Origin of the sequence: uncultured Phycicoccus sp., assembly GCF_947495705.1 — a bacterium.
Classification (GTDB): Bacteria; Actinomycetota; Actinomycetes; order Actinomycetales; family Dermatophilaceae; genus Phycicoccus.
Genome location: NZ_CANLZR010000001.1, coordinates 337,296 through 718,098, shown reverse-complemented (window position 1 = coordinate 718,098; position 380,803 = coordinate 337,296). Strand labels below are relative to the sequence as shown.

Annotated in this window: 327 protein-coding genes, 3 tRNA genes, 5 pseudogenes and 4 riboswitches (1 of these 339 running past the window's edge); of the genes and pseudogenes, 106 read left to right on the top strand and 229 right to left on the bottom strand. The window is 72.8% G+C overall.

Going from position 1 to position 380,803, the window contains the following annotated elements:
* Window positions 1-319: 319 nt before the first annotated feature.
* Window positions 320-1,744 carry a type I glutamate--ammonia ligase gene (gene glnA, locus Q0963_RS03315; protein WP_299442398.1) on the top strand — a complete coding sequence of 475 codons (1,425 nt, stop codon included), beginning with the start codon at window positions 320-322 and terminating at the stop codon, window positions 1,742-1,744.
* A gap of 153 nt (window positions 1,745-1,897) precedes the next feature.
* Here glnA and Q0963_RS03310 read toward each other — a convergent pair whose 3' ends face one another.
* Together Q0963_RS03310 and Q0963_RS03305 are read right to left on the bottom strand one after the other, a co-directional pair.
* On the bottom strand, window positions 1,898-2,167 hold the full coding sequence (locus Q0963_RS03310) for a hypothetical protein (protein WP_299442395.1): 270 nt from the start codon (window positions 2,165-2,167) through the stop codon (window positions 1,898-1,900).
* An 85-nt stretch (window positions 2,168-2,252) separates the two neighbouring features.
* Window positions 2,253-3,023 (bottom strand): thioesterase family protein, encoded by a 771-nt coding sequence (locus tag Q0963_RS03305; protein ID WP_299442392.1) that lies wholly within the window; start codon window positions 3,021-3,023, stop codon window positions 2,253-2,255.
* Between the two features lie 69 nt (window positions 3,024-3,092).
* Here Q0963_RS03305 and Q0963_RS03300 point away from each other — a divergent pair, with 69 nt between their 5' ends.
* The 3 genes from Q0963_RS03300 to Q0963_RS03290 all read left to right on the top strand — a co-directional run bounded on the left by Q0963_RS03300 (window position 3,093) and on the right by Q0963_RS03290 (window position 5,298).
* Window positions 3,093-3,983, top strand: coding sequence for an NAD(P)-dependent oxidoreductase (locus Q0963_RS03300; RefSeq protein ID WP_299442389.1), 891 nt, complete (start codon window positions 3,093-3,095; stop codon window positions 3,981-3,983).
* A gap of 110 nt (window positions 3,984-4,093) precedes the next feature.
* On the top strand, window positions 4,094-4,549 hold the full coding sequence (locus Q0963_RS03295) for an Hsp20/alpha crystallin family protein (RefSeq protein WP_299442385.1): 456 nt from the start codon (window positions 4,094-4,096) through the stop codon (window positions 4,547-4,549).
* A gap of 119 nt (window positions 4,550-4,668) precedes the next feature.
* Window positions 4,669-5,298: a class II aldolase/adducin family protein gene (locus Q0963_RS03290; protein WP_299442383.1), complete on the top strand. Its 630-nt coding sequence runs from the start codon at window positions 4,669-4,671 to the stop codon at window positions 5,296-5,298.
* Window positions 5,299-5,326: 28 nt separating this feature from the next.
* On the opposite strand, the gene Q0963_RS03285 is transcribed toward Q0963_RS03290, so the two are convergent.
* Genes Q0963_RS03285 through mtnA form a run of 3 tightly spaced genes read right to left on the bottom strand, consistent with a single transcriptional unit; the run spans window position 5,327 to window position 7,886 of the window.
* On the bottom strand, window positions 5,327-6,103 hold the full coding sequence (locus Q0963_RS03285) for a hypothetical protein (protein ID WP_299442381.1): 777 nt from the start codon (window positions 6,101-6,103) through the stop codon (window positions 5,327-5,329).
* A complete protein-coding gene (locus tag Q0963_RS03280; RefSeq protein ID WP_299442378.1) occupies window positions 6,100-6,789 on the bottom strand; it encodes a SatD family protein in 690 nt (229 codons plus the stop codon). The genes Q0963_RS03285 and Q0963_RS03280 overlap by 4 nt, the downstream gene beginning before the upstream one ends.
* A 59-nt stretch (window positions 6,790-6,848) precedes the next feature.
* A complete protein-coding gene (gene mtnA, locus Q0963_RS03275; protein ID WP_299442375.1) occupies window positions 6,849-7,886 on the bottom strand; it encodes an S-methyl-5-thioribose-1-phosphate isomerase in 1,038 nt (345 codons plus the stop codon).
* Between the two features lie 122 nt (window positions 7,887-8,008).
* Between mtnA and Q0963_RS03270 the strand changes: the two genes are divergently transcribed.
* The gene (locus Q0963_RS03270; RefSeq protein ID WP_299442372.1) at window positions 8,009-8,863 is read left to right on the top strand and encodes a universal stress protein; all 855 of its coding nucleotides are present in this window, start codon (window positions 8,009-8,011) and stop codon (window positions 8,861-8,863) included.
* Here the strand turns inward: Q0963_RS03270 and Q0963_RS03265 are convergent.
* The 6 genes from Q0963_RS03265 to Q0963_RS03240 form a co-directional block, all read right to left on the bottom strand.
* The gene (locus Q0963_RS03265) at window positions 8,853-10,985 is read right to left on the bottom strand and encodes a S9 family peptidase (RefSeq protein ID WP_299442369.1); all 2,133 of its coding nucleotides are present in this window, start codon (window positions 10,983-10,985) and stop codon (window positions 8,853-8,855) included. The two genes, Q0963_RS03270 and Q0963_RS03265, sit on opposite strands and share 11 nt — an antisense overlap.
* 78 nt (window positions 10,986-11,063) lie before the next feature.
* Window positions 11,064-12,815 carry a bifunctional UDP-sugar hydrolase/5'-nucleotidase gene (locus Q0963_RS03260; protein WP_299442367.1) on the bottom strand — a complete coding sequence of 584 codons (1,752 nt, stop codon included), beginning with the start codon at window positions 12,813-12,815 and terminating at the stop codon, window positions 11,064-11,066.
* A gap of 124 nt (window positions 12,816-12,939) precedes the next feature.
* On the bottom strand, window positions 12,940-16,563 hold the full coding sequence (gene dnaE / locus Q0963_RS03255) for a DNA polymerase III subunit alpha (RefSeq protein ID WP_299442364.1): 3,624 nt from the start codon (window positions 16,561-16,563) through the stop codon (window positions 12,940-12,942).
* Window positions 16,564-16,632: 69 nt separating this feature from the next.
* The gene (locus tag Q0963_RS03250; RefSeq protein WP_299442361.1) at window positions 16,633-17,556 is read right to left on the bottom strand and encodes an RluA family pseudouridine synthase; all 924 of its coding nucleotides are present in this window, start codon (window positions 17,554-17,556) and stop codon (window positions 16,633-16,635) included.
* Complete coding sequence (gene lspA, locus Q0963_RS03245; RefSeq protein ID WP_299442359.1) at window positions 17,549-18,127, bottom strand: signal peptidase II; 579 nt, start codon at window positions 18,125-18,127, stop codon at window positions 17,549-17,551. The genes Q0963_RS03250 and lspA overlap by 8 nt, the downstream gene beginning before the upstream one ends.
* A complete protein-coding gene (locus Q0963_RS03240) occupies window positions 18,100-18,435 on the bottom strand; it encodes a TraR/DksA C4-type zinc finger protein (RefSeq protein ID WP_299442356.1) in 336 nt (111 codons plus the stop codon). Before Q0963_RS03240 ends, lspA begins: the two co-directional genes overlap by 28 nt.
* Between Q0963_RS03240 and Q0963_RS03235 the strand changes: the two genes are divergently transcribed.
* Window positions 18,410-18,985: a hypothetical protein gene (locus Q0963_RS03235; RefSeq protein WP_299442353.1), complete on the top strand. Its 576-nt coding sequence runs from the start codon at window positions 18,410-18,412 to the stop codon at window positions 18,983-18,985. The genes Q0963_RS03240 and Q0963_RS03235 overlap by 26 nt on opposite strands.
* A gap of 236 nt (window positions 18,986-19,221) precedes the next feature.
* On the opposite strand, the gene Q0963_RS03230 is transcribed toward Q0963_RS03235, so the two are convergent.
* The 18 genes from Q0963_RS03230 to mraZ form a co-directional block, all read right to left on the bottom strand.
* On the bottom strand, window positions 19,222-20,649 hold the full coding sequence (locus Q0963_RS03230; RefSeq protein ID WP_299442350.1) for a DivIVA domain-containing protein: 1,428 nt from the start codon (window positions 20,647-20,649) through the stop codon (window positions 19,222-19,224).
* Window positions 20,650-20,793: 144 nt separating this feature from the next.
* On the bottom strand, window positions 20,794-21,084 hold the full coding sequence (locus Q0963_RS03225) for a YggT family protein (RefSeq protein WP_299442347.1): 291 nt from the start codon (window positions 21,082-21,084) through the stop codon (window positions 20,794-20,796).
* A 48-nt stretch (window positions 21,085-21,132) separates the two neighbouring features.
* Complete coding sequence (locus Q0963_RS03220; RefSeq protein WP_299442344.1) at window positions 21,133-21,609, bottom strand: cell division protein SepF; 477 nt, start codon at window positions 21,607-21,609, stop codon at window positions 21,133-21,135.
* Between the two features lie 55 nt (window positions 21,610-21,664).
* Window positions 21,665-22,360, bottom strand: a complete 696-nt coding sequence (locus tag Q0963_RS03215) for a YggS family pyridoxal phosphate-dependent enzyme (protein WP_299442341.1) — start codon at window positions 22,358-22,360, stop codon at window positions 21,665-21,667.
* Window positions 22,357-23,064: a polyphenol oxidase family protein gene (locus Q0963_RS03210; RefSeq protein WP_299442338.1), complete on the bottom strand. Its 708-nt coding sequence runs from the start codon at window positions 23,062-23,064 to the stop codon at window positions 22,357-22,359. The genes Q0963_RS03215 and Q0963_RS03210 overlap by 4 nt, the downstream gene beginning before the upstream one ends.
* A gap of 64 nt (window positions 23,065-23,128) precedes the next feature.
* Entirely contained in the window at window positions 23,129-24,427 is a 1,299-nt protein-coding gene (gene ftsZ / locus Q0963_RS03205; RefSeq protein ID WP_299442336.1) for a cell division protein FtsZ, read from the bottom strand.
* 230 nt (window positions 24,428-24,657) lie between these two features.
* Window positions 24,658-25,407 (bottom strand): cell division protein FtsQ/DivIB, encoded by a 750-nt coding sequence (locus tag Q0963_RS03200; protein ID WP_299442333.1) that lies wholly within the window; start codon window positions 25,405-25,407, stop codon window positions 24,658-24,660.
* A complete protein-coding gene (gene murC, locus Q0963_RS03195) occupies window positions 25,404-26,771 on the bottom strand; it encodes a UDP-N-acetylmuramate--L-alanine ligase (protein ID WP_299442479.1) in 1,368 nt (455 codons plus the stop codon). The genes Q0963_RS03200 and murC overlap by 4 nt, the downstream gene beginning before the upstream one ends.
* A gap of 100 nt (window positions 26,772-26,871) precedes the next feature.
* Window positions 26,872-27,969, bottom strand: a complete 1,098-nt coding sequence (gene murG, locus Q0963_RS03190) for an undecaprenyldiphospho-muramoylpentapeptide beta-N-acetylglucosaminyltransferase (RefSeq protein ID WP_299442330.1) — start codon at window positions 27,967-27,969, stop codon at window positions 26,872-26,874.
* Entirely contained in the window at window positions 27,966-29,222 is a 1,257-nt protein-coding gene (gene ftsW / locus Q0963_RS03185) for a putative lipid II flippase FtsW (protein WP_299442327.1), read from the bottom strand. Before ftsW ends, murG begins: the two co-directional genes overlap by 4 nt.
* A gap of 3 nt (window positions 29,223-29,225) precedes the next feature.
* Window positions 29,226-30,716, bottom strand: a complete 1,491-nt coding sequence (murD, locus tag Q0963_RS03180) for a UDP-N-acetylmuramoyl-L-alanine--D-glutamate ligase (protein ID WP_299442324.1) — start codon at window positions 30,714-30,716, stop codon at window positions 29,226-29,228.
* The gene (gene mraY / locus Q0963_RS03175) at window positions 30,713-31,795 is read right to left on the bottom strand and encodes a phospho-N-acetylmuramoyl-pentapeptide-transferase (RefSeq protein ID WP_299442321.1); all 1,083 of its coding nucleotides are present in this window, start codon (window positions 31,793-31,795) and stop codon (window positions 30,713-30,715) included. Before mraY ends, murD begins: the two co-directional genes overlap by 4 nt.
* Window positions 31,792-33,198 carry a UDP-N-acetylmuramoyl-tripeptide--D-alanyl-D-alanine ligase gene (gene murF / locus Q0963_RS03170; RefSeq protein WP_299442318.1) on the bottom strand — a complete coding sequence of 469 codons (1,407 nt, stop codon included), beginning with the start codon at window positions 33,196-33,198 and terminating at the stop codon, window positions 31,792-31,794. The genes mraY and murF overlap by 4 nt, the downstream gene beginning before the upstream one ends.
* Window positions 33,195-34,739, bottom strand: a complete 1,545-nt coding sequence (locus Q0963_RS03165; protein WP_299442315.1) for a UDP-N-acetylmuramoyl-L-alanyl-D-glutamate--2,6-diaminopimelate ligase — start codon at window positions 34,737-34,739, stop codon at window positions 33,195-33,197. The genes murF and Q0963_RS03165 overlap by 4 nt, the downstream gene beginning before the upstream one ends.
* A gap of 10 nt (window positions 34,740-34,749) precedes the next feature.
* On the bottom strand, window positions 34,750-36,540 hold the full coding sequence (locus Q0963_RS03160; RefSeq protein ID WP_299442312.1) for a penicillin-binding protein 2: 1,791 nt from the start codon (window positions 36,538-36,540) through the stop codon (window positions 34,750-34,752).
* Between the two features lie 334 nt (window positions 36,541-36,874).
* Window positions 36,875-37,339 (bottom strand): hypothetical protein, encoded by a 465-nt coding sequence (locus Q0963_RS03155; RefSeq protein WP_299442309.1) that lies wholly within the window; start codon window positions 37,337-37,339, stop codon window positions 36,875-36,877.
* Complete coding sequence (gene rsmH / locus Q0963_RS03150) at window positions 37,336-38,313, bottom strand: 16S rRNA (cytosine(1402)-N(4))-methyltransferase RsmH (RefSeq protein WP_299442306.1); 978 nt, start codon at window positions 38,311-38,313, stop codon at window positions 37,336-37,338. Before rsmH ends, Q0963_RS03155 begins: the two co-directional genes overlap by 4 nt.
* Before the next feature lie 216 nt (window positions 38,314-38,529).
* Window positions 38,530-38,973, bottom strand: coding sequence for a division/cell wall cluster transcriptional repressor MraZ (gene mraZ, locus Q0963_RS03145; protein ID WP_299442303.1), 444 nt, complete (start codon window positions 38,971-38,973; stop codon window positions 38,530-38,532).
* A 344-nt stretch (window positions 38,974-39,317) separates the two neighbouring features.
* Between mraZ and Q0963_RS03140 the strand changes: the two genes are divergently transcribed.
* The 3 genes from Q0963_RS03140 to Q0963_RS03130 are packed head-to-tail and all read left to right on the top strand — an operon-like array spanning window position 39,318 to window position 43,922.
* Window positions 39,318-40,322, top strand: coding sequence for a MoxR family ATPase (locus Q0963_RS03140; protein WP_299442300.1), 1,005 nt, complete (start codon window positions 39,318-39,320; stop codon window positions 40,320-40,322).
* A gap of 7 nt (window positions 40,323-40,329) precedes the next feature.
* Entirely contained in the window at window positions 40,330-41,616 is a 1,287-nt protein-coding gene (locus Q0963_RS03135) for a DUF58 domain-containing protein (protein ID WP_299442297.1), read from the top strand.
* A complete protein-coding gene (locus Q0963_RS03130) occupies window positions 41,613-43,922 on the top strand; it encodes a DUF3488 and transglutaminase-like domain-containing protein (RefSeq protein WP_299442294.1) in 2,310 nt (769 codons plus the stop codon). Before Q0963_RS03135 ends, Q0963_RS03130 begins: the two co-directional genes overlap by 4 nt.
* A 45-nt stretch (window positions 43,923-43,967) precedes the next feature.
* Here the strand turns inward: Q0963_RS03130 and Q0963_RS03125 are convergent, their stop codons facing one another.
* Entirely contained in the window at window positions 43,968-48,182 is a 4,215-nt protein-coding gene (locus tag Q0963_RS03125; RefSeq protein ID WP_299442291.1) for a BTAD domain-containing putative transcriptional regulator, read from the bottom strand.
* Window positions 48,183-48,331: 149 nt separating this feature from the next.
* Between Q0963_RS03125 and Q0963_RS03120 the strand changes: the two genes are divergently transcribed.
* Window positions 48,332-48,541 (top strand): hypothetical protein, encoded by a 210-nt coding sequence (locus tag Q0963_RS03120; RefSeq protein WP_299442288.1) that lies wholly within the window; start codon window positions 48,332-48,334, stop codon window positions 48,539-48,541.
* A 542-nt stretch (window positions 48,542-49,083) separates the two neighbouring features.
* Here Q0963_RS03120 and Q0963_RS03115 read toward each other — a convergent pair.
* Window positions 49,084-49,473, bottom strand: coding sequence for a hypothetical protein (locus tag Q0963_RS03115; protein ID WP_299442285.1), 390 nt, complete (start codon window positions 49,471-49,473; stop codon window positions 49,084-49,086).
* A 321-nt stretch (window positions 49,474-49,794) separates the two neighbouring features.
* On the opposite strand from Q0963_RS03115, the gene Q0963_RS03110 reads away from it, so the two are divergent.
* From Q0963_RS03110 to Q0963_RS03085, 6 genes are all read left to right on the top strand, one after another.
* Window positions 49,795-50,076, top strand: a complete 282-nt coding sequence (locus tag Q0963_RS03110) for a hypothetical protein (protein ID WP_299442282.1) — start codon at window positions 49,795-49,797, stop codon at window positions 50,074-50,076.
* A 75-nt stretch (window positions 50,077-50,151) separates the two neighbouring features.
* Window positions 50,152-51,291: a tyrosine-type recombinase/integrase gene (locus tag Q0963_RS03105; protein WP_299442279.1), complete on the top strand. Its 1,140-nt coding sequence runs from the start codon at window positions 50,152-50,154 to the stop codon at window positions 51,289-51,291.
* 15 nt (window positions 51,292-51,306) lie between these two features.
* Entirely contained in the window at window positions 51,307-51,570 is a 264-nt protein-coding gene (locus Q0963_RS03100) for a hypothetical protein (protein ID WP_299442277.1), read from the top strand.
* 92 nt (window positions 51,571-51,662) lie between these two features.
* Window positions 51,663-52,724: a DUF932 domain-containing protein gene (locus Q0963_RS03095; protein ID WP_299442274.1), complete on the top strand. Its 1,062-nt coding sequence runs from the start codon at window positions 51,663-51,665 to the stop codon at window positions 52,722-52,724.
* Window positions 52,725-52,920: 196 nt separating this feature from the next.
* On the top strand, window positions 52,921-53,517 hold the full coding sequence (locus Q0963_RS03090; RefSeq protein WP_299442271.1) for a hypothetical protein: 597 nt from the start codon (window positions 52,921-52,923) through the stop codon (window positions 53,515-53,517).
* 123 nt (window positions 53,518-53,640) lie between these two features.
* The gene (locus Q0963_RS03085; protein ID WP_299442268.1) at window positions 53,641-53,991 is read left to right on the top strand and encodes a hypothetical protein; all 351 of its coding nucleotides are present in this window, start codon (window positions 53,641-53,643) and stop codon (window positions 53,989-53,991) included.
* A gap of 883 nt (window positions 53,992-54,874) precedes the next feature.
* On the opposite strand, the gene ggt is transcribed toward Q0963_RS03085, so the two are convergent.
* Entirely contained in the window at window positions 54,875-56,524 is a 1,650-nt protein-coding gene (gene ggt, locus Q0963_RS03080) for a gamma-glutamyltransferase (protein ID WP_299442476.1), read from the bottom strand.
* 595 nt (window positions 56,525-57,119) lie between these two features.
* Window positions 57,120-57,614: a hypothetical protein gene (locus tag Q0963_RS03075; protein WP_299442265.1), complete on the bottom strand. Its 495-nt coding sequence runs from the start codon at window positions 57,612-57,614 to the stop codon at window positions 57,120-57,122.
* 641 nt (window positions 57,615-58,255) lie between these two features.
* Here Q0963_RS03075 and Q0963_RS03070 point away from each other — a divergent pair.
* Entirely contained in the window at window positions 58,256-59,257 is a 1,002-nt protein-coding gene (locus Q0963_RS03070; RefSeq protein ID WP_299442263.1) for an endonuclease/exonuclease/phosphatase family protein, read from the top strand.
* A 570-nt stretch (window positions 59,258-59,827) separates the two neighbouring features.
* Window positions 59,828-62,122, top strand: coding sequence for a hypothetical protein (locus Q0963_RS03065; protein WP_299442261.1), 2,295 nt, complete (start codon window positions 59,828-59,830; stop codon window positions 62,120-62,122).
* A 135-nt stretch (window positions 62,123-62,257) separates the two neighbouring features.
* On the opposite strand, the gene Q0963_RS03060 is transcribed toward Q0963_RS03065, so the two are convergent.
* The 5 genes and pseudogenes from Q0963_RS03060 to Q0963_RS16550 form a co-directional block, all read right to left on the bottom strand.
* On the bottom strand, window positions 62,258-65,293 hold the full coding sequence (locus Q0963_RS03060; protein ID WP_299442473.1) for a type I restriction endonuclease subunit R: 3,036 nt from the start codon (window positions 65,291-65,293) through the stop codon (window positions 62,258-62,260).
* Between the two features lie 8 nt (window positions 65,294-65,301).
* Complete coding sequence (locus Q0963_RS03055) at window positions 65,302-66,543, bottom strand: restriction endonuclease subunit S (protein WP_299442259.1); 1,242 nt, start codon at window positions 66,541-66,543, stop codon at window positions 65,302-65,304.
* Window positions 66,540-68,108 (bottom strand): type I restriction-modification system subunit M, encoded by a 1,569-nt coding sequence (locus Q0963_RS03050; protein WP_299442258.1) that lies wholly within the window; start codon window positions 68,106-68,108, stop codon window positions 66,540-66,542. Before Q0963_RS03050 ends, Q0963_RS03055 begins: the two co-directional genes overlap by 4 nt.
* A 510-nt stretch (window positions 68,109-68,618) precedes the next feature.
* Window positions 68,619-69,065, bottom strand: coding sequence for a hypothetical protein (locus tag Q0963_RS03045; RefSeq protein ID WP_299442256.1), 447 nt, complete (start codon window positions 69,063-69,065; stop codon window positions 68,619-68,621).
* A 66-nt stretch (window positions 69,066-69,131) separates the two neighbouring features.
* A pseudogene (locus Q0963_RS16550) lies at window positions 69,132-69,272 on the bottom strand (hypothetical protein); the annotation flags it as partial.
* A 332-nt stretch (window positions 69,273-69,604) separates the two neighbouring features.
* Here Q0963_RS16550 and Q0963_RS03040 point away from each other — a divergent pair.
* The gene (locus Q0963_RS03040; RefSeq protein WP_299442254.1) at window positions 69,605-69,955 is read left to right on the top strand and encodes a hypothetical protein; all 351 of its coding nucleotides are present in this window, start codon (window positions 69,605-69,607) and stop codon (window positions 69,953-69,955) included.
* A gap of 507 nt (window positions 69,956-70,462) precedes the next feature.
* On the opposite strand, the gene Q0963_RS03035 is transcribed toward Q0963_RS03040, so the two are convergent.
* From Q0963_RS03035 to Q0963_RS03020, 4 genes are all read right to left on the bottom strand, one after another.
* A complete protein-coding gene (locus tag Q0963_RS03035; RefSeq protein ID WP_299442252.1) occupies window positions 70,463-71,155 on the bottom strand; it encodes a hypothetical protein in 693 nt (230 codons plus the stop codon).
* Window positions 71,156-71,313: 158 nt separating this feature from the next.
* A complete protein-coding gene (locus Q0963_RS03030) occupies window positions 71,314-71,487 on the bottom strand; it encodes a hypothetical protein (protein WP_299442250.1) in 174 nt (57 codons plus the stop codon).
* Window positions 71,480-72,361 carry a hypothetical protein gene (locus Q0963_RS03025; protein WP_299442248.1) on the bottom strand — a complete coding sequence of 294 codons (882 nt, stop codon included), beginning with the start codon at window positions 72,359-72,361 and terminating at the stop codon, window positions 71,480-71,482. The genes Q0963_RS03030 and Q0963_RS03025 overlap by 8 nt, the downstream gene beginning before the upstream one ends.
* Before the next feature lie 187 nt (window positions 72,362-72,548).
* Window positions 72,549-73,250, bottom strand: a complete 702-nt coding sequence (locus Q0963_RS03020) for a DUF6308 family protein (protein WP_299442246.1) — start codon at window positions 73,248-73,250, stop codon at window positions 72,549-72,551.
* 337 nt (window positions 73,251-73,587) lie between these two features.
* Between Q0963_RS03020 and Q0963_RS03015 the strand changes: the two genes are divergently transcribed.
* Together Q0963_RS03015 and Q0963_RS03010 are read left to right on the top strand one after the other, a co-directional pair.
* Window positions 73,588-73,917, top strand: a complete 330-nt coding sequence (locus tag Q0963_RS03015) for a hypothetical protein (RefSeq protein WP_299442244.1) — start codon at window positions 73,588-73,590, stop codon at window positions 73,915-73,917.
* 235 nt (window positions 73,918-74,152) lie between these two features.
* A complete protein-coding gene (locus Q0963_RS03010; RefSeq protein WP_299442242.1) occupies window positions 74,153-74,851 on the top strand; it encodes a hypothetical protein in 699 nt (232 codons plus the stop codon).
* Here the strand turns inward: Q0963_RS03010 and Q0963_RS03005 are convergent.
* The 10 genes from Q0963_RS03005 to Q0963_RS02960 form a co-directional block, all read right to left on the bottom strand.
* A complete protein-coding gene (locus Q0963_RS03005) occupies window positions 74,811-75,146 on the bottom strand; it encodes a hypothetical protein (RefSeq protein WP_299442241.1) in 336 nt (111 codons plus the stop codon). The two genes, Q0963_RS03010 and Q0963_RS03005, sit on opposite strands and share 41 nt — an antisense overlap.
* Window positions 75,147-75,596: 450 nt before the next feature.
* Entirely contained in the window at window positions 75,597-77,948 is a 2,352-nt protein-coding gene (locus Q0963_RS03000; protein WP_299442239.1) for a hypothetical protein, read from the bottom strand.
* A 497-nt stretch (window positions 77,949-78,445) separates the two neighbouring features.
* Window positions 78,446-78,838: a hypothetical protein gene (locus Q0963_RS02995; RefSeq protein ID WP_299442236.1), complete on the bottom strand. Its 393-nt coding sequence runs from the start codon at window positions 78,836-78,838 to the stop codon at window positions 78,446-78,448.
* A 727-nt stretch (window positions 78,839-79,565) separates the two neighbouring features.
* Complete coding sequence (locus Q0963_RS02990; RefSeq protein ID WP_299442235.1) at window positions 79,566-80,495, bottom strand: tyrosine-type recombinase/integrase; 930 nt, start codon at window positions 80,493-80,495, stop codon at window positions 79,566-79,568.
* A gap of 114 nt (window positions 80,496-80,609) precedes the next feature.
* The gene (locus Q0963_RS02985) at window positions 80,610-82,190 is read right to left on the bottom strand and encodes an RNA polymerase sigma factor (RefSeq protein ID WP_299442234.1); all 1,581 of its coding nucleotides are present in this window, start codon (window positions 82,188-82,190) and stop codon (window positions 80,610-80,612) included.
* Between the two features lie 242 nt (window positions 82,191-82,432).
* Window positions 82,433-82,828, bottom strand: coding sequence for a universal stress protein (locus tag Q0963_RS02980; protein WP_299442233.1), 396 nt, complete (start codon window positions 82,826-82,828; stop codon window positions 82,433-82,435).
* A gap of 56 nt (window positions 82,829-82,884) precedes the next feature.
* A complete protein-coding gene (locus tag Q0963_RS02975; RefSeq protein WP_299442232.1) occupies window positions 82,885-84,015 on the bottom strand; it encodes a homoserine O-acetyltransferase in 1,131 nt (376 codons plus the stop codon).
* 13 nt (window positions 84,016-84,028) lie between these two features.
* A riboswitch (SAM riboswitch) is annotated at window positions 84,029-84,139 on the bottom strand.
* A gap of 146 nt (window positions 84,140-84,285) precedes the next feature.
* Window positions 84,286-85,395 (bottom strand): DUF4192 domain-containing protein, encoded by a 1,110-nt coding sequence (locus tag Q0963_RS02970; RefSeq protein WP_299442231.1) that lies wholly within the window; start codon window positions 85,393-85,395, stop codon window positions 84,286-84,288.
* Window positions 85,396-85,494: 99 nt separating this feature from the next.
* On the bottom strand, window positions 85,495-85,875 hold the full coding sequence (locus Q0963_RS02965; RefSeq protein ID WP_299442230.1) for a YkvA family protein: 381 nt from the start codon (window positions 85,873-85,875) through the stop codon (window positions 85,495-85,497).
* Between the two features lie 79 nt (window positions 85,876-85,954).
* A complete protein-coding gene (locus Q0963_RS02960; protein ID WP_299442229.1) occupies window positions 85,955-86,695 on the bottom strand; it encodes an EcsC family protein in 741 nt (246 codons plus the stop codon).
* A 283-nt stretch (window positions 86,696-86,978) separates the two neighbouring features.
* Between Q0963_RS02960 and Q0963_RS02955 the strand changes: the two genes are divergently transcribed.
* Window positions 86,979-88,568 carry a DNA polymerase gene (locus Q0963_RS02955; RefSeq protein ID WP_299442470.1) on the top strand — a complete coding sequence of 530 codons (1,590 nt, stop codon included), beginning with the start codon at window positions 86,979-86,981 and terminating at the stop codon, window positions 88,566-88,568.
* A 154-nt stretch (window positions 88,569-88,722) separates the two neighbouring features.
* Here the strand turns inward: Q0963_RS02955 and Q0963_RS02950 are convergent, their stop codons facing one another.
* The 5 genes from Q0963_RS02950 to Q0963_RS02930 form a co-directional block, all read right to left on the bottom strand.
* Entirely contained in the window at window positions 88,723-89,634 is a 912-nt protein-coding gene (locus tag Q0963_RS02950) for a PAC2 family protein (protein WP_299442228.1), read from the bottom strand.
* A 78-nt stretch (window positions 89,635-89,712) separates the two neighbouring features.
* On the bottom strand, window positions 89,713-93,552 hold the full coding sequence (gene hrpA, locus Q0963_RS02945) for an ATP-dependent RNA helicase HrpA (RefSeq protein ID WP_299442227.1): 3,840 nt from the start codon (window positions 93,550-93,552) through the stop codon (window positions 89,713-89,715).
* Between the two features lie 21 nt (window positions 93,553-93,573).
* On the bottom strand, window positions 93,574-94,734 hold the full coding sequence (locus Q0963_RS02940) for a hypothetical protein (RefSeq protein WP_299442226.1): 1,161 nt from the start codon (window positions 94,732-94,734) through the stop codon (window positions 93,574-93,576).
* A complete protein-coding gene (locus Q0963_RS02935; protein ID WP_299442225.1) occupies window positions 94,731-95,018 on the bottom strand; it encodes a hypothetical protein in 288 nt (95 codons plus the stop codon). The genes Q0963_RS02940 and Q0963_RS02935 overlap by 4 nt, the downstream gene beginning before the upstream one ends.
* A gap of 77 nt (window positions 95,019-95,095) precedes the next feature.
* Window positions 95,096-96,463 carry a bifunctional o-acetylhomoserine/o-acetylserine sulfhydrylase gene (locus Q0963_RS02930; protein ID WP_299442224.1) on the bottom strand — a complete coding sequence of 456 codons (1,368 nt, stop codon included), beginning with the start codon at window positions 96,461-96,463 and terminating at the stop codon, window positions 95,096-95,098.
* An 82-nt stretch (window positions 96,464-96,545) separates the two neighbouring features.
* Window positions 96,546-96,658, bottom strand: a riboswitch (SAM riboswitch).
* 101 nt (window positions 96,659-96,759) lie between these two features.
* On the opposite strand from Q0963_RS02930, the gene mgrA reads away from it, so the two are divergent.
* Both mgrA and Q0963_RS02920 read left to right on the top strand, forming a co-directional pair.
* Window positions 96,760-97,806, top strand: coding sequence for an L-glyceraldehyde 3-phosphate reductase (gene mgrA, locus Q0963_RS02925; RefSeq protein WP_299442223.1), 1,047 nt, complete (start codon window positions 96,760-96,762; stop codon window positions 97,804-97,806).
* A gap of 13 nt (window positions 97,807-97,819) precedes the next feature.
* Entirely contained in the window at window positions 97,820-98,257 is a 438-nt protein-coding gene (locus Q0963_RS02920) for a nitroreductase family deazaflavin-dependent oxidoreductase (RefSeq protein WP_299442221.1), read from the top strand.
* A 40-nt stretch (window positions 98,258-98,297) separates the two neighbouring features.
* On the opposite strand, the gene Q0963_RS02915 is transcribed toward Q0963_RS02920, so the two are convergent.
* Window positions 98,298-98,735, bottom strand: coding sequence for a hypothetical protein (locus tag Q0963_RS02915; RefSeq protein WP_299442218.1), 438 nt, complete (start codon window positions 98,733-98,735; stop codon window positions 98,298-98,300).
* Entirely contained in the window at window positions 98,728-99,090 is a 363-nt protein-coding gene (locus Q0963_RS02910; RefSeq protein WP_299442215.1) for a hypothetical protein, read from the bottom strand. Before Q0963_RS02910 ends, Q0963_RS02915 begins: the two co-directional genes overlap by 8 nt.
* Before the next feature lie 58 nt (window positions 99,091-99,148).
* On the opposite strand from Q0963_RS02910, the gene Q0963_RS02905 reads away from it, so the two are divergent.
* Window positions 99,149-100,054 (top strand): alpha/beta fold hydrolase, encoded by a 906-nt coding sequence (locus tag Q0963_RS02905; RefSeq protein ID WP_299442212.1) that lies wholly within the window; start codon window positions 99,149-99,151, stop codon window positions 100,052-100,054.
* A gap of 86 nt (window positions 100,055-100,140) precedes the next feature.
* On the opposite strand, the gene rocD is transcribed toward Q0963_RS02905, so the two are convergent.
* From rocD to Q0963_RS02880, 5 genes are all read right to left on the bottom strand, one after another.
* Complete coding sequence (gene rocD / locus Q0963_RS02900; protein ID WP_299442209.1) at window positions 100,141-101,346, bottom strand: ornithine--oxo-acid transaminase; 1,206 nt, start codon at window positions 101,344-101,346, stop codon at window positions 100,141-100,143.
* A gap of 75 nt (window positions 101,347-101,421) precedes the next feature.
* Window positions 101,422-102,555: a patatin-like phospholipase family protein gene (locus tag Q0963_RS02895; RefSeq protein WP_299442206.1), complete on the bottom strand. Its 1,134-nt coding sequence runs from the start codon at window positions 102,553-102,555 to the stop codon at window positions 101,422-101,424.
* A gap of 128 nt (window positions 102,556-102,683) precedes the next feature.
* Window positions 102,684-103,376: a SprT-like domain-containing protein gene (locus tag Q0963_RS02890; protein WP_299442203.1), complete on the bottom strand. Its 693-nt coding sequence runs from the start codon at window positions 103,374-103,376 to the stop codon at window positions 102,684-102,686.
* Window positions 103,377-103,574: 198 nt separating this feature from the next.
* Window positions 103,575-104,159: a hypothetical protein gene (locus Q0963_RS02885; RefSeq protein WP_299442200.1), complete on the bottom strand. Its 585-nt coding sequence runs from the start codon at window positions 104,157-104,159 to the stop codon at window positions 103,575-103,577.
* Window positions 104,160-104,473: 314 nt separating this feature from the next.
* On the bottom strand, window positions 104,474-105,181 hold the full coding sequence (locus tag Q0963_RS02880) for a DUF6318 family protein (RefSeq protein ID WP_299442197.1): 708 nt from the start codon (window positions 105,179-105,181) through the stop codon (window positions 104,474-104,476).
* 114 nt (window positions 105,182-105,295) lie between these two features.
* Between Q0963_RS02880 and Q0963_RS02875 the strand changes: the two genes are divergently transcribed.
* Entirely contained in the window at window positions 105,296-107,017 is a 1,722-nt protein-coding gene (locus Q0963_RS02875; RefSeq protein ID WP_299442194.1) for an MFS transporter, read from the top strand.
* Window positions 107,018-107,199: 182 nt separating this feature from the next.
* Here Q0963_RS02875 and Q0963_RS02870 read toward each other — a convergent pair whose 3' ends face one another.
* Entirely contained in the window at window positions 107,200-108,492 is a 1,293-nt protein-coding gene (locus tag Q0963_RS02870) for an HNH endonuclease signature motif containing protein (RefSeq protein WP_299442191.1), read from the bottom strand.
* Window positions 108,493-108,708: 216 nt separating this feature from the next.
* Window positions 108,709-108,807: riboswitch (SAM riboswitch) on the top strand.
* A 45-nt stretch (window positions 108,808-108,852) separates the two neighbouring features.
* On the opposite strand from Q0963_RS02870, the gene Q0963_RS02865 reads away from it, so the two are divergent.
* Window positions 108,853-109,215 carry a hypothetical protein gene (locus Q0963_RS02865; protein ID WP_299442188.1) on the top strand — a complete coding sequence of 121 codons (363 nt, stop codon included), beginning with the start codon at window positions 108,853-108,855 and terminating at the stop codon, window positions 109,213-109,215.
* A gap of 85 nt (window positions 109,216-109,300) precedes the next feature.
* Here the strand turns inward: Q0963_RS02865 and Q0963_RS02860 are convergent, their stop codons facing one another.
* Together Q0963_RS02860 and Q0963_RS02855 are read right to left on the bottom strand one after the other, a co-directional pair.
* On the bottom strand, window positions 109,301-110,311 hold the full coding sequence (locus Q0963_RS02860) for an aldo/keto reductase family protein (RefSeq protein ID WP_299442185.1): 1,011 nt from the start codon (window positions 110,309-110,311) through the stop codon (window positions 109,301-109,303).
* A 67-nt stretch (window positions 110,312-110,378) separates the two neighbouring features.
* Entirely contained in the window at window positions 110,379-111,293 is a 915-nt protein-coding gene (locus Q0963_RS02855; RefSeq protein WP_299442182.1) for a hypothetical protein, read from the bottom strand.
* Between the two features lie 406 nt (window positions 111,294-111,699).
* On the opposite strand from Q0963_RS02855, the gene Q0963_RS02850 reads away from it, so the two are divergent.
* Window positions 111,700-115,431 (top strand): OmpA family protein, encoded by a 3,732-nt coding sequence (locus tag Q0963_RS02850; protein ID WP_299442179.1) that lies wholly within the window; start codon window positions 111,700-111,702, stop codon window positions 115,429-115,431.
* A gap of 19 nt (window positions 115,432-115,450) precedes the next feature.
* Window positions 115,451-116,425: a hypothetical protein gene (locus Q0963_RS02845; protein WP_299442176.1), complete on the top strand. Its 975-nt coding sequence runs from the start codon at window positions 115,451-115,453 to the stop codon at window positions 116,423-116,425.
* Window positions 116,426-116,431: 6 nt separating this feature from the next.
* Here Q0963_RS02845 and Q0963_RS02840 read toward each other — a convergent pair whose 3' ends face one another.
* The 7 genes from Q0963_RS02840 to Q0963_RS02810 all read right to left on the bottom strand — a co-directional run bounded on the left by Q0963_RS02840 (window position 116,432) and on the right by Q0963_RS02810 (window position 125,784).
* Window positions 116,432-118,747, bottom strand: a complete 2,316-nt coding sequence (locus tag Q0963_RS02840; RefSeq protein ID WP_299442174.1) for a glycoside hydrolase family 3 N-terminal domain-containing protein — start codon at window positions 118,745-118,747, stop codon at window positions 116,432-116,434.
* Complete coding sequence (locus tag Q0963_RS02835; RefSeq protein ID WP_299442171.1) at window positions 118,734-120,308, bottom strand: glycoside hydrolase family 5 protein; 1,575 nt, start codon at window positions 120,306-120,308, stop codon at window positions 118,734-118,736. The genes Q0963_RS02840 and Q0963_RS02835 overlap by 14 nt, the downstream gene beginning before the upstream one ends.
* Window positions 120,305-121,129: a carbohydrate ABC transporter permease gene (locus tag Q0963_RS02830; protein ID WP_299442168.1), complete on the bottom strand. Its 825-nt coding sequence runs from the start codon at window positions 121,127-121,129 to the stop codon at window positions 120,305-120,307. The genes Q0963_RS02835 and Q0963_RS02830 overlap by 4 nt, the downstream gene beginning before the upstream one ends.
* Entirely contained in the window at window positions 121,122-122,177 is a 1,056-nt protein-coding gene (locus tag Q0963_RS02825; protein ID WP_299442165.1) for a carbohydrate ABC transporter permease, read from the bottom strand. The genes Q0963_RS02830 and Q0963_RS02825 overlap by 8 nt, the downstream gene beginning before the upstream one ends.
* Window positions 122,174-123,436: an extracellular solute-binding protein gene (locus Q0963_RS02820; RefSeq protein ID WP_299442163.1), complete on the bottom strand. Its 1,263-nt coding sequence runs from the start codon at window positions 123,434-123,436 to the stop codon at window positions 122,174-122,176. Before Q0963_RS02820 ends, Q0963_RS02825 begins: the two co-directional genes overlap by 4 nt.
* Before the next feature lie 2 nt (window positions 123,437-123,438).
* Complete coding sequence (locus Q0963_RS02815; protein ID WP_299442160.1) at window positions 123,439-124,716, bottom strand: ROK family transcriptional regulator; 1,278 nt, start codon at window positions 124,714-124,716, stop codon at window positions 123,439-123,441.
* 129 nt (window positions 124,717-124,845) lie between these two features.
* Entirely contained in the window at window positions 124,846-125,784 is a 939-nt protein-coding gene (locus Q0963_RS02810) for a PLP-dependent cysteine synthase family protein (protein WP_299442157.1), read from the bottom strand.
* A 132-nt stretch (window positions 125,785-125,916) separates the two neighbouring features.
* Between Q0963_RS02810 and Q0963_RS02805 the strand changes: the two genes are divergently transcribed.
* The 6 genes from Q0963_RS02805 to Q0963_RS02780 all read left to right on the top strand — a co-directional run bounded on the left by Q0963_RS02805 (window position 125,917) and on the right by Q0963_RS02780 (window position 131,850).
* Window positions 125,917-126,222: a helix-turn-helix transcriptional regulator gene (locus Q0963_RS02805; protein WP_299442154.1), complete on the top strand. Its 306-nt coding sequence runs from the start codon at window positions 125,917-125,919 to the stop codon at window positions 126,220-126,222.
* The gene (locus tag Q0963_RS02800; RefSeq protein ID WP_299442151.1) at window positions 126,219-127,193 is read left to right on the top strand and encodes a TIGR03086 family metal-binding protein; all 975 of its coding nucleotides are present in this window, start codon (window positions 126,219-126,221) and stop codon (window positions 127,191-127,193) included. The genes Q0963_RS02805 and Q0963_RS02800 overlap by 4 nt, the downstream gene beginning before the upstream one ends.
* Window positions 127,194-127,275: 82 nt before the next feature.
* The gene (locus tag Q0963_RS02795) at window positions 127,276-127,608 is read left to right on the top strand and encodes a YciI family protein (protein WP_299442148.1); all 333 of its coding nucleotides are present in this window, start codon (window positions 127,276-127,278) and stop codon (window positions 127,606-127,608) included.
* 143 nt (window positions 127,609-127,751) lie between these two features.
* Window positions 127,752-129,479 (top strand): family 14 glycosylhydrolase, encoded by a 1,728-nt coding sequence (locus Q0963_RS02790; protein ID WP_299442145.1) that lies wholly within the window; start codon window positions 127,752-127,754, stop codon window positions 129,477-129,479.
* Window positions 129,480-129,627: 148 nt separating this feature from the next.
* Window positions 129,628-130,602 (top strand): hypothetical protein, encoded by a 975-nt coding sequence (locus Q0963_RS02785; RefSeq protein ID WP_299442142.1) that lies wholly within the window; start codon window positions 129,628-129,630, stop codon window positions 130,600-130,602.
* A 120-nt stretch (window positions 130,603-130,722) separates the two neighbouring features.
* Window positions 130,723-131,850, top strand: coding sequence for an endonuclease/exonuclease/phosphatase family protein (locus tag Q0963_RS02780; protein WP_299442139.1), 1,128 nt, complete (start codon window positions 130,723-130,725; stop codon window positions 131,848-131,850).
* Between the two features lie 466 nt (window positions 131,851-132,316).
* Here the strand turns inward: Q0963_RS02780 and Q0963_RS02775 are convergent, their stop codons facing one another.
* From Q0963_RS02775 to Q0963_RS02765, 3 genes are all read right to left on the bottom strand, one after another.
* On the bottom strand, window positions 132,317-133,876 hold the full coding sequence (locus tag Q0963_RS02775) for an HNH endonuclease signature motif containing protein (RefSeq protein ID WP_299442136.1): 1,560 nt from the start codon (window positions 133,874-133,876) through the stop codon (window positions 132,317-132,319).
* A 163-nt stretch (window positions 133,877-134,039) separates the two neighbouring features.
* Entirely contained in the window at window positions 134,040-135,719 is a 1,680-nt protein-coding gene (locus tag Q0963_RS02770; protein WP_299442133.1) for a long-chain-fatty-acid--CoA ligase, read from the bottom strand.
* Between the two features lie 155 nt (window positions 135,720-135,874).
* A complete protein-coding gene (locus Q0963_RS02765) occupies window positions 135,875-136,711 on the bottom strand; it encodes an MBL fold metallo-hydrolase (RefSeq protein ID WP_299442130.1) in 837 nt (278 codons plus the stop codon).
* Window positions 136,712-137,138: 427 nt separating this feature from the next.
* On the opposite strand from Q0963_RS02765, the gene Q0963_RS02760 reads away from it, so the two are divergent.
* Window positions 137,139-138,017 carry a nuclease-related domain-containing protein gene (locus Q0963_RS02760; protein WP_299442127.1) on the top strand — a complete coding sequence of 293 codons (879 nt, stop codon included), beginning with the start codon at window positions 137,139-137,141 and terminating at the stop codon, window positions 138,015-138,017.
* Between the two features lie 145 nt (window positions 138,018-138,162).
* Window positions 138,163-138,540, top strand: coding sequence for a hypothetical protein (locus Q0963_RS02755; protein ID WP_299442124.1), 378 nt, complete (start codon window positions 138,163-138,165; stop codon window positions 138,538-138,540).
* 696 nt (window positions 138,541-139,236) lie between these two features.
* On the opposite strand, the gene Q0963_RS02750 is transcribed toward Q0963_RS02755, so the two are convergent.
* Window positions 139,237-141,666 carry a DUF262 domain-containing protein gene (locus Q0963_RS02750; protein ID WP_299442121.1) on the bottom strand — a complete coding sequence of 810 codons (2,430 nt, stop codon included), beginning with the start codon at window positions 141,664-141,666 and terminating at the stop codon, window positions 139,237-139,239.
* 52 nt (window positions 141,667-141,718) lie between these two features.
* Window positions 141,719-142,477 carry a hypothetical protein gene (locus Q0963_RS02745; RefSeq protein ID WP_299442118.1) on the bottom strand — a complete coding sequence of 253 codons (759 nt, stop codon included), beginning with the start codon at window positions 142,475-142,477 and terminating at the stop codon, window positions 141,719-141,721.
* 119 nt (window positions 142,478-142,596) lie between these two features.
* Between Q0963_RS02745 and Q0963_RS02740 the strand changes: the two genes are divergently transcribed.
* The 4 genes from Q0963_RS02740 to Q0963_RS02725 are packed head-to-tail and all read left to right on the top strand — an operon-like array spanning window position 142,597 to window position 149,661.
* Window positions 142,597-143,445, top strand: a complete 849-nt coding sequence (locus Q0963_RS02740; protein WP_299442115.1) for a DUF3883 domain-containing protein — start codon at window positions 142,597-142,599, stop codon at window positions 143,443-143,445.
* Between the two features lie 30 nt (window positions 143,446-143,475).
* Complete coding sequence (locus Q0963_RS02735) at window positions 143,476-145,437, top strand: class I SAM-dependent DNA methyltransferase (protein ID WP_299442112.1); 1,962 nt, start codon at window positions 143,476-143,478, stop codon at window positions 145,435-145,437.
* Window positions 145,434-146,654 carry a hypothetical protein gene (locus tag Q0963_RS02730; protein WP_299442110.1) on the top strand — a complete coding sequence of 407 codons (1,221 nt, stop codon included), beginning with the start codon at window positions 145,434-145,436 and terminating at the stop codon, window positions 146,652-146,654. The genes Q0963_RS02735 and Q0963_RS02730 overlap by 4 nt, the downstream gene beginning before the upstream one ends.
* A 7-nt stretch (window positions 146,655-146,661) precedes the next feature.
* On the top strand, window positions 146,662-149,661 hold the full coding sequence (locus Q0963_RS02725; RefSeq protein WP_299442107.1) for a type I restriction endonuclease subunit R: 3,000 nt from the start codon (window positions 146,662-146,664) through the stop codon (window positions 149,659-149,661).
* 18 nt (window positions 149,662-149,679) lie between these two features.
* On the opposite strand, the gene Q0963_RS02720 is transcribed toward Q0963_RS02725, so the two are convergent.
* The 5 genes from Q0963_RS02720 to Q0963_RS02700 all read right to left on the bottom strand — a co-directional run bounded on the left by Q0963_RS02720 (window position 149,680) and on the right by Q0963_RS02700 (window position 157,048).
* Entirely contained in the window at window positions 149,680-150,885 is a 1,206-nt protein-coding gene (locus Q0963_RS02720; RefSeq protein WP_299442104.1) for a DUF4062 domain-containing protein, read from the bottom strand.
* 209 nt (window positions 150,886-151,094) lie between these two features.
* Entirely contained in the window at window positions 151,095-154,055 is a 2,961-nt protein-coding gene (locus tag Q0963_RS02715) for a vitamin B12-dependent ribonucleotide reductase (RefSeq protein ID WP_299442101.1), read from the bottom strand.
* Between the two features lie 58 nt (window positions 154,056-154,113).
* Complete coding sequence (nrdR, locus tag Q0963_RS02710) at window positions 154,114-154,611, bottom strand: transcriptional regulator NrdR (RefSeq protein ID WP_299442098.1); 498 nt, start codon at window positions 154,609-154,611, stop codon at window positions 154,114-154,116.
* Window positions 154,612-154,898: 287 nt separating this feature from the next.
* Window positions 154,899-155,684, bottom strand: coding sequence for a peptidoglycan-binding protein (locus Q0963_RS02705; protein ID WP_299442095.1), 786 nt, complete (start codon window positions 155,682-155,684; stop codon window positions 154,899-154,901).
* Window positions 155,684-157,048, bottom strand: a complete 1,365-nt coding sequence (locus tag Q0963_RS02700; RefSeq protein ID WP_299442093.1) for a hypothetical protein — start codon at window positions 157,046-157,048, stop codon at window positions 155,684-155,686. Before Q0963_RS02700 ends, Q0963_RS02705 begins: the two co-directional genes overlap by 1 nt.
* 650 nt (window positions 157,049-157,698) lie before the next feature.
* On the opposite strand from Q0963_RS02700, the gene Q0963_RS02695 reads away from it, so the two are divergent.
* Window positions 157,699-158,484, top strand: a complete 786-nt coding sequence (locus Q0963_RS02695; protein ID WP_299442090.1) for a hypothetical protein — start codon at window positions 157,699-157,701, stop codon at window positions 158,482-158,484.
* 31 nt (window positions 158,485-158,515) lie between these two features.
* On the opposite strand, the gene Q0963_RS02690 is transcribed toward Q0963_RS02695, so the two are convergent.
* Complete coding sequence (locus tag Q0963_RS02690) at window positions 158,516-161,425, bottom strand: LuxR family transcriptional regulator (RefSeq protein WP_299442087.1); 2,910 nt, start codon at window positions 161,423-161,425, stop codon at window positions 158,516-158,518.
* Between the two features lie 8 nt (window positions 161,426-161,433).
* The gene (locus Q0963_RS02685; RefSeq protein WP_299442084.1) at window positions 161,434-164,334 is read right to left on the bottom strand and encodes an AAA family ATPase; all 2,901 of its coding nucleotides are present in this window, start codon (window positions 164,332-164,334) and stop codon (window positions 161,434-161,436) included.
* A 146-nt stretch (window positions 164,335-164,480) separates the two neighbouring features.
* Here Q0963_RS02685 and Q0963_RS02680 point away from each other — a divergent pair, with 146 nt between their 5' ends.
* Window positions 164,481-164,702, top strand: coding sequence for a hypothetical protein (locus tag Q0963_RS02680; RefSeq protein ID WP_299442081.1), 222 nt, complete (start codon window positions 164,481-164,483; stop codon window positions 164,700-164,702).
* A 45-nt stretch (window positions 164,703-164,747) separates the two neighbouring features.
* Here the strand turns inward: Q0963_RS02680 and Q0963_RS02675 are convergent, their stop codons facing one another.
* Complete coding sequence (locus tag Q0963_RS02675) at window positions 164,748-165,149, bottom strand: hypothetical protein (protein WP_299442078.1); 402 nt, start codon at window positions 165,147-165,149, stop codon at window positions 164,748-164,750.
* Window positions 165,150-165,308: 159 nt separating this feature from the next.
* Entirely contained in the window at window positions 165,309-165,497 is a 189-nt protein-coding gene (locus Q0963_RS02670) for a hypothetical protein (protein WP_299442075.1), read from the bottom strand.
* Between the two features lie 140 nt (window positions 165,498-165,637).
* Between Q0963_RS02670 and Q0963_RS02665 the strand changes: the two genes are divergently transcribed.
* Complete coding sequence (locus tag Q0963_RS02665) at window positions 165,638-165,826, top strand: hypothetical protein (RefSeq protein ID WP_299442072.1); 189 nt, start codon at window positions 165,638-165,640, stop codon at window positions 165,824-165,826.
* A gap of 28 nt (window positions 165,827-165,854) precedes the next feature.
* Here Q0963_RS02665 and Q0963_RS02660 read toward each other — a convergent pair whose 3' ends face one another.
* From Q0963_RS02660 to Q0963_RS02650, 3 genes are read right to left on the bottom strand one after another with little or no spacing between them, the layout of a single operon-like run.
* Entirely contained in the window at window positions 165,855-166,700 is an 846-nt protein-coding gene (locus tag Q0963_RS02660) for a cobalamin-binding protein (protein WP_299442069.1), read from the bottom strand.
* A 23-nt stretch (window positions 166,701-166,723) separates the two neighbouring features.
* A complete protein-coding gene (locus Q0963_RS02655; protein WP_299442066.1) occupies window positions 166,724-168,250 on the bottom strand; it encodes an ABC transporter permease in 1,527 nt (508 codons plus the stop codon).
* A 38-nt stretch (window positions 168,251-168,288) separates the two neighbouring features.
* Window positions 168,289-169,290, bottom strand: coding sequence for an ABC transporter ATP-binding protein (locus Q0963_RS02650; RefSeq protein ID WP_299442064.1), 1,002 nt, complete (start codon window positions 169,288-169,290; stop codon window positions 168,289-168,291).
* A gap of 130 nt (window positions 169,291-169,420) precedes the next feature.
* Between Q0963_RS02650 and Q0963_RS02645 the strand changes: the two genes are divergently transcribed.
* Window positions 169,421-169,999 (top strand): N-acetyltransferase, encoded by a 579-nt coding sequence (locus Q0963_RS02645; RefSeq protein WP_299442061.1) that lies wholly within the window; start codon window positions 169,421-169,423, stop codon window positions 169,997-169,999.
* A 19-nt stretch (window positions 170,000-170,018) separates the two neighbouring features.
* On the opposite strand, the pseudogene Q0963_RS02640 reads toward Q0963_RS02645, so the two are convergent.
* From Q0963_RS02640 to Q0963_RS02625, 4 genes and pseudogenes are all read right to left on the bottom strand, one after another.
* Window positions 170,019-170,408: pseudogene (locus tag Q0963_RS02640) on the bottom strand (zinc-binding dehydrogenase); the annotation flags it as partial.
* A 358-nt stretch (window positions 170,409-170,766) separates the two neighbouring features.
* Window positions 170,767-170,946: pseudogene (locus Q0963_RS16545) on the bottom strand (NAD(P)-dependent alcohol dehydrogenase); the annotation flags it as partial.
* A 133-nt stretch (window positions 170,947-171,079) separates the two neighbouring features.
* Complete coding sequence (locus Q0963_RS02630; RefSeq protein WP_299442055.1) at window positions 171,080-171,736, bottom strand: hypothetical protein; 657 nt, start codon at window positions 171,734-171,736, stop codon at window positions 171,080-171,082.
* Between the two features lie 705 nt (window positions 171,737-172,441).
* Complete coding sequence (locus Q0963_RS02625) at window positions 172,442-172,825, bottom strand: LysM peptidoglycan-binding domain-containing protein (RefSeq protein WP_299442052.1); 384 nt, start codon at window positions 172,823-172,825, stop codon at window positions 172,442-172,444.
* A gap of 248 nt (window positions 172,826-173,073) precedes the next feature.
* Here Q0963_RS02625 and lexA point away from each other — a divergent pair, with 248 nt between their 5' ends.
* Window positions 173,074-173,799, top strand: coding sequence for a transcriptional repressor LexA (gene lexA, locus Q0963_RS02620; protein ID WP_299442049.1), 726 nt, complete (start codon window positions 173,074-173,076; stop codon window positions 173,797-173,799).
* A 43-nt stretch (window positions 173,800-173,842) separates the two neighbouring features.
* Here lexA and Q0963_RS02615 read toward each other — a convergent pair whose 3' ends face one another.
* Together Q0963_RS02615 and Q0963_RS02610 are read right to left on the bottom strand one after the other, a co-directional pair.
* Window positions 173,843-174,808: a succinylglutamate desuccinylase/aspartoacylase family protein gene (locus Q0963_RS02615; RefSeq protein WP_299442046.1), complete on the bottom strand. Its 966-nt coding sequence runs from the start codon at window positions 174,806-174,808 to the stop codon at window positions 173,843-173,845.
* Window positions 174,808-175,284, bottom strand: coding sequence for a RimK/LysX family protein (locus tag Q0963_RS02610; RefSeq protein ID WP_299442043.1), 477 nt, complete (start codon window positions 175,282-175,284; stop codon window positions 174,808-174,810). The genes Q0963_RS02615 and Q0963_RS02610 overlap by 1 nt, the downstream gene beginning before the upstream one ends.
* A 25-nt stretch (window positions 175,285-175,309) precedes the next feature.
* Here Q0963_RS02610 and Q0963_RS02605 point away from each other — a divergent pair, with 25 nt between their 5' ends.
* Window positions 175,310-176,509: a RimK family alpha-L-glutamate ligase gene (locus tag Q0963_RS02605; RefSeq protein WP_299442040.1), complete on the top strand. Its 1,200-nt coding sequence runs from the start codon at window positions 175,310-175,312 to the stop codon at window positions 176,507-176,509.
* Window positions 176,510-176,537: 28 nt separating this feature from the next.
* On the opposite strand, the gene Q0963_RS02600 is transcribed toward Q0963_RS02605, so the two are convergent.
* Window positions 176,538-177,059 carry a GNAT family N-acetyltransferase gene (locus tag Q0963_RS02600; protein ID WP_299442038.1) on the bottom strand — a complete coding sequence of 174 codons (522 nt, stop codon included), beginning with the start codon at window positions 177,057-177,059 and terminating at the stop codon, window positions 176,538-176,540.
* Window positions 177,056-178,021, bottom strand: a complete 966-nt coding sequence (locus tag Q0963_RS02595; RefSeq protein WP_299442036.1) for an NAD-dependent protein deacetylase — start codon at window positions 178,019-178,021, stop codon at window positions 177,056-177,058. Before Q0963_RS02595 ends, Q0963_RS02600 begins: the two co-directional genes overlap by 4 nt.
* A gap of 75 nt (window positions 178,022-178,096) precedes the next feature.
* On the opposite strand from Q0963_RS02595, the gene Q0963_RS02590 reads away from it, so the two are divergent.
* Window positions 178,097-179,050: a LysR family transcriptional regulator gene (locus Q0963_RS02590; RefSeq protein ID WP_299442034.1), complete on the top strand. Its 954-nt coding sequence runs from the start codon at window positions 178,097-178,099 to the stop codon at window positions 179,048-179,050.
* Between the two features lie 16 nt (window positions 179,051-179,066).
* On the opposite strand, the gene Q0963_RS02585 is transcribed toward Q0963_RS02590, so the two are convergent.
* Both Q0963_RS02585 and Q0963_RS02580 read right to left on the bottom strand, forming a co-directional pair.
* On the bottom strand, window positions 179,067-181,562 hold the full coding sequence (locus Q0963_RS02585; protein WP_299442031.1) for a ComEC/Rec2 family competence protein: 2,496 nt from the start codon (window positions 181,560-181,562) through the stop codon (window positions 179,067-179,069).
* On the bottom strand, window positions 181,549-182,496 hold the full coding sequence (locus tag Q0963_RS02580; RefSeq protein WP_299442028.1) for a helix-hairpin-helix domain-containing protein: 948 nt from the start codon (window positions 182,494-182,496) through the stop codon (window positions 181,549-181,551). Before Q0963_RS02580 ends, Q0963_RS02585 begins: the two co-directional genes overlap by 14 nt.
* 366 nt (window positions 182,497-182,862) lie before the next feature.
* Between Q0963_RS02580 and Q0963_RS02575 the strand changes: the two genes are divergently transcribed.
* Together Q0963_RS02575 and Q0963_RS02570 are read left to right on the top strand one after the other, a co-directional pair.
* On the top strand, window positions 182,863-186,693 hold the full coding sequence (locus Q0963_RS02575; protein WP_299442025.1) for a DNRLRE domain-containing protein: 3,831 nt from the start codon (window positions 182,863-182,865) through the stop codon (window positions 186,691-186,693).
* Window positions 186,694-186,706: 13 nt separating this feature from the next.
* On the top strand, window positions 186,707-189,280 hold the full coding sequence (locus Q0963_RS02570) for a DNRLRE domain-containing protein (RefSeq protein ID WP_299442022.1): 2,574 nt from the start codon (window positions 186,707-186,709) through the stop codon (window positions 189,278-189,280).
* Here Q0963_RS02570 and Q0963_RS02565 read toward each other — a convergent pair.
* Genes Q0963_RS02565 through Q0963_RS02555 form a run of 3 tightly spaced genes read right to left on the bottom strand, consistent with a single transcriptional unit; the run spans window position 189,264 to window position 192,178 of the window.
* A complete protein-coding gene (locus tag Q0963_RS02565; RefSeq protein WP_299442019.1) occupies window positions 189,264-189,875 on the bottom strand; it encodes a glycerol-3-phosphate acyltransferase in 612 nt (203 codons plus the stop codon). The genes Q0963_RS02570 and Q0963_RS02565 overlap by 17 nt on opposite strands.
* Window positions 189,876-189,879: 4 nt before the next feature.
* On the bottom strand, window positions 189,880-190,740 hold the full coding sequence (locus tag Q0963_RS02560) for a DegV family protein (RefSeq protein ID WP_299442016.1): 861 nt from the start codon (window positions 190,738-190,740) through the stop codon (window positions 189,880-189,882).
* A 34-nt stretch (window positions 190,741-190,774) separates the two neighbouring features.
* Window positions 190,775-192,178: an aminotransferase class V-fold PLP-dependent enzyme gene (locus tag Q0963_RS02555; RefSeq protein WP_299442013.1), complete on the bottom strand. Its 1,404-nt coding sequence runs from the start codon at window positions 192,176-192,178 to the stop codon at window positions 190,775-190,777.
* 47 nt (window positions 192,179-192,225) lie between these two features.
* Window positions 192,226-192,339, bottom strand: a riboswitch (SAM riboswitch).
* A gap of 188 nt (window positions 192,340-192,527) precedes the next feature.
* On the opposite strand from Q0963_RS02555, the gene Q0963_RS02550 reads away from it, so the two are divergent.
* The 3 genes from Q0963_RS02550 (at window position 192,528) to Q0963_RS02540 (ending at window position 196,044) form a co-directional block, all read left to right on the top strand.
* Window positions 192,528-193,244, top strand: a complete 717-nt coding sequence (locus tag Q0963_RS02550; RefSeq protein ID WP_299442010.1) for a hypothetical protein — start codon at window positions 192,528-192,530, stop codon at window positions 193,242-193,244.
* A gap of 86 nt (window positions 193,245-193,330) precedes the next feature.
* Window positions 193,331-195,394, top strand: a complete 2,064-nt coding sequence (locus Q0963_RS02545; RefSeq protein WP_299442007.1) for a sensor histidine kinase — start codon at window positions 193,331-193,333, stop codon at window positions 195,392-195,394.
* Complete coding sequence (locus tag Q0963_RS02540) at window positions 195,391-196,044, top strand: response regulator transcription factor (RefSeq protein ID WP_299442004.1); 654 nt, start codon at window positions 195,391-195,393, stop codon at window positions 196,042-196,044. The genes Q0963_RS02545 and Q0963_RS02540 overlap by 4 nt, the downstream gene beginning before the upstream one ends.
* Before the next feature lie 105 nt (window positions 196,045-196,149).
* On the opposite strand, the gene Q0963_RS02535 is transcribed toward Q0963_RS02540, so the two are convergent.
* The 6 genes from Q0963_RS02535 to leuS form a co-directional block, all read right to left on the bottom strand.
* Window positions 196,150-197,802, bottom strand: coding sequence for an amidohydrolase (locus Q0963_RS02535; RefSeq protein ID WP_367180023.1), 1,653 nt, complete (start codon window positions 197,800-197,802; stop codon window positions 196,150-196,152).
* A gap of 2 nt (window positions 197,803-197,804) precedes the next feature.
* Window positions 197,805-198,716 carry an ABC transporter permease gene (locus Q0963_RS02530; protein WP_299442001.1) on the bottom strand — a complete coding sequence of 304 codons (912 nt, stop codon included), beginning with the start codon at window positions 198,714-198,716 and terminating at the stop codon, window positions 197,805-197,807.
* The gene (locus tag Q0963_RS02525) at window positions 198,713-199,633 is read right to left on the bottom strand and encodes an ABC transporter permease (RefSeq protein WP_299441998.1); all 921 of its coding nucleotides are present in this window, start codon (window positions 199,631-199,633) and stop codon (window positions 198,713-198,715) included. The genes Q0963_RS02530 and Q0963_RS02525 overlap by 4 nt, the downstream gene beginning before the upstream one ends.
* Window positions 199,626-200,843, bottom strand: coding sequence for a spermidine/putrescine ABC transporter substrate-binding protein (locus Q0963_RS02520; protein WP_299441995.1), 1,218 nt, complete (start codon window positions 200,841-200,843; stop codon window positions 199,626-199,628). The genes Q0963_RS02525 and Q0963_RS02520 overlap by 8 nt, the downstream gene beginning before the upstream one ends.
* Entirely contained in the window at window positions 200,840-202,036 is a 1,197-nt protein-coding gene (locus tag Q0963_RS02515) for an ABC transporter ATP-binding protein (protein WP_299441992.1), read from the bottom strand. Before Q0963_RS02515 ends, Q0963_RS02520 begins: the two co-directional genes overlap by 4 nt.
* 268 nt (window positions 202,037-202,304) lie before the next feature.
* Complete coding sequence (leuS, locus tag Q0963_RS02510) at window positions 202,305-205,220, bottom strand: leucine--tRNA ligase (protein WP_299442464.1); 2,916 nt, start codon at window positions 205,218-205,220, stop codon at window positions 202,305-202,307.
* Window positions 205,221-205,842: 622 nt separating this feature from the next.
* Here leuS and Q0963_RS02505 point away from each other — a divergent pair.
* Entirely contained in the window at window positions 205,843-206,388 is a 546-nt protein-coding gene (locus Q0963_RS02505) for a MarR family winged helix-turn-helix transcriptional regulator (protein WP_299441989.1), read from the top strand.
* 43 nt (window positions 206,389-206,431) lie between these two features.
* Here the strand turns inward: Q0963_RS02505 and Q0963_RS02500 are convergent, their stop codons facing one another.
* On the bottom strand, window positions 206,432-207,904 hold the full coding sequence (locus tag Q0963_RS02500; protein ID WP_299441986.1) for an NAD(P)/FAD-dependent oxidoreductase: 1,473 nt from the start codon (window positions 207,902-207,904) through the stop codon (window positions 206,432-206,434).
* A gap of 176 nt (window positions 207,905-208,080) precedes the next feature.
* Between Q0963_RS02500 and Q0963_RS02495 the strand changes: the two genes are divergently transcribed.
* Window positions 208,081-209,223: a metallophosphoesterase gene (locus tag Q0963_RS02495; RefSeq protein WP_299441983.1), complete on the top strand. Its 1,143-nt coding sequence runs from the start codon at window positions 208,081-208,083 to the stop codon at window positions 209,221-209,223.
* Window positions 209,220-209,825: a DNA-3-methyladenine glycosylase I gene (locus Q0963_RS02490; RefSeq protein WP_299441980.1), complete on the top strand. Its 606-nt coding sequence runs from the start codon at window positions 209,220-209,222 to the stop codon at window positions 209,823-209,825. The genes Q0963_RS02495 and Q0963_RS02490 overlap by 4 nt, the downstream gene beginning before the upstream one ends.
* A gap of 153 nt (window positions 209,826-209,978) precedes the next feature.
* Here Q0963_RS02490 and Q0963_RS02485 read toward each other — a convergent pair.
* From Q0963_RS02485 to Q0963_RS02465, 5 genes are all read right to left on the bottom strand, one after another.
* Window positions 209,979-210,051, bottom strand: a tRNA-Ala gene (locus Q0963_RS02485).
* Between the two features lie 66 nt (window positions 210,052-210,117).
* Window positions 210,118-210,780 carry a histidine phosphatase family protein gene (locus Q0963_RS02480; RefSeq protein ID WP_299441977.1) on the bottom strand — a complete coding sequence of 221 codons (663 nt, stop codon included), beginning with the start codon at window positions 210,778-210,780 and terminating at the stop codon, window positions 210,118-210,120.
* Window positions 210,777-211,157 (bottom strand): ribosome silencing factor, encoded by a 381-nt coding sequence (rsfS, locus tag Q0963_RS02475; protein ID WP_299441974.1) that lies wholly within the window; start codon window positions 211,155-211,157, stop codon window positions 210,777-210,779. The genes Q0963_RS02480 and rsfS overlap by 4 nt, the downstream gene beginning before the upstream one ends.
* On the bottom strand, window positions 211,154-211,738 hold the full coding sequence (gene nadD, locus Q0963_RS02470) for a nicotinate-nucleotide adenylyltransferase (protein ID WP_299441971.1): 585 nt from the start codon (window positions 211,736-211,738) through the stop codon (window positions 211,154-211,156). The genes rsfS and nadD overlap by 4 nt, the downstream gene beginning before the upstream one ends.
* 11 nt (window positions 211,739-211,749) lie before the next feature.
* A complete protein-coding gene (locus tag Q0963_RS02465) occupies window positions 211,750-211,986 on the bottom strand; it encodes a hypothetical protein (RefSeq protein ID WP_299441968.1) in 237 nt (78 codons plus the stop codon).
* A 578-nt stretch (window positions 211,987-212,564) separates the two neighbouring features.
* Between Q0963_RS02465 and Q0963_RS02460 the strand changes: the two genes are divergently transcribed.
* Window positions 212,565-213,611: a glycosyltransferase family 2 protein gene (locus Q0963_RS02460; protein ID WP_299441965.1), complete on the top strand. Its 1,047-nt coding sequence runs from the start codon at window positions 212,565-212,567 to the stop codon at window positions 213,609-213,611.
* Here the strand turns inward: Q0963_RS02460 and Q0963_RS02455 are convergent.
* Entirely contained in the window at window positions 213,596-214,888 is a 1,293-nt protein-coding gene (locus Q0963_RS02455) for a glutamate-5-semialdehyde dehydrogenase (protein WP_299441962.1), read from the bottom strand. The two genes, Q0963_RS02460 and Q0963_RS02455, sit on opposite strands and share 16 nt — an antisense overlap.
* Window positions 214,889-214,962: 74 nt before the next feature.
* Between Q0963_RS02455 and pdxY the strand changes: the two genes are divergently transcribed.
* The gene (gene pdxY, locus Q0963_RS02450) at window positions 214,963-215,817 is read left to right on the top strand and encodes a pyridoxal kinase PdxY (protein ID WP_299441959.1); all 855 of its coding nucleotides are present in this window, start codon (window positions 214,963-214,965) and stop codon (window positions 215,815-215,817) included.
* A 147-nt stretch (window positions 215,818-215,964) separates the two neighbouring features.
* Here the strand turns inward: pdxY and proB are convergent, their stop codons facing one another.
* From proB to Q0963_RS02420, 6 genes are all read right to left on the bottom strand, one after another.
* Window positions 215,965-217,095: a glutamate 5-kinase gene (gene proB, locus Q0963_RS02445; RefSeq protein ID WP_299441956.1), complete on the bottom strand. Its 1,131-nt coding sequence runs from the start codon at window positions 217,093-217,095 to the stop codon at window positions 215,965-215,967.
* Window positions 217,096-217,097: 2 nt separating this feature from the next.
* Window positions 217,098-218,621, bottom strand: a complete 1,524-nt coding sequence (obgE, locus tag Q0963_RS02440; RefSeq protein WP_299441953.1) for a GTPase ObgE — start codon at window positions 218,619-218,621, stop codon at window positions 217,098-217,100.
* A 194-nt stretch (window positions 218,622-218,815) separates the two neighbouring features.
* Window positions 218,816-219,082: a 50S ribosomal protein L27 gene (gene rpmA / locus Q0963_RS02435; RefSeq protein ID WP_299441950.1), complete on the bottom strand. Its 267-nt coding sequence runs from the start codon at window positions 219,080-219,082 to the stop codon at window positions 218,816-218,818.
* A gap of 36 nt (window positions 219,083-219,118) precedes the next feature.
* Entirely contained in the window at window positions 219,119-219,424 is a 306-nt protein-coding gene (gene rplU / locus Q0963_RS02430) for a 50S ribosomal protein L21 (RefSeq protein WP_299441947.1), read from the bottom strand.
* 155 nt (window positions 219,425-219,579) lie between these two features.
* A complete protein-coding gene (locus Q0963_RS02425; RefSeq protein ID WP_299441944.1) occupies window positions 219,580-222,510 on the bottom strand; it encodes an Rne/Rng family ribonuclease in 2,931 nt (976 codons plus the stop codon).
* Window positions 222,511-222,658: 148 nt separating this feature from the next.
* Window positions 222,659-223,417 carry a TIGR03936 family radical SAM-associated protein gene (locus Q0963_RS02420; protein ID WP_299441941.1) on the bottom strand — a complete coding sequence of 253 codons (759 nt, stop codon included), beginning with the start codon at window positions 223,415-223,417 and terminating at the stop codon, window positions 222,659-222,661.
* Between the two features lie 167 nt (window positions 223,418-223,584).
* On the opposite strand from Q0963_RS02420, the gene Q0963_RS02415 reads away from it, so the two are divergent.
* The gene (locus Q0963_RS02415; protein WP_299441938.1) at window positions 223,585-224,952 is read left to right on the top strand and encodes a transaminase; all 1,368 of its coding nucleotides are present in this window, start codon (window positions 223,585-223,587) and stop codon (window positions 224,950-224,952) included.
* Window positions 224,953-224,960: 8 nt separating this feature from the next.
* Here Q0963_RS02415 and Q0963_RS02410 read toward each other — a convergent pair whose 3' ends face one another.
* Window positions 224,961-226,556: an arylsulfatase gene (locus tag Q0963_RS02410; protein WP_299441935.1), complete on the bottom strand. Its 1,596-nt coding sequence runs from the start codon at window positions 226,554-226,556 to the stop codon at window positions 224,961-224,963.
* 31 nt (window positions 226,557-226,587) lie between these two features.
* Window positions 226,588-227,934: an MFS transporter gene (locus Q0963_RS02405; protein ID WP_299441932.1), complete on the bottom strand. Its 1,347-nt coding sequence runs from the start codon at window positions 227,932-227,934 to the stop codon at window positions 226,588-226,590.
* A gap of 108 nt (window positions 227,935-228,042) precedes the next feature.
* On the opposite strand from Q0963_RS02405, the gene Q0963_RS02400 reads away from it, so the two are divergent.
* Window positions 228,043-228,798 (top strand): IclR family transcriptional regulator, encoded by a 756-nt coding sequence (locus Q0963_RS02400; RefSeq protein WP_299441929.1) that lies wholly within the window; start codon window positions 228,043-228,045, stop codon window positions 228,796-228,798.
* 18 nt (window positions 228,799-228,816) lie between these two features.
* Here Q0963_RS02400 and Q0963_RS02395 read toward each other — a convergent pair whose 3' ends face one another.
* Entirely contained in the window at window positions 228,817-229,767 is a 951-nt protein-coding gene (locus Q0963_RS02395) for an acyl-CoA thioesterase (RefSeq protein WP_299441926.1), read from the bottom strand.
* Between the two features lie 13 nt (window positions 229,768-229,780).
* On the bottom strand, window positions 229,781-231,763 hold the full coding sequence (locus tag Q0963_RS02390; protein WP_299441923.1) for a TIGR03960 family B12-binding radical SAM protein: 1,983 nt from the start codon (window positions 231,761-231,763) through the stop codon (window positions 229,781-229,783).
* 171 nt (window positions 231,764-231,934) lie between these two features.
* On the opposite strand from Q0963_RS02390, the gene Q0963_RS02385 reads away from it, so the two are divergent.
* Together Q0963_RS02385 and Q0963_RS02380 are read left to right on the top strand one after the other, a co-directional pair.
* Window positions 231,935-233,314, top strand: a complete 1,380-nt coding sequence (locus Q0963_RS02385; RefSeq protein ID WP_299441920.1) for an NAD(P)/FAD-dependent oxidoreductase — start codon at window positions 231,935-231,937, stop codon at window positions 233,312-233,314.
* A gap of 5 nt (window positions 233,315-233,319) precedes the next feature.
* Complete coding sequence (locus Q0963_RS02380) at window positions 233,320-233,916, top strand: protein-L-isoaspartate O-methyltransferase (protein WP_299441917.1); 597 nt, start codon at window positions 233,320-233,322, stop codon at window positions 233,914-233,916.
* Between the two features lie 113 nt (window positions 233,917-234,029).
* Here the strand turns inward: Q0963_RS02380 and Q0963_RS02375 are convergent, their stop codons facing one another.
* From Q0963_RS02375 to rimP, 9 genes are all read right to left on the bottom strand, one after another.
* The gene (locus Q0963_RS02375) at window positions 234,030-235,901 is read right to left on the bottom strand and encodes a long-chain fatty acid--CoA ligase (RefSeq protein WP_299441914.1); all 1,872 of its coding nucleotides are present in this window, start codon (window positions 235,899-235,901) and stop codon (window positions 234,030-234,032) included.
* Window positions 235,902-236,000: 99 nt separating this feature from the next.
* Entirely contained in the window at window positions 236,001-237,128 is a 1,128-nt protein-coding gene (locus tag Q0963_RS02370; protein WP_299441911.1) for an FtsW/RodA/SpoVE family cell cycle protein, read from the bottom strand.
* Window positions 237,092-238,054 (bottom strand): bifunctional riboflavin kinase/FAD synthetase, encoded by a 963-nt coding sequence (locus Q0963_RS02365; protein ID WP_299441908.1) that lies wholly within the window; start codon window positions 238,052-238,054, stop codon window positions 237,092-237,094. Before Q0963_RS02365 ends, Q0963_RS02370 begins: the two co-directional genes overlap by 37 nt.
* Before the next feature lie 10 nt (window positions 238,055-238,064).
* Window positions 238,065-238,991 carry a tRNA pseudouridine(55) synthase TruB gene (gene truB, locus Q0963_RS02360; protein ID WP_299441905.1) on the bottom strand — a complete coding sequence of 309 codons (927 nt, stop codon included), beginning with the start codon at window positions 238,989-238,991 and terminating at the stop codon, window positions 238,065-238,067.
* The gene (gene rbfA, locus Q0963_RS02355) at window positions 238,975-239,430 is read right to left on the bottom strand and encodes a 30S ribosome-binding factor RbfA (protein WP_299441902.1); all 456 of its coding nucleotides are present in this window, start codon (window positions 239,428-239,430) and stop codon (window positions 238,975-238,977) included. Before rbfA ends, truB begins: the two co-directional genes overlap by 17 nt.
* 148 nt (window positions 239,431-239,578) lie before the next feature.
* Window positions 239,579-242,389 carry a translation initiation factor IF-2 gene (gene infB / locus Q0963_RS02350; protein ID WP_299441899.1) on the bottom strand — a complete coding sequence of 937 codons (2,811 nt, stop codon included), beginning with the start codon at window positions 242,387-242,389 and terminating at the stop codon, window positions 239,579-239,581.
* A 91-nt stretch (window positions 242,390-242,480) separates the two neighbouring features.
* Window positions 242,481-242,774, bottom strand: a complete 294-nt coding sequence (locus tag Q0963_RS02345; RefSeq protein WP_299442461.1) for a YlxR family protein — start codon at window positions 242,772-242,774, stop codon at window positions 242,481-242,483.
* A 50-nt stretch (window positions 242,775-242,824) separates the two neighbouring features.
* Window positions 242,825-243,889, bottom strand: coding sequence for a transcription termination factor NusA (gene nusA / locus Q0963_RS02340; RefSeq protein ID WP_299441896.1), 1,065 nt, complete (start codon window positions 243,887-243,889; stop codon window positions 242,825-242,827).
* A 1-nt stretch (window position 243,890) separates the two neighbouring features.
* The gene (rimP, locus tag Q0963_RS02335; protein WP_299441893.1) at window positions 243,891-244,409 is read right to left on the bottom strand and encodes a ribosome maturation factor RimP; all 519 of its coding nucleotides are present in this window, start codon (window positions 244,407-244,409) and stop codon (window positions 243,891-243,893) included.
* Between the two features lie 106 nt (window positions 244,410-244,515).
* Between rimP and Q0963_RS02330 the strand changes: the two genes are divergently transcribed.
* From Q0963_RS02330 to Q0963_RS02320, 4 genes and pseudogenes are all read left to right on the top strand, one after another.
* Entirely contained in the window at window positions 244,516-245,433 is a 918-nt protein-coding gene (locus Q0963_RS02330) for a DUF4439 domain-containing protein (protein ID WP_299441890.1), read from the top strand.
* Window positions 245,394-245,783, top strand: a pseudogene (locus tag Q0963_RS16540) (aminoglycoside phosphotransferase family protein); the annotation flags it as partial. The gene Q0963_RS02330 and the pseudogene Q0963_RS16540, both read left to right, overlap by 40 nt.
* Window positions 245,704-246,327, top strand: coding sequence for an aminoglycoside phosphotransferase family protein (locus Q0963_RS02325; protein ID WP_299441887.1), 624 nt, complete (start codon window positions 245,704-245,706; stop codon window positions 246,325-246,327). The pseudogene Q0963_RS16540 and the gene Q0963_RS02325, both read left to right, overlap by 80 nt.
* 27 nt (window positions 246,328-246,354) lie before the next feature.
* Complete coding sequence (locus Q0963_RS02320) at window positions 246,355-248,343, top strand: thioredoxin domain-containing protein (protein WP_299441884.1); 1,989 nt, start codon at window positions 246,355-246,357, stop codon at window positions 248,341-248,343.
* Between the two features lie 539 nt (window positions 248,344-248,882).
* Here the strand turns inward: Q0963_RS02320 and Q0963_RS02315 are convergent.
* The 5 genes from Q0963_RS02315 to Q0963_RS02295 form a co-directional block, all read right to left on the bottom strand.
* The gene (locus Q0963_RS02315; RefSeq protein WP_299441881.1) at window positions 248,883-249,713 is read right to left on the bottom strand and encodes a PhzF family phenazine biosynthesis protein; all 831 of its coding nucleotides are present in this window, start codon (window positions 249,711-249,713) and stop codon (window positions 248,883-248,885) included.
* 50 nt (window positions 249,714-249,763) lie between these two features.
* Window positions 249,764-250,186: a hypothetical protein gene (locus tag Q0963_RS02310; RefSeq protein ID WP_299441878.1), complete on the bottom strand. Its 423-nt coding sequence runs from the start codon at window positions 250,184-250,186 to the stop codon at window positions 249,764-249,766.
* 232 nt (window positions 250,187-250,418) lie between these two features.
* Window positions 250,419-251,198 (bottom strand): FAD:protein FMN transferase, encoded by a 780-nt coding sequence (locus tag Q0963_RS02305; protein ID WP_299441875.1) that lies wholly within the window; start codon window positions 251,196-251,198, stop codon window positions 250,419-250,421.
* Window positions 251,195-251,686, bottom strand: coding sequence for an FMN-binding protein (locus tag Q0963_RS02300; RefSeq protein WP_299441872.1), 492 nt, complete (start codon window positions 251,684-251,686; stop codon window positions 251,195-251,197). The genes Q0963_RS02305 and Q0963_RS02300 overlap by 4 nt, the downstream gene beginning before the upstream one ends.
* A 29-nt stretch (window positions 251,687-251,715) precedes the next feature.
* Window positions 251,716-253,146: a ferredoxin reductase family protein gene (locus tag Q0963_RS02295; RefSeq protein WP_299441869.1), complete on the bottom strand. Its 1,431-nt coding sequence runs from the start codon at window positions 253,144-253,146 to the stop codon at window positions 251,716-251,718.
* 124 nt (window positions 253,147-253,270) lie between these two features.
* Here Q0963_RS02295 and Q0963_RS02290 point away from each other — a divergent pair, with 124 nt between their 5' ends.
* Window positions 253,271-255,190: an alpha-amylase family protein gene (locus Q0963_RS02290; RefSeq protein ID WP_367180022.1), complete on the top strand. Its 1,920-nt coding sequence runs from the start codon at window positions 253,271-253,273 to the stop codon at window positions 255,188-255,190.
* 120 nt (window positions 255,191-255,310) lie between these two features.
* Window positions 255,311-256,264 carry a hypothetical protein gene (locus Q0963_RS02285; RefSeq protein ID WP_299441866.1) on the top strand — a complete coding sequence of 318 codons (954 nt, stop codon included), beginning with the start codon at window positions 255,311-255,313 and terminating at the stop codon, window positions 256,262-256,264.
* Between the two features lie 54 nt (window positions 256,265-256,318).
* Here the strand turns inward: Q0963_RS02285 and Q0963_RS02280 are convergent, their stop codons facing one another.
* The 7 genes from Q0963_RS02280 to Q0963_RS02250 form a co-directional block, all read right to left on the bottom strand.
* Window positions 256,319-257,098: a TSUP family transporter gene (locus Q0963_RS02280; protein ID WP_299441863.1), complete on the bottom strand. Its 780-nt coding sequence runs from the start codon at window positions 257,096-257,098 to the stop codon at window positions 256,319-256,321.
* A 12-nt stretch (window positions 257,099-257,110) separates the two neighbouring features.
* On the bottom strand, window positions 257,111-257,869 hold the full coding sequence (locus Q0963_RS02275) for an HAD family hydrolase (RefSeq protein ID WP_299441860.1): 759 nt from the start codon (window positions 257,867-257,869) through the stop codon (window positions 257,111-257,113).
* On the bottom strand, window positions 257,869-259,635 hold the full coding sequence (locus tag Q0963_RS02270) for a proline--tRNA ligase (RefSeq protein WP_299441857.1): 1,767 nt from the start codon (window positions 259,633-259,635) through the stop codon (window positions 257,869-257,871). The genes Q0963_RS02275 and Q0963_RS02270 overlap by 1 nt, the downstream gene beginning before the upstream one ends.
* An 80-nt stretch (window positions 259,636-259,715) precedes the next feature.
* Complete coding sequence (locus tag Q0963_RS02265) at window positions 259,716-260,582, bottom strand: GNAT family N-acetyltransferase (protein WP_299441854.1); 867 nt, start codon at window positions 260,580-260,582, stop codon at window positions 259,716-259,718.
* Window positions 260,583-260,674: 92 nt separating this feature from the next.
* The gene (locus tag Q0963_RS02260) at window positions 260,675-261,520 is read right to left on the bottom strand and encodes a DUF4081 domain-containing GNAT family N-acetyltransferase (RefSeq protein ID WP_299441851.1); all 846 of its coding nucleotides are present in this window, start codon (window positions 261,518-261,520) and stop codon (window positions 260,675-260,677) included.
* A 9-nt stretch (window positions 261,521-261,529) separates the two neighbouring features.
* Window positions 261,530-262,141, bottom strand: a complete 612-nt coding sequence (locus Q0963_RS02255; RefSeq protein WP_299441848.1) for a hypothetical protein — start codon at window positions 262,139-262,141, stop codon at window positions 261,530-261,532.
* Window positions 262,138-262,674, bottom strand: coding sequence for a hypothetical protein (locus Q0963_RS02250; protein ID WP_299441845.1), 537 nt, complete (start codon window positions 262,672-262,674; stop codon window positions 262,138-262,140). Before Q0963_RS02250 ends, Q0963_RS02255 begins: the two co-directional genes overlap by 4 nt.
* Before the next feature lie 165 nt (window positions 262,675-262,839).
* On the opposite strand from Q0963_RS02250, the gene Q0963_RS02245 reads away from it, so the two are divergent.
* Together Q0963_RS02245 and Q0963_RS02240 are read left to right on the top strand one after the other, a co-directional pair.
* Window positions 262,840-263,373 (top strand): RNA polymerase sigma factor, encoded by a 534-nt coding sequence (locus tag Q0963_RS02245; protein ID WP_299441842.1) that lies wholly within the window; start codon window positions 262,840-262,842, stop codon window positions 263,371-263,373.
* Window positions 263,370-264,017, top strand: a complete 648-nt coding sequence (locus tag Q0963_RS02240; RefSeq protein ID WP_299441839.1) for a hypothetical protein — start codon at window positions 263,370-263,372, stop codon at window positions 264,015-264,017. Before Q0963_RS02245 ends, Q0963_RS02240 begins: the two co-directional genes overlap by 4 nt.
* Before the next feature lie 21 nt (window positions 264,018-264,038).
* On the opposite strand, the gene ispG is transcribed toward Q0963_RS02240, so the two are convergent.
* Window positions 264,039-265,199, bottom strand: a complete 1,161-nt coding sequence (gene ispG / locus Q0963_RS02235) for a flavodoxin-dependent (E)-4-hydroxy-3-methylbut-2-enyl-diphosphate synthase (protein ID WP_299441837.1) — start codon at window positions 265,197-265,199, stop codon at window positions 264,039-264,041.
* 34 nt (window positions 265,200-265,233) lie between these two features.
* Here ispG and Q0963_RS02230 point away from each other — a divergent pair, with 34 nt between their 5' ends.
* Entirely contained in the window at window positions 265,234-266,184 is a 951-nt protein-coding gene (locus Q0963_RS02230; protein WP_299441834.1) for a hypothetical protein, read from the top strand.
* A 21-nt stretch (window positions 266,185-266,205) separates the two neighbouring features.
* On the opposite strand, the gene Q0963_RS02225 is transcribed toward Q0963_RS02230, so the two are convergent.
* The 10 genes from Q0963_RS02225 to Q0963_RS02180 all read right to left on the bottom strand — a co-directional run bounded on the left by Q0963_RS02225 (window position 266,206) and on the right by Q0963_RS02180 (window position 278,357).
* On the bottom strand, window positions 266,206-267,570 hold the full coding sequence (locus Q0963_RS02225; protein ID WP_299441831.1) for an RIP metalloprotease: 1,365 nt from the start codon (window positions 267,568-267,570) through the stop codon (window positions 266,206-266,208).
* Complete coding sequence (gene dxr, locus Q0963_RS02220) at window positions 267,567-268,769, bottom strand: 1-deoxy-D-xylulose-5-phosphate reductoisomerase (RefSeq protein ID WP_299441828.1); 1,203 nt, start codon at window positions 268,767-268,769, stop codon at window positions 267,567-267,569. The genes Q0963_RS02225 and dxr overlap by 4 nt, the downstream gene beginning before the upstream one ends.
* Window positions 268,770-268,816: 47 nt before the next feature.
* Window positions 268,817-269,857: a DnaB-like helicase C-terminal domain-containing protein gene (locus Q0963_RS02215; RefSeq protein ID WP_299441825.1), complete on the bottom strand. Its 1,041-nt coding sequence runs from the start codon at window positions 269,855-269,857 to the stop codon at window positions 268,817-268,819.
* 76 nt (window positions 269,858-269,933) lie between these two features.
* A complete protein-coding gene (locus Q0963_RS02210) occupies window positions 269,934-271,394 on the bottom strand; it encodes an NAD-dependent succinate-semialdehyde dehydrogenase (protein ID WP_299441822.1) in 1,461 nt (486 codons plus the stop codon).
* A gap of 73 nt (window positions 271,395-271,467) precedes the next feature.
* Entirely contained in the window at window positions 271,468-272,733 is a 1,266-nt protein-coding gene (locus tag Q0963_RS02205) for a saccharopine dehydrogenase family protein (protein WP_299441819.1), read from the bottom strand.
* A 29-nt stretch (window positions 272,734-272,762) separates the two neighbouring features.
* Window positions 272,763-273,557, bottom strand: coding sequence for an ABC transporter permease (locus Q0963_RS02200; protein WP_299441817.1), 795 nt, complete (start codon window positions 273,555-273,557; stop codon window positions 272,763-272,765).
* 1 nt (window position 273,558) lies between these two features.
* Window positions 273,559-274,473, bottom strand: a complete 915-nt coding sequence (locus Q0963_RS02195; RefSeq protein WP_299441814.1) for an ABC transporter permease — start codon at window positions 274,471-274,473, stop codon at window positions 273,559-273,561.
* On the bottom strand, window positions 274,473-275,582 hold the full coding sequence (locus Q0963_RS02190; protein ID WP_299441811.1) for an ABC transporter ATP-binding protein: 1,110 nt from the start codon (window positions 275,580-275,582) through the stop codon (window positions 274,473-274,475). The genes Q0963_RS02195 and Q0963_RS02190 overlap by 1 nt, the downstream gene beginning before the upstream one ends.
* Window positions 275,582-276,823, bottom strand: a complete 1,242-nt coding sequence (locus Q0963_RS02185; RefSeq protein WP_299441808.1) for a spermidine/putrescine ABC transporter substrate-binding protein — start codon at window positions 276,821-276,823, stop codon at window positions 275,582-275,584. Before Q0963_RS02185 ends, Q0963_RS02190 begins: the two co-directional genes overlap by 1 nt.
* Window positions 276,824-276,911: 88 nt before the next feature.
* Window positions 276,912-278,357 (bottom strand): gamma-aminobutyraldehyde dehydrogenase, encoded by a 1,446-nt coding sequence (locus tag Q0963_RS02180; RefSeq protein ID WP_299441805.1) that lies wholly within the window; start codon window positions 278,355-278,357, stop codon window positions 276,912-276,914.
* A gap of 182 nt (window positions 278,358-278,539) precedes the next feature.
* Here Q0963_RS02180 and Q0963_RS02175 point away from each other — a divergent pair, with 182 nt between their 5' ends.
* From Q0963_RS02175 to Q0963_RS02160, 4 genes are all read left to right on the top strand, one after another.
* Window positions 278,540-279,022: an Lrp/AsnC family transcriptional regulator gene (locus Q0963_RS02175; protein ID WP_299441802.1), complete on the top strand. Its 483-nt coding sequence runs from the start codon at window positions 278,540-278,542 to the stop codon at window positions 279,020-279,022.
* Window positions 279,019-280,461: an aspartate aminotransferase family protein gene (locus tag Q0963_RS02170; protein WP_299441799.1), complete on the top strand. Its 1,443-nt coding sequence runs from the start codon at window positions 279,019-279,021 to the stop codon at window positions 280,459-280,461. Before Q0963_RS02175 ends, Q0963_RS02170 begins: the two co-directional genes overlap by 4 nt.
* 2 nt (window positions 280,462-280,463) lie before the next feature.
* Window positions 280,464-281,849, top strand: coding sequence for an FAD-binding oxidoreductase (locus Q0963_RS02165; RefSeq protein ID WP_299441796.1), 1,386 nt, complete (start codon window positions 280,464-280,466; stop codon window positions 281,847-281,849).
* A gap of 116 nt (window positions 281,850-281,965) precedes the next feature.
* Window positions 281,966-283,060: an LOG family protein gene (locus Q0963_RS02160; RefSeq protein ID WP_299441793.1), complete on the top strand. Its 1,095-nt coding sequence runs from the start codon at window positions 281,966-281,968 to the stop codon at window positions 283,058-283,060.
* A 4-nt stretch (window positions 283,061-283,064) separates the two neighbouring features.
* Here the strand turns inward: Q0963_RS02160 and Q0963_RS02155 are convergent, their stop codons facing one another.
* Together Q0963_RS02155 and rlmN are read right to left on the bottom strand one after the other, a co-directional pair.
* Window positions 283,065-284,249: a hypothetical protein gene (locus Q0963_RS02155; protein WP_299441790.1), complete on the bottom strand. Its 1,185-nt coding sequence runs from the start codon at window positions 284,247-284,249 to the stop codon at window positions 283,065-283,067.
* A gap of 19 nt (window positions 284,250-284,268) precedes the next feature.
* On the bottom strand, window positions 284,269-285,477 hold the full coding sequence (gene rlmN, locus Q0963_RS02150; protein WP_299441787.1) for a 23S rRNA (adenine(2503)-C(2))-methyltransferase RlmN: 1,209 nt from the start codon (window positions 285,475-285,477) through the stop codon (window positions 284,269-284,271).
* 128 nt (window positions 285,478-285,605) lie between these two features.
* On the opposite strand from rlmN, the gene Q0963_RS02145 reads away from it, so the two are divergent.
* Window positions 285,606-286,436 carry a hypothetical protein gene (locus tag Q0963_RS02145; RefSeq protein WP_299441784.1) on the top strand — a complete coding sequence of 277 codons (831 nt, stop codon included), beginning with the start codon at window positions 285,606-285,608 and terminating at the stop codon, window positions 286,434-286,436.
* A gap of 151 nt (window positions 286,437-286,587) precedes the next feature.
* The gene (locus tag Q0963_RS02140; protein ID WP_299441781.1) at window positions 286,588-287,397 is read left to right on the top strand and encodes a hypothetical protein; all 810 of its coding nucleotides are present in this window, start codon (window positions 286,588-286,590) and stop codon (window positions 287,395-287,397) included.
* A 5-nt stretch (window positions 287,398-287,402) separates the two neighbouring features.
* Here Q0963_RS02140 and Q0963_RS02135 read toward each other — a convergent pair whose 3' ends face one another.
* The 6 genes from Q0963_RS02135 to Q0963_RS02110 form a co-directional block, all read right to left on the bottom strand.
* On the bottom strand, window positions 287,403-288,353 hold the full coding sequence (locus Q0963_RS02135; RefSeq protein WP_299441778.1) for a phosphatidate cytidylyltransferase: 951 nt from the start codon (window positions 288,351-288,353) through the stop codon (window positions 287,403-287,405).
* Between the two features lie 7 nt (window positions 288,354-288,360).
* Window positions 288,361-288,918, bottom strand: a complete 558-nt coding sequence (gene frr / locus Q0963_RS02130; RefSeq protein ID WP_299441776.1) for a ribosome recycling factor — start codon at window positions 288,916-288,918, stop codon at window positions 288,361-288,363.
* Between the two features lie 91 nt (window positions 288,919-289,009).
* Entirely contained in the window at window positions 289,010-289,768 is a 759-nt protein-coding gene (gene pyrH / locus Q0963_RS02125; protein WP_299441773.1) for a UMP kinase, read from the bottom strand.
* Between the two features lie 226 nt (window positions 289,769-289,994).
* Window positions 289,995-290,825, bottom strand: a complete 831-nt coding sequence (gene tsf, locus Q0963_RS02120; RefSeq protein WP_299441770.1) for a translation elongation factor Ts — start codon at window positions 290,823-290,825, stop codon at window positions 289,995-289,997.
* Window positions 290,826-290,869: 44 nt separating this feature from the next.
* A complete protein-coding gene (rpsB, locus tag Q0963_RS02115) occupies window positions 290,870-291,856 on the bottom strand; it encodes a 30S ribosomal protein S2 (RefSeq protein ID WP_299441767.1) in 987 nt (328 codons plus the stop codon).
* A 268-nt stretch (window positions 291,857-292,124) separates the two neighbouring features.
* Window positions 292,125-292,430, bottom strand: coding sequence for a hypothetical protein (locus tag Q0963_RS02110; protein ID WP_299441764.1), 306 nt, complete (start codon window positions 292,428-292,430; stop codon window positions 292,125-292,127).
* A gap of 91 nt (window positions 292,431-292,521) precedes the next feature.
* Between Q0963_RS02110 and Q0963_RS02105 the strand changes: the two genes are divergently transcribed.
* The 3 genes and pseudogenes from Q0963_RS02105 to Q0963_RS02095 all read left to right on the top strand — a co-directional run.
* On the top strand, window positions 292,522-293,754 hold the full coding sequence (locus Q0963_RS02105) for an MFS transporter (RefSeq protein WP_299441760.1): 1,233 nt from the start codon (window positions 292,522-292,524) through the stop codon (window positions 293,752-293,754).
* Window positions 293,755-293,764: 10 nt separating this feature from the next.
* Window positions 293,765-294,931 carry a pyridoxal phosphate-dependent aminotransferase gene (locus tag Q0963_RS02100; protein WP_299441757.1) on the top strand — a complete coding sequence of 389 codons (1,167 nt, stop codon included), beginning with the start codon at window positions 293,765-293,767 and terminating at the stop codon, window positions 294,929-294,931.
* Between the two features lie 111 nt (window positions 294,932-295,042).
* Window positions 295,043-295,525, top strand: a pseudogene (locus tag Q0963_RS02095) (peptidoglycan DD-metalloendopeptidase family protein); the annotation flags it as partial.
* 103 nt (window positions 295,526-295,628) lie between these two features.
* Here the strand turns inward: Q0963_RS02095 and Q0963_RS02090 are convergent.
* From Q0963_RS02090 to rplS, 10 genes are all read right to left on the bottom strand, one after another.
* Entirely contained in the window at window positions 295,629-298,472 is a 2,844-nt protein-coding gene (locus tag Q0963_RS02090; RefSeq protein ID WP_299441754.1) for a hypothetical protein, read from the bottom strand.
* The gene (locus tag Q0963_RS02085; protein ID WP_299441752.1) at window positions 298,465-299,376 is read right to left on the bottom strand and encodes a tyrosine recombinase XerC; all 912 of its coding nucleotides are present in this window, start codon (window positions 299,374-299,376) and stop codon (window positions 298,465-298,467) included. Before Q0963_RS02085 ends, Q0963_RS02090 begins: the two co-directional genes overlap by 8 nt.
* 62 nt (window positions 299,377-299,438) lie before the next feature.
* Window positions 299,439-300,587 carry a DNA-processing protein DprA gene (gene dprA, locus Q0963_RS02080; protein ID WP_299441749.1) on the bottom strand — a complete coding sequence of 383 codons (1,149 nt, stop codon included), beginning with the start codon at window positions 300,585-300,587 and terminating at the stop codon, window positions 299,439-299,441.
* Complete coding sequence (locus Q0963_RS02075; RefSeq protein WP_299441746.1) at window positions 300,584-302,128, bottom strand: YifB family Mg chelatase-like AAA ATPase; 1,545 nt, start codon at window positions 302,126-302,128, stop codon at window positions 300,584-300,586. The genes dprA and Q0963_RS02075 overlap by 4 nt, the downstream gene beginning before the upstream one ends.
* Complete coding sequence (locus Q0963_RS02070) at window positions 302,125-302,532, bottom strand: YraN family protein (protein WP_299441743.1); 408 nt, start codon at window positions 302,530-302,532, stop codon at window positions 302,125-302,127. The genes Q0963_RS02075 and Q0963_RS02070 overlap by 4 nt, the downstream gene beginning before the upstream one ends.
* Window positions 302,533-302,652: 120 nt before the next feature.
* Entirely contained in the window at window positions 302,653-302,967 is a 315-nt protein-coding gene (locus Q0963_RS02065) for a DUF2469 domain-containing protein (RefSeq protein ID WP_299441740.1), read from the bottom strand.
* Window positions 302,964-303,698, bottom strand: coding sequence for a ribonuclease HII (locus tag Q0963_RS02060; RefSeq protein ID WP_299441738.1), 735 nt, complete (start codon window positions 303,696-303,698; stop codon window positions 302,964-302,966). The genes Q0963_RS02065 and Q0963_RS02060 overlap by 4 nt, the downstream gene beginning before the upstream one ends.
* Window positions 303,695-304,456: a signal peptidase I gene (gene lepB / locus Q0963_RS02055; protein WP_367180021.1), complete on the bottom strand. Its 762-nt coding sequence runs from the start codon at window positions 304,454-304,456 to the stop codon at window positions 303,695-303,697. The genes Q0963_RS02060 and lepB (Q0963_RS02055) overlap by 4 nt, the downstream gene beginning before the upstream one ends.
* Window positions 304,453-304,824 carry a S24/S26 family peptidase gene (locus Q0963_RS02050; protein ID WP_299441736.1) on the bottom strand — a complete coding sequence of 124 codons (372 nt, stop codon included), beginning with the start codon at window positions 304,822-304,824 and terminating at the stop codon, window positions 304,453-304,455. Before Q0963_RS02050 ends, lepB (Q0963_RS02055) begins: the two co-directional genes overlap by 4 nt.
* A 56-nt stretch (window positions 304,825-304,880) precedes the next feature.
* Window positions 304,881-305,240, bottom strand: a complete 360-nt coding sequence (gene rplS / locus Q0963_RS02045) for a 50S ribosomal protein L19 (protein ID WP_299441733.1) — start codon at window positions 305,238-305,240, stop codon at window positions 304,881-304,883.
* A gap of 226 nt (window positions 305,241-305,466) precedes the next feature.
* Here rplS and Q0963_RS02040 point away from each other — a divergent pair, with 226 nt between their 5' ends.
* Window positions 305,467-306,225, top strand: a complete 759-nt coding sequence (locus Q0963_RS02040; protein ID WP_299441730.1) for an ABC transporter permease — start codon at window positions 305,467-305,469, stop codon at window positions 306,223-306,225.
* A 54-nt stretch (window positions 306,226-306,279) separates the two neighbouring features.
* Here Q0963_RS02040 and trmD read toward each other — a convergent pair whose 3' ends face one another.
* From trmD to Q0963_RS02010, 6 genes are all read right to left on the bottom strand, one after another.
* Window positions 306,280-307,500, bottom strand: coding sequence for a tRNA (guanosine(37)-N1)-methyltransferase TrmD (gene trmD, locus Q0963_RS02035; protein WP_299441727.1), 1,221 nt, complete (start codon window positions 307,498-307,500; stop codon window positions 306,280-306,282).
* Window positions 307,501-307,505: 5 nt separating this feature from the next.
* The gene (gene rimM / locus Q0963_RS02030) at window positions 307,506-308,045 is read right to left on the bottom strand and encodes a ribosome maturation factor RimM (protein ID WP_299441724.1); all 540 of its coding nucleotides are present in this window, start codon (window positions 308,043-308,045) and stop codon (window positions 307,506-307,508) included.
* Between the two features lie 78 nt (window positions 308,046-308,123).
* Window positions 308,124-308,366 (bottom strand): RNA-binding protein, encoded by a 243-nt coding sequence (locus Q0963_RS02025; protein ID WP_299441721.1) that lies wholly within the window; start codon window positions 308,364-308,366, stop codon window positions 308,124-308,126.
* Between the two features lie 2 nt (window positions 308,367-308,368).
* Window positions 308,369-308,941 carry a 30S ribosomal protein S16 gene (rpsP, locus tag Q0963_RS02020; RefSeq protein WP_299442452.1) on the bottom strand — a complete coding sequence of 191 codons (573 nt, stop codon included), beginning with the start codon at window positions 308,939-308,941 and terminating at the stop codon, window positions 308,369-308,371.
* 187 nt (window positions 308,942-309,128) lie between these two features.
* Window positions 309,129-309,593: an Rrf2 family transcriptional regulator gene (locus tag Q0963_RS02015; protein WP_299441718.1), complete on the bottom strand. Its 465-nt coding sequence runs from the start codon at window positions 309,591-309,593 to the stop codon at window positions 309,129-309,131.
* Window positions 309,594-309,643: 50 nt separating this feature from the next.
* Window positions 309,644-310,078: a MarR family winged helix-turn-helix transcriptional regulator gene (locus tag Q0963_RS02010; protein ID WP_299441715.1), complete on the bottom strand. Its 435-nt coding sequence runs from the start codon at window positions 310,076-310,078 to the stop codon at window positions 309,644-309,646.
* 74 nt (window positions 310,079-310,152) lie between these two features.
* Between Q0963_RS02010 and Q0963_RS02005 the strand changes: the two genes are divergently transcribed.
* From Q0963_RS02005 to Q0963_RS01990, 4 genes are all read left to right on the top strand, one after another.
* Window positions 310,153-310,782: a DsbA family protein gene (locus Q0963_RS02005; RefSeq protein WP_299441712.1), complete on the top strand. Its 630-nt coding sequence runs from the start codon at window positions 310,153-310,155 to the stop codon at window positions 310,780-310,782.
* 14 nt (window positions 310,783-310,796) lie between these two features.
* Window positions 310,797-311,507 carry a maleylpyruvate isomerase family mycothiol-dependent enzyme gene (locus tag Q0963_RS02000; RefSeq protein ID WP_299441709.1) on the top strand — a complete coding sequence of 237 codons (711 nt, stop codon included), beginning with the start codon at window positions 310,797-310,799 and terminating at the stop codon, window positions 311,505-311,507.
* Between the two features lie 36 nt (window positions 311,508-311,543).
* A complete protein-coding gene (locus Q0963_RS01995) occupies window positions 311,544-311,984 on the top strand; it encodes a hypothetical protein (protein ID WP_299441707.1) in 441 nt (146 codons plus the stop codon).
* 147 nt (window positions 311,985-312,131) lie between these two features.
* Window positions 312,132-313,082 carry a sulfite exporter TauE/SafE family protein gene (locus Q0963_RS01990; protein WP_299441704.1) on the top strand — a complete coding sequence of 317 codons (951 nt, stop codon included), beginning with the start codon at window positions 312,132-312,134 and terminating at the stop codon, window positions 313,080-313,082.
* On the opposite strand, the gene Q0963_RS01985 is transcribed toward Q0963_RS01990, so the two are convergent.
* The 6 genes from Q0963_RS01985 to Q0963_RS01960 all read right to left on the bottom strand — a co-directional run bounded on the left by Q0963_RS01985 (window position 313,043) and on the right by Q0963_RS01960 (window position 320,888).
* A complete protein-coding gene (locus Q0963_RS01985; protein WP_299441701.1) occupies window positions 313,043-314,125 on the bottom strand; it encodes an amidohydrolase family protein in 1,083 nt (360 codons plus the stop codon). The two genes, Q0963_RS01990 and Q0963_RS01985, sit on opposite strands and share 40 nt — an antisense overlap.
* 95 nt (window positions 314,126-314,220) lie before the next feature.
* A complete protein-coding gene (locus tag Q0963_RS01980) occupies window positions 314,221-315,045 on the bottom strand; it encodes an alpha/beta fold hydrolase (protein ID WP_299441698.1) in 825 nt (274 codons plus the stop codon).
* The gene (gene ffh, locus Q0963_RS01975) at window positions 315,042-316,643 is read right to left on the bottom strand and encodes a signal recognition particle protein (RefSeq protein WP_299441695.1); all 1,602 of its coding nucleotides are present in this window, start codon (window positions 316,641-316,643) and stop codon (window positions 315,042-315,044) included. Before ffh ends, Q0963_RS01980 begins: the two co-directional genes overlap by 4 nt.
* A gap of 110 nt (window positions 316,644-316,753) precedes the next feature.
* On the bottom strand, window positions 316,754-319,150 hold the full coding sequence (locus Q0963_RS01970; protein ID WP_299441692.1) for a [protein-PII] uridylyltransferase: 2,397 nt from the start codon (window positions 319,148-319,150) through the stop codon (window positions 316,754-316,756).
* Between the two features lie 2 nt (window positions 319,151-319,152).
* Window positions 319,153-319,491, bottom strand: coding sequence for a P-II family nitrogen regulator (locus tag Q0963_RS01965; RefSeq protein ID WP_299441689.1), 339 nt, complete (start codon window positions 319,489-319,491; stop codon window positions 319,153-319,155).
* On the bottom strand, window positions 319,491-320,888 hold the full coding sequence (locus Q0963_RS01960; RefSeq protein WP_299441686.1) for an ammonium transporter: 1,398 nt from the start codon (window positions 320,886-320,888) through the stop codon (window positions 319,491-319,493). The genes Q0963_RS01965 and Q0963_RS01960 overlap by 1 nt, the downstream gene beginning before the upstream one ends.
* 147 nt (window positions 320,889-321,035) lie before the next feature.
* Here Q0963_RS01960 and Q0963_RS01955 point away from each other — a divergent pair, with 147 nt between their 5' ends.
* Complete coding sequence (locus Q0963_RS01955; protein WP_299441683.1) at window positions 321,036-321,413, top strand: thiol-disulfide oxidoreductase DCC family protein; 378 nt, start codon at window positions 321,036-321,038, stop codon at window positions 321,411-321,413.
* 24 nt (window positions 321,414-321,437) lie between these two features.
* On the opposite strand, the gene ftsY is transcribed toward Q0963_RS01955, so the two are convergent.
* Window positions 321,438-322,625: a signal recognition particle-docking protein FtsY gene (gene ftsY / locus Q0963_RS01950; RefSeq protein WP_299442448.1), complete on the bottom strand. Its 1,188-nt coding sequence runs from the start codon at window positions 322,623-322,625 to the stop codon at window positions 321,438-321,440.
* A gap of 92 nt (window positions 322,626-322,717) precedes the next feature.
* Window positions 322,718-324,670, bottom strand: a complete 1,953-nt coding sequence (locus tag Q0963_RS01945; RefSeq protein ID WP_299441680.1) for a M13 family metallopeptidase — start codon at window positions 324,668-324,670, stop codon at window positions 322,718-322,720.
* Window positions 324,671-324,829: 159 nt separating this feature from the next.
* Between Q0963_RS01945 and lepB (Q0963_RS01940) the strand changes: the two genes are divergently transcribed.
* Window positions 324,830-325,537, top strand: coding sequence for a signal peptidase I (gene lepB, locus Q0963_RS01940; RefSeq protein ID WP_299441677.1), 708 nt, complete (start codon window positions 324,830-324,832; stop codon window positions 325,535-325,537).
* A 92-nt stretch (window positions 325,538-325,629) separates the two neighbouring features.
* A complete protein-coding gene (locus tag Q0963_RS01935; RefSeq protein WP_299441674.1) occupies window positions 325,630-326,628 on the top strand; it encodes an oxidoreductase in 999 nt (332 codons plus the stop codon).
* A 6-nt stretch (window positions 326,629-326,634) separates the two neighbouring features.
* On the opposite strand, the gene smc is transcribed toward Q0963_RS01935, so the two are convergent.
* Window positions 326,635-330,207, bottom strand: coding sequence for a chromosome segregation protein SMC (gene smc / locus Q0963_RS01930; RefSeq protein ID WP_299441671.1), 3,573 nt, complete (start codon window positions 330,205-330,207; stop codon window positions 326,635-326,637).
* A 372-nt stretch (window positions 330,208-330,579) separates the two neighbouring features.
* Between smc and acsA the strand changes: the two genes are divergently transcribed.
* From acsA to Q0963_RS01905, 5 genes are read left to right on the top strand one after another with little or no spacing between them, the layout of a single operon-like run.
* A complete protein-coding gene (acsA, locus tag Q0963_RS01925; RefSeq protein ID WP_299441668.1) occupies window positions 330,580-332,388 on the top strand; it encodes an acetate--CoA ligase in 1,809 nt (602 codons plus the stop codon).
* A complete protein-coding gene (gene pdhA / locus Q0963_RS01920; protein ID WP_367180020.1) occupies window positions 332,385-333,458 on the top strand; it encodes a pyruvate dehydrogenase (acetyl-transferring) E1 component subunit alpha in 1,074 nt (357 codons plus the stop codon). The genes acsA and pdhA overlap by 4 nt, the downstream gene beginning before the upstream one ends.
* Window positions 333,455-334,474 carry an alpha-ketoacid dehydrogenase subunit beta gene (locus Q0963_RS01915; protein WP_299441666.1) on the top strand — a complete coding sequence of 340 codons (1,020 nt, stop codon included), beginning with the start codon at window positions 333,455-333,457 and terminating at the stop codon, window positions 334,472-334,474. Before pdhA ends, Q0963_RS01915 begins: the two co-directional genes overlap by 4 nt.
* A complete protein-coding gene (locus tag Q0963_RS01910; RefSeq protein ID WP_299441663.1) occupies window positions 334,467-335,699 on the top strand; it encodes a dihydrolipoamide acetyltransferase family protein in 1,233 nt (410 codons plus the stop codon). The genes Q0963_RS01915 and Q0963_RS01910 overlap by 8 nt, the downstream gene beginning before the upstream one ends.
* A gap of 4 nt (window positions 335,700-335,703) precedes the next feature.
* Window positions 335,704-335,952 carry an acyl carrier protein gene (locus Q0963_RS01905; protein ID WP_299441660.1) on the top strand — a complete coding sequence of 83 codons (249 nt, stop codon included), beginning with the start codon at window positions 335,704-335,706 and terminating at the stop codon, window positions 335,950-335,952.
* A gap of 18 nt (window positions 335,953-335,970) precedes the next feature.
* Here Q0963_RS01905 and Q0963_RS01900 read toward each other — a convergent pair whose 3' ends face one another.
* Together Q0963_RS01900 and Q0963_RS01895 are read right to left on the bottom strand one after the other, a co-directional pair.
* Complete coding sequence (locus Q0963_RS01900; protein WP_299441657.1) at window positions 335,971-336,261, bottom strand: chorismate mutase; 291 nt, start codon at window positions 336,259-336,261, stop codon at window positions 335,971-335,973.
* Between the two features lie 146 nt (window positions 336,262-336,407).
* Entirely contained in the window at window positions 336,408-336,755 is a 348-nt protein-coding gene (locus Q0963_RS01895; protein WP_299441654.1) for an acylphosphatase, read from the bottom strand.
* 72 nt (window positions 336,756-336,827) lie between these two features.
* Between Q0963_RS01895 and Q0963_RS01890 the strand changes: the two genes are divergently transcribed.
* Complete coding sequence (locus Q0963_RS01890) at window positions 336,828-338,753, top strand: acyltransferase family protein (RefSeq protein WP_299441651.1); 1,926 nt, start codon at window positions 336,828-336,830, stop codon at window positions 338,751-338,753.
* 17 nt (window positions 338,754-338,770) lie between these two features.
* Here Q0963_RS01890 and Q0963_RS01885 read toward each other — a convergent pair whose 3' ends face one another.
* The 11 genes from Q0963_RS01885 to Q0963_RS01835 form a co-directional block, all read right to left on the bottom strand.
* Window positions 338,771-339,202 (bottom strand): CBS domain-containing protein, encoded by a 432-nt coding sequence (locus tag Q0963_RS01885; RefSeq protein WP_299441648.1) that lies wholly within the window; start codon window positions 339,200-339,202, stop codon window positions 338,771-338,773.
* The gene (gene mutM, locus Q0963_RS01880; RefSeq protein ID WP_299441645.1) at window positions 339,199-340,062 is read right to left on the bottom strand and encodes a bifunctional DNA-formamidopyrimidine glycosylase/DNA-(apurinic or apyrimidinic site) lyase; all 864 of its coding nucleotides are present in this window, start codon (window positions 340,060-340,062) and stop codon (window positions 339,199-339,201) included. The genes Q0963_RS01885 and mutM overlap by 4 nt, the downstream gene beginning before the upstream one ends.
* Complete coding sequence (gene rnc / locus Q0963_RS01875) at window positions 340,055-340,843, bottom strand: ribonuclease III (RefSeq protein WP_299441642.1); 789 nt, start codon at window positions 340,841-340,843, stop codon at window positions 340,055-340,057. Before rnc ends, mutM begins: the two co-directional genes overlap by 8 nt.
* 12 nt (window positions 340,844-340,855) lie before the next feature.
* The gene (gene rpmF, locus Q0963_RS01870; protein WP_299441639.1) at window positions 340,856-341,050 is read right to left on the bottom strand and encodes a 50S ribosomal protein L32; all 195 of its coding nucleotides are present in this window, start codon (window positions 341,048-341,050) and stop codon (window positions 340,856-340,858) included.
* Window position 341,051: 1 nt separating this feature from the next.
* The gene (locus Q0963_RS01865; RefSeq protein ID WP_299441636.1) at window positions 341,052-341,627 is read right to left on the bottom strand and encodes a DUF177 domain-containing protein; all 576 of its coding nucleotides are present in this window, start codon (window positions 341,625-341,627) and stop codon (window positions 341,052-341,054) included.
* A gap of 123 nt (window positions 341,628-341,750) precedes the next feature.
* Window positions 341,751-343,904 carry an acyltransferase family protein gene (locus tag Q0963_RS01860; protein WP_299441633.1) on the bottom strand — a complete coding sequence of 718 codons (2,154 nt, stop codon included), beginning with the start codon at window positions 343,902-343,904 and terminating at the stop codon, window positions 341,751-341,753.
* Entirely contained in the window at window positions 343,891-344,397 is a 507-nt protein-coding gene (gene coaD, locus Q0963_RS01855) for a pantetheine-phosphate adenylyltransferase (protein ID WP_299441630.1), read from the bottom strand. Before coaD ends, Q0963_RS01860 begins: the two co-directional genes overlap by 14 nt.
* A gap of 31 nt (window positions 344,398-344,428) precedes the next feature.
* Window positions 344,429-345,058, bottom strand: coding sequence for a hemerythrin domain-containing protein (locus Q0963_RS01850; RefSeq protein ID WP_299441627.1), 630 nt, complete (start codon window positions 345,056-345,058; stop codon window positions 344,429-344,431).
* Window positions 345,059-345,123: 65 nt separating this feature from the next.
* On the bottom strand, window positions 345,124-345,687 hold the full coding sequence (gene rsmD / locus Q0963_RS01845) for a 16S rRNA (guanine(966)-N(2))-methyltransferase RsmD (protein WP_299441624.1): 564 nt from the start codon (window positions 345,685-345,687) through the stop codon (window positions 345,124-345,126).
* Complete coding sequence (locus Q0963_RS01840; RefSeq protein WP_299441622.1) at window positions 345,684-347,849, bottom strand: ATP-dependent DNA helicase RecG; 2,166 nt, start codon at window positions 347,847-347,849, stop codon at window positions 345,684-345,686. The genes rsmD and Q0963_RS01840 overlap by 4 nt, the downstream gene beginning before the upstream one ends.
* 1 nt (window position 347,850) lies before the next feature.
* On the bottom strand, window positions 347,851-349,539 hold the full coding sequence (locus Q0963_RS01835) for a DAK2 domain-containing protein (protein ID WP_299441620.1): 1,689 nt from the start codon (window positions 349,537-349,539) through the stop codon (window positions 347,851-347,853).
* A 137-nt stretch (window positions 349,540-349,676) separates the two neighbouring features.
* On the opposite strand from Q0963_RS01835, the gene rpmB reads away from it, so the two are divergent.
* Window positions 349,677-349,871 (top strand): 50S ribosomal protein L28, encoded by a 195-nt coding sequence (gene rpmB / locus Q0963_RS01830; RefSeq protein ID WP_010849146.1) that lies wholly within the window; start codon window positions 349,677-349,679, stop codon window positions 349,869-349,871.
* 86 nt (window positions 349,872-349,957) lie between these two features.
* On the opposite strand, the gene thiL is transcribed toward rpmB, so the two are convergent.
* Window positions 349,958-350,983 carry a thiamine-phosphate kinase gene (gene thiL / locus Q0963_RS01825; protein ID WP_299441612.1) on the bottom strand — a complete coding sequence of 342 codons (1,026 nt, stop codon included), beginning with the start codon at window positions 350,981-350,983 and terminating at the stop codon, window positions 349,958-349,960.
* 133 nt (window positions 350,984-351,116) lie between these two features.
* Here thiL and Q0963_RS01820 point away from each other — a divergent pair, with 133 nt between their 5' ends.
* Complete coding sequence (locus Q0963_RS01820) at window positions 351,117-351,350, top strand: Lrp/AsnC family transcriptional regulator (RefSeq protein ID WP_299442442.1); 234 nt, start codon at window positions 351,117-351,119, stop codon at window positions 351,348-351,350.
* A gap of 83 nt (window positions 351,351-351,433) precedes the next feature.
* The gene (locus tag Q0963_RS01815) at window positions 351,434-351,793 is read left to right on the top strand and encodes a DUF3515 family protein (protein ID WP_299441609.1); all 360 of its coding nucleotides are present in this window, start codon (window positions 351,434-351,436) and stop codon (window positions 351,791-351,793) included.
* Between the two features lie 40 nt (window positions 351,794-351,833).
* Here Q0963_RS01815 and Q0963_RS01810 read toward each other — a convergent pair whose 3' ends face one another.
* The gene (locus Q0963_RS01810; RefSeq protein WP_299441606.1) at window positions 351,834-352,964 is read right to left on the bottom strand and encodes a glycosyltransferase; all 1,131 of its coding nucleotides are present in this window, start codon (window positions 352,962-352,964) and stop codon (window positions 351,834-351,836) included.
* 40 nt (window positions 352,965-353,004) lie between these two features.
* Window positions 353,005-354,129 carry a D-alanine--D-alanine ligase family protein gene (locus tag Q0963_RS01805; protein ID WP_299441603.1) on the bottom strand — a complete coding sequence of 375 codons (1,125 nt, stop codon included), beginning with the start codon at window positions 354,127-354,129 and terminating at the stop codon, window positions 353,005-353,007.
* A gap of 36 nt (window positions 354,130-354,165) precedes the next feature.
* On the opposite strand from Q0963_RS01805, the gene Q0963_RS01800 reads away from it, so the two are divergent.
* Window positions 354,166-355,275, top strand: coding sequence for a PLP-dependent aspartate aminotransferase family protein (locus tag Q0963_RS01800; RefSeq protein WP_299441600.1), 1,110 nt, complete (start codon window positions 354,166-354,168; stop codon window positions 355,273-355,275).
* 123 nt (window positions 355,276-355,398) lie between these two features.
* Here Q0963_RS01800 and Q0963_RS01795 read toward each other — a convergent pair whose 3' ends face one another.
* Together Q0963_RS01795 and Q0963_RS01790 are read right to left on the bottom strand one after the other, a co-directional pair.
* A complete protein-coding gene (locus Q0963_RS01795; protein ID WP_299441597.1) occupies window positions 355,399-356,397 on the bottom strand; it encodes an NAD(P)H-dependent glycerol-3-phosphate dehydrogenase in 999 nt (332 codons plus the stop codon).
* Window positions 356,394-357,152 (bottom strand): 1-acyl-sn-glycerol-3-phosphate acyltransferase, encoded by a 759-nt coding sequence (locus Q0963_RS01790; RefSeq protein WP_299441594.1) that lies wholly within the window; start codon window positions 357,150-357,152, stop codon window positions 356,394-356,396. The genes Q0963_RS01795 and Q0963_RS01790 overlap by 4 nt, the downstream gene beginning before the upstream one ends.
* Window positions 357,153-357,240: 88 nt before the next feature.
* Between Q0963_RS01790 and cofC the strand changes: the two genes are divergently transcribed.
* Complete coding sequence (gene cofC / locus Q0963_RS01785; RefSeq protein ID WP_299441591.1) at window positions 357,241-358,092, top strand: 2-phospho-L-lactate guanylyltransferase; 852 nt, start codon at window positions 357,241-357,243, stop codon at window positions 358,090-358,092.
* Between the two features lie 9 nt (window positions 358,093-358,101).
* Here the strand turns inward: cofC and Q0963_RS01780 are convergent, their stop codons facing one another.
* The 3 genes from Q0963_RS01780 to leuC form a co-directional block, all read right to left on the bottom strand.
* Window positions 358,102-358,803 (bottom strand): HU family DNA-binding protein, encoded by a 702-nt coding sequence (locus Q0963_RS01780; protein WP_299441588.1) that lies wholly within the window; start codon window positions 358,801-358,803, stop codon window positions 358,102-358,104.
* Window positions 358,804-358,952: 149 nt separating this feature from the next.
* Complete coding sequence (gene leuD / locus Q0963_RS01775) at window positions 358,953-359,543, bottom strand: 3-isopropylmalate dehydratase small subunit (RefSeq protein WP_299441585.1); 591 nt, start codon at window positions 359,541-359,543, stop codon at window positions 358,953-358,955.
* Window positions 359,543-360,958 carry a 3-isopropylmalate dehydratase large subunit gene (gene leuC / locus Q0963_RS01770; RefSeq protein ID WP_299441582.1) on the bottom strand — a complete coding sequence of 472 codons (1,416 nt, stop codon included), beginning with the start codon at window positions 360,956-360,958 and terminating at the stop codon, window positions 359,543-359,545. The genes leuD and leuC overlap by 1 nt, the downstream gene beginning before the upstream one ends.
* Before the next feature lie 154 nt (window positions 360,959-361,112).
* Between leuC and Q0963_RS01765 the strand changes: the two genes are divergently transcribed.
* Together Q0963_RS01765 and Q0963_RS01760 are read left to right on the top strand one after the other, a co-directional pair.
* On the top strand, window positions 361,113-361,856 hold the full coding sequence (locus Q0963_RS01765) for an IclR family transcriptional regulator (RefSeq protein WP_299441579.1): 744 nt from the start codon (window positions 361,113-361,115) through the stop codon (window positions 361,854-361,856).
* Between the two features lie 119 nt (window positions 361,857-361,975).
* Window positions 361,976-362,314 (top strand): NAD(P)-dependent oxidoreductase, encoded by a 339-nt coding sequence (locus tag Q0963_RS01760; protein WP_299441576.1) that lies wholly within the window; start codon window positions 361,976-361,978, stop codon window positions 362,312-362,314.
* An 18-nt stretch (window positions 362,315-362,332) separates the two neighbouring features.
* On the opposite strand, the gene Q0963_RS01755 is transcribed toward Q0963_RS01760, so the two are convergent.
* Window positions 362,333-362,830, bottom strand: coding sequence for a monooxygenase family protein (locus Q0963_RS01755; protein WP_299441573.1), 498 nt, complete (start codon window positions 362,828-362,830; stop codon window positions 362,333-362,335).
* Window positions 362,831-362,920: 90 nt separating this feature from the next.
* Here Q0963_RS01755 and Q0963_RS01750 point away from each other — a divergent pair, with 90 nt between their 5' ends.
* On the top strand, window positions 362,921-363,523 hold the full coding sequence (locus Q0963_RS01750) for a MerR family transcriptional regulator (protein WP_299441570.1): 603 nt from the start codon (window positions 362,921-362,923) through the stop codon (window positions 363,521-363,523).
* Between the two features lie 45 nt (window positions 363,524-363,568).
* Here the strand turns inward: Q0963_RS01750 and Q0963_RS01745 are convergent.
* The 8 genes from Q0963_RS01745 to Q0963_RS01710 form a co-directional block, all read right to left on the bottom strand.
* Window positions 363,569-363,641 (bottom strand) — tRNA-Glu (locus Q0963_RS01745).
* A gap of 105 nt (window positions 363,642-363,746) precedes the next feature.
* Window positions 363,747-363,818 (bottom strand) — tRNA-Gln (locus Q0963_RS01740).
* A 60-nt stretch (window positions 363,819-363,878) separates the two neighbouring features.
* The gene (locus tag Q0963_RS01735; RefSeq protein WP_299441567.1) at window positions 363,879-364,640 is read right to left on the bottom strand and encodes an HAD family hydrolase; all 762 of its coding nucleotides are present in this window, start codon (window positions 364,638-364,640) and stop codon (window positions 363,879-363,881) included.
* A complete protein-coding gene (gene gltX / locus Q0963_RS01730; protein WP_299441564.1) occupies window positions 364,637-366,187 on the bottom strand; it encodes a glutamate--tRNA ligase in 1,551 nt (516 codons plus the stop codon). The genes Q0963_RS01735 and gltX overlap by 4 nt, the downstream gene beginning before the upstream one ends.
* 53 nt (window positions 366,188-366,240) lie before the next feature.
* Window positions 366,241-367,383, bottom strand: a complete 1,143-nt coding sequence (locus Q0963_RS01725) for a N(5)-(carboxyethyl)ornithine synthase (protein WP_299441562.1) — start codon at window positions 367,381-367,383, stop codon at window positions 366,241-366,243.
* Window positions 367,380-367,511, bottom strand: a complete 132-nt coding sequence (locus tag Q0963_RS01720) for a hypothetical protein (RefSeq protein WP_299441559.1) — start codon at window positions 367,509-367,511, stop codon at window positions 367,380-367,382. Before Q0963_RS01720 ends, Q0963_RS01725 begins: the two co-directional genes overlap by 4 nt.
* A 92-nt stretch (window positions 367,512-367,603) precedes the next feature.
* Window positions 367,604-368,374 carry a fumarylacetoacetate hydrolase family protein gene (locus Q0963_RS01715; protein WP_299441556.1) on the bottom strand — a complete coding sequence of 257 codons (771 nt, stop codon included), beginning with the start codon at window positions 368,372-368,374 and terminating at the stop codon, window positions 367,604-367,606.
* Between the two features lie 58 nt (window positions 368,375-368,432).
* Window positions 368,433-369,350: a GDSL-type esterase/lipase family protein gene (locus Q0963_RS01710; RefSeq protein ID WP_299441553.1), complete on the bottom strand. Its 918-nt coding sequence runs from the start codon at window positions 369,348-369,350 to the stop codon at window positions 368,433-368,435.
* 89 nt (window positions 369,351-369,439) lie between these two features.
* On the opposite strand from Q0963_RS01710, the gene Q0963_RS01705 reads away from it, so the two are divergent.
* Together Q0963_RS01705 and Q0963_RS01700 are read left to right on the top strand one after the other, a co-directional pair.
* Entirely contained in the window at window positions 369,440-370,357 is a 918-nt protein-coding gene (locus Q0963_RS01705) for a 3-methyladenine DNA glycosylase (RefSeq protein WP_299441550.1), read from the top strand.
* A gap of 9 nt (window positions 370,358-370,366) precedes the next feature.
* Complete coding sequence (locus tag Q0963_RS01700) at window positions 370,367-370,876, top strand: HIT family protein (protein WP_299441547.1); 510 nt, start codon at window positions 370,367-370,369, stop codon at window positions 370,874-370,876.
* Between the two features lie 130 nt (window positions 370,877-371,006).
* Here the strand turns inward: Q0963_RS01700 and cimA are convergent, their stop codons facing one another.
* Entirely contained in the window at window positions 371,007-372,599 is a 1,593-nt protein-coding gene (gene cimA / locus Q0963_RS01695; protein WP_299441544.1) for a citramalate synthase, read from the bottom strand.
* A gap of 338 nt (window positions 372,600-372,937) precedes the next feature.
* Window positions 372,938-374,062 (bottom strand): MBL fold metallo-hydrolase, encoded by a 1,125-nt coding sequence (locus Q0963_RS01690; RefSeq protein ID WP_299441541.1) that lies wholly within the window; start codon window positions 374,060-374,062, stop codon window positions 372,938-372,940.
* Window positions 374,063-374,147: 85 nt separating this feature from the next.
* Here Q0963_RS01690 and Q0963_RS01685 point away from each other — a divergent pair, with 85 nt between their 5' ends.
* Window positions 374,148-375,023 (top strand): hypothetical protein, encoded by an 876-nt coding sequence (locus tag Q0963_RS01685; RefSeq protein ID WP_299441538.1) that lies wholly within the window; start codon window positions 374,148-374,150, stop codon window positions 375,021-375,023.
* On the opposite strand, the gene Q0963_RS01680 is transcribed toward Q0963_RS01685, so the two are convergent.
* From Q0963_RS01680 to Q0963_RS01660, 5 genes are read right to left on the bottom strand one after another with little or no spacing between them, the layout of a single operon-like run.
* The gene (locus Q0963_RS01680; protein WP_299441536.1) at window positions 374,974-375,729 is read right to left on the bottom strand and encodes a gamma-glutamyl-gamma-aminobutyrate hydrolase family protein; all 756 of its coding nucleotides are present in this window, start codon (window positions 375,727-375,729) and stop codon (window positions 374,974-374,976) included. The two genes, Q0963_RS01685 and Q0963_RS01680, sit on opposite strands and share 50 nt — an antisense overlap.
* Before the next feature lie 7 nt (window positions 375,730-375,736).
* Window positions 375,737-376,504 (bottom strand): 3-oxoacyl-ACP reductase, encoded by a 768-nt coding sequence (locus tag Q0963_RS01675; protein WP_299441533.1) that lies wholly within the window; start codon window positions 376,502-376,504, stop codon window positions 375,737-375,739.
* A 56-nt stretch (window positions 376,505-376,560) separates the two neighbouring features.
* Window positions 376,561-377,946 carry an aldehyde dehydrogenase gene (locus Q0963_RS01670; RefSeq protein WP_299441530.1) on the bottom strand — a complete coding sequence of 462 codons (1,386 nt, stop codon included), beginning with the start codon at window positions 377,944-377,946 and terminating at the stop codon, window positions 376,561-376,563.
* A gap of 10 nt (window positions 377,947-377,956) precedes the next feature.
* A complete protein-coding gene (locus tag Q0963_RS01665; protein WP_299441528.1) occupies window positions 377,957-379,342 on the bottom strand; it encodes a glutamine synthetase family protein in 1,386 nt (461 codons plus the stop codon).
* 14 nt (window positions 379,343-379,356) lie between these two features.
* Window positions 379,357-380,085: a FadR/GntR family transcriptional regulator gene (locus tag Q0963_RS01660; RefSeq protein WP_299441525.1), complete on the bottom strand. Its 729-nt coding sequence runs from the start codon at window positions 380,083-380,085 to the stop codon at window positions 379,357-379,359.
* 204 nt (window positions 380,086-380,289) lie between these two features.
* Here Q0963_RS01660 and Q0963_RS01655 point away from each other — a divergent pair, with 204 nt between their 5' ends.
* Window positions 380,290-380,803: the 5' portion of an amino acid permease gene (locus Q0963_RS01655; RefSeq protein WP_299441522.1), read on the top strand. It continues 1,064 nt past the right edge of the window; only the first 514 of its 1,578 coding nucleotides appear in the window; it begins with the start codon at window positions 380,290-380,292; the stop codon falls past the right edge of the window.

The window sequence follows — 380,803 nt, the reverse complement described above, 5'->3', positions numbered from 1 at the left end:
CACCGCCCCCCGCTGCCGCGTCGACCTCCACGACCTCACCGCCCGCAACCTCCACCTCGACCCCCGACCCCCACACCACCGCCGACGCTCACGCGCCCGCCCCTCGGCCACCGACCCGCCACCGTTCTGAGGCGGCGCTGCGCGCGTCTCATCCCGTTCCACGCTTCGGGCGCGCTGTCCCACCCCTTGATACGGTGGCAGCGTTACGTCGGCGAAACATCCGGGTCATGGTCGGGAAACCGCCTCGCCCTAGCGTCGTTGGCAACGCCACCCGGGCTGGCTCTGCCAGGCCCCATGCACCGAACCAGGAGGTTCAGCATTGTTCAGCTCCGCTGACGAGGTCCTCGCCTACATCAAGGAAGAGGACATCAAGTTCGTCGACATCCGGTTCTGCGACCTGCCCGGCATCATGCAGCACTTCAACGTGCCTGCTCACACGGTCGACAAGGACTTCTTCCTCAACGGTCAGATGTTCGACGGGTCCTCGATCCGTGGCTTCCAGGCCATCCACGAGTCCGACATGAAGCTGATCCCGGACCCGACCACGGCGTACGTCGACCCGTTCCGGGTCGAGAAGACGCTGATCATGAACTTCAGCATCGTCGACCCGTTCACCGGTGAGGACTACAGCCGCGACCCGCGCAACGTGGCGGCCAAGGCCGAGGCCTACCTCAAGACGACCGGCATCGCCGACACGGCCTTCTTCGGCGCCGAGGCGGAGTTCTACGTCTTCGACGACGTGCGCTTCGAGACCAAGCAGAGCGCCAGCTACTACTTCATCGACTCCGTCGAGGCGGCCTGGAACACAGGCCGCGCCGAGGAGGGCGGCAACCGCGGGTACAAGACCCGCTACAAGGGCGGGTACTTCCCCGTCCCGCCGGTCGACCACTTCGCCGACATGCGCGACAAGATCTGCCTCAACCTGGCCGAGGTGGGCATCGAGGTCGAGCGCAGCCACCACGAGGTGGGCACCGCGGGCCAGCAGGAGATCAACTACCGGTTCAACACCCTGCTCCAGTCCGGCGACGACATGATGAAGTTCAAGTACGTCGTCAAGAACACGGTGTGGGAGGGCGGCAAGACCGCCACGTTCATGCCGAAGCCGATCTTCGGCGACAACGGCTCGGGCATGCACACCCACCAGTCGCTCTGGAAGGACGGCGAGCCGCTCTTCTACGACGAGCGCGGCTACGGCGGCCTCTCCGACATGGCGCGCTGGTACATCGGTGGCCTGCTCAAGCACGCGCCGGCGGTCCTGGCGTTCACCAACCCGACGATGAACAGCTACCACCGTCTGGTGCCGGGCTACGAGGCCCCCGTCAACCTCGTGTACTCGGCCCGAAACCGCTCCGCGTGCGTGCGCATCCCCATCACGGGCGACAACCCCAAGGCCAAGCGCATCGAGTTCCGCGTTCCGGACCCGTCGTCCAACCCGTACCTGTGCTTCGCGGCGCAGCTCATGGCGGGCCTGGACGGCATCAAGAACCGGATCGAGCCGCCGGAGCCGGTCGACAAGGACCTCTACGAGCTGCCGCCCGAGGAGCACGAGGCCATCGAGCAGGTGCCCGACTCCCTGGCCGCTGTCCTCGACGCGCTCGAGGCCGACCACGAGTTCCTGCTCGAGGGTGGCGTCTTCACCGAGGACCTCATCGCCGCGTGGGTCGACTTCAAGCGGACCAACGAGGTGGACCCGATCCGCCTGCGCCCGCACCCGCACGAGTTCGAGATGTACTTCGACATCTGAGCGTCGAGCACGCGACGAAGGGCGCTCCCGCCGTGGCGGGGGCGCCCTTCGTCGCGTTCGCCCCAGTCCTGCTGCCGCTGGGCTCCCGGGCGTTGCCGGTGGCGGAACGTCACCGAACCAGGACGGGTCACTCGGCCCTCGCGGTCACCCTCGTCAGGGCTCCTCGCGCGACATCTGCTCGTCCGTCGGGGCTCCGAGGTGGCCGTCGGCGTCCACGGGCACCGGAGTGCCGTCGGGGGCCAACGGCTGGGTCACGGCGTGCGCCGGCCCCGGCAGGTCCTCGTACCCCGACTCCGCCGCCCCGGTGTGCGGGCTCTGGCGGTCCGCACCGGGGGTGATGCCGGTCGACTCGGCCTGCTCGGTGCGGTCGCCCTCCTCGGGGGTGGCCCCCTCCTGGTGGGTGTCGGCCTGGTCTGCGCTCATCACGGTCTCCTTCGTCGGATGTCTGTGGTCACGGGATACCCCGGTCGCATCGCACCGACACCCCCGCGGCGCACCCGGCTCGCCGTCAGCGCGGGCGCACCGTGAGGCTCTGGGCGAGGGTGCCGAGCGGGCCGGCCGTGTCGTGCAGCCGGCTGCTCGTGACGCCTACCCCGGTCGCGCCGAACGAGACCGTCGTGTCGACGCCCAGCCACTTCCCCTGCCCCGTGCGCAGCAGATGGGCCGTGAGGTCGACGTTCGGGAAGTGGACCTCGGCCGGGTCGGACCGCACCGTCATCCCGTTGGCCAGGTCGAGCAGGCCCGCCAGCCGCGCACCCTCGCTCACCGGCTCGTCGCTGAGCAGCGGCTCGGTGGCCCGGGCCCAGAACCACCCGCGCCCCGGCTCCTCGAGGTGGCGACGCAGCTCGACGGACCGGATGAAGCCGCCCGGCCAGGTGTCCCGCGGCGACCACTCGGGCAGCTCGCCCGGCGGCGGCATGGCCGGCAGCGCGGTGCCGGCGAGGGCGGCTGTGTCCTGCTGCTGCAGGAGCCACGCGCGGAGCACGACGACCACGCGCCCGGCGTGGCTCATCGTCGCCTCGACGAGCTCGATCGTGCGCCCCGCCCGCAGCACCCGCACCGAGGTGTCGACCTCCGCCACCGGCACCGTCCCGAGGATGTCGTAGGAGAGCCGCGCCAGGACCAGGTCGTCGTCGCGCCGCGCGTCCCGGTCCCGCTCGACGACGTGGGCGAGTAGCCCGAGGGCCGGCGCGATGTGCTGCTCGTCCTCGCGCCACGCCCCGCCGGTGTGCTCGGTAGCCCGGAACCGGGTGTCGCCGAGCCGCTCGAAGTACGCCATCCGGACGGTCCTTCCTGTCGGCCGCCTCCAGACCCTACGCACCGGCCGCGCGCGGGTGAGGATGGACCCATGACTGACTCCCCCGCGACCACCCACCTCCCCCGCCGCGTCGCCGTCACCGGGGCCCGCGGCAAGCTGGGCCGGGCCGTCGTCCGCCACCTGCGCGCCATCGGCCTCGACGTCCTCGCCACCGACCGGGTCGGCGGCGACCCGCGGGAGGTCGAGGGCGAGTTCCTCGTCGCCGACCTCAACGACTACGGCCAGGTGCTCGAGGCGCTGACCGGCGGCGTCGACGAGCACGCCCCCGTCGACGCCGTCGTCCACCTCGCGGCCATCCCGGCCCCGGGCATGACGTCGAACGCCGCGACGTACGCGAACAACTCCGCGGCCACGTACAACGTCTTCGCCGCGTGCCGCGCCGCGGGGATCCACCGGCTCGTCTGGGCCTCGAGCGAGACCGTGCTGGGCCTGCCGTTCGACACCCCGCCGCCGTACGCCCCGGTCGACGAGGAGTACCCGCCGCGGCCGGAGTCGACGTACTCCCTCAACAAGGCGCTCGAGGAGGACCTGGCGCGGCACTTCTGCCGGTGGCAGCCCGACCTCGTCGCGGTGGGCCTGCGCTTCTCCAACGTCATGGACGTCGAGGACTACGCGCAGTTCCCGGCCTTCGACGCCGACCCGCACCTGCGCAAGTGGAACCTCTGGGGATACATCGACGCCCGCGACGGCGCCCAGGCCGTCGAGAAGGCGCTCGCGCGCGACGTCCCCGGGGCGGAGGTGTTCGTCATCGCCAACGCCGACACCGTGATGAGCCGCTCCAGCGCGAGCCTCATGGCCGAGGTCTTCCCGCAGGTCGAACTCACCCGGGAGCTCGGCGAGCACGAGACCCTGCTGGCCATCGACAAGGCCCGCCGGGTGCTCGGTTACGAGCCCCGGCACACCTGGCGGGACCACGTCTGAGGGCGCCGGGACCCGCTTGACGTGAGTCGGGAACACGATGCAAACTTGAGCCGTTGTCACTCATGCAACCCACCGGGCGACCTCGCCCCCGCATCACGGAGGACATGACCATGGCCACCACGTTCGACCCGTTCCGCGACCTCGACCGCATGTTCGGCGGCACCCTCCGCTCGCCCGCGGCCACGGCGATGCCGATGGACCTGTACCGCACGGGCGAGACGTTCGTCGCGAAGATCGACCTGCCGGGCGTCGACCCGAGCAGCATCGACGTCGATGTCGAGGACCGCACCCTCACCATCCGCGCCGAGCGCCGCGAGGAGACCGACGAGGAGGTCCAGTGGCTCTCGCACGAGCGCCCCAGCGGCACCTTCGCCCGGCAGCTGACCCTCGGCTACGGCGTCGCACCCGACCGCATCGAGGCCGGCTACGACGACGGCGTCCTCACCCTGACCATCCCGGTCGCCGAGGAGGCCAAGCCGCGCAAGATCTCCATCAACCACGCGGGCGGCCACCGCACGATCACCGGCGAGGCCAGCGAGTCCCGCACCGAGGCCGCCTCCGCCTGAGACCGGCTCACGCACGGCGCCGCACCCCTCCCGGGGTGCGGCGCCGACTCGTGCCGAGGGGTGCAGGTCGTGCTGCACGGGTCCTCCCGGGCCCGTCCCTGGTGCGCAATGATCGGCCTGTGAACCAGACCCGCACCGAGACCATCGACCAGCTCATCGATGCCGGCCGCCACGTCGTCGAGCGCGGCCTCGTCCAGGCCAGCGGTGGCAACCTGTCGGCGCGCGTCCCCGGGACGAACCGGTTCGTCGTCACCGGCACCGGTACCTGGCTGGACCGCCTGACCGCCGACGACTTCACCGAGATGACCCTCGGCGGTGAGCGGGTCGGTGGCGCCGAGCGCCCGTCGGTGGAGTGGAAGCTGCACCAGCGCACCTACGACGTCCGCCCGGACATCACCGCCATCGTGCACCTGCACCCCCAGCACGTGCTGCTCGTCGACCTGCTGGGCGCACCCATCCGGTTCACGACCCTCGACCACCAGTTCTACCTCGGCAGCAACGGCTGGGTGCCGTTCATCCCCTCCGGGAGCGCCGAGCTGGCCGACGCCGCCGCCGAGGCCGCGCGCGACCACAACGCCGTGGTGCTCGCCAACCACGGCTGCTCGGCCCTCGGCGACTCGGTGCCGATGGCGCTGCGCCGGGCCCTCAACCTCGAGGAGGCGGCCGCGATGACCTACCGGCTGCTCGTCGTGGGGAACACGACGAGCGACTTCCCGCCGCAGTGGCGCGGCCGGATCCTCGACGTCTGAGCCGACCCCCAGGCCCCAGGCGGGTGGGTCAGTGCGCGAGGAACAGGCTGCCGAGCGCGATGAGCCAGGAGACGAAGGACCCGACGAGGAAGTACTCGGTGACCTCGTCGATGCCGACGCCGTCGAGGGACTCGCGCTCGCTCCGTTTGCTCTGCAGCTCGGGGAAGCGGATGAGCCCCTTCGCGGCGATGACGAGGGCCGCGGCCGTCAGCTGGCCGGCGAGCCCCAGACCGAGGATGACGACCCGCTCCATCGGCCCGAGCAGCCGGCCACCCCGCAGCTGCATCGCCGGCTCGGGCATCGCCATCGCCGCGGTCCGGGCCCGCCCCAGCGGCCGGAGCGCGCCCACGCTGACGAGGACGAGGCGGACGACGACGTTGCCCGTCGCGAGGTTGGCGACGAGGAGGCCCCCGACGAGCAGCACGTAGCCGGGGTCGACCGCCTGCCCGAACGACGGGAGGTCCGCCCAGCCCAGCCAGCTGCCGAGCAGCCCGCCGGCGGGCGAGGCCCAGCCCGACAGCGCGAGGAGCCACCCGGCCCCACCGGCGAGCGCCGCGAGCGAGCGGACGTGCCCGGAGCCGATGGCCAGCGCGCGCTGCGACCAGCGGACCCACAGCACGAGCGAGAGGACCGCCCCGACGAGGGCGACGGCGTCGCCGACCCCGAGCAGCTGCGAGCCCGCCCCGAGCAGCACGATGGCGGCCACCCCCGACGGCACGGCCCACCGAGCGACCGCCGGGCGCCGGCCGGCCCGGACGAGGTCGGCCAGCCCCACCCCGACGAGCCACACCCCGAGCCAGGTCACGGCAGGTCCCGCAGCAGCGCCTGGGCAGCCAGCACGGCACCGATGCCGTCGATGCGGACGCGCTGGGAGACCGCGGACGCGCTGACGCCCTCGCGCTCGGCGAGCGCCGCCTGCGTTGTGTCGGGGTGCATGAGGCCCTCCAGGAGCCGGAGTGAACGTTCCGAGAGGGAGCCAACCAGATGGTCCCGACAGAGCAGGGCGGCGTTGACGGCGGCACCGAGGCCGGTCTCGTCGGCGCCCTGCTCCGCCACGGCGTCGGCGCCGACACCGGCGGCGGTCCGCACCCCGGTCCGCAGCAGTCGCGTCGGGGACCGCTCGGCGGCCTCCTCGACGGCGACGAGCGCGGCCCGGGCCGCCCACCAGCCCGGTCCGTCCTCGATGCCACGCTCGGCGTCGAGGACGGTGACCCGACCCCGGCCGATGCCCACCCGCACGTCGCCCTCGGGCAGGAGCCGGATGCGCACCCGCAGCGCGACCTCGAGGGCGTCGCCGAGTCTGCGGTACGAGCCCTGGAACTCGTCGCCGACGGTGACGCGCAGCCCCGAGATGGAGGGGCAGCTCTCGTCGACCTCGGCGAGGGCAGCGTTCAGCGCCTGCTGGAGGCTCCGCCGGTCGGCGGACCGCCGGGACGCGACGAGGTCGCCGATGACGACACAGCGTGAAGCATCTGGCTTCATTTCACTCATATGAAGATCATACCTTCATTTCGGCGGAATGAAGCGCTGCCGGTGAGGAACCGCCCGGGTCACGCCTGGTCGAGGCGCTCCCCGGCGGCGGGCTCGACGACCCCGCGCTCGGTCGCCACCGCGGCGACGAAACGCGCCGGCGTGACGTCGAAGGCGGGGTTGAACCCCTGGGAGCCGTCGGGAACGGTCTGCACCCCGCCGAAGGACGTGACCTCGGCACCGGGTCGCTCCTCGATCTCGATGCCCGACCCGTCGGCCATCGACAGGTCGACGGTGGACCAGGGGGCGGCGACGAGCAGTGGCACCCCCGCCGCCTGGCACGCGAGCGCGACGCCGAGGGTGCCCACCTTGTTCGCGACGTCCCCGTTGGCCGTGATCCGGTCGGCCCCGACGATGGCACAGTCGACGAGGCCGCGCATGATCGTCGAGGACGCGGCGCTGTCGACCTGGACGGCGTGCGGGATGCCGTCGGCGGCGAGCTCCCACGCGGTGAGCCGGGCTCCCTGGAGCAGCGGCCGCGTCTCGTCGGCGTACACGAACTCGACGCGCCCCCGCGCGTGCAGCTCGCGGACGACCCCGAGGGCGGTCCCCCACCCCGACGTCGCGAGCAGACCCGCGTTGCAGTGCGTGAGGACCCGCAGCGTCGGACGGTCGATCCGCGCGAGCAGCCAGTCGGCGGCCAGACGGGACAGCTCGCGGTTGGCGGCCTCGTCGTCGGCCGCCAGGGCCCGCGCCGCCTCGAGCACGGCCGCGCGGCCGTCGCCGACGAGCGGACGCACCTGGTCGACCCCCCACGCGAGGTTGACCGCCGTGGGCCGGGCGTGCCGGATCCGGTCGATCTCGGACTGCAGCCGGGCCTCGTCCCAGCCCTCCCGCTCCGCCTGGTCCATCGCGACGACGACGCCCATCGCCCCCGCGACCCCGAGGGCCGGGGCCCCGCGCACCGCGAGGGCGACGATGGCCTCGACGAGCGCGTCGACGGTGTCGACGTCGAGGTAGTCCGTCGTGGCGGGCAGGACGGTCTGGTCGAGGATGCGGACGGCGCCCCGGCCGTCCCGCCCTGCGTCGTCGGTCCAGGTGATGGCGCGCTCGGTCATGTGCGCACCCTACGACGCGACCCCGCCGGGCTGTGACATCAGTCCCTTGCGCCCACGAGCGCGCGATGAGACCGTCGAATTACGGGGCGAGACAGCCCGCCTCCGCAGCGGAAGGACGAACGATGAACCAGTCCCGCGTCGTCGTCGGCGTCGACGGCTCCCCCGCCTCGATGGCCGCGGTCACCCACGCCGCCCACGTCGCGAGCAGTCGCGGCATGTCGCTGCACGTCCTCCATGCGTTCGCACCCGACCTGCCGATGCTCGGCTTCGGGGCGCTGGCCGACCGGGAGCTCGTCACCGAGCACGGGAACCGGCTCCTCGCGTCCGCCACCGCCCGGGCCCACGCCGCCCATCCGGACCTCACCGTGACGACGAGCCTCCACGACGGCTACGCGAGCCCGGCCCTCATCGCGTCCTCGCACACCGCCGCCCTCGTCGTCGTCGGCGCCGTCGGGCAAGGCCTCATCAGCCGGGTCAGTATGGGCGCCGTCGCGATGCAGGTGCTCACCCACGCCCACTGCCCCGTGCTCGTCGTCGGGCACGAGGCGGTCGCGGCGCCGGTCCCCCAGGGCCGGATCGTCGTCGGTATCGACGGGTCCCAGGATTCCCTCGCCGCCCTGCACGTCGCCGCCCGGGAGGCCCGGATCATCGGGGGCACCCTCGAGGCGGTGCACGCCTGGCGGGCGCGGGCGGCCACCGACCCGACGCTCGCGCGCTCGTCCAGCTGGGAGGAGTACGAGTCCGCCATCGAGGAGCGGGTCCGGACCACGATGGCCAAGACGGAGGCACCCGACATCGCCTGCGAGGTCCGCGTCGTGCGCGACGACCCCGTGCACGCCCTGACCGAGGCCAGCCAGGGCGCGAGCATGCTCGTGGTCGGCGCCCGCGGTGACGGGGGCTTCGACGGGCTGAAGGTGGGCTCGACGGCGATGCGCCTCGTGTCCCGCAGCGCGTGCCCGGTGCTCGTCACCCGCTGAGCGGCTCCACCCGTTCGGTCGCGCCGAGCTGGTCGAGGACGAACGCCCACTCCCACGCCACCTGCTCCCAGGCGGCGTACCGGCCCGACCGCCCGCCGTGCCCCGCCGACATCTCGGTGCGCAGCAGGACCGGACGGTCGGCGGGGTCGTTGGTGACGGTCTCGCGCAGCCGTGCCACCCACTTGGCCGGCTCGGTGACGTAGACCCGGGTGTCGTGCAGGCTGCTCGTCGCGAGGATCGCGGGGTACCGGGTGGCGCGGAGGTTCTCGTACGGCGAGTAGGCCCGCATCCGGGCATACACCTCGGGGTCGTGCAGCGGGTCGCCCCACTCCTCCCACTCCCCCACGGTGAGGGGCAGCTCGGGCTGGAGGATGGTCGTGAGCGCGTCGACGAAGGGGACGGCCGCGTGGGCCACCCGGAAGCGCTCCGGCGCGAGGTTGAGCACGGCGCCGACGAGCAGCCCACCCGCGGACCCGCCCTCGATGCCGAGCCGGTCGGCGGCCACCCACCCGGACGCCACGAGGTACTCCGCCGCCGCGACGGTGTCGGTGAAGGTGTTGGTCTTCGCGTGCAGCTTGCCGTCGTCGTACCAGCGCCGCCCCATCTCGCCCCCGCCGCGCACGTGCGCCACGGCGAAGACGACCCCGCGGTCGAGCAGGCCGAGCCGGGCGACCGAGAAGTAGGGGTCGGACGAGATCTCGTAGGCGCCGTAGGCGGAGAGCAGCCCCGGGTTGGACCCGTCGGCGCTCACGCTGCGGTGGCGGACGACCGAGACCGGGACCGAGGTCCCGTCCGGGGCGCTCGCCCACTCGCGGGACTCCTCGTAGTCGGCGGGGTCGAAGCCGCCGAGGACCGGCTGCCGCTTCAGCTCGGTCCGGGCCCCCGTCGCGAGGTCGACGTCTAGCACCGTGCGCGGGGTCGTCCACGACTCCACGACCACCTGGATCGCGGTCTGGTCCGGCTCGGGGTTGTCGCCGAGGCCGATCGAGTGCACGGGCTGGTCGACCTGCACGTCCCAGGGGGTGCCGTGCCCCGAGACCGAGGTGACGTCGCGCGGCAGGACCCGCAGCGCCGTGAGCCCCCCGGTGCGCAGCGACAGGACGGTCGCCGTGTCGAACGCGTCGACCCCGACGAACCGCTCCCCGTCGCCCGAGGAGAGCAGCGGCACCCACTGCTCGTGGCTCGTCGCCTCGAGCGGCGCCCACGCGAGGTCGGACTCGGGGGTGTCGGTGTTGTGGACGACGAGCAGGCGGTCGTCGGCGGGCTCGACGTCGTACTCGACGCCCTCGCGGCGCGGCGCGACGACCCGCCACGTGCCCTCGGGGTCGCTGGAGTCGAGGAGGTGCACCTCGCTCGTCGTCTTGGACCCGAGGCTGAGCATGAGCCAGCGCTCGTCGCGGCTGGAGCCCACCCCCATCCAGAACCGCTCGTCGTCCTCCTGGTGGACGAGCACGTCCTCGGCGGCGTCGGTGCCGACCCGGTGCCGCCACAGCTGGAAGGGCCGCCAGGCGTCGTCGACGCGGGTGTAGAAGACGAACCGCCCGTCCCGGCTGAACTCGCAGCCGTACCCGATGCGCGTGACCGCCGTGTCGAGGACACGGCCGGAGGCGACCTCGCGGACGGTGAGGTCGAACCGCTCGTCGCCGGCGGTGTCGACGGCGAAGGCGACGAGGCGATGGTCGTGGCTCACCGTCAGGGCGCCCATCGAGAAGAACTCGGAGTCGCCGGCCTCCACGTTGCCGTCGACGACGACCTCCTCACCGGGCAGGGCCGCGCCCTCGGGGTCGGGGCGGCCGGTGCCGTCCGTGCGCGGGGCCCGGACCTGGGTGGCGTACTGCTTGCCCTCGGCGGTGCGGCTGAAGTACCACCACGGGCCGCTCGCGACCGGCACCGAGAGGTCGTCCTCCTTGACCCTGGCCTTGATCTCGTCGAAGAGCGTCCGGCGCAGCGGCGCGAGGTGTGCGGTGCCGGCGTCGGCGTACGCGTTCTCGGCCTCGAGGTAGGCGAGCAGGTCGGGGTCCTCGAGGTCGCGCATCCACCAGTACGGGTCCTCGACGGCGTCGCCGTGGTGCTCGCGGACGTAGGGGCGGTGCGGTGCTGACGGGGGTGGTGGCGTCGCCATGGCGCCACCCTACGCAGCCATGGACGCGGCGAGGGCCGCACCCCGGGTGGGGTGCGGCCCTCGTCGGGTCGGAACCGGTCAGAGACCGGCGACCCGGTCCGCCGGGGCGGTGAGCCCCGGGTTGGCCTCGAAGTACGCGACGAGGTTCGCGAGGTCCTCGCTGCCGCCGAGGACGTTGCGCCCCGCCGTGAAGCCGGTGAAGGAGTCACCACCGTTGGCGAGGAAGTTGATCGTCGCGATGCGGTACGTCTGCCCCGCCTCGATGGCCACCCCCCCGAGCTTCATCGAGCCCGGCACGACCCGGCTGCCGGCCGGCTGCGTCGCGTCCCAGGTGTAGGTGAAGCCCTGCGACACCCCGAGCGCCAGCGCGTCGCGGCCGCCGGGGCGACCGGGGACGAACTGCTGCTCGAGCACGGCCTTCAGCTCGGCGCCGGTGAGGTCCATGGTCGTGAGGATGTTGCCGAACGGTGCGACGTCGTAGGACTCGGCGTAGGTGATCTGGCCGGGACCCTCGGCGTACTTCGGGGCGACCCGCAGGCTGGCTCGGACACCGCCGACGTTCATGAGGGCGATCTGCGCCCCGCCGTTGGCCGGGGCCTGGGTGCCCCACAGGATGGCGTCGGCCACGAGGTCGGCCATCGGCGTCTCGATGCCGCGGTTGCCGCTGGAGTCACCGGTGATGTCCTCGGCGTTGCTGCCGACGATCCGTGCGGCGAGCGGCCCCGACAGGGCCTTCCACTTCGCGATGATCGCCGACTGCTCGGCGTCCTTGGCGAACTGGGCGCGGCTCACGAGGTGGTTCGTCGCGGTGGAGCGGTCGCGCATGACCTCACCGCTGCGGGTGTTGATGACCAGGTTGGTCTCGGTGACGACCTGGCCGAAGGACGCGGCGCTGGTGACGAGGCGCGGGTTGCCGGCCGGGTCGGGGAGCGAGCACGTGTACGGCTGGTGGGTGTGACCGGTGATGATCGCGTCGACCTCGGAGGTCATCGTGGCCGCGATCGTGGCGATCGGGTCCGAGATGCCCACGCACTGCTGGTAGGTGCCCGACTGGACACCGCCCTCGTGGAGCAGGACGACGATGGACTTCACGCCCTGCTTCTTGAGGATGCGGGCCTGGGCGTCAGCGGTCTCGACCTCGTCCTTGAAGTCGACGGACGCGACGCCGGCCGGGTCGACGAGCGTGGGAGTGCCCTCGAGGGTCATGCCGATGAAGCCGACCTTGACCCCGCCGACGGTCCGGACCTCGGTGCCGGGCAGGAGGGTCTCGCCGTCGGACTTCTTGACGACGTTGGCTGCGAGCCACTGGAAGTCGGCCCCGGCGTACGGCTGCTCCGGGAAGTAGCACCCGTCCTTGGGGTGGCAGCCGCCGTCCTGCATCCGCAGCAGCTCGTCGGTGCCCTCGTCGAACTCGTGGTTGCCGACGCTGCTGACGTCCAGGTGCATCGCGTTGAGCGACTCCACGGACGGCTCGTCGTGGAACAGGCCCGACAGGAACGTCGAGCCGCCGATGAGGTCGCCGGCGGCGACGGTCAGCGACCGCCCGCCCGGGGCCTGGCTCCGCAGCGTCGCCAGCGCCGTGGCGAGGTGCTCGGCGCCACCCGCCGGGGTGCGGCTCGGGTCGAGGGTGGCAGGCAACGGCCCGTCGGTGGCCTCGAGGTGACCGTGGTAGTCGTTGAACGAGAGCAGCTGGACGGACGTGAGGTTCGGGTTGCCCTTGCTGTCGGGCTTGCCCTTGCCGGCCGCCACGGCGGGGGTGCCCGCCACGAGGGCCGCGAGCGCAGTGGCGGCGATACCGGTGCCGAGGGCGCGTCGACGAGTCGAAATCATGTGAGAGTCTCCTGGGTTCGGGAAGCGTGCTCACCCTAGGCGAGAGTTCCGACCCGGGGAAGGACCCCTGAGCAGGCAGTTCGGGTGTCGCCGGCACCCGTTCGTGGGTCGTGTGACGGACGGGTCAGGAGAGGCAGCGGGGACCGAGCAGCACCTTGAGGTCCCCGAACAGCGCCTCGTCGGCGTTGACCCGGAACGCCGGGTCGAGGCGGATCTCGACGGACCGGCCCGGCTTGAGGAGCCGCAGGTGCACCTCGGTGGTGCCGGGGTGGTTGGTGAGGACGCCCTTGAGCTCCTCGATGCGCTCGGCGGTGGCCCGCGCCGTCTCCATCGTCACCACGACCGGGCCGCGGGGGCCGTCGCTGATGTCGGGCAGGGTGAGCTCCTGGGCGTAGATCGACACCGAGTCGTCGCGCCGGTTGAGCTTGCCCCGGACGACGGCGATCTGGTCCTGCTGGAGCATCCCCGACACGGTCATGTACGTGCTCGGGAAGAACAGGCACTCGATGGCGCCGGCGAGGTCCTCGACGGTCGCGATCGCCCAGAGGTCGCCCTTCTTCGTCCGCTTGATCGCGAGCCCGGTGATGAGGCCGGCGACGGTGACCATCGACCCTTCGGGGCGTCCGCTCTCGTCGGCAGTGAGCGAGGCGATCTGGGTGTCGGCGTGCGCCGCGAGGACGTGCTCGACCCCGAACAGCGGATGGTCCGAGACGTAGAGCCCCAGCATCTCGCGCTCGAAGGACAGCAGCGTCGACTTGTCCCACTCGACGCCGGGGACCGGGGCGAGGCCCATCATGTCGTCGCCACCGGAAGAGCCGCCGGTGTCGTCCCCGAACGCGCCGAAGAGGCTGTCCTGGCCGATCGCCTCCTGCCGCTTGACCGACACGAAGGCGTCGACGTACTCCTCGTGGATGCGGACCAGGCCCATCCGCGTCTCGGCGAGCCCGTCGAACGCCCCGCCCTTGATGAGCGACTCGATGGTCCGCTTGTTGCAGACCACCGCCGGCACCTTGGACATGAAGTCGCGGAAGGAGGTGAACCGGCCCTTCTCCTCGCGCGCGCTGATGATCGCGTCGACGACGTTGTGGCCGACGTTGCGGATCGCGTGCAGACCGAAGCGGATGTCGGTGCCGACGGCGGCGAACGGGCCGACGGAGTCGTTGACGTCGGGGGGTAGGACCTTGATGCCCATCCGCCGGCACTCCCCGAGGTAGAGGGCCGACTTGTCCTTGTCGTCGCCGACGCTCGTGAGGAGGGCCGCCATGTACTCGGCCGGGTAGTTGGCCTTGAGGTAGGCCGTCCAGTACGAGACGAGCCCGTAGGCGGCGGTGTGGGCCTTGTTGAAGGCGTAGTCGGAGAACGGGACGAGCACGCCCCACAGGGCCGCCACCGAGGCCTCGTTGTAGCCGTTGGCCTTCATGCCGTCGGAGAACGGCACGTACTCCTTGTCGAGGACCTCCTTCTTCTTCTTGCCCATCGCGCGCCGCAGGAGGTCGGCGTTGCCGAGGGTGTACCCGGCAAGCTTCTGGGCGATCTCCATGACCTGCTCCTGGTAGATGACCAGGCCGTAGGTGGTACCGAGGATGGGCTCGAGCGCCTGCACCATCTCGGGCTGGAGCTTGCCCTTGAGCTGCGGGTCGAGCGGGATGACCTCCTGCTTGCCGTTCTTGCGCAGCGCGAAGTTCGTGTGCGCGTTGACGCCCATCGGGCCCGGCCGGTACAGCGCGAGCGCCGCCGAGATGTCCTCGAAGTTGTCGGGCTGCATGAGCTTGAGGAGCGTGCGCATGCCGCCGCCGTCGAGCTGGAAGACCCCGAGGGTGTCGCCGCGGCCGAGCAGGTCGTAGGTGGCCTTGTCGGACATGTCCTTGGACAGCGCGTCGAGGTCGATGTCCTCGCCCCGGTTGGCCTTCACGTTGACGATGGCGTCGTCGAGGATGGTGAGGTTGCGCAGGCCGAGGAAGTCCATCTTGACGAGGCCGAGCGACTCGCAGCTCGGGTAGTCGAACTGGGTGATGACCTGCCCGTCCTGCAGCCGCCGCATGACCGGGATGACGTCGATGAGCGGCTCGCTGGACATGATGACGCCGGCGGCGTGCACGCCCCACTGGCGCTTCAGGCCCTCGAGGCCCTTGGCGGTCTCGACGACCTCCTGGAGGTGCTGCTCGGCGGCGACGAGGTCGCGGAACTCCTTGCCCTCGCCGTAACGCGGGTGCTCGGGGTCGTAGATGCCCGACAGCGGCACGCCCTTGCCCATGACGTCGGCGGGCATCGCCTTCGTCAGCTGCTCGCCGACGGCGAACGGGTGGCCCATGACCCGGGCGGAGTCCTTGACGGCCTGCTTGGCCTTGATGGTGCCGTAGGTGACGATCTGGGCGACCCGTTCGGAGCCGTACTTCTCGGTGACGTACCGGATGACCTCGCCGCGGCGGCGCTCGTCGAAGTCGACGTCGAAGTCGGGCATCGACATGCGCTCGGGGTTGAGGAACCGCTCGAAGATCAGGCCGTGCGGCACAGGGTCGAGGTCGGTGATCTTCATCGCGTAGGCGCACATCGAGCCGGCACCGGAGCCACGCCCCGGCCCGACCCGGATGCCGTTGTCCTTGGCCCAGGTGATGAAGTCGGCGACGACGAGGAAGTACCCGGCGTAGCCCTTGCCGACGATGACGTCGGTCTCGAACTCGGCCTGCCGGCGGGCGTAGTCGGGGACGCCCTCGGGGAACCGGTCGCGCAGGCCCTGCTCGACCTCCTTGACGAACCAGCTCTCCTCGTTCTCGCCCGGCGGGCACGGGAACCGCGGCATGTACCGGCCCTCGCCCTCGGTGAACGAGATGTCGCACATCTCCGCGATGAGGAGGGTGTTGTCGCACGCCTCGGGCAGCTCGCGCCAGGTGTGGCGCATCTCCTCGGCGGACTTGAGGTAGAAGTCGTCGGAGTCGAACTTGAACCGGCCCGGGTCCATCATCGTCGAGCCGGACTGCACGCACAGCAGCGCCGAGTGCGCCTTGGCGTCCTCGGGGTTCGTGTAGTGCAGGTCGTTGGTCGCGACGAGCGGCAGGCCGACCTCGCGGGCCAGGCGCAGCAGGTCCTGCTGGACGCGGCGCTCGATGTCGAGGCCGTGGTCCATCAGCTCGCAGAAGAAGTTCTCGGCGCCGAAGAGGTCACGCAGGTCGGAGGCCGCCTGCTTCGCCAGGTCGTACTGGCCGAGCCGGAGCCGGGTCTGGATCTCGCCGGACGGGCAGCCGGTGGTGGCGATCAGGCCCTTGCCGTACTGGTCGAGCAGCTCGCGGTCGATGCGGGGCCACTTCGCGTACACCTGGTCGAGGGAGGCCTGGCTGTCGAGGCGGAAGAGGTTGTGGAGCCCGGTGTTGTCGCGGGCCAGCAGCGTCATGTGGGTGTAGGCCCCCGACCCCGACACGTCGTCGCCGGGGCGGGTGCGCTCGTCGCCCCACTTGACGCGGGTCTTGTCGGTGCGGTGGGTGCCGGGGGTGACGTACGCCTCGACGCCGATGATCGGCTTGACCCCGGTGCCCTGGGCCTTCTTCCAGAACTCGTAGGCGCCGAAGACGTAGCCGTGGTCGGTGGTCGCGAGGGCCGGCATGCCCAGCTCGGCGGCCCGGGTGAACAGGTCGCCGATCCGCGCGGCGCCGTCGAGCATCGAGTACTCGGTGTGGACGTGCAGGTGCACGAACGAGTCGGAGCCCTTCCGTGTGGAGGTGGGGCTCGGGCTCGGGGCGGACGGGGTGGACATCGCCGACCATCCTAGGTCGGTCCGGGGACAGCCCTCGGCGTGTCGGGGGGTCGTGTCGCCGGGTGCCGGTCAGAGCCGGTCGAGAGCGCCCTGGAGGTCCTGCGGGTAGCTGCTCTCGAAGGTGACCCACTCCCCCGACCCGGGGTGCTCGAAGCCCAGGCCCACGGCGTGCAGCCACTGCCGCTCGAGGCCGAGACGCTTCGCCAGGGTGGGGTCCGCCCCGTAGGTCGGGTCCCCGACGCAGGGGTGGCGCACCGCGGCCATGTGCACCCGGATCTGGTGGGTGCGGCCCGTCTCGAGGCGGACCTCGAGCAGGCTGGCGTGCCGGAACGCCTCGAGCAGCTCGTAGTGCGTCACCGCGGGCTTGCCGGAGTCCATGACGGCGAACTTGTAGTCGCCGCCGGGGTGCCGCCCGATCGGTGCGTCGACCGTGCCGACGAGCGGGTCCGGGAGCCCCTGGACGAGGGTGTGGTACGTCTTGTCGACCCGGCGCTCCTTGAAGGCCCGCTTGAGCACCGAGTAGCCGCGTTCGCTCTTGCACACGACCATCAGGCCCGAGGTGCCGACGTCGAGCCGGGACACGATGCCCTGCCGCTCGCTCGCACCGCTCGTGGAGATCCGGTAGCCGGCCGCCTTCAGCCCCGCGAGCACGTTGGGGCCCGTCCAGCCGACGCTGGGATGGGCCGCGACCCCGACCGGCTTGTCGACGACGACGATGTCGTCGTCGTCGTGGACGACGCGCATGCCCGGGACCGGCTCGGCGACGACCTCGAGGGTCGGGCTGGCGGGTCCGCTCGGGATGAGGACCTCGAGCATGTCGCCGGCGCTCACCCGGTGGCTCTTGCCGACACTGGCGGCGTTGACGCTGACCTCACCGGCGGCGGCGAGGTCTGCGGCCTTGGTGCGGGAGAGGCCGAACAGGCGGGCGATGGCGGCGTCGACGCGCTCGCCCTCGAGACCGTCCGGGACCAGGACCGTGCGGGCGTCAGTCATCGGCGTGCCCGGGGTGGTGCACGGGGCCGCCCACCGCTATGCCCCGGTGGGCCAGGAGCATGACGAACCCGGCGGCCCCGACGATCGCGATGTCGGCGACGTTGCCGACGAACCACCCGAAGTAGTCGATGAAGTCGACGACGTGCCCGCGCCCCGGGCCCGGCTCGCGCACGAGGCGGTCGACGAGGTTGCCGACCGCGCCGCCGAGCAGCAGCCCGAGGGCCACGGCCCACGGCAGGTTGGCGACCCGCCGGGCCCCGACGAGGACCCCGACGAGGATGACGAGGGAGAGGACGGTCAGCACCCACGTGGAGCCGTCCCCGAGGGAGAAGGCCGCACCGGGGTTGCGGATGAGGTTGAGCCGGATCAGCGACCCGATGACCTCGACCGGCTGCCCGGGGGTCAGGGCCGCCAGCGCCCACGCCTTCGTCCCCTGGTCCAGGACGAGCACGACGAGCGCGATGACCGCCAGCCGGGTACGCAGACGACCCCGTCCACCCGCGGGAAGGCCCGCGGTGCTGGTCGGGGTGCGCTCGGCCGCGGTCAGCGGCGCTCCTGCTTGGTCTTGCACGGCATGCACAGGGTCGCACGAGGAGCGGCCTGGAGCCGCATCTTGCCGATCGGGTTGCCACAGGACTCGCAGGTGCCGTACTCGCCGGCCTCGAGACGCTCGAGGGCGTGCTCGGACTGCTCGAGCATCTCGCGGGCGTTGTTCGCCAGCGAGATCTCCTGCTCCCGCTCGTAGGTCTTCGCCCCGGCGTCCGCCTCGTCGTCGCCGGCACCGTCGCCGGAGTCGCGCATGAGGTCGACGAGGTCGCTGCGGGCGTGCTCGAGCTCCTCCCGGAGCTGCTGGATGTCGCGCTCGAGCTCGGAGCGCACCTCCCGGACCTCGGCCGCCGTCCAGGGGGCCTCGCCCTCGAGCACCGGCAGCGAGGCCGCGGTGACCCGCTTCGCGGGCTTCTTCGCCGTGGCCTTCGTCGCGGGGGTCGTCGTCTTCGTCGCGGCCGGCTTCGTGGCCGCCGACTTCTTCGTCGCGCTCGTCGTCTTCTCCGTCGTCGTGGCTCGTCGGGCCGAGGCCGTCGTGCCGGTGGGCTGCTGCTGCGTGACCGGAGCCTTCGCAGCGGGGGTCTTCTTCGCGGGGGTCTTCTTCGCCGGGGTCTTCTTCGCGGGCGTCGTCGTCGCGGAGCCCTTCGACGAGGCCGGAGCCTTCGTCGCGGGGGTCTTCGTCGTCGTGGTCTTCTTCGTCGTGGTCTTCTTCGTCGTGTTCTTCTGGGCAGCGGTCTTCGCCGCGGGGGCCTTCACCGCCGCCGGAGCCTTCTTCGCGGTGGCCTTCTTCGCCGTAGCCTTCTTCGCGGTGGCCTTCGCCGCCGCCGGAGCCTTCGTGGCGGGGGGCTGCTGCGCCGCCTGCTGGCGACCGCCCACGGCCTGACGCGCGGAGGAGATCGCGCTGGAGCCGACCTTCTTCGCCGCGGACAACGTCCGTCTCACCACCATGACGTGCTCTTTTCCGGTTCGCGCCGGGCCCGCACGGCCCGACCTGTCGAGGAGGATACGGGGTGCCCCGCGGCACCTCCATACGGGGGGAACGTGCACGTCGCCGGAACGTTCCCGCCGACGACGGAGGGGCCCGGGGACAACCCCGGACCCCTCCGTCGTCGGATGGGCTCAGCCCTGGCGCTCGTGCTGCGGCGTGGCCGCCTCCGCCTCGGACCCCTCGGGGTCGCCGCCGACGTCCTTGAGGTCGGCGAGCTGGGCCTGGATGTACTCGTGCAGCCGGGTCCGGTAGTCGCGCTCGAAGCCCCGCAGCTCGTCGATCTTCCGCTCGAGCAGGCCGCGCTCACGGCCGAGCTCCTCGAGGATCGACGCCTTCTTCTGCTGCGCCTCGGCGACCATGCCGGTCGAGCGCTCCCGGGCCTCGGTGAGCATCTCGTCCCGCTGGGTCGTCGCGGTGCCGATCATCTCGTCCCGCTGGGCCGTCGCCGTCGAGACGAGCTCGTCGTGCTGGGCCTGACCCGTCGAGACGAGCTCGTCGTGCTGGGCCTGACCCGTCGAGATCAGCTCGTCGTGACGCGCCTGACCCGTCGAGATCAGCTCGTCGTGCTTGCGCTGGGCGGTGCCCAGGAGCTCGTCGTGGCGACGCTGCCCCTCGGAGATCAGCTCCTCGCGCTTGGACTCACCGGCGGACACGTGCTCGTCGTGCAGACGCTGCGCGAGGGCGATGACCCCGGCGGCGCTGGCGCCACCGCCGGCCCCGGCGAGAGCCGCGGCGCTGAGCCCGCCCTCGCCCTGACCCTCGGCCCGCGCCTCGGCGTCCTGGAGCCGGGCCTCGGCGTCCTGGGCCCGCTGCTCGGCGACGCTGAGCGCCTCCTGGGCCTCCTGGAGCCGTGCCTCGAGCATCTGGACCTGGCCGTCGGCGTCCGCCCCGGCCTGCTCGCGGGCGGCGGTGAGCGCTGCGGCGTGCTCGTCGCGCTCCGCGGCGACCGAGGCCGCCTCGTCACGGGCCTGCGCCAGCTGGGCCTCGAGCTCGTTGACCTGCGTCTCGAGGGTCGTGGCGTGCTTCTCGATCTGCATCGCGTGGTTCTCGAGCTCGGTGGCGCGACGCTCGGCGTCGGCCACGCGCACGTCGGAGTCGCCACCGGCGGCCCGCAGCTGCTCGAGCTGCTGACGCAGGTCGGCGGACTGGCGCTCGAGCTCGGCGTTGCGGTTCTCGAGCTGGCTGACCGTGCCCTGCAGCTCGGCCGCGCGGGCCTCGCCGTCGCCGCTGGCGTTCTCGAACTCGCCGAGGCGGGCGGTGAGCTCGGCCCGGGTCCCCTCGAGCTCGGAGACCTGGGCCGCGAGGGTGGCGTTCTTGGAGCGGAGCTCCTCGACCTCCTGCGCGGTCTCGGAGTCGGTGCGCGCGAAGGCGGGGGCCATGCCCTTGCCGCCCCGGGACGCGCTGAGCTCCCCGCGCAGGTCGTCGGACTCCTTGGACATGCGGCGCATCTCGGCGACGATGTCGTCGAGGAAGTCGTCGACCTCGCGCTCGTCGTAGCCCCGACGGAACTGGGTCTGGGTGAACGTCTTGTTGAGGACGTCCTCGGGAGTGAGAGCCATGTGGAACTCCTGGTGGCCGGTCGGTCACGAATACGGCCCCGGGATCGCGACACTGATGGCCTCCGGGGGTCCGGTGGCTCAGACTACGCGATGACGGGGCCTGCGTGACAGGTGTGCACGGAAGTGGCGCCCCGAATCCGGAACTCAGCGAGCGAGGCCCGAGAGGACGGCCTGGAGGATGATGACGCCGACGAACAGGATCATGAACGACAGGTCGATGTTGACGGCGCCGAGACGCAGCGGCGGGATGACCTTGCGCAGGGCCCGCAGCGGCGGCTCGGTCAGCGTGTAGACGGGCTCCGCCACGAGCAGGACCGGGCCTCGCGGCCGCCACTCACGGGCGAAGATCCGGATCCAGTCGAAGACCACCCGTCCGATGAGCACGACGAGGTACAGGAAGACCACGAAGGCGAGCAGGGCGAAAACGGGCTTCATGAGGACGAGTGTGTCCCATCGACCTGGAGCGCAGCCGTGCGGGGCCCGTCAGCTCTGGTTGAAGACACCGCGACCGGCGACGGCGACCGGGCCCTCCTCGGCATTGACCTCCACGGACTCCGGCGAGAGCAGGAACACCTTGGAGGTGACCCGCTCGATGCTGCCGTGGAGACCGAAGACCAGGCCCGCCGCGAAGTCGACGAGACGCTTGGCGTCGGAGTCGCTCATGTCGGTGAGGTTCATGATGACGGGGACCGAGTCGCGGAAGTTCTCGCCGATCGTCTTGGCCTCGTTGTACGTGCGCGGGTGGATCGTCGTGATCCGCGAGACGCTGCCGGCGTCGTGGCTGCGCACGACCTCGGCGACCGGGCGGCGCGTGGGCAGCGGCGTGACCTCGGCCCCGCGGTGCTCGGTGCGGTCCTCGACCTCGGGCTCGTCGTAGCCGTCGTAGTACTCGTCGTCGTAGTGGCCCTGGTCCTCGGCGAGGCCCAGGTAGACCATCGTCTTGCGCAGCGCGCCAGCCATCACGTACTCCTCGGTCGTCGGCTCCGCCTTCCGGTGCCGTGCGTCGTGACCGAAGTTACCGGTGTGACTCACGAGAACCGAGGATTGCGGACCCGACACGCAGGTGTGTCGCCCCTTCGGCCACGGCGTCCTCGAGATCCGCGCTCATGCCGGCGGACAGCCAGGTCGCCGCGGGATGGTCGGTCCGGAGCCGCTCGGACAGCTCGCGGAGCCGCGCGAAGGCCGGCCGCGCCGGCTCCCCGAGGGGCGCGACAGCCATGAGTCCGCGCAGGCGCAGGTGGTCGAGGCCGGCGGCGACCTCGGCGAGGGCGGCCACGTCGTCGGGCGCGACGCCACCCCGGCCACCGGAGGTGTCGAGCCCGACCTGCACGAGGACGTCCAGGGGCCGGCCCGCCCGTTCGGCCGCCCGGTCCAGCGCCAGCGCCAGCTTGGGCCGGTCGAGGGAGTGGACGACGTCGGCGTACCGCACGACGCCACCGGCCTTCTTCGTCTGGAGCTGGCCGATGAAGTGGACGGTCAGCCGGTCCCGGTGCGCGAGCTCGGCGACCTTGGCGGACGCCTCCTGGTCGCGGTTCTCACCGATGTCGGTGACCCCGAGCTCGGCGAGGGTGTCGACGTCGGCCGCGGGGAAGAACTTCGTGACGACGACGAGCGTCACGTCGTCGGTGCGCCCGGCGGCGCTCATCGCCATGTCGATCCGGGCCCGGACCGCCCCGAGCCGCTCGGCGAGCTCGTCGCGCCGCCCGCTCACCCGGCCACCCGGTGCACGACCCCGGCGAACCGGCCGGTCGTGCGGGAGGCCCGGTACGAGTAGAGGTCGGCGCTCTCCTTCGTGCAGCCGGGCAGCCAGCGGACGGCGACGTCGAGAGCCCGGAGCTGGGCGACGACGCCGGCGGCGACGTCGAGCGACGGCGTGCCCGTCCACGTGACCGCCGCGCTCACCGGATGCTCCGCGGCGACGTCGTCGCGCATCTCGGCGGGCACCTCGTAGCAGCGGGCGCACACCGAGGGCCCGACGACGGCGTCCACCGCGGCGGCTCCGAGGTCGCGCATGGCGGCGACGGCCGCGGGCACGACCCCCGCGACGAGCCCGGGCCGGCCGGCGTGCACGGCGCCGACGACCCCCTCGGGGCTGGCGAGGAGCACCGGCACGCAGTCGGCGACGAGGACCGCGAGGGCGAGGTCGGCGGACCGGGTGACGAGTGCGTCGGCCGACGGGGCGCGGGTCGGGACGCCGTCGACGACGGCGACGCCGGCTCCGTGGCACTGGTCCATGTAGACGACGGGTCGCCCCAGGGCGTCGGCCAGCCGGCCGCGGTTGCGCGCGACGGCGTCCGGGTCGTCGCCGACGTGGGCCCCGAGGTTGAGGCCGGCCCACTCCCCCGCACTGACCCCGCCGTCCCGGCTCGTGACCGCGCGCCGGGCGCCGGCCGTCGTCTCGTCCCAGAAGAACACGGGTCCACCGTAGACGCGCCAGGGGCGGGCCGGTGTCCCGGCCCGCCCCTGGCGCAGTGCTCGTCTACTTGAGGAAGTCCGGCACGTCGAGGTCGTCCTCGCCGTCGAAGGTGACCGTGCGCGGCGGCTGCTGGCGCGCGGGCTCGGCCGGCGTCGACTCCCGCTCGGTGCGCACCGGCGCCTCCTCGTCGACGGGGGTCGCCGGGGGCGCGTCCGGGGACTCGCGCCGCTCCACCGGCGCGAAGGCGGGCACCGGCTCGGGGCTGCCCTGGCCACCCTGGGGGGCGTAGCCGTTGCTCTGGCCCGTCGGCGCGGCCGGGGCCGGCGGCGCCGCGGGAGTGGCCGGCGGGACCGCCGGGGGCACCGGGCGGCCCTGGATGGTGCCGAGCGCGCGGTCGTCGGCGCGCCGGGCCGGGGCGCCGCCGTCGAAGCCGGCGGCGATGACGGTGACCCGCACCTCGTCGCCGAGGGCGTCGTCGATGACCGCACCGAAGATGATGTTGGCCTCGGGGTGCGCGGCCTCCTGGACGAGGCGCGCGGCCTCGTTGATCTCGAACAGGCCGAGGTCGCTGCCGCCCTGGATCGAGAGCAGCACGCCGTGGGCGCCGTCGATGCTCGCTTCGAGCAGCGGGCTCGAGATGGCCAGCTCGGCGGCCTGCACCGCGCGGTCCTCGCCGCGCGCCGAGCCGATGCCCATGAGCGCCGAGCCGGCGCCCTGCATGACCGACTTGACGTCGGCGAAGTCGAGGTTGATGAGGCCGGGCGTCGTGATGAGGTCGGTGATGCCCTGGACACCCGAGAGCAGCACCTGGTCGGCGCTGCGGAAGGCGTCGAGCATCGACACCCCGCGGTCGCTGATCGACAGGAGCCGGTCGTTGGGGATGACGATGAGGGTGTCGACCTCCTCGCGCAGGGCCGCGATGCCGGTCTCGGCCTGGTTCGCGCGGCGCCGGCCCTCGAAGGTGAACGGGCGCGTCACGACACCGATCGTCAGGGCCCCGAGGCCCCGGGCGATGCGCGCGACGACGGGCGCGCCACCGGTGCCGGTGCCACCGCCCTCACCGGCGGTGACGAAGACCATGTCGGCCCCCTTGAGGACCTCCTCGATCTCCTCGGCGTGGTCCTCGGCGGCCTTCTTGCCCACCTCGGGGTCGGCGCCGGCGCCGAGCCCGCGGGTGAGCTCGCGGCCCACGTCGAGCTTGACGTCGGCGTCGCTCATGAGGAGCGCCTGGGCGTCGGTGTTGACCGCGATGAACTCGACCCCCTTGAGGCCGACCTCGATCATCCGGTTGATGGCGTTGACACCGCCGCCGCCGATGCCGACGACCTTGATGACGGCGAGGTAGTTCTGGGGTGATGCCACGGCTGGGGCCTTCCACTTCGGTCAGGGCGTTCGGTGCGGCCAGTCGTAACTCTCGACCTCTCGTCGAGGATTACAGTTAGGTCACGGTGTCTGGTGGGACGACGCTACGTCGGCCCCGGGGGTCTCGCACAACTCCGACGGGGCGTGTCGCGACATCCCGATGCGAAATCCTGCCACGCGAGATGTGGCGCGTCACAACCGCCTCACGAACCCCATCGGTCACACCGTGGTCAGCGGGTGACGGGCGTCTCGGGCGCACTGACGTCGATGACCTTCGCCTTCGTCGTGAGCAGGGCCCGCAGGACCCGGACCTTGAGGTCGCCGGAGTCCGCCCCGCCCCACACGACGGTGCGCGACCCGATCGTGAACGTCACGAGGTTGGCGCTGCTCACCGTGACCGACGTGACCCGCCGCTCGAGGTCGTCGGGGAGCGCCTCGAGGAAGGCGAGTGCGGCGGTGAGGGCCTGCGGGGTCGTCGCCTCGGCGCCGGCGGCGGTGACGACCGGAACGCCCTTCGGGGCCTTCTTCACGGTGCCGAAGGCGACCCCGGTGGCATCCACGACCTGAAGTCGACCTTGAGGGTTCTTCAGGACGATGGCGGCCGTCCGGGGGACGACGTCGACCTCCAGGGTGCGCGGCCAGGCGCGCCGCACCGAGACCTCGGCGACGGTCACCCGGGCGCGCACCGCGGCCTCGACGGCCTCGGTGTCGACCCGCACCAGGGGCGTGCCCGTCGGCACCGCGACGAGCTCGGCGACGGCCGCGGCCTCGCCCCCGGACACCCCCGTGACCTCGACGTCGTGGACCCCGAGCACGTCGGTCCAGCCGCCGACCCACACGACGCCGGCGACCGTGGCGACGGCGACCGTGGCACCGAGGGCGCGCCGCCAGGGCCGCCGCCGGTGCTCGAGCGCGCGGTCGCGGAAGCGGGTGGCCGACGACGCGAGGCCGACCGGCCCGTCGGTGCGCGTGGAGGTCATCGGGGTTCCCCTGTCCCCCGCGCGCGGAGCGCGGCGACGATCGCCGGGCCGAGCGCGGTGACGTCCCCGGCCCCGACCGTGAGGACGAGGTCGCCGGGGCCGGCCGCGGCGACGACGCTCGCGACGGCGTCGGCCGGGGCGAGGCCGACCTCGACGACCCGGCTGCCGGGACGTGCCGCGAGCGGGTCGCCGACGAGCGCCGAGGTGACGCCCGGCTCGGGGTCCTCCCGGGCGCCGTAGATGTCGAGGAGGACGACGTGGTCGGCGGGCGCGAGCGCCGCCGCGAACTCGGCGGCGAAGTCGCGGGTGCGGCTGTAGAGGTGCGGCTGGAAGACCACCCGCAGCCGGCCGGCTCCGGAGCGCGCGACGACGTCGGCCGCCGTGGCCACGACGGCCGCGACCTTGGCCGGGTTGTGGGCGTAGTCGTCGACGACGGTGACGCCGCCGACCTCGCCGCGCTGCTCGAACCGGCGACGGGCACCGGTGAAGCCGGCCAGGCCACGCAGGACCGCCGCGGGGTCGGCGCCGAGCCCGACGACCCCGGCGAGCACGGCGGCGCAGGCGTTGGCGACGTTGTGGGCGCCGGGCACCGACAGGACGAGCTCGTGCTCGCTGCCGTCGGGCATCCGGACGACCGAGCGGGTGCCGAGGCCGTCGGGGCTGCTCGAGAGCACGCGCAGGTCGGCCGCCGGGTCGACCCCGAACGTGACGACCCGGCGGCCGGCGGCGCGCTCGGCGTCGGCGAGGGCGCGCGCCCCGGGGTCGTCCTGGCTCGCGACGAGCAGGCCGCCCGGCGCCACGGTCGCCGCGAACTCCGCGTACGCATCGGCGACGGCGGCGGGCGTGCCGTAGAAGTCGAGGTGGTCGGGCTGGACGTTGGTGACGACGGCGACGTCCGGGCCGTAGACGACGAAGGTGCCGTCGCTCTCGTCGGCCTCGACGACGAACGCGTCGCCGGCCCCGAGCGCGGCGTTGGTGCCGAGCTGGGCGACCTCGCCGCCGCAGGCGTACGAGGGGTCGGCTCCGGCCTCGGTGAGGGCGACGACGAGCATCGCCGTCGTCGAGGTCTTGCCGTTGGCGCCGGCCACCGCGACCCGCCGGGTGCCGGCCATGAGCGCGGCGAGGGCCTGCGCGCGGTGGAGCACCCGCAGCCCCGCAGCTCGGGCCGCGGCGAGCTCGGGGTTGTCCTCGCGGACGGCCGAGGAGACGACGACGGTGTCGACGCCCCGGAGGTGGGCCGCGTCGTGCCCCACCGAGACGGTGGCGCCCGCGGACCGCAGCGCTGCGAGCACCGGGGTGTCGGCGGCGTCGGAGCCGCTGACGGTCACCCCTCGGGCCAGCAACAGCCGGGCGACGGCGGACATCCCGGCGCCGCCGATGGCGACGAGGTGCACGGCACCGAGCGCGTCCCAGGCGGGGACGGCCGCCGCGAGGTCGAAGCGCGGGTTGGTGACGGGCACGGGGTCAGCGCCCCTGCGCGGCCGCGGTGACGAGGTCGGCGAGCAGCTCGTCGCCGCCGCGCTCCCCCACCGACGCCGCGGCGGCCGACATCGCGGCGACCCGGGCCTCGTCGAGGGCGAGCGGCAGGACGACCGAGCGCACCCAGGCGGCGTCGACGGCGGCATCCTCGGCGAGCAGGCCACCACCGGCGCCGATGACCGCCGCGGCGTTGAGCCGCTGCTCGCCGTTGCCGACGGGCAGCGGCACGTACACCGCGGGGAGGCCCACGGCGCTCAGCTCGCACACCGTGTTGGCGCCGGAGCGGACGACGGCGAGGTCGGCCGCCGCGTACGCGAGGTCCATCCGGTCGCAGTACTCCAGGACCCGGTACGGCGCGCCGGAGGTGTCCCCCGGCTCGACGGTCTTACCGGAGCCGGTGACGTGGAGCACCTGGACGCCGGCCCCGGACAGGTCGGCAGCGGCCCCCGCGAACGCCTCGTTGAGGCGCTGCGCCCCGAGTGAGCCGCCCGTGACGAGCAGGGTGGGGCGGTCCTCCTCGAGCCCGAAGTGCTCGCGCGCCCGACCCCGCAGCGCCGGGCGGTCGAGCGTCGCGATCTCGGAGCGCAGCGGCATCCCGGTGACGACGGCGCGCCGCAGCGGAGTGCCGGGGAACGCGACGGCGACGTGCGCGGCCACCCGCGCCCCCAGGCGGTTCGCGAGCCCGGGCCGGGCGTTGCCCTCGTGGACGACGACGGGCACCCCGGCTCGGCGGGCGGCGAGGTAGGCCGGTGAGGCGACGAACCCGCCGAACCCGACGACGACCTCGGCCCCGGTCTCGTCGATGGCCCGGCGGGCGGCCGCGACCGCCGCACCTAGCGCGCGTGGGAGCCGCAGCACCGCGCCGTCGGGCCGCCGCGGGAACGGGACGCGCGGGATCTCGTGCAGGGGGTAGCCCCGCTCGGGGACGAGCCGGGCTTCGAGGCCCTCGCGGGTCCCGAGCGCGGCGACCGCGATGTCGGGGTCGCGGCGGCGCAGGCAGTCGGCCAGGGCCAGCAGCGGCGAGATGTGGCCTGCCGTGCCGCCGCCGGCCAGCAGCACCGAGCGCGGCCCGGACGGGGTCACGAGGCCCTCCCGCGCCGCACGGCCCCGGACACGACCGCCATCGACCGGCGCAGCGAGGAGGACCGGGCGCGCAGGGCGTCGGCGCACCCGGGCTCGTGCCGGGCGAAGGACAGGAGGATGCCGAGCGCCCCCATCGTCGTGATGAGCGAGGAGCCGCCCGAGGACACGAGCGGCAGCGGGACGCCGATGACCGGCAGGAGCCCGATGACGGCGCCGATGTTGACCCCGGCCTGGACGATGATCCACGTCATGATCCCGGCGGTGACGACCCGCACGAAGAAGTCGTCGGACCGGCTGACGAGGCGGTAGCACGTGAGGGCCAGCCCGCCGAAGAGCAGGAGGATGGCCAGGCTGCCCGGCAGGCCCAGCTCCTCGCCGATGATCGCGAAGATGAAGTCGTTGTGCGGCTCGGACAGCAGGCCCCACTTCTCGCGGCTCTGGCCGAGCCCGAGGCCCAGCCAGCCGCCGTCGGCGAGGGCGTACCGGCCGTGCAGGGGCTGGCGGGCCGCGCCCCACTCGTCGGTGTCGCGGCCGAGCCAGACGTCGAAGCGGCCGAGCCGGTTGGGGCTGGTGACGACGAACGCGACGACCATGCCGATGAACGGGACCGCCGCGATGGCGAACCAGCGCAGCGGGATGCCGGCGGCGAAGAGCACGCCCGCGACGATCGCGCCCATGACCATGACCGTGCCGAGGTCGTGCCCGAGGATGACCGCGGCCACGGCCGTCGCCACCATCGGCACGAGGTACGGGACGAGGACGTGGGTGAACGACGACAGGTGCCGGCGCTTGCGGGCGAGGACCGCTCCCCCGGCCAGGACGAGGCCGACCTTGAGCACCTCCGAGGGCTGGAGGCTGACCGGCCCGAGCCGGATCCAGTTGCGGTTGCCCTGGAAGGCGTCACCGAGCGGGGTGAACACGAGCAGCTGGAGCCCGATGCCGAGGACGAGCACCGGCACGGCGAGCCGCTTCCAGCCCAGCACCGGGATGCGGGAGGCGACGAGCAGCGCGACGGCGCCGACGGCGGCGTACACGGCCTGCGGGAGGAAGATCGTGTACGCCGACCGGGTGCGGTCGAGCGAGACGATCGCGCTGGCCGAGAGCACCATGATGAGGCCGAAGACGACGAGGGCGGCGGTGAGCGACAGGAGCAGGTAGTACGTGGCCACCGGGGAGTCGAGCCGTTCGCCCCAGACCCGGAGCCTGGAGGCACCGCCGGCCTGCCGGCGGGCCGGGGCGGTCGTGCTGGTCACGGGCTACCCCTGGTCGGTGAGCCGCCGGACCGCCGCCGCGAAGGCGTCGCCACGCGCACCGTAGTTGGCGAACATGTCCATCGACGCGGCGGCCGGGGCGAGCAGCACGACATCGCCCTCCCGGGCCATCCCGAGGGCATGCTCGACCACCGCGTCCATGGCACCAGTGTCGGTGCGCCCGACCTCGACGACCGGGACATCCGGCGCGTGTCGGGCGAGTGCCTCGGCGATGGCCGCCCGGTCGGCCCCGAGGAGGACGACCCCGCGCAGGCGGGAGGCGGCCCCGGCGACGAGCTCGTCGACGTCGGCGCCTTTCAGCAGCCCACCCGCGACCCAGACGACGTGCTCGAACGCGGTGAGGCTCGCGGCGGCGGCGTGCGGGTTGGTGGCCTTGGAGTCGTCGACCCAGCGGATCCCGGCGACGGTGCCGAGGTCGGCGATGCGGTGCGGCTCGGGGACGAAGTCGCGCAGCCCCTGGCGGACCGCGGCGGGCGGGACGCCGTGGGCCCGGGCCAGCGCCGCGGCGGCGAGCGCGTTGGCAACGAGGTGCGGCGCGGGCGCCGGCGCGTCGGGGCCCGCCCGCAGGTCCTCGAGGGTGCCGAGCTCGGCGGCGGAGGTCCGGCGCTCGTCGACGAAGGCCCGGTCGGCGAGGACGTCGTCGACGAGCCCGACCTGCGAGAGCCCGGGGACCCCGAGGGTGAACCCGACGGCGCGGCAGCCCTCCTGGACGTCGGCGTCCTCGACGAGGTGCATCGTCGCCTCGTCCTGGACGTTGTAGACGCAGGCGACCTCGGTGTTCGTGTACACCCGCCCCTTCGCCCGTGCGTACTCGGCGAGCGAGCCGTGCCAGTCGACGTGGTCCGGGGCGATGTTCAGGCACGCGGAGGCCCGGGGCGCGATCGAGTGCGACCAGTGCAGCTGGAAGCTCGACAGCTCGACGGCGACGACGTCGTAGGGCTGGGGGTCCATCACGACCTCGAGCAGCGGGGTGCCGACATTGCCGGCGCTGCACGCACGCAGCCCCGCGGCGCGCAGCATCGCCGTGAGCATCTGGACCGTCGTCGTCTTGCCGTTGGTCCCGGTGACGGTGAGCCACGGTGCGGCGCCCTCGCGCGGGCGCATCCGCCAGGCCAGCTCGACCTCGCCCCACACGGCGACACCCGCCGCGGCGGCCGCGGCGAGCAGCGGCTGGTCCGGCCGCCAGCCCGGCGAGGTGACGACGAGGTCGACGGGCTCGTCCGGCAGGTGCGAGACCGCCTCGTCGCCGTGCCGGAGCGCCGCGCCGAGGATGTCGAGGATGCGGGCCCGCTCGGCCATCACCGAGCCCGCGGCGGGCTCGGCGGCGTCGACGACGACGACGTGGGCGCCCCGCTCGAGCAGGGCGTCGGCGGCCGCGAACCCGCTGACGCCGAGCCCGGCGACGACGACGCGCAGCCCCGCCCAGTCGGCGTCCCGGTGGGTGAGTGTGGCGAGGCGGTCGGGGACCCCGCTCATCCGGCGCCCACCACCCACTCGGCGTAGAACAGCCCGAGCCCGAGTGCGACGAAGAGCCCGGCGATGATCCAGAACCGGATGACGATCGTGACCTCCTGCCACCCGAGCAGCTCGAAGTGGTGCTGGAGCGGCGCCATCCGGAACACCCGCTTGCCCGTGGTCTTGAACGAGGCGACCTGGATGATGACCGACAGGGTGATCGTGACGAACAGGCCGCCGAGGATGACGACGAGCAGCTCGGTGCGGGTGAGGATCGCGAGCCCGGCGAGCCCGCCGCCGAGGGCGAGCGACCCCGTGTCGCCCATGAAGATCTTGGCCGGCGAGGCGTTCCACCACAGGAAGCCGAAGCACGCTCCCATCCCGCAGGCGGCGACGATGGCGAGGTCGTGCGGGTCGCGCACCTCGTAGCACTTCGTGCCCGGGTTCCACTGGCAGTTCTGGTTGAACTGCCAGATGCCGATGAGGACGTAGGACGCGAAGACCATGACGGAGGCGCCGGTCGCGAGCCCGTCGAGGCCGTCGGTGAGGTTCACCCCGTTCGAGGTGCCCGCGACGATGACGTTCGCCCAGATGACGAACAGGATGATCCCGACCACGCTGCCGGCGAACGCGAGGTTGAGCGGGGTGTCGCGCACGAACGACACGGCGGTCGACGCCGGGGTGCGGAACGCGTGGTTGGGGAACTGGAGCGCCAGGACGGCGAAGGTGACGGCGACGAGGGTCTGCCCGGCCAGCTTCTGCCGCGAGCGCAGCCCGAGGCTGCGCTGCTTGCTGATCTTGATGTAGTCGTCGAGGAACCCGACCAGGCCCATCCCGGCCATGAGGAAGAGGACGAGCAGCCCGCTGACCGACGGCGTCTGCCCCGTCACGAGGTGCGCGACCGCGTACGCCGCGAGCGAGCTGACGACGATGACGGCCCCGCCCATCGTCGGGGTGCCGCGCTTGGTGTGGTGCGAGGTGGGGCCGTCGTCCCGGATGAACTGGCCGTAGCCCTTGCGCACGAGGAAGCGGATGAAGGTCGGGGTCCCGAAGAGCGAGAAGACGAGCGACACGACGGCGGCGATGAGCACGGCCTTCACGTCTGCTCCTCCAGGGGTGCTGCCAGTCGGTCTCCGAGCAACCGTAGCCCGGCGTCCCGGCTCGACTTGAACAGGGCGACGTCGCCGCGCCGCAGCTCGGCCCGCAGCAGGGCCTCGGCGGCGTCGGCATCCGCGACGATACGCACCCGCGTCCCGCCCGAGGCCGCGCGCGCGCCGTCGGCGAGCGGGCGGGCGGCGTCGCCGACGACGACCAGCTCGTCGACACCGCGGGCGACGACCTCGGCACCGACCTGCGCGTGGAGCGCGTCGGACTCGGCGCCGAGCTCGAGCATGGTGCCGAGCACCGCCCACGTCCGCCGGCCCTCCCCCATCCGCTCCAGCGCCTCCAGGGCGGCCCGCATCGAGTCGGGGTTGGCGTTGTACGCGTCGTTGACGAGGGTGACGCCGTCGCTGCGCTCGCTGACCTCCATCCGCCAGCGGCTCACCGGCCGGGCGGCGGCGAGGGCGGGAACGACGTCGTCGAGGGCGAGGCCGAGCTCGAGGGCGACGGCCACGACGGCGAGGGCGTTGGCGACGTGGTGCCGGCCGACGAGGCCGAGCGCCACCTCGGCCGGGCCGGCGGGGGTCGTCAGCGTGAACCGGGGCCGGCCAGCGGCGTCGAGGGTGACGTCGGTGGCCCGCACCGCGGCCTCCTCGGCCTCGCCGACGAGGACGACCCGGGCGCCGGTGACGTCGGCCATGGCGCGCACGGCGGGGTCGTCGGCGTTGAGGACCGCCACGCCGGTCGCGGCCGGCAGGGCGGCGGGCAGCTCGGACTTGGCCCGGGCGATCGCCTCGCGCGAGCCGAACTCCCCGACGTGGGCGGTGCCGACGTTGAGCACGACCCCGATCCGCGGTGGGGCCATCTCGGCGAGGTAGGCGATGTGCCCCGCCCCGCGGGCGCCCATCTCGACGACGAGGTAGCGGGTCTCGGGGGTCACCCGGCACACGGTGAGGGGGACGCCGACCTCGGAGTTGTAGGAGCCGACGGGCGCGACCGTCGGGCCCGCCGTGGCGAGGACGGTGCCGAGGAGGTCCTTGGTGCTCGTCTTGCCCGAGGACCCGGTGATGCCGACGACGGCGAGGTCCAGCGACCGGTCGACCACCGCACGGGCCAGCCGGGCGAAGGCGTCCTGGGTGTCCGGGACGAGGACACAGGCACGTCCCGGCACCGGGCGCGTCGTGAGGGCGGCGACCGCGCCGGCCTCCGCCGCGGCGTCGACGAAGTCGTGGCCGTCTGCGGTCTCACCGACCCGGGCCACGTACAGCCCGCCGGGGCCGGCCTCGCGCGAGTCGGTGACGACCGGGCCGTCGACGAGCACCGAGGCGGCCTGCTCCTCGGGAATGCCGACGAGCCGGCCGCCGGTGACGACCGCGACCTCGACGAGGGTCATCGGGATCACCGCGGCACCGCCTCGGCCGCCCGGCGCAGCGCGGCCCGCAGCTCGTCGCGGTCGTCGAAGGGGTGCACGACCCCCCCGACGTCCTGCCCGGTCTCGTGGCCCTTGCCGACCACCGCGACGGCGGCGTCGGCCCCGTCGGGCCAGGCGGCGGCGACGGCCTCCCGGATGGCCTGCCGGCGGTCGCCGATCTCGGTGACCGCGACCTCACGCCCGGAGGCCCGCACCGACTCGACCCCTTCGAGGACGGCGGCCCGGATGGCGGCGGGGTCCTCCGAGCGCGGGTTGTCGTCGGTGACGACGACGAGGTCGGCGACCTCGGCGGCGGCGGCCCCCATGGCGCGGCGCTTGTCGCGGTCGCGGTCCCCGCCGGCCCCGGTGACGCAGACGAGCCGACCGGGGGTGGTGGGGCGCAGGGCGCGCAGGGCGGCGCCGATGGCGTCCGGGGTGTGGGCGTAGTCGACGACGGCGAGCGGCTGGACCGCGACCCCGTCGACGACGACGCGCTCCATCCGCCCCGGGACGTGCGGGTCGGCCAGCACGGCGTCACCGACGGCGGCCGGGTCCTCGCCGAGCAGCACCAGGGCGGCGGCGGCCATCGCGGTGTTCGTGACGTTGAAGGCGCCCGGCAGCCGGGACCGCAGCGCGAGGTCGACCCCGTCGGGGCCGGTGAGCCGGAACGCCGCGGGGTCGCGGTCGTCGGGGTGGATGACCCAGTCGGCGGTGTCGTCGCCCGTCGCGATGGTCTGCACCGGCACCCCGGCGGAGCCGGCGAGCCGGCGCCCCCACGCGTCGTCGACGCACACGAGGCCGCGGCGGGCCCGCTCGGGGGTGAAGAGCGACGCCTTCGCGGCGAAGTAGTCCTCCATCCCGTCGTGGAAGTCGAGGTGGTCCTGGGACAGGTTGGTGAAGAGCGCGACGTCGAACACCGCCCCGTCGACCCGGTGCTGGGCCAGGGCGTGGCTCGACACCTCCATGACGCAGCCGTCGAGGCCGCGCTCGGCCATGACCGCGAAGAGGGCGTGCAGCTCGGACGCCTCCGGGGTCGTGCGCACGCTGCCGACGCGCTCGGCGCCGATCCGGGTCTCGACGGTGCCGATGAGCCCCGGCTCGCGGCCGAGCGCGACGAGCGCCGAGTGCACGAGGTAGGCGGTGGTCGTCTTCCCGTTGGTCCCGGTGATGCCGAGGAGCCACAGCGGCGCCGACTCGGTCCCGTAGATCCGGGCGGCGGCGGCACCGAGCACGGCGCGCGGGTCGCCGACGACGAGAGCCGGCAGGTCGACGCCCGCCGCCGTCATCCGGCGCAGCCCGTCCTCGTCGGTGAGGACGGCGACGGCTCCGGACCCGGCGGCGGCGGCGGCGAAGTCGGCACCGTGGGCCCGGGCTCCGGGCAGGGCGGCGTACAGGTCGCCGGGGCGCACGGCCCGGGAGTCCAGGGTCGCCCCGAGGACGTCCGGGTCGGGCCCGGGACGGGCGGCGCCGACGAGGGCCGCGACCTCGCGGAGCGGGGTGTGGCGCTGCGAGGTGGGCCGGGGGAAAAGCACGCGCAGGACCCTACCGTCTGGGGTGCTCGACGCCGTCACGCAGGACGGTGGGGTCCTTCAGGGCCTTCTCGGGGTCGACCGCGAGGGTGACCTTCGGGGGCTTGCGGCCGGTCGGCGGGATCTTCAGCTCTTGGAGCGCGTACGTCGTGACGTCCTTGAAGACCGGGCCCGCCACGTAGCCGCCGAAGTACGGGTACACGGGCTTCTGGACGATGACGGCGACGACGATCTCCGGGTCGTCGGCCGGGGCGTAGCCGATGAAGCTCGCCGTGAAGCCGCGGTACTTGCCCACCCTCTCGTCGTAGAAGTCGGCCGTGCCGGTCTTGCCCGCCACCCGGTACCCGGCGACCATGGCCTCCTCGGCGGTGCCCTCGTCGCTCACGACGCCCTCGAGCATCCGCGAGACGTCGTTGGCGGTCTTCTCGGACACGACCCGCGACGACGTCGCCGCGGGCATCTCGCGGACCGTGCCGTCGGCCTCGGTGACGCTGTCGATGAGCCGGGGCGCGACCCGGACGCCGCCGTTGGCGATGGTCTGGAAGACCGACGCGTCCTGGATCGCGGTGACCGAGACGCCCTGGCCGAACGCGACGGTGGCGCGCTGGGTGCCGCTCCACGTCGAGGACTCGGAGAGGATGCCGGCGGACTCACCGGGGTAGCCGAGCCCGGACCGGGTGCCGAGCCCGAAGCTGCGGAAGTAGCGCTCCAGGGTCGAGGACTTCAGCGTCTCGCTGACGAGGATGGTCCCGATGTTGCTCGACTCGGCGAGGGTGCCGGCGACGGTGCGGTACTGGGTCGGGTGCTCGTGGCTGTCCTTGAACCGGGCGTCGTGGCGCGGCAGGCGGTTGGGGATGACGACCGGGGTCGACGGGGTGACGGTGCCTTCCTCGAGCGCGGCCGCGATGGTCATGATCTTCGCCGTCGAGCCGGGCTCGAACACGTCGCTGAACGCCTTGTTGTCGAGCTCGGCGCCCTGCTTCCCGATGTCGGTGTTCGGGTCGAAGGTCGGGTACGACGCGACGCTCAGGAGGTCGCCGGTCTTCGCGTTCATGATGACGATCGTGCCGGACTCGGCCTTGGTCTCCTTGATCCGCTGCGCGAGGGAGTTCTGCGCGTACCACTGCAGCGAGGAGTTGATCGTCAGCGTCACGTCGCGGCCGTCGACGGCCGGGGTGATGCTGCTCTCCCCCGCCGGGATCGCGGTGCCGTTCTGGCCCTGCTCGAAGGTCTGCTTGCCGGGGGTGCCCTGGAGCTGCTCGTCGACCATCAGCTCGACACCGCCGCCGGGCTTGCCGTTGTCGATGACGTAACCGACGAGGGCGGCCGTCGTCGTGCCCTGCGGGTAGGTGCGCTCGGAGCGGGTCTCGCGCCGGTCGCGGGCGATGCCGGGGATGCCGAGCTCGGCGATCGTGTTCCACCGCAGCGGTGTGACGTTCTTGCTGAGGATCCGGTACCGGCTCTCGCCGGTCAGCTGGGTCACCAGCTCGCTCACCGGTGTCCCGAGCAGGGGCGCGAGCCGCTGCGCGGCGGCCTGGACCGCCGCCGGCGAGGTCGCCGGGTCGCACGTGTTCTTCCCGGTGCCGTACGTGCACACCGCCGTCTGGTCGGCGACGACGACCTCCCGCACGACACTCGAGGCGAGCACGGTGCCGTCGGCGGAGAGGATCTGGCCGCGCATCGCGGGGATGATCTGGGCGGTCACGCGCTTGCTCTCGGCCTCGGCCGCGACGGCGTGGGCGTCGAGGCCCTGGATCCGCACGAGCTGGGCGCCGAAGACGCTGAGGGTGAAGATCGTCGCCATCGTCAGCGCCCGCATCCGCCGGCGCGGGTTGGGTCCCGGCCCGCCGCGCCGGGGCGCCGGGCGGCGGGGACCGCCGGTGCCGCTGCCGCGCGCGGCCGCGGGGCGCCGCGTGGTCGCCGGCTTCGCCGTCGGCGTCGCCGCCGACGTCGGTCGCGGACTGTTCTTCGGTCGCGGCGCCGGCTTCGGTCGCGCGGTGTTCTTCGGTCGCGGTGAGCCGTTCGCCCGCGGCGGGTTCTGCGGCCGCGCACCGGCCGGCCGGGTGCCGGTCGGTCGCCGCCCCGAGGGCGGCGGGGTCTTCGGTGGCGTCACGGGTGCTCCGGTTCCTCGCGGGGGGTCAGCGGCTCGGGGTGGAGGAGGTCGACAGGGACGAGGACTCGGTGACAACGCTAAAGCGCTGGTTGGCACCGGCCTTCGACGCCACGCCGACGACCTTCCCGTCGGCGAGCCGCAGGAACGCCGCCGTCTCGGCCGGCACCATCCCGAGGGCACGGGCCTCGCGGGCGAGCGGGCCCGGGCCGGACACCGCGTCGAGGGCGTGCCGCAGCTCGTCCTGGGTGTCGTTGAGCTCGTCCGAGCGGTGCTGGAGGTCGCGCATCGTGTACGACCCCTTCGCCATCGCCGTGTTGAGGACGAGGACCCCGACGAAGCCGCCGAGCAGCAGAGCCACGCAGAGCGCGAGGAAGACCGCGTTGCCCTCGGCGGCCGCGGGCGCGACGACCCGCAGGCGGCGCGGGGCAGGCGCGGTGGCGCGCCGGACGGCGGGACGGTGCTGCGGCCGGGCCGCGGCGGACTGGCTCATGCGGAGGCTCCTTTCGGCGAGAGACGCTCGGCCGCCCGGAGGCGGGCCGAGGCGGACCTGGGGTTGGTGTGCTGCTCGGCGTCCGAGGGGATCTCGGCGCCGCGGGTGAGGAGACGGAGGTAGGGGGCGTCCTCCGGACGCTCGACCGGCATGCCCGCCGGGGTCCGGCTGTGGGCGCCCGCGGCCAGCGCGCGCTTGGTGATGCGGTCCTCGAGCGAGTGGTACGACAGGACGACGATCCGGCCACCGGGCGCGAGCGCCCCGATGGCCGCGTCGACGGCGCGCTGCCACACGTCGAGCTCGGCGTTCACCTCGATGCGCAGGGCCTGGAAGGTCCGCTTCGCCGGGTGGCCCCCGGTGCGCTGCGACGCCGCCGGGACCGCTGCGCGCACGACCTCGACGAGGCGCGCCGACGTCGTGAAGGGCTCCTTCTCGCGCTCCCGGACGATCGCGGAGGCGACCCGGCCGGCGAACCGCTCCTCGCCGTACGACTTGAGGATGCGCGCGAGGTCGCCGTGCTCGTAGGTGTTGAGGACGTCGGCGGCGGTGATCCCCCGCATCTGGTCCATCCGCATGTCCAGCGGGGCGTCGTGCCGGTAGGCGAACCCGCGGTCGGCCTCGTCGAGCTGGAAGGAGGAGACACCGAGGTCGAAGAGGATGCCCGCCGCCGTACCGTCGGCGACCTGCCCGAGGACGTCGGCGACCTCGTCGTACACGGCGTGGACGGCGGTGAAGCGGTCACCGAAGGGCGCCAGCCGCTCCTGCGCGAGTGCGATGGCCTCGGTGTCACGGTCGAGCCCGACGACCCGGGCGTTCGGGCAGCGCCGAAGCAGGGCCTCGGTGTGGCCACCCATGCCGAGCGTCGCGTCGACGCACACGCTGCCCTCGGCGTCGAGGGCGGGGGCGAGGAGGTCGACGACACGGTCGAGCAGCACGGGCACGTGCCGGCTGTCGGGGGCTCCGCGGCTGGCCATGTCGTCCTCCTCTCTCTTCTGGGTGCGGGTGGGTGCCGGGTGTGGTGGTGGGCGGTGGTGGGCGGGTGCCGGTGCGGGCCGACCCGGCAACGGGTCCCCATCCGATCCGTGCCCGGCGCGGGGGAAGTCGCGTCGGGTGCCGGGTCGGCTGGAGGCCTGCGGTCGGGTCGGGTCGAGGTCGGGGGCGGTGGTGACGGCGGAGGGAGGTCGCGGGGCTCAGAGGCCGGGGACCACCTCCTCGGTCCCGGCGGAGTACGCGGAGTAGGCCGGCATGACCTGGTCGAGGTACTCGGTCCACCGGGTGGTGTCCCAGACCTCGAGGCGGCTGCCGTTGCCGATGACGGTGCAGTCCTTGTCCAGGCCGGCGTAGGCGCGCAGCGCCTGGGGGACGGTGACCCGGCCCTGCTTGTCCGGGGTGTCGGGGTGGGCGCTGGCCCGGAAGACCCGGATGAAGTCGCGCACGCCCTTGGTGGAGCCGGACACGGCCTGCATCTCCTGGGAGATGCGGTGGAACTCGGAGGTCGGGAACACGTAGAGGCAGCCCTCCTGACCACGGGTGACGACGAGCCCGTCGGCGAGGGCGCCGCGGAACCTGGCCGGGAGGAAGAGCCGGCCCTTGTCGTCGAGCCGGGGCGTGTGGGTGCCGAGGAACTCGTCCACCACGCCACCTCCTCGACCCGTTCGGTGGCTCCCTCTGCCTCCGGTTCGCTCCACTTTACTCCACTACGCCTCCTGTAGACACCCGTTTTGAGAGAAGTCGCCGCGATTCTCCTCTGTCTGCGCAGGTGAGAGCAGGTGGTGCGAAGTGGGGGAAGATCGTCATCCCATCGCCGTACCGGACCCGGCGGCATGCCGCAGACGCCGTCGGGGCGCCGAAGGCTCGACCGTCGGGGAGCACGGTGGGGCGCGAAGCCTGTCCGGGGAGGCCGTCGTGGAGGAAGATCGAGGGCACACTCCGACGGCCCGGATCGTTTGGGTGGGCACGGACCGAGGAAGGGACCCCCGTGAGCGATCTCGAGCACGACCCCCGCACGACCAGCGACCCCGCCGTCCGCGGCGCCTCGCTCGACCAGGTGCTCCAGGTGTCGAGCACCCTGGCGAGCGCGATGAACTCCGTCATCGAGGGCAAGCAGTCCGTGGTGCGGACGGCCATCACCGTCCTGCTCGCCGAGGGCCACCTGCTCGTCGAGGACGTGCCGGGCACCGGCAAGACGCTGCTCGCCAAGACCCTCGGGCGCTGCATCGACGCCTCGGTGCGCCGCGTGCAGTTCACCCCCGACCTGCTGCCCAGCGACATCACCGGGGTCTCGGTCTACAACCAGGACGTCCGCGACTTCGAGTTCCGCCCCGGCGCGATCTTCGCCAACGTCGTCGTCGGCGACGAGATCAACCGCGCCTCGCCCAAGACCCAGAGCGCGCTGCTCGAGTCGATGGAGGAAGGGCAGGTCACCGTCGACGGCACGACCTACGTCCTCCCCCGCCCGTTCATCGTCATGGCCACCCAGAACCCCATCGAGATGGAGGGCACCTACCCGCTGCCCGAGGCCCAGCGCGACCGGTTCATGGCCCGGATCTCGATGGGGTACCCCTCCGCGCGTTCCGAGCTCGACATGCTCGAGCTGCACGGTGGCGTCTCCCCGCTCGAGGCGCTCCGGTCGGTCACCGACGCCGCGACCATCCAGACGATGATCGACGCCGTCCGCACCGTGCACGCCTCCGCCGCCGTCCGCCAGTACATCGTCGACCTCGCCCAGGCGACCCGCAGCAGCACGGCGCTGCGTCTCGGCGCCTCGCCCCGCGCCACGCTGCACCTGCTCCGGGCCGCCCGCGCCCACGCCGCCCTCGCCGGCCGCGACCACGTCCTCCCCGACGACATCCAGCAGATCGCCGGCCCCGTCCTCGCCCACCGGCTCATCCCGACGGGCGAGACCCAGATGGCCCGGCGCACCACCTCCGACGTCCTCGCCGACCTGCTCCAGCGGGTCCGCGTGCCCGCCCCCACCCGGTGAGCCGCCCGTGCGCGCACTCCAGCGGACACTGACGACCCGGGGAGCCTCGTTCGCCGGCTGCGGGGCCGTGCTCGTCCTCGCCGGGATCGTCCTCGGTCAGGTCGACATCACCCGGGTCGGGGTGCTCCTGCTCGCGCTCACCGCCCTGTCGCTGCTCCTCGTCCGTCGGCACGGGCTGCGGCTCGAGGTGGCGCGCACCGTCGCGCCCGGCCAGGTGGCCATCGACCAGCGCTCGCTCGTCACCGTCACGGTCCGCAACGCCGAGGCGACCCCCACCCCGATCCTCATGGCCGAGGAGTCCATCGACTACGCCCTCGGCGACCGCCCGCGGTTCGTCCTGCCGGCGCTGCGCCCGGGCGCGACCCGGGAGCTGCAGTACGGCGTCCGCTCGCACACCCGCGGCGTGCACCGGGTCGGCCCGCTGCGGGTGCGGGTCCGGGACCCCTTCGGGCTCTCCCTGCGCACGGCGGCCGTCAGCGGGGAGGCGGAGGTCGTCGTGCTCCCCCGCGTCGTGCCCCTGTCGGAGGGTCGGTCGCTCGGGAGCGGGATCGGCTCCGAGGGGTCCGTGCCGCACATGGTGGCCCTGCACGGTGAGGACGACCAGACGATCCGGGAGTACCGCGACGGCGACGACCTGCGCCGCATCCACTGGCCCGCCACCGCCCGCACCGGCGACCTCATGGTCCGCCAGGAGGACCGGCCCGCGAAGCGCCGGGCCGTCGTGCTCCTCGACAGCCGCGCCGCCGGGCATGCCGGGTCGGGCCGCGCCGGGTCCATCGAGTGGTGCGTGACGACGGCCGCGTCGGTGGTCGCCCACCTCGTCGACTCCGGGTACGCCGTCCACCTCCTCGTCGCCGACCCCTCCTCCGAGCACGGGTCCCGCCACGACGACACCCTCCACGGCGCCCTCGACTCGCTGGCCCGGGTCGGCCTCACCGGCGAGGACGCCACCCGCGCGGTCCTGCACGACGCGAGCGGGCTCACCGCGCAGGGCGGCCTCGTCGTCTACGTCGGGGGCCCGCTCCCCGATGACGACGCCCACGCCCTCGCCGCCCTGCGCCAGCCCGGGTCGAGCGCCCTCGCCCTCGTCATCGACCCCCGCTCGTTCGGGGGGCGCCGGGCGGCGGGGGACGGCGCCGGCTCCCCCGCCGGCACCGCTGACGGGTCGACCGGTGCGACCTGCGCAATGCTGACGGCCTCCGGCTGGCTCACGTTGTCGGTCGGGGCCGCCACCACCCCCGCCGAGGCCTGGGCCACGGTCGTCGGTGGGTCGCTGGCGGGGGCTGCCCGGTGAACCGCGCCCGCCCGGCCGACGTCGCCCTCGCGGCGCTGGCGACCCTGCTCGTCACCCTCCCGCTCGTCGACCTGTTCACGCCCGCCACAGCGTGGGTCCGACCGAGCGCCGTCCTCGTGCTCGCCGTCGCCCTGGCCGGCATCGGCCTGCGCGCCCTGACGAGCGTGCGTCCCGTCGTCGTCGCCGGCCAGGCCCTCGTCCTCCTCGAGGGGGTCTCGCTGCTCCACGGCCAGGGGCACCTCTGGCGCGGCGTGCTCCCGGTTCCCGAGACCGGGCACGCGTTCGGGATCATCCTCACCGACGCCTACACGACGATCACGACGTACACCGCGCCTGCTCCGGCCGACCGGGGCACGGTCCTGGGCATCAGCCTCCTCGTGGGCCTCACCGCCCTCGCCGTCGACGCCATGGCGATCACCTACCGGAGCCCTGCCCTGGCCGGCATCCCGCTGCTCACCGCGTTCCTGTCGGCAGCGACGAACACCACCTCGGGCCTGGCGGCGTGGCTCGTCGTCCCGCCGGCGCTGTGCTGGCTGGCCCTCGTCGGGCGCCAGGGTGTGCTGTCGCTGCGAGCGTGGGGCGGCACGGCGGCCGAGGGCGCCTCCACCTCCGCCGACCCGGCCGGAGCCTTCGCGTCGATCGGGCGTGTCGTGGGGGTCGTCGCGCTGGCGGCCGCCGTCGTCGTCCCGGGGCTCGTCCCCCACCTGCCGACGACCTTCGTCGCCGACGGGCTGGCTCGCGGCGACGGCGGGTCGGGCTCCGGTGGGGCGGTGCGGCTGTCGACGAGCATCGACATCGCCCGCGACCTCGCCGACCGCTCGCAGGAGCCCGTCCTCGTGTACCGGACGACCGACAGCACCCCGGAGCCGTTGCGGGTCGGCCTGCTCGACACCTACCGGCGGGGCCAGTGGCGGACCTCGTCGGAAGCCACCTACATCCCGCTCGACGGCCAGCTGCCCGGGACGAGCGCCAGCCCCGACGTCGAGCGCACGACGGAGCGGATCGAGGTGTCCCGCTCCCTCATCGGGGTCCCCCAGGTCGCGCTGCCCGAGAACGCGATCGGCTCACCGTTCCCCACCGGGACCTGGCGGGTCACCGGCGCCGGGCTGGTCGAGCTGACGGCCCCGGTGAGCGAGTACACCGTCGAGTACGTCAGCCTCCTGCCGACCCCGGCGCAGTTCCGGGGCAGCATCGGCGCCGCGCCCGCACCCGGCAACGACCTGCAGCTCGACCCCGGGTCGGAGGCGGCCGTCCGTGCGCTCCTGGAGCGGATCACCGTCGACGCCGACAGCCCCATCGAGAAGGCCATCGCCATCCAGGACCACCTGCGCGGCCCCCAGTACACCTACTCCGAGGACCTCGTCGAGGAGACGGCCGACGGCCGCCGCCCGGAGGAGCCGCTCGTGCGGTTCCTGGAGACGCGGGCCGGCTACTGCGTGCAGTTCTCGAGCGCGATGATCATGCTCTCGCGGGCCGCGGGGATCCCCGCCCGGATGGCCGTCGGCTTCCTGCCCGGAGCCCCCGACGGCGACGACCGGGTCGTGCGCGCCGACGACGCCCACGCCTGGCCCGAGCTGTACTTCCCCGCCCTGGGGTGGGTGCGGTTCGAGCCCACCCCCGGCATCCGCAGCGGGCTCCCGCCGGCGTACACCCAGGAGGCGACCGGCCCCGGCGAGAACCCCACCGCCGCGCCGAGCCCCTCCCCGACCGGCTCGGCCGCCGACCCGACACGGCCCCTCGAGGACGTGACCGCCGACGTCCCGCAGGACGTCGGCGCGGCCTCTGCGACCGGGGTGCTCGACCTCGTCTCCCGGCACCTGACGACCGTCCTCGGGGTGCTCGGCGTCCTCGCCCTGGCCGCCCTCACCCCGCTCGGGGCCTGGCTGGCCCGGCGGAGGGCACGCCGGCGCGCCCGCGACGCCGCGGAGCGGGTCGAGGCCGAATGGCAGTCGCTGCTGTCCCGGCTCGGTGACATCGGGTTCGTGCCCAGCGACGGGGCCACCCCCCGCCAGGCCTCCCGTGAGATCGGGCGGTCCGCCTACCTGAGCCCGGACGAGGACGCCGCGCTCGGCCGCGTCGTCGACACCCTCGAGAAGGCGCGGTACGCCCGGCCGGGAGCCCCCCTGCCGGACGTGTCCGGGGACGCCCGCACCGTGTGGCGGGGCGCGCTCGGCCGCCGCCGGCGCATCGCCCGGTACCGCGCGCTCATGCTGCCCGAGGAGGGACGCCGGCTCTGGGCCGGGCTGCTGCGGCCGCAGCGGCGACGCCGGGAGGCCGAGGACCGGGAGGACTCCCCCGTCGGCTGACCGGGGCGCTCCCCCTCCTCGCGCGGCCCCGGCGAGTCACCCGCTTCACGGTCCACCGGGCGTGGGTGTGTCGCAGGCGCGGTGCAGGTACTGGCGACACTCCGCCGCCGTGAAGTCACGGGGGACCTGCTCCGCCGCAAGGTGTCGCAGCTCCGCCACGTCCAGCGTCCACACGCGGACCACGTCGGTCAGCAGCGAGTCGGTGGCCAGGTGGCGCCCGTCGGGTGAGAACGAGACCGAGGACACCTCGTGGTCCGACAACGGCAGCTGGAGGAGCTGGGCTCCGGTCCGGGCATCCCAGATGATGGTGCGCCCTTCCAGTCCTCCGGTGGCGACGCGGCGCCCGTCGGGGCTGAAGTCCAGGCTGATCACCCCGGCCTCGTGCCCTTCGAGCGTGTGGGCGACAGCGCCGGAGGCGATGTCGAGGACCTCCGTGGCCCCGCCCACGGCGGGCATCGCCAGCCGGGTGCCGTCGGGGGAGAACTCCGGGTCATGGCCGTACCCCGTCTTGGGGGTCTCCCTGACCTCGCCCGACCGCCAGTTCCACCACACGACGTCCCAGTCGGGCCGGGCCTGCAGCGGGAAGGGGTCTCCGGGCAGCTGATTGCGCTGGGTGCCATCGAGCGGGAAGCGGAAGGCGGCCACCACCTCGCCATCCGGGTCGAACACCGGGTCCCGGAAGGCGTATCCGGCCGTCGCGTCCAGTCGTGCCACGCCGATCCCGTCACGGGAGCGCACCTCGATCCTGCTCACCCCGGCCACCGCCACGTACTGGCCGTCCGGGCTGAACGTCGTCCGGGACCGGAACCGGTCCTGGGCTGGGGAGGTGGGGGTCGAGAACAGCAGGTCCCCACTGTCGAGGTCCCAGACCGCGGCACCCGACAGGGAGTTCCCGATGCCGACGGCGCTGCCGTCGGCGCTGACGTCGAGGGCTCGGAAGGGCGCATCGGGTCGATCCGCCGTGCCCGGGAGTGTGAGTCGGACGGGGGCCCCGTCGTCGGGCCCGTCGTGGACGGTGACCGAGGGCCCGTCGGTGAGGGTGAAGAGCCGACCCTCCGGACCGAAGGCGGTGCCGTGAGCGCCGGGTGCTCCACGGACGTTCATGACCTCGGCATCACCGCTGAGCCCGACGTCCCAGACGCTCGCGGTGGTGATGGTCCAGTCGCCGCCGAGCAGACGGCTGCCGTCCGGCCCGAAGGCCAGCCCGATCAGGCCCGCGCCGGTCGACGCCCCCGGGAGAGTCACGCTCTGCCGCACGGCACGCTCGGTGACCTCGAAGACGCGGATCTCGCCCTGCTCCTCGCTCACTGCCAGCCGACCCGAGTCGGGGGACCAGGCGACGGCGAAGATGCTGCTCTGCGCATCGCCGGGAGTGTGGACGATGTCGCCGGTGGCGGCATCGTGGATCCGGAGACGGCCGTCCCGTGCACCGGAGGCGACCCATCGTCCGTCCGGGCTGATCGCGAGCGCCAGGACCGGAGACGTGTGCCCTGACAGCCGGTGCCGAACCCGGCCGGTCCGTGCGTCGACGATCACGGCGCTCGGAGGGTCGCCCACGACGGCGGCCATCCACTGCCCGTCAGGGCTCAACACGGCCTCTGCGACCCGCCCCTCGACCGCGAGCGTCGTCACCGACGGGCTGCCGTCGCCGCCCACCGTGGCCACACGGATCTGCCCTTCATCGCGCCACACCGCCGCGACACGCCCGGGGCCCCGCGTGGCGAACGACGGGCTCCACACCGGGCCGTCCCCCACCACCTCGGCCAGCAGCTCATCGCTGCGCGGGCCCCACACCCGCAGCGCTCCGTCATCGCCCGTGGTCGCCAGCCGGCCGTCGGGCCCGAAGGCCACCTCGTTGACGTCGATGTCGTGCCCCGCGAAGCTCAGGGCCGGCTCGCCCGTCGTCGCGTCGAGCACCTCGACGAGGCCGGAGTCCTCCGGGCCCTCGTGGGCCAAGAACCGCCCGTCAGGACTCCAGGACACGGATCCGCCCGCGCCCTCCACCGTCATCACGAGACGGCTCGCGGCCAGGGCCGAGTGCAACGCCTCGACGGCCTCGCGAACCGGTTGGTCCCCGGCGAGGGACGGAGCACTGGCTTCGAGCGCCAGCAGCACCGCGAGCTCGGGGTCCTCGGCGCGGACCGCGCGGGACGCTGCGGCCAGCTCACGGACCGTCGCCAGGTCGGCCTGGGCGTCGGCGCGACGACTCTCCCGCACAGCGAGCCCACCGGCGACCAGCGCGACCGCGAGCACGGCGACCACAGCGACCAGGAGCCCGCGCAGGCGCCGGTTCCTTCGCGCGTGCTCACGCAGGCGTTCCTCAGCCGAACGAGCCTCGGTGCGAGCCAACGTCTGGCTCGCCTGCAGGAAGTCCCGCTCCGCCCGGGTGAGGTCGGCCGAGCCGGCTGCGTGCCATTCGCGCACCTGCGCGAGCCGGGTGCCACGGTAGAGCTCGCTGTCCGGACGTCCCATCGCATCCCACGAGTCGGCCGCCACCGCAAGATGCCGGAGCAGCAGCTGCCCCTCGGTGTCCGCGTCCAGCCAGCCGCGCAGTCGTGGCCAGGCCTGCGCGAGCGACTCGTGAGCGAGCTCGACGGTCTCCCCGTCCGAGGTGACGAGCCTGGCCGCGACCAGCATCTCGACGATCTGCTCATGGCGGGCGTCGGAGGCCACCGAGCGACGAGGGATGCGGCTGCGCGTGGGTTCACCCGCGCTCACGGGGACCACCAGTCGGAGCAGGAGCGCCCTGGCAGCGCGCTGGTCCTCCTCGTCGAGACCGAGGAACACCTGCTCCGCGCTCCGCGCGACGGCACCCTGGATCCCACCGGACGCCCGGTAGCCCTCGACGGTCAACGTCCGCCCTTCGCGGCGCTCCCACGTCTGGGAGAGCGCGTGGGACAACAGGGGCAAGGCACCCGGCTCCCCGGAGACCTCGTGGACGAGCAGGTCGACGAGACCCGGCTCGATGAGCAGGCCGGCCTGGCGAGCGGGGCCCTCCACGGCACTCCGCAGGTCCTCCTCCCCCATGCCGCTGAGGAGGTGGAGGCCTCGCTCGAGTGTCCGCGCGAACGAGCGATGGCCTGAGAAGGCAGCCAACCGATCAGCACGCACGGTGATCACCAGGTCGGTGCCGCTCTGCGCATGGCCGGCCAGGGCGTCGAGGAACGCGGTCCGCTCCGCCGGGTTCTCGCAGAGGGTGACGGCTTCTTCGAGCTGGTCGACGACGACGACACCGCGCGGACGCAGGCCCCCGATCTGTTCGAGCGCGGCCCTCGGATGCGCTCCGGGAGTCATCACCGCAACGCTGCGCCCGGTGCGCCGCAGGGTGGCGGCCAGCCCGGCGCGGACGAGCGAGGACTTGCCACTCCCTGAGGCGCCTACGACAGCCACCACATGCTCGTGTGCCAGCAGGTCCAGGCAGGCCGCGACCTCGGCATCGCGGCCGAAGTACTGCTCGGCGTCGTCGATGTCGTAGGCCAGCAGACCGCGGTAGGGGCAGACCAGAGTGGTCTGCGTGGGGCCCGCGGCCGGGAGGAGCGCCGGGTCCTGGGTCAGGATCGCCTGCTCCAGGGCGCCCAGCTCGGGGCCGGGGTCCAGACCGAGCTCACCGGCGAGCACCGCGCGTGCGCGCTGGAGCGTCGCCAGGGCCTCACCCTGGCGGCCCGCCTGGTACTGCGCCCGGGCCAGCAGCGCCCAGCGGTTCTCCCGGAAGGGCTGGTCGGCCACGAGGCGGCCGGCGTCGGTCAGGACCTCGCGCCAGTCACCAGAGGCGAGGCCGGCTTCGACCCACAGCTCTTCGGCATCGCGACGCAGCTCTTCCCAGCGATCGGCGGCCGCCTCCCCGGGCGACCACCCCGACAGGTCCGCGAGTGCCGGTCCGTACCAGAGGTCCAGCGCCTGGGTCAGCGTGTACAGGGCCCGGTCCGGCTCGTTCAACGTCAGCAGCTCTCGGGCTCGGCGCACCAGCTGCTCGAAGCGCAGACCGTCGATCGCGTCATCCGACAGGTCCAGGACGTAGCCCTGTCTCGCGGTGCGGATGGCGGTCGGCCCGAGTGCCTTGCGGATCCGGCTGATGCTCCCCTGGACGACCTTCGTCCACGTGTCCGGGGGCTGCTCGTCCCAGAGGGCGTCGGCGAGCCGGTCCGGTGTCACCACCTCGTGCGGACTCATCGCCAGGGCGGCGAGCACAATGCGGTCCCGCGGCGCCAGGCCGGTGCGATCGCCGTCGATGCCTACTGGGCCGAGCATCGTCACGCCCATGCTTCGAGGGTCGCGCCGCTGCCGGGCCTCGTCAACACCACCTTTACCCGGCCGTTACCACCCCACACGGCGACGACACCGTCGGGAGCCATACCTGGGTGGTGGCCCGGATCCCCGGACCGTCACCGTGACCGAAAGGATGGAATCCCATGTTCGCCACCGTCTGCTTCGTGGCCCTTGTCGTCTGGCTCTTCGCGGCCCTTGGACGAGGTGCGACGCCACCCGCCGAGCGGCTGCCGTGGACCCGCTGGACTGCCCGGGACCTGCTCGGCAATGCCGTCCTCGGTGGTCTCCGGCTGCTGCAGCTGAGCGACCGCAACCCGATGACGCCGCACAAGCGCACCGCGTTCCACGCCTGACCAGCCGCCGTCACACCCGCGGGCACGCGGCGGCGCCGGGACGACGCCATCCACCTGGACGTGGCGTTGCCACTGCCGCGAGGGCGGCGGGGACTGCGAGGAGCCGAACGGGTCAGTCGAGGTAGTCGCGCACTAGGAACGGCTGAGCGCTGTGCTGATGCGCTCGACAAACATACAGGTCACAAGCGCTGTGCCCTGCAATATCCTTGACTGAAGTCGCCTCCTGGTACAGGCGATCTGCAGCCGCGCAGCCCCAGTTTGACGATCTTCCTCCGCCCATCGGCGTTGCCTTCTCGCGGGGATCAAGGCCTTCGAGCAAGGGCGCGACGAGAGTGAGTGCCAGTGGCCGCCAGGAGCGCGCACGCTGGCCGCACATCCGACCCGACGACGAATGCGACTTCGACGAGGAAGACGCTACCCCCCTCCCCCCGGTTGAGCGGGGCCGCTCTCATCCCCGCCACCCCCGCCACCCCCGCCAACTGCACTCACTGACAGCGGCCCAGACGGGGATCGCGGGGATGGCGGGCATCGCAACCGAAGGACTACTCCCGACCCGACCCCTGCATCTGGCCCGCCAGGAGCGCGGACTCGAATTCCTCCTTGGTGCCGCCCACCACGACGAGGTTCTGCGCGCGGTTGGGGTCAGATCTAGCGGCCCGGTCCAGGCTCAACAGACGGCACCTGGCGGCCATAACCTTGAGAACGACCTCCGCGGCCTTGACGTCACCGGAGGTTGCCGCCGGGAAGAACGCCGCCTGGAGGTGATCCAGCCGGGCCAGCTCGAGGGCACGGAAGTCTTCGACGTTCTCGGCTTCGTGTCGAGCCAGTGCGGTGTGGACAATCCTGTGGACTGTCCCACGGTTGGCGTAGCCCAGGTCGTCTGCGACCTTCTGATAGCTGTGGCCCGCCAGGACTCCGCGCACGCACTCCACGGCCCGCAGTCGAGCCTGAACTTTGCGCTGGCTCCGCCGGGTGATCGGCCTCAGGTCCGTGGCGGATGGTTCGTCCCCGCGGAGGGACAGCTTCGAAACCTCGCCCATAAGCTGATGGTCTCACCTTTGGCAAGCCCCCCTTCGCTCCAGGAATATTGCGATTGATGTGGAATTCATGAGATAATCAAGTGTCGCAAGATAACCACGCCCAAAGGGCTGGACAAACTTGGACTCGAAGTCGGAATGTGCACAATAAATCCGAGTTCACTGGGCCTCGACCATCCGGTCGGGGCCTTTCTGCATTCCCGAAAGGAAACGCTCATGTCGATCCAGCACCTCACGAGCATGCCCCCACTTAAGGGCCGCAGCACCTTCGACAATCGTTTCGACGTCGCCTCCCAGGTTCTGGCCGCGGGGACCCAGGACGTCGCCGTGCGGGTCCTACCCCCGCTCTCCGGGCCACAGCAGGGACAGATTGGCGTACGTGTCGGCAGGATCCTGATCTACGTCGCGAACCGAGAAGCCCTGGAGTCGTTCGTCGCCGCGTGGTCGCAAGCCGAGCGGCTCGCAAACGAGGCCTTCGGCCCGCCGCTCCCCAGGTAGTTCCCCGCCTCTCGCTCGATCCAGGCCCGGTCATCCGACCGGGCCTTCGTCTTGCCCAACGAAAGGACCATCACCATGTCCGGCAGCACATATCGCCGCACCCGAGCCGACGGCTCCCCCGGCCGCTGGCACGCCGTTATCGACCTGCCCCCGGGCACCAATGGCAAACGCCGCCAGAAGACCACCACCCACGACACCAAGCACGAAGCTCAGGCGTGGCTCTCCAAGATGCACCAGGAAGCTCGCACCGGTGACCTGCCAGACGACAAGATCACCGTCGCCACGTTCCTGACCACCTGGCTCGACGGGAAGAAGGGCCTTCGACCCTCCACCCTGGTGGACTACCACCGCCACATCGAGCAGCTGTTCGTCCCCGAACTCGGGCATCTCAAGCTGATCGACCTCCGCCCTCGGCACATCGATGAGGTCCTCACCCGGTACCAGCTCGCGGCCGAGACGCGAGGCCGCCCGGTGACAGTGAAGACCTCCCGCCGCATCTTGGCCACCCTTCACAGCGCCCTCGAGGCAGCCGTCCGACAAGGACTGCTCCGCCGCAACCCAGCGAGCATGGTCGAGCTCCCCCGCCCCACCAGGTACCACCCGAAGGTCTGGACCAAAGACCAGGCGGAGTTGTTCCTCCGCGTGACCGAGGATGACCCGCTCGGCCTGGTGTTCCGGCTCCTGCTCATCACCGGCATGCGCCGAGGCGAGGTCATCGCCCTGCAGTGGGGCGATCTCGACCTGACCGAGCGGAGCATCCACATCCGCCGAGCGATCACCCTGGTCGACGGCGAGCTCATCGTTGGTCCTCCTAAGAGCGAGGCCGGGGACCGAACCGTCTTCCTCGACGCCACCACCACCGACAAGATCCAACGGCTGCAGCGTCGAGCGGTGCTGGAACACCCGTGGGACTCCGGGATCGAACTCGACGACACCTTCGTCTTCTCGATCCGGAGCGGACCGCTTCACCCGGCGCACTTGAGCAGACGGTTCACCACCTTATGCAAGCAGGCCGGGGTCCCGGTCATCCGGCTGCACTCGGTCCGGCACACCTCGGCCTCCCTGGCCCTGGCCGCCGGAGAGCCCCTGCTTCAGGTCAGCCGACGGCTCGGACACTCCTCCATCGCAATCACGGCCGACACCTACTCCCAGGTCACCCCCGAGGCCGCGAAGTCCGCGGCTACCACTTTGTCCGACGCCATCATCGGCACCTGAGAAAGGAGCCACCACATGCACCACCTCCACACCCTCGCCACCCGAGGGCTCGTCAAGCTCGAGAACCTGATCAAGACCATCCGCGTTCACGCCCGTCGGCTCTGGAGAGCCCACCTCGACACCCTCGAGAACTCCCCGCTCTACGAGACCCTCCTGCTCGCCCTGATCGACCTCGCCCTCGGCCGCCGCCTGGACCTCCAGCAGCTCCTGATCCGGATCGTCGCCCGGCTCCGGCGCAGCCCCCGCGAGATGCCCGACACCGACGGCTGGGCCTACTAGACCCACCGCACACCCCGAAGAACCAGCCCCCGCGCCATCAGGTCGGGGGCTTCGTCATGCCCAAACCGGGCAACGCAAGGAAGGCAACAACCATGACCAGAGAGACGCTTGAGCACCTCAACACCAACACCCTGATCGGGATGACCTCCCAGCGCGGCACGGCCTGGCACTACCGCGCCGAGGAGCAGGGTGAGGAGACCAACCACTACCCCGGACCCATCCCAGTCGAGGACGTCGAACGACGGTTGTTCCACTGGACCGCCCGGTCCCGCCGGATCGCCGTCGAGACCCCCACCGACGTCCAGGCGATGACGCACCTCGACCCGCTCGGCTCCCCCGCCCGCTGGCTCCAGGTCGACGACCGACAGGCCATCACCCGCTCCGACACCGACGCCGTCCTGGGGATCTTCACCACCGGCTACGTCATGCACCAGTACGGCGAGTGGCTGTTGACCACCGTCGCGAACATCCTCGATGACGACCTGGTGATCTCCTCCGCAGGACTCCTGCGCGGCGGGGCGATCGCGTGGGTCGAGGTCTCCGTCCCCGAGACCATCACGACCCCAGTCAGCTTCGACTTCCGGCCCAACCTGCTGGCCACCACCAGCTTCGACGGGTCCATCGCCACCACGTTCAAGCGGACCGTCACCGCGACCGTGTGCGACAACACGAGGATGGCCGCCCTCGCCGAGAAGGGTCAGGAGTACCGGGTGAAACACACCCGCTACTCCGCCGCCAAGATCACCGCCGCACGCGAGGCACTGGCCGTGGTGCACACCATGGGCGAGGCCTTCGCCCACGAGCTGGAGATCCTCGCCAACACCCCCGTCACCGACGACCAGTGGCGGACATTCCTCGACCGCAGCGTCCCCCTCGACGACGGCAAGGGCCACTTGCTCGAAGGGCGCTCCCGGACCCTCGCGACTCGCAAACGCGGCGAGCTCGAGCACCTTTACCGCGAGGACGAGAGAGCAGCGCCGTGGACCGGGACCGCCCTCGGTGCGCTCCAGGCGACGAACACCTGGGCGCATCACTTCGCCACGAGCCGAGGAGCGAGCAGGCAGGAGAGAAACCTCCTCAACGCGGTCAGCGGGGCGACCGCCAACGGTGACCTGGCCGTGGCCACCCTTCTGGGCCAGGTCCTGGACGGCTGAACGACTCGATGCCCCTCCTCGGCCACCGCTGGGGAGGGGCGTCGCATCATGACCAGCTACGCGATTGGGAGCTGTCGAATTCACCAATACCGCACCGTGGTGCCGCCACGGCAAGGAAGGATCATGAGTGGGACGAAGTCGTCAGAGAACAGATGCGCAAGGGCAGCCACGGAACATGGAAAGAGGCGGCGGCGGCATGAACATCACACGGAGCATCGCGGTAGCCGCCGCGACCGTAGCCGCGAGTGTCGCGCTCGTTGGCTGCGCCGCCGATGGCGGCAACTACCAGACCAAGGCGGCGTGCCAAGGCGCCGTGGACGAGACGACCACCGAGGCTGCGCTGAAAGAAGTGCTGGCTACCAAGGCCGAGTGCGTGGAGTTGGAGGCTCGCATTGGGATGAAGAGGTCCGCCGGGGAGGATCACGACTTTGTGACTCTGACTACCACCGAGGCGAGCGGGCGCCCACTCATCACTCCGTCCTGGCTGACAGACCTGTACGAGAAGCGCCACGTCGCTGCCGAGAAAAAGGCGGCGGCGGAGTGGAAGAAGGAAGTGGAGCGCCGCATCGCTGCCGAGAAGAAGTCGGTGGCGGAGTGGAAGAAGGCAGTGGAGAAGCTAGACGACTACCGCTCCGACAGTGGCGGCTGCTACTACGACCCCACCTTGAACTACGACTGGCACGACGACTACATCTGCGGTGGCGTGCGTCAGTACTTTCGCGAGTGGGACGACTTCGTGACCCGCGAGGAGTTGGACGACGAGGCCCGCGAATGGGAGCGCCGGAACAACTGAGCCTGACTACTCGTAGCGGTCGGAACTGCCCTGTGTGCGGTGCGCGCAGACTTGCCAACGACTCTCCCAAATGCCCGCAAGACGGCGTCAGAATGTCGAAGATCATTCGGTAGCGTGACCGGCGTGAGCGACTACAAGCCAGGTGACATCGCAAATGGGCACATCCTCAGCAACTCCGGCCAGTGGCTGCCGGTCTCCGGTGCCGCCAGCACCCCGCCCCAGTCCGGCCCCGGCCCCCGCCCCGCCCCCGGACCGAGCCTCGCCATGAAGATCGGCATGGGTGTCGTCTGGATCGGCGTCGTCGGCTGGTTCTTCATCGGTTCAGTCATCCTGGGCCTGGCTCTGGGTCTCGCGGCTCCCGATATCGGGCAGGGGATCGTCCTAGCCCCGATTGCCGGGATCGGGGTAGGCATCTGGCTGCACCTCCAGTGGCTCGCCCGCGCAAAGGCCAAGGCCGTCCAGTCGCAGGCGTGACCGGAAGCACCCCCCGAGCGACGAGCGTGAGATGGGCGAGGCTGGAAGCCCTTCGCCGTCGCGCCGATCTTCTCCCTCGTGATGTTCTCGATCGGGGACGGCCCCGCACCCCGCCGCGCGAGGAGTGCACCGGACGGCGTTCGTGGAGGCCGGAACCTTCGCGAAGGTCAACAAAGGAACTCGGGCAGCACTCCGTTATCTCGGGCAAGCCGCAGAAGTGAGGCCGTCCCGGAGTAGACCAAGCCCGACCCACACGCTCTCCAGCATGGGCACCACCCTCCACTCCCAAGGGCGTTCTGGGCAGGCCCGTCGGCCTCGCGGGAAAGGACGGCTACGCCATCGCCCGCTACGACTCCCGAGACGGCTACGGCTGGCACAACCGCGAGGACCGCTACATCTCGGCGGACAAGGCATCGGGCAAGGCCTACACCTGCTCAACCCCGAAGCCCGCGCCCCCGCCGCCGCCGACCAAGACGACGAACGCCTCGTGCGACATCAAGGGCAACATCGCCTCCGACGGCGAGAAGATCTACCACCTGCCCGGCGGCAACTGGTACGACGTCACGAAGATCGATCTGAGCAACGGCGAGCGCTGGTTCTGCTCGGAGACCGAGGCCGTCAACGCCGGATGGAGAGCCGCGATCGAGTGACGCGGGAGGGTGCCCGCCCGAAGAGGCTGGCGGCCTTCGCCGTGCCCAGCGGGCAGGACAGACCCGACAGCTTTGGACGCATCCGGAGTTCCCGGCTCGCTTGGGTCGCCCGGGAGTCAGCTCGCTAGGTTCCCGCTGCAGTCGCTTCATCCGACCCGCGACTGCGGGTCAGTACGGCGCAACCATCAAGGTCCTCCCCACGGCGCGTCACGGTGGGGTGCGGGTACGACTCGTCATCTGCCTCCGATGGCGCCGTCACGGCGATAGTCGGCGCCGCCGACGAGGCCGTCGTCGACGACCTGGATCATCGACAGCCCGGACGTTAGGGCTCCCACGCTCACGGGGTGTCCCCGCGCCTCCAGTGCCGCTTTCAGCGCGTCCACGTCGTAGTCCCAGGTGACGCCCGGGATCGGGTCCTCGAGGTTGGTCGAGCCGTTGCGGTTCTGGTGGTGCGGCACGTTGATTGCCTGCTGGGGGTCGAGGCCGAAGTCGACAGCGTTGACGATCGACTGTGCCGTGTAGCCGATGATGCTCGACCCACCCGGGGAGCCGGTCACGAGCTCCACCTCGCCGTCCCCGTCGAAGACGATCGTCGGCGACATCGAGCTCCGGGGCCGCTTCTGGGGCTGCACCCTGTTCGCGATCGGGGTGCCGTCGCCCGCCGTCGGCGCGAAGGAGAAGTCGGTGAGCTCGTTGTTGAGAAGGAACCCGTAGCCGTCGACCATGACGCCGTTGCCGAACGAGCTCTCGATAGTGGTCGTCACCGACAGGGCGTTGCCCCACCGGTCCACGATCGACACGTGGCTCGTGCCCGACTCGGTGCTCTCGGTCTGCGGGGCGGACGGGTCGAACTCCCCCGGCGGGGTGCCCGGGGCGGCAGTCCCCATGTCGACGTCGGTGATCAGGGCCGCCCGGCTCGCGAGGTAGTCCTTGTCGAGCATGCCCTCGACGGGCACGGTGACGAAGTCCGTGTCACCCACATAGAGGTTGCGGTCGGCGAAGGCCAGCCGCCCGGCCTGGCTGAACAGGTGGACGAACTCCTCGCCCAGCGGGTCGTCGCCGAGGTCGAAGCTCTCGAGGATGCCGAGGATCTGGCCCACGGCAAGGGCACCGGAGGAGGGCGGCCCCATGCCGCACACCTGGTGGCCGCGGTAGTCGACGCACACGGGGGCGCGCTCGACGACCTCGTAGGCCGCCAGGTCCTCCACCGTCAGGTCCCCCGGGATGGCCGGGTCGGTCTGCACAGCGTCGGCGACGGCCGCCGCGAGGTCGCCCGTGTAGAACCCCTCAGCACCGTCCTTGCGCAAGGTCTTCAAGGTGGCGGCGTAGTCGGGGTTGGTGATGATGGTGCCTGCGGGCTTGGCCGCGCAGTCGACCTCGGCGCCGTTGGTGAAGTAGTCGAAGGCGACCGGGTCGCGGAAGAAAAGCCGGTCGCTGCAGCTGGGGTTGAGACCCAGCAGTGAGTCCACCTGGTCGGCCGTCCGTGCGGTCACGGGGAAGCCGTCCTGGGCCAGCGCCAAGGCACGCGTGAACAGCGAGGGCCACGGGCGCGTGCCGTGCTCGTCATGGAGCACCTCCATCAGCTCCGGCGTACCCGGCACACCCACCGACAGTCCGCTCTGCCAGGCCGTGACGAAGGACAGCCCGAGGAATCGGTCCTCGGTCGCCGTCATGGGGGCCTTCTCGCGGGCGTCGTAGGTGGTCGTCTCGCCTGTGGCCGCGTCGTGCCACACTGCAAAGGCCCCACCGCCCAAGCCGGACGACTGCGGCTCCACCAGACCCAGCACTGTCTGAACTGCCACGAACGCGTCGGCTGCCGTGCCCCCCGTACGCAAGACGTGTTCCCCGGCTGCGGTGGCCAAAGGATTGGCCGTCACCACCATCTCCCTTTGAGTGGTCACGGCCTGCGGCAGATCTTCGGCCAGAGCGGGTGACGCTCCCAGACCCAGTAGGACGATCACTGCGAGTACGACAGCTCGACGCATGACGGCTCCTAATGTCTTCCGGCTGGATGCCTGCGCTCCCCACCGGTCAGGCCGCCAGTTTGCCACTCCCAACCTCCTGTGTCTCGGCGGCTGCGGCGCGACCCCTGAGAGCCAGAAGAGCACTACACCGGCAAGGCCGACATCCTCGCCGCGGCCTGCCTCCAGGCGCTGCGACGTGGTCGACGCTCACGTGGCCCTCCCCCTGTGGTTCTTGGCTCACGGCTACAAAGAAGGCGCGTATTACCCCGGAGACGTTGGTTCAGGCCGCGTTGGAGCCGCCCAACCGCCGAGAAGAGCATCAAATTGGGCTACCGCATCTGTAGCGTCCGGCCGCGGTGCGTGGCTCGCCACCGCCCGCTCCACCCAAGGCACATCGATCCTCGGACCTATTGACACGGACCACGGTAGGACAGGCCTCGGACACCCCTCAGGAGCGCCTTGCGGGGCCGAGGGGGCCGCCCCTTTCAGGCGACCCCCTCATCCAAGAGGGTGACTATCGATCGAAGCCGTCTTCGTTCCAGCCCCCGGTGTTAGGTGGATTCACGAGTGGCGTGACTCCACGGTCGTCGAGGACGAGAAGATCGCCGTTGCTGTCGGCCACGGCGAAAGCGGGTCCGCAGCGGCCCTTGACGCTGTTGGCGCGACGGGTCATCGAGCCACGGGACACTGGCCAGTTCCACGGCGCTGTGAGGCGCTGACCGAGGACCTGCTGAGAGGTCTCGTCTTCGCCGCACGCCGAGCAGATGGGAATGCACCGGCAGCGGGTGATGCGCGAACCAGCAGGAGCTCCCGGTCCCGCTGATCGAAGCGGACCAGCGCACCGTGGGCAGATGCCCCGCATGATGGAGTTGGACACCGTGTCGACCTTGTCGCGGATGACAGACTCCACCTCCTCGGGTGCGAATCCGACCGCCACATAGGAGTTCCGGCTCACTCCAGCCAGGCACTCGGGGTTGTACTCGTGGGTCCCAGAGAACGACTGCTCCATGGGTCCTCCTTCCATACATGACCGGCGCTCCCGAATAGAGCGCCCCAGGTCATACTTGGAGGAGGCGCGTCGACGACCGTCGCGGGACAACGTCAAGCGGCAGGCAGACTGCACGTCTCACTCGAGACTCCACGGCTGCCGTCAACTGGTGCATGCGGCCACTCTAGGTCACCCTTGCTCGCCATCCCCATAGCTCACGCACCAGGGCCGAGGACCAGGCAGAGACCCCGGGAGTCCGCGCTCCGTCGCGGGGGGTGGCACCTGCTGACGAGTTGCCGCGCAGGCCCTCGCGGCCGGACTCCAGCTGAACTTCGCGGCACTCGTGGCGGTCGTGCCTGTGGCGGGAAAAGAACCGTCGCGGTGGAGTTACTTCCGACGTGCCGAAGGCGACTAAGGACTAGCTGTCAATACGCGGATGACGAATGTCAGATCGCCTCTTCATGGGCTGCGGTGGCAGCAAGTATCTGATCCGGTATCCGACGCCTTGAGATGGGGAACGCGGCTCCAAGGACGTTGTCGTCGCACCGAGCACCCGGGGTTCAGCCGATGCCAGCCCGCCATGAGTGGACGGCAGGTATCAGTCCACTCCGTTAAGGCTCATCATGAGTAGGTGAGCGTCGGCGACGAGCTCAGGAGGATGCATGCGGGACTACTTCATCGCGTGGTGGAACCTGGAGAACCTCTTCGACGAGGAGGACGCCGAGGCGTTGGGACGGCGCTCCGACAAGGTGTCCCGAGCGATCGGCGGCAGCATCACGGGTTGGACGCCTCAACTCCGGGACCGCAAGATCAATCAGCTCGCGTCGGTTATTGCCGGGATGAACGCCGGTGCCGGTCCGGACCTGCTCGGGGTGTGCGAGGTGGAGAACCGGTTCGTCGTCGACCGCCTCGTCGACCAGATGAACGCCACACTCCACGGGCCTCGCAACTACGCAGTGGTCCACGCGGACACCGATGACGACCGGGGCATCGACGTCGCCTTCATCTACGACGCGGACCTGTTCCAGGTGCCGAATCCGCGGGAGGAATCCGTCTTCTTCCATGTCGTTATGAGGCGAAACGCCACCCGCGAGATCGTGCAGGTGACCTTCACGACGGCAGCGGGCCGCACGCTTGTCGTGTTCGGGAACCACTGGCCCAGCCGCAGCGGCGGACAGTACGAGTCCGCCGGTTACCGCGCCATCGCGGGTGAGACCCTCGCGTACTTCCACGAACGCGTCATCGAGGTGCTCGGCGCGGACACCGCCGTGATGGTCATGGGCGACTTCAACGACGAGCCGTTCAACGCTTCCCTCGTCCTCCACGGCCTCAGCGCCCGCCAAGCCGCCAAGGTCACCAACGCCCGGACAAAGCCGCTGCTGTGGAACCTCATGTGGCCCCCCGGGGGCACCCCGGACGGGAGTTTCTACTTCGACAACGAGCCCAACATCCTCGACCAGTTCCTCGTGAACAAGAACATGGTGGATCTCCTCGGCCCCCTCCATGTGCGCCCCGAGACAGCACTGATCCACAAGTCCGCACCTATGACCCACACTGGCGACTACCCCAAGCCAATCCCCTTCGGCGGCATGGGGAAGACCGTCAATCAGAACGGGTACTCCGACCACTTCCCGATCACGGTGACCATCACCGAGGCCGACTAACGGTCAGGCCCTCGATGGCAAGAATCAAACTCAGGGACGACGATCGAGTCGCCCTCGGGGTATGCGGCAGCGGCCCGTGACGACTTCGTTGTTATCACCTCAACGGACGGGCCCTCCGCCGGACTTCTCCGTCGTGGAGCGATCGCGTGGGTGGAGGTCTCCGTTCCCGAGACCATCACCACCCGCGTCGGCTTCGATTTCCGCCCCAACGCGGGTGGATAGAAACCTCGTCAACGCGATCAACGGCGCCACGACGATCGAGGACCGACACACCGTCGCGCACATGATGTTGCTCTCAGCGGCGTGACCTCTGGCCCCACAGATCCCTCGCGATCCGTGGGGTTCACTATGCCTTTCGCCGTCTGTGGGCTGGTGAACGCCGGGCGGGCGTCGTTTGGGAGCGTGCTCCCCCGATGATCTCGGTGGCCCCCGGAGGCACTCATGGGATCCGTTGTCGTAACTCAGGTCACGGACTCGCATGTAGACCGACCCGCGTGCTGGGCACAAGAACCAGCACGTTGGTCGGCCGCCGCCGTCCCGTAGGCCACAGATGCCTTGTAGCGTCGCCCTATGGCCAAGCGCAGCACGGTGGACTTCGCGGCAGACAGGGAATTCGAGGACGAAGTTCTTCGGATCGCTCGACTGGTTTACCCCGACGCGGAGGGCGGAGCCACCAAAGTAAGCGGGCAGGAACGAGACGGGGTACTCGTTGGACGAGACGTGGCTGTCGCAATCGAGGCGACGCGTTCACGACGGGTCGAGAAAATCGAAAAGGATGCCCGGAAACTGGCACAAGTCGTCAGTAGTCTCTCGCGAGCCCACCCAGCGAAGGCCATCAAAGGATTCTGCGTGACAGCAGAGGAACCCACAGCGGACCAGAGGGCCTGCGTGAAGAGGTTCGGCGGGGACCTGGTCTCGATCATCAGCCTCGTTCAGCTTCGCAAACAGTTATTTGACGCCATGGAGTACCTAGCGGCAAGAGACCAGTACTCGTTTGGCAGCGCTAGGGACCTTCGATCAAATGACTTTCATATCCAGGGCGAGCCGGTACCAATGGAACTGCTGGAGCGCCCCGACCTTACCGCAACTTGGGGAACAACAAGAATCACGAACAGTCTCATTGAAGGCCGGACCGTCGTCATTACGGGCGAGTTCGGCGTGGGGAAATCCGTGTCTCTCCTCCAGGTATATCGACAACTCGCAAGTAGCTTCCGAAAGGACGCAACCCGGGCAGTGCCCATCCACATCAACCTGCGGGATCATCGCGGGCAGGATGATCCAGTTGAGGCACTTCATCGTCATGCTCGCCTGATCGGGTTCCGGCAACCAGATGATCTAGTACGAGGCTGGCGCTCGGGTCAAGCAATCTTGATCATGGATGGTTTTGACGAGATTACCTACCCTGGATGGGCGGGGCGTGTTGCGACACTCTCGGACGTGAGGAGAGCAAACGTAGCCCTCGTTCGAAAATTCCTGGCGCAGACCCCCTCTGCTGGCGGGGTGCTATTGGCTGGACGTGCGCACTTCTTCGACAATGATGCAGAATTGCATCGTGCTCTAGGTATCCCCCCGGGCTACGTCTCACTTAGCGCCAGCGATTTCACCCCTGAGCAAGTTGAGAAATTCCTCGCAATGAACCACCTAAACGTAACGATCCCAGATTGGCTACCGCGTCGTCCTCTGCTCTTGGGCCACCTGGCTCTAGCAGGAGCTCTGGGAAACGATCCACACGATGACCAGATGAGTCCGGCTGCGGGGTGGAATGCCCTCCTCGACCGAGTGGCTGCTCGAGAGGCAGAAATGGAGGTAGGCGTCGATGGGCGCAGCATCCGTAGGATTTTGGAGCGAGCCGCCACCAGGGCTCGACGGACCACCAGCGGACGCGGACCCCTCCGATTCGATGACCTGACTGCTGCATTTCGCGACGCCTGCGGCTATGAACCTGACGAAGGCACACGAGTCGTTCTAGACCGCTTGCCGGGGCTGGGCGTCGCTCCGGGAACCGAGCAGACTCCGGATCTCCCCCGTGAGTTCGTGGATGCCGAGTACGCGGACGTGGCGCGAGCGGGAGATATCTTCGAGTTCGTCCAGTCTCCATACGCTGAGACCCTGAAGTCTGAAGACCTCTACGGCTGGGTGACACTCTTGGGGGACGTAGGCCTGGAGGTCGTGGCGCAACGGATGAGCGACTCCGGACTAGGAAAACAGAGTCTTGGCGCTGCTCTCGACGTGGCAGTTGCCAAGCACCCGGATTCTGGGCTGGTCGTTGACTTACTTCGGCTCCTGTCGCGCGAGGAGGCGGATCTCGGGAAACGGTCGCCTCATGTTGCCAACTTCATACTGCCCTCCCTGACGTTAGCTGGGGGTGATCTCACAGGGACAGTGATCGAGGATTCAATTGTTGAGAATTTGGAGGTAACTATTGGCGGTTCCGATTGGGAAAGGATGCCGGTCTTCCGCTCTGTGCACTTTGAGGAAGTTGAAGGAGTTGTAGGGACGTCGGAGTTGAGGGCCGAAAATTTCGTTGAATGTACTTTTGGCATGTTCCAAGACGGCGCGGCGACAGCATCGGAGATTTTGGATTTGGGGCTATCCGATGACGCGAAGGTCGTTCTGATCCTGCTAAAGAAGCTGTATCGGCAGCGAGGGAGTGGACGAAAAGATTCGGCTATGCGTCGAGGTGGTCTCTCAGAACCCCAGCGCATGATCGTACCCGCAATGTTGAACCGGCTCCTGGCTGAGGGAATGGTCACCAAGGCGAAGAGCGGAGGAACGACGCTTTGGCTGCCCGTGGCAGCCTCGAGAACTCGAGCTCACGAGGTGTTGTCGGCCCCCATGACGACGGACGATGCACTGCTGAAGTAGGGCGTGCTGATCCTTTAGTTCGTCCTGCATCGGATCCGGTATCCGATGCGGACCCCCTGACCAGCATCGATGCAGCCGATCTCACGGGCGTCTAACGCGCCGCCGGGCCTGGAACTGACGACCCGCCGTCCAGGACTACTCGCGCGCGTTCACGCCGCCGCTGAGCCCGAAGTACCTGTCGAAGAACGCCGCGAGCTTGTCGAGGACCCGCTGCTTCTTCTCCCCGTGGTCGCCCCCAGGAGCGAACCGGGAGACCGGCGGCAGGATCCGGGTGACCGCGGTGCCGGTCCTGGGGATCGAGCCGTCGCGGAAGGCTGCGGCCACGAATCGTTCAGTCTCGTCGGGACGCAGGTTTTCACCCGCGACGATGGCCTCGAGTTCAGCCGAACGCCTCGCCTCGATGAAGGCGCGCCACTCGGTGTCGATCTCGCCGTCCGTGGTGATCGAGTCGACGAAGTCCTCGATGAGGTCCTTCTTGTTGCGCAGAGTGGGCGAGGAGTCGACGGCACGGGTGATCTCGGCACGGATCTCTGTGTCCTCACCGTCGCCGTGGGTGTCCCGGTAGCGCTGGACGAGCATCAGGATGTAGTCGACGTTGATCTCGACCTGCTTGATCAGCTCGATCTCGAAGACGACGTCGTCGGTGATCGACTCCTTGTCCGCGTCCTTGGCCTTCCGGAACTCGGCGTACAGGTCGAGGTAGACGCTGCGGTAGTCCTGGCTCTGCCGGGGGGTGAGGATCTCGTGTCCGGTGAAGTCGTCGAACGAGGTCAGGATGTTCTGCAGCTTGAGGATCTCGCCGAACAGCTTGATGAACGCCTTCTGGGCGGCCTCCCCCACGATCGCCTGCCCCAGCGGGAACCGGTCGAGCAGCTCGGTGACCTTCTCGGCGTAGTCGCCGTAGTACTGGGCGTACGGCTTGAGCAGCACGACGCCCTTGGCGTCCTTGTTGCCGAACAGGGCGATGGCGTCGTTGGTCGCGTCCTCGAGGTCGCGGAACGAGACGATGTTGCCGTAGGTCTTGACCGAGTTCAGGATCCGGTTGGTGCGCGAGTAAGCCTGGATCAGTCCGTGCGCGCGCAGGTTCTTGTCGACGAACAGCGTGTTCAGCGTGGTCGCGTCGAACCCGGTGAGGAACATGTTGACCACGATGACCAGGTCGATCTCCCTGTTCTTCAGCCGCAGCGACAGGTCCTTGTAGTAGTTCTGGAACCGGTCGGCGCTGGTGTCGAACGAGGTGCCGAAGGCTTCGTTGTAGTCCTGGATCGCGTCCTCAAGGAACGAGCGGGCGTCCTGCGACAGGCCCCCGGTGTCGAAACCCTCGTCGTCGAGGGCACCGTCCTCGACGGGCTCGTTGGCCCCGTAGGAGTAGATCAGCCCCACCTTGAGCTGCCTGTCCGGCGGAAGGTCAGCCTGCTGCAGCTGGAAGTGGTTGTAGTAGGTGCGCGCCGCCTCTATCGACGCGGTCGCGAACAACGCGTTGAAGCCCCGCACCCGCTTGTCGCCCAGCGCGTACCCCTGACCGCGGCGGGTCTTCTGGTCGAAGTGCTCGAGGGTGTAGGCGACGACCTGGCTGACCCGCTGGCTGGACAGCAGCGCCTTCTCGGTGTCGATCGCGGAGACCTGCTTGTCAACGACAGCGCCCACGCGGACCGTGTTGACGTAGTCGATACGGAACGGCAGCACGTTCCGGTCGGTGATCGCGTCGACGATTGTGTAGGTGTGCAGCTTGTCGCCGAACGCCTGCTCGGTCGTCTTGAGCTGCACGTTCCCGCCGGAGGAGGAGTTGGCGGCGAAGATCGGCGTCCCGGTGAAGCCGAACAGGTTGTACCGCTTGAACGCCTTGGTGATCGCGGTGTGCATGTCCCCGAACTGTGAGCGGTGGCACTCGTCGAAGATCAGCACGACGTGCCCGGAGTAGATCGCGTGCCCCCGGTTCGCGTTGATGAAGGTTGAGAGCTTCTGGATCGTGGTGATGATGATCCGCGCGCTCGGGTCCTCGAGCTGCTTCTTCAGCACGGCCGTGGAGGTGTTCGAGTTGGCCGCGCCCTTCTCGAACCGGTCGTACTCGCGCATGGTCTGGTAGTCGAGGTCTTTGCGGTCCACGACGAACAGCACCTTGTCGACCGACGGCATTGCGGAGGCGAGCTGGGCGGCCTTGAACGAGGTGAGCGTCTTGCCGGAGCCGGTCGTGTGCCACACGTACCCCCCTGCAGCGACGGTGCCGAGCGTCTTGTAGTTGGTGGAGATCTCGATCTTCGACAGGATCCGCTCGGTCGCGACGATCTGGTAGGGCCGCATGACCAGCAGCATCCGGTCCGCGGTCAGCACGCAGTACTTCGTCAGGATGTTCAGCAGGGTGTGCTTGGCGAAGAACGTCCGCGCGAAGGCTGTGAGGTCCTGGATGGGCTTGTTCGACGCGTCGGCCCACCACGAGGTGAACTCGAACGAGTTGGACGTCTTTCGCGTCCGTTTCGAGCCGGACGCGTCGGCCAGGTGCTGGCGGCGGGTGGTGTTCGAGTAGTACTTGGTCTGTGTGCCGTTGGAGATGACGAACAGCTGCACGTACTCGAACAGCCCCGAGCCCGCCCAGAAGCTGTCCCGCTGGTAGCGGTCGATCTGGTTGAACGCCTCACGGATGTCCACTCCCCGCCGCTTGAGCTCGACGTGCACCATCGGCAGCCCGTTGACCAAAATCGTCACGTCGTACCGGTTGGCGTACCTCCCGCCGCCGTCGCCGTGGCCGACCTCGTACTGGTTGAGCACCTGCAGCCGGTTGTTGTGGATGTGCTGCTTGTCGATCAGCAAGACGTTCTTCGTCGAGTTATCGTCGCGCTTGAGCAGCTGCACGTGGTCCTCATGCAGCCGAAGCGTCTTCTCAACGATCCCGTCGTTCGCCCCCGCGATCCGCTCGCTGAAGAAGCGACCCCACTCCGCGTCGGAGAACCTGATCTCGTTGAGCGCCTCGAGCTGGGCGCGCAGGTTCTCCACCAGCGCGTCCTCCGAGGTGATCGCGAGGTACTCGTACGCCTGCGACTCCAGCAGCCCGATCAGCTCCCGTTCAAGCTCCGCCTCCGACTGATACGCCGCAGCCGTCACCGGATCCGGCACATACTCCGCGACAACGGTCGACTCGCTCGAAACCGCGATCGGCTCAAACTTGCGCGGCATACCTTTGCTCACGCCCTGAGCTCCTTGAACGTCAACAACCGATCCCGGTAGTACTCGTACTGCCTTCGGCGAGCGACGAGTTCGGCTGGGAGGCCGACCGAGAGGTCGTTGACGATCGCATCGAAGTTCGCGAGCTGCGCAGCGATCCTCCGCTGTTCGTTCAGCGACGGAAGGGGAATCTGCCACGAAAGGAAGCTCTCGGTGTCGAGCGCAGCCATCGAACCGTCCGTGCGCACGCAGCTCGCCCGAATGCTTTCACTGGCAGAGCGGAGCGCTTGGTAGACGTAGGACACGTCGACTCCGGCACGTGGCAGGAGTGCACGCACATCCTGATTGACCGTGGTGTCAACGTTGACGAAGCTGATAGGCAGTCTTCGTCGCAAGATGTTCGATCTCATGACGACAGCGACCGATGGGGCAGGTACGACCTTGAGGGAGGTCTCGGCGAGTGCAAGAGCCGTGACCCGCCCTCGAATCTGATCGGTCCTGGAATCGCTCACGTCCATGGAAGCTAGCCACGGCACTTCCCCCGAGTCCCAGTAGTTGGGGTTGGCCTTCGAAGGTGTCATCCCTCCTTGCCACCGACCAAGGCTCGCGACATCGGCCAACGGTGCATCCACTAGATTGAGCAGGACCTCCTGGTAGTGCTGGTACTGGAGCTGGCGCGCCTCCAGCTCCGCCTCCAGCTCCGCCTCCAGCTCCGCCTCCAGCTCCGTGAACGTGTCGAGGATCCGCACGATCTCCCGCTGCACCTCAAGCGGGGGGACCGGGATGGTCAGCTTGCTCAGACCCTCGCCGGACAGCCGCTTGACTTTGGCGCGCGCCACGTACTTCGCCTTCTCAGCGTTGAGCGCGTTTGTCCGGAGGTAGTAGGCGACGAACTTCGGGTCGAGCGCGCTCGAGCGAAAGCCGAAGCAGTCGTCATGGATTGCGATGGGCGTAGTCCCGAGCCACGCGACCCCCCAACCGACGTCTTTGACCGTCTCGCCGACGGCTGCAATGACGACGTCGCCTGGCAGGGCGAAGCGAAGATGCGGTGCGAGGTCGCCCCTTACCTGGGACAACGGATCGGCTGCCGACAGTCCGTAGCCGGTGTAAATCTCGCCGTAGTGCATGGCGGGAATGCCATCGTCGACAAGGTCCTGCTTGGTGAAGCGACGCCCGCGCGCGAAACGCCCCACTTCACCCAGCGGGAGGTGTACAACGCCATCAGGACAGACATCGCTGACAAGGTCGTCGATGCCGCTCACTGCGCGCCCTCGAGGTCGGCGACGATGGCGTCGATGGCGGTGCGCAATTCCTGCTGGCGGGCGACGATGCGTGCGATCTCGGCGTTGAGGGCGGTGATGTCGACGCTCTCGCGCGTGTCTTGCTGCTCGACGTAGGAGGAGACGGCGATGTTGTAGCCGTTGATGGCGATCTCGTCGTTGGGGACCACCTTTGTGAAGTGGTCGGTGTCGATCCGGGCGATGAACGCGTCGAGGATGGCGTTGAGGTGCGGCTCGTCGAGCTTGTTCTTATTGCCGACCCGCGTGAACTGGGCGGACGCGTCGATGAACAGCACGGCGTTGTCGGACTTGGACTTCTTCAGCACGATGATGCAGGTCGCGATGGTGGTGCCGAAGAACAGGTCCGGCGGGAGCTGAATGACGGTGTCGACGTAGTTGTTGTCGATGAGGTACTGCCGGATCTTCTGCTCCGCGCCGCCGCGGTAGAGCACACCAGGGAACTCGACGATCGCGGCCGTGCCGTTGACGGCGAGCCAGGACAGCATATGCATTGTGAAAGCCAGGTCGGCCTTGGACTTGGGCGCGAGCACTCCTGCCGGTGAGTAGCGGGGGTCGTTGATGAGCAGCGGGTTAGCGTCACCGTCCCATTTGATGGAGTAAGGCGGGTTGGACACGATCGCCTCGAACGGCTCGTCGTCCCAATGCGCGGGGTCGATCAAGGTGTCGCCGTGAGCGAGGTTGAACTGCTCGTAGTTCACGTCGTGGAGGAACATGTTGATCCGCGCCAGGTTATAGGTGGTCAGGTTGATCTCCTGCCCGTAGAACCCCTGCCGGACGTTCTCCTTGCCGAGCACCTTGGCGAACTTCAGCAGGAGCGACCCGGAGCCGCAGGCTGGGTCGTACACCTTATTCACGCTGGTCTTGCCGACCACGGTGATCCGGGCCAGGAGCTCGGAGACCTCCTGCGGGGTGTAGTACTCGCCGCCGGACTTACCAGCCTGCGAGGCGTACATCTGCATCAGGTACTCGTATGCGTCCCCGAAGAGGTCGATCGAGTTGTCCTGGAAGCCACCCAGCGGCAGGTCACCGATCGCGTCCAGCAGCTTGACGAGCTTCTCGTTACGCTTGGCGACGGTCTGGCCGAGCTTGCTGCTGTTGACGTCGAGGTCGTCGAACAGGCCCTTGAGGTCGTCCTCGCTGTCGGTGCCCATGGCGGAGCCCTCGATGTGGCGGAACACCCGTTCGAGGGTCTCGTTGAGGTTCGCGTCTCGCGCAGCACGCCGACGGACGTTCGCAAACAGTTCCGACGGCAGGATGTAGAAGCCCTTCTCCGCGACGGTCTCGGCCCGGCCGAACTCCGCCTGCTCGTCGCGAAGGCGCGCGTAGTCGAAGGCCGCATCCCCGGCCTCGTGCTCACCGGCGCTGATGTAAGAGGCCAAGTTCTCCGAGATGTACCGGTAGAAGAGAAACCCCAACACGTAGGTCTTGAAGTCCCAGCCGTCCACACTGCCGCGCAGGTCGTTGGCGATGCGCCAGATGGTCTTGTGCACCTCGGCGCGCTGCGCCTGGCTCGTCGTGGGGGTCATCGTGTCTCCTCGTACTTAGCCGACTGCACGCGCAGCGGCCAACGCTCACCGTATCCGCGCCCACCGACCAGCCCGGTACTACGCGCCGGGAGCTCCCGACCCCACATCGTGCCGACCTCACCGCCCGCTTCGCGGTCGCCTGCGCGAGGCCATCCGCCTACATCGCCGCTTGCCACTCCAACCCGCTCAGCGTGATGATCGGCGGCTTGGCCTCGATCACCCCAACTGCGCGACGGTCGACTTAATAACTGCGCGGATCTCGGCAAGCTGGGCGGCCAGCACTTGGATGCCCTCACGGGGGCGGCCCGGGACTCCTCCTCGACCGCCTCGACCCGTTCGATTTCAGCCAGGAGGCGAAGGTCGAAGTGATGACACCGATGAGCGCGATCCCCGAGAGCATCAGCGCGACGCCGATGAATCGACCTCGGCCGTGACGAGGTACTGATCGCTATAGCACACCGTAGTGACGGTGGTGATGGCCCACCCCAGGGCGTCGCATTAGAGCCGTCCCTAGCCCGGTTCCCCACCGTTGAGGTGCCATTCATACTCGCGTGCCGACTCCATGATCTCGTCTTGAGTGATGAAGTCGTCCCACTCACGAAGGTAGGGGCGGTGTTCTTCGGCGCCGTTCGAGCAGACGACATCGTCGTGCCAGTCGTCGTTGTATGTCACCGAATACGAGCAGCGCCAGATCGGCGACGGCTCTGCAGCAGCCTCGTCGAGACCGTCAAGGTAGTCGTCTATGGCCGACGGCTTCTCCTCGGCAGCAGCTTTGTCGGCTCTGTCGAGGTAGTCGTCTATGGCTGACGGCTTCTCCTTCTTCTTCGCCGCGTCCACGCTGGCAGACGGAGTCGGGGTCGACTCCTCCGTCGCCGCTGGCGCGGCGGCCTCGGTGGTTCCGCCGCACCCGGCCAAGCCGAGCGCAGCGATGGTGACGATGGGCAGGTACTTCTTCATCCGTCCCTCACTTGCCGAAGATCTGCGGCGTACTGCGCCTGCTCCTTGGTGATGGCCGCCGTAGTCGCACGACAGCTGGTCGATCGGGCCTGCCTTGCTGAGGTTCAGGGTCTCCACGTAGGTCTCGCCCTGGAGGACGGCCTGCCCGTTCCAGTCGACGTCGAGCCGGTCTCTGGTCGCGACATCCCGTGCATCGACGTGAATCAATCAAGGAGAGCACTGACCACTAAGTACACCAGAAACTGGCCCGCCCCGACTTGAGGCCCATCCAGAATGGGGCAAGCCCCTCGCGTCCGTCGCCCTTTATCCTCGCCACGCAACGGCACGGTCACGTCTACCCGTCCGGACTTGCCTGGGAGGCGGCTCGCAACCTTTACGGATGGGGACGCCCGCCGCCTGGTCGTGGTGTCGCCGACCGAGGTCCTCGTCCAGCGATCCGCTCGACCCCGCTGAAGGCCACCTCCGCCCCGTCGATATCGTCTCGTGATTGGGCGGTCTCGGCCCATCGCTAGCCCGCACTGGCCTGCCAAGATCATCGGATGAGCCTCATGCTGAAGCTGGGTGAAGAGATCCCCATGAAGGGTCGCGTCGTTCGTGTGACGCAGGATGCCTACGACTACCTGCCTTCTATCCGGGACGAATTGATTCAAGTCGCTGCCGACGCGGGGACCGTCACCTACGGCGAGCTCAAGGACAGGCTGCAGCTGCCTTGGGCCCCCAACGGTATGGGCCGCATGCTGGACCTCTTGTCCGTCGACTGTCAGCGACGTGGGGAACCGTCCCTAGCGGCCGTTGTCGTGGGTCAGCGGACCGGAGAAGTTGGGCAGGACTTCGACGGTGACCCCGTGGCCGAGCGGGCCCGGGTCTATGGCCAGCTCCACTGGAGCTAGCCGACGATCGGAGATGCCCACGTCCACCAGGGTCCTCAGTGGAACCTGGCGTACATGAAGCCGGGTCGCTTCAAGGCGATTCGGCTGCCAACCCCTTTGACACCCCGGGTCGGGCATTTCCGAGCCGATCGACAAGCACATTGAGTAGGCTCTCAAAATGGGTGAACTCACCGTGCGCGTCGGTCACGCGTCAACTCTGCACTCGGAAGTACGGGCGCTGTGACGCTGGGACCGCAGCGCCTAACCTTGCAACCGAATAGCTGGTACGGCTGGCAGATGATCCCCGGATACTCCGGCAGATGCGTCCCGTACTTCTCTCCTGTCCTGGTGAGGAAGGCCCTACCGCTCAAGACCGGGCGCAGCATCCTCAGGTTGAAGTTCCGTAACGCCCTCTATGCCGAGGGCGTGCAGGAGTCTGACCTCGAACTCCAGGTCCTACGACATGCAGCCGACTACCTTGTCGCCGCAATACCCGGCGACGATCACGTCCGAACTGCCGTGGTGTGCTCAATGGGGTTCGAGTGGTTGGAAGCGACTTGCCCAGATCTGATAACTCACAATCCTCCGGCTCCCGGCTCCCCAGCGGCCAGCAGTGTGACCCTGTACCTGAGGGAGCTGTTCGGCGAGTGACTGTTCGATGCCCTCGATCGCAGTGATCTGGGCCGGGCGTAGAGCGGTGGTCTCCAGGTCGGGCAGATCCCGGACCTTGGCCCGCCAGGTAGGGCGCTCCGGGTCGGTCTCCGCGTCCCGGATGACCTTCGCCAGGGTCCCCGGCCGCGGGATGCAGAACAACCGACGGGCGCGGGCATCAGGGTCGTAACCGTTGGTGAAGTGGGTCTCGGACCCGTTGGCCTCCACGACGAAGGGCAACCGGCCCTCGATGGTGACCGCCCGCTTCGCGATCGCGTCCGGGAGCCCGTCGGCGTACATCGCCGACTGCCACTCCACACCGCTCAGCGTGGTCCCCTGCGGCTTGGCCTCGATCACCCCCACGGCCCGACGGTCGACGTAGAGCAGGTAGTCCGCCCGGCCGTGACCGGGCTTCATGACGACCTCACGGACCGCGACACCAGGCCCGGCGAAGAGGTTCGGGTCCTTCCGGTCTTGCACGGCCCAGCCCGCATCCGCGAGCTGGCGATCTATGAGCACGCGGGCACGCTGCTCCGCCGGAAGCCCTTCCGCGCTCGCCTCTGCCCCCATGGCCGTCACCATAGCCGGGGCATCCGCCCGGGGCTCGGACCTTGGTGGCGATTGCCCTGACCTGCCGGTTTCTCGCGTTGGGTGGCGAAGCGTCGACGCAGGACGACTGCACCCGGACCACCGTGGAGAGGTGTGGCGGCGTGAGGCCCCTCCAGCCTCTAGCAATCACTCTTCATGTCGTCGATGGCCTTGGTCAGGTTGCTGACCGCGTTGGAGAGCGCTAGGTACCGCGGGTTCTGGTTTGACTTGGGCTCGCAGTGAAGCGTCCGGATGGTCCGGACCCGCTCCCTCACAAGCTCAAGCTCGGCGATGGCCGCCTCCAAGTCAGCCATGGTCGGCCACCGTGGTTTCCGGCAGACCCCGTGCCCGCCGCACAAGGTCAACGATCAGCTCCCCATGGCTCTTCAGGTCGCCCGGCACGAGGTGAAGCCGGTACTGCCTCCAGCGCTTGTTGTACGACATCACGTTGAGCCCGGACTCTTCGAGACGAGCGTCAAGCTCCTCATCACGCTCGATCCGGACCTCCCAGATCAAGTGCTCCTTCCGCGGCCGGAAGGACACGAAGTTGTCCGGGACCCCGTCGCGCTGTAGTCCGATGTAGTTCTTGTTGTACTTGAGAGACAGCCCCGGACCCTGCTCGTTGACTACTTCGAGGAGCCGGTCGGCCATGTTCACGATCTCCGCACTGCTTCGTGACTGCCAGTAGGACCGGTCCGTGTCCTGGCCAGGTTCGTCCTCCTCCTCTGGTGCGGGCAGAGCTAGATCGAGGACCTTGGTGGAGTGAAGCGTTAGAACGCCGTTGACCTCGAGCGCACTCATCTGGACGGCAATGAGGGGAATGGCCTGGTTGAACAGGTTGATGACGTTGAGGAAGCGGCCGGTGATCTCCTCCGCCACGATGACCGCGATGTGCTCGTACTGCGGGAACCGTCGGCGCTCGTTGTCCCAGTACTCCAAGGTCCGGATGATGTGGCTCTCGTCCGTCGCCCCCAACTGGAGCTCAACCTCATATCGAGTGCTGGTCTCGGGGTCGAAGAGAAGAACGTCCAAGCGTCCTGACCGAGGCTGGCGGCGTTCGACATCCTTGACGTCCAGCTCACCTAGACCCAGGAGCGTGACGTCGCTGGTGATCTGCTGCTGCAGCCACTTCTCGTTGAACTCGGCGTGGGACTTCAGGCTCACCCGGGTTGACTTCTGGTACTCCATCGACGCCCCTTCGACTCAGTCAAGTTCCCGAGTTTGTCACGTCGGTGCTCAGCGCCCTGGAGTCAGTAGCGGGGTTCACAGCAATCACGGATGCGCGGCCGAGCGGTGGTGCCCCACCGAGAGGCACCGGGCTCCGCAATCCGGACAAGCGGCCAGGGGCGTGCACCGCGCCCAGCCCGCTGGGCACCTACCTAAGGGTGGAAGTCCAGAGCGCGACGTCGAGGTGCCGAAGCATGCAGTTCGGATCTCCCACCGAGACTCCTTCGATGGCAGCCGCTTGGTCCACGACGTTTCGCAGGGCCGCCATCAAGGCCTCGTCTTCCAACAGATGACGGAAGACCTGCCAGTCCATGCCGTAGTCGCGCATGTCCCAAGTCCCCAAGAGGCGTAGAACGCGCTTGTCCATGATCGGGAAGAGGTCGGGGCGCTTACGAGCACAGATCTTGGACGCGGTCACCTTGGGGCTGGAGGTCTTGGCCCCGACGGGCCGGAGGGCCGCCTTCACGGTGACGTAGAACTCGCTCATCGCCTCGAGCGTTTCGAAACCGGCCGACTGCAGGTTCAGGTCCACGTCGAGGGCGTCGGTGCCCAGAAGTCGCGCCAGGTGGGCTGACGCCGAGCAGGGTTCGGTCAACCGGCGGACAGCGACCTGTGGGATGTCGACGGACAGCATGTGCACGGCCAGGAGGTCACTGCCGCCGATCGAGAAGGGGTCGTTGGGGTTGAGCTGGGAGAAGGTCGCCCCGGCGTAGTTGCTCTCGCGCCGGTAGTACTGAGTGACCCGCTTGACGGTGTCCTCGTCCTCCAGGACCTGCCGCGCTGCATCTCGTGCGAGATCCAAGACGGGCTGAGGGGCAGGCTTCCAACCCTGGGGCAGTGCATCGAACACGCTTGCGTCCCATCCTTGAGATCTGCGGCCGATGGCCACATCTCGAGGACCGATACTCAGCACCGCTGACCCCGACGCTAGAGCATCCGCCAGTCCGGGGTGGGAGGTTCGCTGTGACCCTCGCGACCCCACGCCTGCTTGCTAACGATTTGCTACGCAACCCCCGCAGACGGGGGCCAACCAGAGCCCACGAGCGGGGTCCAGAAGTCACTGCTGAGCACGACCTGGCACCAACGACGACAGGTCAGGACCACCAGGCTCAGACTCATAATCCGCCGGCTCCAGGCTCCCCAGCGGCCAGCAGTGTGACCCTGTACCTGAGGGAGGCGTTCGGCGAGTGCGCCAGCGCTCAACAGACGTCGGTCCGAAAGGGACGCGCTGCATCATGACGCAACTACCACCCGGGCAGTTCGCCTCCGACGTCGACGGAGACCAACACATCATCTTCGTCACCAACGAATCCCTGGACGGGTGGAAGGTGGTGGTGCGCCGGGGGGCCGACGGCGCGCTGTTCGATCGAGCGCTACACGAGCAGCGAGTCTTCAACCCCGCCAAGGTGAACATGATCGGTATCGGCGTGCCCGCAAATAGCTGGGCCACATTCCTGCACCACGATGAGGTCTTGGTCGGGTACCGGGACCCTGACAGTCAGTTCTACCCCTGCTGAAGAACTTCTCCGCCTGGCCGCATCCACTCCCCCGCAGCCCGTCCAAGGACTGGGCCTGACGACTGCCGTGATCGTTGCGGCGCCTCCCGAAGGCTGTCCGTAGCCCATCACCGAGCCGCGGCGCATAGGACCAACTGACTACCACTCGATTGAGTCATGGTCGACCTGGCCACCTGCTCACTACGCTGCCGACAGATTCTTGGCGACTCGGTCCGACGCGGAAGGGAGCCCGCGGATGCCTGACCTGCCCGAGATAGAAACCAACGACCGCGACAACTTCAGCATCTACCCCTCCTATGCCATTGGCTCGGTCATCGGCGCGTCCCTTGGCCCAGGAGGCAGCTGCCAGGTCGAAGTCGTCCTCCTCCTGCGCCATCACTGGCGCTACCGGGTTCGCCATCTCGTGCTGGACCTCGAGCACCTCGCAAGAATCCGTCGCGAAGTTGCTGTCACGGACCCCGCGCCCACATGGCCGCACACCGACACCGACGCCGCATCCCTTGAGGACGCCTTCGCCATTGCGGCCGACATTGCCCGGCGCTCCACCGCCGAGCCCGTCCCCCGGCTCCGCGGGTGGCGCTCCTCCATCGCGGGGGAGTCGTTCGAGGACACTTTCACGCGCTATCGGCTCCGTTCGGCGATCGACGCCGTTCCCTCCCCACCTCTATGGCAGAGGGCCCTCCGCGCCGCTGGGACCTCCCTCATAGTGATTGTCAGTCTCGCTATGTTCCTCCTTGGTTTCGGGGCCGAGGTCTTCGACCCGTGGGGGGAGAAGGGTCTCGGCTGGATCGATCTTCTGCTAGGTGGCCTCATCGTCGTCGGCGCTATTGCTGCTGTCGGCGGCATCATCATCGTGATCGACGAGGTGAGAGAGCGATGGGCCAGCCGAACCGTCACCGGAAGGCACGGGAGGGTGAACCGAGGCTCGTCCTAGTAGCGAGTGTGACGACATCACCCCGAGCTCCATTGTCGGCCTTGACCCCGGGATGCCCGAGCAGCATCGTGAAGTTCTCCCACGTCACATCTCCAAGCCCGTAGACGCTGGGGTAGGCGCGTCGGTGCTCGTCATCATGGAGGTCCGCGGCCCGGGTTACCCCAGCACGCACGAGGTTCTCAGCCGCCTGGACGACCGTCTGGGCCTTGAGCACTCCCGAGGCCTTCTGGTGGTTGCCCAGAACATCGGCGAGCTCCTCGGGATTGAAGGCGGCCAGCCCGGGAAGGTCATCCACTGGTCTCCCGCCGACCTCCGCCCGTTAGCGAACTACGGCAGCGCGGACGCCCGCTTCTGGGTCACCGTGCGGACAAACGACTGTCCACGATCGGCTCCCAACCCTCGGACAGCCGGGGCCGAACCAGCAGTAGGCCCGCCTTCATACAGTGCATCCCGATCTGTTCGCACCCGGCGCACTCGCAACTGCAAGGGCCGGGGGTGACTCTTCCCCAGACGCCGAGGGCCGGCGCCAGTTGAGTCGGTGTCGACGTATTGCTCCACTCGCGAGGCCTGCCACTCGCCCCGGAAACTCAGGGCTCAGGCCGTTGCTCACGGCCCGCAATCTCAGGTCTACCACCCCCGCCATCCCCGCCACACCCGCCGGCGCGGCGCCGGCCCGCAGAGCCGAACCAGGGCGGGGGCGGGAAAACGCGGGGAAGGCGGGGATGGCGGGGATGATGGCGCCCCTCTAGGGCCGCGGGTCCTCCTCGCGCTCGTCGTCCTCACCGTCAGACGTCCGGTGCTCCTCGGGCGGGGTGATGCTCCACTTGAGGACCTTGTCCTTGTTGCGAGCACCGTCGTCCTCGATCTCCCAGCCGTTCTGGCGAAGACCGGGCGCTGCGCGCCGGAGGGTTCGGGAGACTGCTCGGGAGTCTTTCGGCCACGTTCGCGCGGGGTGCGGATCATTTGGGGTGCCCACCCTCGATAGCAGCTGAGCGGAGGTCCCGTCGAACGGCCCGTGCAGCTCGATCATCATCGCCGCGATGAAGGGGTCATCGTGGGCCGTGCTCCCGATGGCGGCTTCGGTCGAGCACAGGTACCGGTCCAGGCCTTTGGTACCGAGAACGGTGTCCACGCCCGCGAGGACGTGCGCGAAGTCTGCCATTCGGGGGGGCAGGGCGACCTTGACGGACGGCAGGATCGACTGCACCTTGGCCGCGAGGTCGAGGAGGCCCGACAGCACTTTGGGGTGGAGGCGCTGCCAGCGCGACAGCAGCTCAGACTCGAGCTTCCGCCCGGTGCCGTGGATTCGCGGGAGACGCAGCTCGATCACGCGCTCGGTGAGGTCCCCGGCGAGGGAACCCACGTCGATCCCATTGAGCAGGATGACTCGTCGGAAGCTGAAGACGACCAGGTCCCCATTGGTGTAGAGCCGGCGCCGGACATCAGCCTCCCCGGTGACGGCACGGCAGAGACTGTCCGAGAGCCACGGACGCACCTCGCTCATGTTGTCCAGCGCTACCCCGTACGACCCGCACGCCTGCACGACCCATTCGTCGATGTTGCCCGGGGGCTTGCGAATCAGCACCTCGGTCGGGTCGAACAGGGACATCAGGATGCTCGAGGTGGTGGACTTCCCAGTGCCCTGCTCGCCGAAGACCGCGAGGATGGGATGCGCGATCGTGGGGCGGATTAGGGCGGCGACCAGCCACGCGAGCACCACGGGCCTGTCGTCCTCGGAGACGTTCACCAGATCCCAGAGCGCGTCGAGGTCGCCGTCCTGCGCGGGCATGGGCATGGCTGCGGTGAGCGGGGACCGGGCGAAGATCACCGGCACGTCACGCGAGGCCACCTCCCACCTGCCGTCATGGAGGTGGATCGCCTTGCCGTCCTGGTCTCCCATATCTATCCAGATGGCACCGTCATGCTCGGCCACCCGCACGGAGACCGACTGTGGCGCACGACCTCGCGCCTGACCCTCGAGGACACTGATTGCGTCACTGACCGTTGCGCTCTTCGGTACCCGGTGGTGCTCCTCGTAGTAGGCGGCGGCCAGGGTTGAGCGGAGTTCGCTGCCGTCCAGAGCCCAGGCCAGATGCGGCTGCGAGTTTCGGGTGGCGAACACCTCGCCGCTGTCCCGCCTGCCGAGCGTGAAGAGCCGATTCGCGAGGTCGACCATTTGGGTGCTCGCGGACGCCGCGGCGGGGGCCTCGTGAGCATGGCCGCCGAGTTCGGCCTCGCACTCGGCGGTCGACTTCGTGGCTGCCCGCCTCACGCCCCACTCGATCGCGTCCTCGAACTCCTTGAAGCCCTCGACCCGGGGATCGCCCTCGCTAAGCAGCGCGTCGAACCGCTTGTGCAGGACCTCGAGGGCCCGCTCGTGGTCCGTCACGGTGAGACACCCATTTCTCCTCGCCACCGCGAGGCGGGTGCACTGCGACACCAGCCAGTTGTGGCGCGAACCGCGCGGCCTGTCCGTGGCCCATCCGGTGCGTACCCCTTCGAAGTACCGGCACGTCGACGTCGGCCATGGCCAGTTGGCGGGGTCGGATGCTTCGGAGGTCAGGACCTCCGCGTCCTCCTCGAAGGCTCCGACATCTCGCTCGTCGAGCAGTCGCACGAGATGGTCATACCCGACGGGGTGGCCGCCAGCGGTGTCTGCGCGGACGGCTACGGGGGCCTCGGGGACCTTCAGGTTGTGCGTACCCGGCGCTCTGAGCATCCTGGACAGCTCGAAGACCTGGTCCACCGATGCGCCCTGCTCGTGGGCCGTGTTGGCGACGAAGCGGCCGAAGCGCCGGAGCAGGGCCTGCAGTCGAGAACGGTCTTCGGGAGTGTTGACGAAGAACTCCGGCTCCGAGGGGTCGGTGGCCCAGATCGGCTGGAGACCGTGCCCGGAGAAGATGAGCAGCGTCGGCGGACCCAGCGCCTTCGAAAGCTGCCCCACGCACCGATGTGCTTCGTCGAGCGACCTGAAGCTGCCGTCTTTGACGTCCAGGTCGGCGAAGAGTGCCGCCAGGCGGACCACATCCTCAGCCCTCCCCCGGTGTCCAGACGGCAGGTCCGGGCGCACAGGGTTGACTCCGAAGTAGACGTTCACGTCCTGCCGCAGGTCGCAGATTCGAGGGTCGCCCGCTCGCAGAAGGTGGGTGCTCCTCCCTCCGTGTGGGCGCAGCTCGAGAACGGAGATGGTCTCTGTTGACGGGTAGAGCAGCTGAATGGCGTGCTGAAGCGTCCGACACTCCACCTGCCCCGTCGTGGACACGTCCAGGGTGCTGCGTCGGGGGGGCTGTGTTTCTGGGATGTCGTGCGGGAGAATCGGATCAGTCGCCGTGGCAGGGGACTCGAGGGCCGCCCCGTGGGGGCGGCTTTCTCGTCCGTGTTCACCGCCAGCTCCGTGCGCGTGCCGATCCCGCGCGGGCGGGAGCTCGCGTGCGAGCTGTGTCAGGCTCGCCGACCGCGGAGTCGGTAGCGATACCCGGACGGCCGGGGCGCCGGTTTCCGAGCTTGTGTCGGTGGCGGGTGGCGGTGTGACGGACGCGGACATCGAGCGCTGGGGGCCAGCACCGTTGCCCTGTGAGGGGAGGCCCAGGGTGCTCATCGGGCCACGCCCCCCTCGGTGACGGTGTGCGCACTGGGGTCGCCGCCCTCTGCGCGGTCGGGTGGGCCGTCCTCGGACGCGCAGGCAGCGAGGAGCATCGTCGCACTGGCGAGCTCCTCCAGGGCTAGTCGGCGCCCCTCACGGTCCCGGCGGTGCTGGGCGGACTTCCTCGCGAGGTTCGCGAAGTAGGCCTTCCTGGCGTTGGTGGCGCGGCGTGCACGTTCGTCGTCGGAGAGCTGGCGGTCGGGGTCGACTTGGTCCTCGAACCTGGCGAGGAACGCTCCGCGCGCGGGTGCTGTGCGCGCGGTGGGGTTGGCTGTCGTCGCCCAGGAGTGGTGCGCGGCGGCGCGGGCGATGAGGTGACGTTCTGAGGGGGTGGACGCTGGCATGGGGCACCTTGATTTCCCCTCGGGGCGTCACTTCCCGAGGAGCACCAGCGGTGCGCGCAGCCGAGCCCCGGCGGATCGCGGGGTCAGGTCGAGGATAGCGCTGCGACGGTGTCCAGCCGAACGTAGCGCGGTCGCGGCGCGTCGCTCCCGGTAGCCCCCAGGTGCAGCTGGTACTCGCGGAACAGCTTGACGCGGTCGAGGCGCGCGGCAGGGTGATCCACGCACCTGACCCAGAGATCAGGTTCCTGCCCCTCGTCATCGAGCAGGACCCGGACGACGGTGACCGGCACATGGACCCACCCAGCGCCGAGAGGCCGGACCACCGGCGGCCGAGCGGCGGGCCGAAGCGCGGCCGGTGGGCCGAAAGGGTCGCCGTCAGGGCTGTCCTGAACGGCCGCCGGCCCGGGGAGCGTGGCGATGAACAGCAGCCCATGCGCGGTCTGCCAGACCTCGGCGAGGGTCGGGGGCCTCGAGCGGTTGTGCTGCCGCGGCAGACAGGTCACCCGCAGTAGCGGCCGCATCTCCGGCGCGCGTAGGGGGTCGGCCGCGCCACGATCCACGAACTGCAGGGGCTGCCCCGGCCCTGGCCGGTGGGCCACCGTCCGCGTGGTGGCGTCGCGGTAGGCGAGGTCCCACCGGCCTTGGCGGGGGTCCTCGTCGCCGAGTTGCGGCCACAGGTCGGTGACCAGCGCTTTGTAGGGGGAACCGGGGGTGTTCCGAAATCGGGTCACAGCTCCCCCAGGTTCAGGTGGCGGGCCTCGGCCGCGGCACGGGCCGACGCTTGGGCGCGGGTGTACCGCAGCAGCATGTCCGGACGGGTCCACCCGGCAACGGCCATCAGGCCAGTCTCGGTGCCGCCGGCGGCGAGCCACCGGTGGGCCGCGGTGTGACGCATCCGGTGCGGGTGGAAGCCAGGGATGCCCGCCGCGGCTGCTCGCTCCCCCAGTGTCTTGTGCAGCCCGTCGTAGGAGAACTTCTTCCCACGGTCACCGAGCCACAGGTCCGGTGAAGTCGCGCCGAGGCGGTGGTGGCGGCGCAGCCGGAGGTATCGGTCGACGGCGCGGACCGCGTGCGGGCCGAGCGGGACGACGCGCCCCTTACCGCCTTTGCCGCGCCGGATAATCGCGGTGCCCCCGGGGAGGTCGAGGTCCTCGAGGGTCATGGCGACGACCTCCCCGGCGCGGGCGCCGGTCTCGAGCATGAGCCGGACGATGGCCTCGTCGCGGCGGTGCCGCAGGGCCTCGGCGGGGGTGGCTCCCTTGGGCGGCTGGCAGGCGGCGATGAGAGCGCGGAGCTGGTCGTCGCTCAGCGGCTCGACGACCTTGACGTCGAGCTTGGGCGACTTCAGGCCGACGAAGGGGTCAGTGTCGATCTCACCCTCGTCGGTGAGCCAGGCGGTGAACCGGCGGACCGGCAGCTGCCGGGCGCGAATCGTGGCCGGGGCCATGCCCTGGTCGATGAGGTCGGCCACCCACCGGCGCAGACTGTCCCGCTCAAGTGGCGGGCGCACTGACCCCTGGCACCACCGCAGGTAGAAGCGGACGCCGTCGCCGTAGTTCTTCAGGGTCTGCGGGGACTTGCGCTCGGCGCGCAGGGACAGCATCCAGGACTCGGCCAGAGGCTCGAGGGCCTCGAGGTCGGAGGGGGATGTCGCCACCCGCCCACCATAGGTGATATCTGGACTGGGAGCGCTGTGCATCGAACGCACGTCTCAATCGTCGCGCCAAAACGGCCTTTGACCTGCACTCACACCGGACTCCCGGTGTGTCGGTCAGTCCAGATAGTCGCGCAGGGCCTGGCTGCGGCTCGGGTGGCGCAGCTTCGACATCGTCTTGGACTCGATCTGGCGGATCCGCTCGCGGGTGACGCCGTAGACCTTGCCGATCTCGTCGAGCGTCTTGGGCTGACCGTCGGTGAGCCCGAAGCGCATCGAGACCACGCCCGCCTCCCGCTCGGAGAGCGTGTCGAGGACGGAGTGCAGCTGCTCCTGGAGGAGGGTGAAGCTCACGGCGTCGGCCGGGACGACCGCCTCGGAGTCCTCGATGAGGTCACCGAACTCGCTGTCGCCGTCCTCGCCGAGCGGGGTGTGCAGCGAGATGGGCTCACGGCCGTACTTCTGGACCTCGACGACCTTCTCGGGCGTCATGTCCAGCTCCGTGGCCAGCTCCTCCGGGGTGGGCTCGCGCCCGAGGTCCTGGAGCATCTGGCGCTGCACGCGGGCCAGCTTGTTGATGACCTCGACCATGTGCACGGGGATGCGGATGGTGCGGGCCTGGTCGGCCATCGCGCGGGTGATGGCCTGGCGGATCCACCATGTCGCGTACGTCGAGAACTTGTAGCCCTTGGTGTAGTCGAACTTCTCGACCGCCCGGATGAGGCCGAGGTTGCCCTCCTGGATGAGGTCGAGGAAGAGCATCCCGCGGCCCGTGTAGCGCTTGGCGAGGGAGACGACGAGACGCAGGTTGGCCTCGAGCAGGTGGTTCTTCGCCTTCTTGCCGTCCTGGGCGATCCACCACAGCTCGCGCTTGAACTTCATGTCGATCTTGTCGCCCGAGTTGAGCATCTCCTCGGCGAACAGACCGGCCTCGATGCGCTTGGCGAGCTCGACCTCCTGCTCGGCGTTGAGGAGGGCGACCTTGCCGATCTGCTTGAGGTAGTCCTTGACCGGGTCCGCGGTGGCGCCGGCGGTGACGACCTGCTGAGCGGGTGCGTCCTCGTCGTCGTTGCTCATGACGAAGCCGCGGTCCTCCCCCTCCTTTCCGCTGGCCTTGGCGGCCACGGTGCCACCGACGACGGTGTCGGCGTTCTCGGTGGTGGCGTCGTCGTCCGCGTCCTCCGCGTCCTCGGCGGTGTCCTCGGTGGCGGGCTCGGCGGCCTTGGCGGCAGCGGCGGCGGCCTTCTTCGTCGTGGCGCGCTTCGCGGGGGCGGCCTTCGGGGCGCCGGCCGCGGCAGCGGAGGCCGCCTTGCGGGTCGTGGAGGCGGCCTTCTTCGCGGGGGCGGGGGCCTCGTCGGTGCTCGCGGTGGCGGCCTTCTTCGGCGCCGTCTTGGCGGCGGTCTTGGCGGCCGCCTTCTTCGCCGGCTGGGTGCGCGAGGTGGCGGACGCCTTCTTCGCGGTGCGGGTCGTGGCGGCGGCGACACCGACGGTCTCGTCGTGGCTCACCTCGATGCCCTGGTCGCCGAGGGCGCGGAGCACGATCCGGCCCCGGCTGGCCTTGACGTCGGCGGCCCGCATGGCCTCGGCGACCTGCTCACCGGTGACCGACCCCGTGGTGCGGCCCTGACGGACCAGGGTCTGGAGGGCGGCGTGGGTGAACTCGGGCGGAAGAGCGGGTTCGGGGGACGTCGTGGACACAGGCGACACCGACTACCTTTCGTCGCGGAGAACCACAGACCGGGACGCGGGGTCTCGGATGCGGTGGTGGGGGTCCGGGGCGACACCTCGGCCTGGTCGATTCTCGACCTGCCCGGCCTGGCGCGCTCTACCATTATAACTTCGCCGAGAGCCCGCAAGCACATCGAACATTCGATCCGGGGCCGCCTGCGAGGCGTGCCGGGCCTCCCCCCGACCGCCTGACGCCGGTGCGGGCCTGGGGCTCAGCCCTTGACGGCGAGCACCGCGCACGGCGCGTCGAGCAGGATCCGCTGGGCGTTGGACCCGAGGATCAGCTTGCCGACGGGCGTCCGGCGGCGCAGGCCGATGACGATGAGGTCGGCGTCGGTCTCGGTCGCGACGGCGATGAGGTCCTCCGCCGGCTCGTTGCCCCGGACGAGCTGGCGCACCTCGACCTCCACGCCGTCGCCGGCGAGGTCGGTGGTGAGGCGCTCGAGCTCGTCCTCGGCGGTGCGGGTCGTGTCGAGGTCGAAGTCGCGCCCGCCGCGGTTCGAGTTGATGACGACGAGCTTGGTCGAGCGCCCTCGAGCCTCCTCGACGGCTCGGGCGAGGGCGGCGCGTCCCTCCTTCGTGGGGACGAAGCCAACGACGATGGTCACGATCTCCTCCTCGGTGGCCGAAGCCTGTTCGGACCGACCGTACCGCAGCGCCGAGGTCAGGCCCGGGCGACGACGTCGCGGATGACCGCCCCGACCTGCGCGGTCTCGATGAGGAAGCCGTCGTGGCCGTGCGGTGAGTCGATGAGGCTGAGCCCGGTGCCGGGCCTGGCCGCCACCATCTGCTCGGACAGCCGCGGCGGGTAGAGGCGGTCGGTGCTGACGCCGACGACGTGCAGCAGCCCCTCGAACGCCTGGAGGGCGGCGGCGACCCCGCCCCGCTGCCGGCCGACGTCGTGGCTGTTCATCGCCTCCGACAGGACGACGTAGCTGTTCGCGTCGAAGCGCCGCGCGAGCTTGGCCGCGTGGTGGTCGAGGTAGCTCTCGACGTCGTAGCGGCCCCCGCCCCCCAGCGGGTCCTCCCCGGCCCGGGGGCGCCGGCCGAACCGGGCGTCCAGCTCGCCCTCGTGGCGGTAGGTGGTGTGCGCGATCCGGCGGGCGATGCCGAGGCCGGTCAGCGGCGCGCGGCCGGTGCCGTAGTAGTGGCCGTCCTGGTAGTCGGGGTCGGACCGGATGGCGAGCAGCTGGGGCTGGCACCACGCGACCTGGTCGGCCGTCGCGGCGGCGGACGCGGCCAGGACGAGCGCCCGGTCGACGCGCCCCGGGTGGCTCGTGGCCCACTCGAGCGCCCGCATGCCGCCCATCGAGCCGCCGAGCACGAGGTGCCACCGCTGCACCCCGAGCGCGTCGGCGAGCAGCGCCTCGACGCCCACCTGGTCGCGGATCGTGACGAACGGGAACCGCCCGCCCCACGGCCGCCCGTCGGGGGCCGCCGACGACGGACCCGTCGTGCCCTGGCAGCCGCCGAGCACGTTGGCGGCGACGACGAAGTAGCGGTCGGTGTCGAGCGGGGCCCCGGGCCCGATGAGCGAGGGCCACCAGCCGGGCGTGGGGTGGCCCGGCCCGACGTCGCCGACGACGTGGCTGTCGCCGGTGAGCGCGTGCTCGACGAGGACCGCGTTGTCACCGGTCGGGGACAGCGTGCCCCACGTCTCGTAGGCGACGCGCACCCAGGGCAGGTGCCCGCCCCGCTCGAGGTCGACCGCCCCGACGTCGGCGAACCGGCGCTGACCCGGCGGGTCCCCGTCCTGCCAGGTGGCATCTGCCCACCGGGTGGAGGTGGCGGTCATGACGGGACTCCTCGGTTCGCGCTTGCCGCCCTGGTCCGGGACGGCCCGGTCATCACCCGGGGCACCCCACCGCGAGGAGGGTTGCCGCCCAGCAAACCGGGGTTTGGCACTGGGACTCATGACCTTGCCCCGATCGTACCGGCCGGACCCCGCTCGGGGTCCTGCCGTCCGCAGTCCGAACGCCCGCAACGCCCTCCCCCGCCCCGGCCCCGCCACGGCCCCGCAGTCACCCTCTCAGTCATCCTCGCGAGACCCCCCGATGGCCGCCGCTCAGCCCGCCCGGCCCCAGGACCCCGGCGGCGCAACGGTGCTCGGGCGGACCCCCCGGGAGACGACCTGATCGAGCAGCCCCGCCAGCCGGTACCCGGGAGCGAGCCGCAGGGCCCGGTCGAGCGCCGACCGGGCGAGCGCGCCGTCACCGTCGGACCAGGCCACCTGGGCGGCGACGGTGCACACGGCCGCGGCATCGTCGGGCCGGGTGTCGGGCACGGCCCGGCACAGCCCGAGCAGGACCTCGACCAGGTGCCGGCGCTCCCCCGGGTCGCTGTTGCCGGCCGGCCACCGGCCCATGCCGGCCCAACGCGGCAGCCGCCGGTCGAGGAGGGCCAGCACCGTCGGGTCAAGGGTGTCGCGCTCGAGCAGCCCCGGGACGAGCCAGGCGATGAGGGCGTCACGGAAGGGGATGTCGGCCAGCGAGGCCGCGGCGAGGGCCATCGGCCCGGGGCGCCCCGGCAGCCCCGGGGGGTCCGGCACCACCCGGCGGTCCCCGGGCCGGGGGCCGAGGACGGTGGCCCAGGCCCGGGCCGCGGCGCGCCGGCCCGAGCGCGCCCCCGCAGGGCCGGTCGGACCGCCGGGCCCGCGGGGGTCGGGGCCCGGGCCGGAGGCGGGGTCGGCCGCGACGAGTGCGTCGAGGGCGGCGCGGTCGGGCAGCGGCGCCACCCCCAGCGCGACGAACTCGGCGACCCCGGGCACCTCGTCGGCGGACGGGACCGGGACACCGCCCGGCGGGCAGCAGGGTTCGGCGCAGGTCGGCGAGTACCGGCGGCCGTCGCGGACCACGGCGACCTCGACCACGTCCGCGCCGTGCGACTCGAGCTCCTCGACGAGGGCGAGCAGCAGGGGGACGCACTCGTCGGGCTCGTCCTCGAACCCGACGGCGATGACGCGCTCGGCGCCCTCACGGCGCAGCGGCCCCACGACGGCGTCGACCATCCGCCGCGGCACCTCGGGCCCGGGCGGCAGGTCGACGCGGGCGATGAGGCCGAAGCGGCGGCCGTGGAGGGCGACGAGCACGACGCTGCGTCGCGGGTGGTACCCGAGCTGGTACGGAAGGACGGCGAGCACGTCGCCGCAGTCGCGGAGGCTGATCGATGTGGTCATGCCCCCACGCTGGCCGCCGGCGGCCCGGCCCGGAACGGCCCGGCGGCGATCTGTGGACGGCGCGGCCGCCAGGCGGCGCCTGTGGACGACGGTGCGGGGTCAGTCCACGACGTCGGAGCGGACGGTCTGCGGCGCGTTCGGGCCCCGCCCCTGGGCGGCCTCCCAGTCGAGGAACCGCTCGGTCTCCTCGACGAGGGTCGTCGCCACCCAGCCGAGGACCATCGCGTCGTCCGCGAGGCCGAGGATGCCGAGGATCCCCTCGGGCAGCAGGTCGATCGGCGACACGACGTACGCGGCGCCGGCGGCGACGAGCCCGAGCTTCATCATCGAGGTCCCGGTGTAGTCCCCGGCGCGGACGGCGGCGAGGAGCCGGGGCAGCGCGGTGGCGCGGTCCCCCAGCGACGGCCCGCCGGCGCGGGTCGCGAGCCGGACGGCGCGTCCGAGGGCGCCGACGTAGGCGAGTGTGCGGGCTGTGGCCATGGGTTCTCCTCCTGGTCCGGCGGGGGCTGCCGTGTCGTCAACGAGCGGGGCGGTGCTGCTGTTTCCGGGGCCCGACGGGTCAGGCGGGGCCGATCTGCCCGGCGACCCGCGGGAACTCGCGGCGGGCGTCGACGGCGACCCGGCGGAGCATCACGATGTCGACGCCCGCCCCGATGACGCCGCCGAGGACCGGGACGCCCCGGCCGAACCGGGCGAGGACGCTCTTGCCGGAGCTCGCGACGAGCTTGAAGAACACGCCCTTCTTGACGACCATCGTCGCCGGGCCGGGGAGGCGCTGCGCGGCGAGGTCGATGAGCCGGCCGCTGACGGGCGTCGCGATGCGGGCCTTGCTGAGCAGGTCGTCGGCGTCGGCCCCCATGAGGGTGAGCAGGACGGCGGTGCGCACCTGCGGCTGGGCGATGTCGTGGCCGCGCACCTTGGCGATGGCGGCGGTCATCCGCGTCGCGAGCGCGTAGAACGCGACGACGTTGGTGGGCAGCGCAACGGGCAGGGTCACGAAGCCGCCGAGGCCGGTGACGAAGCCCTCGGCTCCCGCCCGGGTCGTGTGCGAGCGGACGATGGACTCGACCGCCTTCTCGACGTCGCCGTCGGCCGAGCGCAGGGCGGAGTCGGCGACCTTGGCCGCCGAGGCGAACGGGCCCCGGCCGTCGATGCCGAGCTCGAGGATGGTGTCGACGACGCGCACGGCCTGGGCGGCGAGCACCCCGTCGTCACCGGGCGCGTCCTCCGCGCGTTCCAGGGCGGTGCGGGTGTCGCGGACCGCGTCCGTGCCGCGGCGACCTCGGTCGAGCAGTCCCACGTGGTTCCTCCAGCATCGGTCGGGGCGAGGCCAGGTCGGCCCGCACGGTCTCCGGCACTCGTCATCCTGCCACGCGGGGGTCCGCCACCCGGGGCCCCGGTGCAGGCCGCCGGGTCGCGCCGTGCCGGTGCCGGACCGGCGTCCCGGTGACGGGCCCGCCCCGTAGCCTGCTGCTGTGCTCGGAGCCGACGTCGCGGTCCTCGTCGCGGGCCCGGGCCACCACGGGACCCGGCCCGTGGCGCTGCTCCATGACGGCGAGGTCCGTACCGGCGCGGGCTCCGACATGGCGCACGCGGTCGCCGAGGTGGAGGCCGCGCACCGCCCCCGCTGGGTGTGGTGGGCCGCGCAGGACGCCGCCGAGGCCGTCGCCGCCCGGGTGCATCTGGCGCGCGCCTGGGACGTCGCCGAGGCGCACCGGCTGCTCCACGGTGGCGTGGAGGCCGGTCCCGGGCTCGCGTGGGCCGCGGCGCACGGGCTGGCCCCAGACACCGTCCCCGCCGCGCCCACCGGCGACCTCTTCGACCTCGTGGCAGCCCCGGACCTGCCGGCCGACGACGTCCTCGTCGACGCGGCGGGACACCTGCGCGCCGACCACGCCCGCTGGACCGAGGACCCGACCCACCTGCGCGCCTGGGCCGAGGCCGCACTGGCCACCGCGCGCCGGCAGCTCGATGCCGCGTCGCGCGTCTCACCGCGGCTCGCCGCCACCGTGGCGTCGGAGTCGGCGGCGGCCCTGCTGTGCCTGGAGCTCGAACGCGACGGGCTCCCCCTCGACCGCGCCCGCACCGAGCAGCTCGTCGCCGAGGCCGCCGGGCCGCGCTCGGCCACCGACGCCGACGATGCCGCGGCCCGGCGGGCCCGCGACGCCCTCGTGCTCCGGCACCTGCCGGGGCGGGAGCACCTCGACCTGCGCAACCCGGCGCAGGTCAAGGACATGCTCGCCGCCGTCGGGGTCGACGTGCCCTCGACCCGCAAGTGGGTGCTCGAGCCGTACCGCGACGTCCATCCCGTCGTCGGCGCCCTGCTCACCTGGCGGCGCGACGAGCGGATCGCCACGACGTACGGCTACCGGTGGCTCGACGCCCACGTCGGCCCCGACGACCGGCTGCGCGGCCGGTGGACCGCCTGCGACGGCGCGGCCGGGCGGATGACCGCCGAGAACGGCCTGCACAACCTCCCGGCCGTGCTGCGCCCCGGGGTCGCGGCCCATCCCGGGCACGTGCTCGTGCGGGCCGACCTCGGCCAGATCGAGCCGCGGGTCCTGGCCGTCGTCTCGGGTGACGCCGCGTTCGCCGCGGCCACCCGCGCCGACGACCTGTACGCCCCGGTGGCGCAGCGGCTCGGGGTCGAGCGGGCGGTCGCGAAGATCGCCGTCCTCGCGGCGATGTACGGCCAGCGCAGCGGTGCCGCGGGCGAGGCGCTCAAGGGGCTGGAGGCCGCCTACCCCGTCGCGATGGGGCTGCTCGACCGGGCCTACGCCAGCGGCCGGCGGGGCGAGCCGCTGCGCACGTACGGCGGGCGGCTCGTGCGCACCGGGCGGGTCCTGGCCGCCCGGCCACCGGGCGCGGACCCGGCGCTCGACGCCGCCCGGGGGCGCTTCGCCCGCAACGCCGTCATCCAGGGGTCGGCGGCCGAGCTGTTCAAGGCGTGGGCGGCCACGGTGCGGGCCACCGTGCGCGACCTCGACGCCGCCGTCGTGCTCTGCCTCCACGACGAGCTGCTGCTGCACGTGCCGCAGGAGCACGCGCAGGAGGCGGCGGCGCGGGTCGACCTCGCGCTCACCGACGCGGCACGCCGCTGGTCCGGGGGCGCGCCGGTGCGGTTCGTCGCCGACACCTCGGTCATCGCCCGCTGGTCCGACGCCAAGGACTGAGCTCCGCAGGGCTGCGGGATTATCGGGTCACCCGAGAAAGCAGCTCTTCCCCCGAGAAGACTTCCGGGGTGAAGCGCCGGGTTATCGGGGCACCCGAGAATGCCGTCGTCCCGCGAGGAGCGGCGGGGCGGCCGGGCGAGGCGTCGTGCGTCGGTCAGTCGTCGTCGGAGACGGTGCGCAGGAAGTCCTCGAAGTCGGCCCCGAGCTCGTCGGCCGACGGGATCTGGGACGCCTCGGTGGCGAGCAGGCTGGGACGCTGCTTGCCCTCGACGAACGCGTCGTACTGCTGCTCGAGGGCGGTGATGACCTGGCGGGCCTCGTCGCTGTCGTCGACCTCGGCGGCGATCGCCTGCTGGTTGACCCGGGCCCGCGTGACGAGGTCGTCGTTCGGCAGGTTGAGCCCGGTCGCGTCGACGACCGCGTTGAGCGCGGCGAGCGCGCCCTCGGCCCACTCGGCGTTCGCGAGGTAGTGCGGGACGTGGATGGCGAAGCCCAGGGCCTGCTGCCCCGCCTCGCCGAGCCGCAGCTCGAGCAGGGCACCGAACGCGCCCGGCACCTGCACCCGGCCGAACGGCGACTGGGCGTCACCGATGAGCGCCTCGTCGGTGGCGTGCGCCGTCATCCCGACCGGGCGGGTGTGCGGCACGCCCATCGGGATGCCGTGGGTCGTCACGACCATCGAGATCTCGAGGGTCGCCATGACCTCGCGGATGGCCTCGACGAGCCGCTCCCACTGGTAGTCGGGCTCGGGGCCGGTGAGCACGTAGTACGTCTGCCCGTCGCGGTCGGTGAGCCGGTGCAGCACCATGGCGGGGTCGTCGTACTCGACCCAGCGGTTGGTGTCGAAGACCATCGCGGGGCGGCGGCCCCGGTAGTCGAGCAGCTGGTCGACGTCGAAGGACGCGACGACCTCGGGGTCGCCGGTCTCGAGGAGGTGGCTCCCCAGGATCTGCTGGATCTGACCGGCGTCGATGAACCCGCCGAGCAGCACGAGCAGGACGCCCGGCCGGGGGGTGCCCAGGTCGGCGTCGCTCTCGAGGCGGTACAGGTCGGTCGGGTGGTGCACGGCTCCAGCCTTTCACGGGGATGTTCCTGCCAGGGGAACGTCGGGGAGGGGCCCGAGGATTCCCCCGGCCGCTCCGGCTCAGGACGCGGCGGCCTCGGCGATGGCTCGCCGCACCCGCTTCTCGGAGACCGGGTAGGCGGTGCCCAGGGTCTGCGCGAACAGCCCGACGCGCAGCTCCTCGATCATCCAGGCGATGTCGACGACCTCGGGCGCGGCGCGACCCACGGCGGGCAGCGCGTCGAGCAGGTCCGCGTAGGCGCTCTCGACGGCATCGACCTGCTCCTGCAGCACCGGCTCGCGCCCGTTCGTCGCCGCGCGTTCGAGCCGGTGCTGGGCGGCCCGCAGGTACCGCTGCAGGTCCCGGAGCCGGCCCACCCCGGTGGCGGCGACGAACCCGGGCCGGACGAGGCCGTCCAGCTGGGCCCGCACGTCGGCCCGGGCCGCAGCCGTGGCCGCCGCCGCGGCGCCGCGGTCGAGGGCGTCGAGGGTGCGGCGGACCTGGGCCGCCAGGACGAGCACCGGCTCGACCGCCTCGACGACGCCGAGGACCCGGGTGGCCGAGTGCGTGCGGACGGCGGCGAGCGCGGCGTCGAAGTCCGCCCGGTTGCGGACGGGCCCGGTGACGTGCTCGGCGACGATGGCGTCGACGGCGGCGTCGAGGCAGTCCTGCAGCAGCGCCGGCACCGAGCCGTGCGGGTTGTCGGCGAGCGCGAGCTTCTGGGCGTTGCTGAGCCGGGCGAGCACCCGCTTCCACGGCGCGGTCGTCGTGAGGAGCAGCAGCCGGCGGACCCCGGCGCGGTGTGCGGCGGCGGCCGAGCCCGCGTCCGGCAGCACCCGTAGCGACACCGACTCCCCCGCGTCGACGAGCGCCGGGTAGCCGAGCACCGTCTGGCCGCCCACCCGGCCCTCGAAGGTCTCGGGGACCGTGTCGAGATCCCAGTCGGTGAGGCCGGTCCGCTCGAGGGAGGCCCCGGCCTTCGACATGCCCTCGCGCACCGCTCCCCCGGCCTGCTCGCGCAGCGCCTCGAGGTCCTTGCCGGCCGCGACGACCCGGCCGCCCGGCCGCTCGACCGAGAACGTGATGCGCAGATGGCCGGGCACCCGCGCGAGGTCGAACTCCTGCGGGTCCACGGCGACCCCGGTGCGCTGCCGCAGCACCCGGGCGAGCTCCTCGGTCAACGGCCCGCGCGCTGGGTCGGCCTCGCGCAGTGCGGCACTCGCGTGGTCCGGAGCGGGGACGAAGTGCCGGCGCGTCGCCTTGGGCAGCGAGCGGATGAGCGCCACCGCGAGCTCGTCGCGCAGGCCCGGCACCTGCCAGTCGAAGCCGGCCGGGGTGAGCCGGTTGAGGACCGCGACGGGGACGTGCACGGTGACCCCGTCCGCCGCCTGGCCGGGCGCGAACTGGTAGGTGACGTCGAGCTCGAGGTCGCCCTGCCGCCAGGTGCGGGGGTAGTCGGTGGCCGAGACGTCGTCCCCCGCGTCGGAGGTCAGCAGGTCCTCGGTGAGGGTCAGCAGGTCGGGGTCGCGGCGCCGTTCCCCGCGCCACCACCGGTCGAAGTGCCGTTCGCTGACGACGTCGGCCGGGATCCGGTCGTCGTAGAACGCGTACACGACCTCGTCGTCGACGACGATGTCGCGGCGGCGGGCCCGCTCCTCGAGCTCGGCGACGCGTTCGAGGGTGCGCCGGTTCGCCGCCCAGAAGTCGTGGCGCGGGTCCCAGTCGCCCTCGACGAGGGCGGACCGGATGAAGATGTCGCGGCTCGCCTCCGGGTCGATCCGGGCGTACTGGACGGTGCGGTCGGTGACGAGCGGGACGCCGTAGAGCGTGACCCGCTCGGTGGCGACGGCCGCGCCGGCCTTCTTGCTCCAGCGGGGCTCGCTGACGGTCCGGGTGACGACGTGCGCGCCGACCTCCTCGGCCCAGGCGGGGTCGATGACGGCGACGGTGCGGGCCCAGAGCCGGGAGGTCTCGACGAGCTCGGCGGCGACGACGAACTCCGGCTTCTTGCGGAACAGGGCCGAGCCGGGGTTGATGCCGAACCGGGCGCCGCGGGCTCCGAGGTACTCGCGTTTCACCTCGTCGCGGACCCCGACGTGCGAGAGCAGCCCCGCGAGCAGCGCCTTGTGGATGGTGTCCCAGTCGGGGTCGGCGTCCGGGGCCGCGGTCGCCTGGTCCGGGTCGATCCGCGCGGACCGCGCCGCCCGGCGCAGCTGGGCGTGCAGGTCCTGCCACTCGCGGATGCGCAGGTAGTGCAGGTACCCGGCGCGGCACATCCGGCGGAAGGCGCTGCCCGACAGCTCCTTCTGCCGGCCCTTGAGGTAGCGCCAGAGGGTGAGCAGCGAGGCGAAGTCGGAGCGCTCGTCCTTGAACCGGGCGTGGCTCTGCGCGGCCTGGGCCTCCTTGTCGGCGGGCCGCTCGCGCGGGTCCTGGATCGACAGGGCCGCGACGAGGACGAGGACCTCCCGGGTGCAGCCGAGCCGGCCGGCCTCGACGACCATCCGCGCGAGCCGCGGGTCCAGCGGCATCCGGGCCAGGATCCGCCCCGTCGGGGTGAGCCGGCGCCCGCGGCCCCGGTGCCGGCCAGCCCCGCGCTCCTCGGTGGAGAACGCGCCGAGCTCCTCGAGCAGCCGCACCCCGTCGGCCACCTGGCGGGCGTCGGGCGGGTCGACGAACGGGAACCGGGCGACGTCGCCGAGGCCGAGCGCGGTCATCTGGAGGATGACCGACGCCAGCGAGGTGCGCTGGATCTCGGGCTCGGTGAACTCCGGGCGCGCGTCGTGGTCCTCCTCGGAGTACAGCCGGATGCAGACGCCGGGGGCGACGCGGCCGCAACGCCCGGCGCGCTGGGCGGCGCTGGCCCGGCTGACCGGCTCGATGGGGAGGCGCTGGACCTTGGTGCGCTGGCTGTAGCGGGAGATGCGGGCCGTGCCGGTGTCGACGACGTACCCGACGCCCGGGACCGTCAGGGACGTCTCGGCCACGTTCGTCGCGAGCACGATGCGGCGGCCGCTGCCCCGGCGGAACACCCGGTGCTGCTCGGCGGCCGACAGCCGGGCGAAGAGCGGCAGCACCTCGGTGTTCGGGAGCTTCAGCGCGGTCAGGGCGTCGGCGGCGTCGCGGATCTCGCGCTCCCCCGAGAAGAACACGAGGATGTCGGTGGCGTCCGGGCTCGGCGGGGCCTCGGTCCACAGCTCCTCGACGGCCTCCACGACCCCGGTGACCTGCTCCTTCTCGGCGACGACGTGCCGGCCGTCGGCGTCCAGCTCGACGAGGGGCCGGTAGCGCATCTCGACCGGGTAGGTGCGCCCCGAGACCTCGAGCACCGGGACGGTCCGGACGACCTCACCGCGCTCGTCGGTGGCGAAGTGCTGGGCGAACCGGGCGGGGTCGATGGTCGCCGACGTGACGATGACCTTGAGGTCGGGCCGGCGCGGCAGCAGCTGCTTGAGGTAGCCGAGGATGAAGTCGATGTTGAGGCTGCGCTCATGGGCCTCGTCGATGACGATCGTGTCGTAGCGCCGCAGGTCGCGGTCCCGCTGCATCTCGTTGAGAAGGATGCCGTCGGTCATCACCTTGACCCGGGTCGCGTCGCTGCTGTGGTCGCCGAAGCGCACCTGGTAGCCGATGACGCCGCCGAGCTCGACGTCCATCTCCTCGGCGATCCGCTCGGCCACCGAGCGGGCGGCGATGCGCCGCGGCTGGGTGTGCCCGATCTGCGCGCCGTCCCCGCCCCGGCCCAGCTCGAGGCACATCTTCGGCAGCTGGGTCGTCTTGCCCGAGCCGGTCTCGCCCGCGATGACGACGACCTGGTGGTCGCGGATCGCGGCGAGGATGTCGTCGCGGCGGGCCACGACCGGCAGGTGCTCGGGGTAGTGCAGGTCCACCGGCGCGAGCGCGGCAGTGGGCGGGGCGGGCATGGCGGACAGGATAGGTGGCGGTCAGCGGCCACCCCAGCCCCGCTCCCGCACGGGCGGGGCGTGCGGTGCCGCCCGGGCCGCCGCCTGCAGGGCCACCCCGCCGGCGTACATCCGCGCGGTGGACGGCCCACCGGCGGACACGAGCGACAGCTCGCCCCGCACCCGGTCGAGCCGGGCCCGGGCGGCCGACCGCACCGCGCCGCGCGCCCGCTCGGCGACCGAGCCCGGGACGCGGGGGGCGGGACCACCCAGCAGGGCGCTGGCGGTGCCCCGATCGGGTGGCACCGTGAACCGGGCGCGGGTGGCGGCGATGCGCCGCCGTGCCGTGGCCGCCATCCCGGCGACGAGACGCTCCTGCGCCGTGAGCCCGGCCGCCACGACGGTGCCGTCGGCGCGCCGCACGGCGCCGGTGGTGGCTCCCGCCCGCAGGCTGTCTCCGGCGAACCCCGTGGCGGCGAGCCCGGCACCGGCCGCGACGTCGGCCCAGCGGCCCTCGCCGTAGCCGACGAGCAGCCCCGTGTCGGCCACGGTGCCGGCGGCGTCGCCCACGACGCCGAGCGCCGACAGCGACGGCGCCCAGCGACCGAACGCCGCCAGGGCCCCGACCCCGTGCCCGGCCCGGCTCGTGGCGCGCAGCCCCCGGTAGACGGCACCGTCGGCGAGCCCGTCGTCGGCGAGCGCCCGCAGCACCGCCGCGCAGCGCCGGTCGGCGGCCTCGAGGCGGTGCAGCGCCCCGCGATGGCGGGCCTCGGCGGTGACCATCGCGGCGGTCGCCTCACGTTGGAGCGCCCGGACGAGGAGCAGCTCGGGCGAGGACTCGTCGCGGCCGGCGGCGGCCAGCGCGTAGGCGCGGTCCTCGAGGACGACGACGGTGCGGTGGGCCTCGGCGTGCTCCTCGACGCACCGACCGGCCACGGCCTGCTCGGCCTCGAGCACGTCGGCGTACTCGCGCAGGGGTGGCGCGGCGGCGCGGTGCCGTCGCGCGGCGCGGTCGAGCAGGCCAGGCACCTCGCCGATGCGCGCCGCGAAGGCCGACCCCGCCGGGCCGTCCCAGACGGCACCGTCGCGGAGCCGGACGAGGTCGGCGCAGGCCGCCGCCAGGCGCTGCCCGGTGGCCTCGACGGCGTCGGCCACGGCCCGCACGCCCGGGGCGGACCCGGGGACCGGCGGCAGGCCGATCACCGCGGCCCGCCCCCGAGGCTGCGCGACAGCCCGGCCTCGGTGTCGAGGTACAGGCCGCCCGCGTCGACCGTGGCGTCCGCCAGCCCGGCGAGGGACTCCGCGAGGACGAGGCGGGCGTGCCGCCAGCCGCCGAGCAGCTCCTCGAGCGCCGGGCCCACCGCCCCGGGCCCGAGCGCCCACCGGTCAGCCGCCGGGTCGCCCGTCAGCGCGAGCGACTCGGCGACGTCGGCGAGCGCGGCCCCCGTGGCGAGGACCGTCTCGGCGTCGACCCGGTACGTCGTCATGGCGGCCACGCTAGGCCGACCCCGCCGACGGGCCGCGGGGTTTTCCACAGGGCCGGCCGGGCCGGCGCGGTGCTCCGCTAGGCGTCGGAGCCGACGAGCTCGGGGGTCGAGTCCGCAGGGGCCCCGGCACCGAGCGCGGCCGCGAAGCCGAGGTCGAGGTCGTCGATGATGTCCTCGACCGTCTCGATGCCCACCGCGAGCCGGACGAGCCCGGGGGTGACCCCGGCGGCGAGCCGGTCGTCGTCGCCACCCTGGCTGTGGGTCGTCGAGGCGGGGTGGATGGCCAGCGAGCGCACGTCCCCGATGTTCGCGACGTGGCTGTGCAGGCTCAGCCCCTCGACGAACGCCCGCCCGGCCGCGATGCCACCACGGATCTCGAAGGCGAGGACGGCGCCGGCGCCGAGCGGGACGTACTTGTCGGCGAGCGCCTTGTCCGGGCTGCTGTCGAGGGAGGCCCACCGCACCGACTCCACCTGCGGGTGCTGCTCGAGGTAGGTCGCGACCCGCCGGGCGTTCTCGATGTGCCGCTCCACGCGCAGGCTGAGGGTCTCCAGCCCCTGCGAGATGAGGAAGGCGTTGAACGGGCTGATCGCCGACCCGAGGTCGCGCAGCAGCTGCACCCGCGCCTTCAGGATGTACGAGAGGTTCGCCCCGAACGGGCTGCCGACGCCGAGGTCGGGGCCGTACCGCAGCCCGTGGTAGCTCTCGTCCGGGGTGTTGTAGTTCGGGAACCGCTCGGGGTCCTTGGTGTAGTCGAACGTGCCGCCGTCGACGATGACGCCGGCGATCGAGGTGCCGTGCCCGCCGAGGTACTTCGTGGCGGAGTGGATGACGACGTCGGCGCCCCACTCCAGCGGACGCAGCAGGTACGGGGTCGCGATCGTGTTGTCGACGACGAGCGGGACGCCCACCTCGTGCGCGACGGCCGCGACGGCCTCGATGTCGAGCAGCTCGGCCTTGGGGTTGGCGATCGTCTCGCCGAAGAAGGCCTTGGTGTTGGGGCGCACCGCGGCCCGCCACGCCTCGGGGTCGGCGTGGTCCTCGACGAAGGTCACCTCGACGCCGAGCTTGGCGAAGGTGTACTTGAGCAGGTTGACGGTACCGCCGTAGAGCGCGGCGCTGGACACGATGTGGTCGCCGGCCTCGGCGATGTTGAGCAGCCCGAGCGTCGTCGCCGCCTGACCCGACGAGACGAGCAGTGCCGCGACGCCACCCTCCAGGGCCGCGACCCGCTGCTCGACCGCGTCCTGGGTCGGGTTCATGATCCGGGTGTAGATGTTGCCGAACTCCTTGAGCGCGAACAGGTTCTCGGCGTGCGCGGTGTCGTTGAAGACGTAGGAGGTCGTCTGGTAGATGGGCAGGGCGCGAGCGCCGGTGGCGCTGTCGGGCTGCTGGCCGGCGTGCACCTGCCGGGTCTCGAAACCCCACTGGGACGGGTCGCTCATGGTGTCGCTCCAAACTTCGTTGGTGCGTCCAGCCGTGCGGCCGAACGCACGCGGACGTGTGTTCGGCGGGGTACCGGGGGGTCTCCCGCGCTTGCGGGCGGCAGGAGCCGCTCGCCTGGTCCTCACCCGGGGCACCCCACCGCGGAGGAGGGTTGCCGGCCAGCGAGCCGGGGCTTGACGCTGGCGCTCATGACCTGGCTCCATGATGCGCGACGCCGTGCCCCTCGCGCCTACCCCGTCTCACCCACCGAACTCCCCCGCCACCGTACGCGCCGCCCGGCGGGCAGGATGAGCGCATGACCTTCCACGCCGACGAGTACAAGGCCGCCGCGGGCCGCTACCGCGCCGGGATGCCCTACCGCCGCACCGGCCGCTCCGGGCTCGACCTGCCCGCCATCTCCCTCGGGCTCTGGCACAACTTCGGCGACGACGTGCCGCTGGAGCGCCAGCAGGCGACGCTGCGGCGCGCCTTCGACCGCGGGGTGACGCACTTCGACCTTGCGAACAACTACGGGCCGCCCTACGGCAGCGCCGAGCGGAACTTCGGCGCGATCTTCGCCCGCGACTTCCGCCCGTACCGCGACGAGCTGGTCATCAGCTCCAAGGCCGGCTACGACATGTGGCCCGGCCCCTACGGCCAGGGCGGCGGGTCGCGCAAGTACATCACCGCCTCGTGCGACCAGTCGCTGCAGCGGATGGGGCTCGACTACGTCGACATCTTCTACAGCCACCGCTTCGACGAGACGACCCCGCTCGAGGAGACGATGGGCGCGCTGGACTCGCTCGTGCGCGCCGGCAAGGCGCTCTACGTCGGCATCTCGTCCTACTCCGGGCCCCGGACCCGGGAGGCCGTCGAGATCCTCCGCGCGCTGGGCACCCCGCTGCTCATCCACCAGCCGTCGTACTCGATGCTCAACCGGTGGATCGAGGAGGACCTGCTCGACGTGCTCGGGGTCGAGGGCGTGGGCTGCATCGCGTTCTCCCCGCTCGCCCAGGGCATGCTGACGAACAAGTACCTCAAGGGCATCCCCGAGGGCTCGCGCGCCGCGCAGGGCAAGTCGCTCGACCCCGAGCTGCTCACCGAGACCTCGCTCAAGCACGTGCGGGCGCTCGACCGGATGGCGAAGGCGCGGGGGCAGTCCCTGGCGCAGATGGCCCTCGCCTGGGCGCTGCGCGACCCGCGGGTCACCTCCGTGCTCATCGGGGCGTCCTCGGTCGAACAGCTCGACAACAGCCTGGACGCGGTGCAGAACCTGTCGTTCACCGACGCCGAGCTCGCGAAGATCGACAAGCACGCGGTCGACGGGGGCATCAACCTGTGGAAGACCTCGAGCGACCACTGAGTTACACCTCGTCATGAGCGAGAAATACATCCCGAGCCCCAGTACCTGGGTGCGCGAGCAGGTCCAGCAGATCGAGGCCGAGGGCACGACCCGCGCGGTGTCCGTGATGGACCGCCCCGTCGTCCTGCTGACGATGCGGGGCGCGAAGACGGGCGCCGTCCGGAAGGTCCCGCTGATGCGGGTCGAGCACGACGGCGTCTACGCGGCCGTCGCGAGCAAGGGCGGCGCCCCCGAGCATCCGCAGTGGTACGCCAACCTCCAGGCGAACCCGCGGATCCGGCTGCAGGACGGCACCGAGTCGTGGGACGCGACCGCCCGCGAGGTCACCGGCGAGGAGCGCGAGCAGTGGTGGGAGCGGTGCGTCGCCGCCTACCCGCCGTACGCCGAGTACCAGACCAAGACCGACCGGCTCATCCCGGTCCTCGTCCTCGAGCCCACCGCCGACCGGTGACCTGACCGCAAGCGTCCCTGACCGGGACCGGCCGCCGGGCTCAGCTCTCGGACGCTCGCGAGTCCGTGTCGCGCGCGAGCGCCGAGTGCTCGAGCCGGCGGAACCACAGCAGGCCCAGGACGGGCAGGACGAGCGGCACGAACCCGTAGCCCTGGCCGAAGTGCGACCACACCGTCTTGTCGGGGAAGGCCGCGGGCACGAGGAACGACGCCAGTCCCACGACGAGCACGCCGACGAGCTCGACGGCGCACGCGACGATGCCGACCCGCACCCAGCGGCCCCCGCGGGCGAGGCACCACGTGGCGAGGATGTAGACGACCGCGGCGAACGCCGACAGCAGGTACGCGAGCGGCGCCCGCTCGAAGTACTCGGAGATCTGCAGCACCGAGCGCCCGGTCGCGGCGAGCGCGAGCACGCCGTACACGACGACGAGCAGGACGCCGGGGCCCCCGAGGGCGCGGCGGGAGGCGTCAGCCATAGGACACCCAGATCTGCAGGAGGCGTGCGGTCATGACGGCGACGGCGAAGGCCCCGACCGCGACCGCGCCCATCGCCCACCGGGACTTCTCCTTGATGGCGAGGAAGGCCGTCCCCACCGGGATCACCGGCAGGCTCACGAGGTAGGCGACGAAGGTGGCGCGCTCGGCCGAGTCGGTGATGTGGCCGAGGTCGAGCAGCCCGCCGACGAGCAGCACGACCAGGCCGAGCTCGACGAGACCCGCGAGGAGCAGGAGCAGGTCGTCGATGAGGCGGTCGCGGACGGCGTACCAGATGGCCACGACGCACAGGATGGCCGACGCCCCGACGACGGCGTACGTCAGCGGCTCGATCACGCGCTCACCCTAACCGCGGGGTCCGGGCCGGCCGGAGCCCGGGTGCGAGACTTCCTCCATGACCACCGCACAGCTCGGCGACGTCGAGATCGCCTACGAGGTCGACGGCCCGGAGGACGGCGAGCCGATGCTGCTGCTCATGGGGCTCGGCACCCAGCTCGTCGCGTGGCCGGCGGACGTCGTCGACGGGCTGGCCGAGCACGGCTACCGGGTCATCCGACTCGACAACCGGGACATCGGCCTGTCCTCCCGCACCGAGAGCCCGCCGCCCACCCGCGGTGACGTCATGCGCGCGTTCGTCCACCGTCGCGCCGCGCGCCCCGACTACCTGCTCTCGGACATGGCCGAGGACGCCGTCGCGCTGCTCGACCACCTGGACGTCGCGCAGGCTCACGTCGTCGGGGTGTCGATGGGCGGGATGATCGCCCAGCAGCTGACCATCGACCATCCGGAGCGGGTGCGGACGCTCACCTCGATCATGTCGAACACGGGCAACCGGCGGAGCGGCACCGTGTCGCTGCGGCTGCTGCCCACCATGGCGCTGTCGCTGACGACCCCGCGGCCCACCGACGAGGAGGAGGCGGTGCGCCTGGGCGTCGAGGGCTGGCGGCTCATCGCCGGGCCGCACTTCGACGAGGACGAGATCGAGGAGCAGGTGCGGTACGCGGTCGCGCGCAGCACGAGCCCGATCGGGGCGGTGCGCCAGCTGCTCGCCATCCTCGGCAGCCCGGACCGGACGGAGGCCCTGCGCCGGGTCGACGTGCCGACCCTCGTCATCCACGGCCTCGCCGACCCCCTGGTTTCCTGGAGCGGCGGCGTCGCGACAGCGCGGGCGGTGCCGGGCTCCCGGCTGCTGCTGTTCCCCGACATGGGCCACGACCTGCCGAAGCCGCGGCGCGCCGAGATCGTCGAGGCGATCGCCCGCAACGCCGCCCGCGCGGCGATCCACCCGGCCGCGGACTGACGCTCGGGCGCACGACGGCCGCCGGGCCCGGCTGGGGCTCGGCGGGGCGTCGGTCAGTGCAGGGAGTCGGTCAGTGCAGGAGTCGGTCAGTGCAGGGAGTCGGCGACGGCGTCGACGAGCAGACGGATCTCGTCCTCGGTGATGACGAGCGGCGGCGCGAGCCGGATCGTCGACCCGTGCGTGTCCTTGGCGAGGACGCCCCGCTCCATGAGGCGCTCGCTCATCGTCCGCCCGCTCGGCCCACCGGGCTCGATGTCGAGCCCGGCCCACAGCCCGCGCACCCGGATGGCCGCCAGGCCGTTCCCGACGAGCGGGCGCAGCCCGGCCTCGAGCAGCGCCCCGGCGTCGGCGGCCCGGCGCTGGAACTCGCCCTCGGCGAGCATCGTGACGACCTCGTGGCCGATGGCCGCCGCGAGCGGGTTGCCACCGAACGTCGAGCCGTGCGAGCCGGGCGTCACGACGTCGAGCACCGCGTGGTCCGCGGCGATGGCGGACACCGGGTAGAGGCCACCGCCGAGGGCCTTGCCCATGACGTAGATGTCGGGGACGACGTCCTCGTGGTCACACGCGAAGGTGCGCCCGGTGCGGGCCAGGCCGGACTGGATCTCGTCCGCGATCATGAGGATCCCGGCCTCGTCGCAGATGGCGCGGACCTCGCGCAGGAAGCCCTCGGGCGGGATGACGACCCCGCCCTCGCCCTGGATCGGCTCGAGCAGGACCGCGACGGTCGTGTCGGTGATGGCGGCGCGGACCGACTCGGCGTCGCCGTACGTCACGGCACCGAAGCCGGGGGTGTACGGGCCGTACTCGTCGCGCGCGACCTTGTCGTCGGAGAAGCTGACGATGGTCGTCGTGCGGCCGTGGAAGTTGCCCTCCATGACGATGATGTCGGCCTCGCCCTCGGGGACGCCCTTGACCCGGTACCCCCACTTGCGGGCGACCTTCAGGGCGGTCTCGACGGCCTCGGCACCGGTGTTCATCGGGAGGATGACCTCCTTGCCGGTGAGCTGGGCGAGGCTCTCGGCGAACGGGCCGAGGGTGTCGTTGAAGAACGCCCGGCTCGTCAGGGTGAGGCGGTCGAGCTGCGCGTGGGCCCGGGCGAGGAGCCGCGGGTGGCCGTGCCCGAAGTTGAGCGCCGAGTAGCCGGCGAGGCAGTCGAGGTAGCGGCGGCCCTCGACGTCGGTCACCCAGGCGCCCTCGCCGTGGCTGAGGACGACGGGCAGCGGGTGGTAGTTGTGGGCGGCGTACCGCTCCGTCAGCTCGATGTGGGCGGCGGAGTCGAGCGTGCTCATTCGGTCCTGATCCTGCCGGGTCTCGGTCATCGTCATCCTCCTTCTCGGTGCCGCGACTCTAACGAGTCCGGGCGGTCAGTCATTCCACAGGCCGGCGATGCGCGGCGCGATGCGCCGCCCGTGCTCGCGGGCCCGGTCCAGGACGGTCGACCCGCGCGTCGTGTCGAGCGGGTTGGCGCCCATCGCCCACAGGTCCTTGGCGTCCGGGACGACGACCTGGGACTTGCTGTGGCGGCGCAGCGCCCACGCCTGGACCCGCGGCAGCTCGTAGACCTGACCGCCGACGGGGTAGGGCGCGAGGACGAGGACGCGGGCGTGGCCGGCGGCGAGGTCGACGTTCGCGATGGAGCGCAGGCCGCCGTCGACGTAGTGGCGACCGGCGATCTCGACCGCGGGGAACACCCCGGGGACGGCGCAGCTGGCGGCGACGGCCCGCTCGAGGGGGACCCCGCCGGAGCCGTCGAAGACGACCGACGTGCCGGTCTCGGCGTCGACGGCGGTGATGAGGAGGCGGCCCTCGGGCCACTCCCGGCCGACGAGCCCGAAGCCGACGGTGTCGAGCCACTCCTCCTCGGTCGCCGTCGTGGCCGACAGCGCGGCCCGGCTGACGATGGCCCGACCGTCGCGGGGGTCGCGGCTCAGCTGGGCTCGCAGGTAGCGGCCGGCGTCGGTGGGTCGCAGCCGCCCCACCTCGGTCATCGGGGCACCCTGCCGGACGAGGTCGAAGGCCTCGTCGTCGGTGCCGAGACGCAGGTGGGCGGCGACCATCGAGCCGGCCGACGTGCCGATCATGGTGTCGGCGTTGCGGATGTCGATGCCGGCGTCCCGCAGGCCGAGGACGATGCCCGCCTCCCACGCGATGCCGGTGACCCCACCGCCGGCGAAGACGACGGCGCGGTCGAGGGTGACCTCAGGCCGCTGCCAGTCGGCGAAGACGCTGGAGGCGCCGTCGACGTACCGGGTCGGCGCGCCGTCGGGGGTGCCGAACCCGTCTGCCTCCGGGCCCGCCTGCTGGACTTCGGTGCCGGTCGTCGCCGGCTCCGTCGAGGTCTCCTGGGCGTCCGCGACCGCCTCGTCTGCGTCCCCGCCCCCCTCGTAGGCGTTCGCGACCGCCGACTCCGCGTCTGCGATCCGCGTCAACGACGTCGCCGCGTGCTCCGGGGTCGCTGGATCCGTCGAGGTCCGGCCCTGCTCGGTCGATTCAGTCACCCCTCGATTGTCCGGCCTGCCGGAGGGGCTCATGACCGTCCCGGGGGTGAGTGTGCTCACCCCCGCCGCATCCCACGCCGGACCCCCCCCCGGCCGACACGGCGTCGTTTCAGGCCGCGTCGCCCCGATCAGGCTGCGTCGCCGCCGGTCAGGACGCGGACCAGCTCGAGCGGGACGCTGACGAGGTCGTCCCCCACCCGCACCTGGCACCGGGTGGCACCGACGAGCTCGACCTCACCGGCACGCCCCTGCCATGGCCCGTCCGCCACCTCGACGTGGTCGCCGAGCCGGGGCGGGACGACGGCCCGGGCGGACACCTCGGTGCGCCTGAGCGCGGCGAGCTCGGCGGCGTGCGACGGGGGCAACGTGGCCGGACTGCCGCGGTAGCTCCACGTGAAGAGGTGCTGCGGGTCGAAGCGTCGTGAGCAGCGCCCGCACGACATGAGGCGGGTCGGGGCCCGGTGGCGGGTGCGCTCGTGCCCGGCCCGGCAGCGACCGACCCAGTCGCCCGGCACCCGCGGTGAGTCGGGCGAGACACAGCGCTCACCGCTGCACCCGATGCGCCGCGCGGTGGCCCGCCACACCTCGTCGTGCCCGTGCGCCGGCCCGACGAGGGCGTGGGCGATCTCGTGGAGCAGGGTGTCGCGGACCTCGTCCTCGGAGTGCAGCCGGGTCAGCGGCCCGCTGATCCCGATCTGACGGGGCCCGAAGCGGCACACCCCGGCCCGGGTCTTGGCCCGGTCGGCGACGACGGTCCACCCGTGGAGGTTGTGCTCGTGCAGCAGCCGCCGACCCATGGCGAGCGCGTGTTGCACGTCCATCCGGCACCTCCTGAGCCCTGCCCGCGTCGCGGCCGTGCGCCGATCGACGTCTGCGACAACCGTAGGCGCAGCCACCGACAGAGGCGGGGCGACGCACCGACCGCGCGGCCCACCTGGGGACAACCGAGGGCAGCGCCCCGCCCTGTGGACGAGGCGGGCGCTGCGGCCCGGCGACGCCGTGGCGCCCGGTGCGGGCGCTCAGTTGGTGTAGAGCCTCGACCGCGCCTCGCGCACGCTCAGGGTCACCGGCTCCCCCGGCAACGCCACCTGCCCGGGGATGTCGATCCAGCCGCTGCCGCCGACCCGGAACTGCCCGGTGTAGACGATGTCGGCCCGCACCTCGTGCTCCCCCGGCGAGGTGTAGGTGTGGACCACCGAGCCGTCCGGGTGCGGACCGCCCAGGTCGGTGGTCGGGCCGATGGTCCGCTCCCCGAGGTGGTACGTGACGCTCTTCAGCCGGGGCCGCACTTCGACCGCGTAGCCCAGCAGCCGCGCAGGGTCGGGTCGATCCACCTCGTCGGGGCCGAAGCCGTCGTCGGGGAAGACCACCTCGAAGTACGTCGGCAGGTTGACGAGCGTGACGTCACCCTCGGGCTGGATGTTGACCGACGCCACCGTGAAGTCGGTGTCGTGGAAGGCCTCCCGGATCATGGCCATCGTCAGCGTCCTGCCCGCGCCGGGCACCTGGTCCGGCCAGCACGTCAGGTCCACGGGCTGCCACTGACCCGGTGGACCCGCGAGCGGGGTGCCGTCCGCCTCGACGAGCCGCCGGAACACGGCCACAGCCGGGCCGTCCCCGCCGCCGGATGCGATCCGGCACAGGCCCCAGGACTGCGGACACAGGTTGCCCGCGTCCCGGTCCCCCGGTTTCGGGTTCCCGCACACGGACACCGCGGCGTAGTCGTGGAACGGTCCCTTCGCGACGACATTCCTGAAATAGCTGCGCCCCAGTGCTTCCAGGTCCTCACGGGTCGCCGTCCGCACCACAGATCCGGCATCCGACAGATTCCCCATGGCACCTCCCCCCGGAGGCTCATCAGCACCGACCGCCGGAGCGCTGAGCCCGAGGACGACCGCCGCGATAAGCGAGATGGCTCTCATTCGGACGCCTCGATCCCAAGGACCCTCCAACCCTCGCCCGACCACTTCAGAGCAGCGTTTGCCCGCGCATCACCCCTCTGGTCGCCACCAACACGATTCCCATTGGCATCCACAATGTCTGCCCCGTGCTGGGTGAACTCCACGTACAAGTAGGCCTCATTGCCTGGAGCACCGGCAAAGGGTTCCGCCTTCTCGAGGGTGAGGGGCGCGCGCTCGTACCTTTGACTCTGATCAGCCAATCGGCGCGCCGTCGTCTCCGACTTGGCGCAGAACTGGCAGTCAGGGTCGCTGAGGGATGCGATCAGGCCGGGGCGCGGCTCGGTCCAAGCCACGTTGAACTGCTCGAAGAAGTACTTGACGAAGGCTTCGGCGCCGGCGTCGGTCTGCTGTCTGGCTGCGGCGGGGATGTCGGGGCCGCTCGGGCTGGGGCTCGGCGAGGGCGAGGCGGACGGCGACGCGCTCACCGACATGCTGGGCGTCGCATCGGGGCTCGGCGTCGGGGCGGTGGGCGAGCCGCCGGACGCGCTGCAGCCCGCGACCACGACAACCCCGAGCACCCCCACGACGCCCAGCCGGAACCGGTGACCGTGCCCCATCGAAACCTCCCCGGCCACCCCCGTGGCGACCCCCGTCGGAACCACGCTAGCCAAAGCCGCGGAAACCGCCAGCCGAGTTATCCACAGGCGGGTGATCTCGCAGGTCAACGGCGGTCCGACGGCCCAGGATCGGCATGGCCCGATCAGGCTATGGACGGGGTCATTTCCGCGCCGGATGATCCATTGACGACGGCGCAGTCGTGCGGCGCAGAGGGGGCCCAGTTGGCGGTCGAGACCGAACCTCCGGCATCACGCTCGAGCGGCGCGCGCAACGCGGTACGCGACGCGTGGTCCTCCCTGCGCTCGGTCTTCCTCAACCCCGCCCTGCGTCGCATCCAGCTCGCCCTCGCGGGGTCGATGGTCGGCGACTGGGCCTACTCCACGGCGGTCATCGTCTGGGCGTACGGCGTGGGCGGGGCCAAGCTGATCGGCATCTGGAGCGCCGTCCGGCTCCTCATGATGGCCGTCGCGGCACCTCTGGGCGCGACCCTCGCAGACCGCTTCCCCCGCAAGCTCGTGCTCATCGCCTCCGACGTCACCCGGGCGGTCCTCGTCCTCGTCGCCACCGCCATGCTCGTCGCCGACGCACCCACACTGGCCATCCTCGTCGTCGCGACCCTGGTGTCCCTCGTCGGCTGCGTGTTCCGCCCCGCGCAGATGGCGTGGCTGCCCTCGCTCACCGACAAGCCGGAGGAGCTGGCGGCCGCCAACGGGGCGTCGAGCACGATCGAGAGCCTCGCGTTCTTCCTCGGCCCGGCCCTGGGCGCCCTGCTCATCGCGACGACCAGCGTCGAGGTCGTCTTCGTCCTCAACGCCCTGACGTTCCTGTGGTCGGCCTTCCTCATCACCGGGATCCATCCGGTCGCCTCGGCATGCCCCACCGACGAGACCGACGAGACCACCCGGACCGAGGGAGCCGACAGCGACGCCCCGCCCCCCGAGGGGATGCTCCGCGAGATGGCCGGGGGCTTCGTCCACATCGCCAAGGACCGCGACCTCACCATGGTCGCGTTCCTCGTCAGCACCCAGACGATCGTGGCCGGCGCCTCGGTGGTGTTCGGGGTCGTCTTCGCGGTCGAGATCCTCGGCACCGGCCCCGAAGGCGTCGGCATCATCGACTCGGCCTTCGGGGTGGGTGCCATCGTCGGCGGGTTCGTCGCCATCGCCCGCGCCGCGAAGAACCGGATCGCCAGCGACCTCGCCCTCGGCACCGCGCTGTGGTCGCTCCCGCTGCTGCTCGTCGTCGCATTCCCCTCACCCGTCACCGTGTTCGCGGCCGTCATCCTCCTCGGCTTCGGCAACCCACTCGTCGACGTCAACTTCGTGACGATCGTCCAGCGCCTCGCCCCCGACCACGTCCTCGGCCGGGTCTTCGGCGCGTACGAGGGCGTCCTCATCGCGACGATGGCCCTCGGCGCCGTCGTCACCCCCCTGCTCCTGGACGGCTTCGGCATCCGGTGGACGATGCTCGTCCTCGCCCTGGTCGTCGGGCTGCCGGCCCTGCTCTCCCTCCCCCGCTGCCTGCGCCTCGACGCGACCCTCCAGCCGCCCGAGCACCTCGACCTGCTGCGGGGCATCCCGATCTTCGCCCCGCTCGCCCCCGGCGCCCTGGAGGGCCTGGCCCGCGGGCTCGGCCGCCGGCACGTGGCACGTGGCACCCAGGTCATCGGCACCGGCGAGGAGTCGGACCTCTTCTTCATCATCGAGGGCGGCCGCGTCCAGGTCACCCAGGACGGCACGGTGCTGCGCGAGGAGGGCCCGGGCGAGTTCTTCGGCGAGATCGGCCTGCTCCGCGACGCGCCCCGCAGCGCGACGATCACCGCCGTCGAGGACACCGACCTGCTCACCATGACCCGCGAGGACTTCCTCGCGGCGGTCCGCGGCGCCGAAGAGTCGATGGCGGCGGCCAACGAGGTCGTCCTCCGCAGGCTGGGGCGCGCATGAGGGCGAGCGGCCCGGCGAGCGGCGCAGCTAGGCGGGTTTGAGCTTCCCGTCGTGCGGCACCGAGCAGCCCCCGGCTCACGGTTCTGCAACCAGTGCGGGGCACCGACCTCCGCCGCCCGGGCGGACCCGCAGCCACGCCTCGTGCCCCGGCACCGTCAGGGGTGCCGGGGTGTGGGGCAGGGTCACGCGGGTTCTCGGGCGGCGAGCTGCGCCAGCCGCAGGTCGTAGGAGCCCACGGTGACGTCCCACTTCACCCGCTGGCCCTCGCCGTCGGAGACGACCTCGCCCGTCAGCCGTCGCTGATGGACCACGGTGTGGTGGCGCTCGCACAACAGGGCGGCGTTGCACAGGTCGGTGGCGCCGCCGTCGGCCCAGTGGACGAGGTGATGCGCGTCGGTCCACTGCGCGGGCATGTCGCAGCCGGGGTAGGTGCAATGCCGGTCGCGCAGCCACAGCCGCCGGGTCTGGCCACCGGTGAACAACCGGCGGGCCCGCCCCAGGTCGGCAACCTCGGCCACGCCGTCGAGGACGACCGGGACGACCTGCGCATCGCACGCGAGCCGCCGCGCGGTCTCGGGCGCGAGGTGCACCCCGGCCTCCGGCCCGGCGACGGTCTCGGCCGCCCCGGTCACCCCGGTGCGCAGCGTCTCGAGAGGAACCTGGACCAGGAGCGTCGTCTTCGCGTGCGGCCCCACCTGGTCGCCGGCAGCCACGGCCCGGCGCACGAGCGAGACCAGGGCCTCGCCGCGGCGGCGCTCGCCGGAGCGCAGGTCACGCTCACCCTCGGTCGGCCGCGGTGCGGACAACGGCCCCAGCGCCGCCTCGAGCACGGCCCGGCCCTCGGGATCGAGCGTCAGCCGGTACTCCGCCAGCCCGAGCGGGTCGACCCGAGGCCGGGACAGCGCGACGAACCGCCTCGCCGCGTCCTGCTCGCGCTGGAGCACCCCGTCGCGGCCGTACCGGGCCAGGATCGCGGACCGCAGCTGCCGGCAGGCGCCCGGACCGTGCTGCTCGGTGACCTCGACCATCCCGGCGACGACGGCCTCCTCCACCCCTTCGGCCAGCAGCGGGCGCAACCGGTCGGCCTCGGCCACGACGACCGCCGCCGAGCGCACCGGCAGGCTGCCTCCCTGCACAGCCGCCTTGACCGGCGAGTTGCCCGGCACCGCGAAGGCCTCGGCGACCGCGACCACCTGCGCCGCGCCCCCGGCACGCCACGTGGGCGCGTGCGCCCGGAGCCACTGCACCGGCGTCATCGCCCGCTCGTCGCGCCGCGGCTCACCCCGCTCGACGGCCTCGCGGACCACCGCCACCGTCGCCGCCTCGCACGCCTGATGGAGGCCACCGATCTCACCTGCGAGCTCCCCGAGCGCGGCGCCACCGGCCCGCCACAGGTCCGCGGGCAGCGCGCGCAACGCCGAGACCGCGTCGGCGATCGCCGAGCGGTGCTCGTCGAGTGCGGATCCCCCTGCCATGACCCGACACTACGGGCGACCACCGACACTGCCCCAGCCCCGGAGACGCATCTGTGGACGACTCCCGCCGAACCACGGATCTGTGGACAACCCGCCGCCCGCCGGGCGAAACAGCCTGGGGCACAGCCCTGTCGGACGACCGGATGGCCGCGCCGGACCACCTACCCGACCATCTATCCGACCGCCTGTCGGACCCCTCCCCTATCGTCTCCACCAGCTCACGAGTGACGGTGCGAAGCCCTGGCTGGCCGTCCGGCAACCTCTGCCGCAGAGGTGCCCCAGGTGACGAGCAGGTCCATCCGACAACAGCGGACTCCGCCGGGCGAGCGCCCAGGGGTCCCGACCCCTGAAGGAGCAACGATGCCCACTCCCCTTTCCGGCACCCCCGAAGACCGCAGCCACCGCCCGCCGCGCCGCTACTACGTCCCGATCGTCCCGCCACGGACTCCCCCGCGGCCCCCCAGCGGCGCGACGAACCCCTACCGCGACATCGCGTTCGGCAGCCTCTTCGACCCGACGGCGCCCCCGCACGACGACGAGACCCTGCGCGAGCTGTGCCGGGGCATCAACTGGTCCCGTGAGCACACGGAGACCCCGGTGATGGAGGGCGTCGCGGCCATGCTGCTGCAGCACGCGATGCGGGCCCTGCACGACCGCGGCCTCGACCCGTGGTCCTGGTGCGACGGCCGGGAGACCGGCGTCCCGCCCCTCCTCGAGGACTGACCCGCCCGACCCCCGGCCGCACGCACGCGGGCGGCCGTCGCCCCGGTCCGGGACGGCGGCCGCCGGCGTGCGGTGGCAGCGGAGGTCAGGCGACCCGCGCCTGCGGCGCCGTCTTGGCCGTCATCGCCGGGTCGCGCACGACGACGTCACCCAGCGCGTCGTCGATCGCCTGCATCGCCGACGCCTCGAGCCGGACGCCCGCGGCCTTGACGTTGCTCTCGACCTGCTCGGGGCGCGACGCCCCGACGATCGCCGCGGCGACGTTGTCGTTCTGCAGCACCCACGCGATGGCGAGCTGGGCCATCGTCAGGCCCGCCTCGTCGGCGATGGGCTGCAGCTTCTGCACCCGCGTGAGGATGTCGTCGTCCATGAACCGCTTGATCATGTCGGCGCCGCCCTTCTCGTCGGTGGCGCGCGAGCCGGCGGGCGGGGCCTGCCCGGGCTTGTACTTGCCGGTGAGGATGCCCTGGGCGATGGGGCTCCACACGATCTGGCTGACGCCGAGCTCCTCGCTCGCGGGCACGACCTCGCCCTCGATGACCCGCCACAGCATCGAGTACTGCGGCTGGCTCGAGATGAGCTGGATGCCGAGGTCCTTCGCGAGCGCGTGCCCGGCGCGGATCTGGTCGGCGGTCCACTCGCTGACCCCGATGTAGAGGGCCTTGCCCTGCCGGACGACGTCGGCGAAGGCCTGCATCGTCTCCTCGAGCGGGGTCTCGGTGTCGTACCGGTGCGCCTGGTACAGGTCGACGTAGTCGGTCTGCAGGCGGGTCAGCGACCCGTTGATCGACTCGAGAATGTGCTTGCGGGACAGGCCGGTGTCGTTCTTGCCGCCCGGGCCGGTGGGCCAGTAGACCTTCGTGAAGATCTCGAGGCTCTCGCGGCGCTCGCCCTTGAGGGCCTCACCGAGCACCGTCTCGGCCTTGGTGTTGGCGTACACGTCGGCGGTGTCGAAGGTGCTGATGCCGTGCTCCAGCGCGGCCCGCACGCACGCCGTCGCCGCGTCGTTCTCGACCTGGGAGCCGTGGGTGAGCCAGTTGCCGTAGGTGATCTCGGAGATCTTGAGTCCGCTGTTGCCGAGGTATCGGAAGTCCATGGCCTCACCGTAAGCCTCACCCCCGACGCCGTGGGGCGCCGGGGGCGAAGGTCAGACAGCGGCGGCGTCAGGCCGGGGCGCTGACCCCCGGGCGCCGGTCGTCGGACGCCTCGCCGAGGGCGTTGCGGCAGAGCCGTGCGAGGAGGTCGGCGAGCTCGGGCATGTCGTCGAGGGGCAGCGGGCGCAGCGGGCCGTCGGGGGTGTGCGTGACCCAGCGCAGGCCCGAGCCGTAGCGGTGCAGCAGCGCCTCGGCGTCGACGTTGAGGTCGGCGACCGCGAGGTCGACGCGGGACAGCTCGACGACCCCGATGGCGGACAGGTCGTCGTGCCGGCCGCGGTGCGTCGCCTGCAGCGCGTGGCAGCGCACCGCCGTGAGCCCCGGAGCGGCGGCGAAGGCCTGACGGGCCACCGCGATCAGCAGCCCGGCAACGACCTGCCGGTGCAGCTGCGCCCGGTGCGAGCGCGACGCCCGCCGGATCGACAGGTCGCCCCCGACGAGGTGCACCGACTCCGACGGCAGGACGTGCTCGCCGGGGATGAGCACGGCGACGTCGAGCAGCCCGCCGGCCACCGAGACCGGCGAGGCCGGGGTGTCGGTGGACTGGAAGACCCCGCGCAGGTGCTGCTCGACGACGACGGGGTCGTTGCCGCACAGCGCGTTCCACCAGGCGTCGAGCCGGCGCTCCTCGCGCTCGGTCCAGTTGCTGCTGGCGGCCATCGCCTCGTCGATGTCGTGGTGGGCCATCTCTTCAGCGGTCCGAACGGCGCGACGCCGGTTCGACACGTCGAACCAGCGGACTCCCTCTCGCGCCAGCTCGGCCCGCCGGCGGCGGATGGCGTCCTCGTTGACCGGCTGCCGGTCGGCGACGACCGGCCGCTGGACGGGGGGGTACCACGCGCGGTGGAGCGAGACGAGGGCGTCCTCCTCCTCGAGGATCGCCTGGGCGCGCTCCGCCTTGGCCGGGGAGACGGTGGAGGACACGCGGACGAGGGTGCGACTGGGCGCCGGCCCCGTGGAACGGGTGATGCCGTGGGATCCCTGTTCGGTCGCGCTCTGACGTGGCAGCCTGAGGCTGCCCCGACCGAAGGTGTCCTGAAGCCCGGGGCTCGGCACACGGAAGCTGGTGGCGGACACCAGCCCCACCGATACGTTCACTCGTCCGTCTCCTACTCCTCCCCTGCGTAAGCGGAATTATTCCCCGGGCCGCCCACTTTGCGGGGCACTTGACCCTTCTTTACCAAGTTGAGGGAGGTTCTTTACCTTCTCCTTACCCTCACGTCACAGGTGGCACTGATAAGGGCTGGGCGGTATCACCGCGGACGCGCCGGCCTCCTCCCCTCCGACGGCACCGTCGAGCGACGGACTGCCCGCTCCCAGGAGGTCCGCCGTGTTCAACGAGAAGATGATGTACAGCCGGGGTTTCGACCAGCGCGGCAAGCTGCAGTCGGCCGTGCCGTGGGCGCTCGGCCCGGACTCCCCCGTGTGGGACGACGACAGCGAGACCACGCACGCGCTGGCCCGTCAGTACGTCGACCTCAAGGTCGACCAGAGCCGGCGGATGGTCGAGTCGCTCGAGAAGCTCGTCGAGACGATGAACGCGCTGCCGAGCACCGCCGCCACCCAGCGCGCGCCGCAGGTCATCGGCCGGCTCGAGCAGCCGGACGGGTCGCCGGCCGAGCGCGTTCAGGTGACCCTGGAGGTCGCCGGGGGCAGCGCGTCCGACTCGCGCACCGCCACCGCGCTCACCTCGTCCGACGGCAGCTTCGTCATCGCCCTGCCCGTGGGGGCCCGCGGCACCGACGTCGCCGTCGCCCTCGTCGCCACCTCCCGCGACGGCGTGCAGCGCGTGGCCGACGCCCTGCGCCACCTCCAGCCCAGCGGGGTCCTGCCCCCGGTCCGGCTCCCCCAGGCCGCTCCCCCGCTGCCCCCGAGCCTCATCGCCGCGCTGCGCGACCTCGTCGACGGCATCGCGACGACCGAGGACGACGAGCCGGGGCACCGGCACGGCTCCACCCCCGCCATCGCGGTCGGCGAGGACGACTGCATGGTCGTCTTCCGCAAGGACTCCTCCAGCGACCGCTTCCCGTACGGAGTGCTGTTCCGCCTCACCGACCCCGCGCTCAGCGAGCCGACCCTGCGCTTCGGCCTGCCGACCAAGTTCGACAGGAGCGGCACGTCGTTCACCTTCTACGGGCCGACCTCCCCCGAGACCCGGCTCGCCCGCAAGCTGTCCCGGATGCGCTTCCACCTCACCGAGCGCGTCCCCGTGGACCGGCCGATCGACGTCGAGGCGTTCCGCGAGGGCCTGGCCGTCGACCGGCCCTGGGGCGGGGTGCCCGTCGCCGGGTCGCTCGCCATCGGCTACGTCGTCCAGATGGCGCAGCGGTGGACCCCGCTCGGCCTCGCGCTCGGCGACCTCGTCTACTCGCTGCCGCTGGCGCCCGGGGAGCAGCAGCGGGTCGCGGTCATGGAGCGCAGCGCCTCCTCCAGCGTCGTCGAGAGCGAGCGGCTGGACTCCAGCGAGCAGATGTCCTTCGCCGAGCGGGACGAGTCCTCGGCCACGTCGACGTTCGCGTCGGCGTTCAACGAGGTCGCCTCCGGCGGGTCGCACTACGACACCGAGGCCAGCTCGTTCTCGGTCGCGGCCGCGGTGGGCGGCGGCGGGGTGTTCCCGTTCGGCTGCGTCGCCGGCGGGGTGGCGACGAGCTTCGGCACCTCGAGCTCGTCGGGCAACACGAACACGTGGATGAACGGCGCCCGCAACTCGACGTCGCAGGCCGCGCAGAACACGCACGCCTCGGTGCAGCGCCAGGCCGCGGCGCGGCGCAGCTCGTCGCGGACCGCGATGCGGCTGGCCACGGCACACGAGACGACCGAGATCGTCACGAAGGTCATCACGAACCACAACAAGACCCGCGCCCTGACGATGCAGTACTGGGAGGTGCAGCGGCTCTTCGACGTGACGACCGTCGCCGAGGGCGTCAACCTCGTCTGCCTCGTGCCGCTCGAGGTCATCAAGTTCCTGCCCCCCGGCATGCCGCCGCGCGTCACCGACGCCCCGGACACCCGCGACGAGGTGCTCGACCGGTACGGCCGGATGCTCACCCACGCCGACGTGCTGACCCGCGTGGTGCCGCGCCGGCACCGCCGCGGCCTGAGCCTGCTCACCGACTTCGCGGCGAACCCGACAACCGCCGTCGCCGACGAGAACGCCCCGTCGACCGAGGTGCTGACCATCCGGGCGACGGGCACGTTCCTCGCGACCGACGAGGTGTTCGTCACCGTCCTCGGCCGGCGCGGGATGCGGATCGGGCCGGTGCGCCTCGACGGCAACCCGGCGTACGCCCCGCCCACCGGCACGACCGCGCTCGCCTCGGAGGAGGCGCTGTTCGGGGCGCTGCGCCGGGCCCGGCAGTCCGCCACCCCGGTGCCGTGGACGGCCCGGGTGTCGCTGCCTCCGTCGCTGCCGCGCCAGGACGTCACCGGCTTCGAGATCACCCGCCGCACCCGGCGCCTCGACTACACCTTCGCCCCGCCGCTCGTCGCCGACCTCGGCACGGCCACCGGGATGCTCGGCCCGCTCGGGTCGCTCGGGGACGCCGTGCTCAAGGCCGCGCTCGACAAGCCGTCGGTCACCCGCTCGTACCGCTCGGACCGGATCGAGACCGAGCTCGGCGGCCCACGGGTCGGCACGTTCTCGGCGGTCCTCGACAGCCCCGGCGTCTCCGGCGGCGCGGGCGGCGGGACTCCGGTGCCCGGCGCGGTCGAGCTGGTGGCCGGCGGCTTCGGCGGCGGCGTCGAGCTGCCCTCGTCGACCTTCCCGGTCGCGGCCCGCGGCATCCCGCCGGTGCTGTCGTACGCGTCGGTGCTCGAGATCGAGAAGACCTTCCAGTGGGTCGTGCGCAACACGATGACGTGCAGCCTCGCCGTCTTCGCCTCGCTCACCCCCGAGGAGCGGGCGGTGATGCTCGAGCGCTACGAGATCGAGCTGCCCCCGGACGAGAACGGCAACGCCCGGCCCGGTGTGCCGCTGCTGTCGTGCATCACGAACAACGTCCTCGGCTGGTACGGCAACTCGATGGTGCTGCCGTTCATCATCCCGGCCGCGATCACCGAGGCCACGGGCAAGTGGCAGGTCGACGACGCCGGCGTGCGGCGGCTCGTCGAGCCCGGGATCACGACCGGCGACATCCAGGACGCGCTCACCCGCTTCCACACCGACGGGTTCGCCCCGCCGCGCTCGACGATCGCGCTGCCGACCAAGGGCGTGCTCGGCGAGGCCGTGCTCGGGCACTGCCCGTCGGCGGAGAAGATCGACCTCACCCGGTTCTGGAACTGGCAGGACTCCCCCGGCGACGAGGCGACCCAGATCGCCCCGGTCTCGATGCCCGGCAGCTCGCTGCTCACCGGGGCGTCGGCGCCGAGCGCCCTCACCGGGCTCACCCCGCAGATCCAGAACTTCAGCATGGCCCCGCCGACGGTCGACACCTCGCTGGCCACCGCGCTCATCGCCGCGGCCAAGGACGCCAAGGGCTTCGACATCGGGGCGCTGACCAACGCCGGCAACCTCACGACGCTCGGCGGCAAGACCATCGACACCGCCGAGGCCGCCCGCAAGGACGCCCTGGCGTCGGCGACGAAGCTCGCCGAGAAGGCGATGGAGACCTCGGCGAACATCTACACCGGGAAGAAGGCCGAGGCGGGCAAGGAGACCCCGAAGCCCGGCGGCGAGCCCAAGCCCAAACCGGAGCCGGGGCCCAACCCCGCCGAGCCCGACCCCGAGCCCAAGCCCACCCCGCCGCAGACGGCCTCGGTGCACTTCGCCCACGACGAGGACGACCTGACCGTCGCGCCGGCCCCCGCCGACGTCACCGCGCTCGACGCGCTCGTCACGAAGGCCAAGGACGCAGGAGCCACCGGCGCCGTCGTCCGCGGCTTCGCCTCCCCCGAGGGGACGGCCGCGCACAACGTCGACCTCGCCCACCGGCGCGCGGACGCCGTCATCGCGCACCTCGCGACGCTGGGCCTGACCGCCACCCGGGCCGAGGGCGGGGTCCTCGCCGGAGCCCCCGGCGACTTCCCGAAGCTGCGTCGCGCCGACGTCGCCTTCACCTACTGAGCACGAGAGAGGCCACGCTATGAGCACCCAGCCCGACGCCGCCGAGGACGCCCTCGTCCTCGCGCTCACCGAGGTCATCAAGGGCGCGACGAGCCCGGAGATCCAGCAGGCCCAGGCGCTGCTGCTCCGGCGGCTCGCGACCCAGGGCGACGTCATCCCGTCGCGGATCCCCGCGCCGCTCAACATCACCGAGGTCGGCGGGTACCTCAACCTTTTGGGCACGCTCGGGGAGACGCGGATGCGCCGCGACATGCTCGGCGCCACCCTCGGGCTCGCGACGAGCGGGCTCGAGGAGACCTTCGGGGTCTCGACGCCGCCGCTGCGGCTCACGGCCGTCGCGAACCACCGGCCGTCCGGCGCGGCCGGCGCCGGGGTGCCGCTGTCGGTCGGGGTCCGCGAGGACCTCGCGCCCTCGCTGGTGGCGGCCCTCGTCGACCTCCAGGCCGCGGGTGGGCTGCTGCCGCTGTGGTCGCCGCCGCCGGCGCTGCCCGCACCGTCCGGGGGCACCGGGGCACCCCCGGACCCGCTGCCCTTCCTCGGTCGCCAGGTGTGGGTCGCCCCCGCCGCGGCGACCACCGACCCCGAGAACGACCCGGTCGTGCTGGGCCGGGCGGCGAGCGACGCCGCACCGGGGTACCGGCTCGGCATCCGGGTCGCCGACGGGACGCCCGGCGCGACCACGGAACAGTGGACCGGTCTGGCGTGGGACGCGGTGGGGAGGGGCTTCGTCGAGCGCGATCTCGGCTCGGTGCCCATGCTCCCCATCGAGACCGCGCTGGCCGCGACGGTGTTCGTGGCGCGCCGGGTGCCCGTCGCGCCCAGCAGCCGGGGCGACTACGGCTGGGCCGTGCTCACCGCCACCGCCGGGCTGCTGCCCGGGGCGTCACGGCTCGGCGACGAGCTGGCACTCGTGTGGTCGGGCGACGACATCGGCGCGAGCGCCTTCGCTCCGCACGTCGACGCGCTGTGGGACGGCCGTCGCTTCACGATCTGAACAGGGTCAGGACGGCGAGTCGCCGGCGTCCGTGATCTGGAAGCGGGCGCTGAGGAGCCGCTCCCGTTCCGACGAGGGGCCGACCCGCAGCTCGAACTCGCCGGCCTCCACCACCCGGCGGCCCGTCCTGTCGACGAGCGTGCACTCGCTCGCCGCCACCGTGAGCTCCACGAGGGTGGACTCGCCCGGGGGGATCTCGACCTGTCGGAACGCCTTGAGCTCCTGGTCGGCCCAGGTGGCGGAGGTGACCGTGTCGCTGACGTAGCACTGCACCGTCTCCAGCGCCGGTCGTCGCCCGGTGTTCGTCAGTCGGACCGTGGCACGGACGATGCCGCTCGGCCCGACGGTCGGGGTGAGGACTCGCAGGTCCTCGTACGTGACGGTCGTGTACGACCGGCCGTGCCCGAACGGGTAGGCGGGCTCCTGGGTCAGGTCGGCGTACCGGTCGCCGTGCTGACCGCGGACCTGGTTGTAGAAGACGGGCAGCTGGCCCGCGTGGCGAGGGAAGGAGACGGGCAGCCGCCCGGCCGGCTCGACGAGCCCGAGGACGAGCTCGGCGACGGCCACACCGCCGCGCATGCCCGGGTTGCCCGCCCAGACCACGGCGGCCGCTCCGGCCGTCGAGGGCGGGAGGACGAGCGGCTTTGAGGCCACGACGACGACGACGACCGGCGTCCCCGTGGCGACCAGGGCGTCGAGCAGCGCGACCTGGCCGCCCTGCAGCTCGAGGGTCGCGGTCGAGCGCCCCTCCCCGACGAGCTCGATCCGGTCGCCGACGACGGCGACGACCCAGTCGGCGTCGCGAGCGAGGGCGGTCGCCTCGCCGAGGGCTGCGGCGTCGACCGGAGCCGGGACGACGACGGGCGGGCGGGGCTGGCCGTCAGGAAGGAGGCCAGAGGCGGGGTCGTCCGCGAACGCGACGATGCCGGCCCCCACCGCATGGTCGATCTGCCAGGACGCGGGGGCGAGGGCGCGGAACCCGTCGAGGACCGTCTCGGTGAGCTCGCGGGGGTGACCGTCCGGGAGCATCCAGCCGACCTGGCCCGAGGCGCCGGCCCAGTCGCCCAGCTGGGCGTGGGGGTCGTCGGCGTTGGGGCCCACGACGAGCACCCTGCGGGACGGCCGACCGTCGGCGGAGGCGCGCCCGTCGGCCCCGCGGACGCAGCCGCCGTCCAGCGGCAGCGTGCCGTCGTTGTCCAGCAGCACGACCGACCGCCGCGCCACCTCGAGGTTGAGCGCGGCGTGCTCGGGGCACCCGATGACGAGGCGCTGGCGTCGGGCATCCGGGCGACGCGGGTCCTCGAAGAGCCCGAGCCGGAACTTCAGGGCCAGGATTCGGGAGACGGCGGCGTCGATGTCCCCCTCGCCGACCAGGCCCGCCGCGACGGCGTCCTGCGCCGCCTCGAAGAACGCCGGCGTCGTCATCACGACGTCGTTGCCCGAGCGGACGGCGGCAGCGGCCGCGGCGACGTCGTCGGCGAAGATCCGCTGCTCCCACACCATCCGCCCGACGTTGTCCCAGTCGGTGACCAGCACGCCCCGGTAGTCCCACTCCCCGCGCAGGACGTCGGTGAGCAGCCAGTCGTCGACCGTCACCGGCACCCCGTCCATCGACTGGTACCCCAGCATGACGCTGGCGCACCCGCCGCGCGCGACGCGTTCGAACGGCGGCAGGAACCAGGACCTCAGCTTGCGCCGGGAGATGTCGGCCTCGCTGGCGTCGCGTCCGCCCTGGGTCTCGGAGTACCCGGCGAAGTGCTTGGCCGTCGCGAGGACGGCCGTGGGGTCGTCCAGGCCGGCGCCCTGGTAGCCGCTGACCATGGCCGCTCCCAGCTCGCCGATGAGGTGCGGGTCCTCGCCGAACGTCTCCCCGACCCGGCCCCATCTGAGGTCGCGGGCGATGCACAGCACCGGCGAGAAGGTCCAGTGGATGCCGGTGGCCGCCACCTCCACGGCGGTGGCTCGCGCGGCCCGTTCGAGCAGGTCCGGTGACCACGAGCCGGCCATCGCCAGCTGGGTGGGGAAGATCGTCGCGCCCGCCCAGAACGAGTGGCCGTGGATGGCGTCCTCGGCGATGAGCAGCGGGATGCGCAGCCTGGTGCGCTCGGCGGCCGCATGGGCCGCGACGACGTCCGCCGGTGCGGTGTGCAGCAGCGAGCCGGCGTGCCGGTGCAGGACCGCGTCCTCGACCCCGGTCTGGGCGTCGAGCTGGAGCATCTGCCCGACCTTCTCGGGCAGGGTCATCCGGGCGAGCAGCGCGGCGACCCGCTCGTCCACGGACCGGGTGGTGTCCAGGTGCGCCGGGGGCTCAGGGGGCGTCATCGGCGCTCCGCCGGATGACGACCTGCGAGAGGGTGAAGCCGGCGTGGGAGTCGAGGCGCAGCGTGCTCGTGCCGGCCTGCGCCCGGGTCGTGCGTCCGGCCCAGCACTGGTCTCCCTCCGCCCCGTCCGTCGTCCGCGTGAGCGCGATGCCCGCCCCGTCGAGGTCCAGGGTGGGCAGCGGGCCGCTGCCGTGGACCTCGAGGTCCCACGATCCGGCGGTGACGAGCACCTCGGTCGCGACCGCCGCCCCCGGCTGCATCCGCCGGACGACGTCCGGGGCTGCCGGGCAGGGCGGGTACGAGTGGTCCACGACGGGTGCGGTGGGCGACTCCGACGCGTCGTCGGGCTGCCCCGTCCCCGCATCCGCCGCCCGCCCGCGCACCTCGATCGTCGAGGTGCCGGCGACCTCGGTGAGGCCGTAGGCGGCGACGTCCAGGGGCGCGCGCCGGAACACCGCGTTGACGACGTCCTCGCGCCGGGTGCACCGCCCGCTGTCGAGGTTGTGGAGCAGCTCGTCGAGGCACCGGGCGGCCGTCGCCGCGCTGGGGCGGGGGCCGGTGCCGGCGGCGTAGGCGACGATCCGCGACCACTCGGCGGGAGCGGTGACCGACAGCGGCGAGGTCAGGGTCTCGATCTTCTTCCACGGCCAGAGGTTCCAGCCGATCTCGTGACGCTCGTACAGGCTGTGGGCCGCGGCGAGCCACTGCGGGGAGTTCTCGCCCCCCTCGCCCATGTAGATCGGCAGGCCGAGTCGCTCCCGGGCCTCGAGGTAGGGCCGGATGCTCGCGTCGTCGGGCGGGGACCAGTACTTGTGGAACTGCAGGGCCGAGTTCGGGTCCCAGACCTCGGTGAAGATGTCCCAGTTGGTGGCCCAGTGCGTCCCCTCGTACATGAGCAGGTGGTCGGGGTCCACCGCGCGGATGGCCTCGGTGAGCCGCCGGTAGAGGCGCACCAGGGCGTCCGGGTAGACGTGCTGCCAGTGGTTCGGCAGCGGCTCGTTGAGCAGGTCGTAGCCGAGCACGGTCGGATCGTCGCGGTACCTGCCGGCGAGCGCGGTCCACAGCGCGACGGTCAGCTCCTCGTTGCGCGGGTCCATGAAGAGCTCGGGCCGCCCCCGGGAGTCGTCGATGTTCGTCCCGGTCTGGCCGCCCGGCGCCCCGTGCAGGTCGAGGAGCACGAGGAGGCCGTGGCGACCACACCAGGAGACGAGCCGGTCGACGAGCGCGAGCCCCTCTGGCCGCAGGTCGCCGTCCTCGGTCATGAGGACCCGCCAGTTGACGGGCAGCCGGACGTGGTCGAACCCGTCCGCGGCGATCATCGCGATGTCGGACTCGGCGACGAAGGTGTCGCGGAACCCGCGCCAGAACTCACCGGCCGCGTCGGGACCCACGAGCTGCTCGACGAGCGCCTCGATCTGGCGCGGGGAGGCGGCGGCGTCCCCGAACCCCCACATGTAGCCCTCGGGGAGCAGCCAGTTGCCCAGGCCGACCCCGCGCAACGTCAGCGGCGTGCCGTCCGCGGCGACGAGATGGCCGCGGACGGCGCGCACGGGCGGGGTCACTTCAGCCCCGACAGGGCGAAGCCCTGGACGATGTGCCGCTGGAAGATGACGAAGACGATGATGATCGGCACCACCATCACCGAGGCACCGGCCATCTGCAGCGTCGGGTTGATGGTGATCTGCTGGTTGAGGAGGGAGAGCCCCACCGCGAGGGTGTACTTGTCCTGCTCGGTGGCGATGACCAGGGGCCACAGGAAGCTGTTCCATGCGCCGATGAAGACGAGGACGCCCTGGACGGCGACGATCGGCTTCGACAGCGGCAGCACGATGGTCGTGAAGATGCGGAACTCCCCCGCGCCGTCGAGCCGGGCGGCCTCGAGGAGCTCGGTGGGGATCGTGGTCATGAACTGCCGGAAGAGGAAGATGCCGAACGCGCTCACGAGCATGGGGGCCGCGATCCCGAGCAGGGTGTTCGTCAGGTGCAGCTCGTTGAGGATGAGGTAGGTCGGGATCATCGAGACCTGGACCGGGATCATCAGGGTCGTCAGTACGGCGAGGAAGATCGCCTCGCGCCCGCGGAAGCGGAACTTCGCGAAGCCGTAGCCGGCCATGGCCATGAGGAACAGGCCGACGGCGCAGAACGCGACGACGACGACGGTGTTCACGAGGTACCGGGCGAAGTCGAGCTCGGTGAAGAGCCGGACGTAGGCGTCGAACGAGGGCCGCGACGGCAGGACCCGCGGAGGCACCGAGATCGCCTCGCTGGCCGGTTTCAGCGAGCTCGTGATCATCCAGAAGAAGGGGAACGAGGTGACCAGGGCCCCCAGCCCGAGGGCGGTCCCGGTGGCGATCACCAGGGGTCGTCTGCGGACGTCAGTCATCGCTACCTCGCAGTCGCAGCTGCACCGCGGTCACGGCGGCGATCAGGATGAACAGGATGATCGACCCGGCGCTCGCGTAGCCGAACTGGTTGAACGAGAAGCCGTTCTGGAAGATGAAGAGCGACACCGATGTCGTGGCACCCACCGGCCCGCCCTTGGTCAGGACGTACGGCTCGTCGAAGAACTGCAGCCAGCCGATGAGCGTGGTGACGGTGACGAAGAAGAGCGCGAACCTCAGCAACGGGAAGGTGACGAACCGGAACGTCGCCCATCGTCCGGCGCCGTCCAGAGCGGCCGCGTCGTGGTAGTCCTGCGGGATCGCCTGGAGCGCCGCGAGGAAGATGATGACGTTGAGGCCGGTGGCCCGCCAGATGGCCACGACTGCGACCGACACCCGGGCCGTGTTCGGGTCCGACAGCCAGCCGACCGGGCCGAGACCGACGAGCGCGAGGCCCTGGTTCAGCAGGCCGAACTGGCTGTTGTAGAGGTAGCCCCACACCAGGGCGACCGCCACGATCGCGGTGATGGCCGGCAGGAAGTAGAAGGCCCGCAGCACCGTGAACAGCCGGGACGTCGAGACGTTGAGCCCGACCGCGATCGTCAGCGACAGGGCGATGATGACCGGCACGCCGAGGACGACGAAGAGGGTCGTCGTCCGCAGCGCCTGCCAGAACTTCGGGTCCGAGAACAACCGTTCGTAGTTGTCCAGCCCGAGGAACCGGATCGTGCTCGGGTCGCCGAGCCCTCCGATGTCGAGGTCGGTCGTGCTGACGACCGCGGCGACGAGGATGGGGAGGATCCCGAACAGGGCCAGGAGCAGGCAGGCCGGGGCGATGAACAGGTACGGGGTGGCGCCGGCCCGGCGCCGCCCCCACGGTCCCGTTCGGCGCCGCGTCTGCCGGCCGGGGGCCCCCGGCCGGAGCAGGGACCACCGGCCCCGCCCCGCCCGGCTGACGGACTCACGCTCCTGGTGCACGTCGGCTCCTCGCGCGGCGAGGACGGCGGCGCCGCCGGGCGGGCGCCCGGCGGCGCGACCGTCGCTCGTCATCGGGCGTTGATCTCCTCGATCGTGGCGTACAGCGCCTTCAGCGAGCTGTCCTTGTCGGCACCGGTGAGGGCGATGGCGTTGAGCGTCTCGAGGATCGCGGCGTTGGCGGCGTCCCAGCGGGTGCTGATCGGCAGCGCCCTCGAGCTCGCGAGCTGGTCCGCGTACACGGCCACCATCGGGTCCTTCGTGAGCGCGGGGTCCTCGAAGGCGGCCGTGGCCGCGGGGAGCTCGCCGGTCGTCGTGAACCAGCTCACCTGCGTCGCGGGGTCGGCCATGAAGTCGAGCAGCTCCAGGGCCGCGTCCTTGTGCTCGCTGCCCTTCCAGATGCCGAGGTTCGACCCGGCGAACAGCGACATGTCGTTGTCACCGCTGGGGACGGTCGTGACGCCCCACTTGCCATCGAGGTCCGGCGCCTGCTCCCGGACCGCTGCCGCGAGGTAGGGACCGGAGACGAGCATCGGCGCCGCGCCGGAGATGAAGCCGGCCGCCTGGTCGAAGTCGCCCGCGGTCGGGACGGACCCGTCCGCGTAGAAGCCGAGGTAGTGGTCGGCCGCGGCACGGAAGGCGTCGGTGTCGATGGTGACCTTGCCCTCGCCGTCGACGACGTCACCACCGGCCTGCCAGGTGTAGGAGACCGGCAGGGGCGCGTCCCACTGCGGGATGTAGTAGCCGAACTGCCCCTTGCCGCGCGCGGCGAGCGTCTTGGCGTCGGCGCGGATCTCGTCCCACGTGGCGGGCGGCGCGTCGATGCCTGCCTCCTCGAGGATGTCGCTGCGGTAGAACAGGACTCGGGTGTCCCCGACCCACGGCACGGTGTAGGCGGCGCCGTCGGCGTGCAGGCTCGCGGGAGCGACGGCCTCGGGGAAGTTCTCCGGGGCCAGGTTGGGGTACGAGGCGAGGTTGCCCGAGATGTCCTCGAGCGCACCACCCTCGACGTAGGACGCCAGCAACGACAGGCCCACCTGCGTGACATCGGGCCCCTTGCCGGAGGCGACGGCGGTGGTCAGTCGGTCGTTGACGTTGTCCCACGGGATCGCCTCGACCTTGACGTCGATGCCGGTGTCCGCCGTGAAGGGCTGGACGACCTTCTCGAAGTTGGTGCCGGAGTCACCCATGACCCACACCGTGAGCGTCACGTCCTCCTTGGGCTCGGGCGTCTGCCCGCCGCCGGTCGCCTCCGACGACCCGCCACACCCGGCGAGCAGCAGCGCGCCCGCGACAGCCGGCGCGAGCAGAACCCTCGCGATTGGCTTGTTCATGATCATGACATCTCCTTTGATGTGTGACGTGCCGTGCGTGCATGGGTGGTCCTGAGCTCGGCCATCGGGGCTTCGATGAGGCGCTCAAGCGGGAGGAGGGCGGCGCCGAGGGCGACCGAGTCGCCCCCGAAGGCGCAGCCCTGCAGGGTGAACTGCTCGGCGAACTGCCGGAGCGACGCGTGCTGGACGGCCGCGAGGATCTCGCCGGCGTGGGTCTCCATGAGCCGCAGCCCGACCCATCCGCCGAGGACGATGCGGTCGGGGTTGTAGAGGTTGACGAGGTTCCCCAGGGCCAGGCCGGCGATGGCGATCGTCTCGTCGAGGACCTGACGGGCCGTGACGTCTCCGGACGTCGCAGCGTCGATGAGGGCGCCGAGGGCGTTCCAGCCGTGGCCGCTGACGACGCCGCCGGCCTCGCGCCACCGGTCCAGGACCGCGGCTCCGCCAATGTAGGCCTCGACGCACCCACGGCCACCGCAGTCGCACGGCCTGCCGTCGAGGGCGATCTTCGTGTGCCCCCACTCCGTGGCACTCCCGCCGCGACCCCCGGCGACCTGCCCGTGCTCGAGGACGCCGAGCCCGACCCCGCGGCCGAGCAGCGCGACGATCGCCCGCTGGCTGCCCCTGGCCGCGCCGACCGCGCCCTCTGCGGCCGCCAGGGTCGAGGCTCCGTTGTCAGCCAGCAGCGGCAGTCCCTCGAGCCCTGGGAGGTCCAAGAACTCCGACACCGGAGTCGACGGCCAACCCCGGCTCTGGGCATGGAGCACCTGGACGCCGCGGTCGTCCGTCGTGACGACCCCTGGCAGCCCCATGCCGACGCCCACGACCGAGCTCCATCGGTCGGGGTGGCGCGACCAGAGCCGGCGGATCGCGTCGGTGATCCGCGGGGCGATCGAGTCGGGTGAGGGCGCCACGTGGGTGTCGACGCGGGCGAACTGCCGGTCGACCCGGTTGAGCCTCAGGTCGAACAGCTCGGCGGCGACGCCCTCCTCGCCGACGTCGACGCCGATGGTGAAGGCACCGGCGGCCCGGGCCTGGAGCACCGCCGAGCGGCGCCCGCCCGAGGACGGCAGCGAGCCGGCGTCCTCGACGAGCCCCTCCTCGATGAGCCCGCTGACGACGTTGGTGACCGAGCCGACGGACAGCCCGCAGGCGGCGCCGATCTCGGCGCGGGTGGTCGGCCCGCCGAACAGGACGTGCCGGAGCACCCGGCTCCGGTTGTCGCGGCGCAAGGACTGCACCGTCCGGGACGACCCGCCCTCGTCCACTACTTTGTTCATGGCGTGAATCTAGAGGCGGCCGGTCGGCGGGTCAAGCACTTCCGGGTAATCGACAGGGTGGTTCTGTTCTATGGCACATCTCGTGAAACAAGACCCCCTGACCCGACGGGGACCGTCCGCACCCGCGGGCTACGCCGGGTCGCGGAAGACGTCGGTGCTGAGGTAGCGCAGCCCGGAGTCGACGACGACGGTCGCGACGGTCCGGTCCGGCCCGAGCCGCTCCGCGACGCGCAGGGCGGCGACGACGTTGGCCCCGGTCGAGGTACCCGCGAAGATCGCCTCCTCCTTCGCCAGCCGGCGCGCCATCTGCTTAGCGTCGGCGGTCGAGACCGCCATCACCTCGTCGACCTCCTCGGGGTGCCACAGCGGCGGCAGGAACCCCAGCCCGATGCCCTCGATCTTGTGCGCGCCCGGCGGCTGCCCGGACAGGACCGCCGACTCGGCCGGCTCGACCGCGACGACCTGGACGTCCGGGCGGTGACGGCGCAGCGCGCGGCCGATGCCGTGGATCGAGTGCGCGGTGCTGACGCTGTGCACGAGCGCGTCGACCCGCCCGTTCGTCTGGGCCCAGATCTCGTCGCCGAGCCCGAGGTAGCCGTCGGCGCCGTCCTCGTTGCGCAGCTGGTCGGCCCACCAGTGCCCCGGTTGCTCGCTGATCTCGGCCGCCTTCGCGATCATCGCCTCGATGAGCTCCTTGGTGATGCGCTGGCCGTCGCTCCGCACGTCGGTGAGCTGCGCGCCGTACGCCCGCATCGTCCAGCGCTTCTCCGCACTGAAGGCGTCCGAGAACACGAAGTGCGTGCGGTAGCCCAGGGCGCCGGCCACGAGCGCGAGCGAGATGCCGGTGGTGCCGGCCGTGTACTCGACGACCGTGCCCCCGGGCTCCAGCAGTCCCTTGTCCGCGGCCCGCTCGATGATCGTGCGCGCCAGCCGGTCCTTCATGCTGCCGGTCGGGTTGGCCGACTCGAGCTTGGCGACGATGCGCGCCCCGCCCGGCGGGGCGATGTGCAGCAGCTCGACGATCGGGGTGTTGCCGATCGCGTCCACGACGGACGTCCGGTGCTCCATGGCGTGGCCCCCTCGGTGGCGCTGTTCCGCGGCGCGGTGTGCGGAGTCTAGAGCCGCACTCCCCCGGTCGTCACTGTCCTCCGCGGGCGCGGGTCTGGACAGATGCGTTAGTCGTTACTAACGTATTCGGGTGTGACCGACCCCCTCTCCGCCGCGGCCGAACCGACCCGGCGCCGCATCCTCCAGCTGCTCGCGCAGCGGCCGAGGACGGTGTCCGAGGTGGCGGCGGAGTTCCCGGTCACGAGGTCGGCGGTGTCCCAGCACCTGCTCGTGCTGGCGGCCGCGGGGCTCGTGACCGCGGAGAAGGTCGGCCGCCAGCGGACCTACCGGGTGCTGCCCGGCGGTCTGCAGCGGCTCCAGGCCGAGATCGACCGGTTCTGGACCACCGAGCTCGACCAGCTGGTCGAGGACGCCCACGCGCTGAGGAGAGCCCCATGACGTACACGAACAGCGTCGACCTGCCGGTCACCCCCGACGAGGCCTTCGCCCTGCTCACCGAGGCCGAGCGGCTCCGGCGCTGGCAGACGGTCTCGGCCGTCGTCGACCTGCGCGCCGGGGGCGCCTACCGGTGGACCGTGACTCCCGGACACATCGCCGCCGGCACGGTCCGCGAGGTCGAGCCCGGCCGTCGGCTCGTGCTCGGCTGGGGCTGGGAGGGCAGCGACGACGTCCCGCCCGACGCCTCCACCGTCACGGTCACGGTCGAGCCGCACGGCGATGGCTCCCGGGTCACCCTGCAGCACGAGGGCCTGAGCGCCGTCGAGGCCGAGAAGCACGCCCTGGGCTGGGCCCACTACCTCGAACGGCTCCAGCGGGTGGCCGCCACCGGCGACGCCGGCCCCGACGAGTGGGCCTGGGCGCCCGACGAGCTCACCCCGACCACTGCGGCCGAGGCCGCGCTGGCCGCCCTGCAGCCGGTGCTGCGTGGGCTGACCATCGAGGACCAGCCGCGGCCGACGCCGTGCACCGAGTTCACCTGTCACGACCTCGTCGTCCACCTCATCGGCTCGCTGACCCAGCTGGCCGGGATGGCTGGCCACCCCGTGGACCCGCCCGATACGGGGTCGGCGGAGAACCGGGTCACCGAGGCTGCCGCGCACGCCATCGCCGCCTGGCGCCGGGTCGACCCCGACTCGATGGTGCCCGTCGGCGACGGCGAGGCACCCGCGGCCGTCATCGCCGGGGTCCTGCCGCTCGAGCTGGTGCTGCACGGCTGGGACATCGCCCAGGCGAGCGGCCAAGACCTGCGCCTCTCCGACGAGGTCGTCGCCTACGTGCGCGGCCTGGCCGAGGCGGTCGTCCCCGGTGGGCGCGGCCGCTCCTTCGCCGACGAGGTGCCGCCGGCGGCGGGCGCCTCGCCCCTGGATGCGCTGGCGGCGTACGCCGGCCGCACCCCGATCGCCGCCTGACCGCAGGACCCGTCCGCGGCGGTCGCAGGGGCCCATCCCGGGTCACGCCACGGCGGACGGCATCGAATGGAAGGACACGACGATGACGAAGTTCGTCTTCACGTACCACAACCCCACTCCCCCCGAGGGCGCGCCGGAGATGAGCCCGGAGGACATGCAGGCCGAGATGGGCAAGTGGATGGCCTGGGCCGAGAAGGTCGGCGACGGGATGGTCGACTTCGGCACCCCGCTCGCCAATGGCGTGCAGGTGACCCAGGACGGCACTGCTCCGAGCGGGCGCGACGTCAGCGGCTACACGATCCTCGAGGCCGCGGACATGGACGCCGCCCTCGAGCTGGCGAAGATCCACCCGCACCTCAACTCGGGTGGCTGCGAGATCGAGGTGCACGAGGTGCAGCCCATCCCCGGCATGTAACGTCCGTGCGCGCCGGGGCCGCGGCCTCGGCGCGCTCGGATTGCCGACCGGTGTCGTCGCCCATACGGTGAGCAGGTTCTGCTCGCATCGTCGCGGCGGCGCCCCGGGGGCCTGCGGCGTCGCCGTCCTCGTGGAGGTCCGCCGTGGCCGTCGGCTCATCCCTGCCTGCACTGCTCACCCAGGCCCGGGTGGCCCTTGTCGCGGCTCTCGCCGTCGTCGCGGTCGTCGCCGCTCCGGCTGCTCCCGCGCGCGCCGCCACCGCGACGAACAACCCCGCGTTCACCGCGAACGTCATGGCCCCGCTGTGGGTCGAGTCCTCGCAGTGGTCGGGCTTCGAGGCGCAGATCCAGACCGCCAAGGAGTACGGCGTCGACGGGGTGAGCGTCGACGTGTGGTGGGGCAAGGTCGAGACCTCCGACCAGGTCTTCGACTGGTCGTACTACGACACGATGTTCGCCAAGATCAAGGCGCGCGGGCTGAAGATCGTCCCCATCCTGTCCTTCCACCAGTGCGGCGGGAACGTCGGCGACACGTGCAACATCCCGCTGCCGTCGTGGCTGTGGGGCAAGTACCAGGGCAAGAGCCTGAACGGCGTCACCCTGGACGCCAACGGGCTGAAGTACAAGAGCGAGCAGGGCAACTACTCCAGCGAGACCCTGCAGGTGTGGGCCGACGGGCTCGTCTCGGGCGAGTACGCGGCGTTCGCCACGGCGTTCAAGAACCGCTACTCGGGGACGTACGGCGGCGACCTGTCGGAGGTCAACGTCTCGCTCGGCCCCGCCGGGGAGCTGCGCTACCCCTCCTACAACGGCCACGACTCGGGCGCCGGCTACCCCACGCGCGGTGCGCTGCAGTCGTACTCGCCGCTCGCGGTCGCCTCCTTCCGCTCCGCGATGGTGTCGAAGTACGGCTCCCTGGCGGGCGTGAACTCGGCCTGGGGCACGTCGCTGACGAGCACGAGCCAGATCAACCCGCCCTCGGACGCGGGGTACTTCTTCAGCTCCGGTGACTACCGGAACATCAAGTACGGCAAGGACTTCGTCGACTGGTACAACCAGAGCCTCGTCACGCACGGCAAGACGGTGCTCGACGCGGTCTCGTCGGCGCTCGGGTCGTCGTTCTCGAACGCGCCGCTCGGCTACAAGATCCCCGGCGTGCACTGGGCGATGACGCACCCCACCTACCCGCGCGCGGCCGAGGTCGCCGCCGGGCTGGTCCAGACCTCGGTCGACATGAACGCCGGCGGCACCGGGCACGGCTACACGAAGGTCATCGGGCTGGCGAAGACGGTCGCGACGTCGCGGCAGGTCATCCTGCACTTCACGTGCCTGGAGATGTCGAACGGCTATTCGGCCCCGGCGTACTCGGGCGCGCAGGACCTCGTGTTCTGGGTGGCCCAGCACGCGGCCTCGCTCGGGGTCGCGATCAAGGGCGAGAACGCCCTGGCCGGCGGGGTCGCGTCGAACTCGGGCTGGGACAACATCGTCAACGCCTTCGACTACGCGCCGTACATCGGGATGACGGTGCTCCGGGTCGGTGACGTCGCCTCCGGGCTGGGGATGTCGCGCTACGCGTCGTTTATTGCGCGGTACCGGCAGCAGGTGACGGTGCACTACGCCGAGCCGGCGTCCGCTGCGGGCTACACGCTGCACCCGTGGAACGGGCTGACCGGCGACCGGGCGATGGCCTACGAGGGGTACCTCAACGGCCGGCACTGGTGGAAGGTGACCGTGGCGGGGACGCCGACGTTCAACTTCAACTTCGTCAGCTCGGCGGGGGCCTGGGACAGCACGACGCGGTGGTACTCGGCGAACTCCACGCAGGTGTACGTCCTGCCGACTTCGTCGAACGTCGCGATCACCCGGCCCTAGCGCGCTTGCCCGCGCCGGCCGTGCCCTGCGATTCCGTCAACTGCCAGCGCGCGGTGCCGTCCCCTCCTACCCTGTTCGGGTGTCAGGCGGGGGATGGACAGCGCGACTGGATGCGCTGACGGGCGGGCCGGGGCGTCGGCAGCGCGACATGCAGCGACGCCTCGAGGAGCTGGACCGCCTCGACCGGCTGGCAGCCGACCCCGACGAGGTCACGTCGCCGGGCGGGCTGTCGTCGCGCACCGACCCACGGGCCTGGGAGCCCGGCCGGCCGGTCGGCGACGGCACGCAGCGGACGGGGCGCCGGACCATGGTTCTCGTGGCGTCCGTCGCGCTGGCCTCGGTGGCCTGGGCGGCCACGCCGAGCCTCTCGGGCTGGGTCGACTACCTCGTCCACGGCGACCCCGCCTACCGGGTGTTCAACGACCCCTCGCGCGCGGCTGTGGGTGTGGCGACGTCGGCGTCGGCGTCGGGAGCCTCCGACGGCCGGGTCCGTCCCGCGGTGCCCATCCCCGCCGCGCCGTCGCCGGAGCACTACTCGTTCATGCAGACCCAGGACGGCTCCGACCCCGTGACGTTCGACCCGTGCCGTGCCATCCACTACGTCGTCCGCGAGGTGCCGGGAGTCGGCGGGGCAGGGCGCGAGGCGGTGTCGCGGGCCGTCACCCAGGTGTCGCTGGCCACCGGGCTCGCGTTCGTGTTCGACGGGTTCACCGACGAGGCGCCGTCCGAGGACCGCGGCACCGGGTGGGGCGGCCGGTCGTCGGCCTGGAAGCCCGTCCTCATCGCCTGGAGCGACCCCACCGAGACCCCGGAGCTCGACGGGGACACTGCGGGCCTGGGCGGTGGTGCAGTGGTGCGCGGCGACGACGGGCGGCTCAGGTACGTCAGCGGCTCGGTGACGCTCGATGCGCCCGCGCTCACCCCGGACCTCGCCACGGCCCGTGGCGCGGCGGAGGTCCAGGCGGTCATCGCGCACGAGCTGGCCCACGTCGTCGGGGCCGGCCACGCCGACAGCCCGGACGAGCTCATGGCGGCCCAGAACCGCGGCCAGACCGGCTTCGGTCCCGGCGACCGATACGTGCTCGCGGTCCTCGGCAACGGGGACTGCGCCTCCGGCCTGTGACGGCTGCGGCGCCTGGTGCTCGACGGGCTCAGGTGCCTGCTTGGGACGTCCAAAGGGGGTGCCCTTGTCGTCGGCCGGGCGATACGCTCCTGAGCACTTCGGTTGTCGGGAGGCAATGACATGGCCAGGACCACTCCGCGCTGGACGGCTTCACGGACCGCGGGGGTGGCGGTGGCCGTGATGATGGCCCTGGGGGCGATGCTGACCACCGCACCGGCTCAGGCCGCACCGAAGGACCGCGACACGGTCGTCGTGATGACCCAGAACCTCTACCTCGGCTCCAGCCTCACCCCGGCATTGGCGGCGTCGACGCCCGAGGGCTTCGTGGCGGCGGTCGCCCAGATCTACGCGACGGTGCAGTACACGAACTTCCCGGCCCGGGCCGAGGCGATCGCCGACGAGATCCAGGCGCGCGGGCCGGACGTCATCGGCCTCCAGGAGGTGTCGCGCTGGACCACCGGTGGGATCAACCCGCCGCCCGGCTACGACTTCCTGGCGATCCTCCAGTCCGCGCTCACGGCCCGGGGACTCTCGTACTCGGTTGCCGCGGTGGTCGACAACGCCTCGATCGGGCCGGCGCCGCTGGCGCTGGCCAGTCAGGGGTGCGTGCAGCCGGGACCCGTCATCACCTGCTCGGTGACGCTCGATGACCGGGACGTGATCCTCGTCAACGACGACACCCCGGGGCTCACCTGGAGCAACGCCCGCAGCGGCCGCTACGCCGACCAGCAGGTGTTCGACTCGCCGGTCGGGCCCGTCGCCTTCGACCGCGGCTGGGCCAGCATCGACGCGAAGCTCGGCAACAAGCCGTTCCGGTTCGTCAACACCCACCTCGAGACCGAGGACTTCCCGCTCATCCAGGAGGCCCAGGCGGCCGAGTTCCTCGCCGGGCCGGCCAAGGGTGGCACCGTCATCGCCGTCGGCGACTTCAACTCCGCCGCGGACGGGTCGACCACCACCTCGTATGCGCAGCTCACCGCGCCCGGCCGGTTCCGGGACGCCTGGGACGACGCAACGCTGGGGTCGGGGTTCACGTGCTGCCAGTCGTCGAACACTCCCCCGCTGGCTCCCGGTGCGCTCAACAACCCGGTCTCGACGCTGCGGAGCCGCATCGACCTCGTGCTCGGCCGCGGCGCCGCCCGCGCCGACAGCGCCACGGCTGTCGTCGTCGGCAACACCCCCTTCCGGGGCGTGCCGCCGTTCTGGCCGTCCGACCACGCCGGGGTGGTCGCCGAGTTCCGGCTCTGACGGCGCAGTCGGCGCTGACCCCAACCGTGGGGCCACCCCACCGGTGACCCCGGCTCCCCGAGCGGGGAGGTTGGCCCTCGCTGCGATGGCCGTGCCGTCGAACCCGGCTGCCGTTGGCTCACCGTGAGCCCGGCTGCGGTCACCGCACAGTCGCCCCCGGCGCGGTCACCTCACCGGAACCCGGGCTGCGGTCACCGCACAGTCGCCCCCGGCGCGGTCACCTCACCGGAACCCGGGCTGCGGTCACCGCACAGTCGGCCCCCGGCGCGGTCACCTCACCGGGACCCGGGCTGAGATCACCGCGCCGTCGACCCCGGCTCCCCAGACGCCGACGTCGGCCCTTGCTGCGGTCAAATCACCGTCGACCCGGCTGCAGTCACTTATCCGTCGACCCGCGCGGAGCCACTCGCACCGTTGTACGCCGCCTGCGTACGAAGCGACCTGTGTCCTCTGGTCGAGGTCCGACTCAGGACGAGTGCTCGAGGCCGACGAGGCTCTCCTCGGACCAGGCGTGATCCCAGCCGTCGAGGTCGGTGCCGGGTGCCCACTCGTCGTCGGGCCCCCAGGCCGCCAGCTCGTGCTCGGCCCAACGCTGGTCGTCCGGGTCCTCACCCGCGAGGGCAGCGAGCAGGGTTCGCAGCCGCTCCGGCGTCAGCGGGGGCGGGTCGTGCTGGGCCTGTTCAGCCCGCAGCCGATGCAGGTGCCGGTCGTAGCTGCCGTCGGTGAGGTCCCAGACGACGTACCGGCCCTGGTCATCCGGTCGGCCGCGCACCTCCGCAATGAGCCGACGTTTGTGGACGAGGGTGTGATGTCGCTGGCACAGCAGGGCTGCGTTGTCCATGTCGGACAGCCCGCCGTCGGCCCAGTGCACGACGTGATGTGCCTGCGACCAGCTGGCAGGGGCGGTGCAGCCGGGGTACGTACAGCCTCGGTCGCGGCGCCACAGCCGCCGCCGTTGGGCCCGGGTGAACAGCCTGACTACGCGGCCCAGGTCGAGGTCCTCGCCGGCGCTCCCCAGCACGTGCGGGATGAGGTCGGCGTCGCAGCAGACGCGCCGCAGGGCCTCCGGCGACAGCAGGGTCCCGGTTGCGCTCGACCCGAGCACCTCGCCGCATCCAGTGCGGGCCTGCAGGTCTTCGAGAGACATCGTCACGTGCAGCGCCGACGAGGCCGCGCCGGCCCCGTCGCTGCCCGACCCGGCGGCGTCGAGGCCACTGGAACGGCGGCAGACCTCGGTCAGTGCCTCGACCCGGCGCTGCCCGGACGGGCGCAGGTCGCGCTCCCCCGTCTCGTCGTTGGGCGCAGGCGCCGACAGCGGGCCGATGGCCGCCTCCAAGGCTGCCGCCTGCTCAGGGGTCATCAAGAGCTGGTACTCGGTGAGGTCCGCCGACTCCACGACAGGTGCGGACAGCCGTGCCGCCGCCGCCAGCCGGTCCTGGAGGTCGTCGAGCACCCCGGCGCGGCCGTGCTCGGCCAGCAGCCGCGGCCGCAGCCGGCGCATCACCGACGGCCCCCACTGCACCCCCAGCTCGAGCAGCGCGCGGGTCACGGTCGGCACCGCCTCGGGGACCAGCTGGGGCTGGAGCCGCTCCAGCTCGCGCAGCACCGCCGTCGCCAGTGCCGGGGACACCGATCCCTCGGAGACCCCCGACCACACGATGCCGAGCGCCGAGTCGGGGTCGACGAGTGGGCCGTCCGCCGGCCGCTGCGAGCCCGGAGCCGCGACGGCCTGGACGACCGTGGCGACTGCCCCGGCACCGCCCTGGCACAGCGAGGGTGCGTGGTCGCGGACCCAGGCGTGGACGTTGACGCCCGCCTCTGCCACCTCGCCGCGGGTCACCGCCTCGGCGGTGACCGACACCCGCGCCGCAGCAGCCCGCGCGGCCACCCGGTCGGCAAGGGTCATCAGCTCTGCCAGCTCGGGACCGGAGGCCTGGTGGAGCACGATGTCAAGTCCGTCCAAGGCCTCCGCGGCAGCCTCGAGCCGGGAGCGTCGCTCCTCGAGACTGACTGCTGGCTGGTCCATGAGAAGACACTAGACGGGACCACCGACAGGCCTCTGAACAGCGGCTTCGCCTCCCGCGCCGCCTACGCTCAGGGTGTCCCGCACGCCCCTACAGGGCGGGGCCCACACCCGCCACCGGCGACCGACGACCGACGACCTCCGTCCGCATCCCCGCCGTGGTCGGCTACCCGACCAGCAGGGCGTCCCGGACCTGCCGGCGCAGGACCTTGCCGATGAGGGAGCGCGGCAGCTCGTCGACCACGACGACCCGACGCGGCACCTTGTATCCGGCCAGGTGCTCCCGGCTCGCCAGGCGCACCGCGTCCGGGTCGAGCCCGACCCCCGGCTCGGCCACCACAGCCGCAACGACCTCCTCGCCGCCCGCCTCCGTCGGCATCCCGACGGCCGCCGCGTCCAGCACGCCGTCGACCCGGCGCAGCGCGGCTTCGACCTCCGAGGGGTAGACGTTGAAGCCGCCGGTGATGATGAGCTCCTTGATCCGGTCGACGACCGTGACGAAGCCATCGTCGTCCACCACCACGACGTCGCCGGTGCGCAGCCATCCGTCCGGCAGCAGCACGCGCTCGGTCTCCCCGGGCTGCTGCCAGTAGCCGGAGAACACCTGCGGCCCGCGGACCAGCAGCTCGCCGCGCTCCCCGCTCGGCCGGTCGACGGTCGGGTCCTCAGGGTCGACGACCCCCATCTCGGTCGACGGGAACGGCACTCCGATGGTGCCCGGCCGCCGGCCCGAGGACGCCGGGTTGCCCATCGTGATCGGTGAGGACTCGGTCATCCCGTACCCCTCGACGAGCAGGCCGCCGGAGACCTCCTCCCACAGCCCGACCGTCTCAACCGGCAGCGCCATCGCCCCCGAGAGCCCGACCCGCACCGACGTCAGCGGCACCCCGCGGTCGCGGGCGGCGGCTGCGAGCGCCTGGTAGATCGGCGGCACCGCCGGCAGGAAGGTCGCCGGGCGGCGCCCCATCGCCTCGAGCACCTGGTCGACGTCGAAGCGCGGGAAGAGCACGAGGGTCGCGCCGATGCCCATCGCGAAGGTGAGGCACAGGGTCAGGCCGTAGGCGTGGAACAGCGGGAGCACCGCGTAGACGGTCTCCTCGCCGTCGACGAGGCCCGGCACCCACGCCCGTCCCTGGAGGGCGTTGGCGAGCAGGTTCCGGTGGGTGAGGATGGCGCCCTTCGGGGTGCCGGTCGTGCCGCCGGTGTACTGGAGCAGCGCGACGTCCGTGCTCGCCGGGCCCGGCCAGGCCGCGTCGAGCGGCGCGGATGACGCCACGAGCCGCCCCCAGGACAGGCTGCCCGGAGCCGGCGCCGTCATCGCCGACCGCGCGGCCCGGGCGGAGGGCACCGGGAGTCGGAGCATCAGCTGCTTGAGGCGGGGCAGCGCCGTCGTGAGGTCGACCGCGACGACGGTCTCGACCTTCGTCCGGTCGGCCACCTGCTGCACCGCGGGCACGGCCTTGTCCCACACGATCGCGAGCCGGGCCCCGTGGTCGGCGAGCTGGACCTGCAGCTCCTCGGGTGTGTAGAGGGGGTTGTGCTCGACCACAACCGCCCCGAGGCGCAGGACCGCGTAGAAGGCGACGACGTGCTGCGGGCAGTTGGGGAGGATGATCGCCACCCGGTCACCCGCCTGCACCCCGAGGTCGTGCAGGGCCCGGGCTGCCTTGGCGACCTGCTCCCCAAGCTCGGCGTACGTTGTGGTGCCGCCGTAGAAGTCGAGCGCGACGTGGCCGCCGAAGCGCTCGACGGAGGCGTCGAGCAGGTCGACGAGCGAGTGGTCGGGGATGTCGACCGTGGCGGGGACTCCGGGAGCGTAGTTCTTCGTCCACGGGCTGTCGGTCATCAGGCCTTCGCCGTCCCTTCCCGGCCCTGCCCGAGGCCGGGCATCGAGGACCACCTCGACCCTAACCTACGGTGGCGTAGGTTCAGCATGCTCGCGTGCCCGGCGACGGCGAGACGCCGGTCTCGGCGGTCAGGCCGAGGCGGCCGGCGGCGCCGTCACCCCACCGGAGCCGGGGCCGCAGCGGACGCCGACGTCGGCGGTTCGAAGCTCGCCAGCATCGCATCCAGCGCGGCCTGGTCGGGCCACGAGAACTCCGGGCCGTCCGGCGCCTCGAGCAGCGTCTCGTACAGCTTGTCGTTCATGCCGACCGCCGGCGGGAGATGCGTGCTGAGGATGGCCGACGGTGTCATCGCCCGCAGCTGGTCGACGTGCCGAACATGCACGGCGCGGTCCATCCAACGGACCCAGGGGCTGTCGACCGCCGCCCACAGCAGCTGAGCAGCACGCCGCTCGTCGTCGGAGACCTCGCGCAGGTCGGGCCCGCTCGCGAGCTCCGCGCTGGGCATGGGCCCGCCGAAGCAGTCGGAGGCGAGGAGGGCTCCGCCGAGGCTCTCCTGGAAGCCGACGGTGACCGGGCTGTCGAACAGCGGCGGGCGCCACGCGGTGAGGGTCCGGTCGCCGATGTCCAGGGACTGCCCGGGGTTGAGCAGCTGCAGCCGGTGCATCGGGACCTCGTACTCGCAGCCCAGGATCCCGGCGCCGCCGAAGGTGGTGATCAGCTTCGCCTGGGGCGCCGCCTCGAGCAGCTGCCACAGCCCGCCGGTGTGGTCGCGGTCGGGGTGGGTGAGCCAGACCCAGCGCACGTCAGCGGGGTCGATGACCTGGGCCAGTGCCGACACGTAGTCCTTGTCGGGGGTGCTGAGCCCGGTGTCGACGACGACGGGCTGCTCGCCATGGATGACGAACGTGTTGACCGGCAGGAAGCCGATCCCGGGTACCTCGGCGTTGTCGCTGAGCACGGTGATGTCCGCGCCGATGCGGTGCTGCTCCATGGTCTCTCCTCGAGGGATTCGCTAGGTGGACGCCGATGCCCCGGCCGGCCCGGGATCGGCGCTGGTGAGAGGCAACCGGCCGCGGTCGACGAACGCGCCGGCGGCCGTCCCCGTGGCGCCCAACGCCGCGATTCGCATGGCGCTCTCCCTCCAGTCATCCAGCACGACGGTAGGGAGGTTTCACCGTCCTGCCTATGCCACGAATGAGCCATATTCGGGCGCGACCAGGGGCCCCTGTGGTCGTGAGCGCCTGTCGGACGGAACACGCGATCGAGAACGTCGGCCGCCTCGCCACGTCGCCGAGGGCTGACGGTTCGTTTCAAGTTCTCACGGTGCGCCTCGCTCACGCCCTACCTTCTGTCCATGTGGAGTGGCGAAGCTCTGCAGCACGCGCCGGTGTCGATGCGGCGACCTGGGGAGGATGAGGGTGTCGGACGTGAAGGTGATGCGGCTCCGCTACGCCGGCGAATGCCACTGCGGCACGGCGATCGCGAAGGGCGAGCGGGCGGCATACGACCGGGAGGCCAAGAGGGTGCTGTGTCTCCCCTGCTTGGACGAAAGCGTCACCCCGCTGCGGGAGTCGACTCCGGCGGCATCGGTCGAGGAGCCCGACGTCGCACCGGAGCCGGAGGAGCCGGTCATCGACGTCGGTGTGGCTGGCGCCGCTGCTCTCAGGGAGTACGAGCGACGTAAGGCGAAGGACGACGCAGCCCGCGCCGAGCGCAGTGCAGTCTGGCGAGCCCTCAACTCGTTCTTCTACCCGGATGGGCGGCAGACCACCCACGCCTGGAAGGTCGGTGCTGTCGGCGAGGAGCGCGTCGCCAAAGCCCTGCTCGAACGCACCGAGGCCGGCGCCGGCTATGCCCTCCATGACCGCCGCGTCCCGGGCAAGCGGTCGAACATCGACCACCTCTTCGTCGGGGCCGCCGGCATCTTCGTCATCGACGCGAAGTACTACAAGGACGCCGAGGTGTCGGTGGAGCGCAGCGGCGGGCTGTTCGGACCTCGCATCGAGACTCTCAAGGTGAAGAACCGTAAGCGCGACGCTCTCGTCACCGCCATGCGCACGCAGCGCGATGTCGTCGCCGGCGCGCTGGTCGGCAGCGACCTGGAGGGCTCCCCGGTCGTCCCGGTCCTGTGCTTCGTCGACGGGCTGCTGCCGATGCGCGAGAGGATCGACGCGTCAACGGCGTCCGGCTGTGCGGGCTCAGGGGCTTGGCCCAGTTGGTCTCGGCCGACGGCGAGTGGGACGACGCCCAACGCCTCGAGGTGGCTCGCCTCGCCGCGCAGCGGCTTCCTTCCATGACGACGGGAGCCCCGAAGTGACCAAGTGGATGCCGACGTCCTAGCTGATCCTGGCCGGGCCCCACGCGCGCAGCGTCTTCGCTGACGCCACTCGGCTCGGCCTGCGTAACGTGGGCCTCGACATCCCCTCTGGTCGGAGGTTCGTGATGAGTGTCGAGTCCATGCTCTCCCCAGCCCGTTCGCTGGGAGACGAGTCCGCCCTCGCCGGACTGGCCGATGACCCGGGCGTGCACGTGGTGTACCGCCCCGGCGGTCGAGCTTTGTACGTCGGACTCAGCGGTTCCACTCGTTCGCGCGTGCGGATGCACCTCACGGGTGACCGCGAGGCGTCGATCCTGCACGAGAAGGTGGGTCGCATTCTGGACAAAGAGCTGGGCCGGACAGCGACACGCGAGGAGATCCGCGCTTGGCTCGAACGCTGCACCTTCCGAGTCACCTACACCGAGGACACACGTCAGGTGAAGGCCGCTTTGATCAACGAGCTGTCCCCCGAGTTGAACGAGGTCACGCCGAAGGTGGACTAACGGTCCTTGTCCGCCGGTCAAACGATGCCCAGCCGCTTCGCAACCTGCGGACTGCCGATCTCGCTGATGAGGTCGGGCGGAGGCCCCCGGCCGGCAGGTCACCGTCAGCCGCGCCGGCCCGCGCGAGATCGAGCGCCGCGCGCCGGCCGGTCACACGCACCGGTCCCTGGCTCCCCCGCTCCTCGGCTGGGGGTCCGACTCAGACCCGGAGGAGGACGGCCCGCCGACCACCTCCGCCCTCGAACGGCACCTCGCGGCAGTCCTCGCCGCCTGAGCGCCGGCGTATGCGTCCACCATCAACCAGATCCACAGCGCCGGTCCGGCGAGGAAGCCAACGAGGACGCACATCAGCAGAAGGCTGAGGGCGTCAGCCGACCAGGAAGCGGGCGCCCTTGCTTGGCTGGCCGTTGGCGAACTGCCCGAGACCCGGCAGGAAGAAGGCGGCGAGGACTGTGAGCCCGGCGCTCTTGGGCGCCACCCTCGTGGCCTGCCCTTACCGGTGCCTGCCGGGGACCAGCGGGCCCATGCGACGTCGCGCAATCCCGAACCCTCATGCACAGCGCATCGCTGTGGCCGAAAAGATCGTTTAGACGGCGGCCGTGCTGCGCCCGCTGGCGTCGACGGCGAATTGATGTCGCCCCAAGCATGAGGTCCTGTCTCTCTGGAACGCTCCTGCCCGGTGCCTGGACATCACAGCTAGTCATCCTCGGCAAGCAGGGCTAGCAGCGCATCGGTATCAAGTCGTTGCTCGGGGTCGGCGACGCCGTCGACGAGACGAACACCTTCCTCGCGCAGAAGATCTGCCGGCACTCGGGTGTCGCTCGGGTCGCTCCACGAGAACTTGGCCGCCACGCGACCGTCCGCGTTGAGAACACGCCAAGGGTGGGCGCACTGCCGACAGTTCGTGATGTGGCCACCCAGCGGCTGAGGTGCCGTACCGATCGCGTCGGCCAGGTCCCTGTAGGAGGTCCACCGGGCTGCTGGCAGGACTTCTAGAATCTCGTGAAGGGGTGACCAGTCAAAGCCGGCCGTTCTCTCCGCCCTCTCCCCTCGATAAGCGGAGCGAACGTCAGCAAGAGACTGGTTGTCATCGACCCGCCAGAATCGCCAGCCGTTAGTCGTCTTCCCGGACTTGGCGTACTGTCCCGCGCTTGAAGGGGTCGAGAAGACACGGTCACCTATCTGTAGTTGGCCATCGGCAAGGACGACGGCCTCTACGGCCCCCCACTGACCGGGTCGGGCCCGCAGAATCGTTCCCGGCGCGAGCAACCCTGCCGCCAGCAAGTGCTTGACCTCGACCCAGGTGTTGTCTCTGGCTTGCGCGTCTTTGATCTCTCCTAGGTGCCCGTCGGGGACCGGCCAGACCTCGAGCAGCCGGTCCGTCAGCCAGCCGGTACGTGCATCGATGGCCGCCTCATCCCACGTGTCCTGTCTGTCGAAGGGCCGATTGACAAGGAGGGCGTCGTGAGCGGAGATGTGGGCTCGCTTACCGCTTTCCCCATCCCATGGACCGTTCGACACCGTGCTGTTTAGGCTCGTCGTCAGGAGCGTCAGGTTCCCAAGTCGGTGGACGTGCTCACTCCTCGCGAGCTCGGCCTCGATGTCCTCGACGGGCCAGTAGGTCTGCCACTTTTGCGGCAGCACGTGCTCGATTGGGTACCCAACGCGGGCTACCTGCTGATATCCGTGGACCGATCGCAGGTGGTCTTCGACCGCCTCGAGGTACATCCGCAACCGACCGCGCGTGTAGCGGCTGTACGCCTGTTCCGTCTGCAGGTGCTGGCGCACGTCGTCGTCCCCTGGCCAGTACGTCGACGAGGCGTCCAGACGGCTCAACTGAGCCTCGACAGCGGCTTTCAACTGGTCTGCAGGCGTCGTCCGGTGCCGACTGATGATGTCAGCCACGATCCGGCCCAAGTCAGCGGAGGTAAGACGTAGGAGCTGCCGTCGCACCATCCATGACTCGAGCATGGCAAGAACCTCGTCGGCTACCGCGTGGGGGATTGCGTTCTCGGGGTCGTAAAGCCAGATCATGGCTGGCTTGAGGAGCTCGACGCCGCCGCTGCGCATGCGATAGATGGCCAGCTGCGCCCGGCTTAGCGTCCGGGACGTGTCTTCGGCCGCCTCGGTCCAATCGCGGTAAAGCTCGGCCTGGGCTTTGATAGCACGAAGGAGGTCCAGCATGGTCACGCCGGCCTCGTGGTCGACGTAGCTCTTGAAGCGGACGAACGTCTGTCGAGGACTGACCTCTTCGCCAAGACGGCTACCGAGCCATTGACTCAGGAACAGCGAGCTACGGCTCATGGTGTAGCGGCCGACACTGACGTCCTGCTCCCAGAACTTCGTCTCGAAGGGCCAGTCCTCGGCGTAGGCCAGACGAATGTCGGCACCTTCGCTCTCGAGGCGTTGGAAGACGAAGTTCTTGATGAGGTCGGCCGCGGTGAGCGGGGTCCCGCGCGCGTTGAGCGTCTCGAAGATCTCCTGCGAGTTCTCGCTCGCCAGTAAGTCGATGACGACGAGCTGAAGGCCTTGGCTGATGGACTCCATCAGCGCCGAGGCGCGATCTTCAGCCGCAGGTTCAATTCCGATCCACTCGTCGACCTTGCGCGTGAAGAACTCGTGGGCCCGAGTGATCCGAGACTTGGCATGCTTCAGAGATGAGTGGTCAACCGGAGGTTCAGAATCCATGACCTCGCGGAAGGCAGAACCGTCGGCGTTTGTGTGTGTCACTTTGAGCGTGGCCGCCCCACCGTGTCCGTACGCGCGGTTGTGCGTGAGATCGTCAAATCGTTGGGCGAGTCCGTCGAACCCCCGCTCTTCCAACACCGACGCGGCAGCATCGACCAGCAGCTGCAGGGTCGTCAGGCGCTGCTGCCCATCGATCACGTTCTTCTGCGGGACCGCACCCTGCTGACCGTCGACTGCCTGGAGTACTACGGCGCCGAGAAAGTGGGTGGGTGCCGAGTACGGATTCGCAAGGCGCATCTCAGTCAATCTCGCAACGTCCTGCCAGAAGGGCAACCACTGTTCCGTCTCGTCCCACACATAAGGCCGCTGGAAGAGAGGCACTACGAGGTGCTGGGGCAGATAGAAGACCGTTTGGGGCGTCAAGACGTCGGTCTTCATCGCGCCACCTGTCGGTCGGTCGCTGTCGCGGACTGCGGCGCCTTGGGGTACCTCATGCCGAGACACCCACCGTTGGGGTCGCGCTGGGGTGGTTGCGGTAGTAGGTCGCGGCCTTGGCCCCGACGCGCCGCGTGGTCACGTCGGCGAGGGCGGCGTTGACAGGGACATTGATGAGTGGGAGTGACCTGACGAGCGCCGCCCGAGAGAAGTTGACGCCCACCAGGCGGAACATCGCCTTAACGGCCGTGAGCGTCTGGCCCCGGAGATATCGCTCCAGAAGTCGCTTGCCCACGCGTTGCCCCGCCTTTTGTCCGGCGCCTAGGGCACTTTTCGAACTGGCCGCCTCGAGGCTGTGCAGCGACAGGATCTCCGACGCGCGGGTCTCATCATCGGAGAGGTCGAGTCCGTAGGCCGCGGCGATCGTAAGGGACTGACGAATCTGAATTCGGCTCAGGATCGCGAGATCGGCAACGATCGTCACGGCGGCGCCAGTGATAGCGCCCGCAGGACCTGCGGCTGCGGCTCCTCCCAGCTCCGCCAAGGCCGTGGCCATCCCGGCGCCGGCTCCCTCACTGCGCGCCAGGCGTACATGGGAGCCCTGCACCTTCCTCACGTAGTCCTCTGTAGAGAAGCCGGGTCGCCCCCGATCCGCTTCGACTTGTCGCGCGATGCTCTCGGCATCGCGTTCGAGGACCCATCCGACCATCCGCTTGGGAGCGTCGGCTCCTGCCGCGATGAGGTCTTTCGCCAACGGAAGCGGGTTGACCCTTTGCAGAGTCTTCGACACAGGTCGACGTTCGGCGTCCGACATGCTTGCCCCTCCATAGATGCTTCGATTCCCACACCGCATCATGCCGGTTCGGTGGAAGGCGACTCAGTGGATCTGCCAACCCGGCAGATCACTGGGCCTGCCTGCCGTACGGTCGGTGCATGCCGAGAGGGGGTCCTTGGGACGAGAGCGAGGTCGAACGGACCCTAGAAGCGTACTTTGCGATGTTGCGCCTCGAACTGACCGGCCAACAGTTCTCCAAGGTGGACTTCTACCGTCCCGTGAGCAGTGAGATCGGACGGAGCGAGAGCGCCGTCGAGTACAAGTTCAGCAACATATCGGCGGTCTTGGCCGAGATGGGCTCGGTCTTCGTGGACGGCTTCAAGCCCTTGGCCAACGTCCAAGGCCTCCTGCGGGAAAAGGTCGAGGATCGCTTCTCTCAGGAGCCAGAGATCCGGCAGCTCATGATCCGGCTGGCTCAGACCGAACCGCGGGATTCGGTGGCTCGGCTCGGCGACCCCGTGTCGATCCCTCGTGACCTGGTACCTCCGTCGACCGACACACGTGGTCAGCGCGTGGGGGTCGCGGTCGACTTCAACGCACTAGAGGCGCGCAACCGCCAGCGAGGACTGGCTGGCGAGCTACTCGTGGTCGAGCGCGAGCGACGCGTCCTGGATCATCTAGGTCGCGGAGACCTTGCCGAGCGGGTCAGCCACGTCTCGGTCGATGAAGGTGACGGCTTGGGCTACGACGTGCGCTCGTTCACGCCTCAGGGGCGCGAACGTTTCCTTGAGGTAAAAACGACAGTGCGCTCGCTCCGCCAGCCCTTCTACGTCAGCGCCAACGAGGTGGAGTTCTCGGTCGAAGCCGCGGACCGGTTCTCCCTTGTGCGCATCTTCCACCTCGACCGCACCCCCGGCTTCTACGAGATGCCCGGCTCGCTGCGCGCAACCGCTGAGCTTCGCCCAGACTCGTACGTCGCCTGGCCGAGGTCCAGCAAGGCTGGCTGAATCTGCGGCTACCGTGATGGCCTCACACTGATGACTCGAGAGGGAGAGATGGCGCCGGTCGGCTTCGAGGACAAGGTCGCGTTCGTCTGGAAGGTCGCGGATAAGCTCCGGGGGACGTTCAAGCAGCACGAGTACGGGTCGGTGATGCTGCCGCTGCTCGTGCTCCGCCGGATGGACGCAGTACTGGCCCCCACCCGGGAGCAGGTGCGGAACCAGGCGGCGAAGTACGACCAGATCAACGAGGGCGTGGACGCCCTACTCAAGCGCGCGGCCGGCCAATCGTTCTACAACACGTCGGCCTTCACGTTCTCCTCGATGCTCAGCGACGACAAGAACGTCGCCGCGAACCTGCGCGACTACATCACGAAGCTCTCCCCCACCGCCTACCGGATCATCGAGGCATACGACTTCGACGGGCGGCTGGAGCGGATGGACCGCGCCGGCATCCTCTACGCCGTCCTTGCCGACTTCGCCGACCTCGACCTGCGCCCGTCCATGGTGAGCAACGAGGCGATGGGCTACGTCTTCGAAGAGCTTCTACGCAAGTTCTCCGAGATGAGCAACGAGACCGCAGGTGAGCACTACACCCCGCGCGAGGTCATCCAGCTCATCGTCGACCTCCTCGTCAGCGGCCGCACCGCCCGCGAGCTCACCGAGAACCCCGCACCCGTCCGCACCGTCTACGACCCGGCCGCCGGCACCGGCGGCATGCTCATGACCGCCATGGCCCAGATCAAGAGCCAGAACGACGCGGCGATCGTCAACGTCTTCGGGCAGGAGATCAACGACGAGACCTGGGCCATCGCCCAGTCCGACCTGATGATGCAAGGCATCGACCCGGCACGGATGCGAAACGGCAACACCCTGACCCAGGACGCGTTCCCCACCGAGAAGTTCGACTTCATCCTCGCCAACCCGCCCTACGGCGTGGACTGGAAGGCCTACGCCGGCCCGATCCGCGACGAGCACAACGGCCAGGGCCACCACGGGCGGTTCGGCGCCGGCCTGCCCCGGGTCTCCGACGGCTCGTTCCTCTTCCTACAGCACATGCTCAGCCACATGAAGCCCGGCGGCTCCCGGGTCGGGATCGTGCTCTCTGGCTCCCCGCTGTTCTCCGGACAGGCCGGCTCCGGCGAGTCCGAGATCCGCCGGTGGATCCTCGAGAACGACTGGCTCGAAGGCATCGTCGCCCTGCCGGACCAGATGTTCTACAACACCGGCATCTCCACCTACGTCTGGATCCTCACCAACGACAAAGCCTCCGAGGACGCCAGCCTGGTACGCCTCGTCGACGCCCGCGCGATGGGCACCAAGATGCGCAAGTCCCTCGGCGACAAACGTAAGCAACTGACGCTGGCAGCGATCGACGAGATAGTGGGCCTCTTCCTCGGCGCTCGCGATGAGTTCGCCGACGATCCCCGCGTCAAGGTCCTGCCCCGCGAGGCATTCGGCTTCCAGCGGATCACCGTCGACCGCCCTATGCGCCGCCGCTGGGAGGTCACCCCCGAGGCCGTCGCTACCGCACCGTTCGACGCCTACGGCGGGCTTATCGGGCTGCGGTTCGAGACCGAGAAGGCGCTTCTCGCCGAGGTGAACGACCTGTCCCCGGCGCAGCGGAAGAAGTTCGCCAAGGCCTGCGCCGTCGCCGACCCTGACGCCCCCGTCGTCACCGGCCGCGGCGGGACGGTCGAGCCCGACCCCGACCTGCGCGACAACGAGAACGTGCCCCTGGCCGTCGGCTGGTTCGACCTAGGCGACGACGCCCGCGACAAGGCTTTGGTCGAGGCCGCCGAGGCCCACCTCGAGACCGAGATCCGCCCCTACGTGCCGGACGCCTGGATCGACCACACCAGGACCAAGGTCGGCGTCGAGATCCCCTTCACCCGCCAGTTCTACGTATACGAACCGCCCCGCCCCGTCAAGGAGATCGCCGCCGAGATCAAGGACCTGGAGACCCAGATCCAGACCTGGATGAAGGACCTTGACCTGTGACCGCCACGCAGGTCCGCCATCTCGCCGAGGTGTGGAGCAGCAGCGTTGACAAGCACTCAGTCGAGGGCGAAATCCCAATACGGCTGTGCAACTACACGGACGCCTACAAGAACGACACCGTCGAGCCCCACGCCGGTCTTATGAGGGCAACAGCAACTCCAGAAGAGGTGCGACGGTTTCGACTGCAGCCGGGCGACACCGTACTCACGAAGGACTCGGAAGATCCCAACGACATTGGGATCTCGGCCTTCATCACAGGCACGGCCGCCGACTTCGTGTGCGGCTACCACCTGGCTATCGCCCGGCCCCGAGAGGGCGTCGTGCCGCGCTTCCTGAACTGGGCCTTTCGATCAAGGCCCTCGCTCGCACACTTCAGCACTCATGCGAGCGGCATCTCGCGCTACGGCCTCGGCGTCGCAGACCTACGGGCGACGCCCGTACCGGTCCACGACCTAGGCCAGCAGCAGCGGATCGCGGACTTCCTCGACGACCGCGTCGCCCGCATCGACCAGATCATCGTCCACCGCCAAGAGCAGGCAGCATTGACGGACGAGCTGGCTCAAGCACAGTTGTCAGCAGTGTTCGCACCTACTGAGCAGAGGGGTCGTCTGAAGGATCTGTTGGCTGCGCCACCTTGCTATGGCGTGCTGAAGCCCGAATACGTGGACGCTGGAACCCCGATCGTGCGCATCGCCGACCTGCCAGCTTCCGGTTCCGTGGAAGAGGCCAGCCTCCCGCGCATCCCCGCCACGCAGAGCCTTGAGTACATCCGGACAAGACTCGCACGCGACGACGTGCTGCTCGGGGTTGTGGGCACGCTGGGGCGTCCGACAGTGGTGCACGCGGAGCTCGTAGGTGCCAACGTGTCCCGTGCGATTGCCCGATTGCGGCCGCGTACCGGGGTGGCCGGCGCTTACGTACAGGCCGTCCTTCGCCTTCCCGACTTCGCGCGGTTCACTGAGGAAGTCACCCATGGGACGGCGCAGTCCGTGCTGAATATGGGTGATCTCAAGAACTACCCGGTACCCCTGGCTGATCAAAACACGACGACGGACTTGCTCGCTGAGGTGTCACGGATTGACTCCGCGCATGTAGAACACCTGGGGCAGGTTCGACAGTCAGCGGCATTGCTGCGGGAGTACAAGCAGTCGTTGATCACAGCTGCGGTGACTGGTGAATTCGATGTGACGACCGCGGGGAGCGGGATTCCGGGATGAGGGGCGTATGAGCATCACGCAGGAAGCAGCGTTCGAGGCGAACATCGAGGCCGACCTGCGCGAGGACGGGTGGGCCAAGGTCGACCCGTCGGGCTACGACCGGAAGGCAGGCATCTTTCCGGACGAGGTCGTCGCGTTCGTGCAGGATTCGCAGCCGAAGGCGTGGCAGCAACTTGTCACCCGCCACGGTGGTGAGCAGGCGGCCCGCATCAAGTTCCTCAGGACGGTGGCGGATGCGATCGACCACCGCGGGACGGTGAGCGTGCTGCGCTCCCCGGTCAAGGACACCGGGGTGACGGTGCGGCTGTGCTTCTTCAAGCCGGCGAGCACCCTGAACGAGGAACAGTCGCAACGGTATGCGGCCAACCGCTTGGGCGTGGTGCGGCAGCTACACCATTCGGAGTCGCGCCCTATGGACTCGGTGGACCTGGCACTGGTCGTCAACGGCATCCCGATCGCGACGGCGGAGCTGAAGAACCCGCTCACCGGGCAGGGCATCGAGCAGGCAATGACCCAGTACCGCACCGACCGCAACCCGCACGACCTCATCTTCCGGGCCCGCACCCTGGTGCACTTCGCGGTCGACCCGCACCAGGTGGCGATGACGACGAAGCTCGCCGGGCAGGAGACGGTCTTCCTGCCGTTCAATCTGGGCAGCGCCGGCCCGGGCCGGCCGGGCAGCGCCGGAAACCCGGTGATGCCCGGGACCTACCAGACCTCGTACCTGTGGACCGAGGTGTGGCAGCGCGACGCCTGGCTGGACCTGCTGGGGTCCTTCGTCCACGACGAGGGCGGGCGGACCCTGTTCCCGCGGTTCCACCAGTGGCACGCGGTGCGTTCGATCATGGAGGCGACCTCCCGCGACGGGGCCGGGGTGGACCGGCTCGTGCAGCACTCGGCGGGGTCGGGGAAGTCGAACACCATCGCGTGGACCGCACACGCCCTCTCTCGGCTGCACGGCGCGGATGACGCGCCGATCTTCGACAAGGTCGTCGTGATCACCGACCGCAAGGTGCTGGACCGCCAGCTCCAGCAGACCGTCGCGGGGCTGGACCACACGCCGGGCACCATCGTGCGGATCGACGAGAAGTCCCAGCAGCTCAAGGACGCCCTCGAGGGCAACGCGGCGCGGGTCATCATCACGACCCTGCAGAAGTTCCCCGTCGTCGCCCGGCTCGCCGCCGAGGCCGAAGCCGAAGGAGACGCCAAGGGGGTCGTCGGGCGACGGTTCGCCGTCATCGTCGACGAGGCCCACTCCTCCACGACCGGGGACTCGGTGACCAAGCTCAAGACCGTCCTGACGGGGGACGATCCACTGGCGGAGGCGGAGGAGGAGCAAGCCGTCGCCGAGGCAGGGGAAGCGCCGGACGAGGCGCTGCTCGCCAGTGCCCGCGCACGCGGGAAGCGGAAGAACCTGTCGTTCTTCGCGTTCACCGCCACCCCGAAGCCGAGAACGCTCGAGACATTCGGGCAGGTCGACAGCCAAGGTCACAAGCGGCCGTTCCACACGTACTCGATGCGCCAGGCCATCGCCGAAGGGTTCATCCTCGACGTGCTGGCGAACTACACGACGTACTCGGTGTACTACAAGCTCGCCACCGCCCACCCCCGCAACGACCCAGAGTTCGAGTCGAGCAAAGGGCGGGCGGCCCTGGCCCGGTTCGCCTCGCTGCACCCGTACCAGCTGGAGGCCAAGGCCGAGGTCATCATCGAACACTTCCGGCAGAAGACCGCCGGGAAGATCGACGGGCAGGCCAAGGCGATGGTCGTCACCAGGTCTCGGCTGCACGCGGTGCGGATGAAGCAGGCGCTCGACGCGTACATCACACGGAAGGGCTACCAGAGCGGCGACAACCCGCTGCGCACCCTCGTGGCCTTCTCCGGACCGCTCATCGACCCGGACGACCCCCGCGGGCAGTCCTTCACCGAGGCGAACATCAACGGCTTCTCAGAGGGCCAGCTGCCCAAGCAGTTCCGCGAGGGCGGCTACCAGCTGCTCGTCGTCGCCGAGAAGTACCAGACCGGGTTTGACGAGCCGCTGCTGCACACGATGTACGTCGACAAGAAGCTCGCCGGCGTCGCCGCCGTCCAGACCCTCTCCCGGCTCAACCGGACTCACCCCGGCAAGGAGGACACCTTCGTCCTCGACTTCGCCAACACCGCCGAGGAGATCAAGGACTCGTTCGAGCCCTTTTACGAGGAGTCCTTCGCCGCCCCGACCGAGCCGAACGTGCTGTACACGATGGAGCACGACCTCATGGCCGCCGGCGTGCTGTCCCGGGATGAGATGGACACCGCCGTCGCCGCGCTGCTATCTGACGACTCGTCGCAGCAGTCGGTGCTCTACGCAAATCTCGGCCCCGCCGTAGGGCGGTTTGTCGCTCTCGACGAGGACGCGCAGGAAGCGTTCCGCGGGACCCTGCAGTCGTTCTGTCGGGCCTACGCCTTCGTGGCCCAGGTCATACCCTGGTCGGATGCGGACCTGGAGCGCCTGTTCCTCTACGGGCGGCTGCTGCTGGCGGATCTGCCCGCGCGAGAGAACGACCCCATGCCACAGCTGAGCAAGTCGGTCCAGCTCACCCACCTGAAGATCTCGGTGACTTCCGACGAGGCCATCACGCTGACCGCATCTGACGAGCCCGGCATCCCCTTCCCCGGCGAGGGCAAGGGGAAGGTCGCCGAGCCGATGCTCGACAAACTTTCCGCGCTCATCGCGGCGATGAACGAGAAGTACGGCGCCGACCTGACCGAGGCAGACAAGGTCTGGGTCGACCAGCAATGGACCGTCGTCAAGGACGACGCCGAGATGGAAGCCGTCGCCGTCAATAACGACCGCAGCCAGTACCAGATGGTCCTCGAGCATAAGATCAAGGACCTCCTGCTGGACCGGCACGAGAAGAACGGGGTGCTGTTCGACATGTTCTTCGCCAATCCCGACTTCCAGGTCATGCTGCTCAACTACCTCGGCGGCACCTACGACGAGTTCCGCCGCGAGGCAGTCCTATGAGGCCCTTATTGGGTTGAGCTAAGGGCGAGCAACTCGTACTCCGCCGCGCACATCGTCCGCTCGCTCCATGAATCTCTCGAACTCATCCTGCCGTATAGCCCCTCCCGCGAAGAGCCGCTCGGCTAGTTCCTCGTCGATGGTTCGCACTCGACTCATTGCGCCAATTGCACGCCGGTCGTTACGAAGCGTTTCGACCACGACACGTCGCTCAGCGACACTCATGTTCCGAAACGCTTCCCAATCCACGGGGAGTCGCGAAAACCGGCCGGGCGGAATACGGAGCTCAATTACCTTATCCCGGAAGACCACCACTGTACGTCCACCCGCGGGACCGCGAGGAGTGTCGAACGGGTCGACTGATATCACGCCGAGTTGGTCAAGCAGAGCTCCGAAATCTGGCGGATCCTCAGCAAACAGAAATCGTCCAGAGTCGTCTAACGTTAGGACGACGTCACACAGGATTCGAAATTCCAGCACCGCAGAGGCGACCCTCCTGGCGTCGGCATCCGGCATGGTCGATACCATAGCGACGCGCAAGTCTTCTAACTTCTCTGCGATGGCGTCAACTACAGACTGCTGCGTTTGAGCCTCCCGCACCTCATTCAGCAACCGCTGAAGCCAGGCAGACCACTGGTGCTTCAAGTGCCGCTGAATTCCCTCGATGCTGTCAAATTCGGTGACTGCATTGCCGGAAGTGCGTGCTTCAACGTAACGCAAGAAATCGAAAATGTACTTGGCCACACGCGGATCGCCCATCGTAGGGAGGCGTAGATTGCCGGCGTTGGCCAATTCTTGATTCACCTCGAAGAATCGCGCCTCTGCCCTTACTGAGCGCTCCACAAATACAAACATTGGGATGCCTCGATTAAAGGCAGTCAGCGCTTCGAGCTGAGTGACCGAAACGTTTCCCTTTTCAAGCGCATCTGTCAGAACTCCGGTGGAGTCGTCAAGTTTCCCCTCAGTCGCAATTTCATCTATGAACTCGGGCTTCGCAACACTCCCCCAGCGGCTTCCAATGATCATCACTACTGCGTCACAGGTAGCCAGTTCCTGGACGCAGGCCTTGTGCGTGTGCACCTTTGGGTCGTAAAGCACCCCCGAATACTCACTCATCACGACCTGGTGGCCCAGTCCGCTGATGAACGCACCTAGTTGGCCTCTGACCATTCCCAGGTCATAAGCCGTTGAGGAAAGAAACACGCGCATTTGCGGCACGAAAGGCACCCCAATCTGGGTCGACTGACTTGTCAACTACTCGTTGTCCCGTCAGGGAGCAAGTTGCCCCGCGACGAACGCACCTTAGAACAGCAGAGTGCAAGGAAACTGGTTTCGCGTTCTCGAGCAGCACAATAGGTGCTTCCGCGCAGACGTGGGTGCTTTGCGACGAGCCCGGGCGGATGGTTCCGCCCGGGCCCTCGTCGTGCCGCTGAGCGTCAGCTGCAGCCGCTGGTGCTGCCGCAGCCTTCGCAGACGTAGCAGGAGCCGGCGGGGCGCATCTTGGTCCCGCAGGTCATGCACATCGGGGCGTCGGCGGCCTTGGAGTTGCCGAACGCGGCCAGGAGGTCGGCCGAGCTGTGGATCTCCGAGGAGACCTCACGCGCCGACGCCGCACCCGAGCCGGACGCCGTGGTCGCCGCGGACTGCGCGTCGGCCGAGGCCTCGGTGGCAGCCGCCGGGGCAGCCGTCTCCTCGTGCTTCTTCGCCGAGGCGCCGATGCCCTGGGACAGCGACTCGATCTCGCCCTCGAGCTCCTCGTCGGACTCGTCCGAGGACTCCGGGGCGTACGAGCCGGTCTCGAGCTGGCGCGCCCGCTCCTCGGCCGTGTGGATCCCCATGAACGAGCGGGTGTCGAAGTCCAGGTAGTCCAGCGCCAGCCGGCGGAACACGTAGTCCATGAGCGACTGCGCCATCCGCACGTCCGGGTCGTCGGTCATGCCGGCCGGCTCGAAGCGCATGTTCGTGAACTTCTCGACGAACGTCTCGAGCGGCACGCCGTACTGGAGCGCGACCGAGGTGACGATCGAGAAGGCGTCCATGACGCCGGCGAGCGTGGAGCCCTGCTTGCCGAACTTCAGGAACACCTCGCCGAGACGGCCGTCCTCGTACGTGCCGGCCGTGAGGTAGCCCTCGGCCCCACCGACGGTGAACGACGTGGTCTGCGAGCCGCGACGCTTCGGCAGCCGCTCGCGGGTCGGCCGGTAGATGACCTTCTCGATGATCTCGCCCTGCGCGGCCTTGACCGCGGCCGAGGCCTTGTCGGCAGCGGCGTCCTTGGCGGTCGAGCCGCCGTCGGACAGCGGCTGGCCGACCTTGCAGTTGTCGCGGTAGACGGCCAGCGCCTTCAGGCCCATCTTCCAGCCCTGGACATAGACCTCCTCGATCTCCTCGATCGACGCCGTCTCGGGCAGGTTGACCGTCTTGGAGATGGCACCGGACAGGAACGGCTGGGTGGCCGCCATCATCCGGACGTGGCCCATCGGGGAGATGGCCCGCGCGCCCATCGCGGTGTCGAAGACCTCGTAGTGCTCGGGCTTCAAACCGGGCGCGTCGATGACGTGACCCTTGTCGGCGATGAACTCGACGATCGCCTCGACGGTCTCCTCGGTGTAGCCCAGCTTGCGCAGGGCCCGCGGGATCGTGAGGTTGACGATCTGCATCGAGCCGCCACCGACGAGCTTCTTGAACTTCACGAGCGAGAAGTCGGGCTCGATGCCGGTGGTGTCGCAGTCCATCATGAAGCCGATGGTCCCGGTGGGGGCGAGCACCGACGCCTGGGCGTTGCGGTAGCCGTTCTTCTCGCCGAGCTTGACGACGTCGTCCCACGTCTTCGTGGCGACGCGGTGGATGTCCTTGTCCATCGTGCCCAGCGTGCGCACGGCGTCGTTGGCGGCTGCGTGCTTGCGCATGACCCGCTTGTGGGCGTCGGCGTTGCGGGCGTACCCGGCGTACGGGCCGACGACCGCGGCCATCTCGGCGGAGCGCTTGTACGCGGCGCCGGTGAGCAGCGAGGTGATGGACGCGGCGAGCGCGCGGCCGCCGTCGGAGTCGTACCCGTGGCCGGTGGCCATGAGCAGCGCGCCGAGGTTGGCGTAGCCGATGCCGAGCTGGCGGTAGTCGCGGGTGGTGTCGCCGATGGGCTCGGTCGGGAAGTCCGCGAAGCAGATGGAGATGTCCATCGCAGTGATGACGAGCTCGACGACCTTGGCGAAGGTGACCGCGTCGAAGGTGTCGTCGTCGCGGAGGAACTTCAGGAGGTTGAGCGAGGCGAGGTTGCACGAGGAGTTGTCGAGCGACATGTACTCCGAGCACGGGTTGGACGCGGTGATGCGGCCGGTCTCGGGGTTGGTGTGCCAGTCGTTGATCGTGTCGTCGTACTGGATGCCCGGGTCGGCGCACTCCCACGCGGCGGTGGCGATCTTGCCCATGAGCTCGCGGGCGTCGACGGTCTCGATGACCGAGCCGTCCTGGCGGGAGGTGAGCCCGAACTCGGTGCCGTCCTCGACCGCACGCATGAAGGCGTCGGTGACCCGGACGGAGTTGTTGGCGTTCTGGTACTGGACGGAGGTGATGTCCTTGCCGCCGAGGTCCATGTCGAAGCCGGCGTCGCGCAGCGCGCGGATCTTGTCCTCCTCGCGCGCCTTCGTCTCGACGAACTCGACGATGTCGGGGTGGTCGACGTCGAGGACGACCATCTTCGCCGCGCGGCGGGTGGCGCCACCGGACTTGATGGTGCCCGCGGACGCGTCGGCGCCGCGCATGAAGGAGACCGGGCCGGAGGCGGTGCCGCCGGAGGACAGCAGCTCCTTGGAGGAGCGGATGCGCGAGAGGTTGAGGCCCGCGCCTGAGCCGCCCTTGAAGATGAAGCCCTCCTCCTTGTACCAGTTGAGGATGGAGTCCATCGAGTCGTCGACCGAGAGGATGAAGCAGGCGCTGACCTGCTGGGGGCTCGCGGTGCCGACGTTGAACCAGACCGGCGAGTTGAAGCTGAACACCTGGTGCAGCAGGGCGTACGTCAGCTCGTGCTCGAAGATCTCGGCGTCGTCGGGGCTGCCGAAGTACCCGTGGTCCTTGCCGGCCTTGACGTAGGTGAGGACGACGCGGTCGATGAGCTGCTTGAGCCCGGTCTCGCGCGCCTCGGTACCGACGGCGCCACGGAAGTACTTGGTCGTGACGATGGTGGAGGCGTTGACGCTCCAGAAGTCGGGGAACTCGACCCCGCGCTGCTCGAAGATCGTCTCGCCGGTCTTCCAGTTCTGCTGGACGACGTCGCGCTTCTCCCAGGTCACCTCGTCGTACGGGTGGACGCCCGGCGTGGTGTAGATCCGCTCGATCTTCACCCCCTTGTCCTTGGGGGCCTTACGGGCACCTGCACGTGCTCCGGCGGTCTCGGTCATGCGAATCCCTCTCTTCTGCCCCCTCTGTCGGGGCGGTGGTGACCTGGTGGTTCTAGTTCTACTGCTGGGGTCCGACAGGCGCGGTGGCCTGCGGTTCCTGCGCGGTCGCGTCCTGTTCGGCGCGCAGGAGGGTGATGGCCGACTCGAAGTCCTCGAGGGAGTCGAAGGCCTGGTAGACGCTCGCGAAGCGCAGGTACGCGACCTCGTCGAGCTCGCGCAACGGCTCGAGGACGGCGAGGCCGACCTCGTGGGCGTCGATCTCGGCGGAGCCGGCGCTGCGGATGGTCTCCTCGACCTTCTGGGCGAGGATGGCGAGGTCGTCCTCGGTGACCGGGCGGCCCTGGCAGGCCTTGCGGACGCCGACGAGGACCTTGGCGCGGCTGAACGGCTCGGTGGCGCCGGAGCGCTTGACGACGCTCAGGCTCGCGGTCTCGACCGTGGTGAAGCGCCGGCCGCACTCGGGGCACTGGCGACGGCGCCGGATGGAGGAGCCGTCGTCGGTGGTGCGGGAGTCCATGACCCGGGAGTCGGTGTGCCGGCAGAACGGACAGTGCATGGCGGGCGCTCCTCCCCCTGTGGACGAATCGGTGGACTGTGGTGTGAACAACCTGTGGACGACCGTTGTTTCTTGTGCACAACATGTGGACGAACTACAACGGTGTAACCACTAGATGTTGTGGCCATCATGCCTCCCGTGTGACCTGCGACGCAAGCAGGTGGGGGCAAAGATCGTCCGTTCGGCTGTTTCCGCAGGTCAGCGGGGGTGTGACGGGGTTGGAAGCGGCCTGCGCGGCGTGTCGGAGCACCACCTGTGGGACTCGTGTGACGTCTGGGGCACCAGATCTAGGTCTTGGCACCGCCGCGCCGGTCGTCCCGCAGCCTGGTGCGGGCGACCCGCATCTTCCCCGCCGTCGCGGGCCCGTACCGGCCGTCGACGACCAGCCCTCGGGTGCGGTTCTGGAAGGTCTTGACGGCCCCCGTCGTCAACGGGCCGAACCGGCCGTCGACGGCGAGACCGCTGCTCTGGACGACGTTGAGGCACCGCTGGAGCTGCCTGACGAGGGTCCCGGCGCTGCCGCGGCGCAGCGTCGGCACCCCGGGCGGGGCGAGGCTGCCGCGGCCCGTGGCGGGAGCGTCCCCGCCCGCGCCCTTGCCGCCCTCCGCGCTCCGGCCGCGGCCGTACTCGGGACGGCCGTAGCCGACGATGGTCGACGCGAACCGCGCCCGCCGCCGGCACCCGTCCCGGGTGTTGCCCTCGATCGTGTAGACGACGCCGTCCCGCACGCCGGTGACGATGCCGACGTGGTCGATGCGGCCGATCCGGTTGGTCTCGCCCCAGTCGAAGAAGACGATGTCGCCGCGTCGGATGCCGGCGACGTCGACGTGCCACTGCCCCTCGGTCGCGAACCGCTGGGCGTGCCAGACGGTGTAGGCGTAGTCACGGCCGAAGCACACGACGTCGGCGTTCGCGGACCGGTTGGCCCACAGGGTGATGCTCATGTCGCACCACGGGGCGCGGCTGAACTCCGAGCCGTTGCGCTCGGCGTACCAGCGGGTGATCGCGTTCGGCCGCCCGCTCGTGCCGAGGAACCGCTCGGCGGCGGCGATCATGTCGTCCACGTCGGACATCACGGGCCTCCTGGTGCGGTGCCGGCCGGGGCCCTCCCCGGCTGCTCGGGCGCGGCCGGTGGCGCGCCGTAGATGCCGTCGTCGTCGGGAGGCCCGAACTCGGCCTCGAGGAGCTCGGCCTCCTCGTCCTCGGTCATGTCCTGCCGGTCGTTGCCGGTGTCCTCCAGCAGGTTCAGCTGGTCCTGCTGGGTCGCCGAGTCCGGCTCCTCGGTCGGCCGGTCGGCGGCTGCGCTGACGGCGGGGACCATCTCGTCGTCGGTCTCCTCGTCGCCGCCGTCGCCGGGACCGGGCGCCGGGGGTGTGGCTGGAGTCGTCGGCGCGAGCGCCCCTCCGCCTGCCGGCGCGAGGCTGTCGTGGGCGCTGGGCGCCGGCGCGACGTTCGTACCTCCGGGCAGGCCTTCGAGGAGGGTCTGGGCCTGCTGGTCGAGCAGCCGCGACAGGGCCTGCTGTGCGAAGCCGAAGACGAGGGCGTAGGCCAGGATCTGCCCCTGCGAGTCGAGCTCGCTCAGGCCGGGGATGAACTCGCCCTGGACGGCCACGAGCCCGAGGATGGCGGTCAGCGCGCCCAGGGGGACCTTGAGGGCGGCGAGCGCGACGGGCACGTCGTACGGGGTCGAGGTGCCCTTGAGGTTGCGGATCGACAGGGTGGCGGCGAGCGCGCCGCCGAGCGCCCCGAGGACCGCGACGATGAGGATGTCGGCACCGCGGGGCGTGGCGATCCCCTCCCCCATGCTCGTCGGGCAGCTCGGCGTCGCGGCGTCGAAGCAGAGCGGCATGAGGTGAGGGTTGACCGCGACGAAGGCGAGGGTGCCGATGACGATGAGCGTGAGGAACGTGGCGGAGCTGAGGAGGATGTTGCGGAAGCTGCGCAGCTGCGCGTGCTCGAGGTCGAGCTGTTCGTAGCTGTCCCCCACGAGGCGCCGCAGCCGGGCCCGCCGGACGCCGGGAGTGTCCGCGAGCAGCTCGGCGACCGTGACCCGGCGCGGGTCGTCCCGGTTCAGGGTGGCGTTGGCCCGGGCGACGACGAGCGGGACCTCGGCGATCAGCTCGTCCTCCTCGAGGAGGTCGAACAGCTGGGCCCGCGCGGTGTGCATCCGCCGGTACGCCGCCTCGACGAGGGTGCCCCGCCACCAGTTCGCCAACCGGTTGGGGATCGGGTCGTCCCGGAACGCGGCGAGCCTGGCCTTGCGGATCGAGTCGCACACACCCTGGGCGAGGACCTCCTGGGACTCGGTCAGAGTGCCCCGGGCACGAGCCGCCTGCACCCGCATCTCGAGCTTGTCGGTCTCGACGGCGACGTGCTGGACCCAGATGCGCTTGCGCGGATGACCGACGTGGACGCCAGCGGACCTTTGGTTCGGCATCGGAACGGCCCTTCACCCTGGTCGCCTGCCCCGAGGGCGGCGAATCTCGCCAGGGTGAACTGGTGCCTCACCCCGGAGGCACCTTCGCGTCCGGGATCGCGAGGGCGATCCGTCGAGCGTAGGAGCGTAGGAATGGCGCGGTAAATGGCCCGGTGGAGCCATTCGCCGACCTTCGCGAGGGCCTCGGCTCGCCGCCCGGGCCGGGCATGGCCGTGGCCTGGGTCGGCTCCTAGCCGGGCCGGTCATATACAGGTCCCGCAAACGTTCCGCCAAGCGGAGGTATCCCTCCGGAAGCGGAGGAGTCGGAGGCGTTTTCATCCGGGTCCGGAGCAATACCTCCGGGTTCCGGAGGAGTTGGGGCGATCCCTCCGGAATCGGAGAGATACCTCCGGGTTCCGGAGAATGCCTGGGCATTCCGGCCGGAATCGGAGGGATACCTCCGGGTTCCGGAGGTAGCTCCAGGCCATCCCTCCGGATTCGGAGGGATACCTCCGGGTTCCGGAGCGAATCGCGGGAGGCCATTTGGCAGCGGGGGACGCCTGCGGCCGGGCATCATCCGTGGGGCACCACAGGGACTTCCCAACCACCCCAGCACCACGCCCCTGGCGACGACCGGCCGGGAGCCTGACGACTACCCGGAGAGGGACGCGATGACCCAGCGCCACCCGGCCCTGCCGGGGACCGGCTTCCTCGACGACCCGACGGCGGGGCTGCGGCGTCGGCTCGCCGACCTGCACGACCTCGCGCTGCGCCCCCTCGACGGCAGCGACCGCCTGGGGGCCCGGCTGCTGGCCGTCGCGGGCGGGCCGGGGTCGGTGCTCGTCCGCTCGACGCGCCCCGCGGGCTGGGGCACGGCCGCGGCCGCGCTGGCGTTGCTCGCCGCCCTGCTCACCCAGCTCGTCGACCTGGTCGGCTCCGCGCTCCGCGGCGGGGGTCTCGACCTGCTCGCCGGCCGGGGCTTCATCCTGCTCGCGCTGTTCGCCGTCTTCGTCGACACGGCGCTCCGGATCTCGGGCACCCCGCTGCTCGCCGTCGGGCCCGCGGGGGTCGCCCTCGCCTTCCCCCCGGACTACGACCCGGCCGCGCCGCGCACCCGCGTCGTGGCCGCCCGCTCCGCGCAGGCACCGATCGACCTCGTGCCGTGGCGCGACGTCGCGGCGCTCCTCCACGTCCGCGTGCCGGTGGCCGCCGTCGCCGGGCTCGCCCACCTCGGCGTCCGCCTGCGCCGGCCGCTCCCCCACCGCTGGCCGCACCCGCCCGACCCCGGAGTGGAGCCGACCACCGATCCCGCCACCGCGTTCGGCACGCGCCTGCTGACCCGGCCGCTGACGGAGCTCGACCCGGCCCGGCTCGCCGCGCTCACCACCGCCGTGGCCCGGCACGCCCCAGGCACCCCCCTCGAGGACGTGCCCGCCGGGGCGGCTGCGCAGACCTGACCCACCGCGGAGACGCCTCACCTCGGCCTCGTCACAAGGCCGACTCCTGCCGGGACGCCCAGGCGGCGAGCTCGATGCGGTTCGCGCTCCGCGTCTTGCGCAGCATGTTCGAGATGTGCGAGCTCACCGTCTTCTCGCTGAGGAAGAGCGCGCCGGCGATCTCGGCGTAGGTCCGCCCGGCGACGACGTACGCCAGGATCTCCCGCTCACGCGGGGTCAGCCGCATCCCGGGCGGCGAGTCATCCGGCCCGGTCACGACGGCCAACGAGATACGCGCCGACCGCGCGAGCGCCTCGATCGCCCCTCGCGTCGGCGCTGCCTCCAGCCGCACCGCGATCCCGTGCCCCCGCCGCAGCACCGCCGCAGCCTGGCGACGTCCGTCGGCGTCACCACGCCGCAGCAGCGCCTCCCCCGCCCGCCACGACGCGTACGCCTCCTCCCAGGGCCGCTCCGCCGCCGCGAGCAGGTCGACCGCTGCGCACCAGCAGCGAGGTGCGTCGTCCGCGAGGCGGGCCCGCGCGACCTCGGCGGCGTACCACGCGTCGAGGGCGTCGAGCTCGGAACGGTAGAACTCGGTGATCTCGCCGACGTCCCGTGCGACCTGCGGGAACCGCGCCCGGAGCTCGTCGATCCGGCGCAGGTACGGGCCCGGATCCTGACCGGCATCGCGGGCTCCGCAGACGAGGTCGGCCAGACCTCGTGCCGCGATGGGCACGAGCCACTCGCAGTCCGTTGGCAGGATCTGCTCGGGATCCAGCCCGTCGAGTGCCGCGGCCACGGCGCCCTCGTCATCACCCGCGGACAACAGCACCGTCGCCAGGACCCTCTCGTAGATGAAGGCCGGCGCCGGCCGCCCTCCCTTGAGGAGCTCGTCGGCACGGGCGAGGTGCGCCTCGGCCTCCCGCTGCCGGCCCTGGCCGGCTGCGAGCAGGGCAGCGGTGAGCCGGGCCGAGAAGTCGCCCGACGGACCGGGGTCGGAACCGAGCGCCACCCGGAGCCGGTCAGCACACAGCCGAACCTCGCCGAGATGCAGTGCCGTGTGCGCCTGGGACGCACACAGCCACGCGACGTACGGGTGGGCGATGCGCAGCTCCAGCATCTGCCGTCGTCTCTGCTCCATCGCCTCGAGCCAGGCCCGCGACCGCGTGGCGAGGGAGTTGGCCTCCCAGAACGCCGCGTCGAGAAGAGTGAAGCCGTCGCCACAGGCCGCGGCCGCGTCTGCCGCCACCCGCCCCGCTTCGTGACCGGAAACGGCGTCCGACAAGTTTGCGTACATCGCCACCGCTGCCAGCCCGTACGCCCGCGCCCGGTCCTCGCCCCGCCGCTCCCCCGCGTCGACGGGTACGCCGTCGGCTGCTGCGGACAGCAGCGCCTCGACCTCGGCGAGGGCCGCAGCCGCGAGGGCGGCCCGTCCCTCCCAGGTGAGGATGTGCACGTACTCCGCGACGACGTAGAGCCGTTGCCACGAGCCCGGCCGGAACGCGCTGAGCGCCAGAGGGCGGGCGAGATCCCCACTCGTCTCGCCGCGCCCGGTGATGAAGCAGAGAATCGCGCGGCGGGCCCCCAGCACCGCGAGGGTCAGCGCGTCCTCCTCGACGTCCTCTGCGAGTTCCTCCCCTAGAGCGTCGATCGCCTCGAGCTCGGCCTCCCAGTCCGCGAGGTCCTCGGCGAGGTCACGGACCTCCAGGAGCGTTTCGCGCCAAGCAGCTCCCGGACCCGCGAGGCTCGCGCCATATGAGACGCACCTGCGGAGCATCCGCAGCCGTCCGACCTCGTCGCCGGATGCTCGCATTGCGCGGGCGGCGAGCAGCGCCCACCGTCTGGCCTCCTCCGGGCGGCCGGCGCGCGTGTAGTGGTCTGAGACGGTCTCGGCGAGCTCGGCGGTCAGCTCCGCACCGGCCTCCTGTGCGTACTCCGCGGCGAAGCCCGCATGGAGGGCACGACGCTGGTCCGGCAGCAGGCTCGCCTCGAGCGCCTCGGCCTGGAGCGGGTGGTGGAACCAGTACGCCCCGTCGTCGGCGACGTCGAGCATCCCGGCGTCCACCGCCTCGTGCAGCGCCGGCCCCGGGTCCGGCAGGTCGGCGATGTCGGCGACGCGGGCCAGGGGCGCACCCCGGACGGGCCGCCCGCCGACGGCGAGGGTCACCACAAGACGCCGGGCGTCCACCGAGAGCACCCCCCAGCTGCGGACGGCGGCAGCGCTCAGCGCCTCGGGCAGGTGGCGCGGCAAGGCGCGGCTCGACGGGTCCAGCCCGTCGACGAGCAGCCGCGCAAAGTACGGGTTGCCACCACTGCGCACGTGCACCTCGTCAACGAGGGAGGTGTGCGCGGGCTCGCCGAGGACCAGCGCCAGCTCCTCCCCGACCTCGTCGCGCGTCAGCGGTCCGAGCGTCCGCTCCTCGACCCCCGGGAGACGCCGAGCATCGGCCAACCAACGTCGCAGCGGGTGGCTCGGCCCCACGTCGGTGGACCGCACCGTCAGCACCACACCGAGCGGTCGCTCCACCGGCCCGGCCAGGACGTACAGCAAGGCGTCCAGGGTCTCCCCGTCCGCCCACTGCAGGTCGTCCACCATCAGCACCACCGGTCCGGCGGACGTCTGGCGGGTCAGCCAGTCATCGACCGCCACCGGAACCGGCAGCTCCCGACTCGCCGCCCCGCCCCCGGAGCCCAGCACAGCCGGCTGCTCGTCCGGGGGGAGCGCCCGCACCGCGCTCCGGAGCCCGAGCAGCGGGACGCTCACCGCGGTCAGCGGCAGGCACGTCCCGGGAAGGACGAGCGCCCCCTCCCCCGCCGCCGTCTCGCACGCCGCGCGCACCAGCGTCGTCTTGCCGATCCCCGCGTCCCCCTGCAGCACCACCGCCCCGAAGCGGCCGTCGCGGGCTCCACGGACGAGGTTGGTGAGCACCCCTAGCTCTTCCGCGCGCCCGACCAGTGACACCGCTCCTCTCACCGCCCCTCCGTCCCGCGCGAGGCCCACGCGGCGAGGTCGACGCGGTTCGCGGTGCCCGTCTTGTGGAGCAGGTTCGAGATGTGCGAGCTCACCGTCTTCTCGCTGAGGAAGAGCGCGCCGGCGATCTCGGCGTAGGTCCGCCCGGCGACGACGTACGCCAGGATCTCCCGCTCACGCGGGGTCAGCCGCATCCCGGGCGGCGACTCATCCGGCCCTGTCACGACTGCCAACGAGATACGCGCCGACCGCGCGAGCGACTCGATCGCCCCTCGCGTCGGCGCTGCCTCCAGCCGCACCGCGATCCCGTGCCCCCGTCGCAGCACCGCCGCAGCCTGGCGACGTCCGTCGGCGTCCCCACGCCGCAGCAGCGCCTCCCCCGCCCGCCACGACGCGTAGGCGGCGTCCCAGTCGAGGGACGCCTCGCACAGCAGGTCCGCCGCCCGGCAGAACAGCCCCGCGACATCCTCGAGCAGTCCGGCCCGGGCGACCTCGGCGTCGTACAGGGCGTCGAGCGCGTCGAGCATCCGCCGGTACGGCTCTGCCCCCAGCCCGGCGTCCTCGAGCACGTGCGGGAAGTCCGCGCGGAGCGCCGCCAGCCGGGCGCGCGGGCCACCGGGGTCGTGCCCGGCGTCGGCCTCCCGCCGGACGAGGTCCGCCAGGGCGCGGGCCGCGAGCGGCGCCAGCCACTCGCACCACGTCGGCCGGGCGCCGGGTGCCCGTATCGCCGCCGCGGCGACCTCCGCCGCACCAGGCAGGTCACCGCGGTGCAGAAGGACCGTCGTCACGGCAGCGGCCGTCGCGAAGTTCGGGGTGGAGTCCTCGTCGGGGATGAGCTCGCGGGCCCGCGCGAGGTGGGCGTCGGCCTCGGCCTGCCTCCCCTGCGACGACGCGAGGACGGCGGCCGTGAGCCGGGCGAGGTAGTTCCCGGCCCGGCCCGCGTCGGCCCCGAGCGCGACGCGGAGCCGCGCCTGTGTCTCCTCGACATCGCCGAGGAACCAGAGCGTCGACGCGATGCCGGCGGAGAGCCACGCGACGTAGCGCTGTGGCGCCCCGATGTCCTCGAGGACCCGGCGGCCCCGGTCGATGATCGCGGCCATCTCCGGGGTGTAGTCGGACCGGCAGTTGGCGTCCCAGAACGTCGCGTGCAGGATCGTCACCCCGTCGGCCACCGGGCCGGCTGCCTCGACCGCGCGATGCCACAGCTCGTCGGCCCGACCGGGGCACTCGCCGGCGAAGGTGTCCGCCATGATCTGCTGCCCGAACGCGTAGGCCCTGGCCCGGGCCCACTCGTCGGCCTCGGAGGCGTCGGTCACCACCGGTGCGGCGTCGGCGATCGCGAGCGCCTCCGCCGCCGCCGCGCAGCCGCCCTCGGTGTCCCCCGTCCACAGCAGCCTGCGGGAGTACTCGCACAGGACGACAGCCCGCTGCCACACCCCCGGGTGGTCGGCGCTCAGCGCCAGAGCGGCATCCAGCTCCTCGGGGTCATCCGGACGCCCGAGCCGGAAGCCGACCATCAACCGCCAGGCCGTGAGCACGGCGGCGCGCAGCGGGTCCACCGCCGGGTCGACGAGCTCCCGCAACCGGTCGGTGGCGGCCAGCTCGGCTTCCCAGTCGCCGATGGAGCGCGCGGACCGGCGGAGCCCCTCGACGAGGTCGGCGAGCGACTCGGTCGCCGTGTCCACGCGCGGCCGCAGGTCGGCCGCCCGGCGCAGCATCCGGAGCCGGCCGACGTCGTCGCCGGCGGCGAGCATGAGGTCGGCCGCGCGGACCGCCCAGGCGTAGGCCCGGGCGTCGTCGTCGGCCAGCGCATAGTGGTCCGACACGGTCTCCGCGAGCTCGGCCGACGGGTCACTCCCGACCTCCGCCTCGTACCCGGCGGCGAACCCGGCGTGCAGGATCCGCCGCTCCTCGGGGAGGAGCCCCTGCTCGAGGGCCTCGGCCTGCAGCGGGTGGTGGAACCAGTACACCCCGTCGTCGGCGACGTCGAGCATCCCGGCGTCCACCGCCTCGTGCAGCGCCGGCCCCGGGTCGGGCAGGTCGGCGATGTCGGTGACCCGGGTCAGCGACACGCCGCGGACGGGCCGCCCGCCGACGGCGACGGTGACGACGAGGCGCCGGGCGTCCGACGAGAGCACCCCCCAGCTGCGGACGGCGGCAGCGCTCAGCGCCTCGGGCAGGTGCTGCGGCAAGGCGGAGCTCGACGGGTCCAGCCCGTCGACGAGGAGGCGCGCGAAGTACGGGTTGCCTCCGCTGCGGGCGTGGACCTCGTCGACCAGCGTCGAGTGCGCGGGCGCGCCGAGCACCAGGGCCAGCTCCTCCGCCAGCTCGTCACGGCTCAGCGGCCCGAGACGGAGCTCGCCGACCCCCGGCAGCCGGCGGGCGTCCGCGAGCCAGCCGCGCACCCGGTGCCCAGGCCCCACGTCGCTGGAACGGACGGTGAGCAGCACCGCGAGCCGCCGCTGCGGGGCGCCGGCGAGGACGTAGAGCAGCGCATCGAGAGTCTCGTCGTCCGCCCAGTGCAGGTCGTCCACGGCGAGGACCACCGGACCGGCCCCGGTCTGCTCACCGAGCCACTCGTCGAAGGCCACCGGGGCGAGCAGCGCCGCACCGGGGGTCCCGAGGAAATCCGGCCGCTGCTCCGCGGGCAGCCCCCGCACCGCACTGCGCAGACCGATGAGCGGCACCGCCACCGAGGTCAGCGGCAGGCACGACCCGGACAGGGCCAGCGCTCCCGCCGAATCCGCTGCGGCACAGGCGGCTCGCACGAGGGTCGTCTTCCCGATCCCGGCGTCCCCGTGGATGACGAGCGCCCCGAAACGCCCGTCGTGGGCACCACGAAGCAGCTCGGAAAGGTCCCGCAGCTCCTCCGCGCGTCCGACCAGGGCGGTCGCCGCCATCTCTCCAGTGTCCCGACGGCATGCCACGGAGTCCATGACACATCTGAGGGGTGCACGGGCCGATCTGAGGGGGTGCACCGGATGTGGGGATGGGGCCGCCGGCAGGACGGTGGATCCGTCAGCAACACCACCACCGAGGAGTCATCGTGAACCGTCTACAGCTCCGCAGAACGGCCGCTCTCATCGGGATGCTGCTCGTCCTGCCGCTCACCGCCGTCCCGGCCGCCGCGCGCCAGGACCCGGGCACGCCCACCCAGCAGGCCAGCCCCCTGACCTGTGTCCTCGAGCGGGTCGACGAACAGCTGGTCCGCTGCGACCTGCTCACCGGCAACGGGGTGCCGGCACCGACGTACATCCCCGAGCAGTAGGGACGACGCCGGCGGAGCCGAGGCTCCCGCCGGCGTTGTTCCGTCTCAGTGGACCCGCGGCACCATGAGCGTCACCGATCCGTACCCCGTGAAGCTCCCGTCCTCGAACTCGCCGGCGACGGTGTACGTGCAGTCGACGATGAGATTGCGGGTCCGCGGCACGTTGGGCTTGGCGTACGCCGGCTCCGTGAAGGTCTCGGGCTCGCCGTCGGTCGGCGTGAACGTGCCCGTGAACTCGCCGAACGCGATCGGGACCCCGACGAGCGGGCTGTTCAGGTCGTGGGCGGGCGTCCAGTCCCCGTTCCCGGCGACCGAGACGGCGAAGGTCTCCCCGTCGCACTGGAGCGTGATGTCGAAGTAGGCGGGCGGGTCGGCGTGGGCCGGAGCGGCCGCCAGACAGGTCGCGGCCAGGGCCAGCCCGGCCGCCGTGGACAGCGTCTTTCGCATCGTGACCTCCTCGATGGCGCGTTCGACACGGGCCCGCTCCGTTGCCCCATGCCCCGGTCGTCAGTCCCCACACGAACGTGATCCTCCGGACTGTCCGCCTCCCCGAGAGCCGCTGTCAACGGCCCGATCGAGCCATTCGCAGGTCCCACTCGGCGGGGGTCACTCCCCCGGCGTCGCACCCTCGTGGACGAGCGCCGCGGTGACGATCCAGTGCCAGTCCGTCGGACCGGACCCGCCGAACGCGCCGGCCCCGCACGGGCACAGCCAGTGCCACCGCCCCTGGGCGTCACACGTGACGCTCGGGTGGTGGCTGCGGCGGGCGGTCCGCCGGCGGGTCGTGGTCCTCATGTGACGAGGACCGCCGAACGGCGACCGTTGATACACCGAACGGACGAGACCTCGGGCACTCGGCTGTGCGGCACCCCGGTCGGTGTCACGCTCGTCGTGTCAGAGCCACACCGGACGCACCTGGGGAGGACCGCGTCACCATGGGATACCAGATGGAAGGCCCGCTGGGCCGCTACACCGACTGTTCCCGGTTCTCACGCCGGGGACCGACCGAGGGCTACCAGCCCGCGCCGATCCTCGACGTCGTGCTCGTCGGGCTCACCGCCCTCGGGGCCCGCCTCGGCGAGCACCACCACGGGCACGAGCGCCGATCCCGCAAGCGCGGCTGAGGTCGGGCGAGCCACCCGACCCCAGCACTCACGGGTGCAGCGCCGCCGCCAGCTCCTCGACGCCGTCGACGAGCCGGGGCCCCGGGCGCGCCCACAGCCCGTTCGCGTCCACCGGGTAGACGAGCACACCGTCGGGCAGCAGCCCCGACCCGACGAGCCCGGCCGCCTGGGCCCGAGCCCCGTCCAGGTCGAACCCGCACGGCGCGACGACGACGACCTCCGGCCCGGCCGCCCGCACGTCCTCCCACGTGACGCGGCGCGACCGCTGGCCCGCCTCCCCCAGCACGCACTCGCCGCCGGCGAGCGTGACCATCTCGGGGATCCAGTGCCCCGGCGCGTACGGCGGGTCGGTCCACTCCAGGACGGCGACCCGCGGCCGCGACCGGCCCGCCACCCGCAGGGCCACGGCCTCGAGCCGCGACCGGCAGCCGGCCACGAGCTCGGCGGCCGCGTCCGCGCGCCCGACGGCCCGCCCGATCGTCAGCACCGAGTCGAACACCTCGTCCAGGGTGTGCGGGTCGACGGTGACGACCTCGGCCGTACACCCGAGATGGGCCAGCGCCTCGTCGACCGTCGCGACGTCGAGCGCGCACACCGCGCAGAGGTCCTGGGTGACGACGAGGGCGGCGTCCAGCCCGGCGAGCGCGCCGGCGTCGAGCCGGTACAGGTCCTCCCCGGCGGCCACGGCCGCGGCGACGGCGTCGTCGATCTCGCGGGGCGTGAGCCCCTCGGGCAGCGTGGTCGTCGACACGACCGGGCGGCTGCGGGCCTGCTCGGGGTGGTCGCACTCGAACGTCACCCCGACGACGTCGTCGCCCGCGCCGATCGCGAAGAGGATCTCGGTGGCGGACGGGATGAGGGAGACGACGCGCACGGCGCAGACCCTACGGTCCGGCGTCAGCCGCGCGGGACGTCGCGCCGGCGGAAGCCGACGACACCGGCCGCGGTGAGCGCCGCCGCGACGACGACGAGGACGGCGAGCGCGACCCCCGAGACGTCACCCTGCGGCGGGGTGCCGACGTGCGTCGTCGGTGAGACGTCGAGGAGCCACTGCGGCATCTGCAGCCCGGCGCCGAGGAACGCGATGAACGTGACGCCCCCGAAGACGCCCCAGGCGGCGACGTAGCCCCGCGGCAGCAGCCCGAAGAGGGCGGCGGCCAGCCCGGCGACGACGATGACCGCCGGGACGTACGCGAGCCCGGCCCCCACGACCGGCCACACCGACCCGACACCCGTCACCGACGCCGAGGTGAGCCCGAGCACCGCCGAGGACGCCCCGAGGATGACGACGAGCCCGGCGAGCACGACGCCGAGGTGGGCGCCGAGCCAGCGGGTGCGGGCGACCGTGCCGGCGAGCTGGGGCTCGAGCCGGCCCTCGGTCTCCTCCTGGCGCAGGATGCCGAGGGCCTGCACGACGTAGCCGATCCCGAGGATCGCGAGGTAGAGGACGACCATCGCGAGGAAGCCGTCCGCGGGGTCGTCGCCGAGGCTGATGTACACCTCCAGGGCCGGGTTGCCGGTGAGCGCGTCGACGACCTCCTGGGCGAGCGACCCCATGACGGCGGCGAGCACCGTCGACCCGACGAGCCAGCCGACGAACGAGCCGCGCTGCAACGCCCACGCCAGACCGAGCGGGCGCTGCAGGAGCGTGGACGCACGCTCGGGCCCGGCGCCGCCGCGCCACAGCGCGCTGCCGAGGTCGCGGCGGGCGGCCAGCACGACGGCAGCGCCCGCGAGCAGGACCGCGACGACGAGCGGCACGAGCAGCACCCACCAGCGGGGCTCGCCGAACGGCGCGGTGCGCTCGGCCCACCCGAGCGGCGACAGCCAGACGACCCACCAGCCCCGGACGTCGCCGACCCCGCGGAACACGTAGGCGACCGCAAGAACGGCGAGCGCTACGCCGTACACGGCGCGCGCGTGGAGGACGACCTGCGCCAGCAGCGCAGCGAGCGCCGCGAACACCAGCGCCAGCGCGCCGAGCGAGAGGGAGTACAGCACCGAGCCCTCGGTGGGCACGCCTGCCGCGACGAGCGAGACCGCGAAGCCCACCATCGTCACGACGACGGTCACGACGACGACGACGAGCGACGCGAGGACCGGCGCCCGCCGGTCGACCCGCCCGGCGAGCAGCTGCTCGAGCCGCCCGCTCTCCTCCTCGCGCCGGGTGGCGGCGGTGACGAGCCCGACCCCGAGCAGCGGCATGAGGAAGGCGGCCAGGAAGCCGAACTCGTCCTGCACGATGCCGCCGAGGGTGTCCAGGCCCTCGACCCGGCCGTTGACGGCGACGAGCGCGTCGGTGGCGATGGCGTCGGCGTACGTCTGCACCTTCGTCGGGGTGTCGTAGAGCTCGGCGACGGAGACCGCGGTGGCGGCCATCGTGCCGACCAGGGCCAGGACCCAGACGAGAGCGCTACGCCGCATGGTCCGCCACCGGATGCGCAGCAGCGGCCCCAGGCCGGTCATCGCGCGCCCCGGCCCGCCCGGTGCCGGCCGTCGACCTCGGGGATGCTGTCGTCAACCCGGCCGGCGTGCGCACCGTCGTCCGGCGGCGCGCCGGGCGCATCGCTGTCGTAGCTGCGCAGGAAGAGGGTGTCCAGGCTCGGCGGCTGGACCGTCAGGGTGTGCAGCCGGGCGGCGTGCAGCCGGCCCACGGCGTCGTCGAGGTGGTCGGCGTCGACGGAGAACCGGACGTCGGTGTGCGGGCCAGCAGGCTCGATGACGAGGTCGGCGACGCCGGTGACCGCTCGCAGACCGGTCGGCTCGGTGGAGGTGACGGCGTGCACCGTCGTGCGGGTGTGCCGGCGCAGGTCGGCGAGGGAGCCGGTGGTCACCGTGCGGCCGTGCCGGATGATGCTCACCCGGTCGGCGAGGGCCTCGACCTCGGCCATGAGGTGGCTCGACAGGAGCACCGTGACCCCGTCCGCTCGCCGCTCGTGGACGACGTCCTGGAAGGTGCGCTCCATGAGCGGGTCGAGCCCCGCCGTCGGCTCGTCGAGCAGCAGCAGCTCGGCGTCCGCGGCGAGCGCGGCGACCAGGGCCACCTTCTGCCGGTTGCCCTTGGAGTAGTCGCGCGCCCGCTTCGTCGGGTCGAGGTCGAAGCGCTCGACGAGCTCGCGTCTGCGTGACTCGACGAGCCCGCCGCGCGCTGCCGCGAGGACGTCGAGGCACTGGCCACCGGTCAGGCCCGGCCACAGCGAGACGTCACCGGGGAGGTAGGCAAGACGTCCGTGGAGGCGGGTCGCGTCGTGCCACGGGTCGCCCCCGAGGAGCCGTACCGACCCGGCGTCGGCCCGGACCAGCCCGAGGAGCACCCGCAGCGTCGTCGACTTGCCGGCGCCGTTCGGCCCGAGGAAGCCGTGCACCTCCCCCGGGGCCACCGCGAGGTCGAGACCGTCGAGGGCCCGCACCGCGCCGAAGGTCTTGACCAGGCCCCGGACCGTGACGACGTCGTCGGTGCTCATCGGTCCCCGCCCCCGGCGTCCGGTCGGCCGGCGGCGCCGTCTGCTCGGGCGGAGCGCACGCCTCCATCCTCGCGGGACCGGCGAGCGGTGTCGAGGTGGCCGCTGTCACAGCCGGGTGGTTCGCTGGGGCATGGCCTGGACCACCCACCCCGTGACCCCCGACCGGTTCGAGGACTTCGCCGACGTCGTCAACCCGAACCGGCGCGCGACGCACTGCTGGTGCCTGGCTCACCGGCTGCGCCAGCGCGACATCGACGAGCTCGGCGGCGGCAGCCGCGAGCAGGCGATGCGCCGGCTCTGCGAACGGGACGACCCGCCGGGGGTCGTCACCTACCAGGACGGGGTGCCCGTCGGCTGGTGCAACATCGGCGCCCGCTCCGACAACCCCCGGCTCGTGCACAGCACGAAGATCCAGCCCGTCGACGACCTGCCGGTGTGGAGCATCGTCTGCGTCGTCGTCCGCGGCGGCCACCGCAAGCAGGGCGTCACGACCCCCCTGCTCGAGGGCGCGGTCGCGTACGCCGCCTCGCGCGGAGCGCCCGCCGTCGAGGCCTACCCGGTCGACCCGGCGGGCCGACGCATGGACCTGACGATGGCCTTCGTCGGCACCCGGTCGATGTTCGAGAAGGTCGGGTTCGAGGTGGTCGGCACCACCGAGGCCGTCGCGTCGGGGATGCCCCGGCTCGTCATGCGCCGGCGTCTCGGCTGAGCAGCAGGCACGCGGCGGCTCAGGTGGCGGGGGCCACCCGCAGTAGCACGTTGCCCACTTTCCGGCCGGACTCCACGTAGCGGTACGCCTCGACGATGTCCTCGAGGTCGAAGGTGCGGTCCAGTACCGGGCTGTACGCGCCACTGGCGAGGCGGTCACGCAGGAAGGCCATGACCTCCGGGCCGTCCTGCGGGACCGGGAAGTTCACATGCCGCCCCCGGAAGAGCGGGGTGACGGAGGCGAGCGGCGGGTTCTGCCACCCCGGCCCGAGCTCGGAGGACAGGTAGACCCCGCCCGGCCGCAGCAGGGGGCGGCACGCCCAGAAGGTGCTCTTGCCAACGGTGTCGAGCACCGCCGCGAACGGCCCCGTGGCCGCGGCGAGCCCCTCGCGCTGCCAGTCCACGACGTGCGAGGCGCCGAGCCCGCGGGGCGAGGTCGAGGTGGGCCGTCGGCGCGGTGGCGGTCACCTCGGCACCCAGGTCGGCGAGCAGCTGGACGGTGGCGGAGCCGATCGCGCCGGTCGCGCCGTGGACGAGGACGGGGTCGCCGGCGCGCACCCGGGAGCGCCGGACGAAGCTGAGCGCGTAGTGGCCGCCCTCGGTCGACGCAGCCGCCGTGGCCGGGTCGACCCCGCCGGGGACCGTCGCGACCATCCAGTCGGCGGGCACGGCGACGAGCTCGGCGTGCGCCCCGAACCGCCCCTCGCAGTACCCGAACACGGTGTCGCCCGGCGCGAACCCCACCGCCTCCGACCCGACCTGCTCGACGACGCCGGCGTACTCGGTCCCCCACACCGGGGTGTTCGGGCCGCGCCACCCCGAGATCGCCCGGATGAACCACGGGCGGGCCGCGCGGTACCCGCAGTCGGTGCGGTTGACGGTGCTCGTGTGCACCCGGACGAGAAGGTCGGCGGGGCCGGGGACCGGGTCGGGCACCTCGGTCACCATGACGACGTCCGGCGGCCCGTAAGCAGTCGTGACGGCAGCCCTCATCCCGGCACGCTAGTGGCCGCCGTCCTCGGGGTCGAGGCCCTCGGGGGTCGAGGCCCTCACTGGTCGAGACGCTTGAGAGGTGGGGCGCTCAGAGGTCGGGGCCGCTCGCGCGGAGCTTGTCGACCTCGGCCATCGCCTCGCGCAGCTCGCCGAGCCAGGACTCGGTGTGCTCGCCGACGAGCCGGACGCACCACGCCAGCGCGTCGCTGCGCGAACGGGCCACCCCGGCGTCCACGAGGGTGTCGAGCACCGCGCGCTCCGGCTGGCGCAGCCGGGTCATGACGGGGACCGCGAGATGGGTGAACAGCGCAGTCGTGCCTCCGGCCCGGGCGCCCCACGAGACGGTCCGGCCGTAGCGGGCCTGGGCCTCCTCGGCGACCGCCATCCGCTGCTCGCGGGTGTCGGCGCGGAACCGGGCGAGCCGGCCCTCGGCCGCCGCGGCCTCGGTGTCGGGCGCGACCCCGGCCAGGGCGCCGACGACGACGATCTCCTCGCGGTCCACGGTCACCTCGACCTCGTCGAACCAGCCGTCCGGCAGGCGCCCGGCGAACCAGGCCTGCGCGTCGTCGGCCGGCGGCAGGTCGCCCTGCTGCCAGCCGCCCGGGCGCCCGAAACCGCGACCGCGGCCGCGACCGCCGCCGGGCCCGGGGCGCCCGCCCCGCGGGCCCCGCCCGGGGCTTCCGCCGCCTCGCGGGGTCCCGTCCGCTCTACGACCGTCGGTGGGGTGCATCTCCAGCCTGTTCATGGCTACTCCCTTGCAGTGCTTACTTCATTACACCACTACACAACGCAGAGGACCAGCCTTGTCTTCCCGGAGGAGGTCGGTGGCGCGGTGAGCCGGTCGGGACAGCAGTGCGCGGGCCCGCCGTCACGTGTGACGTCGGGCCCGCGCCCCTGCAAATGGTCGTCACCGTCGGCGAGTGTGACGGTGACGAGGCGTGCAGCCCGGGGACCCTCTGTTGCCCCCGGGCCGCACGCCTACTCCCCCGGACTGAGGCTCTGGTGCACGAGCGCCGCCGTAAACGCACCGTGCCAGCCACCGGAGGTCGCAACTCCTCGAGCGCCGCACCCACACGCCCACAGCCACCGCCCAGTGCCGCCACAGTGGACGACCGGGTGGTGCGAGATGCGGTAGGTACTCCGCCGTCGAGGGCGCATACCGGGAGTCTCGGGTGGGGCGCAGCCGCGGGGGGCCGATCCGCCCCCGGACCCGGCCGTCCAGCGCCGCAGTCGGGCGGCTCGGTGGATCCCCCATCCACCGTTCGGACGACCGGCGGGCCCGGCCCCACGGCGGGGCGACCCGCCGAGGCCCCCTCCCGGACACCCCGGCAGCACGAAGGGCGCCACCCCTCCTGCACGGGGGGTGACGCCCTCCGGCGTCCTGAGCCGGGTCGAGGGACTCAGAGAGATGGCCGCTCCCGGCCCTGCCTCCGGGAGCGGTCGATCGGGGTCAGCCGCGCGGGATGACGAGCTGCTGGCCCGCGCTGACCTGCGCGGTGTTCAACCCGTTCGCGAGCTGGATGGCGAGCACGCCCTGGCTGACCGACATGCCCGGCAGCTCGGTGGCGGCGACCTCGGAGAGGGTCTGGCCGGAGCCGACGGTGACCGTGTGCTCGGCGGACGCGGCGCCCGCGCCCCCGACCCCGCCGACCCCGAGCACGGCGGCCAGGACGAAGACGGCGAGGGCGAGCAGGACGAACCGGCCCCGGGCCGTGATCCGCAGCCCGCCGGCCGGCGAGGCGGCGGCCGCGCCACCGGGAAGCACGACGAGCCGGGGACGGCTCGGCAGCGGGACGGCGTAGCCCTCGGTGGGCTCCCAGGCGATCGCGCTCATCATGTCCTCCATCCCGGCGGCCACGGGGACCGTCGAACCGTTGTTCGATAGAACGTCTGTACGAGTTGTAGCACGGATGTTCGACCCGTTCAAGACACGCGTCGAAAGAATGTTTGAATCTCCTGTACGACCCGCGTACTCTCGTCTCATGCGCATCAGCCTGCACGTCGCCACCGACAGCCCGGCTGACCTGCATGTTCACCACGGTTCCGCGCGCAGCTGAGCGCCGGACGAGCGAAGGGGTCGAGATGGCACGTCCGAGGAACGCCGACATCCACGAGATGCCCGACCGCGGGGACGGCGGCGAGCTGACGCACCGTCAGCGCAAGGTCCTCGAGGTCATCCGCAACGCCATCGACCGGCGCGGCTACCCGCCGAGCATGCGCGAGATCGGCGAGGCGGTGGGCCTCACCTCCCCCAGCTCGGTCGCGCACCAGCTGTCCGCGCTCGAGCGCAAGGGCTACCTGCGCCGCGACCCCAACCGGCCGCGCGCCATCGAGGTCCTCTCCCCCGACCACGCCGACGAGGGCGGGTACCGCCGGGCCCCCGAGGTCGAGCACGACGACGTCGACGTCACCGGCATCCACGACGAGCGCCCCGAGGCCTCGTACGTCCCGGTCCTCGGCCAGATCGCGGCGGGTGTGCCCATCACCGCCGAGGAGAGCGTCGAGGACGTGTTCCCGCTCCCGAAGCAGCTCGTCGGCGAGGGCTCGCTCTTCCTCCTCAGGGTCGTCGGCGACTCGATGGTCGACGCCGCCATCTGCGACGGCGACTGGGTCGTCGTGCGGCAGCAGGTGGTGGCCGACAACGGCGACATCGTCGCGGCGATGCTCGACAACGAGGCCACCGTCAAGACGTTCAAGCGCAAGGACGGCAAGGTCTGGCTCATGCCGCACAACGAGGCCTTCGACCCGATCGACGGCGACCACGCGACGATCCTCGGCAAGGTCACGGCGGTCCTGCGCCGGGTCTGAGCCGGCCCGCCGGGCCGTCCGCCCCGGACGGCCCGGCGGCCGCTCAGTCCTCGACCTCGGCGATGTGCACGACGGCGTCCCCGGAGCTGACGAGCGGGGCCTCGGTCCGGCCGACGACGATCCCCGTGCGGTTCGCGTGGACGAGACGCACCCGTTTGCCGAACGAGTCGAACAGCCCGCCGAGCCGCTGCCCCTCGACGACCCGCTGCCCGAGGTCGGCCTCGAGATGCAGCATCCCCGTCCCGCGCGCCCGGACCCAGCCGCTGCGCCACGACACCGCCGACGGCGGCGGCGGCTCCTCCTCGACCGGGTCGGTCATCCCGAGGGCGGCGAGCACCCGGCGGACGCCGAGCACCCCCGCGTCGACCGCCCAGCCGTCCATCCGCCACGCCTCCCCCGCCTCGTAGAGCAGCACCTTCGCGCCCCGCTCGCGGGCGGCGTAGCGCAGCGAGCCGTCACGCAGCTTGGCATGGAGCATCGCGGGGGCCCCGAACGCCGCCGCGAGCTCGCGGGTGCGCGGGTCCTCGAGGTCGGCGCGGATCTGCGGCAGGTTCGTGCGACGGTCCGAGCCGGTGTGCAGGTCGATGCCGACCTCGCACTTGTCGACGACCTCGGTCATGAACAGGTGCGCGATCCGGCCGGCGAGCGACCCGCGCGGCGCGCCGGGGAACGACCGGTTGAGGTCGCGGCGGTCCGGCAGGTAGCGGCTGCCCGTCATGAAGCCGAGGACGTTGACGATGGGCACGGCGATCAGGGTGCCGCGCAACGACTTCGGGTCAAGGTCGGCGAGCACCTGGCGCACGACCTCGACCCCCACCGCCTCGTCGCCGTGGATGGCGGCGTCGACCCAGACCGTCGGCCCCTCGTGCCGCCCGTGCACGACGCGCACCGGCAGGTCGACGTCGGCGCCGGTGACGAGCCGGGTGATCGGCAGCGCCAGCGACTGCTGCCGCCCCGCGCGCACCCGCACCGGCCCGATCTCGAATGACGGCCGCGCCGCCCGGGCCATCAGCCCTTCCCCCGGTTGCGTCGCCGCAGCGCGAGCGGCGGCCGCCCGCCGAGGTAGGACCGGCCGGGGTCGACGGCGAAGCCCTGCCGCAGCGCCTCCCGGCCGACGAGCATCCGGAAGCCCATCTCGTCACGCCGCGCGAGCGTCATCTCGGCGGGCACCTGCCGCCCCATGAGGGTGAGGTCCAGCGCGACGACGTACCGCTCCTCGCTGTGCCCCGACGACGAGCGGACCTCACGGACGTCCAGGACCGGGCGCTCGACCTGCACGGCGTCGGCCTCGGAGCGCTGCCACGGCCGGACCGTGAACCGCACCCACCGAAGGCCGTCGCGGTCGAGCTCCTCGAGGTCGAAGGCGTGCAGCGAGGACGAGCGCGCGCCCGTGTCGAGCTTCGCCTTGACCCACGGGACCCCGATGTCGGGAAGGCCGACCCACTCACGCCACCCGGCCAGGGTGTAGGAATGGTGCTCCGTCACCGTCCGTCCTCTCCTGTGGGATGTCATGAAGCTCGCGATCCTCTCTCGCGCACCTCGCTCGTACAGTACGCAGCGGCTGCGCACCGCCGCCGAAGACCGCGGGCACGCGGTCAAGGTGCTCAACACGCTGCGCTTCGGCATCGACCTGTCCGGGGACGAACCCGACCTGCAGTTCCGCGGCAAGCGGCTCTCGACGTACGACGCCATCCTGCCCCGCATCGGCAACTCGATTACGTACTTCGGCACCGCGGTAGTCCGCCAGTTCGAGCAGATGGACGTCTACACCCCGAGCACGTCGTGGGGCATCGCCAACTCGCGGGACAAGCTGCGCGCCACCCAGATCCTGTCGCGCCACCACATCGGGATGCCCCCGACGACGTTCGTGCGCGACCGGGCCGACGTCATCCCCGCGATCGAGCGGGTCGGCGGGGCGCCGGTCGTCATCAAGCTCCTCGAGGGCACCCAGGGGATCGGGGTCATCCTCGCGCCGACGATCAAGGTCGCCGAGGCGATCATCGAGACCCTCCAGTCGACCAAGCAGAACGTCCTCATCCAGCGGTTCGTCGCCGAGAGCAAGGGCCGCGACATCCGCGCCCTCGTCGTCGGCGACCGGGTGGTCGCGGCGATGCGGCGGGTCGCCAAGGGCGACGAGTTCCGGTCCAACGTCCACCGCGGCGGCTCCGTCGAGCCGGTCGAGCTCGACCCCGAGTTCGAGAAGGCCGCGGTCCGGTCGGCCCAGATCATGGGGCTGCGGGTCGCCGGGGTCGACATGCTCGAGGGCGACGACGGGCCGCAGGTCATGGAGGTCAACTCCTCCCCCGGGCTCGAGGGCATCGAGACGGCGACCAAGCTCGACGTCGCGGGCGCGATCATCGACTTCATCGACAACCAGGTCGCCTTCCCCGAGATCGACGTGCGGCAGCGGCTCACCGTCTCGACGGGCTACGGGGTCGCCGAGATCGCGGTGCTCGAGGCCTCCGACCTCGTCGGCAAGACCCTCGCCTCGTCCGGGCTGCGGGAGCGCGACATCACCGCGCTGACGCTGCACCGCGGCACCGCGGTCATCCCCAACCCGAACGGGCACCACGTGCTGCAGGCCGGCGACCGGCTGCTGTGCTTCGGCAAGCTCGAGGAGATGCGCTCGATGATCCCGAGCCGGCGCCGCCGGACCCGCAAGGTGAAGCGGCTGCCGAAGGAGCCGATCCACGAGCCCCGCCCCGAGTGACGGCCCGCCCCGTCCGGACCCTCGATCCCTACTCGGGAGAGGGCGCCGGGAGGTCCGGGTGCATCCGCTGCCACAGTGCGGTGTCGACCCACCGGCCGAGCTTGAAGCCGACCTCGCACAGCGTGCCGACGTGCTCGAAGCCGGCGCCCCGGTGCAGGGCCTCGCTCGCCGGGTTCGGCTGGGCGATGACCGAGACGCAGGTGTGCACCCCGTCGGCGTCGAGCCGCGCGAGCAGGTCGGCGTAGAGCAGCCGGCCGAGGCCGTGGCCGCGGGCGTCCTCGGCGATGTAGACCGAGACCTCGCGGGTCCCGTCGTAGGCCGGCCGGGCCCGGTAGGTGTTGCTGAAGGCGTAGCCGGCGACGACGCCGTCGACCTCGGCGACGACCACGTGGTCGCCGGGGCGGGTCGAGGCGACGCGCGCCGCGTAGTTGTCGTCGGGGCGCGGCTCGACGTCGAAGGTGGCGGTCGTCCGCTCGATGGCCTCGTTGTAGATGGCCGTCATCGCGGGCAGGTCGGCGGGACCAGCGGTCCGCAGCGCGATCTCGGTCATGCCGCCTCCGCCCGCGCGAGCCGCTCCAGGGTCGGCGCGAGCGCGGCGTCGACCCGCAGCGTCATGTGCCCGTCGCCGCGGGTCGGCCCCCGCGTGACGGCCATGACCGGGATGCCGCGGCGGGCCGCGTGCCGGACGAAGCGCAGCCCCGACATGACGGCCAGCGAGGAGCCGAGGACGAGCAGCGCGGGCGCGGCGTCGGTGAGCGCGTAGCAGGCGTCGACCCGCTCGCGTGGCACCGATCCGCCGAAGAACACGACGTCGGGCTTGAGGGTGTCGGCGCCGCAGACGAGGCACAGCGGCAGCCGGAACCCGGTGACGGCCGCGTCGGGGAGGACGACGTCGCCGTCGGGGCGGATCTGGCTGCTGACCCGTGACCCGTCCGCGGCCTCGCCCCGCACGAGGGTCTCGAAGCCGGGGTTGGCCACGACCATCCGGGCCTGCAGCTGCTCGCGGTCGGACCGGTCGCCGCAGGTGAGGCACACGACGTCGGCGAGCGAGCCGTGCAGCTCGGTGACGTCGGGGCTGCCGGCCGCCTGGTGCAGGCCGTCGACGTTCTGGGTGAGGACCGGGCCGAGGACCCCGGTGCGCTGGAGCGCGGCGACGGCCCGGTGCCCGGCGTTCGGCGCGGCCCGCGAGAAGCGCTGCCAGCCGACGAACGAGCGCGCCCAGTACCGGCGGCGGTTCTCGGTGCTGGCGCAGAACTCGCCGTGCTGCATCGGCATGACCCGGCGGGTGCCGTCGCGGCCGCGGTAGTCGGGGATGCCGGAGTCGGTGGACATCCCGGCGCCGGTGAGCACGAGCGCGCCGGGGTGGGCGCGCAGCACGGCGGCGAGGCGGTCGACGGCCTCCGGGCTGCGCGCCTCGGGGGGCGGCTGGCTCGTGGCCCAGGCGGGGACGGCGGCGTCGTCGGTGCGGGTCAGCGGCGCGCCGGCGGGCGGTGTCGAGGCGGGCTCCGGCATGGCCCCAGTATCCCCGGAGCACGGCCGGGGCGTTCGGTCCGTCTCGTCCATAACGGATCCTTATACGATGAGGGCATGATCGACGCCGCGGGCCTGCGTGTCATGCGCGCCATCTCCGACGAGGGCAGCTTCACCGCGGCCGCCGCCGCGCTCGGGTACACCCAGCCGGCGATCTCGCAGATGGTGCGCCGGCTCGAGCAGCGCACCGGCACCGTGCTCGTCGAGCGGGTGGGCCGCAACGTCCGGCTCACCGAGGCCGGCCGCGTCCTCGCCCGGCACGCGGGGCCGGTGCTGGCGGCCCTGGACGCCGCGGAGGACGAGGTCGCCGCCATCGCCGGGCTGCGCAGCGGCCGGGTGCGCCTCATGGCGTTCCCGTCGGCGTCGGCCACGCTCGTGCCGCGGGCCCTGGCGCTGGTCAAGGCGCGGTTCCCCGACGTGAGCATCAGCTTCAGCGAGGCCGAGCCGCCCGAGAGCATCGCGGCGCTGCGGGCCGGGGAGTGCGACCTCGCGATCGCCTTCGCCTACGAGGGCACCGACGTCGGGCGCGGCGAGGAGGACCTCGACGCCTACGTCATCACCCCGCTGCTCGAGGACGAGGTGCGGCTCGCGGTCCCCCGCACCCACGCGGTCGCCGACCAGGAGTCGGTGCAGATGGCCGACCTCGCCGGCGACCCGTGGATCGCCGGGTGCCCGCGCTGCCGCGGCCACCTGCTGCAGCTCGCCGACGCCGCGGGGTTCCGCCCCGACGTCGCCTACGAGACCGAGGACTACGTCGCCGTCCTCGGGCTCGTCGCGGAGGGCCTCGGCGTCGCGCTCATCCCCGACCTCATCCTGCGCACGGTGCACCACGAGGACGTCGTGGCCCTGCCGATGACCCCGGCGTCGCGCCGCACGATCATGGCGGTCACCACCTCCGACCTGCAGCGCGTGCCGGCCGTCAAGGCGGCCCTGGACGCCCTCATCGAGAGCGCCGGTGCCCAGTCGACCGCCCCGACGACCCGCATGCCCGAGCCCGCCTGGTCGATCTGACCCCACGGCGGTCCGCTCACCGGGCGGTGACCACCCGCACCGCCCTGGCGGTGCCGACGACGGCGACGTCGCCGTGCTGGTCGGTGCGGTACACCGCGTAGCCGAGCCGGCGCAGCAGGGTCAGGTGCGCGGCGGTGGGGTGTCCGTAGTCGTTCTCGCGCCCCACGCTGACGACCCCCACGGGCGCCCGGACCGCGGCCATGAGGTCGTCGTCGAGGTTGGCGCTGCCGTGGTGCGGGGTCTTGACGACCTCGAACCCCCCGGCCGCCGCGGCCATCGCCGGCTCGCGCCGGATCCGCAGCAGGAGGTCGTGAGCGGCCTCCCGCTCGACGTCGCCGAGCAGGAGGGCGTCGACCGCCCCGGTGCGGGCGGCGAGGACGACGCTGGCGTTGTTGGGCACCGAGCCGCCACCGATCCGCCGCGTCGGCGCCCAGACGAGCGCGTCGACCTCGCCGAGGACGAGGCGGTCACCGGCGTGCAGGGCCGCCACCGGCACCGCGTGTGCGGCGGCGACCCGGTCGACGCCGGCCGCACCGCCGGCGGGCTCGCGCACCGGCGTGGTGAGCACCTGCCGCACGGCCCGGCCCGCGACCGCGCCGACGAGCCCGTCGACGTGGTCGGCGTGGAAGTGGGTGAGGACGACGGCGTCGAGGGTGTCGACCCCGAGCCGGCCGAGGCAGCCGTCGACGAGCCGCGGGTCGGGACCGGCGTCGACGAGGACGGCCCGGCCTGGCCCGCTGCGCAGCACGACCGCGTCCCCCTGGCCGACGTCGCAGACGACGACCCGCCACCCGGCCGGCGGCCACGTGACGACCTGGGTGGGGACGAGCAGCGCCACGACGAGAGCAGCCGCGGAGTAGGTGCGGACGGGGTGCGCCCGGACCCCGGCGGCCAGGGCCCGCCCGGTGAGCAGGACGGCGACGAGCAGCACGGCGAGGAGGACCGCCCCGGGTGGGCCGTCGGGCCAGGGCAGGGTCCCGCCGGGCACCCGCGCGCACAGCCGGGCGACCTCGGCGATGCCGGTGGTGGGCACGACGCCGGCCCACGCCACGAGCTCGGCGCCGCGAGCCCACCCGAGGGAGGCCAGCGCCGCGGCGACCCCGGCGACGGTGGCCGGCGCGACGAGGGGCGCCGCGAGCAGGTTGGCGAGGACTCCGACGACGCTGACCGACCCCTGGAGCAGCACGACGACCGGGGCCGTCATCGCCTGCGCCGCAACGGGAACCGCGAGGGCGGGACCGAGCGGCGCCAGCCGTGCCGGCAGGCGGGCCCCGACGGCGTCGCCCCACGGCCGGGTGAACAGGAGCAGCCCGAGCGTGGCGAGCGTCGACAGCACGAACCCGTAGGAGCGGGCCAGCCACGGGTCGACGACGAGGACGACGAGCACCGCACCGGCGAGCACCGGCAGGCCCGCCGAGCGCCGTGACCGGCTGAGGCCGATGAGCCCGATGGCCCCCATGACGGCGGCTCGCACGACGCTCGGCTCGGGGCGGGCGAGCACGACGAACCCCGCGAGGGCGACCCCGGCCAGGACCGGGCGCGCCCGCCGCGGCACCCCGACGACGGCGCACAGGCCGAGGACGAGCCCGACGACGACGGCGACGTTGGACCCGCTGACCGCGGTGAGGTGGGTCATCCCGGTGGCGAGCATCGCGTCGGTGAGATCGGGGGGCGTGCGGCTCGTGTCGCCGATGACGAGCCCGGGCAGCAGCCCGCGGGCGTCGGCGGGGGCGTCGTCGACCGAGGCCCGCAGGCCGGCCCGTAGCCGCTCGGCGCCGCGGGCCACCCGCCCCGGTGGAGCCAGGACGCCAATCCCCCCGGACACGGCGAGCGTTGCCACCCGGTCGTCCGCCCGATCCGTGGGTCCGAGCCGGCCTCGCACGAGAACCGTGGCGCGCCACGGCGGGGCACGCAACGCAGCGTCACCGACGAGCAGAACCGGGGCCGATGTGGCACGCGACGCGCCGCGGCCGGTGACCCGCCGCATCGTCCCCGTCCGGAGCACGCGGGGCTCGCCGCCGCGGGAAGCGACCTCGATGGCGTCGCCGGTGAGGACCACCTCGGCCTCGACGGCCGCGCGCTCCCGGGCCAGCGGCACGACCCCGCCCCGCTCGCGCACCGCGCCCTGGGCCAGGGCCGCCACCTGGAGCAGCACGACGAGGACGAGGGTGAGGACGAGCGGCCACCGGACCACCCGCGCGGACCGGCGCCACCGGGTCGCCCGCGCGGACCGGCGCCACCGGGAGCCGCCGCGGCCCGCCCACAGCAGGGCCGCTGCGGCGGCGCACGCGCCGGCGAGCACCCAGCGAGCGCCCGGACCGGCGCCGAGCGTGGTCGCCGCGACCGCCCACGCCCCGACGGCGGGCGCGAGGAGCCGCAGGTCCGAGCCGTCACGGTCGTCGTCTGGAGCCGCGTCGTCGGTGTCGGTGTCGCCGGGGTCGGCGTCGTCGGCGTCCTGCCGGGCGTCGCCGCCGCCTCGGCCGGCATGCCGGGCCGGCTCACGGCGTGACATGCGGGCGGACCTGGGCGAGCAGCTTCTCGCCGATGCCGCTGACCTCGGCGAGCTCGTCGACACTGGTGAACCGGCCGTGCTCGGTGCGCCAGTCGACGATGCGCTGGGCCAGCACCGGCCCGATCCCGGGCAGGGTGTCGAGCGCGGCGACGTCGGCGGTGTTGAGCGCGACCGTGGCCGCGGCGCCCGCCCCGGGGGCCCCGGCCGACGGCTCGGCCACGGGCACCTGGACCGGCTCACCGGGGCGCGGGACGCGCAGCTGCTCGCCGTCGGTGAGGACCCGGGCGAGGTTGACGCCCGCGAGGTCGGCCCGCGCGGTGGCGCCCCCGGCGGCCGCGACGGCGTCGGCCACGCGCGACCCCGCCGGCAGGTGCCGCACCCCGGGCCGCCGCACCTCGCCGACGACGTGGACGACGACCTCGGCCGCGGTGCCGTCGGCGCCGCCGCCGGACCGGGCCCCCGACGCCGCCGGGCCCGGGGCGGAGGCCGGCACCCCGACCGGCTCGGCCGCCGCGCTGACGCCCGTGGGCCCCGGGGGCCGACCGGGCGCCACGGCGTCACCGTCGGATCCCGTGGCCCAGGCCACCCGCAGCCCGAGGACGAGCACGGCCAGGGCGGTGACGAGCACGACCCCGGCCACCGCCGGGCGGCCCGGCTGCCAGCGCGCACCGACGAGGGCGGCGGGGGCCCGAACCCAGCCGGGGGCGCGGCGGTGCCGCCGGCGCACCTGCGTGGGGTCGGCGTCGACGCCGACCTCGCCGGCGGCGTCGGCGGCCTGCTCGACCCGGTCACCCGACCCGGCGGCCGCCTCCGGACCCGGCCGTGCGCCCACCCCGAGCACAGCCCGCGACGGCACCCAGCCCTCACCGCGCCCCGTGCGCAGCCGCGCGAGGGCACGCGCGGACACGGCCTCCGGCTCGGGTCGTCGTCGCATGATCGGACGCTACGAAGCACCGTCGGGCCCGGGGAGGCCCGCGCCGGCATCTGTGGACGACGAGACCGCGCGGAGCGCCTTGTGGACGGCGGAATGCCACCGGCAGGCACGCCCGTCGAGGCCGCGAGCCACCGCCCCGAGGGACCCCGGCGACGCGCCCATACCCCCCAGGTGAGCCATTGGGCCTGCTGCCGAGGCGGAGTACCGTCCCCAGGAATTCGTCAGCGGCGGGCAGTGGACCAACGTGAAACGTGACCAGAGCAGTGACCGGCAGCGGCAGCGCACGCCGTCGCCGCCCGCCCCCTCGCCGCCTCCGCACCCCAGCCAGGCCCGGCGTCCTTCGGCGTCCCGAGCGATGGAGTCGTCATGATCGCCCGCAGGTCCGACCGTCGGTCCGTCGCACAGCTGGCCGTGCTGCTGCTCCTGACCAGCCTCATCGCGGCCCTGCCCCTGGCCAGGCCCGCGGCCGCCGCCACCTGCGCCAGCAGCGGGCCGGGCGGGTACAGCGTGTCGGTGTGCATCAACGACCCGGCCGACGGCGCCACCGTGACCGGCGCGACGACCGTCTCGGCGAGCTTCACCGTGAGCGGCGGCACCAGCCCCGGCGCGTCGAAGCTCGAGTTCTTCCTCGGCAGCGACCACCTGCTGACCGACTACGAGGCCCCCTACACCTTCGTCCTGCCCACCGACACCTTCGTCGACGGCCCGGTGACGATCGGGGTCGAGGCGAACATGCGCGACGGCTTCGTCACGTCACGGACCACCGTCTCGGTCACCCTGTCCAACGGCGTGTCCACCCCTCCGCCCCCACCGACCGGGTTCACCCCTGCCACCGGGACGACGCCGCCGGGCGGCCAGCCCTTCGTCCTGGCCGCCACCGGCGACGGCGCGTCGGGCCAGAGCTCCTCGGACGACGTCGTCGACACCGTCGCGTCGCTCGACCCCAACATGTTCATCTACCTCGGCGACGTCTACGAGACGGGCACCTACACCGAGTTCCACAACTGGTACGGCGACGGTGACCGCTTCGGATCGCTCAAGCCCATCACGAACCCCGTCCTCGGCAACCACGAGCAGTCCGGCGGCGAGTGGCCCGGGTACGACCGGTACTGGGCCACCCCACCCCCCTACTACAGCTACGACGCGAACGGCTGGCACGTCATCGTCCTCAACCTCCTCGAGGACGGACCGGGCTCGGCGCAGACGGCATGGCTGGCGGCGGACCTCGCCGCGAACACCGCGCAGTGCACCATCGCCGCCTTCCACTACCCGGTGCTCAACGTGGGCCACCACGACGACACCCCTGCCCTGTTCCCGACGTGGGCGCAGCTCGTCGACGGCGGGGTCGACATCGTCCTCACGGCGCACGACCACAACTACCAGCGGTGGGTCCCCCTCGACCGCGACCTCGCGCCGGACCCCGACGGTGCGACCCAGTTCGTCCTCGGGGCGGGCGGGCACGGGGTCCAGGGCTTCTCGCGGACCGACTCCCGTCTCGCTGCGGGCGCGGACACCGTGCAGACCGCCTACGGCGCCCTCGCGCTCGAGCTCAACGCGGACGGGGCGGCGTACCGCTACGACAACACCGCCGGCGCCGTCCTGGACTCGGGGACGCTGGCGTGCAGCGGGGCACCGGCCGACAGCACCCCGCCGTCGGTCCCCGCCGACGTCGCCGCCACCGCGGTCACCGGCCAGCAGGTGGACGTCGCCTGGACCGCGTCGACCGACAACGTGGGCGTCGTCGAGTATGTCGTCCGGCGCGACGGCAGCACCGTGGGCACGGTGGCCGGGACGGAGCAGTCGTTCTCCGACACCACCGCGCAGCCCCTGACGACGTACTCGTACACGGTGGAGGCGAAGGACGCGGCAGGCAACGCCTCCGGTCAGTCCGACCCGGCCGTCGTCCAGACCCCGGCACCACCCACGGACTTCACCTTCTCGTCCGTCGCCGACTCCTGGGTCGACGCCGACAACCCCGGGACGAACTACGGCTCGTCGACGTCCATGCGCCTCGACGGATCCCCGGATCGGCGCGGATACGTCCGGTTCGACGTCTCCGGGGTCACCGGCACGGTCACCTCCGCCACCCTGCGGGTCCACGCGAACTCGACCCACGCCGCCGGATTCAGAGTCGAGACCGTCACCGACAACGGCTGGTCGGAGTCCAGCATCACCTACGCCAACGCCCCCTCCTTCGGGCCCGTCGTCGGCTCCTCCGGCTCCACCACCACCGGCACCTATGCCGAGGTCGACGTGACCGGCTCCGTCACTGGCGACGGAGCCGTCAGCTTCGCGCTGACCCCCGTCAACAACACGAACCTGCCGCTCGCCACCCGGGAGAGCGCCGACAAGCCCGAGCTCGTCGTCGTCCAGAACACCGGCGGCAACACCCCGCCCACCGCGGACGACCAGTCCGTCACCACCACCGAGGACACCGCCGTCAGCGTCACCCTCACCGGGTCGGACGCCGACGGCGACTGCCCCCTGACCTTCGCCGTCGACACGCCCCCGACCCACGGGTCGCTCGGCACCATCGGTAACGAGCAGTGCAGCAACGGCACCGGCAGCGCCGACGTCACCTACACCCCCACCGCCGGCTACACCGGGCCCGACAGCTTCTCCTTCACCGTCACCGATCCCGGCAGCGAGAGCTCGGCCCCCGCGACGGTCGCGGTCGCCGTCGACCCCGTCCAGACCGACCTCACGATCCCTGCGGAGGCCGACGCCTGGGTCGACGCCAACTCCCCCACGACGAACCGGGGCACGCACCGGACCATGCGGGTGGACTCCTCCCCCGACCGGCGCAGCTACGTCCGGTTCGACGTCTCCGGCGTCGTCGGCACCGTCACCTCCGCCACGCTCCGGGTCCATGCCAACTCCTCCCACTCCGCGGGCTTCGAGGTCCGCGACGTGTCGGACGACGGCTGGAGCGAGACCGGCATCACGTACGGCAACGCCCCCTCCGTCGGGTCGATCCTCGGCACCTCCGGCCCGACGACGAGCGGCACCTACGCCGAGATCGACGTCACCGCCGCCATCAGCGGCAACGGCCCGCACAGCGTCGCCCTCACCCCGGTCAACAGCACCAACCTGACGCTGGCCACCCGCGAGAGCAGCAACGCCCCCGAGCTCGTCGTGGTGCAGGACACGAGCGGCAACAGCCCCCCGACGGCCGCCGACGTGACGATGACGACCGACGAGGACACCACCGGCTCGTGGACCCCGTCGGTCTCCGACCCGGACCCGGACACCCTGACGTGCACCGTGACGGCGCAGCCGGCCAACGGCTCGGCCACCGTCGCCTCCGACTGCTCCTCGGGCCAGTACGTGCCCGACGGCGACCACCACGGCACCGACTCCTTCACCTACCGGGTCTCCGACGGGTCGTTCACCGACACCGGCGAGGTCGCGGTGACCATCGACCCCGTCAACGACCTCCCGACGGCCGCCGACGGGTCCGCCACCACGACCGTGGGGACGCCGGTCACCGTGACCCTCACCGGCACCGACGTCGACGGCGACTGCCCGCTGACGTTCGCCGTCGCCGCGCCCCCGGCGCACGGGTCGACCGGCACCGTCGGCAACGAGCAGTGCAGCAGCGGCACCGGCAGCGCCGACGTCACCTACACCCCGACCGCCGGCTACACCGGGCCCGACAGCTTCACCGTCACCGTCACCGACCCCAGCGGCGGCGTCTCGGCCCCCGCGACGGTCTCGGTCACCGTCGACCCGGCCCAGACCGACTTCACGTTCCCCGCGGCCGCCGACTCGTGGGTCGACGCCAACTCCCCCACGACCAACCGGGGCACCCAGAAGACGATGCGGGTCGACGCCTCCCCCGACCGCCGCGGGTACGTCCGGTTCGACGTCTCCGGCCTCGCCGGCACCGTCACCTCGGCCGTCCTGCGGATCCGCGCCAACTCCACCCACAGCGCGGGCTTCGAGGTCCGCGACGTCGCCGACGACAGCTGGGCCGAGACCGGCATCACCTACAGCAACGCCCCGTCCCCCGGGTCGCTCCTCGGCACCTCCGGGCCCACCACGAACGGCACGTACACCGAGATCGACGTGACCGCCGTGATCACCGGCGACGGCCTCGCCAGCTTCGCCCTCACCCCCACGAACTCCACCAACCTGCCGCTCGCCACCCGCGAGAGCTCGAACCCACCCGAGCTCGTCGTCGTCGTGGCGCCCTGAGGAAGGACCGGACATGTCGCGTTGGCCGACCCCCGCCCGCCCGGCCGTCGCCGCCACCCTGGCCGCGATGCTGCTGGCGTTCGTCGTCCCCGTCCCGGCCTCGGCCGACACCTCCCTCACCTTCGCGCCGACCGACGACGCGACGGTCCGGGAGGACCGGGCGAGCACGAACTACGGCACGAGCCCGGTCCTCGAGGTCGACGGGAACCCTCGGAAGAACGCCGTCGTCCGCTTCGACGTCACCGGCGTCGGCGGCGGCAGCGTCACCAGCGCCACCCTCCGGCTCTACACCGTCGACGCCGCGCGGGTCGGTGGCGACCTCACGGCGATGTCCGACACCGGCTGGGACCAGGACACCGTCACCTGGGCCACCGCCCCACCCGGAGACGGCGCGAACCTCGGCTCCCTCGGTCGGGTCACCGTCGGCACCTGGTACGACGTCGACGTCACCCCCCTCGTCACCGGTGACGGCCCGGTCAGCCTCCGGATCAGCTCCACGAGCTCCAACGGCGCCGACTACGCCTCCGCCGAGCACCCCTCGGGCAACGCACCCGAGCTCGTCGTCGTCGTCGGGACTCCCCCGGTGCCGGACGACGACCCGCCGACGGTGCCGCAGAACCTCGAAGCGACCGACGTGCAGCCGTCCCAGGTGTCCCTCGCGTGGGACGCCGCGACCGACAACATCGGGGTCACCGGCTACGACGTCCTGCGCGACGGCGCCGTCGTCGACACCGTGACGGGGACGAGCTACGACGACACGGCCGTCGCGCCCAGCACCGGGTACACCTACCGGGTCCGGGCCCGGGATGCCGCCGGGAACACCTCGGCCCCCGGCGACCCCGTCGACGTCACCACGCCGGACGCCCCGCCCGCCGGGACCTTCGTCGTCTCCCGGCAGGGCTCGACGTACGAGGCGATGTCCGCGTCGACGACGTTCACCGGGTCGCTGAAGTCCGTCGTCGAGAGCGCGCTGGCCGAGCTGAACGGCACCGACGGCACGGTGCGGTTCCTCGCCGGCGACTTCGACCTCGGCAGCGACCACTTCGAGATCAGCGACATCACCGACGTCGTCATCGAAGGCGCCGGCATGGGCGTCACCACCATCCGCAACGCCACCAACGAGGCGGCCGACACCGAGCCCTTCGACGCCACGCGCAGCGACCGCCTGACGATCCGGGACCTGACCGTCTCGGCGGGTGGCTCGGACCGGACGACGAGCGACGCGCTGGACTTCGACGGCGGTGACGACATCGTCATCGAGCGGGTCGAGGTCACCGACTCCCGCGGCCGGGGGATCGTCTTCGACGGCAAGGACGCCGTGTCCTCGACCGGCGGCACGGCGGAGCGGAACGTCATCCGGGACTGCGTCGTCACCAACGTGCCGCGGGACGGCATCCAGCTGCTCGCCGCGAGCAACAACAGGATCGAGAACTGCCAGATCAGCGATGTCGGAGCCGAGGGGATCCGGCTCCACAAGGCGTCGTCGTCGGCGTCCCAGCCGAACAAGCCGTCGAACGACAACACCGTCGTCGGCAACACGATCACCGGGGCCACCGACAACGGCATCGCCGTCACGAACGGCAACCGCAACACCATCCGGGGCAACACCGTGACCGGCACCGGGAGGGACGGCATCAGGGTCTTCGCGTCGGTCTCGGGACTGGGCTGCGACGACAACGTCGTCGACGGCAACACGGCCAACGGCAACCGCTACGGGCTGATCATCGCCGACGCCGAGTGCCGGCGGACGGTGGTGGCGGACAACGACTTCGGCGGCAACAGCGACGGACCTATCCTCGACAACGGCACCGGCACCATCTACACCTCGTCCGACGGGACGCCACCGAGCGCTCCGGCGAACCTCACGGTGACCGAGACCGAGGCGACGCGGGTGTCGCTGGCCTGGGACGCCTCGACCGACGACGTCGCGGTGACCGGCTACGACATCCTCCGGGACGGCAGCCTGCTCGCCACGGTCGGTGCCGTGCTGACCTACGACGACACGACGGTCGCGCCGGAGACGTCGTACGAGTACGCGGTGCGGGCCCGGGACGGCGCAGGCAACACCTCCGACCCCAGCACCACGGTGCCGGTCACCACCCCGCCGGGGCCCCCGGTCGTCGTCGTCGCGCCGAGCGACGACGCGACGGTCAAGGAGAGCCGGCCCACCAGCACCTACGGAGCCAGCCAGGTCCTCGAGGTGGACGCCAGCTCCCGCAAGGACATCCTGCTCCGCTTCGACGTCACCGGCGTCGGCGGCGCGAGCGTGACCAGCGCGACCCTGCGCCTCTACGCCGTCGACGCCTCCTCCGTCGGCGGCACCCTCACCGGCGTCACGGACACCACCTGGAACCAGAACACCGTCACCTGGTCCACCGCCCCCGCCGCCGACGGCGCGACGCTCGGCTCCGTCGGCCCGGTCTCGGCCGGCAGCTGGTACGAGGTCGACGTCAGCCCCCTCGTCACCGGCGACGGCCCCGTCGCCCTCCGCATCACCTCCACCAGCTCCAACGGCGCCGACTACGCCTCGACCGAGCACAGCAACGGCAACGCCCCCGAGCTCGTCGTCGTCACCTCCGGCCCCTGAGCCGGGCCCCCCACTCGGCGACGTTGCGCCGGTGCCTCGAGAGCACGAGCAGCGCGAGGACGACGAGCCACGCCCCGACGAGCGGGTCCACGAGCGGCAGCACACCGACCGCCCCGAGGACCCCGATGACGACGAGCGCGAGGGTCGCGACGACCGACGCCTCCCCGATGGCGGGGACGAACGGCAGGACGACCCCGAAGACGACGAGGGCGGCGAGCGCGACGACCGGGTCGACGGCGAGGATCGCGCCGGCCGCGCACGCGACGCCCTTGCCGCCGCGCCCGCGCAGGAACGGGCTGAAGACGTGGCCGAGCACGACGGCGAGCCCGGTGACCAGGGCCGCGAGGCGCCCCACCGCCATGAGCACGAGCAGCGTCGGGACGTAGGCCTTCGCGACGTCGAGGGCGAGGACGACCGCGCCCCACCGCCGCCCGAGCACCCGGCCCGCGTTCGCGGCGCCGGGGTTGCCCGACCCGGAGGTGCGCAGGTCGCGCCCGAACGCCCGGGCGAGCAGGGTGGCGGGGTTGACGGCGCCGACGAGGAACCCGAGCACCGCGAGACCGGCGATCTCGACGGCGAGCAGCACGAGGTTCACGGGCTCAGCCGGCCGGTCTGGGCACGACCGCGACGGCGAGGGTCCCGGGCCCCACGTGCGCCCCGACGACCGCCCCGAGCTCGACGACGGTGACCTCGGCGTCGGGCAGCCGTGCCCGGAGCCGCTCGGCCAGCTTGCCCGCCCGCTCGGCGGAGTCGAGGTGGTGGACGGCGACGTCGACGGTGGCCCCGGTGTCCTGCGCCGCCTCGGCCGCGTCGGCCGCCATCTCCTCGATCCGCGCGATCGCCCGGGTCGAGGTGCGGACCCGCTCCAGCGGCACGATGTGGCCGTCGCGCAGGCCGAGGATCGGCTTGATCGACAGCGCCGACCCCAGCAGCGCGCCGGCCCGCCCGATGCGTCCGCCGCGGCGGAGGTACTCGAGGGTGTCGACGTAGAAGACGACGGTGGCGCCCTCGCACGTGGTCCGCACGAGCCGGGCGACCTCCTCGGGCCCGGCGCCGGAGGCGGCGGCGCGGGCCCCGGTGAGCACGGCGTGACCCATGACCATCCCGAGCGCCCGCGAGTCGACGACGGTGACGGGGACCGGTGCCTGCTCGGCCGCCAGCTCGGCGCCGCCGAGGGTGCTCGACAGGTCGGCGGAGATGTGGACCGAGACGACCGCGTCCGCCCCGGCAGCGGCCGCCGCCTCGTACGCCTCGAGGAACGCCGCGGGGGCCGGGCGCGAGGTCGAGACCGGCGTGAACGAGCGCAGCGCCGCGGCGACGGCGGCGACGTCGATGTCGACGCCCTCGCGGTGCTCGCGGCCGCCGACGACGACGTGCAGCGGGACGACCCGTACGTCGAGGCCCTCGAGGAGCGCCGGCGGCAGGTAGGCCGTGGAGTCGGTGACGATCGCGGTGGTCACGCTCAGCAGGCTAGTGGGCGGGGGCGGTCCGGGCTCACCACAGGGACGTGACGGCCAGGTCGCGCGGGTCGTCCAGGGGTTGCCAGCCGTGCTCCGGGTCGTGCCGGTACGCGACGCCCGGACCCGAGGCGGCGAGGGACCGGACGGCCGCGAGAAGCCGGTCCACGTGCTCGGCGGTCGTCGCCAGGCCGGCGCTGACCCGCACCGCCGTCGTCGCGGTGGGCTGCCCGGGCGCACCGGCCCGGGCGAGGAGCGCGTCGACGGCGAGGTGCGCGCAGAACTTGCCGGCGCGGACGCCGATGCCGTGCTCGGCGCTCAGTGCCGCGGCGACGAGGTGGCTGTCGAGCCCGTCGACGGTGAACGTGGCGACCGGTCCCCGGTCCGCGTCCGGGCCGAGCAGGGAGTAGGTGCGCACTCCCGGCACGGCGCGCAGCCCGTCGAGGAGGCGGGCGGTGAGGGCGGCCTCGTGCTCGGCGACGACCTCGCGGTGCTCGCGCAGCGTCGCGCACGCGGCGGCGAGCGCCACCGCGCCGAGGACGTTGGGGCTGCCGCCCTCGTGCCGGGCGGCGCCGGTGGCCCAGCGGGTGCCGTCCTCGGTGACGGCTGCGCTGGCTCCGCCGCCGGGCAGGTACGGCGCGGCGGCGTCGAGCCAGTCGCGGCGGCCCACGAGGGCTCCGGAACCGTACGGGGCGTGCACCTTGTGCCCCGAGAAGGCGACCCAGTCGGCGCCGAGCCTCTCGAGGTCGATCGCCCGGTGCGCCACGAGCTGGGCGGCGTCGACGAGGACGCGCGCGCCGTGCCGGCGGGCCGCACCGACGAGCCGCTCCAGCGGCCAGAACTCACCGGTGACGTTGGAGGCGCCGGCGACGACGAGCAGCGGCTGGGGGCCGCCGGTGCGCGCCGGGTCGAGGGCGGCGAGCGCCGCGGTGATCGAGGCCAGGGCGTCGTCGGCGTCGTGGGGCACCGGCAGCCGGTGCAGGTCGGCGGACGGCCAGGGCAGCAGCGCCGCGTGGTGCTCGGAGCCGAGGACGACGACCGGGGTCCCGGCGGGCAGCGCCCGGGCGAGCAGGGTGAGCGCGTCGGTCGTCGCGCGGGTGAAGACGACGACGTCGTCGGCCCGGGCCCCGACGAAGCGGGCGACCTCGGCGCGGGCGTCCTCGTAGTGGGCGCTCGTGACGCGCGAGAGCCAGCCGGTCCCGCGGTGCACCGAGGAGTAGGTGCGGGTCGCGGCGTCGACGGCCCGGACGACCCGCTCGAGTGCGGGGGTCGAGGCCCCGTGGTCGAGCTGGGCGTAGTCGACGAGACCGCCGGTGACGAGCGGGACGGGGTCGGGCCGGACGACCGCGGGCAGGGCGCCGGCGCCGGGGGTGGGGGTCGGGACGGCGCGGAGCCGTCGGGGACGCAGGACGGTCGGGGCGTCGAGGGGAAGGACGGACATGGTGGTCTCCGTGGAGGGCCGGAAGGACCCTCGGACCGACGCCCGGGATCCCGCGCTTGCCGACGCCAGTGCGGCGCCGACCAGGTCGTCACCCGGAGCACCCCACCGCGGAGGAGGGTTGCCGACCAGCGAGCCGGGGCTTGTCACTGGCACTCGTGACCTACGCCGACAAGTGTGCCGCCGCCGCCGAGTCCCCCGCACCCCCGGTCCACGACCCGAGACACCCGTCCCGGCGGCGGTCGCCGGGCCGGGACATCTCCTGCCCCGGTGTCCCTCGACGGCGGGACACCCGGCCCGAGAACGTGTCCGGCGTCAGCACGACACCACTCACTCACGAAGGGGACACACCATGAGCGTCACCACCCGCAACCTCGTCCGGTCCGACGTCACGGAGGCGGCGGACCCCGAGCCCACCACGGGTCCACCGGCCCCCCGCGGCTGGGCCGTCGCCGGCGTGGCCGCCGGGGTCGCCGGGGCCGCGTCCATCGTCCTGTCCGGGCTGGTCGACGCGGTCTACCGTGACGACCTGCGCGGAGACGCCCAGGGCATCACGGACGCGCTCGGCGAGCAGACCGGCATCCTGCTGGGCTTCCACACCGCGACGATGGTCGCCGCCGTCGCGCTGCTCGTCTTCGGCGTCGGCCTGTCGCGTCGGCTCGCCGCCCGGGGCAGCGGCTCCCTCGCGCCGGGGCTCGCCGCCGCCGGGCTCACCGGCACCGCGGTCGTCCTCGTCCTCGGCTCCGGGCTCGACACCGAGCTCGTCTTCGGGCTGCTCGAGCCCGGGCTCGTCGAGCCGTCGGTCGGCGTCCTGTTCAACCACTGGATCGGCACGGTCCCGTGGTGCTGGGCCCTCGCCGGCCTCGCGGGGACCGCGCTGTGGACGGCCGCACGCAGCGGCGACGTGCCCCGCTGGCTCGGCCGGTTCGGGCTCGTCGCCGGCGGTCTCGTCCTGCTGCTCGGCGTCTCGCCGCTGCAGTACATGGCCGGGTTCGTCGGGCCGGTCCTCGTCCTCGTGACCTCGCTCGGGTTCCTCGTCGGCGACCGGGCCTACCGGTCCGCCCGGTGACCTCGGGCGACGTCCGCCCCGCCGGTCCGCACCGAATCGGTGCGGACCGGCATCCGCGGCGTCCTCGCGAGCCCCACAATGTGCCGGTGGACACGAGCACGGTGCCGGCGTCGCGGAGGTCGGCCGCAGCCGTCGGCGCGCTCACGGTGGCCGTGGCGTCGCTGCTCGGGGTCGCCGTCTCGGTCGCGCTCGACGCCCGGGCCCCGGCGGACTCGGTCGGGGTTGCCCTCTCGGGCGGCCTCGGCTGGCCGTACGCCCTCCAGGGGGCCGTCCTCGCCGCGCTCGCCGCTGCGGTCCTCCTGCGGCAGCCGCGGCAGGCGCTCGGGTGGTCACTCGCCGGCTTCGGCGCCTTCTGGGTGCTCGACGGGCTCGCCGCGTCCTGGGTGCGGGCCGGGCTCACCGAGACCAGCGCATGGGCCGGGATGACCGCGGCGCTGTGGTTCCTCAACCGCTTCGGCGCGTTCCTGCCCGTCGTCGCCGCGCTGCTGCTCCTCCTCTTCCCGACCGGCCGTTTCCTCCCCGGCCGGATGGGCGTCGCGGGCCGGGCCGCCCTGGCCGTGATGACGCTCGCCGCGTGCGTCGTGCTCGTCACCCCGGCGGGGAACCGCACCGGCGCGGTCGTCGTCCCCCCGGAGGTCGACCTCGACCCGACGAGCCTGATGTTCGTCCCCGCCGGCGCGGTCCCGATGGCCGTTGCCGTCGGAACAGCGACCTTCGTCGTCCCGATGCTCACCGTCGTCACCCGTTACCGGCGGTCCGCGGGGGTCGACCGGGACCGGATGCGCTGGCTGCTGTGGGCCGTCATCGTCATGGCGGTCGCGATGGTCCTCGGCGTCCTCGTCTCGGAGCCGTGGTTCGACGTCGTGTCCGCGTTCTTCGTCATGACGTTGCCGGCCGCCGCGATGACGGTGGCGGTGCTCGCCCCGGGGCTCGCCCCGATCGACGAGCTGCTCCCGCGCACCGCCGTGATGGCCGCGCTCGCACTCGTCCTGCTGGGCGCCGACCTCGCGGCGGTCGCCCTGCTCGGGACGGCACTGCACGGGCTGGACCAGACCCAGGTCGTCGCGGTCGTCCTGCTCGTCTCCGTGCTGCTCTACGGGCCCGTGCGCCGGCGCATCCGGACGTGGGGGCGGCGCCTGGCCCTCGGCGGCCGGGACGACCCGTACGCCGCCGTCGCCTCGCTCGCGGCGGCGCTCGAGACGACCGACGACGGCCCCGCCCAGCTCCGCGCGGTCTGCACGGCCGTCGCCGACGCCTTCGGGGTCGCCTTCGTCGGGATCGAGGTCGAGCGGGCCCGGGGCGAGCGGCTCGTCGCCGCGCACGGCACCCGCCCCGCACACGTCCGGACCCTGCCGATCACATACCGCGACAGCGAGGTCGGGCGCCTCGTGCTGCCGGCACGCGGGCTGCGGAGCCGGCTCACCGCGCGTGACGAGCGCCTCCTCGCCGACCTCGTCCGCCAGGCGGCGACGGCCGCCAGGTCGTGGCACCTCGCCGCGGAGCTGCAGGACCACCGGGAGCGTCTCGTCACCGCCCGCGAGGAGGAGCGGCGGCGGATCCGGCGTGACCTGCACGACGGGCTCGGGCCGGCGCTCAGCGGGCTCGTCTTCCAGCTCGAGTCCGCCCGCCTGCTGCTGGACCGCGACCCCGGGACCGCGCGCGAGCGGGTCGAGGCCACGACGGCCGAGCTGCGCGAGGTGGTCGCCGACGTCCGCCGGCTCGTCCACGACCTGCGACCCCCGGCACTGGACGACCGCGGCCTCGACGGAGCGGTCCGACAGCTCGCCGAGCGGGTGCCCGGTGTCGAGGTCGAGGTCGTGTCCCGGGTCCCCGAGGGCTTGTCGGCCGCCGCCGAGGTCGCGGCGTACCGCATCGTCGCCGAGGCGCTCACCAACGTGGCGCGTCACGCCCGGGCCACTCGGTGCACCGTGTCCCTGTGCGCGCAGGACGGCCGGCTCGTCGTCGAGGTCTCCGACGACGGCGCCGGCATCGGGCCCGACGTCGAGGTCGGTGTCGGGCTGGCGTCGCTGCGCGAGCGTGCTGCCGAGCTGGGCGGCCGCTGCGAGGTGCGCTGCCCGCCCGCCGGTGGCACGCTCGTGCGCGCCGAGCTGCCCCTCACCCCGCTCCCGTCCCCGGAGGTCCGACCGTGACCGCCCCGCTGCGCGTCGTCGTCGTCGACGACCACCGGATCGTGCGCGACGGTCTCGCGGCGCTGCTCGGGGCGCTCGACGGCATCGAGGTCGTCGGTCTCGCCGCCGACGGTCGCGAGGCGGTCCACCTCGTCACCGACACCGCCCCGGACGTCGTCCTCATGGACATCCAGATGCCCGGCCTCGACGGCATCGAGGCCACCCGCTTCGTCACCGGCCGGTCCCCCGCGCCGCGGGTCGTCATGCTGACGATGAACGAGGACGAGGACACCGTCGTCGCGGCGATGCGGGCCGGGGCTGCGGGCTACCTGCTCAAGGGGTCCGGCGCCGCCGAGGTCGAGCACGCCGTGCGCACCGCGGCGGCCGGCGGGCTCGTCTTCGGCGCCGCGCTGGCCGGGCGGGTCGCCGCGCTGCTCGCCGACGCCGCACCGCGTCCGGCCGAGCCGGTGTTCCCGCAGCTCAGCGAGCGCGAGCGGACCGTGCTGGACCGGATGGCGGCCGGCCTGGCGAACGACGCCATCGCCGCCGAGCTCTACGTCTCGGGGAAGACGGTGCGCAACGCGGTGTCGAGCATCTACGCCAAGCTCGGGGTGCCCGACCGCGCCGCCGCGATCATCGCTGCCCGCGAGGCCGGCCTGGGCCGCCCCTGACCCACCCTGAACTTTCCCGACTTTTCATGCTGGCGTCCGCGTGACTCGGCGCGACATCGGGGTGTCGGCCGGACGGGGGCCTGAAAAGTCGAGGAAAGCGGGGGGTCAGGCGTCGTCTGCGGCGTACACGCGCCGGCCGTCGACGAAGGTCTGCAGGACGCGGGTGGTGCCGATCTCCTCGGGCGGGCCGGCGAACGGGTCCCGGTCGAGGACGGCGAGGTCGGCGAGCGCCCCGACCCGGACCTGGCCGGTGTCGTCGAGCCGGTTCACGTGCGCGGAGCCGGCGGTGTAGGCGGTGAGGGCGGTCGCGAGGTCGATCCGCTGCTCGGGCAGGAACACCGGGTGCTCCGGCTCGCCCTCGCGGTACGCCTCGGGGATTTGCCGGGTGACCGCGACGTGGATGGCGGCGAGCGGGTCTGCGGTCGAGACGGCCCAGTCGCTGCCCATTGCGAGCGCCGCACCGGAACGCTGGAGGTCCCCGAACGGGTACTGCCACGAGCTGCGTGGCTCCCCGAGGAACGGCATCGTCAGCTCGACCATCTGCGCCTCCAGCGCCGCCCAGAACGCCTGCATGTTCGCGACGACGCCGAGCTCGCGGAACCGGTGCAGGTCCTCGGGGTGGATGACCTGGATGTGGGCGATGTGGTGCCGGGCGTCGCGTCGCCCGTTGGCGCGCAGGGCCCCCTCGACCGCGTCGAGGCACTCGCGGACGGCGCGGTCGCCGATGGCGTGGAAGTGCAGCTGGAAGCCGGCGGCGTCGAGCTGCTCGGCCGCCGGCATCAGGGTCTCGACGGGGACGAAGGAGATGCCGGAGTTGTCGGTGTACCGGCCGTGCCCGTCGCAGTAGGGGTCGAGCATCGCGGCCGTGAAGTTCTCGGGCACCCCGTCCTGCATGATCTTCACGCTCGTCGCACGGAACCGTGCCGTCGATAGCCGCTCGCGCCGGTCGATGATCTCGGGGACCTGCCCGAGGCCGGCGTTACGGTCCCACCACAGCGCACCGACCACCCGCGCGGTGAGACGCCCGGACTCGTCGGCCAACCGGTACGCGGTCGCCGGGTTCCCGCCGTCGCCGTAGTCCCCGATGATCGCGTCCTGCCACGCGGTGATCCCGAGGGAGTGGAGGTGGGCCTGCGCCCGGAGCAGCCCCTCGAGCCGCTCCTCGTCCGTCGTCTCGGGCGCGATCAGGCCGACCAGCGCCATCGCGCCTTCGTGGAGGGTGCCGCTGGGAGTGCCGTCGGCGTCCCGCTCGATCCGGCCGTCGCGGGGGTCGGGGGTGTCGCGGTCGATGCCGGCCCGGCGCAGCGCGGCACTGCTGACCCACGCGCCGTGGCCGTCCCGGTTGGGGAGGAAGGCCGGGCGGTCGCCGACGACGGCGTCGAGGGCGGCGGCCGTCGGGGTCCCGCCGGGGAACGCGGACATCGACCATCCGGACCCGAGGACCCACTCCTGGTCCGCGGTCGCCGCGGCGTAGTCGGCGACGCGCCGCACGTACTGCTCGGCGGTGGACAGGTCGGTGAGGTCGCAGCGCAGCATGTCGACGCCGGCCCAGACCGGGTGCACGTGGGCGTCCTGGAAGCCCGGCACGAGCATCCGCCCGCGCAGGTCGACCCGCTCGGTGCGGGGGCCGGCGAGCTCGAGCACCTCGTCGTGGCCGACGGCGACGACCCGGCCGTCGTCCACGGCGACCGCGATGGGGCGTGAGCGCACGGCCCGTGCGGTGAAGACCGGACCTCCGGAGAACACGATGTCGACCACGGTCAGCCGCCTCCCATGGTGCGGGCGATGTCGGTCGCGGAGTCTCCGGACCGTCTGAGGACGAGCGCCACGAGCCCGAGGGCCGCGAGCGTGAGGACGAGCATCACCGTCGACGTGGCGGCGATCTCGGGGCGCAGGCCGGAGCGGAGCGCGGAGAGCACGTACACCGGCCACGGGGTGGACCCCGAGACCTGGACGAACGCCGAGACGATCGTGTTGTCGAGGCTGAGGGTGAAGGACAGGAGGTACCCGGCGAGCACCGCGGGCATCGCGAGCGGGACGGTGATGCGGCGGAACGTCCGCAGCGGCGTCGCGTAGAGGTCGCCGGAGGCCTCCTCGAGCGACTCGTCGAGGCCGACGAGCCGGGCCCGCACGATGTAGCTGACGACGGCGGTCGAGAAGAGCGAGTGCCCGACGACGAGCCGGACGATGCCGTTGTTGAAGGCCGTGAGCCCGGCGTCGGAACCGAGGAAGACCACCCACGGCAGCAGCGACACGGCGTCGACGATCTCGGGGGTCACCGAGACCAGGAGCAGCAGGCCGATGAACCAGTACGTCCACCGGCCCGGGCGACGGGCGAGCGCGACGCCGGCCATCGTCCCGAGGAAGGTCGCGAGCAGCGAGGACAGCACCGCGACCTGGAGCGAGACCGTGACGGCGCTGCGGATGGCCGGCCGCTCGAGCATGGCGCGGTACGGCGCGAGACCGAACTCGTCCCAGGCGATGAGCAGCCGGCCGTCGTTGAAGGAGTAGACGACCACGACGACGATGGGCGCGAAGAGGAAGACGAGGACGACGAGCCCCCACACCCGCAGCAGCCGGTCGCCCCAGGACCGCAGGGGCCTCGTCGGCGGGGGCGGGCCGAGGTCGGTGGCCGGGGCCGCGGCCTGCCGGCTCGGGGTGGTCGTGCTCATGCGACCTCCTCGAGGACGAGGCGGTGCCGGGCCCGGATCGGCACCGAGACCACCCAGGCGAGCGCCGCGATGACGGCGACGGTGGCGGCGATGACGAGGATGAGGACGACGGCCATCGCGGAGCCGAGCGCCCAGTTCTGCGCGGTCTGGAACTGGCTCGCGACGAGCTGCCCCACCATGTTGCCGCGCGCCCCGCCGAGGACGGTGGCCGTGACGTAGTCGCCCATGAGCGGGATGAAGACCAGGACCGTCCCGGCGATGACGCCGGGCCGGGCCAGCGGCAGGGTGACCCGGGTGAAGGTGCGCCAGCGACCGGCCCCGAGGTCCTTGCTCGCCTCGCGCAGCGGCCCGCCGACCCGGTCGAACGCGACGAACAGCGGCAGGATCATCAGCGGCAGGTAGTTGTAGACGACGCCGATGAGCACCGCGGTGCGGGTGTAGAGGATCTCGAGCGGCCCGCCCGTCAGGTGCAGCGCCTGGAGCAGCTCGGAGAACCAGCCCTGCGGCGCGAGGATGACCTGCCACCCGATGGTGCGGACGAGGAAGTTCGTCCAGTACGGGACCATGACGAGCGCGACGAGCAGCCCGCGCCGGTTCGGCGGTGCCTTGACGGCCATCCAGTACGCGGTCGGCATGCCGATGAGCAGGCACAGCCCGGTGCCGGCGAGCCCGACCCACAGGGTGTTCTGGAAGGTCGTGAAGAACGTCGGCGACAGTGCCTCCCGGTACCGGTCGAGGGAGAGGACGTCGTTGGCGTGCGTCCCGAAGAGCCCTGGCTTGTACCCGAAGCTGAACCAGACGATGGTCGCGATCGGGACGACGAAGAAGGAGACGAGCCAGGCCCACGCCGGCAGGGCGAGGGCGAAGCGGGGCACGCGCAGCCGGACGGCCGGCGCGTGCGGTGACGCCTCAGGCACCCGCGGCCGCCTTCGCCTTGTTCCAGATGTCGACGACGCGCTGCTGGTTCTCGTTGACCTCGCCGGTCTTCATCGTTGCGATCTGCTCCGGGGTGAAGAAGACGAGGTCGAGCATCTCGAGACCCTCCTCCTTCGCCGCGGCCTCGATGCCCTTGGCGCCGGTGTGGTAGCCGATGTAGTCGACGTTGGTCAGCTGGTTCTCGGGGGTGAGCACGTAGTCGATGAAGGCGTGCGCGGCCTCGGGGTGCGGCGCCCCGGCGGCGATGGCCCAGTTGTCCATCCACAGCTCGGTGGCGGGGGCCCCGAGGACCCACTTCCACTTCTCCGGGTCGTCGCTCTCCTGGATGCCGATCCGGGCGTCGCCGTTCCACGCCTGCATGAGCCAGTGCGTCCCTTGCGGGATCGCCTGGCCACCGGGGTAGGAGTCGAAGGCGGCGATGTGCGGGGCCAGGGTGTTGACGATGAAGTCGTCAGCGGCGTCGAGGTCGGCCGGGTCGGTGGTGTTCCAGTCGATCCCGTTGGCCCAGAAGAAGATCGCGGTGACTTCGGCGGGGTCGTCGAGGACCGACACCTTGCCGCTGGCCTCCTTCGTGGCGGCGTCGATGAAGTCGTTCCAGGTGCGCAGGTCCCGGGTGATCTTCGTCGTGTCGTAGACGAAGCCGGTGGTCCCCCACGCCTTGCAGATGGAGTAGTTGTTCTCGGGGTCCCAGACCTGGCCGAGGAACGCCGGGTCCATGTGCTCGAGGTTGGGGATGAGGTCCTTGTTGATCGGGGCGAGCAGCCCGTTCTGGACCATCTGCGGGATGAAGGCCCCGGTCGGGACGACGATGTCGTAGCCGCCGGTGCCCTTCGACGCGACGAGCTTGGAGATGAGCTCCTCGTTGGAGGCGAACGAGTCGGTGGTGATCGTCGGGCCCTTCTCTTTCGTGAAGGCCTCGAGGATCTCCGGCGCGTCGTAGTCGCCCCAGGAGTACATCGAGATCGAGCCCTCGAGCGGGCCACCCGTGGCCACCTGCGAGGGCGGGGCGCCGGTGGGAACCGCCGTCGCGTTGCCGCCGCCGCCTCCTCCCCCGTCGCCGCAGGCGGACAGCAGGCCCGCCCCTCCGGCGGCGGCGAGGCCGAGCAGGTTGCGGCGGGTGACCTCGCGGCGGATGCGCGGGACGGCGGAGGTGTGCGCGAGGATGCGCAGCGGCTTCTCGGGGGTGCTCATCGTGGATGTTCCTCTCCCTGGTGCGGTCGGCTCGGCTGCTCGTCGGGGACCGCCGTGGGGGGTGCGGCGGAGCGCTCGGGGTCGTGCGGGAAGGCGTGCACCTGCTCGGCGGACCACCGGCACCAGGCCGTGTCACCGACCCGCAGCGCCGGGGCCAGCGGCGTCGGGCGCCGGACCAGGAGCGCGGCGTCCGAGCCGGTCTCGACGAGGAACTGGCGGGTCTCGCCCTGGTGGGCGACGCCGATGACGGTGCCGCGCACCACGTTCTCGCTCGTCCCCACGGGCTCCTCGGCGGAGAGGTCGATGAACTCCGGCCGGACCGCGACGCGGACCCGCTCCCCCACCCCGACCCCGGTGCCGCGGGTGGTGCGGAGCCGGCCGAGCGGGGTGTCGACGGCACCGCCGCCGGCGTCGACGCCGTCGACGAAGTTCTGCTGGCCGACGAAGCCGGCGACGTAGGCCGAGGCCGGCGAGGAGTAGATGGTGTCGGCGTCGGCGAGCTGCTCGATGCGGCCCTCGCGCATGATCGCGATCCGGTCGCTCATCGAGAGCGCCTCGCCCTGGTCGTGGGTGACGAAGACGAAGCTGATGCCGAGCCGCGACTGGAGCAGCTTGAGCTCGACCTGCATCTCCTCGCGCAGCTGCCGGTCGAGGGCGCCGAGGGGCTCGTCGAGCAGGAGGACCGACGGCCGGTTCACCAGCGCCCGCGCGAGCGCCACCCGCTGCTGCTGGCCGCCGGAGAGCTGGGTCGAGGCGCGGTTGGCGAAGGACCGCATCCGGACCATCTCGAGCGCCTCGGCGACCCGCTCGCGGAGCTCGGCCTTCGGCGTGCGGGCCTGCTCGAGGCCGTAGGCGACGTTCTCGGCGACCGACATGTGCGGGAAGAGCGCGTAGGCCTGGAAGACCGTGTTGACGTGCCGCCGGTGCGGCGGCACCCCGAGCACGCTGACGCCGTCGACGAGGATGTCGCCGGTGTCGGGGTGCTCGAACCCGGCGATCATCCGCAGCGTCGTCGTCTTGCCGCAGCCGGACGGGCCGAGGAGGGAGAGGAACTCGCCGCGGTGCACCGTGAGGCTGAGGTCGTCGACGGCCGCGAGCCCCCCGTAGAGCTTGCTGACCCGGCTCAGGACGACCGCCTCGTCCTGCTCGCGCTCCGGGCTCGGGGCGCGGGTCGTGTCGGGTGCGGTCGTCACGCGGAGGCCTCCTACTACGGTTTCCGGTGATTCAACCCCACTTGACCGCTCAGCACAACACATTCGGGCAACGATCTGCCGCGATCCCTTGCCGTGAGCCGCTGGCGAGCACGGATTCCGCAACCTTGGACACGCCGTCGGTGCTCGCCCCCTCCGGCGCCCCTCCCCCTCCCCTGCTGTCCCGACTTCTCATGCCGGCGGCCGCGCGACCCGCCGCAGTTGCCGGGTGTCGCGCGGACGGGAGCCTGGAAGGGGGAGAGGCCGGGGGTCAGGCGGGGACGACGTTGACGAGCTTGGGGGCCCGGACGATGACGGTCCGCACGCCGTTCTCGAGGCTCGCCTGCACCTTGGGGCTCGCCAGGGCCAGCTCGCGCAGCGCGTCCTCGGTGATGTCGTTCGGCACCTCGAGGCGATCCTTGACCTTGCCGCGGACCTGGACCACGCAGGTCACCGTGTCGTCGACGAGCAGCGCCGGGTCGGCGACCGGGAACGCCTCGTAGGTCAGGGACTCGGTGTGTCCGAGCCGCATCCACAGCTCCTCCGCGACGTGCGGCGCGAGCGGAGCGACCATGAGCACGATGGCCTCGGCCGCCTGCCGCGGGACGCCACCGTCGAGCTTGGTCAGCGCGTTGTTCAGCTCGGTGAGCCGGGCGATCGCGGTGTTGAAGCCGAGGCCGGTGTAGTCGGTGCGCACGGCGTCGATCGTGCGGTGCAGGACCTTGGCGGTGTCGGCGTCCGGGGCGGTGTCGACGACCCGCACCTCGCCGGTCTCCTCGTCGACGATGTTGCGCCACAACCGCTGCAGGAACCGCTGGCTCCCGACGACGGCGCGGGTGTCCCACGGCTTGCTCTGCTCCAGCGGGCCGAGGCCCATCTCGTAGAGCCGGAACGTGTCGGCGCCGTACATCCCGTACATGTCGTCCGGGCTCACCATGTTCTTCAGGGACTTGCCGATCTTGCCGAACTCGCGGGTGACGGGCTCGCCGTTCCAGGTGAAGCTCGGGTGGCCCTGGTCGTCGACGCCTTCGGCGACCTCGGACGCCTCGACGTACTGGCCGCGCGCGTCGGTGAACGCGGGCGCCTGGATGTAGCCCTGGGCGAAGTACGTGCGGAACGGCTCGTCCGAGCTCAGGTGGCCGAGGTCGTGGAGCACCTTGTGCCAGAAGCGGGCGTAGAGCAGGTGCAGCACGGCGTGCTCGACGCCGCCGACGTAGAGGTCGACGCCGCCGGGGTCGCGGGTTCCGGCGGGGGCGCCGGCGACCGGCTCGGCCCGGGGGCCCATCCAGTAGGCCTCGTTCTCGGGGTCGACGAGGGCGTCGACGTTGGCGGGGTCGAGGTAGCGCAGGTAGTACCAGCACGACCCGGCCCAGTTCGGCATCGTGTTCGTCTCGCGGCGGTACCGGCGCGGGCCCCGGCCGTCGCCGAGGTCGAGCTCGACGTCCACCCACTCCTGGACGCGGGACAGCGGCGGTTCGGGCTCGCTGCTCGCGTCGTCGGGGTCGAAGGTCTTCGGGCTGTAGTCGGGGACCTCGGGCAGCTCGACGGGGAGCATCGACTCCGGCAGGGCGTGCGCGACGCCGTCCTCGTCGAAGACGACGGGGAACGGCTCGCCCCAGTACCGCTGCCGGCTGAACAGCCAGTCGCGCAGCTTGTAGCTGACGGTCGCGTCACCGCTGCCCTGCTCGACGAGCCACGGGATGATGCGGGCCTTGGCGTCATCGACCCCGAGGCCGTCCAGGCTGATGTCGGCGTTGCTGCTGTTGACCGCCGGGCCGTCGCCGGTGAACGCGGTGGCCTCGTCGTGCCCCTCCGACGGCTGGACGGTGCGGATGATCGGCAGCTCGAAGGCGGTGGCGAAGTCCCAGTCGCGCTGGTCCTGCCCGGGCACGGCCATGATCGCGCCGGTGCCGTAGCCCATGAGGACGTAGTCGGCGACGAACACGGGGAGGCGGTGGCCGTTGACGGGGTTGACCGCCCAGCCGCCGGTGAACACCCCGGTCTTGTCCTTGCCCTCGACCTGACGCTCGATGTCGCTCTTGCGCGACGCGGCCCGGCGGTAGGCGGTGACGGCCTCGGCGGGGGTCGCCGCGCCGGCGGTCCAGACGTCCTTGGTGCCGTCCGGCCACGGACCGTCGGGCACGAGCTGGTCGACGAGCGGGTGCTCGGGGGCCAGCACCATGAAGGTCGCGCCGAAGAGGGTGTCGGGGCGGGTCGTGAAGACCTCGATCCCCGGGCCGGCCGGGTCGCCGTCGACGGCGAAGGTGACCCGCGCGCCGTGGCTGCGCCCGATCCAGTTGCGCTGCATCGTCTTGACCTTCTCGGGCCAGTCGACCCGGTCGAGGTCGTCGGCGAGCCGGTCGGAGTAGGCGGTGATGCGCATCATCCACTGGCGCAGGTTGCGCTTGAACACGGGGAAGTTGCCCCGCTCGGAGCGGCCGTCGTTGGTGACCTCCTCGTTGGAGAGCACCGTGCCGAGGCCGGGACACCAGTTGACCGGCGCCTCGCTCGTGTAGGCCAGCCGGTGGGCGTCGACGATGCCGGCGCGCTCGACGTCGCTGAGGTCGTCCCAGCCGCGGCCGTCGTCGTTCGGGAGCGGGCGGGCGCCGCTGCGGTACTGCTCGACGAGGTCGGCGATGGGCCGGGCCCGGCCGGTGCCGCCGTCCTCGCGCGGGGCGTCGGCGTCGTACCAGGAGTTGAAGATCTGGAGGAAGATCCACTGCGTCCAGCGGTAGTAGTCCGGGTCGATCGTCTGGATGGCGCGGCGGTCGTCGTGGCCGAGGCCGAGGCGGCGCAGCTGGCGCGCCATGATCGTGATGTTCTCCTCGGTCGTCTTGCGGGGGTGCTGCCCCGTCTGGACGGCGTACTGCTCGGCGGGCAGGCCGAAGGCGTCGTAGCCGAGGCAGTGCAGGACGTTGCGGCCGAGCATCCGGTTGAAGCGGGCGTACACGTCGGTGGCGATGTAGCCGAGGGGGTGCCCGACGTGGAGCCCGGCACCACTGGGGTACGGGAACATGTCGAGGACGAGGAGGTGCCCCTCGGGGTGCTGGGCGACGCCCTCGGGGTCGGCCCACGGACCCGCGGGGTTGGGGGCGTGGAAGGTGCCGCGCTCCTGCCACCGGTCCTGCCAGGCGACCTCGATGCGGCCGGCCAGCTCGGCGGTGTAGCGGTACGGGGTCTCGCTCATCTCGTCCTCGTCGTCGTCATCGTCTGCGCCCATGAAAAAACCCCTCACGCAGGAGGGGTCGCCGCGCCGGCCGGGGGCCGCGCGGCTACGTAAGGAGCAGGAGCCTCGTCACGCGCTCAGGGTACCGCAGCCGCGCGGCCCGGCGGACGAGCGGCGGGCGCCCCGACCCGCCACCGAGACGTTGTAGTTCTCCCCGCGAATCGCTCCGCCACCCGGAGGTATCCCTCCGGATCCGGACTGTCCTTCCTCCGGAACCGGAGGGATACCTCCGGTTACCGGGGGGATTCCGGACAGAGATGGATTGACCCTGTGGACGACGGGCGAGCCCGGCCGATCGGGGGGCACAGTGGGACGCGGGCCGGACGGGCGCCGGGGCGACCTGACTCCGCGTCGCGGAGCACCATGCAGGAGGGGGACGATGGGGCACGTCGAGAGAGACAGTGAGCCGCCGACGCGGCCGACCCCTCCGGCGCCCGCGGCCGCTGCCACGCCGGGAGGAGGGTCCGGGGCCGGCGCCGGAGCCGGGGGACCGACGCACGTCGTGATCGGGGACGTTCCGGCCTCGACGCGCCCGAAGGACGGGCCCTGGGGCCCACCCGGTCGGCGGCGCTCCCCCTCGTGGATGCGCCGTCGCGGCATCCCGGCGACCGAGCGCGAGCCGAACGAGCCGTGGGCCCGCCTCCAGGAGCACCTCGCGCTGCGCTACAGCCTCGGCCTGCGGCTGGACCGCCGGTGGGAGCACCCGGACCCCCACGACCTGGTCAACGTCCCGCTCCTGCTCCGCCAGGCGTCGGCGGTCGTCGACGCCGACCTGCGACGGGTGCTCGCGACGTCCGCACCGGGGCTCACCCCGGTCGCCTTCGACACCCTGCGCCGGATCCGCGACAAGCCCTCCCCCGGAGTCAACCTGGGCCAGTACCTCCGCCTCCCGCCCCAGCGCGTCTCGGAGATCCTCGCGCACCTCGAGAAGTCCGGCCTCATCGTCCGGGACCCCAGCAGCCGGGACCTGCGCCTGCGGGAGGCCCGTGTCGACGAGGCCGGGCGGGCGCTCGTCGAGCGCCTCGAGGACACCGTCACCCGGCTTGCCCACCTCTGGCTCGAGGACCTCGGGCTCGACGAGCAGGACACCCTGCTCAGCCTCGTGGCGGTCGTCGCAGAAGGCGCGTGACGGCCCCGCCACGGACGGCGGACGCCACGGCGCCGAACGAGGCTCAGCGCAGCTCGAGGACGCCGTCGTCGAGGCGCCCCAGCCGCGTCGCGACGAGGTCGGCGACGTAGTTCTGGACGACGAGCCACGGCCGGCGCGTGCCCTGGGTGGGGAGCAGGTGCTCGCCGCGGCGGATGTAGCCCGACGTCAGGCCGAGCAGCGGACGCTCCGCCCCGCCCGTCCCGTCCCAGCGCGGCACGGCGACCGTCCGGCCGTGACGGCGCAGGTGGCGCAGCAGCCGGCAGAACCAGCGCGCCGTGAGGTCGGCGCGCAGCGTCCAGCTGGCGTTGGTGTACCCGACCGCGAGGACGAGGTTCGGCACGTCCGAGAGCATGCACCCCTTGTAGACGTGCCGGGTGGGGACCTGCACCGTCTCCCCGTCGACGACCAGCTCCGCTCCCCCGCCGAACTCGAGCCGGAGCCCGGTCGCGGTGACGACGACATCGGCGGGCAGCACCTCACCGCCGTCCAGCCGGATCCCCTCGGGGACGAACCGGTCGATCGTGGCCGTCACGACGTCGGCGCGTGGGCCGCCCAGGACGTCGAGGAGGTCACCGTCCGGGGCGACGGCGATCCGCTGGTCCCACGGGTCGTACCGGGGAGCGAAGTGGGTGTCGACCGGCCAGCCGCCGGGGAGCCGGTCGACGAGGCGGCGCCGGAGCACCCGCCGGCCGGCGTCGGGGAACCGGCGCAGGAAGCGGTAGCTGAGAGTGGACAGGGCCACGTTCTTGCCCCGGACGAGGGCATGCGCGGCCCGCTCGGGAAGGGCCCGCCGGGCGAGGTCGGCGAGGCCGTCGGTGGACGGCAGGGCGGCGACGTAGCCGGGACTGCGCTGGAGCATCGTCACGTGCGCGGCCCCCTGCTCCACCAACGCCGGGACGAGGGTCACCGCCGTCGCCCCGCTGCCGATGACGACGACCCGGCGCCCGGTGACGTCGAGGTCGGCCGGCCACTGCTGGGGGTGCACGAGCGTGCCCGCGAAGTCGGCACAACCCGGGAAGTCGACGACGTGCCCGGAGTCGTACGCGTAGTAGCCGGTGGCGACGTACACGAACCGCGCCCGGTGCTCCAGCAGTTCCCCGTCCCCGGTCCGCACGGTGACGGTCCACCGCCGGTCGGCGCTCGACCACGCGGCCCGGGTGACCCGCTGGCCCAGGTGGATGCGCCCCGTCACGCCGTACTCGTCGGCCGTGTCCCGGATGTAGCGCAGGATCTCCTCGGCCGGGGCGAAGCTGGCGGGCCCCCGCCACGGCCGGAACGGGAAGCCCAGGGTGTACATGTCCGAGTCCGAGCGGGCGCCCGGGTAGCGGAACAGGTCCCACGTCCCGCCCGTCGCCGCCCGTGCCTCGACGACGGCCCACGTGACACCGTGCGTCGTCGTGGCGAGGCGGCAGGCCGCGTCCACCCCCGACAGGCCGGCGCCGACGACGAGGACGTCGACGTCGAGCGGCGGCGGTGACATGACGTCGTGGGGCACCCCGTCAGGCTAGGCGGACGCGCCGCGAGGATGGACAGGACCGCGGCCCGGGCGTCCGACCGCCCGGCATCGTCAGCCGCCCGTGACACGATGCAGCACATGACGATGTCCCCCGCCGCTCGCGTCTCCGCCCGCCGCGGCGTGCGCCGCGGCCCCTCGCTCGCCGGCGCCGCGGCATGACCGTCTTCATCGTCGTGGTCCTCGGGGTCTTCGCGGCCTTCGTCGGCTTCGTCTGGCACCGGCTCGCCCTCGCCCCGGCCTGGCGGGCCCGGTGGGTGCCGTTCGCCATCGGCGTCGTCCTGCTCGCGCTCGCCGCCGCGATGCTCGCCGGCTTCGACGTGTGGGGCGGGCAGTGGAGCCCCGCCCAGATGCGGCCGGTCGCCTGGACCGGGCAGGCGTTCCTCGCGGCCTGCCTCTACCTGTTCCTCGGGCTCGTCCCCGTCTGGCTCCTGAGCATCGTCATCTGGTTCGTCCGCTGGCGGGCCGACCACGGCCGCGAGGGCCGGCGCGCGCTCAACCGCTTCGCCTCCCCGGCCGTCGCCATCGTCGCGGCCGCGCTCACCGCCTACGGCGCGATCGTCGCCGCCCAGCCCATCGTCACCGAGTACGAGGTCTCCTCGCCGCAGCTGCCCGCCGAGTTCGACGGCACCCGGGTCGCGCTCGTCACCGACATCCACGCCGGCGCCGTCCGCGGCGCCGACTTCACCCAGCTCGTCGTCGACCTCGTCAACGCCGAGCGCCCCGACCTCATCGTCATCGCGGGCGACCTCGTCGACGGCCGCGCGGACCGGTACGCGGCCGAGATCGCGCCGCTGCGTGACCTCCAGGCCCCGCTCGGGGTGTTCGCGACCACGGGCAACCACGAGATGTACCGCGACACCGCCAACTGGGTGCGGACCTTCGAGGCGGACGGGCTCACCGTCCTGGCCAACGAGTCCGTCCCGATCACCCGCGGTGGTTCCACGATCACCCTCGCGGGAGTGCACGACAGCGAGGGGACGGGCGTGTTCGCCCCCGACTACGACGCCACCCTCGACGGGACGGACCCCGCGGCCTTCACCCTCCTGTCGGCCCACCAGCCGCGGCAGGCCCTCGAGGTCGAGGGCCGCGGCGTCGACGTCCAGCTGTCCGGGCACACCCACGGCGGGCAGCAGTGGCCGCTGAACTATCTCGTCAAGCTCCAGCAGCCGATGGTCGACGGGGTCGCGACCGTCGGGGACACCACCGTCGTCACCTCCCGCGGCGCCGGGGCCTGGGGCCCCGCGGTGCGGGTCGGCGCCGACCCCGAGATCCCCATCGTGACGCTGCGCCGCTCGTGACCGACCCCGGCCTCGTCGTCGGCGCGGACGGGCTGGCCCGCCCCGCGTGGGCGGCCACCGACCCGCTGCTGCGCGAGTACTACGACACCGAGTGGGGGATGCCGGTGCGCGACGAGCGCGGCGTGTTCGAGCGGCTCACCCTCGAGGCGTTCCAGTCCGGGCTGTCCTGGGCGACGATCCTGCGCAAGCGCACGGCGTTCCGGGCGGCCTTCGACGGCTTCGACCCCGAGGTCGTCGCGGCCTACGGGGACGACGACGTCGCCCGGCTCCTCGCCGACGCCGGCATCGTCCGGAACCGCGCGAAGGTCCACGCCAGCGTCACCAACGCCCGCGCCACCCTCGCCCTGCGCGAGGACCCCGACGGGGACCTCGCGGCCTTCGTGTGGCGGCACCGGCCCGCCGACACCCCCCGCCCCCGCAGCATGGCCGAGGTCCCGACGACGTCCCCGGAGTCCGTGGAGCTGTCCAGGGCGCTCAAGCGCAAGGGGTTCGTCTTCGTCGGCCCCACGACGATGTACGCGCTCATGGAGGCCATCGGCATCGTCGACACCCACGTCCTGGGCAGCCACCGCCGCGGCAGCAGCGGCGTCTGGCCCGACTGAGGCCCAGGGCCCCGACGCAAGAGGACGGGCCCGGCGAAAAGCGTGCCGAGCCCGTCCTTGCATTGTGGAGCTGAGGGGACCCGTCGCCCGCTCCTCCCGAATCCCCACTCCACATGACGAACGGGCCGGCTGGCGCCGGCCCGTTCATCGATGTGGAGCTGAGGGGATTCGAACCCCTGACCCCCTCCATGCCATGGAGGTGCGCTACCAACTGCGCTACAGCCCCGAGTGGGTTTCCCCCGAAGGGGCGACGGCGAGTCTACCTACGCCCCACCGCTCCCCCAAATCGGCCTCACGGAGGGGTGTACTCGCCGCGCGACGGCACCCCGGACGAGGCGTTCCAGGTGGCCAGCCGCCAGCCTTCGCGCCCCTCGACGAGCTCGCCCCAGTGACAGTTGCCGAGCGCACCGAGCACCCGCCACGCCACCGTCTGATCCAGCCCGAGCAACCACCCGACGGCGGCCCGCCCCGCCGCGCCGTGCGTGGACACGACGAGACACTCCCCCGCGTCGAGCCCCGCCAGGTGCTCCTCGAGCGCCTCCGCGACCCGGGCCCGGACGTCGGCCATCGACTCCCCGTCCCCGCCGCGCGGGATGTCCTCACCCCGGAGCACCGCGGCGCGCTCCTGCGGCCAGCGCTCGCCGATCTGCACGTTCGTCAGGCCCTGCCACGCGCCCGCGTGGATCTCGCGGAAACGGGGGTCCAGGGTGATCGGCACGCCGGCGGCGGCGGCGACGCTCTCGCCGGTGAGCCGGGCCCGCACCAGGTCCGAGCTGACGACGCGGGTGGGGTGCAGCGCGGCGACGGCGACCCCGGCGGCGCGCGCCTGCTCCTCGCCCCGCTCGGACAGCGGGCTGTCGAGCTGGCCCTGCCAGACGCCCGAGGCGTTGTGTGTCGTCTCGCCGTGCCGGAGCACGACGACCCGTCGAGGAGCGGACCGGAGCGGGTCCGTCACCGGCCGCCCTGCTCGGTGCCGACCACCCCGAGGTCGATGGCGGGGCAGTCCTTCCACAGCCGCTCGAGCTCGTAGAAGTCACGCTCCTCGTCGTGCTGGACGTGCACGACGATGTCCGAGAAGTCGATGAGGACCCAGCGCCCGTCGCGCTGGCCCTCCCGGCGGATCGGCTTGGAGCCCATCGCGCGCAGGACGTCCTCGACCTCGTCGACGATCGAGCCGACCTGACGTTCGGACTCGGCGGAGACGATGACGAACACGTCGGTCAGCGCGAGCTGGTCGGACACGTCGATGCCGGTGATGGTGGTGGCGAGCTTCTCGGCGGCGGCCGCGGCGGCGGCGCGCGCGAGCTCGAGCGATCGGTCGGTGGCGGTCACGGTGCTCCTCGGTAGAGGCGGTACTTGGAGATGTACTGGACGACCCCGTCGGGGACGAGGTACCAGACCGGCTCGCCGGCCCGGACCCGCTCACGGCAGTCGGTGGAGGAGATGGCCATCGCAGGCACCTCCTGGAGGGTGATGCGGTCCGACGGCAGCCCGAGCTCGGAGAGGGTGTACCCCGGACGGGTGACCCCGACGAAGTGCGCGAGCTCCCACAGCTCGTCAGCATCCTTCCACGACAGGATCTGGGCGAGGGCATCGGCACCGGTGATGAAGAACAGCTCGGCGTCCGGGCGCTGGGCCCGCAGGTCCCGCAGGGTGTCGACGGTGTACGTCGGGCCGTCGCGGTCGATGTCGACCCGCGAGACGGTGAAGCTCGGGTTGGACGCGGTGGCGACGACGGTCATGAGGTAGCGATGCTCGGCCGGCGCGACCTCCCGCTCGTCCTTCTGCCAGGGCCGCCCGGTGGGCACGAACACGACCTCGTCGAGGCCGAGCAGTGCCTGCACCTCGGAGGCGGCGACGAGGTGCCCGTGATGGATGGGGTCGAACGTGCCGCCCATCACCCCGAGCCGCACGCGGGAGCCGCTCAGTGCTGGCCCGGGTGCTCGGGCCAGTGCGCCCCGTCACCGGCAGCGGGGGCGCCGGGGGTCTCACCGTGCCCGGAGGGCGGTGCGTACCGGTTGTGGGTCCCACGGAAGGACCAGGTGACCCCGAGGAGGAGCACGAACACGAGGAGCGCGATGAGCCCGATGAGCCAGGCGGGGATGGGCAGCTCGGTGTGGGTGGCTTCCTCGGCGGCGGCCAGGGCGGCGAACGTCGACATGGGGGCCAGCCTAGCGCCCCGGTTGTCCACCGATTTCGTCCACAGGCCTGTGCACGGAGACCCATCCGAGCACCCGGGGTTGTGGACGACACGCCGAGGCCCGAGACAACCCGGGAATCTTCTTCCGAACCGCTTGCACCGCCCCTCGAGGAGCACTAGAACAGTCCCCATGCCCACTGCTCAGGGCAGGCCCGGACGGTGAGAACATCCGGTACTGCTCGGTCCAGGGGGTGGGTCGTTCGGATAACGGCACGACGTCCTCTGTCTCGGGTCACCGGTTCAGGGGCCATGCGCGTCCTTCGGGGGGTGCATGACGCGCGCGACGGCGCGGGTGCTGCGGCCGACGGCTCGAGTCGAAGTCCGACCCTCCGGGGCGGCGCCACCGTCGCGTGGCAGACCTTGTGCGGCTCGCCGCAGGGACCGACCGGCTCGCGACAGCCGGCGGCCGTGCCGCCGGTGAGGGCCCCCGAATCTCATACTCGGGGGCCCTCCGCCGGGCCGGTCGGCCGGCGCCGCTCTCTCAGCGCATCCACGGCGAAACCTGGGTCGGGCACAGCCTGCGCACCTACCCTGGAGCCATGTCCGAGATCGAGCTGACGGTCGTCGTCCCGATGTACAACGAGCAGGACGTCATCCCCCTGTTCGTCGAGCGGCTGCGCCCGCTGGCCGAGGCCTGGGGCGTGACGTACGAGGTGCTGTGCGTCGACGACGGCTCCACCGACGCCACCCCGGTGCTCCTCCAGCGGCTGCGCCGTGAGTGGGACGCCGTGCGCGTCGTCCGGCTGCGGGCCAACGCCGGGCACCAGGCCGCCATCTCCGCCGGCCTCGTCCGGGCCCGCGGGCGCTACGTCGTGACGATCGACGCCGACCTGCAGGACCCGCCCGAGACCATCGCGACGATGCTCGACGCCGCGCGCCGCGAGGGCGTCGACGTCGTCTACGGCGTCCGCGAGGACCGCTCCAGCGACACCCGGTTCAAGCGCGTCTCCGCCCGGGCCTTCTACCGGTCCATCCGGGCCCTGTCCGACGTCGACGCGCACGTGGACGCCGGGGACTTCCGGCTCATGTCCCGCGCCACCGTCGAGGCCGTCAACGCCCTCCCCGAGCACAACCGCGTGCTGCGTCTCGTCGTCCCGGCGCTCGGCTTCCCCAGCGCGTCGGTCGGCTACCGCCGGGAGGCGCGGGCGGCCGGCGAGTCGAAGTACCCCCTGGCGAAGATGCTCCGCCTCTCGATCGACGGCGTCACCGGCTTCTCGATCGCCCCCCTGCGGTTCGCGACCTGGCTCGGCCTGGCCGGCGGGGTCTCGGCCGTCCTCGTGCTGCTCTACGCGCTCGCCGCGATGCTGCTCGGCAACACCCTCCCCGGCTGGACCTCGACGGTCGTCATCGTCTCGGCCGTCGGCGCCGTCCAGCTGCTGGCGCTCGGCATCCTCGGCGAGTACGTCGGGCGCACGTACACGGCGCTGCAGGCCCGCCCCACCTACTACGTGGCGCACGACAGCCTCGAGGCGGCGGCCGGCGACGATCGAACACCGACCCGGCCGCACGTGGTCCCCGTCCGCACGGCGCCGCCGGAGCATGCCGGCGACGAGCCCCGGCGGGTGGCGGGTCAGACCCGGGTCTGACCGTCGCCCTCGACGACCCACTTCGTCGTCGTCAGCTCGGGCAGGGCCATCGGGCCCCGGGCGTGCAGCTTCTGGGTCGAGATGCCGATCTCGGCGCCGAACCCGAACTCGCCCCCGTCGGTGAACCGCGTGCTGGCGTTGACCATGACGGCCGCGGCGTCGACCTCGGCGGTGAAGCGGCGGGCGGCCGCGCGGTCCTCGGTGACGATGGCCTCGGTGTGCCCCGACCCGTAGCGGCGGATGTGCTCGAGCGCGGCGTCGAGGTCCTCGACCACCCCGACCGACATCTCGAGGCCGTGGAACTCGGTGGCGAAGTGCTCGTCCGTGGCGTCGTCGTGGGGCACCCCGGCAGCGGCGGCCCGGGCCCCCGCCGCGGCGTCGGTGTGCAGGAGCACCCCCTCGGCGTGGAGGGCCGCGAGCGCCTTGGGCAGGAAGGCGTCGGCGACGCCCCGGTGCACGAGCAGCGACTCGGCGGCGTTGCAGACGCTCGGCCGGTGCGTCTTGGCGTTGACGGTGATGGCCAGCGCGGCGTCGAGGTCGGCGCGGGCGTCGACGTACACGTGGCAGTTGCCGACCCCGGTCTCGATGACGGGCACGGTGGAGCCGGTGACGACGGCCTCGATGAGGTCCGCTCCCCCGCGCGGGATGAGGAGGTCGACCTGGCCGCGGGCCGTCATGAGGGCGCGGACGACGCCGTGCCCGCCCTCGAGCAGGCTGACGGCGTCCGCCGGGAGGCCGTGCGCGTCGAGGGCCCGACGGAGGACGGCGACAGTGGCCCGGTTGGTGTCGGCGGCGGCGCTGCCCCCGCGCAGGATGACGGCGTTGCCGGACTTCAGGCCCAGGCCGGCGGCGTCGACGGTGACGTTGGGGCGGGCCTCGTAGATCATCCCGACGACGCCCATCGGCACCCGGACCTGGCGGATCTGGAGGCCGTTGGCGAGGGTGGAGCCGCGGACCACCTCACCGACCGGGTCGGGCAGCGCGGCGATGTCGCGCAGCGCCTGGGCGACGGCGGCGACCCGGGGCGGGTCGAGGCGCAGCCGGTCCTGGAGGCTCTCGCTCATCCCCTGCTCGCGGCCGCGCGCGAGGTCGGCCTCGTTCGCCGCGACGATGTCGTCGGTGGCGGCGTCGATGGCGTCGGCGAGGGCGTGCAGGGCGGCGTCCTTCTCGGCGCGCGAGAGCAGGGCGAGGCGGCGGGACGCGGTGCGGGCGGCGGTGGCGACGGCCCGGACCTGTGCGACGTCGGCGGGGTCGACCCCGGTGGTGCGCTCGGACATGGCTCCAGGGTAGGCGCGGGCGGGCGGGTGGCGGCGCCTCCTCCCGGGCGTCGGGACGGTGACAGGATGGGGCGGTGACGACGATCCTCTCCATCCAGTCCTCCGTCGCGTACGGGCACGTCGGCAACTCGGCCGCGGTCTTCCCGCTGCAGCGGCTCGGCGTCGAGGTGTGGCCGGTGCACACGGTCCACTTCTCCAACCACACCGGCTACGGCGCCTGGCGCGGCCCGCTCATGGCCCCCGAGGACGTCCGCGAGGTCGTCTCGGGTGTCCAGGACCGCGAGGCCCTCGGCGAGGTGGACGCGGTGCTGTCCGGCTACCAGGGCGGCGAGCAGATCGGGGAGGTCATCCTCGACGCGGTCGCCCGCACCAAGGCGGCCAACCCGGCGGCGATCTACGCGTGTGACCCGGTGATGGGCAACGCGTCGTCGGGGTGCTTCGTGCACCCGGCCATCCCCGTGCTGCTCCGCGAGCGGGTCGTCCCGCAGGCCGACCTCATCACCCCGAACCAGTTCGAGCTCGGGTTCCTCACCGAGACCGAGCCCGGCGACCTCGAGTCCACGCTGGCGTCCGTCGACGCGGCGCGCGCGCTGGGGCCGTCGACGGTCCTCGTGACGAGCGTGCTGCGCCCGGACCGGCCCGAGGGCACCATCGAGATGCTCGCGGTCGACGGTGACGGGGCGTGGATCGTGCGCACCCCGCACCTGCCGCTCAAGGCCAACGGGTCCGGCGACGTCACGGCGGCGCTCTTCACGGCGCACCTGCTCGACACCGGCGACGCCGGGGTCGCGCTGGGCAGGACGGTCTCGAGCGTGTTCGACCTGCTGCAGCGCACGCTGGACTCCGGGCGGCGCGAGCTGCAGCTCGTGCAGAGCCAGGACGCCATCGCCGAGCCACGGATGCAGTTCGAGGTCGAGCGAATCCGCTGACCGACCGGTCACCAGGGTCCGCGCGGGGCGCCTGCCGCCCCAGCCGGACGCGGCGTTATCGGGTGACCCGAGAAACCCCCGCTTCACCCCGGAAGACTTCCGGGGGGAAGCGCGGCGTTATCGGGTGACCCGAGAAAGCCGAGGGCGTCAGAGGACGACGAGGTCGTCGCGGTGGACGACCTCCCGCTCGTACGACGGACCGAGCTCGCGGGCGAGGTCGCGGGTCGACCGCCCGAGCAGGCGCGGCAGCTCGGCCGAGGCGTAGTTGACGAGCCCACGCGCGATGACCGCGCCGTCCGGGGCGCACAGGTCGACGGCCTCCCCGGCCGCGAAGGAGCCGGTGACCGCGGTGACGCCGGCGGGCAGCAGCGACGTGCGGCGCTGGGTGACCGCCGCGACGGCGCCGTCGTCGAGGACGAGCCGCCCCCGGGCCGTCGTCGCGTGCGCGAGCCAGCGCTTGCGCGAGGTCCGGGGCGCGGCCGCGGGGGCGAACACGGTGCCGACGTCCTCGCCGGCGAGCGCCGCGTCGACGTCGGGCAGCCGGGTGAGCAGGGTGGGGATCCCGGCGGCACCGGCGATGCCCGCCGCCTCCACCTTCGTGACCATGCCCCCGCTGCCGACCGAGGACCCCGTCCCGCTGATCGTCACCGAGGCGAGGTCGTCGGTCGTGGCGACGAAGGGCACCCGGCGTGACTCGCCCTGCGACGGCGGCCGGTCGTGCACGGCGTCGACGTCGGTGAGGAGGACGAGCCCGTCGGCCCCGACGAGGTCGGTGACCAGGGCCGCGAGCCGGTCGTTGTCGCCGAACCGGATCTCCTGGGTCGCCACCGTGTCGTTCTCGTTGACGATCGGGACGATGCCGAGCTCCAGGAGCCGCTCGAGGGTGCGCCGGGCGTTCGTGTAGTGGCTGCGGCGGGTCGTGTCGTCGGCGGTGAGCAGCACCTGGCCGACGGTGAGCCCGTGCCGGGAGAACGCCGCCTGGTACGCGGCGACGAGCGCGCCCTGCCCGACGCTCGCCGCGGCCTGCTGCGTCGCGAGGTCGGTGGGCCGGGACGCGAGCCCGAGCGGGCCGAGCCCGGCGGCGATCGCCCCCGAGGACACGAGCACGACCTGCCGGCCCGCCGCCCGGCGTGCCGCGAGGACGTCGACGAGCGCGGTCAGCGCCTCGAGGTCGAGGTGCCCGCCGTCGGCGCTCGTCAGCGACGAGGACCCGATCTTGACGACGAGACGCTGGGCCCCGCCCACGCGGCGGCGCAGCTGGTCGGCGACCCCGGGCATCGTCAGTCCTCGTCGTCCGGCTTCGACCAGCGGCCGGCGCGGCGCTCGGCGGCCAGCTCCTCGCGGGCAGCGGTCTGGGCGTCCTTGCGGGCGTGGAACTGCTCGCGCTTCTCCCCGCGGGTCTTGCGACCGGAGTCCTCGAAGCGCAGGTCGGTGCCGCGCGGGCCCGTCAGCAGCTCGGCGCCGCTGCTCATCGTCGGCTCCCAGTCGAAGACGACCGCGTTGTCCTCGGGGCCGACGAGCACGGTGGACCCGGCGACGGCACCGGCCTTGTACAGCGCCTCCTCGACGCCGAGACGGCCGAGCCGGTCGGCGAGGTAGCCGACGGCCTCGTCGTTGGTGAAGTCGGTCTGGCGGACCCACCGGGTGGGGCGCTCGCCGATGACGCGGAACAGCTCGCCGTCGGGGGTCGACTCGCGGCGCACGTGGAAGCCGCTGTCGTCGACCGCGACGGGGCGCAGCACGACGCGGGGCTTCTCGACGACCTGGGCCTCGAGCTCGGCCCGCGCCTGCTCGACGTGGCGGGCGAGTGCGAAGGTCAGCTCCTTGAGCCCGATGTGCGCGACGGCGGAGACGATGTGCACCTCGAGCCCGCGCTCCTCGAGCATCGGGCGGACCATCTCGGCCAGCTCGCGCGCCTCGGGGACGTCGGCCTTGTTGAGGACGACGACCCGGGTGCGCTCCGAGAGCGGGCGGCCGCCGAGGCTGTCGTCGGTCACGTACGCCGCGAGCTCGGACTCGATGACCTCGAGGTCGGTCAGGGGGTCCCGCCCCGGCTCGAGGGTCGCGCAGTCGACGACGTGGACGAGCACGGAGCAGCGCTCGACGTGGCGCAGGAACTCCAGGCCGAGACCCTTGCCCTCGCTGGCCCCCGGGATGAGGCCGGGGACGTCGGCGATGGTGTACCGGGCGTTGCCGGCGGTGACGACCCCGAGGTTGGGCACGAGCGTCGTGAACGGGTAGTCGGCGATCTTGGGCTTGGCCGCCGAGACGACCGAGACGAGCGAGGACTTGCCGGCCGACGGGAAGCCGATGAGCGCGACGTCGGCGAGGGACTTCAGCTCGAGGACGACGTCGAGGGACTCCCCCGGCTCGCCGAGCAGGGCGAACCCGGGGGCCTTGCGGCGCGGGCTCGCGAGGGCCTTGTTGCCGAGGCCACCGCGCCCGCCGCGGGCGAGCACGAACGTCGTCCCGGCCCCGACGAGGTCGGCGAGGACGTCCCCGTTGCCGTCCTTGACGACGGTGCCCTCCGGGACCGGCAGCACGAGGTCGCCACCGTCGGCGCCGTTGCGCTCGTCGCCGGCGCCGGGCTTGCCGTTGTCGGCCTTGCGGTGCGGGCTGTGGTGGTAGTCCAGCAGCGTCGTCGCCTGGGTGTCGACGGCGAGGACGACCGAGCCGCCGCGCCCTCCGTTGCCCCCGTCCGGACCGCCGAGCGGCTTGAACTTCTCACGCTTGACCGAGGCCACCCCGTGCCCGCCGTTCCCGGCCGTCACGTGGAGGACGACGCGGTCGACGAAGGTCGCCATGGGGTGTCTCCTGACTCGAGCCGTCCCCACTTCTCATGCTGCTGTCGGCGTGTCGGGCCGGGGAGCCGGCGTGTCGAGCGACGCCAGCATGAGAAGTCGGGGACGGCGGGGTGCGAATACGTGAGGGGCGGGCCGATCGCGGCCCGCCCCTCACGATGTGGTGCGTGGTGCCGGGCGTGGTGCCCGGCGACGCGTCACTGCGCGGCGGTCTCCACCGGCAGGATGTTCACGGTCTTGCGGCCGCGCTTGGAGCCGAAGGTCACGGCGCCCGCGACGAGCGCGAACAGCGTGTCGTCGCCGCCACGGCCGACGCCGTCGCCGGGGTGGAAGTGCGTGCCGCGCTGGCGGACGATGATCTCGCCGGCCTTGACGACCTGGCCGCCGTAGCGCTTGACGCCGAGGTACTGGGCGTTGCTGTCACGACCGTTGCGGGTCGAGGACGCACCCTTCTTGTGTGCCATGTCTGTAGTCCTTGTCCGTGAGGTCCGAGCGTGGGCTCAGGCGTCGATCGCCGTGATCTTGATCTGGGTGAGCGGCTGGCGGTGGCCCTGGCGCTTCCGGTAGCCGGTCTTGTTCTTGTACTTGAGGATCGTGATCTTCGGACCCTTGGCGGCCTTGACGACCTCGGCGGTGACCGTGACCTTCGCGAGCTTCGAGGCGTCGCTCGTGACCGAGCCGCCGTCGACGACGAGGAGCGGCTGGAGCTTGATCTCGTCGCCGGCCTGGCCGATCTTGTCGATGAGCAGGACGTCGCCCACGGAGACCTTCTCCTGGCGACCACCTGCGCGCACAATCGCGTACACGTTCGTACTCACTTCCTGTTCGGGCGCGCTCGCTCGTGACCGGTCAGTTGCTACCCCGTGGACCACGGGACACCGACGCGGTGGGCGCACCGACTCACAAGTGTACCGGCGGGCGGGGCGGTGCTCCAAATCACCGCCCCGGCCTCGCCGACGGGTCAGCCGGCCTCGCTGTCCGGGGCGCCGGTCGCTGCAGCCGGCGGCGGCCCCGCGGGCGCGACGACCCGGCCGCGCCGGCGACGCGAACGGGCGGCCGGCACCGGCTCGGGCTGGGGCTCGGGCTGCCGCTCGGGCTCCGGCACGGCCTGCTCGCGGACCGGCTCGGCCTCGGCCTCGGCCTGCGGGGTCGCCTCGACCTGCGCCGGCTCGGGCTGCCGCTCGGGCTCGGCCTGCGCCGGGGCGGTCTCCGCAGGTGCGGTCTCCGCAGGTGCGGTCTCCGCAGGTGCGGGCTCGCCGGCCGCGGCGGAGGGGTCCGCGGCGGCCACGTCGGCCGCCACCTGGTCGGCGACGTCGGCCGCCACCTGGTCGGCGACCTCGGACTGCTCGGTGTGCTTGAGCGCCGCCGCGTGCGCCGCCGCGGCGATCTGCGCCGCGGTCGGGCCGTTGGGCTTGTGCTCCGGGACCTCGGCCGCCGGGGCGGACGGGGTGCCCTGGCCGCCGCGGCGGCCGCGGCCGGACCGGCTCGACCCGGAGTCGCCCGATCCGTTGCCGCGCTCGATCGGCTCGGTGTGGACGACGATGCCGCTGCCGTTGCAGTGCTCGCACGGCTCGGAGAACACCTCGATGAGGCCCGACCCGACCCGCTTGCGGGTCATCTGGACGAGCCCGAGCGAGGTGACCTCGGCGACCTGGTGCTTGGTGCGGTCCCGGCCGAGGCACTCGAGCAGGCGCCGCACGACGAGGTCGCGGTTGGACTCCAGGACCATGTCGATGAAGTCGATGACGATGATGCCGCCGATGTCGCGCAGCCGGAGCTGGCGCACGATCTCCTCGGCGGCCTCGAGGTTGTTCTTCGTCACCGTCTCCTCGAGGTTGCCCCCGGAGCCGACGAACTTGCCGGTGTTGACGTCGACGACGGTCATCGCCTCGGTGCGGTCGATGACGAGCGAGCCACCCGAGGGCAGCCACACCTTGCGGTCCATCGCCTTGGCGATCTGCTCGTCGATGCGGTGCGCGGCGAAGACGTCGTCCTCGGACGTCCAGCGGGTGACCCGCTTCGCGAGGTCCGGCGCCACGTCCTCGACGTACTCGCTGACCTCCGACCACGCCTTCTCACCCGAGACGACGAGCGAGGCGAAGTCCTCGGTGAAGACGTCGCGGATGACGCGGATCGTGAGGTCGGGCTCGCCGTGGAGCAGCGCCGGGGCGCCGCCGCTGCCGGACTTCTTCTGCTTCGCCGACTCCGCCTTCTTCTGGATGCGCTCCCACTGCTTGGTGAGTCGCTCGACGTCGGCGGTGAGCTCGGCCTCGGAGGCGCCCTCGGCGGCGGTGCGGACGATGACGCCCGCGCCCTCGGGGACGACCTCCTTGAGGATCGCCTTGAGCCGGGCCCGCTCGGTGTCGGGCAGCTTGCGCGAGATGCCGGTCATCGAGCCCTCGGGCACGTACACGACGTACCGCCCGGGCAGCGAGATCTGCGAGGTGAGGCGGGCACCCTTGTGGCCGATCGGGTCCTTGGTGACCTGGACGAGCACGGTGTCGCCGGAGGACAGCGCGTTCTCGATGCGCTTGGCCTGGTTGACCTCGAGGCCCGCGGCGTCCCAGTTGACCTCACCGGCGTAGAGGACGGCGTTGCGTCCCTTGCCGATGTCGACGAACGCGGCCTCCATCGACGGCAGGACGTTCTGAACCCGGCCGAGGTAGACGTTGCCGGCCATCGACGCCGTCGTCTCGCGCGAGACGTAGTGCTCGACGAGGACGTTGTCCTCGAGGACCCCGATCTGGGTGCGGCCGTCACGCGCGCGCACGACCATCGTGCGCTCGACGCTCTCACGGCGGGCCAGGAACTCGGCCTCGGTGATGATCGTGCGGCGACGGCCGGCCTCGCGCCCCTCGCGGCGACGCTGCTTCTTGGCCTCGAGCCGGGTCGACCCCTTGACGGCGGTCGGCTCGTCCCGCTCGGCGCGCGGCGTCCGCACCCGGGTGACGGTGCCGGGCGGGTCGTCGCTGTCGCCACCGGAGGACCCGCGGCGACGGCGGCGGCGACGACGGCTGGACGGCGACTCGTCGTCGGAGTCGTCGGAGCCGGAGTCCTGGTCGGCATCCGGCCCGGTGTCGGTGGAGTCCTTGCCCGACCGGCGACGGCCTCGCTCGCGACCGGAGGCGGGCTTGTCGTCGGCGGTGTCGGTGGTCTCGGAGTCGTCCTCGCCCTTGCCCCGGCCGCGGCGGCCGCGGCCACCCCGGCGACGGCGACGCGAGCCGCCCTCGCCGTCCGCGGAGTCGCCGTCGTCCTCGGGGCCGGCCCCGCGCGAGGGGGCGTCGGTGGCGGCGGGGGCCTCGTCGTCAGTGCGCTCGGTGCGCTCGTCACGCTCGGCGCGCTCGGTCCGCTCCGTGGCCTGCCCGGCCGGGGGGTCGACGGGCGCGCCCGCGGGCGAGGTCGCCCGGCGCCGACGCGGCACGGCGACCGGCTCGGGTGCCTGGAACAGGAGGCCGAGGCCCGGACCGGCCGCGGCGGCGGGGGCGGGGGCGGACTGCCCCTCCTCCTCGGCCTCGGCGTCGGCGGGCTCCTCGGCCGGGGCCTCGGGTGCGACGTCGGCGGCGGCCGCCTTCTTCCGGCGGGTGGTCTTCTTCGCGGGCTTGTCCTCCGCGGCGACGGCCTCGGCCGGCGCCTCGGCAGCGTCCACGGGGGCCGCGGCCTTCTTCCGGCTGCGACCGGCCTTCTTCGCGGGGGCCGCGTCGGCGGCGTCGGCAGGGCCGTCGGCAGGGGCGTCGACCGCAGGGGCTGCCGCCTTCTTCGTCGCCCGCTTGCGGGTCGCCCGCTTGCGCGGAGCCGCACCGCCGGAGTCGTCACCGTCGGCGGGCGAGCCGTCCATCGGCAACGTGGCGGGGGCGGTGGCCTCAGCGGTGGGCGTGTCGTTCTCGGAAGCCATGTCGGCCCCTTTCGGCAGCCGCGCGTCGGCGTCCACACCGGCTCCGCCTGGGGCGGGTCCACGTCGACCGCGGTGCGATCGGATCGTGTGGGCGGTGACCCACACGGAAGTCAGCTGCTGCCTCGGAGCGGCTCGCGCGGGCGGCGCGTCACCTTCCGGGGCCGACGGCCTCCCGGTCGGCGGCCAACGGATCGGCCACCCCGGCACCTGCATCCAGCAGTGGGCCCTGTGCGAGCCGGGTCACCAGGGGCGGGACCGGCGTCGTGAAGCCTGTGACTGCGTGCAGTGCGGTCAGGATGTCATCGGGGCGTACGGACGGTGTGGTGTGCCGTACGACCATCCGCAGTATCGCATACCCGTCGGCGTCGACCCCGGACACCGCCATCTCACACACGGCTTCGCGCGTGTCGAACGTGCGGGGCCCGCTCTTGAACGTCCGCGTCGTCTCGGCCCGCTCGGTGGCGAGGTAGCCGGCGACGGCGCTGCGCACCTCGTCGGGGTCGGCCCCGCGCATCACGATGTGCCACTCACTGGCCTCGAGCCGGTCGGCGAGTGACCCCGGCCCGGCCTCGACGACGTCGACGACGTCGAGGCCCTCGGGCAGCGCCTCGTCCAGGGCCTCCCGCACCGCGTCGGGGTCGACCCGCTCGGTGACCCGGATCTCGAAGTACTCCGCCTCGCTCGCCGTGCCCGTGGGTGCGGCGTTGGCGTAGGAGATGAGCGGGTGCGGGTGGAACCCGGCGGAGAACGCCATCGGCACCCCGGCCCGGCGCAGCGCCCGCTCGAGCGCCCGCGAGAAGTCCCGGGTCGAGGAGAACCGGAGCCGGCCGCGCTTGGCGTACCGGATCCGCAGCTTCTGCACCGCGGGGGGCGGCGGGGGTCCCTCGGGGGTGCGCTGACGGGCCATGGCGCCAGCGTAGGAGGACGGGCACCCCGCGGCCGAATCAGCGGGTCGCGGCCGGGCGGGGCCTTTGTCCCCCGGCCACGGATCGAGCGCCCCGGCTGCATCGGGACCACGGATCGAGTGGCAGTGGTTCGTGGAGGGGACGGCATCCGTCGCACTAGGCTGCGCGCATGACCGACACCGACCGCGCCCGCCTCGCGCGGCTCCTCGCCGCCGAGCAGGAGACGTACACCTCCCTCCACCCGCGCAGCCAGCACCTGTTCGCGGCCGGCACCAACCTCTTCGGCCGGGTCCCGATGACCTGGATGAACAAGTGGAGCGGCGGCTTCCCGCTGTACCTGGACCGGGCGCACGGCAACCAGATCACCGATGTGGACGGGCAGACCTACATCGACTTCGCCCTCGGCGACACCGGGGCGATGGCCGGCCACTCCCCCGCGGCGACGACCGCAGCGGTCGTCCGCCGGATGGGTGAGCTCGGCGGGGTCACGACGATGCTCCCGAGCGAGGACGCGCAGTGGGTCGGCGAGGAGCTGACCCGCCGCTTCGGGATGCCGCTGTGGAGCTTCACGCTGACGGCCACCGACGCGAACCGGTGGGCCATCCGGCTGGCGCGGCTCGCCACCGGCAAGCCGAAGGTGCTCGTCTTCGGCTACTGCTACCACGGCTCGGTCGACGAGGCCTTCGCGCTGCCCGGCCCCGACGGCAAGGCCCAGAGCCGACCGGGCAACGTCGCGCCCCCCGTGCCGCTGGACCTCACGACCCGGGCCGCGACGTGGAACGACCTCGCCTCGGTCGAGCGCGAGCTCGCGCACGGCGACGTGGCCGCGATCCTCACCGAGCCGGCTCTGACGAACATCGGCATCGTCCTGCCCGAGCCCGGTTTCCTCGACGGCCTGCGCGAGCTCGCGACCCGGTACGGCGCGCTGCTCATGATCGACGAGACCCACACGTTCTCCGCCGGGTGGGGCGGGGCGACCCGGGCCTGGGGGCTCGAGCCGGACGTGTTCGTCATCGGCAAGTCGATCGGGGGCGGCATCCCCTGCGGCGCCTACGGGATCTCCGAGGAGGTCGCCGCGGCGGTGACACGGCACACCGACTCCGGGGAGGCCGACATCATCGACGTCGGCGGGGTCGGCGGCACCCTGGCGGGCAACGCGCTCTCGACGGCGGCGATGCGGGCCACCCTCGGGGAGGTCCTCACCGAGGAGGCCTTCACGCACATGCTCGACCTCTCGGAGGCGTTCACCGCGGGGGTGCAGGCCGTCCTCGACGAGCTCGACGTCCCGTGGTCGGTGAGCCGGCTCGGCGCCCGCTCCGAGTACCGGTTCGTCCGTCCCGCGCCGCGCTCCGGCGAGGAGTCGGCCGCGGCGCACGACGACGACATCGACGCCTACATGCACCTCGCGATGTGCAACCGCGGCATCCTCATGACGCCCTTCCACAACATGGCGCTCATGTGCCCCGACACGACCCGCGAGGACGTCGACCGGCACACCGCGGCGTTCCGTGAGGTCGTCGGCGCGTTGTACGGCTGAGCCGGGGGTCACTCCGGCGGCAGGCCCGCCCCGCGACGCGCGTACAGGTCGAGGACCACCTGGCGTGGGATGACACCACACCGCGCCGCCCAGGACTCGTACTCGGCAGCCATGGCCGCCACCCGCTCCGGGTCGCCGCCCGCGCGGTCGTCCAGCTCGGTGCGGTCGACGGCCATGTCGTACAGCTCCCACGGCCCGCCCCACTTGCGGACGAGCTTCCACCGTCCCTGGCGCACCCCGGCGTTGCCCTCGTGCTCCCAGAACAACGGACGCTCCGGTACCGGCTCGCCGCTGCGGACCGTCGGCAGGAAGGACCGCCCCTCGGCGGGCGGGATCGGGCGCCCCTGGCGCTGCTGCGGGTACCGGGCGCCCGCGGCCTCGAGCAGGCTCGGCAGGACGTCGACGAGCTGGAGGGGCTGGTGCTCGAGGCGTCCGGGCGCCTGCACCCCGGCCGGCCAGTGGACGAGCAACGGGGTCGCGATCCCCCCTTCGTGGACCCAGTGCTTGTACTCGCGGAAGGGAGTGTTCGACAGGTTGGCCCACGCCCGCCCGTAGGAGGCGTAGGTCGCCTCGTCACCGGGCATGACGCCCGGCACGTTCCCGGCGACGACCTCCCGTCCGTCCTTGGTCGTGTCGGCGAGGGGGACGAAGGCCTCGACGAAGGCGCGGTCCAGCTCCTCGGCGCAGCCACCGTTGTCGGAGAGGAAGACGACGATGGTGTTCTCGAGCCGCCCGGCCGCCTCGAGCCGGTCGAGCACCTGGCCCAGGCCGCGGTCCATCGCTGTCACCTGCGCTGCGTACACCTCCATCCGGCGGGCCTCCCACTCGTGGTCGGCGGCATCGGCCCAGGCGGGGACCCGCGGGTCCCGGTCGGTGAGCGGCCAGTCCGCGCGCAGGATGCCCTCGTCGACGAGCCGCCCCAGCCGGTGCTGCCGCAGCTCGTCCCATCCGGCGTCGAAGCGTCCGCGGTAGGCGGCGACGTCGTCCTCGTGCGCGTGCAGCGGCCAGTGGGGGGCGGTGTAGGCGAGGTAGCAGAAGAAAGGCTGGTCGGCGCGCTGCGCGACGTGCTCGTCGACGAACCCGCAGGCCTCCTCGCTGATGGCGTCGGTGTAGTAGTACCCGGACGCGGCCGCCTCGGCGGCGATGTCATCCTCGCCCCGGTGCAGCGTGCGGGGGTTGTAGAAGCTGCCTGCGCCCTCGAGGGTGCCGTACACGTGGTCGAAGCCGCGACGGGTCGGCCAGGCCGGGTTCGGGGTCTCCATGTCCGAGGCCAGGTGCCACTTGCCGCTCAGGTGGGTCGCATAGCCGGCGTCGCGCAGGCACTCCGCGACCGTCACGCAGTCCTCGGACAGGTTCCCGGGATAACCGTCCGGGGTGTCGTCGAAGTTGAGGATGCCCACGCCCACCTGGTGCGGGTGCAGCCCGGTGAGTAGCGAGGCCCGCGACGGGCTGCACCGCGGCGAGTTGTAGAACTGGGTGAACCGCACGCCGTCGCGGCCCAGCCGGTCCAGGGTCGGGGTGCTGATCTCGCCGCCGAAGCAGCCGATGTCGGAGAAGCCCATGTCGTCGACGAGGACGAGCAGGATGTCGGGCTGGCCGGTCACGGTTCTCTCCGGGGGCGCGGGGGTGGGCGGCTCAGACATGGACGCCCGACTCCGCCCGCGTCGCCTGCCCGGGCTCGAGGTCCGGGGTGTCGATGGCCCGGTCCTTGGTCTCGGCGATGAAGGCGAGGGCGACGAGCGAGATGACCGCCATGACCATGACGTACAGCGCCACCGTCCACGAGCCGTGGAACCCCGCGATGAGCGAGGTCGCGACGAGGGGCGCGATCGCTCCGCTGGGGAGCACTCCGATCTGGTAGACGAACGACATGCCGCTGTACCGCACCCGGGTGGGGAACAGCTCGGCGAACAGGACGCCCTCGGCGCCGAACATCCCGCAGGCGGCGATGCCCCAGCCGATGACGACGGCGAGCGTGATGAGCAGCGGGTTCCTGGTGTCGACCATGAGGAAGATCGGGACCGCCGAGACAAGGGCGAGCGCCGCTCCGGCTGCGAAGACCGGCCGGCGCCCGACGCGGTCGGTGAGCCGCCCGGCCCCGAGGATCGCGAAGAAGCCGACGACCGAGGCGACGAGAAGAGCGTTGAGGACGATGCTCTTGTCGAGCATGAGGACCTCGACGGTGTAGGTGACGAGGAAGGCGTTGTAGACGTTGAACGTGACGCTCTCGCTCATCCGAGCCCCCATCCCGCGGATGACCTGCCCGGGGTGCCGGCGGAGCACCTCGACCATGGGGATCTTCGAGCGGTTGCCCGTCTCCCGGAGCTTGGCGAACGCGGGCGGCTCGCTGATTCGCAGCCGGATGAAGAGCCCGAGCCCGACCAGGACGATGCTCGCGAGGAACGGGATCCGCCAGCCGCCGGAGGCGAGCGCCTCGTCACCGAGGAGCCCGACGGCGTTGACGGCGAGGACCGACAGCAGCAGCCCGAGCGGGACGCCGAGCTGCGGCCAGCTCGAGTACCAGCCGCGGCGCCCGTGCGGGGCGTGCTCGGCGCACAGCAGGATGGCGCCTCCCCACTCCCCGCCGAGGCCGATGCCCTGGAGCATGCGCAGGATGAGCAGCATGATCGGCGCGGCGACCCCGATCTGCTCGTAGTTGGGCAGGAGCCCCATGAGGAAGGTGGCGCCGCCCATGATCATCATCGTCACCACGAGCATCGGCTTGCGTCCGACCCGGTCGCCGAGGTGGCCGAAGACGATCGCGCCGATGGGCCGGGTGACGAAGCCGGCGGCGAAGGTGGCGAAGGCGATGAGGGTGCCGACGAGCGGGTCGAACGTGGGGAAGAACTGGGCGTTGAAGACCAGCGCCGCCATGGTCCCGTAGAGGAAGAAGTCGTACCACTCGACGACGGTGCCGACGAGGCTCGCCGACGCGATCTGCCGGATGGACGCGGGGGCGCCCTCTTTTCGGTTCCGCACCACGTTGTGCTCCTGGGTCGTGTCGGGTAGTGTCCCACTGCATGGGACATCAATGTCGCTGCGCGGGACACATCATGGAACGGACCGGCACCACCCGTCAAGAGGCCGTCGATGAGTGAGGCCCTGCGCCGCGCCGTCCAGGTCCTCGATGCCCTGCGGGTGGACGCCGACGGCTCCTCAATCCGGGACCTCGCCGGTCGCATCGGCCTGCCGAAGAGCACGGTCCAGCGCCTGCTCGCCGACCTCGTCGAGGTCGACCTCGCCCAGCGCGACCCGGCGTCGCGGCTCTACCGGCTCGGACCGCGCACGCTCGCCCTCGGCACCGCCTACCAGCGCCGCCTCGACGTCCGTGCGGCCGCACTCCCACACATGGTGGCCCTGCGGGACGAGCTGGACGAGACGGTGGGCCTCTCGGTCCGAGCCGTCGACGAACTGCTGCACGTGGACCAGGTGGAGTCACGCTCACGGCTGCGCGCCGTGTTCGACGTCGGCGTCCCCCTGCCCCTGTGGAGTGGGGCCCCCAGCCGGGTGCTGCTCTCGGTGCTCGACGAGTCGGAGGTGCGTGATCTCCTCTCGGACCGCCGCGCGCGGCACCTGCAGCCGGCGCACCCCCTGCCGCTCGAGACCTTTCTCGAGGAGGTCCGAGCCACCGGGGCCACCGGATACGCCATGGCGTCGGAGGAGACCCTCGCGCACGTGGCCACCGTCTCGGTGCCGATCTGGGGGCCGAGCGGGCTCGCCGCGGCGCTCTCGGTCACCGGCCCGGTGGCGAGGTTCGGCCCCGAGCAGATGACGGCTGCCCTGCGCCCGATGCGTGCCGCCGCCGACTCGGTGTCGTCCGCACTGGGAGTGCTCGACGCGCCGTGACGCGCGGCCGCCCGTCGGTCAGTCCCCGAAGCGGTCGCGGATGGCGACGAGCTCCAGGGCGTGGGCGTCGAGCGCTCGGTCCTCGTCGCTGATCGGGGTCCAGGTGGGGGTCGGCACCGCGCGCCGGCGCTCGTCGATGCCGACGAACACGGTGCGGCAGTACGTGGTCAGCTCCAGGGCGTCCGCGCCCTCGGCGGGGTCGCCGGAGCGGACGTGGACCCCGATGTGCATCGAGGTTCGGCCGGTGTGCAGCAGCCGGGCCTCGACCTCGACGAGGTGGCCGATGCGCAGGGGCCGGTAGAAGCGCACGCCGCCGGTGAAGATCGCGACGTTGTTCGCGTTGCCGCTCCAGCGGGTCGCGAGGACGTGGGCGGCCTCGTCGATCCACCGCATCACGACCCCGCCGTGCACCTTGCCGCCCCAGTTGACGTCGGTCGGCGCGGCGAGGAAGCGCATCGTCACCCGCGGCGCCGTGCCCTCCTCGGAGTACACCTGGCGGGCCATCGCCGCCTCGACCTCCGCCCGCAGCTCGGCCCGGCGCATCGCCCAGCGCTGCTGCAGCTCCTCCCCCAGCGTCGCGGGGACGAGGTCCGGAACCGGCGTCGAGCGGCCGTCCTCGTCGACCGCGACGAAGACGATGAGGCAGCGCGTCGCAGGTTCCAGTGCGCGGGTGCGGGGCTGTCCCGAGGCGACGTCGACGGTGATGTGCATCGAGGTCCGCCCCGTGTGGACCACCGTCGCCGTGACCTCGACGAGCTCGCCCACCTCGACGGGCCGGGTGAACCGGACGTTGCCGACGTAGGCGGTGACGCAGTACGTCCCGCTCCACCCGGCGGCCGCGGCGTAGCCGGCCTTGTCGATCCACTCGAGCACCCGACCTGCGGAGACCGAGCCGGAGTGCCCGGCGTCGGTGGGCGCGGCGAGGAAGCGCAGCGTGATCTGCGTGGCGGGGCGCGGCCGGTCGTCCACGCCGATCATCCTGTCAGGCGTGCGTGTGACCGGCGCCGGCCTCGGCCATCCGCTCGCGCCCCGCGCCGAGCACGGTGAGCGGCAGCAGCGTCTTGCCGGTGGGCCCGATCTCGATCTCGGTGTTCATCTGCGGGCAGACCCCACAGTCGAAGCACGGCGTCCAGCGGCAGTCCTCGACCTCGGTCTCGTCGAGGGAGTCCAGCCAGTCCTGCCACAGCCACTCCTTGTCGAGCCCGGAGTCGATGTGGTCCCACGGCAGGACCTCGGCCTCCTCGCGCTCGCGGGTGGTGTACCAGGCGACGTCGACGCCGACCTCGGGCAGCACCCGCCCGGCGGCCTCCATCCACCGCTCGTACGAGAAGTGCTCGGACCAGCCGTCGAAACGCCCGCCATCGCGCCAGACGGCCTCGATGACCCGGCCGACGCGCCGGTCACCGCGGCTGAGCAGGCCCTCGACGATGCCCGGCTTGCCGTCGTGGTACCGGAACCCGATGGACGACCCGTAGCGCCGGTCGGACCGGATCGCCTGTCGCAGCTTGTCGAGCCGCGCGTCGGTCTCCTCGGCCCCCAGCTGGGCGGCCCACTGGAACGGGGTGTGCGGCTTGGGCACGAAGCCGCCGATCGACACCGTGCACCGGATGTCGCGGCGCCCGCTGACCTCGCGGCCGGTCTCGATGACCTTCTTCGCGAGCTCGGCGATCTGGAGGACGTCCTCGTCGGTCTCGGTCGGGAGCCCGCACATGAAGTACAGCTTGACCTGCCGCCAGCCCGCGCCGTACGCGGCGGAGACCGTGCGGATGAGGTCCTCCTCGCTGACCATCTTGTTGATGACCTTGCGGATGCGCTCGGAGCCGCCCTCGGGGGCGAAGGTCAGCCCGGAGCGGCGGCCGTTGCGGGTCAGCTCGTTCGCGAGGTCGATGTTGAAGGCGTCGACGCGCGTCGACGGCAGCGACAGGCCCGTGTTGGTGCCCTCGTACCGGTCGGCGAGCCCCTTGGTGACGTCGGCGATCTCGGAGTGGTCGGCCGAGCTGAGCGACAGCAGGCCGACCTCCTCGAAGCCGGTGGCGGCCAGGCCGCGCTCGACCATCTCGCCGATGCCGGTGATGGAGCGCTCGCGGACCGGCCGGGTGATCATCCCGGCCTGGCAGAAGCGGCAGCCCCGGGTGCAGCCCCGGAAGATCTCGACCGACATCCGCTCGTGCACGGACTCGGCGAGCGGCACGAGCGGCTGCTTCGGGTACGGCCAGGCGTCGAGGTCCATGACGGTGTGCTTGCTGACCCGCCACGGCACGCCCGCGGTGTTCGGCGCGACGCGCTGGATGCGCCCGTCGGGCAGGTAGGTGACGTCGTAGAAGCGCGGCACGTAGACCCCACCGGTGCGGGCCAGCCGCAGCAGCAGCTCGTGGCGGCCACCGGGGCGGCCCTCGCGCTTCCAGTCCCCGATGATGTCGGTGATGGCGAGCACGGCCTCCTCGCCGTCGCCGACGACGGCGCAGTCGACGAAGTCCGCGACCGGCTCGGGGTTGAACGCGGCGTGCCCCCCGGCGACGACGACCGGGTGGCTGTCGTCGCGGTCGGCCGCGTGCAGCGGGATGCCCGCGAGGTCGAGCGCGGTCAGCATGTTCGTGTACCCGAGCTCGGTCGAGAACGAGAGGCCGAGGACGTCGAAGTCACCGACCGGCCGGTGCGCGTCGACGGTGAACTGCGGCACGCCGTGCTCGCGCATCAGCGCCTCGAGGTCGGGCCACACCGCGTAGGTGCGCTCGGCGAGGGCGTCGTCGCGCTCGTTGAGCACTTCGTACAGGATCATGACGCCCTGGTTCGGCACCCCCACCTCGTAGGCGTCGGGGTACATGAGGGACCAGCGGACGGTGTGGTCCCCGGCGAGGTCCCAGGGCTTGACCGTCGAGTTCAGCTCGCCCCCGACGTACTGGATGGGCTTGCTCACCTGCTCGAGCAGCGGCTCGAGGGCGGGGAAGACGGACTGACCGGGCATCCCCCCAGGGTAGGTGGGGTCGGGACGTGTCCCAAACCGCTCACCTCCTCCCCCACGTCTCATGCCGGCGTCCGGTGTTCGTCGGCTGCGCACGGCGTGTCGCCGGACGCGGGGATGGGAGGTCGGGGCCGCGGGGTGTCGGCCGGCCCCGGACGGTGCTTGGGTGGAGGCATGACGGACACCCAGCAGGTAGACCTCGTCGTCCTCGGCCTCGGCCCGGGCGGTGAGTCCGTCGCGACCGAGGCGGCCGGCGCCGGGATGCGCGTCGTCGGCATCGACGAACGCCTCGTCGGCGGCGAGTGCCCGTACTACGGGTGCGTGCCGAGCAAGATGATGATCCGGGCGGCCAACTCGCTCGCCGAGACCCGGCGCGTCGACGGCCTCGCCGGCACCGCCGAGGCGAGCCCGGCGTTCGACGTCGTCGCCCGCCGGATCCGGGACGAGGCCACCGACGACTGGGACGACACGGTGGCCGTCGAGCGCCTCGAGAAGGCCGGGGTCCGGTTCGTGCGGGGGCACGGCCGGCTCGTCGGCCCGGGCGTCGTCGAGGTCGGCGGCACCCGGTACGTCGCGAGCGTCGGGGTCGTTCTCAACACCGGGACGGCGCCGGCCGCTCCCCCGGTCGACGGGCTCGCCGACACCCCGTTCTGGACCAACCGGGAGGCGATGCAGGCCACGACGGCCCCCGCCTCGCTCGTCGTCATGGGCGGCGGCGCGATCGGGGCCGAGCTCGCCCAGGCGTTCGCCCGCTTCGGGAGCCGGGTGAGCGTCGTCGAGATGGCCCCGCGGCTCCTCGCCCTCGAGGAACCGGAGGCCTCCGAGGTCGTCGCCCGGTCCTTCGCCACCGACGGCATCCAGGTCCTCGTCGGGGCGACGGTCGGCGCCGTCGAGCACGCCGACGGTCGCTTCGCCGTGTCGGTGACCGACGCCGAGGGCACCGACATCACGCTCGACGCCGACCGCCTCCTCGTCGCCGCCGGGCGGCGCCCCAACCTGTCCGACATCGGGCTCGACACCGTGGGCCTGGACCCGGCGGCCCGGACGGTCGAGACCGACGAGCGGATGCGGGCCGGCGAGAAGCTGTGGGCCATCGGCGACATCACCGGCGAGGGCGCCTTCACCCACATGTCGATGTACCAGGCGGGCATCGCCGTGCGCGACCTCACCGGCGCCGACGGCCCGTGGGCCAGCTACCACGCCGTGCCGCGGGTCACCTACACCGACCCCGAGGTCGGCGCCGTGGGGCTGACCGAAGAGCAGGCCCGCGACGCCGGCGTCGACGTGCGCACCGGCTCGACGCCCCTGGGGTCCAGCTCACGCGGCTGGATCCACGGCCCCGGCGGCGACGGCGTCATCAAGGTCGTCGAGGACCGGGCCGCCGGGCACCTCGTCGGCGCGACGTCCGTCGGGCCTGCCGGCGGCGAGGTCCTCTCGATGCTGGCGACGGCCGTCCACGCCCGCGTTCCCACCATGGTCCTGCGCGAGCAGGTCCTGGCCTACCCGACGTTCCACCGGGCCGTGTCCAGCGCGCTGGCGGACCTGGACGGCTGACCGCGATGGCCACGGCCCGGGACCTCGACGCGGCGTTCGCCGCGCAGCCCCGCGAGCGCTTCCTCCCGGAGGCCATGCGCGCCAAGGCCTACTACGACGGGCCGCTCTCGATCGGCTTCGGCCAGACCAACAGTCAGCCACGCACCGTCCGGGCCATGCTCGAGCTCCTCGACGTGCACCCGGGGCAGCGGTGCCTCGACGTCGGCTCCGGGTCGGGGTGGACGACGGCCCTGCTCGCCACCCTCGTCGGCCCGGAGGGCTCGGTCCTCGGTCTCGAGCGGGTGCCGACGCTCGTGGCCGACGGGGCGAGCAACGTCGCGGATGCGGGCCTGCCCTGGGCGTCGGTGCGCACGGCCGCACCCGGTGTGCTCGGTGCGCCGGACGACGCGCCGTTCGACCGCATCCTCGTCTCGGCCATGGCGTCCCGGCTGCCGCTGGACCTCGTGGCCCAGCTGCGCCCCGGCGGTGTGCTCGTCGTCCCGGTGGCCGGGCGGATGCGGCGGGTGGTCCGCGGCCTCCCGCCGCGGGACGACCCCCGGGACGCCGAGGTGACCGAGCACGGCCGCTACCGGTTCGTCCCGCTCGTCACCGACCCGGCCTGACCTGCCACACCGAGCCCCAGCAGCACCCCGACATCTCATGCTCCGGTCCGCGTGACACCCCGCCGGAACGGGGTGTCACGCGGACGCCGGCATGAAACGTGGGGAGAGGGCGGTCAGCCGGAGTAGTGCGCGTCCAGGACGTCGCGGTACTTGTCGGCGACGACCTTGCGCTTGAGCTTCAGGCTCGGGGTCAGCTCGCCCTGCTCGACCGTCAGGTCGTGCTCGAGGATCGTGAACTTCTTGATCGTCTCCCACCGGTTCAGCCCGGCGTTCAGCTGGTCCACGTAGCCCTGGACCATCTGCCGGCATGCATCCGACGTGACGATCTCGGTGTAGGACTTGCCCTCCATCCCGTTCTGCGCCGCCCAGCCGGCGATCGCGTCGGGGTCGAGGGTGATGAGCGCCGACACGAAGTTACGGTCGGCGCCGTGCACGACGAGCTGGCTCGCGTACGGGCACAGGCCCTTGAACTTCGACTCGATGATCGACGGCGCCACGTACTTGCCGCCGCTGGTCTTGAACAGGTCCTTCTTGCGGTCGGTGATCCGCAGGAAGCCGCGGTCGTCGACCTCGCCGATGTCACCGGTGTGCAGCCAGCCCTCGTCGTCGATCGTCTCGGCCGTCGCCTCGGGGTTGTTGTGGTACCCCTCCATGTTGCCGGGGCCACGCAGGAGCACCTCGCCGTCGTCGGCGATCCGCACCTCGGTGCCCGGCAGCGGCCACCCGACGGACCCGTAGCGGTAGGCCTTGAGCCGGTTGACGAAGGACGCGGCGCTCGTCTCGGTCATGCCGTAGCCCTCGGCGATGAGCATGCCCATCCCGTCGAACCAGCGCGCGACGTCCTGGTTGAGCGCGGCCGACCCGGAGATGAAGAACCGGATGTTCCCGCCGAACCGCTCGCGGATCTTGCTCCCGACGAGCTTGTCGAGGACCGCGTGCTTGACCGCGAGCAGCCCGCTGGGGCTCTCGCCGCGCTCGCGCATCTCGCTCACCTCGCGCCCGGTGGCGCTCGCGGCCGTGAACAGCGTGTGCTTGAGGCCACCCTCGGCCTCCATCATCATCGACACCCGGGCGTAGGCCTTCTCGAAGATGCGCGGCGCCGCGCCCATGAACGTCGGCCGGACGACGGCGAGGTTGTCGACGATCTTGTCGATCCGCCCGTCGATCGCCGTCGCGAAGCCCATCTGGAGCGGCAGGGTGAGCAGGACCTTCCCGAAGACGTGGGCGAGCGGCAGCCACAGGTACTGGATGTCGTCCTCGGTGAGGATGTCGATGGCCTCGACCGCGGCGCTCTCGTAGGTCCAGCAGCTGTGCGCCAGGCGCACCCCCTTCGGACGTCCCGTGGTGCCCGAGGTGTAGATGATCGTCGCGAGCTGGTCGGCGCGGATGTGGTCGATCCGCACGTCGATGGCCTGCGGGTCGCCGGCGAGGTACTCACGGCCGAGCGCGCGCAGCTCGTCGAGGGTCAGGGTCCAGTCGTCGGGGTCCGGGTTGCCCTCGAGGAGCACGACGCGGGTCACCGCGGGCGTCTGGGCGCGGATGGACCGCAGCTTCGCGAGCTGCTCGGCGTTCTCGGCGAAGACGACCTTGGCGGCGGAGTCGCTGAGGATGAAGGCGACGTCGTCGGCCATCGTCGTCGGGTAGATCGTCGTCGTCGCGGCCCCGGCGACCATGATGGCGAGGTCGGCAACGGCCCACTCGTAGCGGGTCCCGGACGCGATGGCCACCCGGTCCTCGGGCTCGACGCCGAGGGCGACGAGGCCGGCGCCCAGCTCGCGGACGACCTCGTCGAGCTCGCGCCACGAGACGTTCACCCACTCGTCCCCGGACTCGGACACGACGGCGTGCATGAAGGCCGTGCGGTCCGGCGAGGCCGACACCCGATCACGGAACAGGTGAGCGACGCTCGCCGCCCGGCCCTCGAGAATCGCCTGGTCGACAGGCTCGTCGGCGGGGCTGTGGATCTGCTGGATCGAGCCAGTCATCGTGGACCGTCCTCGGCTTCGGTGGCGTGGTGTCGGAATCCTGTCACACCCCACGGCCGTAGGAAATGAGGCTCGCCTCACGTGACGGTCACCGCACGGTCACGATCGGTGGCCGTCCTGGGTGGCGTCGACGAGCCCGATCGCCAGCCACGACACGAGCATCGAGGTGCCCCCGTACGACACGAACGGCAGCGGCAGGCCCGTCACCGGCAACAGCCCGAGGTTCATCCCGACGTTCTGGACGACCTGGACCGCGAGCCACGCGGCGACCCCGACCCCCACGAGCCGGCCGAACGCGTCCTCGGCCCGGGCCGCGACGACGAGCACCCGGACCACGACGACCCCGAGCAGCACGACGAGCCCCGCCGCCCCGACGAAGCCCAGCTCCTCCCCCGCGACCGAGAAGACGAAGTCGTTGAGCTGGAAGGGCACGAACCCGCCCTGGGTCCGCGGCCCCGCCATGAACCCCTGCCCCCACAGCCCGCCCCCGCCGATGGCCTGCCGCACCTGCGCGGTCTGGTAGCCGGCGCCCAGCGGGTCCGCTCCCGGGTCGGCGAACGCGGTGAGCCGGGCGCGCTGGTAGTCGCTGAGCAGCGGGGTGGTCCAGGCCGCCGCCGCCGCCCCGGCCGCGACGACCACCGAGACGAGGACCCAGCGCCTGGGAGCCCCGCCGACGAGCACGACGGCGAACCCGAGGGCGAGCAGGACCAGGGCGGTCCCGAGGTCGGGCTGCGCCGCCACGAGCCCCGTCGGCACTCCCACGAGGACGGCGGCGACCGCCAGCCGGCGCGGCCCGGGGTCGCTCGCCCGGTCCAGGCCGGCCGCCAGGGAGGCCGCGAGGGCCAGGGCGAGCCCGACCTTGGCCAGCTCGGCGGGCTGCAGGGTGAAGCCGGCGGCCAGCGGGATCCAGGAGCGCGCCCCGTTGACCGTCGCACCCAGCGGGGTCCGCACGAGCAGGAGCAGGACGACGGCCGCGGCCCACACCCACGGGGCGGCCGCCCAGACCTGACCGCGGCCGGCCCGGCTCACCAGGAGCGCGACGACCAGCCCGACGGCGGCCGTGACGAGGTGACGGACGAGGTAGGCGTCACCGGCCGTCCGCACCGTCGCCGACCAGACGAGCAGCGCGCCCACGACCGAGGCTCCCCCGGCGGCGACGAAGAGCCCGACGTCGTGCCGGGCCCACCCGCTCAGGCGGGCACGATCTGGGCGAGGATCTCGCGGCACCGTACGACGTCCCGGGCCATGGCGTCGGTCAGCTCCTCGACGCTGTCGAAGCGCAGCGTCGGGCGGATGTGCTCGACGAACTCGACGAGGACGGTCTCGTCGTACAGGTCGAGGTCGTCGCGGTCGAGGACGTAGGCCTCGACGGTGCGCCGGTCGGTGGTGTCGAACGTGGGGTTGGTGCCGACGCTGATCGCGGCCGGCATCGTGCGGTCGGGGGCGTCGTCGGCCAGGTCGACCCGGGTGAGCCAGCCCGCGTACACGCCCTCCTGCGGGACGAGCCCGAGGGAGTCGGCGGCGAGGTTGGCCGTCGGGTAGCCGAGCCCGCGGCCGCGGTGGTTGCCGTGCACGACGGTGCCGAGGACCCGGTGCGGGCGGCCGAGGATGCGGGCCGCGTCGGCGACGTCCCCGTCGGCGAGGCGCTGCCGGATGACGGTGGACGAGAAGCGCTCCCCGTCACCGACGTCGTCGAGGGCGATGACCTCGAACCCGAACTGCTCGCCGAGGTCGGCGAGGGTCGCCACGTCGCCGGAGTTGCGGTAGCCGAAGCGGGTGTCGAGCCCGACGACGACGCAGCGCGCGTCGAGGCCGCGGACGAAGACGTCCCGGACGAAGTCCTCGGGGCTCTGCTGCGCGAACTCGGTGGTGAAGTCGAGGACGAGCAGGCCGTCGACCCCGGTGCCCGCGATGAGCTCGTCGCGGATGCGGCCCGGCGCGAGCAGCTCGGGAGCCTTGTCGGGGTTCAGCACCTGGGCCGGGTGCGGATCGAAGGTGATCGCGACCGACGGCAGCCCGAGCCGCTGCCCGGCGTCGACGAGCGACCCGAGGACGGCCTTGTGACCACGGTGGACGCCGTCGAAGTTGCCGAGGGTGAGCACGCAGGGGCGCAGGGCCTCGGGCGTGGCGTCAGGGTCGGACCATCGGTGCACGGAGGACACTCTACGAACTCGCCGGGGCGAACACGACGAGGGACCGCGCTGTGGCCCCGGCCTCGTCGAGCATCGCGACGAGCGTGCCGTCCGGGGCGAACGCCGCCACCGGGCCGGGCCGCCCGCGCTGCTCGGACGGCACCTTCTGGCCGTACCCGAGCGCGGTGGCCTCCTCGCCGGTCAGGTCCCGGGCGGGGAACGCCGCCCGGGCGGCCGTGGCGAGCGGGACGACGGGCATCGGGGAGCCCTGCCGCGCCTCGAGGTCGGCGAGCACGTGGGCGTCCGCGAGCGCGAACCCGCCGACGCGGGTGCGCCGCAGGGCGGTGAGGTGCCCCCCGGTGCCGAGGGCCTGCCCGAGGTCGCGCGCGAGGGCCCGGACGTAGGTGCCCGACGAGACGGTCACCTCGATGTCGACGTCGAGCACCGGGGTGCCGGCGGCCACGGTCTCCCGCAGGTCGCCGACGGCGAAGCGCGCGACGGTGACGGGGCGGGGCGGCAGGTCCACGGCCTCGCCCGAGCGGACCCGGTGGTAGGACCGCTGCCCCTTGACCTTGATGGCGCTGACCGCGCTGGGCACCTGCTCGATGTCGCCGGTCAGCCCGGCGACGGCCCGCTCCACGGCCGCGCGGTCCACCCCGGCGGCCCCGGAGGCGGCGGTGACCTCACCCTCGGCGTCGTCGGTGAGCGTCGACTGCCCGAGCCGGACCGTCGCCGTGTAGTCCTTGTCGGCCCCGACGAGGAACGTCAGCAGCCGGGTGGCCCGGCCGACGCCGAGGACGAGGACGCCCGTCGCCATCGGGTCGAGCGTGCCGGCATGGCCGACCTTGCGGGTCGCGCAGAGCCGGCGGGCCCGGGCGACGACGTCGTGGCTGGTCCAGTCCTGCGGCTTGTCGACGACGAGGACGCCGTCCGGGGTGGCCTCAGCGCTGGTCGGCACCCGAGCCCTCGACCTCGTCCTCGCGCTCCTTGCGGTAGGGGTCGGCCTCGCCGGCGTGCCGGGCGCTGGCCGCGGCGGCGGCCACCTCGGCGTCCCGCTGACGAGCCTCCTTGAGGAGGTCCTCGAGGTGGGCGGCGTTCTCGGGGATGGCGTCGGCGATCCACTCCAGGCTCGGGGTGAGCCGGATGCCCAGCTCCTTGCCGACAAAGGACCGGAGCCGGCCCTTGTGCTGCTCGAGGAGCCGGGCGGTGCGCTCGCGCTGCAGCTCGTCACCGAAGACGGTGTAGAAGAGCGAGGCGTGCTGGAGGTCGCCGGTGACCCGGACGTCGGTGACCGTGACGAACCCGAGGTCGGGGTCCTTGACGATCGACTCGAGGTTCGCGGCGGTCAGCGTCTTGATGCGGTCGGCGACCTTGCGGGCCCGTGCTTCGTCGGCCACGGCTCCTCCTTCGCTCGATGTGTTCAGGGCGTCGTCCACCCTAGCCGCCGCCCGACCCCGGTCCGCACCGGCCGCCCCACCGGACGAGAGACGAGAACATGCCGTGCACCCCGAGGGGCACACGGCATGTTCTCGTCGTCCGACCCGGTCAGGCGCGCGGCTTCTCGCGCATCTCGTAGGTGGTGATGAGGTCCTCGAGCTGCAGGTCGTTGTACGACCCCAGGTTGATGCCGCACTCGAAGCCCTCGCGGACCTCGGTGACGTCGTCCTTGAACCGGCGCAGACCGGCGACCTCGACGTTCTCGGCCACGACGACGCCGTTGCGCGTGATCCGCGCCTTCGTGCCGCGCTTGATCTCGCCGCTGCGGACGATCGACCCGGCGATGTTGCCGAACTTGCTGGAGCGGAAGATCTCGCGGATCTCGGCGGACCCGAGCTCGACCTCCTCGAACTCCGGCTTGAGCATGCCCTTGAGGGCCTGCTCGATCTCCTCGATCGCCTGGTAGATGACGCCGTAGTAGCGGATCTCGACGCCCTCGCGCTCCGCGACCTCCGCGTTCTGGCCCTCGGCCCGAACGTTGAAGCCGAGGATGATCGCGTTGGACGCCATCGCGAGGTTGATGTTGTTCAGCGTGATCGCGCCGACACCCCGGTCGATGATCCGCAGGTCGACCTCGTCGCCGACGTCGATCTGCAGCAGGGCGTCCTCGAGGGCCTCGACCGAACCCGACACGTCACCCTTGAGGATGAGGTTGAGGGTGTCGACCTTGCCCTGCGCGAGCGCCTCGTTGAGGTCCTCGAGCGAGATGCGCTTGCGGGCCTTGGCCAGGCTGGCCTGGCGGTCCGCAGCCTCGCGCTTCTCGGCGATCTGGCGTGCCGTGCGGTCGTCGGGGGCGACGACGAAGGTGTCGCCGGCCCGCGGGACCGAGGAGAGCCCGAGCACCTGGACCGGACGCGACGGGGTCGCCTCCTGGACGTTCGCGCCGTGCTCGTCGAGCATCGCCCGGACGCGCCCGTAGGCGGACCCGGTGACGATCGCGTCGCCGACGTGGAGCGTGCCCGACTGGATGAGCACGGTCGCCGTGGCGCCGCGGCCCTTGTCGAGGTTCGCCTCGATGGCGACACCGCGGGCGTCCCGGTCGGGGTTGGCCCGCAGGTCGAGCGCGGCGTCCGCCGTGAGGAGGACCGCCTCGAGCAGCTGGTCGATGTTCTGCCCCTGCTTCGCGGAGACGTCGACGAACATCGTCTCGCCGCCGTACTCCTCGGCGACGAGGTTGTACTCGGTCAGCTGCTGGCGGATCTTCTGCGGGTTGGCACCCTCGACGTCGATCTTGTTGACCGCGACGACGATCGGCACGTCCGCGGCCTGCGCGTGGTTGAGCGCCTCGATCGTCTGCGGCATGACGCCGTCGTCGGCCGCGACCACGAGGATCGCGATGTCGGTGACCTTGGCACCACGGGCACGCATGGCGGTGAACGCCTCGTGACCGGGGGTGTCGATGAAGGTGATCGCCCGCTCGACGCCCTCGTGCTCCTTGTGGATCTGGTAGGCGCCGATGTGCTGGGTGATCCCGCCGGTCTCGCCGCCGGCGACGTCCTCGTCGCGGATGGCGTCGAGGAGGCGCGTCTTGCCGTGGTCGACGTGACCCATGACGGTGACGACCGGCGGGCGGGCCGCGAGGTCGTCCTCGTCCTCGGCGTCGACCCCGATCTCGAGGTCGATGTCGAAGGCGTCGTAGAGCTCGCGCTCCTCCTCCTCCGGCGAGACCATGCGGATGTCGTAGCCGAGCTCGGAGCCGAGCACCCGGAAGGTGTCCTCGTCGAGGCTCTGCGTGGCCGTGGCCATCTCACCGAGGTGGAAGAGCACGGTGACGAGCGAGGCCGGGTTGGCGTTGATCTTGTCGGCGAAGTCCGTGAGGCTCGCGCCCTGACGGACCTGGACGATCGTCTTGCCGTCGCCGCGGGGGACGGTGACGCCGCCGATCGACGGCGCCTGCATCTCCTCGAACTCCATGCGCTTGGCGCGCCGGGACTTGCGGCCACGCTGCGGCCGGCCGCCTCCGCGACCGAACGCACCCTGGGTACTGCCACGGCCACCACGGCCACCGGGGCCGCCGGGACGGCCGGCGAAGCCGCCACCGCCACCGGGACGGGCCCCCGGGCCACCACCGGCACCGCCGGGGCGGCCGCCGCGAGCAGGCCGCTCGCCCGGACGGGCGACGGCGCTGCGGTCGGGCATCATGCCCGGGCTGGGACGCGGGCCGCCGGGGCGGGGGCCGCCGGGGCCGGAAGCGCCACCGGCGGGACGGGGCCCGCCGGGACGGCTCTGCGGCCGGGGCATGCCCTGGCTCGGCGCGAACGGGTTGTTGCCCGGGCGCGGGGCGGCCTCGCGGCTGCGACCCATCCCCTGGCTCGGGGCGTACGGGTTGTTGCCCGGACGCGGAGCGGAGGTCCGCGGTGCCGGACGGGGACCGCCCGGCTTCGGGGCGCCACCCTCGCGGGCCGCGGGCTGGGCCGGCTCGGCCGGCTGGGCCGGTGCGGCCGGGGTCGGCGCTGCGGGCTTGACGGGTGCCGACGGGGCCGGGGCCGCAGCAGCGGGAGCCTGCGCAGCGGCGGGAGCCTCGGACGGCGCCGGAGCGGCGGGAGCCGCCGCTGCAGGTGCCGCCGGGGCAGCCGGAGCGGCCGGTGCCTCGGGGGCAGCCGCTGCCGGAGCCTCGGGGGCCGCCGGGGCGGGAGCCGCGGACGCGGCCTTCTGCGGGGCCGGCTTCTTGGGCGCGGCCTTCTTGGGAGCCTCGACCTTGTCGGCCGGGTACTTCTCGTTGTAGCGCCGCACGACCGGGGCTTCGATCGTGGAACTGGCGCTCTTGACGTACTCGCCCATCGCGTTCAGGCGTTCCAGGACGACCTTGCTGGTCTCCCCGGTTTCCTTCGCGAGTGCGCTCACACGGACTTTAGACACATCTCTCCTGTCCAGGTCCGTGCCGGGCGGCGCGGACCGTCTTACAGCTGGGGGGTGCTCATCGCTGAGTACTCATCGGGTGCTCATCGCGTTAAACCCGCTTCCGGTCTTCGTTCTCTGACAGTTGTCCCTGCGCGAGGTCCTCGACCACGGCCGCGACGACGGAGGTGTCCGGGGCGACGCTGCTGCGCAGCGCACGCCCGAACCCGCGTCGGCGGACGGCGAGGTCGAGACACGAGACGGCCGGGTGCAGCCATGCGCCGCGTCCCGGACGACGGCGCTCGGGGTCGGGGACGACCGTGGGGCCGTGCTCCCCCACCTCGAGAACCACTCGCAGGAGGGCCGACCGGCTATCCGTCCGGCGGCAGCCGATGCAGGTGCGCACCGGTGTCGACGGCCGGGGTCCAGTCCGGTCGGTCTGCACCACTCTACCGCCTATGCGGGCTCGGGCGTGTCGCCGGGGCTCGCCGTCGCCGCCACCACGGGCTCGGTGTCGGGGCGGATGTCGATGCGCCACCCGGTGAGCTTGGCCGCGAGGCGGGCGTTCTGGCCCTCCCGGCCGATGGCGAGCGAGAGCTGGTAGTCGGGGACGACGACCCGGGCGGAGCGCAGCTGCTGGTCGACGATCTGGACCGAGGAGACCCGCGCGGGCGACAGCGCCGCGGCGATGAACTCCGCAGGGTCCTTGGAGTAGTCGACGATGTCGATCTTCTCGCCCTGCAGCTCGGCCATGACCGCCCGCACCCGGGCCCCCATCGGACCGATGCACGCCCCCTTGGCGTTGAGACCGGGGACGGTGGAGTGCACGGCCATCTTCGTGCGGTGCCCGGACTCGCGCGCCAGGGCCGCGATCTCGACGCTGCCGTCGGCGATCTCGGGCACCTCGAGGGCGAAGAGCTTGCGGACGAGGTTGGGGTGGGTCCGCGACAGCCCGATCTGCGGGCCGCGCGGGCCGCGCTTGACCGAGACGACGAAGGTGCGCAGCCGGGCCCCGTGCGGGTAGGTCTCGCCGGGGACCTGCTCGGCCGCGGGCAGGATCCCTTCGACGGTCCCGAAGTCGACGAGGACGTGGCGGGGGTCCGAGCTCTGCTGGACGACGCCGGCGACGATGTCGCCCTCGCGGCCCTTGAAGTCCCCGAGGATCGCGTCGTCCTCGATGTCGCGCATCCGCTGCACGATGACCTGCCGGGCGGTGGCGGCGGCCACCCGTCCGAACCCCGTCGGGGTGTCGTCGAACTCCGGCCCGAGCTCGCGGGTGGGCCGGGCCGGGTTGCCCTCCTCGTCGACCTCACCCTCGGGGGCGGGGACCTCGTGCTCCTCGCGGGCCCAGATGACGACGTGCCCCGTCTTGCGGTCGAGCTCGGCGCGCGCGTGGCGGTGGTGGCCCTCCGTGCGCTGGTACGCGAGGAGGAGGGCCTGCTCGATCGCAGGGACGATGATGTCGAGCGAGATGTCCCGCTCCCGTTCGAGGGCGCGCAGGGCGGCGAGGTCGATGTCCACGTCAGCTGTCCTTCGTCTCGTCATGGCGGGCGAACTCGACCTGCACGGCCGCGCGGTCGATGTGCCCGAGCAGGACCGTCTCGGTCCGGGTGGGGGTCTTCTTCGTCGCCGGGATCTCGAGGACCACCTCGTCGGGGCCGGCGGCGACGAGCCGGCCGGTGACCTCGACGTCGGCGTGGTGGAGCGTCACGAGCCGGCCGACGTTGCGCTGGAAGTGCCGCGGCTCGGTGAGCGGGCGGCCGACGCCCGGCGAGGACACCTCGAGGGTGTAGGGCAGCTCGCCGAGGGCGTCGGAGTCGTCGAGGGCCTCCCCCACGAGGCGGGTCGCGTCGGCGACCTCGTCGAGCGAGAGGGGCTCGGTGGCGGTGGTGACCGTCCCGGTCTCGGCGAGCTCACGGTCGAGGAGCACCCGGACGACCCGGCGCTTGCCCGCCGGGGTGACGGTGACGTCCTCGAGGACGAGCCCACTGCCTGCCAGTGCCGTCTCGAGGACGGGTAGGACGCGGTCCGCGGTGGCCATGCCGGTGGCTCCTCCCTGTGAAGTTCTCAAGTCCCGGCGACTGCACCGGGAGGATCCACTCTAAGCCACCGAGGGGCCCCCGTCGCACCGTGGGATGATGCCGGGCATGCCGCCGGACCCGAGCCCGCCGCCGGGCCGTCGGACCCTCCTCCGGGCGACGTTCGCCGGCGGGGTCCTGGCCCTCGGAGGCTGCGGGATCCGGCTCGAGGACGACGCCCCCGCGCTGCCGCTCCTCCCCACCCGCACCCCGGTGCCGGGCGAGGACCTGCTCACCGCACTGACCCGCGAGTGCAGCCGGCTCGCCGACCTCGCCTCCGCCCTGCCCGGGTCGCTCGCGACCGACCTCGCGACGCTGCACCGCCGCCAGCACACGGTGCTGCGCACGACGCTCCTGCGCGAGCAGGTGCCCGCCGCGCTGCTCGACGGCCCCGCCGCGACCCCCACGGGGGCAGCGCCGGACGCGGACGCCCTGGCCGCCCTCGAGGCGGCGTCGGCACGCGGCGCCGCGGGGTTCGCCGAGGTGTCGGCCGGGCTGCTGGCGCCGGTCGCCGCCGTCCACGCGCAGCGCTACGCCGCTGCCTGGCTGCTCGCCGGCACGGCCCCCGACACCCCCGTCGCCGTCGTCCCGGGCGAGCCGGCTCTCGACGTCGCCGCGGCGCTGGCGGGCGCGGTCTACCTGCTCGAGGTCGCCGCGGCCCGGTCCTCGGGCACCCAACGCACCCGGGCGACCACGAGCCGTGACCGGCTGCGAGCCCTGCGGGCCGAGGTGCTCACCGGCGAGGACCCGCAGCCGCCGGCCCTCGGCTACTCGCTGCCCTTCCCGGTCCGGTCGGCGGCCGACGCGCGCCGTCTCGCGCGGGAGACGGTGTCGACCCTGCGGGACGGCCTCGGCGCCCAGCTGGACCCGGTCCTGGCCGAGGCGGGCGCGGACGGGCTGTCGGCCGTCACCCGCTGGCTGGGGACCGTGGAGGTCGAGGCCCGGCGGTGGGGGCTGCCGCTGGCGCCCTTCCCCGGCCTCGCGTGAGCGACCTCGCCCTCCCCCGCGCCTGGGTCGACCGGCTCCGGGGGTACCCGGCGGACGGCGGACCCACCGGCGCGGACTGGGTGGGCACGGTGCCGCGCCTCGTCGACGACGCCCTCGCCCGCTGGGACCTCGTCGTCGACGGTGCGCCCCGCACCGGCTGGACGGCGGCCGTCGTCCCGGTCCGCCGCGGTGGCGAACGCCTGGCACTCAAGGTGACCTGGCCGCACCCGGAGGGCCGGCACGAGCACCTCGCCCTGCGGTCCTGGAACGGTGACGGCGCCGTGCGGCTCGTCGCCGCGCTGCCCTCGGAGGGCCTCCTGCTCCTCGAGCGGCTCGAGACCGAGGACCTCACGCAGGTGTGGGCCGACGAGGCCTGCGCGGTCGTCGGGGGGGCTGCTCCGGCGGCTGCACGTGCCCGCTCCCCCGCCGCTTCCCCGGATCGCCGAGTTCCTCGCACCGCACCTCGAGCGGATGCAGCACCGGCCGGCGGTGCCCCGACGGATCGTCACCCGCACCCTGGGCCTCGCCGGCGAGCTGCTGACCGACGACGTCCCGGAGATGCTGCTCCACACCGACCTGCACTACGAGAACGTCCTGCTCGACCCCTCCGGCGGGTGGAAAGCCATCGACCCCAAGCCGGTCGCCGGTCATCCCGGCTTCGACGTGTGGCCGGTGCTGCGGAACCGGGCCGACGAGCTGGGGACCGGGGCGGCGCTGCGCTGGTCGGTGCGGAACCGGCTCGCCATCGTGGCCGACGCGGCGGGCATCGACGAGGAGGAGGCGCGGGCCTGGACCCTCCTGCGGGCCGGCATCGAGCTCAGCTGGGCGAGCGTCGTGGAGGGCGAGGACGCCGTGACCCGGTGCATCGCCCTGCACAAGGCTCTCGACGACTGAGCCGGCCCGAGCGCCTACCGTGGACGGATGACGAACCGGCTCGCGGCGTCCCTGTCCCCCTACCTGCTCCAGCACGCCGACAACCCGGTCGACTGGTGGGAGTGGGGGGACGAGGCGTTCGCCGAGGCGCGGCGCCGCGACGTCCCGGTGTTCCTGTCGGTCGGGTACGCCGCCTGCCACTGGTGCCACGTCATGGCGCACGAGTCGTTCGAGGACGAGGACGTCGCGCGGGTCCTGGCAGCGGGGTACGTCGCGGTCAAGGTCGACCGCGAGGAGCGCCCCGACGTCGACGCCGTCTACATGGCCGCCACGACCGCCCTCACCGGTCACGGCGGCTGGCCGATGACCTGCCTGCTCACCCCGGACGGCGACCCGTTCTTCGCCGGCACCTACCTGCCCCGCGAGCACCTCCTGGGGCTGCTCGACAACGCCTCCCGGGCCTGGCGGGACCAGCGGGACCAGGTGCTCGCCTCCGGCGCCCACGTCGCCGCGCGGCTGCGGGAGATGACCGGGCGCCCGGCGTCGTCACCGCTCGCCGTCGACGTCCTGGACCGGTCCGTCACGCGGCTGCGCAGCGACTACGACGACGCGCGGGGCGGGTTCGGCGGGGCGCCGAAGTTCCCCCCGTCGATGGTCCTCGAGTTCCTCCTGCGCCACCACGCCCGGACGGGGTCCCCGGACGCCCTCGCGATGGTCCGCGGCACCTGCGAGGCGATGGCCCGCGGCGGCATGTACGACCAGCTGGCCGGCGGCTTCGCCCGCTACTCCGTCGACGCGGGCTGGGTCGTGCCGCACTTCGAGAAGATGCTCTACGACAACGCCCTGCTGCTGCGGGTGTACGTCCACCTGTGGCGCACCACGGGCGACCCCCTGGCCCGGCGTGTGGCCGAGGAGACCGCCGACTTCGTCGTCCGCGACCTCGGCACCCCCGAGGGCGCGTTCGCGTCCGCCCTCGACGCCGACACCGTCGTCGACGGGCACTCGCACGAAGGGCTGACCTACGCGTGGACCCCGGAGCAGCTCGTGCAGGTCCTCGGCCGGGCCGACGGCGAGCGCGCGGCCCGGCTGCTGGCCGTCACCGCCTCCGGGACCTTCGAGCAGGGCGCCTCGACCCTGCAGCTGCCCGAGGACCCCGACGACCCGCGGTGGTGGGACGACGTGCGGGCCCGGCTCGCGGCGGCACGGGCGTCGCGGCCGCAACCGGCCCGTGACGACAAGGTGGTCACCGCCTGGAACGGCCTGGCCATCGCCGGGCTCGCCGACGCCGGAACGCTCCTGGACCGCCCGGACCTCGTCGAGGCCGCGGCCCGGGCCGCCGCTCACGTCCTGGCGACCCACGACGTCGACGGGGGGCTGCGCCGCACCTCCCGGGCCGGGCGGGTGTCGGCGGCGCCGGCAGTGCTCGACGACCACGCCGACCTCGCCGAGGGGCTGCTCGCGCTGCACCAGGGCACCGGGGAGGCCCACTGGCTCACCGCTGCCGGCGACCTGCTCGAGCGTGCGCTCCAGCGCTTCGTCGACGCCGACGGTGCGGTCCACGACACCGCGCACGACGCGCCGCCGCTGTTCTCGCGCCCCGCCAACCGCAGCGACAACGCCGAGCCCGCCGGGGCCTCGGCGCTGGCCGGGGCCCTGCTCACGCTTTCGGCGCTCACCGGGTCCACACGGCACCGGGAGGCCGCCGACGCGGCCCTTGCGGCGTGCGGCGAGGTCGCGGCCCGGGAGCCGCGGTTCGCGGGCTGGGCCCTCGCGGTCGCCGAGGCCGCGGTCGCGGGTCCCCTCCAGGTGGCCGTCGTCGGCCGGGACGAGCGAGCGGCCGAGCTGCTGGCCGTGGTGCGGGGGTCGCTCTCCCCCGGGCTCGTCCACGTGGCCGGCGACCCGGACAGCCCCGGGGTCCCGCTACTGGCGTCCCGCCCCCTGGTCGGGGGCGGGTCGGCCGCCTACGTCTGCCGTGGGTTCGTGTGCGAGCGCCCGGTCACCACCGCGGCGGACCTGCGGGCCGCGCTGGACGCCTGACGGCGGTCCCCGGGGCCGCCCGGCGCACGCGGCGTGGGCGGCCCCGCGGACGCCGGGAGGCACAGAGGGAAGGCAACCCGACGCGTACGTCAGGCCGCCGCCATCCCGGCGTCCACCGACCCCCCGGACCGCGACCCCCGGGGGGGCCGGCTGCCGACGGGCCGAGCGGGCGACGTGTCCTGCACGCCACCCACTGGGTCAGAGTGCTGCCATCCCTTCCGGCGCGGGGCCGGACGGGAGCGCAGGGACCTGGCACCCGACGCGTCGTCGGGCAGGCCGGGTCGTTGAGGAGTACCCGGCGTGCGGAGCCGGGAAAGGGCTCGAGGTCGACGACGCCCGGTCGGGCACCCGGTGGGGCGCCGACGAACGCGGGTGCGCGTCTGACGCGCACGCGGTGCAGCGGGGTCCCCGCCGACCCCGGATCCCCGGCGATCGTGACATCTCACAACCTGCTGCTCGCGCCGTGGTCCCCTGCTGAACCGCGGCTGAACGGGTCGAGGCTAGCAGCGTCGTCGGCCCGTGGACAGGGCCCGACCGGGCTAGTTCGCCAGGGCCAGCCGCCCCTCGGCCAGGGTGCGCGTCGCACCGCCCACCAGGGTGCGTCCGTCGCCGGTCACCACCACGCTCACCCGGCCGGTGCGGTCGACGCAGCCGCCCTGGGCGGCGGTGTAGCGCGCCGGCAGGTGCCCGGCCGGCACGAGCCACTGGGCGAGGCCGGCGTTGAGGCTGCCCGTGACGGGGTCCTCGGCGGCGTCGCGCTCATCGGAGTAGAACGCCCGGACCTCGAGGTCGCAGCCGTCGGGGTGCCCACCGTGCCAGGGCGCGGCGAGCCCGACCCTGAGTCCGTCGAGACGAGACAGGTCGACCCGCAGGTCGAGCAGCGCCCGGGCGTCCCGGAGCAGGACCCCGACCCAGCCGGGGCCGTTGTCGACCCACGCCATGTCGACGACCTCGGCCGCGGCGAGCCCGATGGCGTCCCTGACCCGGGCCGACAGGGCCGGATCCACGGGGCCCGAGCGCCGCAGCGGCGGCGCCTCGAAGGCGAGGGTCGGGCCACGGTGGACGGGGACCAGCCCCGCGGCGCACTCCTGCACGACGACGTCGGGGCGGGAGGACATCCCGCCCGCCTCGAGCCACGCGTGCGCGCTGCCGAGGGTCGGGTGGCCGGCGAAGGGCAGCTCGCCGCCGGTGGTCCAGATCCGTACCCGGTAGTCGGCTGCCGGGGTCGTGGGCGCGCACAGGAACGTCGTCTCGGACAGGTTGGTCCAGCGGGCGACCTCGGCCATCTGCGGGTCGGTCAGGTCGTCGGCGTCATGGATGACCGCCACAGGGTTGCCCCGGAACGGCAGCGGCGAGAAGACATCTACCATCCGGAAGCCGCGCACGGCTCATCGAACCATGCGCGCCCGCCGGCCCGCGCCTACTTCTTCGGGCAGGGGTTGAAGCCGGTGACGTCGCCCGTGACCGTGCTGGCCTGGCCGTTGCCCGTGATGTAGGTGAACGTCGCGGTGCCGTTGGCGGAGTTCCCGCCGGACACCTGGATGTCGGCGGCGATGATGACGTAGACCTGGCTGGTGCCCGCCGGGACGCTGACGGTCGAGAAGTCGAGGTCGTCGGGACCGACCTCGATGATCTGGGCGTCCGGGTAGTTGGGCGCGGTGACCGACTCGAAGGAGACCGTCGTGGCCTCGGAGCTGGTGACCGTGAAGACGATCTTGTAGCCGTACTCCTTGCCCGCCACGGACCGGCCGGGGTACTTGCACCCCTCACCGGCGAAGGTGAGGACGACACCCGGTGAGCTGGCGAACGCCGGAGCCGCGGCCCCGACAGCGATGACCGGCACGGCCCATGCCGCTGCGGTGGTGATGGAACGTCGGCTCGTGAGCCGATCGGATGGCGAGATAGACATAGGTGCCCCTGCAAGCACGGCCGACCCCCTGCTGGTCGACGAGTACTTCGATGGTAAAGGCCGGTTAAGGATTTCACCAGGGTTTGCACAAATTCATTGAATGCGGACGTGGGGGGCGAAGCCGGCGGGTATGGTCCCGCCGCTTCCGCCCCGGCCGTCCCGTCCGTCACTTCCGTATCAGCCGGTAGGCGGGGTCACGGGTCGGGAGGAGCCGGGCGACCCGGTCCGGATCCACCCAGGCGGCGGTGGCCCACACGTCCGCCCAGAGCAGGTCCGGCCCGACGACGGTGACCGAGCCCGGGCGCCGCACCGGCGCCCCCGTGCGGGGGTCCACGACGTGCCCGCCCCGGGCGGCGGCCCCGGACGTCGCGACGGCACCCCGGCGCAGCGTCACGACCTCGGCCACCCGACCTGCCCGCGACGGGTCCTCGACGCCGATCCTCCAGGTCGGGGCCGCGGCCGAGGGCCCTGGACCGGCGCCGACGACGACGTCCCCCCCTGCTCCGACGCTGTACGACACCTCGGGGACGATGGCGAGGTGGTCCGCCGCCCCGGCGACGGCCCAGCCCTTCACCAGCCCGGTGGGGTCGAAGGCCGGGCGGCCGCCCGGACGGGCCCGCCAGGCCCGGAACAGCCCGTCGGTGCGGTCCTCGGCCTCGAGGCACAGGTCGGCGACATCGGCGACCCAGGGATGGACAGCGTCTGCCTCCCCGTGCTGCAGCCGCAGGAGGTCGCTGTCGGCCCGCCACGTGGAGAGCACGGCGTCGACCCGGCGCAGGTGCGCGAAGAGCCGCGCGACGCCCGCCTCGATGTCGGGCCGGGTCGGCTCGAGCGCACGGATGTGCACGCTCACCGCCGTCCCCATCACGTGCTCGACCCAGGCCCGGCGGGCGGGCACGGGCGGCAACGGCGCGGCCGGCGCGACCGGGATCTCGGCGGTGATCACAGGTTCGCCTCGTCGATCGCGGACTGCAGCGACTGGATGTAGCCCTCCGAGGTGAAGGTCGCACCCGACACCATGTCGATCTCTGAGCTCTGGGCCTGGACGGCCTCCTCGTTGAGGACGGGGACGGCCGCGGAGTTGATCTCCTGGTCGCGGCGGTCGCTCCAGGGCACCTGCGTCACCACGGACTTCGTGATCTTCCCGTCCTGGACGGTGATCTCGACCTGGACGGGGCCGTAGCGGGTGTCGACGGCGTCGCCGGTGTAGGTCCCGTCCGAGGCGGTGGAGCCCGACGCCGAGTCCGAGGACGACGACGAGTCCGAGGACGACGAGCCGCTCGTGCCCCCGGACGCGAGATCGGTGCCGTTCGCCGCTCCCGCGCCGTCCGCGACGACGGTGGCCGCGGAGGTCGAGCTCGTGGACGTGTGGTAGCTGAGGAGGAGCACCAGGGCCGAGAGGGTGCTGAGCAGCCAGGTCGTGATGCGTCGCATCGGGAGTCCCTTCCGAGATGGGGGCATGGTCAGTAGGCGAACCGCTCGCGGTGGATGGCGTCCGGTGGGCACCCGCCCTCCAGCGCGGCGGTACGGATCGCCTCCATCCAGCCGTCGTTGCCGCAGACGAAGACGTCGTGGTCCGCGAGGTCGGGGACGATGTCGAGGAGCGCCTGCCGGTCCGACAGGTGCGCGGCCTGGCTCGGGAGCCACGAGGCGCGGCCCGCGATCCGGTGGCCCTCGACCTGGAGGTAGCGGGCGCCCCGGGCCGCGGCGAGCGCGCGCAGCTCGTCGGCCAGCACCGCCTCGTCCCGGGAGCGGACCCGGTGGACGACCGTGACGTCCCCGGGACCCTGGGGCAGGTCCTCCAGGAGCGCGCGCAGCGGGGTGATGCCGATCCCGGCACCGATGAGGAGGACCTTGCGGCGGGTCCGCACCCCGCCGTGGAGCCGGCCGTAGGGCCCCTCGAGCAGGACCCGGGTGCCGGGCCGCAGCGTCGCGAGGCGGGCGGACCCGTCGCCCACGTGCTCGGCGGTGAGGCGCAGGGTCCGGCCGTCAGGGGCGGCCGACACCGAGTAGGGGTGCGCCCTGCTCCAGCCGGGGCCGTCGAGGAAGCGCCACTGGAAGAACTGGCCCGCTCGAGCGGGCAGGTGGCGGAGACCGTGGCCGCCGACGGTCACGGTCGTCGCACCGGGCCCTTCGGGGCGCACGTCGAGCACCCGGATCGGCGACCGCAGCGAGCGCCAGGCGGGCAGCCCGACCCGGAAGGCCAGGACGGCGGCGGCGGTGGTCGCCCACAGCCCCCACCAGAAGACGGTGGCCGTGGTGGAGTCGAGGAAGTCCGCGCCCGTCCACAGCTGGTGCGGCAGGACGAGCCCGGCGCCGAGGTACCCGTACAGGTGGATGAGGTGCCAGGACTCGTAGCGCAGCCGCCGGCGCGCCCGGCGCACCGAGGTCACGACGACCATGACCAGCGCCGCGGTCCCCGCGGTGGCCAGCAGCATCCCCGGGTACGTGACGACGAGGTCCCACGCCGTCCCCCACACCCCGCGGGTGGACGAGGCGGCGTAGCCCAGGGTGATGAGGACGATGTGCGCCAGGAGCAGGGTGAAGGAGGTGAACCCCACGAGCCGGTGGGTACGGGCCAGCTCATCCTGCCCCCAGGCCTGCTCCACCCAGGGCACCCGCGCCATGAGCAGCACCTGGACGAGGAGGAGCGCCGAGGCGACGAGCCCGGTGAGCCGGCCCGTCGAGGTGAGGGCACCCGCCCAGGAACCGAGGTCCTGCACCCCCCCACCGGCGACCCAGAGCGCGACGACGGCGAGCGTGACCGCCCAGGCGGCCCCCGCGGTCGCGTCCCGCCACCAGCGCGGCAGCGGGGCGTGCCTGCGAGGGGTGCGGCGCATCTCCACGGGCGGCGGGGCGGTGGACCCGCCCGGGGCGATCGTGCTCGTCGTCATACCGGCGACTGTCGTCCCGGCGACTGTGCGTCCCCTGTGCACGGGGTCGGTCTGCACCATGAGCCGGCGCGCGCACCGTGGCCGGAGGTCGAACCGCGTGCGCAGTCTCCGACAGAATGCAGGCGTGAGTGCACCGGTGCCCCCGCCCCCGCCCCTGCCCGACCTCGGGCTCGGCGCGGAGCGCGCCGAGATGCTCCACGCCCGGCTCGACCGCTGGTGGCCCGACCTCCACGCCGGCCTCACCGAGCTCTACGGAGCGGACCGGGCCCTCCAGACCGGGACCGAGGTGGTGACCCACGCAGCCCGCGCCTTCGCCCGCCGGCCCGACCGCCTCCACCGTCGCGACCTCGAGCGGATGCTGCGCCCGGACTGGCTCCAGGACCCCGCGATGGTGGGCTACGCCGCGTACACCGAGCGCTTCGCCGACGACCTGCAGGACGTGTCGACGCACCTGTCCTACCTGGAGGAGCTCGGGGTCAGGTACCTGCATCTCATGCCCCTGCTCGAGACCCGGGAGGGCGACAACGACGGCGGCTACGCGGTCGTCGACTACCGCCGGGTGCGTCCGGACCTCGGGACGATGGACGACCTCGCCGCGCTCGCCGACGACCTGCACGACCGCGACATGAGCCTCGTCCTCGACCTCGTGCTCAACCACGTGGCCCGCGAGCACGACTGGGCGGTGCGGGCGCGCGGCGGGATGCTCCGCTACCGGTCGTACTTCCACGTGTTCGCCGACCGCCGGCTCCCCGACGCCTACGAGCGCACCCTCCCCGAGGTCTTCCCGGACTTCGCCCCCGGCAACTTCACCTGGGACGAGAACCTGCGGGGCTGGGTCTGGACGACGTTCAACGAATGGCAGTGGGACGTCAACTGGGGCAACCCGGACGTGCTCGCGGAGTACGTGCAGATCATCCTCGAGCTCGCGAACCGCGGGGTCGACGTGCTGCGCCTGGACGCCATCGCGTTCATGTGGAAGCGCCTGGGCACCGACTGCCAGGGCCAGCCGGAGGTCCACGCGATCACCCAGGTGCTGCGCGCCGTCACCCGCATCACGTGCCCGGCGGTCGCGTTCAAGGCCGAGGCGATCGTGGCCCCGTCCAAGCTCCTCGCCTACCTCGGGCAGGGGCCGCACACCGGCAAGGTCAGTGACCTCGCGTACCACAACAGCCTCATGGTCCAGGTGTGGTCGATGCTGGCCTCGCGTGACGTCCGGCTCGCCGCGCAGGCTCTGGGGTCGCTGCCACCGGAGCCGCCGACGGCGACCTGGCTCACCTACCTGCGCTGCCACGACGACATCGGTTGGGCGGTGATGGACGACGACGCCGAGGCGGTCGGGTCCACCGGGCCGGGGCACCGGCACTTCCTCGCCGACTGGTACGTCGGCGACTTCTGGGGCTCCCCCGCCCGCGGCCTCACCTTCCAGTTCAACCCGGACACCGGCGACCGGCGCACGTCCGGCACCGCCGCCTCGCTCGTCGGGCTCGAGGCCGCGGAGACGCCCGAGGAGACCGAGGAGGCGCTCGCCGCGCTCCGCCTCGCGCACGCCGTCGTCTACGGCTGGGGCGGCATCCCGGTCATCTGGAGCGGTGACGAGCTGGGCCAGCCGAACGACCCCGACTGGGCGAGCGAGCCCGGGCATGCGGACGACAACCGGTGGGCCCACCGGCCACGATTGGACTGGCAGCGCGCCGAGGCCCGCCACGACACCTCCACCGTCCCGGGTCGGGTGTTCAGCGACCTCGTCGAGCTCGGCCGGGCGCGGGCGTCGCTGCCGCACCTGCACGCGTCGGTGCCCACGACGGTCGGGCCGGTCGACGACACCGGGGTGCTCGTCACCCTGCGCGACCACCCGCTGGGGCGATTTGCCGGCGTGTACAACGTGACACCGCAGACCCGGGTCTGGCCGGGCTGGCGGGTCCACTCCCTCGGGCTGGCCGACGCCGTCGACGCCATCACGGGGCGGACGCTGCCGTGGGGGGACGACGGCGACGTCCACCTCCCGCCCTACGCGGCCCTCTGGCTCACCGTCCCACCCCGCTGACCCCCCCGCCCCACCCGAACGTGGGTGAAAGCCGCCGCTATCCGACCGGTCTTCACCCACGTTCGCGCAGCCTGTGGATGAATCCGCGGGCGATCGGCGCGATCTCGGCAGGCTCGGTCCATGCCCGACGTCCACCGCCCAGCACGCCGCCTCCTGCGGCGGGCGGCTGCCGCCGCGGCCGAGGAGTTCGGGGGCGTTCTCACGATGCGCCGCCTCGCCGGCCTCGGCTACGACCACTCGGCCATCCGGCGCGAGATCGACGGTGACCGTTGGCAGCGGCTCGGCACGCACACGGTCGCGCTGCACACGGGCGGGGTGTCCGACGAAGGCCGGCGATGGCGCGCCGTCTGGGAGGTCGCCGAGGGCGTGGCGCTCGTCGACGGCGTCAGCTCCCTCCAGGCCGTGGGGCTCACCGGCTACCACGAGCCGGTCGTCCACGTCTCGGTCCCCCGCAACGCCCAGTGCCCCGAGGCCGACGGCGTGCGCATCCACCGCGTCACCCGGACCCCCGGGGAGGTCCAGTCCTGCGGCCTGCCGCGTACCGCCCCCGAGGTTGCGACCCTGCGCGCGGCAGCGTGGGCGCGTAGCGACCGCCAGGCGGCCCTCGTGCTGTGCCTCGCCGTGCAGCAGCGCCTCACGACGGGGCACCGGCTCCTGTCGACGTTCCGCGTTGTCCGCAACCGTGGTCGGCGGCCATTCGTCCGGCAGGTGCTCCGGGACGTCGCCGACGGCGCGCAGTCGCTCGGGGAGCTCGACTTCGCCGTGCTCTGCCGGCGCTACGACATCCCCCCGCCGCACCGGCAGGTCCTGCGTCGTACCGCGCGCGGACGGATCTACCTCGATGTGCGCTGGGCGGGCAGCCGGCTGGTGGTCGAGATCGACGGCGCGGGGCACCGGGTCGGGCTCTCGGTCACCGATGACAACCTGCGGCAGAACGAGGTGTCCCTGACGGGTGACGTCGTCCTGCGCATCGACCTGGTCGGGCTCCGGGTTCACGAGCCGGCCTTCATGGCTCAGGTGCGGTCCGGGGTCCTCGGTCGCCCAACGCCCCCTCCCCCTGCCGAACGTGGGTGAAAGCCGTCGCTATGGCTCCAGTCTTCACACACGTTCGCGAGAGGACGGCGGGGGTCACCAGAGGCCGAGGAGGTCGCCGCCGATGCGGATGACGAACGCCGTGACGACGACGATGAACACGACCCGCACGAAGCGGCTCCCCCGCGCGACCGCGGTCCGCGCCCCGACGTAGCCACCGGCGAGGTTCATCACCGCCATGACGGCGCCCACGGTCCACACGACGTGACCCCCCGGCGCGAAGACGGTCAACGCCCCGAGGTTCGTCGCGAGGTTGGCGATCTTCGCCTTCGCGCTGGCCTCGAGGAACGCGTACCCGAGCAGCCCGACGAGCGCGAACACCAGGAAGCTCCCCGTCCCCGGCCCGAGCGCACCGTCGTACACCCCGATGACGAAGCCGGTGAGCACCGCCGCGGTCGTGTGCCGGGCGCCGCTCCACCGCAGCCGGGTCAGCTCACCCACGGACGGCTTGAGCAGCGTGTACGCGCCGACGACGACGAGCATCACGAGGATGATCGGGTTGAAGAGCGACTTCGGGATGTGCAGCCCGATGAGCGCCCCGCCGACCGCGCCGACGTACGCCACCCCCGCCATCGGCAGCGCCGTGCGCAGGTCGGGCCGGATCCGCCGGTAGTACGTGACCGAGGCGGTCGCGGTCCCCCACACCGAGCCGAACTTGTTCGTCGCCAGCACCTGCGCCGGGGTCGCCCCCGGCATCCCGAGCAGCAGCGCGGGCAGCTGCACCAGCCCTCCCCCGCCGACCACCGCGTCGACCCAGCCGGCGAGGAAGCCGGCCAGGCCGAGCAGGACGAGGACGTGGAGCTCGGGGTCAGCCACGACGCGGCCGGGTCACGCGCCGGCCAGCCAGCCGTCGACGACGGTCAGCACGTCGAGCAGCTCGTGGGCCCGCGCGTCGGGGACCGCCGGCACCTCGACGGTCTGGTCCGCCGGGATGCTCGAGTGCGGGATCCAGATGGCGCGCATCCCGACCTGCTGCGGCCCGTGGACGTCCTCGAACAGACGGTCGCCTACGTACACCGCACGCTCCGGCTCGACGTCGACGGCTCGACAGGCCGCGCGGAAGACCTCCGGGTGCGGCTTCACGTGGTCGAGCTCGCTGCTGTACAGGTCGGCGTCGATGAGGTCGAGCACGGCGTCCCGCTCGAAGATCTCGCGGTGGTAGGCGCGGCTCCAGATCGTGTTGGACAGCACCCCGACCCGGATGCCCCGCTCCCGCAACCCCGCCCACAGCGGGCGGACCTGCGGGTCGGTGTGCGTGTGCGGCTCCCAGAACCGCCGGTATGCCGCGAGCGCCAGGTGGTGCCGGTCGTGCGCGGGGTCGATCCCGGCCTCGTCGAGGATGGCCTCGAGGCTCGCCGAGGAGTGCTGGGTCCGGCCTCGGTGCCAGGCCGAGGCCTCGACCTCGAGGATGCGCTCGGCCAGCCGGTGCGCCGCATCGAGGTCCTCCTGCGGGACCTCGTCGGAGGCGAACGGCACGCCGTGGACCTCGCGGGCGAAGACGCGCCACTGCTCGGGGAGGTCGACGTCGTGCCAGGGGGTCAGGGTCCCGCCCCAGTCGAAGACGACCGCCTCGACCGGCCGGCCCATCAGCGGCCGATCTCCGCGAGGATCTCGGCGACGGCGTCGGCGACCGGGACGTCGCGGCGCTCCCCGGAGCGGCGGTCCTTGAGCTCGACGGTCCCGTCGGCCAACCCCCGCCCGACGACGACGATCGTCGGCACCCCGACGAGCTCGGCGTCCTTGAACTTCACGCCGGGGCTGGCCTGGCGACGGTCGTCGAACAGCACCTCGACGCCGTGTGCCTCGAGCGAGCGGGTCAGCTCCTCGGCGTAGGTGAACACCTCGTCGGACTTGCCCGTCGCGACGAGGTGGACGTCGGCGGGGGCGAGCGCCCGCGGCCAGACCAGGCCCAGCTCGTCGTGGTTGCCCTCGGCGATGCAGCCGACGGCCCGGGACACGCCCACGCCGTAGGAGCCCATGACGACCGTGCGCAGCTTGCCGTTCTCGTCGAGCACCTTGAGGTCCAGGGCCTCGGCGTACTTGGTGCCGAGCTGGAACACGTGACCCATCTCGATGCCGCGCGCCGACTCCAGCCCGTGACCGCACGACGGGCAGGCGTCACCGTCGCGTACCTCGGCGGCCTCGATGGTCCCGTCGGCGGTGAAGTCCCGGCCGGCGACGAGGTCGAGGACGTGCCGCCCGGTCTCGTCGGCGCCGGTGACCCAGGCGGTGCCCTCGCCGACGCGGGGGTCGAGGAGGTACCGGATGCCCGAGGGTCGGTCGGTGCCGAGGACCCCGGGGCCGATGTACCCCTTCGCGAGCGTCGGGCGGGCGGCGAAGTCGGCCTCGGCGAACGGCTCGACGACGGCGGGCTCGACCTGCGCCCCGAGGCGCTTCTCGTCGACCTCGCGGTCGCCGGGCAGGCCGATGGCCAGCGGCTCCCGGGTACCGTCGGGGTGGACGAGCATGACGATCACGTTCTTCAGGGTGTCCGCGGCCGACCAGGAGCGGCCGTCCGTGCGCGGGAACGCCGCCTCGAGGTGCGCGACGAGGGTGTCGATGGTGGGGGTGTCGGGGGTGTCCTCGACGTGTGCGGCCGGGACCCCGGAGGCGTCGACCGCCTCGGCGGCCGGCACCCGCACGGCCTCGACGTTCGCGGCGTACCCGCAGTTGCCGCATCGGACGTAGGTGTCCTCGCCGTTCTCGGCCGTCGCGAGGAACTCCTCGGACTTCGACCCGCCCATCGCGCCGGCCATCGCCTCGACGATGACGTAGTGGAAGCCGAGCCGGTCGAAGATCCGCACGTACGCGTCGCGGTGCAGCTGGTAGCTCTTGTCGAGCCCGGCCTCGTCGAGGTCGAAGGAGTAGCTGTCCTTCATGACGAACTCGCGGCCGCGCAGCACCCCGGCCCGCGGCCGGGCCTCGTCGCGGTACTTCGTCTGGATCTGGTAGAGCGCGAGCGGCAGGTCCTTGTACGAGCTGTACATGTCCTTGACGGCGAGGGTGAACATCTCCTCGTGCGTCGGCCCGAGCAGGTAGTCGCCATCCTTGCGGTCCTTGAGCCGGAACACGTTGGGGCCGTACTCGGACCAGCGGCCGGACGCCTCGTAGGGCTCGCGAGGGAGCAGGGCCGGGAAGAGCAGCTCCTGGGCGCCGATGGCGTCCATCTCCTCGCGGACGACGGTCTCGACCTTGCGCAGCACCTTGAGGCCGAGCGGCAACCAGGTGTAGATGCCGGGGCTCACCCGTCGGACGTACCCGGCCCGCACGAGCAGCCGGTGGCTCGGCACCTCAGCGTCCGCCGGGTCCTCGCGAAGGGTTCGCAGGAACAGGGACGACATGCGCATGGCCACGGGGAGGCTCCTGGTGGGTGGGGGTGGACAACCCGGCAAGGATAACGACGCGGGCAGGCATCTCGCGCCGCCCACCCGGCTCAGTCCGGAGTCTGCTCGTAGCGGGCGCGCAGCCCGTGGTCCTCGAACCCGAGGCGCAGGTACAGGTCGTGCGCCGGGTTGTCCACGTTCACCGCGAGCCACACCGCCTCGCACCCGGCCTTGCGCAGCGCGCGCAGCGAGCGGGTGACGAGGTGGGCGCCCAACCCGCGTCCCCGCCAGTCGGGCACGACGCCCACCTGGTCGATCCAGTTCTCGGTGACCGTCACGAAGCCGGCGACCCTCCCCTGCCGGTCGAGGACGACCCGGGAGAGCTCGGGGCGGAAGTCCTCGTCCTCCTGCGAGCCCGCGACCCACTCCTCGCGCGGGGTGTCGGGGAAGCCGGGCCTCGACGCGAACGAGCGGGTGTAGGCGATGTGGAACAGCCCCGCGGTGTCCTCGGACCACGGCAGCGACACCAGGCCCGGGGGGCGCGGGACGCGCGGCATCGCGACGAGCGGGTGCCGCATGACGTGTTCGGCGAAGGTGCGCAGCAGCCCGAGGTGGTCGGCCAGGGCGTCGGACTCCGGTGAGGTGGTCTCGGCCACGAGACGCAGCAGCGAGCCACCCGACCGCTCGAGGGACCAGCGGACCAGCTGCTCCCCGAGGCCCTGCCGGCGCGCCGAGGGGTCGACCAGCCCGGTCGCCGCACGGTGCCCGGTCCCGTCGACGAACACCGACGCCGCCGCGACGAGCTCGCCGATCTCGTCCCGGCCGCCGATGGACTGCCCTCGCAGGAACAGCTGGCGCAGCATCGGCTCACCCGCGAGCTGGGGCAGCCCACCGTCCCGGTCGAGACACCGCTGCGCGAGGTGGGCGAGGGCGGGCAGGTCCTCGTCGGAGAGCGGCTGCCACGAGAGCGTCGACACGGGCGGGTCAGCGACTCGCGGCGCGCGGCGCGCGGCCGACGTGGTGCCAGGAGCGGGGCAGGGCGGGGGCCATGGGACATCCAACCACCCGGTCAGAGCAGGACGGTCGTGAACTCCCCCGCGGCGGTGAACCCGAGACGGTCGTAGGTGGCACGTGCCGCGTGGTTGAAGTCGTTGACGTAGAGGGTGACCAGCGGTGCGGGGCCGGCCATCACCTGCTCGAGCACTGCAGCGAGCATCGGCCCGGCGAGACCCTGACCCCGCAGCCGCGGCGCGACCCAGACCCCCTGCAGCTGCGCGCAGCCGAGGGCGAGGCTGCCGATGTCGGTCTTGAAGAGCACCTCACCGTCCTCGACGACGACGTAGGTGTGGCCGCGGGCGATGATCGACGCGAGCGAGGCCCGGTAGCCCCGGCTCGACCCGGTGTACGGCGGGTACCCGATCTCGGCGGTGAACATGTGCTCGGCGGCGGGGAGGACCAGGTCGACCTCGTCGGGCCTGGCCGGCCGGACCCGGGGGTCGGGCTCGATGCCGAGGACCGAGGGCGGCCGGTCGGCGACGAGCAGAGGCTGGTGCGCGCGCACGGCCCGGGCCGGGCCCCACTGCGGCTCGAGGTGCTCCCAGAGACCGACGACCTCCTCGCGCGCCCCGAAGATCGACGCGCACCGGCCCCGCCAGCGTCGCAGCCGCTCGGCGAACGCGGCGCGGTCCCCGGCGGTGGTCCCGACCGGGACGACGTTGGCACTCGCCCAGACGAGGCCGGTCAGTGCGCCCTCGTCGCGGTGGCCGAGGACCGAGGACAGCGAGCCGGAGCGCGCGCCCTCGAGGATGCGGGCCGCCACGAACACCGACCGCGGCAGGTCGCGGGCGCACAGGTCGAGCGCGGCGTCGCGCTCGTCGAGCGACAGCGGCCGGACCGGGGATCGTGTGCGGAGCACGACACCAGCCTAGGGCGCGAGCGTCGTGGTCCGCTGCGCGGCGCCTCCCTCCGTCGAGGGCCCGGTCGCCACGCGGTCGGCCGGAGCACCGGAGACGGTGAGCGGCCCCGCGACCGGCGGACGCCACCGCCGGACGAGCTCGCGGGCAGCCCATCCCTCGACGGCGAGACAGCCGCCGAGGAGGGCGACCCCGGCCAGCTGGCGCCCGGTGAGGGAACCGTCGAGCTCGTGGACGACCGCCCCCAGGGTGAGCGCCACCAGCGCTGCTCCCGGGAGAGCGAGCCAGCGGCGTCTGTCGAGCAGCATGACGCCCCCGACGACGCCCGGGAGCATGAGGATCCCGGCGGCCCCGAAGAGCAGGACGATGGGCAGCCCGAGGAGCCGCCACCAGGGCGTCCACCCCGACTGTCGGGCGAGGCGCACGACGGCGACGAGCCCACCGACCAGCGACGCCGTGCCGATGATCCCCAATGTGCCGGCCCAGGTGAACTCCGGGTTCGTGGCCAGGAGCCGCATGAAGCCACGGGCCAGGACGCCCCACGCGAGGCCGGCGGCGACGCCGATCCCGAGCACCCGCAGAACGCGTCCGCTGCCGTGGGTACCGCCTGACCGCCTGGTCACCAGACGACCGGAAGGCACGCCAGCCGGGCCCCGGCAGCCCCGGTGTGGTGGTCGGTGGGCAGGGCGTGGATGACGACCGACCGGGTGCCCGGCGCGGGGACGAACGGCACCGATGCCGTCGCGGTGCCGCCACCGTGGTGGACCTCGAGGTCCAACCACACTTCGGTGTCCTCGCTGATCTCGGGCTCGCTGCTGCCGGCGAGGACGTCGGTGTTGTAGTGGCCGAGCGCTGCCGCGCCGTTGCCGGCGACGCACGGACCGACGTGCAGGTGGGCACCGAAGGTCGTCCCGTCGGCACCCTCGATCCCCCGTACCCGCAGGACGGCGTGCGAGCCCCGCGCCGACGCGACGATCTGCACAGCGGCGGCCGCGCCGTCCAGGGGCCCTGCGACGGCGGGTTGGAGGTCGGAGAGAGGGCCGGCTGCCCGCACGACCGGACCGCCCGCGACGGCGGAGGCCGGGATCGTCACGGCGAGGCTGGTGAGCGCCACAATGGCCGGCACGGCGAGTGCACGGCGGGAGGAGTACGACATGGGTGTCCCTTCGGTCAGGCCCGCGCAGATGCGGACACCAGGCAGACGCGGGACCCGTCCCCCGCGGGTGACACCCGAGCCGGGCAAGAGATGCACAGCCGCCGCTCCGATCTTCGTCAGGTTGTCGTGTCACCCGTTCGCCCGCCCCGGACGTCCGTCGGAGTGATGGAGGTGGTGGCGACCGGGCTGAGTCGGGTCGACGTCGCGAACAGCGGTTCGGTCGACGTCGCCGCGGTGTTCGACGCCGAGGCGGCCTCCCTCACGCGCCTCGCCCGCTTCTACGTCGACGACAAGACCGCCGCCGAGGACCTCGTCCAGGAGGCCTTCATCCGCTTCGCCCGGCATCACGGCCGGTTGCGCGACCCCGCCCGCGCCGCGGCCTACCTGCGCTCGATCGTCATCAACCTCGCCCGCGACCACAACCGGCGCGGCTTCGTGTCGTGGCGGCACCGGCCCCCGGCACAACCGGACACCCCGTCGGCCGCCGACACGGCGGAGGAGCGTGCCGAGCGCGCAGCCGTCGTCCAGGCGTTGCGTGCTCTGCCCCGGCGGCAGCGCGACTGCGTCACGCTGCGCTACTACTACGACATGCCCGTCGCCGAGATCGCGGCCACCCTGGGGCTGTCGTCGAACACCGTGAAGACCCATCTCCAACGGGGGCTCGACTCCCTTGGCGCGACCTTGGAGGCAGACCGATGACCCAGCTCGAGGACCGTATCGCCAAGGCCCTGACCCAGTCCCCCACCACCCCGTCGCCGGACCTGTTCGACCGTGTCGTCGAGAGCATCGACGCAGACCGCAGGCGGCGGCGCACCGGGTTCCTGACCGCAGCCGTCGCGGTCACCGTGGTGGCCGCGACAGCGACCGCCGTCCTCCACCTGACCCCCCGCACGAACGGAGCCCTCGCCATGCCCTGGTGGATCCTCGAGATCGCCGTCACCCTCGTCCTCGTCGCCATCGCGATCTGGCTCGGACCGTTCATCAAGCGGTTCGGCCGGGCCTACGCCGCAGACGTCTTCCACGACAACCCGCTCACCGGCAAGAGCTACATCGTGCTCACGGACATCGTGTACTACCTGATCTTCTCCGCGTACATCCTCTTCGGGGTGCACTTCGGCCCCCAGAGCGACTGGCGCAACGAGGTCTCCGGCCTCGTGACGGCCGAACAGCTGACCTTCTCGGCGGCCAGGGTGGGCGGGATCCTCCTGATCATCGGGATCCTGCACGGCCTGAACATCGTGCTCATGCCGGTGCTGGGGCGGCTCTTCTCCCTCAACCGCCGGGTGCCGTCGCCGCCGGATCCCCGTCATCCGGCCGGGGACCAGCCGGGCTGGTCGCCGTGAGGGCCGGCCGAGGTCGGCGGGTCAGCCGACGGTGACCGAGGGGGCGCCTGCGGTCTCCTCGTCCATCGGCTCGCCCATCTCCTCGGCGATCCGCATGGCCTCCTCGATGAGCGTCTCGACGATCTGGCTCTCGGGGACGGTCTTGATGACCTCGCCCTTGACGAAGATCTGGCCCTTGCCGTTGCCGGAGGCGACGCCGAGGTCGGCCTCGCGGGCCTCGCCGGGGCCGTTCACGACGCAGCCCATGACGGCGACCCGCAGCGGGACGGTCATCCCCTCGAGGCCGGCGGTGACCTCGTCGGCGAGCTTGTAGACGTCGACCTGCGCGCGCCCGCACGACGGGCACGACACGATCTCGAGCTTGCGCGGGCGCAGGTTGAGCGACTGGAGGATCTGGATGCCGACCTTGACCTCCTCGACCGGCGGTGCCGAGAGGGAGACCCGGATGGTGTCGCCGATGCCCTGGCTGAGCAGCGCCCCGAAGGCGGTCGCGGACTTGATCGTGCCCTGGAACGCCGGGCCCGCCTCGGTGACCCCGAGGTGGAGCGGCCAGTCGCCGCGCTCGGCGAGCATCTGGTAGGCGCGGACCATGACGACGGGGTCGTTGTGCTTGACCGAGATCTTGAAGTCGTGGAAGTCGTGCTCCTCGAAGAGGCTCGCCTCCCACACCGCGGACTCCACGAGCGCCTCGGCCGTCGGCTTGCCGTACTTCTCGAGGAGCCGCTTGTCGAGCGATCCGGCGTTGACCCCGATCCGGATGGACACCCCCGCGTCCTTGGCCCGGCGGGCGATCTCGCCGACCTGGTCGTCGAACTGGCGGATGTTGCCGGGGTTGACCCGCACGGCGGCACAGCCGGCGTCGATGGCGGCGTAGACGTACTTCGGCTGGAAGTGGATGTCGGCGATGACGGGGATCTGGCTCTTGCGGGCGATCGTGGGCAGCGCGTCGGCGTCGTCCTGGGTGGGGCACGCGACCCGAACGATGTCGCAGCCCGAGGCGGTGAGCTCGGCGATCTGCTGCAGCGTGGCGTTGATGTCGGTCGTCGGGGTCGTCGTCATCGACTGCACGGACACCGGTGCGTCGCCGCCCACCTCGACCTTGCCGACACGGATCTTGCGGCTCTGGCGGCGCGGGGCGATGACGGGCGGAGGCGCGGCGGGCATACCGAGGGAGACGGACATGGAACCCAGGGTACGGTCCGTTCCTCAGAGGATCATGAGCACCCAGCCCCCGACCCGGACCGCCCTCGACGAGGCGCTCACCGCGCACGCCGAGGCGGTGCGGCTGCGCGCCGAGCTCGCCGGGCTCCGCCAGGAGGAGGCGGCGCTGCGCGAGCGGGCCGTCGGGGCGCGCGAGTCCCACGAGAAGGAGGCCCGCGACGTCGAGCGCCTCGAGGGACCGGGGCTCACCTCGCTCGTCGCCTCCCTCCGGGGCAGCCGGGTCGAGGACCTGCACCGCGAGCGGGCCGAGGAGGCCAGGGCCCGAGACGCGGCCCGGGCCGCCCTGACCCGGCTGCAGGCGGTCGAGGCCCGCGCCGAGACGGTCGACCGGCGGCTCGCCGTGCTCGGCGACACCGCCACCGCCCGCGAACAGGCCGTCTCCGCGCACGCCGACGCGCTGCGCGCCGCCGGCTCGCCGCTGGCGCCGGAGCTCGACGCCGTGTGCGCCGAGCTCGAGGCCACCCGGGGCCAGGTCGCCGACCTCGAGCGCGCCCGCGCGGCCGGGGCGCGCGCCGCCGCGAGCCTCGAGAGCGCCGCACGCCGGCTGTCGTCGGCCGGGTCGTGGTCGACCTACGACACCTTCGCCGGCGGCGGCATGCTGGCGTCGTCGGTCAAGCACCAGCACGCCGAGGAGGCGTCCCGCAGCATCGCGGCCGCACAGCACGACCTCGTCGAGTTCGCGAGCGCCCTGCGGGACCCGGGCGCCCTGACCGGGCTGCGCGCCGACCTGGGCATCGACGGCCTCACCCGGGGTCTGGACGTCTGGTTCGACAACCTCGTCACCGACTGGTCGGTGCGCTCCCGCATCAAGGACGCGGCCGCGCGGGTCGACGCGGCCCTGGCCGCTGTACGGGAGGCGCTGGGCACGACCTCGCAGCGGCTCGTCGGCCTGCACGAGCACGTCGAGGAGCTGCGGGCCCGCCGGGACGAGCTGGTCGGCGCGTGACCGCCCGGACCGCGGCGGCGGTCAGCCGCCGAGGTCGATGGGGTTGACGACGTCGGCGTAGATGAGCAGGGCCGACATCCCGATGAGCAGGATCGCGACGGAGTACGCCAATGGCAGCGCCTTCGCGACGTCGACGAACCCCGGGTCCGGGCGGCCCCGGAGCCTGGCCCACTGCCGCTTCGTGCCCTCCCAGAGGGCGCCCGCGACGTGCCCGCCGTCGAGCGGCAGCAGCGGGATGAGGTTGAACAGGAAGAGCACGAGGTTGAGCGTCGCGATGAGGCCGACGAGGAACCAGAACCGGTCGGCGAAGGAGCCGCCGGTGAGGTTGTCGAGGCGCCCCGAGGAGGCCTCGCCGGCGACCCGGCCGACCCCGACGACGGACATCGGGCCGTCGACCTGCCGTTCGGCGCCCGAGAACGCGGCGTCCCACACCCCCACCATCCGCTCGGGGACGTGCACGAGCGCCACCGCGGTCCTGCTCAGCCCGGTCCACAGGATCTCGGGGACGGCGCTCATCGGCTGCCGGACGGTCTCGGCGGCCTGGCGGGTCGTGACCCCGAGGAAGCCCGCCTCCACGGTCTGGGCGACCCCGTCGGGCCCCACGACGGGCAGGCCGGTGGAGTCCAGGACGGGCAGCACGTTGCGGATCGGGGTGGCGGTGAGTGTGAGGCGCTCGCCGGCACGCTCGACGACGATGTCGACGGGGTTCCCGGCGGCCGGGCGGACGAGGGCGCTGACGTCGGTCAGCTCCTCGACCGGCGCGCCGCCGATCGACACGATGCGGTCCTCGGGCCGGATCCCCGCGGCCAGCGCGGGGGTCGCGGGCCGGCCCTCGCAGGAGACCGTCTGGGTCACGTCGGTGGCCGGGACGACGCACTGCGAGACGGACTGGACGACGGCGCCCGGCTGGGGGGTGAGGATGCCGTGGGACGTGACGAGGATCGTGAGGAGGATGACGCCGATGAGGAGGTTCATCGTCGGCCCCCCGAGCATGATGACGACCTTCTTGGGGACCGAGAGCTTGTAGAAGACCCGGTCCTCGTCGCCGGGCCGGAGCTCCTCGAGGCTCGCCGCGCGCGCCTCGTCGACGAGCTGGCTGAACCGCCCGGTGCTCGAGCCGCGCAGGGTGCCCGCGGGGTCGCCGGGGCGGGGCGGGAACATCCCGATCATCCGGATGTAGCCGCCGAGCGGGATCGCCTTGAGCCCGTACTCGGTCTCGCCCCGACGGGTGGACCACACGGTGGGACCGAACCCGACCATGTACTGCGGCACCCGCAGCCCGAACCGCTTGGCCGGCACGAGGTGGCCCACCTCGTGGAGGGCGATGGACAGCGCGAGGCCGACCGCCATGAAGACGACGCCGACGACGAACGCGAGGGTGGTCACGAACTCTCTCCCGAGTGCTGCTGGACGGCTCCGGCCCCGACGAGCTGACGGGCACGGCCCCGGGCCCACCGGTCCGCGGTGAGCACCGAGTCGACGCTCGACGCGTCGATCTCACTCCCATTGTGCGCCTCGACGACGCGTTCGACGGTGTCGACGATCGAGACGAAGGGCAGGAGCCCGTCGTGGAAGGCGTCGACGCACACCTCGTTCGCCGCGTTGTAGACGGCCGGGAAGGTGCCCCCGGCCTGGCCGACCTGCCGGGCCAGCCGTACGGCCGGGAAGGCCTCGTCGTCCAGGGGGTGGAACTCCCAGGACTGCGCCCGGGTCCAGTCGCACGGGACGTCGACGTCCTCGAGCCGGTCGGGCCAGGACAGCCCCAGGCCGATGGGCACGAGCATCCGTGGCGGGCCGCACTGGGCGATCGTCGACCCGTCGTGGAACTCGACCATCGAGTGGATCTGCTGCTGCGGGTGGACGACCACCTCGATCCGGTCGAAGGGGACGTCGAAGAGCAGGTGCGCCTCGATGACCTCGAGCCCCTTGTTGACGAGCGTCGCCGAGTTCGTCGTGATGACGCGCCCCATCGCGAAGTTGGGGTGCGCCAGGGCCTGCTCCGGGGTGACCTCGGCCAGCGAGGCCCGGGAGCGGCCCCGGAACGGCCCGCCGCTCGCGGTGACGACGAGGCGCCGGACCTCGGCGGCCCGGCCGCCGCGCAGGCACTGCGCGATGGCGCTGTGCTCGGAGTCGACCGGCACGATCTGCCCGGGGGCGGCCGCGGCCTTGACCAGGGGGCCGCCGACGATGAGCGACTCCTTGTTCGCGAGCGCCAGGGTCGAGCCGGCGGCGAGGGCCGCCAGGGTGGGGCGCAGCCCGATCGAGCCGGTGATGCCGTTGAGGACGACGTCTGCGCCGCAGCCAGCCGCGGTGGTCGCGGCGTCGTCGCCGACCACGACCTCCGGCCGGTACGTGGGGTCACCCGCCGCGGTCGTGATGGCGTCGCGGAGGTCCTCGACCCGCCCACCGGCCGCGACGACGAGCTCGGCGCGGGTCGCGGCGGCCTGGGCGGCCAGGAGGGGCACGTTGCTGCCGGCCGAGAGCGCGACGACGCGGAAGCGGTCGGGGTGGGCGGCGACGACCTCGAGCGCCTGGGTGCCGATCGAGCCGGTGGAGCCGAGGACGGCGACGGTGCGGAGAGTCACCGGTCCATTGTCACCGGCGGCCTCGTCGGTGCGCTGCCCGGCCCCGGTCACGTCGTGAAGATGCGCTCCTCGATGAGCCGCTCGGAGACGACCCGGACCGTGGGGTAGAAACGGCCGTACTCGAAGTTCTTCTGCACCTCGAGCTCGATCGACCCCGTCCCGTGCCGGTTCTTCTCGACCGTGATGACCGACCACCGGCGGTAGATCTTGATCGCGCCGAGGTCGTACACGAGGTGCTCGCGCGAAATGATGTTGTCCTTGCTCGCGAGGATCAGCACGACGTCCGCCTCGTACGCCAGCGCCGAGGACCCGCGCAGGTCGCGGGTGCGCATCCGGTGCCCGCTGCTGAGGCTCTCGCGGTCGGCCGCCGAGATCGCGACGACCGGGCACTCGAGCTCCATCGCGAGGTCCTTGAGGCTCTCGGTGATGACGGTGATGCGGCTGACCTCGTCCTCCTGCACCCCGGGCCGCGGGATCTTCTGGAGGTAGTCGACGAGGACGACCGGCGGCTCGCCGGCCTCCTCGGCGATGGCCATGACGACGTCGGCGATCTCCTCGACCGTGGTCTGGCTGTTGGACTCGTGGATGTGGAGCCGCTCGGCGTACGCGTCCATCATGCTGAGCGCCGCCCGCCCGTACGCGAGCTGGCCGAGCGCCTCGGCCAGACCGTGCCGGTGCGGGTCCTCGGCCTCGAAGACGGCGCGGAACGCGTGCACGTTGGCTGCGGACGACACCGGCTGGTCGGAGGCCTCGGCGGCGCACGCGGCCTCGAGCCCGAGCAGCCGCTGGACCACGGTCTGCGCCTCGTGCTCGAAGGAGAAGATGACGGCGTGCCGCCCTCTGCTCACGGCGTTGCGGATCATCTGGACGGCCAGGGTCGTCTTGCCGGAACCCTCGCTGCCGCCGAGGAGGACGAGCTCGCCGGAGCGCAGGCCGCCGTTGAGCGTGGAGTCCAGCAGGTCGAACCCGGTGGGCCACACGACCGCGCCGGGGCGGTCGCCGTGGCGCAGGGCGTCGTCGGTCTCGTCGAGCAGGGTCCGCACCGACCGGCGCCGGTCGGTGCGGTGAGGGCTCCGCAACTCAGTCATGGCGTCAGTCCACCATCCCCGGTGCCCCGTGCGCACCGACCTGGCCCGGATCCTGTCCCAACGGATGAGGCCGTCATCAGGTGGCGATGCCGACGTACTTGACCTCGAGGTACTCCTCGATGCCCTCGGCGCCGCCCTCGCGCCCGAAACCGGAGTGCTTGACGCCCCCGAACGGCGCGGCGGGATTCGACACGATGCCGGTGTTGATGCCGACCATCCCGAACTCCAGCGCCTCCGCCACCCGCAGGACCCGGGCGTTGTCGCGGGTGTAGACGTACCCGACGAGCCCGTACTCGGTGGCGTTGGCGCGGGCGACGGCCTCGGCCTCGTCGGCGAAGGTGGCGACGGGGGCGACGGGGCCGAAGATCTCCTCGGTGAGGCACCGGGCGTCGTCGGGGACGTCGGCGAGCACGGTCGGCTCGTAGAAGTGGCCACGTCCCGGCACGACGGCCCCTCCGGTGAGCACCCGGGCGCCGCGGCCCACGGCGTCCTCGACGAGGGCGTGCACGTCGGCGCGGGCCTTGTCGGTGATGAGCGGGCCGACGTCGACGCCCTTCTTGGTCCCCTTGCCGACCGTGAGGGCCCCCATCCGCGCCGCCAGCTTGCGGGTGAACTCCTCGGCCACGGACTCGTGCACGAAGAAGCGGTTGGCGGCCGTGCACGCCTCACCGATGTTGCGCATCTTCGCGAGCATCGCCCCGTCGACGGCGGCGTCGATGTCGGCGTCCTCGAAGACGAGGAAGGGCGCGTTGCCCCCGAGCTCCATCGAGACCCGGAGCAGCTGCTCGGCGGACTGCTCGACGAGCTTCTTCCCGACCGCTGTCGAGCCGGTGAAGGTGAGCTTGCGCAGCCGGGGGTCGCGGATGACCGGCGCGCAGGCGCCCGCGCTGTCGGTCGTCGTGATGACGTTGAGGACCCCGGCGGGCAGACCGGACTCCTGGAGCACCTGCGCGAGGTGCAGCATGGTGAGCGGGGTCTCGGCGGCCGGCTTGATGACCATGGTGCAGCCCGCGGCGACGGCCGGACCGATCTTGCGGGTGCCCATGGCGAGCGGGAAGTTCCAGGGCGTGATCATGAGCGTCGGCCCCACGGGCTGGCGCATCGTGAGCAGCCGGGTGGCGCCGTTCGGAGCGACGGCGTACTGGCCGCGGACCCGGACTGCCTCCTCCGAGAACCAGCGCAGGAACTCCGCACCATAGGTCACCTCGCCGCGAGCCTCCGCGAGGGTCTTGCCCATCTCGAGGGTCATGAGCATCGCGAACTCGTCGGCGCGGGCGGTGACGGCCTCGAACGCCGTGCGCAGGATCTCACCGCGGTCCCGCGGGGCGGTGGCAGCCCAGGCGGGCTGCGCCTCGGCGGCGGCGGCGAGCGCCGCGACCGCGTCCTCGGGGGTCGCGTCGGCGCACGTCGTCAGCGTGCCGCCGGTCGCGGGGTCGTGCACGTCGAACCGGGCGGCGCCACTGGCCTCCCGCCAGGTGCCGCCGATGAGCAGCCCGGTGGGCACCGCGTCGATGAGCGACTTCTGGGTGATGGTCATGGGCTCCTCCGGGTCGGGGGCTGGGTGGTGCGCCTGGGTCGAGGGTAGGCCGCAGTCGGGCCGTCCCCTGGGCTCAGCGGTCCTCGAGGCCCCAGGGCGAGCCGTAGCCCTGGGGCTTCGGAGCGGCCAGCAGGTCGAGGAAGGGGACGGCGTCGAAGGCCTCCGGGCCGAGGACGCCGACCCCGGACCAGGTGCCGGCGGCGAGCAGCTCGAGGGCGATGACGGGGTTGACCGCGGTCTGCCAGACGACGCACTGGCTGTCGTACTCGCGCATCGTGTCGGCGTTGTCGACGACGTGGTACAGGTACGTGCTCCGCGGGCGGCCGTCGGTGCCCGTCCCGGTCACGTACACCCCGGCGCACGTCTTGCCCTCCATCCGAGGGCCGATGGTCAGCGGGTCGGGCAGCACCGCGGCCACGACGTCGCGGGGGCTGACCTGCACGCCGCCGACGGTCACCGGGTCGGTGCGGTCCAGGCCGAGGGTGTGCAGGGTGCGCAGGATGGTGATCATCTCCTCGCCGAGGCCGTACTTGAAGCTGACCCGCTTCGCGTCGAGCCACCGCGGCATGAGGAGCACCTCCTCGTGCTCGACGTGGACGCACTCGACGGGGCCGATGCCCTCGGGGAAGTCGAAGACCTCGGGCTCGCTGAACGGCGGCAGGGTGAACCAGCCGCCGTCGGGCTCACCGGCGCGGTCCTTCTCCCAGACGACGGGCGGGTTGAGGCACTCCTCGATGATCGTCCACATCGAGAACCCGGGCGCGAACACCTCGGTGCCGTGCTCGTCGCGGATGACGAGGTTCGCGCCGTCCCGGGTGCCGAGCTCGTTGATCTCGGCGAACAGGTGGTCGGCGGCGTACCGGGCGAAGACGTCCGACAGCCCCGGCTCGACCCCGATCCCGACGAGGGCGAGGCGACCGTCGGCCTCCCACTCCCCCGCCCGGGCGAACTGCTCGTCGCCGAGCTTGACCCCGACCTTGGCGTACGGCTCCTGCGGGTGACGCCGCGACAGGCTCATCGCCATGTCGAGGTAGTCGGCGCCGGCGGCGCGGGTGCCCTCGAAGATCGGGACCACGAAGCGCGGGTCGACGGCGTTGAGGACGTGCGTCGCCCCGACCTCGCGGGCGAGGGCCTCGACCGCCGCCGGGTCCGAGGCGTCGACCTGTGCGGCGCTGAACCGGGCCTCCCCCGCGCGGCGGGCCGAGGCCGCGGCCACCGTCCGCTGCGCACGCGAGACGTCGTGGTCGGCGACGACCCACGCCGCGAAGAAGTCGCGGTCGGCGGCGATCCGGGCAGCGGCGTCGCCGACCCCGCCGGCGCCGACCATGAGGACCCGCATCGCTCCTGCGGTGCCCGCGGTGCCGCCCATCAGGACCGGGCCCGGTCGCGGCGGGCCGTGAGCAGCTGCCCCGCGACGACGACGACGAGCGCGATGAGGAACATCATCGTGCCGATGACGTTGACCTGCACCGGTGCCCCGCGTTGGGCGGCGCCCCACACGTACATGGGGAAGGTGATCGAGCTGGGGCTCGCGTTGAAGTTGGTGATGATGTAGTCGTCGAAGCTCAGCGAGAACGCGAGCAGGGCGCCGGCGAGGATGCCCGGGAAGGCGAGCGGGAAGGTCACCCGCAGGAACGTCTGCACCGGCGTCGACCCGAGGTCGGCCGCGGCCTCCTCGAGCCGGGGGTCGAGGGTGGCGACCCGGGCCTTGACCGCGACGACGACGAACGAGATGCAGAACATGATGTGCGCGATCGTCACCGCGAGCTGGCCCGAGGGCAGGCCGATCATGAGGAAGAGCGTGAGCAGGCTCGAGCCCATGACGACCTCCGGGGTCGCCATCGGCATGAAGATCAGCAGGTTGGTGCCGGACCGGCCGCGGAACCGGTAGCGGCCCAGGGCGAACGCGATCATCGTCCCCAGCGCCGTGGCCGTGAGCGACGCGACGAGCCCGATCCGCAGGGACAGGCCGAGGGAGTCGCAGATGCCCTGCGCGCCGCACGGGTTCGTCCACGCGTCGACGGAGAACTCCTGCCACGTGTAGTTGTAGCGGCCCACGGGGTTGTTGAACGAGAACACGGCGACGACCGCGTTGGGGATGAGCATGTAGACGAGCACGAGGATCGCCACGATGACGAGGAGGTGGCGTCGGAGCCAGCGCATGTCAGACCAGCTCCTCGGTGCCGGCCCGGCGCACGTACGTCGTGACGAGCGCGAGGATGAGCAGGAGCAGCACGAACGACAGCGCGGCGGCCAGGGGGTAGTCGAGGACCCGGAGGAACTGGGTGTCGATGACCTGCCCGATCATGATGGTCTGGGTGTTGCCGAGCAGGCGGGAGTTGATGTAGTCGCCGGCGGCGGGGATGAACGTCAGGAGCGTCCCGGCGACGACGCCCGGCAGCGACATCGGCCAGGTGACGTGCCGGAAGGCCTGGAACGGGGAGGCGTACAGGTCCTCGGCGGCCTCGACGAGCCGGTGGTCGAGGCGGTCCAGGGACGCGTAGAGCGGCAGGATCATGAACGGGAGGAAGTTGTAGGTGAGCCCCGCGATGACGGCGAACTTCGAGGACAGCAGGGTGTCGTTGTTGATGAGGTTCGCGGCCTGGAGCAGGTCGGTGATGTGCAGCCGCTGGGCGAGCTCGGTGACCGGCCCGGTGTCCGAGAGGATCGTGCGCCACGCGAGGGTGCGGATGAGGAAGCTCGTGAAGAAGGGCGCGACGACGAGGACGAGCATGAGGTTCTGGAACCGCCCGGCCTTCTGGGCGATGACGTACGCGAGCGGGTAGGCCAGCAGCAGCGCGAAGACCGTCGCCGCGCCGGCGTAGCCGACCGAGCGCAGCAGGTGCGGCCAGTACTTCTGCAGCGCGTCCGCGTACACCGACACGTTGCCGGTGAACACGTACCCGTCGAAGACGTTGCCCTCCTGGAGGGACTGCGAGCCGAGGGTGAACATCGGGGCCGCGAAGAACACGAGCAGCCACAGCAGCCCGGGAGCCAGCAGCGCGTAGGGGACCCACCCCACATGTCGCCGGCGCGGCCGTGCGGGCGCGCCCCCCGTGCCGAGGGCGACCTCGGCCATCAGGCCACCTCGTCCATGCCCGCGTGGTCGTCCTGCGCGGCGTCGAGGACGAACTCGCGCCCGGGCTCCCACGACAGCGTCACGTTCTCGTTGACCGCGGCGCGGGCCGAGCCGTCGTTCTGCTGGACGACGACGACGTCGGCGCCGGCGGCGGTGCGGACGAGGTACTGGGTCGCCACCCCGGTGAACGAGGCGTCGACGACCGTGCCGTGCAGCCGGTTGCGCCCACCGCTCTCGCCCAGGGTCAGCTTCTCGGGGCGCACCCCGACCCACACGTCGGTGAGCCCGTCGGGCACCTTCGCGGCGTCGATGACCACCTCGTTGCCCTGGACGTCGGCACGGGCCAGGCCCTCGCCGGCCGACCCGGTGACCCGGGCCCGCAGGAGGTTGGACTGGCCGAGGAAGTTGGCGACGAACGTCGACGTCGGCTTCTCGTACAAGGTGGTGGGGTCGGCCAGCTGCTCGAGGTGGCCGCCGTTCATGACCGCGATCCGGTCGGCCATCGTCATGGCCTCCTCCTGGTCGTGGGTGACGTGGATGAACGTCAGCCCGACCTCCTGCTGGATCCGCTTGAGCTCGATCTGCATCTGCCGGCGCAGCTTGAGGTCGAGCGCGCCGAGCGGCTCGTCGAGCAGCAGCACGTCGGGGCGGTTGACGAGCGCGCGGGCGAGGGCGACCCGCTGCTGCATGCCACCGGAGAGCTGGTTCGGGCGCTTGGCGGCGGTGTGCCCGAGCTGGACGAGGTCGAGGGCCTCCTGCGCCTTGCGCTTGGCGTCCTTGTCCTTCTTGCGCCGCAGCCCGAACGCGACGTTGTCCAGGACCGACATGTGCGGGAAGAGCGCGTAGGACTGGAACACCGTGTTGACGTTGCGCTGGTAGGCGCGGGCGTGGGTGATGTCGGTGTCGCCGATGAGGATCCGCCCGTCGGTCGGCTCCTCGAGCCCGGCGACCATCCGCAACGTCGTCGTCTTCCCGCAGCCCGACGGGCCGAGCAGCGCGAAGAACGAGCCCTCCGGGATCGTGAGGTCGAGCGGGTGGACGGCGGTGAACTCGCCGAAGCGCTTCGACAGCCCGACGAGCTGCAGGTCGCCGGATTCGTGCTCGGCCATCAGGAGGCGGTGAGGTCCGCGAACTCGGAGGAGTACTTCTGCTCCTCCTCGGCGGTGAGACCGCGGAACACGTGGGCGCCCTGGAGCACCTCGTCGCTCGGGACGATCAGCTCGTTGCCGGCCAGCTCGGCGTCGATCTTCTCGAGCTCCTCCCTCGTGCCCTGCACCGGCGGGATGTAGTTGACCCACGCCTCGACCTCGGCCATGACGGCCGGCTGGTAGTAGTAGTTGATGAGGGTCTCGGCGTTCTTCTTGTGCTTGGCCAGCGCCGGGATGACGAAGTTGTCGGACCAGAGGGTGAAGCCCGCCTCGGGGAGCGCGTACTGCACGGCCTCGTTCTCGAACTGCAGCTGGACGATGTCGCCGGTCCAGGCCACGCAGGCCGCGATGTCGCCCTTGGTGAGCCCGTCGGTGTAGTCGTTGCCGGTGAAGCCCTTGAGCTGGCCGGAGTCCTTGGCCTTGCGGAGCATGTCCATCGCGGCCTCGAAGTCGGCGTCGGTGAAGTTCGCGGGGTCCTTGCCCAGCTCGAGCAGGACGAGGCCGAGGGTGTCCCGCATCTCGGTGAGGAGGGTGACCTTGCCCTTGAGGGCCGGGTCGGTGAGGAGCTGGGTCATCGACTCGATCTTCTTGCCGCCGGTCGCGTCGAGGTTGTAGGCGATGCCCGCGAAGCCGCTCTGCCACGGCAGCGAGAACTTGCGGCCCGGGTCGAACTCGACGTCCTTCAGCGACTCGACGAGGTTGGCCTGCCCGTTGGGGATGTTGCCGTAGTCGAGCTCCTGGACGTAGCCCTGCTGGATGAGCCGGGCCACCATCCAGTCGGTGCTGCACCACACGTCGCGACCGGTGTCCTCGCCGGCGGCGAGCAGCGGGCGCACCTTGGCGTAGAACTCGTCGTTGTCGTTGTAGTCCTCGGTGTAGTTGACCTCGATGCCGGTCTCCTTCGTGAAGGCATCGAGGGACGGCCGCGACTTCTCGTCCTCGGAGACGTCGATGTACTGGGTCCAGTTCGACCAGTTGACGACCTTCTCGGTGTCGCTGAGGTCCTGGGCGGCCTTGGCGGTGGGGGCCGCCCCGCCGCCGGTCGTGCCGCCGCCGGTGCCCTCGCTGCCGCAGGCGGCCAGGCTCAGGGAGGCGCCGATCCCGAACGCGCCGGCCATGACGGCGCGGCGGGTGGTGAGGCCGCGGCTGAGCGCGGCCCGCGTGGCGGGGGAGGTGAGGTCGAGGGGGTGACGGTCGGTCATCGGTGGCTCCTGGAGTGGGAAGGGACCGGACGGGTCGTATCGGCGCTGGTCGGCAGCGTGCGGGGCTCGGGTGGGTGGGGGCTCATGGTCAGGACTCGATGTTCGCCATGACGTGCTTGATCCGGGTGTAGTCCTCGAACCCGTACATCGACAGGTCCTTGCCGTACCCGGACTTCTTGTAGCCGCCGTGCGGCATCTCGGCGACGAGCGGGATGTGGGTGTTGATCCAGACGCAGCCGAAGTCGAGCGCGCGCGACATCCGCATCGCGCGCCCGAAGTCCTTGGTCCAGACAGACGACGCGAGGCCGTAGTCGACGCCGTTGGCCCAGCGCAGGGCCTCGTCCTCGTCGGTGAAACGCTGGACGGTGATGACCGGCCCGAAGATCTCGTTCTGGACGGCCTCGTCGTCCTGGTGGAGGCCGGAGACGACGGTGGGCTCGAGGTAGAAGCCGTCGCCGAGGTCGGTGACGCGGTGGCCACCGGCGGCGATCGAGGCGTGGTCCGGCAGCCGGTCGAGGAACCCCGTGACCCGGCTCAGCTGCTGGGCGTTGTTGACCGGCCCGAAGAGGGCGTCGTCGTCGTCCGGCCGGCCGACCGGGGCCGAGCCCTTCGCGTACTCCGCGAGCGCCGCGACGAAGTCGTCGTGGATGCCGGGGGCGGCGAGCACGCGCGTCGCCGCGGTGCAGTCCTGCCCGGCGTTGAAGTACCCCGCGACGGCGATGCCCTCGACGGCGGCCTCGATGTCGGCGTCGTCGAAGACGACGACCGGGGCCTTGCCGCCGAGCTCGAGGTGGACCCGCTTGACCTGGGGGGCCGCGCTCGCCGCGACCTCCGCCCCGGCCCGGACCGACCCGGTGATGGCGACGAGCGAGGGGGTGGGGTGCTCGACGACGAGCCGGCCGGTGTCGCGGTCCCCGGTGACGACGTTGAGGGTGCCGGCCGGGAGGAACTCGGAGGCGATCTCGGCGAGCAGCAGGGTGGACTCGGGGGTGGTGTCGCTCGGCTTGAGGACGACGGTGTTGCCGGCGGCCAGCGCCGGGGCGATCTTCCACACCGCCATGAGCAGCGGGTAGTTCCACGGGGTGACCTGGCCGACGACACCGATCGGCTCGCGGCGCACCCACGAGGTGTGGCCGGCCATGTACTCCCCCGCAGCCCTGCCCTCGAGCACCCGGGCCGCGCCGGCGAAGAACCGCAGCTGGTCGACCATCGGCGGGATCTCCTCGCTCGCGGTGAGCGCGTGGATCTTGCCGGTGTTCTCGGACTCGACGCGGATGATCTCCTCGGCGCGGGACTCGATGGCGTCCGCGATCTTCAGCAGCGCCTGCTGGCGCTCGCTCGGCGTGGTCCGGCCCCACTCCGCGAACGCCTTCGACGCGGCGGCGTACGCGGCGTCGACGTCCTCGGCGCCGCTGACCGGGGCCGTGGCGACGACCTGGCCCGTGGCCGGGTTGACCACGTCGGTCGTCGTGTCGCCGCCGGCGTCGGCGAAGGCTCCGTCGACGAAGTTGCGCAGGGTGCGAGGGCTGCTCATGGACGATGCTCCCGGGAACGTTGGGTGACCGTTGACTGTGGTCGAACACTAGGGCCTGAACCGCGCATTCACTAGCCCATGTGTCCAAATCGTAGTGATAATCGTCGCTGCAGGAGGGCGGTTGTGCGGATTCCGTCTTCGAGTGACTTGCGCGAAACGCGTTTCGTCGCCACCATGAGCACGTGACTTCCCGGCAGCCGCGCGACCGCTCCCCCGAGATCCGCCTCGACGACGTCGCGAAGCGGATCATCGAGCTGCTCCAGGTCGACGGCCGCCAGTCCTACGCCGCGATCGCCAAGGCCGTGGGCCTCTCCGAGGCCGCCGTCCGGCAACGGGTGCAGCGGTTGCTGGACGCGGAGGTCATGCAGATCGTCGCCGTCACCGATCCCCTCCAGGTGGGCTTCCGGCGTCAGGCGATGATCGGCATCAAGGCCGACGGCGACCTCGTCGAGCTCGGCGACGCGCTCTCGGCGATGCAGGAGGTCGACTACGTCGTGACGACGGCGGGCTCCTTCGACCTGCTCGTCGAGGTCGTCTGCGAGGACGACGACCACCTGCTGCACCTGCTCACCAAGAACATCCGCCTGCTGCCCGGCGTCACGAGCACCGAGACCTTCGTCTACCTGAAGCTGAACAAGCAGCACTACAACTGGGGTACCCGATGACCACGACCAGCCAGCCCAACCTCGACGCCCCGGCCTCGGACGCCCGGACCCCCGGCGGAGCCACGTACTCCGACGCCGCCCGCGACCACCTGTGGATGCACTTCACCCGGCACTCGGTGTTCGAGGACCGCGCGCACGGCGGGCTCGGCCAGAACGTCCCGGTCATCGTGCGCGGCGAGGGGTGGCGGATCTGGGACGACCGCGGTCGCGAGTACATCGACGGCCTCGCCGGCCTGTTCGTCAACAACGTCGGCCACGGCCGCACCGAGATCGCCGAGGCGATGGCCAAGCAGGCCTCCGAGCTAGCGTTCTTCCCGCTGTGGTCCTACGCGCACCCCCGGGCGATCGAGCTGGCCGAGCGGCTGGCCGCGCACGCCCCGGGCGACCTCAACCGGGTGTTCTTCACCACCGGTGGCGGCGAGGCGGTCGAGACCGCCTGGAAGCTGGCGAAGCAGTACTTCAAGCTCACCGGCAAGCCGACGAAGCACAAGGTCATCTCCCGCTCCATCGCGTACCACGGCACGCCGCAGGGGGCGCTGTCCATCACGGGCATCCCGGCCGCCAAGGTCGACTTCGAGCCGCTCGTCCCGGGCGGGCACAAGGTGCCGAACACCAACCTGTACCGGGCGCCCGAGCACCTGCGCGACGACGAGAAGGCCTTCGGCCGCTGGGCCGCCGACCGGATCGCCGAGGCCATCGAGTTCGAGGGCCCGGACTCGGTCGCCGCCGTCTTCCTCGAGCCCGTGCAGAACTCCGGAGGCTGCTTCCCGCCGCCGGCCGGGTACTTCGACCGGGTCCGCGAGATCTGCGACGAGTACGACGTGCTCCTGGTCTCGGACGAGACGATCTGCGCGTTCGGCCGGATCGGGTCGATGTTCGCGTGCGAGGACTTCGGGTACCAGCCCGACATCATCACGACGGCCAAGGGCGTCACCTCCGGGTACGCCCCGCTCGGCCTCATGATCGCCAGCGACCGCCTGTTCGAGCCGTTCCGGCACGGGACGACGTCGTTCCCGCACGGGTACACCTGGGGCGGGCACCCCGTGTCGTGCGCCGCGGCCATGGCCAACCTCGACGTCTTCGAGCGGGAGGGGCTCAACGACCGGGTCAAGGAGAACGCCCCGACGTTCAAGGCCAGCCTCGACCGGCTGCTCGACCTGCCGCTCGTCGGCGACGTCCGCGGCGCCGGCTACTTCTACGGGATCGAGCTCGTCAAGGACAAGCAGACCCGCGAGACGTTCGACGACGCCGAGAGCGAGCGGCTGCTGCGCGGCTTCCTGTCGCGGGCACTCTTCGAGGCGGGGCTGTACTGCCGCGCCGACGACCGCGGCGACCCGGTCATCCAGCTCGCGCCGGCCCTCACCATGGGGCCCGCCGAGTTCGACGAGATCGAGCGGCGGCTGCGCAGCGTGCTCGTCGAGGCCGAGAACCACCTCTGACGATGCCGGCCCCGCCGGACGCCACGGGCACCGCACCGCTCTGGTCCGACACCCGGGCCGCCACGGGCGGCCCGGCGGAGCCTTCCGCCGAGCTGCCGGCCGCGGCCGACGTCGCGGTCGTCGGGGCCGGGTTCACCGGGCTCTGGACGGCGTACTACCTCCTGCGGGAGCGCCCCGACCTCGAGGTGCTCGTGCTCGAGGCCGAGCACGTGGGGTTCGGAGCCAGCGGCCGCAACGGAGGCTGGGTGTCGGCGCTGTGGCCGGTCTCGCCCGACGCGCTCGCGGCACGCCACGGCCGCGACGCCGCCCTCGCCCACCTCGCGGCCCTGCGCGACACCGTCGACGAGGTCGGTCGGGTCGATGCCGACGAGAGCCTGGGGAGCGGGTTCGTCAAGGGCGGCACCATCGCACTCGCACGCACCGAGGCCCAGGAGCGGCGCGGGCGGGCGGCCGCGCGGCACGGCGCCGCGTGGGGAGACGGCACTGTCTGGCTCGGCGCAGCCGCGGCACGGGAACGCCTCCAGGGCAACGGGACCCGCGGCGCCACGGTCAACCCCCACTGCGCGCGCATCCACCCTCGCAACCTCGCCGACGGGCTGGCCGCCGCCGTCCGGCGCCGCGGTGCGCGCATCGTCGAGGGGGTGCGGGTGGCCCGCGCGGGGGACGGCGTCGTCGTGCTCGAGGACGGCCGACGGATCACGGCCGGCTCGGTGGTGCTCGCCACCGAGGGCTGGACGCCCCGGCTGCCGGGGCACGAGCGCGCCGTCATCCCGGTGTTCTCGCTCATGGTCGCCACCGAGCCGCTACCGGCCGACCGCTGGGCACGGATCGGGCTCGCGCAGCGGGAGGTCTTCACCGACCACGGGCACGTGGTCATCTACGGGCAGCGCACCACGGACGACCGCCTCGCGTTCGGGGGGCGGGGCGCGCCGTACCACCTCGGCTCGGCGGTGCGCCCGGAGTTCGACCACGACGAGCGGGTGTTCGCCGCGCTCCGCTCGACGCTGCGGGCGCTGTTCCCCGCCCTCGACGGGGTGCGCTTCACCCACGCCTGGGGCGGCCCGCTCGGCATCGCCCGCGACTGGCACCCGTCGGTGACGTGGGACCCGGGCACGCGCACCGGGCGAGCCGGAGGCTACGTCGGCGACGGGGTGGCGGCCACCAACCTCGCCGGGCGCACCCTGACCGACCTCGTGCTGGGGCGCTCCTCGCCGCTGACGGCGCTGCCCTGGGTCGGTCACCGGTCGCCGTCGTGGGAGCCGGAGCCGCTGCGCTGGCTCGGGGTCAACGCCGGGCTGGGGCTCGCGCGGCTCGCCGACGCCGAGGAGGCGCGGACCGGCCGGCCGAGCCGCGTCGGGCCGCTGCTCGCGCGCCTCACCGGCCACTGAGCGCGCCGGCATCCCGCGACACGACAACGTCAGCGACGCCGGGCTTCGCAACCCCTGCCCGCCTGACATTCCGGGGTGACCCCGAAACGTGGGCGGCGGGCGGGTAGGTTCACGGCGTGCGCGAGATCGAGACGTTGGCCGCCCTCGACGCCGCCCTCGACGCCGGGGCGCCGCTGCGCGGGCTGCGGCTCCAGGACCTCGACCTCACCGGACGCACCGCCCGCCTCCTGAGCCGCGACGACGTCGAGGGGCTCGTCGTCCTCGGCGGCCGGCTCCCCGACCACCTGGCCGACCACCTGCGCACCCACGGCGCGATCGTCTTCCCCACCGACCCGCACAGCCCCGTCGACCCGTACCGGGCGACGCTCTACTCCCCGGACGAGCTGTACGCCGGGCTGCGCGAGGTCGGCTACGAGTCGACCCCGGACGCCCGGGCCTACCGGTGGTCGCGCGACGCGACCGTCAAGCACGACGCGTTCGTCACGCTGCTCCGGGCCATCCACGACGACTCGATGAGCGACGCCCTCACCGACGTCCTCGCCGGCGCCCCGGTCGTCGGTGTCATGGGCGGCCACGCCCTGCGGCGGGACGAGGAGGAGTACGCGCGGGCAGCCGCCCTCGGCCATGCGCTGGCGCGCGCCGGGCTCGTCGTCGCGACCGGGGGCGGCCCCGGTGCGATGGAGGCCGCGAACCTCGGCGCCTCGTGCCCGTCCACCGACGTGCTCGCGATGGCGCTCGGGCGGCTGCGGGACACCCCCGGGTTCGGCGACGTCCGGGCCTGGGCCGGGGCGGCCCTGGACGTCCGCGCCGACCTGCTCGCCACGGCTCGGGCCGCTGCCGGCGTGCGCAGCATCGGCATCCCGACCTGGTTCTACGGACACGAGCCCCCCAACGTCTTCTGCGACGGCATCGCGAAGTACTTCTCGAACGCGATCCGCGAGGACGGGCTGCTCACCCGGGCCACGGCGGGTGTCGTCGTCCTCGAAGGCGCCGCCGGCACCGTCCAGGAGGTCTTCCAGGCGGCGACCGGCCTGTACTACGGCGGCCCCGACCGGCCCCTGCGGCAGCTGGTCCTCGTGGGGCGGCGGCACTGGACCGAGACCCTGCCGGTCTGGCCGGCGCTGCAGGCCCTGGCCGCCGGCCGGCCGATGGCCCGGCACCTCCACCTCGTCGACGACCTCGCCGAGGCCGTCGACCTCCTCTCCCCCTAGCCCGTCAGGGCCGGGTCAGGAACACGATGCCGAGACACATCTCGTCGGTCGTGCCCTCGCCCCACACGACGTAGCGCTCCTCCTGGCCCGCGAAGGCCGGGAGGGAGTCGCGCAACGACTGGTCGTGGCGGCAGGTGACGGTGATGGAGTCCCCAGCCTCGATCCGCGCCGGCGTCGTGAGCGCGCGGCTGCCCTGGTCGTCGAAGTCCCAGACCGGAATGTCCAGGACGCGCTGACGCTCGCCGCCGGCGCGGCCGACGTCGACGGTGATGGCCCGCCCGAGCAGGTGCATGTGGCCCGCGACCGCGCGGATGGTGCCGGCCTCGCGGACCTTGCGGGTGCAGCTCTGGACCGGGCCGGGCTCGATCGGGCCGCACAGCAGATGGAGCAGGTCGGCGCGGGCCGGACGCTCCCCGAACCTGCGGGACACGTCGGCGACGGAGACCCCCCGGGCACACAGGCCCGCGGTGCGGTTGCTGCGGCACGGCAGCTCGACGGGCGCCGGGAGCAGCATCGTGTCGAGGGCTGCCTTGTCGCTGCCCTCCGCCTCGGACAGGCGGAGCCGCACGGCGCTGCGGTCGGACCCGCTCCCGCCCAGCAGGTTGTAGTGGACCTGGACGACGAGCCGGGAGCCGGCGACGAGCGGGATCCCGATGTCCTCGGCCATGACCCGCTCACCGCCGCCCGGGGCCCACGCCCCCACCCAGTCGGCGTCGTCGAGGCCGGCCCCGGCGGACCGGACCCCGCTGCCGCCGAAGCACGTCCAGCCCTGCCCCGGGTCGGCGGCGTCGAGCCGCTCGGCGGTCCGGATCTCGTCGGGCCGCACCTCCGAGACGATGACGTGGTGGACGAGGTCCGGGTTGCCGGGGCGGATGTCGACGCCGCTGACCAGCTGGTCCGTCGTGAGCCGCGGGTCGAGGAGGAAGCAGCGGTAGTCGTCGGTGCCCGACGGGGTCGGCGCGTCGGGGGTGTAGGCGGTGGGCAGCCGCAGCGTCCGGAAACGCTCGCCCGCCCGGAGCGGTACGGACACCGCCGGGGTCGACGGGGCGTGCGCGGAGTGGCCGCCGGCGCTCGTGGCGGACGGGGGCGAGGACGTGGGCGGATCGCTGGGGGCGGCGGCCGGGGACCCCGCGCAGCCGGCGGCCACCAGGGTCAGCGCCGCGACGGGTACCAGCAGGCGACGTCGCACGGTTCGAGCCTATGCCCGGTCAGGCGGTCGAGCTGGCGAGCTGGCCGCAGGCCCCGTCGATCTCGGAGCCTCGGGTGTCGCGCACGGTCGTCGGGATGCCGTGGGCCCGGAGCCGCTCGACGAACTGCTGCTCGACGCCGCGACGCGACGCCGTCCACTTCGACCCCGGCGTGGGGTTGAGCGGGATCGGGTTGACGTGCACCCAGCCGCGGCCGCGCGCAGCCAGCTTGTCGCCGAGGAGGTCGGCTCGCCACGCCTGGTCGTTGATGTCGCGGATCAGCGCGTACTCGATGCTCACCCGGCGCCCGGTGGCCTCGTAGTAGCGGTACGCGGCGTCGATGGCCTCGTCGACCTTGTACCGCGTGTTGATGGGGACGAGCTCGTCGCGCAGCTCGTCGTCGGGGGCGTGCAGCGACAGGGCGAGCGTGACCGGGATGCCCTCGGCGGTGAGCCGGTCGATACCGGGCACGAGGCCGACGGTCGACATCGTGATGCCACGGGCCGAGATGCCCAGGCCCGACGGCGGCGGCTCGGTGAGGCGGCGGATGGCCCCGATCGCGGCCTGGTAGTTGGCGAGCGCCTCACCCATGCCCATGAAGACGACGTTGCTGACCCGGGCCGGACCCCCCGGGGAGGGCTCGTCGGAGTCCTCGGCCTCGTCGCCGAGCTCGGCCCCGGAGCCCGCGCCGGTGACCGCGGGCAGCCCGCCGTGGCGCAGCATCCGGGCGGCCGCGACGACCTGCTCGACGATCTCGCCGGCGGACATGTTGCGGGTCAGGCCCTCCTGGCCCGTCGCGCAGAACGGGCAGTTCATGCCACAGCCGGCCTGGCTGGAGATGCACACCGTGACCCGGTTCGGGTAGCGCATGAGCACCGACTCGACGAGCGCGCCGTCGAAGAGGCGCCACACCTGCTTGACCGTCGCCCCGGCATCGGCCGTCACGTGCCGGACCGGGCTGAGCAGCGGCGGCAGGAGGTCGCGGACGAGGTCGTCGCGCACGGCCTTCGGCAGGTCGGTCATCTCGTCGGGTGAGTCGACGAGTCGTTCGAAGTAGTGCGTCGACAGCTGGTTGGCGCGGAACGCGGGGTGGCCGAGGGCCGTGACGGCCTCCCGGCGCTGCTCGACCGACAGGTCGGCGAGGTGGCGCGGCGGCTTGCCGCGTCTCGGCGAGACGAGGGTGAGCTGGCCGGGAACGGGGCGGCGGGGCTGGGAGTCGGTGTCGGACATCGCCCGTCGATTGTCGCAGGTCCGGGAGGCTGCACGGAACTGGCTCTGGCGCAAGGGGTCGGTGCGCCTCTACCCTGAAAGCAGGACCGTTTCTGCAGGGGGAACGGGACGCAGGGAAAGGAACGGCCATGGGCCTGTTCGACCGCTGGCGCGCGCCCGAAGGCGCCGCCGCCCACACCACCTCGTCAGCGGCTGCCACCGAGCATTCGCAGCTGTCCGACCCGGAGCCCGATGCCCAGCGCTTCGACGACATGGTCCAGACCTACATGGCGCGCCTGGACTACGCGGCCGGGACCGATGTCGGCGACCTCACCCCGGCGGAGTTCCAGTCGGCGCTCACCACCCGGCTCGTCGCCCAGGACAGCCTGCCCGACGACCCCGAGTACCACTACATCACCCCGTTCGCGCCGCACATCGCCGAGGTTCTCACCCTCGACCTGCCGGCCGCGGTCGTCACGCTGCCGCACGAGCGTCTGCTCGCGACGGGGCGCCACCACTCGGCCCTGGTCAGCCGCGGCCGGACCAACCTGGCGAGGCTCCTCGAGACCAGCGAGGTGGAGGTCACCCGGCTGGGCGGGCCGCGGTACTCGTGCCTCGCCCTCGTCGGCGCGTCCCCGTACACGGCGTCCTTCGCCCGGCTGCTCACCGAGGCGATGTACCGGTGGCTCCCCGAGGCCGACACCGGGAACGGGGTCGTCTTCGCGCTGCCGCACCGGCACGCCATCGTGCTCCAGACGTGCACGACACCGGCCGAGACCCGCGCCGCCCTCGACCTCGTCCCCGGGCACGCCCGGGAGCTGTTCGAGGCCAGCAGCGCCCCGGTGTCGCCGCACGTCTTCCACTGGTACCACCGCGAGATCAGCTGTCTCACGACCGACGTCGGGGACGGCGCGCTGGAGCTGACGACCACCCCGCTCCTCGAGGGGATGCTCGGCCGCAGCAGCCGCCAGGCCGGCTGACCGACCAGGGCACTGGGAGCGGCGGGGACCGCCGCGCCCGAAGCGCCTTCACCGCCCTGCTCTTCACCCTAGGATCGGCAGGTACTCCGTTCGCAGGGGAACGGGGATGCAGGGAAAGGGAACGGCCATGGGCCTGTTCGACAGATTTCGCATGCCCTCCGAGGCAGGGGGCGGAGTGCCCGGGACCCCAGGGCCGATCCGCGCGACGACACCCGTCCCGGACCTGGACGACTACACGGCACCGTTCGAGGACTGGATCAGGGACCATCTGGCGCGTCTCACCGACGCGGCCGAGTCCGACATCGACGCGCTGACCCCGGACCAGTTCGACGACGCGTTGACGACCCGTCTCGCCGGGGCGGAGCGGCTCCACGAGACAGGGCTGGGCTTCGCGTACGCCCACCCCTTCGCGGACGGCGTCGTCGAGGTGCTGAGCCTGGACCTGCCCGATGCCGTCGTGACCCTCCCGGACGAGCGCGTGGCGGCACTCGGCCGGCATCTCCCCGCGCTCCGGGAGCTGGGGAGGACCAACCTGCGGCGACTCCTGGACGAGACGGTCGTCGACGTCGAGCACCTGAGCGCCGGGCCGTCGACCTGCGTCCTCGTCCACGGGGACTCCCCGTACATCGCCTCGTTCGCCCGTCTCCTCGACGAGGCGGTCCCCCGGTGGGTCGAGGACGCGGACGTGACGAACGGGGTGGTCTTCGCGATCCCGCACCGGCACGCCATCGTGCTCCAGACGTGCAGCACCGCGTCCCAGACGCGGTCGGCGCTCGAGCTGGTCCCGTGGCACGCGGCCCAGCTGTTCGGTGAGGGGGTCGGGCCGGTGTCGCCGCACACCTACCACTCCCGCGCGGGGCAGGTCACGACGCTGACCCACCCGAGCCGCTCGCGGGGGCTCCGGACCGTCCCCTCCCCGTTCCTCGCGTCCCTCGTGGCACCGCAGCGACACGCAGGCTGAGCGCCTCAGGCAGGCACGAGCCAGAGCAGCAGCGCCCAGGCCACGGGCGCGACGACGACGAGGGAGTCGAGGCGGTCCATGAGTCCGCCGTGCCCGGGCAGGAGGGTGCCCATGTCCTTGATGCCCAGGTCCCGCTTGATGCTCGACTCGATGAGGTCACCGATGGTCGCGGCGCCCGCGGCCACGGCGCCGAGGACAGCCCCGGCCCACCAGGGCCCGGCGAGGAGCGGCGGCACCGCGAGGGCGCCGACGACGGCACACGTGAGCACCGACCCCGCGAAGCCCTCCCAGGACTTCTTCGGGCTGAGTGAGGGTGCCATCGGGTGCCGCCCGAACCGGACGCCGACCGCGTACCCCCCGACGTCGGACGCCACGGTGACCAGGACGAAGGTGACGATCCGCTGGCGCCCGTCGCCCTCGGCGAGCATGAGCGCGGCGAAGCCCCCGAGGAACGCCGGGTAGAAGGCCGCGAGGGAGGCGGCCGACAGGTCCCGCGCCGCCCCGGCCAGCCCGTCGGCCACCCGCCACACGAGCATCCCCACGACGGTGAGCCCGAAGGTGATGACGAGGGCGTCGGCGCCGCGCAGGTAGGCAGCGGTGGTCATCCCCGCGGTGCCGAGCAGCAGCGGCACCAGCGGGACCTGCATGCCCTTGGTGGCGACGGCGCGCCGGACCTCCCAGGCGCCGAGGCACATCGCCACGACGACGACGACGAGGAAGGCGCGCGCGTCGATGAGGAGCGAGGCGAGAACGACCGCGGCCAGGAGCAGCCCGACCCCGATGGCGGCCCGCAGGTCGCGTCCGGCCGACGGGGCCCGCCGGGGGGTGGGCCCGGCCGGCTGCGAGCCGGCGTCGGCGGCAGCGTCGTCGGGGGCGTCGTGGGCGGTCGCGACGACGCCCGCATCGGGGGTCTCGGGCCCGGCGGTCTCGGGGTGCTCGGTGGCGGGGTCGGACATGAGGACCTCAGACGTCGAGGAGCTCTGCTTCCTTGTGCTTGAGCAGGTCGTCGATCTGGTCGACGTGCCGCTTCGTGACGGACTCGAGCTCCTTCTCGGCCCGGGAGCCCTCGTCCTCCCCGACCTCGCCGTCCTTGACCAGCTTCTCGAGCGCGGTCTTCGCGGACCGGCGGATGTTGCGGACCGAGACGCGGGCCTCCTCGGCCTCGCCGTGCGCCATCTTCACGTACTCCCGGCGCCGTTCCTCGGTGAGCTGCGGCATCGTGCAGCGGATGATGTTGCCGTCGTTGCTCGGGTTCACGCCGAGGTCCGCCTGCTGGATGGCCTTCTCGATGGCGTGCATCGAGGACTTGTCGAACGGGCTGATGATGATGGTGCGCGCCTCGGGGGTCTGGAACGACGCGAGCTGCTGCAGAGGGGTGGGGGCGCCGTAGTAGTCGACGGTGATCTTCTGGAACATGCCCGGGTGGGCCCGGCCGGTGCGGATGGCTGCGAAGTTGTCCTTGGCGACCTCGACGGCCTTCTCCATCTTCTCTTCGGCCTCGAACAAGGTCTCGTCGATCATCGCGGCGCATCTCCTTCGGTCCGCGCCACGTGCCTGCGGCGCTGCGGGGTCCAGTGTGTCAAAACGGCCGGGGGCGTGCGGCCAGTGCCGTCTAGCCGGAGTGGACGAGGGTCCCGATCGGCTCGCCCCGCAACGCGCGGGTGACGTTGCCGTCGCCCTCCATGCCGAAGACGACCATCGGCAGGCCGTTCTCCATGCACAGGCTGAAGGCCGCGGCGTCGACGACCTTGAGCCCGGTGCGCAGCGCCTCGGCGAAGGTCACCCGGTCGAGCTTGCGGGCCTGGGGGTCGGTGCGCGGGTCGGCGTCGTACACCCCGTCGACACCGTTCTTGCTCATGAGCACGGCGTCGCACTTGCACTCGAGGGCGCGCTGGGCGCTGACGGTGTCGGTGGAGAAGTACGGCATGCCGGCGCCCGCGCCGAAGATGACGACCCGACCCTTCTCGAGGTGACGGATGGCGCGTCGCGGGATGTACGGCTCGGCGACCTGACCCATCGTGATGGCGGTCTGGACCCGGGTGTCGACGCCCTCCTTCTCGAGGAAGTCCTGGAGGGCGAGGCAGTTCATGACGGTGCCGAGCATCCCCATGTAGTCGGCCCGGGCGCGCTCCATCCCCTTCTGCTGGAGCTCGGCCCCGCGGAAGAAGTTGCCGCCGCCGACGACGATCGCGACCTCGACGCCGTCCCGGACGGCCGCCGCGATCTGCCGGGCGACGCCGCGCACAATGTCGGGGTCGACGCCGACCTGGCCGCCGCCGAACATCTCGCCTGAGAGCTTCAGGAGCACCCGGCGGGGGCGGTCGGCGGAGAGGTCGGGTGCCTCGGCCAGCGCGGTGGCGGACGTGGTCACGGGGGCCTCCTCGTCGGTGGTGCGCAGCGGTCACCGAATCCTGTCACACCCGGGCAACCGGACCCAACCGGAGAACCCGGCCGTCGCGACGTGCCGGCGGACCCGGGCGTGGCCGAGCGCGACGTCGGTCCCGGGGTCGGGCCGGGCGACCCACGGCCCGCACGACGACGCCGCCCCCGGAGGACCGGGGGCGGCGTCGTCGTGAGCGCTCGTCGAGCGCGGTGGGTCAGGACCCGACGCGGAAGCGCGCGAAGCCCGTGGCCTGCGCGCCGGCCTCCTCGAGGACCTTGCCGACGGTCTTCTTCGGCTCCTTGGCGAACGGCTGCTCCAGGAGCACCTGCTCCTTGAAGAACCCGTTCACCCGGCCCTCGATGATCTTGGGCAGCGCCGCCTCGGGCTTGCCCTCCTCCTTGGCCGTGGCCTCGGCGACGCGCCGCTCGTTCTCGACGGTCTCGGCGTCGATCTCGTCGCGGGTGAGCACGCCGGGGCTGAACGCCGCGACGTGCATCGCGATGTCACGGGCCGTCGCGGCGTCGCCGCCCTTGGTCGCGACGAGGACACCGATCTGCGCGGGCAGGTCGGGGCTCGTCTTGTGCAGGTAGGACACGACGTGCTCGCCCTCGAGGCGGGCGACCCGCTTGACCTCGATCTTCTCGCCGATGGTGGCGTTGGCGTCGTCGAGCAGGGCCTTGACGGTGCGGCCGTCGGCCAGGGTCGAGTCGAGCAGCGCGTCCGCGTCGGCGGCCTTCGTGGCCACGGCCTGCGCGAGCACCTCGTCGGCGAGCGCGATGAAGCGCTCGCCCTTGGCGACGAAGTCGGTCTCGCACAGGACCTCGACGAGGCTGCCCTCGCCGTCGGCCGCGCTGGCGGTGACCAGGCCGTTGGAGGCCGTGCGGCCCTCACGCTTGGTCACGCCCTTCTGGCCCTTGACCCGGAGGATCTCCTCGGCCTTGGCCATGTCGCCGTCGGCCTCGTCCAGAGCCTTCTTGACGTCCATCATGCCGGCCGCGGTCTTCTCGCGGAGCGCCTTGATGTCAGCGGCGGTGTAGTTCGCCATGGGTTCCTATCGCTCGTTTCCGTAGGTGTCGGACGGGGAGGGTGTCAGGCCTTGTCCGCGCCGGCGGGCTCGGCCTGCTCGGCGTCGGCCGGGGCGTCGACGGCCTCGGCCGCAGGGGCCTCGGTGGTCTCGGCGGCCTCGGCCTCGGGTGCCTCGGTGGTCTCGACCGCAGCGGCCTCGGTGGCCTCAGCGGCCTCGGGCGCCGTGGCGGCGGCGGTCTCGCCGGCCTCCGGGGCGACCTGCTCGGCGGCCTGCTCCGCGTCGCCGCCGAGGAGCTCGCGCTCCCACTCCGGCAGCGGCTCCTCGCCCTGGGTCTCCGCGCCCGTGGCGGCCTGGCCGCCCGAGCGGGCGATGAGGCCGTCGGCGACGGCGTCGGCGATGACCCGGGTCAGGAGGGTGACCGAACGGATCGCGTCGTCGTTGCCCGGGATCTTGTAGTCGACCTCGTCGGGGTCGCAGTTCGTGTCGAGGATCGCGATGACCGGCAGGTTGAGCTTGCGGGCCTCGTCGACGGCGAGGTGCTCCTTCTTGGTGTCGACGATCCACACGGCCGAGGGGACCTTGCCCATCGAGCGGATACCGCCGAGGGTCTTCTCGAGCTTGTCCTTCTCACGCTTCATCATGAGGAGCTCCTTCTTGGTGCGGCCGGAACCGGCCACGTCCGCGAAGTCGATCTCCTCGAGCTCCTTGAGGCGGGTGAGCCGCTTGGAGATCGTCTGGAAGTTCGTGAGCATCCCACCGAGCCAGCGGTGGTTGACGTAGGGCATCCCGACCCGGGTCGCCTGCTCGGCGATGGGCTCCTGCGCCTGCTTCTTCGTGCCGACGAAGAGGATGGTGCCGCCGTGGGCGACGGTCTCCTTGACGAACTCGTAGGCGTTGTTGATGTAGGTCACCGACTGCTGCAGGTCGATGATGTAGATGCCGTTGCGCTCGGTCATGATGAAGCGCTTCATCTTCGGGTTCCACCGGCGGGTCTGGTGCCCGAAGTGGACGCCGCTCTCGAGGAGCTGGCGCATGGTGACGACGGCCATCGTCGTTCTCCTTGCTGTGAGGTTGTCAGTTACGTCGGTGCGGACCGAGCCCCGAGGGGTGGCCGCACCTGCCTGGCGTCCTGACGCACCCCGGACGGACGTGGTCGCTGGGGACCGCATCCGCCACTGCCGTGGTGCGTCCCTGCTCGGAGAAGCTCCTCGCAGGAGGAAGACGCGCGAAATGTCGGCGCCCGCGTGCACGCACACGAGAGCCATCGGTCATGGTACGTGGGGCGAGGCTCGGAGACGAAATCGCGGCGACGGCGCCCTACTCGATCTGGGTGCCGCAGAGGGCGCCGAACGCGCCACCCTCCTTCTCCGTCGCGAAGGTGACGATGTACTCCCCCGGAGCCTCGCCGAGCTCGGCGGCCCGCTGGATGACGTACTCGGCGACGAAGGCCCGCTGCTGCGGCGCGAAGACGCCGTAGAAGGACGAGCCGAGCCCCATGCAGCTGGCGTGGTCCACCGCGGGCGGAGCCGTGTAGGCGCCGGCGGCCGCCGACGGCGCTGTCGCTACCGCGGCGAGGACGACGAGGGCGAGGGCTGCGGGGGCCGGGGCTGCGCGGCGGAGCATCCCCCGAGGCTAGTGCGGGCGACGCCGACGCAGAATGGCCCGACCGAGCCCCTGCCGCGGACCGACGGGCGCGGAGTAGCCTCTCGGCCTCGTGGGGAGGATCGCCGACGTCATCGCGCCACCGCGGATGGGCACCGCGTTCCGCTGGAACCTGGGGTCCTCCTGGGCCGGCCAGATCGGCGACGGCGTGGCGCTCGCCGCGGGCCCGCTGCTCGTCGCCTCGCTGACCCGGGAGCCGGTGCTCATCGCGGCGGCGGCGATGGTCCAGCGCCTGCCCGCGCTCGCCCTCGGCCTGTACGCCGGCGCCGTCGTCGACCGCGTGGACCGCCGCGCCGTCGTCCTCGTCGCGAACCTGGCGCGCGTGCTCGTCCTCGGCGTGCTCGTCACGACGATCCTCACCGGCGGCGTGTCGATCGGGCTGTTGCTCGGAGTCCTGTTCGTCGTCGGCATCGCCGAGCTCTTCGCCGACACGAGCTGGCGTGCCGTCCTGCCGATGATCGTGCCCCCGGCCGACCTCGGGATCGCCAACGCCCGCCAGATGTCCGGGTTCCTCGTGGGCAACCAGCTGCTCGGCCCGGCCGTCGGGGCCGGCCTGTTCGCGCTCGGGGCGGCCGTCCCCTTCGGGCTGCAGGCCGGCGCGCTGCTCCTGGCCGCCGGGCTGTTCACCCGGGTCAGGCTGCCGGCCGAGCACCGCGCCCGCCCGAGCCAGCACGTCGGCCGGGACATCGTCGACGGGCTGCGCTGGATCCGCCACCACGCCGCCGTGCGGACTCTGACCCTGGTCATCCTCGCCTTCAACATCACCTGGGGCGCACCCTGGGGCGTCCTCGTCTACTGGGCCCAGGAGCGGCTCGGGGTCGACGCCATCGGCTTCGGGCTCCTCACGACGGCCACGGCGGCCGGTGGCATCGTCGCGGTCCTCTCCTACGGTCGCCTCGAGCAGCGGGTGCCGCTCGGGCGGCTCATGAAGGGCTGCCTGCTCCTGGAGGTCCTCACCCACCTCGCACTCGCGGTGACGACGGTGTGGGTGGTCGCCCTCGCCATCATGGTCGTCTTCGGCGCGTACGCCTTCGTCTGGGCGTCGCTGTCGTCCGCGGTCCGCCAGCGCGCAACCCCGATCGCCTACCAGGGCCGCGTCGGCAGCGTGTACTGGGTGGGCCTGGTCGGCGGGCTGCTCATCGGGCAGGGGCTCGGCGGGCTCATCGCCGACCGGTTCGGGCCGGCCGCCCCCTTCTGGTTCGCGGCCGTCGGGGCCGGGCTGACCCTGGCGCTCGTCTGGCGACGGCTCGACAGCATCGCGCACGCCGACGCCGGCTCCGCATAACCTGCCAGGCATGCCCTCAACGCCCGGCCACCCCGCGCTCGCTCCCTTCGGCACGACGATCTTCACGACGATGAGCGCGCTGGCCCTCGAGCACCACGCGGTGAACCTCGGCCAGGGCTTCCCCGACTCCGACGGGCCGCAGGAGGTGCTGGACGCCGCCGTGGAGGCGATCCGGTCCGGGCGCAACCAGTACCCCCCGGGCGCGGGCCTGCCCGAGCTGCGCCGGGCCGTCGCCGAGCACCAGGACCGGTTCTACGGGCTGCGCCTCGACCCCGCCGCCGAGGTCCTGGTCACCGTCGGAGCGACCGAGGCGATCTTCCTCGCGATGACCGCGCTCGTCCGCCCGGGCGAGGAGGTCGTGACGTTCGAGCCGTACTACGACAGCTACGCCGCCACCGTCGCGCTCGCCGGTGGGGTGCGGCGGACGTCGGTGCTCCGCTTCCCCGACTTCGCCGTCGACGAGGCCTCGCTGCGGGCCGCGTTCTCGGACCGGACGCGGGTCGTGCTGCTCAACACGCCGCACAACCCCACGGGCAAGGTGTTCACCCGCGCGGAACTCGAGCTCATCGCGGAGCTCGCCGTCGAGTACGACGCCTGGGTCGTCACCGACGAGGTCTACGAGCATCTGACCTTCGACGGGGCCGAGCACATCCCCATGGCGACCCTGCCAGGCATGCGCGAGCGCACCCTGACCATCTCGTCGGGAGGCAAGACGTTCGCGGCGACGGGCTGGAAGGTCGGCTGGGTGTCCGGGCCGGCGGTGGCGATCCGCGCGCTGGAGGCCGTCAAGCAGTTCACGACCTTCGGGGCGTCCGGGCCGTTCCAGCCGGCAGTGGCCGTCGGTCTCGGACTGCCCGACCGCGTCTTCAGCGACCTGGCCCGCACCTACGCCACCGCCCGGGACCGGCTCGTCGCCGGGCTGCTCGAGGCCGGGCTCGAGGTCGCACCCAGCCGGGGGACGTACTTCGTCGTCGCCGACGTCGCCTCGCTCGGGGCCACCGACGCACGGCAGTTCTGCCTCGACCTCCCGGCTCGCGCGGGCGTCGCCGGGGTGCCGGTCTCGGCCTTCCACGACGACGAGGACGCGGCCCGCACTCTCGTCCGGTTCGCGTTCTGCAAGCGGCTCGAGGTCATCGACGAGGGGTGCCGGCGCCTGCGGGCGCTGCGCGACGGCTGACCGTTCGGCGTCCCCTGGGCGCTTGTCCACAGGTGCGGCGGGTCCGTCGGGTCGTCCCCAGATGCTCCGCCGCCCCTGGTGCGTCCCACGCGGTCCCGCGAGCCTGCGGGCATGACACAGACCTCCCTCGCCCTGACCCTGGCCGCGGCCGTCACCCTGACCGCCGGTGCGGTGACCGCGCTCGGCCTCCCGGGCGCGGGGGGCGCGGCCGGTCCCCCGGTGCCGGCCCCGCCCGCCTCTGTGGCGCCGCCCTCGGCGTCCGTGCCACGGTGGGTCTGGCCGCTGGCTCCGCGGCCGCAGGTCCTGCGCCCGTTCCTCGCGCCGGCCTCCGCGTGGGGGCGCGGGCACCGCGGGCTGGACCTCTCGGCTCGCCCGCGCGCACCGGTGCACGCCGTGGCCGGCGGCGTGGTCACCCATGCGGCACGACTCGCCGGTCGAGGCACCGTCACCGTCACCCACCCGGGCGGGGTGCGCAGTACCTACGAGCCCGTGGAGCCCGCTGTCGCCGTCCGTGACCGGGTGGCCGCCGGCGAGCTGATCGGCCACCTCGAACCGACGCCCGCGGGGCACTGCCCGGTCGAGTGCCTGCACCTCGGGGCCATCCGCCAGGGCTACGTCGACCCGCTCCCCTTCCTGGCTGGGGGGCGGGTCCGGCTGTTCCCGCTGAATGGGCGCGCGGCCGCAGCCGCGGCGGCGGTCAGAGAGCGGGCGGGCCCAGCGGCGGGCCCGCCATCGCGGTCACCCAGCCGTCCAGTGCGGTCGGCGCCACGAGCGGGACACCGTTGGCCTTCATCCAGGAGGCGGTCACGGCCACGACGACGACCACCACGAGGACGGCCACGATGAAGAGGAGCAGGCGACGGCGGATGCGGCGCGTGCCGTGCTCTTCCTGACGCGTGGCCTCGCGGGCTTCGGCTCGCGAACGCGGCGCCTCGTCCTCGGCGGGGGGGCCGGCCAGGTCCTCCGCCGCCTTCTCCTCCGGGGTGAGGGGCTGGGGACGCGGGCGCCGCCGAGGCGGGGCGACCGCCCCCTCCTCGCGCCAGGACGCCTCGTCCAGGGGCGGGATGATCGCCTCCATGTACTCCGCCCGCGGGGCAGGTGACTCGGGGGCACCCGCCGCGGCCGGAGCCGCACCACGCACCGGCGGAGCAGGCCGGGCCACCGGGGGCGTGACCGGGGCGTCCGCGCCGGGGATGCCGTAGGGGTTCGACGCCACCCGAGGGGTTGCCTTCGCGACCGGCACGTCCGCGAGCCGCCGCTCCGTCGCCGCGTCCGCGCCCGGCCTGATGACTGCCGGGGGGTCGACCGGCACGTCGCCCCCCGTGGTGGGCCGGGTCGGTGCCGGTGCCACCGGCTCGGGCGCCGCCTCGATGTCGGGTTCGGACGCTTCGTCCTGTGCAGTGGTGACCGGGTCGCCCTGGTCGGACTCCGCAGCGGACTCGGGCTCGGCGTCGCGGGCGGCGCCGTCCACCTCGCCCGTCTCGGGTGGGGTGTCGTGGTCGTCACCCGGTGCGAGCTCCGGCAGCACGTCGTGGCCGGCATCCGCGGACTCGTCGTGCTCCTCCTCCGAGGGCGGCGTCTCGTCCCCGCGGCCGGCAACGTGCTCGTGGCCGTCCGGAGCATCGCCGTCGTCCTCGGCCGGAGCCCAGGCGTCGTCCGCGGCGGGCACCACGTCCTCGTCCACCGAGGCGCGCTCCTCGAGGTCCTCGTCACCCTCCCCCACGTCGGCGCGTTCCTCGTCGGCGGCGGCACGCGCCTCCTCGTCCTCGCCGGGACCCGCGTCCTCGGTGTCGTGGTCGTCCTGGTCCTGCGCCTCGACCTCGTCGGGGCTCACGTCGTCGGTGTCGGCCGGCGCCCAGGCCTGGTCCGCGGGAGCGGGCTCCCCGCCGTCCTCGTGGATCTCCGCAGCCGGCACCGCCTCCGCGTCCTCGGACGGGACCCACACCTCCTCCGCGACCGGCACGACATCCTCATCGACCGGAGCAGCCTCCTCGACGGGCACGGTCTCCTCGGCGCTCTCGTGCTCATCCGGAGCGGACGCCACGTTCTCATCCGCGAGCTCAACGGGCACCGCATCGTCGTCCTCGGACGGGACCCACACCTCCTCCGCGACCGGCACGACATCCTCATCGACCGAAGCGGCCTCCTCGACGCCCTCGTGGTCCTGCGCCGGCGAGGCCTCGGACTCGTCCGCGGCCATCGCCTCGACGGGGACGTCCTCCTCCGCGTCCTCGGACGGGACCCACGACTCCTCCGCGACGAGAGCGACCTCCTCATCGACCGGAGCGGCCTCCCCGACGCCCTCGTGGTCCTGCGCCGGCGAGGCCTCGGACTCGTCCGCGGCCATCGCCTCGACGGGGACGTCCTCCTCCGCGTCCTCGGACGGGACCCACGACTCCTCCGCAACGGGCGCGACCTCCTCATCGACCGAAGCGGCCTCCCCGACGCCCTCGTGGTCCTGCGCCGGCGAGGCCTCGGACTCGTCCGCGCCCATCGCCTCGACGGGGACGTCCTCCTCCGCGTCCTCGGACGGCACCTCCTCGGCGACGGGCGCGACATCGTCATCGACCGGCACGGCCTCCCCGACGCCCTCGTGGTCCTGCGAAAGAGAGGCCTCGTCCTGGTCCGCGCCCATCGCCTCGACGGGGACGTCCTCCTCCGCGTCCTCGGACGGCACCTCCTCGGCGACGGGCGCGACATCGTCATCGACCGGCACGGCCTCCCCGACGCCCTCATGGTCGTCGTGGTCGTCGTGGTCGTCGTGGTCGTCGTGGTCGTCGTGATCTTCGTGGTCCTGCGCCAGAGACGCCTCGTCCGCGTCCGCTACCACCGCCTCGACAGGAACGTCGTCCGCGTCCTCGGACGGGGCCCACGCCTCGTCCGCGACGGGCGCCAGCTCCTCGACGTCCCCGTGCTCGTACTCGTGACCGTCCGCAGCCGGTTCCTCGTGGGCTGCGGGCCCCGAGTCCTCGGGCGAGGGTGTCTGCTCGGGCGTGGCGGTGGTGGGCTCGACCGGCGCGACCGGGCTGGCCCACTCGCGGTCCGGCTCGCTCCGGCCCCACATGTCGTCGCTGACCGGCGCCCCGTGGGTGGCCTGGGACGCCGCACTGCCCGGCTCGGGCTCCACCGGCGGACTCGTCGGCGTGGCGGAACGTCCCCCACGCCAGCCCCGCAGCAAACGGCCCGCCCGACCCCGCTCCCGCGCCTGGGTCTCCTCGGCGGGCGGCTCCTGCTCCCGAGGGGCTGGAGTGCGTTCGCGGCCCCCGCCCCCGGACTTGGGCTCGACGTACATCCGCCGGAACTCCGAGACCCACTCCGGGATGTCGGCGAACCTCTCTTCACTGCCGAGCGGGCGAACGGGAGGCCGGGGTCCGGTTGCGGGCCCCGGCATGGTCGGCTCCTCGGAATCGCTGCCCGCCTCGGACGCCGAGCCGTTGCCCTGCCAGTCGTCGTCCGGCTCCGCCTCGTTCGCCGGCTCGTAGGGCTCCGCGCCGCCGGTCCCGTGGGGCGACAGCGTCGTCTCGTCCTCGTTCTCAGGCACGGGGGTGCGCCTGAGCGAAGGACCGCTTGAGTCGGTCGACGGACACGTGGGTGTAGATCTGGGTGGTCGCGAGCGACGCGTGGCCCAGCAGCTCCTGGACGAGGCGGAGGTCGGCGCCGCCCTCGAGCAGGTGGGTGGCCGCGCTGTGTCGCAGCCCGTGCGGGCCGAGGTCCGGGGCGTCGGGCACGTGGCTGAGCAACCGGTGGACGACGTCGCGCACCTGGCGCTGGTCTGCGCGGCGACCGCGACGACCGAGCAGGAGCGCCGCGCCGCTCGAGTCCGTCGCGAGCCGGGGGCGACCCTCGCGGAGCCAGTCACGCACGGCCTCACCGGCGGGGACCCCGAACGGGACCCGGCGTTCCTTGTCCCCCTTGCCCACGACGCGGACGACCCTGGCCTCGAGGTCGACGTCGTCGATGTCGAGGCCGACGAGCTCGCCGACCCTGATGCCGGTGCCGTACAGCAGCTCGAGCGCGGCGCGGTCCCGCAGGTGCACCGGGTCGTCGTCGTCCGCCGCGACGGTCGCCACGTCCAGGAGGGCCGCGGCCGAGCGTTGGGCGAGCACTGGGGGCAACGTGCGATGCCGTTTGGGTGCTGACAGCCTGAGGGAGGGGTCGCGCTCCAGCCGCCCGGTACGCTCACACCACCGGAAGAAGGCGCGGAGCGAGGCCGACGTGCGGGCCAGGGTCGCGCGCGCGGCACCCCCCCGGGCCACCGTGCCCAGCCAGGCGCGCAGATCGGCCAGGGTGACCGTGCGCAGCGACGCGTCGTCGGTCGCGCCGGCGGCGTCGAGGAACGCACCGACATCGCGCACGTAGGCGCGGACGGTGTTGTCGGCGCGCCCCCGTTCCGAACGCAGATGGCGCTCGAACGCGGTGAGCGCCTCCGAACGGGCGACAGTCACTCGCACACCGTGTCACCACATGGGCCTCACGCGCAACGGATTGCGCCACAAACACCGCTGTGTCATAGGCCGCCGGGCGCGCTGCCCTGGACCGAGCCCCGGGCCTTGCGCCACCGGTGGCCGTCGCCCTCGAGAAGCCCCAGCATCTCGAGGACGACGACCGCCCGCGTGACGGCTGCCTGGTCGACCCCGGCACCCACCGCGAGCCGGTCGAGGTCGGCCCAGCGGCGCAGCGGAGCCGCGGCCCAGACCCGCCGTTCGGCCTCGGTGAGCGAGTCGGTGGCTCGGGTCCGGCCCGTGCGCCTCGGGGCGGTGGCCTCGCCGATCGGCGCCGCGAGGTCGAGGACGTCGGCGACATCCGTGACGAGGACGGCGCCGTCCTCGCGGACCAGCTGATGGGTGCCGGCCGACGTCGCGCTCGTCACTGGCCCGGGGACGGCGCCGACCGGACGGTGGACGCGGCGAGCCTCGCCGGCCGTGGAGAGCGACCCGGAGCGCAGGCTCGCCTCGACGACGACGGTGGCCCGGGCGAGGGCGGCGATGATGCGGTTGCGCGCGAGGAACCGCCCCGGGAACGGCACCGCGCGCGGCGGAACCTCGCTGACGACGAGACCCTGCTCGAGGACCTGGCCGAGCAGCCGCTCATGGGCCTGCGGATAGGACCGGTCGACGCCGCACGCGAGCACCGCGACCGTGTCGCCACCGGCGGCGAGCGCCCCGCGGTGGGCGGCGGCATCGACCCCGAACGCCGCCCCGCTGATGACGACCCAGCCGCGGGACGCCAACCCCTCCCCTAGCTCGGCCGCGACCCGTTGGCCATAGGCGCTGCAGGCCCGGGCACCGACGACGGCGACCGAGCGCTCCGCGAGGTCGTCGAGCCGCCGGTCCCCCCGGACGTACAGGCAGTACGGCGGATGCTCGAGCGCGTCGAGACCGAGGGGCCACTCGGCATCCCCCGGCAGGACGACCCGGGCGCGGGCCTTCTGGACATCGCCGGCGATCCTGTCGACGTCGAGCTCGGGGACGCGCACGTAGAGGTCGCGGTCGGAGCCGGCGGCGCGGTGCCGGATCGCCTGCAGGGTGGCGACGCCGCCCTGGTCGGCCAGCAGCTGCCGGATCGTCCCGTTCGCGGGCTCCACGAGCTCGGAGATCGCGGCACGGGCCCAGCGCTCCTCGGCCTCGAGCGGCGACGGGGCAGGCGTGCCGGTCACGCCGCCACCGCCTCGCCGCGCCGTAGCGTCAGGCCGAGCGCGACGTCGTCGCGGGAGGGCACCGCGCGGCCCCCGAGGTCGGCCGAGGACCACGCGACCCGCAGGACGCGGTCGTACCCGCGCAGCGTGATGCGTCCGGTGTCGAGGGCGTGGTCGATGACGGCGGTGCTGCCGGGCGGCAACCGGTACGGCGGACGACGCAGGACGTGGCCGGGCACGAGCCCGTTGACCCGCCACCCTCCGGCGGCCCACCGCTCGGCCTGGACGGCGCGCGCGGCCCGCACCCGCGCGGCGACGTCGTGGCTGGACTCCCCGGTGGCGTCGCCGAAGGCGGCGGGCCGGACGGGCGGCACATGGACCTGGAGGTCGACACGGTCCAGGAGCGGGCCGGACAGCCGGGCGGCATAGGTGCGGATCTCGCGGGCGGAGCACACGCACTCGATGGCTTTGCCGTACGACATCCCGCAGGGGCAGGGGTTGGCTGCCAGGACGAGCAGGAAGCGGGCCGGGTACCGCACGACCTGCCGGGCGCGGGCGATGACGACCTCACCGGACTCCAACGGCTGGCGAAGGGTCTGGAGCACCCCGGGCTTGAACTCGGGTGCCTCGTCGAGGAACAGCACACCGTGGTGGGCCCGGGAGACGGCGCCCGGCATCGCCATGCCGGTCCCCCCACCGGCCAGCGCGGCCGTCGACGTGCTGTGGTGCGGCGCCACGAAGGGCGGGGTGCGGTCGAGGTCGGTGACGTCGCCGACCGGCGCGACGAGGGAGCGGACGGCGTGGACCTCGAGAGCCTCGGAACGGGTCAACGGCGGCAGCACCGTGACCAGGCGCTCGGCCAGCATCGTCTTGCCGACCCCGGGAGGCCCGGACATCAGCAGGTGGTGGCCACCGCTGGCCGCGAGCTCGAGGGCCGCCCGGGCCTCGGGCTGGCCCACGACGTCGGCGAGGTCGACGCCGGAGGCAGGCGGCCGCGCGTCGGGGGGCCGGCGCTCGGCGACGGGGATGGTGGCTCCGTGCGCGGCCTCGGCGTACCAGGCGAGGACGTCGGCGAGCGTCGCGGCGCCGTGCACCGTGACGCCGTCGACGAGCTGCGCCTCGGCGACGTTCTCGTCGGGCACGACGACATGCCGCACTCCCCGGCGGGCGGCGTCCAGGACCGAGGGCAGCACCCCCCGGACCCCGCGCAGCCGCCCGTCGAGGGAGAGCTCGCCGAGGTGCACGACCTCCTCGGCGACCCCACGTGCCACCACACCGGCCGCGGTGAGGACGGCCACGGCGATCGCGAGGTCGAACGCCGAGCCGCGCTTGGGGATCGAGGCCGGGGACAGGTTGACGGTGACGCGATGCGGCGGCACGGGGACGCCGATGTTCGCGGCGGCCGCGCGGATGCGGTCGCCGGCCTGCGCGCACGCAGTGTCGGGCAGGCCCCCGACGATGAAGCACGGCAGCCCCTGCGCGATGTGCGCCTCGACGTCGACGAGGGTCCCGTCGAGCCCCGTGAGCGAGACCGACCGGGTGCGCCCGAGCCCGAGCGTCACGACCCCACCCCGACGACGTGCCGGATCTCGGCCGGACGGCCCGGGCGGCAGAGCACCCCGACGACGTCGACCCGCAGGGCACCCGGGTGGAGCCCGCGCGCGTGGACGTAGGCGGCCGCGAGCCGGCGCAGCCGGAGGGCCTTGGCGAGCGTGACGGCCTCGACGGGGTCACCGAAACCGGTGCCGCGCCTCGTCTTGACCTCGCACACGACGAGGCACGGACCGTCGGCGGCGACGATGTCGACCTCCCCGTGCTCGCACCGCCAGTTGCGGTCGAGCACCTCCAGCCCCCGCTCGCGCAGGTACCGCGCCGCGAGGTCCTCGCCGTACCTGCCGAGACGCACCCGCGCGGGGGCGGGGGCCGAGACCGCCGCCTCGTCTGTTCGTGCTCGTGGTGTCGCCATGCCCCGAGCCAAGCGAGGAGTGCCTCGACCCGCCACGGCCTCCGACGGATCTGTGGACGACGGAGCCCGCACGCGGGGCCTGTGGACGACGGGGCCACCCGCCGCCCCGGGCGATGCGGCCTAGAACTCGCCCTTGGGCAGCTCGAGCTCGCTCTTCGCCAGCTCCTCGACGTTGACGTCCTTGAACGTCACGACACGCACCGTCTTCGCGAACCGCGCGGGCCGGTAGATGTCCCACACCCACGCGTCGTGCATCGTGACGTCGAAGAACACCTCTCCCCCGTCCGAGCGCACCGCCACGTCGACGCTGTTGCACAGGTAGAAGCGGCGCTCGGTCTCGACGACGTGGCTGAACAGGCCGACGACGTCGCGGTACTCGCGGTACAGCGCGAGCTCCGCCTCGCTCTCGTACTTCTCGAGGTCCTCCGAGCTCATCGCTCTCCTGCCGGCATCAGATCGGTCACGTGGTCATTCTCGTGCATCGCGCCGGGCAGTCGCCACGACCGGCGGTGCCACGGCGAGGGGCCGTGGAGGCGCAGGGCCTCCAGGTGGTCCGGCGCGGCGTACCCCTTGTTGCCCACCCAGCCGTAGGCGGCGTGCTCGCCGTCCTCGGCCCCGAGTCCGACCATGATCTCGTCGCGGGTCACCTTCGCGAGGACACTCGCGGCGGCCACCGACGAACACGTGAGGTCGGCCTTGATCATCGTCGTGACCGGCGGGGTCACGACGGCGTCCTCGTGGGCGAACGCGAGGAGGCCGACGTCCTCCGGCGCGGTGAGCCAGTCGTGGTTGCCGTCGAGGATGACGAGGTCCGGGCGGACCGCGCAGGCAGCGAGCGCCCGGGTGCCGGCGAGGCGGAGGGCCGCGATGATCCCGACGGCGTCGATCTCCTCGGCGCTCGCGTGGCCCACGGCATGGCACAGCGCCCACCGCTGGATGCGGGGCACCATCGCCTCCCGCGCGTGCGGCTGCAGCAGCTTGGAGTCACGGACGCCCTGCGGTGCGGTGCGGCACGTCTCGTCGATGACGACGACCCCCACGGTCACGGGACCGGCGAGGGCGCCGCGGCCCACCTCGTCCATCCCGGCCAGGACCCGGTGCCCGTCGCGCTGCAGGGCCCGCTCGACCCGCAGGTTCGGGCGGCGCGAGCGCGGTGCCGGGCTCACGGCTGCGCGGGGGCCGACGGGACGCCCGCGAACGCGGCCTGGTAGTCGGAGAGCCACGCGAACCGCGTGAACGGCCAGACGACGGCGACGGCCCGCCCCGTGACCCGGTCGACGGGCACCGAGCCGTCGGTGCCGTCGCCGGCGGGGTCGTGGAACCGGGAGTCCTCACTGTCGGAGCGGTGGTCGCCCATGACCCAGACGCGGTCGGCGGGCACGGTGATGTCGAAGGTCATCGAGCTGGGGACGTCGCCGGTGTGGACGTACGGCTCGTCGACGGGGACGCCGTTGACGGTGAGGCGCCCCTGGGCGTCGCAGCACTCGACGCGGTCGCCCGGGAGGCCGACGACGCGCTTGATCAGGTGGTCCTCGGACTCGCTCGGCAGCAGCCCGACGAAGACGAGCACGTCGTGCACCGCGCCGGCGACCCCGGTGCGCTCGTCCGACGGCGGGCCGGAACCCAGCCAGTCGCCGGGGTCCTCGAAGACGACGACGTCGCCGTGCTGGAGGTCGATCGGGGTGGGCGTCAGCTTCGAGACGACGACCCGGTCGCCGACGAGGAGGGTGTTCTCCATCGAGCCCGACGGGATGAAGAACGCCTGGAGGAACCACGTCTTGACGACGAACGACAGCACCATCGCCATGACGAGGACGAGTGCGACCTCCTTGACCGCGGCACCCACCCAGCGGCCCATCGAGGTCGCGCGGTCCTTCGGCGACGGCTCGTCGACGCCCTCGCGCGCCTGCTCGGGGGCGCTCACGCCGGAGGCCTGGGCGCCGTCACCGGGCCGACCCGGGTCAGGGGCCAGTAGCGCCAGAGGACCGTGCCGACGACATCACCCGCCGCCTCGTCGGCCGGGACGAGGAGCAGGGCCCCCCGGTCGTCCTCGACGAGGGCGACGTCACCGGCCTCGGTGCTGCGGTCGGTCTTCAGGACGAGCACACGGTCTCCTGGCTCGAAGGTCGGCTCGAAGGCGGCCGAGGGGACGACGTAGGACTCGAGGACGACACCGCGGACGACCGCGGCGACGACGAGCCCGACGGCGATGGTCGCGAGCACCCGGGGACGCCGCGACCCGGCACTCGCCGCGAGGGCGGGGGCCGGGTCGGTGCGTGAGGGGGCCGTCACTCCGCCGAGGGTAGTCCCCCGACCTGCGAGGACCCCCCGGGGCCCGCGGTGGGTCGTCAGACCTTCGCGGGGGTGTCGCGCTTCTCGCGGATCTTGGCGGCCTTGCCGCGCAGGTCGCGCAGGTAGTACAGCTTCGCGCGGCGGACGTCACCACGGGTGACGACCTCGATCTTGTCGACGACCGGGGTGTGCAGCGGGAAGGTCCGCTCGACGCCGACACCGAAGGAGACCTTGCGGACGGTGAAGGTCTCGCCGACGCCACCGCCGTGGCGACGGATGACGACGCCCTTGTAGACCTGGATACGCGAACGCGTGCCCTCGACGACCTTGACGTGCACGTTGACCGTGTCGCCGGCGCGGAAGTCGGGGATGTCGCTCTTCATCGACGCGAGGTCGATGTCGTCGAAACGCTGCATGACGGATGTCGCTTTCTCGCGGGCTGCCACAGGTCATCCGCGGATCTCGGTGCTGCTCTGGTTCGTTCGGGGCGTCCTGCCGGGCCTCATGCCGGGTCGGACCGGGGTCCGGGGCACTCCCCCTGCGGCGGGGGCCGTTCGTCGACGGGACGCAGCGACCCAGTCTGCCAGAGGTGACGCGCCGCCACGAAATCCGCACCGGGCCGGGCCCACCTATCCTGCACCGGTGACGATCGACCCCGGACTCCCCGTCGCCCTGGCCGTCGTCCTGCTTCTCGGGGTGACGGTCGCCGGCTACGTCGCGGGACGGATCGCCCGGCCGGCCTCGCCGGTCCTGGCGATGGCCCGCGCGATCGGGCAGCTGGGGGTCGCAGCAGTCGTCATCACCGTCGTGGTCCGCTCGGTCCTGCTGTCGGTGCTGCTGCTGTGCGTGATGTTCGCTGTCGCGGTCGTGACGACCACGGGGCGGGTCGAGGCGCGCGGGGCGTGGCAGTGGGCGACGGTCGCGATGCTGGCGGGGCTCCTGCCCGTGGTGGTCGTCGTCCTCGCGACGCGCACCATCCCGCCGACCGGGATCGCGCTCATCCCCGTCGTCGGCATCATCACCGGCAACACGATGAACGGGCACACCCTGGTGTGCCGGCGGGCGTTCGCCGCGTTGCGTGAGGAGCAGGGGCAGTACGAGGCGGCGCTGTCGCTCGGCCTCACCCGCGCCCAGGCGGTCGGGGAGGTCATCCACCGGCGGGTGCCCGAGGCGCTCGTACCGGGGCTCGACCAGGTGCGGACGGCGGGGCTCGTCACGCTGCCCGGTGCGTTCATCGGGGTGCTGCTCGGCGGCGGGACCCCGGCGCAGGCCGCGGCGGCGCAGGTCCTCGTCCTCGTCGGCATCATGGCGGCGCAGACGGTGACGGCGGTCGTGGCGGAGGACCTCATCGGGCGCGGGCTGCTGCTGCCCGCGGACCTGCGGGAGTCGCTGCGGCCCTGAGCCGGCGCCGGCCGCCGGACCGCGCCGTTGCTCCCCCGTCCGAGGCCGGGACGGTCAGGGGCGGCGGCGTTTGGTGAGGTCGACCGTGCCGGGCCAGGCGCCCTCCCCGGGGACCGGGCGGTAGCCGGAGCGGCGGTAGCGGCGGATGTTCGCCGGCACCGCGCTGCTCGTGTTGAGCCAGTACGTCGAGACCGAGGGCGGCGCCCCTGCCTCCGCCAGCTCCAGGAGGGCCCGGCCGATCCCGCGCCCCTGGAGGTCCGGGGCGACCATCAGCCGCCCGGTCTCCCAGACCGTCGGGTCCCCCGGCCGCACCCGCCCCCGCACGGACGCGACGAGACGCCCCGGCGCCCCGCCGTCGGCGCGCACCCGGGCCACCCAGGTGGTCCATCCGGCGAGCCCGGCCACCGTGTCGTCGAGGGACTCCTCCAGGGGCGGGATGGCCCAGCCTCCGGAGACCATGAGCTCGGGCACCCAGCAGGCGCGCTGGAGGACGACGAGCTCGGCCGCGTCGGCCGGTGCCGCGACCCGGACGTCGAGGTCGTCGAGCCCCGCGACGGCCGCGGCCGCGGCCGCGAGGTCGGGGCGGCGGGCCGCCGTCCGCGCCACCCGCTGCTCGTGCCGCCAGCGCTCGATGGCGCCGTGGTCCCCCGAGAGGAGGACCGGGGGGACGTCGCGCACGGTGCCGCCGTCGTCCCACGACGCGGGGCGGGTGTAGACGGGGTACTCGAGCAGCCCGCCCTCGTGCGACTCCTCGACGAGCGACTCGGCGTTGCCGACCACCCCGGGCAGCAGGCGCCCGACCGCCTCGACCATCGCGAGGACGGCCACCTCCCCGCCGTTGAGCACGTAGTCGCCGAGCGAGACGACGGTGACCGGCATCCGCTCGGCCGCGTGCTCGTACACCCGCTCGTCGAGGCCCTCGTAGCGTCCGCACGCGAACGCGAGCCAGGGCTCGGCGGCCAGCCGGTGCGCCATCGCCTGGGTGAACGGGACACCTCCCGGGCCGGGCACGATCAGGTGCGGGACCGGGGCGGCGTCGGTGGCCCCGGCGCGCGTGACGTGGGCGAGCGCCTCGGCCCACGGCTCGGGCTTCATGACCATCCCGGCGCCGCCCCCGAACGGGCTGTCGTCGACGGTGCGGTGGCGGTCGTGGGTGAAGTCGCGCAGGTCGTGCACGTGCAGGTCGAGGACGCCGTCGCGCCGCGCCTTGCCGATGAGCGAGAGGTCCAGCGGCGCGAGGTACTCGGGGAAGATCGAGACGACGTCGAGGCGCACGACGCTCAGGCCTCGAGGTCGAACAACCCGGGCGGGGCGTCGAGGACCACCCGGCCGCCGGCGACGTCGACCTCGGGCACGAGGGCCGCGACGAACGGCACGAGCCCTTCGCGGCCGTCGGTGAGGCGGACGACGAGGCGGTCCTGGGCGGCGCCCAGCTGGAGCCCGGCCACCTCTCCCAGCGTGGCGCCCGAGGGGTCGACGACGGTGAGGCCGACGAGGTCGGCCTCGGCGTAGGCGTCCTCGTCGTCCTCGGCCACGACGGCCGCGTCGTCGGGGTCCATGACGAGGCGGGTGCCGCGCAGGCCCTCGGCGCCGGTGCGGTCGGGGACCTCCTCGAACGCGAGGAGCCAGACGCCCTGGTGCACCCGGGTGGAGCGCAGGGTGAGCGTGCGGGGCACCCCGGAGCCGGGGTCGGCCTGGGTGGTGAGCACGGCGCCGTCGGCGAAGCGACGCTCCGGCTGGTCGGTGTGCAGCTGCACGGTGACCTCGCCGCGCAGCCCGTGCGGCTTGCCGATCCGGGCGATGACGACGGGTTCGCTCACTGGGTCCTCCTCAAGGACGACGACGGCGGGGCGCCCGGGGAGTCTGCTCCCGGGACGCCCCGCCGTGGTGGACTCGGGTCAGCGGACCCGGTCGGTGTCGACGATGTCGATGCGGACCTGGCGGCCCCCCGACAGCGCACCCATGACGGTGCGCAGGGCACTGGCCGTCCGGCCGGAGCGGCCGATGACCCGGCCGAGGTCCTCGGGGTGCACGCGCACCTCGAGGATCTCGCCGCGGCCACGGTCCCGCGTCCGGACCTGGACCTCGTCCTTGTGGTCGACGATGCCGGTGACGAGGTGCTCGAGAGCCTCCTCGAGCACGGTCAGGCCTTGTCTGCGTCGGCGTCGGTGCCGGCAGCGGCCTCGCCGGACTCGGTCTCGGCAGCAGCCTCGACGGTCTCCTCGGCCTTGGCCTCCTCGACCTTCGGCTCCTCGACCTTGGCCTCCTCGACCTTCGGCTCCTCGGCCGGGGTCTCCTCGGCCTTGGGCTCCTCGGTCTTCTTGGCGGCCTTCTTCTTCGGCGTCGTGGCGCCGGAGCCGTCCGTGGAGGTCTTGCCGGCGGCGGCGAGCGCGGCCTCGTAGAGGTCCTTCTTGGGCGTCTTCGGCTCGGCGACCCGCAGGGTGCCCTCGGTGCCGGGCTCGCCCTTGAAGGTCTGCCAGTCACCGGTGATCTTCAGGAGGGCGGCGACGGCCTCGGTCGGCTGCGCGCCGTTGCCGAGCCAGTACTGCGCGCGCTCGCTGTCGATCTGGATGACCGAGGGGTCCTCGGTCGGGTGGTACTTGCCGATCTCCTCGATCGCCCGGCCGTCCCGCTTGGTGCGGGAGTCCATGACGACGACGCGGTAGAACGGTGCATGGATCTTGCCCATGCGCTTGAGACGGATCTTGACGGCCACTGGTGTGGTCTCCTTGCAGCTGATGAGCACGGCGAGACCGCGCACGGGTTCGCGCGGGGTGCCGACTGCTCGGTGTAGGCGTCCGGTCCGTGCCAAGCGCTGGGCTCGACCGGACGGGTACAGCCCGCCATTCTGCCAGACCTGCGCAGTGCGGCCGAATCCGCCGGAACCCCGCCCCGGCGGTGGGTCAGCGGTTGAGCCAGGCGTCCGGCTCGTCGGCGAGGCGCCGGACGTGCTCCGGGAGGTCGCCGCGCAGGACGTCGGCGAGGGTCGTGCGGTCCAGGACCTCGCGCAGGGCCGCCCGGACGGCGACCCACACCGTCGGCAGGTGCTCGGCGACGCCGTCGTACGCGGTCTCGTGCGGGCGAAGCCCCCGGACCTCGGCCAGCGGGCCGTCGACCGCACGGAAGACGTCGCCGAGGCTGGTCCCGGACGCGGGACGCGCGAGGGCGTAGCCGCCTCTGGCCCCTCGGGTGCTCGTCACGAGGCCTGCGGTGCGCAGGTCGGCGGCGATCGCCTCGAGGAACTTGCGCGGGAGGTCCTGCCGCTGGGCCAGGGTCTCGACGCTGACCGGGCCGCTGCCGTCGCTCTGCGCCGCCGCCAGGATGAGCATGGCCCGGACCGCGTAGTCGGTCCGCGCCGAGATGTCCACGCCCGCATCGTGGCACACGGACGCCCGCCCCGGCCGAGCGCCGGTCCCGGTCAGGCGTAGGGGTCGGTGATCTCGCGCAGATCCTCGAGCGCACCGCGCAGCAGCGTCATCCGGTCGGCGCCCAGGTGGTCTCGCCACTCCTGCTCGATCCGCTCCTCCTCGTCCCGGGCGTGCGGCAGGATCGCCAGCGCCCGGGGCGTCATCCGGACGAGGCGGGCGCGCCCGTCGAGGGGGTCGGCAACCCGTTCGACGTAGCCCGTCCGCTCGAGCCTGTCCACGAGGGCGGTGGCCGTCTGCTTCGCCACCTGCGCCCGCGCGGCGAGGACGCTGAGCCGGGTGCCGTCGGGGTCGATGCCCATGAGCAGACGGGCCTGCGCGACGGTGACGTCGTGGAAGCCGGCCGCGCGGACGGCCTCGAACACCCTGTTCGAGGCGGTGCGGGAGGCGATGAACATCAGCAGGCTGGTCGGGAGCTCTCGTGCCATCGTCACCCTTCACATAGTCCCAGACTCGAACTATAATAGTTCGTGAACAGGACCATCCTAGAGCGGGAGTGGCGATGGATCCGCGGGAGACGGTGACGGTGGACTTCTGGTTCGACCCGGTCTGCCCCTACTCGTGGACCGCGTCCCGCTGGCTGCACGAGACGGCCGCGCGGCGGCCGCTCGTCGTGCGCCACCACGTGATGAGCCTGTTTCTGCTCAACGAGCACCGCACCGACCTCGCCCCCGGCTACCGGCGGTCGGTCGTCGAGTCCAGGGGCCCCGCCCGCGTCGCGACCGCGGTGGCGACCCGGTTCGGCGAGGAGGCGCTCGACGGCTTCTACACCGCCTTCGGCGATTGCGTCTTCGACGTGTGGCGACGGCCGACCGCGGCCGAGTACCGGGACGCGCTGCGGGACTCCCTCCCCCGCGCCGGGCTTCCGGCGGGCTTTGTCGACGCGATGGACACCGAGGAGCATGACAGCGCGATGCGCGCCAGCCACGAAGCCGGGGTGGCGCTCGTCGGTAGCGATGTGGGGACGCCCATCACGAGCCTGGACGGCGTGGCGTTCTCGGGGCCGGTCCTCAACGCGATCCCACGCGGTGACGACGCCCTCAGGGTCTTCGACGGCACCCGGCTCCTCGGCGGGTACCCGCAGTTCTACGAGCTCAAGCGGACCCGGACCCGACCCCCGGTTCTCGCGTGAAGAAGGAGGACTCCATGGCAACGAGGACACCGCCGGAGGCGGACGCCGTGTGGGAGGGCATCGACGAGCAGCTCGCCCGCACCGCCGCGATGCTCGAGTCGCTGTCCACCGACCAGTGGGACCGGCCCTCACTGTGCGATGGCTGGACGGTGCGCCACGTCGCGGCGCACCTGACCCTGCAGGAGCAGTCCTTCGGGGACCTGCTCGGCTTCGTCGCCCGGCACCCCAGGATGTGGCGCAACCTCACCCTCAACGCGACGATCCGGGAGTCCGCCGTCATCCAGGCCGCCGAGCTGACCACCGACGAGATCATCCGCCGGATCCGCGCGGGTGTCGGGTCGCGCCGGCACAACGCCTTCGTCACCCCGCTCGAGAAGCTGACGGACGTGCTCGTCCACAGCCAGGACATGGCGGTGCCGCTCGGCATCGACCTCGCGATGCGACCGGACGCCGGCGCCCAGGCCGGCACCCGCCGGTGGGACACGCGGCGGACCTGGCTCGCCTCCGTGAACCGGCGCCTCCCCCTCGACGGCATCGCCCTCGTGGCCACCGACGCCGACTGGCGTCGCGGCGAGGGCTCGGAGGCCTCCGGTCCGATGGGCGCGATCCTCCTCCTGCTCACCGGGCGACCGGCCGCACTCGACCGCCTCTCGGGCGAGGGGGCCGAGGCCCTGCGAGCACGACTCGATGGCGGGCACCCGAGCCCGCGCAGGTCCCGGCGATGACCCTGCCCGCCGAACCCTGACCCCGAGGAGGCACCGGTGCGCTTCGACCTCGAGACCCGCGCGACACCCGACCAGGTGCGGCGGGCCTTCACCGACTTCACCGACCGACGGCTCCACATCTGGCGTCGGACCCTCGACCCCGCGACCTACGAGCTCCGGGGGCTGGGCACCGACTGGGCCGAGGCCAAGGAGAGCAGCCCGCGCTCCCCGGTCTGGGTCGTCTCCCGCTACGACTGGTCCGACCCGGCGCTGGTGAGCTGGACGGTGACCGAGGCCAGCTACGGCGGGGGCGGCGAGGGGGTCGTCCGGGCCACCCCGCGACCCGGCGGCGGCAGCCTGGTGCACGCCGAGTGGACCTCGACCGGCATCCGCCGACAGCGGGGGCTCATCTTCGTCGTCCACCACACGCCGCTGCACCGGATGATCCGGCGCCAGTGGACCCCCACGCTCGACGAGCTCGCCGACGAGCCGGGGTGAGGAGGCCCGGGCGGGCGGCTCCTGTCGGCCCTCCCGGCTTCCATCATGCGGGACGGCGGTGCGCCCCGGTTGACCTCTGACATGACGGTCCCCGAAACTCCTACCTAATCAGTCGGATATCACCGTCCACGGTCGTCAGGGGTCCTCATGCGCAAGCTCGTCCTCCTCGCCCTGGTCGGCTTCGGGGCGCAGCTCGTCGACGGCTCCCTGGGCATGGCCTACGGCGTGACCTCGACGAGCCTGCTCCTCGCGATCGGGACGAACCCCGCCGCCGCGTCGGCGACGGTCCACCTCGCCGAGATCGGCACGACCCTCGCGTCCGGGGCGTCCCACTGGAGGTTCGGGAACGTCGACTGGGGCGTCGTCCTGCGGATCGGCATCCCCGGCGCCGTCGGTGCCTTCGTGGGCGCGACCTTCCTCGCGGGCCTCGACACCTCGGTCGCCGCGCCCGTGATGTCGGTCATCCTGCTCGTCCTCGGCGCCTACGTCCTGGTCCGTTTCACCCTCACGGGCCTCCGCCGCGACCGGCTCGGGCAGCGGCTCCGCAACCGGTTCCTCACCCCGCTCGGCCTCGTGGCCGGCTTCGTCGACGCGACCGGTGGCGGCGGCTGGGGCCCGATCGGCACGCCGGCCGTCCTCGCCAGCGGGCGGCTCGAACCCCGCAAGGTCATCGGCTCCATCGACACCAGCGAGTTCCTCGTCTCGGTCGCAGCGAGCGTCGGCTTCCTCGCCGCGCTGGGCTCCGCGGGCATCGACGCCGTGTGGGTCGCGGCGCTGCTGGCCGGGGGGCTCGTGGCGGCGCCGATCGCCGCCTGGCTCGTGCGGTACATCCCGCCGCGGGTGCTCGGCTCGGCCGTGGGGGGCGTCATCGTGCTGACGAACACGCGGACCATCCTCAGGAGCGACTGGCTCGACGCGTCCGAGGGCACCCGGTGGGTCGTCTACGCCGCCCTGGGCCTGGTCTGGGCCGCCGCGGTCGGGTGGTCGGTGCGGGCCCACCGCGCCGAGCGGGCCCTGGAGGTCGAGCTCGCCGCGATCGGCGGGACAGGCGCGCAGCCTCAGACGACGACGCCGCGCAGCACGATCTCCGAGGGGTAGGCGAGCACGCCGACGTCGAGGCGGGGGTCGGCGGCGTAGACGACGAGGTCGGCGTCGGCTCCCTCCTCGAGGCCGGGTCGGCCGAGCCACGCGCGGGCACCCCACGTCGCCGCGTCGATCGCCTCGACGGCGCTGAAGCCGCAGCGGGTGAGTCGCTCGACCTCCTCGGCGGCGAGGCCGTGCGGCAGCGACCCGCCCGCGTCGGTGCCGACGTAGACCGGGACGCCGGCCTCGTGCGCGGCGGCGACGGTCTCGTACCGCCGGGCGTGCAGGTCGAGCATGTGCCGGTGGTAGTCGGGGAACTTCTCGCGGGCCGGCTCCGCGATCTGGGGGAAGGTGTCGATGTTGACCAGGGTGGGGACGATGGCGATGCCCTGGGCGGCGAAGGCCTCGACGGTCTCGGGGACCAGGCCGGTCGCGTGCTCGATGCAGTCGGTGCCTGCTGCCGCGAAGTCGCGCAGCGACTGCTCCCCGAAGCAGTGGGCCGTCACCCGGGCCCCCTCCTCGTGGGCCGCCGCGACCGCCTCGGTGAGGACGTCGACCGGCCAGCACGGCATGAGGTCGCCGGCGTCGCGGTCGATCCAGTCGCCGACGAGCTTGACCCAGCCGTCGCCGGCTCGGGCCTCGAGCCGGACCCGCTCGACGAGGTTCTCCGGCTCGACCTCCCACGCGTAGTTCCGGATGTAGCGCCGCGGCCGGGCGATGTGCCGTCCGGCCCGGATGATCTTCGGCAGGTCGGCGCGGTCGTCGACCCAGCGGGTGTCCGAGGGCGAGCCGGCGTCCCGGATGAGCAGGGTGCCGGCCTCCCGGTCCGTGACCGCCTGGGCCTCGGCGGTCTCGAAGTCCGCGGCGCCGGTGGCGACGAGGCCGACGTGGCAGTGCGCGTCGACGAGGCCGGGCAGCACCCAGCCGTCGACGGTCTGCACGTCGTGGTCGCCGGCCGGCCGCTCGAACGTCAGTCGGCCGCCGATGACCCAGGCCTCCGGCCGCTCCTCCTCCCGGCCGACGAGGACGGGTCCGGTGAGGTGCAGCACCTGTGCCATGCGCCGACCCTACCGACGCCCGACACCCCGGTTCGTCAGCGAGACACGGCCTCCGAACCGGTACGGCGCTGACCTTCCGGGGTGACCCCGAAATGTCAGGGCGCGGGGGTGCGCAGGACCCGGCGGAGGGTCTCGATGACGACCTCGGGGGCGTCGGTGTGCACCCAGTGCCGGGCCCCGTTGACGGTGACGAGCCGGGTCCGGGGGAACAGGGCGCGCATGTCGGCGACGTCGGCGTCGCGCACGTACCCCGAGTCGCCGCCCGCCAGCCAGACGACCGACCCGTCCCAGGTCGCCCCGCCGAGGTCGGGGAAGCCGGCGATGCGCGACTCGCTGCCCCGCTCGGCGTCGGCGTGGATGAGCTCGAGGTTGGCCTGCCACGCCCAGCCGGACCCGGCCCGGCGCAGGTTCTGCAGCAGGAAGGCCTTGACGCCCGGGTCGGGTTCGTCGAAGCGCTCCTCGGCGTCGGTGCGGCTGGTCACCTCACCCAGCGGCAGCGAGCGCATCTCGTCGATGTAGCCGCGGAACCGGTCGAGGTCGCCGTAGTCCTTCGGGGCGATGTCGACGACGACGAGGCTCTCGAGCAGGTCGGGGTGGGTGAGGGCGAGGACCATCGCCACCTTCCCGCCGAGGCTGTGGCCCACGAGGACCCACCGCTCCCCCGGTGCCGTGGCCGCCAGCGTGGCCGCCACCGCGTCCGCGTAGCCCTCGAAGGAGAACTCCTGCGACCACGGCGAGCGCCCGTGGTCGGGCAGGTCGACGAGCAGGCAGCGGGCGTTGTCACCGTCGGGCCCCGCGAGCGTCTTGGCGATCTGGGTCCAGTTACGGCCCTGCCCGAAGAGCCCGTGCAGGAACGCGACCCGCGGCCCGCCGGTTCCGACGGCGAGGGTGTTCAGCCCGTCCGCGGCCGGGTCGCTCACTTGCCCAGGAACTTCTCGAAGCCGGCAGGGAGCTGGGACGGGTCGAGCGAGGCGGGGTCGAGGCCGGGGGCCCCGGCGCCGAAGCTCGAGCCGGCGGGACGCTCGGCGGCCTTCTGGGAGGCGGCCCGCTCCTCGGCCGCACGCTTGGCGGGGTTGCCCGACTTCGACTTCTTGCGCTGCGGCTGCTGCTTGCCGCGCTTGCCGGGGCCGGACCCCATCCCCGGCATCCCGGGCATCCCCGGCATCCCGCCACCCTTGGCGAGCTGCTTCATCATCTTCTGCGCCTCGCCGAACCGCTCGAGGAGCTGGTTGACCTCGGACGTCGTGACGCCGGAGCCCTTGGCGATGCGTGCCCGCCGCGAGCCGTTGATCTGCTTGGGGTGGTTGCGCTCGAAGGGGGTCATCGATCGGACCATCGCCTCGACCCGGTCGAACTCGCGCTCGTCGAAGTTGTCGAGCTGGGCCTTCATCTGGCCCATGCCCGGCATCATCCCGAGGATCGACTTCAGCGACCCCATCTTCTTGATGGCGGCCATCTGCTGGAGGAAGTCGTCGAAGGTGAAGTCCTCGGCGGCGAGGAACTTGCGCTCCATCTCGGCCGCCTGGGTGCGGTCGAAGGCCTTCTCGGCCTGCTCGATGAGGGTGAGCACGTCACCCATGTCGAGGATCCGCGACGCCATCCGGTCGGGGTGGAAGACCTCGAAGTCCTTCACGCCCTCCCCGGTGGAGGCGAACATGATCGGGCGGCCCGTGACCGACGCGACCGACAGGGCCGCACCACCGCGGGCGTCACCGTCGAGCTTGGAGAGCACGACGCCGGTGAGGTCGACGCCGTCGAGGAACGCCTCGGCCGTCTCGACGGCGGCCTGCCCGATCATCGCGTCGATGACGAAGAGGACCTCGTCGGGCTGGATCGCCTCGCGGATGTCGGCGGCCTGCTGCATGAGCGCCTCGTCGACCGCCAGCCGGCCCGCGGTGTCGACGATGACGACGTCGTACTGCTTGGCGCGGGCCTCGGCGATGCCGGCGCGCGAGACCGCCACCGGGTCGCCGTGCGAGCGGGTGCCCTCGATGTCGCCGCCGACGACGTCGTGACCCGAGATGTTGCCGCGCTCGGGCGCGTAGACCGCGACGCCGGCGCGCTCCGCCACGACCTCGAGCTGGGTGACGGCGTTCGGGCGCTGGAGGTCGGCCGCGACGAGCAGCGGGGTGTGCCCCTGCTGCTTGAGCCAGAAGCCCAGCTTGCCCGCGAGCGTCGTCTTGCCCGAGCCCTGGAGGCCCGCGAGCATGATGACCGTCGGCGGCTGCTTCGCGAAGCGGATGCTGCGGGTCTCGCCACCGAGGATCCCGACGAGCTCCTCGTTGACGATCTTGACGACCTGCTGGGCCGGGTTGAGCGCCTCGCTGACCTCGGCCCCCAGCGCCCGCTCGCGGACGTTGTGGGTGAACGCCTTGACGACGGGAAGGGCGACGTCGGCGTCGAGGAGCGCGAGACGGATGTCGCGCACCGTCCTGTTGACGTCGGACTCGCTGAGGCGGCCCTTGGTCCGCAGGTTGCGGAAGGTCTCGGTCAGGCGGTCGGACAGGCTCGTGAACACCGGTCAAGGCTAACGGCTCGCGGGGCGCCCCTCGCGCGCTCCCCACGCCGACGCACCCGATGGTCGGCCCCCCTGCGGGCCGGACCACCGGGCGCGTCCCCCTCTGCGGGTCAGGACGGCGCCACGCCGTCACACGTGTCGATGACGAGGCTGACGGCCTGCGCGACGCGGGGCGGCGGCAGCGGGCGGCCGTCGGCCCCGGTGAGGTAGAAGGTGTCGAGGGTCTGGCCGGCGTACGTCGCGATGTGGGCGGACCGGACCGACATCCCAGCCCGGGCGAACGCGGTCCCGAGCTCGTGGAGCAGCCCCGGCCGGTCCTGGGCCCGGACCTCGAGCACCGTCGCGTCCGTGCTCGCCCCGGGCACGACCAGCGCCCGGGCCTGGCCCGGCGAGCCCACCCCGGACTCGCCCGAGGGCCGGGCGAGGTGGGCGCGGCGACGGTCGAGGGTCTGCAGGGGACCGCGGTCGCCCCGGGCCAGCCGGCGGAGCCCGCGGACGATGCGGTCGGGGTCGGGGACGGCGCCGCTGGGGGACTCCACGTGCCACTCGTCGGCCGCGATCCCGTCGACGGTGCGCAGGATCGCGGTCCGCACCGTGTGCCCCTCGGCCGCGAGCAGGCCGGCGGTGTCGGCGAAGAGCCCGACCCGGTCGAGGTCGACGATGTCGAGCCGGTGCGAGCCGCCCCCGGAGACGACGCGGACCCGCGGCTCCCCGGAGCGGACCGCCTCGGCGAGACCGGGCTCGAGGTGGGCGGTGCTCGCCGCGACCGGCACCGGCGGCTCGCCGGGCACGGGTCGGGGGGCGTCGAGGCGGGTGCGGACGGCGGCCGCCAGCTGCTCCAGCAGCGTCGAGCGCCAGTCGGTCCACGCCAGCGGTCCGGCGGCGGACGCGTCCGCCTCGGTGAGCGCGAGGAGGATCTCGAAGACCTCCCGGTCGCCGCCGACGGCGCCGATCGCCGCGTCGACGGTCGCGGGGTCCTGGTGGTCGCGGCGGGTGGCGAGCTCGATGACCGTCAGGTGCTCGCGCACGAGGGTCACGAGGACCTCGACGTCCTGCGGTGGGAAGCCCCACCGCGTCGTGATGGCCCTGGTGCTCTCGGCGCCCGTCACCGAGTGGTCGTGGGCGTCACGGACCTTGCCGATGTCGTGCAGCAGGGCCGCGACGAGCAGCAGGTCGGGGCGCGAGGTGCGCCGCACGAGCCCGGCGGCTCGCACGACGGTCTCGACGAGGTGCCGGTCGACGGTGTGCCGGTGCACGGCGCTGCGCTGGGGGCGCGAGCGCACGGCTGCCCACTCGGGCAGCCAGCGCTCGATGATCCCCACCTGGTCCAGCCCCTCCCAGACGGTGACCAGGCCGGGACCGGCGGCCAGCAGGTCACCGAGCAGGTCGCGGGCCGGGGCCGGCCACGGCGTCGGCAGGTCCGGGACGCTCGCCGCGAGGTTCTCCAAGGTCGCGGGGGCGATGGGCATCCCGGCCCGGGCCGCGACGATGCCGGCCCGCAGCGCCATCCCGGCATCGGTCTCGGCGAGCCGCGACGACCCGAGGACGACCTCGCCGTCGCTGACGAAGAGGCCGTGCCCGAGGGGGGTCATCTGCGGGCGGCGCGGCCCGACCCGCAGCGCGCGGGCGCGCTGGGCCTGGCCGGCGCGGCGGACGGTGCCCGAGAGGGCGTACCCGATGAGCCGCCCCGCGCCCGAGACGGCCGTGAGGAGGTCGTCCGCGTCCGGGTAGCCGAGCAGCGCGGCCACCGCGTCGTGGTCCTCGCGGCCGAGCCGGTCCCGGCCGCGGCCGGTCACGACGTGCACCGCGTCGCGGACGTCGAGCAGCAGCTCGTAGGCGGCGTCGACGCCGCCGTGCGGGCGGTCGGCGAGCCACGCCTCGGCGAGCGCGGACAGCACCGTCATGTCACGCAGGCCGCCGTGCGCCTCCTTGAGCTCGGGCTCGATGGACTGCGCGAGGTCGCCCTGGCGGGAGTGGCGCCCGGCGAGCGCCTCGACGAGCTGGGGCAGGCGCTTGCGGGCGTTGCCCCGCCAGTCGTGGGCCACCGTCGAGCGGGCGGCGGCGACGACCTGCTCGTCGCCGGCGAGGGGGGCCAGGTCGAGCAGCCCGACGGCGGCGGTGAGGTCGGCGGCCGCCACCTGGCGGCACTGGGTGACGGTGCGGACGCTGTGGTCGAGCCGTACCCCGGCGTCCCAGATCGGGTACCAGATGCGGTCCGCGAGGGCGGTGAGCTCCCGCGCGGGCAGAGAACGCTCGGAGTGGAGCAGGACCAGGTCGTAGTCGGAGAGCGGCCCGGCGTCGGCCCGGCCGAGGCTCCCGACGGCCGCGAGCGCGACCCCCTCGAGCGGCGCCCCGCCCGTCGCGGACCGCCACACCTCGGCGAGCCACTGACGGTTGAACGCGGACAGGGCCGCCCGGCGGGACCGGCCGGCACCCGCGACGTGGAAGTCGCGGGTGCCGGCCAGGTCGAGCCTCCGGGAGCCGATGTCGCTCGGGGAGGTCGTCATGCTCAGATCGCCTCGACCCCGCGCTCTCCGGTCCGGACCCGGGCGACCTCCTCGACGTGGGTCACCCAGACCTTCCCGTCACCGATGCGACCGGTCTGTGCGGCCTTGAGGACGACGTCGACGACCGAGGTGGCGTCCATGTCGTCGACGAGGACCTCGAGACGGGTCTTGGGGACGAAGTCGACGGTGTACTCCGCGCCGCGGTAGACCTCGCTGTGCCCGCGCTGGCGGCCGTAGCCCTGGGCTTCGCTGATGGTCATGCCCTGGATGCCGAAGGCCTCCAGGGCCTCCTTCACCTCGTCGAGCTGGTGCGGCTTGATGATGGCGGTGACGAGCTTCATCACTTGGCTCCTTCGAAGTCGTGGCTCTCGTCCCGGGTGCGGGACGCCTGGGCCGGTGCGGGGCCACCGACGCGGCCGCCACGGGTGGCGAGCTCGTAGCCGGACTCGGCGTGCTCGTCCTGGTCGATACCGGAGACCTCGACGTCCTCGGGGATCCGCCAGCCCATGACCGCCTTGAGCGCCAGGGCGACGACGAGGGTGACGACACCGGAGATGGCGACGGTCGCGAGGGCGACGAGGATCTGGACGACGGTCTGGTCGATGCCGCCACCGTAGAACAGGCCGCCGCTGGTGGCCAGGAGGCCGGCACCGACGGTGCCCCACAGCCCGGCGACCAGGTGGACGCCGACGACGTCGAGCGAGTCGTCGTAGCCGAACCGGTACTTCAGGCCGACCGCGAGGGCGGCGAGGCCACCGGCGACGACGCCGAGGATGATCGAGCCGACGGGCGAGAGGGAGCCGCAGGCGGGGGTGATGGCGACGAGACCGGCGACGACACCGGAGGCGGCGCCGACCGAGGTCGCGTGCCCGTCGCGGAACTTCTCCACGAGGAGCCAGCCGACCATCGCGGCACAGGTCGCGACCGTCGTGTTGATCCAGACGAGCGCGGTGGTCTCGTCCGCGGCGAGCTCGGAGCCGGCGTTGAAGCCGAACCAGCCGAACCACAGCAGGCCGGCGCCGATCATGACGAGCGGGACGTTGTGCGGACGCATCGGGATCTTCCCGAAGCCGATGCGGGTGCCGACGACGAGGGCGAGGACGAGGCCCGCCATGCCGGCGTTGATGTGGACGACCGTCCCACCGGCGAAGTCGATGGGTGCGACGTTGGCGGCGCCGTCGGTGGCGCCGAACACGAGGGCGGACAGGCTGGCGTCGGAGCCCGAGAGGAGGCCACCACCCCAGACCATGTGGGCGATCGGGAAGTAGGCGAGGGTCACCCAGATCGGTGCGAAGACGAGCCACGTCGAGAACTTGACGCGGTCCGCGACCGCCCCGCTGATGAGGGCGACGGTGATGACGGCGAAGGTCAGCTGGAAGCCGACGAACGCGAGCTCGGGGATGTTGCCGTACCCCTCGTAGCCGAACGGGTTGATGACCCCGTCGGTGTTCGCGAGGCCGAACTTCTCGAAGGGGTTGGCGATGACGCCGAGGTTCTCGCTGCCGAAGGACATCGAGTAGCCCCAGAGGACGTAGACGATGCCGACGACGCCCATGGCGCCGAAGGACATCATCATCATGTTGAGGACCGACTTGGCCCGGGTCAGGCCGCCGTAGAAGAGGGCGAGACCCGGAGTGGTCATGAGGAGGACGAGGGACGCGCAGATGATGACGAACCCGGTCGACGCGTAGTCGATCTGGTCCGCCGCCTCTGCCATGGGGACGAGTGTCGTGCTCATGGGGCATCACTGTTCTCGGCCCGGGTTTCACGCCCTGCCGCGTCGTGTTACGCCGGTGTTGCCAGTCGGGCCGGGGTGTAAGCATCGGGTTTCATGGCACCGGCTGTCCCAAAGCGTGAGACCAGGCGTCCGTGACACGATGGGCGCATGCCCGCTCCCCGGCCCGTCCTCGTCTTCGACGGGGACTGTGGCGTCTGCACCTCGGCGGCCCGGCTCGTCACCGACCGGCTGCGCGGCGCGCCGTCGGACTTCGCGGTGGAGCCCTGGCAGCGGCTGGACCTCGACGCCTACGGGCTCACCCCGGGGCAGTGCTCCGAGGCGCTGCGCTGGGTGGCCGCCGACGGCTCGGTGGCCACCGCCCAGGACGCCGTCGCCCGGTGCCTCCTCGCGTGCCGGGCCTGGGCGCGCCCCGCCGGGGCGGTGCTGCTCGTCCCAGGGGTCCGGCAGGTGGCCGGGCTCGTCTACCGCTGGGTCGCCCGCAACCGGCACCGGCTGCCGGGGGGCACCCCCGCCTGCTCGACCTAGAGGCCGGCGCGCCGCCGCGGCGGGTCAGTCGAGGATGGCGTCGACGAAGGCCTCGGGGTCGAACGGCGCGAGGTCGTCCGGCCCCTCCCCCAGGCCGACGAGCTTGACCGGCACGCCGAGCCCCCGCTGGACCGCGACGACGATGCCGCCCTTGGCCGTGCCGTCGAGCTTGGTCAGCACGATGCCGGTGATCCCGACGACCTCGGCGAACACCTCGGCCTGCCGCATGCCGTTCTGACCGGTCGTCGCGTCGAGGACGAGCAGCACCTCGTCGACCGGGCTCTGCTTCTCGATGACCCGCTTGACCTTGCCGAGCTCGTCCATGAGCCCGACCTTGTTCTGCAGGCGGCCTGCCGTGTCGATGACGACGACGTCTGCCTCCATCTCGGCCGCCGCCTTGACCGCGTCGAACGCGACGGCTGCGGGGTCGGCGCCGTCGCGCTCGGAGCGGATCGTCGGCACCCCGACGCGCCCGCCCCAGGTCTCGAGCTGGTCGGCGGCCGCGGCCCGGAAGGTGTCGGCCGCGCCGAGGACGACGTCCTTGTCCTGGGCGACGAGGACCCGCGCGAGCTTGCCGACGGTCGTCGTCTTGCCGGTGCCGTTGACCCCGACGACGAGGATGCAGGCCGGCCGGCCCTCGACCCGGTCGTCGGCCAGCGTCCGGTCCATCGACGGGTCGACGAGGGCGAGCAGCTCCTCGCGGAGCATCCGGCGCACGGAGGCCTCGTCGGTCGCGCCCTCGACGGCGACCCGGGTCCGCAGCGCCGCGACCAGCTCGGTGCTCGCCGCGACCCCGAGGTCGGCGGCGAGGAGGGTGTCCTCGACCTCCTCCCAGGCGGCCTCGTCGAGCGCGCCGCCCGCGAGCAGCGCGAGCAGGCCCTTGCCGAGCGCCGAGTTGGACCGCGCGAGCCGGGCCCGGAGCCGGCGCAGCCGCCCGGCCGGGGCCTGCGGGGTCTCGACAGCCGGGGCGGGCGCGGGGGCGGGGACCGCCTCGGGCTCCTCCTCGACGACCTCGCCCGGGTGCTCAATGGTGCCGATCGCACCGTCGGGGGCGAGGTCGGCGTCGCTCGGGCCGGGGCTCCCCGGCACCAGCGGCGCCTCGACCTCCTCCTCGGGCGGGGCGCTGCGGCCGCGGAGCAGCCCCAGGACCACCCCGCCCACGACGACGAGAAGCAGGAGGGCGATGCCCACGTAGACCCACAAGGAATCGATCACCGGGTCATCCTGTCAAGGTGCGCGGCAGCGCCCAAACCCGCCGCGCCGCCGGCCCCGCGGGCGGGGCGCCGGCGCGCGTCGGGGACGCCTCAGAAGATGCGGACGCGTTCCTGGGGGCTGAGCCACATGCCGTCGCCCTCCCGGACGTCGAACGCCTCGTGGAACTCGGTGAGGTTGCGCGCGGCGTTGGCCCGCAGGTCCATGGGGCTGTGCGGGTCGATGGCGAGCAGCCGCTCGGCCTCCTCGCGCCGGGACATGCCGCGCCACACCTGGGCCCAGCCGAGGAAGAACCGCTGCGGGCCGGTGTAGCCGTCGAGCTCGGGAGCGGGGTCGTCGCCGAGCGAGATGCGGTAGGCGGAGTACCCGATCGTGAGCCCACCGAGGTCGCCGATGTTCTCGCCGACCGTCAGGGCGCCGTTGACCTTGTGCCCGGGTGCGTCCCGGGTCTCGAGCTCGCCGAACTGCGCGACGAGGGCGTCGGCCAGCTGCTGGAAGGCGGCCCGGTCGCTGTCGGTCCACCAGTTGCGCAGCTCGCCCCGGCCGTCGAACTGCGACCCCTGGTCGTCGAAGCCGTGCCCGATCTCGTGGCCGATGACGGCGCCGATGCCGCCGTAGTTGACCGCGTCGTCGGCGTCGACGTCGAAGAACGGCGGCTGGAGGATGGCGGCGGGGAAGACGATCTCGTTGAGGCCGGGGTTGTAGTAGGCGTTGACCGTCTGCGGCGTCATGAACCACTCGCCGCGGTCGACCGGGCCGCCGAGCTTCGCGAGGTCACGGTCAACCTCGAAGGCCGTCGCGCGCTTGACGTTGCCGAGGAGGTCCCCGGCGTCGACGGTGAGGGAGGAGTAGTCGCGCCAGGTGTCGGGGTAACCGATCTTCGGGGTGAACGCGCCGAGCTTGGTCAGGGCCTCGGCCCGGGTCGCCGCGCCCATCCACGGGACCGCGGACAGGCTCTGCCGGAACGCCTCGACGAGGTTGTCGACGAGCTCGACCATCCGCTCCTTCGCTCGCGGCGGGAAGTGCCGCTCGACGTAGAGCTGCCCGACGGCCTCCCCGAGCGCGCCCTCGACGAGGCCGACGCCGCGCTTCCACCGCTCGCGGTTCTTCGGGACGCCCGAGAGCGTGCGGCCGTAGAAGTCGAAGTTCTCGGCGACGAAGGCCGCGGAGAGGTACGGGGCGTGGGCGTGGACGAGGTGCCAGGCCAGCCAGTCGCGCCACGTCGGGGCCGGCACCTCGGCGAGCGCGGCCGAGATGGACCGCAGGTGGTCGGGCTGGCGCACGACCACCTGGTCGAGGGTGCGGGCGGGGGCCTGCATCCCCTCGAGGAAGGCCGCCCAGTCGACGCCGGGAGCCAGCTGCTCGAGCCCGGGGCGGTCGAGGAGGGTGTAGGTCTTCACCGGGTCCCGGTTGGTCACCTTGTCCCAGTGCCCCGCGGCGATGCGCGTCTCGAGGGCCATGACCCGCTCGGCGGCCGCGTCGGCCCCGGGCCAGCCGACGAGCTCGAGCATCCGGGCGACGTGGCCCGTGTAGGCCGCGCGCTTGGCCTCGTGCTGGGGTTCGCGGTAGTAGGACTCGTCGGGCAGCCCGAGACCGGACTGCTGGAGGTAGACGACGTAGCGGTCGGGGTCGCGGTCGTCGTTGTTGACGAACGGCACGACGAACCCGTCGACGCCCTCACGGGCCAGCTCGCCGAGCAGCCGGGCGACCCCGGCGGCGTCGCGCACCGCGGCGACCCGCTCGAGGTCTGCCAGCACGGGAGCCGCGCCGAGCCGCTCGACGGCCTCCTCGTCCATGAAGCTCGAGTACAGGTCGCCGACCTTGGCCGCGACGGTGCCCGGTGCGGGCGAGCCGGCCGCCACCTCCTCGATGATCGTGCGGACGTGCTCCTCGGCGGTCTCGCGCAGGGCGTCGAAGGTGCCGTACCGGCCCCGGTCGTCGGGGATCTCGGTGCGCGCCAGCCACCCGCCGTTGACGGCGGCGAACAGGTCGTCCTGCGGGCGGACGCTGGGGTCCAGGGCTGAGGTGTCGATGCCGGATCTCACCGGGCGGCTCCTTCGTCGTCGGCGGAGCCCTCATTCGACCACAGCGCCCGGGCCCCGCACCGGCGGGGCCCGACGCCCCGGGAGGTGCCGGTCCGCCCCGCCCCGCCGGCGGTGGGCGTCGCATCGCGACGGGCGGGGTGCGGCATTAGGGTGACGCGCGTGACCGATGCCGGTGCCGTGTCGGACCAGCCCACCCGTCGTCGACGCCGTCTGCCGTGGTTCACGGAGGTCCTCGTCGCCGTCGTCGCGGTGGCTCTGGTCCAGGCGTTCCTCGTCAAGCCGTTCGGGGTGCCCTCCCAGTCGATGGAGGACACCCTGCAGGTCGGCGACCGCATCCTCGTCAACCGCCTCGACGACACCTGGGACCGGGGCGATGTCGTCGTCTTCGGGCACGGCGCCTCCTGGCAGGAGCGCCGGCTCCAGCCGGCCGACAACCTGCTCGAGCGGGGGATGCGCAGCGTCGGCGACCTCACCGGGATCGGCCCGAGCAACACCTCGTACACGGTCAAGCGCATCATCGGGCTCCCCGACGAGCGGGTCGCGTGCTGCAGCACCGACGGCCGGGTGACCGTCGACGACCGGCCGCTCGACGAGCCCTACGTCTACGAGGACCTGCCGTTCCAGCCCGGGACGCTCGACTGCTCGAGCACGCCGCGCTCGACGCGGTGCTTCCCCGAGATCCGGGTGCCCGCCGGCACCTTGCTCGTCCTCGGCGACCACCGGTCGCAGTCCGCGGACTCGGTCATCGGATGCCGCGGCGCCACGCAGGGGCAGGAGTGCGCCCGCCTCGTGTCGACCGACCGCGTCGTCGGGCCGGTGGTGCTGCGCTTCTGGCCGCCCTCCGAGGCCGGCGGCCTCGCGAACTGACGCCCCTCCCCCGAACGTGTGTGAACACGCCGGGGATCCCCGGCGTGTTCACACACGTTGCGGTGCGCAGGCGCGCGTGGTCGGCTGGGCGGATGAGACTCCTCGTCCTCGGTGGGACCGCCTTCCTGGGCCGGGAGGTGGCGCGCGCGGCGCTCGGCAGCGGCCACGTCGTCACCTGCGTGGCCCGCGGGTCCTCCGGCGAGGTCCCTCCGGGTGCCACTCTCGTCCGGCACGACCGCTCCGTCGCGGGGCTCGGCGGGGTCGAGCACGAGGAGTGGGACGCGGTCGTCGACGTCGCCCGCGACCCCGGCCAGGTCCGCCGGGCCGTCGAGGCGCTCTCCGGTCGGGTGCGGCACGCCGTGTTCGTCTCGACGGGCAACGTCTACGCCGACCACTCGGTCCCCGACGCCGACGAGTCAACTCCCCTGCTCGCGCCGCTCGAGGAGGGTGGCGACTCCCCCGACGACTACGGCGCGCAGAAGGTCGCCTGCGAGCGACGCGTCCTCGGCGGGTTCGGACCCGACCGCTCCCTGGTCGCACGGGCGGGGCTCATCGGTGGCCCGGGCGACTGGTCGGGTCGCACCGGGTACTGGCCGTGGCGGCTGGCCCACCCGGCCGTCCCCCAGGAAGTGCTCGTGCCGGACGACCTCGAGGCACCGGCCCAGCTCATCGACGTGCGGGACCTCGCCGCGTGGCTCGTGCGCTGCGCGGAGACGGGCACGCCCGGCGTCGTCGACGCCGTCGGGCCCCGGACGACGCTCGGCGAGGTGCTCGCCGCCGCAGGGGAGGCCTCCGGGTCGTCCGCCCGACAGGTCGCCGCTGCGCCCGACTGGCTCACCGAGCAGGAGGTGGCGGCGTGGATGGGCCCGCGTTCGCTCCCCCTGTGGCTGCCGTTCCCGGACTACGCCGGGTTCGCGGCGCGCCGGGGCGCCGCCGCCCGGGCCCTGGGGCTGACGACCCGGCCGCTGCTCGACACGCTGCGCGACACCCTCGCCTGGGAGGAGCACCGGCCCGAGGGCCAGCCCCGCGCGGCCGGCCTCACGGACGACGAGGAGCGCGAGGTCCTCGCGGCGTGGCACGCCACCCGGTGAGGTGTCTCAGGCGGTGGCGGCCACGTCGCGGATGCGCTGGCTGACGACCGTCGTCACGCCGTCGCCGCGCATCGAGACGCCGTACAGCGCGTCGGCGACCTCCATCGTCCGCTTCTGGTGCGTGATGACGATGAGCTGGCTCGAGTCGCGCAGCTCCTCGAAGAGCGTGATGAGCCGGCCGAGGTTGGTGTCGTCGAGCGCGGCCTCGACCTCGTCCATGATGTAGAACGGGCTCGGCCGGGCCTTGAAGATCGCGACGAGCAGCGCGACGGCGACGAGCGAGCGCTCCCCGCCGGAGAGCAGCGAGAGCCGCTTGACCTTCTTGCCGGGCGGCCGCGCCTCGACCTCGATGCCCGTCGCGAGCATGTCGTCGGGGTCGGTGAGGACGAGCCGGCCCTCCCCGCCGGGGAACAGCCGCTCGAAGACGCGCTCGAACTGCTCCTTGGTGTCGTGGTACGCCTCGGTGAACACCTGCTCGACGCGCTCGTCGACCTCCTTGACGATGTCGAGCAGGTCGCGCTTGGAGCGCTTGAGGTCCTCGAGCTGGGTGGTGAGGAAGGTGTGCCGCTCCTCGAGCGCGGCGTACTCCTCGAGCGCGAGCGGGTTGACCCGGCCGAGCTGCGCGAGCGCCCGCTCGGCCTTGCGCAGCCGCTTCTCCTGCTCGTCACGGACGTAGGCGGCGGGCTCGGGGAGGTGGCCCGGGTCGTCGTCGGGGCCGGGGACGTGCGGGACGGGCTGGTGCGGCCCGAACTCCTCGACGAGCACCTCGGGGTCGACGCCGAGCTCCTCGACGGCCTTGGCCTGGAGCTGCTCGATGCGCGCGAGCTGCCGGGCCCGGGCCATCTCGTCACGGTGCGCCGCGTCGGTGAGGTCGCGCATCTCGTCCTGGGCCTGCACCAGCTCGGCACGCAGCCCGCTGGCGGCGCGGTCGCGCTCGGCACGCTCGGCCTCCGCGGCGTCGCGCACGGCCGCGGCCCGGGAGAACGCCCGGGCGACCCGGTGCCCCGCGTACCCGGCGGCCTCGTGGACGGCGGCGGCGACCTCGGCCTCGCGGCGGCGCTTCTCGCGGCGTTCGCGCAGCTTCTCGCGGGCGGCGATCTCGTTGCGCGCGGCCCCCTCGAGCGAGTCGGCACGGCCCTTGAGCGCCCGGGCCCGCTCCTCCTTGGTGCGCAGGGCGAGGCGGACCTCGGTCTCGGCGGTCCGGGCACGGCTCGCCTCGAGCTCGAGCCGGTCGCGCTCGTCGGTGGAGGGGTCCGCGTCGTCCTCGAGCGGCTCCTGCTCGGCCTCGGCGAGGCGGGTGCTGAGGGCGTCGAGCTCGACCCGGGCGGCCTCGACGGTCTCGCGGGCGTTGGCGATGGCCCGCTCGGCACGCTCGGCCTCGGCGGAGGCCGTCCGCACCGAGGCCCCGAGGGTGCCGAGCCGCTCGGCGACGGCGGCCATCCGGGCGTCGGACTCGTGCAGGGCCTCGAGGGCGGCGTCGACGTCGCCGGCGACCTCGCGCTCCCGCTCACGCGCCGCGGCGAGAGCGAACCGGGACCGCTCGACCCGGCTCGTGGCGTCCGCGAGCACCTCGCGGGTCTCCTCGACCGCGGCCTGCACCTCGAGCAGGCTCTCGCCCGCGCTGCTGCCGCCCCGGGCCCAGCCGGGGCCGAAGACGTCGCCGCCGTCGGTGACGGCCGTGACGCCCCGATGGCGTGAGGCGAGCGCGATGGCGTGGGCCGCGGTGGGGACGAGCGCGACGCGCTCGAGCAGCTGCTCGACCGCGGGGGCGACCTCGGCGGGGGCCTGGACGACGTCGCGGGCCCACACCGCCTCACCCTCGAGGTCCGGCCAGCCGGCAGGGTCGCTGGGCGCCGCGGTCTGCCCGACGAGCAGCGCGGCCCGCCCGGCGTCGTTGTCGCGCAGGGAGGCGAACGCGGCGGCGGCCGACTCGGCGGACCCCACGGCGAGGGCCTCCGACGCCCAGCCGAGGGCGGCGGCGACGGCGGCCTCGTGCCCGCCGGACACGTGGAGCAGCGACGCGACGGTGCCGATGATGCCGTGGCCGTCGTCGGCGGCCTCCAGCAACGTCGCGGCCCCGTCCCGCCGGCGCAGGCTCATCTCGAGGGCCTCCAGTCGCGCCTGGGCCGAGGACCGGTCGCGCTCGGCCTCGCGCTCGGCGGCGAGCAGGTCCTGGATCTCGGCCTCGACGGCCGCGAGCCGCTCGGCGGCGCCCTCGTACCGGGTGTCGAGCCCCTCCTCGCCCTCCTCCTCGTGGGCGATGCCGCCCTCGAGGCGGGCGAACTCGCGCTCGGCCTCGGTGGCGCGCTGGCGGGCCTCGGTGACGAGGGTCTGGAGGCGGCCGATCTCGGCCTCTCCCGCCTCGATGCGGCTGCGGCGGGCCCCGACCTGCCCGGCGAGCTTGGCGAGACCCTCGCGGCGGTCGGCGGCGGCCCGGGCGTGCCGGGAGAGGCGCTGCTGCTCGGCGGCGAACGCGGCCTCGGCCTCCTCGCGGGCGGCGACGGCCTCCTGGAGCGCCTCGGTGATCTCGGCGACCTCGGCCTGGAGCAGCGCCTCGGCCTCGCGGGCCTGCGCCGCCTGGGCGCGCAGCTCGTCGGGGTCGCGCCCGGACGTCGTCTCGTGCTCCTCGTCCTGAGAGAGCAGCCGGACGCGCTCGGCGGCGACCGACGCGGTGGACTCGAGACGGTCCCGCAGGCTCTGCAACCGCACGACGCGCTCCTGGGCCCGGGTGAGCTCGGGCGCGGCCTCAGCGGCACGGCGCTCGACCTCGGCCAGGCGCCCCCGCACCGCGCCGAGGGCCTCCTCGACCGCGGTGCGCCGCTCGAGGAGCGCGGTCTCGTCGGCGACCTCCTGCTCGACGACGGCGGTCAGCTGGACGAGGTCGTCGGCGAGCAGGCGGAGGCGGGCGTCGCGCGCGTCGGCCTGGACGACGGCCGCCCGGCGCGCGGTCTCGGCCTGGCGCCCGAGCGGGCCGAGCTGGCGGCGGATCTCGCCGGTGAGGTCCTGGACGCGGGTGAGGTTGCCCTCCATCTGCTCCAGCTTGCGCAGCGTCCGCTCCTTGCGGCGCCGGTGCTTCAGGACGCCCGCGGCCTCCTCGATGAAGCCGCGGCGCTCCTCGGGGGTCGCGCGCAGGACGGTGTCGAGCTGACCCTGGCCGACGATGACGTGCATCTCGCGGCCGAGGCCGGTGTCGGAGAGCAGCTCCTGGACGTCGAGGAGGCGGCATGACGTGCCGTTGATGGCGTACTCGGAGCCGCCGCCGCGGAACATCGTCCGGGTGATCGTCACCTCGGTGTACTCGATCGGCAGGGCGCCGTCGGTGTTGTCGATCGTCAGGCTGACCTCGGCGCGGCCCAGCGGGGGGCGCCCGGCGGTGCCGGCGAAGATGACGTCCTCCATCTTCCCGCCGCGCAGGCTCTTGGCGCCCTGCTCGCCCATGACCCAGGCGAGGGCGTCGACGACGTTGGACTTGCCGGAGCCGTTCGGGCCGACGACGCACGTGATGCCGGGCTCGAGGCGCATCGTCGTCGCCGAGGCGAAGGACTTGAACCCCTTGAGGGTCAGCGTCTTGAGGTACATGCGGCGGGTCGTCGTCTCTCGATGCGGCGGTCGGGTCCGGGGCCCGGGTCGCGGGCGATGCTACCGGGGCGGGGGCGGGCGCCCGGGGATGTGCCGCCGGGTGCGGTCACGCCTGAGGCCACTGTGGCTCGTGGGACGGCAGCGACACCAGGGGTGCCGGACGACGGGGGCCGCCTCGCCGTCGGCCGCGCGCCGGCACGCCCCCGACGGCCCCGTGCGACATGGGCAACAGTCCCGATCCGGCGCCGTCGCGCGGTGCTGTACTGGAGGTAGCCGCGGGCGCCGCGGTCCGGGCCATCCGGCCTCGGCCGACCACGGCAGTGTGGACACGGCACCCCGCGCGGGCGTGCCGGTCGGTGGCGGAGGTGCCCGGTGAACACGACGACCACGAGCTCGACCGGCCGGACGACGCCCTCGGGCGACTACCCCGTCCTCAACCACCCACCCGCCCGGCCACCGCTCATCGGCGACCACGCCGAGCGGACGCGCACCTTCACCTGGGACGAGGCCCGTGGCTGGCTCGCCGCGGAGCCGGGCGAGCGCCTCAACATCGCGTACCAGGCCGTGCAGCGGCAGGTGGACGCCGGCCGGGGCAGCGCCGTGGCCGTGCGGTTCCTCGACCGCACCGCGCCCCGCACCGAGCTGACGTACGCCGAGCTGGCCGACGCCGCCGCCGGGTTCGCCGCCGTTCTCACCGGGCTCGGGGTGGGGCCCGGCGACCGGGTCTGCACGCTGCTCCCCCGGTCCCCGGAGCTGTTCGTCGCCGCGCTCGGCACCCTGTGGAACGGCAGCGTCTACTGCCCGCTGTTCCCCGCGTTCGGGCCGGGCCCGGTCCGCCAGCGGCTCGACCTCGGGCACGTGCGGCTGCTCGTCACCGACCGGGCGTCCTACGAGCGCAAGGTCGCCGAGGCCCGCGACGACCTGCCCCACCTGTCGGCCGTCGTCGTGCTCGAGGACGACGCGCCGCCCGGGACCGTCTCGTGGCGCGACGCGCAGACCCGGGCCGAGGGGCTGCCTCGCCCGCCGGTGGCCGAGACCGGCCCCGAGGACCCCGCGCTGCTGCACTTCACGAGCGGCACGACCGGTCGGCCCAAGGGCGCCGTCCACGTGCACGAGGCGGTCGTGGCCCACCACGCGACGGCGCGGATGGTGCTGGACCTGCACGAGGACGACGTCTACTGGTGCACGGCCGACCCCGGCTGGGTGACCGGCACGTCCTACGGCATCATCGGGCCGCTGACCTGCGGGGTGACGGTCGTGACCGACGCCGCCGACTTCGACGCCCGGCGCTGGTACTCGGTCCTCCAGGACGAGCAGGTCACCGTCTTCTACACCGCGCCCACCGCCCTGCGGATGCTCATGCGCAGCGGCGCCGACCTGGCCCGCGCCCACGACCTGTCCCGGCTGCGGCACGTCGTGAGCGTCGGGGAGCCGCTCAACCCCGAAGCGGTGATGTGGGGTACCGAGGCCTTCGGGCGGCCCATCCACGACACGTGGTGGCAGACGGAGACCGGCGCGATCATGATCAGCAACGTCCCCGGCATGCCGGTGCGCCCGGGGTCGATGGGCCGACCGGTGCCGGGCGTCGAGGTCGCCGTGCTCGCGCGCGGCGACGACGGGCGGGCGCTGGTGCGCGACGGTGAGGTGCAGCGCTGCGGCCCCGACGAGGTGGGCGAGCTCGCCCTGAGACCGGGGTGGCCCTCGATGTTCCGGGCCTACCTCGACCAGCCCGAGCGCTACGCGGCGGCGTTCAGCGGGGGCTGGTACCTCAGCGGTGACCTGGCCCGGGTCGACGCCGATGGCTACGTCTGGTTCGTCGGCCGGGCGGACGACGTCATCAAGTCCGCCGGCCACCTCATCGGCCCGTTCGAGGTCGAGAGCACGCTCATGGAGCACCCGTCGGTCTCCGAGGTGGGGGTCATCGGCAAGCCGGACCCCCTCGCGGGCGAGATCGTCAAGGCGTTCGTCACGCTCGCCCCCGGGGTGGAGCCGTCGGAGGCGCTGCGTCGCGAGCTCATCGTCTTCGGGCGGCACCGGCTCGGGTCGGTGGCGCCGCGGGAGATCGCCTTCGACCCCCACCTGCCCCACACCCGCAGCGGCAAGGTCATGCGGAGGCTGCTCAAGGCGCGCGAGCTCGGCCTGCCCGAGGGCGACACCTCGACGGTGGAGGAGACACCATGACCGGGACCGCGGCGGACGCCGCCACGACCACGCCCACGACCCCCGGCGACCCGGCGCGGCCCGACCCGGTGGCGATGCTGCGCCAGATGCTCCTCATCCGGCGGTTCGAGGAGAAGTGCGTCGAGCTGTACAGCGCGACCCGGATCCGCGGCTTCCTCCACCTGTGCATCGGCGAGGAGGCCACGGCGGTCGGCGTCCTCGGGGCGCTCGGCCCGCAGGACGCCGTCGTGTCCACCTACCGCGAGCACGGTCACGCCCTCGCCCGCGGCCTGCCGGCGGCCGAGGTCATGGCCGAGCTGTACGGGCGCGCCACCGGCTGCAGCCGGGGCCGCGGCGGGTCGATGCACCTCTTCGACGCCTCGCGCCGCTTCTACGGAGGCAACGCCATCGTCGCGGGTGGCCTGCCGCTCGCCGTCGGCCTCGCCCTCGCCGACGCGATGCGGGACCGGCCGGTCGTCACCGCCGCCATCTTCGGCGACGGCGCCTTCGCCGAGGGCGAGCTGCACGAGAGCGCCAACCTCGCCGCGCTGTGGCACCTGCCGGTCCTCTTCTGCTGCGAGAACAACCTGTACGCGATGGGCACCTCCCTCAAGCGCGAGCACGCCAACACCGACCTGGCGGCCCGGGCCGCGAGCTACGGCATGGTGGCCCGCACGGTCGACGGGATGGACGTCGAGGAGGTGCGGGCCGCCGTCGACGAGGCGGTGGCCTCGATCCGCCGCGGCGAGGGCCCGGTGTTCCTCGAGCTGCAGACCTACCGGTACCGGGCGCACTCGATGTACGACCCCGACCGGTACCGCGACAAGGCGGAGATCGAGCACTACCGGCAGCGAGACCCGATCGCCCTCCTCACGACCCGGCTGCTCGACGGCGGCCGGCTCACGACCGCGGACGTCGACCGCCTCGAGACCGACGTCGCCGCCGAGGTGGAGGCCGCTGTCGCCGCAGCGGAGGCGGGCCCGACCGAGCCGGTCGCCGACCTCACCCGGTTCCTGCGGACCCACCCCGCGGACGCCGGCCAGGGCGGCCCGGTCCGGGCGTCCGGGCCCGACGAAGGAGGAGCACCGTGACGACGACGCTGCACGACCCCACCCGGCCCGCGACGCGCGCGACGACGTACCGCGAGGCGCTGCGCGAGGCCCACCGCGACGCGATGCAGCGGGACGACCGGGTCTTCCTCATGGGCGAGGACGTCGGCCGCTACGGCGGCAGCTACGCCGTCAGCCTCGGCCTGCTGGAGGAGTTCGGCGAGGAGCGGGTGCGCGACACGCCCCTGTCGGAGTCGGGGTTCACCGGCGCCGGCATCGGCGCGGCCCTCGGTGGCCTGCGTCCGATCGTCGAGATCATGACGGTCAACTTCAGCCTCCTCGCGCTGGACCAGATCCTCAACAACGCGGCGACCCTGCGGCACATGTCCGGCGGGCAGGTGTCGGTGCCGCTCGTCATCCGCATGACGACGGGGGGCGGGCGCCAGCTCGCGGCGCAGCACTCGCGCAGCCTCGAGGCCTACTACGCGCACATCCCGGGCATCACCGTGCTCGCGCCCGCGACCCTCGAGGACGCCCGGGGGATGCTGTGGCCGGCGCTCCAGGATCCCGACCCGGTCGTGATCTTCGAACACGGCACGCTCTACAACCTCGCCGGCGAGCTGCCCGAGGAGCCGGAACCGGTCGACATCGCGCATGCCGCCGTCCGCCGGGCCGGCACGGACGTCACGCTCATCGGGTACGGCGGGACGGTCTGGCGGGCCCTGGCCGCGGCCGACGACCTCGCCGGGCGGGGCATCGAGGCCGAGGTGCTCGACCTGCGCGTGCTGCGCCCCCTCGACGACGAGGCGGTCCTCGGGTCGGTCGCGCGGACCCACCGGGCCGTCGTCGTCGACGAGGGCTGGCGCAGCGTCGGGATCGCGGCCGAGGTCAGCGCGCGGATCGCCGAGGGCGCCCTGTACGAGCTCGACGCGCCCGTCGAGCGGGTGTGCGGGGTGGAGGTGCCGGTGCCGTACCCGAAGCACCTCGAGGACGCGGCGCTGCCCCAGGTGGCCGACGTCGTCGCCGCGGCCCGGCGGGCGGTGGGCGACTATGCCTGAGTTCCGGATGCCGTCGCTCGGTGCCGACATGACCGAGGGGACCGTGCTGGAGTGGCTCGTGGCACCTGGCGACGTCGTCCACCGCGGCGACATCGTCGCGGTCGTCGACACGACGAAGTCCGCCGTCGAGGTCGAGTGCTTCGACGACGGCGTCGTGGCCTCCCTCGACGTCGACCCGGGGACCAAGGTGCCCGTCGGGACCGTGCTCGCGCACCTGACGGACGCCGACGGTGGCACCGCGGTCGCCGGCCCCCCCGCCGCCCCGGACACCCACGCCGGCGACGCCGCCGAGCCTGATGCTGCTGCGGCCCCCGCGCCGGCCGCCCCGCCCACGGCGACCCGGCTCCCCCACCGCGGGGGTCCGGGGCGGATCTCGCCGCTGGCCCGCCGGCTGGCCGACGAGCTCGGCGTCGACCTCGCCACGGTGCACGGGACCGGACTGCACGGGGTCATCCGCGCCGAGGACGTGCGGGCGGCCGCAGCATCGACGCCGGCGACCGGTGCGGCATCCCCGCCGGTCGCCGGGCACGACGCCCCCGCCCGGGCCCTCGACATGCGCCGCAGCATCGCGGCGCTGATGACCCGGTCGAACACCGAGATCCCGCACTACCACCTGGCCCTCACCGTCGACCTGCACCGCACCCTCGAATGGGTGCGCGAGCGCAACCTCGAGCTGTCCCTCGCCGAGCGTCTCGTGCCCGCGGCGTGCCTGCTGCGCGCCACCGCGCTCGCGGCCCGGGAGGTCCCCGAGCTCAACGGCCACTGGGTCGAGGACGCCTTCCGGCCGGCCGAGCACGTCGACCTCGGGCTCATCCTGTCGCTGCGCAGCGGCGGGCTGCTCGTGCCCGCCATCGCCGGGGCCGAGGAGCTCGACGCCGTCGCGATGATGACCCGGGTCCGCGACCTGACCCGGCGGGCCCGCGGCGGCCGGCTGCGGGGGTCCGATCTCGACCCGCCGAGCCTGACCGTGTCGAACCTCGGGGACCAGGGCGTGGAGTCCGTCGCCGGGGTCATCTACCCGCCACAGGTGGCGCTCGTCGGGTTCGGGGCCGTCTCGGAGCGGCCGTGGGCGGTCGACGGGATGCTCGGGGTCCGCCCCCTCGTGACGGTGACGCTGGCCGCCGACCACCGCGCGACCGACGGGGCGATCGGCTCGCGCTTCCTCAAGGCCCTCGACCGCGCCCTCCAGGACCCCGCATCGACGATGGAGCAGAAGGAGCGGTGACGCCATGACACCCGACCAGGCCCGTGCCGTCCTCCAGGAGGCGATCGGCCACGTGGTGCCCGGGGCCGACCTCGGCCCGCTGCCGGACGACGCTGACCTCCGCGACGCCTTCGAGCTGGACTCGCTCGACTTCGTCGAGGTCGTCGAGCAGCTGAGCGGCATCGTGGGCTTCCGCATCGAGGACCACGAGGCGGAGTCGCTGCGCACCGTCGAGCGCGCGACGCGCTTCCTCACCGCGCGCGCCCCCGCCTGACCGGGGCGCGGCCGACACTCAGTCGGGGTTCGCGATGCGCTCGTGGTGGTGGATGACCTCGGCGATGATGAAGTTGAGGAACGCCTCGGCGAACCGGGGGTCCAGGCCCGCGTCGTCCGCGAGTGCCTTGAGCCGTGCGACCTGGGCCTCCTCGCGGCCGGGGTCCGCCGGTGGCATCCCCATCTCGGCCTTGAGCTCGCCGACGGCCTGGGTGCACTTGAACCGCTCCGCGAGCAGGTGGACGAGCGCGGCGTCGATGTTGTCGATGCTCGAGCGCAGCCGCGCGAGGTCCGGAGGGATGTCGCTCACCCCACCATCGTAGGAACGCCGGGCCGGCCGGCGCGCACCGTCCCACCGACCGACCCCGACTTTTCAGGCTGCGGTCCGCGTCCGGGGGCCCGACAGCGGCGTGTCGGCGGACGCCGGCCTGAAAGGTCGGGAGAAGCCGGGGGTGGTCAGCGCTCGCGGAAGCCGGACTCACCCTTGGCCTCGGCCCACAGGGGGGCGGACACCGACGTGACGCGCCCCGGGCGGCCGGCCGCCGACCACGACGACGCCTCCGGCGGGTCCTCGCGCAGCAGCCCCACGAGCCGCTCGACGGCGGCCCGCGGCCCCTCCGCCACGACCTCGACGCGGCCGTCGGCGGTGTTGCGGGCCCACCCGGCCAGCCCGAGCTCCAGGGCCCGCGCCCGGGTCCACCACCGGAACCCCACCCCCTGGACCAGCCCGCGGACGAACACGGTGCAGCGCACCGGTGCCGGGTCGGCGGGGCCCGGCCGGCCCCTGGCGTCGTCGGTGCTCATCCGCTCCATCGTAGGGAGGTCTGCACCGCGCGCCTCCGCCCCACTGTCACCACCCGTCACTACCGTTGCCGCATGGAGCCGCACGGCCACCACGAGGGGGGCGGCGTCGCGACGGCGCGACGTCCCGCCGCCGACCCTCGGCGCGGGGCCCGGCGGCTCGCCGGTCTCGACGGCCTGCGCGCCCTGGCCATCGTGGCCGTCGTCGTCTTCCACCTCGACCCCACCTGGCTGCCCGGCGGGTTCCTCGGCGTCGACGTCTTCCTCGTCGTCTCCGGCTTCCTCATCACGACGCTGCTCGTGCGCGAGCGGGCCGAGACCGGCGCGGTCGACCTGCGCGCCTTCTGGACCCGGCGGGCCCGACGCCTCCTGCCCGCCCTGCTCGTCATGGTCCCCGCGGCCGTCCTCCTCGCCCGCCTCACCGAGAGCGACCTCCTCGTCGGCGTGGGGCGCCAGGTGCTCGGCGCCGCGACCTTCACCTCGAACTGGCTCGAGATCGGCGCCGGGACCGACTACTTCGCGAGCACCTCCCCCACGCTGCTCGCCAACCTGTGGTCGCTCGCCGTCGAGGAGCAGTTCTACCTGGTGTGGCCGCTCGCCCTGCTGGTCCTGCTCCGGTTCGTCCGGCGGCCCGCGCACCGGGTCGCCGCCGTCCTCGGCCTGGCCGCGGTCAGCGCCCTCCTCATGGCTGTCCGCCTCGACCCCGAGCACCCGACCCGGGTGTACTACGGCACCGACACCCACGCCATGGGGCTGATGATCGGCGCCGCCCTGGCGCTCGCGCTCGCCTCCCCCGGGCGCGCCCTCACCCGCACCGTCGCCTGGTCGAGGCACCGCCGCACCGTCGCCGTCCTCGCCCTCGCCGCCCTCGGCGCCCTGTTCGCGCTGGCCGACGAACGCTCAGCCCTCACCTTCCGGGGCGGCATCCTGCTGGCCTCCCTCGCCACGGCGGCGCTCGTGCTCGTCGTCGTCGAGCGGCCGGGGCGGCTCCGGGCCCTGCTGGAGGTCCCGCTCGCCCGGTGGCTCGGCGCCCGCAGCTACGGCATCTACCTCTGGCACTGGCCGGTGGTGCTCGTCGTCGGCCAGGACCTGCCGGTGGCGCCCGGCGGCGGCGACTACGTCCTGACCCGGCTGTGGGCCGTCGTCGTCACCCTCGCCGCGGCCGACCTGTCGTACCGCTTCGTCGAGTCCCCGGTCCGCCGGCGCGGCGCCCGCGGGGCCTTCGCCGCGGCCACCCGGCGGCTGCGCTCCGGGGGCACCCGGCGGGCCCGCGTCGTGTGGTCCACGGTCGCCCTCGTCGCCGTCGCGGTTCCGGTCGTGCTGCTGACCGCCCCCGAGCGCACCTCCACGGCCGCGTCCCTCGCCGCCCGCGAGGCAGCCCTGGCCCGGGCCGCCGCCGTCGACCCCACGCCCACCGCGGCCCCGTCTCCCGCAGCGACCCCCACCGCCACCGCCACGGCGAAGCCGGCGGTGTGGACGATGCCCAAGGGCTCCCAGATCGACGCGTTCGGCGACTCGATGCTCGTCGGGGCCAGCGACGCGATGGCGTACTACTTCCCGAAGATCCGCCTCGACGCCCGCTCGAACCGGCGCTGGAGCGAGGCCCCCGCCCTCGTCGCCGCCCGCGGGGACAACCTCCGCCGCGCCGTCGTGCTCGCCTTCGGCACCAACCACGGCACCGACGAGGTGGCCCTCCGCACAACGCTCGAGGCCATCGGCCCGCAGCGGATGGTCGTCGTCGTCACGGTCCACGGCCGCTACGCCCGCGCCCGCAGCGACAACGAGACGCTGCGCGACGTCGTGCGCGACCACCCGAACGTCGTCGTCGCCGACTGGGACGCGGCCCTGGCCGATACCAGCGGGATGCTCCAGTCCGACGACATCCACCCCAGCATCCGCGGCGCGCACCTGTACAGCAGCACCGTGCGGTCGGCGCTCGCGGAGCTCTCCGAACGCCGCACGGGCAAGGCGGTCACGCTGCCGCCCATCCCGCTCCCCTGACCAGGCTCCCGCCCGGCTCAGCAGACGCCGGGGCCGCGCCGTTCGGCCGCGCGGGCCGCCACGTCGTCGTCGGAGCAGAACCCGCTGCCCGACCGCTTCAGGCAGAGCAGCCCGAGCAGCGCTCCGCCGTCGTCGACGACCGCGAGCCGCCGGATGCCCTGCGCGACCATCCGCAGGCGCACCTGCTCGAGGTCCTCACCGGGGCCCACCGTACGGCCCTCGAGCGGAGCCAGCCCCGCTGCCGCGTCCCCCTCCGCCGCACCGGCGAGGTCGCCGCGGTCGAGCACCGCCACGAGCCGGGTCGCGTCGACGAGCAGGGCGGCGTGCACGTGGTCGTCGGTGAACAGCCGCCGCAGCTCGCCGACGGTCGCCCCGGGCGCGCTGACGGTCGGGGCGTGCAGCATCGCGTCGGCCACGACGGGTCGCCCGTCCCCGGCCACCGCGGTCATCGCAGACCTCGGGCCCGGCGTGGCCGGGGCTGGCAGCGCGGGCACGAGAAGGAGGAACGGTTCATGAACTGCTCCCGGCGGATGAGGGTGCCGCACCGCGGGCACGGCCGGCCGACCTGACCGTAGGCCGCCAGCGACCGGTCGAAGTACCCCGACGCGCCGTTGACGTTGACGTACAGCGCGTCGAAGCTCGTGCCGCCCTGCCCGAGCGCCTCGCGCATGACCTCGGCGGCGTGGTCGAGCAGGAGCCCGAGACGGGGCTTGGTGAGCGCGCTGGCGGGTCGTTCCCCGTGCACCTGGGCCCGCCAGAGCGCCTCGTCGGCGTAGATGTTGCCGATGCCCGAGACGACCGTCTGGTCGAGCAGCACCCGCTTGACCGCGCTGTCCTTGGCCTTGGCGCGGCGCACGACCGCGTCCCGCTGGAACGCGGGCTCCAGCGGGTCGGGGGCGATGTGCGCGATCGTCGCCGGCACCCCGCCGGCCCCGAGGTCGCTGAGCGCCAGCCCGCCGAAGGTGCGCTGGTCCACGAACCGCAGCTCGGGGCCGTCGTCGGCGAACCGGAACCGCGCGTGCAGGTGCTTCTCGTCCGGGGCGTCGGGCTGCTCGACGAGCAGCTGGCCGCTCATCCCGAGGTGGAGCAGCAGCCCGAGGTCGTCCTCGAGGTCCCACCACAGGTACTTGCCGCGACGGCGGACGGCGGCGACCCGCCGGCCCTCGAGCCGGTCCGCGAGATCGGTGGGCCCGGCCGGGTGGCGGCGGGCCACGCGATGTCCCCGCAGCTCGACGGCCGCCAGGGTGCGGCCTTCGACGTGCTGCGCCAGCCCGCGCCGGACGACCTCGACCTCGGGGAGCTCAGGCACCGTGCGCGGGGTCGACCAGCGGTCGGCCGGCCGTCGGCACCGGCGCCTCGTGGGCGTCGCGGATGGCCGTCCACGCATGCGCGGCGGCCTCCTGCTCGGCGACCTTCTTGGTGCGGCCGGCCCCCCGCCCGAGGAGCGTGCCGCCGATGGCGACCTCCGCGTCGAAGGACTTCGCGTGCTCGGGTCCGTCCTCGGTCACGCTGTACTCGGGCGAGCCCAGACCGTGCTTGGAGCAGATCTCCTGGAGGCTCGTCTTCCAGTCCAGGCCGGCCCCGAGCGTCGCGGACTGGGCGAGCAGCGGGTCGACGAGGTGGTGGACGAGCTCGCCGGCGGCCTCGATGCCGGCGCACGAGTAGACGGCGCCGATGACGGCCTCGACGGTGTCGGCGAGGATGGAGTCCTTGTCGCGCCCCCCGGTGGTCTCCTCGCCGCGGCCGAGGAAGATGTGGTCCCCGAGCCCCAGGGTGCGCCCGACGTCGGCGAGGGCGCGCATGTTGACGACGGCGGCCCGCAGCTTCGCGAGCTGCCCCTCGCTGTCGTCGGGGTTCGCCTCGTACAGCGTCGTCGTGACCACGAGCCCGAGGACGGAGTCGCCGAGGAACTCGAGGCGCTCGTTGTGGGGCAGGCCGCCCATCTCGTACGCGTACGAGCGGTGCGTCAGGGCACGCCGCAGCAACGCCTCGTCGACCGGGACGCCGGTGACCGCCGTGAGGTGGTCCGCCAGCTCGGCGACGGGGCGCAGCGGGGCGAGTTCACCGGCCGCGGCCGACCCCTTGCCCATCGGAGTGCCGGGTCAGCCCTGGTGCTCGGTGCGCTCTGCGACCCCGTAGTGGCGGCCCTTGTACGCGCCGCACGACGGGCACGCGACGTGCGGCTGCGTCGGCGCCTTGCACTGCGGGCACGTCGTGGTGGCAACCACCGTCGCCTTCCAGTTGGCGCGGCGCGAGCGGGTGTTGGAGCGCGACATCTTCCGCTTCGGAACGGCCACGTCAGGTCCTCTTCTCTGTCGTCGTGGGCGGGTCGGCCAAGGCCGAGAGCGCCGCCCATCGGGGGTCGATCTGGTCGTGCTGGTGCTCCGGGTCCTCCGCGAGCGGCTGTCCGCACACGGAGCACAGCCCGGGGCAGTCCGGCCGGCACACCGGCTGGAACGGCAGTGCAGGCACCACCGTGTCCCGGATCACCGGTTCGAGGTCGATGTAGCCGTCCTCGATCCGCTGCTCCTCGTCGGCGTCCTCGTCCCCCACCTCCTGGTGGTGGACGTGTCGATCGGCGTGAACGAACAGCTCCTGGAACCTCCCGTCGACCTTATCGGTGACGGGGTCCAGGCACCGCACGCAGGCGCCGCTCGCCGTGCCGCGCACCGAACCGGTGACGAGGACGCCCTCGACGACCGACTCCATCCGCAGGTCGAGCAGGAGGGGGCTGCCCTCCTCGACGCGGATGACGTCGGTACCGAGGTCGCTCGGCGCCGCGGCCTCACGCTCCAGCTCATGCATCGTCCCGGGTCGACGGCCCACGAGCTTGGTGTCGAGCACCAAGGGCGAGCGCGGGTCGAGTCGGGTCATGGCTTTCACGTGTGGTCGGGATGGTTCGGGTCACGCCGCACGGACGCAGACCGAGGGTCAAGGTTACCGGCACCGGCCCACCTGCCCAAACCGGACCGTCCGGAGCCGGTCGGACCGGTGCGCTCAGCCCGCATCGGTGCCCGCATCGGCGTCCTCGTCGGCGTCCTCGTCCGGGTCCTCGGCCGCGGGCAGCGCCGCCGTCACGGCCGCCGCGACCTGGGGCGCCAGGGTCCGGGCGTACGTCGCCGTCACGTGGTCACCGGCCCGGTGCACGGCGACATGCCCGACGACGACGGGACACTGCCCGCCCGGGCAGATCCACGGGGTGAGGTCGAGGAGCGTGACGCCCTCCCCGGCCGCGTCCACCGCGGCCTCCTGCCCCTGGAGGCCGCTGGCGGCCACGGCGGGCTCCGCCGGGAAGGTGCAGGTGTCGAGCTCGGTCGGGTGCCAGGCGGCGCAGATGTCGAGGTCGTCGGGTGAGACGGGGCTGTCCCCGACGACGACGACCGGGACGTCGGCCGTGACGAGGCCCGACCACGCGTCGACGTAGCCCTGGCGCAGGAGGTCGGCGTCGGGCGCGGACCCGTCCCAGGCGCCGCGGGCCACCCCCGAGGTGACGACGACGTCCGGCGGGTCGGCGGTGAGCTCGGACCGCACCGCCTCGTTCCAGGCGTCGCACTGCGGGTAGGGCCGCCCGCCCTCGGTGGCGGGGGCCGCGGCGTACGCGCAGGCCGACTTCCCGTACGTGACGATGCGCCACCCCTGCTCCGCCGCCTGCTCCTGGAGGGCCGGCAGCCACTGCATCGCCTTGGAGTCCCCGACGAGGGCGACGGTGATCTCGCCCTCCGGCACCCCGAACGTGCACCGGACGGGCTCGACGACGCTGTGGTCCACCTGGCAGCGGTCGATGTCGGCGTCGGGTCGGTCCTTGCCGGCGAGCAGCGGGTCGGGCGTCACCCAGCCGGGGTCCGCGGTGTCGGCGACGGCCCGGCCGGGCACGACGGTCGCCGCGCCGAGGGTCGCCAGGGGCGGCCGGACGCCCTCCTCGGGGGCGGTCACGAACGGCGTGCGGAGCGACAGCAGCGGCAGCGCGACGAGCACCCCGACGAGCGAGAGCGCCGCCCCGAACGCGACGAGGGCCCGCGGGCGGGTCCGCAGGAAGCTGCCGTGGTGGATCGGCTGCTCGATGTACCGCCACGAGACCCACGCGGGCCACAGCGACGCCGCCGCGACCGCGACCTTCGCCCACCCGGGCATCCGCTCCCCGGTGAGCCACTCGACGGTCCACTCCCCGAGGACGATCGCCGGCCAGTGCCACAGGTAGATCGAGTACGACATCCCGCCCAGCCACACCATCGGCCGGGTCCCCAGCAGGCGCACCGGGCCGAACCGGGCACCCTGCCACCCGACCCAGAGGACGAGCGCGGTCGGCAGGGTCGGCAGGAGCGCCCAGGCGCTGGGCCACTCGATGCGGGCGGGGAGGAGGAACGGGACGGCGAGGAGGGCGGCGAGGCCGGCCCAGCCGAGCGGTGCCACCCACGGTGCGGGCTTCGCGGGGTGGGGCCGCCCCGTCAGCCAGACGGCGAGCAGCGCCCCGACCCCGAGCTCCCACACCCGCGTCGTCGTCGTGAAGAAGGACGGGCGGGGCATGGCGTACGAGTAGTAGACCGACCAGGCGAAGGAGGCGAGGACGAGCACCCCGAGCGCCACCGCGACCGTGCGGCGGTCCGGGCGCCGCCCGAAGCGACGGGCGCCCCAGGCGAGCACGATGAGCAGCACCGGCCAGAGGACGTAGAACTGCTCCTCGACCGACAGCGACCAGAAGTGCTGGACCGGCGAGGGGCGGGCGTCCGAGGCGAGGTAGTCGACCTCGCGCCCGGCGAAGACCCAGTTGACGACGTAGGCCGCGGCCGCGATGACGTCGTGGCCGATGGACTGACGCCGCTCCCCCGGGACGACGACGTAGGAGACGGCGGAGACGACGGCGAGCACGAGCACCGCGGCGGGGAGCAGGCGGCGGGCCCGGCGCCCGAGGAACCGCACCCACGAGATCTTCCCGGTCCGCCCCAGCTCGACGAGCAGCAGCGTGGTGATGAGGTACCCGGAGATGACGAAGAAGATGTCGACGCCGACGAAGCCCGCCGGGATCGGCAGGCCGGCGTGGTAGGCGAGCACGCTGAGGATCGCGATGGCCCGCAGCCCCTCGATGTCCGGCCGGAAGCCGCGCCGCTGACGCGGCCGGCGCACCTCGACCGGCGCCGTGTCAGTGGTCGCCACGCAGCCGGGTGACGAGGGCGTCGCGTACCTCGTCCGGGACGAGCCCGCTGACGTCGCCGCCGTAGCGGACGACCTCCTTGACGAGCGAGCTCGAGACGTGCTCGAGCGAGGGCTCGCCGGGGAGGAAGACGGTCTCGACCCCGCTGAGGTGCCGGTTCATCAGCGCCATCGGCAGCTCGTAGGCGACGTCGGTGCCGCTGCGGAAGCCCTTGACGACGACGTCGGCCCCGACGTCGCGGCACACGTCGACCAGGAGCGTGTCCGCGAAGGACAGGACCCGTACCTGGTCGCTCATCCCGGCGTCGGCGACCGCCGACTCGACGAACGCGAGGCGCTCCTCGACGGTGAAGGTGCCCTGCTTGGCGGGGTTGTGGAGGACCGCGACGACGACCTCGTCGTACAGCGCCGCCGCCCGGGCGACGACGTCGAGGTGCCCGTGGGTCACCGGGTCGTAGGAGCCGGGGCACACGGCCCGGCGCACGCGCTCACTCACGCCGAGCACCCTACAAGTGCCTCACCGCCGCTCAGCCCCCCTGCTTGGCGGCGTCCTCGATCTCCTCGGCCTTCTCCTTGGCCTCGGCCTTGACCCGTTCGGCCTCCTCGCGGGCCTCCTCCGGCGCGAGGGTGCCCTCGGCGACGGCCTCCTCGAGCAGGGCGGCGACCTGCTCCTCGGACGCGCAGCCCTCCTCGAGCAGCTGGTTGCGCCGGGTGAGCCAGGCGACCCCGAGGTCCTCGCGGGCGTCGAGCGCGACCTCCTCCCGCGCCGGGTTGAGGATGGTCTGCTCCTCCTCGTTCGAGTGGTGGTTGACGACCGTCGCGAGCTCCTCGAGCGCGTCGTCGTACTTCTGGGTGTCGGTGCCCGCGCAGCGCAGGAACGCCAGGAGGGCCTCGGTGATCTCGGCGTGCTCCTCCTCACCGTGCTCGGCCTCGTGCGCGGTGATGTCCTCGGCCTTCCGGCGCAGCGTCGGGTAGACCTTCTCCTCCTCGGCGGTCGCGTGCGCGACGAGGACCTCGGCGAGGGCCTCGCGGGCGGCCGCACGGTCGGCGTCGGTGCGCCGGCACTCGCGCAGCAGGTGCTCGAACAGGCGGTGGTCGTCGAGGATGACCTCGAGGACGTCGCCACTGACGGGGCGGGGGATCTCGTAGTCGGACATCCCGTCATCCTGGCAGAGCGCCCGGCCCCGCTGCGGGGTCGCGCCGCGGTTTCGATCCCGGCCGGTCAGGTCCGGCCGGCGAGCCAGACCGTCGTCTCGCCGTACCGCCGGGGCTTGCCGACCCGCTCGAGGCCGACCGGCCAGGCGGGCTCCGGGGAGCGCGAGGAGCGCTCGACGACGACCATCGCGCCGGGGGCGGCCCAGCCCTCGACGAGCCGCCCGAGCACGGCGGCGAGGGCGTCCTCCCCCAGGTCGTACGGCGGGTCGACGAGGACGAGGTCGGCGGCGTCGTCCTCGGCGGCGTCGGGTGCGAGCGCGGCCGTGACGGTCGTGGCCAGGACGCGGGCCTCCTCGAAGCCGAGGGCGCGGACGTTGGCGCCGACGGTCGCGGCGGCCCGCCGGTCGGACTCGACGAGCACCGCCGAGCGGGCGCCCCGGCTCATCGCCTCGAGCCCGAGCGCCCCCGATCCCGCATAGAGGTCGAGCACCCGCGCACCGCGGACGGCGTCGCGGGCGTCGAGCGCCGAGAACAGCGCCTCGCGTACCCGGTCGCTCGTCGGCCGGGTGCCCGAGCCGGGCGGGGTGCGCAGGGTCCGGCCCCCGGCCGTGCCGGCGATGATGCGGGTCATCCGCGCTCCAGGTAGGCGGCCTGCTCGGCGTCGACCCGGGCCCGGACGGCGGCGGCGAGCAGGGGGTGGTCGGTGAGCTCGGGGTCGGCCTCGACGAGGGCGAACGCGTCCTCGCGGGCGGCGGCGATGACGTCCTCGTGCTCGAGGATGTGGAGGAACTCGAGCTGGGTGCGCCGGCCGTGCTGGGCCGCCCCGAGGATGTCGCCCTCGCGGCGCTGCGACAGGTCGAGGCGGGCGAGCTCGAAGCCGTCGGTGGTCCCGGCGACGGCGGCGAGCCGGGTGAGGGCCGGCTCGGCATCGGTCCCGGTCACGAGGAGGCACAGCCCCGGGTGGCCGCCGCGCCCGATCCGGCCGCGCAGCTGGTGGAGCTGGGACACCCCGAACCGGTCGGCGTCCATGACGACCATGACGCTGGCGTTGGGCACGTCGACGCCCACCTCGATGACGGTCGTGGACACCAGGACGTCGGTGTCGCCGCGCTGGAAGCGACCCATGACCGCGTCCTTGTCCTCCGCCGACATCCGCCCGTGCAGCACCTCGACCGCCAGCCCCTGGAGCGCCGGCTCGTCGGCGAGGGCGGCGTGGACGGCGGTGACGCTCTTGAGCGGCCGGGGCGGTGACGGTGCCTCGTCGTCGGGGCCGGCCGGCTCCGCGATGACGGCGCCCTCGTCGGGGGCGTCCTCCTCGCCGATCCGGGGGCAGACGACGTAGGCCTGCCGGCCCGCGCGGACCTCCTCGGCCACCCGCGCCCAGGTGCGCTCCATCCAGCCGGGCTTGTCCTCGGGGACGACGTGGGTGGTGATGGGGGCGCGTCCGGCGGGCAGCTCGCGCAGCGTCGAGGTCTCGAGGTCGCCGAAGACCGTCATCGCGACGGTCCGCGGGATCGGGGTGGCGGTCATGACGAGCACGTGGGGCGGGGTGGCGCCCTTGCCGCGCATCGCGTCCCGCTGCTCGACGCCGAAGCGGTGCTGCTCGTCGACGACGACGAGGGCGAGGTCGAGGAAGTCCACGTGCTCCTGGAGCAGGGCGTGGGTGCCGACGACGATGCCGGCCTCGCCGCTGACGACGTCGAGCAGGGCCTTGCGCCGCTCCGCGGTCGACATGCTGCCGGTGAGCAGCACGACCCGGGTGCCGTGCTCGGAGCCGCCGAGCATTCCGCCCATCGCGAGGTCGCCGAGCATGCCGGTGATCGTGCGGTGGTGCTGGCCTGCGAGGACCTCGGTGGGGGCGAGCAGCGCGGCCTGCCCCCCGGAGTCGACCGCCTGGAGCATCGCCCGCAGCGCGACGACGGTCTTGCCCGACCCGACCTCGCCCTGGAGCAGCCGGTGCATCGGCACGTCGCGGCCCAGCTCGGCGGCGACGGTCTCGCCCACCTCGCGCTGGCCCTGCGTGAGGGTGAAGGGGAGCCGCTCGTCGAAGGCGGCGAGCAGGCCGTCGGGGCGGCCGGCCCGGGGCCGGGTGGCCTGCCCCGCCGAGGCGCGCCGCCGCTGGGCGAGGGTGGTCTGGAGGACGAAGGCCTCCTCGTAGCGGAGCCGGCGGCGGGCCTCCTCGACCTCCTCGAGGGTGTCCGGGGTGTGGATGCCCCGCAGGGCCTCGGTGCGCCCGATGAGGCCGCGGCGGGAGCGCACCGGCTCCGGGAGGGCGTCGGGGACGTCGTCGAGGACGTCGAGGACGCGGCGCACGCTCTCGGTGACCGTCCAGGTGTGCAGCTTGCCGACCCGCAGGTAGAACGGGATGAGGTTCTTGCGCTCGCCGGCGTCGAACTCGTCGAGCATCGAGTAGCCGGGATGGGTCAGCTGGTTCCGCGAGCCGTACCGGCCGACCGTGCCGGCGAAGATGCCGCGGGCGCCGGGCACGAGGGCCTTCTCGTGTCCCCAGGCCTTGAAGAAGGTGACGTCGAGGTCGTTGCGCCCGTCGGTGATGACAACCTCGAGCATCGTCCCCTTGCGGCGCTGCATCGGGCGGGTCCGCGCGCTCTTGACCTCGGCGACGCCGACGAGGAACTCCCCCGGGGTCACCGCTCCGAGGTCGGACTCGCGGGTGCGGTAGCGGCGCGGCCAGAAGGCGAGCAGGTCGCCGACGGTGTGGATGTCGCGGTGCTTGGCGAACTCGGCGGCCGCCTGGGCGATGATCGGCCGCAGCGGGCTGGACTCGGAGGCCACCTCACTCCACCCCCAGGAGCAGCGGGTACACGGGCTGCCCGCCCTCGATGACGACGACCTCGACCTCGGGCCGGTCCCGGCCGAGCGCCGCGGCGACCTGCCGGGCGAGGTCGTCGTCGGCGTCGGCCCCGATGACGAGCGTCACGAGCTCGCCACCGGCCGACAGGAGCCGCTCGAGGACGTCCCGGGCGGAGGCGACGAGGTCGGTGCCGAGGAACGCGACGTCGCCGTCGACGATGCCGAGCACGTCGCCGGGGCGGCAGACCCCGGCCCAGGTCAGGGCCTCCTTCGTCGCGACGGTCACGGCGCCGTGCCGGGTCGAGACGGCCGCCCCGGTCATCGCGACGATGTTGGCGTGGATGCTGCGGTCGGGGTCGAGCACCGCGAGCGCCGCCAGCGCCTGGACCGTCGTGCGCGCGGGGACGACGTGGACCTCGATCCCCTCGCCCGCGGCCGCGCGCGCCGCGATCTCGGCGGTCATGAGGCCGTCGGGGTCCGCGGGGAGCAGGACGACCGAGGGTGCACCGGTGCGGCGCGCGGCGTCGACGAGCTGGTTGGCGGAGGGGCGGCGCCCCGGGCCGAAGTGGACGGGGACCGCGCCGGCGGTCTCGAGGACCGTGGCGACGCCGGGGCCCGCCGCGCCGGCGACGACCCCGATGGGGACGACGTGCTCGCGGGCCGCGACCTGGCTCGCGAGGTGGGTGATGCGGACCCGTTCGGGACGCCCGGCGGCGATGCCCGCCTCGACCGCCGCGCCGGCGTCGTCGACGTGCACGTGGACGTTCCACAGGTCGGGGCCGCCGACGACGAGCAGCGAGTCCCCGAGCCCGTCGAGGGTGTCCCGCAGCGTGTCGACGGCGGCGGCGTCCGTCTCGGTGAGCAGGTACATCACCTCGAAGGCCGGGCCGTCCGCGCCGTCGTCGTCCGGGCCGGCCGCGGCCCCGGACGGGCCGGGACCGTCCGCCACGTCGTCGGCTCGCTCCCGGTGCCACTCGCTCCGGTGGCGGGGCGGCGCGGCCGCCAGGAGCCCGTCGTCGGTGCCGCTCCAGGCGCCGGTGACGACGCGGTGCAGCGACTCCAGGAGGAGCACGCAGCCCGCCCCGCCGGCGTCGACCACCCCGGCGCGGGCGAGCACCGGCAGCAGCTCGGGGGTGCGGGCGAGGGCCTCCCGGGCGGCGGTGACGGCGGCGGCCGAGACGTCGGCCAGCCGGCCGCCCGCGTCCGCCGCCCGGCGTCCGCCCGCTGCCGCGGCGTCGGCCACCGTGAGGATTGTGCCCTCCTGGGGGTGGGCGACGCTGCTGCGGGCCTTGGCCGCGCCGCGCTCGAGGCACTCGGCGAGCAGGGCGACGTCGACGGCCTCGGCGTCGCGCTCGATGACGACGTCGCAGAGCCCGCCGACGACCTGGCTGAGGATGACCCCCGAGTTGCCCCGGGCCGACATGAGGATGGCGCGGCGCAGGGTCGTGCACTCCCGGACGAGGTCGGCGGTGCCGCGGACCCCGTCGGCCTCCAGGGCCGCGGTGGCGTCCTCGATCGCCCCGTCGAGGGTGAGGTAGAGGTTGGTGCCGGTGTCGCCGTCGGGGACGGGGAAGACGTTGAGCTCGTCGATCTCGGCACGGCGGGCGGCCAGGGCCGCGCGGGTGAGAAGGGCCCAGTGCCGGGCGTCGTCAGCGGTGAACACGTCGGGCACGGCCTCAGGGTAACGGTCGGGGCCGTGGAGCCGTTTTGGTCCGCCGCGCGTCGCTCGGCTACTCTTGTCCGGTTGCGCATGCGCCGACGGCGCTGCGCCCCACGACCACCAACACGTTAACTTCGTAGGAGATACCTGTGGCTGCCAACTGCGACGTCTGCGGCAAGGGCCCGGGTTTCGGGCACAGCATCTCGCACTCCCACCGCCGCACCAAGCGCCGTTGGAACCCGAACATCCAGCGCGTCAAGGCGCTCGTCGGCGACGCCGGCGTCACCCCGAAGCGGCTCAACGTCTGCACCTCGTGCCTCAAGGCGGGCAAGGTCAAGCGCTGACCTCGCACTGACGCACCCGGAACGGGCGGCCTCCCTCGTGGAGGCCGCCCGTTCCGCGTCCCCGGCCGTCCCGTCAGGCCGGCGGGTCACGGCGTCGCGAAGTGGTCCCAGCCCCGGGCGTCGGGCAGGTCGCCGTCGACGGTGACGCGTGCGCCGGCGGGCCCCGGCTCGTGGACGACGCCGATGACGGTCCACGGCGCCCCGGGCAGGGCCGGGAGGTCCGTCCCGGCCGGGAAGCACCCGACGAGCGAGTGCTCCTCTCCCCCGGCGAGCACCTGGTGCAGTGCCTCGTCGGCCCCGAGGCACTGCGTGAGCGGCCCGGCGGCGAACCGCTCGCGCAGGACGGCTCCGTCGAGGTCCACGGCCACCGCGCTGGCCCGGGCGACCCGCCCGAGGTCGGTGACGAGCCCGTCGCTGACGTCGATGAGGGCGGTGGCTCCGGCATCGGCAGCGACCGGGCCCGCCCGCCAGGGTGCGCGCGGTGCGCGGTGCGCGGCCAGCAGCCCGGCCGCCGCCTGCTGCCGTTCGGGGTCGCTGGCGCGCGGCGCCGGCCCGTCCGCGAGGTGCAGCGCCAGGCCCCCACCCGAGCGCCCGAGCGACCCGCAGACGGCGACGACGTCGCCGGGCCTCGCCCCGGACCGGAGCACCGGGCGGCGGCCCCGGAGGTCGCCGAGCGCGGTCACGGAGACGACGAGGACCCCGGGCGGACCCGATGACAGGTCGCCCCCGACGACCGGCGCACCGGCCTCCTCCGCCACCGAGGCGATGCCCCGGGCGAGGTCGAGCACCCAGGCGGCGGCCGTGTCGGGGTCTGCGACGAGCGAGACGAGCAGGGCGGTGGGCTCGGCACCCATCGCGCCGATGTCGGCGAGGTTCTGCACCGCGACCTTGACGCCGACGTCGTGCCCGCTGGACCAGTCGTCGCGCCAGTCGCGTCCGCGGACCATCCCGTCGGTCGTCGCGACGACCGCGCCGCTGGGGGCGCCGACGACCGCGGCGTCGTCCCCGGGGCCGACGGGGACCGAGCCCCAGGGCCGAGGGGTGGCGCCGGCGTACACCGGGAAGATCCGGGCGAGCAGCGCGGGCTCGTCGAGGTCACGCAGCCGCTCCATCGTTCGCTCCTCCCTGCGGTGTCGTCCGGACCACCGGCACGGTAGCGTCTGCGACGTCCCCGCTCGTTGCGCGGGGGCGAGCACGATGGGGCCGCCCAGGCCCCGACGACACGACGACGACAAGGTGGACGCAGTGGTTCAGGCCTACATCCTGGTGCAGACCGACGTCGGCAAGGCCGCCTCCGTGGCCGAGGCGATCGCCCGGATCGAGGGCGTCGTCCTCGCCGAGGACGTCACCGGCCCCTACGACGTCATCGCGCGCGTCGAGTCCGAGACCGTCGACGACCTCGGCCGGCTCGTCATCTCCAAGATCCAGGACACCGACGGCATCACCCGGACCCTCACGTGCACGGTGGTCCACGTCTGACCTCCCGGCTCCCACGCACGGCGGCAGCGACGTTCGCTGCCGCCGTCGTGCTGTCCGGGTGCTCGTCGGCGGTCGAGGTGTCCGTGCCCGGGGGCGCGGGTGCCCCCGGGTGCGCCGACCCGGCCTGGCCGGCGACCCTGAGCGACCTCCCCCGGCGCGACACGAGCCCGGCCGACCCGGCGGTCGCGGCGTGGGGGGACCCGGCGGTCGTGGCCCGGTGCGGCGTGGCCGCCCTCGGCCCGACGCCCTCGGAGTGCATCGAGGTCGACGGCCAGGGGTGGGTCGCCGAGCCGCTGAGCGACGGCACCCGCTTCGTGTCGTTCGGCACCGACCCCGCGGTGGAGGTCCTCGTCCCGTCGCGCTACGACCCCGCCCCGCTGCTGCTCCCGGCCTTGACGACCATCGCGCAGGCGCTGCCCGGGAACGGCCTGGAGTGCCGCTGAGCGGCTCCGCGCCGCCCCTGCCGGCGACACCCGCGCCGGTTCAGCCCCAGAGCTCGGCCGCGACCTCGGCCGGGGCCGGCATGGCCTCGATCTCGGCCCGGACCGCGGCCGCGGCAGTGGCGAAGGACGGGTCGCCGAGCACCCGCTGCGCCGCGTCCCGGATCGCGTCGACGCCGAACAGCGGCGGTGGGACCGCGACCCCGGCGCCGGCGCGCTCCACGAGCTGGGCATGCATCGGCTGGTCCGCGCCCCGTGGGAGCGCGACCTGCGCCGTGCCGTTCGCCAGGGCGCCGAGCATGATCCCGGCGCCGCACTGCGAGACGACGAGGTCGACCTCGGGCAGCACCCGCGCCTGTGGCAGGAACCGGACCGCGAGGACGTGGTCGGGCACCGGGGCCAGCGCGTCGGGGTCGACGTCCGGGCCGGTCGTCACGAGGACGGGGCGTCCCAGCCCGGCCAGCGCCTCGATCCCGGCCGCCAGCTCGTTGCCGGCCGTGTTGAGCACCGTGCCGAGGGTGAAGTAGACGGCGTCACCGTCCGCCAGCAGGCTGCGGACCTCGTCGGGGAGGTCCTGCCCGCCCGGTTCGCCGGCCGACGGGCGCAAGGGCCGCGCGCCGGGCCAGGGGGTGGGTCCGTCGGGGTGCAGCGAGGGCGGCGTGACGTCGACGCACTCCTCGGCCGACAGAAGACCCCACACGTCCTCGAGCCCCGGCCGCTCGGCCACGGCGCCGGCGATCATCTCGTAGAAGGGGAACAGCGGGCCGAAGCCGTGCACGACCGCGGGCACCCCGAGCCGGTCCGCCAGCACGGGCCCGGCCAGCTCGAGCATCTCGTGGACGACGACATCCGGTTTCCACCGGCGCGCGAGCGGCTCCAGGTCGGTGAGTCGCTCGGCGGCGGAGTCCCCGAACAGCGTCGCGACCCCGACGAGGTGCTGCACGTCGGCCGGGGCGCGCTCGGAGGCCTCGACGTGGCGCCGCCACATGTCCGACCACACCGGGCCGGCCGCGGCGGCGTCGAGGCCGCGCTCGCGCAGCGCGGGCACGAAGTCGGGGCCGGTGGCGACGAGGACCTCGTGGCCGGCGGCCCGGGCGGCCCGGAGCAGCGGCAGCATCGGCAGGGCGTGGCCGTACGCCGGGCTCGTCGTCACGAGGATGCGTCGGCGTCGCATCCTCGCAGCGTGGCAGCCGTCGCCCCCGGTGTCGAGACCGTCAGCGCAGGCCGGTGCGGCGCTCCAGCGCCAGCGCGATGAGCTCGTCGATGAGCTCGGGGTAGCTGACCCCCGTGGCCGCCCACATCCGCGGGAACATCGAGCTCGGGGTGAACCCCGGCATCGTGTTGACCTCGTTGACGACGACCTCGCCGTCGTCTGTGAGGAAGAAGTCGACCCGGGCCAGGCCCTCGCAGCCCGCCGCCTCGAAGGCGGTCGCCGCCATCTCGCGGATCCGGGCGGCGGTGGCCGCCGGCACGTCCGCCGGCGTCATGAGCCGCACGTCGTCGTCCGCGAGGTACTTGGCGTCGAAGTCGTAGAAGTCGTGGTTCGCGACGACGACGCACTCCCCCAGCTCGCTCGTGCGCGCCGCGTCGGTGCCGTGGCCCTCGAGCACCCCGCACTCGATCTCGCGGCCGCTGATGCCCTGCTCGACGACGACCTTGGGATCGTGCACGCGTGCCGCCTCGACCGCCGCCTCGAGGTCGGCCATCGACGACACCCGCGAGATGCCGATGCTCGAGCCGGCCCGGGCGGGCTTGACGAAGACGGGCAGCCGGAGGCCGCCGACGGACGCCATCGCGGCCTCGGGGTCGCGCCGCCAGTCGCGGTCGGTGATGACGACGTACGGCCCGACCGGCAGCCCGGCCGCGGCGAGGACCGTCTTCATCATCGCCTTGTCCATCATCACCGCCGACGCGGTGACGCCGGAGCCGACGTACCGGACGTCGGCGAGGTCGAGCAGCCCCTGGATCGTGCCGTCCTCACCGAAGGGTCCGTGCAGGAGCGGGAAGACGACGTCGACCTCGCCGAGGGTGCGCGGCGGCTCCCCCGCCTCGTGGACGACGAGGGTGCGGTCGGTGGCGCTGGTGGGGACGACGACGCTCGCGGACCCGCCGTCGACCTCGGGCTCGTGGCCGCGGCCGAGCCGGAGCGGCTCGGGGTCGTCGGCGGCGAGCACCCAGTGCCCGTCCTTGGCGATGCCCACGGGGATCACCTCGTAGCGGGTGCGGTCGAGTGCCTCCAGGACGCTCGCGGCGGTCGCGCACGACACCGCGTGCTCGGACGAGCGGCCCCCGAACACGAGGGCCACGCGGGTCTTGGGGGTGCTGGTGCGGTCGCTCATCGCACGCGACTCTAGCCGCCCCTAGGGTGGGTCCTCGTGACCGACGAGCCGACCCCCGCCGCCGCCGACCTGCCCGACCTCGCCCCGGCGACCCGTCTCGTCGCGCTCGGGCGCGAGCCGGCCGCGCCGGGCGCCCAGGTGGGCGCCCCGCTCGTGCTCACCTCCACGTACCACGCCGACGGGCCGGTCTCCTACGCCCGCTCGGGCAACCCCACGTGGTCGGCCTTCGAGGTGGCGCTGGGGTCCCTCGAGGGCGGCGACGCGCTCGTCCTGGCCTCCGGGATGGCCGCGGTGTCGGCGGCCTTCGCGCTGCTCCCCCACGGCGGCACGGTCGTCGTCCCGGACGCCGCGTACAACGGGGTCATGGCCACCGTCGGGGACCTCGAGGCGTCCGGTGCCGCCGTCGTCCGCCGGGTCGACGTCACGGACACCGCAGCGGTGGTGGCCGCGCTGCCGGGTGCCGACCTGCTGTGGCTGGAGTCCCCGACCAACCCGCTGCTCGAGGTGGCCGACCTGCCCGCCCTCACGGCGGCGGCCCGTGAGCACGGCGTCCTCACCGTCGTCGACAACACCTTCGCCACCCCGCTCCTCCAGCGTCCGCTCGCCGACGGTGCCGACGTCGTCGTCCACTCGGCGACGAAGTACCTCTCGGGCCACAGCGACGTCCTGCTCGGGGCGGTCGTGACGGCGCCCACCGACTCGGGGCGGGCGCTGCACGAGCGGCTCCGACGGCACCGGCAGCTCGGCGGCGGCATCGCCGGCCCGATGGAGACCTGGCTCGCGCTGCGGGGGCTGCGGACCCTGCACCTGCGCCTGGAGCGGGCGTGCGCCGGTGCCGCCGACCTCGCCCAGCGGCTCGCCGGGCACCCCGCCGTGACCCGGGTCCGCTACCCCGGGTTCGGGGCGATCGTCAGCATCGAGGTCGTCGGCGGGGCCGAGGGCGCCGAGCGCGTCGCGGCGGCCACCGCCGTCTGGGTGCACGCGACGAGCCTCGGCGGGGTCGAGTCCCTCCTCGAGCGGCGCCGGCGCCAGCCCAACGAGCCCGAGAAGGTCCCGGAGGAGCTCATCCGGCTGTCGGTCGGCATCGAGGACGTCGAGGACCTGTGGCGTGACCTCTCCGCCGCCCTCGCCCGCGCCCGCCCCTGATTCTCGGGTGACCCGGGAAACCCTCACCTCACCCCGGAAGGGATCCCCCGCGAAGTGAGGGGTTCGCGGGTGTAGTCGGTGCTCGCGGCTCGGGTGCCGTGGGCACTCAGGGAGCGCGGGCGGTCAGCCGGTCTCGGCCTTGCGGGGCCGCGAGAGCAGGGCGGCCACCACCTGCTGCGCGGTACGGCCGTGCCGGATCATCGCGTCGACCTGCTCGATGATCGGCACGTCGACGCCGTGGGCCTGGGCGAGCGCGAGGATCGAGGTGCAGGACTTCACGCCCTCGGCGGTCTGCTTCGTCACCGCGACCACCTCGTCGACGGCCATCCCCTGCCCGAGGCGGACCCCGAACGAGTGGTTGCGTGACAGCGGCGACATGCACGTCGCGATGAGGTCGCCGACCCCGGCGAGGCCGGCGAACGTCACGGTGTCCCCGCCGACGGCCGTGCCCAGCCGGGTGGTCTCGGCCAGGCCCCGGGTGATGATCGAGGCCTTCGAGTTGTCGCCCATGCCGAGGCCCTCGGCCATCCCCACGGCGAGCGCGATGACGTTCTTGACCGCGCCCGCGATCTCGGTGCCGATGACGTCGGTGCCGGTGTACGGGCGGAAGTACGGTGCGGCACAGGCCGCGGCGACCCGCTCGGCCATCGCGGCGTCCCGGCAGGCGATGACCGAGGCGGCGGGCTGCTTGGCGGCGATCTCGCGCGCCAGGTTGGGCCCGGAGACGACGACGACGCGTCCCTCCTCGACCCCACCGACCTCGGCGATGACCTCGGACATCCGCTTGGTCGTGCCGAGCTCGACCCCCTTCATGAGGGAGACGACCGCCGCGTCGCCCGGCAGCACCGAGCCCCAGGCGGTGAGGTTGTCGCGCAGCGTCTGCGACGGCACCGCCAGCACGACGACGTCGGCACCGGCGGCCGCCTCGGCGGGGTCGGTGGTCGCCCGCACGGTGTCGGGCAGCCGCAGCTCGGGGAGGTACTCCTCGTTGACGCCGGCGTTGATCGCGTCGACGACCTCCGCGCGGCGACCCCACATCGTGACGGGCGTCCCCGCGTCGGCGAGCACCGCGGCGAAGGCGGTGCCCCAGCTCCCGGTGCCGTACACGGCCGCGCGGCTCATGCGGCGCCCGCCGTCGGGCGCGGACGGCCGGTGGTCGTCACACCGGCCTCGCGGGGGTCGAAGCGCCGGTCGGGCGCCCGCTCCCCCCGCAGCTCCTCGAGCTCGCGGGTGATCGCGGCGGTGATGCGCCCGGTCGCCTCGAGCAGGACCTCGTGGGTGACCGGCCGGTCGTGCAGGTCGGACAGGTCGACGGGGGCCCCGGCGCGCACGTGCATCGTCCGGCGCGGGAAGAGCCGCAGCCGCTTCGAGTAGGGCGCGAGGATCTCGTGCGGCCCCCACGTGGCGACGGGGACGACGGGGCACCGGGTCTCGAGCGCGACCCGGGCGGCTCCGGTCTTGCCGCGCATGGGCCACAGGCCGGGGTCACGGGTCAGGGTGCCGTCGGGGTAGATGGCGACGCACTTGCCGGCCCGGACCGCCTCGACCGCAGCGCGGTAGGCGTCGGCCGCCCGGCCGGACTCGCGGTACACCGGGATCTGGTCGGCCGAACGCAGCACCGCTCCGACGAACGGGACCGCGAACACCTGGCTCTTGCCGAGGAACCGGGGGGCGTACCCATGGTCGACGAGGAAGTGCGCGAACGGCAGCGGGTCGACGTGCGAGGTGTGGTTGGTGCACACGACCCAGCCGCCCTCGGTCGGCAGATGCTCGGCTCCGGACCAGTCCCGGCGCGTCAGCAGCATGAGGAGCGGACGCAGGATCCGGATGGCCAGGCGGTATCCGAAGGGACGCGAGTTGTCCTGGGGGGTGCTCACTGTGGCCTTCCGTGGGTCGGGTCACCGCATTGTGGTCCGCGCCGGGGTCGATGTCGAGCGCGGCACGGCGGGTTGGCAGGATCGAGGCGTGCCCGCCGCCCCCGACCTCGCGGTCGTCGTCCCCGTCAAGGGCGGGCCGCTGGCCAAGTCCCGGCTCGGGGCCGGGCGTGCCCTTCGCCGCGACCTCGCCGACGCCTTCGCCCGCGACACGGTCGCCGCGGCGCGCGCGGGCCTGCCGGACGCGCTCGTCGTCGTCGTCAGCGCCGACCCCGCGGTCCGCGCCTGGGCGGAGGCCGCGGGCTGCACGACCGTCACCGACGAGGGTGCGGGCCTCGACGCCGCGGTCGCGGCCGGGGTGGGGGTCGCGGCCCGGGCGGGAGCCCGCTTCGTCTGCGTCCTCCTCGGGGACCACCCGGCCCTGCGGCCCGCCGAGCTGGCCGAGGTCGTGCCGGCGCTGCGTGCCGCCGCCCCGGCGATGGTGCCGGACGCCGACGGCACCGGGACGGCGATGCTCGTGGCGCCGCTCGGCCCGGGCGCGGCCGTGCCCACGCGGTTCGGTGCGGGCAGCGCCGGCGCACACCGCGCTCTCGGGTACGCGTGGGTGGAGCCCGACGCCCCCGGCGTGCGGATCGACGTCGACGACGCATCCTCGCTGGCGGCGGCGATCGCGGTCGGGCTCGGCGCGCACACCCGGCGCGCCCTGGGCCGCGCTACCCTGCCGGGCGTGCAGGCAACCATCCATCGTGAGCCCGGCGAGAGCCCCGGCAGCGCACTGCTCGACGACGGGGTCGAGGTGCAGGTGCCGCTCGACTCCGTCGTGCTCAGCGGCCTGCTGCACCTGCGTGCCGGGCAACGGGTCAGTGTCGAGCTCGACGAGTCCGGCCTCGTCGCGACCCGGGTGTGGATCGTGGGGATCGGGCCGGGCGAGACGATCCGCTGAGGCGGCGCCTCAGCGCTTCGCGCCCGCCTTCTTCGCGGCGGTCTTCTTCGCCGGCGCCTTCTTCGCCGGCGCCTTCTTCGCGGCGCTCTTGGCGGGGGCGCTCTTGGCGGCCTTCTTCGCGGGGGCCTTCTTCGCCGGTGCCTTCTTGGCCGCACTGCCCGTGGCGGCCGTCTTGGCGGTGGACGCGGCGCTCTTGGCCGTGGCCTTCGTCGTCTTCTTCGCGGCGCTGCCCGTAGCGGTGGTCTTCGCCGCGGTCTTCTTCGCGGTGCTCTTGGCCGCGGCCTTCGTCGCGGTCGCGGCGCTCGACGCCGTGGACGCCGCGCTCTTGGTCGCCTTCTTCGCGGTCTTGGTCGCCTTCTTCGCCGTCGTGGCCGCGGCGGCGCCGGCGGTCCCGGCAGCCGCCCGGCCGGTGGCAGGGGCGGACTTCGGCAGGCTGCTCGGCTTGCGCACGTAGTCCTTGAACGCGGTGCCGGGCCGGAAGCGCGGCGCCCGGTTCTTCGGGATGCGCACGGAGTCGCCGGTGTGCGGGTTGCGGCCGGTGCGGGCCGCCCGTTCGACCCGGTCGAAGGTGCCGAAGCCGGTGATCGCGACCTTCCCGCCGCGCACGACCTCCCGCACGATCGTGTCGAAGACCGTGTCGAGGGCCTCGTTCGCCGCCTTACGGCTGCCGAGGGTCTTCTCGAGCTCTCTGACGAGGTCTGCCTTGTTCACGTGCGTCCTCCTCGTTGGGCGCCGGGCGCAGCCGACGGCGGTGTCGTACGCGGTCGGTCGGACCGACCGTGACACCTGACGCTATTCCCTGTGGCACAGGCGAGTCCACCCCCTGAGGTGGGGTGGTTTCGGCTCGGGGCCGGAGGAGGTCAGGCCGAGACGGTGGGCTTCCACGTCGGCCGGGTGGCCTCGTAGGCCGTGATGTCGCTCTCGTGGCGCAGCGACAGGCTGATGTCGTCGAGGCCCTCGAGCAGGCGCCACCGGGTGTAGTCGTCGACCTCGAAGGACGCCGTGAGGTCGCCCGCGGTGACCGTCCGCGACACGAGGTCGACCGTGACCGAGGTGCCCGGCTCGTTCTCGAGCAGCTTCCAGAGCAGCTCGACGTCGTCCTGGCTGCACTGCGCCGTGAGGAGTCCCTGCTTGCCACTGTTGCCGCGGAAGATGTCGGCGAAGCGGGAGGAGATGACGACCCGGAAGCCGTAGTTCATCAGGGCCCAGACGGCGTGCTCGCGGGAGGAACCGGTGCCGAAGTCCGGACCCGCGACGAGGACCGAGCCGGCGGCGTAGTTCGGGTCGTTGAGGACGAAGGTCTCGTCCCCCCGCCACGCGGCGAACAGCCCGTCCTCGAAGCCGGTCCGGGTGACCCGCTTGAGGTAGACGGCCGGGATGATCTGGTCGGTGTCGACGTTGCTGCGGCGCAGCGGGACCCCGATGCCGGTGTGGGTGGTGAAGGCCTGCATCAGTGGCTCCCCTCGCTCGCGGGCTCGAGATCGGACGGGCTGGACAGGGTCCCGCGGACGGCGGTCGCCGCCGCGACGAGCGGGCTCACGAGGTGGGTGCGGCCGCCCTTGCCCTGGCGCCCTTCGAAGTTGCGGTTGGACGTCGAGGCGCTGCGCTCCCCGGGCGCCAGCTGGTCGGGGTTCATGCCGAGGCACATCGAGCAGCCGGGCAGCCGCCACTCGGCGCCGGCCGCGGTGAACACGGCGTCGAGCCCCTCGCTCTCGGCCTGGAGCCGGACCCGCGCCGAGCCCGGGACGACGAGCATCCGCACCCCGTCGGCGACCTGGCGCCCCTTGATGACCTCGGCGGCGGCGCGCAGGTCCTCGATCCGGCCGTTGGTGCAGGAGCCGACGAACACGGTGTCGACGTGGATCTCGCGCAGCGGCGTCCCCGCGGTCAGCCCCATGTACTCCAGGGCCCGCTGCGCAGCGACCTTCTCGTGGTCGTCACCCATCAGCTCGGGGTCGGGGACGGCCTCGCCCAGCGGCGAGCCCTGCCCGGGGTTGGTCCCCCAGGTGACGAACGGGGTGAGGCTCGCGGCGTCGAGGACGACCTCGGCGTCGAACTCGGCGTCGTCGTCGCTGCGCAGCTCGCGCCAGGCGGCCACCGCGGCGTCCCAGTCCGCGCCGGTCGGGGCGTGGTCGCGGCCCTGGACGTACTCGAAGGTCGTCTCGTCGGGGGCGATCATCCCCGCCCGGGCACCGGCCTCGATCGACATGTTGCACACCGTCATCCGCGACTCCATCGACAACGCCCGGATGGCGCTGCCCCGGTACTCGAGGACGTAGCCCTGCCCGCCTCCGGTGCCGATCTTCGCGATGACGGCGAGCACGATGTCCTTGGAGGTGACCCCGTCGGGCAGGTCGCCCTCGACGGTGACCGCCATCGTCTTGAACGGCTTGAGGGGCAGGGTCTGGGTCGCGAGCACGTGCTCGACCTCGGAGGTGCCGATGCCGAAGGCCAGCGCCCCGAAGGCGCCGTGCGTCGAGGTGTGGCTGTCGCCGCAGACGATCGTCATCCCGGGCTGGGTGAGGCCGAGCTGCGGGCCGACGACGTGCACGATGCCCTGCTCGGCGTCGCCCATCGGGTAGATCGTGACGCCGAACTCGGCGCAGTTGCGCCGGAGCGTCTCGACCTGGGTGCGGCTGACGGGGTCGGTGATGGGCCCGGGCGTCGTCGGGACGTTGTGGTCCTCGGTGGCGAGGGTGAGGTCCGGGCGGCGCACCGTGCGGCCGGCGAGCCGGAGGCCGTCGAAGGCCTGCGGGCTCGTCACCTCGTGGAGGAGGTGGAGGTCGATGTACAGGAGGTCCGGCTCGCCCTCGCCGCGACGGACGACGTGGGACTCCCACACCTTCTCGGCCAGGGTTCCGGCCATGGATCGACACCTCCAGGAGTGGGCCGCGGGACCGCGGCCCGGGACGTTCGGGCACGGGCAGCGCGCCTGCGCGACGCCGCCCTTCTCCTGAGATTCGCACGCGGTTTGGGTGCATGGACTTGCGTCTCAGGCAATGAGACGTCAATATCAAGGCATGGACAACACCAGTGGGGTCGGAGTTCTCGACAAGGCGGCGGTCGTGCTGTCCGCACTCGAAGCCGGTCCGTCGACGCTCGCCCAGCTCGTCACGGCCACCGGCCTGGCCCGCCCCACGGCGCACCGGCTCGCGGTGGCACTGGAGCATCACCGCCTCGTGACCCGCGACGTCCAGGGCCGGTTCGTCCTCGGCCCGCGCCTCGGCGAGCTCGCCGCGGCCGCGGGTGAGGACCGCCTGCTCGCCGCGTCGGGCCCGGTGCTGGGCGCCCTGCGTGACCACACGAACGAGTCGGCCCAGCTGTTCCGCCGCCAGGGCGAGTACCGCGTCTGCGTCTCCGCCGCGGAGCGCCCGGTCGGCCTGCGCGACTCGATCCCGATCGGCGCGACACTCTCGATGCGCGCGGGCTCGGCGGCCCAGGTGCTGCTCGCCTGGGAGGAGCCCGACCGGCTGCACCGCGGCCTCCAGGGGGCCGCTTTCACGGCCACCGCGCTGTCCGGGGTCCGTCGCCGGGGCTGGGCGCAGAGCGTCGGCGAGCGCGAGCCCGGGGTCGCATCGGTCTCGGCGCCGGTCCGCTCCCCCAGCGGCCGGGTCATCGCCGCGGTGTCGATCTCGGGGCCGATCGAGCGGCTGTCGCGGCAGCCGGGCCGGCTGCACGCCGCGACGGTGATGGCCGGCGCCGCCAAGCTCACCGAGGTCCTGAGCCGGCACGCCGCCCAGCAGGACGCGCAGAACAACGCCTGAGCCGGGCCTCGACGGCGCCGCGCGGACCCGAAACGCAACCGACACATCGCGAGCCACCCGTGGCAACATCGGTGCGGCACGCTCGGCGCAGCTCTCGAGGACGCCCGAAGGAGGCCTCCGTGCCGCCGACACCTGGCCAGCGCATCGCCCGTGACCGCACCCGGCTCCTCGCTTTTCCCCGCCCGGACCGGCGAGCCGTCGTCGTGGGCGGTGGCCTTCTGGCGGCGCGACGGGCCGCGGCCCTCACCCGGGCGCGCACGCCGGTCACGGTCTTCGCGCCGCACCTGTGCGACGACGTGTTCGACCTCCTCGCCGAGCGGCTCGTGACCTGGGAGGACCGTTGGCCGGACCTCGCCGACCTCCGGGACGCCTGGCTCGTGCACGCCGCGAGCGGTGATGCCCAGGTGGATGCCCGGGTCTGCGCCCTGGCGGCGGCCTGGCAGGCCCGCGCGAGCTGAGCGCCGCCCCAGCCGGCCTCAGCCGAGCCGGGACCGGATCCGCTCGCGCGCGCTCTCGCCCCGACGGCCCACCGGGACGGTCCCGGCGACATCGGCCAGGCCCAGCGGCCGCGGGCCGGAGTAGATGCTCTCGGCGCCGTGGGGCTGCACCGCGTAGGTCTCGTGCCAGATCGTGACGGCCGTCGGGTCGGCCTTGGCGAGCTGGTAGAACTCGAGCCAGGCCGGCCGGTGCTCGTGCCCGGCGGCATTCGCGTAGGCGTAGATGTCGTCCACGCTGCGCCACCACTGGATCATCGTCGTGGCCATGAGGTGCACCGTGGACCGGCTGCCGAGGTAGCCCAGCGACTCGGCCTCCCCGCGCTCGGCGGCGGCCTTGTTCGCCTCGAGCTCGGCGATCATCCGCGGCATCGCGGCCCCGGCCTGCTGGACGATCCGCCGCTTCCAGGGCTTGTGGACCCGCAGGCCGATGAGGAAGACGGCCAGCGGCCCGTCGTAGGCGTGGGTGACGCGGTCCATGGCGGGCTCCTCGTTGGATAGTGCTACTGTCCGATAGGTCACCAGTTTGGACAGTGCCACTATCCATTGTCAAGAGGTCGAGGAGGGACGATGCGGATCTCCGAGCTCGCCGAGGTCACCGGGGTGCCGGTGCACACGCTGAAGTTCTACCTGCGCGAGGGCGTACTCCCCCCGGGGGCGGCGACGAGCCGGACCCGGGCCGACTACGGCGAGGCCCATGTGGAGCGGGTGCGCCTCGTGCGTGCCCTCGTCGAGCACGGCGGGGTCTCGATCGGTGACATCCGCAGCATCGTCGAGGCGCTGGACTCCCCTCCCCCGTCCCGCCACGAGCTGCTTGGGGTGGCGCATCGCGCCCTGCCGGGTGTCACCGCCGGGGCCGAGGTGTCCGCCGAGGTCGCAGACCTGCTCGAGAGCCTCGGGTGGACGACCTGCACCGACGGCCCCCTCGCGGCCGGGCTGACCGCCGCCGTCGCCGCGGCCCGGGCGGCCGGGGTCGAGCTCGCGCCGGCGGAGCTGCGCCGGTACGCCGAGGCGATGCGGGCGGCCGCCGAGGTGGATGTCGAGGTGGCCCTGCGGGCGACGAGCGCGGCCGACGCGCTGCGGACCGTCGTGCTCGGCACCGTCATGGTCGACCCCGTGCTCCTCGCCCTGCGGCGCATCGCCCAGGAGGGCGTCAGCGCCGAGCGCGGCTGACCGGGATATGCCAAACCCCCTGGCGGACCAGGGGGTTTGGCGGTGTAGCCCCGACGGGATTCGAACCCGCGCTACCGCCTTGAGAGGGCGGCGTGCTAGGCCACTACACAACGGGGCCTTGGTGCTGTCCGGACCGCTCGCGAAGCGGCCGGGCAACGAGAGAGAACCTTACCGAACGGCGAGGATTTCTCCGAATCGCCCTCGGCCGGAGCCGGGGCGAGAGCTGGGGTACCAGGACTCGAACCTAGAACGGATGAACCAGAATCACCAGTGTTGCCAATTACACCATACCCCATGGGGTATGCCGGTCGATCGTCCCTGGACGGGCGATCACCCGGCGAACCGAGTGGCGATACTACCGGCCCACCTCGTCCACCCCAAATCGCGGCGGCCCGCCCGGCACGAGCGTGGCGAGGTCGGCCAGCGAGGTGACGACGGGCACGTCCCGGCCGGCGAGCAGCCGGAGCCCGCCGTCGTCGGGGCGGCCGTCGCGCACGAGCCACGCCGCGGCCAGCCCGGCGTCCCGCGCGCCCAGGGGGTCGTTGACCACCTCGTCGCCGACGTGCAGCGTCGCCCCCGGGTCCGCGCCGAGCCGGCGGCAGGCCTCGTGGAAGGCGCGGGCGTCGGGCTTGCCCACCCCGAGGGTGTCCCGGGTGCAGACGACGTCGAAGAGCCCGACGAGGCCGGCGGCCCGCATCTTCGCGTCGGTGTACCGGGTCGAGGAGTTGGTGAGCACGCCCACGACGACGCCGGCGGACCGGAGCCGCTCGACCTCGGGGCGCACGTCGGGGAAGGCGCGCAGCGCACTGATGAACGCCGGCTCGTACCGCTCGTCGAACGCGCCCGACCGGCCCGCGGTCTCCTCCCCCAGCCAGGCCGCAAGGTCCGCCACCCGGCGGCGGCGCATCTCCTCGAACTCGATCTCGCCACGGGTGTAGGCGCCGAAGTGGTCGGCGGGGTCGTCCCGGAAGCGCACCCCGGCCAGGGCGAGTCGGCGCGGGTCCGCGCCGGGCCACGCCGCGGCCGCCGCCACCGCCCCGGCCGCGTGCATCGCGGCCCGGGTGTCGTAGAGCGTGTCGTCCGCGTCGAGCAGGACGGCGACGACCGGCCGGGTCACACCGTCGCGCGCAGCGCCGCGAGCCGGGCCAGCGTCGAGGACCTGCCGAGGATCTCCATCGACTCGAAGAGGGGCGGGCTGACCCGGCGCCCGGACACCGCCGTGCGCAGCGGCCCGAAGGCGAACTTCGGCTTGATCCCGAGCCCCTCGACGACCGCGGCGCGCAGGGCGGCCTCGATCGCCTCGGCGCGGAACGTCGGCTCGGCGCCGAGGACGCCCTCGTGGTCGTCGGGCAGCTGCTGCAGGGCCGCGATGGCGGCGTCGAGCACCTGCCCGGCGTCGTCCTTGAGCTGGGCCCGCGCGTCCTCGGCCACCTCGACGGCGTCGTCGGCGACGTAGAAGGGCGCGACGAGGTCGGCCGCCTCGGTGAGGTGGGCGATCCGGGTCTGGATGAGCTCGGCGACCTGCTCGAGCCGCGCGAGCTCCCCGAGCGTCGGGCTGTCGCCGAGTACGCCGTCGCGCTGGAGGAAGGGAAGCAGCCGGGACGCGAAGTCCTGCTGCCCGAGGGCGCGGATGTGCACGCCGTTGAGCCAGTCGAGCTTCTTGAGGTCGAAGATCGGCCCCACCGGGTTGACCTCGCGCCAGTCGAAGCGCGCGGAGAACTCCTCGAAGGTGAAGACCTCGACGTCCTCCCCCTCGGCGCCGTGGGCCGGCGGGTAGGCCAGCAGGGCGAGGAAGTTGACGAGCGCCTCCGGCAGGTAGCCCTGCTCCTGGAACCAGGTGAGCCGCGCGGCGGGGTTCTTGCGCTTGCTGATCTTGGACTTGTCGGTGTTGCGGAGCAGCGGCATGTGCGCGAACCGGGGCGGGGTCAGGCCGAGCCAGCGGTAGAGGAGGACGTGCTTGGGGGTGGAGCTGATCCACTCCTCGCCGCGCACGACGTGGGTGATGCCCATCTCGTGGTCGTCGACGACGACGGCGAGGTGGTAGGTGGGGAAGCCGTCGGCCTTGAGGATGACCTGGTCGTCCGGGCGCGGAGCCGTGAGCCGCCCCCGGATGAGGTCGTCGAAGGCGAGGTCGACGTCGTCCGGGACGAGCATCCGCACGACCGGCGTCTCGGAGAAGCCGGGCAGCGCCCGCCGCTCGTCCTCGGTCTTGCCGACACAGAGGCGGTCGTACCCGGTGGGCTGCTTGAGCCGCTGCTGCTCCTCCCGCATCGCCGCGAGCCGCTCCGTGGAGCACCAGCAGCGGTAGGCGTGCCCGTCGGCGAGGAGACGCTCGACGTACGGCGCGTACGTGGTGAGCCGCTCGCTCTGCCGGTACGGCGCGCACGGGCCGCCGACGTCGGGGCCCTCGTCCCAGGTCAGGCCGAGCCACCGCAGGGTGTCGTACACCTGCTGCTCGGAGTCCTCCCGGAACCGCGCCCGGTCGGTGTCCTCGATGCGCAGGAGGAACCGGCCCCCCTGCTGGCGAGCGAACGCCAGGTTGAACAGGGACATGTAGGCCGTGCCCACGTGCGGGTCGCCGGTGGGCGACGGGGCGACGCGGAGGCGGACCGGGCCGGGCAGGTCGCCGGCGGGGGTCGCGGGGGTCTGGGGGTGCTCGCTCATGATGGCGACAGCCTATGAGGGAACCGGCCCGCCGGTCGCACCCGGTGGTGCGCTCAGACCACGGCGTAGGGCGGCTCGGCGGCCCGCCCCTGGAAGGACAGGATGGCGGGGTTGACCACGAGGCCGTCGCGGATCTCGATGGCCCGGCTCACCGTCTCGTCGGCGTCCCAGGCGGCGCCACCCTCGAGCACGGTGCGCAGGAACGGCATCACCGCCGCGCTGTTCTCCCAGGTCGCGGAGTTCCACAGGTACGACGGGCTGTGGTCGACCGCGTAGTACAGGACGTTGTCGCCCACGACGAAGGTCGGCTCCTCGAAGGTCGTCGGACGCGCCCACTCGAAGCCCATCGCGAGGTCGCACGAGACGTCGACGATGACGCTCCCGGGGCGGAACGCGTCCAGGTCCGCGGTGCGCAGGTACACGACCGGGTGCGCGGTGTCCTGCAGCGTGCAGTTGACGACGATGTCGTTCTCGGCGAGGTAGGCCGGCAGCGGTTCGCGGCCGCGCTCGGTGATGACGTGGCTCAGGTGCTCGCCGTCGGGGTCGGGGTCGAACTGGCGGATCCGCACCGAGTGGATCGGCGACCCCACGGCGGCGACCTGCCGGTGGGTCAGCACGGCGACCTCGTGCACGCCGTGGGCGTTCAGGGCGGTGACCGCCCCCCTGGCCGTCGCCCCGAACCCGATGACGACGGCGCTGAGGCGGCGCCCGTAGTCGCCCGTGAGCCCGGCGAGCTCGAGCGCCTGCAGCACCGAGCAGTACCCGGCGAGCTCGTTGTTCTTGTGGAAGACGTGCAGGCCGACCGCGCCGTCGCGGGTCCAGTGGTTCATCGCTTCGAAGGCGATGAGGGTCAGTCGCCGGTCGATCGCGAGCTGGGTGAGCTCGGGGTCCTGGACGCAGTGCGGCCAGCCCCACAGCACCTGTCCGGGCCCGAGCGCGGCGACGTCGGCGTGCTGCGGCTTGGGCAGCAGCACCACGTCGGAGCCGGCCAGGATCTCGGCGCGGGAGGCGAACCCGCCGACGTGGTCGGCCAGCGCGGCGTCACTCGCGCCGAACCGGGCGCCGTACCCGTGCTCCAGGGTGATCCGGGCCCGCAGGTCGGCGTCCAGCCCGGGGATGTGGTCGGGATGGAGCGGCAGCCGGTGCTCGTTCTCCTTGGCCGACGAGCCGATGACCCCGAGCCCGAGGAGCGTCACTTCTTCTTCGGGTGGATCACGTCGGAGAAGGTGGTCTCAGCCCCTTTGCTGCGCTTCTCGGCGCGCTTCTCCTTGATGGACTTCCCGGACTTCTTCGACATCGTGTGCCGCGGCGACTTGTCGCTCATGGGGGTATCTCTCTGAGAGGAAGCCTGGACGGCTCCGCACCCTCGACAGTACGCCCTCGTGGGTTGTCGGGTCTCTCCCCGCCGGCGCGCGCTCAGTGACGGACGACGGGGTTCGAGAGCGTGCCGATGCCCTCGACCTCCACCTCGACGCGCTGGCCCGCGACCATCGCGCCGACGCCGGCGGGGGTCCCGGTGAGGATCACGTCGCCCGGCAGCAGGGTGAACGCCTTCGAGGCGTACGACACCAGGGCCGCGACCCCGTGCACCATGTCCGCGGTCGAGCCGTCCTGGACGACCTCGCCCTCGAGCCGGGTCACGAGCCCGAGCGCCGACGGGTCGAGGTCGGTCTCGACCCACGGCCCGAGCGGGCAGAACGTGTCGAAGCCCTTGGCCCGCCCCCACTGCCCGTCCGAGCGCTGGAGGTCACGGGCGGTCACGTCGTTGGCGCAGGTGTAGCCGAAGATGACGCCGAGCGCGTCGTCCGGCTCGACGTCCTTGCACAGCCGGCCGACGACGACGGCCAGCTCGCCCTCGTACGACACCTCCGAGGTCTGCGGGGGCAGCACCACCGGGTCGCCCGGCCCGACGACCGCGGTGTTCGGGATGAGGAACATCAGCGGCTCCTCGGCCGGCTCCCCGCCCATCTCGGCCGCGTGCTCGGCGTAGTTCCGGCCGAACCCGATGACCTTGCTCCGCGGGATGACCGGCGCGAGCAGCCGCACGTCCTCGACGAGGTGCGTGGCGCCCGTCAGCTCGATCCGCTGGTAGAGGGGGTCCCCGGTGACCTCGGCGATCTTCTCGCCCGCTCCGTCGACCAACCCGTAGACGGGGTCGTCCCCGATCGTGAACCTCGCGATACGCATGCGCCGAGCCTACGACCCGCCGCTCGTCCGCGGTCACGCCACCTGGGTGGCGGAGGGGTCAGGTCACGCCGGCCTTCGTGGCGGCCGCGGCGAGCACCCGGCCGACGACGGCGGCGCCCTCGTCGGTGAGGTGGATGTCGAACGCGGTGCAGATGTAGGTGAGCGTGCACACCTGGGCGACGTTGGTCGGGACCTCGCGCCCGCCGAAGGTCGTCGGCGTGGCGTCGTCGAGCTTGAACGCCGACGTCAGGGGTACCGGCGTCGCGCCGGCCTCCGTCGCGGCCTTCGTGATCGCCCGGTCGAGGGCGGTGTACGCGGACGTCGCGGCGTCGAGCTGGCCCTCGCCCTCACCGAGGTAGGAGGCGGCCAGCCACGGGTTGTAGTAGCCGAGGACGAGCACGGGGACGTCCTGGCCTGCGGCAGCGCGCAGCCGGTCGAGGATCTCGGGGAGGTTCTCGGCGACCCCGGCGAGCCCCTGCTTCGTGCACGCGGTGTCGACGGCCGTCTCGCGCACGCAGCGGAGCAGGTCGTTGCCGCCGAGGTCGATCGAGACCAGCGCGACGTCGCCCGCGCGTTCGGCGAGGACCGCCTCGGCCTGCGCCATCTGGCTGCCGGCGGCGTAGTCGCACTTGCCGCCGTCGAGGAAGGAGTCGGTGGTCTCACCCGAGCACGCGAGGTTCTCGAGGGTGAGCTCGGCCCCGGCCCGGTCGAGGCGCGACAGCGCCAGGGCGGGGTAGGCGCTGTCGCGCAGCTCGGTGCCGCCGGGCTGGTAGCCCGCGGCCAGGGAGTCGCCGAGGGCGAGGTACGTCCGCCCCAGCGGGTCCTCGGCAGGGTCGGAGGGCGCCTCCGTCGGGCTCGCCGAGGGCGCGGGGGCGGATGCGGCAGGGGCCGCCGGCGCCGCGGCCTCGTCCGCGCCACCGCAGCCGGCGAGGACGAGCGCCGCGGCGAGCACGGACAGCAGGAGCGGACGTCGCACCGAGAGCACCTCCGGGGTCAGGGACACCATCCTGCCCCGCCCAACGACCGAGGCCCGCACGGTGTCCCCGCGCGGGCTACCGTGGCGGCGTGCCCATCGTCCTGTCCCGCGCCGACTGGGCGGCCCGCGTCGACGCCCACGCGGCGCGCGTCGACGCCGCCACCGCCGGCCATCGGGAGCGCCGCACGGACGGGCGCGCCCACCCCGTCGAGGACTTCCTGTTCCGCTACTACAGCCACTCCCCCGCCAAGCTCCGACGGTGGCACCCCGGGGCGGGCGTCGTCCTCGAGGGAGCGGCCGACACCGAGCGGGCCGGCTGGCGGCACCACCTCGTGGTCGGCGACGACGTCGTGCTCGACGTCGGCTCCTTCCTGGACGCCCGCGGGTCCACCGTGGGGTTCGTCCGGGACCTGCTCGCCGCCACCCTCTCCCGCCCGGCGCACCTCGGCTGCTTCGGCCTCCACGAGTGGGCGATGGTGCACCGCCTCCCCGCCGACGACGTGCGGCACGCACGCTGGCCGCTGCGCCTGGGAGCGGCCGGCACCGACGAGGTGCTCGAGCGGCACACCGTGCGGTGCTCGCACTTCGACGCCTACCGGTTCTTCACCGACTCGGCGGCGCCCCGCAACCAGCTGCGCCCGACGCGTGCGGACCAGGTCGCCTACGAGCAGCCCGGCTGCCTCCACGCCGGGATGGACGTCTACAAGTGGGTGTACAAGCTCGCGCCCCTGGTCCCCAGCGCCCTCACCGCCGATGCGTTCGACCTCGCGCGCGAGATCCGCATCCTCGACATGCAGGCCTCCCCCTACGACCTGAGCGAGCTCGGGTACACCCCGGTCCCGATCGAGACGGCGGAGGGGAAGGCCGAGTACCTCGAGCGCCAGCGCGCGTTCACCGGCCGCTCCAACGCCCTGCGCCGGCGGCTGCTCGACGTCCTCGACGCGGTGTCACCACCGGCGGCCGGCCGGGCCGCGGCCCAGCGCGCGGGCACCCGAGCCGTCCCGTAGCCTCCCCCGGTGCCCGACTGCTTCGTCTGCTCCGAGAACGCCCGCACCGACCTGCCGCCCCGCGAGCGCGTCGCCGTCACCGACCACTGGCGGGTCGCCCACGCCTTCGACACGTCCCTGCCCGGGTGGCTCGTCCTCGACGCCAGGGCGCACGTGAGCGCGCTCGACGAGCTGCCCGCAGCGGCCCACGCCGAGCTCGGTGACCTGCTCGGGCGGCTCACCGCGGCCCTGCGCTCGGAGCTCGGGTGCGCGAAGACCTACGTCATGCAGTTCTCCGAGGCGCAGGGCTTCGGGCACCTGCACGTCCACCTCGTCCCCCGCATGCCGGACCAGCCGGAGGAGTCACGGGGCCCGGCGATCTTCCGCCACCTCGGCCCGGGAGCCGTCGGGACCCTCGTGACCGAGGACGAGCGGGACCGCATCGCCCTGCGCCTCGCGGCCGCGCTGCGCCCCGGCATCGCCGGCTCCCAGCCCCCCAGCCGCCCAGCCCACGCTTTCCAGCCCCCGTACCCCGCCTGACCTGACTTCGACCAATAGGTCACGTCAGGTACGCCCCGACCCGTACCCCGCGTGACCTATCGGTCGATGCGCGGACAGACCGACCCGTACCCCGGGTGACCTATTGGTCGATGTGTGTACGGCGGGCAGCTCAGCGGGGGGCGACGCCGGCCCGGACGAGGCCGTAGGTGACCGACTCGACGAGGGCGTCCCAGCTGGCCTCGAGGATGTTCGCCGCGACCCCGATCGTCGTCCAGGACGTCGTGCCGTCGGAGGTCTCGATGAGCACCCGGGTCACGGCGTCGGTGCCGTGCGCCGCGTCGAGGATGCGGACCCGGTAGTCGATGAGCTCGAGGTGCCCGATCTCGGGGTAGGTCGCGGCCAGCGCCATCCGCAGCGCGTGGTCGAGCGCGTTGACCGGGCCGTTGCCCTCGCCGGTCTCGACGTGCCGCTCCCCCGCGGCCCGGACCTTGACGGTCGCCTCCGAGAGCGCGTCGTCCTCGCCGCGGGCGTCGGTGATGACCCGCCACGACTCGACCTCGAAGAACCCCGGCAGCGCCCCGTCGACCTCGCGACGCAGCAGCAGCTCGAAGCTGGCGTCGGCCGCGTCGAAGGTGTAGCCGCGCAGCTCCTTCTGCTTGACCGTCGCCAGGACCCGGCGCAGCGTGGCGGCGTCGGCCTCGTCGGTGGCGTCGAGGTGGAAGCCCAGCTCGCGGGACTTCAGCTCGATCGAGGCCCGCCCGGCCATGTCGGACACGAGCATCCGCATGTCGTTGCCCACGTGCTTGGGGTCGAGGTGCTGGTACAGGTCCGGGTCGACCTTGATGGCGCTGGCGTGCAGGCCGGCCTTGTGCGCGAACGCGCTGGACCCGACGTACGGCTGACGCGAGTACGGCGGGACGTTCGTCACCTCGGCGATGGCGTGCGCGATGCGGGTCGCGTCCTGGAGCCGGTGCGGGTCGAGAAGCTCCCGGCCCTGCTTGAGCTGGAGGTTGGCGACGACCGTCAGCAGGTCGGCGTTGCCGGTGCGCTCGCCGTACCCGTTGATCGTCCCCTGGACGTGGGTGGCCCCCGCCTCGACCGCCGCCATCGAGTTGGCGACCGCGCAGCCGGTGTCGTTGTGGCAGTGGATGCCGACCCGGGCCTCGGTCGTGCGGACGACGTCGTCGACGATCTCGGCGACGTCGCCGGGCAGGAGCCCGCCGTTGGTGTCGCAGAGGGCGACGACCTCGGCCCCGGCCTCGACCGCCGCCCGGACCGCCTCGAGGGCGTAGGCGCGGTCGGTGCGGTAGCCGTCGAAGAAGTGCTCGGCGTCGAGGAACACCCGCCGGCCCTCGCCGCGCAGGAACGAGACGGTGTCGCGGATCATCGCGAGGTTCTCGGCGAGCGTGGTCCGCAGGGCGCGCTCGACGTGGCCGGTGTGCGACTTCGCGACGAGGGTGACGACCTCGGCCTGGCTGTCGAGCAGCGCCCGCACGAGCGGGTCGGTGTCGGCCCGGCCGCCGGCGCGCCGGGTGGCCCCGAACGCCGCCAGGGTGGCGTTGCGCAGGGTGAGGTCGCGGGCGGCGCGCGCGAAGAACTCGGTGTCCTTGGGGTTGGCGCCCGGCCAGCCGCCCTCGATGTAGCCGACCCCCAGCTCGTCGAGGTGCGTGGCGATGGCCAGCTTGTCGGCAACGGAGAGGTTGAGCCCCTCCTGCTGGGCGCCGTCGCGCAGCGTCGTGTCGTACACGTGCAGGTCGGTCATGTCACTCACCGTGCTCGGGCCGGTCTCCCGGCGTCCGGGCCCCGGCCCGTGCGGGCCGGGGCGTCGACGCGTGCCGTCTCGTGTCCATTCTCGGCCGGCGCCGCCCGGGCCGCCCACGGGGTGGGTGGGTGGCCCGGTCTGCCGGACGGGCCTCCACCGGGGGGTGTGACGCCCGTACCAACAAAAAGACCCCCCGGGTGTGGGAGGTCTGCGCGACGAGGAGGTCTCGTCGCGCTAGCCGATAATGATCGCGGTGGTGGCCGCGTCACGGAACGTCACCCGCCCAGGGTCGCACGCGCCGGGGTGTGCGAGCACGACGTGTCCACATCGTGGCCGGGTCAGCGCACCGGCACCGGCGCCGCGACGGCCTCCCACCACGGCTCGAGCGGCGGCGGTGCGGCCACGTCGAGCCGGTCGCCGACCCGGGGCACGACGACCGGGACCCCGGCCGCGGTCGCCGCCGTGAGCAGACGCTGGACCGGCTCCGCCCACGGGTGCGGGGCGAGGACGAAGGTGCACCAGTGGATCGGGACGAGCAGCCCGCCGTCGAGCTCGGCCGTGGCCCGGACGGCCTCCTCCGGGTCGAGGTGGATGTCGCGCCAGGCCTGGTCGTACGCGCCGACCGCCATGAGCGAGACGTCGAACGGCCCGTGGTCGGCCGCGATCTGCGCGTACCCGTCGAAGTAGCCGGTGTCGCCGCTGAAGAAGACCGTGCCGCCCGGCGACGCGAGGACCCAGGACGCCCACAGCGTGCCGTCGCGGCGCAGGCCCCGGCCCGAGAAGTGCTGGGCCTCGACCGCCGTGACCCGGACCGGGCCGACGTCGTGGGACTCCCCCCAGTCGCGCTCGACCACCCGGCGGCTCGGCACGCCCCACACGTCGAGGTGGGCGCCGACGCCGAGCGGCACGACGAAGACCGCGTCCGTGGTGTCGGCGAGGGTCTGGATGGTCGCCATGTCGAGGTGGTCGTAGTGGTCGTGCGAGATGACGACCGCATCGACGCGGCCGAGCCGCTCGAGGGACACCGGCGTCGCGTGGAGGCGGCGCGGGCCGACGTGCTGGCTCGGGGAGCACCGCTCGCTCCACACCGGGTCCAGCAGCAGCCGGACCCCGTCGATCTCGACGAGGCAGCTCGCGTGGCCGAACCAGGTGACGTGCAGGCCGCTGGCGGCCGGCTCGCGGTGCGCGCTGACGACGGGGATGGGCCCGGGTGGGCGGCGCGTCTCGGTGTTGGCCCGGTACCGCTCCAGGATCTCGCGCTGGGTCGCGGGAAGCGTGGCGACGCCGCGGCGCCTGTTGTGGAAGGCCCCCGCGCGGTACTGCGGCGACCTGCGCATCCGCTCGAGGCGGGCCCCGTCCGGCCGGGCCCCCATCGCGGCGCCGATCCCGCGCCCGGCCGCGGCGAGCGCGCCGAGGGCGCTCGCGGCCCCGGCGGCCACGGCCAGCCTGTTGATCCTGCTCATGCACGCATTCTCCCCCAGGGCGATCGAGCGCCAGCGCGTATCCTGATGAGTGGGACGACACCCCCCCCAACGCATGGAGCGGTCGATGAGCGACCACGGCGGCGACCTGACCCGCACCCCCCTCGCCTACCCCGGCGTGCCCGTTCCCGGGCCACGCCTGGTCGTCGGGGACTGCGCGCACACCGTCCGCCCGCGGCCGTCCCGTTCCCTCGGCTCCGCCCGCTCCGACGGCTGCGCCCGGTGCGACCTGCCGCCCGGCGCCGGGCCCGACTCCCTGGACCGGCTCCTGGGCCGGCTGGGCGCCACCCCGCTCGCGGAGCGGACGCCGGTCCTCGCCGTGGGGTCCAACGCCGTCGCATCGGTCGTCCGCCACAAGCTGACCCGCCGCGGCATCGGCGTTGTCGTGCCGCTCCTGACCGGGGTGGTGCGCCACCTGGCGGTCGGGCACACCGCCTACGTCTCCCGCGGCGGCTACGTGCCGGCCGCGCCCGTGCACCGGTCCCGCGCCCGCACTCCGGTCGTCCTCCAGCTGCTCGACGACCACCAGCTCGCCGCCATCGACGCCACCGAGCCCCACTACGACCGGGTCGAGCTCACCGGGACGCGCTACCCGCTCGTGCTGGCCGGGGGGCTGCGTCCCGCGCGGTACCACGTGTACGAGGCGAGCGGCGGGGTCCTGAGCCTGCCCGTCCACGGCCGCCGGCTCCTCCCCCAGCCCGAGGTCCTCGGGGCGCTCCGTGACGAGGGCCTCCCGCACACCGACCACGAGGACCCGTCGGCTATCGCCGAGCGCCTCGCCGGCTCGGCCGCCCACCGGGACGACGTGCGCGAGGGGCTGGCCGCGCGCGGCCTGACCCGGGGGTCCGGGCTCACCTCGACGCCCGCCGGCCGGCTCCGCTGGCCCGAGACCGTCAGGGCCGTCCGCGCGCCCCGTCGGCAGCAGCGTCGGCAGCGGCGCTGACGAGAGCCGCGAAGAGCTCCGCGCCCTCGGCCTCCTCGGCATGCCACTGGACGGCGAGCCGGAAGCGCGCCGCGGGCCACTCCATCGCCTCGAGCGTGCCGTCCTCGTGCCACGCCGCGGGCACCCAGCCACTGCCGGCGATGCTCTCGGGCACGACCGCCTGGTGGTGGTACGTCGGGACGTCGAGCGGCCCGTCGCCGACGATCCGCGCGAGGCTCGTCCCGGCCACCGGGGTCACGTGGTGTGAGGTGTAGACCCCGAGGCGTGGGCTGTGCGCGTCGTGCCCGACCTCGTCGGGCAGGTGCTGCACGAGACGCCCGCCGGTCGCGACGGCCATCACCTGCATCCCACGACAGATGCCGAGCGCCGGCACGTCCTGGGCCTCGGCCGCCCGGACGAGGGCGGTCTCCCACGCGTCCCGGTCCGGACGGGGCGCCTGCGAGGACGGGTGGGCCGGCTCGCCGTACAGGCCCGCCTGCAGGTCCGCACCGCCGGCGATGACGAGGGCGTCGACCCGGGCGAGCACCGCTCGGGCCAGGTCGTCGTCGACGTCCGGCCGCGGCGGCAGCACCACCGCGATGCCGCCGGCGGCCTCGACCTGCGCGACGTACCGGTGCGGCAGCACGGCGCTGCGCTGGCCGACCCACGGCGCGCGGTCGATGTCCTCGACGTAGGACGTGATGCCGACGACGGGCCGGGCGCTCATCGACGCCTCACAGGGGCGTGACGTAGGCGCCCGAGATGCCGCCGTCGACGAGGAACGTCGACGCCGTCATGAAGCTCGACTCGTCGGAGGCGAGGAACAGCACGGCGTTGGCCATCTCCTCCGGCTCGCCGAAGCGCCCCATCGGGACGTGGACGAGCCGCCGGTCCGCCCGCTCCGGGTCGGAGGCGAAGAGCTCCTGGAGCAGCGGGGTGTTGACCGGCCCCGGGCACAGGGCGTTGACGCGCACCCCCTGCCGGGCGAACTGCACCCCGAGCTCGCGGGTCATCGACAGCACGCCGCCCTTGGACGCCGAGTAGCTGATCTGGGAGGTGGCGGCCCCCATGACCGCGACGAAGCTGGCGGTGTTGATGATCGAGCCGGAGCCCTGCTCGATCATGATCGGCAGCACGGCCTTGCAGCAGAGGTAGACCGAGGTGAGGTTGATCTCCTGCACCCGGCGCCAGGCCTCGAGGTCGGTGTCGAGGATCGAGTCGTCCTCGGGCGGGCTGATCCCCGCGTTGTTGAAGGCGATGTCGACCCGGCCGTACCGCTCGAGCGCCGTCGCGAAGAGCCGGTCGACGTCCGCCTTGTCGGCGACGTCGCAGTGGACGTAGGTGCCGCCGATCTCGGCCGCGAGCGCCTCGCCGGTGTCGTCGGCGAGGTCGGCGACGACGACGCTCGCCCCCTCCTGCGCGAACCGGCGGACGGTCGCCAGCCCGATGCCCGAGCATCCGCCGGTGACGACGGCGACCTTGCCCGCGATCCTGCCTGCCACGGTGACTCCTTGGTTGGTGGGTTGGTGGGGTGGGTGGGGTGAGTGGTCCGCGACGGTCAGTCGTCGGTGGAGATGAAGACGTTCTTCACCTCGGTGAACGCGTCCAGGGCGTCCGGCCCGAGCTCGCGGCCGAGCCCGCTCGCCTTGAACCCGCCGAACGGGGTGGCGTAGCGCACCGCGCTGTTGCTGTTGACCGAGAGGTTGCCGGCCTCGACGCCGCGCGCGACGCGCAGCGCCCGCCCGACGTCCCGGGTCCAGATGGAGCCGGCGAGGCCGTACGCCGTGTCGTTCGCCTTGGCGACGGCGTCCGCCTCGTCCTCGAACGGCAGCACCGCCACGACCGGCCCGAACACCTCTTCGTGCCAGATCCGGTCCTGGGTGCCGCCCGGGAGGACGACGGTCGGCGGGTACCACCAGCCGGCCCCTTCGGGGGCCGTGCCGCGGAAGGCGACGTCGACGGCGTCGTGCCCGCCGGTGCCGTCGACGTAGCCGCGCACCGTCTCGCGCTGGCGGGCGCTGACGAGCGGGCCCATCTGGGTGGCCTCGTCGCCGGGGTCGCCGACCACGACGTCCTGGAGCGCGGTCTCGAACCGCTCCATGAACGCGTCGTACACCGAGCGCTGGACGAGGATCCGGGTCCGGGCGCAGCAGTCCTGGCCGGCGTTGTCGAGGAAGCCCATCGGGGCGGCGGCGGCGGCCTTGTCGAGGTCGGCGTCGGCGAAGACGATGTTGGCCGACTTCCCGCCGAGCTCGAGCGTCACCCGCTTGAGGTGCTCGGCGGCCCCGCGCATGATCCCCTGGCCCACGGCGGTCGAGCCGGTGAAGCAGACCTTGCGGACGTCGGGGTGGGTGACGAAGCGCCCGCCCACGACCCGGCCCGCGCCGGGCAGCACGGTGAGGACGCCCTCGGGGATCCCGGCCTCGAGGGCCAGCTCGCCGATCCGCATGGCGGTGAGGGGGGTGAGCTCGGCCGGCTTGAGGACGACGGTGTTGCCGGCGGCCAGCGCGGGGGCCATCCCCCAGCCCATGATCGGCATCGGGAAGTTCCACGGCACGATGATCCCGACGACGCCGAGCGGCTCCTTGAACGTCACGTCGAGCCCGCCGGCCACGGGGATCTGCCGCCCGAACAGACGTTCCGGGGCGGCCGCGTAGTAGCGCAGGACATCGACGACGTTGCCCGCCTCCCAGCGGGCGTTGCCGATGGTGTGCCCGGCGTTGCGGACCTCGAGCCGCGCCAGCTCCTCGCGGTGCTCCTCGACGGCGTCGGCGAACCGGCGCAGGAGCATGCCGCGGTCCGCCGGGCTCACGGCGCGCCAGGCGGGACCGACCTCGACGGCGCGGGCGACGGCGGCGTCGGTCTGCTCGACCCCCGCGAGGTCGATCGTCGTGACGACCTCCTCGGTGGCGGGGTCGATGACGTCGTGCGTGGTGGTGCTCATCGTGGGGTGCTCACAACCTCTCGAATCCTCGGACCCGCTCCCAGTCGGTGACCGCGGCGTCGAACGCGGCGATCTCGACGTCGGCGGCGTTGACGTAGTGGTCGACGACCTCGTCGCCGAACGCGGCCCGCGCGACCTCGCTCGTGGCGAGCAGGTCGCGGGCCTGCGCGAGCGTCGTCGGGACGTGGTCGTAGTCACCGACGTAGGCGTTGCCGTCGCATCTCGGCGGCAGGGCCAGCTGCTCCCGGATGCCGTGGAGCCCGCCGGCCATCATGGCCGCCACCGCGAGGTAGGGGTTGACGTCGCCGCCGGGGACCCGGTTCTCGACCCGCAGCCCCGCGCCGTGCCCGACGACGCGCAGCGCGCAGGTCCGGTTGTCGGTGCCCCAGGCCACCGCGGTGGGCGCGAAGGACCCGGCGGCGAACCGCTTGTAGGAGTTGATGTTCGGCGCGTAGAAGTACGTGAGCTCGCGCATCGTGGCGAGGATCCCGGCCATGAAGTGGTCGAACAGCGCGGACCGGCCCCCCTCGCGCTCGTCGTCGGCGAAGACCACGGCGCCGTCGGTGCCCCGCAGCGACAGGTGGATGTGGCACGAGTTGCCCTCGCGCTCGTCGAACTTCGCCATGAACGTCAGGGACTGGCCGTGCCGGGCCGCGATCTCCTTGGCCCCCGTCTTGTAGACGGTGTGGTTGTCGCAGGTGCGGAGCACGTCGTCGAAGAGGAACCCGATCTCGTGCTGCCCGAAGTTGCACTCGCCCTTGGCCGACTCGACGGTCATCCCCGCGCGGTACATCTCGTTGCGCACCTCGCGCAGCACGGGCTCGACCTTGCTGCCGCCGAGGATGGAGTAGTCGACGTTGTAGCGGTTGGCGCCGGTGAGCCCCTGGTAGCGGCGGTCCCAGGCCTGCTCGTAGGAGTCCTCGAAGAGGATGAACTCGAGCTCGGTGCCGGCGTAGGCGGCCCAGCCCCCGTCGGCGGCGGCGGCGACCTGCCGCTTGAGGATGCTGCGGGGTGACTGGAGCACCTCGCCGGTGCCGTCGAGCCACGAGAGATCGCTCTGGATCGTCACCGAGGCCGGGTGCCCCGGGGTGCGGCGCAGGGTGTCGAGGTCGATGTCGAAGAACATGTCGCCGTAGCCGCGTTCCCAGGACGAGATCGCGTACCCGCCGACGGTGTTCATGTCGACGTCGACGGCGAGCAGGTAGTTGCACCCCTCGGTGCCCGCCTCGAGGACGTGGTCGAGGAAGTACGCGCCGTGGAGCCGCTTGCCCTGGAGCCGGCCCTGCATGTCGGTGAACGCGACGATGACGGTGTCGACCGTGCCGTCGGCGATGTCGGCGCGCAGCTGCTCGAGGGTCAGCTGTGGCGGTCCGCCGCGGTGGATGGAGCTCGGCATGGTCGTCCTCCCGGTCATCCGATGAAGCCACGCAGCAGCGCCGACGTCGCGTCGCAGTGCTCCTCCATGGCCGAGCGGGCCGCGTCGGCCGCCCCGCACAGGATGGCATCGACGATGGCGTCGTGCTGGTCGTGGGAGTGCTGGATGTTCGTGCGCAGGACGGGGATCGCCGCGAGCAGCTCGCCGAGCGCGGACTGGGCCCGGGTCACCGCCTCGACGAGCATCGGCGACCCCGAGGCGGTCGCGATCGCCAGGTGCAGCCGGCTGTCGGCCAGCCGATGGGCGCTGTCGCCGTCCGCGGCGCGGACGTCCTGGACGGCCGCCACGAGCCCGGCCCGCTGCTCCCCGCTGATCGGCTGGAGCGCGGCGAGGCGGGCGGCCCCCGGCTCGACGACCCGTCGGAAGTCGAGGGCGTCGGCGAGGGCGATCCCCACCCGGGGGCGCGGCCCCTCGGCCGGGGCGACCGACGGCCCGGCGTAGGTGACGACGGTGCCCCCGCCGCGGCCGCGGCGGGTCTGGACCAACCCCGCGTCACGGAGCGCGGCGATGGCGTCGCGCAGGGTGTTGCGGGCGACCCCGAGCCGGTCCGCGAGCTCGCGCTCGGGCGGCAGGTGGTCGCCGTCGACGAGCACCCCGAGCCGGATCGCCGTCGCGAGCTGCTCCACCGTGGACTCGAAGACGTTGGTCCCGCGCGCCGGACGCAGCACCGTCTCGACGAGCTGCAGGTGCGGCTGCGCGGTCATGGGCGTGAGTCTCCGGCGCGGCCGGTACCGCTGTCAAATGGTGCGAGTCCACACCTTTGTCGCGCTCAACCTATGGACGAGAGCCGCCTGGCGGGTCTAACCTCCGAAAAGTTCGGCCCAGTCGTGCACCGTCCGACGGTGATCGGCGCCCCACGGCCGCACCCCGGCCCGGCGGGCCGTGGCCCTGACGAGAGGACGGTCAGCGTGTCGCAGAACCCCTCGGGCGGTCGGCCCGCCCGCACCACCTCGGGCGTCACCTACGCCCACGCCGACGCGAGCTACTTCGAGCAGCGTGGGCTCACCCGCCATGCGGGCGCGTGGTCGCTCTGGGCGCTCGGGGTGGCCGCGGTCATCTCCGGCGACTTCTCCGGCTGGAACCTCGGCATCGGCGAGGCCGGGTGGGGCGGCATGCTCATCGCCACGGTCGTCATCGGCCTCATGTACCTGCTCATGGTCTACTCCATCGCCGAGATGTCGGCGGCCATGCCGCACACCGGGGGCGCCTACTCCTTCGCCCGGTCGGCGATGGGCCCGTGGGGCGGCTTCGTCACGGGGCTGGCCGAGTCCATCGAGTACGTCATCACGACGGCGGTGGTGGGCGTGTTCGCCGGCACCTACGCCGATGCCATCACCCAGGACCTCATCGGCTTCTCGATGCCGTTGTGGCTGTGGGTCATCGTCTTCTACGTCATCTTCGTCGGCCTGAACTCCGCCGGCG

Coding starts and splice junctions, on each gene's coding strand:
- Q0963_RS02995 (WP_299442236.1), bottom strand. CDS start 78,838: ATGCCAGCGTCCACCCCCTCAGAACGTCACCTCATCGCCCGCGCCGCC.
- Q0963_RS02740 (WP_299442115.1), top strand. CDS start 142,597: ATGCCGAGAGGGGGTCCTTGGGACGAGAGCGAGGTCGAACGGACCCTA.
- Q0963_RS02455 (WP_299441962.1), bottom strand. CDS start 214,888: ATGTCCGAGCGCACCACCGGGGTCGACCCCGCCGACGTCGCACAGGTC.
- Q0963_RS02935 (WP_299442225.1), bottom strand. CDS start 95,018: ATGACGACGTACCGGGTCGACGCCGAGACGGTCCTCGCCACGGGGGCC.
- Q0963_RS03200 (WP_299442333.1), bottom strand. CDS start 25,407: ATGACCTCCACGCGCACCGACGGGCCGGTCGGCCTCGCGTCGTCGGCC.
- frr (WP_299441776.1), bottom strand. CDS start 288,918: ATGATCGACGAGACCTTGTTCGAGGCCGAAGAGAAGATGGAGAAGGCC.
- Q0963_RS03075 (WP_299442265.1), bottom strand. CDS start 57,614: ATGGAGCAGTCGTTCTCTGGGACCCACGAGTACAACCCCGAGTGCCTG.
- Q0963_RS02145 (WP_299441784.1), top strand. CDS start 285,606: ATGGGCCTGTTCGACCGCTGGCGCGCGCCCGAAGGCGCCGCCGCCCAC.
- Q0963_RS02930 (WP_299442224.1), bottom strand. CDS start 96,463: ATGAGCGACCCGTCCCAGTGGGGTTTCGAGACCCGGCAGGTGCACGCC.
- mgrA (WP_299442223.1), top strand. CDS start 96,760: ATGACCTTCCACGCCGACGAGTACAAGGCCGCCGCGGGCCGCTACCGC.
- Q0963_RS03230 (WP_299442350.1), bottom strand. CDS start 20,649: ATGGCTCTCACTCCCGAGGACGTCCTCAACAAGACGTTCACCCAGACC.
- rnc (WP_299441642.1), bottom strand. CDS start 340,843: ATGGGCAAGGGGTCGGCCGCGGCCGGTGAACTCGCCCCGCTGCGCCCC.
- Q0963_RS01850 (WP_299441627.1), bottom strand. CDS start 345,058: ATGTCCGACTACGAGATCCCCCGCCCCGTCAGTGGCGACGTCCTCGAG.
- Q0963_RS02915 (WP_299442218.1), bottom strand. CDS start 98,735: ATGGCTGACGCCTCCCGCCGCGCCCTCGGGGGCCCCGGCGTCCTGCTC.
- rsmD (WP_299441624.1), bottom strand. CDS start 345,687: ATGACCCGCATCATCGCCGGCACGGCCGGGGGCCGGACCCTGCGCACC.
- Q0963_RS02300 (WP_299441872.1), bottom strand. CDS start 251,686: ATGCGACGCATCACGACCTGGCTGCTCAGCACCCTCTCGGCCCTGGTG.
- rlmN (WP_299441787.1), bottom strand. CDS start 285,477: ATGTCCGACACCGACTCCCAGCCCCGCCGCCCCGTTCCCGGCCAGCTC.
- Q0963_RS02650 (WP_299442064.1), bottom strand. CDS start 169,290: ATGAGCACCGACGACGTCGTCACGGTCCGGGGCCTGGTCAAGACCTTC.
- Q0963_RS02425 (WP_299441944.1), bottom strand. CDS start 222,510: ATGGCTTCCGAGAACGACACGCCCACCGCTGAGGCCACCGCCCCCGCC.
- Q0963_RS02830 (WP_299442168.1), bottom strand. CDS start 121,129: ATGACTGACGTCCGCAGACGACCCCTGGTGATCGCCACCGGGACCGCC.
- Q0963_RS02010 (WP_299441715.1), bottom strand. CDS start 310,078: ATGGCACGAGAGCTCCCGACCAGCCTGCTGATGTTCATCGCCTCCCGC.
- Q0963_RS02585 (WP_299442031.1), bottom strand. CDS start 181,562: ATGTCACGCCGTGAGCCGGCCCGGCATGCCGGCCGAGGCGGCGGCGAC.
- Q0963_RS02415 (WP_299441938.1), top strand. CDS start 223,585: ATGACCGACACCGACCGCGCCCGCCTCGCGCGGCTCCTCGCCGCCGAG.
- Q0963_RS02575 (WP_299442025.1), top strand. CDS start 182,863: ATGATCGCCCGCAGGTCCGACCGTCGGTCCGTCGCACAGCTGGCCGTG.
- Q0963_RS02630 (WP_299442055.1), bottom strand. CDS start 171,736: ATGAACAGGCTGGAGATGCACCCCACCGACGGTCGTAGAGCGGACGGG.
- Q0963_RS01935 (WP_299441674.1), top strand. CDS start 325,630: ATGAGACTCCTCGTCCTCGGTGGGACCGCCTTCCTGGGCCGGGAGGTG.
- dnaE (WP_299442364.1), bottom strand. CDS start 16,563: ATGTCCACCCCGTCCGCCCCGAGCCCGAGCCCCACCTCCACACGGAAG.
- Q0963_RS02655 (WP_299442066.1), bottom strand. CDS start 168,250: ATGCGGCGTAGCGCTCTCGTCTGGGTCCTGGCCCTGGTCGGCACGATG.
- Q0963_RS01805 (WP_299441603.1), bottom strand. CDS start 354,129: ATGAGCGACCGCACCAGCACCCCCAAGACCCGCGTGGCCCTCGTGTTC.
- Q0963_RS03160 (WP_299442312.1), bottom strand. CDS start 36,540: ATGGCGACGATCTTCACCCTCAGCGTCTTCGGCGCCCAGCTCGTGCGG.
- Q0963_RS01750 (WP_299441570.1), top strand. CDS start 362,921: ATGCGGATCTCCGAGCTCGCCGAGGTCACCGGGGTGCCGGTGCACACG.
- Q0963_RS01895 (WP_299441654.1), bottom strand. CDS start 336,755: ATGAGCACCGACGACGCCAGGGGCCGGCCGGGCCCCGCCGACCCGGCA.
- Q0963_RS01665 (WP_299441528.1), bottom strand. CDS start 379,342: ATGCCGAGCTCCATCCACCGCGGCGGACCGCCACAGCTGACCCTCGAG.
- Q0963_RS03045 (WP_299442256.1), bottom strand. CDS start 69,065: ATGAAGAAGTACCTGCCCATCGTCACCATCGCTGCGCTCGGCTTGGCC.
- Q0963_RS02965 (WP_299442230.1), bottom strand. CDS start 85,875: ATGGCCACAGCCCGCACACTCGCCTACGTCGGCGCCCTCGGACGCGCC.
- Q0963_RS03300 (WP_299442389.1), top strand. CDS start 3,093: ATGACTGACTCCCCCGCGACCACCCACCTCCCCCGCCGCGTCGCCGTC.
- Q0963_RS01970 (WP_299441692.1), bottom strand. CDS start 319,150: ATGACGACCTCCCCGAGCGACATCGGCTCCCGGAGGCTCGACCTGGCC.
- Q0963_RS03090 (WP_299442271.1), top strand. CDS start 52,921: ATGAACATCACACGGAGCATCGCGGTAGCCGCCGCGACCGTAGCCGCG.
- Q0963_RS01715 (WP_299441556.1), bottom strand. CDS start 368,374: ATGCGTATCGCGAGGTTCACGATCGGGGACGACCCCGTCTACGGGTTG.
- Q0963_RS01905 (WP_299441660.1), top strand. CDS start 335,704: ATGACACCCGACCAGGCCCGTGCCGTCCTCCAGGAGGCGATCGGCCAC.
- Q0963_RS02815 (WP_299442160.1), bottom strand. CDS start 124,716: ATGAACAAAGTAGTGGACGAGGGCGGGTCGTCCCGGACGGTGCAGTCC.
- Q0963_RS01890 (WP_299441651.1), top strand. CDS start 336,828: ATGGAGCCGCACGGCCACCACGAGGGGGGCGGCGTCGCGACGGCGCGA.
- Q0963_RS03070 (WP_299442263.1), top strand. CDS start 58,256: ATGCGGGACTACTTCATCGCGTGGTGGAACCTGGAGAACCTCTTCGAC.
- ispG (WP_299441837.1), bottom strand. CDS start 265,199: ATGTCCGTCTCCCTCGGTATGCCCGCCGCGCCTCCGCCCGTCATCGCC.
- Q0963_RS02295 (WP_299441869.1), bottom strand. CDS start 253,146: ATGACGACGAGCACGATCGCCCCGGGCGGGTCCACCGCCCCGCCGCCC.
- Q0963_RS02745 (WP_299442118.1), bottom strand. CDS start 142,477: ATGTCGGACGCCGAACGTCGACCTGTGTCGAAGACTCTGCAAAGGGTC.
- Q0963_RS02775 (WP_299442136.1), bottom strand. CDS start 133,876: ATGGACCAGCCAGCAGTCAGTCTCGAGGAGCGACGCTCCCGGCTCGAG.
- Q0963_RS03155 (WP_299442309.1), bottom strand. CDS start 37,339: ATGAGCCAGTCCGCCGCGGCCCGGCCGCAGCACCGTCCCGCCGTCCGG.
- rpmA (WP_299441950.1), bottom strand. CDS start 219,082: ATGGCACACAAGAAGGGTGCGTCCTCGACCCGCAACGGTCGTGACAGC.
- Q0963_RS03065 (WP_299442261.1), top strand. CDS start 59,828: ATGGCCAAGCGCAGCACGGTGGACTTCGCGGCAGACAGGGAATTCGAG.
- Q0963_RS02665 (WP_299442072.1), top strand. CDS start 165,638: ATGGGATACCAGATGGAAGGCCCGCTGGGCCGCTACACCGACTGTTCC.
- Q0963_RS03250 (WP_299442361.1), bottom strand. CDS start 17,556: ATGACTGACGCCCGCACGGTCCTGGTCCCGGACGGTCTCGAGGGCGAG.
- Q0963_RS02390 (WP_299441923.1), bottom strand. CDS start 231,763: ATGCCCGGTCAGTCCGTCTTCCCCGCCCTCGAGCCGCTGCTCGAGCAG.
- Q0963_RS02825 (WP_299442165.1), bottom strand. CDS start 122,177: ATGACGAGCGACGGTCGCGCCGCCGGGCGCCCGCCCGGCGGCGCCGCC.
- Q0963_RS03305 (WP_299442392.1), bottom strand. CDS start 3,023: ATGGCGTACTTCGAGCGGCTCGGCGACACCCGGTTCCGGGCTACCGAG.
- Q0963_RS02750 (WP_299442121.1), bottom strand. CDS start 141,666: ATGAAGACCGACGTCTTGACGCCCCAAACGGTCTTCTATCTGCCCCAG.
- murD (WP_299442324.1), bottom strand. CDS start 30,716: ATGAGCGGGGTCCCCGACCGCCTCGCCACACTCACCCACCGGGACGCC.
- Q0963_RS01955 (WP_299441683.1), top strand. CDS start 321,036: ATGCCCGCTCCCCGGCCCGTCCTCGTCTTCGACGGGGACTGTGGCGTC.
- Q0963_RS02180 (WP_299441805.1), bottom strand. CDS start 278,357: ATGAGCAGCCCTCGCACCCTGCGCAACTTCGTCGACGGAGCCTTCGCC.
- Q0963_RS02070 (WP_299441743.1), bottom strand. CDS start 302,532: ATGGCGACACCACGAGCACGAACAGACGAGGCGGCGGTCTCGGCCCCC.
- Q0963_RS02615 (WP_299442046.1), bottom strand. CDS start 174,808: ATGGCCCGGGCGGCGCGGCCGTCATTCGAGATCGGGCCGGTGCGGGTG.
- cimA (WP_299441544.1), bottom strand. CDS start 372,599: ATGACCGACCTGCACGTGTACGACACGACGCTGCGCGACGGCGCCCAG.
- Q0963_RS03235 (WP_299442353.1), top strand. CDS start 18,410: ATGTCGCGCTCGAGCTCGGAGCGCACCTCCCGGACCTCGGCCGCCGTC.
- Q0963_RS02505 (WP_299441989.1), top strand. CDS start 205,843: ATGCGCCGTCGCGGCATCCCGGCGACCGAGCGCGAGCCGAACGAGCCG.
- Q0963_RS02210 (WP_299441822.1), bottom strand. CDS start 271,394: ATGACCATCACCCAGAAGTCGCTCATCGACGCGGTGCCCACCGGGCTG.
- murC (WP_299442479.1), bottom strand. CDS start 26,771: ATGTCCGCCGTCGCCCGGCTGTTGCTGGCCCGAGGGGTGACCGTCAGC.
- Q0963_RS02820 (WP_299442163.1), bottom strand. CDS start 123,436: ATGAACAAGCCAATCGCGAGGGTTCTGCTCGCGCCGGCTGTCGCGGGC.
- Q0963_RS02810 (WP_299442157.1), bottom strand. CDS start 125,784: ATGGAGCACCGGACGTCCGTCGTGGACGCGATCGGCAACACCCCGATC.
- Q0963_RS01685 (WP_299441538.1), top strand. CDS start 374,148: ATGAGCGACCACGGCGGCGACCTGACCCGCACCCCCCTCGCCTACCCC.
- Q0963_RS02520 (WP_299441995.1), bottom strand. CDS start 200,843: ATGAGCACCCCCGAGAAGCCGCTGCGCATCCTCGCGCACACCTCCGCC.
- Q0963_RS03220 (WP_299442344.1), bottom strand. CDS start 21,609: ATGGCTGGCGCGCTGCGCAAGACGATGGTCTACCTGGGCCTCGCCGAG.
- Q0963_RS02110 (WP_299441764.1), bottom strand. CDS start 292,430: ATGCTCCGCCGCGCAGCCCCGGCCCCCGCAGCCCTCGCCCTCGTCGTC.
- Q0963_RS02570 (WP_299442022.1), top strand. CDS start 186,707: ATGTCGCGTTGGCCGACCCCCGCCCGCCCGGCCGTCGCCGCCACCCTG.
- Q0963_RS02385 (WP_299441920.1), top strand. CDS start 231,935: ATGACGGACACCCAGCAGGTAGACCTCGTCGTCCTCGGCCTCGGCCCG.
- Q0963_RS02170 (WP_299441799.1), top strand. CDS start 279,019: ATGACCACGACCAGCCAGCCCAACCTCGACGCCCCGGCCTCGGACGCC.
- Q0963_RS02550 (WP_299442010.1), top strand. CDS start 192,528: ATGAGCGTCACCACCCGCAACCTCGTCCGGTCCGACGTCACGGAGGCG.
- Q0963_RS03295 (WP_299442385.1), top strand. CDS start 4,094: ATGGCCACCACGTTCGACCCGTTCCGCGACCTCGACCGCATGTTCGGC.
- Q0963_RS01680 (WP_299441536.1), bottom strand. CDS start 375,729: ATGAGCGCCCGGCCCGTCGTCGGCATCACGTCCTACGTCGAGGACATC.
- ggt (WP_299442476.1), bottom strand. CDS start 56,524: ATGGTGGTGACGGCCAATCCTTTGGCCACCGCAGCCGGGGAACACGTC.
- Q0963_RS02785 (WP_299442142.1), top strand. CDS start 129,628: ATGCAGCGACGCCTCGAGGAGCTGGACCGCCTCGACCGGCTGGCAGCC.
- Q0963_RS03310 (WP_299442395.1), bottom strand. CDS start 2,167: ATGAGCGCAGACCAGGCCGACACCCACCAGGAGGGGGCCACCCCCGAG.
- Q0963_RS01810 (WP_299441606.1), bottom strand. CDS start 352,964: ATGCGACGCCGACGCATCCTCGTGACGACGAGCCCGGCGTACGGCCAC.
- obgE (WP_299441953.1), bottom strand. CDS start 218,621: ATGGCGACCTTCGTCGACCGCGTCGTCCTCCACGTGACGGCCGGGAAC.
- Q0963_RS02245 (WP_299441842.1), top strand. CDS start 262,840: ATGGAGGTGGTGGCGACCGGGCTGAGTCGGGTCGACGTCGCGAACAGC.
- Q0963_RS02375 (WP_299441914.1), bottom strand. CDS start 235,901: ATGACTGGCTCGATCCAGCAGATCCACAGCCCCGCCGACGAGCCTGTC.
- Q0963_RS01960 (WP_299441686.1), bottom strand. CDS start 320,888: ATGAGCACGACACTCGTCCCCATGGCAGAGGCGGCGGACCAGATCGAC.
- Q0963_RS02865 (WP_299442188.1), top strand. CDS start 108,853: ATGCCCACTCCCCTTTCCGGCACCCCCGAAGACCGCAGCCACCGCCCG.
- Q0963_RS01990 (WP_299441704.1), top strand. CDS start 312,132: ATGCGCAAGCTCGTCCTCCTCGCCCTGGTCGGCTTCGGGGCGCAGCTC.
- Q0963_RS02420 (WP_299441941.1), bottom strand. CDS start 223,417: ATGGCCCGTCAGCGCACCCCCGAGGGACCCCCGCCGCCCCCCGCGGTG.
- thiL (WP_299441612.1), bottom strand. CDS start 350,983: ATGGAGCGGCTGCGTGACCTCGACGAGCCCGCGCTGCTCGCCCGGATC.
- tsf (WP_299441770.1), bottom strand. CDS start 290,825: ATGGCGAACTACACCGCCGCTGACATCAAGGCGCTCCGCGAGAAGACC.
- gltX (WP_299441564.1), bottom strand. CDS start 366,187: ATGAGCGAGCACCCCCAGACCCCCGCGACCCCCGCCGGCGACCTGCCC.
- lexA (WP_299442049.1), top strand. CDS start 173,074: ATGGCACGTCCGAGGAACGCCGACATCCACGAGATGCCCGACCGCGGG.
- Q0963_RS02955 (WP_299442470.1), top strand. CDS start 86,979: ATGGCGCACGCGGTCGCCGAGGTGGAGGCCGCGCACCGCCCCCGCTGG.
- Q0963_RS02495 (WP_299441983.1), top strand. CDS start 208,081: ATGACCGTCTTCATCGTCGTGGTCCTCGGGGTCTTCGCGGCCTTCGTC.
- Q0963_RS02380 (WP_299441917.1), top strand. CDS start 233,320: ATGGCCACGGCCCGGGACCTCGACGCGGCGTTCGCCGCGCAGCCCCGC.
- Q0963_RS02460 (WP_299441965.1), top strand. CDS start 212,565: ATGTCCGAGATCGAGCTGACGGTCGTCGTCCCGATGTACAACGAGCAG.
- Q0963_RS03270 (WP_299442372.1), top strand. CDS start 8,009: ATGAACCAGTCCCGCGTCGTCGTCGGCGTCGACGGCTCCCCCGCCTCG.
- Q0963_RS02190 (WP_299441811.1), bottom strand. CDS start 275,582: ATGGCCGAGCACGAATCCGGCGACCTGCAGCTCGTCGGGCTGTCGAAG.
- Q0963_RS03030 (WP_299442250.1), bottom strand. CDS start 71,487: ATGGCTGACTTGGAGGCGGCCATCGCCGAGCTTGAGCTTGTGAGGGAG.
- Q0963_RS02590 (WP_299442034.1), top strand. CDS start 178,097: ATGATCGACGCCGCGGGCCTGCGTGTCATGCGCGCCATCTCCGACGAG.
- Q0963_RS02670 (WP_299442075.1), bottom strand. CDS start 165,497: ATGAGGACCACGACCCGCCGGCGGACCGCCCGCCGCAGCCACCACCCG.
- Q0963_RS03050 (WP_299442258.1), bottom strand. CDS start 68,108: ATGACCCCCACGACGAGCCAGGCGCAGCGCGCCGAGGTGCACAAGACC.
- Q0963_RS02800 (WP_299442151.1), top strand. CDS start 126,219: ATGACGTACACGAACAGCGTCGACCTGCCGGTCACCCCCGACGAGGCC.
- Q0963_RS01755 (WP_299441573.1), bottom strand. CDS start 362,830: ATGGACCGCGTCACCCACGCCTACGACGGGCCGCTGGCCGTCTTCCTC.
- Q0963_RS02705 (WP_299442095.1), bottom strand. CDS start 155,684: ATGTCCGACGTGGACGACATGATCGCCGCCGCCGAGCGGTTCCTCGGC.
- Q0963_RS01660 (WP_299441525.1), bottom strand. CDS start 380,085: ATGACCGCGCAGCCGCACCTGCAGCTCGTCGAGACGGTGCTGCGTCCG.
- Q0963_RS02065 (WP_299441740.1), bottom strand. CDS start 302,967: ATGAGCTCGGAGGACCTCGAGAAGTACGAGAGCGAGGCGGAGCTCGCG.
- Q0963_RS02860 (WP_299442185.1), bottom strand. CDS start 110,311: ATGGACTTCCGATACCTCGGCAACAGCGGACTCAAGATCTCCGAGATC.
- Q0963_RS02315 (WP_299441881.1), bottom strand. CDS start 249,713: ATGGTAGATGTCTTCTCGCCGCTGCCGTTCCGGGGCAACCCTGTGGCG.
- Q0963_RS02625 (WP_299442052.1), bottom strand. CDS start 172,825: ATGAGCGCGATCGCCTGGGAGCCCACCGAGGGCTACGCCGTCCCGCTG.
- Q0963_RS02975 (WP_299442232.1), bottom strand. CDS start 84,015: ATGACCGCCACCTCCACCCGGTGGGCAGATGCCACCTGGCAGGACGGG.
- Q0963_RS02215 (WP_299441825.1), bottom strand. CDS start 269,857: ATGACTGAGTTGCGGAGCCCTCACCGCACCGACCGGCGCCGGTCGGTG.
- Q0963_RS03265 (WP_299442369.1), bottom strand. CDS start 10,985: ATGGCGACGCCACCACCCCCGTCAGCACCGCACCGCCCCTACGTCCGC.
- rsmH (WP_299442306.1), bottom strand. CDS start 38,313: ATGGCCAGCCGCGGAGCCCCCGACAGCCGGCACGTGCCCGTGCTGCTC.
- Q0963_RS02595 (WP_299442036.1), bottom strand. CDS start 178,021: ATGCCGGAGCCCGCCTCGACACCGCCCGCCGGCGCGCCGCTGACCCGC.
- Q0963_RS03110 (WP_299442282.1), top strand. CDS start 49,795: ATGTCGATCCAGCACCTCACGAGCATGCCCCCACTTAAGGGCCGCAGC.
- Q0963_RS02285 (WP_299441866.1), top strand. CDS start 255,311: ATGCCCGACGTCCACCGCCCAGCACGCCGCCTCCTGCGGCGGGCGGCT.
- Q0963_RS02185 (WP_299441808.1), bottom strand. CDS start 276,823: ATGACCGACCGTCACCCCCTCGACCTCACCTCCCCCGCCACGCGGGCC.
- Q0963_RS03040 (WP_299442254.1), top strand. CDS start 69,605: ATGAGCCTCATGCTGAAGCTGGGTGAAGAGATCCCCATGAAGGGTCGC.
- rimP (WP_299441893.1), bottom strand. CDS start 244,409: ATGGCCACCGCGGACCGCGTCCTACCCGTCCTCGAGACGGCACTGGCA.
- Q0963_RS03060 (WP_299442473.1), bottom strand. CDS start 65,293: ATGCCGCGCAAGTTTGAGCCGATCGCGGTTTCGAGCGAGTCGACCGTT.
- Q0963_RS02645 (WP_299442061.1), top strand. CDS start 169,421: ATGGCCTGGACCACCCACCCCGTGACCCCCGACCGGTTCGAGGACTTC.
- Q0963_RS02675 (WP_299442078.1), bottom strand. CDS start 165,149: ATGCGAAAGACGCTGTCCACGGCGGCCGGGCTGGCCCTGGCCGCGACC.
- Q0963_RS02890 (WP_299442203.1), bottom strand. CDS start 103,376: ATGGACGTGCAACACGCGCTCGCCATGGGTCGGCGGCTGCTGCACGAG.
- Q0963_RS02700 (WP_299442093.1), bottom strand. CDS start 157,048: ATGCCGAACCAAAGGTCCGCTGGCGTCCACGTCGGTCATCCGCGCAAG.
- Q0963_RS03125 (WP_299442291.1), bottom strand. CDS start 48,182: ATGGGCGTGACGATGCTCGGCCCAGTAGGCATCGACGGCGATCGCACC.
- Q0963_RS02135 (WP_299441778.1), bottom strand. CDS start 288,353: ATGTCCGACCCCGCCACCGAGCACCCCGAGACCGCCGGGCCCGAGACC.
- rpsB (WP_299441767.1), bottom strand. CDS start 291,856: ATGGCCGTCGTCACCATGCGCCAGCTCCTCGAGAGCGGCGTCCACTTC.
- Q0963_RS02275 (WP_299441860.1), bottom strand. CDS start 257,869: ATGGGCCGGCCGGTCGAGGCGGTCGTCTTCGACTGGGGCGGGACCCTG.
- rocD (WP_299442209.1), bottom strand. CDS start 101,346: ATGAGCACGCTCGACTCCGCCGCCCACATCGAGCTGACGGAGCGGTAC.
- Q0963_RS02400 (WP_299441929.1), top strand. CDS start 228,043: ATGAGTGAGGCCCTGCGCCGCGCCGTCCAGGTCCTCGATGCCCTGCGG.
- Q0963_RS02555 (WP_299442013.1), bottom strand. CDS start 192,178: ATGTCCGTCCTTCCCCTCGACGCCCCGACCGTCCTGCGTCCCCGACGG.
- Q0963_RS03280 (WP_299442378.1), bottom strand. CDS start 6,789: ATGAGTGAAATGAAGCCAGATGCTTCACGCTGTGTCGTCATCGGCGAC.
- Q0963_RS02140 (WP_299441781.1), top strand. CDS start 286,588: ATGCCCTCCGAGGCAGGGGGCGGAGTGCCCGGGACCCCAGGGCCGATC.
- mtnA (WP_299442375.1), bottom strand. CDS start 7,886: ATGACCGAGCGCGCCATCACCTGGACCGACGACGCAGGGCGGGACGGC.
- Q0963_RS03010 (WP_299442242.1), top strand. CDS start 74,153: ATGCCTGACCTGCCCGAGATAGAAACCAACGACCGCGACAACTTCAGC.
- Q0963_RS01690 (WP_299441541.1), bottom strand. CDS start 374,062: ATGAGCAGGATCAACAGGCTGGCCGTGGCCGCCGGGGCCGCGAGCGCC.
- Q0963_RS02845 (WP_299442176.1), top strand. CDS start 115,451: ATGAGCACCCAGCCCGACGCCGCCGAGGACGCCCTCGTCCTCGCGCTC.
- Q0963_RS02600 (WP_299442038.1), bottom strand. CDS start 177,059: ATGACCGAGATCGCGCTGCGGACCGCTGGTCCCGCCGACCTGCCCGCG.
- nrdR (WP_299442098.1), bottom strand. CDS start 154,611: ATGCACTGTCCGTTCTGCCGGCACACCGACTCCCGGGTCATGGACTCC.
- Q0963_RS02840 (WP_299442174.1), bottom strand. CDS start 118,747: ATGACGCCCCCTGAGCCCCCGGCGCACCTGGACACCACCCGGTCCGTG.
- Q0963_RS02780 (WP_299442139.1), top strand. CDS start 130,723: ATGGCCAGGACCACTCCGCGCTGGACGGCTTCACGGACCGCGGGGGTG.
- leuC (WP_299441582.1), bottom strand. CDS start 360,958: ATGGCCGGAACCCTGGCCGAGAAGGTGTGGGAGTCCCACGTCGTCCGT.
- Q0963_RS01720 (WP_299441559.1), bottom strand. CDS start 367,511: ATGAGCGACAAGTCGCCGCGGCACACGATGTCGAAGAAGTCCGGGAAG.
- Q0963_RS02230 (WP_299441834.1), top strand. CDS start 265,234: ATGAGCACCCAGCCCCCGACCCGGACCGCCCTCGACGAGGCGCTCACC.
- Q0963_RS03225 (WP_299442347.1), bottom strand. CDS start 21,084: ATGAAGCCCGTTTTCGCCCTGCTCGCCTTCGTGGTCTTCCTGTACCTC.
- Q0963_RS01765 (WP_299441579.1), top strand. CDS start 361,113: ATGGACAACACCAGTGGGGTCGGAGTTCTCGACAAGGCGGCGGTCGTG.
- Q0963_RS01670 (WP_299441530.1), bottom strand. CDS start 377,946: ATGAGCACCACCACGCACGACGTCATCGACCCCGCCACCGAGGAGGTC.
- Q0963_RS02320 (WP_299441884.1), top strand. CDS start 246,355: ATGACGAACCGGCTCGCGGCGTCCCTGTCCCCCTACCTGCTCCAGCAC.
- Q0963_RS02870 (WP_299442191.1), bottom strand. CDS start 108,492: ATGGCAGGGGGATCCGCACTCGACGAGCACCGCTCGGCGATCGCCGAC.
- Q0963_RS02725 (WP_299442107.1), top strand. CDS start 146,662: ATGAGCATCACGCAGGAAGCAGCGTTCGAGGCGAACATCGAGGCCGAC.
- Q0963_RS03095 (WP_299442274.1), top strand. CDS start 51,663: ATGACCAGAGAGACGCTTGAGCACCTCAACACCAACACCCTGATCGGG.
- Q0963_RS01910 (WP_299441663.1), top strand. CDS start 334,467: ATGCCTGAGTTCCGGATGCCGTCGCTCGGTGCCGACATGACCGAGGGG.
- leuS (WP_299442464.1), bottom strand. CDS start 205,220: ATGAGCGAGACCCCGTACCGCTACACCGCCGAGCTGGCCGGCCGCATC.
- Q0963_RS03260 (WP_299442367.1), bottom strand. CDS start 12,815: ATGATTTCGACTCGTCGACGCGCCCTCGGCACCGGTATCGCCGCCACT.
- leuD (WP_299441585.1), bottom strand. CDS start 359,543: ATGCAGGCCTTCACCACCCACACCGGCATCGGGGTCCCGCTGCGCCGC.
- Q0963_RS02465 (WP_299441968.1), bottom strand. CDS start 211,986: ATGTCGACGTTCGCCGCCCTGGCCGCCGCCGAGGAAGCCACCCACACC.
- Q0963_RS02205 (WP_299441819.1), bottom strand. CDS start 272,733: ATGCGGGTCCTCATGGTCGGCGCCGGCGGGGTCGGCGACGCCGCTGCC.
- Q0963_RS02195 (WP_299441814.1), bottom strand. CDS start 274,473: ATGGCCGAGGTCGCCCTCGGCACGGGGGGCGCGCCCGCACGGCCGCGC.
- Q0963_RS02920 (WP_299442221.1), top strand. CDS start 97,820: ATGAGCGAGAAATACATCCCGAGCCCCAGTACCTGGGTGCGCGAGCAG.
- Q0963_RS03025 (WP_299442248.1), bottom strand. CDS start 72,361: ATGGAGTACCAGAAGTCAACCCGGGTGAGCCTGAAGTCCCACGCCGAG.
- Q0963_RS02695 (WP_299442090.1), top strand. CDS start 157,699: ATGACCCAGCGCCACCCGGCCCTGCCGGGGACCGGCTTCCTCGACGAC.
- Q0963_RS02765 (WP_299442130.1), bottom strand. CDS start 136,711: ATGGAGCAGCACCGCATCGGCGCGGACATCACCGTGCTCAGCGACAAC.
- Q0963_RS03100 (WP_299442277.1), top strand. CDS start 51,307: ATGCACCACCTCCACACCCTCGCCACCCGAGGGCTCGTCAAGCTCGAG.
- Q0963_RS02580 (WP_299442028.1), bottom strand. CDS start 182,496: ATGCGACGACGACCCGAGCCGGAGGCCGTGTCCGCGCGTGCCCTCGCG.
- Q0963_RS02240 (WP_299441839.1), top strand. CDS start 263,370: ATGACCCAGCTCGAGGACCGTATCGCCAAGGCCCTGACCCAGTCCCCC.
- Q0963_RS02685 (WP_299442084.1), bottom strand. CDS start 164,334: ATGGCGGCGACCGCCCTGGTCGGACGCGCGGAGGAGCTGCGGGACCTT.
- Q0963_RS02770 (WP_299442133.1), bottom strand. CDS start 135,719: ATGACCGACAGCCCGTGGACGAAGAACTACGCTCCCGGAGTCCCCGCC.
- Q0963_RS02970 (WP_299442231.1), bottom strand. CDS start 85,395: ATGACCACATCGATCAGCCTCCGCGACTGCGGCGACGTGCTCGCCGTC.
- Q0963_RS02005 (WP_299441712.1), top strand. CDS start 310,153: ATGGATCCGCGGGAGACGGTGACGGTGGACTTCTGGTTCGACCCGGTC.
- Q0963_RS01965 (WP_299441689.1), bottom strand. CDS start 319,491: ATGAAGCTCGTCACCGCCATCATCAAGCCGCACCAGCTCGACGAGGTG.
- Q0963_RS03120 (WP_299442288.1), top strand. CDS start 48,332: ATGTTCGCCACCGTCTGCTTCGTGGCCCTTGTCGTCTGGCTCTTCGCG.
- Q0963_RS02605 (WP_299442040.1), top strand. CDS start 175,310: ATGAAGCTCGCGATCCTCTCTCGCGCACCTCGCTCGTACAGTACGCAG.
- Q0963_RS02100 (WP_299441757.1), top strand. CDS start 293,765: ATGCCCTCAACGCCCGGCCACCCCGCGCTCGCTCCCTTCGGCACGACG.
- Q0963_RS02715 (WP_299442101.1), bottom strand. CDS start 154,055: ATGACCGAGACCGCCGGAGCACGTGCAGGTGCCCGTAAGGCCCCCAAG.
- Q0963_RS01865 (WP_299441636.1), bottom strand. CDS start 341,627: ATGACCCGACTCGACCCGCGCTCGCCCTTGGTGCTCGACACCAAGCTC.
- Q0963_RS02530 (WP_299442001.1), bottom strand. CDS start 198,716: ATGAGCACGACCACCCCGAGCCGGCAGGCCGCGGCCCCGGCCACCGAC.
- Q0963_RS03035 (WP_299442252.1), bottom strand. CDS start 71,155: ATGGGGGCAGAGGCGAGCGCGGAAGGGCTTCCGGCGGAGCAGCGTGCC.
- Q0963_RS02250 (WP_299441845.1), bottom strand. CDS start 262,674: ATGTCGTACTCCTCCCGCCGTGCACTCGCCGTGCCGGCCATTGTGGCG.
- Q0963_RS01885 (WP_299441648.1), bottom strand. CDS start 339,202: ATGACCGCGGTGGCCGGGGACGGGCGACCCGTCGTGGCCGACGCGATG.
- Q0963_RS02795 (WP_299442148.1), top strand. CDS start 127,276: ATGACGAAGTTCGTCTTCACGTACCACAACCCCACTCCCCCCGAGGGC.
- pdhA (WP_367180020.1), top strand. CDS start 332,385: ATGACCGGGACCGCGGCGGACGCCGCCACGACCACGCCCACGACCCCC.
- rplS (WP_299441733.1), bottom strand. CDS start 305,240: ATGCAGCGTTTCGACGACATCGACCTCGCGTCGATGAAGAGCGACATC.
- Q0963_RS02755 (WP_299442124.1), top strand. CDS start 138,163: ATGAGTGTCGAGTCCATGCTCTCCCCAGCCCGTTCGCTGGGAGACGAG.
- Q0963_RS02165 (WP_299441796.1), top strand. CDS start 280,464: ATGCCGGCCCCGCCGGACGCCACGGGCACCGCACCGCTCTGGTCCGAC.
- Q0963_RS01795 (WP_299441597.1), bottom strand. CDS start 356,397: ATGAGCCGCGCGGCCGTGTACGGCACCGGGAGCTGGGGCACCGCCTTC.
- proB (WP_299441956.1), bottom strand. CDS start 217,095: ATGCCCGGGGTCGCCGACCAGCTGCGCCGCCGCGTGGGCGGGGCCCAG.
- Q0963_RS02905 (WP_299442212.1), top strand. CDS start 99,149: ATGACCACCGCACAGCTCGGCGACGTCGAGATCGCCTACGAGGTCGAC.
- hrpA (WP_299442227.1), bottom strand. CDS start 93,552: ATGCCCGCCCCGCCCACTGCCGCGCTCGCGCCGGTGGACCTGCACTAC.
- Q0963_RS02735 (WP_299442112.1), top strand. CDS start 143,476: ATGACTCGAGAGGGAGAGATGGCGCCGGTCGGCTTCGAGGACAAGGTC.
- Q0963_RS01985 (WP_299441701.1), bottom strand. CDS start 314,125: ATGGCACAGGTGCTGCACCTCACCGGACCCGTCCTCGTCGGCCGGGAG.
- Q0963_RS02330 (WP_299441890.1), top strand. CDS start 244,516: ATGCCGCCGGACCCGAGCCCGCCGCCGGGCCGTCGGACCCTCCTCCGG.
- Q0963_RS02200 (WP_299441817.1), bottom strand. CDS start 273,557: ATGCGCTGGCTCCGACGCCACCTCCTCGTCATCGTGGCGATCCTCGTG.
- Q0963_RS03105 (WP_299442279.1), top strand. CDS start 50,152: ATGTCCGGCAGCACATATCGCCGCACCCGAGCCGACGGCTCCCCCGGC.
- smc (WP_299441671.1), bottom strand. CDS start 330,207: ATGTACCTCAAGACGCTGACCCTCAAGGGGTTCAAGTCCTTCGCCTCG.
- Q0963_RS02000 (WP_299441709.1), top strand. CDS start 310,797: ATGGCAACGAGGACACCGCCGGAGGCGGACGCCGTGTGGGAGGGCATC.